At 71.4% G+C, this 453,656-nt stretch carries 417 protein-coding genes, 5 tRNA genes, 1 other RNA gene and 21 pseudogenes (2 of these 444 running past the window's edge); 286 read left to right on the forward strand and 158 right to left on the reverse strand.

Annotation, left to right across the window (positions count from 1 at the left end; genetic code table 11):
* From gcvP to JRG78_RS03540, 7 genes are all read left to right on the forward strand, one after another.
* Positions 1 to 2,391: the 3' portion of an aminomethyl-transferring glycine dehydrogenase gene (gene gcvP / locus JRG78_RS03510; RefSeq protein ID WP_442927370.1), read on the forward strand. The gene continues 585 nt to the left of window position 1, outside the view; the window shows 2,391 of its 2,976 coding nt (coding positions 586-2,976); the start codon falls outside the window, past its left edge; it ends in the stop codon at positions 2,389 to 2,391.
* Positions 2,392 to 2,581: 190 nt separating this feature from the next.
* The gene (locus tag JRG78_RS03515; RefSeq protein ID WP_259607653.1) at positions 2,582 to 4,219 is read left to right on the forward strand and encodes a peptide ABC transporter substrate-binding protein; all 1,638 of its coding nucleotides are present in this window, start codon (positions 2,582 to 2,584) and stop codon (positions 4,217 to 4,219) included.
* Positions 4,220 to 4,315: 96 nt separating this feature from the next.
* Complete coding sequence (locus JRG78_RS03520; RefSeq protein ID WP_259607654.1) at positions 4,316 to 5,248, forward strand: ABC transporter permease; 933 nt, start codon at positions 4,316 to 4,318, stop codon at positions 5,246 to 5,248.
* The gene (locus JRG78_RS03525) at positions 5,235 to 6,182 is read left to right on the forward strand and encodes an ABC transporter permease (protein WP_259607655.1); all 948 of its coding nucleotides are present in this window, start codon (positions 5,235 to 5,237) and stop codon (positions 6,180 to 6,182) included. The genes JRG78_RS03520 and JRG78_RS03525 overlap by 14 nt, the downstream gene beginning before the upstream one ends.
* Positions 6,179 to 7,828 (forward strand): ABC transporter ATP-binding protein, encoded by a 1,650-nt coding sequence (locus tag JRG78_RS03530; protein ID WP_272653612.1) that lies wholly within the window; start codon positions 6,179 to 6,181, stop codon positions 7,826 to 7,828. The genes JRG78_RS03525 and JRG78_RS03530 overlap by 4 nt, the downstream gene beginning before the upstream one ends.
* 14 nt (positions 7,829 to 7,842) lie before the next feature.
* Positions 7,843 to 8,448, forward strand: a complete 606-nt coding sequence (locus JRG78_RS03535) for a PH domain-containing protein (protein WP_272653613.1) — start codon at positions 7,843 to 7,845, stop codon at positions 8,446 to 8,448.
* A 78-nt stretch (positions 8,449 to 8,526) separates the two neighbouring features.
* The gene (locus JRG78_RS03540; protein WP_272653614.1) at positions 8,527 to 8,859 is read left to right on the forward strand and encodes a TFIIB-type zinc ribbon-containing protein; all 333 of its coding nucleotides are present in this window, start codon (positions 8,527 to 8,529) and stop codon (positions 8,857 to 8,859) included.
* A gap of 51 nt (positions 8,860 to 8,910) precedes the next feature.
* On the opposite strand, the gene JRG78_RS03545 is transcribed toward JRG78_RS03540, so the two are convergent.
* Complete coding sequence (locus JRG78_RS03545) at positions 8,911 to 9,690, reverse strand: CPBP family intramembrane glutamic endopeptidase (RefSeq protein ID WP_259608117.1); 780 nt, start codon at positions 9,688 to 9,690, stop codon at positions 8,911 to 8,913.
* A gap of 176 nt (positions 9,691 to 9,866) precedes the next feature.
* On the opposite strand from JRG78_RS03545, the gene typA reads away from it, so the two are divergent.
* Both typA and JRG78_RS03555 read left to right on the forward strand, forming a co-directional pair.
* On the forward strand, positions 9,867 to 11,780 hold the full coding sequence (gene typA / locus JRG78_RS03550; RefSeq protein WP_259607659.1) for a translational GTPase TypA: 1,914 nt from the start codon (positions 9,867 to 9,869) through the stop codon (positions 11,778 to 11,780).
* Between the two features lie 312 nt (positions 11,781 to 12,092).
* Positions 12,093 to 12,863, forward strand: a complete 771-nt coding sequence (locus JRG78_RS03555; protein WP_272653615.1) for a hypothetical protein — start codon at positions 12,093 to 12,095, stop codon at positions 12,861 to 12,863.
* On the opposite strand, the gene JRG78_RS03560 is transcribed toward JRG78_RS03555, so the two are convergent.
* A complete protein-coding gene (locus JRG78_RS03560; protein ID WP_239541894.1) occupies positions 12,771 to 14,039 on the reverse strand; it encodes an IS110 family transposase in 1,269 nt (422 codons plus the stop codon). The genes JRG78_RS03555 and JRG78_RS03560 overlap by 93 nt on opposite strands.
* Positions 14,040 to 14,225: 186 nt before the next feature.
* Here JRG78_RS03560 and JRG78_RS03565 point away from each other — a divergent pair.
* Positions 14,226 to 14,468: pseudogene (locus tag JRG78_RS03565) on the forward strand (phospholipase); the annotation flags it as partial.
* Positions 14,469 to 14,622: 154 nt separating this feature from the next.
* Here the strand turns inward: JRG78_RS03565 and JRG78_RS03570 are convergent.
* From JRG78_RS03570 to JRG78_RS03605, 8 genes and pseudogenes are all read right to left on the reverse strand, one after another.
* Entirely contained in the window at positions 14,623 to 15,027 is a 405-nt protein-coding gene (locus JRG78_RS03570; RefSeq protein WP_336297703.1) for a cupin domain-containing protein, read from the reverse strand.
* Positions 14,943 to 15,218, reverse strand: a complete 276-nt coding sequence (locus JRG78_RS12560; RefSeq protein WP_336297704.1) for a helix-turn-helix domain-containing protein — start codon at positions 15,216 to 15,218, stop codon at positions 14,943 to 14,945. The genes JRG78_RS03570 and JRG78_RS12560 overlap by 85 nt, the downstream gene beginning before the upstream one ends.
* Positions 15,219 to 15,371: 153 nt before the next feature.
* Positions 15,372 to 15,869, reverse strand: a complete 498-nt coding sequence (locus tag JRG78_RS03575; protein ID WP_259607661.1) for a hypothetical protein — start codon at positions 15,867 to 15,869, stop codon at positions 15,372 to 15,374.
* The gene (locus JRG78_RS03580; protein WP_259607662.1) at positions 15,866 to 16,522 is read right to left on the reverse strand and encodes a hypothetical protein; all 657 of its coding nucleotides are present in this window, start codon (positions 16,520 to 16,522) and stop codon (positions 15,866 to 15,868) included. The genes JRG78_RS03575 and JRG78_RS03580 overlap by 4 nt, the downstream gene beginning before the upstream one ends.
* Positions 16,523 to 16,613: 91 nt before the next feature.
* Positions 16,614 to 17,478 (reverse strand): annotated as a pseudogene (locus tag JRG78_RS12675) (IS5 family transposase).
* Between the two features lie 239 nt (positions 17,479 to 17,717).
* The gene (locus tag JRG78_RS03595; RefSeq protein WP_272653616.1) at positions 17,718 to 19,679 is read right to left on the reverse strand and encodes a hypothetical protein; all 1,962 of its coding nucleotides are present in this window, start codon (positions 19,677 to 19,679) and stop codon (positions 17,718 to 17,720) included.
* Positions 19,676 to 20,005 (reverse strand): helix-turn-helix domain-containing protein, encoded by a 330-nt coding sequence (locus JRG78_RS03600; protein WP_259607665.1) that lies wholly within the window; start codon positions 20,003 to 20,005, stop codon positions 19,676 to 19,678. The genes JRG78_RS03595 and JRG78_RS03600 overlap by 4 nt, the downstream gene beginning before the upstream one ends.
* A complete protein-coding gene (locus JRG78_RS03605; RefSeq protein WP_259607666.1) occupies positions 20,005 to 21,108 on the reverse strand; it encodes a tyrosine-type recombinase/integrase in 1,104 nt (367 codons plus the stop codon). Before JRG78_RS03605 ends, JRG78_RS03600 begins: the two co-directional genes overlap by 1 nt.
* Positions 21,109 to 21,344: 236 nt before the next feature.
* Between JRG78_RS03605 and JRG78_RS03610 the strand changes: the two genes are divergently transcribed.
* The 6 genes from JRG78_RS03610 (at position 21,345) to JRG78_RS03635 (ending at position 25,814) form a co-directional block, all read left to right on the forward strand.
* Complete coding sequence (locus JRG78_RS03610) at positions 21,345 to 22,058, forward strand: AzlC family ABC transporter permease (RefSeq protein ID WP_442927314.1); 714 nt, start codon at positions 21,345 to 21,347, stop codon at positions 22,056 to 22,058.
* The gene (locus JRG78_RS03615; RefSeq protein WP_272653617.1) at positions 22,055 to 22,369 is read left to right on the forward strand and encodes an AzlD domain-containing protein; all 315 of its coding nucleotides are present in this window, start codon (positions 22,055 to 22,057) and stop codon (positions 22,367 to 22,369) included. The genes JRG78_RS03610 and JRG78_RS03615 overlap by 4 nt, the downstream gene beginning before the upstream one ends.
* A 93-nt stretch (positions 22,370 to 22,462) precedes the next feature.
* Positions 22,463 to 22,945, forward strand: coding sequence for a histidinol dehydrogenase (locus JRG78_RS03620; RefSeq protein WP_272653618.1), 483 nt, complete (start codon positions 22,463 to 22,465; stop codon positions 22,943 to 22,945).
* Between the two features lie 9 nt (positions 22,946 to 22,954).
* Positions 22,955 to 23,275 (forward strand): ferredoxin, encoded by a 321-nt coding sequence (gene fdxA / locus JRG78_RS03625; RefSeq protein WP_259607671.1) that lies wholly within the window; start codon positions 22,955 to 22,957, stop codon positions 23,273 to 23,275.
* Complete coding sequence (gene dapC / locus JRG78_RS03630; RefSeq protein ID WP_272653619.1) at positions 23,276 to 24,382, forward strand: succinyldiaminopimelate transaminase; 1,107 nt, start codon at positions 23,276 to 23,278, stop codon at positions 24,380 to 24,382. It begins immediately after the preceding gene.
* Positions 24,383 to 24,524: 142 nt separating this feature from the next.
* Positions 24,525 to 25,814, forward strand: coding sequence for a citrate synthase (locus JRG78_RS03635; RefSeq protein ID WP_272653620.1), 1,290 nt, complete (start codon positions 24,525 to 24,527; stop codon positions 25,812 to 25,814).
* A 266-nt stretch (positions 25,815 to 26,080) separates the two neighbouring features.
* Here the strand turns inward: JRG78_RS03635 and JRG78_RS03640 are convergent, their stop codons facing one another.
* Entirely contained in the window at positions 26,081 to 27,634 is a 1,554-nt protein-coding gene (locus JRG78_RS03640) for a DEAD/DEAH box helicase (protein WP_272653621.1), read from the reverse strand.
* A gap of 329 nt (positions 27,635 to 27,963) precedes the next feature.
* A complete protein-coding gene (gene dapD / locus JRG78_RS03645; RefSeq protein WP_259607674.1) occupies positions 27,964 to 28,917 on the reverse strand; it encodes a 2,3,4,5-tetrahydropyridine-2,6-dicarboxylate N-succinyltransferase in 954 nt (317 codons plus the stop codon).
* A gap of 53 nt (positions 28,918 to 28,970) precedes the next feature.
* On the opposite strand from dapD, the gene dapE reads away from it, so the two are divergent.
* The 3 genes from dapE (at position 28,971) to JRG78_RS03660 (ending at position 31,490) form a co-directional block, all read left to right on the forward strand.
* A complete protein-coding gene (gene dapE, locus JRG78_RS03650; RefSeq protein ID WP_272653622.1) occupies positions 28,971 to 30,044 on the forward strand; it encodes a succinyl-diaminopimelate desuccinylase in 1,074 nt (357 codons plus the stop codon).
* Complete coding sequence (locus tag JRG78_RS03655; RefSeq protein ID WP_259607676.1) at positions 30,026 to 31,240, forward strand: hypothetical protein; 1,215 nt, start codon at positions 30,026 to 30,028, stop codon at positions 31,238 to 31,240. The genes dapE and JRG78_RS03655 overlap by 19 nt, the downstream gene beginning before the upstream one ends.
* A gap of 79 nt (positions 31,241 to 31,319) precedes the next feature.
* Positions 31,320 to 31,490, forward strand: a complete 171-nt coding sequence (locus JRG78_RS03660; RefSeq protein ID WP_259607677.1) for a DUF3117 domain-containing protein — start codon at positions 31,320 to 31,322, stop codon at positions 31,488 to 31,490.
* Between the two features lie 97 nt (positions 31,491 to 31,587).
* Here JRG78_RS03660 and JRG78_RS03665 read toward each other — a convergent pair whose 3' ends face one another.
* Positions 31,588 to 32,220, reverse strand: coding sequence for an O-methyltransferase (locus JRG78_RS03665; RefSeq protein WP_259607678.1), 633 nt, complete (start codon positions 32,218 to 32,220; stop codon positions 31,588 to 31,590).
* Between the two features lie 62 nt (positions 32,221 to 32,282).
* Here JRG78_RS03665 and JRG78_RS03670 point away from each other — a divergent pair, with 62 nt between their 5' ends.
* A complete protein-coding gene (locus JRG78_RS03670) occupies positions 32,283 to 32,681 on the forward strand; it encodes a Sec-independent protein translocase TatB (protein WP_259607679.1) in 399 nt (132 codons plus the stop codon).
* On the opposite strand, the gene JRG78_RS03675 is transcribed toward JRG78_RS03670, so the two are convergent.
* From JRG78_RS03675 to JRG78_RS03685, 3 genes are read right to left on the reverse strand one after another with little or no spacing between them, the layout of a single operon-like run.
* Complete coding sequence (locus tag JRG78_RS03675) at positions 32,678 to 33,799, reverse strand: Mrp/NBP35 family ATP-binding protein (protein WP_259607680.1); 1,122 nt, start codon at positions 33,797 to 33,799, stop codon at positions 32,678 to 32,680. The genes JRG78_RS03670 and JRG78_RS03675 overlap by 4 nt on opposite strands.
* Positions 33,796 to 34,290, reverse strand: a complete 495-nt coding sequence (locus JRG78_RS03680) for a DUF1003 domain-containing protein (RefSeq protein WP_259607681.1) — start codon at positions 34,288 to 34,290, stop codon at positions 33,796 to 33,798. Before JRG78_RS03680 ends, JRG78_RS03675 begins: the two co-directional genes overlap by 4 nt.
* Positions 34,290 to 35,537 (reverse strand): magnesium transporter, encoded by a 1,248-nt coding sequence (locus JRG78_RS03685; RefSeq protein WP_259607682.1) that lies wholly within the window; start codon positions 35,535 to 35,537, stop codon positions 34,290 to 34,292. The genes JRG78_RS03680 and JRG78_RS03685 overlap by 1 nt, the downstream gene beginning before the upstream one ends.
* 69 nt (positions 35,538 to 35,606) lie before the next feature.
* Here JRG78_RS03685 and JRG78_RS03690 point away from each other — a divergent pair, with 69 nt between their 5' ends.
* From JRG78_RS03690 to JRG78_RS03710, 5 genes are all read left to right on the forward strand, one after another.
* The gene (locus tag JRG78_RS03690) at positions 35,607 to 36,521 is read left to right on the forward strand and encodes a general stress protein (RefSeq protein ID WP_259607683.1); all 915 of its coding nucleotides are present in this window, start codon (positions 35,607 to 35,609) and stop codon (positions 36,519 to 36,521) included.
* A complete protein-coding gene (locus JRG78_RS03695) occupies positions 36,518 to 36,916 on the forward strand; it encodes a DUF4870 domain-containing protein (RefSeq protein ID WP_259607684.1) in 399 nt (132 codons plus the stop codon). Before JRG78_RS03690 ends, JRG78_RS03695 begins: the two co-directional genes overlap by 4 nt.
* Complete coding sequence (locus tag JRG78_RS03700) at positions 36,916 to 37,560, forward strand: alpha/beta hydrolase family protein (RefSeq protein WP_259607685.1); 645 nt, start codon at positions 36,916 to 36,918, stop codon at positions 37,558 to 37,560. The genes JRG78_RS03695 and JRG78_RS03700 overlap by 1 nt, the downstream gene beginning before the upstream one ends.
* 68 nt (positions 37,561 to 37,628) lie before the next feature.
* Positions 37,629 to 37,892: a hypothetical protein gene (locus JRG78_RS03705; RefSeq protein ID WP_259608261.1), complete on the forward strand. Its 264-nt coding sequence runs from the start codon at positions 37,629 to 37,631 to the stop codon at positions 37,890 to 37,892.
* On the forward strand, positions 37,849 to 38,106 hold the full coding sequence (locus tag JRG78_RS03710; RefSeq protein WP_336297705.1) for a VOC family protein: 258 nt from the start codon (positions 37,849 to 37,851) through the stop codon (positions 38,104 to 38,106). Before JRG78_RS03705 ends, JRG78_RS03710 begins: the two co-directional genes overlap by 44 nt.
* A 62-nt stretch (positions 38,107 to 38,168) precedes the next feature.
* Here JRG78_RS03710 and JRG78_RS03715 read toward each other — a convergent pair whose 3' ends face one another.
* The 4 genes from JRG78_RS03715 to JRG78_RS03730 all read right to left on the reverse strand — a co-directional run bounded on the left by JRG78_RS03715 (position 38,169) and on the right by JRG78_RS03730 (position 43,625).
* Positions 38,169 to 39,818: a DUF222 domain-containing protein gene (locus JRG78_RS03715; protein WP_259607686.1), complete on the reverse strand. Its 1,650-nt coding sequence runs from the start codon at positions 39,816 to 39,818 to the stop codon at positions 38,169 to 38,171.
* Positions 39,819 to 40,103: 285 nt separating this feature from the next.
* Positions 40,104 to 40,994, reverse strand: coding sequence for a phosphotransferase (locus JRG78_RS03720; protein WP_259607687.1), 891 nt, complete (start codon positions 40,992 to 40,994; stop codon positions 40,104 to 40,106).
* A gap of 107 nt (positions 40,995 to 41,101) precedes the next feature.
* Positions 41,102 to 42,517, reverse strand: coding sequence for an aminopeptidase P family protein (locus tag JRG78_RS03725; protein WP_272653623.1), 1,416 nt, complete (start codon positions 42,515 to 42,517; stop codon positions 41,102 to 41,104).
* A gap of 85 nt (positions 42,518 to 42,602) precedes the next feature.
* Positions 42,603 to 43,625, reverse strand: coding sequence for an endonuclease/exonuclease/phosphatase family protein (locus tag JRG78_RS03730; RefSeq protein ID WP_272653624.1), 1,023 nt, complete (start codon positions 43,623 to 43,625; stop codon positions 42,603 to 42,605).
* A gap of 74 nt (positions 43,626 to 43,699) precedes the next feature.
* Between JRG78_RS03730 and JRG78_RS03735 the strand changes: the two genes are divergently transcribed.
* Positions 43,700 to 44,575, forward strand: coding sequence for a PHP domain-containing protein (locus JRG78_RS03735; RefSeq protein ID WP_272653625.1), 876 nt, complete (start codon positions 43,700 to 43,702; stop codon positions 44,573 to 44,575).
* Positions 44,576 to 44,710: 135 nt separating this feature from the next.
* Here the strand turns inward: JRG78_RS03735 and JRG78_RS03740 are convergent, their stop codons facing one another.
* Positions 44,711 to 46,234, reverse strand: a complete 1,524-nt coding sequence (locus JRG78_RS03740; RefSeq protein ID WP_272653626.1) for a DEAD/DEAH box helicase — start codon at positions 46,232 to 46,234, stop codon at positions 44,711 to 44,713.
* 246 nt (positions 46,235 to 46,480) lie between these two features.
* On the opposite strand from JRG78_RS03740, the gene JRG78_RS03745 reads away from it, so the two are divergent.
* Positions 46,481 to 47,194 carry a ferritin-like domain-containing protein gene (locus JRG78_RS03745; protein ID WP_259607692.1) on the forward strand — a complete coding sequence of 238 codons (714 nt, stop codon included), beginning with the start codon at positions 46,481 to 46,483 and terminating at the stop codon, positions 47,192 to 47,194.
* Positions 47,195 to 47,257: 63 nt separating this feature from the next.
* On the opposite strand, the gene JRG78_RS03750 is transcribed toward JRG78_RS03745, so the two are convergent.
* Both JRG78_RS03750 and JRG78_RS03755 read right to left on the reverse strand, forming a co-directional pair.
* A complete protein-coding gene (locus JRG78_RS03750; RefSeq protein ID WP_272653627.1) occupies positions 47,258 to 47,545 on the reverse strand; it encodes a hypothetical protein in 288 nt (95 codons plus the stop codon).
* Between the two features lies 1 nt (position 47,546).
* Positions 47,547 to 47,771, reverse strand: coding sequence for a DUF3107 domain-containing protein (locus JRG78_RS03755; RefSeq protein ID WP_272653628.1), 225 nt, complete (start codon positions 47,769 to 47,771; stop codon positions 47,547 to 47,549).
* A gap of 135 nt (positions 47,772 to 47,906) precedes the next feature.
* Here JRG78_RS03755 and JRG78_RS03760 point away from each other — a divergent pair, with 135 nt between their 5' ends.
* Both JRG78_RS03760 and JRG78_RS03765 read left to right on the forward strand, forming a co-directional pair.
* A complete protein-coding gene (locus tag JRG78_RS03760) occupies positions 47,907 to 51,125 on the forward strand; it encodes an ATP-dependent helicase (protein WP_272653629.1) in 3,219 nt (1,072 codons plus the stop codon).
* Positions 51,122 to 54,895, forward strand: coding sequence for an ATP-dependent DNA helicase (locus tag JRG78_RS03765; RefSeq protein ID WP_272653630.1), 3,774 nt, complete (start codon positions 51,122 to 51,124; stop codon positions 54,893 to 54,895). Before JRG78_RS03760 ends, JRG78_RS03765 begins: the two co-directional genes overlap by 4 nt.
* On the opposite strand, the gene JRG78_RS03770 is transcribed toward JRG78_RS03765, so the two are convergent.
* The gene (locus JRG78_RS03770) at positions 54,802 to 56,235 is read right to left on the reverse strand and encodes a phosphotransferase (RefSeq protein ID WP_272653631.1); all 1,434 of its coding nucleotides are present in this window, start codon (positions 56,233 to 56,235) and stop codon (positions 54,802 to 54,804) included. The two genes, JRG78_RS03765 and JRG78_RS03770, sit on opposite strands and share 94 nt — an antisense overlap.
* A gap of 91 nt (positions 56,236 to 56,326) precedes the next feature.
* Here JRG78_RS03770 and nudC point away from each other — a divergent pair, with 91 nt between their 5' ends.
* Both nudC and JRG78_RS03780 read left to right on the forward strand, forming a co-directional pair.
* Entirely contained in the window at positions 56,327 to 57,292 is a 966-nt protein-coding gene (gene nudC / locus JRG78_RS03775) for an NAD(+) diphosphatase (protein WP_272653632.1), read from the forward strand.
* Positions 57,289 to 59,010: an ATP-dependent helicase gene (locus tag JRG78_RS03780; RefSeq protein WP_272653633.1), complete on the forward strand. Its 1,722-nt coding sequence runs from the start codon at positions 57,289 to 57,291 to the stop codon at positions 59,008 to 59,010. Before nudC ends, JRG78_RS03780 begins: the two co-directional genes overlap by 4 nt.
* A gap of 922 nt (positions 59,011 to 59,932) precedes the next feature.
* Here JRG78_RS03780 and JRG78_RS03785 read toward each other — a convergent pair.
* On the reverse strand, positions 59,933 to 61,477 hold the full coding sequence (locus JRG78_RS03785; RefSeq protein WP_272653634.1) for a zinc-dependent metalloprotease: 1,545 nt from the start codon (positions 61,475 to 61,477) through the stop codon (positions 59,933 to 59,935).
* Positions 61,478 to 61,649: 172 nt separating this feature from the next.
* On the opposite strand from JRG78_RS03785, the gene JRG78_RS03790 reads away from it, so the two are divergent.
* The 3 genes from JRG78_RS03790 (at position 61,650) to JRG78_RS03800 (ending at position 66,126) form a co-directional block, all read left to right on the forward strand.
* A complete protein-coding gene (locus JRG78_RS03790) occupies positions 61,650 to 62,693 on the forward strand; it encodes a YlbL family protein (protein ID WP_272653635.1) in 1,044 nt (347 codons plus the stop codon).
* Positions 62,694 to 62,810: 117 nt separating this feature from the next.
* The gene (locus tag JRG78_RS03795) at positions 62,811 to 65,705 is read left to right on the forward strand and encodes a UPF0182 family membrane protein (protein ID WP_272653636.1); all 2,895 of its coding nucleotides are present in this window, start codon (positions 62,811 to 62,813) and stop codon (positions 65,703 to 65,705) included.
* A gap of 172 nt (positions 65,706 to 65,877) precedes the next feature.
* Positions 65,878 to 66,126: a DUF1918 domain-containing protein gene (locus tag JRG78_RS03800; protein WP_272653637.1), complete on the forward strand. Its 249-nt coding sequence runs from the start codon at positions 65,878 to 65,880 to the stop codon at positions 66,124 to 66,126.
* Here JRG78_RS03800 and JRG78_RS03805 read toward each other — a convergent pair.
* On the reverse strand, positions 66,111 to 66,635 hold the full coding sequence (locus JRG78_RS03805; protein ID WP_272653638.1) for a DUF488 domain-containing protein: 525 nt from the start codon (positions 66,633 to 66,635) through the stop codon (positions 66,111 to 66,113). The genes JRG78_RS03800 and JRG78_RS03805 overlap by 16 nt on opposite strands.
* A gap of 80 nt (positions 66,636 to 66,715) precedes the next feature.
* Positions 66,716 to 66,789 (reverse strand) — tRNA-Met (locus JRG78_RS03810).
* Between the two features lie 61 nt (positions 66,790 to 66,850).
* Between JRG78_RS03810 and JRG78_RS03815 the strand changes: the two genes are divergently transcribed.
* The gene (locus JRG78_RS03815) at positions 66,851 to 67,654 is read left to right on the forward strand and encodes a carbon-nitrogen hydrolase family protein (protein WP_272653639.1); all 804 of its coding nucleotides are present in this window, start codon (positions 66,851 to 66,853) and stop codon (positions 67,652 to 67,654) included.
* 65 nt (positions 67,655 to 67,719) lie between these two features.
* On the opposite strand, the pseudogene JRG78_RS03820 reads toward JRG78_RS03815, so the two are convergent.
* Positions 67,720 to 68,915: pseudogene (locus JRG78_RS03820) on the reverse strand (aminotransferase class I/II-fold pyridoxal phosphate-dependent enzyme).
* A gap of 96 nt (positions 68,916 to 69,011) precedes the next feature.
* Here JRG78_RS03820 and JRG78_RS03825 point away from each other — a divergent pair.
* From JRG78_RS03825 to JRG78_RS03835, 3 genes are all read left to right on the forward strand, one after another.
* On the forward strand, positions 69,012 to 70,547 hold the full coding sequence (locus JRG78_RS03825; protein WP_272653640.1) for a S1C family serine protease: 1,536 nt from the start codon (positions 69,012 to 69,014) through the stop codon (positions 70,545 to 70,547).
* A gap of 136 nt (positions 70,548 to 70,683) precedes the next feature.
* A complete protein-coding gene (locus JRG78_RS03830) occupies positions 70,684 to 71,934 on the forward strand; it encodes a CDP-glycerol glycerophosphotransferase family protein (protein ID WP_272653641.1) in 1,251 nt (416 codons plus the stop codon).
* Positions 71,931 to 73,373: a CDP-glycerol glycerophosphotransferase family protein gene (locus JRG78_RS03835; protein WP_272653642.1), complete on the forward strand. Its 1,443-nt coding sequence runs from the start codon at positions 71,931 to 71,933 to the stop codon at positions 73,371 to 73,373. Before JRG78_RS03830 ends, JRG78_RS03835 begins: the two co-directional genes overlap by 4 nt.
* 154 nt (positions 73,374 to 73,527) lie before the next feature.
* Here JRG78_RS03835 and JRG78_RS03840 read toward each other — a convergent pair whose 3' ends face one another.
* The gene (locus JRG78_RS03840) at positions 73,528 to 74,598 is read right to left on the reverse strand and encodes a glycosyltransferase family 2 protein (protein WP_272653643.1); all 1,071 of its coding nucleotides are present in this window, start codon (positions 74,596 to 74,598) and stop codon (positions 73,528 to 73,530) included.
* A 52-nt stretch (positions 74,599 to 74,650) separates the two neighbouring features.
* Here JRG78_RS03840 and JRG78_RS03845 point away from each other — a divergent pair, with 52 nt between their 5' ends.
* From JRG78_RS03845 to JRG78_RS03880, 8 genes are all read left to right on the forward strand, one after another.
* Positions 74,651 to 75,886 (forward strand): CDP-glycerol glycerophosphotransferase family protein, encoded by a 1,236-nt coding sequence (locus JRG78_RS03845; RefSeq protein WP_272653644.1) that lies wholly within the window; start codon positions 74,651 to 74,653, stop codon positions 75,884 to 75,886.
* 50 nt (positions 75,887 to 75,936) lie between these two features.
* Entirely contained in the window at positions 75,937 to 77,220 is a 1,284-nt protein-coding gene (locus tag JRG78_RS03850) for a CDP-glycerol glycerophosphotransferase family protein (RefSeq protein WP_272653645.1), read from the forward strand.
* Positions 77,217 to 77,987: a biotin--[acetyl-CoA-carboxylase] ligase gene (locus JRG78_RS03855; protein ID WP_272653646.1), complete on the forward strand. Its 771-nt coding sequence runs from the start codon at positions 77,217 to 77,219 to the stop codon at positions 77,985 to 77,987. The genes JRG78_RS03850 and JRG78_RS03855 overlap by 4 nt, the downstream gene beginning before the upstream one ends.
* A gap of 129 nt (positions 77,988 to 78,116) precedes the next feature.
* Positions 78,117 to 78,626, forward strand: coding sequence for a PH domain-containing protein (locus tag JRG78_RS03860; RefSeq protein ID WP_272653787.1), 510 nt, complete (start codon positions 78,117 to 78,119; stop codon positions 78,624 to 78,626).
* 385 nt (positions 78,627 to 79,011) lie between these two features.
* Positions 79,012 to 80,136 carry a 5-(carboxyamino)imidazole ribonucleotide synthase gene (locus JRG78_RS03865; RefSeq protein ID WP_272653647.1) on the forward strand — a complete coding sequence of 375 codons (1,125 nt, stop codon included), beginning with the start codon at positions 79,012 to 79,014 and terminating at the stop codon, positions 80,134 to 80,136.
* 189 nt (positions 80,137 to 80,325) lie between these two features.
* Complete coding sequence (gene purE, locus JRG78_RS03870) at positions 80,326 to 80,793, forward strand: 5-(carboxyamino)imidazole ribonucleotide mutase (protein WP_259608120.1); 468 nt, start codon at positions 80,326 to 80,328, stop codon at positions 80,791 to 80,793.
* On the forward strand, positions 80,790 to 82,238 hold the full coding sequence (locus tag JRG78_RS03875; RefSeq protein WP_272653648.1) for an LCP family protein: 1,449 nt from the start codon (positions 80,790 to 80,792) through the stop codon (positions 82,236 to 82,238). The genes purE and JRG78_RS03875 overlap by 4 nt, the downstream gene beginning before the upstream one ends.
* Before the next feature lie 212 nt (positions 82,239 to 82,450).
* Complete coding sequence (locus JRG78_RS03880; protein ID WP_272653649.1) at positions 82,451 to 83,533, forward strand: glycosyltransferase; 1,083 nt, start codon at positions 82,451 to 82,453, stop codon at positions 83,531 to 83,533.
* Positions 83,534 to 83,569: 36 nt separating this feature from the next.
* On the opposite strand, the gene JRG78_RS03885 is transcribed toward JRG78_RS03880, so the two are convergent.
* Positions 83,570 to 84,310 (reverse strand): ABC transporter ATP-binding protein, encoded by a 741-nt coding sequence (locus JRG78_RS03885; RefSeq protein WP_272653650.1) that lies wholly within the window; start codon positions 84,308 to 84,310, stop codon positions 83,570 to 83,572.
* Positions 84,294 to 85,163 (reverse strand): ABC transporter permease, encoded by an 870-nt coding sequence (locus JRG78_RS03890; protein ID WP_272653651.1) that lies wholly within the window; start codon positions 85,161 to 85,163, stop codon positions 84,294 to 84,296. The genes JRG78_RS03885 and JRG78_RS03890 overlap by 17 nt, the downstream gene beginning before the upstream one ends.
* Positions 85,164 to 85,410: 247 nt before the next feature.
* On the opposite strand from JRG78_RS03890, the gene JRG78_RS03895 reads away from it, so the two are divergent.
* Entirely contained in the window at positions 85,411 to 87,369 is a 1,959-nt protein-coding gene (locus tag JRG78_RS03895) for a DUF6541 family protein (RefSeq protein ID WP_272653652.1), read from the forward strand.
* A 21-nt stretch (positions 87,370 to 87,390) separates the two neighbouring features.
* On the opposite strand, the gene JRG78_RS03900 is transcribed toward JRG78_RS03895, so the two are convergent.
* From JRG78_RS03900 to JRG78_RS03910, 3 genes are read right to left on the reverse strand one after another with little or no spacing between them, the layout of a single operon-like run.
* On the reverse strand, positions 87,391 to 88,659 hold the full coding sequence (locus JRG78_RS03900; RefSeq protein WP_272653653.1) for a lipopolysaccharide biosynthesis protein: 1,269 nt from the start codon (positions 88,657 to 88,659) through the stop codon (positions 87,391 to 87,393).
* On the reverse strand, positions 88,656 to 89,579 hold the full coding sequence (locus JRG78_RS03905) for a glycosyltransferase (protein WP_272653654.1): 924 nt from the start codon (positions 89,577 to 89,579) through the stop codon (positions 88,656 to 88,658). The genes JRG78_RS03900 and JRG78_RS03905 overlap by 4 nt, the downstream gene beginning before the upstream one ends.
* Positions 89,576 to 90,811: a glycosyltransferase gene (locus tag JRG78_RS03910; protein ID WP_272653655.1), complete on the reverse strand. Its 1,236-nt coding sequence runs from the start codon at positions 90,809 to 90,811 to the stop codon at positions 89,576 to 89,578. Before JRG78_RS03910 ends, JRG78_RS03905 begins: the two co-directional genes overlap by 4 nt.
* 20 nt (positions 90,812 to 90,831) lie before the next feature.
* Here JRG78_RS03910 and JRG78_RS03915 point away from each other — a divergent pair, with 20 nt between their 5' ends.
* Both JRG78_RS03915 and JRG78_RS03920 read left to right on the forward strand, forming a co-directional pair.
* Positions 90,832 to 91,704: a glycosyltransferase family 2 protein gene (locus tag JRG78_RS03915; protein WP_272653656.1), complete on the forward strand. Its 873-nt coding sequence runs from the start codon at positions 90,832 to 90,834 to the stop codon at positions 91,702 to 91,704.
* Positions 91,701 to 92,597, forward strand: coding sequence for a glycosyltransferase family 2 protein (locus JRG78_RS03920; RefSeq protein ID WP_272653657.1), 897 nt, complete (start codon positions 91,701 to 91,703; stop codon positions 92,595 to 92,597). Before JRG78_RS03915 ends, JRG78_RS03920 begins: the two co-directional genes overlap by 4 nt.
* On the opposite strand, the gene JRG78_RS03925 is transcribed toward JRG78_RS03920, so the two are convergent.
* Genes JRG78_RS03925 through JRG78_RS03935 form a run of 3 tightly spaced genes read right to left on the reverse strand, consistent with a single transcriptional unit; the run spans position 92,587 to position 96,016 of the window.
* Positions 92,587 to 93,003 (reverse strand): DUF2304 domain-containing protein, encoded by a 417-nt coding sequence (locus JRG78_RS03925; RefSeq protein ID WP_272653658.1) that lies wholly within the window; start codon positions 93,001 to 93,003, stop codon positions 92,587 to 92,589. The two genes, JRG78_RS03920 and JRG78_RS03925, sit on opposite strands and share 11 nt — an antisense overlap.
* On the reverse strand, positions 93,000 to 93,743 hold the full coding sequence (locus tag JRG78_RS03930; protein ID WP_272653659.1) for a glycosyltransferase family 2 protein: 744 nt from the start codon (positions 93,741 to 93,743) through the stop codon (positions 93,000 to 93,002). Before JRG78_RS03930 ends, JRG78_RS03925 begins: the two co-directional genes overlap by 4 nt.
* 29 nt (positions 93,744 to 93,772) lie before the next feature.
* The gene (locus JRG78_RS03935; RefSeq protein ID WP_272653660.1) at positions 93,773 to 96,016 is read right to left on the reverse strand and encodes a hypothetical protein; all 2,244 of its coding nucleotides are present in this window, start codon (positions 96,014 to 96,016) and stop codon (positions 93,773 to 93,775) included.
* A 109-nt stretch (positions 96,017 to 96,125) separates the two neighbouring features.
* Here JRG78_RS03935 and rfbA point away from each other — a divergent pair, with 109 nt between their 5' ends.
* From rfbA to JRG78_RS03970, 7 genes are all read left to right on the forward strand, one after another.
* Positions 96,126 to 96,995 (forward strand): glucose-1-phosphate thymidylyltransferase RfbA, encoded by an 870-nt coding sequence (rfbA, locus tag JRG78_RS03940; RefSeq protein ID WP_272653661.1) that lies wholly within the window; start codon positions 96,126 to 96,128, stop codon positions 96,993 to 96,995.
* Positions 96,995 to 97,993, forward strand: coding sequence for a dTDP-glucose 4,6-dehydratase (gene rfbB, locus JRG78_RS03945; protein WP_272653662.1), 999 nt, complete (start codon positions 96,995 to 96,997; stop codon positions 97,991 to 97,993). The genes rfbA and rfbB overlap by 1 nt, the downstream gene beginning before the upstream one ends.
* Positions 97,994 to 97,996: 3 nt before the next feature.
* Positions 97,997 to 99,412, forward strand: a complete 1,416-nt coding sequence (locus JRG78_RS03950; protein WP_272653663.1) for a bifunctional dTDP-4-dehydrorhamnose 3,5-epimerase family protein/NAD(P)-dependent oxidoreductase — start codon at positions 97,997 to 97,999, stop codon at positions 99,410 to 99,412.
* Positions 99,413 to 99,534: 122 nt separating this feature from the next.
* Positions 99,535 to 100,671, forward strand: a complete 1,137-nt coding sequence (glf, locus tag JRG78_RS03955) for a UDP-galactopyranose mutase (RefSeq protein ID WP_272653664.1) — start codon at positions 99,535 to 99,537, stop codon at positions 100,669 to 100,671.
* 41 nt (positions 100,672 to 100,712) lie between these two features.
* Positions 100,713 to 102,605, forward strand: a complete 1,893-nt coding sequence (locus tag JRG78_RS03960; RefSeq protein WP_272653665.1) for a glycosyltransferase — start codon at positions 100,713 to 100,715, stop codon at positions 102,603 to 102,605.
* Between the two features lie 26 nt (positions 102,606 to 102,631).
* Positions 102,632 to 103,435, forward strand: a complete 804-nt coding sequence (locus tag JRG78_RS03965; protein WP_272653666.1) for an ABC transporter permease — start codon at positions 102,632 to 102,634, stop codon at positions 103,433 to 103,435.
* Positions 103,435 to 104,172, forward strand: coding sequence for an ABC transporter ATP-binding protein (locus JRG78_RS03970; RefSeq protein WP_272653667.1), 738 nt, complete (start codon positions 103,435 to 103,437; stop codon positions 104,170 to 104,172). The genes JRG78_RS03965 and JRG78_RS03970 overlap by 1 nt, the downstream gene beginning before the upstream one ends.
* Positions 104,173 to 104,188: 16 nt before the next feature.
* Here the strand turns inward: JRG78_RS03970 and JRG78_RS03975 are convergent, their stop codons facing one another.
* The 6 genes from JRG78_RS03975 to JRG78_RS04000 form a co-directional block, all read right to left on the reverse strand.
* Entirely contained in the window at positions 104,189 to 105,085 is an 897-nt protein-coding gene (locus tag JRG78_RS03975; protein WP_272653668.1) for a metallophosphoesterase family protein, read from the reverse strand.
* 50 nt (positions 105,086 to 105,135) lie between these two features.
* The gene (locus JRG78_RS03980) at positions 105,136 to 107,592 is read right to left on the reverse strand and encodes a CotH kinase family protein (RefSeq protein WP_272653669.1); all 2,457 of its coding nucleotides are present in this window, start codon (positions 107,590 to 107,592) and stop codon (positions 105,136 to 105,138) included.
* A gap of 246 nt (positions 107,593 to 107,838) precedes the next feature.
* The gene (locus tag JRG78_RS03985) at positions 107,839 to 108,447 is read right to left on the reverse strand and encodes a hypothetical protein (protein ID WP_272653670.1); all 609 of its coding nucleotides are present in this window, start codon (positions 108,445 to 108,447) and stop codon (positions 107,839 to 107,841) included.
* On the reverse strand, positions 108,447 to 109,406 hold the full coding sequence (locus JRG78_RS03990) for a glycosyltransferase family 2 protein (RefSeq protein ID WP_272653671.1): 960 nt from the start codon (positions 109,404 to 109,406) through the stop codon (positions 108,447 to 108,449). The genes JRG78_RS03985 and JRG78_RS03990 overlap by 1 nt, the downstream gene beginning before the upstream one ends.
* A gap of 47 nt (positions 109,407 to 109,453) precedes the next feature.
* Complete coding sequence (locus JRG78_RS03995; protein ID WP_272653672.1) at positions 109,454 to 110,755, reverse strand: O-antigen ligase family protein; 1,302 nt, start codon at positions 110,753 to 110,755, stop codon at positions 109,454 to 109,456.
* On the reverse strand, positions 110,752 to 112,206 hold the full coding sequence (locus JRG78_RS04000; protein ID WP_272653673.1) for an O-antigen ligase family protein: 1,455 nt from the start codon (positions 112,204 to 112,206) through the stop codon (positions 110,752 to 110,754). The genes JRG78_RS03995 and JRG78_RS04000 overlap by 4 nt, the downstream gene beginning before the upstream one ends.
* Positions 112,207 to 112,272: 66 nt before the next feature.
* Between JRG78_RS04000 and manA the strand changes: the two genes are divergently transcribed.
* From manA to JRG78_RS04020, 4 genes are all read left to right on the forward strand, one after another.
* Positions 112,273 to 113,391 (forward strand): mannose-6-phosphate isomerase, class I, encoded by a 1,119-nt coding sequence (manA, locus tag JRG78_RS04005; protein WP_272653674.1) that lies wholly within the window; start codon positions 112,273 to 112,275, stop codon positions 113,389 to 113,391.
* A 175-nt stretch (positions 113,392 to 113,566) separates the two neighbouring features.
* Entirely contained in the window at positions 113,567 to 113,884 is a 318-nt protein-coding gene (locus JRG78_RS04010) for a WhiB family transcriptional regulator (protein ID WP_259607745.1), read from the forward strand.
* 67 nt (positions 113,885 to 113,951) lie between these two features.
* A complete protein-coding gene (locus JRG78_RS04015) occupies positions 113,952 to 116,987 on the forward strand; it encodes a glycosyltransferase (RefSeq protein ID WP_272653675.1) in 3,036 nt (1,011 codons plus the stop codon).
* Positions 116,984 to 118,384: a DUF5719 family protein gene (locus JRG78_RS04020; RefSeq protein WP_272653676.1), complete on the forward strand. Its 1,401-nt coding sequence runs from the start codon at positions 116,984 to 116,986 to the stop codon at positions 118,382 to 118,384. The genes JRG78_RS04015 and JRG78_RS04020 overlap by 4 nt, the downstream gene beginning before the upstream one ends.
* 87 nt (positions 118,385 to 118,471) lie before the next feature.
* Here the strand turns inward: JRG78_RS04020 and JRG78_RS04025 are convergent, their stop codons facing one another.
* A complete protein-coding gene (locus tag JRG78_RS04025; protein WP_442927326.1) occupies positions 118,472 to 118,903 on the reverse strand; it encodes a hypothetical protein in 432 nt (143 codons plus the stop codon).
* A 68-nt stretch (positions 118,904 to 118,971) separates the two neighbouring features.
* Between JRG78_RS04025 and JRG78_RS04030 the strand changes: the two genes are divergently transcribed.
* The 4 genes from JRG78_RS04030 to JRG78_RS04045 all read left to right on the forward strand — a co-directional run bounded on the left by JRG78_RS04030 (position 118,972) and on the right by JRG78_RS04045 (position 122,193).
* Positions 118,972 to 119,178, forward strand: a complete 207-nt coding sequence (locus JRG78_RS04030) for a DUF3499 domain-containing protein (RefSeq protein WP_259607748.1) — start codon at positions 118,972 to 118,974, stop codon at positions 119,176 to 119,178.
* Between the two features lie 107 nt (positions 119,179 to 119,285).
* Positions 119,286 to 120,218, forward strand: a complete 933-nt coding sequence (locus tag JRG78_RS04035; RefSeq protein WP_272653677.1) for an efflux RND transporter periplasmic adaptor subunit — start codon at positions 119,286 to 119,288, stop codon at positions 120,216 to 120,218.
* On the forward strand, positions 120,215 to 120,982 hold the full coding sequence (locus JRG78_RS04040; protein WP_272653678.1) for an ABC transporter ATP-binding protein: 768 nt from the start codon (positions 120,215 to 120,217) through the stop codon (positions 120,980 to 120,982). The genes JRG78_RS04035 and JRG78_RS04040 overlap by 4 nt, the downstream gene beginning before the upstream one ends.
* A complete protein-coding gene (locus JRG78_RS04045) occupies positions 120,979 to 122,193 on the forward strand; it encodes an ABC transporter permease (RefSeq protein WP_259607751.1) in 1,215 nt (404 codons plus the stop codon). Before JRG78_RS04040 ends, JRG78_RS04045 begins: the two co-directional genes overlap by 4 nt.
* A gap of 13 nt (positions 122,194 to 122,206) precedes the next feature.
* Here JRG78_RS04045 and JRG78_RS04050 read toward each other — a convergent pair whose 3' ends face one another.
* Positions 122,207 to 123,016, reverse strand: a complete 810-nt coding sequence (locus JRG78_RS04050; protein WP_272653679.1) for an RDD family protein — start codon at positions 123,014 to 123,016, stop codon at positions 122,207 to 122,209.
* 16 nt (positions 123,017 to 123,032) lie between these two features.
* Between JRG78_RS04050 and JRG78_RS04055 the strand changes: the two genes are divergently transcribed.
* Entirely contained in the window at positions 123,033 to 124,022 is a 990-nt protein-coding gene (locus JRG78_RS04055) for a stage II sporulation protein M (protein ID WP_272653788.1), read from the forward strand.
* Positions 124,023 to 124,064: 42 nt separating this feature from the next.
* Here the strand turns inward: JRG78_RS04055 and JRG78_RS04060 are convergent, their stop codons facing one another.
* Positions 124,065 to 124,841, reverse strand: coding sequence for an aquaporin (locus tag JRG78_RS04060; protein WP_259607753.1), 777 nt, complete (start codon positions 124,839 to 124,841; stop codon positions 124,065 to 124,067).
* 187 nt (positions 124,842 to 125,028) lie between these two features.
* Here JRG78_RS04060 and JRG78_RS04065 point away from each other — a divergent pair, with 187 nt between their 5' ends.
* Both JRG78_RS04065 and katG read left to right on the forward strand, forming a co-directional pair.
* A complete protein-coding gene (locus JRG78_RS04065; protein WP_272653680.1) occupies positions 125,029 to 125,463 on the forward strand; it encodes a Fur family transcriptional regulator in 435 nt (144 codons plus the stop codon).
* A 43-nt stretch (positions 125,464 to 125,506) separates the two neighbouring features.
* A complete protein-coding gene (gene katG, locus JRG78_RS04070) occupies positions 125,507 to 127,780 on the forward strand; it encodes a catalase/peroxidase HPI (RefSeq protein WP_259607755.1) in 2,274 nt (757 codons plus the stop codon).
* Between the two features lie 184 nt (positions 127,781 to 127,964).
* On the opposite strand, the gene JRG78_RS04075 is transcribed toward katG, so the two are convergent.
* The 5 genes from JRG78_RS04075 to JRG78_RS04095 all read right to left on the reverse strand — a co-directional run bounded on the left by JRG78_RS04075 (position 127,965) and on the right by JRG78_RS04095 (position 133,622).
* Positions 127,965 to 129,272, reverse strand: a complete 1,308-nt coding sequence (locus JRG78_RS04075) for a DUF58 domain-containing protein (RefSeq protein ID WP_259607756.1) — start codon at positions 129,270 to 129,272, stop codon at positions 127,965 to 127,967.
* On the reverse strand, positions 129,273 to 130,196 hold the full coding sequence (locus JRG78_RS04080) for an AAA family ATPase (protein WP_259608123.1): 924 nt from the start codon (positions 130,194 to 130,196) through the stop codon (positions 129,273 to 129,275). It lies immediately after the preceding gene.
* A 167-nt stretch (positions 130,197 to 130,363) separates the two neighbouring features.
* The gene (locus JRG78_RS04085) at positions 130,364 to 131,653 is read right to left on the reverse strand and encodes a DUF4350 domain-containing protein (RefSeq protein ID WP_259607757.1); all 1,290 of its coding nucleotides are present in this window, start codon (positions 131,651 to 131,653) and stop codon (positions 130,364 to 130,366) included.
* Positions 131,650 to 132,312 (reverse strand): DUF4129 domain-containing protein, encoded by a 663-nt coding sequence (locus tag JRG78_RS04090; protein ID WP_259607758.1) that lies wholly within the window; start codon positions 132,310 to 132,312, stop codon positions 131,650 to 131,652. Before JRG78_RS04090 ends, JRG78_RS04085 begins: the two co-directional genes overlap by 4 nt.
* Positions 132,309 to 133,622 carry a hypothetical protein gene (locus JRG78_RS04095; protein ID WP_259607759.1) on the reverse strand — a complete coding sequence of 438 codons (1,314 nt, stop codon included), beginning with the start codon at positions 133,620 to 133,622 and terminating at the stop codon, positions 132,309 to 132,311. Before JRG78_RS04095 ends, JRG78_RS04090 begins: the two co-directional genes overlap by 4 nt.
* A gap of 151 nt (positions 133,623 to 133,773) precedes the next feature.
* Between JRG78_RS04095 and mtrA the strand changes: the two genes are divergently transcribed.
* The 5 genes from mtrA to hpf all read left to right on the forward strand — a co-directional run bounded on the left by mtrA (position 133,774) and on the right by hpf (position 139,444).
* A complete protein-coding gene (mtrA, locus tag JRG78_RS04100) occupies positions 133,774 to 134,454 on the forward strand; it encodes an MtrAB system response regulator MtrA (protein WP_259607760.1) in 681 nt (226 codons plus the stop codon).
* 9 nt (positions 134,455 to 134,463) lie between these two features.
* Positions 134,464 to 136,155, forward strand: coding sequence for an MtrAB system histidine kinase MtrB (gene mtrB / locus JRG78_RS04105; protein ID WP_259607761.1), 1,692 nt, complete (start codon positions 134,464 to 134,466; stop codon positions 136,153 to 136,155).
* Positions 136,152 to 137,861, forward strand: a complete 1,710-nt coding sequence (locus tag JRG78_RS04110) for an LpqB family beta-propeller domain-containing protein (RefSeq protein WP_272653681.1) — start codon at positions 136,152 to 136,154, stop codon at positions 137,859 to 137,861. Before mtrB ends, JRG78_RS04110 begins: the two co-directional genes overlap by 4 nt.
* A 136-nt stretch (positions 137,862 to 137,997) precedes the next feature.
* Entirely contained in the window at positions 137,998 to 138,705 is a 708-nt protein-coding gene (locus JRG78_RS04115; protein ID WP_259607763.1) for a ComF family protein, read from the forward strand.
* 76 nt (positions 138,706 to 138,781) lie between these two features.
* Positions 138,782 to 139,444 (forward strand): ribosome hibernation-promoting factor, HPF/YfiA family, encoded by a 663-nt coding sequence (hpf, locus tag JRG78_RS04120; RefSeq protein WP_259607764.1) that lies wholly within the window; start codon positions 138,782 to 138,784, stop codon positions 139,442 to 139,444.
* 91 nt (positions 139,445 to 139,535) lie between these two features.
* Here the strand turns inward: hpf and JRG78_RS04125 are convergent, their stop codons facing one another.
* Together JRG78_RS04125 and JRG78_RS04130 are read right to left on the reverse strand one after the other, a co-directional pair.
* Positions 139,536 to 140,873 carry a hypothetical protein gene (locus JRG78_RS04125; RefSeq protein ID WP_259607765.1) on the reverse strand — a complete coding sequence of 446 codons (1,338 nt, stop codon included), beginning with the start codon at positions 140,871 to 140,873 and terminating at the stop codon, positions 139,536 to 139,538.
* Between the two features lie 68 nt (positions 140,874 to 140,941).
* Positions 140,942 to 141,568: a PadR family transcriptional regulator gene (locus JRG78_RS04130; protein WP_272653789.1), complete on the reverse strand. Its 627-nt coding sequence runs from the start codon at positions 141,566 to 141,568 to the stop codon at positions 140,942 to 140,944.
* Between the two features lie 273 nt (positions 141,569 to 141,841).
* Between JRG78_RS04130 and JRG78_RS04135 the strand changes: the two genes are divergently transcribed.
* Positions 141,842 to 142,252 carry a hypothetical protein gene (locus tag JRG78_RS04135; RefSeq protein WP_259607766.1) on the forward strand — a complete coding sequence of 137 codons (411 nt, stop codon included), beginning with the start codon at positions 141,842 to 141,844 and terminating at the stop codon, positions 142,250 to 142,252.
* A gap of 140 nt (positions 142,253 to 142,392) precedes the next feature.
* Positions 142,393 to 145,191, forward strand: a complete 2,799-nt coding sequence (gene secA / locus JRG78_RS04140) for a preprotein translocase subunit SecA (RefSeq protein WP_272653682.1) — start codon at positions 142,393 to 142,395, stop codon at positions 145,189 to 145,191.
* A gap of 73 nt (positions 145,192 to 145,264) precedes the next feature.
* Here secA and JRG78_RS04145 read toward each other — a convergent pair whose 3' ends face one another.
* Entirely contained in the window at positions 145,265 to 145,450 is a 186-nt protein-coding gene (locus JRG78_RS04145; RefSeq protein ID WP_259607768.1) for a hypothetical protein, read from the reverse strand.
* On the opposite strand from JRG78_RS04145, the gene JRG78_RS04150 reads away from it, so the two are divergent.
* Genes JRG78_RS04150 through JRG78_RS04160 form a run of 3 tightly spaced genes read left to right on the forward strand, consistent with a single transcriptional unit; the run spans position 145,442 to position 147,876 of the window.
* Entirely contained in the window at positions 145,442 to 145,915 is a 474-nt protein-coding gene (locus JRG78_RS04150; RefSeq protein ID WP_272653683.1) for an amino acid kinase family protein, read from the forward strand. The two genes, JRG78_RS04145 and JRG78_RS04150, sit on opposite strands and share 9 nt — an antisense overlap.
* A 35-nt stretch (positions 145,916 to 145,950) precedes the next feature.
* Positions 145,951 to 146,649 (forward strand): GntR family transcriptional regulator, encoded by a 699-nt coding sequence (locus JRG78_RS04155; RefSeq protein WP_272653684.1) that lies wholly within the window; start codon positions 145,951 to 145,953, stop codon positions 146,647 to 146,649.
* 9 nt (positions 146,650 to 146,658) lie between these two features.
* Positions 146,659 to 147,876: a pyridoxal phosphate-dependent aminotransferase gene (locus tag JRG78_RS04160; RefSeq protein ID WP_259607771.1), complete on the forward strand. Its 1,218-nt coding sequence runs from the start codon at positions 146,659 to 146,661 to the stop codon at positions 147,874 to 147,876.
* On the opposite strand, the gene JRG78_RS04165 is transcribed toward JRG78_RS04160, so the two are convergent.
* Together JRG78_RS04165 and JRG78_RS04170 are read right to left on the reverse strand one after the other, a co-directional pair.
* Entirely contained in the window at positions 147,824 to 149,023 is a 1,200-nt protein-coding gene (locus JRG78_RS04165) for an AAA family ATPase (protein ID WP_259607772.1), read from the reverse strand. The two genes, JRG78_RS04160 and JRG78_RS04165, sit on opposite strands and share 53 nt — an antisense overlap.
* Entirely contained in the window at positions 149,020 to 149,640 is a 621-nt protein-coding gene (locus JRG78_RS04170; protein WP_272653685.1) for an SAF domain-containing protein, read from the reverse strand. The genes JRG78_RS04165 and JRG78_RS04170 overlap by 4 nt, the downstream gene beginning before the upstream one ends.
* A gap of 97 nt (positions 149,641 to 149,737) precedes the next feature.
* Here JRG78_RS04170 and JRG78_RS04175 point away from each other — a divergent pair, with 97 nt between their 5' ends.
* Complete coding sequence (locus tag JRG78_RS04175) at positions 149,738 to 150,013, forward strand: helix-turn-helix domain-containing protein (RefSeq protein ID WP_259607774.1); 276 nt, start codon at positions 149,738 to 149,740, stop codon at positions 150,011 to 150,013.
* Between the two features lie 77 nt (positions 150,014 to 150,090).
* Here the strand turns inward: JRG78_RS04175 and JRG78_RS04180 are convergent, their stop codons facing one another.
* A complete protein-coding gene (locus JRG78_RS04180; RefSeq protein ID WP_259607775.1) occupies positions 150,091 to 150,669 on the reverse strand; it encodes a hypothetical protein in 579 nt (192 codons plus the stop codon).
* Positions 150,670 to 150,827: 158 nt separating this feature from the next.
* On the opposite strand from JRG78_RS04180, the gene JRG78_RS04185 reads away from it, so the two are divergent.
* Entirely contained in the window at positions 150,828 to 151,214 is a 387-nt protein-coding gene (locus tag JRG78_RS04185) for an Rv3235 family protein (RefSeq protein WP_272653686.1), read from the forward strand.
* A gap of 59 nt (positions 151,215 to 151,273) precedes the next feature.
* Positions 151,274 to 152,764 (forward strand): sensor histidine kinase, encoded by a 1,491-nt coding sequence (locus JRG78_RS04190; protein ID WP_259607777.1) that lies wholly within the window; start codon positions 151,274 to 151,276, stop codon positions 152,762 to 152,764.
* A 119-nt stretch (positions 152,765 to 152,883) separates the two neighbouring features.
* On the opposite strand, the gene JRG78_RS04195 is transcribed toward JRG78_RS04190, so the two are convergent.
* Positions 152,884 to 153,132 carry a WhiB family transcriptional regulator gene (locus tag JRG78_RS04195; RefSeq protein ID WP_071641453.1) on the reverse strand — a complete coding sequence of 83 codons (249 nt, stop codon included), beginning with the start codon at positions 153,130 to 153,132 and terminating at the stop codon, positions 152,884 to 152,886.
* A 205-nt stretch (positions 153,133 to 153,337) separates the two neighbouring features.
* Here JRG78_RS04195 and JRG78_RS04200 point away from each other — a divergent pair, with 205 nt between their 5' ends.
* Entirely contained in the window at positions 153,338 to 153,730 is a 393-nt protein-coding gene (locus JRG78_RS04200) for a hypothetical protein (protein WP_259607778.1), read from the forward strand.
* Positions 153,731 to 153,787: 57 nt separating this feature from the next.
* On the opposite strand, the gene bcp is transcribed toward JRG78_RS04200, so the two are convergent.
* From bcp to aroA, 3 genes are all read right to left on the reverse strand, one after another.
* Positions 153,788 to 154,264 (reverse strand): thioredoxin-dependent thiol peroxidase, encoded by a 477-nt coding sequence (bcp, locus tag JRG78_RS04205; protein WP_259607779.1) that lies wholly within the window; start codon positions 154,262 to 154,264, stop codon positions 153,788 to 153,790.
* 100 nt (positions 154,265 to 154,364) lie between these two features.
* Positions 154,365 to 155,411, reverse strand: a complete 1,047-nt coding sequence (gene rsgA, locus JRG78_RS04210; RefSeq protein WP_259607780.1) for a ribosome small subunit-dependent GTPase A — start codon at positions 155,409 to 155,411, stop codon at positions 154,365 to 154,367.
* A complete protein-coding gene (aroA, locus tag JRG78_RS04215) occupies positions 155,408 to 156,727 on the reverse strand; it encodes a 3-phosphoshikimate 1-carboxyvinyltransferase (RefSeq protein WP_272653687.1) in 1,320 nt (439 codons plus the stop codon). Before aroA ends, rsgA begins: the two co-directional genes overlap by 4 nt.
* 52 nt (positions 156,728 to 156,779) lie before the next feature.
* Between aroA and JRG78_RS04220 the strand changes: the two genes are divergently transcribed.
* The 4 genes and pseudogenes from JRG78_RS04220 to JRG78_RS04235 all read left to right on the forward strand — a co-directional run bounded on the left by JRG78_RS04220 (position 156,780) and on the right by JRG78_RS04235 (position 158,627).
* A complete protein-coding gene (locus JRG78_RS04220; protein ID WP_272653688.1) occupies positions 156,780 to 157,430 on the forward strand; it encodes a sigma-70 family RNA polymerase sigma factor in 651 nt (216 codons plus the stop codon).
* Positions 157,427 to 157,672, forward strand: a complete 246-nt coding sequence (locus tag JRG78_RS04225; RefSeq protein WP_272653689.1) for a zf-HC2 domain-containing protein — start codon at positions 157,427 to 157,429, stop codon at positions 157,670 to 157,672. The genes JRG78_RS04220 and JRG78_RS04225 overlap by 4 nt, the downstream gene beginning before the upstream one ends.
* Positions 157,673 to 157,890: 218 nt before the next feature.
* A pseudogene (locus tag JRG78_RS04230) lies at positions 157,891 to 158,151 on the forward strand (GNAT family N-acetyltransferase); the annotation flags it as partial.
* A 74-nt stretch (positions 158,152 to 158,225) separates the two neighbouring features.
* Positions 158,226 to 158,627 (forward strand): sterol carrier protein domain-containing protein, encoded by a 402-nt coding sequence (locus JRG78_RS04235; protein WP_272653690.1) that lies wholly within the window; start codon positions 158,226 to 158,228, stop codon positions 158,625 to 158,627.
* Between the two features lie 504 nt (positions 158,628 to 159,131).
* Here the strand turns inward: JRG78_RS04235 and JRG78_RS04240 are convergent.
* Positions 159,132 to 162,797 (reverse strand): multifunctional oxoglutarate decarboxylase/oxoglutarate dehydrogenase thiamine pyrophosphate-binding subunit/dihydrolipoyllysine-residue succinyltransferase subunit, encoded by a 3,666-nt coding sequence (locus tag JRG78_RS04240; RefSeq protein WP_272653691.1) that lies wholly within the window; start codon positions 162,795 to 162,797, stop codon positions 159,132 to 159,134.
* 160 nt (positions 162,798 to 162,957) lie between these two features.
* On the opposite strand from JRG78_RS04240, the gene JRG78_RS04245 reads away from it, so the two are divergent.
* From JRG78_RS04245 to JRG78_RS04255, 3 genes are all read left to right on the forward strand, one after another.
* Positions 162,958 to 164,418, forward strand: a complete 1,461-nt coding sequence (locus tag JRG78_RS04245) for a GuaB1 family IMP dehydrogenase-related protein (protein WP_272653692.1) — start codon at positions 162,958 to 162,960, stop codon at positions 164,416 to 164,418.
* A 128-nt stretch (positions 164,419 to 164,546) separates the two neighbouring features.
* Entirely contained in the window at positions 164,547 to 165,863 is a 1,317-nt protein-coding gene (locus tag JRG78_RS04250; RefSeq protein WP_272653693.1) for a hemolysin family protein, read from the forward strand.
* Positions 165,860 to 166,921 carry a hemolysin family protein gene (locus JRG78_RS04255; RefSeq protein ID WP_259607786.1) on the forward strand — a complete coding sequence of 354 codons (1,062 nt, stop codon included), beginning with the start codon at positions 165,860 to 165,862 and terminating at the stop codon, positions 166,919 to 166,921. The genes JRG78_RS04250 and JRG78_RS04255 overlap by 4 nt, the downstream gene beginning before the upstream one ends.
* A 6-nt stretch (positions 166,922 to 166,927) precedes the next feature.
* On the opposite strand, the gene JRG78_RS04260 is transcribed toward JRG78_RS04255, so the two are convergent.
* Complete coding sequence (locus JRG78_RS04260; protein ID WP_259607787.1) at positions 166,928 to 167,995, reverse strand: NADH:flavin oxidoreductase/NADH oxidase; 1,068 nt, start codon at positions 167,993 to 167,995, stop codon at positions 166,928 to 166,930.
* Positions 167,996 to 168,049: 54 nt separating this feature from the next.
* On the opposite strand from JRG78_RS04260, the gene JRG78_RS04265 reads away from it, so the two are divergent.
* From JRG78_RS04265 to JRG78_RS04280, 4 genes are all read left to right on the forward strand, one after another.
* Positions 168,050 to 168,874, forward strand: a complete 825-nt coding sequence (locus JRG78_RS04265; RefSeq protein WP_272653694.1) for an NAD(P)H-hydrate dehydratase — start codon at positions 168,050 to 168,052, stop codon at positions 168,872 to 168,874.
* Positions 168,871 to 170,088 carry a hypothetical protein gene (locus JRG78_RS04270; protein ID WP_272653695.1) on the forward strand — a complete coding sequence of 406 codons (1,218 nt, stop codon included), beginning with the start codon at positions 168,871 to 168,873 and terminating at the stop codon, positions 170,086 to 170,088. The genes JRG78_RS04265 and JRG78_RS04270 overlap by 4 nt, the downstream gene beginning before the upstream one ends.
* 35 nt (positions 170,089 to 170,123) lie before the next feature.
* Positions 170,124 to 170,453, forward strand: coding sequence for a thiamine-binding protein (locus tag JRG78_RS04275; protein ID WP_272653696.1), 330 nt, complete (start codon positions 170,124 to 170,126; stop codon positions 170,451 to 170,453).
* A gap of 91 nt (positions 170,454 to 170,544) precedes the next feature.
* Complete coding sequence (locus tag JRG78_RS04280) at positions 170,545 to 171,192, forward strand: NUDIX hydrolase (RefSeq protein ID WP_272653697.1); 648 nt, start codon at positions 170,545 to 170,547, stop codon at positions 171,190 to 171,192.
* A 42-nt stretch (positions 171,193 to 171,234) separates the two neighbouring features.
* Here JRG78_RS04280 and metX read toward each other — a convergent pair whose 3' ends face one another.
* Positions 171,235 to 172,440, reverse strand: a complete 1,206-nt coding sequence (metX, locus tag JRG78_RS04285) for a homoserine O-acetyltransferase MetX (RefSeq protein WP_259607792.1) — start codon at positions 172,438 to 172,440, stop codon at positions 171,235 to 171,237.
* Between the two features lie 120 nt (positions 172,441 to 172,560).
* Positions 172,561 to 173,883: a bifunctional o-acetylhomoserine/o-acetylserine sulfhydrylase gene (locus JRG78_RS04290; protein WP_259607793.1), complete on the reverse strand. Its 1,323-nt coding sequence runs from the start codon at positions 173,881 to 173,883 to the stop codon at positions 172,561 to 172,563.
* 170 nt (positions 173,884 to 174,053) lie between these two features.
* On the opposite strand from JRG78_RS04290, the gene JRG78_RS04295 reads away from it, so the two are divergent.
* The 3 genes from JRG78_RS04295 to JRG78_RS04305 are packed head-to-tail and all read left to right on the forward strand — an operon-like array spanning position 174,054 to position 176,037.
* Positions 174,054 to 174,839: an SDR family oxidoreductase gene (locus JRG78_RS04295; protein ID WP_259607794.1), complete on the forward strand. Its 786-nt coding sequence runs from the start codon at positions 174,054 to 174,056 to the stop codon at positions 174,837 to 174,839.
* Positions 174,839 to 175,537, forward strand: a complete 699-nt coding sequence (locus JRG78_RS04300; RefSeq protein ID WP_259607795.1) for a uracil-DNA glycosylase — start codon at positions 174,839 to 174,841, stop codon at positions 175,535 to 175,537. Before JRG78_RS04295 ends, JRG78_RS04300 begins: the two co-directional genes overlap by 1 nt.
* Before the next feature lie 11 nt (positions 175,538 to 175,548).
* Positions 175,549 to 176,037, forward strand: coding sequence for a GNAT family N-acetyltransferase (locus JRG78_RS04305; protein WP_259607796.1), 489 nt, complete (start codon positions 175,549 to 175,551; stop codon positions 176,035 to 176,037).
* 38 nt (positions 176,038 to 176,075) lie between these two features.
* Here JRG78_RS04305 and JRG78_RS12565 read toward each other — a convergent pair whose 3' ends face one another.
* From JRG78_RS12565 to JRG78_RS04345, 8 genes and pseudogenes are all read right to left on the reverse strand, one after another.
* On the reverse strand, positions 176,076 to 176,525 hold the full coding sequence (locus JRG78_RS12565; protein ID WP_259607797.1) for a nucleoside deaminase: 450 nt from the start codon (positions 176,523 to 176,525) through the stop codon (positions 176,076 to 176,078).
* Between the two features lie 182 nt (positions 176,526 to 176,707).
* Positions 176,708 to 177,700: pseudogene (locus JRG78_RS04315) on the reverse strand (cytosine permease); the annotation flags it as partial.
* 137 nt (positions 177,701 to 177,837) lie between these two features.
* Positions 177,838 to 178,632, reverse strand: coding sequence for an ABC transporter ATP-binding protein (locus JRG78_RS04320; RefSeq protein WP_259607801.1), 795 nt, complete (start codon positions 178,630 to 178,632; stop codon positions 177,838 to 177,840).
* On the reverse strand, positions 178,629 to 179,417 hold the full coding sequence (locus JRG78_RS04325) for an ATP-binding cassette domain-containing protein (RefSeq protein WP_259607802.1): 789 nt from the start codon (positions 179,415 to 179,417) through the stop codon (positions 178,629 to 178,631). Before JRG78_RS04325 ends, JRG78_RS04320 begins: the two co-directional genes overlap by 4 nt.
* Positions 179,414 to 180,328 (reverse strand): ABC transporter permease, encoded by a 915-nt coding sequence (locus JRG78_RS04330; protein WP_259607803.1) that lies wholly within the window; start codon positions 180,326 to 180,328, stop codon positions 179,414 to 179,416. Before JRG78_RS04330 ends, JRG78_RS04325 begins: the two co-directional genes overlap by 4 nt.
* Positions 180,325 to 181,275 carry an ABC transporter permease gene (locus JRG78_RS04335; RefSeq protein ID WP_259607804.1) on the reverse strand — a complete coding sequence of 317 codons (951 nt, stop codon included), beginning with the start codon at positions 181,273 to 181,275 and terminating at the stop codon, positions 180,325 to 180,327. The genes JRG78_RS04330 and JRG78_RS04335 overlap by 4 nt, the downstream gene beginning before the upstream one ends.
* Before the next feature lie 7 nt (positions 181,276 to 181,282).
* A complete protein-coding gene (locus JRG78_RS04340) occupies positions 181,283 to 182,812 on the reverse strand; it encodes an ABC transporter substrate-binding protein (RefSeq protein ID WP_272653699.1) in 1,530 nt (509 codons plus the stop codon).
* Between the two features lie 42 nt (positions 182,813 to 182,854).
* A complete protein-coding gene (locus JRG78_RS04345) occupies positions 182,855 to 183,802 on the reverse strand; it encodes an alpha/beta fold hydrolase (protein WP_259607806.1) in 948 nt (315 codons plus the stop codon).
* Between the two features lie 167 nt (positions 183,803 to 183,969).
* Between JRG78_RS04345 and JRG78_RS04350 the strand changes: the two genes are divergently transcribed.
* The 3 genes from JRG78_RS04350 to JRG78_RS04360 are packed head-to-tail and all read left to right on the forward strand — an operon-like array spanning position 183,970 to position 185,698.
* Complete coding sequence (locus tag JRG78_RS04350; RefSeq protein WP_272653700.1) at positions 183,970 to 184,437, forward strand: carboxymuconolactone decarboxylase family protein; 468 nt, start codon at positions 183,970 to 183,972, stop codon at positions 184,435 to 184,437.
* Positions 184,434 to 185,183: a tyrosine-protein phosphatase gene (locus tag JRG78_RS04355; RefSeq protein ID WP_272653701.1), complete on the forward strand. Its 750-nt coding sequence runs from the start codon at positions 184,434 to 184,436 to the stop codon at positions 185,181 to 185,183. Before JRG78_RS04350 ends, JRG78_RS04355 begins: the two co-directional genes overlap by 4 nt.
* Positions 185,184 to 185,221: 38 nt before the next feature.
* Entirely contained in the window at positions 185,222 to 185,698 is a 477-nt protein-coding gene (locus JRG78_RS04360; protein ID WP_259607809.1) for a siderophore-interacting protein, read from the forward strand.
* Here the strand turns inward: JRG78_RS04360 and JRG78_RS04365 are convergent.
* The 4 genes from JRG78_RS04365 to JRG78_RS04380 all read right to left on the reverse strand — a co-directional run bounded on the left by JRG78_RS04365 (position 185,677) and on the right by JRG78_RS04380 (position 189,796).
* Positions 185,677 to 186,120 carry a Fe-S oxidoreductase gene (locus tag JRG78_RS04365; protein WP_259607810.1) on the reverse strand — a complete coding sequence of 148 codons (444 nt, stop codon included), beginning with the start codon at positions 186,118 to 186,120 and terminating at the stop codon, positions 185,677 to 185,679. The two genes, JRG78_RS04360 and JRG78_RS04365, sit on opposite strands and share 22 nt — an antisense overlap.
* Positions 186,117 to 186,914: an arginase family protein gene (locus tag JRG78_RS04370; RefSeq protein ID WP_259607811.1), complete on the reverse strand. Its 798-nt coding sequence runs from the start codon at positions 186,912 to 186,914 to the stop codon at positions 186,117 to 186,119. The genes JRG78_RS04365 and JRG78_RS04370 overlap by 4 nt, the downstream gene beginning before the upstream one ends.
* A 52-nt stretch (positions 186,915 to 186,966) precedes the next feature.
* Positions 186,967 to 187,707, reverse strand: coding sequence for a PspA/IM30 family protein (locus tag JRG78_RS04375; protein ID WP_259607812.1), 741 nt, complete (start codon positions 187,705 to 187,707; stop codon positions 186,967 to 186,969).
* A 64-nt stretch (positions 187,708 to 187,771) separates the two neighbouring features.
* A complete protein-coding gene (locus tag JRG78_RS04380) occupies positions 187,772 to 189,796 on the reverse strand; it encodes a TPM domain-containing protein (protein ID WP_259607813.1) in 2,025 nt (674 codons plus the stop codon).
* Between the two features lie 115 nt (positions 189,797 to 189,911).
* Between JRG78_RS04380 and JRG78_RS04385 the strand changes: the two genes are divergently transcribed.
* The 6 genes from JRG78_RS04385 (at position 189,912) to JRG78_RS04410 (ending at position 194,419) form a co-directional block, all read left to right on the forward strand.
* Positions 189,912 to 190,757, forward strand: a complete 846-nt coding sequence (locus JRG78_RS04385; RefSeq protein ID WP_272653702.1) for a DUF3097 domain-containing protein — start codon at positions 189,912 to 189,914, stop codon at positions 190,755 to 190,757.
* Positions 190,758 to 190,895: 138 nt separating this feature from the next.
* Positions 190,896 to 191,621 (forward strand): tRNA (guanosine(46)-N7)-methyltransferase TrmB, encoded by a 726-nt coding sequence (gene trmB, locus JRG78_RS04390; RefSeq protein ID WP_259607814.1) that lies wholly within the window; start codon positions 190,896 to 190,898, stop codon positions 191,619 to 191,621.
* Positions 191,618 to 192,496: a CPBP family intramembrane glutamic endopeptidase gene (locus JRG78_RS04395; RefSeq protein ID WP_259607815.1), complete on the forward strand. Its 879-nt coding sequence runs from the start codon at positions 191,618 to 191,620 to the stop codon at positions 192,494 to 192,496. Before trmB ends, JRG78_RS04395 begins: the two co-directional genes overlap by 4 nt.
* A gap of 58 nt (positions 192,497 to 192,554) precedes the next feature.
* A complete protein-coding gene (locus JRG78_RS04400) occupies positions 192,555 to 193,853 on the forward strand; it encodes a SufS family cysteine desulfurase (protein ID WP_259607816.1) in 1,299 nt (432 codons plus the stop codon).
* Positions 193,853 to 194,296, forward strand: a complete 444-nt coding sequence (gene sufU, locus JRG78_RS04405; RefSeq protein WP_259608126.1) for a Fe-S cluster assembly sulfur transfer protein SufU — start codon at positions 193,853 to 193,855, stop codon at positions 194,294 to 194,296. Before JRG78_RS04400 ends, sufU begins: the two co-directional genes overlap by 1 nt.
* 50 nt (positions 194,297 to 194,346) lie before the next feature.
* A tRNA-Arg gene (locus tag JRG78_RS04410) sits at positions 194,347 to 194,419 on the forward strand.
* A gap of 65 nt (positions 194,420 to 194,484) precedes the next feature.
* Here JRG78_RS04410 and JRG78_RS04415 read toward each other — a convergent pair.
* Together JRG78_RS04415 and JRG78_RS04420 are read right to left on the reverse strand one after the other, a co-directional pair.
* Positions 194,485 to 195,276 carry an SGNH/GDSL hydrolase family protein gene (locus tag JRG78_RS04415; RefSeq protein WP_259607817.1) on the reverse strand — a complete coding sequence of 264 codons (792 nt, stop codon included), beginning with the start codon at positions 195,274 to 195,276 and terminating at the stop codon, positions 194,485 to 194,487.
* A gap of 130 nt (positions 195,277 to 195,406) precedes the next feature.
* Positions 195,407 to 196,024: pseudogene (locus tag JRG78_RS04420) on the reverse strand (carbohydrate ABC transporter permease); the annotation flags it as partial.
* Positions 196,025 to 196,052: 28 nt separating this feature from the next.
* On the opposite strand from JRG78_RS04420, the gene JRG78_RS04425 reads away from it, so the two are divergent.
* From JRG78_RS04425 to JRG78_RS04435, 3 genes are all read left to right on the forward strand, one after another.
* Positions 196,053 to 196,886: an N-acetylglucosamine kinase gene (locus JRG78_RS04425; RefSeq protein WP_259608127.1), complete on the forward strand. Its 834-nt coding sequence runs from the start codon at positions 196,053 to 196,055 to the stop codon at positions 196,884 to 196,886.
* An 85-nt stretch (positions 196,887 to 196,971) separates the two neighbouring features.
* Positions 196,972 to 198,639, forward strand: a complete 1,668-nt coding sequence (argS, locus tag JRG78_RS04430; protein WP_259607818.1) for an arginine--tRNA ligase — start codon at positions 196,972 to 196,974, stop codon at positions 198,637 to 198,639.
* A gap of 1 nt (position 198,640) precedes the next feature.
* A complete protein-coding gene (locus tag JRG78_RS04435) occupies positions 198,641 to 199,405 on the forward strand; it encodes a DUF2993 domain-containing protein (RefSeq protein WP_259607819.1) in 765 nt (254 codons plus the stop codon).
* A 210-nt stretch (positions 199,406 to 199,615) separates the two neighbouring features.
* Here the strand turns inward: JRG78_RS04435 and JRG78_RS04440 are convergent, their stop codons facing one another.
* Positions 199,616 to 200,671, reverse strand: a complete 1,056-nt coding sequence (locus JRG78_RS04440; RefSeq protein ID WP_259607820.1) for a YihY/virulence factor BrkB family protein — start codon at positions 200,669 to 200,671, stop codon at positions 199,616 to 199,618.
* 134 nt (positions 200,672 to 200,805) lie between these two features.
* Between JRG78_RS04440 and lysA the strand changes: the two genes are divergently transcribed.
* The 6 genes from lysA to JRG78_RS04470 all read left to right on the forward strand — a co-directional run bounded on the left by lysA (position 200,806) and on the right by JRG78_RS04470 (position 209,987).
* Complete coding sequence (gene lysA / locus JRG78_RS04445) at positions 200,806 to 202,233, forward strand: diaminopimelate decarboxylase (protein WP_259607821.1); 1,428 nt, start codon at positions 200,806 to 200,808, stop codon at positions 202,231 to 202,233.
* Positions 202,230 to 203,534 carry a homoserine dehydrogenase gene (locus tag JRG78_RS04450; protein WP_259607822.1) on the forward strand — a complete coding sequence of 435 codons (1,305 nt, stop codon included), beginning with the start codon at positions 202,230 to 202,232 and terminating at the stop codon, positions 203,532 to 203,534. Before lysA ends, JRG78_RS04450 begins: the two co-directional genes overlap by 4 nt.
* Before the next feature lie 14 nt (positions 203,535 to 203,548).
* The gene (gene thrB, locus JRG78_RS04455) at positions 203,549 to 204,535 is read left to right on the forward strand and encodes a homoserine kinase (RefSeq protein ID WP_259608128.1); all 987 of its coding nucleotides are present in this window, start codon (positions 203,549 to 203,551) and stop codon (positions 204,533 to 204,535) included.
* A 153-nt stretch (positions 204,536 to 204,688) separates the two neighbouring features.
* Entirely contained in the window at positions 204,689 to 206,767 is a 2,079-nt protein-coding gene (gene rho, locus JRG78_RS04460) for a transcription termination factor Rho (RefSeq protein ID WP_259607823.1), read from the forward strand.
* Positions 206,768 to 206,773: 6 nt separating this feature from the next.
* Positions 206,774 to 207,847, forward strand: coding sequence for a peptide chain release factor 1 (gene prfA, locus JRG78_RS04465; protein WP_259607824.1), 1,074 nt, complete (start codon positions 206,774 to 206,776; stop codon positions 207,845 to 207,847).
* Between the two features lie 871 nt (positions 207,848 to 208,718).
* Entirely contained in the window at positions 208,719 to 209,987 is a 1,269-nt protein-coding gene (locus JRG78_RS04470) for an IS110 family transposase (RefSeq protein ID WP_239541894.1), read from the forward strand.
* A 52-nt stretch (positions 209,988 to 210,039) separates the two neighbouring features.
* Here JRG78_RS04470 and epsC read toward each other — a convergent pair whose 3' ends face one another.
* Together epsC and cysK are read right to left on the reverse strand one after the other, a co-directional pair.
* Entirely contained in the window at positions 210,040 to 210,612 is a 573-nt protein-coding gene (gene epsC, locus JRG78_RS04475) for a serine O-acetyltransferase EpsC (RefSeq protein WP_272653703.1), read from the reverse strand.
* Positions 210,612 to 211,550: a cysteine synthase A gene (gene cysK / locus JRG78_RS04480; protein ID WP_259607825.1), complete on the reverse strand. Its 939-nt coding sequence runs from the start codon at positions 211,548 to 211,550 to the stop codon at positions 210,612 to 210,614. The genes epsC and cysK overlap by 1 nt, the downstream gene beginning before the upstream one ends.
* Before the next feature lie 122 nt (positions 211,551 to 211,672).
* Between cysK and prmC the strand changes: the two genes are divergently transcribed.
* From prmC to JRG78_RS04565, 17 genes are all read left to right on the forward strand, one after another.
* Positions 211,673 to 212,530, forward strand: a complete 858-nt coding sequence (gene prmC, locus JRG78_RS04485; protein ID WP_272653704.1) for a peptide chain release factor N(5)-glutamine methyltransferase — start codon at positions 211,673 to 211,675, stop codon at positions 212,528 to 212,530.
* Positions 212,531 to 212,644: 114 nt separating this feature from the next.
* Entirely contained in the window at positions 212,645 to 213,340 is a 696-nt protein-coding gene (locus JRG78_RS04490) for an L-threonylcarbamoyladenylate synthase (protein ID WP_272653705.1), read from the forward strand.
* Complete coding sequence (locus tag JRG78_RS04495; RefSeq protein ID WP_272653706.1) at positions 213,337 to 214,596, forward strand: MraY family glycosyltransferase; 1,260 nt, start codon at positions 213,337 to 213,339, stop codon at positions 214,594 to 214,596. The genes JRG78_RS04490 and JRG78_RS04495 overlap by 4 nt, the downstream gene beginning before the upstream one ends.
* Positions 214,593 to 215,087 (forward strand): hypothetical protein, encoded by a 495-nt coding sequence (locus JRG78_RS04500; protein ID WP_259607828.1) that lies wholly within the window; start codon positions 214,593 to 214,595, stop codon positions 215,085 to 215,087. Before JRG78_RS04495 ends, JRG78_RS04500 begins: the two co-directional genes overlap by 4 nt.
* 148 nt (positions 215,088 to 215,235) lie before the next feature.
* On the forward strand, positions 215,236 to 216,024 hold the full coding sequence (gene atpB / locus JRG78_RS04505; RefSeq protein WP_432806447.1) for a F0F1 ATP synthase subunit A: 789 nt from the start codon (positions 215,236 to 215,238) through the stop codon (positions 216,022 to 216,024).
* Between the two features lie 43 nt (positions 216,025 to 216,067).
* Positions 216,068 to 216,304, forward strand: coding sequence for an ATP synthase F0 subunit C (gene atpE, locus JRG78_RS04510; RefSeq protein ID WP_025103147.1), 237 nt, complete (start codon positions 216,068 to 216,070; stop codon positions 216,302 to 216,304).
* A gap of 27 nt (positions 216,305 to 216,331) precedes the next feature.
* Positions 216,332 to 216,907: a F0F1 ATP synthase subunit B gene (locus JRG78_RS04515; RefSeq protein ID WP_259607830.1), complete on the forward strand. Its 576-nt coding sequence runs from the start codon at positions 216,332 to 216,334 to the stop codon at positions 216,905 to 216,907.
* On the forward strand, positions 216,907 to 217,695 hold the full coding sequence (locus tag JRG78_RS04520) for a F0F1 ATP synthase subunit delta (protein WP_272653707.1): 789 nt from the start codon (positions 216,907 to 216,909) through the stop codon (positions 217,693 to 217,695). The genes JRG78_RS04515 and JRG78_RS04520 overlap by 1 nt, the downstream gene beginning before the upstream one ends.
* Positions 217,696 to 217,748: 53 nt before the next feature.
* Positions 217,749 to 219,389: a F0F1 ATP synthase subunit alpha gene (gene atpA / locus JRG78_RS04525; protein WP_259607832.1), complete on the forward strand. Its 1,641-nt coding sequence runs from the start codon at positions 217,749 to 217,751 to the stop codon at positions 219,387 to 219,389.
* Positions 219,390 to 219,408: 19 nt separating this feature from the next.
* Positions 219,409 to 220,308 carry a F0F1 ATP synthase subunit gamma gene (locus JRG78_RS04530; protein ID WP_259607833.1) on the forward strand — a complete coding sequence of 300 codons (900 nt, stop codon included), beginning with the start codon at positions 219,409 to 219,411 and terminating at the stop codon, positions 220,306 to 220,308.
* 23 nt (positions 220,309 to 220,331) lie between these two features.
* Positions 220,332 to 221,786: a F0F1 ATP synthase subunit beta gene (atpD, locus tag JRG78_RS04535; protein WP_259607834.1), complete on the forward strand. Its 1,455-nt coding sequence runs from the start codon at positions 220,332 to 220,334 to the stop codon at positions 221,784 to 221,786.
* A gap of 2 nt (positions 221,787 to 221,788) precedes the next feature.
* Positions 221,789 to 222,049 (forward strand): F0F1 ATP synthase subunit epsilon, encoded by a 261-nt coding sequence (locus tag JRG78_RS04540; protein WP_259607835.1) that lies wholly within the window; start codon positions 221,789 to 221,791, stop codon positions 222,047 to 222,049.
* Between the two features lie 75 nt (positions 222,050 to 222,124).
* Positions 222,125 to 222,862 (forward strand): YaaA family protein, encoded by a 738-nt coding sequence (locus tag JRG78_RS04545; RefSeq protein WP_272653708.1) that lies wholly within the window; start codon positions 222,125 to 222,127, stop codon positions 222,860 to 222,862.
* Positions 222,863 to 222,997: 135 nt separating this feature from the next.
* Positions 222,998 to 223,753 carry a large exoprotein gene (locus tag JRG78_RS04550; RefSeq protein WP_272653791.1) on the forward strand — a complete coding sequence of 252 codons (756 nt, stop codon included), beginning with the start codon at positions 222,998 to 223,000 and terminating at the stop codon, positions 223,751 to 223,753.
* A 156-nt stretch (positions 223,754 to 223,909) separates the two neighbouring features.
* Positions 223,910 to 224,893, forward strand: coding sequence for an aldo/keto reductase (locus JRG78_RS04555; RefSeq protein WP_272653709.1), 984 nt, complete (start codon positions 223,910 to 223,912; stop codon positions 224,891 to 224,893).
* Positions 224,894 to 224,992: 99 nt separating this feature from the next.
* Positions 224,993 to 225,829 (forward strand): PP2C family protein-serine/threonine phosphatase, encoded by an 837-nt coding sequence (locus JRG78_RS04560; RefSeq protein WP_272653710.1) that lies wholly within the window; start codon positions 224,993 to 224,995, stop codon positions 225,827 to 225,829.
* A 57-nt stretch (positions 225,830 to 225,886) separates the two neighbouring features.
* Positions 225,887 to 228,694 (forward strand): FtsK/SpoIIIE domain-containing protein, encoded by a 2,808-nt coding sequence (locus JRG78_RS04565; RefSeq protein WP_272653711.1) that lies wholly within the window; start codon positions 225,887 to 225,889, stop codon positions 228,692 to 228,694.
* Between the two features lies 1 nt (position 228,695).
* Here the strand turns inward: JRG78_RS04565 and ald are convergent, their stop codons facing one another.
* Together ald and JRG78_RS04575 are read right to left on the reverse strand one after the other, a co-directional pair.
* Complete coding sequence (gene ald, locus JRG78_RS04570; protein WP_272653712.1) at positions 228,696 to 229,808, reverse strand: alanine dehydrogenase; 1,113 nt, start codon at positions 229,806 to 229,808, stop codon at positions 228,696 to 228,698.
* 54 nt (positions 229,809 to 229,862) lie between these two features.
* On the reverse strand, positions 229,863 to 230,900 hold the full coding sequence (locus tag JRG78_RS04575) for an asparaginase (RefSeq protein WP_259607842.1): 1,038 nt from the start codon (positions 230,898 to 230,900) through the stop codon (positions 229,863 to 229,865).
* On the opposite strand from JRG78_RS04575, the gene JRG78_RS04580 reads away from it, so the two are divergent.
* Positions 230,899 to 231,384 (forward strand): OsmC family protein, encoded by a 486-nt coding sequence (locus JRG78_RS04580; RefSeq protein WP_259607843.1) that lies wholly within the window; start codon positions 230,899 to 230,901, stop codon positions 231,382 to 231,384. The genes JRG78_RS04575 and JRG78_RS04580 overlap by 2 nt on opposite strands.
* Positions 231,385 to 231,435: 51 nt before the next feature.
* Here the strand turns inward: JRG78_RS04580 and JRG78_RS04585 are convergent, their stop codons facing one another.
* A complete protein-coding gene (locus tag JRG78_RS04585) occupies positions 231,436 to 232,206 on the reverse strand; it encodes a lysophospholipid acyltransferase family protein (protein ID WP_259607844.1) in 771 nt (256 codons plus the stop codon).
* A gap of 123 nt (positions 232,207 to 232,329) precedes the next feature.
* On the opposite strand from JRG78_RS04585, the gene JRG78_RS04590 reads away from it, so the two are divergent.
* Complete coding sequence (locus JRG78_RS04590; protein ID WP_259607845.1) at positions 232,330 to 233,307, forward strand: FKBP-type peptidyl-prolyl cis-trans isomerase; 978 nt, start codon at positions 232,330 to 232,332, stop codon at positions 233,305 to 233,307.
* Between the two features lie 30 nt (positions 233,308 to 233,337).
* Positions 233,338 to 234,420, forward strand: coding sequence for a 1-deoxy-D-xylulose-5-phosphate reductoisomerase (dxr, locus tag JRG78_RS04595; RefSeq protein ID WP_259607846.1), 1,083 nt, complete (start codon positions 233,338 to 233,340; stop codon positions 234,418 to 234,420).
* A 54-nt stretch (positions 234,421 to 234,474) separates the two neighbouring features.
* Here dxr and JRG78_RS04600 read toward each other — a convergent pair whose 3' ends face one another.
* Positions 234,475 to 236,076, reverse strand: a complete 1,602-nt coding sequence (locus JRG78_RS04600; RefSeq protein ID WP_272653713.1) for a Mur ligase family protein — start codon at positions 236,074 to 236,076, stop codon at positions 234,475 to 234,477.
* Between the two features lie 60 nt (positions 236,077 to 236,136).
* Between JRG78_RS04600 and JRG78_RS04605 the strand changes: the two genes are divergently transcribed.
* Positions 236,137 to 237,423, forward strand: a complete 1,287-nt coding sequence (locus tag JRG78_RS04605; protein ID WP_272653714.1) for a M50 family metallopeptidase — start codon at positions 236,137 to 236,139, stop codon at positions 237,421 to 237,423.
* Between the two features lie 4 nt (positions 237,424 to 237,427).
* Here JRG78_RS04605 and JRG78_RS04610 read toward each other — a convergent pair whose 3' ends face one another.
* Positions 237,428 to 239,290, reverse strand: a complete 1,863-nt coding sequence (locus JRG78_RS04610; protein WP_272653715.1) for a chorismate-binding protein — start codon at positions 239,288 to 239,290, stop codon at positions 237,428 to 237,430.
* Between the two features lie 172 nt (positions 239,291 to 239,462).
* Here JRG78_RS04610 and ispG point away from each other — a divergent pair, with 172 nt between their 5' ends.
* Positions 239,463 to 240,614 (forward strand): flavodoxin-dependent (E)-4-hydroxy-3-methylbut-2-enyl-diphosphate synthase, encoded by a 1,152-nt coding sequence (gene ispG, locus JRG78_RS04615; protein ID WP_259607850.1) that lies wholly within the window; start codon positions 239,463 to 239,465, stop codon positions 240,612 to 240,614.
* Positions 240,615 to 240,686: 72 nt separating this feature from the next.
* Positions 240,687 to 241,196 (forward strand): thioredoxin family protein, encoded by a 510-nt coding sequence (locus tag JRG78_RS04620; protein WP_259607851.1) that lies wholly within the window; start codon positions 240,687 to 240,689, stop codon positions 241,194 to 241,196.
* Between the two features lie 816 nt (positions 241,197 to 242,012).
* Here JRG78_RS04620 and JRG78_RS04630 read toward each other — a convergent pair.
* The gene (locus tag JRG78_RS04630; RefSeq protein WP_259607852.1) at positions 242,013 to 243,431 is read right to left on the reverse strand and encodes an RNB domain-containing ribonuclease; all 1,419 of its coding nucleotides are present in this window, start codon (positions 243,429 to 243,431) and stop codon (positions 242,013 to 242,015) included.
* A gap of 159 nt (positions 243,432 to 243,590) precedes the next feature.
* Between JRG78_RS04630 and JRG78_RS04635 the strand changes: the two genes are divergently transcribed.
* The gene (locus JRG78_RS04635) at positions 243,591 to 245,348 is read left to right on the forward strand and encodes a proline--tRNA ligase (RefSeq protein ID WP_259607853.1); all 1,758 of its coding nucleotides are present in this window, start codon (positions 243,591 to 243,593) and stop codon (positions 245,346 to 245,348) included.
* Between the two features lie 20 nt (positions 245,349 to 245,368).
* Here the strand turns inward: JRG78_RS04635 and JRG78_RS04640 are convergent, their stop codons facing one another.
* On the reverse strand, positions 245,369 to 245,755 hold the full coding sequence (locus JRG78_RS04640) for a hypothetical protein (RefSeq protein ID WP_272653716.1): 387 nt from the start codon (positions 245,753 to 245,755) through the stop codon (positions 245,369 to 245,371).
* Positions 245,756 to 246,774: 1,019 nt separating this feature from the next.
* On the opposite strand from JRG78_RS04640, the gene JRG78_RS04645 reads away from it, so the two are divergent.
* From JRG78_RS04645 to JRG78_RS04690, 10 genes and pseudogenes are all read left to right on the forward strand, one after another.
* The gene (locus tag JRG78_RS04645) at positions 246,775 to 246,942 is read left to right on the forward strand and encodes a LuxR C-terminal-related transcriptional regulator (RefSeq protein ID WP_259607855.1); all 168 of its coding nucleotides are present in this window, start codon (positions 246,775 to 246,777) and stop codon (positions 246,940 to 246,942) included.
* Between the two features lie 42 nt (positions 246,943 to 246,984).
* A complete protein-coding gene (locus tag JRG78_RS04650) occupies positions 246,985 to 248,019 on the forward strand; it encodes a TIGR00730 family Rossman fold protein (protein WP_259607856.1) in 1,035 nt (344 codons plus the stop codon).
* A 97-nt stretch (positions 248,020 to 248,116) separates the two neighbouring features.
* Positions 248,117 to 250,182, forward strand: a pseudogene (locus tag JRG78_RS04655) (PhoX family protein).
* 209 nt (positions 250,183 to 250,391) lie between these two features.
* Positions 250,392 to 251,375 carry a transcription termination factor NusA gene (nusA, locus tag JRG78_RS04660; protein WP_259607857.1) on the forward strand — a complete coding sequence of 328 codons (984 nt, stop codon included), beginning with the start codon at positions 250,392 to 250,394 and terminating at the stop codon, positions 251,373 to 251,375.
* A 35-nt stretch (positions 251,376 to 251,410) separates the two neighbouring features.
* Complete coding sequence (locus JRG78_RS04665; protein ID WP_259607858.1) at positions 251,411 to 251,701, forward strand: YlxR family protein; 291 nt, start codon at positions 251,411 to 251,413, stop codon at positions 251,699 to 251,701.
* Between the two features lie 59 nt (positions 251,702 to 251,760).
* Positions 251,761 to 254,586 (forward strand): translation initiation factor IF-2, encoded by a 2,826-nt coding sequence (gene infB, locus JRG78_RS04670; RefSeq protein WP_272653717.1) that lies wholly within the window; start codon positions 251,761 to 251,763, stop codon positions 254,584 to 254,586.
* A 161-nt stretch (positions 254,587 to 254,747) separates the two neighbouring features.
* Complete coding sequence (gene rbfA, locus JRG78_RS04675) at positions 254,748 to 255,185, forward strand: 30S ribosome-binding factor RbfA (RefSeq protein WP_259607860.1); 438 nt, start codon at positions 254,748 to 254,750, stop codon at positions 255,183 to 255,185.
* Positions 255,186 to 255,399: 214 nt separating this feature from the next.
* Complete coding sequence (locus tag JRG78_RS04680; protein WP_272653718.1) at positions 255,400 to 255,861, forward strand: hypothetical protein; 462 nt, start codon at positions 255,400 to 255,402, stop codon at positions 255,859 to 255,861.
* A 1-nt stretch (position 255,862) separates the two neighbouring features.
* The gene (locus tag JRG78_RS04685) at positions 255,863 to 257,050 is read left to right on the forward strand and encodes a multicopper oxidase family protein (protein WP_272653719.1); all 1,188 of its coding nucleotides are present in this window, start codon (positions 255,863 to 255,865) and stop codon (positions 257,048 to 257,050) included.
* A complete protein-coding gene (locus JRG78_RS04690; RefSeq protein ID WP_272653720.1) occupies positions 257,014 to 257,343 on the forward strand; it encodes a multicopper oxidase domain-containing protein in 330 nt (109 codons plus the stop codon). Before JRG78_RS04685 ends, JRG78_RS04690 begins: the two co-directional genes overlap by 37 nt.
* Before the next feature lie 74 nt (positions 257,344 to 257,417).
* Here JRG78_RS04690 and JRG78_RS04695 read toward each other — a convergent pair whose 3' ends face one another.
* Positions 257,418 to 258,323 carry an A/G-specific adenine glycosylase gene (locus JRG78_RS04695; protein WP_272653721.1) on the reverse strand — a complete coding sequence of 302 codons (906 nt, stop codon included), beginning with the start codon at positions 258,321 to 258,323 and terminating at the stop codon, positions 257,418 to 257,420.
* A 79-nt stretch (positions 258,324 to 258,402) separates the two neighbouring features.
* Between JRG78_RS04695 and truB the strand changes: the two genes are divergently transcribed.
* The 7 genes from truB (at position 258,403) to JRG78_RS04730 (ending at position 265,390) form a co-directional block, all read left to right on the forward strand.
* Entirely contained in the window at positions 258,403 to 259,296 is an 894-nt protein-coding gene (gene truB, locus JRG78_RS04700) for a tRNA pseudouridine(55) synthase TruB (RefSeq protein WP_272653722.1), read from the forward strand.
* Positions 259,293 to 259,661 carry a hypothetical protein gene (locus JRG78_RS04705; protein ID WP_259607865.1) on the forward strand — a complete coding sequence of 123 codons (369 nt, stop codon included), beginning with the start codon at positions 259,293 to 259,295 and terminating at the stop codon, positions 259,659 to 259,661. Before truB ends, JRG78_RS04705 begins: the two co-directional genes overlap by 4 nt.
* Positions 259,662 to 259,779: 118 nt before the next feature.
* On the forward strand, positions 259,780 to 260,172 hold the full coding sequence (locus JRG78_RS04710; protein ID WP_442927372.1) for a hypothetical protein: 393 nt from the start codon (positions 259,780 to 259,782) through the stop codon (positions 260,170 to 260,172).
* The gene (locus tag JRG78_RS04715) at positions 260,169 to 261,152 is read left to right on the forward strand and encodes a bifunctional riboflavin kinase/FAD synthetase (protein ID WP_272653724.1); all 984 of its coding nucleotides are present in this window, start codon (positions 260,169 to 260,171) and stop codon (positions 261,150 to 261,152) included. The genes JRG78_RS04710 and JRG78_RS04715 overlap by 4 nt, the downstream gene beginning before the upstream one ends.
* A gap of 9 nt (positions 261,153 to 261,161) precedes the next feature.
* A complete protein-coding gene (locus tag JRG78_RS04720) occupies positions 261,162 to 261,803 on the forward strand; it encodes a hypothetical protein (RefSeq protein WP_272653725.1) in 642 nt (213 codons plus the stop codon).
* Positions 261,804 to 262,010: 207 nt separating this feature from the next.
* On the forward strand, positions 262,011 to 264,155 hold the full coding sequence (locus JRG78_RS04725; RefSeq protein WP_272653726.1) for a DEAD/DEAH box helicase: 2,145 nt from the start codon (positions 262,011 to 262,013) through the stop codon (positions 264,153 to 264,155).
* 206 nt (positions 264,156 to 264,361) lie between these two features.
* Positions 264,362 to 265,390, forward strand: coding sequence for an ATP-dependent 6-phosphofructokinase (locus JRG78_RS04730; RefSeq protein ID WP_259607870.1), 1,029 nt, complete (start codon positions 264,362 to 264,364; stop codon positions 265,388 to 265,390).
* 132 nt (positions 265,391 to 265,522) lie between these two features.
* On the opposite strand, the gene JRG78_RS04735 is transcribed toward JRG78_RS04730, so the two are convergent.
* Complete coding sequence (locus JRG78_RS04735; protein WP_259607871.1) at positions 265,523 to 266,305, reverse strand: hypothetical protein; 783 nt, start codon at positions 266,303 to 266,305, stop codon at positions 265,523 to 265,525.
* A 411-nt stretch (positions 266,306 to 266,716) separates the two neighbouring features.
* The gene (locus JRG78_RS04740) at positions 266,717 to 268,849 is read right to left on the reverse strand and encodes a S9 family peptidase (protein ID WP_259607872.1); all 2,133 of its coding nucleotides are present in this window, start codon (positions 268,847 to 268,849) and stop codon (positions 266,717 to 266,719) included.
* A 157-nt stretch (positions 268,850 to 269,006) separates the two neighbouring features.
* Between JRG78_RS04740 and JRG78_RS04745 the strand changes: the two are divergent.
* The 4 genes and pseudogenes from JRG78_RS04745 to JRG78_RS04760 all read left to right on the forward strand — a co-directional run bounded on the left by JRG78_RS04745 (position 269,007) and on the right by JRG78_RS04760 (position 273,158).
* Positions 269,007 to 270,329: pseudogene (locus JRG78_RS04745) on the forward strand (inorganic phosphate transporter).
* Positions 270,326 to 270,658 (forward strand): peptidase, encoded by a 333-nt coding sequence (locus tag JRG78_RS04750; RefSeq protein ID WP_259607873.1) that lies wholly within the window; start codon positions 270,326 to 270,328, stop codon positions 270,656 to 270,658. Before JRG78_RS04745 ends, JRG78_RS04750 begins: the two are co-directional and overlap by 4 nt.
* Before the next feature lie 67 nt (positions 270,659 to 270,725).
* Positions 270,726 to 271,643 carry a phosphodiesterase gene (locus tag JRG78_RS04755; RefSeq protein WP_259607874.1) on the forward strand — a complete coding sequence of 306 codons (918 nt, stop codon included), beginning with the start codon at positions 270,726 to 270,728 and terminating at the stop codon, positions 271,641 to 271,643.
* Positions 271,644 to 271,697: 54 nt separating this feature from the next.
* The gene (locus JRG78_RS04760; protein ID WP_272653727.1) at positions 271,698 to 273,158 is read left to right on the forward strand and encodes an aspartate ammonia-lyase; all 1,461 of its coding nucleotides are present in this window, start codon (positions 271,698 to 271,700) and stop codon (positions 273,156 to 273,158) included.
* Positions 273,159 to 273,271: 113 nt separating this feature from the next.
* Here JRG78_RS04760 and JRG78_RS04765 read toward each other — a convergent pair whose 3' ends face one another.
* Positions 273,272 to 274,141 (reverse strand): fumarylacetoacetate hydrolase family protein, encoded by an 870-nt coding sequence (locus tag JRG78_RS04765; RefSeq protein ID WP_259607876.1) that lies wholly within the window; start codon positions 274,139 to 274,141, stop codon positions 273,272 to 273,274.
* 287 nt (positions 274,142 to 274,428) lie between these two features.
* On the opposite strand from JRG78_RS04765, the gene JRG78_RS04770 reads away from it, so the two are divergent.
* On the forward strand, positions 274,429 to 275,514 hold the full coding sequence (locus JRG78_RS04770; protein WP_259607877.1) for a PrsW family intramembrane metalloprotease: 1,086 nt from the start codon (positions 274,429 to 274,431) through the stop codon (positions 275,512 to 275,514).
* Positions 275,515 to 275,671: 157 nt separating this feature from the next.
* Here JRG78_RS04770 and JRG78_RS04775 read toward each other — a convergent pair whose 3' ends face one another.
* Together JRG78_RS04775 and JRG78_RS04780 are read right to left on the reverse strand one after the other, a co-directional pair.
* Positions 275,672 to 276,394 (reverse strand): cache domain-containing protein, encoded by a 723-nt coding sequence (locus JRG78_RS04775; RefSeq protein ID WP_259607878.1) that lies wholly within the window; start codon positions 276,392 to 276,394, stop codon positions 275,672 to 275,674.
* Positions 276,395 to 276,428: 34 nt separating this feature from the next.
* Positions 276,429 to 277,226 carry a FadR/GntR family transcriptional regulator gene (locus JRG78_RS04780; protein WP_259607879.1) on the reverse strand — a complete coding sequence of 266 codons (798 nt, stop codon included), beginning with the start codon at positions 277,224 to 277,226 and terminating at the stop codon, positions 276,429 to 276,431.
* Between the two features lie 113 nt (positions 277,227 to 277,339).
* Here JRG78_RS04780 and JRG78_RS04785 point away from each other — a divergent pair, with 113 nt between their 5' ends.
* The 5 genes from JRG78_RS04785 (at position 277,340) to JRG78_RS04805 (ending at position 281,812) form a co-directional block, all read left to right on the forward strand.
* On the forward strand, positions 277,340 to 278,410 hold the full coding sequence (locus tag JRG78_RS04785; protein ID WP_259607880.1) for an ABC transporter ATP-binding protein: 1,071 nt from the start codon (positions 277,340 to 277,342) through the stop codon (positions 278,408 to 278,410).
* Between the two features lie 54 nt (positions 278,411 to 278,464).
* Positions 278,465 to 279,655 carry an extracellular solute-binding protein gene (locus tag JRG78_RS04790; RefSeq protein WP_259607881.1) on the forward strand — a complete coding sequence of 397 codons (1,191 nt, stop codon included), beginning with the start codon at positions 278,465 to 278,467 and terminating at the stop codon, positions 279,653 to 279,655.
* A gap of 76 nt (positions 279,656 to 279,731) precedes the next feature.
* Positions 279,732 to 280,559, forward strand: a complete 828-nt coding sequence (locus tag JRG78_RS04795; protein WP_259607882.1) for an ABC transporter permease — start codon at positions 279,732 to 279,734, stop codon at positions 280,557 to 280,559.
* A gap of 7 nt (positions 280,560 to 280,566) precedes the next feature.
* On the forward strand, positions 280,567 to 281,379 hold the full coding sequence (locus JRG78_RS04800; protein WP_259607883.1) for an ABC transporter permease: 813 nt from the start codon (positions 280,567 to 280,569) through the stop codon (positions 281,377 to 281,379).
* Between the two features lie 64 nt (positions 281,380 to 281,443).
* Positions 281,444 to 281,812, forward strand: a complete 369-nt coding sequence (locus JRG78_RS04805) for an FKBP-type peptidyl-prolyl cis-trans isomerase (RefSeq protein ID WP_259607884.1) — start codon at positions 281,444 to 281,446, stop codon at positions 281,810 to 281,812.
* Between the two features lie 28 nt (positions 281,813 to 281,840).
* On the opposite strand, the gene JRG78_RS12570 is transcribed toward JRG78_RS04805, so the two are convergent.
* Both JRG78_RS12570 and JRG78_RS12575 read right to left on the reverse strand, forming a co-directional pair.
* The gene (locus JRG78_RS12570; protein ID WP_336297722.1) at positions 281,841 to 282,359 is read right to left on the reverse strand and encodes a hypothetical protein; all 519 of its coding nucleotides are present in this window, start codon (positions 282,357 to 282,359) and stop codon (positions 281,841 to 281,843) included.
* A gap of 67 nt (positions 282,360 to 282,426) precedes the next feature.
* Positions 282,427 to 282,936: pseudogene (locus JRG78_RS12575) on the reverse strand (MFS transporter); the annotation flags it as partial.
* A gap of 208 nt (positions 282,937 to 283,144) precedes the next feature.
* On the opposite strand from JRG78_RS12575, the gene rpsO reads away from it, so the two are divergent.
* On the forward strand, positions 283,145 to 283,414 hold the full coding sequence (gene rpsO, locus JRG78_RS04815) for a 30S ribosomal protein S15 (RefSeq protein WP_259607885.1): 270 nt from the start codon (positions 283,145 to 283,147) through the stop codon (positions 283,412 to 283,414).
* Between the two features lie 53 nt (positions 283,415 to 283,467).
* Here rpsO and surE read toward each other — a convergent pair whose 3' ends face one another.
* Together surE and JRG78_RS04825 are read right to left on the reverse strand one after the other, a co-directional pair.
* Entirely contained in the window at positions 283,468 to 284,250 is a 783-nt protein-coding gene (surE, locus tag JRG78_RS04820) for a 5'/3'-nucleotidase SurE (protein WP_259607886.1), read from the reverse strand.
* Positions 284,247 to 284,726, reverse strand: coding sequence for a hypothetical protein (locus tag JRG78_RS04825; RefSeq protein WP_259607887.1), 480 nt, complete (start codon positions 284,724 to 284,726; stop codon positions 284,247 to 284,249). The genes surE and JRG78_RS04825 overlap by 4 nt, the downstream gene beginning before the upstream one ends.
* Here JRG78_RS04825 and JRG78_RS04830 point away from each other — a divergent pair.
* Positions 284,713 to 284,886 (forward strand): hypothetical protein, encoded by a 174-nt coding sequence (locus tag JRG78_RS04830; protein WP_259607888.1) that lies wholly within the window; start codon positions 284,713 to 284,715, stop codon positions 284,884 to 284,886. The two genes, JRG78_RS04825 and JRG78_RS04830, sit on opposite strands and share 14 nt — an antisense overlap.
* 24 nt (positions 284,887 to 284,910) lie before the next feature.
* Here the strand turns inward: JRG78_RS04830 and JRG78_RS04835 are convergent, their stop codons facing one another.
* Together JRG78_RS04835 and JRG78_RS04840 are read right to left on the reverse strand one after the other, a co-directional pair.
* Entirely contained in the window at positions 284,911 to 285,915 is a 1,005-nt protein-coding gene (locus tag JRG78_RS04835) for an isopenicillin N synthase family dioxygenase (protein ID WP_259607889.1), read from the reverse strand.
* A 58-nt stretch (positions 285,916 to 285,973) separates the two neighbouring features.
* Positions 285,974 to 287,095, reverse strand: a complete 1,122-nt coding sequence (locus JRG78_RS04840) for an acyltransferase family protein (protein WP_259607890.1) — start codon at positions 287,093 to 287,095, stop codon at positions 285,974 to 285,976.
* A 122-nt stretch (positions 287,096 to 287,217) separates the two neighbouring features.
* On the opposite strand from JRG78_RS04840, the gene JRG78_RS04845 reads away from it, so the two are divergent.
* Both JRG78_RS04845 and JRG78_RS04850 read left to right on the forward strand, forming a co-directional pair.
* Positions 287,218 to 288,417, forward strand: coding sequence for an LLM class flavin-dependent oxidoreductase (locus tag JRG78_RS04845; RefSeq protein WP_336297709.1), 1,200 nt, complete (start codon positions 287,218 to 287,220; stop codon positions 288,415 to 288,417).
* 1 nt (position 288,418) lies between these two features.
* Complete coding sequence (locus tag JRG78_RS04850; RefSeq protein ID WP_259607892.1) at positions 288,419 to 289,063, forward strand: FMN reductase; 645 nt, start codon at positions 288,419 to 288,421, stop codon at positions 289,061 to 289,063.
* Positions 289,064 to 289,073: 10 nt separating this feature from the next.
* Here the strand turns inward: JRG78_RS04850 and JRG78_RS04855 are convergent, their stop codons facing one another.
* From JRG78_RS04855 to JRG78_RS04865, 3 genes and pseudogenes are all read right to left on the reverse strand, one after another.
* Positions 289,074 to 289,769 carry a response regulator gene (locus JRG78_RS04855; RefSeq protein WP_259607893.1) on the reverse strand — a complete coding sequence of 232 codons (696 nt, stop codon included), beginning with the start codon at positions 289,767 to 289,769 and terminating at the stop codon, positions 289,074 to 289,076.
* Positions 289,766 to 290,503, reverse strand: coding sequence for a sensor histidine kinase (locus JRG78_RS04860; RefSeq protein ID WP_259607894.1), 738 nt, complete (start codon positions 290,501 to 290,503; stop codon positions 289,766 to 289,768). The genes JRG78_RS04855 and JRG78_RS04860 overlap by 4 nt, the downstream gene beginning before the upstream one ends.
* A gap of 110 nt (positions 290,504 to 290,613) precedes the next feature.
* Positions 290,614 to 291,063 (reverse strand): annotated as a pseudogene (locus tag JRG78_RS04865) (ATPase); the annotation flags it as partial.
* Between JRG78_RS04865 and JRG78_RS04870 the strand changes: the two are divergent.
* Positions 291,031 to 292,125 (forward strand): annotated as a pseudogene (locus JRG78_RS04870) (cation:dicarboxylate symporter family transporter); the annotation flags it as partial. The pseudogenes JRG78_RS04865 and JRG78_RS04870 overlap by 33 nt on opposite strands.
* Before the next feature lie 3 nt (positions 292,126 to 292,128).
* Positions 292,129 to 292,878, forward strand: coding sequence for an SDR family oxidoreductase (locus JRG78_RS04875; RefSeq protein WP_259607895.1), 750 nt, complete (start codon positions 292,129 to 292,131; stop codon positions 292,876 to 292,878).
* A gap of 57 nt (positions 292,879 to 292,935) precedes the next feature.
* Here the strand turns inward: JRG78_RS04875 and JRG78_RS04880 are convergent, their stop codons facing one another.
* Both JRG78_RS04880 and JRG78_RS12680 read right to left on the reverse strand, forming a co-directional pair.
* Positions 292,936 to 293,109, reverse strand: coding sequence for a DUF5302 domain-containing protein (locus tag JRG78_RS04880; protein ID WP_259607896.1), 174 nt, complete (start codon positions 293,107 to 293,109; stop codon positions 292,936 to 292,938).
* A gap of 309 nt (positions 293,110 to 293,418) precedes the next feature.
* A pseudogene (locus JRG78_RS12680) lies at positions 293,419 to 294,171 on the reverse strand (DedA family protein); the annotation flags it as partial.
* On the opposite strand from JRG78_RS12680, the gene JRG78_RS04890 reads away from it, so the two are divergent.
* The 6 genes from JRG78_RS04890 (at position 294,053) to JRG78_RS04915 (ending at position 301,782) form a co-directional block, all read left to right on the forward strand.
* A complete protein-coding gene (locus JRG78_RS04890; protein ID WP_259607899.1) occupies positions 294,053 to 295,978 on the forward strand; it encodes a GDSL-type esterase/lipase family protein in 1,926 nt (641 codons plus the stop codon). The pseudogene JRG78_RS12680 and the gene JRG78_RS04890 overlap by 119 nt on opposite strands.
* A gap of 287 nt (positions 295,979 to 296,265) precedes the next feature.
* Positions 296,266 to 298,539 (forward strand): polyribonucleotide nucleotidyltransferase, encoded by a 2,274-nt coding sequence (locus tag JRG78_RS04895; RefSeq protein WP_259607900.1) that lies wholly within the window; start codon positions 296,266 to 296,268, stop codon positions 298,537 to 298,539.
* A 217-nt stretch (positions 298,540 to 298,756) separates the two neighbouring features.
* A complete protein-coding gene (locus JRG78_RS04900) occupies positions 298,757 to 299,782 on the forward strand; it encodes an aldo/keto reductase (RefSeq protein ID WP_259608129.1) in 1,026 nt (341 codons plus the stop codon).
* A 159-nt stretch (positions 299,783 to 299,941) separates the two neighbouring features.
* Positions 299,942 to 300,544 (forward strand): histidine phosphatase family protein, encoded by a 603-nt coding sequence (locus JRG78_RS04905; protein ID WP_259607901.1) that lies wholly within the window; start codon positions 299,942 to 299,944, stop codon positions 300,542 to 300,544.
* 51 nt (positions 300,545 to 300,595) lie between these two features.
* Complete coding sequence (gene dapB, locus JRG78_RS04910; RefSeq protein ID WP_259607902.1) at positions 300,596 to 301,342, forward strand: 4-hydroxy-tetrahydrodipicolinate reductase; 747 nt, start codon at positions 300,596 to 300,598, stop codon at positions 301,340 to 301,342.
* Positions 301,339 to 301,782: a hypothetical protein gene (locus tag JRG78_RS04915; protein WP_259607903.1), complete on the forward strand. Its 444-nt coding sequence runs from the start codon at positions 301,339 to 301,341 to the stop codon at positions 301,780 to 301,782. The genes dapB and JRG78_RS04915 overlap by 4 nt, the downstream gene beginning before the upstream one ends.
* 117 nt (positions 301,783 to 301,899) lie before the next feature.
* On the opposite strand, the gene JRG78_RS04920 is transcribed toward JRG78_RS04915, so the two are convergent.
* The 3 genes from JRG78_RS04920 to JRG78_RS04930 form a co-directional block, all read right to left on the reverse strand.
* Positions 301,900 to 302,325 carry an OsmC family peroxiredoxin gene (locus tag JRG78_RS04920; protein WP_259607904.1) on the reverse strand — a complete coding sequence of 142 codons (426 nt, stop codon included), beginning with the start codon at positions 302,323 to 302,325 and terminating at the stop codon, positions 301,900 to 301,902.
* A gap of 85 nt (positions 302,326 to 302,410) precedes the next feature.
* Positions 302,411 to 302,872, reverse strand: a complete 462-nt coding sequence (locus JRG78_RS04925) for a DUF4395 domain-containing protein (protein WP_259607905.1) — start codon at positions 302,870 to 302,872, stop codon at positions 302,411 to 302,413.
* On the reverse strand, positions 302,869 to 303,336 hold the full coding sequence (locus JRG78_RS04930; RefSeq protein ID WP_259607906.1) for a thioredoxin family protein: 468 nt from the start codon (positions 303,334 to 303,336) through the stop codon (positions 302,869 to 302,871). Before JRG78_RS04930 ends, JRG78_RS04925 begins: the two co-directional genes overlap by 4 nt.
* Before the next feature lie 95 nt (positions 303,337 to 303,431).
* On the opposite strand from JRG78_RS04930, the gene JRG78_RS04935 reads away from it, so the two are divergent.
* Genes JRG78_RS04935 through JRG78_RS04945 form a run of 3 tightly spaced genes read left to right on the forward strand, consistent with a single transcriptional unit; the run spans position 303,432 to position 305,469 of the window.
* Entirely contained in the window at positions 303,432 to 304,235 is an 804-nt protein-coding gene (locus JRG78_RS04935; protein ID WP_259607907.1) for a thymidylate synthase, read from the forward strand.
* Positions 304,232 to 304,708, forward strand: coding sequence for a dihydrofolate reductase (locus tag JRG78_RS04940; protein ID WP_259607908.1), 477 nt, complete (start codon positions 304,232 to 304,234; stop codon positions 304,706 to 304,708). The genes JRG78_RS04935 and JRG78_RS04940 overlap by 4 nt, the downstream gene beginning before the upstream one ends.
* Positions 304,708 to 305,469, forward strand: a complete 762-nt coding sequence (locus JRG78_RS04945; protein ID WP_259607909.1) for an SDR family NAD(P)-dependent oxidoreductase — start codon at positions 304,708 to 304,710, stop codon at positions 305,467 to 305,469. The genes JRG78_RS04940 and JRG78_RS04945 overlap by 1 nt, the downstream gene beginning before the upstream one ends.
* A 92-nt stretch (positions 305,470 to 305,561) precedes the next feature.
* Here JRG78_RS04945 and JRG78_RS04950 read toward each other — a convergent pair whose 3' ends face one another.
* A complete protein-coding gene (locus JRG78_RS04950; protein ID WP_259607910.1) occupies positions 305,562 to 306,104 on the reverse strand; it encodes an NUDIX domain-containing protein in 543 nt (180 codons plus the stop codon).
* A 70-nt stretch (positions 306,105 to 306,174) separates the two neighbouring features.
* Between JRG78_RS04950 and dapA the strand changes: the two genes are divergently transcribed.
* The 13 genes from dapA to dapF all read left to right on the forward strand — a co-directional run bounded on the left by dapA (position 306,175) and on the right by dapF (position 319,911).
* Positions 306,175 to 307,152, forward strand: coding sequence for a 4-hydroxy-tetrahydrodipicolinate synthase (dapA, locus tag JRG78_RS04955; RefSeq protein WP_259607911.1), 978 nt, complete (start codon positions 306,175 to 306,177; stop codon positions 307,150 to 307,152).
* Between the two features lie 59 nt (positions 307,153 to 307,211).
* Positions 307,212 to 308,888 (forward strand): ribonuclease J, encoded by a 1,677-nt coding sequence (locus tag JRG78_RS04960; RefSeq protein ID WP_259607912.1) that lies wholly within the window; start codon positions 307,212 to 307,214, stop codon positions 308,886 to 308,888.
* Positions 308,889 to 308,957: 69 nt separating this feature from the next.
* A complete protein-coding gene (locus JRG78_RS04965) occupies positions 308,958 to 311,696 on the forward strand; it encodes an FtsK/SpoIIIE family DNA translocase (RefSeq protein ID WP_259607913.1) in 2,739 nt (912 codons plus the stop codon).
* Positions 311,696 to 312,274, forward strand: a complete 579-nt coding sequence (gene pgsA, locus JRG78_RS04970) for a CDP-diacylglycerol--glycerol-3-phosphate 3-phosphatidyltransferase (RefSeq protein ID WP_259607914.1) — start codon at positions 311,696 to 311,698, stop codon at positions 312,272 to 312,274. Before JRG78_RS04965 ends, pgsA begins: the two co-directional genes overlap by 1 nt.
* Entirely contained in the window at positions 312,271 to 312,765 is a 495-nt protein-coding gene (locus JRG78_RS04975) for a CinA family protein (protein ID WP_259607915.1), read from the forward strand. The genes pgsA and JRG78_RS04975 overlap by 4 nt, the downstream gene beginning before the upstream one ends.
* Before the next feature lie 186 nt (positions 312,766 to 312,951).
* Positions 312,952 to 313,260: a helix-turn-helix domain-containing protein gene (locus JRG78_RS04980; RefSeq protein ID WP_259607916.1), complete on the forward strand. Its 309-nt coding sequence runs from the start codon at positions 312,952 to 312,954 to the stop codon at positions 313,258 to 313,260.
* An 18-nt stretch (positions 313,261 to 313,278) separates the two neighbouring features.
* Positions 313,279 to 313,500 (forward strand): DUF3046 domain-containing protein, encoded by a 222-nt coding sequence (locus JRG78_RS04985; protein ID WP_259607917.1) that lies wholly within the window; start codon positions 313,279 to 313,281, stop codon positions 313,498 to 313,500.
* Between the two features lie 247 nt (positions 313,501 to 313,747).
* Positions 313,748 to 314,797 (forward strand): recombinase RecA, encoded by a 1,050-nt coding sequence (gene recA / locus JRG78_RS04990; RefSeq protein WP_259607918.1) that lies wholly within the window; start codon positions 313,748 to 313,750, stop codon positions 314,795 to 314,797.
* 105 nt (positions 314,798 to 314,902) lie between these two features.
* Positions 314,903 to 315,781: a regulatory protein RecX gene (locus tag JRG78_RS04995; protein ID WP_259607919.1), complete on the forward strand. Its 879-nt coding sequence runs from the start codon at positions 314,903 to 314,905 to the stop codon at positions 315,779 to 315,781.
* A 98-nt stretch (positions 315,782 to 315,879) separates the two neighbouring features.
* A complete protein-coding gene (gene miaB, locus JRG78_RS05000; protein ID WP_259607920.1) occupies positions 315,880 to 317,430 on the forward strand; it encodes a tRNA (N6-isopentenyl adenosine(37)-C2)-methylthiotransferase MiaB in 1,551 nt (516 codons plus the stop codon).
* A gap of 113 nt (positions 317,431 to 317,543) precedes the next feature.
* The gene (gene miaA, locus JRG78_RS05005; RefSeq protein ID WP_259607921.1) at positions 317,544 to 318,458 is read left to right on the forward strand and encodes a tRNA (adenosine(37)-N6)-dimethylallyltransferase MiaA; all 915 of its coding nucleotides are present in this window, start codon (positions 317,544 to 317,546) and stop codon (positions 318,456 to 318,458) included.
* A 39-nt stretch (positions 318,459 to 318,497) separates the two neighbouring features.
* Positions 318,498 to 319,028, forward strand: a complete 531-nt coding sequence (locus JRG78_RS05010; protein ID WP_259607922.1) for a dihydrofolate reductase family protein — start codon at positions 318,498 to 318,500, stop codon at positions 319,026 to 319,028.
* Positions 319,029 to 319,038: 10 nt separating this feature from the next.
* A complete protein-coding gene (gene dapF, locus JRG78_RS05015; protein WP_259607923.1) occupies positions 319,039 to 319,911 on the forward strand; it encodes a diaminopimelate epimerase in 873 nt (290 codons plus the stop codon).
* 29 nt (positions 319,912 to 319,940) lie between these two features.
* Here the strand turns inward: dapF and JRG78_RS05020 are convergent, their stop codons facing one another.
* Entirely contained in the window at positions 319,941 to 320,585 is a 645-nt protein-coding gene (locus JRG78_RS05020; RefSeq protein ID WP_259607924.1) for a class I SAM-dependent methyltransferase, read from the reverse strand.
* A 68-nt stretch (positions 320,586 to 320,653) separates the two neighbouring features.
* Between JRG78_RS05020 and hflX the strand changes: the two genes are divergently transcribed.
* Positions 320,654 to 322,243, forward strand: a complete 1,590-nt coding sequence (gene hflX / locus JRG78_RS05025) for a GTPase HflX (protein ID WP_259607925.1) — start codon at positions 320,654 to 320,656, stop codon at positions 322,241 to 322,243.
* A 3-nt stretch (positions 322,244 to 322,246) separates the two neighbouring features.
* Here the strand turns inward: hflX and JRG78_RS05030 are convergent, their stop codons facing one another.
* Positions 322,247 to 322,906 (reverse strand): SIMPL domain-containing protein, encoded by a 660-nt coding sequence (locus JRG78_RS05030; protein WP_259607926.1) that lies wholly within the window; start codon positions 322,904 to 322,906, stop codon positions 322,247 to 322,249.
* Positions 322,907 to 323,048: 142 nt separating this feature from the next.
* Here JRG78_RS05030 and ssrA point away from each other — a divergent pair.
* Positions 323,049 to 323,418: a transfer-messenger RNA gene (gene ssrA, locus JRG78_RS05035) on the forward strand.
* A 93-nt stretch (positions 323,419 to 323,511) separates the two neighbouring features.
* On the opposite strand, the gene JRG78_RS05040 is transcribed toward ssrA, so the two are convergent.
* The gene (locus tag JRG78_RS05040; protein WP_259607927.1) at positions 323,512 to 324,123 is read right to left on the reverse strand and encodes a TetR/AcrR family transcriptional regulator; all 612 of its coding nucleotides are present in this window, start codon (positions 324,121 to 324,123) and stop codon (positions 323,512 to 323,514) included.
* Positions 324,124 to 324,225: 102 nt separating this feature from the next.
* Here JRG78_RS05040 and JRG78_RS05045 point away from each other — a divergent pair, with 102 nt between their 5' ends.
* Positions 324,226 to 324,423: a hypothetical protein gene (locus JRG78_RS05045; protein ID WP_259607930.1), complete on the forward strand. Its 198-nt coding sequence runs from the start codon at positions 324,226 to 324,228 to the stop codon at positions 324,421 to 324,423.
* A 35-nt stretch (positions 324,424 to 324,458) separates the two neighbouring features.
* Here the strand turns inward: JRG78_RS05045 and JRG78_RS05050 are convergent, their stop codons facing one another.
* Complete coding sequence (locus JRG78_RS05050; protein ID WP_259607931.1) at positions 324,459 to 325,031, reverse strand: hypothetical protein; 573 nt, start codon at positions 325,029 to 325,031, stop codon at positions 324,459 to 324,461.
* A 19-nt stretch (positions 325,032 to 325,050) separates the two neighbouring features.
* Complete coding sequence (locus tag JRG78_RS05055) at positions 325,051 to 325,860, reverse strand: inositol monophosphatase family protein (RefSeq protein WP_259607932.1); 810 nt, start codon at positions 325,858 to 325,860, stop codon at positions 325,051 to 325,053.
* Positions 325,861 to 325,988: 128 nt separating this feature from the next.
* Between JRG78_RS05055 and JRG78_RS05060 the strand changes: the two genes are divergently transcribed.
* A tRNA-Lys gene (locus JRG78_RS05060) sits at positions 325,989 to 326,061 on the forward strand.
* Between the two features lie 243 nt (positions 326,062 to 326,304).
* Here JRG78_RS05060 and JRG78_RS05065 read toward each other — a convergent pair.
* Both JRG78_RS05065 and JRG78_RS05070 read right to left on the reverse strand, forming a co-directional pair.
* A pseudogene (locus JRG78_RS05065) lies at positions 326,305 to 326,553 on the reverse strand (IS5/IS1182 family transposase); the annotation flags it as partial.
* 12 nt (positions 326,554 to 326,565) lie between these two features.
* Positions 326,566 to 326,928, reverse strand: a pseudogene (locus JRG78_RS05070) (DNA cytosine methyltransferase); the annotation flags it as partial.
* 282 nt (positions 326,929 to 327,210) lie between these two features.
* Here JRG78_RS05070 and JRG78_RS05075 point away from each other — a divergent pair.
* The 5 genes and pseudogenes from JRG78_RS05075 to JRG78_RS05095 all read left to right on the forward strand — a co-directional run bounded on the left by JRG78_RS05075 (position 327,211) and on the right by JRG78_RS05095 (position 332,387).
* Positions 327,211 to 328,479 carry an IS110 family transposase gene (locus tag JRG78_RS05075; RefSeq protein ID WP_239541894.1) on the forward strand — a complete coding sequence of 423 codons (1,269 nt, stop codon included), beginning with the start codon at positions 327,211 to 327,213 and terminating at the stop codon, positions 328,477 to 328,479.
* Positions 328,480 to 328,641: 162 nt separating this feature from the next.
* Positions 328,642 to 329,699: pseudogene (mobF, locus tag JRG78_RS05080) on the forward strand (MobF family relaxase); the annotation flags it as partial.
* Positions 329,700 to 329,715: 16 nt separating this feature from the next.
* Positions 329,716 to 329,952, forward strand: coding sequence for a helix-turn-helix domain-containing protein (locus tag JRG78_RS05085; RefSeq protein ID WP_259607933.1), 237 nt, complete (start codon positions 329,716 to 329,718; stop codon positions 329,950 to 329,952).
* 48 nt (positions 329,953 to 330,000) lie between these two features.
* Positions 330,001 to 331,503: a hypothetical protein gene (locus tag JRG78_RS05090; RefSeq protein WP_259607934.1), complete on the forward strand. Its 1,503-nt coding sequence runs from the start codon at positions 330,001 to 330,003 to the stop codon at positions 331,501 to 331,503.
* Entirely contained in the window at positions 331,500 to 332,387 is an 888-nt protein-coding gene (locus tag JRG78_RS05095) for a DNA adenine methylase (RefSeq protein ID WP_432806437.1), read from the forward strand. Before JRG78_RS05090 ends, JRG78_RS05095 begins: the two co-directional genes overlap by 4 nt.
* A gap of 257 nt (positions 332,388 to 332,644) precedes the next feature.
* Here the strand turns inward: JRG78_RS05095 and JRG78_RS05100 are convergent.
* Both JRG78_RS05100 and JRG78_RS05105 read right to left on the reverse strand, forming a co-directional pair.
* Positions 332,645 to 334,041, reverse strand: a protein-coding gene (locus JRG78_RS05100) for an IS3 family transposase (RefSeq protein ID WP_370428832.1) whose coding sequence is annotated in 2 segments (ribosomal slippage) — positions 332,645 to 333,705 and positions 333,705 to 334,041 — 1,398 coding nt in all. Because the reading frame shifts where the segments join, the coding sequence is not laid out codon by codon here.
* A 62-nt stretch (positions 334,042 to 334,103) separates the two neighbouring features.
* Positions 334,104 to 334,502, reverse strand: coding sequence for a hypothetical protein (locus JRG78_RS05105; RefSeq protein ID WP_259607936.1), 399 nt, complete (start codon positions 334,500 to 334,502; stop codon positions 334,104 to 334,106).
* 300 nt (positions 334,503 to 334,802) lie between these two features.
* Between JRG78_RS05105 and JRG78_RS05110 the strand changes: the two genes are divergently transcribed.
* Both JRG78_RS05110 and JRG78_RS05115 read left to right on the forward strand, forming a co-directional pair.
* The gene (locus tag JRG78_RS05110) at positions 334,803 to 335,870 is read left to right on the forward strand and encodes an IS110 family transposase (RefSeq protein ID WP_259606526.1); all 1,068 of its coding nucleotides are present in this window, start codon (positions 334,803 to 334,805) and stop codon (positions 335,868 to 335,870) included.
* A gap of 46 nt (positions 335,871 to 335,916) precedes the next feature.
* Positions 335,917 to 337,156 (forward strand): annotated as a pseudogene (locus JRG78_RS05115) (IS3 family transposase).
* A gap of 20 nt (positions 337,157 to 337,176) precedes the next feature.
* Here the strand turns inward: JRG78_RS05115 and JRG78_RS05120 are convergent.
* Positions 337,177 to 338,244: an IS110 family transposase gene (locus JRG78_RS05120; protein WP_061873125.1), complete on the reverse strand. Its 1,068-nt coding sequence runs from the start codon at positions 338,242 to 338,244 to the stop codon at positions 337,177 to 337,179.
* A 316-nt stretch (positions 338,245 to 338,560) separates the two neighbouring features.
* On the opposite strand from JRG78_RS05120, the gene JRG78_RS05125 reads away from it, so the two are divergent.
* Positions 338,561 to 338,812, forward strand: coding sequence for a hypothetical protein (locus tag JRG78_RS05125; RefSeq protein WP_336297707.1), 252 nt, complete (start codon positions 338,561 to 338,563; stop codon positions 338,810 to 338,812).
* Positions 338,812 to 339,201, forward strand: coding sequence for a recombinase family protein (locus tag JRG78_RS05130; RefSeq protein WP_259607937.1), 390 nt, complete (start codon positions 338,812 to 338,814; stop codon positions 339,199 to 339,201). Before JRG78_RS05125 ends, JRG78_RS05130 begins: the two co-directional genes overlap by 1 nt.
* A gap of 49 nt (positions 339,202 to 339,250) precedes the next feature.
* On the opposite strand, the pseudogene JRG78_RS05135 reads toward JRG78_RS05130, so the two are convergent.
* Positions 339,251 to 340,646: pseudogene (locus JRG78_RS05135) on the reverse strand (IS3 family transposase).
* 166 nt (positions 340,647 to 340,812) lie between these two features.
* Here JRG78_RS05135 and JRG78_RS05140 point away from each other — a divergent pair.
* Complete coding sequence (locus JRG78_RS05140) at positions 340,813 to 341,301, forward strand: hypothetical protein (protein WP_259607938.1); 489 nt, start codon at positions 340,813 to 340,815, stop codon at positions 341,299 to 341,301.
* 25 nt (positions 341,302 to 341,326) lie between these two features.
* Here JRG78_RS05140 and JRG78_RS05145 read toward each other — a convergent pair whose 3' ends face one another.
* The 4 genes and pseudogenes from JRG78_RS05145 to JRG78_RS05160 all read right to left on the reverse strand — a co-directional run bounded on the left by JRG78_RS05145 (position 341,327) and on the right by JRG78_RS05160 (position 344,249).
* Positions 341,327 to 341,803, reverse strand: coding sequence for a YbaK/EbsC family protein (locus tag JRG78_RS05145; protein ID WP_259607939.1), 477 nt, complete (start codon positions 341,801 to 341,803; stop codon positions 341,327 to 341,329).
* 61 nt (positions 341,804 to 341,864) lie between these two features.
* Positions 341,865 to 342,975, reverse strand: a pseudogene (locus tag JRG78_RS05150) (MFS transporter).
* Positions 342,972 to 343,418: a MarR family winged helix-turn-helix transcriptional regulator gene (locus JRG78_RS05155; RefSeq protein WP_259607940.1), complete on the reverse strand. Its 447-nt coding sequence runs from the start codon at positions 343,416 to 343,418 to the stop codon at positions 342,972 to 342,974. The pseudogene JRG78_RS05150 and the gene JRG78_RS05155 overlap by 4 nt, the downstream one beginning before the upstream one ends.
* 36 nt (positions 343,419 to 343,454) lie before the next feature.
* A complete protein-coding gene (locus tag JRG78_RS05160; protein ID WP_272653728.1) occupies positions 343,455 to 344,249 on the reverse strand; it encodes an IclR family transcriptional regulator in 795 nt (264 codons plus the stop codon).
* Between the two features lie 104 nt (positions 344,250 to 344,353).
* Between JRG78_RS05160 and JRG78_RS05165 the strand changes: the two genes are divergently transcribed.
* Genes JRG78_RS05165 through JRG78_RS05175 form a run of 3 tightly spaced genes read left to right on the forward strand, consistent with a single transcriptional unit; the run spans position 344,354 to position 346,987 of the window.
* Positions 344,354 to 345,154 carry a CoA transferase subunit A gene (locus JRG78_RS05165; RefSeq protein WP_259607942.1) on the forward strand — a complete coding sequence of 267 codons (801 nt, stop codon included), beginning with the start codon at positions 344,354 to 344,356 and terminating at the stop codon, positions 345,152 to 345,154.
* A gap of 1 nt (position 345,155) precedes the next feature.
* On the forward strand, positions 345,156 to 345,812 hold the full coding sequence (locus JRG78_RS05170) for a CoA transferase subunit B (RefSeq protein WP_259607943.1): 657 nt from the start codon (positions 345,156 to 345,158) through the stop codon (positions 345,810 to 345,812).
* Complete coding sequence (locus JRG78_RS05175) at positions 345,809 to 346,987, forward strand: acetyl-CoA C-acetyltransferase (RefSeq protein ID WP_259607944.1); 1,179 nt, start codon at positions 345,809 to 345,811, stop codon at positions 346,985 to 346,987. Before JRG78_RS05170 ends, JRG78_RS05175 begins: the two co-directional genes overlap by 4 nt.
* A 176-nt stretch (positions 346,988 to 347,163) precedes the next feature.
* Here the strand turns inward: JRG78_RS05175 and JRG78_RS05180 are convergent, their stop codons facing one another.
* Positions 347,164 to 347,448 (reverse strand): hypothetical protein, encoded by a 285-nt coding sequence (locus tag JRG78_RS05180; protein WP_259607945.1) that lies wholly within the window; start codon positions 347,446 to 347,448, stop codon positions 347,164 to 347,166.
* 114 nt (positions 347,449 to 347,562) lie between these two features.
* Between JRG78_RS05180 and JRG78_RS05185 the strand changes: the two genes are divergently transcribed.
* The 3 genes from JRG78_RS05185 to JRG78_RS05195 all read left to right on the forward strand — a co-directional run bounded on the left by JRG78_RS05185 (position 347,563) and on the right by JRG78_RS05195 (position 351,250).
* On the forward strand, positions 347,563 to 348,600 hold the full coding sequence (locus JRG78_RS05185) for an iron ABC transporter substrate-binding protein (protein WP_259607946.1): 1,038 nt from the start codon (positions 347,563 to 347,565) through the stop codon (positions 348,598 to 348,600).
* Positions 348,601 to 348,680: 80 nt separating this feature from the next.
* Entirely contained in the window at positions 348,681 to 350,156 is a 1,476-nt protein-coding gene (locus JRG78_RS05190; protein WP_259607947.1) for an ABC transporter permease, read from the forward strand.
* Positions 350,153 to 351,250: an ABC transporter ATP-binding protein gene (locus tag JRG78_RS05195; RefSeq protein ID WP_259607948.1), complete on the forward strand. Its 1,098-nt coding sequence runs from the start codon at positions 350,153 to 350,155 to the stop codon at positions 351,248 to 351,250. The genes JRG78_RS05190 and JRG78_RS05195 overlap by 4 nt, the downstream gene beginning before the upstream one ends.
* 11 nt (positions 351,251 to 351,261) lie before the next feature.
* On the opposite strand, the gene JRG78_RS05200 is transcribed toward JRG78_RS05195, so the two are convergent.
* Positions 351,262 to 353,838 (reverse strand): AMP-binding protein, encoded by a 2,577-nt coding sequence (locus tag JRG78_RS05200; RefSeq protein ID WP_259607949.1) that lies wholly within the window; start codon positions 353,836 to 353,838, stop codon positions 351,262 to 351,264.
* A gap of 191 nt (positions 353,839 to 354,029) precedes the next feature.
* On the opposite strand from JRG78_RS05200, the gene JRG78_RS05205 reads away from it, so the two are divergent.
* From JRG78_RS05205 to ilvC, 7 genes and pseudogenes are all read left to right on the forward strand, one after another.
* On the forward strand, positions 354,030 to 355,253 hold the full coding sequence (locus tag JRG78_RS05205) for an MFS transporter (protein ID WP_259607950.1): 1,224 nt from the start codon (positions 354,030 to 354,032) through the stop codon (positions 355,251 to 355,253).
* 79 nt (positions 355,254 to 355,332) lie between these two features.
* Positions 355,333 to 356,733, forward strand: coding sequence for an alpha,alpha-trehalose-phosphate synthase (UDP-forming) (locus JRG78_RS05210; RefSeq protein WP_259607951.1), 1,401 nt, complete (start codon positions 355,333 to 355,335; stop codon positions 356,731 to 356,733).
* A 32-nt stretch (positions 356,734 to 356,765) separates the two neighbouring features.
* The gene (otsB, locus tag JRG78_RS05215; RefSeq protein ID WP_259607952.1) at positions 356,766 to 357,563 is read left to right on the forward strand and encodes a trehalose-phosphatase; all 798 of its coding nucleotides are present in this window, start codon (positions 356,766 to 356,768) and stop codon (positions 357,561 to 357,563) included.
* A 9-nt stretch (positions 357,564 to 357,572) separates the two neighbouring features.
* A complete protein-coding gene (gene ilvD / locus JRG78_RS05220) occupies positions 357,573 to 359,306 on the forward strand; it encodes a dihydroxy-acid dehydratase (RefSeq protein WP_259607953.1) in 1,734 nt (577 codons plus the stop codon).
* A gap of 77 nt (positions 359,307 to 359,383) precedes the next feature.
* Positions 359,384 to 361,186 (forward strand): acetolactate synthase large subunit, encoded by a 1,803-nt coding sequence (locus JRG78_RS05225; RefSeq protein ID WP_259607954.1) that lies wholly within the window; start codon positions 359,384 to 359,386, stop codon positions 361,184 to 361,186.
* 3 nt (positions 361,187 to 361,189) lie between these two features.
* Positions 361,190 to 361,699 carry an acetolactate synthase small subunit gene (ilvN, locus tag JRG78_RS05230; RefSeq protein ID WP_259607955.1) on the forward strand — a complete coding sequence of 170 codons (510 nt, stop codon included), beginning with the start codon at positions 361,190 to 361,192 and terminating at the stop codon, positions 361,697 to 361,699.
* A gap of 86 nt (positions 361,700 to 361,785) precedes the next feature.
* Positions 361,786 to 362,829: pseudogene (ilvC, locus tag JRG78_RS05235) on the forward strand (ketol-acid reductoisomerase); the annotation flags it as partial.
* 143 nt (positions 362,830 to 362,972) lie between these two features.
* On the opposite strand, the gene JRG78_RS05240 reads toward ilvC, so the two are convergent.
* Both JRG78_RS05240 and JRG78_RS05245 read right to left on the reverse strand, forming a co-directional pair.
* Positions 362,973 to 363,905, reverse strand: coding sequence for a hypothetical protein (locus JRG78_RS05240; RefSeq protein ID WP_259607957.1), 933 nt, complete (start codon positions 363,903 to 363,905; stop codon positions 362,973 to 362,975).
* A gap of 70 nt (positions 363,906 to 363,975) precedes the next feature.
* Positions 363,976 to 364,689 (reverse strand): APC family permease, encoded by a 714-nt coding sequence (locus JRG78_RS05245; RefSeq protein WP_259607958.1) that lies wholly within the window; start codon positions 364,687 to 364,689, stop codon positions 363,976 to 363,978.
* A gap of 52 nt (positions 364,690 to 364,741) precedes the next feature.
* Between JRG78_RS05245 and JRG78_RS05250 the strand changes: the two genes are divergently transcribed.
* The 4 genes from JRG78_RS05250 (at position 364,742) to serA (ending at position 367,950) form a co-directional block, all read left to right on the forward strand.
* Entirely contained in the window at positions 364,742 to 365,374 is a 633-nt protein-coding gene (locus JRG78_RS05250) for a TetR/AcrR family transcriptional regulator (protein WP_259607959.1), read from the forward strand.
* Positions 365,375 to 365,387: 13 nt separating this feature from the next.
* A complete protein-coding gene (locus tag JRG78_RS05255; RefSeq protein WP_259607960.1) occupies positions 365,388 to 365,864 on the forward strand; it encodes a hypothetical protein in 477 nt (158 codons plus the stop codon).
* Entirely contained in the window at positions 365,861 to 366,196 is a 336-nt protein-coding gene (locus JRG78_RS05260) for a hypothetical protein (protein WP_259607961.1), read from the forward strand. Before JRG78_RS05255 ends, JRG78_RS05260 begins: the two co-directional genes overlap by 4 nt.
* Before the next feature lie 134 nt (positions 366,197 to 366,330).
* Positions 366,331 to 367,950: a phosphoglycerate dehydrogenase gene (gene serA, locus JRG78_RS05265; protein WP_259607962.1), complete on the forward strand. Its 1,620-nt coding sequence runs from the start codon at positions 366,331 to 366,333 to the stop codon at positions 367,948 to 367,950.
* 132 nt (positions 367,951 to 368,082) lie between these two features.
* Here serA and JRG78_RS05270 read toward each other — a convergent pair whose 3' ends face one another.
* Positions 368,083 to 368,646 carry a TetR/AcrR family transcriptional regulator gene (locus JRG78_RS05270; RefSeq protein ID WP_259607963.1) on the reverse strand — a complete coding sequence of 188 codons (564 nt, stop codon included), beginning with the start codon at positions 368,644 to 368,646 and terminating at the stop codon, positions 368,083 to 368,085.
* A gap of 103 nt (positions 368,647 to 368,749) precedes the next feature.
* Here JRG78_RS05270 and JRG78_RS05275 point away from each other — a divergent pair, with 103 nt between their 5' ends.
* The 11 genes from JRG78_RS05275 (at position 368,750) to JRG78_RS05325 (ending at position 380,008) form a co-directional block, all read left to right on the forward strand.
* Entirely contained in the window at positions 368,750 to 370,288 is a 1,539-nt protein-coding gene (locus tag JRG78_RS05275) for an MFS transporter (protein ID WP_259607964.1), read from the forward strand.
* A 230-nt stretch (positions 370,289 to 370,518) separates the two neighbouring features.
* The gene (locus JRG78_RS05280) at positions 370,519 to 371,568 is read left to right on the forward strand and encodes a 3-isopropylmalate dehydrogenase (protein ID WP_259607965.1); all 1,050 of its coding nucleotides are present in this window, start codon (positions 370,519 to 370,521) and stop codon (positions 371,566 to 371,568) included.
* 42 nt (positions 371,569 to 371,610) lie between these two features.
* Positions 371,611 to 372,699, forward strand: a complete 1,089-nt coding sequence (locus JRG78_RS05285; RefSeq protein WP_259607966.1) for a branched-chain amino acid aminotransferase — start codon at positions 371,611 to 371,613, stop codon at positions 372,697 to 372,699.
* Between the two features lie 165 nt (positions 372,700 to 372,864).
* Positions 372,865 to 373,644: a fumarylacetoacetate hydrolase family protein gene (locus JRG78_RS05290; protein ID WP_259607967.1), complete on the forward strand. Its 780-nt coding sequence runs from the start codon at positions 372,865 to 372,867 to the stop codon at positions 373,642 to 373,644.
* Positions 373,641 to 374,900 (forward strand): MFS transporter, encoded by a 1,260-nt coding sequence (locus JRG78_RS05295; protein WP_259607968.1) that lies wholly within the window; start codon positions 373,641 to 373,643, stop codon positions 374,898 to 374,900. The genes JRG78_RS05290 and JRG78_RS05295 overlap by 4 nt, the downstream gene beginning before the upstream one ends.
* Entirely contained in the window at positions 374,897 to 375,685 is a 789-nt protein-coding gene (locus tag JRG78_RS05300; protein ID WP_259607969.1) for a class I SAM-dependent methyltransferase, read from the forward strand. The genes JRG78_RS05295 and JRG78_RS05300 overlap by 4 nt, the downstream gene beginning before the upstream one ends.
* A gap of 44 nt (positions 375,686 to 375,729) precedes the next feature.
* A complete protein-coding gene (gene gltX, locus JRG78_RS05305) occupies positions 375,730 to 377,244 on the forward strand; it encodes a glutamate--tRNA ligase (RefSeq protein WP_259607970.1) in 1,515 nt (504 codons plus the stop codon).
* 242 nt (positions 377,245 to 377,486) lie between these two features.
* Positions 377,487 to 377,978: a lipocalin family protein gene (locus JRG78_RS05310; RefSeq protein WP_259607971.1), complete on the forward strand. Its 492-nt coding sequence runs from the start codon at positions 377,487 to 377,489 to the stop codon at positions 377,976 to 377,978.
* Between the two features lie 90 nt (positions 377,979 to 378,068).
* Positions 378,069 to 378,140: transfer RNA gene (locus JRG78_RS05315), tRNA-Gln, on the forward strand.
* Between the two features lie 190 nt (positions 378,141 to 378,330).
* On the forward strand, positions 378,331 to 378,531 hold the full coding sequence (locus JRG78_RS05320) for a helix-turn-helix domain-containing protein (RefSeq protein ID WP_259607972.1): 201 nt from the start codon (positions 378,331 to 378,333) through the stop codon (positions 378,529 to 378,531).
* Positions 378,524 to 380,008 (forward strand): tyrosine-type recombinase/integrase, encoded by a 1,485-nt coding sequence (locus JRG78_RS05325; RefSeq protein ID WP_259607973.1) that lies wholly within the window; start codon positions 378,524 to 378,526, stop codon positions 380,006 to 380,008. Before JRG78_RS05320 ends, JRG78_RS05325 begins: the two co-directional genes overlap by 8 nt.
* Before the next feature lie 8 nt (positions 380,009 to 380,016).
* On the opposite strand, the pseudogene JRG78_RS05330 reads toward JRG78_RS05325, so the two are convergent.
* Both JRG78_RS05330 and JRG78_RS05335 read right to left on the reverse strand, forming a co-directional pair.
* Positions 380,017 to 380,529 (reverse strand): annotated as a pseudogene (locus JRG78_RS05330) (ISL3-like element ISTesp2 family transposase); the annotation flags it as partial.
* A 180-nt stretch (positions 380,530 to 380,709) separates the two neighbouring features.
* Positions 380,710 to 382,257 (reverse strand): MFS transporter, encoded by a 1,548-nt coding sequence (locus JRG78_RS05335; RefSeq protein ID WP_259607974.1) that lies wholly within the window; start codon positions 382,255 to 382,257, stop codon positions 380,710 to 380,712.
* A 102-nt stretch (positions 382,258 to 382,359) separates the two neighbouring features.
* On the opposite strand from JRG78_RS05335, the gene JRG78_RS05340 reads away from it, so the two are divergent.
* From JRG78_RS05340 to JRG78_RS05370, 8 genes are all read left to right on the forward strand, one after another.
* Complete coding sequence (locus JRG78_RS05340) at positions 382,360 to 382,995, forward strand: TetR/AcrR family transcriptional regulator (RefSeq protein WP_259607975.1); 636 nt, start codon at positions 382,360 to 382,362, stop codon at positions 382,993 to 382,995.
* Positions 382,996 to 383,170: 175 nt separating this feature from the next.
* Positions 383,171 to 384,058, forward strand: a complete 888-nt coding sequence (locus tag JRG78_RS05345) for a LysR family transcriptional regulator (RefSeq protein ID WP_259607976.1) — start codon at positions 383,171 to 383,173, stop codon at positions 384,056 to 384,058.
* A 124-nt stretch (positions 384,059 to 384,182) separates the two neighbouring features.
* Positions 384,183 to 384,854 carry a type 1 glutamine amidotransferase domain-containing protein gene (locus tag JRG78_RS05350; RefSeq protein WP_259607977.1) on the forward strand — a complete coding sequence of 224 codons (672 nt, stop codon included), beginning with the start codon at positions 384,183 to 384,185 and terminating at the stop codon, positions 384,852 to 384,854.
* Between the two features lie 64 nt (positions 384,855 to 384,918).
* Positions 384,919 to 385,698 (forward strand): SDR family oxidoreductase, encoded by a 780-nt coding sequence (locus JRG78_RS05355; RefSeq protein ID WP_259607978.1) that lies wholly within the window; start codon positions 384,919 to 384,921, stop codon positions 385,696 to 385,698.
* Positions 385,695 to 386,678, forward strand: coding sequence for an MFS transporter (locus JRG78_RS05360; protein WP_259607979.1), 984 nt, complete (start codon positions 385,695 to 385,697; stop codon positions 386,676 to 386,678). Before JRG78_RS05355 ends, JRG78_RS05360 begins: the two co-directional genes overlap by 4 nt.
* On the forward strand, positions 386,567 to 386,980 hold the full coding sequence (locus JRG78_RS12685) for a GNAT family N-acetyltransferase (protein WP_432806438.1): 414 nt from the start codon (positions 386,567 to 386,569) through the stop codon (positions 386,978 to 386,980). The genes JRG78_RS05360 and JRG78_RS12685 overlap by 112 nt, the downstream gene beginning before the upstream one ends.
* A gap of 125 nt (positions 386,981 to 387,105) precedes the next feature.
* The gene (locus JRG78_RS05365; RefSeq protein ID WP_259607980.1) at positions 387,106 to 387,696 is read left to right on the forward strand and encodes a type IV toxin-antitoxin system AbiEi family antitoxin domain-containing protein; all 591 of its coding nucleotides are present in this window, start codon (positions 387,106 to 387,108) and stop codon (positions 387,694 to 387,696) included.
* A complete protein-coding gene (locus tag JRG78_RS05370) occupies positions 387,693 to 388,652 on the forward strand; it encodes a nucleotidyl transferase AbiEii/AbiGii toxin family protein (RefSeq protein ID WP_259607981.1) in 960 nt (319 codons plus the stop codon). Before JRG78_RS05365 ends, JRG78_RS05370 begins: the two co-directional genes overlap by 4 nt.
* A gap of 45 nt (positions 388,653 to 388,697) precedes the next feature.
* Here JRG78_RS05370 and JRG78_RS05375 read toward each other — a convergent pair whose 3' ends face one another.
* On the reverse strand, positions 388,698 to 390,110 hold the full coding sequence (locus JRG78_RS05375) for a plasmid pRiA4b ORF-3 family protein (protein WP_259607982.1): 1,413 nt from the start codon (positions 390,108 to 390,110) through the stop codon (positions 388,698 to 388,700).
* A 186-nt stretch (positions 390,111 to 390,296) separates the two neighbouring features.
* Here JRG78_RS05375 and JRG78_RS05380 point away from each other — a divergent pair, with 186 nt between their 5' ends.
* A complete protein-coding gene (locus JRG78_RS05380) occupies positions 390,297 to 390,452 on the forward strand; it encodes a hypothetical protein (protein ID WP_259607983.1) in 156 nt (51 codons plus the stop codon).
* Between the two features lie 50 nt (positions 390,453 to 390,502).
* On the opposite strand, the gene JRG78_RS05385 is transcribed toward JRG78_RS05380, so the two are convergent.
* Both JRG78_RS05385 and JRG78_RS05390 read right to left on the reverse strand, forming a co-directional pair.
* Positions 390,503 to 390,799 carry a transposase gene (locus tag JRG78_RS05385; protein ID WP_259607984.1) on the reverse strand — a complete coding sequence of 99 codons (297 nt, stop codon included), beginning with the start codon at positions 390,797 to 390,799 and terminating at the stop codon, positions 390,503 to 390,505.
* A gap of 220 nt (positions 390,800 to 391,019) precedes the next feature.
* Complete coding sequence (locus JRG78_RS05390; RefSeq protein ID WP_259606526.1) at positions 391,020 to 392,087, reverse strand: IS110 family transposase; 1,068 nt, start codon at positions 392,085 to 392,087, stop codon at positions 391,020 to 391,022.
* A gap of 415 nt (positions 392,088 to 392,502) precedes the next feature.
* Between JRG78_RS05390 and JRG78_RS05395 the strand changes: the two genes are divergently transcribed.
* Together JRG78_RS05395 and JRG78_RS12690 are read left to right on the forward strand one after the other, a co-directional pair.
* Entirely contained in the window at positions 392,503 to 393,633 is a 1,131-nt protein-coding gene (locus JRG78_RS05395; protein WP_259607985.1) for a hypothetical protein, read from the forward strand.
* A 264-nt stretch (positions 393,634 to 393,897) separates the two neighbouring features.
* Positions 393,898 to 394,182: a type IV pilin protein gene (locus tag JRG78_RS12690; RefSeq protein ID WP_432806449.1), complete on the forward strand. Its 285-nt coding sequence runs from the start codon at positions 393,898 to 393,900 to the stop codon at positions 394,180 to 394,182.
* On the opposite strand, the gene JRG78_RS05400 is transcribed toward JRG78_RS12690, so the two are convergent.
* Positions 394,119 to 395,426, reverse strand: a complete 1,308-nt coding sequence (locus tag JRG78_RS05400) for an ISL3 family transposase (protein ID WP_259607986.1) — start codon at positions 395,424 to 395,426, stop codon at positions 394,119 to 394,121. The two genes, JRG78_RS12690 and JRG78_RS05400, sit on opposite strands and share 64 nt — an antisense overlap.
* Before the next feature lie 237 nt (positions 395,427 to 395,663).
* Between JRG78_RS05400 and JRG78_RS05405 the strand changes: the two genes are divergently transcribed.
* Complete coding sequence (locus JRG78_RS05405; RefSeq protein WP_259607987.1) at positions 395,664 to 396,146, forward strand: ERAP1-like C-terminal domain-containing protein; 483 nt, start codon at positions 395,664 to 395,666, stop codon at positions 396,144 to 396,146.
* A gap of 50 nt (positions 396,147 to 396,196) precedes the next feature.
* On the opposite strand, the gene JRG78_RS05410 is transcribed toward JRG78_RS05405, so the two are convergent.
* Both JRG78_RS05410 and JRG78_RS05415 read right to left on the reverse strand, forming a co-directional pair.
* Positions 396,197 to 397,087, reverse strand: a complete 891-nt coding sequence (locus JRG78_RS05410) for a phosphotransferase (RefSeq protein ID WP_259607988.1) — start codon at positions 397,085 to 397,087, stop codon at positions 396,197 to 396,199.
* Positions 397,087 to 397,725: an MBL fold metallo-hydrolase gene (locus JRG78_RS05415; RefSeq protein WP_259607989.1), complete on the reverse strand. Its 639-nt coding sequence runs from the start codon at positions 397,723 to 397,725 to the stop codon at positions 397,087 to 397,089. Before JRG78_RS05415 ends, JRG78_RS05410 begins: the two co-directional genes overlap by 1 nt.
* A 153-nt stretch (positions 397,726 to 397,878) precedes the next feature.
* On the opposite strand from JRG78_RS05415, the gene JRG78_RS05420 reads away from it, so the two are divergent.
* Positions 397,879 to 397,951: transfer RNA gene (locus JRG78_RS05420), tRNA-Glu, on the forward strand.
* A 69-nt stretch (positions 397,952 to 398,020) separates the two neighbouring features.
* On the opposite strand, the gene JRG78_RS05425 is transcribed toward JRG78_RS05420, so the two are convergent.
* The 3 genes from JRG78_RS05425 to JRG78_RS05435 all read right to left on the reverse strand — a co-directional run bounded on the left by JRG78_RS05425 (position 398,021) and on the right by JRG78_RS05435 (position 400,577).
* Positions 398,021 to 398,827, reverse strand: a complete 807-nt coding sequence (locus tag JRG78_RS05425) for an SDR family oxidoreductase (RefSeq protein ID WP_259607990.1) — start codon at positions 398,825 to 398,827, stop codon at positions 398,021 to 398,023.
* A gap of 80 nt (positions 398,828 to 398,907) precedes the next feature.
* Complete coding sequence (locus JRG78_RS05430) at positions 398,908 to 400,020, reverse strand: DUF4349 domain-containing protein (protein WP_272653729.1); 1,113 nt, start codon at positions 400,018 to 400,020, stop codon at positions 398,908 to 398,910.
* Positions 400,017 to 400,577, reverse strand: a complete 561-nt coding sequence (locus tag JRG78_RS05435) for an RNA polymerase sigma factor (RefSeq protein WP_442927355.1) — start codon at positions 400,575 to 400,577, stop codon at positions 400,017 to 400,019. Before JRG78_RS05435 ends, JRG78_RS05430 begins: the two co-directional genes overlap by 4 nt.
* A gap of 216 nt (positions 400,578 to 400,793) precedes the next feature.
* Here JRG78_RS05435 and JRG78_RS05440 point away from each other — a divergent pair, with 216 nt between their 5' ends.
* From JRG78_RS05440 to JRG78_RS05470, 7 genes are all read left to right on the forward strand, one after another.
* Positions 400,794 to 401,801, forward strand: a complete 1,008-nt coding sequence (locus JRG78_RS05440) for a TerC/Alx family metal homeostasis membrane protein (RefSeq protein WP_259607992.1) — start codon at positions 400,794 to 400,796, stop codon at positions 401,799 to 401,801.
* A gap of 164 nt (positions 401,802 to 401,965) precedes the next feature.
* The gene (leuC, locus tag JRG78_RS05445) at positions 401,966 to 403,468 is read left to right on the forward strand and encodes a 3-isopropylmalate dehydratase large subunit (protein ID WP_259607993.1); all 1,503 of its coding nucleotides are present in this window, start codon (positions 401,966 to 401,968) and stop codon (positions 403,466 to 403,468) included.
* A 2-nt stretch (positions 403,469 to 403,470) separates the two neighbouring features.
* Complete coding sequence (gene leuD, locus JRG78_RS05450; RefSeq protein WP_272653730.1) at positions 403,471 to 404,067, forward strand: 3-isopropylmalate dehydratase small subunit; 597 nt, start codon at positions 403,471 to 403,473, stop codon at positions 404,065 to 404,067.
* 106 nt (positions 404,068 to 404,173) lie between these two features.
* Positions 404,174 to 405,538, forward strand: coding sequence for a UDP-N-acetylglucosamine 1-carboxyvinyltransferase (murA, locus tag JRG78_RS05455; protein WP_259607995.1), 1,365 nt, complete (start codon positions 404,174 to 404,176; stop codon positions 405,536 to 405,538).
* 4 nt (positions 405,539 to 405,542) lie between these two features.
* A complete protein-coding gene (locus tag JRG78_RS05460; protein WP_259607996.1) occupies positions 405,543 to 406,292 on the forward strand; it encodes a lysophospholipid acyltransferase family protein in 750 nt (249 codons plus the stop codon).
* Complete coding sequence (locus JRG78_RS05465; RefSeq protein ID WP_259607997.1) at positions 406,282 to 407,424, forward strand: NAD(P)H-dependent glycerol-3-phosphate dehydrogenase; 1,143 nt, start codon at positions 406,282 to 406,284, stop codon at positions 407,422 to 407,424. The genes JRG78_RS05460 and JRG78_RS05465 overlap by 11 nt, the downstream gene beginning before the upstream one ends.
* A complete protein-coding gene (locus JRG78_RS05470; RefSeq protein WP_272653731.1) occupies positions 407,324 to 408,406 on the forward strand; it encodes a D-alanine--D-alanine ligase family protein in 1,083 nt (360 codons plus the stop codon). Before JRG78_RS05465 ends, JRG78_RS05470 begins: the two co-directional genes overlap by 101 nt.
* 65 nt (positions 408,407 to 408,471) lie before the next feature.
* On the opposite strand, the gene JRG78_RS05475 is transcribed toward JRG78_RS05470, so the two are convergent.
* Positions 408,472 to 408,816, reverse strand: a complete 345-nt coding sequence (locus JRG78_RS05475; RefSeq protein WP_272653732.1) for a GIY-YIG nuclease family protein — start codon at positions 408,814 to 408,816, stop codon at positions 408,472 to 408,474.
* Positions 408,817 to 408,962: 146 nt separating this feature from the next.
* The gene (locus JRG78_RS05480; protein WP_259608000.1) at positions 408,963 to 409,439 is read right to left on the reverse strand and encodes a DUF3515 domain-containing protein; all 477 of its coding nucleotides are present in this window, start codon (positions 409,437 to 409,439) and stop codon (positions 408,963 to 408,965) included.
* A gap of 23 nt (positions 409,440 to 409,462) precedes the next feature.
* On the opposite strand from JRG78_RS05480, the gene thiL reads away from it, so the two are divergent.
* The gene (thiL, locus tag JRG78_RS05485) at positions 409,463 to 410,455 is read left to right on the forward strand and encodes a thiamine-phosphate kinase (protein ID WP_259608001.1); all 993 of its coding nucleotides are present in this window, start codon (positions 409,463 to 409,465) and stop codon (positions 410,453 to 410,455) included.
* An 18-nt stretch (positions 410,456 to 410,473) separates the two neighbouring features.
* Here the strand turns inward: thiL and rsmD are convergent, their stop codons facing one another.
* The gene (gene rsmD / locus JRG78_RS05490; RefSeq protein ID WP_259608002.1) at positions 410,474 to 411,040 is read right to left on the reverse strand and encodes a 16S rRNA (guanine(966)-N(2))-methyltransferase RsmD; all 567 of its coding nucleotides are present in this window, start codon (positions 411,038 to 411,040) and stop codon (positions 410,474 to 410,476) included.
* A 76-nt stretch (positions 411,041 to 411,116) separates the two neighbouring features.
* Here rsmD and JRG78_RS05495 point away from each other — a divergent pair, with 76 nt between their 5' ends.
* The 6 genes from JRG78_RS05495 to mutM all read left to right on the forward strand — a co-directional run bounded on the left by JRG78_RS05495 (position 411,117) and on the right by mutM (position 416,342).
* Complete coding sequence (locus JRG78_RS05495; RefSeq protein WP_259608003.1) at positions 411,117 to 413,288, forward strand: ATP-dependent DNA helicase RecG; 2,172 nt, start codon at positions 411,117 to 411,119, stop codon at positions 413,286 to 413,288.
* A 137-nt stretch (positions 413,289 to 413,425) separates the two neighbouring features.
* Entirely contained in the window at positions 413,426 to 413,923 is a 498-nt protein-coding gene (gene coaD, locus JRG78_RS05500) for a pantetheine-phosphate adenylyltransferase (RefSeq protein WP_259608004.1), read from the forward strand.
* Between the two features lie 69 nt (positions 413,924 to 413,992).
* Complete coding sequence (locus JRG78_RS05505; protein WP_259608131.1) at positions 413,993 to 414,541, forward strand: YceD family protein; 549 nt, start codon at positions 413,993 to 413,995, stop codon at positions 414,539 to 414,541.
* Positions 414,542 to 414,543: 2 nt separating this feature from the next.
* The gene (rpmF, locus tag JRG78_RS05510) at positions 414,544 to 414,753 is read left to right on the forward strand and encodes a 50S ribosomal protein L32 (protein ID WP_040165203.1); all 210 of its coding nucleotides are present in this window, start codon (positions 414,544 to 414,546) and stop codon (positions 414,751 to 414,753) included.
* Positions 414,754 to 414,760: 7 nt separating this feature from the next.
* Positions 414,761 to 415,456: a ribonuclease III gene (rnc, locus tag JRG78_RS05515; RefSeq protein WP_259608005.1), complete on the forward strand. Its 696-nt coding sequence runs from the start codon at positions 414,761 to 414,763 to the stop codon at positions 415,454 to 415,456.
* Complete coding sequence (gene mutM / locus JRG78_RS05520) at positions 415,449 to 416,342, forward strand: bifunctional DNA-formamidopyrimidine glycosylase/DNA-(apurinic or apyrimidinic site) lyase (RefSeq protein ID WP_259608006.1); 894 nt, start codon at positions 415,449 to 415,451, stop codon at positions 416,340 to 416,342. Before rnc ends, mutM begins: the two co-directional genes overlap by 8 nt.
* Positions 416,343 to 416,378: 36 nt before the next feature.
* Here the strand turns inward: mutM and JRG78_RS05525 are convergent, their stop codons facing one another.
* The 5 genes and pseudogenes from JRG78_RS05525 to JRG78_RS05545 all read right to left on the reverse strand — a co-directional run bounded on the left by JRG78_RS05525 (position 416,379) and on the right by JRG78_RS05545 (position 421,014).
* Positions 416,379 to 417,695: an FtsX-like permease family protein gene (locus JRG78_RS05525; RefSeq protein WP_259608007.1), complete on the reverse strand. Its 1,317-nt coding sequence runs from the start codon at positions 417,693 to 417,695 to the stop codon at positions 416,379 to 416,381.
* Positions 417,692 to 418,386, reverse strand: a pseudogene (locus JRG78_RS05530) (ABC transporter ATP-binding protein). Before JRG78_RS05530 ends, JRG78_RS05525 begins: the two are co-directional and overlap by 4 nt.
* A 112-nt stretch (positions 418,387 to 418,498) precedes the next feature.
* The gene (locus tag JRG78_RS05535) at positions 418,499 to 419,599 is read right to left on the reverse strand and encodes a GNAT family N-acetyltransferase (protein WP_259608009.1); all 1,101 of its coding nucleotides are present in this window, start codon (positions 419,597 to 419,599) and stop codon (positions 418,499 to 418,501) included.
* Positions 419,596 to 420,693 (reverse strand): GNAT family N-acetyltransferase, encoded by a 1,098-nt coding sequence (locus JRG78_RS05540; protein WP_259608010.1) that lies wholly within the window; start codon positions 420,691 to 420,693, stop codon positions 419,596 to 419,598. Before JRG78_RS05540 ends, JRG78_RS05535 begins: the two co-directional genes overlap by 4 nt.
* A 12-nt stretch (positions 420,694 to 420,705) precedes the next feature.
* Entirely contained in the window at positions 420,706 to 421,014 is a 309-nt protein-coding gene (locus JRG78_RS05545; RefSeq protein ID WP_259608011.1) for a hypothetical protein, read from the reverse strand.
* A 534-nt stretch (positions 421,015 to 421,548) separates the two neighbouring features.
* On the opposite strand from JRG78_RS05545, the gene smc reads away from it, so the two are divergent.
* The 3 genes from smc to JRG78_RS05560 all read left to right on the forward strand — a co-directional run bounded on the left by smc (position 421,549) and on the right by JRG78_RS05560 (position 426,613).
* Entirely contained in the window at positions 421,549 to 425,061 is a 3,513-nt protein-coding gene (gene smc / locus JRG78_RS05550; protein WP_259608012.1) for a chromosome segregation protein SMC, read from the forward strand.
* 137 nt (positions 425,062 to 425,198) lie between these two features.
* Positions 425,199 to 426,074, forward strand: a complete 876-nt coding sequence (gene ftsY / locus JRG78_RS05555; protein ID WP_259608013.1) for a signal recognition particle-docking protein FtsY — start codon at positions 425,199 to 425,201, stop codon at positions 426,072 to 426,074.
* 38 nt (positions 426,075 to 426,112) lie between these two features.
* On the forward strand, positions 426,113 to 426,613 hold the full coding sequence (locus JRG78_RS05560; RefSeq protein ID WP_259608014.1) for a DUF2004 domain-containing protein: 501 nt from the start codon (positions 426,113 to 426,115) through the stop codon (positions 426,611 to 426,613).
* Positions 426,614 to 426,755: 142 nt separating this feature from the next.
* Here JRG78_RS05560 and lipA read toward each other — a convergent pair whose 3' ends face one another.
* Together lipA and lipB are read right to left on the reverse strand one after the other, a co-directional pair.
* Complete coding sequence (gene lipA, locus JRG78_RS05565; protein ID WP_259608015.1) at positions 426,756 to 427,745, reverse strand: lipoyl synthase; 990 nt, start codon at positions 427,743 to 427,745, stop codon at positions 426,756 to 426,758.
* Positions 427,742 to 428,383, reverse strand: coding sequence for a lipoyl(octanoyl) transferase LipB (lipB, locus tag JRG78_RS05570; RefSeq protein ID WP_259608016.1), 642 nt, complete (start codon positions 428,381 to 428,383; stop codon positions 427,742 to 427,744). Before lipB ends, lipA begins: the two co-directional genes overlap by 4 nt.
* A gap of 119 nt (positions 428,384 to 428,502) precedes the next feature.
* On the opposite strand from lipB, the gene JRG78_RS05575 reads away from it, so the two are divergent.
* Positions 428,503 to 429,087 carry a TetR/AcrR family transcriptional regulator gene (locus tag JRG78_RS05575; RefSeq protein ID WP_259608017.1) on the forward strand — a complete coding sequence of 195 codons (585 nt, stop codon included), beginning with the start codon at positions 428,503 to 428,505 and terminating at the stop codon, positions 429,085 to 429,087.
* A 51-nt stretch (positions 429,088 to 429,138) separates the two neighbouring features.
* The gene (gene ffh, locus JRG78_RS05580) at positions 429,139 to 430,707 is read left to right on the forward strand and encodes a signal recognition particle protein (protein WP_259608018.1); all 1,569 of its coding nucleotides are present in this window, start codon (positions 429,139 to 429,141) and stop codon (positions 430,705 to 430,707) included.
* A gap of 106 nt (positions 430,708 to 430,813) precedes the next feature.
* On the opposite strand, the gene glpK is transcribed toward ffh, so the two are convergent.
* The 3 genes from glpK to JRG78_RS05595 all read right to left on the reverse strand — a co-directional run bounded on the left by glpK (position 430,814) and on the right by JRG78_RS05595 (position 434,912).
* Positions 430,814 to 432,328 (reverse strand): glycerol kinase GlpK, encoded by a 1,515-nt coding sequence (glpK, locus tag JRG78_RS05585; RefSeq protein ID WP_272653733.1) that lies wholly within the window; start codon positions 432,326 to 432,328, stop codon positions 430,814 to 430,816.
* A 33-nt stretch (positions 432,329 to 432,361) separates the two neighbouring features.
* Entirely contained in the window at positions 432,362 to 433,114 is a 753-nt protein-coding gene (locus JRG78_RS05590) for an MIP/aquaporin family protein (RefSeq protein ID WP_259608020.1), read from the reverse strand.
* An 88-nt stretch (positions 433,115 to 433,202) separates the two neighbouring features.
* Positions 433,203 to 434,912, reverse strand: coding sequence for a glycerol-3-phosphate dehydrogenase/oxidase (locus tag JRG78_RS05595; RefSeq protein ID WP_259608132.1), 1,710 nt, complete (start codon positions 434,910 to 434,912; stop codon positions 433,203 to 433,205).
* Positions 434,913 to 435,011: 99 nt separating this feature from the next.
* Here JRG78_RS05595 and JRG78_RS05600 point away from each other — a divergent pair, with 99 nt between their 5' ends.
* Positions 435,012 to 435,992: a sugar-binding transcriptional regulator gene (locus JRG78_RS05600; protein WP_259608021.1), complete on the forward strand. Its 981-nt coding sequence runs from the start codon at positions 435,012 to 435,014 to the stop codon at positions 435,990 to 435,992.
* A gap of 51 nt (positions 435,993 to 436,043) precedes the next feature.
* Here the strand turns inward: JRG78_RS05600 and JRG78_RS05605 are convergent, their stop codons facing one another.
* Positions 436,044 to 437,258 carry a glutamate--cysteine ligase gene (locus JRG78_RS05605; protein ID WP_442927360.1) on the reverse strand — a complete coding sequence of 405 codons (1,215 nt, stop codon included), beginning with the start codon at positions 437,256 to 437,258 and terminating at the stop codon, positions 436,044 to 436,046.
* A gap of 156 nt (positions 437,259 to 437,414) precedes the next feature.
* Between JRG78_RS05605 and rpsP the strand changes: the two genes are divergently transcribed.
* From rpsP to JRG78_RS05630, 5 genes are read left to right on the forward strand one after another with little or no spacing between them, the layout of a single operon-like run.
* Positions 437,415 to 437,843: a 30S ribosomal protein S16 gene (rpsP, locus tag JRG78_RS05610; protein ID WP_259608023.1), complete on the forward strand. Its 429-nt coding sequence runs from the start codon at positions 437,415 to 437,417 to the stop codon at positions 437,841 to 437,843.
* 6 nt (positions 437,844 to 437,849) lie between these two features.
* The gene (locus tag JRG78_RS05615) at positions 437,850 to 438,080 is read left to right on the forward strand and encodes an RNA-binding protein (protein ID WP_071644715.1); all 231 of its coding nucleotides are present in this window, start codon (positions 437,850 to 437,852) and stop codon (positions 438,078 to 438,080) included.
* Position 438,081: 1 nt separating this feature from the next.
* Positions 438,082 to 438,681: a ribosome maturation factor RimM gene (gene rimM, locus JRG78_RS05620; protein WP_259608024.1), complete on the forward strand. Its 600-nt coding sequence runs from the start codon at positions 438,082 to 438,084 to the stop codon at positions 438,679 to 438,681.
* 17 nt (positions 438,682 to 438,698) lie between these two features.
* Positions 438,699 to 439,400: a tRNA (guanosine(37)-N1)-methyltransferase TrmD gene (trmD, locus tag JRG78_RS05625; RefSeq protein ID WP_272653735.1), complete on the forward strand. Its 702-nt coding sequence runs from the start codon at positions 438,699 to 438,701 to the stop codon at positions 439,398 to 439,400.
* 28 nt (positions 439,401 to 439,428) lie between these two features.
* Complete coding sequence (locus JRG78_RS05630) at positions 439,429 to 440,244, forward strand: class I SAM-dependent methyltransferase (protein ID WP_272653736.1); 816 nt, start codon at positions 439,429 to 439,431, stop codon at positions 440,242 to 440,244.
* Here the strand turns inward: JRG78_RS05630 and JRG78_RS05635 are convergent.
* Positions 440,193 to 440,945 carry a DedA family protein gene (locus JRG78_RS05635; RefSeq protein ID WP_272653737.1) on the reverse strand — a complete coding sequence of 251 codons (753 nt, stop codon included), beginning with the start codon at positions 440,943 to 440,945 and terminating at the stop codon, positions 440,193 to 440,195. The genes JRG78_RS05630 and JRG78_RS05635 overlap by 52 nt on opposite strands.
* 109 nt (positions 440,946 to 441,054) lie before the next feature.
* A complete protein-coding gene (gene map, locus JRG78_RS05640; RefSeq protein ID WP_259608028.1) occupies positions 441,055 to 441,837 on the reverse strand; it encodes a type I methionyl aminopeptidase in 783 nt (260 codons plus the stop codon).
* A 103-nt stretch (positions 441,838 to 441,940) separates the two neighbouring features.
* On the opposite strand from map, the gene JRG78_RS05645 reads away from it, so the two are divergent.
* The 9 genes from JRG78_RS05645 (at position 441,941) to JRG78_RS05685 (ending at position 449,040) form a co-directional block, all read left to right on the forward strand.
* Positions 441,941 to 442,423 carry an MFS transporter permease gene (locus JRG78_RS05645; protein ID WP_272653738.1) on the forward strand — a complete coding sequence of 161 codons (483 nt, stop codon included), beginning with the start codon at positions 441,941 to 441,943 and terminating at the stop codon, positions 442,421 to 442,423.
* Between the two features lie 163 nt (positions 442,424 to 442,586).
* Complete coding sequence (rplS, locus tag JRG78_RS05650; RefSeq protein WP_259608030.1) at positions 442,587 to 442,934, forward strand: 50S ribosomal protein L19; 348 nt, start codon at positions 442,587 to 442,589, stop codon at positions 442,932 to 442,934.
* A gap of 117 nt (positions 442,935 to 443,051) precedes the next feature.
* Entirely contained in the window at positions 443,052 to 443,783 is a 732-nt protein-coding gene (lepB, locus tag JRG78_RS05655) for a signal peptidase I (RefSeq protein WP_272653739.1), read from the forward strand.
* Positions 443,780 to 444,439 carry a ribonuclease HII gene (locus tag JRG78_RS05660; RefSeq protein WP_259608032.1) on the forward strand — a complete coding sequence of 220 codons (660 nt, stop codon included), beginning with the start codon at positions 443,780 to 443,782 and terminating at the stop codon, positions 444,437 to 444,439. The genes lepB and JRG78_RS05660 overlap by 4 nt, the downstream gene beginning before the upstream one ends.
* Positions 444,440 to 444,482: 43 nt before the next feature.
* Positions 444,483 to 444,809 (forward strand): DUF2469 domain-containing protein, encoded by a 327-nt coding sequence (locus tag JRG78_RS05665; RefSeq protein WP_259608033.1) that lies wholly within the window; start codon positions 444,483 to 444,485, stop codon positions 444,807 to 444,809.
* Between the two features lie 96 nt (positions 444,810 to 444,905).
* Positions 444,906 to 445,268 (forward strand): YraN family protein, encoded by a 363-nt coding sequence (locus tag JRG78_RS05670; protein ID WP_272653740.1) that lies wholly within the window; start codon positions 444,906 to 444,908, stop codon positions 445,266 to 445,268.
* Positions 445,265 to 446,794, forward strand: a complete 1,530-nt coding sequence (locus tag JRG78_RS05675) for a YifB family Mg chelatase-like AAA ATPase (RefSeq protein WP_272653741.1) — start codon at positions 445,265 to 445,267, stop codon at positions 446,792 to 446,794. The genes JRG78_RS05670 and JRG78_RS05675 overlap by 4 nt, the downstream gene beginning before the upstream one ends.
* Positions 446,791 to 447,969, forward strand: coding sequence for a DNA-processing protein DprA (gene dprA, locus JRG78_RS05680; protein WP_272653742.1), 1,179 nt, complete (start codon positions 446,791 to 446,793; stop codon positions 447,967 to 447,969). The genes JRG78_RS05675 and dprA overlap by 4 nt, the downstream gene beginning before the upstream one ends.
* A 165-nt stretch (positions 447,970 to 448,134) precedes the next feature.
* Positions 448,135 to 449,040: a tyrosine recombinase gene (locus JRG78_RS05685; RefSeq protein WP_272653743.1), complete on the forward strand. Its 906-nt coding sequence runs from the start codon at positions 448,135 to 448,137 to the stop codon at positions 449,038 to 449,040.
* A gap of 21 nt (positions 449,041 to 449,061) precedes the next feature.
* On the opposite strand, the gene JRG78_RS05690 is transcribed toward JRG78_RS05685, so the two are convergent.
* Positions 449,062 to 449,574, reverse strand: coding sequence for a murein hydrolase activator EnvC family protein (locus tag JRG78_RS05690; protein WP_272653744.1), 513 nt, complete (start codon positions 449,572 to 449,574; stop codon positions 449,062 to 449,064).
* 427 nt (positions 449,575 to 450,001) lie between these two features.
* Here JRG78_RS05690 and rpsB point away from each other — a divergent pair, with 427 nt between their 5' ends.
* The 5 genes from rpsB to JRG78_RS05715 all read left to right on the forward strand — a co-directional run.
* On the forward strand, positions 450,002 to 450,853 hold the full coding sequence (gene rpsB, locus JRG78_RS05695; RefSeq protein WP_259608039.1) for a 30S ribosomal protein S2: 852 nt from the start codon (positions 450,002 to 450,004) through the stop codon (positions 450,851 to 450,853).
* A gap of 48 nt (positions 450,854 to 450,901) precedes the next feature.
* On the forward strand, positions 450,902 to 451,729 hold the full coding sequence (gene tsf, locus JRG78_RS05700; RefSeq protein ID WP_272653745.1) for a translation elongation factor Ts: 828 nt from the start codon (positions 450,902 to 450,904) through the stop codon (positions 451,727 to 451,729).
* 94 nt (positions 451,730 to 451,823) lie between these two features.
* Entirely contained in the window at positions 451,824 to 452,540 is a 717-nt protein-coding gene (gene pyrH / locus JRG78_RS05705; RefSeq protein WP_272653746.1) for a UMP kinase, read from the forward strand.
* Between the two features lie 71 nt (positions 452,541 to 452,611).
* Complete coding sequence (frr, locus tag JRG78_RS05710; RefSeq protein ID WP_272653747.1) at positions 452,612 to 453,166, forward strand: ribosome recycling factor; 555 nt, start codon at positions 452,612 to 452,614, stop codon at positions 453,164 to 453,166.
* Positions 453,167 to 453,172: 6 nt separating this feature from the next.
* Positions 453,173 to 453,656, forward strand: partial view of a phosphatidate cytidylyltransferase gene (locus JRG78_RS05715; protein ID WP_272653748.1) — the 5' end (the start) only. The gene runs 854 nt beyond the window's last position; only the first 484 of its 1,338 coding nucleotides appear in the window; its start codon is at positions 453,173 to 453,175; its stop codon lies off the right edge, out of view.

The raw sequence follows: 453,656 nt of genomic DNA on the forward strand, positions 1-453,656 counted from the left end.
GCGTCGAAGTCGACATCCGCCGTGTTCGTCGTCGACGCCGACGCACTGCCGCAGACGAAGGCGCTGCTCGCGACGAGGGCGGAGGCCGTCGGCATCGAGCTCGTCGAGCGCGACCTCGCCGCAGGCGCGGAGCTGCCGAGCGAGCTGTTCGGGGTGTTCCTGCAGTACCCGGGCGCCTCGGGCCGCGTCTGGGACCCCACGGCCGTGATCGACGCGGCGCACGTCGCCGGAGGCCTCGCGGTGGTCGCCGCCGACCTGCTCGCCCTGACGCTGCTGCGCTCGCCCGGATCGATGGGGGCGGACGTCGCGGTGGGCACCACTCAGCGCTTCGGCGTGCCGATGGGCTTCGGCGGACCGCACGCCGGGTACATGGCCGTCCGCTCCGGGCTGGAGCGGCAGCTGCCCGGCCGGCTCGTCGGCGTCTCTCAGGATGCCGAGGGCAGGCCCGCGTACCGCCTGGCGCTGCAGACCCGCGAGCAGCACATCCGCCGTGAGAAGGCGACCTCGAACATCTGCACCGCGCAGGTGCTGCTGGCCGTGATGGCCTCCATGTACGCCGTGTACCACGGGCCCGACGGGCTGCGCTCGATCGCGAACCGGGTCGCCGCCTGCGCCCGCTTCCTCGGCTCCGAGCTGGTCAAGGACGGCGCCGAGCTGGTGCACGAGGCCTACTTCGACACGCTGTCGGTGCGCGTGCCCGGCCGCGCCGCGGAGATCGTCACCCGTGCGCACGACGAATTCGGCATCCTGCTGCGTCTGGTCGACGCGGACACGGTCGGCGTGTCCGTCGACGAGACCACCACCATGGACGACGTGTTCCGGGTCGTGGCCGCCTTCGGTGCCCAGGGCGAGCGCTCCTTCGCGTTCCTGCCCGCCCACGCCCTCCCCGCGGCGCTGCTGCGCGAGGACGAATACCTCACGCATCCGGTCTTCCACCAGCACCGCTCCGAGACCGCCATGATGCGGTATCTGAAGCAGCTCGCCGACCGCGACTACGCCCTGGACCGGGGCATGATCCCGCTCGGCTCCTGCACCATGAAGCTCAACGCCGCCACCGAGATGGCCCCGGTCACCTGGCCGGAGTTCGGGCAGCTGCATCCGTTCGCGCCGGCATCCGACGTCGAGGGATCGCTGGCGATGATCGACGAGCTCGAGGCCTGGCTCGCCGAGGTCACCGGGTACGACGCGGTGTCTCTGCAGCCGAACGCCGGGTCGCAGGGCGAGCTGGCCGGTCTGCTCGCGATCCGCGGATACCACCTCGCCAACGGCGACGCGCAGCGCACCGTCTGCCTCATCCCGTCCTCGGCGCACGGCACGAACGCCGCATCCGCCGTGCTGGCGGGCATGAAGGTCGTCGTGGTCGCGTGCGACGAGCTCGGCAACGTCGACCTGGACGACCTGCGCGCCAAGATCACCCAGCACGCCGACGAGCTGTCGGCCCTGATGATCACCTACCCGTCCACGCACGGCGTGTACGAGCAGCAGGTCGTCGAGATCACCTCGGCCGTGCACGAGGCCGGCGGCCAGGTGTACGTCGACGGCGCGAACCTGAACGCGCTGCTCGGCTACGCGCGGTTCGGCGACCTCGGCGGCGACGTGTCGCACCTGAACCTGCACAAGACGTTCGCCATCCCGCACGGCGGCGGCGGGCCCGGCGTCGGTCCGGTCGCGGCCAAGGCGCACCTCGCGCCGTACCTGCCCGGGCATCCGATGGCACAGCGCCGCGAGCACGCCGGCGGGTTCGTCTTCGAGGGCGGTCCGGTCTCGGCGGCGCCGTACGGCTCCGCGGGCGTGCTGCCGATCTCGTGGGCGTACGTGCGGATGATGGGCGCGGCGGGTCTGCGCCGGGCGACCGCGGCCGCCGTGCTGTCGGCGAACTACATCGCGGCACGCCTCGCCGAGCACTACCCGGTGCTCTACACCGGCGAGAACGGCCGGGTCGCGCACGAGTGCATCCTGGATCTGCGTCCGCTCCGCGAGGCGACCGGGATCACCGTCGACGACGTCGCGAAGCGCCTGATCGACTACGGCTTCCACGCCCCGACCATGTCGTTCCCGGTCGCCGGCACGCTGATGGTGGAGCCGACCGAGTCGGAGGACATCGGCGAGCTGGAGCGGTTCATCGAGGCCATGATCGAGATCAAGGCGGAAGCGGATGCCGTGGCCGCCGGCCGCTGGCCCGCGGACGACAACCCGCTGGTGAACGCGCCGCACACCGCCGCCTCCCTGATCGCGGGGGAGTGGCAGCACGCGTACACCCGCGAGGAGGCCGCCTACCCGGTGCCGACCCTCGTCGCCGGGAAGTACTGGCCGCCGGTGCGCCGCATCGACCAGGCCTACGGCGACCGCAACCTCGTGTGCGCGTGCCCGCCCGTGGAGGCGTTCGCGTAGCATCCGCACGAGCCATCTGCGACAGCCCGCCCCGGCACGCGTCCCGGGGCGGGCTCTCGCGCCTTCCCGAACGCCGGTTCAGTAACGGTTCATTAACGGAGCCTGTGCGGGGCGCGGGCATCCGACTAGTCTCGGAGCATCGACGCGCTCGACGATGAGCGTGTGCTTGTACGGTCCACAGGAGGACACAGTGAAGCGAAACAGGATCACCCTGGCGGGACTCGCGCTGATCGCGGCGAGCGCCCTGGCTCTCTCCGGCTGCGCAGGAGGCGGCGACAACCCCGATGCCGGTGACGACGGCGGATCCGGTGCCGACAGCACCGCGATCATCAAAGTCAACGGCTCGGAGCCGCAGAACCCGCTCATCCCGACCAACACCAACGAGGTCGGCGGTGGCAAGATCCTCGACGCGATCTTCGCCGGCCTGATCGGCTACGCGGCCGACGGTTCGGTGTTCAACGACGTCGCGGAGGAGATCGTCGTCGACGACCCGCAGCACCTGACCGTGAAGCTCCGCAAGGGCCTCACCTTCACCAACGGCGAGGAAGTCACCGCCGACAACTTCATCAAGGCGTGGAACTATGGCGCGCTCGCCTCCAACGAGCAGCTCTCCAGCTACTTCTTCGAGGACATCGAGGGCTTCAGCTACGACGCCGACTCCGAGCTCACCGGCCTGGAGCAGGTCGACGACCACACCTTCACCATCACGCTGAACAAGCCGGCCTCCGACTTCGCCCAGCGGCTCGGCTACTCCGCCTACTACCCGCTCCCGGATGTGGCCTTCGAGGACATGGAGGCCTTCGGCGAGAACCCGATCGGCAACGGCCCGTACATGCTCGACGGGGAAGGCGCGTGGCAGCACGACGTCGGCATCAACCTGGTCGTGAACCCCGACTACGACGGCCCGCGCAAGCCGGTCAACGGCGGGCTGGACATCGTGTTCTACGCCACGCAGGACGCGGCGTACTCCGACCTGCTGGCGAACGAGCTCGACGTGCTGGACGCGGTTCCGGACTCCGCATACGAGACCTACGAGTCCGACCTCGGCGACCGCGCGGTGAACCAGCCGGCCGCGGTGTTCCAGTCCTTCACGATCCCCGAGCGGCTGCCGCACTTCAGCGGTGAGGAGGGCAAGCTGCGGCGCCAGGCGATCTCGATGTCGATCAACCGCGAGGAGATCACCGACGTCATCTTCCAGGGCACGCGCACCCCGGCCAGCGACTTCACCTCCCCGGTGATCGACGGCTGGACCGACGAGCTCGAGGGCGCCGAGGTGCTGGGGTACGACCCGGAGAAGGCGAAGGAGCTGTGGGCGCAGGCCGACGCGATCAGCCCGTGGAGCGGTGAGTTCCAGATCGCCTACAACGCGGACGGCGGGCACCAGGCGTGGGTCGACGCGACGGTCAACTCGATCAAGAACACTCTCGGCATCGAGGCATCCGGTGCGCCCTACCCGACCTTCGCCGAGCTGCGCAGCAAGGTCACCGACCGCACGATCCAGACGGCGTTCCGCACCGGCTGGCAGGCCGACTACCCCGGTCTGTACAACTTCCTCGGCCCGCTCTACGCCACCAACGCCGGCTCGAACGACGGCGACTACTCGAACCCGGAGTTCGACAAGCTGATCGCCGAGGGCATCTCCGAGACCGACCCGGACAAGGCGAACGAGCTGTTCCAGCAGGCGCAGGAGATCCTGCTGCAGGACCTGCCGGCGCTGCCGCTGTGGTACTCGAACGTCGTCGGCGGCTACGCCGAGACGGTCAGCAACGTCGAGTTCGGATGGAACTCGGTCCCGCTGTTCGAGAAGATCGAGAAGAAGGCGGAGTAACCCTTCGCGACGAGGCGGTGGAGTCGTGCTCCACCGCCTCGTTCTCTCTGCCCCCGCGGCGCGCGCTGCGCGCTCGTACCCGAAGGGAGGTCGAGGGTGGCCTTCTACATCCTCAGACGCATCCTGCAGGCGGTTCCGGTGTTCTTCGGAGCGACCCTGCTGATCTACTTCATGGTCTTCCAGATGCCGGGCGACCCGATCGCGGCGCTGTTCGGCGACCGGCCCCCGAACGAGGCGCTGCTGCAGCGGCTGCGCGCCGAGTACCACCTGGACGAGCCGTTCCTGGTGCAGTACTTCTACTACATCGCCGGCATCTTCCAGCTGGACTTCGGCACCAGCTTCTCCGGGCAGCCGGTCATCGACGTCCTCGCCCGCACGTTCCCGGTGACGCTGCGGCTGGCGGTGATGGCGGTCGCGATCGCGTTCGTGCTGGCGATCGTGATCGGCCTGTTCTCGGCGCTCGACAAGGGCGGTGTGTTCGACAACGCCATGCTCGTGCTCGCGCTGATCTTCATCGCGGTGCCGATCTTCGTGCTCGCGTTCCTCGCCCAGTACTTCCTGGCGGTGCAGTTGGGCTGGTTCCGGCCGACCGTCGGGGCCCGCAACGACTGGGGGGATCTCTGGCTGCCGGCCATCGTCCTCGGCGTGAGCGTGTACGCCACCAGCATGCGGCTCACCCGCGCGTCGACGATCGACACCCTGAACCAGGACTGGGTGCGCACGGCGTACAGCAAGGGCCTGCCGCGGCGCCGAGTGCTCCCGGTGCACGTACTGCGCAACTCGCTGATCCCGATGGTCACCGACCTCGGCACCGTGTTCGGCATCCTCATGGTCGGCGCCACGGTGACCGAGGGCATCTTCAACGTGCCGGGCGTCGGCAACACGCTGTACGAGGCGATCATCCGCGGCGAGAACCCCACCGTGGTGTCGTTCGTCACCGTGTTCGTCGTCGTCTACGTCTTCGTCAACATCATCGTGGACCTGCTCTACGGCCTGCTCGACCCGAGGATCCGCTATGTCTCGTCTTGACCAGCAGCAGCGGGAGCACTACGTCGCTCCCGTCGACACGACCGCGGTGCCGGTCGACGTCGTCCGCATCGACCCGAAGCCGAGCAACCTCTGGCTGGACGCGTGGCGCGACCTGCGCAGCCGTCCGCTGTTCTGGATCTCGGTCGCGTTCGCCGTGCTGATCATCGTCGTCGCGCTCTTCCCGTGGCTGTTCACCCAGGTGCCGCCGAACAACGGATGCCAGCTGTCGAACAGCAACGGCGGGCCTCAGTCCGGGCATCCGCTCGGCTTCACCCGCCAGGGGTGCGACGTGTACTCCCGGGTGATCTGGGGCACCCGCACCTCGGTCGTCGTGGGCGTGCTGGCCACGCTGATCAGCACCGTCATCGGCGTCGTCATGGGCGCGCTCGCGGGGTTCTACGGCGGCTGGCTCGACTCGCTGCTCTCGCGCGTCGGCGACATCTTCTTCACGATCCCGTACATCATCGCCGGCGTGGTGGTGATGTCGGTGATGCCGGTGCGCAACGAGTTCGTGCTCGCCTTCGCGATCGGCGGGTTCTCGTGGGCCGCCACCGCGCGGGTCATGCGGGCCGAGGTGCTGCGGGTGAAGCAGGCCGACTTCGTGATGGGGGCGGAGGCCGTGGGCATGTCTCGCTTCAAGACCCTGCTGTATCACGTGCTGCCCAACGCCATGGCGCCGGTGATCGTCGTCGCGACCCTGAGCCTGGGCGCCGCCATCGTGGCGGAGTCGGTGCTGTCGTTCCTTGGCGTCGGGCTCGGCGGCAGCACGATGTCGTGGGGCAATGACATCAGTCAGGCCCAGACCAGCATCCGCACCGCCCCGATGGCGCTGTTCTGGCCGTCGCTGGCGCTGACGATCACGGTGCTGGCGTTCATCACCCTCGGCGAGCTGCTCCGCGACGCCGTCGACCCGAAGGCGAGGGCACAGCGATGACCGAACCGCTTCTCAGCGTGCAGGATCTGCGCGTCGCGTTCCGCAGCGGCAAGGCGAGCCGCGAGGTGCTGCACGGGGTCAGCTTCGACCTCTTCCCGGGCGAGACCCTCGCCATCGTCGGCGAGTCCGGATCCGGGAAATCCACCACGGCGTCCGCGATCATCCGGCTCCTGCCGGGGACGGGTCACGTCACCGGCGGGCGCATCATGCTCGACGGGCGCGACCTGACCGCGGCCAGCCGCACCGAGATGGAGCACGTCCGCGGGCGCGAGATCGGCTACGTGCCCCAGGATCCGATGTCGAACCTGAACCCGGTGTGGTCGATCGGCTTCCAGGTCAAGGAGGCGGTGCGCGCCAACGGGCTCGCGCAGGGACGGCAGCAGGTGCACGACCGCGCGGTCGAGGTGCTCATGCAGGCGGGGCTGAAGGACGCCGCGAAGCGGATGCACCAGTTCCCGCACCAGTTCTCCGGCGGGATGCGGCAGCGCGCCCTGATCGGGATCGGGCTGGCGGCGGACCCGAAGCTGCTCATCGCCGACGAGCCGACCAGCGCGCTCGACGTCACGGTGCAGCGGGTGATCCTGGATCACCTCGCCACGCTGACCAGCGAACGCGGCACCTCGGTGCTGCTGATCACGCACGACCTGGGCCTGGCCGGCGAGCGCGCCGACCGGATCATCGTGATGAACCAGGGCGAGATCGTGGAGGCCGGCCCGAGCGCGGAGATCCTCTCGAACCCGCAGCATCCGTACACCCAGCGTCTCGTCGCCGCCGCGCCCAGCCTCGCCTCGCAGCGCATCGGAGCCATGGCGCAGGGGCTCGAGCCGCCGGCGGACGAGGCCCCGGCCGTGGTCGAGGTGCGCGAGCTCACCAAGGAGTACTCCATCCGCACCGGCGGGCTGCGGCACGAGCGGTTCCGGGCGGTGGACGGCGTGTCGTTCTTCATCCCGCGCGGGAAGACGCTCGCGCTGGTGGGGGAGTCCGGGTCGGGCAAGTCCACGGTGGCGAAGATGCTGCTGCAGTTGGAGAAGCCGACCAGCGGCGAGATCCTCATCGACGGGCATGAGACGAGCACGATGTCGCGCGCCGACGTCTTCCGGCTGCGGCGCCGGATGCAGCCGGTCTTCCAGGACCCGTACGGCTCGCTCGATCCGCTGCGCAGCATCGGCAGCCTCATCTCCGAGCCGCTGCACGTGCACGGCATCGGGACGCGCGAGGAGCAGCACCGGCGGGCGCTGGAGTTGCTGGACCAGGTGGCGCTGCCGCGGGAGCTGGCCTGGCGGTATCCGAACGAGCTGTCCGGCGGACAGCGGCAGCGGGTAGCCATCGCCCGCGCCCTGGCGCTCAAGCCCGACATCGTCGTGCTCGACGAGGCGGTGTCGGCCCTGGACGTGCTGGTGCAGGACCAGATCCTGCGTCTGCTGTCCGACCTGCAGCGCGAGCTCGGCCTGACCTACCTCTTCATCACGCACGACCTCGCCGTCGTGCGCGTCGCCGCGGACCTCGTCTGCGTCATGGAGAAGGGCCGCATCGTCGAGCAGGGCACCGTGGACGCGATCTTCGCGGATCCGCAGGAGGAGTACACGCGTCGCCTGCTCGACGCCATCCCGGGGGCGACGCTGCCGCTGGGACGCCCGGCGCTGTGACCGGAGGACGATCGGTGATCGACCGGCCCGCCCCCGGCAGCGCCGCCCCGTTCCGCAATCGGGGCGGGGTGGCGCTGCTGGTGATCGGCGCGGTGCTCGCGGCCCTGCTGCTGGCCGACGCGGTGGTTCGCGCCGGGGTGGGCACGGCGCTGCTGCTCGTCCCGTGGCTGCTGCTCGTGCTGTGGGGACTGCATGTGGCCGGCGTGGCATCGGGCATCCGTCCGGGCGTGGACGGGGTGCTGGTGCAGAACCTGCTGCGGCGCACCTTCGTCCCCTGGTCGAGGGTGCGCCGGATCGGCATGCGCTGGCAGGTCGAGATCGAGCTCGACGACGGCTCCACCCTCCCCTGCTTCGGCGGTCCGGTGCGCAGCCGGCCGCAGCGGCTGGGTCCGGGGCGCCGGCCGGAGGACACCACGGGAGCGGCGGAGGACGCGGTGGCCATGCTGCGTCGGATGAGGGCGGATGCCGCGGGGACGACGCCTGCGGATGCCGCGGGGACGACGGCCGGGGGGACGACGGACGCGGATGCGCCGATCCGGCGTGGCTGGGACGTGCCCGCGCTGGTCGCGCTCGCGGTCATCGTGGCGTGGGCGGTGGTCGCGGTGCTGCTGACGCGGTGAGTCGCCGCGGAGGTGAGCGTCGCGAAGCCGGTGAGCGTCGCGGAGCCGGTTCACAGGTGCGGATGCTTGGCTGACCGCATGCTTTGCCCCGCAGATGGATCCACGCTGGTGATGAGCGAACGCAGCGGCATCGAGATCGACTACTGCCCGCAGTGCCGTGGCGTGCGGCTCGACCGCGGTGAGCTCGACAAGATCATCGACCGCTCCGTCTCAGCGCCGCAGCCGGCGGCGTACCGGCCGGAGCCGGGCCCGGCCGCGCCGTCGGGCTATGAGCCGCCGCGCTACGACGAGCCGCGATACGACCAGCGCCGCTACGACGAGCCGCGCTACGACGACCGCCGCTACGACGACCGCGGCCACCGCCCGCACAAGCGCAAGCGCGAGAGCTGGCTCAGCGAGCTGTTCGACTGATCCGCGACGGCGGTACGGCCGGCCGCCGAGTACCGCCGCTCTCCGAACGCGTCAGCCGGGCAGCCCGAACAGCTCGGGCCAGGTGTCTGCCGCCCACGGGTAGCCGACGAACGCGACCGCGTCGATGACGAAATGCGCCACCAGGAACGGCAGCAGCCGGCCGGTGCGCGCGAACAGCCAGCCGAACAGCAGCCCCATCGCCAGGTTCCCCGCGAACGCCCCCGGCCCCTGGTACAGGTGGTACGTCGCCCGCAGCACGGCCGTGGCCAGGACGATCGGCCACGGTCCCCAGCCCAGGGTGCGCAGCCGGGAGAACAGGTAGCCCAGCAGGACGACCTCCTCGATGATCGAGGCGCGCGCCGCGGACAGCAGCAGCACCGGCACGGTCCACCAGTGCGCGTCCAGCCCGGACGGGTCGATCGCGACGAACAGGCCCAGCGCGCGGCCGGCCAGGTACACGCCGAGTCCGGGGACGCCGATCGCGATCACCAGCAGGAGTCCGGCGCCGAGGTCCCGGCCGGCGCGGTCGCCGTCCAGGCCGAGCGCCCCCAGCCGCGGGCGGGCGGGCCGCCAGAGCAGGAAGCAGACCAACAGCACGGGCACGATCGAGAACCCGATCGAGAGCAGCTGGTAGACGAGGTCGAACACCTCGCGGTCGCTGCGCGAGGGGTTCAGCGTCGCGGTCTGTTCGGCCAGCGGCGTGGCATCCGTGAGCCGGTAGGCGAGCTGCACCACGGCGTACACCGCCGACTGCCCGAGCCCGAGCGCCAGCACGATCGCGATCTCCCACCACAGCCGGGATCGCGACGGAAGCTGCTGCACAGCCCCGATGCTAACCCGTTTCCCCCTCGGGGGTTTGGGGCGGGATCTCGCGTTCGGGGCGGGGGAGACCCGCCCCGAACGCGAAAATCCGCCCCAAACCCGGGGGAGGGAGCGCGCGGGGGACGTACGTTATCCTGGAACGTCGGCATCCCGGCGCATCCCACACCTTCTTAGGACACATCTGCATGGCGCACGCCCTCCGCCCCGACCTCCGAAACGTCGCGATCGTCGCGCACGTCGACCACGGCAAGACGACGCTCGTCGACGCGATGCTGCGGCAGACCGGCTCCTTCGGCGAGCACGCGCACGTCGAAGAGCGCGCGATGGACTCGAACGACCTCGAGCGCGAGAAGGGCATCACGATCCTCGCCAAGAACACGGCGATCACCTACAACGGCCCGCACACCGACGTCCCGGTGACCATCAACGTGGTGGACACCCCCGGTCACGCCGACTTCGGCGGCGAGGTCGAGCGCGCGCTGTCCATGGTGGACGGCGTCGTGCTCCTCGTCGACGCGAGCGAAGGCCCGCTGCCGCAGACCCGGTTCGTGCTGCGCAAGGCGCTCGAGGCCAAGCTGCCGGTGATCCTGCTCGTCAACAAGACCGACCGTCCGGATGCCCGGATCGCCGAGGTCGAGGAGGAGGCGCACGACCTGCTGCTCGGGCTCGCGTCCGACCTCGTCGACGACGTGCCCGACCTCGACGTCGACGCCCTTCTGGACGTCCCGGTCGTCTACGCGTCCGGCCGCGCCGGCGCGGCATCCGCCAATCGCCCCGCGAACGGCGAGCTGCCCGACAACGACGACCTCGAGCCGCTGTTCGAGGCGATCCTGAAGCACGTGCCGGCGCCGTCGTACGACGACGAGGCGCCGCTGCAGGCGTGGGTCACCAACCTCGACTCCTCGCCGTTCCTCGGCCGCCTCGCGCTGCTGCGCATCTTCAACGGCACCCTGAAGAAGGGGCAGACCGTCGCGTGGGTCCGCCACGACGGGTCCACGAGCACCGCCCGCATCACCGAGCTGCTGATGACCAGGGCGCTGGAGCGGTATCCCGCCGAATCCGCCGGCCCCGGCGACATCGTCGCGATCGCCGGTTTCCCGGACATCACGATCGGCGAGACCATCGCCGACCCCGAGGACATCCGGCCGCTGCCCGCCATCACGGTCGACGACCCGGCGATCTCGATGACCATCGGCACGAACACCTCGCCGCTGGCCGGCAAGGTGAAGGGGCACAAGCTCACCGCCCGCATGGTCAAGGACCGCCTGGACCGCGAGCTGATCGGCAACGTGTCGCTCAAGGTGGTCGACATCGGCCGTCCGGATGCCTGGGAGGTGCAGGGCCGCGGCGAGCTCGCCCTGGCCATCCTGGTCGAGAACATGCGCCGTGAGGGCTTCGAGCTCACCGTCGGCAAGCCGCAGGTCGTCACCCGCAAGGGCGAGGACGGCAAGGTGAAGGAGCCGTACGAGCACCTCACGATCGACGCCCCGGAGGAGTACCTCGGCGCGATCACCCAGCTGCTCGCCGCGCGCAAGGGTCGCATGGAGAGCATGACCAACCACGGCACCGGCTGGGTTCGCATGGAGTTCATCGTGCCGTCGCGCGGCCTGATCGGCTTCCGCACCGAGTTCATGTCGGCCACCCGCGGCACCGGCATCGCGAACGCGATCGCGCACGGCTACGACGACTGGGCCGGGCAGATCGTGGCGCGGGCATCCGGGTCCATCGTGGCAGACCGGGCCGGCGTCGCCACCCCGTTCGCGATGATGGCGCTGCAGGAGCGGATGAGCTTCTTCGTGCAGCCCACCGAAGAGGTGTACGAGGGCATGGTCGTCGGCGAGAACACCCGCGCCGACGACATGGACGTGAACATCACCAAGGAGAAGAAGCTCACCAACATGCGCTCCTCCACGGCCGACGAGCTCGAGAAGCTCACCCCGCCGCGGCAGCTGTCGTTGGAGGAGTGCCTCGAGTTCGCGCGCGACGACGAATGCGTCGAGGTGACGCCGGAGAAGGTGCGCATCCGCAAGGTGATCCTGGACCAGACGCTGCGCGCCCGGGAGGCCGCCCGCCAGAAGCGCCAGGACGCCAACGCCTGACCCCCGGGCTCGCGCGTCGACGTTCCGGTTCCCCCGGCGATGGAGGAGCGGCGGGGGGTGAGCGCCGGACGGGGGAGCGGCGGAGGAGCGGCGCGGAGCGGCGGGGCGCGGCGGGGCGGGGCGCGGCGGGGCGCGGCGTTGCAGGCATTCACGGGGAACGTTGACGGGATGCCCAGGCGATGCGCCTGATCCGTCCAGATCCGTCGTGAAGGCTGGAGGCTGCGCCCGGGCGAGCGGTCCCCGATGGATCGCCCTGCACGTCGTTCCGCACGGCAGGACCGGGCCGACGACGACCCGGAAGTCGAATCCTCCATGCCCGAAACCCAGAACACCCGTGCGTCCCGGCGCGCCGCCGCGGCATCCGCCGACGCCACTTCGAACCTCGACACCACTCCGAACCTCGACATCCCCTCCAGTGCCGATCGCTCCCGCCGCACCCATCGCCGTCTCGCCGGGATCGGCGCCGCCGCGGCTGTCGGCATCGCCCTGACCGCCGGCCTGGTGCAGGCGCCGTCCGCCATCGCCGCCCTCACCTCCGCGCCCTCTGAGGCGCAGCTGCGCAAGGGCGCGGCCGTCGCCCAGGACGCCGGCATCGTCCTCACCAACGCGCAGGCTCTCAACAACGTCGTCGTGGCATCCGGCCTCGACGTGCCGGCCGCGCCGGTCGACCTCGCCGAGCTCACCGGCGACGTCAAGGCGCTGCAGTCGGACGACCTCACCGCCGACCGGCTCACCGCCCTGACCGCGAGCGCCGCGAAGGAGACCGACGAGGTCCTCGCGGACACCGAGACCCTCCAGAACGCGCTCACCCAGGCGCGCGAGGCCGAGGCGCAGCGCATCGCGGCCGAGGAGGCGGCCCGGATCGAGGCGGAGCGCGCCGCGGCGGAGGCGGCGGCGCTCGCGTCCGCGAACACCGTCGAGGGCGCCAAGGCCACCGCGCGCGAGATGGCCGCCTCGCAGTACGGCTGGGGGGTGCCCCTATGTCCTCTGTCAAGCGGCGAGGGCGGGTTGGGCTGGTCGCGGTTGGTAGAGGGTGCCGTCGCGGAGCATGGCGTAGAGGACGTCGGAGCGGCGTCGAGCTAGGGCGATGAGGGCCTGGTTGTGGCGTTTGCCTTGGGCGATCTTGCGGTCGTAGTAGGCGCGTGATTCGGGGTCTCGGAGTGCGGCGAACGCGGAGAGGAACATGGTCCGTTTCAGGATCTTGTTCCCGCGCCGGGAGGGATGCTCGCCGCGGATCGAGGTGCCGGATCGTCGGGTCACGGGTGCGAGGCCGGCGTAGGCGGCGAGGTGCCCGGCAGTGGCGAAGGTCTTGGTGGTGACTTCGGTGAGGAGCCGGGCTGCGGTCCTGACGCCGACTCCGGGCATGCTCGTCAGGACCGGTTGAAGAGGGTGAGCGTCGACGATCTTCTCGACCTCGATGGCGATCTCATCACGCTGCCGTCGCAACGCCTGGAGCTGCTCTGCGAGCCTGGGGAGCACCAGCGCGGCGGCGTCGGTGCCGGTCACCACGACGGTCTGCTCGCCGAGCGCGGTCATGATCTCTGCCGCCCAGACACGACCTTTGCGGGGCGCGTTCTTCAGCAGCCGGTTCCCTAGCCGCTTCTCACCCGCAGTCTTCATCGCCGCCGGCGACGGGTAGCGCTGCAGCAGGTCCAGGATCGCGGGGTGATCCAGCCGCGGCCCGAGCACGCGTTCCAGCGCCGGGTGGATTTGGGTGAGCAGACCCCTGATCCGGTTGGAGACCTGGACGATCTGACCGGCGAGGTCGTCGTCGAACCCGCAGAGCATGCTCAGCTCCGCGACCTTCTCGTCGGCGACCTGGATCGACCGGAGCGTGTGCGGCATGGTGCGGGCCGTTTCGGCGATGATCGCCGCGTCTCTCGCGTCGGTCTTCGCCTCACCGGGATGCAGATCCGCGATGCGCCGCATCGCCAACCCCGGCAGGTAACCAACGAGAGCACCTGCGGCTTGCGCGACCGCGACCGGGAGTGCACCGATCGTCGCGGGTTGATCTACGACCAGCAGCACCACGCCATGCGAGGCGAGCTGGTCGATCACCGCCCGCAATTGGCGCTCGTCGTTCGGGAGTGCTCGGTCGAATAGTCGCTTGGCTTCCCGGTCGAGCGCGACCGCGTGATGCTCGCCCTTGCCGACGTCGAGCCCAACGAACACGTCGACCTCGTCGTATCTGTCGATGCTGGTGACCACTTCGTCCTCCGCTTCACTCGTGACGGCGTCCGCGGCGGCGCGTCTCGGCATCCACGTTACGAACGGCCTCGAGCATGCTCGGGTCCAGCCCCTATCAGCGATCACACACCGCCAACCAGGCCCGGTGACAACACCCCCCGGATCATCGAGGACAGGGGGCAGCAATCATGCCGGGCCCGGCAGGCCGTCACCGCCCAGCATGGCCGCCGAACGGGTCACGAAGAAAGTAACGAGGGCGAGTTCTCCTGCCTCGAGTCGCTGTGGAACAAGGAGTCCGGCTGGAACTACCAGGCCTACAACGACTCCAGCGGCGCGACCGGCATCCCGCAGGCCCTCCCCGGCAGCAAGATGGCCTCGGCCGGCGCGGATTGGCAGACGAACGCCGCCACCCAGATCGCCTGGGGCCTCGGCTACATCGACGCCGTGTACGGCAGCCCGTGCGCGGCGTGGGGCCACTCGCAGGCCACGAACTGGTACTGAGCACGCGGCGGCGCCGTGAGGCGCGCCGCGTCGGGTGCCGGGAAGGCGCCCGGATGCCGTGCGACGCCCGGTCCGGATGCCGGGAAGGCCCACGGATGCCGGGAAGGCACACTCGCTCTCGCCAGCGGGCCGGGCCTTCCCGGCATCCGGTGTCTCAGCGCAGCTCGGACAGCAGCACCGCGCTCGTCCCGGGCTCCAGCGCCTCGAACACGTGCGCGGCGTCGCCCGGATAGGACATGTAGTCGCCCGGATGCAGGACCTCGGGGGCCTCGGCGGGACCCAGCCGCGCCGAGCCGCTGAGGAGCACCACGTGCTCGGTGGTGCCGCGATGGTGGGGGAGCGATCGCCGCGCCTCGCCGGGCTCCGCCTGGATGATGTAGATGTCCCGCCGCGCTCCGGGAGGGCAGGCCGACAGCAGGGTCGCCACGTACGGGGCGGCGGCCGACGGGATGCCGGCGTGCTCGTCCGCCCGGATCAGCCGTGACGGACTCGACTGCTCCTCCACGAGCGTCGCGAACGGCACGCCGAGCGCGTCGCCGAGGGCCCACAGCGTCTCCACGCTGGGATTGCCCGATCCGCTCTCAGCTGCGACACCGTCGCTTTGGAGACGCCGGCGCGCCGGGCGAGCTCGGACACGGAGATCCCGTGCGCCTCGCGCTCGCGGCGCAGCGACCGGGCGATGCGTGCGCGAAGGTCTGCCATCCGTCCCTCACCTTCGTTCGACTTGACGGCGGTCCGCCAGGTGTTCATGATACCGGTGTAAGTGCATTATCCGGGTGAGAACTATCCCGAGGCTTCCGAGCGACTGACGCGCTCTGGCGGCTCGCCAACATGCAGGGTTGTGACATGCGGCGGTCGCGCGTCAGATGGCCGCAGGCGGTTCCGGTGGAGGTATTCTCAGGTCTATACGCGGAGAGCCTCGAGCACGTCGGTGACTGTGTCCGCCGGCGGGTGATCTGCACGGAGATCGAACTCTGCAACAGCCGTCCGACGTGCGTCGTAGGCCTCGATCTTCGCGATCGTTCCTTCACGCCAGATCCGGGTGAACACGACTGTGGGATTCATGACGGCTCCTTCGGGGGCGAGGAGCCCGAAGTTGTATAGAGTCTCTGCCCACCAGTAGTTCGCTGTCTGCTCCGGGGGCTCCCACTCCGCGGCCTGGTTGGCGGTGATCTTGCGACCTAGTGCCTTGGAAGCTGCGGACGCGATCACGTTCCGATCTGCTGAGGCCGGAGTGGTGAATACCTCACCGCCGATGAGGGTGAACTCGAGCGTGTCCGGGCCGAGCAGGATCTGCCGGATGAGACCATCGTGCGGGCGGAGGTTCTCCAAGGTGGAAGCTTCCCGGATGGCGTCGCGCCAGAGCGCGGCGTCAGCGGGGTCTCGGTCTGTCCTGGTCATTGGTTCAGCGCGTTCTTCACGAAATCGGGGCATTTGCCGTCGATGCCCTCGCAGTAGGCGGTCACCACTCCGTACTTGTCACCCTGATATGAACGGAAATCCACGATGGTGCGCACCCAGACCGTACGAACGACCTTGCAGTTGTTCCCCCAGAAGTCGCACTTGACCTCGTTGGCGGCCAGTCGGTAGCGCCATGATGTGCCGCCGTCGGGGGTTCGTGTTGTAGCTTTCTGGGTGACTACGCGTGGTGTGCGGTATGTCAGGTTGTGCTTGTTGAGGATCTTGTCGTACGGCTGGGACCGCAGCACAACTTGCCGACCACCGAAGTCATTCCACCGGAAGAGTACGTTGTTGGTCGCGGCTGCTCGCGCGGTGGGCGCGGGCTCAGCCTGAACTGTCGGCGCGCTTGAGGCTGTACCGGGGGTCACCTCGATCCCGAGCTGAGCGAGCTCTTCGTCTGAAACAATCGAGCCGACACCGTCTCCGACGTCACCGAGAACCGAGAATATGACGCCCTCATCAGTTTCGGCGGTCGGGTTAGCCGACGTATCGAACCCGGATGCGGTCGCAGGGGTAGCGGTCGCTAAGGTGAATGCTGCAGCGATCGCGAAGAAGGAGAGCACAGTCCTGCTGGTGGCCTTCGTCAGATGCATTGACAATGCTACCTTCCACGAGTTGAAGTCGATTCTGCCATCGGGCGACAGCAGAAGAACTCTCTGATTAGGGTATCACTAGGCCGTGTTGCTAAATCCATTGCAAGGCGGCGGAGAGGCAGAGCCCTGCCGCGTATGACCGGGCGGTCTTGTCGTAGCGGGAAGCGAGTCCGCGCCACTGCTTCACGAAGTTGAAGCACCGCTCGACGACGTTGCGGCCCTTGTAGCGCTCCCGTTGCTCATCGCCGAAGTCGATCGGACGGCCCGGCCGCTTGCGGCGGTGCGCGATCTGGTCGTCGCGTTCGGGGATCGTGGCCTTGACGCCGCGCTCGCGCAGCCAGGCCCGGTTCTTCTTCGACGGGTAGCCCTTGTCCGCGAGCACCCGGTCCGGTCTCGTGCGCGCGGGCCCTCGGCCGGGGATGTGGATCTCGTCGAGTACGCAGGTGAACATGCTCGTGTCTGCGACCTGCCCGCCGGTGAGGACGAACGCCAGCGCCCGGGCCTTCCCGTCGCAGACGAGATGGATCTTCGTCGTCAAACCACCCCGTGACCGGCCGATCGCGTGGTCAGGAGGCTCTGGCCCGGACTTCTTGTAGTTCGACGGATCCCCCTGTGACCCGGGGCAAGGTCGCGCCATGCTGATGGACACGCGCGATCGAGGAATCCACCGACACGACCCAGTCGATCTCACCCTGAAGCGACGCCCGCTTCTGCACGTGGGTGAGCAGGTCCTCCCAGACGCCGTCGCTCGCCCACCGGCGGAAGTTCTTGTAGATCGTGTTCCAGCTCCCGAACCGGTCGGGCAGGTCTCGCCACGCCGATCCCGTGCGGAACCGCCACGCGGTCGCCTCGACCACCGTGCGCCGATCCACCGGAGGACGGCCCCGTGTCCTCACCGGCGGGAACACGTCCCGGATCAGCTCCCAGACCTCGTCCGTGATGACATCTCGCGACACGCCTCAAGAATCACCCAAAGGCCCCGAACCAGCATTTAGCAACACGGCCTAAGTAAGTGAGCCCGTCGAGGGAGCGGGCGGGGAAGCCTGACGTCGGCCTGAGCTTGAAGAGCAGCCCCATCGAGAGCGCAGTGGCTGGCCACGCCAGAGCATATGTACAGTTGACCGTTCATGTGAACCGCCGCAGGTTCACTGCCGCTGTCGCGCGGGGAGGGAACTGTCAGTTCAGCGGTGGTGGCCTATCGACTGCTGTTTTCTCGCAGCGCCGGGTAGTCGCCGCGGGTGCTACCTGAGAGGCGGGCGTAGTTCTCGAAGGTGGCGACGCTGAAATCGAGTATGTCTGCGAGGACTTTGGCGGGGACGGCTCCGGCGAGCCGGAACCGGGCGGCGTTCTGTAGCGCGGAGATGCTGGTGCCGACAGGGCGCAGGCGTAGTGAAAGGTATTGCGGGTCGAGAGGCTGCCCAGGGAGACGGCCAGGGAACAGCCATGCGTCATCGTCTGCGTCGGGTCGGAGGTCGAGTTGCTCCCGGGCGAGCAGGGTGATCGGCGCGGGCAACGTGAGCGGACGGTCTCCGATGCGGAGGTCGAGGCCGTCGTTCTCGTCGCGGAGCTGGCGGCGATGCAGCGCGAGCGTCTTGGTTGCGGGCAGTCCGTAGACCGCGATCAGCAGCGCCGCAAGGCGCGCATCGAGCGCGATACCGCGATCCGTGGCGAGGGTGCGGATGACGTTTTCAAGGTGTGCCTCGGACGTGCTGATCGCGGGTTCTCGGCGCGGAAGCGTGGAGATGTCGAGGTCGGGTGTGATGTCGCGTTCGGCGGCCCAGGTGAGGAACTGTGGGAGCCATCGTCGTGCGGTGTGGAGGGTGATGAACTCCTCGATCTGTGCCTGAGTGAGAGCGCGCAGGGGGGTCTGTTGTTCCTCAGCCCAGGTGAGGAAGGTGACGAGGCCCCGCAGCGATGCTTTGACGTGCCGAGCTGCGCCGATAGCGATGTCGCCTTCGGCATCTCGGCTGGCTCGGCGTAGCAGCACCCATCGGGTGTAGGTGCGCAGCATCTGGTGGTGATCGGTGGCGGCTCCGCCGATGGTCTGCGTGGCCCAGGCCATCAGCTGCCGCGTGGCCGCCGCGTCGCGCGGTAGGGCACCGGCGTCGAGGAGGAGCGTGCGCAGGTAGATCAACGGCTTGCCCGGCCGCGGGGCGTCGAGGATCGACTCGACCGGCACCCGCCCAGAGGCGATGTCGCGGAGAACGTCGGTGCTCGGCCCCATGCGCAACCACTTGATGACCTGTGCTGGGCGAGGCTGGACGAGCAGGTAGTCGCGCAGTGCCCGCATCGGAGGAAGGAAGGCCCCGTCCGGGCCGGCGAGGATGTCGTTGCAGCGGTCGCTGAGAACGCACTTCCCGCAGAGGCGACCGTAGTTGTGTTCTTCGCTCCCGCAGCGGCGGCAGGCGTAGCGGGCGGGCTGCCCCGCGCATCCCGCGCAGCATGGGCGGTCGTCGTCACTGAGGAACGCGAGGATGCGTTTCTCGCCGCACCCGGGGCAAGGGGCGGCGTTGCGCAAGATGCGGTTGTGGCAGGCGAAGCAGTGCGGGCCGTGCAGGATGGTCGCGGCGATCTTCTTTTGTTGCCCGCACGAGACGCAACGCCGCAGTCGCCGGGGATAGCAGTTCAGGCAGACTCTTCTCCCGTCGATGCGCCCGACAGTGGTAACGATCTTCCCGCAGTTCTCGCACGCGAACGTCGGCATGCCGTCCGTTCCGCAGGGCTGGCAGACGCGCTGCCCATCGGCGTTGGTGGCGGTGAGCTTCTTCATCCGCAAGCACTGGGGGCACTCGCCACGCGATCGGCTCTGCGCGCAGCGGAAGCACTCGCGCTGTCCTTGCTCGTTGCGCTTCTTGACGACCTTCCGGGTGCGACACGTCGGGCAGAGCGGGAGCCGGACACCCGTCACGCCTTCGCGTGCGAGATTCGCAAGAAAAACCTGGACGATGACGGTGGTCTCAGCGTGCACGTCAGCGGGATCGAACTCTTCGCTCGACAGCAGGCGGAGCACTCCGTTCCGTCGCGACGGTGCGATGATCCGCTCTGCCGCGTCGACTATGGCCTGTTCCAGCGCGGTCACGCCTTTGTTGGCCTGCGCCGCCGCGACGCGCAGCCCGAAAGCCCCGTCCGGCTGCGGGGTGCCGCGTGGGATCGTCACGGCTTCGGTCGCTGGATGCGCGCGGGGACGGGGCGCAGGTCACCGATGTCCTCGATCCTCCCGCTCGTGCCCGTCGCCTCCACCGACCGCACGGCAGCTTGATCGAGGACGAGCAGGTCGCTGGGCGTGCAGTCCAGGATCGTGCAGAGCGCGGCAAGGACCTCGACGTTGAGACGTTGCGGGGCCTGCGTCACCAGCCGGAAGACCTGCTCGCGGGAGAGCGCGACGCCTTCGGCTTTCAACGGTTCGAGGAGGTCGGTGGTCTTGAACATGCCGCGCTCGGCCATCAGCGTTCGCAGCCGCCAGGTGATCGTCTTCGTTGTCATCAGGTGCTTCCTTCCGGGAAGTAGAACTTGTCGATCGCCGCAGCCAGGACACGATTGCGGTAGTCATCGGTCACCGAGGTGTAGATCGCCGTCGTCGAGGCGTAGGCGTGACCGACTTGGGTCTGCACGAACTGCTCCGCGTAACCGAGCTCGATCAGATGCGTCACGTAGGAGTGGCGCAGGCTGTGCAGGGTCAACGCGCCGGGCAGCCCGGCCTCGTCGCGCAGCTGTGCGAACCGGCGGTCGAGGTAGCGGTCACCGACGCGCGTGCCGCGCTCGGTCGGCCATAGTCCCGGATGGTTGCCGGGGTTGAACTTCTCCCGAACCTGCTCGACGTAGACGCGCAGCCCGTCGATGGCCCAGTCGAACTCCGGTAGCGACAGTACCGAGCGACGCTTGGGGATCGAGCCTTTCGAGGACTTCCCGTGCCGCACGTGTAGCAGCCCGAACCGGCCCCATTGCGGTGTCTTCGCGTTCGTGCGCAGATCGACCACATCCAGACCCAGCGCCTCGCGGCGGCGTAGCCCCCACGCGTAGATCGTCTTCAGCAACTGCGCGTCCCGCAGCGCGGCCAGCGCGCCCTTGCGGCCCTGCTGTCGCAGCGTCTCCACTCGGGCGTCCGCGACGGCGAACAGTGCCTCCAGCTCGTCATAGTCCAGCGGGCGACGGCCCGGCGTGCCCTCGAAATCGACGGTGTGCGCGACCGTGTTCCACTCGAAGCATACCTGTGTCGGCACCGACCCGAACCGAGACCGGCACTCCGCGACCCAGCCGTAGCGCTGGTCGGTGATGAAGTCGCAGAACGCGCGCAACGTCAGGTGATAGATCCGCACTGTCGACCGCGCCAACGGGCGTGGGCCGCTGAACAGGCTCGTCGTAAAGTCCTCGACGTCACCCGGCAGCCACTCCCACGGGTATGAGTCCGCGAACCGCTGGAACCGCTCCACCTGCCAGCGGCGCATCTGAATAGTCTGCGTCGCCAGGCCACGGCTCGTCTGCTGGCGGGAAAACCCATCGAGCATTCCGCTGAACACGGCCGCGTCCTCATGCAACGGCACGACGCCCGGCTGCCGAAGCAGCAGCACCTCCGCATCATCACTCACCCCATCATTATTGCATCTAATGCAACGTTATGATGGGTGACATGGCTCACAACGCGGATCGCGCCCTTGCGAAACCGCCCGGAATCGTGGGGCCGAGCACCCATCCGGGGGCATCGGCGCTCCCCCACTCCAGGGCTACGCTGACAAGCAGGCGCGATCATGGCGACCCGAAGGCGCGGAAACACGCGGAATCGCGGGATGTTGCATCAGCTCGAAAAGTTCTCGGTTTCATAGTCATGCGTTCAGTGAAGCGAACGGTCGACACGACCGATCCCCGGCGCGAGGTCTGGCGGGAGGGCCTCGGGGTCGCGATCGCCACGAGCGCGTACGGCATCTCCTTCGGCGCGCTCGCCGTGGCATCCGGACTCGACGTCTGGCAGACCTGCGTGCTCAGCCTGCTCATGTTCACCGGCGGCTCGCAGTTCGCGTTCGTCGGCGTCTTCGCCGCCGGCGGCGTCGCTGCGCTGCCCGCCGCGATCGCGTCCGCCGGGCTGCTCGGCGTGCGCAACCTCGCATACGGGATGCGGATGTCGCCGGTGATCGGATCCGGCTTCCGCCGTCGCGCCGCGGCCACGCACTTCACCATCGACGAATCCACCGCGGTCGCCATCTCACAGGACGATCCGCGTCTCGCCCGGCTCGGCTTCTGGGTCACCGGGATCGGGATCTTCCTCGGCTGGAACGCCACGACGCTCGTCGGCGCGCTGCTCGGCGACATCCTCGGGGACCCGCGGCAGTGGGGGCTGGATGCCGCGGCGGCCGCCGCCTTCCTGGCGCTGCTCTGGCCGCGGCTGCGCCGGCGTCAGGCGGTCGTCGTCGGCGTCGCGGCGGCGGTGGTCGCGGCGAGCCTCACCCCGGCGCTGATGCCCGGCCTTCCCGTGCTGGTCGCGGCGCTCGTGGCGATCGTCGTCGGCTGGTTCGACTGGTTCGGACGGGAGGCGGTCGCATGAGCGTCTGGAGCGCCGTGCTGCTCGCCGCGTGCATCTGCATGGCGCTGAAGGCCGCCGGCTACCTGGTCCCGGCCACGGTGATGGAGGCGCCGAGGCCCGCGCGCATCTCGGATTTCCTCACGGTCGCACTGCTCGCGGCCCTGGTCGCCGTGCAGAGCCTCGGCGACGGGCAGGCGATCGTCGTCGACGCGCGGGTCCCGGCGGTACTCGTCGCGGCCGGGCTGCTCTGGATGCGCCAGTCCTTCCTCGTCGTCGTGATCGCGGCGGCCGCGGTGGCGGCGCTCCTGCGCCTGCTCGGCTGGGCGACGTAAACCGGCGGGGCGACGTGAGCCGGCGGGGCGATGCGAGCCGGCCGGGCGATGCGAGCCGGCCGGGCGATGCGAGCCGGCCGGTAGGCTGACGGGGTGCGCTCTGTGATCTCCCGTGGTCTGTCCTGGCTGGCGGCCGCGCTGATCGGCGGCGTCTACGGCATCGCCGCGACCATCGCGCACAGCTTCCTGTGGGGGGCGATCCCGGTGGGCCTGATCCTCGGCGCGATCGCCTGCGCCTCGCTGCTGATCGCGCTGCGGGCGCTCACCGGCGACCGGTGGGCCGCACTCGCGGCCGGCTTCGGCATGATGGCGCTCATCCTCGTGATCTCGCAGCGCGGCCCGGGCGGATCCGTCGTCGTCCCGAACACCCCGCTCGGCAACATCTGGACCTACCTCGTCGCCGGCATCGTCGTGCTCGTCGTGGCCTGGCCCGATCTCTCGCGCCTGCGGGCTTCCGCGCCGACGGCTCATACGCAGCGCCCGGCGCCGCACGAACCCCCGGCATCCGTGCACCGGCGGCCCCCGGCATCCTCCCCGCCGGCCGGGCGGGAACCGCCGTCCCCGCACGGGTCGTAGACTGGGACCGTGACGTATGTGATCGCCCTTCCCTGCGTCGATGTGAAGGATCGTGCCTGCATCGACGAGTGCCCCGTCGACTGCATCTACGAGGGGGAGCGCTCGCTGTACATCCACCCCGACGAGTGCGTGGACTGCGGCGCCTGCGAGCCGGTCTGCCCGGTGGAGGCGATCTACTACGAGGACGACCTGCCCGAGGAGTGGCAGGACTACTACAAGGCGAACGTGGAGTTCTTCGAGGAGATCGGGTCTCCCGGTGGCGCTGCGAAGGTCGGCGTCATCCACCACGACCACCCGATCATCGCCGCCCTGCCCCCGCAGGGGGAGTAGGTGGGGGTCCGCGAGCTCGCCGACTACCCCTGGGACGCCGTCGCTCCGTACCGTGAGCGCGCCGCGCAGCATCCGGCCGGGCTGATCGACCTCTCCATCGGCTCTCCGGTGGACCCGACGCCGGAGGTCATCCGTCGTGCGCTCGCCGAAGCCACCGACGCGCACTCCTACCCGCAGACGGTCGGCACCGCTGCGCTACGGCAGGCGATCGTCGACTGGTACGCGCGACGCCGCGGCGTGCCCGGCCTGACACCCGCGAACGTGCTGCCGACCATCGGCTCGAAGGAGCTCGTCGCGCTGCTGCCCACCCTCCTCGGCCTCGGACCGGGCGACATCGTCGTGCATCCACGCGTCGCCTACCCGACCTACGAGGTGGGCGCGACCGTCGCGGGCGCCACGGCCGTGGCATCTGACGGCCCGGCCGAGTGGCCCGAGGGCGCGAAGCTCATCTGGATCAACACGCCGGGCAACCCCGACGGACGCACCTGGACCGTGCCGGAGCTGGCATCCGCCGTCGCCCGCGCCCGCGAGCTGGGTGCGGTGCTCGCCAGCGACGAGTGCTACGCCGAGCTCGGCTGGGAAGGGCCGTGGGCGACCGAGCCGGTGCCGTCGGTGCTCGACCCGCGCGTCACCGGCGGCACGCGCCAGGGCCTGCTCAGCGTGTACTCGCTGAGCAAGCAGTCGAACCTCGCCGGGTACCGGGCCGCGTTCCTGGCCGGATGCTCCGCGATCGTCGCCGACCTGCTGCGCGCACGCAAGCATCTCGGCCTGATGCCGCCGGGGCCCGTGCAGCACGCGATGACCGTCGCGCTCGGCGACGACGAACACGTCGCCGCGCAGAAGGCGCTGTACCGCCGTCGCCGCGACGTGCTCAAGCCCGCGCTGGAGGCGGCGGGCTTCCGGATCGACGGTTCGGAGGCGGGGCTGTACCTGTGGGCCACCGAGGACCGCGACGCGTGGGAGTCGATGGGGCGGCTCGCGGATGCCGGCATCCTCGCCGGGCCGGGCCACTTCTACGGTGCGCACTCCGGCGACCACGTGCGGCTCGCGCTCACCGCGCCGCTGCCCGCGGTGGAGGAAGCAGCGCGCCGACTGACCGGATTGTAGATTCTCTCATGTGACCGCGCCATCTCTTGGCGGATGTCACAGTAGGCCACGGTCGCGGCTAGGCTGTACGAGCGATGCAGTCGACATCCGCCCCGGCGCAGCGCGCCGCACTTCGTCCACGACGTGAAAGCAGGAGGTTCGCGTGAGCGCAGATCAGCCCGAGAAGGCGACTCTCACGGTCGGCGACAGGACGGCGGAGTTCCCGGTGCTGCGCGCGACGAGCGGGCACGACAGCATCGACTTCTCGACCCTGACGCGTCAGACCGGCTACACCGGCCTCGACTACGGGTTCGTGAACACGGCCTCCACGAAGTCGGCGATCACCTTCATCGACGGCGATCAGGGCATCCTGCGCTACCGCGGCTACCCGATCGAGCAGATCGCGAGGAACTGCAGCTACCTCGAGGTGGCGTGGCTGCTCATCTACGGCGAGCTGCCGACCCCAGACGAGCTCGCCGAGTTCGACGAGAAGGTCCGTCGGCACACGCTGCTGCACGAGGACCTCAAGCACTTCTTCTCCGCACTGCCGCACACGGCGCATCCGATGGCCGTGCTGTCGTCGGCCGTGGCGGCGCTGTCGACGTACTACGACGGGCAGACCGACCCGCACAACCCCGAGCACGTCGAGCTGAACCAGATCCGGATGCTCGCGAAGCTCCCGGTGATCGCGGCCTACGCGCACAAGAAGAGCGTCGGGCAGGCCTTCCTCTACCCGGACAACTCGCTGAGCTTCGTGGACAACTTCCTGAAGCTCAACTTCGGCGTGCTCAGCGAGCCGTACGAGGTCAACCCGGTGATGTCGAAGGCGCTCGAGCTGCTGCTGATCCTGCACGAGGACCACGAGCAGAACGCCTCCACCTCCACGGTGCGCCTGGTCGGGTCCACCGGTGCGAACCAGTTCGCGTCGATCTCGGCGGGCATCCAGGCCCTCTCCGGCCCGCTGCACGGCGGCGCGAACGAGGCGGTGCTGACCATGCTCGGGCAGATCCGCGAGTCGGGGCAGAGCGTGCAGCGCTTCGTCGAGCGCGTGAAGAACAAGGAGGAGGGCGTCAAGCTGATGGGCTTCGGCCACCGGGTCTACAAGAACTACGACCCTCGCGCCAAGCTCGTCAAGGAAGCCGCCGACGAGGTGCTCGCCGAGCTCGGCGTCACGGATCCGCTCCTCGACCTCGCCAAGGATCTCGAGGAGATCGCCCTCGCGGACGACTACTTCAAGGAGCGCCGCCTCTACCCGAACGTCGACTTCTACACCGGCGTGATCTACAAGGCGATGGGCTTCCCGACGCGCATGTTCACCGTGCTGTTCGCCATCGGACGGCTGCCGGGCTGGCTCGCGCAGTGGCGGGAGTTGCAGCTCGACCCGCAGACCAAGATCGGCCGTCCGCAGCAGCTGTACGTCGGCTCGGCCGAGCGTCCCTACCCCAGCCGCTGACGTCCGTCGGCGGATGCGCCGTCGCCGCCGCGCGCCTTCGGGTCGCAGAAAGTGCCGTTTCGGGGCGTGCAGAGCGGCGTTTTCTGTGACCTGAGCGACACGGATGCCGGCGGTGCGGTCCTTTCGGGGCGCGGCGGGGCCGCGCGCGCCGTCAGGTCGCAGAAAGTGCCGCTATCGGGGTGCCTGGGGTTACTCGGGTCGCAGAAAGTGCCGTTTCGGCGTGTTCAGAGCGGCGTTTTCTGTGACCTGAGCGACACGGATGCCGGTCAGCGGCCCTGCGGGCGGCTGGCGCGCCGCGAGCCCTGCGGCCGGCTCTCGTGCCTGGCCGTGCGCGCCGCGTCGTGATCGCGGGCGCCGCGCTGGTGCCCCGACGGCGCCTGCGCGTGCGCCTGGCCGTGCGCGCGACCCGCACCGGATGCCGCGGAGCCGTGCTCGCCGCGGACGCCGTGACGACCGCCGGACGCGGACGCCCGCCCCGCCGGCTGCCCGGACTGTCCCGCGCGCCCGGCGGTGCGCCCGGACGTGGCGGATGCCTGACCGCCGCGGCCCCGTCCGCGACCGCGACCGCGACCGGAGGACGACGCCGCGTTCTGCGTGGAGGACGGGGCCGGACGGTTGCCCGCCGGAGTGGCAGGCGACGGCTTCACGAGGGCGGCCCGCGTACCGACGACCTCGTCCACGGCATCCGCCGTCACCGGCTCGAGGGGAGCGGTGATCTGCGCCTTGCGGAGCAGGTCCTTCACGTCGCGGCGCTGCTCGGGCATCACCACGGTGACGACCGTGCCCGCGGCGCCCGCCCGGGCGGTGCGGCCGGAGCGGTGCAGGTACGCCTTGTGCTCCACCGGCGGGTCGACGTGCACGACGAGCTCGACGTCGTCCACGTGCACGCCGCGCGCCGCGACGTCGGTCGCGACCAGCACGCGCACGCCACCGGCATCCGGTGCCGCGCCGAAGGCGGCGAGGTTGCGCTCACGCGCGTTCTGCGACAGGTTGCCGTGCAGGTCCACCGCCGGGATGCCCGAGGCGGTGAGCTGCTTCGCGAGCTTCTTCGCCTGGTGCTTGGTGCGGGTGAACAGGATGCGGCGGCCGGTGCCGGATGCGAGGTCCTGCACCAGGGTCTTCTTGCTCTCGGCGTCGGCGGTGAGCAGCACCCGGTGGGTCATCTCGCCGACCGGCACGCTGGCCTCGTCGACCTCGTGGCTGACCGGGTTGCGCAGGAAGCGCTTCGCGAGGGAGTCGATGCCGCGGTCCAGCGTGGCGCTGAACAGCAGGCGCTGTCCACCGGCCGGCGTCGCGGCGAGGATGCGGGTGACGCCGGGCAGGAAGCCGAGGTCGGCCATGTGGTCGGCCTCGTCGAGCACCGTGATCTCGACCGCGTCGAGTGACACGACCTTCTGCTTCATGAGGTCTTCGAGGCGGCCGGGGCAGGCCACCACGATGTCGACGCCGGCGCGCAGCGCCTGCTCCTGCGGGCGCTGGCTCACCCCGCCGAACACGGTCGTCACGCGCAGGCCGACGGCGGCGGCGAGCGGCGAGACGGTGGCGGCGATCTGGGTGGCGAGCTCACGCGTCGGCGCGAGCACGAGGCCGCGCGGGCGGCCGGGACGGCGGGCGCCGCCGGCATCCGCGAGACGCGCGACCAGGGGCAAGGCGAACGCGATGGTCTTGCCGCTGCCGGTGCGGCCGCGGCCGAGCAGGTCGCGGCCGGCGAGGGAGTCCGGCAACGTGTCGCGCTGGATGGCGAAGGCCTCGGTCTTACCGTCGGCGGCGAGGACGGATGCCAGGGACGCGGGCACGCTGAGGTCGAGGAAGGAAGTCATAGGTGGCTCCAGATGGGCACGCGCGAGGGGCGTGCGGGAAAGGTGGGCGACGGCGCGGGTTCGCGCATCGGTTCGCCGTTCGAGAAGTTCGCGGCCGGAAGGCGGCGCGGGAGCGTGTCGACGACGCAGGCGCTCCGCCGTGACGGGGAGCGACCCTTGACAGTAGCACGTCCCCCTGTGCATCCCCTCCTGCCGCGTTCGGGGCGCATTTTTGCGTTCGGGGCGGATGACAACCGCCCCGAACGCGAGAATCCGCCCCGAACGAGGGGAGTGAAAGCGCCCCGAACGCGGGGAGTGAAAGGAGGGAGGGGCGAAGGGTGCGACCCGGGTCAGGCGTGCAGGGCCTCGTTCAGCGTGACGCCCACGCCGGTGCGCTGGGTCGCCTCGACGGCGCCGGTCAGCGAGTTGCGGCGGAACAGGATGCCGTCCCGGCCGGACAGCTCGGCGGCCTTCACCGTCGGACGTCCGCCGTCGGCGGTGTCCGGACCGTCGGCGAGCACCACCTTCGTGCCCGCGGTCACGTACAGCCCGGCCTCGACGACGCAGTCGTCGCCGAGGGAGATGCCGATGCCGGCGTTCGCGCCGAGAAGCGTCCGCTCACCGATCGACACCCGTACGGTGCCGCCGCCGGAGAGGGTGCCCATGATGGACGCCCCACCGCCGATGTCGCTGCCGTCGCCGACCACGACGCCCTGGGAGATCCGTCCCTCCACCATCGAGGCGCCGAGGGTGCCGGCGTTGAAGTTCACGAAGCCCTCGTGCATCACGGTGGTCCCGGGGGAGAGGTGCGCGCCGAGCCGCACGCGCGAGGCATCCGCGATGCGCACGCCCTCGGGCTGGACGTAGTCGGTCAGCCGCGGGAACTTGTCCAGGCCCTGCACCTGGATGCCGTGGCGCTGCAGCACCGGACGCAGGCGCGTGGCATCCGCGGGCAGCATCGGGCCGGCGTTCGTCCACGCCACGGTCGGCAGGTGGCCGAAGATGCCGTCCAGGTTCAGCTCGTTCGGCTTGACCAGCAAGCGCGACAGGGCGTGCAGGCGCAGGTAGGCGTCCGGGGTGGAGGCGACGGGCGCGTCCAGGTCCACCGACAGCTGCACGAGCTCCACCGTGACGTTGCGGCGCTCGTCCGGCTCCGCCAGCGCCTGCCAGGTCTCCGCCGCGGAGGCCGCGTCCGCGGCATCCGGCTCGCCGAGGCCGATCTCGGGGAACCAGGCGTCCAGCACGGTGCCGTCCCCGGCAGTCGTCGACAGTCCGATACCCCACACGGTGCGCTCAGTGCTCATCCCTCCAAACTACCGCCCTGGGCACCGCATGCCGGGCCGATAGGCTGGGAGCCATGCTGCTCGATCCGACCGCATCCTCCGTCGACCTCACCCGCGCCATCTGCGACATCCCGAGCGTGTCCGGCGCCGAGGGGCGCCTGGCCGACGAGCTCGAGGCGGTGGTGCGCGGCTGCGCCCACCTCGAGGTGATCCGGCACGGCAACACGGTCGTCGCTCGCACCGACCTGGGCCGGCCGCAGCGGGTCGTCATCGCGGGACACATCGACACCGTGCCGATCAACGGCAACGTGCCCACCCGCACCCTCACCATCGACGGCGAGGACTTCCTCTGGGGGCGCGGCACGGTCGACATGAAGGCCGGCGTCGCGGTGCAGCTCAAGCTCGCGGTCGAGCTGACCGCACCCGTGGTCGACATCACCTGGATCTGGTACGACAACGAGGAGGTCGAGGCGTCGAAGAACGGGCTGGGGCTGCTCGCCGCCGATCGACCGGATCTGTTCGCCGCCGACTTCGCCATCCTCGGCGAGCCCTCCAACGGCCAGGTCGAGGGCGGATGCAACGGCACGCTGCGCGCGATCGTGCGCACCCGCGGGGTCCGCGCGCACAGCGCCCGCTCCTGGATCGGCGAGAACGCCATCCACGGCGCCGCACCGATCCTGGCCCGGCTCGCGGAGTACCGGGCGCGGGAGATCACCGTCGACGGGCTCGGCTACCGGGAGGGGCTGAACGCCGTCCGGATCACCGGAGGCGTGGCCGGCAACGTCATCCCGGACCTGTGCGAGATCGAGGTCAACTACCGCTTCGCGCCGAACAAGTCGATCGCCGAGGCCGAGGCGCACGTGCGCTCGGTGCTCGCCGGCTTCGAGGTGGAGATCACGGATGCCGCCGACGGCGCCCGTCCGGGCCTCGACGCCCCGATCGCGCAGCAGTTCCTCGCCGCGGTCGGTGCCGAGGCCCGGCCGAAGTACGGCTGGACCGACGTCGCCCGGTTCTCCGCGCTCGGCGTCCCGGCCGTGAATTACGGGCCCGGCGATCCGCACCTCGCGCATCACGATGAGGAGCGGGTGCCGCTTGCGCAGATCGAGGACGTGGAACGCGGACTGCGGGCGTGGCTCACCGGGGCGTGAGCCGCGGCATCCGCTCCTGGGCGCGGCTTCCGGTCGTCGCCCGGATCGCGATCGTCTACCTGCTCGCCCGCGTCATCACCACGGGCTTCCTGCTCGCGGCGGCCGGGATCTCCACCTCGCTGTCGCGGTTCGGGGCGGATGCCGGCCTGGCGGACTTCGTGCTCGGCTGGGACGCGCAGTGGTACTGGTGGGTCGCGGAGAACGGCTATCCCCGGGAGCTGCCGCGCACGGCATCCGGCGACGTGGCGGAGAACGCGTGGGCGTTCATGCCGGTGTACGCGTACCTGGCCAAGCTGGTGGGATTCGGGGTCTGGGGCGCCGGGGCGCTGACGGTGTCGCTCGTGAGCGGGTTCCTCGCCTGCCTGGCGCTGCACGGCCTGCTGCGGGACCGCATCGGAGAGAGCGCGGCGATGTGGGCCGTGACGTTCTTCGCGATGGGGCCGCTGGCGGCGCTGTTCCAGGTCGGCTACGCCGAGGCGCTGTTCGTGCTGCTGCTGCTCATCGCGCTCGATCTCGTCTCCCGGCACCGGTACGGGTGGCTGTACGCGCTCGTCCCGGTGATGGGCTTCACCCGGCCCGGCATCCTCGCCTTCGCCCTGTTCCTCGGGCTGCACGGCATCGCGAGGTGGCGCCGCCGCCGCGCCGAGCCGCTGCCCGGGCGGGATGCCGTGCACATCGTCGCCATGGGCGCGCTCGCGACCATGGTGGGCTTCTCCTGGCAGGTGATCGCCGGCATCGTCACGGGCGAGCCGGGCGCCTACCTGCAGACCGAGCTGTCCTGGCGGCGGAACTGGATCGCCGAGCCGGTGACGCAGTTCGTGCCGTTCGAGGGCTTCGTGCAGGCCGCGGACTTCTGGTTCTCGCAGTGGGGGATGCCGGGCTGGTGGGGCTGGGTGGTGCTGGTGCTGCTCGTCGCCGGCACGGCGCTCCTGCTGCTGCGCGGGCGGGCGGTGCGCCGGCTGGGCGTGGACGTGCGGCTGTGGAGCGCGAGCTATCTGCTCTACCTGCTCGCGGTGTTCTTCCCGCAGTCGAGCACGTTCCGGCTGCTGATGCCGCTCACCCCGCTCTGGGGCGCCGTCGCGGTGCCGCGGCCGCTCGGGTATCGCATCGGCGTGCTCCTCGCGTGCCTGGCCGGGCAGTGGGTGTGGATCCTGAACATGTACGGGCTGGCGCAGACGTTCTGGCAGGTCCCGTGATTCCCCGCGCGGCGGCGACCGCCCGGCGCGGAACCCTACCGATAAACTTGAGCCATACCACCGAGGAAAGGGAGCCACGATGGCAGCGATGAAGCCGAGGACCGGCGACGGACCGATGGAGGCCGTGAAGGAGGGGCGACTCATCATCGTGCGGGTTCCGCTCGAGGGCGGCGGCCGTCTGGTCGTGTCCGTGAACGACGCCGAGGCGAAGGAGCTTCACGACGTGCTCGGCGCCGTCGTGAACGCCTGATTCCAACGGACTGGCAGAAGGGCGGTGGAGGATTCCACCGCCCTTTCGGCGTTTCCGGGGCCGCCGGCGGTGCCCGCACCGGTTCAGCCGGCGTGCCTCACGCTGCGACGCGGGTGAGCTGCAGCAGCCCTTCGCCGGCCGTGGACAGCGCGGCCAGCACGGCCTGCGACTCCTGGGTCTCCTGGATCAGCGACCGGTACGCGGTGGTGACGGCGTCCCGCTGCACGGGGTCGGCGGCGCGGCCGCCGGCGAGCACGCGGGGGACCAGCACCAGTCCGCCGGTGCGGACCAGGCGCAGCCCGTGTTCGACGTACTCGATGACGTTCTCCGGGTCGGCGTCGACCAGCACGATGTCGTAGGCGCCCTCGTTCATGCGGGGAAGCACGTCGGCGGCGCGGCCGGTGATGAACCGCACGCGCGCCGGGGGGATGCGCGCGTCCGTGAAGGCCTGCCGGGCGGCGGCGAGGTGCTCCGGCTCGTTGTCGATGGTGGTCAGCACCGCCTGCGGGGCGCCGCGCAGCAGCCACAGACCGGAGACGCCGGCGCCGGTGCCGATCTCCACGATCGAGCGGGCGCCGGATGCCGCGGCGAGCACCGCGCACTGCGCACCCACCGGGGCGCTGATCGGCGCCGCGCCGAGCTCGAGCGCGTGCGCACGGGCCCGCCCGATCGGGGCGGGTTCGACGGTGGTCTCACGGACGAATCGGGCGTTCGCGTCGTGCTCGCTCATGCCTCTCAGATTAGGCCGGGACGGTGCATCATCGGGGCAGGCGCGGCGAGTAGCCTTGAGACATGGAACTGGGGCTCACGTTCGACAAGCTGCTGCTGATCGGCCTGATCGCGGTGATCATCATCGGCCCCGAGCGCCTGCCCAAGGCCGCGGAGAGCTTCGCCCGTTTCGTCCGCCGCGCGGGCGAGTACGTGCGCGACACGAAGGCGAAGATGAAGGAGGAGCTGGGCCCGGACATCGACGACGTCGACTGGCGCAAGCTCGACCCGCGTCAGTACGACCCGCGGCGCATCATCCGCGACGCCCTCTTCGAGGAGCCCTCGTTCAGCACGCCCGTCGCCTCCGGCCCGGTGGACGGGCTCGACACGTCCGCCGCCGTGGCCCCGTCGCCGGTCTCGCGGCAGGTCCGCACCACGTTCTCGCGCACCACGCCGCCGCCGTTCGACGCGGAAGCCACCTAGCGCACGCGCATCGGCAGCGGCCGGCCCGCGAGCGACCGACCGCCCTGCGCGATCCGCTCCGCGAGCGTCGCGATCGCCTGCGCCGCCGGGTCCTCCGGCGCGCCGAGCACGACCGGCATCCCGGCATCCCCGCCGTGCCGCAGCGCGGGGCTGAGCGGCACGGATGCCAGGAGCGGCACCGCCTCGCCGTCGCGGGACAGCGCGGCCGCGACATCGGCGCCGCCGCCCGCGCCGAACAGGTCGAGCACGCTGCCGTCCGCAAGGGTGAACGCGGCCATGTTCTCCACCACGCCGATCACCCGCTGCCCGGTCTGCCGCGCCACCAGCCCGCTGCGGATCGCCACCTCCGCGGCCGCCGGCTGCGGCGTTGTGACGACGAGCACCTCGGCATGGGGGAGCAGCTGGCCGATCGAGATCGCCACGTCGCCGGTGCCCGGCGGCATGTCGATGAGCAGCACGTCCAGGTCGCCGAAGAAGACGTCGGTGAGGAACTGCTGCACGGTGCGGTGCAGCATCGGGCCGCGCCAGGCGACGACCGCCTCGCCGTCGCGCAGGAACATCCCGATCGACACCGCCTTCACGCCGTGAGCGACCGGCGGCAGCATGAGGTCGTCGATCCGGGTGGGCTGGGTGCCGGCCGGGATGCCGAGCAGCCCCGGGATGGAGAACCCGTGCACGTCGGCATCCACCAGCCCCACGCGCAGCCCGCGGGCGGCGAGGGCGACGGCAAGGTTCGCGGTGACCGTCGACTTGCCGACCCCGCCCTTGCCGCTGGAGACGAGGATGACCCGGGTGAGCGCGTCCGGCCCGAATGGCATCTGCCGCGCGGGGCGTCCCGCGCGGAGCTTCTCGGTGAGGGCGCGGCGCTCCTCGGGCGTCATCACCCCGACGGCGACGTCGACCGCGTCGATGCCGGGGACGGATGCCGCGGCATCCCGCACGTCCTGCTCGATCCGCTGCGCCGCCGGGCATCCGACGATCGTGAGCACGATCGACACGTGCGCGGTGCCGCCGTCGACGACCACGTCGCGGACCATGTCCAGCTCGCCGATCGGGCGGCGCAGCTCCGGGTCGGCGACCGCGGCGACGGCCTGGCGCACGCGCTCGGCGGAGGTCACGGCTTCTTCTCCGCCTCGAGCTCGGCGAGCATCGTCTTCAGCTCCTGCCGCAGCACATCGCGGGTGACCGTCTGGTTGGTGCGCTCCTCGAGGGCCAGGCGCAGGGCGACGATCTCGCGGGCCAGGTACTCGGTGTCGGCGAGGTTGCGCTCGGCGCGCTGCCGGTCCTGCTCGATCTGCACGCGGTCGCGGTCGTCCTGCCGGTTCTGCGCGAGCAGGATCAGCGGGGCGGCGTACGACGCCTGCAGGGAGAGCATCAGGGTGAGCGCGGTGAACCCGAGTGCGGCGTCGTCGAAGCGGAGGTGCTTCGGGGCGAGGGTGTTCCAGGCGATCCAGGCGGCGCAGAACAGGCTGAGCAGCAGCAGGAACGCCGGCGTGCCCATCGCGCGCGCCACCCACTCGGTGAACCGGCCGAACCGGTCCTGCGAGGAGGGCGGGCGACCCGTGGCGGTGCGGCCGAGGGGGGTGTCCAGACGCGGGGTCCGTGCCATCAGCTCGCCTCCTCGACGTCGTGGGTGCGCCAGTCGTCCGGCAGCAGGTAGTCCAGCACGTCGTCGACGCTGATCGCGCCGACCAGCCGGTGCGCGGCATCCACCACGGGCAGCGAGACCAGGTCATAGCTGGCGAGCATGCGCGCCACCTCGGCGGCGGAGGCGGTCACCGACACCGGCTCGAGGCCGTCGTCCAGGATTGCGCCCAGCCTCTCGTGCGGCGGGTAGCGCAGCATCCGCTGGAAGTGCACCACGCCGAGGAGCCGGCCGGTCGGGGTCTCGAACGGCGGCAGCGTGACGAACACGGCGGCGGCGAGGGCCGGATGCAGCTCGTGGCGGCGGATCAGGGCGAGGGCCTCGGCCACCGTGGCATCCGCGGAGAGGATGATCGGCTCCGGGGTCATCAGACCGCCGGCGGTGTCCGGGCCGTACCGGAGGAGTTTGCGCACCTCCTCGGCCTCCTCGGGGTCCATCAGCTTGAGCAGCTGCTCCAGGCGCTTCGGCGGCAGCTGCGCGAGCAGGTCGGCCGCGTCGTCCGGCTCCATCTCGTCGAGGATGTCGGCGGCGCGCTCGTCGCCGAGGCGATCGAGGATGTGCACCTGCTCGTCCTCGGGCATCTCCTCGAGGGCATCCGCGAGGCGCTCGTCGGGCAGCTCCTCGGCGACCTCGATCATGCGCTGCTGGGGCAGATCGAGCAGGCTGGTCGCGAGGTCGGCGGCGTGCATCTCGGAGTAGCTCGCGATGAGCTGCTCGGCGGACTGCGCCTCGCCAGGGCGGCGCAGCTCGGTGACCTCGTTCCACGCGGCGAAGGTGGTGGGGCCTTTCGCGAACGGGGATGCGCTGGTCTTGGGCTTGCGGAGGAACAGCTGGCTGATCGCCCACTCGCCGTGGCGGTCCTGCTCGATCGCGACGTCCTCGACCACGGCGGTGCCGCTGCCGTCGGCGAAGCTCATCCGCCGGCCGAGGAACTCGGCGAGCACGCGCACCTCGCCCGGGCGAGGCTGGAAGCGGCGCACGTTGATGAGGCCGGTGGTGATGACCTGTCCGGAGCGGATGGAGGTCACGCGGCCGATGGAGAGGAAGACCTGACGGCGGCCGGGGATCTCGACCACCAGCCCGATCACACGGGGGGAGGCCTTACTTCGGTACACGATCACGACGTCCCGGACCTTGCCGAGCCGGTCGCCCACGGGATCGAAGACCGCGCACCCGGCCAGGCGCGCCACGAAGACCCGTTGTGTGCTCATTCTCCCAGCGTAGTCCGCGGGCGCTGGGGCATCCCGGCGCGGCGGAGGGCCGCATGGGACAATGGGGCGATGAGCATGCTGAACCGGCCCCCGAGCGGCAATGAGATCGGCGAGATGGTGGCGTCGATGCGCGACTACGAGAGCGCGCAGAAGACGGTGTCGAAGCTGATCGCCGCCGAGGTGCCCGCGCGCGACATCGTCATCGTCGGGCAGGGGGTGCGCACGGTCGAGCGGGTGACCGGCCGGCTGGGCTATGCCGCGGCCGCCCGGTCGGGCGCCATCAACGGCGTTCTGATCGGACTGTTCCTGTCGGCGTTCATGCTCTTCGGCACGCCCGACGCGCCCGTCTCGCTGTTCCTCGGCTTCGTGTTCATCGGCGTCGCGCTCGGGATGCTGATGAGCCTGATCACCTACGCGATCGTGCGGCGCCGTCGCGATTTCGCGAGCATCACGCAGATGGTCGCCGATCACTACGAGGTGTGCGTGCAGCCGTCCTCGCTCGCCAAGGCGCGTCAGGCGCTCGGCGCCCAGCGACCCGCGCCGACGCGGCCCGCGGTCGATCTCAGCGAGCCGCCGAAGTACGGGGAGCGCATCGCGCCGGGCGGTGCGTCCGCGGGTGGTGCGTCCGCGCCGGGTGCGTCTCAGCCCGGTCCGGATGCCGGCGCCGCCGCTCCCGGCTCCGCACACCCGCCGCACGTCGTGCCGGCTCCCGAGGACGTCGCCGGCGCGAACCCGCCGGCCGAGCCGCCGGCGTCCGCATCCGCTCCGCCTGCTGCTCCGGCGCCCGCATCCGCTCCGCCTGCTGCCCCGGCGTCCGCGCCTGCTGCTCCGGCGTCCGCGCCTGCTCCGGCTTCCGCGCCCGCGGCTCCTCCGGTCGCGCCGCCTCCTCCGCCCGCGCCGCCGCTGCCGCAGGACGCGCCCGCCCCGGACCGCGGCGACGCGGACGGCTCCGCGGAGGGCGAGCCGCCGGCATCCGGTCGATGACCGCGCGTCCGGCGACCGGAGCGTCCGCCTGGGCGCTCGGGCTCCTCGTGCTGCTGCCGGTGCCGTTCCTGGGATCGCTGGCATCCGGCGGGGCCATGGTCGCCGCGTACGGCTCGCTGTCGCGTCAGGGTCCGCTTGCGAAGGCGAACGCGGACGCGGCGCGCCGATGGGGACGGCTGTTCCTCCTGGTCTCGACCGCGCTGCTGGTGGTGCACCTGGCGATCACGCTGCCGCGGCTGTTCCTGAGTGCCGGGTCGGCCGGGTTCCTCCCGCAGGGCATCCCGATCCTGCTCTACATCGCCGTGTGCGTGGTGCATCTGGTCGTCGTGATCGTCGCGACCGTGCGAGCGTCGAAGGGCGAGGTGGTCCGGCTGCCGTTCGGAAGGAGGGGCTGATGGACGTGTCGCTGCCCAGCGGCGTCGTGGCGGTGTCGACGGCGTGGGCCGCGCCCGACGGCGCGTCTCGGGGCACCGTGGTGATCGCGCACGGCGCCGGGGCGGGAATGGACCATCCGTTCCTCATCGGCTTCGCGTCGGCGCTGACGGATGCCGGATTCGCGACGCTGCGCTTCAACTTCCCCTACGTCGAGGCGGGCAGACGGATGCCGGGCCCGGCCGCGCACGCGATCGCGACGTGGCGCGCCGCCGTGGCGATGGCCGCGGAGCAGGATCCCGACGTGCGCATCTGGGCGTGCGGCAAGTCGTACGGCGGCCGGATGGCGTCGATGGCGGTCGCCGAGGGGATGCCCGTCGCCGGCCTGGTGTATCTCGGGTACCCGCTGCATCCGCCGGGCCAGCCGGAGAAGCTGCGGGTGGAGCATCTGCCCGCCATCGCAGTGCCGCAGCTGTTCGTGGAGGGCACGAACGACCCGTTCGTCCAGCCGCTGTCCCAGCTCGAGGAGGCGGTGGCCGCCTGCCAGGATGCGCGCATCGCATGGGTCGAGGGTGGCGGGCACTCGTTCGAGGTGAAGGGCCGGAAGCGTCCACCGGCGGAGGTGGGCGCGTCGCTGGCCCCCATCGTGGCGGAGTTCGCGGGCTGACCGTGGCGGGGCCGTGGCGGGAGCTCGCGTCTGCGGACGCCGCCGTCCGCGAACGTGCGCTCGCCGTGATGCTCGAGGACGTCGCCGCCGGAGTTCACGATCTGACCCTCGACGAGTTCGGCGACCGGGCCGCGGCGATGCTGCGCGAAGGTCTCGGTTCCGCCGGGGACGACAGCGTCTTCGGCCGTTCGTTCGCCGTGCTGGTGCTGGCGGCCTGTGCGGCGCAGCGAACTCGGATTCCGGGTCACGCAGGAATGGCCCGGCGGGAAGTCGTGGTCCGCGGGAGAGATGTACGTGACGCTCACGCAGCCACCGAACCTGACGGGCGCTGAGCACGATCGACGGATGCCGGGAATGAACCACGTCGCCTTTCGTGGCGGCACGCCCAGTGATGTCGATGAGCTGATGGAAGCGGCGGAACGGCACGGCTGGCGGGCGCTGTACCGCGATCGTTACCCGCATGCGGGCGGCCCGGAGCACTACGCCGGATGGCTCGAGGATCAGGCCGGGTTCAAGGTCGAGATCGTCGCAGAGACGCTCCGCTGAGTTCGCGACGGCTGCCGGCCGGTCGCCGGCCCTCGGTCCGGGCCGGTCGCGGGTGGTGGTGGTCAGGCGGCGGCAGGGTGGAAGCGGGGTGGGGGTGGGTCGATGTCGCCCCAGGCGTAGCGAAGGGAGAGGCGGGGTGGGAGGGGAATGGGTTCGCCTGGGCCGGGTGGGTGGAGGTGGAAGTCGTCTTTGCCGGTGCGGGTGATGCGCCAGCCGTTGTGGTGGAGTTGCATGTGGTGGAACCGGCAGAGCAGGATGCCGCGGTCGATGTCGGTGCGGCCCTGGTCGGCGTGCCATTCGTCGCAGTGGTGGGCTTCGCAGTGGGAGGCGGGGCGGTCACAGCCGTGCCAGCGGCAGCCGCCGTCGCGGAGGGCGAGGGTGAGGCGCTGGGCGGGGGTGAACAGGCGCCGTTCTCGGCCCAGGTCCAGCGGGTTCCCGCAGGAGTCGACGGTGACCGGGATCACGCCGGTGTCGCAGATGCGGCGGGAGATGACTGTGGCAGGCAGGGGGTGCAGTCCGTCTTCGGTGTGCCCGGTGGGGGCGAGGGTGCCGTCGGGGGTGAGGACGGTGACCAGGCGGATTCCGGGCTGGCGGGTGCCGAAGACGGTCTTGGGGTCGGCGAGGATGCCGGTGCGGAGGATATCCAGGAGCAGGTCGTAGGCGAGTTGGTCGTTGGAACGGGGGTCGCGGACGAGGTCCTCGGCGCGGGTCTTCTCGGTCTCGTCGACGAACCGGGGGCCCAGGCGGGGGCGGAGGGCGGCGGCGAGGATGGCCTCCAGGAATGCGGCGCCTTCGTCGTCGAACACCCAGGAGGCGTGGGCGATGCCGTCCCGGTCGCGCCAGGTGCGGAACGAGCGCCGCTGGTATCGCTCCTGGAAGCGCCGCTCGGCTCCTTCCGGGTCCAGCCGGTCCCGGATCGTCCGGGCGGTCGAGGCGAGTTCCTCCACGGTGCGCCGGGCCGCTTCGGCGATCAGCTGCTCCGCCGCCGCACGCCACGCCTCCCGCGCCTCCGCATCCGCCACCGCAGCGGCCGCGTCGTCGGGGTGGTCGAGGGTAGGGCCGGTCGCCGTGGCGGTGGGTGGTTCGCCGAGGCCGCGCAGGATGGCGTCGTGCTGAGCGGCGGAGAGGTCGCCGGAGAGCAGGGCGGCGCCGAGCGGGGCGTGCCAGGGCGGCGTGATCGCGGGGGTCTCGCCCTGGCCGGGCCCGCGGTGTGTACCGGGATCCGGCGTCCCGCCCGAACCCGCGCCCTCACCGTGCTGCTCCGCGTCCCCCGCCGGGCAGCCATGGTCCTCCGGGCCGCCATGGTCGTGTCCGTCGTCGCCGGGATGTCCCGCGTTTGTGTCGTCGGCGGGGGATCCGCCGGCGGCGGCTTCCTCGAGAAGGGAGGTGCCCTGCCGGATCTGGCGGTGCGCATCGCTGCGGGTGCCGCCGGTGATCTCCTGCAGGAACGACGCCGCGGAGCGGTGGCCTCGGGACTGGGCCAGACCCGAATGCCCGGCATCCCGGGTGGAGCGGGACGCGACCACGCCGGCCCCGACGATCTCCACCCGCTCCGCACACCGCCGCAAGGCTCCCGCCGCCTGAACCAGAACGGCGAGGTCGGTGTCGGACAGGCGCAGAACCCGGCCGGGCAGGCTCGCGGCATCCGTGTCCTCACCGAGCAGGCCGCGCAGCACCGCGACCTCCGCGTCGACCTCGGTGAAGAATGCCATACTTCATGATCACACCGGCCACGGACATTCGAACGAGTATTCGGCACTTCTGCGAACTGAGGGTGGTAACGGAATGGTAACGAATCGACGGGTGGGGCGTTTCGTCTCGCTCCGGCTGCGCCGGTGCTCGCTCAACGACCGGGGGAGGGCGACCCGGGAGCGGTGGGGCGTTTCGTCTCGGTCGCGCTGCGCGCGTCCTCGCTCAACGACCGGGACGGGGACCGCGCTCAGCGACCGGGGGGGGAGGGCGCCTCGCTCGACGACGGCGGAGGAGGGGCGGCGCGCTCAGCGTCGGGGGAGTTCGGTGTCGGCCAGAAGGCGTGTGACGGTCGAGTGGCCGAGCTCCGCCATCGGCGGGTTCGTCTCGGGGTAGTACCAGACGAGGCCCATCGCCTGCTGCAGCGCCCATGCGGCTCCGCGCAGCCACTCGGCCTCGCCCGCGCCGACAGCGGCGCGCACATGCGAGCGGACCGGCTCGTCGAACAGATGCCATGCGGCGACCAGGTCCAGGGACGGGTCGGCCGGGCCGAAGGCCCCGCCGTCGAGGACTCCCACCAGACGTCCGTCCGCCACGAGGAGGTTCGCGGGGATCAGGTCCCGGTGGCTCATGCGGTCCTCACCGTCGGCCGCGAGATCGCGGAGCACCGACCACAGAGCCTCGACCGCAGCGGTGTCCACGATTCCGGCGCTCTGGGCAAGGCAGTGCGCCATCCACTCGTCGTGATCCCTCAGATTCCCGCCGCGTCCCCGCCCGTCGAAGGAGCGCCCCGCCACCGGCGCGCTGCGCAGGCGCCGGATCAGGCTCACGACGTCGTCCGCCAATGCGTAGGAGGACGACCACCGGAAGGGGTCGGCCACCGTGCCGGGCAGCCACTCCTGCAGCGTCCAGGCGGACGGGTACGCGGCATCCGGTGCTCCGATGCCGAGGGCGCGCGGCGCTGGGAACGGGCATGTCTCGGCGAACTCGTTCAGAGCCGACGCTTCGGCCTCGAGCTCTGCGGCGTCCGCGGGCAGCAGGGGAAGGCGGGCGGCGACGTCGCTCCCGATGCGGAAGATCGCGTTGACGGTCCCACCGGAGTGGACGCGTCGGACGGGCGCGCCGGCATAGCGGGGGAACTGAGCGGCGACCAGCGAGGCGACGAGTTCCGCGTCGACGTTCAGCTGGCCTTCGTGCATGGTGCCGGCATCGTGAGCTGCGGGGTTCCCGGTCGGGGATGCGGGCGGCTGCGGAGGCTCGGATTCCTCACTGCGTTTCGTCTCGGTCGCGCTGCGCGCGTCCTCGCTCAACGACCGGCAGCCCGGGCCATCCACGCCTCGACCTCGTCGGCGGTGCGTGGGATGTCGGCGGACAGGTTCACCGGCCCGTCGGCGGTCATCAGGATGTCGTCCTCGATCCGCACGCCGATCCCGCGGAGCTCCTCCGGCACGGTCAGGTCGTCGATCTGGAAGTACAGTCCCGGCTCGATCGTGAACACCATCCCCGGCTCGAGCACCCCGTCGTAGTACATCTCGCGGCGGGCCTGCGCACAGTCGTGCACGTCCAGTCCGAGGTGGTGGCTCGTGCCGTGCACCATGTACCGGCGGTGCTGGCCCCCGGCATCCGCATCGAGAGCCTCTTCGGCCGTCACCGGCAGCAGCCCCCATTCCGCGGTGCGGCGCGCGATGACCTCCATCGCCGCCTCGTGCACGGCGCGGAACTTCACCCCCGGACGGGCCGCGGCGAACGCGGCATCCGCTGCCTCGAGCACCGTCTCGTACACCCGCCGCTGCACCTCGGAGAACCGCCCGTTCACCGGCAGCGTGCGGGTGATGTCGGCGGTGTACATGCTGTCGACCTCGACGCCCGCGTCGACGAGGATGAGGTCGCCCGGCACGACCGCGCCGTCGTTGCGCGTCCAGTGCAGGTAGCAGGCGTGCGGGCCGGAGGCCGCGATGGTGTCGTAGCCCTCCCAGTTGCCGTCGCTGCGGGCCCGCTGATGGAAGGCGCCCTCGACCACGCGCTCGCCGCGCGGGTGCTCCACGGCCCGCGGCAGGGCGCGGATCACGTCGTCGAATCCGCTCCGGGTGATCTCCACGGCACGCCGCAGCTCGGCGATCTCGTACTCGTCCTTCACGAGCCGCAGCTCCGAGACGAAGCGCGTCAGCTCGGCGTCCTCGTCCACGACGAGGTCGTCGTCACCGGCCTGGAAGTCGTCGATGTGCGCGGTCGCAAGGCCGAGGTCGGCGGCGACCACCGCGAGGGAGGGGCGCGGGCCGATCCAGAACTCGCCGATCGTCGCGTCCGAGTAGAACTCCGACGTGGTGCGGTCCGCGCGCTCCCGGAAGTACAGGGTGACGTCGTGGCCGTCGGACGTCGGCTCGAACACGAGCACCGAGTCCGGCTCGGCGTCCTCGCCCCACCCGGTCAGGTGCAGGAAGGCGGAGTGCGCGCGGAACGGATAGTCGGTGTCGTTGCTGCGCTGCTTCAGCGACCCGGCCGGCACGACGAGGCGGCTGCCCGGGAAGGCCGCCGACACCGCGGCGCGACGGGCCGCCGCGTAGGACGCCTGTGCGCGGGCCGGCGGCAGGGACTCGGGACGCTCCGCCCATCCGGTCGAGATGGTGTCCAGGAAGCCGCGGGGGAACGGCTGCTTGCGGTTGGAGTTCTCGGCCTCCGCGGTCTCGGTCGCGGTCGTGCTCTCGTCGGCTGCGCTGCTCATGCGTCCATCCTCTCACCGACCCCGGACGCCGGACACGCGTGGACGCCGAGACGCGCGGATGCCGGTGACGCGCGGATGCCGGAACTCAGCCGGCCGGCTCGAGCTGCGCCACCACGGCCCGGTGGTCGCTGCCGGCGTCGTCGCCGAGCACCGCGGAGCCGGTCGGCGTCCAGTTCTGGCTGGCCATGATGTGGTCGATGGGAGCGCCGGCCAGCGCCGGGATGTCCGTCGGCCACGTGCCGGCCATGCCCGTCCCGGTGCGGCTGGCGACGTCCCGGCAGTAGCCCATGTCGCCGCCGCCCACGCCGAGCGAGGCCATGTGGTCGAGCGTGGCGTTGAAGTCGCCGGCCAGGATGAAGTCGCCCTCCGGGCACTGGTCGGCGATCCAGGAGAGATCCGCGCGCCACTGCGCCATGTCCTCCTCGCGCGGCGCCACGGCGTGCACGGCCACCACGGTCGGGCCGGTGCCGTCCACCGGCATGGCGACCGCGCTCGGCAGCGCCCCGGTGCTGCTGGTGCCGTCCTGCGAGGACTGGATCACGGAGTAGTCGCCCAGCTCGGGCGAGATCAGGATCGTCGTCTGCCATGCCTGCGGCCCGTTCTGCACGTCGGGCCGCGAGTTCACGTGGTGCACCCACATCGGATGCCCCTGCTCGCGCAGCATGATCGCGATGCGCTCGCCCACCGCCTCCGCGGTCTCGGGCAGCGCGACGATGTCGGCCTGCTGCTCGAGCACCGCCGCGGCGATCGTCTCCGCCGGGACCGCCTCGCCCGCGGTGTTCCAGGTCATGACCCTCACGCTGGACTCCGTCTTCGCCGGCAGCGTGCCGGTGGAGAACCCGCGCATCGCCCCGATCGCACCCGTCGCGCCCGCCGCCAGCAGCGACACGATGAGCACGGATGCCGCGAAGCCGCGCAGCGGACGGGCGAGCAGGAGCAGCAGCGCGATCACGGCCACGGCCAGGAATCCGGCGAGCATGAGTCCGCGGGCGGCGACGACCTGGGCGATCGGGAAGGTGTGCTCCAGCCGGAAGAACTGCGGCCACACCACCACGGCCGCCGCGATCGCGTACAGCACGGTGATCAGGATCCCGAGGAGTCGAAGCATCGTCTCCGAGCGTAGGGAAGCGGGCTGTGACCGCGCTGACCGCCGGGGTGCCTCCGGATCGGTACTCTCGAAGGATGACGACGGGGGAGCCACAGCGGTTCGCGGGTCCGAGCGACCTGCACCTGCACTCCAACCACTCCGACGGCACGGAGTCGCCCGGTCGGGTCGTCCGGCAGGCGCACGCGCACGGCATCCGCACCCTCGCGCTGACCGACCACGACCGCACCACCGGCTGGGCCGAGGCGGGCGCCGTCGCCGCCGAGCTCGGGATGACCTTCCTGCCGGGCATGGAGCTCTCCGCCAAGCACGAATGGCGCAGCGTGCACGTGCTGGGCTACCTCTTCGACCCCGAGGACGCCGACCTGCGCGCCGAGACCGAGCGGATCCGCGACGACCGGATCGGCCGGGCCGAGCGCATGGTGCGCAACATCTCGCGCGACTACGACCTGAGCTGGGAGGACGTCCTGGCGCACACGACGGGGGACGCCACCGTCGGGCGCCCGCACATCGCCGACGCGCTCGTCACCCGCGGCATCGTCCGCGACCGCACCGAGGCCTTCGACGGCATCCTGCATCCGCGCGAGGGCTACTACGAGCCGCACTACGCGCCCGACCCGCTCACCGCCGTGCGCCTGATCACGGATGCCGGCGGGGTGGCGATCATCGCGCATCCGGTCACCGCGGGACGGGACCGGATGCTGCCGCCGGAGGTCATCGAGCGGCTGATCGCCGCGGGCCTCGCGGGCTTCGAGATCGACCACCGCGAGAACACCGAGGACGGCAAGCGGATCCTGCGGCGCATCGCCGCCGACCACGACCTGATCGTCACCGGATCCAGCGACTACCACGGCACCGGCAAGCCGAACCGTCCCGGGGAGAACACCACCGCGGACGACATGGTGGCGCGCATCATCGAGCGCGCCACCGGCACGCCGCCGCAGTTCGGCTGAGCGCCGCCGCGGATCGGATGCCGCTGCCGGGCCGACTCAGGCGCCGGTGGCGGGTCCGAGATCGGATGCCGCTGCCGGCCTCCGGCTCAGGCGTCCTCCGGCTCAGGCGCCCTCCGGCTCAGGCGGCCGCCGGACTCAGGCGCCGGCGACCGGGGCCCCGCCGCCACGACGGCGGCGACGACGGCGCGCCGGAGCCGGCTTGCCGTCGTGGTGCTCCCGCCCGGCGCCGTCGTGCGTGCCGGCGCCCTCGGCGTCCCGGTCGGCCGCGGGCGCGGCATCCGATGCGGCAGCCGCGGCCGGCTTCTCGGCGCCCTCCGCGCCCTCCGCGAACGTCGAACCCACGCGGTCCGAGCCGCGGCGACGGCGGCGCCGGCGACGCGTGCCGCCCTCGGCGGTGCCCTCGGCGACGGCGTCCTCGGCCTTCTGCGGCTGACGCTGACGACGCTCGCCCGCGGGCTTCTCCGCCTTCGGCGCCGTGACGATCCGGCCCTTCGTGCCCTCGGGGATGTTCAGATCCGTGTACAGGTGCGGGCTGGACGAGTAGGTCTCGGTCGGCTCGGGCTGGCCGAACTCGAGCGCCCGGTTGATGAGGGCCCACTTGTGCAGGTCCTCCCAGTCCACGAACGTCACCGCGATGCCCGTCTTGCCGGCGCGGCCGGTGCGGCCGGCACGGTGCAGGTACGTCTTCTCCTCGTCCGGGATGGTGTGGTTGATCACGTGCGTGACGTCGTCCACGTCGATGCCGCGGGCGGCCACGTCGGTCGCGATCAGCACGTCCTTCTTGCCGGCCTTGAACGCGGCCATCGAGCGCTCGCGCTGATCCTGGCCCATGTCGCCGTGCACGGCGCCGACGTTGAACCCGCGGTCCGCGAGCTCGTCGTGCAGCTTCTGCGCGGCGCGCTTGGTGCGGGTGAAGATCACGGTCTTGCCGCGGCCCTCCGCCTGCAGGATGCGGGCGATGATCTCGTCCTTGTCCAGGGCGTGCGCGCGGTACACGATGTGCTTGATGTTCGCCTGCGTGAGGCCCTCGTCGGGGTCGTTCGCGCGGATGTGGATCGGGTTCGACATGAACCGGCGCGCGAGCGCCACGATGGGGCCGGGCATCGTGGCCGAGAACAGCTGCGTGTGCCGCTTCTCCGGCACCTTCTGGAAGATCTTCTCGATGTCGGCGAGGAAGCCGAGGTCGAGCATCTTGTCCGCCTCGTCCAGCACGACCTCGGTCGCGTTGGACAGGTCGAGCAGGCGCTGCCCGGCGAGGTCGATCAGACGTCCCGGCGTGCCGACGACGATCTGCGCGCCGGCCTTGAGCTGCTCGATCTGCCCCTCGTACGCCTTGCCGCCGTAGATCGCGACGACGCTCGTGGAGCGGTTGCTGGTGAGCAGGTCGATGTCCTCGTACACCTGCACGGCGAGCTCGCGGGTGGGCACCACGATGAGGGCCTTCACACCCGGCTCGGGGTCGAGGCCGAGACGCTGCACCACGGGGATGCCGAAGCCGAAGGTCTTGCCGGTGCCGGTCTTCGCCTGGCCGATGATGTCCTGGCCCGGCAGCCCGAGCGGGATGGTCTGCTCCTGGATGGGGAACGCGTCGACGATGCCCTTGGCGGCGAGTGCGTCGACGATGTCCTGGTCGATTCCGAGATCGGAGAAAGAGGTCACTGTTCGTCTTGCCTGTCCGGCGGCCGCGCGAATCCGGCGCCGCCTCGTAACGGATCCACGCCGTCTCTGTGTCACAGGCGCGGGGCCCTGCTCCGATGGCAGGGCGTGACCAGCCTACCCGAGGAGGCCGCATCCCCCGGAGCCCGAGGGGCGCGTCCCCGCAGCGGAGCGCCGCGTCCGCCGGCGCGGTGCGGCACGAGGAGCGGTACGGCACGAGGAGCGGCGCGGCACGAGTAATCTGGGCGGGTGGCCCGATGGTTCTGGAAGCGCGCACCGCAGCGACGCCCCCTCTCCCTGCGCAGCCGGGGTGAGACGAGCGGCGCCACCCGGGTCGATTTCGCCGAGCTCGCCCCCGAGCTGAACCGCTTCCTCGGGCAGGCCGCCTACCTGCAGCTCGGCTACTTCGAGACGCTCACCCGCCTGATCCGCGCCACCCCGGATCTCGCCGAGAAGGAGGCGCTGTCCCGCGCCGCCGGGGCCGCGCTGGACAAGCACCGCGAGATGGTCGAGCTGATCGCCGAGCGCGGGGACGACCCGACCCAGCTGATGCTCCCGTTCCGGGAGAACCTGGACGCGTTCCGCCGCAAGACGATCGGCGCGCGGCCGCGGGAGACGCTCCTCGCCGTCTACCTCACGGCGGGGATGCTGGACGACTTCTACCTCGCCCTCGCCTCGAGCTACGGCGAGACGGGGGAGCGGGTGGCCGCGATCCTGCGCGAGGACGACGCCCGGCACGAGATCGTCGCGATCATCCAGGAGACGATCGAGAGCGATCCGGAATGGCGCTCGCTGCTGTCGCTGTGGGGACGCCGCCTGGTGGGCGACACGCTGCTGGTGTGCCGGAGCGCGCTGCGCCCGGAGCGGCTCGCCCCCGCCGACGAGGAGCGCGTCGAGCCGGTGTACACCCAGCTGATGTCCGCGCACGCCCGTCGCATGGACGCGATGGGACTCGCCTCCTAGCATCCGGATGCCGCGAACGGGTCCGGATGCCGGGAACGCGTCGTGACGCCGGGAGCGCGGTGCTCAGATGCCGAGCGCGCGCTTCGCCTCGGCATCCGTGCGCCGGCGCTGCGCGGTGAGGGCGAGCGTGGCGACCAGCGCGAGCAGCAGCGCTCCGCCGAGGCTGCCGACCCACAGCCAGACGTCCGCCTCGGCGACGCCGGCCCACTGCATCGCCGTGTAGATCGCGCCCGCGGCGGCGGTGGCGACGGCCGGGGTGACCGCCACGCCGCGCAGCTCGCGGTGCGGGAGCGCGAAGTGCAGCGCGACCCCGAGCGCACAGGCCGCGATCAGTGCCAGCAGGATGTACATGTCAGGCGACGAACCCGACGCGGCGGGACTCCTCGGTGCCGATCTCGACGTACGCGAGGTTGGCGGTCGGCACCACGTAGGTGTTGCCCTTCACATCGGCGAGCGTCAGGTGCGTCGCGCCCTGCTCGAGGGCGGAGGTGATCTGCGAGCGCACGTCCTCGGTGCTGCTCGCGGTGTCGAAGCTCAGCTCACGGCCGGTGTTCACGATGCCGATGCGGATTTCCACGCGGTCTCCTCCAGGTCTGGGACACGGCAACTCTACCCCGCGGCGCAGACCCGGCGGCGGGGCGCGGGCGCGGTTTCGCCGTGGGCGCACAGCGCGCGCGAGCCGATGTCGGGCGCCGCCGCTAGCGTGGAGGACATGACCCAGGATGCCGCCCAGCGCGCCGTGATCGAGGCGCCCGCCTCGGCCTCCGGCGTGGTCATCGGCGCCCCGGGCACCGGCAAGACCCGCACGCTGATCGATCGGGTCGTGCACCTCCTCGCCGGCGGGATGCGGCCGGAGGAGCTGCTCGTGCTGACGCCCAGCCGCCCCGCCGCCACCGCGCTGCGCGACCGGATCGGGGTGCGCATCGCGCAGGCCACACCCGGCCCGCTGGCGCGCTCCCTCGGGTCGTTCGCGTTCCAGGTCGTCCGCGGCGCGATGGTGCACGCCGGGCAGGAGCCGCCCGCGCTGCTCACCGGCGCCGACCAGGACCGGATCATCGCCGACCTGCTCGAGGGGGACGCCGAGGACGGCGGCATCCGCTGGCCGGAGGCGCTCAGCCCCTCGGTCCGCGCCTCGAAGGGATTCCGCTCCGAGCTGCGGGCCTTCCTGGCGGAGTGCACCGAGCACGGCGTGCAGCCGGAGGAGCTGCGCGCGCACGGCGTCGAGGCGTGGGCGGCCGCCGCCGACTTCCTGGTGCAGTACCGGGGCGTGCTCGACGGCCTGCGCTTCGCGCACCGCGACACCGCCGACCTGCTCAGCGAGGCGTCCGCGATCCTGCGCCGGGCCGACCCGGCAGAGCTGGGACCGCTCGCGGCGCTGCGCGTCGTCCTCATCGACGACGCCCAGGAGCTCACCCGCGGCGGCATCGCCGTGGTCACCGCGCTGCGCTCCCGCGGCATCGCGGTGCACGCCTTCGGCGACCCGGACATCTCCTCCGGCGTCTTCCGCGGCGCGAGCCCGGAGCGGTTCGCCGAGCTCGCCGCGCTCCTGTCCGAGGTCCACGTGCTCGACCGGCCGCATCGGCAGCTGCCGGCGCTGACGGCGCTCGTGCGCACCGTGACCCAGGCGATCGGGACCGCCGGTCGTGTGGAGCACCGCCGGCCGCCGGTGACGCCGCCCGCCGAGGAGTCCGAGGCGGCCGTCACCGCCTTCCTGGCACCCTCCCCGTACCAGGAGCTGGACCGCATCGCCGGGGTGATGCGGGACTGGCATCTCAGCGACGGGATCCCCTGGGAGCGGATGGCGGTGATCGCCCACGACACCCGGCAGGTGGCGCAGCTCGAGACCGAGCTGGCCGCCCGCGAGATCCCGACGAAGGCCTCCGGCGTGCAGCGTCCGCTGGGCAGCGAGGGCATCGTAAGGGACATCGTCGGGATCGTGCGGCTCGCGCTGACGCCGGTCGAGGAGCGCACCGCGGAGGCGCTGGAGGAGGCGCTGCGCACGCCCTTCGGCGGCATGGACGCGATCGGCCTGCGCCGGCTGCGCGCACGGCTGCGGCACCTCGAACTGGAACAGGGCGGGGCGACCCCGGCCCGCGAGCTGCTGCGGCAGGCCATGGCGCAGCCGCTGCACTTCGCGCTGATCGACGCGCCCGAGGCGCGCACCGCGGCGCGGTTCGCGGAGACCCTCGCGGCGGTGGCCGCCGGCGCCGCCGACGGCGAGACGATCCACGATCTGCTCTGGCGGGTGTGGGACGCCGCGCGCACGGTGGATGGCCGGCGTCTGCACGTCGCCTGGCGCGAAGCCGCGCTGCAGCCCACCGGCGCCGAGACCGCGCGGGCCCTGGACGCCCTGGTCGCCCTGTTCGATGCGGCGAAGCGCTTCGTCGAGCGCGAACCGAACCAGCCGCCGAGCGCCTTCGTGCACGACATCCTCGACAGCGAGGTGCCCGAGGACACGCTCTCCACGCCCGACCGTCCCGGCCGCGTCGCGCTGATGACCCCCGCCAGCGCGCTGTCCACCGAGTTCGACGCCGTCGTCGTCGCCGGCGTGCAGGACGGCGTGTGGCCCAATCTCCGGCTGCGCGGGGGACTGCTGCAGACCTGGCGGCTCGCCGACGCCCTCACGGCGATGCGCAGCGGTGCGCCCGCCCCCGCGCCGAGCGTGCTCGACCGCCGCCGCGGGGTTCTCCACGACGAGCTGCGCCTGTTCGTGCGGGCGATCTCGCGCGCCCGGCGGCGGCTGCTCGTCACCGCCGTGGACGACGACGATCTCACGCCCAGCCCGTTCTTCGCCTTCCTGCCGGCCCCCGCGCCGGTGGACGCGCATCCGTCGGCCGAGCATCCGCTCACCCTGCGCGGGCTCGTCGGACGGCACCGGCGCACGCTCACCGAGTCCGCGTCGGAGGAGGCGCGCGCGGAGGCCGCGGCGCAGCTGGCCGTGCTCGCGCGGGAGGGCGTGCCCGGCGCCGACCCCGCCGAGTGGTACGGCGTCCTCCCGCCGTCGACGGATGCCCCGCTGCGGGATCTCACCGCGGAAGGGGCGCGGGTGTCGCCGTCGAAGATGGAGTCCTACGAGGAGTGCGGCCTGAACTGGGTGATCGCGGCGATGGGCGGGGACACCGTCATGCCGCCCTCCGCGGGGATCGGCACGATCATCCACGAGGCGATGGAGCGGGTGCCCGACGGCGACCTGGAGCGCATGCGGGAGGTGGTCGCCGAGCACTGGCCCGAGCTGGACTTCGAAACCGCGTGGATCGGCCGGAAGGAGCAGCGCCGCGCCGACCAGCTCGTCCAGCGTCTGCACGCGTACCTGACGACGGTCTCCCGCGACGGCGGCCGGGTGATCGGCAGCGAGTCCGAGTTCCGCTTCGCGGTGGCCCTCGACGAGGAGGACGGGGGGACGCCGCGCGTGCTGCCGGTGGAGGAGGCGGCGGATGCCCCGCACGCGATCGTCAGCGGATTCATCGACCGGGTCGAGGCGTACCCGGCCGGCGCGGGGGAGCACCCCGCCGCCCGGGCGCGCGGCTGGCAGCCGATGTCCGGACCGCGGGGCGGTGAGCGGACGGTGGTGGTGGATCTGAAGACCGGCAAGAACGACCCGGAATCGGATGCCCGCGTGCTCGAGCACGCCCAGCTCGCCGCGTACCAGATCGCGGTGCAGCAGGGGCTGGTCGAGGGCGCCGACCCGGCGACCCTCGGCGGGGCGCGCCTGGTCATCGTGTCGAAGACGCTCTCCGGCAGCGACTACCGGATCGCGCACCAGCACACCCTCGACGACGAGGCCCGGGCCGCGTTCCTGCGCCGGGTCGCGGAGGCGGCGCGGGGGATGGCGGCGAGCAGCTTCACCGCCCAGGTCGAGGCGCACTGCGCCGACATCCAGCGGCGGATCAACCCGTGCCGGATCCACACCGTCCCGGCGGTGAGCGCATGACCGCGCCCACCGGTGCCGCGATGACCGAGACGGAGGCGACCGGGACCGAGACGGAGGCGACGGGGACCGAGACGGAGACAGGGATGACCGAGGCGGCGGAGGCGCGCGCGGCTGGGGCCACCGCGCCGGGGGAGACGGCGTCGGCATCCGCTCCCGCCCGTTCGGCGACCGCGCAGGCTCCGGCCACCACCGCGGCCGGCTGGCCCGGCCCGCTCGATCTGTCCGCCACCGACATCGCCGCCGCCCTCGGCCAGCCGCCGCCGACAGCGGCGCAGCAGCGCGTGATCGAAGCCCCGCCGGGGCCGGCGCTCGTGGTCGCGGGCGCCGGCAGCGGCAAGACCGAGACGATGTCCGGCCGGGTGGTGTGGCTCGTCGCCAACGGGCACGTGCGCCGCGACGAGATCCTCGGGCTCACGTTCACCCGGAAGGCGGCCGGTGAGCTGGCCGAGCGCATCGCGGCCCGGCTGGCCGTGATCGACGAGTTCGGCCGGCGCGGCCTGCTGCCGCACCTGCCGACGATCGTCGCCTCCGGTGTGCTGGAGCGGATCGACGCCGCCGCGCCCGGACGGCAGCGCGAGATCGTCCGCGCCCAGGTGCTCGACGCCCTCGCAGACCGGTACGGCACCGGCTGGGACCCGGCGGCGCCGCGCGCCGCCGAGGAGCTGATGATCCGGCCCCGCGTGTCGACGTACAACGCCTTCGCCGACGGCATCGTGCGCGAGCACGCCGCGCGCATCGGCCGTGACCCGGACGTCGCCATGCTCAGTCAGGCCGCCTCCTGGATGCTGGCGCGCGAGGTCGTGATGCGCTCCGACCTGCCCGAGCTGGAGCAGATCGACTACGCGCTGGGTACCGTCATCGACGCCGTGCAGCGGCTGGCCGGTGATGCACTCGACCACCGCGCCGACCTCGCGCTCGCCGACCGGATCGCCCGCGAGCAGGCCGCGGCGTTCGACCCGTACCGCGGCAACGCCGACGTGGAGAAGGCGGTCACGAACCTGCTCAGCCTGCCGACGCTGACCCAGCTGGTGCGCGAGTACATCGCCGAGAAGCAGCGCCGCGGCGTGCTCGACTTCGCCGACCAGGTCGCGGGCGCCTACGACATCGTGGAGTCCGCGCCCGATGTGCGCGACGAGCTGCGCCAGCAGCATCGCGTGGTGCTGCTGGACGAGTACCAGGACACGTCGGTGATCCAGACCCGGTTCCTCGCCGCCCTGTTCCGCGACGCCCCGGTGATGGCGGTCGGGGACCCGCATCAGTCGATCTACGGCTGGCGGGGCGCCAGCGCCGACAACCTGTACGCGTTCGCCGGCGCGTTCTCCGGCGACGGGACGGCGCAGACGTACAGCCTGATGACGAGCTGGCGCAACGACCGCCGCATCCTCGACGTCGCCAACCGCGTGCTCGAACCGCTGCAGCGGCCGGGGCTGGACGTGCCGCCGCTGGACCCGCGTCCGGGCGCCGGCGACGGGACGGTGCAGGTGCAGTTCCCGCTCACCGTCGACGACGAGGCCGCCGAGGTCGCGGAGTGGTTCGCCGAGCGCCGCGCCGAGCACGACCGGTCCGGGGCCGCGCGTCCGCACACCGGCGCGATCCTGTTCCGCTCCAAGAAGCACATGCAGACCTTCGCCGAGGCGCTCGCCGCCCGCGGCATCCCGCACCGCATCCTCGGCCTCGGCGGCCTGCTCTCCACTCCCGAGGTCGTCGACGTCGTCTCCACGCTCCGGGTCCTGCACGATCCGACCGCCGGGTCCGCGCTGATCCGGCTGCTCACCGGTCCGCGGTTCGGGGTGGGCGTGGCCGACATGGCGGCCCTGTACGACCTCGGGCGCACCCTCGCCGAGCGCGACAGCGCGCTGATGCCCCTGCCGGAGGAGATCCGGATGCGGTTGCGCTCCTCCCGCGGGGCCGACGAGGCGGTCTCGATCGTGGACGCCGTGGACGTGGTCCGCGCGGTCCGCGACGACTATCGGCTGCTGGAGCGGATCAGCCCGGAGGGCAGGGCGCGGATCCGCGCCGCCGGCGAGATGCTGGAGCGGCTGCGGCGCGCAGCGTCCCAGCCGATCCCCGAGCTGATCCGGATGATCGAGCTGGAGCTGCGGCTGGACATCGAGCTCGCCGCGAACGAGACGCGGGGGCCCGCCCGGATCGCGGCGACCCAGCTCCGCGCGTTCGCGGACGAGGTGAAGGCCTTCCTCGCCGCCGACGAGCGCGGCACGATCGGCAGCCTCCTCGCCTGGCTGGACAAGGCGGAGAGCACGGATGAGCTGGTGCCCCGGCCGGAGCCGCCCGAGCCCGGGGTGGTGCAGCTGCTCACGATCCACGGATCCAAGGGCCTCGAGTGGGATGCCGTCGCGGTCGTGCGGCTGGTGGTCGACGAGCTCCCCACTCGTGTGTCCGACACCTCGGGGTGGTTCGGCTTCGGCGTGCTGCCGTTCGCGCTCCGCGGCGACCGCGACGCGCTGCCCCGATTCGAATGGGACCCGCAGGCCGCCATGGACGCCGCGGGCGACGATCCGGCGAAGCGGGAGAAGGCGGCGAAGGACGCGCTCTGCGCGGGCGTCACGAAGGCGTTCCCGTCGGGCGGCGCGCTGCGCCGGTTCAAGGATCAGTACCGCGCCTATCAGCAGCAGGAGGAGCGTCGGCTCGCGTACGTCGCCGTCACCCGCGCCCGCAGCGACCTGCTGCTGAGCGGCTCGCACTGGGCGGGGCAGAAGAGCCCGCGTCAGCCCAGCCCGTACCTCGTCGAGGCGCTCGACGTGCTCGGGCTCGACCCGATCGCGCCGGTGGACGCCGAGGAGAACCCGTACGACGGTCCTGGGCACACCCTCACCTGGCCGATGGACCCGCTCGGGGCACGGCGCGCCGTCGTGGAACGCGCCGCGGCGGAGGTGCGCGCGGCCATGGCGTCACCGCGGCCGCCGGCCCCCAGCCCCGAGCTCGAGCGGCTCCTCGCCGAGCGCGCGGCACGCCAGCGCGGTACGGATGCCGCGCCGCCGACGCGCGTGCCGGCATCGCGGTTCAAGGACTACGTCACTGACTTCCACGGCACGCTCTCGTCCATCGTCCGGCCGATGCCGGAGCGTCCGTACCGGCAGACGCGCCTGGGCACGCTGTTCCACGCCTGGGTGGAGCGGCGCTCCGAGCTCGTCGGCGTGGGCACCCGCCCCGACGAGGCGCTGTGGGAGCTGGACGAGGAGACGGATGCCGGCGCCGCGGCGGACACCGCCGACCTCGCCCGGCTGCAGGAGATCTTCGAACGCAGCGAATGGGGTCCGCTCCGTCCGATCGCCGTCGAACTCGAGATCGACTTCGCCCTCGACGCCCCTCCCTCGTCGAGCGGCCCTGCCGCCCCTCCCCGGTCGTTGAGCGAGCCCGCCGCAGGCGAGCGAGACGAAACGCCCATTCCCGCGGGCGATGGTTCCCGGTCGTTGAGCGAGCCCGCCGCAGGCGAGCGAGACGAAACGCCCCCCGGGCACATCATCATCTGCAAGCTCGACGCCGTCTACCGTCGCGAGGACCGCGGCGGACGGATCGAGATCGTCGACTGGAAGACCGGGAAGGCGCCCCGCACCGCGGCCGAGCGGGAGGAGCGGATGCTGCAGCTCGCGCTCTACCGGCTGGCGTACCACCGTCGCTTCGGCGTCCCGCTGGAGGACATCGACGTGGCGCTGTTCTATGTGTCCGACGACCTCGTCATCCGCGGCGACCGGGTCTGGTCGGAGGCGGAGCTGGTCCAGCGCTGGAGGGCGGCGCGCGCGGCCCGCTGAGCCTCGTCGTCCAGCCCTGCGGCATCCCCGGATTCCGCCGACCCGGCATCCGTCACCGCGCCATCCTTCACCGTGCCATCGGAGGACGCCGCCCCCGTCGCCCCACCGCCGGAGGAGCCGCGTACGCCCGTCACCTCGGTGAGGTCCTGCGTCGGCGCGCCCCACTCGGCATCCGCTCCCGAGCCGCCGTCCGCCGAGCCGCCATCCGCCCCCGGCCCAGCAGCAGCCCCGGCGCCGGCCGCGGCACCCACGGCGCCGGTGTCCGCGCTCGGGTCGTCGTCGCTCCAGAGCTCCTCAGGGCGGTACGCGTCGGTCTGCATCGAGGTGTCGACCGCCGCGGCCACGGTCTCGGGCACGCGACCGACCGCCTCCAGCGCCGAGTCCACGCCCGCGCCCTTCGCGGCGATCACGGCCAGGTCGTCGGCGCGCAGGCCCTCCGCGAGCGACTCGAGCAGGGCCGCCGCGTCGTCGACGATGTCCGGACGGTGCAGCGACTCCCCGTGGATGAGCCAGCGCGCGAACTCCAGCTCGGCGTGCAGACGCGCGCGCACCCGCAGCGCCTCGTCCACCGCTCGCGCCGAGGCGCGCAGGTACGCGGCGTGCACGTCCTCGGCGGCGTCCGGCGCGGCCGACAGCCAGGACAGGTCGACGGCGGGATCGCCGACCGACAGCCCCCGCCAGCCGAGCACCGCGGTCACCTGAGGCCCGTGCTCGGTGTCGTCCTGGAACAGGAACGATCCCGCCTGCGCCCCGCCGAGAGTCACCGTCGCCTCGAAGCGCCACAGCGCATCGTCCCCGGCCGCATCCCGCCACCGCGCGGTGAGACGGGCCGGCACCCGGCCGGTCGCGGCGGCGCGATCGACCAGCTGCTCGACCTCGCGGCGCACGTCGGCGGCGTCGCGCACGGTCAGTCCCGCGCCGCGCACCACGGATGCCGGGAGCGCGTGCACCGCCGCGGTCGCGGCGCCGATCGACGGCGCCGCACCCCGGCCGGCCGGCACGTGCGGGGCGTCGATCTGGAACCCGGGCAGCAGATCCGTGACGAGGGCGCGGGCCTCGCCGACGCGCGTCTCGCCGATGTACTCGGGCACCGCGAACGGCAGCATCTCCCGCACTCCCGAGGTGAGGGCCCGCAGCGCGATGGCCTCCTCGGCCAGCTCGCGCGCGGCCTCGTCGTCCTCCGCGACCCGGATCACCAGCTCACGACCGTCGGCGAGCGTCGCCACCGCGGAGTCGAAGCGCCCGTCCCCGCCCGCCGTGAGCGCACGGGCCCCGGTGACATCCGCCCCGGGCAGTGCGGCCGTGACCGCCGCCACTAGAGTGAAGGGAGAGCGTGCCATGCCCACAAGGGTAGATGTGCGGCTCGGCCGCGAGGCCCACGCCACGCCCGTTGCGGGCACACCGGCGAGAGCGAGCTGTGAGGGGACCCGCATGACCGATGCGCCGATGACGCTCGACCGCGCCGCCGAGCTGCGCGACGAGCCCGGCGTGCTCGAGCGCCTGCGCGGCGACGCCCGCTCCCGGACGATCGTCGTCCGGGAGGGGAGGCTGCGCGTGCACGACGACGCGCTGCTGCGCAGTCCGGCGGCGGAGATCGCCGACGCCGAGGCGGCGGAGTGGGCGCTGCTCGGACGCGACCTCGACGGCGCGCCGCTGCTGCTCGCCGCCGTCCCGCCGATCGAGGACAGCCTGGACGCCGCCCCCGAGGAGACGTGGCTCGGCGTGCGCGAGGTCGCGCCCCGGCTCGGCGCCCACGACCAGCAGCTGCTGGTGGAGGCGGTCGCCCTCGCCGGCTGGCTGCGGGACGCGCGGTTCTGCCCCCGCTGCGGCACCGCGGCCGAGCTGCGGCAGGCGGGCTGGTCCCGCCGCTGCCCCGGATGCGGCGCGGAGCACTTCCCCCGCACCGACCCCGCCGTCATCGTCGCCGTGGAGAGCCCGGACGGCGATCGCCTCCTGCTCGGCGCGAACGCCCGATGGGGCGGGCGGATGCACTCGTGCTTCGCCGGGTTCGCGGAGGCGGGGGAGTCGCTCGAGGCGACCATCCACCGCGAGCTGGCCGAGGAGGCCGGGGTCCGCATCGCCGGCATCCGCTACCTCTCCTCGCAGGCGTGGCCGTACCCGCGCTCCCTGATGATCGGCTTCCGGGCGGTCGCCGCCGACGAGGACGTGCGGGCCGACGGCGAGGAGATCCTCGAGGTGCGCTGGCTCAGCCGCGCCGAGATCGGGTCCGCGCTCGCCGGAGAGGGCCCGGTCGGGCTGCCCGGCGAGGCGTCGATCGCCCGCGCCCTCATCCAGGACTGGTACGAGGAACGCGGCAGCGCGGCGAGCGAGCACAGCCGGACCGAGAGCGGTGCAACGGACGCGTCGGCACCGAGCGAGCGGAGCGCGTCGTCGTGAGCGCCCTGGACGCCCTCGACGAACGGCAGCGCGAGGCCGCCTCCGTGCTGCGCGGCCCGGTCGCCGTGCTCGCCGGTGCCGGCACCGGCAAGACGCGGGTGATCACGCACCGCATCGCCCACGGCGTCGACACCGGCGCCTACTCGCCCTCGCGCGTGATGGCGGTGACGTTCACCGCCAAGGCCGCCGGCGAGCTGCGCGGCCGGCTGCGTGCGCTCGGCGTCGAAGGCGTCGCGGCGCGGACGTTCCACTCCGCGGCACTGGCGCAGCTGAACTTCTTCTGGCCCACGATCGCCGGCGACACCGCCCCCGCGATCGTCGACAACAAGGTGCGCCTGCTCGGCCAGGCCGCGGACGGGCTGCGGCTGCGCCTGAGCACCGCGACCCTGCGCGACGTGGCGGCCGAGATCGAATGGCGCAAGGTGTCGATGCTCTCCATCGACCGGTACGCCGAGCAGAACCGCCCGATCAGCGGCATCCGCCTGGAGCAGCTCGTCGACCTGCAGCGCGCCTACGAGGCGCTCAAGGACGAGCGCCGTCAGCTCGACTTCGAAGACGTGCTGCTCGCCTGCGCCGGCATGCTCGAGGCGGAGCCGCGGGTCGCCCGCGCCGTGCACGAGCAGTACCGGCACTTCACGGTGGACGAGTACCAGGACGTGTCGCCGCTGCAGAACCGGCTGCTCGAGCTGTGGCTCGGCGACCGCCGCGACCTCTGCGTCGTGGGCGACGCCAGCCAGACCATCTACTCCTTCGCCGGCGCGCAGCAGCGCTTCCTGCTCGAGTTCGAGCGGCGCTACCCGGATGCCACGGTGGTGCGCCTGGAGACGAACTACCGCTCCCGCGCGCCGATCCTCGCCGCGGCGAACGCGCTGATGCGCGGCCGCCCGGGCGCTCTCGATCTGGTGCCGGCGCGGGACGACTTCTCGGCCGAGCCGCCGACGCTGACCGTGTTCGACACGGAGACGGAGGAGGCGGAGGGCGTGGCCGCGGCCATCGCCGCGCGCATCGCCGGCGGCACGTCCCCCTCCGACATCGCGGTGCTGTACCGGGCGCACGCCCAGTCGGCGGTGCTGCAGCAGGCCCTCGCCGCCCAGGGCGTGGCGACGACGGTGCTCGGCGGCACCCGGTTCTTCGACATGCCCGAGGTGCGCCAGGCGGTGCTGGCCCTGCGCGGCGCCGCGGTCGCCCCCACCGATCTCGGCTTCCTGCCGGCGGTGCGCGACGTGCTGCGCGGCCTCGGGCTCACCGACGAGCCGCCCGCGGCGGGCGGGGCGCAGCGCGACGGCTGGGAGGCGCGCCGTGCGATCCTGCGGCTCGCGGAGGAGGCGCCGGAGGGCACCACGCTGCGCTCCTTCGCGGATGCGCTGATGGCGCGCGCGAAGGACCAGCACGAGCCGACCCTGCGCACCGTGACGCTGTCGACGCTGCACGCGGCCAAGGGCCTGGAATGGCCGCACGTGCACGTGGTCGGCTGGGCGGAGGGCGCGCTGCCGATCTCCTACGCCACGAGCTTCGAGCAGATCGACGAGGAGCGCCGCCTGGCGTACGTGGGCATCACGCGGGCCGCGCGTACGCTGTCGCTGTCGTGGGCGCGATCCGCCGGCAGAGGGGAGCGGGCGCCGTCGCGCTTCCTCGCGGAGATCGGGACCACCGGCCGCGGCACGGGCATTCTTCGTGAGGTGCCACCGCGCGCCATGTCCGGCGTCCGCCGGGGCTGACCCGCACCATCCGCGACCGCACGTCGGCGCCGGGACGGATGCCGTCCGCCGGCGGCGCCTCCGCACCGAGAGCCGTCTCCACGCCGACCGCCGTCTCCGCGCCCAGGGGCGTCTCCGCGCCGACCGCCGTCTCCGCGCCGAGCGCCGTCTCGTCGCGCAGCAGCTCCGCCGCGAGGACGGCGGCCTCGGCGACCCGGGCCGCCGGGATCGGGCCGGGGCGCCGGGCGACCAGCTGCGCGTGCAGCAGCGGCCAGGCCGGGTCGCGGTCCCGCTCCCATGCGTCGCGGCAGGCGAGGCACGCCGTGGTGCCGGGCAGGACGAGCGGGCCGACGGTGAGCGCGTCGGCCTCGAACGCCACGGGCAGGTGCGCGAGGTCCTCGCGCAGGTACGGCGCCAGCTGCTGCGCGGCTGCCGCGCCCTCCACCACCACGACCGCCACCGCGTCGGCGTCGCCGCGGGCCCCGATCGGCACGCCCTCGTCCTGCAGGGCCTCGCGCAGCCGGTGCGGCACGCGCCGGTCGAGGATGTCGAGGTCCTCGATCCACACCGCGGGCGGCCGCGGCCGGTCCGTCACGAGCACCGGGGCGAGGTCATCGAGCAGCCGGCGCGCCGCCTCCCGGGGCGCGCCCACGCCGTGCGCGACGACGTCGAAGGACGAGGGGCGGATGCCGGCGCGCAGGCGCGCGAGCAGCGGCTCGACCCAGGCGTCCTCCACGCGCACCCGGGCGACGTCCTCGAGGCCGAACTGGACGGTGGTCTCGTCGCGCCACAGCAGCGGGTACCGCGGATCGAGGCGCATCATGGTGCGCGGAGTGAGCGGGCTCATGACCCGATTGTGCGCGCCCGGCTCCGCGCGCGGGGCGCGAGCGGGCGATCGGTGGACAGATGCCGGACGGATGCCGCCTGTGGAGGACGATCCGGGTCAGACCGGCTGATCGCCCTCCGGCCGGCGACGGTCCTCGCCGTCCGGTGCACCGTCGGGGCCGTCCTCGGGCGAGGCGCCGAGTTCGCGATCGGTCGCGGGGGAGCCGTCCGCAGTCGGCTCGGCACCGCTCACGGGGTCGCTGTCTCCCGCCGGCCCGCCGTCTCCCGCCGGCTTGCCATCTTCCGCGCGCCCGCCGGCACCGACGCCCCCGGCATCGCCGCCGTCGGCGTCGAAGCCGTCGCCCTCCAGCAGTCGCGCCAGCGCCTCGTCGAACTCGTCGGCCGCCGGGGCCTCCCCGCGGGCCGTCGCCTGGAGCCGCGCGATCAGCGCGGTCGGGTCGTCGATGTCGGAGGCCTCCGGCATCAGGTCGGGGTAGTCCCACAGGGCGTCGCGGGCGGCGACGCCCACGGCATCCGTCACCTTGCGCCACATCGCCGACGCCTCCCGCAGCCGGCGCGGACGCAGCTTCAGACCCACCAGGGCCCCCAGCGCGTCCTCCGCCGGACCGCCGACGGCGCGACGGCGCCGCGCGGCCTCCGCCAGCCGCGCTCCGTCGGGGAGCCGCGACGTCGCCTCGGTGGTGACCACGTCCACCCAGCCGTCGATCATCGCGACGAGGTTCTCCAGCCGGGTGAGCGCCTCGCGCTGCGCCTCGGTCTGCGCGGGCAGCAGCGCCCCGCCCTCGATCGCCGCCCGCAGCTCCTCGGGGTCGGACGGGTCGAGCCGGCTGGCGACGTCCTCGAGCGCCTGCACGTCGACGGTGACCCCGCGCGCGAACTCGGTGATCTGCGTCATCACATGCAGGTGCAGCCACTTCGCGTGCCGGTACAGGCGGGCGTAGGCGAGCTCGCGGACGGCCAGGTAGAGCGCGATCTGGTCCTCGGGGATCTCCAGGCCCTCGCCGAACGCGGCGATGTTCTGCGGCACGACGGCGGCCGTGCCGGCCGGCAGCACGGGGATGCCGACGTCGCCGCCGGAGACCACCTCGCGGGACAGGTTGCCGAGCACCTGCCCGAACTGCGCCGCGAACAGCGACCCGCCCAGCGTCCGCATGAGCTGGCCGGCGCCCTGGACGAGGCCGCGCATCTCCTCGGGGACCTGCGTGTCCAGCGCGGAGGTGAGGGCGTCGGCGATGCTCGTCGACACCGGCCCGGCGATCTCCTTCCACACCGGCAGGGTCTGCGTCACCCACTCGCCGCGGGTCATCGCCCGCGGAGCGGAGGCGAGCTCGGAGATCGTGGTCGCCTCGCTCAGCCACAGGTTCGCCAGCCCGAAGGCATCCGCGATCGAGGAGCGGGCGCCGTCGGTGATGCCCAGCCCGTCGCGGTTCGCGATGTGCAGCGCCTGCCGCTCCGCGTTCTGCCACGGGTCGCCCTGGAACGCCGCCTGCATCTGCGACATGAAGCCGGCCATCATGGCGGGGTCCAGCGGCGTGCCGCCCATGCCGGAGAGCGCCTCGCGCATCGCCTCGGGATCGAAGTCGCCCCCGGCCATCATGCGGCGGAGGAACTCCTCGAAGTCCGACGGGTCCTGGTCTGCCATCTCGTTCGCCCTCTCAGCACGCGCGTAGCCTGTGCGATCTACGCTAGTCACAGCTCGCCGCGCCCGTACCTGAGGGGCGCGGATCCCTGTACGCCGCTCGCGAACGTCCCGGAGGTCGACCTTGTCCCAGCGCCGTGGTCCGCGCGTCGGCGTGGGGGTGTGGAGCCTGTGCGTGGCGCTCGCGGCCCTCGTCGGTCTCACCTTCGTGCCCACCCAGTACGTGATCCAGCGGCCCGGCCCGGTCTACGACACCCTCGGCTCGGCGAAGAGCGCCGACGGCACGGAGGTGCCGCTGATCGAGATCGAGGGCGCCGAGACCTACCCCGCCGAGGGAGCGCTCGACCTCACCACGGTGCAGGTGGTCGGCAACCGCCAGCGCACACCCAGCTGGTTCGAGCTGGCGATGGCGTGGACCGACCCGACCCGCGCCGTGGTGCCGATCGAGACCGTGTTCCCCGAGGGCGTGAGCACCGAGGAGCGCGACGAGCGCAACGCCGTGCTCATGGTCGACTCGCAGCACGAGGCCACCGCGGCGGCCCTCACGGAGCTCGGCTACGACGTCGGCGCGCGCGTCGAGGTCGTCGAGGTGCTGGAGGATGCCGCGGCGCAGGGCGTGCTGGCCGCCGGGGACGTCATCCTCGCGGCGAACGGCACACCGGTCGAGTCCGCCACCGGCCTGCGCGACGCCATCCAGCAGGGCGAGGGCGACCCCGTCGAGCTGCGCGTGGCGGACGCGCGGGGGGAGGAGCGGACGGTCACGGTGACCCCGAAGCGGGAGAAGGATGCCGCCGGCGAGACCGTGTGGCTGATCGGGGTCTCGCTGACCACGGACTACTCGTTCCCGATCGACGTGACCATCCAGCTCGACAACGTCGGCGGCCCGAGCGCCGGGATGATGTTCGCGCTCGGCATCGTGGATCTGCTGACCCCGGGGGAGCTCACCGGCGGGGAGCGGATCGCCGGCACCGGCACGATCGACGCCGAGGGGACGGTGGGCCCGATCGGCGGCATCCGGCAGAAGCTGTACGGCGCGCGGGATGCCGGTGCGGAGTACTTCCTCGCCCCGGCGGACAACTGCGACGAGGTGGCCGGGCACGTGCCGGACGGCCTGCAGGTGTTCCGCACCGCCACGCTCGACGAGTCGCTGGAGATCCTCGAGGTCATCGCGGAGGGCGGCGACACCGCAGACCTCCCCACCTGCGCCTCCGTGCCCTGATCGCCCGTCCGGACGCTGAGCCCGTCGAAGCGTCCGCCCGGCATCCGCCCCAGGCATCCCCCGCACCCGCCCCCGACTCCGGGCCGGACCATAGCCTGGCCTGCCTAGGATGGACGGGTGACCACGACCTCAGCGCCGAACCCGGCCACGCCCCGTGCCTCCCGCCGCATCCTCGCGATCTCGGTGGGCATCATCGCCGCGCTCATCGCGGCATTCTTCGTCTTCGCCTCGCTGTACACCGAGTTCCTCTGGTTCGACCAGCTGACCTTCGCGTCCGTGCTGACCACCCAGTGGATCGCGACGGCGACGATGTTCGCGATCGGGTTCCTGGGCATGGCGGCGCCGATCTTCGTGTGCATCCAGCTCGCCTACCGGCTGCGCCCGGTGTACGTGCGGCTGAGCTCTCAGCTGGACCGCTACCAGGAGGTGGTGGAGCCGCTGCGGCGCCTCGCGATGTGGGGCATGCCGATCTTCTTCGGCGTCTTCGCCGGCTTCGCCGCCGCGGGCAACTGGCAGACCGCGTGGCTGTGGGCGAACGGCGTCACCACCGACACCCTCGACCCGCAGTTCGGCGTGGACACCGGCTTCTACCTGTTCGCGATGCCGTTCTACTCCGCGCTGCTCGCGTACGTCAGCGCGGTGCTGCTGCTGTGCCTGGTGATCACCGCACTGGTGTCGTACCTGTACGGCTCGGTGCGGATCGGGCAGCGCGAGCTGCGCATCTCCAAGCCCGCCCGCATCCAGCTGGCCGTCCTCGCCGGCCTCTACCTGCTGGTGCAGGCGGCGAGCCTGTGGCTGGACCGCTACCTGACCCTGGTCTCCCCGGAGGACCGGATCACCGGTGCCGCGTACACCGGCGCGAACGCCACCATCCCGGGTCTGGCGATCCTGTCGATCCTCGCCGCCGTCGTCGCGGTGCTGTTCTTCGTCACCGCGGTGATCGGCCGCTGGCGCTTCCCGCTCGCGGCCACCGCGCTGCTCATCGTCGCCTCCCTGGTGATCGGCGTCGGCTACCCCTGGGTCGTGAAGACCTTCCAAGTGGAGCCGAACAAGAACGCCTACCAGGCCGAGTACTACGACCGGAACATCCAGAGCACCAAGGAGGCGTTCGGCGTCGCCGACATGACCGTGACCCCGTTCACGGCCGAGACCGACACCGAGGCCGGCCAGCTGCGCGAGGACGCCGCCACCACGGCATCCGTCCGCATCATGGACCCGGGCGTCATCGGCCCGACCGTGCGGCAGCTCGAGCAGTACCGCTCCTACTACCAGTTCAACCAGCCGCTGGACGTGGACCGCTACGAGATCGACGGGCAGATGCAGGACACCGTGGTCGCCGTGCGCGACCTCGACATGACCAAGCTCGGCGGCGGCGACAGCTGGAACAACCGCGTCGCGGTGTACACGCACGGCTACGGCCTGGTCGCGATGGCCGGCAACCAGCGCACCAGCGACGGCGAGCCGGTGTTCCTCGAGCGGGGCATCCCGTCCTCCGGCTTCCTCACCGAGAGCGAGAAGTTCGAGCCGCGGGTGTACTTCGGCGAGTCGTCCCCGGAGTACTCGATCGTCGGCGCCCCGGAGGGGCGGGAGCCGGTCGAGATCGACTACCCGCGCGGCGAGCAGGGCGCGAACGACACCAAGACGACCTTCAAGGGCGACGGTGGTCCGCGCATCGGCAACACGTTCACGAAGCTGCTGTATGCGCTGAAGTTCCAGTCCGAGCAGATCCTGTTCTCGAACCTGGTGAACTCCGAGTCGCAGATCCTCTACGACCGCGACCCGAAGACCCGCGTGCAGAAGGTCGCCCCGTACCTGACGCTGGACAGCGACCCGTACCCGAGCGTCGTGGACGGCCGGATCGTCTGGATCGTGGACGGCTTCACGACCAGCTCGACCTACCCGTATTCGACGAGCGTCAGCCTCGCCGATGCCATCGCGGACTCCACGATGCCCGCCCCCACCCTCGCGCGGGACGACATCAACTACATCCGCAACTCGGTGAAGGCCACCGTCGACGCGTACGACGGCTCCGTCACCCTGTACGCGTGGGACGAGGAGGACCCGCTGCTGCAGGCGTGGCAGAAGATCTTCCCGAACACGGTGAAGCCGATCAGCGAGATGTCGGGCGAGCTGATGAGCCACGTCCGATACCCGACCGACCTGTTCAAGGTGCAGCGGGACATCCTCGGCATCTACCACATCGACGACGCCGGCGCCTTCGCGCAGGAGGTGAACCGCTGGCAGACGCCGAACGACCCGCGCGACAAGAACCAGCTGCAGCCGCCGTACTACCTGACCATGAAGATGCCGGATCAGGAGGAGCCGCGCTTCTCGATGTTCTCCAGCTTCATCCCGGCCTCGCAGGGCAACGAGAGCCGGGAGGTGCTGATGGGCTACCTCGCGGTCGACTCGGATGCCGGATCCGAGCCCGGCAAGAAGGCGGAGAGCTACGGCAAGCTGCGACTGCTGGAGATCGACACCGCCACCACGGTGCCGGGTCCCGGTCAGGTGCAGAACACCTTCGACTCGAACACCGCGATCGCCGACCAGCTGAACGTGCTCACCCTCGGCAAGTCAGAGGTGCGCTACGGCAACCTGCTCACCCTGCCGGTCGGCGGCGGCCTGCTGTACGTGCAGCCGGTGTACGTGCAGTCGTCCGAGGGCACGCAGCTGCCCAACCTCCGCAAGATCCTGGTCGCCTTCGGCGACGAGGTCGCCTTCGAGGACACGCTGAGCCAGGCGCTGGACGCGCTGTTCGGCGGGGACGCGGGCGCGGCCGGCGGCGACGAGGAGATCGAGCCGACCGATCCCGGCACGGGCGGCGAGGAGCCGCCGCCCACCGAGCCGTCGGAGGTCCGGCAGGAGACGCTGCAGGCGGCGCGCGACGCGCTCGCGGCCCGCGACGCCGCGCTCCGCGCCGGCGACCTGGAGACGTTCGCCGCGGAGGACAAGAAGCTCACCGAGGCCGTGCGCAAGCTCCTCGAGCTCGAGGAGGCCACGGCGGGGGAGTGACCGTCCTGACACCTCGTCGCCGCCGGATGCCGCCGCACGTGCATCCGGCGGCGACGTCGTCTCGGTCGACGGCGTGCGGGGCGGCGGCGTGTGGGCCCCTGGAATTCGGCCACGCGCTCGCGGAGAATGGGAATCGGTGATCGTATCGATTCCGTCGAAAGAGGTGGCTGACATGCAGATCACAGCTGGCTCCCGCGTGGTCATCCATGGGGCGCGGGTGGGACGAACCGACCGGCACGGCGAGGTGCTCGAGGCGCGCGGGGAGGACGGCGGTCCGCCGTACCTGATCCGCTTCGACGACGGGCACGAATCGCTGGTGTTCCCCGGTCCGGACTGCGAGCTCGAGCACGCCGGCGGCGACGCGACCGCGACGAGCGGCGACGCGGCGGCCGCGGGTTCCTCGGGTCAGACGGCCGGATAGGTCACGACGCCGCCGGCTCCGACCGCTGCGCCGGGCGTGAGCCGTGCGGCGTCGAGCCTGCCGCCCGGCATGATGTGCACGACCTCCTCGCCGGCGCCGAGCAGGTGGTCGGCCACGATCCGACGGTGGCAGCGCCACCACACCGCCTCCGCGCACATGACCGCCGGGCTCTCGTCCCGCAGCGCGCGCAGGGCCTTAAGGCCGGCGCGGAAGGCGTCCGACAGCGCGTGATCGGCGTAGTTGTGGAAGCTGCGGTTGCGCCACAGCCCGTTCACCTCCGACGGGACGCCGGGGGCGCGCGAGCGCAGGCCGCCGAGCTCCGGGATGCGCAGGAAGCGGATGCCGGATGCCGGCAGCGCCTCGGCGAGGACGTCCTCATCGAACTGCGGGTTGCGGCGCGAGCCGGGCATCTTCCGCACGTCGCAGACCGCGGAGACCCCGGCATCCGTCAGCAGCCGCACGAACTCGTCGAGCGGATGATCCGAGTGGCCGATCGTGAAGAAGGGCATCCGTCGCTCCTCTCCCTCGATCGGCGATGCCGGGGATGCGAAGAAGGCCCGATCCTGACGGACCGGGCCTTCTTCTTTCGTTGCGGGGACAGGATTTGAACCTGCGACCTCCGGGTTATGAGCCCGGCGAGCTACCGAACTGCTCCACCCCGCGGCACGTCTTCTACCCTAACACGCTCTGCGAGGGGAGGGCGAATCGGGGCAGGATGGGGGGCATGTCCGACTCGCCCCTGACCGTCGCCGTCTGCCAGTTCGCCCCGGATGCCGACCGCGCCGCCAACCGAGAGCGCATCGCCGCGCTGACCGCCGAGGCCGCAGCCCGCGGCGCCACGCTCGTGGTCTTCCCGGAGTACTCCAGCTACTTCGTCGACCCGATGGACGACACCCTCGCCGCGAACGCCGAGACGCTGGACGGACCGTTCGCGACCGCGCTGCGCGGGCTCGCCGAGCGGCACGGCGTGACCGTGGTGGCGGGGCTCGTCGAGGCGGGGGAGGGGAGCCGGGTGCGCAACACGGTGATCGCGGCGGATGCCGGCGGCATCCGTGCCGTGTACCGCAAGCAGCACCTGTACGACGCGTTCGGACAGACCGAGTCGGACTGGATCGAGCCGGGCGGGCTGGACGCCGACGCCGTGTTCCAGGCCGGCGGGCTCACCGTCGGGCTGCTGACCTGCTACGACCTGCGCTTCCCAGAGGTGGCGCGCACCCTGATCGACCGCGGCGCGGACGTGCTGGTCGTGCCGGCGGAATGGGTGCGCGGTCCGCTCAAGGAGCACCACTGGCAGACGCTGCTCACCGCCCGCGCGATCGAGAACACCGCCTACGTCGTCTCCGCCGACCATCCCGGCCCGATCGGCGTCGGCCTGTCGCAGGTGATCGACCCACAGGGCGTCGTGCTCGCCGGCGTCGGCTCCGGCGAGGGCGTCGCCGTGGCGGCCCTCGACCCCGCCGTCATCGGCCGCGTCCGCGACACGAACCCCGCCCTGCGCCTGCGCCGCTACCGGGTCGTCCCCGCCTGACACCCCGACCACCTTCGGGTTTGGGGCGGGGATGAGGGGTCCGGGTCGGGGTCGGGCGTCGGGGGTCAGAGGGCGGCGAGGCGGCGGGCGGCCTCCTCGAGCACCTCGACCCGCTTGCAGGCGGCGAAGCGGACCAGACCGGCGTAGTCCCCGCGCCGCTCGGGGGCGACGAACGCCGTCAGCGGTATGGCGACGACCCCGGCGCGCTCCGGCAGCGCCCGGCAGAAGGCGGCGGCGTCCGTCCCGCCCAGCGCCGTGGCATCCGCGACCGTGAAGTACCCGCCCTGCGGCGGATGCACTTCGAAGCCGGCCGCGCGCAGGGCCCCGTCCAGCAGCGCGTGCTTGCGGAGCAGCGCGGCGGCGGTATCCGCGAAGTACGCGTCCGGCAGGCGCAGGCCGACGGCGACGGCCGGCTGGAACGGCGCGCCGTTGACGTAGGTGAGGAACTGCTTGACCGTGAGCACCGCGGTGATGAGCGCCGCCGGCCCGTGCACCCAGCCGATCTTCCACCCCGTGGTCGAGAACGTCTTCCCCGCCGAGGAGATCGTCAGGGTGCGCTCGGCGGCCCCCGGCAGCGTCGCGATCGGGGTGTGCGGGGCGTGGAAGGACAGGTGCTCGTACACCTCGTCGGTGACGATCACCGCGTCGTGCCGCTCGGCCAGGCGCACCACCTCTGCGAGCACGTCGGGCGCGAACACGGCGCCGGTGGGGTTGTGCGGATCGTTCACGAGGATGATCCGAGTGCGGTCGTTGACGACCTCGGCGAGCTCATCCAGATCGGGCTGGAACCCGGGGCGGCGCAGGGGCACGGTCCGGAGGCGCGCGCCGGCCAGGGCCGCCGCGGCGGCGTAGGAGTCGTAGTACGGCTCGAAGACCACGACCTCGTCCTCGGGGGAGTCGATCAGCGCGAGCAGGGTGCGGTGAGGGCCTCGGTGGCGCCGGCGGTGACGAGCACCTCCCGCTCGGGGTCGACCTCGAGCCCGTAGAAGCGCCGCTGGTGCTCGGAGATGGCCAGCAGCAGATCCGGGATGCCGCGCCCCGGCGGGTACTGGTTGACGCCCGCCGCGATCGCCTCGCGCGCAGCCTCGAGCACCTCCGGAGGCCCGTCCTCGTCGGGGAAGCCCTGACCGAGGTTGATGGCGCCGGTGCGCACGGCCGCCGCGGACATCTCTGCGAAGATGGTGGGCGCCACCTCGCCCGAGGGTGAGAGAAGGCCCGCTCCTGCCGCAGTGCGCCGCCAGGCGCCGGGAATGACATCCATGCAGAACAGGCTAAGACCATAGGAGACGTCCAACCCGGCCATATCAAACGCACAGGGTGACGCGTCACGCTGAAGGGGCGTTGTGAAGGAGCACAGATGAACGACAAGAGCACCCCCGAGCCCACCCCCGGCGGCAGCGACTCCGCCCCCGGCAGCCGCATCCCCGAGGGACACCGCCTGCCGGACGCGTTCGCCTCCACCTCGCCGATCCGGACCGGCTCGCCCGCCGCCGGCCACGCCGCCCCGGGCGCCGCCTTCGGCGCACCGGCGCAGACCGGGCCGGCCGCGCAGTCCGGGCCCACGGCGCAGCACCCCTACGGCGCCGCGCATCCGCACGGCACCCCGCATCCGCACGGCACCGAGCCCACGCTCTCCCTCGACCCCACGCTCCTCGCCGCGCCCGCGGACGGGTCCGCCGCTCCGGCCGCGCGGAAGCCGGGCGGGGCCGCGAAGGTCGCCGGGCTCCTGCTGGCCGCCGCCCTCGTCGGCGGGGCCGCCGGGTTCGGCGGCAGCGCGATCGGGCAGGCCGTGTTCGCCAAGCCGGCCACCGCCCCGGCATCCGGACCCGAGACCATCACCGTGAACAACCCCGGCTCCGTGAACGAGACCACCGCGATCGCCACCGAGGTGCTGCCGTCGGTGGTCACCATCGAGGTCGCCGGCGCGCAGGAATCCGGCAGCGGCTCGGGCGTCATCATCGACGAGGACGGCTACGTGCTCACCAACACGCACGTGGTCACCCTGGGCGGCGCCGCCTCCGACCCCGCGATCCGGGTCACCACCTCCGACGGCCGCATCTACACCGCGGAGATCGTCGGCACCGACCCGGTGTACGACCTCGCCGTGATCCGGCTGCAGGACGCCGAGGACCTCACCCCGATCGAGTTCGCCGACTCGTCCGAGCTCAACGTCGGCGACACCGCCGTGGCCGTGGGCGCCCCGCTGGGCCTGTCCAACTCGGTCACCACCGGCATCGTCAGCGCCCTCAACCGCAGCATCCAGATCGCCTCCGCGGCGGCCCCCGACACCGGGCAGGACCAGCAGCAGCCCGAGGAGGAGCAGCCGGACGAGGGCGGGCCGTTCCAGTTCGACATCCCCGGCCTCGGCGCGCAGCAGGCGACGCAGTCGATCTCCATCGCGGTCATCCAGACGGATGCCGCGATCAACCCCGGCAACTCCGGCGGCGCCCTCGTGGACAGCCAGGGCCGCCTGATCGGGATCAACGTGGCGATCGCCACCGCCGGCGGCACCTCGTCGGGCGAGGCCGGATCGATCGGCCTCGGCTTCGCGATCCCGTCCAACATCGCCGAGCGCATCGCGAACGAGCTGATGGAGAACGGCGAGGCCACGCACGGCCTGCTCGGCGCGACGGTCCGCGACGCCGCCGCGGTCGAGGACGCCACCGTCGCCGGCGCGTACATCGAGGAGCTCACGCCCCGCGGCGCCGCGAGCGAGGCCGGCCTGCAGCAGGGCGACATCGTCACCGAGCTGGACGGCGTGCCGATCACCGGCGCCAGCGACCTGACCGCGCAGGTCCGCGCGGTCGCCGCGGGCAGCACCGTCACCCTCACCATCGTGCGGGACGGGCAGTCGCAGGAGATCGAGGTCACGCTCGGAGAGCTCGAGCTCTGATCCCGGTCGGTGCCGGCCCGGCGCGACGCCGGCACCGGCATCGGTTCCGGGGGAGGCGCCGCCATCAGCACCGGCACCGGCATCGGCACCGGGGGAGACACCGGGGGAGGACGTCGCACCGCGATAGGCTCGGCGGGTGGCGTCCTTCTCCTTCGGCAGCGGAAACGTGGCGAAGCTCCTCCGTCTCCCGCTGTACGCCCTCGGACGCCTGGGCACGCTGCTCGTACCCCGCAGCGACACGTGGGTGTTCGGATGCGGCGCCGGCGTCGGCGACGGCGCCCTGGCGCTGTGGCGCGTGGCATCCGCCGCCGGCCACCGCGTCGTGTGGCTCACCTCCTCGGCGCGCGAGGAGGCGGATGCGGCGGCGCTCGGCATCCGCACCGTGCCCAAGGCCGGACTGCGCGGCTGGTGGGCCACCGCCCGCGCCGGCGTCGTCGTGGTCACGCACGGACTCGGCGACGTGAACCGGTACGCCTCCTCGGGGGCGTTCGTGGTGCAGCTGTGGCACGGCATCCCGCTCAAGCGGATCGGCCTCGATTCGCCGGTGACCGCGCAGGTGCCGCGGGTGCCCGGCGCCCCGCTGCTGCGCCGACTGATCCGCGCCGCCTACCGCTCCGCCGCCCAGCGCATCAGGCTGATGCCGGCCGCCTCCGACCGGGCCCGCGGCCGCCTGGAGTCCGCCTTCGGGCTGGGCGACGACCGCGTGCTCGTCACCGGCGAGCCGCGCGTCGACGTGCTCTCCGCCGGCACCGCGTCCGCCCGTCGCGACGCCGCCACCACGCTGCTGCTGCGCACCGGGCCGCTGCTGCCCGGCCAGCGCGCCGTGCTCTACGCGCCCACCTGGCGCGACGGCGCCCCCGATCCCGCCGTCCCCACCGCCGACGAGTGGATCCGGATCGTCCGGCTGCTGGAGCGTCACGATGCCGTGCTGTTCGTCCGCTCGCATCCGCTCGGCGCGGGAGCGTACGCGCCGCCGTGGTCGAGCGGGCGGGTGCGGATGCTGGGCGCCGACGTCCTTCCTGACGTCACCCCCGCGCTGCCGCGCATCGACGTGCTGATCACCGACTACTCCTCGCTCGCCTTCGACGTGGGGCTGCTCGGGATGCCGGTGGTCTACCTCGCCCCGGACGTCGAGGAGTACGCCCGCGAGCGCGGCTTCTACGGCGCGTACACCGAGGTGGCGGGCGCCGACCACGCCGTGGACTGGGGCGGGGCGTGCGCCCAGCTGGACGCCCTGCTCGGCGACCCGGCGGTGTTCACGGAGCGGTCCGAGCGATCCGCTACGCTCAGCGCACACATGCACGCCCACCGCGACGGACGGAACACGCAGCGGGTGTACCAGGCGATCCGCGCGCGGGGGATCCCCGCGCCGAAGGGAGCACGATGACGACCGCCCGGATCGACGAGCAGGACGAGACGCTCGTCATCGCAGGCACCGGGCCCCGTCCCGCCGCCGTGACGCTGGAGGGCGCTCGGGCGCGCGCCGAGGCGCGGATCACCGGGCGCGGCAGGACCTGGACGGCGGCCGTCCCGCTGCGGGTGTCCCGCTGGGGCGGACCCGCCCTGCCGCTGCCATCCGGCGACTACCGGCTGCACGTGGACGGCGAGGGCGCCGACCTGACCGGGGCCCAGGTCGCAGCGACCCTGCTGCCCGGGCTGCGGATCGCCGTGGACGGCGCCCGCGTGCGCATCGACCCGCCGCTGGATCCGGCGTACGAGACGCCCGAGGGGCAGGCGGTGCTGGAGGAGCGGTACGCCGCGCAGCCGGGCGGCCGGGAGAACGCGGTGTTCTTCGAGAGCTTCTACGGGCAGAACGCCGGCTGCAACCCGCGAGCCATCGACCGGGAGCTGGCACGCCGGGCCCCGGGCATCCGCCGCTACTGGAGCGTCGCCGACCTGTCCGTGGCCGTCCCCGAGGGCGGGATCGCCGTGGTCGAGGGCACCCCGGAGTGGTGGCGGGCCCGCGCCGACGCCCGGCTGCTCGTGGTCAACGACTGGCTGCGGCGCCGCTACGTGCGCAAGGCCGGCCAGCATGTGCTGCAGACCTGGCACGGCACGCCGCTGAAGCGGCTCGCCCTGCACCGGCCCGGTTTCCACCCGCGCCGGATGGCGGCGGTCGTCAAGGAGTCGCGGCGGTGGGACGCGCTGCTGGCGCAGAACCTGTACGCCTCCCACATCCTCCGCAAGGCGTACGCCTTCTTCGGCCGGCCGATCTGGGTGGAGGGGTACCCCCGCAACGACGTGCTCGTGAACGGCGATGCCGCCGGCATCCGCGCCGCCCTCGGCATCCGTCCCGGTGAGCGGGTGCTGCTGTACGCACCCACCTGGCGCGACGACCGCACCGAGATGGTCGACTTCGTCGACCCGGAGGAGCTCGCGCGCGCGGCGGATGCCGTGGTGCTGGTGCGCGGCCACTCCCGGACCCTGCGCCCGGGCCGCGACCGCGAGGGGGCACGGGTGATCGACGTCACCGGGTACCCCGACACCGCGCAGCTGCTGCTCGCCGGCGACGCGCTGATCACGGACTACTCCTCGGTGATGTTCGACTTCAGCGTCACCGGCAAGCCGATGTACTTCCTGGTGCCCGACCTGGAGCACTACCGCGGCGAGCTGCGCGGGTTCTACTTCGATCTCGCCGAGCGCGCCCCCGGGCCGCTGGTGCGCACCCAGGAGGAGCTGCTGCGCGCCCTCGCGGACGACGGGGTGCCGGCGGCGTACGCCGAGCGGTACGCGGCCTGGCGCGCGCAGTTCAACCGCCGCGACGACGGCCGCGCCGCCGAGCGCGTCGTCTCCCGCATCCTCGACCAGGCCTGGCTCACCCCCTGACCCACCCCTGGTTTCTGGCCCCCCACCCACCCTTCCCGGCACATTGTGTCGCTCCCGGCGGGTTCCGGCGCCGGAGACCAACACGTCGCGACACAATGTGGCGCGACGGGCAGGTGGTCCGCGCGACGGGCAGGTGGTCAGGGCGACGGGCGGGTCAGGGAAGGGGGGTGTTCCAGTCCTTGAGGCGCGACGCGTCCACGGTGTCCCGGGCGCCGCGGAACACCCCCGCCAGGAACCCCAGGCCCCAGGCGACGTGCATGGTGGGCAGCACCGCCATCGTCCACAGCCGCTCGCGGATGCCGCGGCGGCCGGGGGCCAGTGCGACCGCGATCACGAGACCGGCGTACGCCAGCAGCGGCAGGTACACCACGGATGCCACGAGCGCGGCGACCCCGCGGAGCACGCCGGTCAGCTGCAGCGCCGCCACGACGAGAGCGAGCGCGATCGCCCCGATCAGCGCCGGCGGGGCGAAGTAGCGCAGGCCGTTGCGGCGCCCGTACCGGCGCACCAGCTCGCCGCGCCAGGCGCCGGTGGCGCGGAACTGCCGGGCCAGGCGCGACCAGCTCTCCCGCGGCCAGTAGGTGACCGACAGCTCCGGGTCGAACCACACCCGGTGCCCGGCCTGACGGATGCGCAGGTTCAGCTCCCAGTCCTCGCCGCGGCGGATGGACTCGTCGAACAGGCCGACCTCCTCCAGCACGTCGCGCCGCATCACGCCGAGGTACGCCGACTCCGCCTCGCCCTCGCGGCTGCCGCCGTGGTACGCGCCGCCGCCGAGCCCGACGGGGGAGTTGTACAGCCGCGCCACCGCCTTCTGGAACGGGGTGCGGCCCTCGGCGCGCATGACCCCGCCGACGTTCGCCGAGCCGGTGCGGGCGAGCGTCGCCAGGGCGCGGGCCGCGTAGCCCGGGGCCAGCTCGGAATGGGCGTCCACCCGCACGATCGTCCCGTAGCGGCTGGCGCGGATCGCGGCGTTCAGCCCGACCGGGATGTGCGCCTCGGGGTTGTCGACGAGACGGATGCGGGGATCGCGCGCCGCCAGCTCGCGGGCGAGCTCCGTGGTCCCGTCGCTGGAGGGGCCGAGGGCGAGCACGAGCTCGATCGGGCCGTCCACCTGCTGGGTCAGCACCGAGGCCACCGCGTGCTCGAGATAGGCGCGCTCGTTCAGCACCGGCATCACGAACGACACGCCGGCCGAGGACGCGTCCTGCTCGTTCTCCCGCATCCGTCGATCATGTCACGGGGACCTCGGAGGTTGCCGGATTAGCGTCGGGGGAATGGTCTCCACCACGGATGCGAAGAAGGCCTATCGGATGCTGCGCCGTGCGATCGCCGGCCGGCGGAGGGCGCAGCGGGTGCGCCGGATGCTGGCGCAGCGCGCCCCGCACCCGCACGGGCACTACCGGATCGCGGTGTACTTCGCCGACAAGGCCGTGAACATGTACCAGATCCGGCAGTGGTACCGGCCGCTGCAGGGGCTCGCGGACCGATGGCCGGTCGTCGTCCTGGCGCGCTCCGCCTCCGGCGCCGCCGCGCTGCTGGAGGACGACGCGCTGCCGGTCGCGTTCGTGCCGCAGGTCCGCGACCTCGAGGGGTTCCTGGAGGAGCAGGACATCCGCATCGTGCTGTACGTGAACCAGAACACCCGCAACTTCCAGATGTTCCGGTACGGCGGGCGCTGGCACGTGTTCATCAACCACGGCGAGTCCGACAAGGTCTACATGACCAGCAACCAGTTCAAGGCGTACGACTACGCCCTCATCGCCGGGCCCGCCGCCCGCGACCGGCTCGCGGCCGCGCTGTGGGACTACGACGTCGACGAGCGCACGATCCAGATCGGCCGTCCTCAGGCCGACCACTTCTCGGGCGAGCTCCCGTACCCGCCCGACGACCGGCTCGTCGTGCTGTACGCGCCGACCTGGGAGGGCGACCGCGCCTCGATGAGCTACGGCTCGGTGCGCAGCCACGGCGTCGAGCTCGTGGAGCGGCTGCTGGCCACCGGCCGGCACCGGGTGATCTACCGGCCGCATCCGCGCACCGGGATCATGGACGAGGCGTACGCGGCGGCGAACCGCAGGATCATCGGGATGCTGCGCGACGCGAACGCCGCCGACCCGGCCGCCCATCACGTGCACGACGACGGTCCGGAGATCGGCTGGCAGCTCGCGGCGGCCGACGTCGCGATCGCCGACATCTCCGCGATGATCTACGACCGACTGGCGACCGGGAAGCCGCTGCTGATCACCCGTCCGGCGAGCCCCGAGGCGGAGATCGACGAGACCGGCTACCTGTCCGACTGCGAATGGCTCACGGCGGATGCGGCATCCCGCATCGTCGAGGAGATCGACCGCGTCCGTGAGGACGAGCGGTCGGTGGCGCGGCTGCGCGGCTGGGTGCGCCGCTACTTCGGCGACACCGCGCCGGGAGCGGCGACGGCGCGGTTCCACGCCGCGATCGAGCGGCTCATGCGCGAGTGGGAGGCCGTGCAGGTGCGGGAGGATCGCGCCGCCTGATCGCGCCGCTGCGCAGTAATGAGCGGATGCCCGGGCCGTATCCTGGAGGGATGGGTGCGGTCTCCGATGCGAAGAAGGCTTATCGACTCCTCCGGCGTGCCCTGGCATCCCGCAGCGCCGTCCAGCGCGTGCGCCGCACGCTCGCCGCGGGCGAGCCGCATCCGCATGGCCACTACAAGATCGCGGTCTACTTCGCCGACGGCGAGGTCAACATGTACCAGATGCGCCAGTGGTACCGGCCGCTGGCAGGCCTCGCCGAGCGCTGGCCCGTGGTCGTGCTGTCCCGCAACGCCACCGGCGCGGAGAAGCTCATCCAGGAGGACGCGCCGCCGGTCGCCTTCGTGCCGACGGTCCGCGACCTGGAGCGGTTCATCGCGAAGCAGGACATCCGCATCGTCCTGTACGTGAACCAGAACACCCGCAACTTCCAGATGTTCCGGTACGGGCGCCGCTGGCACGTGTTCATCAACCACGGCGAGTCCGACAAGATGTACATGACCACGAACCAGTACAAGGCGTACGACTACGCGCTGGTTGCGGGGCAGGCGGCGCGCGAGCGGCTCAGCCGCACCCTGTGGGACTACGACGTCGACCGGCGCACGATCGAGATCGGCCGGCCGCAGGCGGATCACTACTCCGGAGCCCTGCCGTATACGCCGGACGACCGCGTCGTGGTGCTGTACGCGCCGACCTGGGAGGGCGACCGACCCGCGGCGCACTACGGCTCCATCGCCACGCACGGCGAGACGCTCGTCGCGGCGCTCCTGGCCACCGGCCGCCACCGCGTGATCTACCGCCCCCACCCGCGCAGCGGCGTGGTCGACCCCGCGTACGGCGAGGCGCACCGCCGCATCCTCTCCGCGATCGAGGCGGCCAACGCCGCCGATCCGTCCGCGCAGCACGTCTACGACGACGGTCCGGAGCTGGGCTGGCAGCTCGCGGCCGCAGACGTCGCCGTGGTCGACATCTCCGCGATGGTCTACGACCGCCTCGCCTCCGGCAAGCCGCTGCTGATCACCCGCCCGGCCGACCCGCGCGCCTCGGTGGACACCAAGGGCTACCTGTCGGACTGCGAATGGCTGACCGCGGACGCGGCCGGCGACATCGTCGCCGAGGTCGACCGGGTGCGCGCCGACGAGGCGGCCATCTCGCGGCTGCGGATGTGGGTGCAGCACTACTTCGGCGACACCTCGCCCGGCGTCGCGACCGCCAAGTTCCACGCCGCGATCGAGCAGCTGATGGACCTGTGGGACCAGTGGCACGCCCGCGAGATGGAAGCCGCCGCGCTGGAGCGCGACGACGATGACGACGAGGAGAAGGAGGAGGAACTGTGACCCTGTCCTTCCCGGGCGCGTCGGCCGTCGCCTCGCGCCTCGAGGTGCTCCCGGAGAGCTCGTCGACGAACGCCGCCCTGCGGGCGCTCGCGGCCGACCGTGAGGCGTGGCCGCATCTGTCGGTGCTGGTCACCGACAACCAGACCCACGGCCGCGGCCGCCTGGACCGGACGTGGACGACCCCGCCCGGTACGGCGCTGGCGATCTCGGTGCTGCTGCGCGTGCTGCCGGCATCCGCCGACGCCCGCGGCTGGCTGCCGCTGCTCGCCGGTCTCGCGATGACGGAGGCCGTCGCGGCGCAGCTTCCGGATGCCGCGGTCGGGCTGAAGTGGCCGAACGACGTGCTCGTGGGCGAGCGGAAGATCTGCGGCATCCTCGCCGAGGCGACGTCGGATGCCGTGATCATCGGCTCCGGTGTCAACACCGCCATGGACGCCGAGCAGCTGCCGGTCGGCACGGCGACGTCGTTCGCCGTCGAGGGCGCCGACGCGGACCCGGACCGGCTGCTCGCGGACTACCTGCGCGGCCTCGACGGTCTGCTGTCGGCGCTGATCGCCGCGGACGACGCCGAGGCATCCGGACTGCGGGCGCTGGTGAGCGCGCGCTGCACGACGCTGGGCCGGGAGGTCGTGGTGCACCTGCCCGGCGGCGCCCAGTTCCGGGGCACGGCCACCCGGCTGGAGACCGACGGCCGTCTGGTCGTGACCGGCGACGGCGAGGAGCGTGCGATCGCCGCGGGCGACATCGTCCATCTGCGTCCCGCCTGATGCCGCGGGCCGGGCGCCGGCCGTGTTCCCGGCGGGAGCTGACACGCCCGGCGCGCCTCCCGTCCGCGCGGCGCGGGCGGGGACAATGGAGGGGTGACCCAGCCTGTGACGCTCGGCGGCCGGCCGATGATGCCGCCGCACGGCGCGCCCGTCGAGGAGCTGCTGATCGCGCGGTTCCGCGGGCACGCCCGCCGGCTGACGTGGTCCGCGCTGCTGCTGATCGCCGTGTCCGGTGCGACCGGATACCTGCTGGGCAACCTCCCGGCGCCGTTCGAGGACTGGATGCTGCTCACCGCCGCCGGGGCGCTCGTGCTGTTCGGGGTGGTGCTGCCGTTCCTGATCTGGCTGTCCCGCACCTACACGGTGACCACGCGGCGAGTGATCGTGCGCGACGGTCTCGGTTCCCGCCGGCGGCGCGAGCTGTCGCACACCCGCGGCTACGCCATCGCGGTGCGCCGCGGCCCGCTGCAGCGGATGTGGGGAGCCGGCACCATCACGCTCAGCAACGGCGTGGACACGCCGCTGCGGCTGGCCGATGTGCCGAGCGTGAGCCTGGTGCATGAGGTGCTCGCCGACCAGGTCGAGGTGAACCAGATCCTCGCCCACCGCGACGCCCAGTCCACCTCCCTCGGCCGCTGACTCTCGACGCCCCGCGGTCCCCCGGTCGTCGAGCGAGGACGCCGGAGGCGACCGAGACGAAACGCGTCCCCGGGCCCCCGCCCTACCGGCCACGCCGCCCCGGTCGTTGAGCGAGGACGCCGGAGGCGACCGAGACGAAACGCGTCCCCGGGCCCCCGCCCTACCGGCCACCGGTCGCCGGTTCGCGCGGGGATGTGCGCTTCGCGCGGACGGATGCGGGGGATTCGGCCGCGGGAGGCGTACAAGGCCGCGGGAGGGCGCGGGTGCTTCGCTCGCGGAGCGGCGGTGGGCGGGCTCCTGGCGTCGAACGGGGGCAGCGGCGGGCGCCCCGGACGAAACGCGTCCGCCGGATACGGGAGAATGGTCCCCGACGAAAGGGGTACCGATGACCGTGCGCGTCGGCGTGATCGGCGGAGGACAGCTCGCCCGGATGATGATCGCTCCCGCGGTGGAGCTCGGCCTCGACCTGCGGGTGCTCGCGGAGGCGGACGGGATGTCCGCCCGGCTGGCCGCCACCGCGGTCGGAGACTACCGCGACCTGGAGACCGTGCGCGCCTTCGCCCAGGACGTCGACGTGATCACCTTCGATCACGAGCACGTGCCTCAGGAGGTGCTCCGCGCCCTCGTGGACGACGGCGTCAAGGTGCATCCGGGGCCCGACGCCCTGCAGTTCGCGCAGGACAAGCTCGTGATGCGCGCCCGGCTCGCCGAGCTGCGGATCCCGCAGCCCGACTGGGCCGCCGTGCACGACGCTGCCGAGCTGCAGGCGTTCCTCGATGACCACGGCGGCCGGGCCGTCGTGAAGACCCCCCGCGGCGGCTACGACGGCAAGGGCGTTCGCGTGGTGGCATCCGGCACCGACGTCGACGACTGGTTCTCCGGGCTCGACGAGGGCGGCGCCCTGCTGGTCGAGGAGCTCGTGCCGTTCGTCCGCGAGCTCGCCCAGCAGGTCGCCCGCCGCCCCAGCGGCCAGATCGTGGCCTACCCGGTGGTGGAGACCGTACAGCGGGACGGCGTGTGCGCCGAGGTGATCGCCCCGGCACCGGATGCCACCGACCGGCTCGTGCGCGTGGCCGCCGAGATCGGGCACCGCATTGCGGAGGGCCTCGGGGTTACCGGGATGCTCGCCGTCGAACTGTTCGAGACCGACGACGAGCGCATCCTCGTCAACGAGCTCGCGATGCGCCCGCACAACAGCGGGCACTGGAGCCAGGACGGCGCTGTGACCGGCCAGTTCGAACAGCACCTGCGCGCGGTCGCCGACCTGCCCCTTGGTGTCACCGAGCGGCGGGCGGCGTGGTCGGTGATGGTCAACATCCTCGGCGGGCCGGCCGAGGGCGCTCTGGAGGACCGCTTCCCGGCGGCGATGGCGCAGCATCCGGAGGCGAAGATCCACACCTACGGGAAGGCGCCGCGCCCCGGACGCAAGGTCGGACACGTGAACGTCTCGGGGGAGGACCTCGACGACGTCGTCTACACGGCCAGGGCCGCTGCGGCGTTCTTCGCGTGAGGCCGGCGCAGGACGCTTCGACAGGCTCAGCGTCCGGTCGACAGGCTCAGCGTCCGTTCGACGGGCTCAGCGTCCGCCCCGCGTCCGGCGCGGAGCGCGCCGTTGCGCCGATCTCACAGGCGCGGCCCGTACCCTGTCATGGTGACTGAGCCACTGCACTCCGCGAGCGCGCCCCTGGTCGGCGTGGTGATGGGATCGGACTCCGACTGGCGCGTCATGAGCGACGCGTCCCAGGCGCTGACCGACTTCGGCATCCCGCACGAGGTCGAGGTGGTGTCCGCCCACCGCACCCCCGGCAAGCTGGTCGCCTACGGGCGCGAGGCGCGTGCCCGCGGCATCCGCGTCATCATCGCCGGGGCCGGGGGAGCCGCGCACCTGCCCGGCATGCTCGCCTCCGTCACCGCGCTCCCCGTGATCGGGGTGCCCGTGCCGCTGGCCTACCTGGACGGCATGGACTCGCTGCTGTCGATCGTGCAGATGCCCGCCGGCATCCCCGTCGCGACCGTCTCGATCGGCGGCGCACGCAACGCCGGCATCCTCGCCGCCCGCATCCTCGGTACCGCGGATGCCGCTCTCGCCGACCGCGTCGAGGAGTACGCGCGTGACCTGGAGGCGCAGGTGGAGGAGAAGAACGCGCGGCTGAAGGGCTCCCTGTGACGTTGACCGCGGCGCCTCACGCCGCACGGCGGCCGCTGATCGAGACGTGGCCGCTGCGGAATCCGGATGCCTCCGACCCGAGGTTCATGGGCCGGCGCGGCTGGTGGCTGGTCGTCATGAACGCGCTGGTTCCCGGCTCCGCACAGGTGCTGGCCGGCAACCGGCGGCTCGGCCGCTTCGGGCTCGGGGCGACGCTGACCGGCTGGCTGCTGCTGCTCGTCGCGGCGGGCCTGGCGCTGTTCGCGCCCCGGGCGCTGGTGTGGATCACCACCGGCCCGCTCTCCTGGATCCTGCTCACCGCGGTGCAGATCCTGCTGATCGGCTACGCGGTGCTGTGGCTGGTGCTCACCGTCGACGCGATCCGGCTGGTGCGGCTGGTCAAGGTGCCGACGGCGTCACGCTGGGCGATCCCCATCGTCGCGCTGCTGGTGTTCGCGCTCGCCGGATCCGGCGCGGTCTACGCGTCCACCGTCGCCGCGTCCAGCCGCGGCGTGCTCGGGTCGCTGTTCGGCAACAGCGGGCCCAGCCTGCCGCCGAGCGACGGCTACTACAACATCCTGCTGTTGGGTGCCGACAGCGGCGACGGACGTGATTCGATGCGGTTCGACAGCATCTCGGTCGTCTCGGTGAACGCCGAGAGCGGGGCGGTGACCATCACCGGCATCCCGCGCGAGCTGCCCGGCGTGCCGTTCAGCGAGGGCAGCCCGATGCATGAGCTGTACCCGGATGGGTTCGAGGGGCACAGTTCGCAGACCTGCGGCTGGAACGGCTGGATGAACCACGTCCGCAACGCCGCCGAGGTGTGCCGCGAGGACGGCGGCGCCGGGCTGTATCCGGATGCCGCGGCGCACGGATCCGCTCCCGGCATCGAGGCGACGAAGGACGCCGCGGAGGGCGTGCTCGGCATCGAGATTCCGTACTACGTCTTCCTCGACATGAACGGCTTCGCACAGCTGATCGATGCGCTTGGCGGAGTGGACATCGAGGTCACCGAGCGGCTGCCGAAGGGCGGCGGGCCGTCCTACCCCGGCGAGCCGGTGGAGGACTGGGCGATCGGCTGGATCGAGCCCGGCAGGCAGCACATGGACGGCGACACCGCGCAGTGGTACGCGCGGTCGCGGTACACCACCAGCGACTGGGACCGGATGAAGCGGCAGCGCGAACTGCAGGTGGCGATCCTCGAGCAGTTCACGCCGCAGAACGTGCTGACCCGGTTCAACGAGATCAGCGCCGCGGGCACCGCGCTCATCGAGACCGACCTGCCGCGGGACAAGCTGCCCGAGTTCTTCGACCTGGTGACGAAGGCCAAGAAGCAGCCGGTGACGCGGATCGAACTCACCCCGGAGTTCGGGGTGGACGAGCACGAGCCCGACTACGGTCACATCCGCGAGCTGGTGCAGCAGACCCTGCATCCGCCGACCCCGGAGCCGACTCCCGAGGGCTGACCCGCGCGCCGTCTCGCCCGCCGTCCCGCCCGTCGTTGAGCGAGGGTGCCCGGAGGGGCGCCCGAGACGAAACGCGTCGCTCTTCTCCGGTCGTTGAGCGAGGGTGCCCGGAGGGGCGCCCGAGACGAAACGCGTCGCTCTTCTCCGGTCGTTGAGCGAGGGTGCCCGCGGGGCGCCCGAGACGAAAGGCACCCCTCCCGTAGGCTGGTCCCATGAGTGTGCAGCTGCGCGTCGTCCTGGATCAGCTCGCGCACGTCGCCGACCCCGATCAGGCGGCCGCGGCCCTCTCCCTCACCCACGGCCTCGTGGCCACCGCGCCGCGCGGCTGCGCCGTCACGGCGATCGTCCCCGCGGGCGGGGAGGCCGGAATCCCGGGCATCCCGGGGGTGCGCGACGTGCATCGCCTGCCCCTCGGTCGACGCGAGCTGCTCGCCTCCTGGCAGATGGGCATCGCCCCCGGACTCGGCGGCGGCCTCATCCACGCCCCGACCCTGGCCGCGCCGCTCGTGCGGCACGACCGGGTGCACGACCACGACCAGATCACCGCGACCCTGTGGGACCTGTGCGCCTGGGAGACTCCGGAGCTGCTCAGCAAGCCGTCCGTGGTCTGGCACCGCGCGATGCTGAAGCGCGCGGTGAAGCATGCGGATGCCCTCGTCGTGCCCTCGCACGCGATCGCCGAGCGGCTCGCCGACCTCGCACCGCTCGGCGACCGGATCCGGGTGATCGCCGGGGCCGCGCCCGACGGCTTCGCGGTACCCGCGGACGCCTCCGAGCGCCGTGCGGCCCTGCAGCTCCCGGAGCGGTACGTCGTGCTCACCGGCGTCGGGGAATCGTTCGCCGACGGCTTCCGCGCCGCGGCCCGCGCCGGCGTCGACGCCGTGGCGCTGGACGCGGACGAGGGCGGCGAGCCGGCCCTGGCCGAGCTCGCGGCCGCGAACGGGCTGCCCGAGCAGCGCGCGCACATCCGCGGATCGCTCGGGCGCGAGGACCGCGCCGCGGTTCTCGCGGGCGCCGCGGCACTGGTCGCCACGAGCGCGAACGCGGCCTGGCCGTGGCGCGTGATCGAGGCGATGGCGCTGGGCGTGCCGGTCGTCGCCGTCGACAGCGGGGTGCATCGCGACGTGATCGCGGACGGGGGAGCGGTGACGGATGCCGGGGAGCTCGCCGACGCCCTCATCGACGCCCTGGGGGCGGGGGAGCGGCGTCTGCGGGTGCTGGCCTCGGACCGCGCCAAGGCGTTCTCCTGGCCGAGCTCGGCCGAGCGGCTGTGGGCGCTGCACGCCGACCTCTGAGGAAGGCGGGCGGGTGGCCGGGGCGTGCGTCGCCGGTCAGGCGCGCATCAGTTCGACGGCATGCTTGCTGGGGCCGTCGAACTGCAGCTTCCCCTGACTGAGCAGGATGCCGCGCTCGCAGAGGTCGGAGACCATGTTGAGGTCGTGACTCACGATGACGAGCGTCTTGCCCTGCTGGTGGAGCTCACGGATCCGGGCGAGGCACTTGCGCTGGAACGGCTCGTCGCCGACGGAGAGGATCTCGTCGATCAGCAGGACGTCGACTTCGGTGTGGATCGCGACCGAGAAGGCCAGACGCAGGAACATGCCCGACGAGTAGTGCTTCACCTCGGTGTCGATGAACTTCTCGATCTCGCTGAACTCGACGATGGAGTCGAAACGCTCCTCCGTCTCCTTCTTGGACATGCCGAGGATCGCCGCGTTGAGGTAGATGTTCTCGCGGCCGGAGAGGTCCGGGTGGAAACCGGCGCCGACCTCGATCAGACCGGCGACGCGGCCGCGGGTGAGGACCTTGCCCTCATCGGGTCGCAGCACGCCCGAGATCAGCTTCAGCATCGTGGACTTGCCCGAGCCGTTGAAGCCGAGGAGCGCGATGGATTCGCCTTCGCCGACTTCGAAGCTCACGCCGTCCAGCGCCTGGAACTCGGAGGACAGCTTCCGTCCGCGAACGGCCGCGACGAACGTCTCCTTGATCGAGTGCGTGTGCCGCAGCTTGAAGTGCTTGTGCACGTCGTCGACGACGATCCGCGCCGCAGCGCGGTCAGAGGTCCTGGGCAAAACGACCCTCCAGGTTGCGGAAGACGAGCTCCCCGAGCATGACCATCACCACGGCGATGCCGGTCGCGATCGCCGCGTGCGTCCACAGGTCCGGGAACGGCGGCGCATCGGCCGGACCGAGGGGCTGCCACAGTCCGAAGTGGAAGAGCTCGACGGCGGCGGTGATGGGGTTGACCGAGTAGAGCTGGAACAGCCAGTCGGGCACTCTCGATGCGACCATCTGCCATTGGTACATCACGGGGGAGGCCCACACGGAGATCATCACGATGATCTCCACGAAGCTCTGGGCGTCGCGGAAGGTGACGTTGATCGCACCGAAGAGCATGCCCAGGCCGGTCGCGAGCAGGGCGATGATCACCAGGCCGAGCAGCAGAGCGGCGATGCTCAGGACGCTCGGGGACCAGCCGAAGAAGAGCGCGATCACGATCACGACGACGATCTGCGGGACGGTGTTGATCGCCGCGACGAACGTGCTCGAGACCGGGAACATCTGCCTCGGGAAGTAGATCTTCTTGATCAGCGCCGCGTTGTCGACGAGCGATCGCGTGCCGTTCGCGAAGGACTCGTTGAAGAAGGTCACGGCGGTGATGCCGGAGAGCAGATAGATCGGGTAGAACTCGATCGAGTCGTTGAGCCGGAGGAAGACGCCCAGCGCGAAGAAGAACACGACGAACTGGATGAGCGGCTTGACGTACGACCAGAGCCACCCGAGGACGGAGCCGCGATAGCGGATGCCGACCTCCTTCTTCACGATGAGGCTCAGGAGGTACCGGCGGCGGAAGACGTCGACGAGCCCGTTGTTCCCACCGGGCGCGACGAAACGCTCCGGGACGGAGGCGGGGGACTGCAGCACGACGCTTCTCTCTTCCAGGGCGGTCTCGTATCGGGCGAGACCCCGATCCATCCTAGGGTGTCCCGTAAGGGCTCGCACGGCGGCGGTGCGCCTGTGGCGCCGAGAGGCCGGCGCTGCCACTCACCGCTTGCGCAGGCGTCAACGTGGCGCCCCGTTATGGTTGAACTGACGAACAGTCGGGTCCGATCTGATCCTAGATCCAGGCCCTACCGAGAAACACGCCTTCAGGCGTGGAAGGGGATGCTGCGTGACCGGATGGGGCGGGTTCATCTTCGAGGTGCTCGCGGCAGTTGGACTCATTCTGATCCCCGGTTTCCTCGTGGCGCTTTCATTGCGCATCAGGATGCTGCGAGCCCTGTCCCTGGCACCCTTGTTCTCTACGGCAACCGTCTCCCTCGCTGCGGTTGTGCTCGGCCTTCTCGGGGTGCCATGGAACCTCGTCAGCTTCGGCGCGGTGGCGTTCGTAATCGTCCTTGTGGCGACGGTCGCCGGCAGGATCTCGTACCGGAGTTCGGTTCACTTCCCGTACGACGCGGTGAAAGCTGGAGTCGCGGGGTCGGTCGCAGCCGGCCTGGCAGGAGTCGGCCTGGCCGCCGTCATCATCTCCACCCAGTTGGTCGTCATCTTCGGCTCTCCGGATGCGATTTCGCAGAGCTACGACAACATATTCCACCTGAACGCGGTGCGAGAGATCGCAGACACAGGTGATGCATCGAGCCTGACCTTGAACCGTATCGTCTCGGGGTCCGACGGCATGAGTTTTTACCCCGGCGCGTGGCACGACATGGTCTCGCTCGTATTCCTGACCCTGGGCGGGACCATTCCCCAAGCGACGAACGCCGTCACCGTTGCGGTTTGTGCCGTTGGGTGGCCGCTTTCAGTGCTTGCGATGGCGATCTCCGTGCGCTCGTCGAGCCGAGCGTTCCTCTTTTCGGCGACTGCACTGAGCGGCGTCCTTGTCGCCTTTCCGACGCTGATGCTGAAGTGGGGGATTCTGTATCCGAACCTGCTTGGGTACGCGATACTTCCCGCCGCTTTCGCGCTTCTGATCGGGCTTCTCCGTACGATTTCGAGCGGGCGGCTCGTCGAAACGGTCTCCATGGTCTTGCCCTTGGTGCTGGCGCTCGCCGGACTGGGCCTTGCCCACCCGAACTCCGTCACTTCACTTGCGGTTATCGCGGTACCGTTCTCGCTGGTCGTCCTTCGCCGCGTGGTCGCTCACCGTCGCAGCCACCTGCGGATCGGACTTGCGGCCGCGGTGCTGGCGGGCTGCTTGCTCTCGTGGGCAGTGCTTCGGCCGCCGGCGGAAGCGAGTGTGTGGCCGCCGAAACTTCCGAGCGGACAGGCCGTAGGAGAGTTCCTCACCAGTTCCTACAACGGCAGTATCGCGGACATCGTTCTCACCCCCTTGGTGGTTCTCGGTGTGATCATGGTTGCCCGGGGGAGGGTGCACCGTTGGATCATCGCGTCGTGGACGCTGACAGGCGTCCTCTGGGTGGTTGTTGCGAGCCTGTCTCCGGGTATCGTGCGCTCGCTACTCACTGGCCCGTGGTACAACGACAGCTATCGACTTGCGGCACTTACCGCCATCCCTACTCTTCTCCTCGCAAGCTTCGGTCTCGCGGATCTCGCGGAGCGAATGGGCGGGGCGGTAGCGGATCGTTTTCGCCCGAGCCCGCGACGTTTGCTCGTCGCCGTGCGCGCGATGAGTATCGCGTTCGTCGTGCTGCTTGCCGCTGTCGCACCCACAATGCGCGGTGTCGTTGGATCGACGGAGCGCGAGTTCGCGCTCACGGACGATTCGCTGCTACTCACGACCGATGAGAAGCGCGTGCTCGAGCGGGTGGACGAGTTTGTTTCGCCGCAGGAGGTAATCGCCGTGAACCCTTGGGAGGGTTCCTCGCTCGCGTACGCGCTTGCAGACCGAGACGTCACCCAGTACCACACCTTGAGCGCAACCCCTGAACGCTACTCGGCGATTCCGCTCCGCCTCAGTGACCTACGAACTGACCCGGGCGTGTGTGAGACAGTGCGGGCCCAGAAGGTTCGCTGGTACCTGGATTTCGAGGACACTCTCGATATCGGCGACTGGGCCGAAGACCAATTCGAGGGGTTCAAGGGGATCAAGGCCCGAGGCATCGTCCGCTCCGTCGCAACTTCAGGAACTGTCGGACTCTATGAGATTGTCGGCTGCGGCAAGTGGTGACTGACAGTTTGGGTTTCAGCATCACTGCCCGGTAGCGGCCAAGGCTCGCAAAGCCGTCCGGGACCTGTAAAGCGCCAACCCGACCGAGGTCGAAGCAAGCGCGAGGACAGCTCCCGGCACACCCGCCAGGGTGGTGCCGAGGACGACGCCGGCCATGCCTCCGACGGTTGCCACTCCAGCCGACAGCGCCAGTTCACGGGAGCGGCCGATCGTCACCAGCACGGCCAGGCCCGTGACCTGGCTTATCGCTTCACCGGCGAACCCGACCCCCATGACGAGGCTCAGCAGGATGGGGACGGCGATCGCGCCCTGCGACAGAAGGACCGATGCCCACGGCGCGCAGACAGCCATCGCGATGCCTCCGGCCAGGCCGATTCCGCACGACACGAGGATGGCGATCCGGGACCGGGACGCAAGGTGCTGACGCCCCGCCTCCGGGACCCATCCCTGGATGGCCTGCAGCACCGGCGCCAGCACGAGCACCGCGTACCGTGAGAGTCGATCGATCAGGGCGTACAGCGGCACTGCTGTCGGCGGGACGATCAGAGAGACGATGACGATGGGCAGAGTGCTTGTGATACTGCCGGTGAACGTCGCTGTGAAGCCAGGCAGTTGATCCCGCCACAGCGTGCGCAGCCCCTCTGACCGGTCGACACGCCAGTCGCCGTCTTCCGGTCGTGTGGCGACGTACATCCATGAGAGAAGGACGCCGATGACAGCAAACAATGCGGTAGCCGCGACGTATACCAGCAGCGAAGGAAGGAAGATCACGCCGATCAGTCCCGCCACCTGCCCGAGGATGGCGGGCAGCGCATCGAACAAGAACAACGCAACGGGCCGGTTCGTGCCGATGAAGTACCATGCGGCACCCACCGCCGGTGCCGCTGAGGTAAGCATGGCGAGGGCGGCGGCCAACGGATCGGTTCGCGCGATGAGGGTGGCCGCGACACTGCCGATGAGGAGAGCAGGCAGCAGAATGATCACCCGGGCGCGCACGGACGTGGCGAAGAATGTCTTCCTGTCGGCGGCCGGCAGACCGGCGACCGTGCTCGGTCCCGTTGCCCCCCACCCGAAGCCGACGATGACCGCGAGGAACTGCGCGATCGCCTGAAGGACGGCCAGACGCCCCCACGTCGTGTCGCCGATGGTGCTGATCAGCACCGGGATGGAGAACACCCCGACGAGGGTTGACAGAATGATCGATAGTGAGAACAGCAGAGAGCGTCTCACGAGTTCGTGGCCCACGGCGCGGCGCGCTCGTCCACGACGTCGATCCCGTTCGTCGGTCATTCGACTTTCCTGCCGAGCAGTGCCAGCCGGGCGGCCAGATCGGACCGGATCCGTCCACCCACTTCACGCCTGCCATCACGGAAGCCTTCTCGCAGCGCAAGGAACTGTGCCCGACGATCGCCTGCCACCAGGAAGCCGCCGAGAATCATTGATGCGAGCTTGCGGTTTCGACGCCACATCCAGCGGCGTCGTTCGCGTGCGTACCTCCGGTGCAGGATGACGGAATTGCGGACCATGTAATAGGTGCGGAACGGAGAGTGATAGAGCAGATGACGGCGGCGCCCGCGTAAGACCAGCTGTCGTCCGAAGACGGTGAACGGGACGAGGGTGCCGAGTTCGTGACCGATGTCGGTGTGCGGTATCAGCACGTACCGAGAGCCGGACCGCCACGCGCGAAGTGTGTACTCGGTGTCCACGGCGTCGATGAACAGCGATTCCTCGAACGGTCCGAGGCGCTTCCATGCCTCCATCCTCAGCACTTGACCTGCCTGAATGGGGTCGAAGGGATGGCCATCAGCGTCGATGAGCACCGCGTGTCCTCCGGCGCTTTCTGGGACGGCTCCGACAGGATTCTCTCCCGCCGCGATCGAACCCGCGAGTGCCTCCATGGCGGCAGATACGTATCCGTCTGGGACCCACGAGTCCTGGTCGAGGGTCAGGACATGTGAAGCCCCGTACTCGTGAGCGAGGTCGATGCCGACATTGAGCGCGTGCGCGATGCCAGAGTTGTCCTCGAGTTCGACGACCCTCACACGCGGATCCTCGAAGCCCAGAGTCGACGTGGTCGCCGTGCCGTCGTCAACGAGCACGACGAGGTCTACTTGCTCGAGCAGGCGATCCACACGATCGCGCAGGGCCTCGGGTGCGTGAAAGGTCGGTATGACGGCCGCAACGACGGCACGCCCAGCAGGATCGGTCACCTGGGCTCCTCCTCGATGAGTTCCTGATACAGCGTCGTGAGACGTGAGCGGAAGGCTTCGAGCCCGTAGACGTCCCGCGCCCATTGCCGGATCCGGACTTCTCTGCTCCGGTCAGGGTCGCCGAGCGATTCGATGATGCCGCGAGCGAACTGCTGTGGATCGTCCGTGATGCATCGGATCGCATCGTCGCGTTCGATGCCCTCGGCGCCCACTGTCGTGGACACGACGGGGATGCCGCGCAGCAGGGCATCGATCGTCTTGAACTTCACGCCCGCGCCGTTGTGCAACGGAACGACCACGACATCCGCGGCATCGAGGTACGGTTCCATTGTCTCCACGAAGCCCGTCACGGTCACGCCGTCGGACTCCTCTGCCAGTCGACGCAGGGCGGCGCTCGGGTGTGCGCCGACGATGGTGAACCGCGCTGAGGGCACGGCGGAACGAACCGCAGGCCACACCTCGCGCAGGAACCAGCGCGCGGCTTCGTCGTTATCGGGTCGGTTCATGGCGCCTGAGAACACGACAGATGACGACGATTGCCGGCGAGCGGTCGGCGCATCCGGGATGGGGAAGCCGGGCCGGATGACAACCGCTCGGGCAGCCGGGGCAAGATCGCGGACGAGAGTTGCGTCCTTCTCGCTGAAGACGATCACCCGATCGACGGACGTGAATGTTCGACGTTCGCGTCTGGCGCTCAGCCGTGCGGCGACCCGGTAGGCGAGGCGCGCGAGCGGATGCGGAGCGGTGCGAGCTGCCCGTGACCATCGCTGAGTGATGACATCGTGGGCGACGACGACCAGACGCGCGCGAGGAGCGGCTGCGCGCACGATCGGTGCGAGACTGCCCATCTCCGACCACTGGAACTCGACGATGTCGGCCGAGGTGAGGAGATCGTGAGCCGCACGGCTGCGTCGGAGAGCACGAGCGAACCACGCGTGGGCGGCGCTGCCTCGCAGCAAGGAACCGATGTCAGCCAGGAGCTTCAGCCGGTCCTTGGACGTCGGGCCATGGCCGGACAGGAGAAGCAGCGGGCCTTCCGCGCCCTTTGTGACGGCCTCACGGTTGAGTCGGGACGCCGGAGCCACAGCGGTGAGGGCAAAGCACGCGCGCAACGCCCGAAAGTGCTGGAACGCGTATTCGCCGCCGGCGTGCGCGATCCCGGCATACGGAATGTACTTCGTCACACTGGCGACGGATGGGCGGTCGTCGTCCACAGGTGCGATCGGATGCATATCAGCTAGCCTAGGCGTCGATGTCCACGACGAACGACGCCGCAGCCTCCACACGCGACTATGCGGCGGTCGTCATCGCCTACCGGCGTCCCGACCTTGTGATCGCCGTGATCGAGCGACTCCTCGGCCAGCACCGGCGGCCCGACATGATCATCGTCGTGGACAACGGTGGCGACCTCGACGAATCGGCACTTCCGCGAGGTCGCGACCAGCCCCTCCTCGTGCTCCGCCGACCGGACAACCCCGGGTACGCGACAGCGGTGAACCTCGCGGCGGAACATGCAAGAGCCGCCGGAGTCGATCACCTTCTGGTGCTCACCCACGACGCCGTCTTCACGTCGACACTCGCGGGAGCCCTCCTCGAGGCTCTGGCGGCGGATGCCATGGCCGGGTGCGCCGCGCCGACGCTGCGCTGGGTGTCGCGCCCGGATAGGGTGTTCTCTTCCGGCGGCGTGCTCACCCGCGGAGGCAGAGCCTTCCACCGCACCGACGACGTCACGACGCCCTCGCGCGCCGTCCATTGGGTCGACGGCGCCGTCGTGATGTACCGGCTGGCCGCTCTCGCAGACATCGGTGGTCTCGACGAACGCTACTTCCTCTACTTCGAGGATGTGGACACCGGTTGGGCCCTCGCCCGCCATGGCTGGCGGACGCTGGTGATTCCGGAGGTGGCGCAACAGGAGCCAGGCGCTCACCCGCTCCGTCTCGGCTTGCGGAACATGGTGCTCTTTGCGCGCCGAGCGGGACTGGACCTCGTCCCGGCGGCGTTCGCAGTCAGTCGTAGAGCCGCCGAAGAACTGTTCGTGGCACTGCGCCGTGAACGCCGACTTCCGATCCGCGAGGCGATCGCAGGGATCCGGGACGGCCTGGCAGGCAGGCAGGGTAAACCGTGAAGCAGGTGCCCTCGGTCGATATTGTCCTTCCTTACTACAGCCCGGTCGAACGGGCCTGGCCATCCATCTCATCCGTGCTGGCTCAGACACGGCGGGACTGGCGTCTTGTCGTCGTCGATGACGCGTATCCGGAGAACGGGGTTCGGGACCGGCTCCATGCTCTTGGAGATTCGCGTATCCACTACACGCGAAACGAGCGCAACATCGGGCTGGCCCGGAACTTCAATCGCTGTCTCGAGATGGTCGAAGCGCCGTACTTCGTCATGCTCGGCGATGACGACCTGATGCATCCCCGGTACCTGGAGAGCGTCCTCGAGCGGATCACCGCTCATCCTGACGCAGATATCGTGCAACCCGGCGTCCGCGTGATCGATGGATCGGGAGCACCCGCGCTGCCGATGGCTGACCGGATCAAGAGCATGTTGCGCCCGCGCGGGGGCCTGGAGGGCATCGCGTTGACCGGCGAGGCACTGGCCGAAAGTCTCATTCGGGCGGATTGGGCGTACTTCCCGTCGCTCGTGTGGCGCACGGGATCAGCGCGCGCACACGGGTTCCGCGAGGAGTACGAGGTGGCTCTGGACTACGGGCTGCTCCTCGACATCGCACTGGACGGAGGGACGATGATCGTCTACGACGACATCGTCTTCGACTACCGTCGGCACAGGGCTTCAGCCTCGTCCACGACGGCAGCATCTGGACTGCGCTTTGCGCAGGAGCGAGCCTTTGCGCTCGAGTATGCCGAGAAGTTCGCTCGGCGCGGCTGGTCGCGTGCCGCTCGGATCGGCCGTCGCCGTCTGATTTCGCGGGCGCATGCTGCCTCGGAAGCTGCCGCCGCCCTCCTCGGTGGTGAGGTTCGCCGCGCGATGACGCTCGCAGGGTTGGCTATTCGCTGAGCTCCGCGGAGGGTGGACCCATGCAATCGCTGGCATCGGGGCCACGGGTCGTATCCAGGCGATCGACCCGCGCCGTGAGCCGCTCCAGTTCCGTGCGGGCGAGTGCCGCCTCTTCTGCGACACGCCTGATCTCCTCTTCGGCATGCGAGAGTTCCCATGACAGATGCAGCGCGACGCCCAGGAGCAGAACGATCGCCAGCGCGAAGAGCAGGTTGACGGGCAGCTGGACTCCCAGCAGTTTCGTGGCGCCCACCAACAGCCCAGGGAACAATCCAAGGATCAGCACGCAGAGAGCGATAACGATCCACATGACCGCGTACTTCTCGCGCAGACGGCGCGCGAGGAGCATCCAGAAGACCGCCGCCAGAATCGCGACCGCCATGCCGATTCCGAGCACGACGATCATTGGGCCTCCATTCGGGCGAGCGCTCGCGCGCGGCGGGGTCCGCGCATCATGGCGAGCGCCAGTGCGAATACGGATCTCAGAAGGTAGACCGTCGCGCCCAGCGGGCCCTGACTGGGACTGCCGTGCGCTCGAGGTCGCATGGCGACGGGCACCTGAGTGACGACGAGCCCCGCGTGACACGCGGCGACCAGAGAATCGATGGTGTCGCCAAGGTATTCAGCAGGGTAGTACGCGATGTACTGCGCTATCGCGCGACTGTTCGCGGCTCGGAAACCGCTCGTGACGTCGGTCAACCGCGTCTTGGCGAGCCGCGAGACCGTACCTGCGAGGAACACCATCGCCCATCGCCTCGGGCCGCGGACACTGTAGTCGCCGACGTCCGCGAATCGGGCACCGATCGAGATGTCGGCGTGCTCGAGCCCCGCGAGTACGCGCGCGATGTCGACAGGGTTGTGCTGGCCGTCGGCATCGACCTGAATCGCACGGTCGTAGCCGTGGCGGCGTGCGTAGGTGAAGCCCGTTCGCATCGCTCCGCCGACGCCCAGATTGAAGGGCAGTGAGATCACGGTCGCGCCTGCTGCGCGAGCGACGTCGGCAGTCTCATCATCGGAACCGTCATCGACCACGACGACGTCATAGGACGGGTCGGCCTGCCGAATCTCGGTCACCGTGTTCCCAACGTTGCGCGCCTCATTCCAAGCGGGCACGATGACCAGCACGCGGTCGGGCGGTGTTGTCATAGTCCTCTCAGTGTACTGGTCCGACCTGATCAGTCGGCCGGGGTCCCGACCGGATAGGTCGCGGCGTCCTCCTTGTCGATGACCAGAATCTCGGGAACGACACCGCCATTGAGCTCCCGGAGTTCCGTCTCAGTCCGGACGTGATGAAGCTGCGCGGCTTCGTATACGTACACCTCCGGAGCATCCCCGATCCGAACGAACTGCCCTTCCCGCAGCAGAGGGGTTCCGAATCGATAGGTGTGGATGTAGTGCGCCTGCAGAGATTGGATTGGGGGCACCCGGCCGTTGCCCAGTCGCACCAGCGTTGCGTAGTCCTGAACATGATGGAGCACCCCTCCGCTGCGGTGCCAGTAGACGGCACCCTGACCGGCGAACTGCACGAACACGTCGTTGGACAGAACGGGACCCGCCGTGCCCACCCACGATGCCGTGGCGGGCTGCCAGGTTGAGATGTGCAGTGCACGGTTGCCGTTCAGTTCCACCAGCCGCGCGTAGTCCTGCACGTGGCGCAGTCGCCCCTGCTGCAGGAGGAACACCTCTCCTCGCCCTGCCTGCTGTACGAACTGATTCCCCGAGAGGGTGGAGGTGGTCCGGGGGAGCCAGCCGCAGTCCTCGGCGGTCAGCTGGGCCGGAATGAAGCCGGTCGTGTCCGTTCCGGAGATGGGATCCAGGCGTCCGCTCGACGCGAGATAACGCGTGCTGCCGCACGCGACGACAGGTGACAGCGCGCCCGTGCGGAGCGGTGCGCTATGGATAGCACTCGGAGGGACCATGACCATGCGGGTGGCTCCGGCCTCAGCAGCCAGAGACAGGTTGGGCACCCACACCAATGCACCCGAAGACAGCGCGAGGTACACCTCTGGCGCCCCTTGCGTGCGCACCAGGCTGTGCCGGGCGAAGACCGGCGTGCCTTCCGGGATCCGGGCGAACGCTGCTGGATCCACGGAGGCAACATAGCCCGGAGTGCCGGCGGAGACCTCTTGCCAGGCCTCGATGCTCGAAACGTAACGGCGCTTGCCGGCTTGGACCACGTTGATCTCGCTCGCGCTCCCGGACCGGATGAAGGCCCCTACGTCCGCTCCACGAGAGAAGCGATCGACGAGCGCTGGCTCAAGGTTGACGTAGGCGTTGAACGCGTAGCCGAACAACGCGATCTGAGCCGCGTTGTCGAACCGGTGCCGGGTGCCGTCCGCCTCGAGAAGAAAGAGGGTGCCGGAGCGAGCGTCATGCACGTACCGGCGAATGCTCGGTCCACTCGGGATGGCATCCAGGGCACCGGGCGAAACGGTGACGGCCTCACCGAGGGCCGAACGGAACGCGAGATAGTCCTCCCAGGCGACGACGTGGCTCTTCACACCGGCGTTGATGAGGTACATCTCCGCTTGACCGGACGCACGCACGAGGCCGCGAGCGGGTACGCCACCGCCCCGCGGGTCACCGAACCAGTCCTTGAAGTAGTTGTAGAAGTTGCGATTGCCGTAGGCCGAGCAAGCATCTCCGATGCCGTAACCGGCGCGCAGGGCCGCCGCATTGGGCTGATACGGCGTGTAGTAGTAGAGCGCCGACGTAGCCGAGTTCTCGATGTACACGGGGGCGGATCCGCAGGCCCGCTCAGGGTTGTACAAGATGTTCCACGTCTTGCCAGGGGCGTACCAGGTGAAGTATCGACCCTCTGTGTAGATCTTCATCTGTCGGCCGGCGCCGTAGATCTGATAGAAGAACCCTGCGAACTGCGGATCGCAGGGCGCCGTGTCGGGGCACCCTTGGCCAAGCGCCTTCGTGTAGCGCCAGTCGCTCGGCCACGTGTGGGTCACCAGGCTCTGCTCTTTCTGGAGCATCACGATGAAGACCTGAGGATTGATGCCGCAGGACTGTGCAACGCGATAGATGATCGTGGCCGCCGACTCGTTCGGAGCGCCGGTGTAGCCCTTGCAGTACTGGTCGGCGGGGCGGTTCGGCGTGTTCTGGCGGTAGTCCTTCAAGCAGGTGTACCCGGACTGGCAGTTCTGGACCTTGCTCCGGAAGAAGGCGTCGATCTCTCCGGCCGTCATCGTCATGCTGTCGAAGAACTTGGCGTCCGAGATGATGTTCCCGGCACGGAATCCATCGGTGACGAGGGTGCTCGTCGGACCCAAGGTGGCCGTCCGAGTCGTGGTTGATCCGCCTGTCCCTGTTGCCGCTGACACACCTTCCACAGGTGCCACCAGAACAGAAGCGGCGACGAGCACCGACACGAGGATGCTGATCAGCGGGAAACGGCGCACACGACTCACCTGGCCATTGTGGCGTATAGACACAGATGATGCCAGTGTTACCAGTGTTGTCAATGATGTCGATCCTGTCTGGCAGGACACGCCGAAACCGCTGTGGCACGATGGACGGGTGAAAGGCATCATCCTCGCCGGCGGCTCAGGCACGCGGCTGCATCCCATCACTCTTGGCGTTTCTAAGCAGTTGATCCCGGTCTACGACAAGCCGATGGTGTACTACCCGCTGTCGACGCTCATGCTCGCCGGCATCCGGGACATCCTCGTGATCACGACGCCTCACGACGCGCAGCACTTCGAGCGCCTGCTCGGCGACGGCTCGCAGTTCGGCGTCGACATCAGCTTCGCGCAGCAGCCCTCGCCGGACGGCCTCGCCCAGGCCTTCACGATCGGCGCGGACTTCATCGGCGATGACAAGGTCGCCCTCGTCCTCGGGGACAATCTGCTCTACGGCCCGGGCCTCGGGACGCAGCTGAAGCGCTACGCGGACATCGACGGGGGAGCCGTGTTCGCCTACTGGGTGGCCGAGCCGAGCGCCTACGGCGTGGTCGAGTTCGACGCGGACGGCCGCGCCATCTCGCTTGAGGAGAAGCCCGCTGCGCCCAAGAGCAACTACGCCGTCCCCGGCCTCTACTTCTACGACAACGACGTCGTGGAGATCGCGCGCGGACTGCAGCCCAGTGCACGCGGCGAGTACGAGATCACCGACATCAACCGCGCCTACCTCGAGCGGGAGAAGCTCCAGGTCGAAGTGCTGCCGCGAGGCACCGCGTGGCTCGACACCGGCACCTTCGATCAGATGTCGGATGCCGGCGACTACGTGCGCACGATGGAGCGCCGCACCGGCCTGCGCATCGGGGTGCCCGAGGAGGTCGCCTGGCGGCAGGGGTTCCTCTCCGACGACGAACTGCGCGAACGTGCGGAGAAGCTCGTGAAGTCGGGATACGGCACCTACCTCCTCGAGATCCTGGAAAGGGGACGCTGATGGCTGAGCTCCTGGTGACCGGCGGGGCCGGCTTCATCGGCTCGAACTTCGTCCACCACGTCGTGGAGAACACGGACGATCATGTGACCGTGCTCGACGCCCTGACCTACGCCGGCAACCGCGCCTCGCTGGACGGCCTGCCCGAGGACCGGGTGCGGTTCGTGCACGGCGACATCACCGACGCCGAGCTGGTGGACGAGCTGGTCGGCGAGGCGGATGCGGTGGTGCACTACGCCGCCGAATCGCACAACGACAACTCCCTGCACAGCCCGCGGCCGTTCCTCGACACGAACATCATCGGCACCTACACGCTGCTGGAGGCCGCCCGGAAGCACGACACCCGCTTCCACCACATCTCGACCGATGAGGTGTACGGCGATCTCGAGCTCGACGATCCCGAGCGGTTCACCGAGAACACGCCCTACAACCCCTCCTCGCCCTACTCCTCGACGAAGGCGGGCAGCGATCTGCTCGTGCGCGCATGGGTGCGTTCCTTCGGCGTGCGGGCCACGATCTCGAACTGCTCCAACAACTACGGGCCGTATCAGCACGTGGAGAAGTTCATCCCGCGCCAGATCACGAACGTGCTGCGCGGCATCCGGCCCAAGCTCTACGGAGCCGGGCAGAACGTGCGGGACTGGATCCATGCCAACGATCACTCGTCCGCCGTGCTCACCATCCTCGAGAAGGGACGCATCGGGGAGACGTACCTGATCGGCGCCGACGGCGAGCGGAACAACAAGGAGGTCGTCGAGCTGATCCTCACGCTGATGGGACAGCCGGCCGATGCGTACGACCATGTGACCGACCGCGCCGGGCACGACCTGCGCTACGCGATCGACTCGACCAAGCTGCGCACCGAGCTCGGCTGGAAGCCCGTCTACCAGAACTTCGAGGAAGGGCTCGCGGTCACGATCGAGTGGTACCGCGACAACGAAGCGTGGTGGGCGCCGTCCAAGGACGCGACCGAGGCGTTCTACGCGTCGAAGGGACAGTGACGCGTGGCGGAGCTGGAGTTCGGCAAACAGCTGTCGGCGACTCGCACGCCGATTCCGGGGCTGGTCGTCTTCGACCTCCCGGTGCACGGCGACAACCGCGGATGGTTCAAGGAGAACTGGCAGCGCGAGAAGATGACCGCGCTCGGCCTGCCCGACTTCGGACCGGTGCAGAACAACATCTCGTTCAACGACGCGGTGGGCACGACGAGGGGCATCCATGCCGAGCCGTGGGACAAGTGGGTCTCCGTCGCGACGGGGCGCATCTTCGGCGCGTGGGTGGACCTGCGTGAGGGGCCGACGTTCGGGACCGTGTTCACCACCGAGCTCGACCCCTCCCGCGCGATCTTCGTCCCGCGCGGTGTCGGCAACTCGTATCAGACGCTCGAACCCGACACCGCCTACACGTATCTCGTGAACGACCACTGGTCGCCGGAAGCGGAGTACGCCTTCCTCAACCTCGCGGACGAGACGGTGGGGATCGACTGGCCGATCCCGCTCGACCAGGTGGAGGTGTCCGCGAAGGACAAGGCGCACCCGCGGCTGGCGGAGGTCGCGCCGATCGCGCCCCGCAAGATCCTCGTCACCGGGGCCGGCGGCCAGCTGGGACGCGCACTGCGGCAGGGGCTCGGCGACCAGCCGCACATCGAGTACGCCGGACGCGCGGACCTCGACCTCACCGACCCGTCCTTGGCCGGCGCCCGGCGGTGGCGCGACTACGGCACGATCATCAACGCCGCGGCCTACACCGCCGCCGATCTCGCCGAGACCCCGGACGGCCGCCGGGACGCGTGGCGGGCCAACGCGGATGCCCCGGCACGCCTCGCCCGGATCGCCGCGGAACACGGCATCACCCTCGTCCACGTCTCCAGCGACTACGTCTTCGACGGCAGCAAGGACGGCGCATACGCCGAGGACGACCCGTTCAGCCCGCTCGGCGTCTACGGGCAGTCGAAAGCGGCGGGGGATGTCGCCGTGGCGACCGCGCCCCGGCACTACATCATCCGAACCTCCTGGGTGATCGGGGACGGGAAGAACTTCGTGCGCACCATGGCGTCCCTCGCCGAGCGCGGCGTGGACCCGAAGGTCGTCGACGATCAGATCGGCCGGCTGACCTTCACCGAGGACATCGCCGGCGCGATCGTGCACCTGCTGGAGACCGGTGCGCCATACGGGGTCTACAACGTGACCGGCGATGGCCCGGAGCAATCCTGGGCGGACATCGCACGCGAGGTGTATCGCCAGACCGGTCACGACCCGAGCAGAGTGACCGGGGTGACGACGGACGAGTACTTCGCGAACGCCGAGGGCCCCGTCGCTCCGCGCCCGAGAAACAGCGTGCTGGATCTGTCGAAGCTTCGCGCCACCGGCTTCGTCCCGGAGTCCGCGGTCGCTTCCTTGGAGCGATACCTTCGCGGATGAGCGAGAGTTAAGTCGGGTTCCCAGGGTCATCCGGAGCCGAAATGTAGACTGAATCGCGTACCCCGCGCGCGCAAGACGCGCCGCGGGGGTTCGCTTGCGTTCGACAGAAAGCAGTCTCGTAAATGGATCTCCTCGTCGTCGGGTCGGGTTTCTTCGGCCTCACCATCGCCGAACGCGCCGCCGAAGCGGGCCGCAAGGTCACCGTCATCGAGCGGCGCTCGCACATCGGCGGGAACGCGTACAGCGAGGCCGAGCCGGAGACCGGCATCGAGGTGCACCGCTACGGCGCGCACCTGTTCCACACGTCGAACCCGACCGTGTGGGAGTACGTGAACCGCTTCACCACGTTCACGAACTACGTGCACCGCGTCTACACGACTCACAACGGGGTCGTCTACCCGATGCCGGTGAACCTGGGGACGATCAACCAGTTCTTCCAAGCCGCCTACACGCCCGACCAGGCCCGCGCTCTGGTGAAGGAGCAGGCGGGCGAGTTCGACGTCAAGACGGCCCAGAACTTCGAGGAGAAGGGCATCGCGCTGGTCGGTCGCCCGCTGTTCGAGGCCTTCTTCCGCGACTACACCGCCAAGCAGTGGCAGACGGATCCGCACAAGCTCTCCGGCGACATCATCAGCCGCCTGCCGGTTCGCTACACCTACGACAACCGCTACTTCAACGACACCTGGGAGGGGCTGCCCACCGACGGGTACACGGCCTGGCTCGAGCGGATGGCCGACCACCCGAACATCGAGGTGAAGCTCGACGTCGACTTCTTCGACGAGTCGCAGCCGCTGAACAAGAAGGCGACGGTCGGGCAGCTCCCGATCGTGTACACCGGCCCGGTGGACCGCTACTTCGACTACGCCGAGGGCGCGCTGAGCTGGCGCACGCTCGACTTCGAGCAGGAGGTGCTGAACGTCAGCGACTTCCAGGGCACCAGCGTCATGAACTATCCCGACCTGGACGTGCCCTACACCCGCATCCACGAGTTCAAGCACTTCCACCCGGAGCGCAAGGAGATCTTCGCTCAGGACAAGACGGTCATCATGCGCGAGTTCTCGCGCTTCGCCGACCGGGACGACGAGCCGTACTACCCGGTCAACACGCCCGCCGATCGGGAGGGCCTGCTGGCCTACCGCGAGCTGGCGAAGGGGGAGAAGGACGTCCACTTCGGCGGCCGCCTCGGCACCTACCAGTACCTCGACATGCACATGGCGATCGGCTCGGCGCTGTCGATGTGGAACAACCAGCTGTCATGACGCAGGTCGAGATGTCAGACGAGGCGATGACGAAGGATGGAATGAAAAGCTACGTTGCGGTCAATCACACCGTCTTCCCCGTCGAGGGAGTGGCCGAGGTCTCGGCGCTCTACGTGGACACCGGAACCGGTGACGGGTCGCAGCCGGGGGAGGCGTACGAGATCCTCGGGCGCCGGTCCATCCGGATCTATGCGCACAAGCGGGTCTCGCTGAGCACGTACTTCAACTCCTTCCCGGCCAGCTACTGGCAGCACTGGACCCACGCGCGCAGCGTCAGGCTGGTCGCCACGGTCGAGGGCCGCGGACTCATCTCGGTGTACAAGTCGAGTGCGCGCGGCCGGGCGTCCGCGCTGGCCTCGAAGGCGTTCCACGACGAGACGGTCAGCTTCGACCTGCCGGTGACCTCATTCATCGACGGCGGCTCCTACTGGTTCGACATCGCAGCCGGGACCGACGACGCCGTGCTCGTCTCCGCCGAGTGGCAGGTCGAGACGCCGCCCGAGTGGAAGCCGGGCAAGACGACGGTCGGCATCACCACCTTCAACAGGCCCTCGTACTGTCTCAACCAGATCATCGCCGTGGGCCAGAACGAGCATGTGCACGAGGTCCTGGACCGGGTGATCGTGGTCGACCAGGGCACCGACCTGGTGTCGGACCAGCCGGGGTTCGCGGAGGCGGCGGCCCGCCTCGGCGAGAAGCTCAGCATCGTGCGGCAGCCGAACCTGGGCGGGTCGGGCGGTTTCTCCCGTGCCATGCTCGAATCCCTGGAGTCGGTGGAGAGCGACTACGTGCTGCTTCTCGACGACGACGCCATCTCGGAGCCCGAAGCCATCGTACGGGCGGTCCGGTTCGCCGACTTCGCGAAGACCCCGACCATCGTCGGCGGCGGGATGCTGCACCTCGACGACCGGTCCGTGCTGTACACGCAGGGCGAGGTGTGGGATCAGCGCAAGTCCTGGATGCGGCCGTCCGGCGCCAGCGAATACGACCACGATTTCGCTGAGGAGCCGCTCCGCGAGACGCCGGAGCTGCATCGCTACCTCGACGCCGATTTCAACGGCTGGTGGATGTGCCTCATCCCCACGACCATCCTCCGGGAGATCGGGCTTTCGATGCCGGTGTTCCTGAAGTTCGACGACATCGAGTTCTCGCTTCGCGCGCGAGAGCGCGGCTATCCGACGGTGTGCCTCCCCGGCGTCGCCGTCTGGCACATGGCGTGGCATGACAAGGACCCCACCCGCACGTGGGAGGAGTACTTCATCCACCGGAACCGGGTCATCACCGGTCTGCTGCACTCCCACGTCCCCAACGGCGGCTACCTGCCGCTGCATGCGCTCCTCGGCGACATCAAGCTCCTCTTCATGCTGCAGTATTCGGCCGTGCACCTGCGCCACGAGGCGCTGCGCGATGTGTTCGGCGGTCCGAGGAGACTCCCCGCTCTGCTCCCGGCGAAGCAGGCCGAGATCCGTGAGCTCCGCAGCACGTTCGTCGACTCGAAGGTCGTGGACGATCTGACCTCGCTCCCGCCGGTGCGTCGCTCCTCTCGAGCGCTCCTCGGGCGCGTCACGCGCCCGACCAACCCGATCGCGGCGATCGTGCTGGCCGCTCGGGTCGGCATCCGCCAGCTGATCATCAAGCAGACCCCGGGCAGCCGTCGCAACCCCGAGCGGATCATCCCGGCGCAGGACATCACCTGGTGGCGCTTCGCCGACATCGACTCCGCCCTGGTCACCTCCCCGGACGGCATCGGCGTCGCGTGGTATCAGCGCGACCGGGGCATGATGCACAAGTACCTCTGGAACAGCATCCGGCTGAACCTGCGTCTTTGGCGCCAGTGGAAGCGGCTCGCCGAGATGTACCAGAAGCAGATGCCGGAGGTCACCTCGCCCGACAGCTGGCGGGCGACGTTCACGTCTCTCGGCACCGCCGACTGACGCCCGTCGAGCGAAAGCGGCACGTCATGCGGACCGGGGTCAGCACCACGACGTTCGGAGCGCCGGGCACTCCTCGGCGCTACCTGCATTCGCTGTGGCTGCTCTCGGCGCGCGACCTCCGCGTCCGCTACGCCACCAGCTTCCTGGGATACCTGTGGTCGGTGCTCGACCCCCTGGTGATGAGCGCGATCTACTGGTTCGTCTTCACGCAGGTGTTCGACCGTGGTGTGGGGGAGGAGCCGTACATCGTGTTCCTCATCACGGCCCTGCTGCCGTGGGTGTGGTTCAACACCGCCACCTCGGACTTCACCAGGGCGTTCCGCAGGGATGCGAAGCTGGTGCGCTCCACCGCGATCCCGCGCTCGATCTGGATCAACCGGATCGTGCTGAGCAAGGGGGTCGAGTTCCTCTGCTCGATCCCGGTGCTCGCCCTCTTCGCGATCATCTTCCCGGCGCCGGTCGGCTGGGGTGCGCTCTGGTTCCCGGTCGCCATCCTGCTGCAGACGATGCTGCTCGTCGGCCTCGGGCTCCTGGTGGCGCCGCTGTGCGTGCTGTTCACCGATCTCGAGCGGACCACAGCGCTTATCCTGCGCGCGCTGTTCTACGCCTCGCCGGTCATTTACAGCGTCCGCGACCTGCCGGAGCCGTTCCACACGATCGCGGCGTTCAATCCGCTGTCGGGGATCTTCACGCTGTACCGGATGGCGTTCTTCCCTGATCAGTGGCAGCCGCTGCCGGTGCTCGTCAGTGTCGTGATGAGCCTCGGGTTCCTCGTCCTCGGTCTGTGGGTGTTCCGATCCCTCGAGCGTCCGGTGCTGAAGGAGCTGTGATGACGGCGGCGATCGAAGTCCGGGATCTCGGCGTGCACTTCCGGCGGAACCGCCGCGGGCGGCGCAGCTTCAAGGACCTGTTCGCCGGGGCGCAGCGGCGGTCCCGTCCGGGGGAGTTCTGGGCGCTGCGCGACGTGAGCTTCACGGTGCAGGCAGGGGAGTCGATCGGCGTCGTCGGCCGGAACGGCCAGGGCAAGTCGACGCTGCTGCGTCTGGTGGCGGGCGTGCTCCTGCCCGACGAGGGCAGCGTGGCGGTGCACGGCGGCGTCGCCCCGCTGATCGAGCTCACCGGCGGCTTCGTCGGGGACCTGACCGTGCGGGAGAACGTGCGGCTGACCGCGGGTCTGCACGGCATGACGCGGGCCGAGGTGAACCGCCGCTACGACGACATCATCGCGTTCGCCGAGCTCGCCGGTTTCGAGGAGACCCCGTACAAGCACCTCTCGAACGGCATGAAGGTGCGATTGGCCTTCGCGGTCGTGTCGCAGCTGGAGGAGCCGATCCTGCTCGTGGACGAGGTGCTCGCCGTGGGGGACAAGGCGTTCCGGGAGAAGTGCTACCGCCGCATCGACGAGCTCCTCGCCGAGGGGCGCACCCTGTTCTTCGTCAGCCACAACGAGCGCGACCTGCGCCGCTTCTGCCGGCGCGGCCTGTACCTCGACAAGGGATCGCTCGTGCTGGACGCCCCGATCGGCGAGGTGCTCGACCGGTACAACGCCGAATACGCGACCCGCTGACAGCAGCGGGACGGAGTCATCGCTCGCGACGGGTGACTTCGAACGTTCTCACAACCGTTCCCAGTCCGCCATCGGGAGCCCGGTACTCCAGCGTGAGAGCCCGAGGAGTGGAGGTCACCAGCAATGCCCCGGGACCGCTGACACAACCGGTGCTGGTTGGATCCAGCGCGGCAGGGCAGTCCCGCGCGATGTCGGAGGCTCCGACGCCGGCCACGAGATAGGTCAGACCGTCGACGTGAAGCTCTTCGAGGACGTGCTGATGTCCGTTCACGATGAGGTCGGCTCCCCACTCCCCGTAGTTCCAGCCGGCCTGTGGCCGCATGGCGGTGTTCGCCTCGTGTGGTCCCGATGTGAAGGGCGGCCGGTGGAAGATCACGATGCTCCAGTGGTCGGGATGTGTCTCGCTCACGTCGGTGAGCGCTCGCTTGAGCCACATTCGTTGCTTTTCGAGCGCGTCACCCTGTGTCTCGCTGTCGATCATGAAGAGGTGCACGTCTCCTGTGGCGACCTGGTACCACGTCGTCTTCCCGCTCCACGGCTCAAGATACGAGAAGTAGTCACGGTACGCCTCGATCCCCGCACCTTCGTTGTCGTAGTCGTGGTTGCCAGGCACGGGGAAGAACCGGGGTCCGCCCGGGCCGGAGAGGAATCGCCCGTAGTAGTCGTGCACCGACTGGATGAACGGCAGGCAGTTCGCGGTGCCCTGCGTGTTATCGCCCGCCGTCGCCACGAGACTGACCGACCACGTCATCACCATGTCGGCTACGGCGCGGGAGCCGCTGTCGCAATTGCCGTAATCGGTGATGATCGCGAAGGACGCAGAATCGATGACAGTCGGAGACGGCGTTGGGTCCCGTTCCGGCTGCCCGCTGCTCTGCGTTCCGCAACCGGCGAGAGCGACCACCGCAAGCACGAGGAGGAGGGCAGTGCGGAGGTGTCTCGGTCTCGAGCAGCCGTCCCTATTCACGTCTTCGGGACCAACCGGAACTCCACGGCCTCGACCCGAAGTGCTCGTCCCACCGTGCCCGCTGTCTGACCGTCGGACACCCACGGCTGCCAACCCACGTTCTGGACGTGGGCGCGGTATTCGATCCGGAATCGCGCGGCCAATTCGCCGGTCAGGGTGACCTCGAACGCCTCAAGACGCAGGGCCCTTCCCTGAGTGCCGATCTCACCGGCATCCGTCCAGGGCTGCCACCCTACGTTCTGGACGTGGCCGCGCCACGACAGCCCGCCCTGATACAAGGTGCTCGACGGAGAAAGCCGCAGCGCCTCGACCCGCAGCGACTGACCCGTCGTCCCGGCGGTTGCGCCGTCCTCCACGGTCGGAGTCCAGCCGAGGTTCTGGACGTGCGCACTGTACGAGGCCGAGAAGACATGCTCGGGCGGCGCGCCCGACTTCGTCAGCAGGCGCACTTGCAGCGCCTCGATCGCTCGGCTCTGCCCGGTCGTGCCCGCCGAAGCGCCGTTCGACACCCACGACTGCCAGCCGATCCCGGACACGTGTGCGCGATACGAGATGTCGTACGAAGCGGCGAGGTCGCCATCCAGCTGCAGGCGCACCGCCTCCAGCCGGAGGCCCTTGCCGGTCGATCCCAGAGGTGCAGTGGAACCCCAGTCGGCGCTCCAGCCGATGTTCTGGATATGAGTCTTGGCGAAGATGCCACCGCCTCGCCCCATCGGGTCGATGATCGAGAGATCGACGGCCTCGAGGCGCAGCGATCTCCCGGTGGTCCCGACGATCTGTCCCGAGGTGACCGGATTCATCCAGCCGATGTTCTGCACGTGCCCGCGGTAGCCGAGCGTCGGCACGTCTCCGTAAGCGCGCTCCATCAGGAGCACACGCTCGGTGAGCTTCGTCCGCAGCTGCGTGACTTCCTCCCCGTAGCTCGGGGCGTAACGCTTTCCCTCGACCGGGTTGAGGAGGTTGAGACCTCCGAGGATCGGCCACGTTTCGAAGTTCGCCGCCGCCGACTCGGTTATCGCCGTCTCGTACTCGGCTGTCTTTGCGACCAGATCGCCCACGATGCTGCCGACACCCGACTTCCACAGCTCATTGGCGCGCTGGACGAATCCCGGTGCGCGGACGAGATCGTGGTACCAGGCGTTGCTCGGCTGCAGACGGTGAGGTGCTCGGAGCAGTGCAGCGTTCTTCACGTACTCGGACTGCGTGTCCGCTCCGAGATGCTCCGACTTGTCGTAGTTCCAGAGACTGCTGTCGAAATCCCAGACGGGGCCGGCGTGGAGCTTGTCGGACGGGCCGTCCTTGTAGAAGTACACGCTGGAGGCGACGATCTCCGGGTTCTGCGTGAGTTCGTGCACGAAGTAGAACTTGACGAAAGAATCGACGTCGATCAGCGAGGTGATGGTGTCCCAGTCCGGCGAGTCGGATCGGAGCGCATGGTCTAGCGCGTCGATGCTCGCCTGGATATCGTCCCACCCGGCCTGAGTATCGGCGGGCAGAGGATCCGGAAGGTCCGGTACCCCCGATTTCGCGTCCTTCAAGGTGAAGAGCGTGCTCGATGCCTGGCTGCGATGCCAGTGGTCTTCAGCCAAGCCGTAGTTGTTGTCCAGCTCGACCAGGACGCCGCGCGAGTCGGACATCTCCACGCGGTTGGACTTCACCTCGACCTTCTCGGAGATGAGGTAGTTCCCCAGGTACGTCCCGTTGACCCGAAGGTCCACCCACCGGGACGCGGGCGAGAAAGGCAGCCCGAGCGCCTCGGCGAGGTCGTAGGCCAGCTTGTTGCGCATGAGAGTCGCGTCGGCGTGATTCGCCAGAAGCACCCATGTCTTCGCTGAGCCCATGCCGAGGACATCGGTGCTCGACGGGAACTTGATCTGGTACGGCTTCTTCTGAAGCGTCCAGGTGAAGTTGCCGCGGCCTTTGAACTCCCCGGATGCCTGGGGCGGGAGAGAGTGGACACCGGTCGGGTCCGTGAGTCCGATTGTCGCCGTCGCCTCATTGTCTTTGCTCTCGTGCACCCAGGAAAGGGTCTGCCCGGGCTCGGTCAGGGTGATATCGAGGGTCGGGAGGTTCGACGTGACGGATGCCGGGGCAGCCTCACCCGACGTGGCGCCCGCTTCCGGCGCCGGCGCGGCGGGTGTGCTCGGTGCCGGCGTCGGAGTCGTCGTCGTTGACGGTTCGGGAGTCGGGGTGATCGTCTCCGCAGGCTGCGTCGTCTCGGAGGGTGCGGGGGCTTCTGATGGCGGCGTCGTCTCCGACGGCGCCGGCCCGGGAGTTTGCGTTTGCGGCACAGTGCCGGGTGTCGCGGGTGCCGGTGAGTTGGTGGACCGAGACGTCTCCGAGGAGGGTGGACTGTGTTCCTCGGCGGCGACCATGGGAGGAGCGGCGATGAGGAACGCGGTGATCACCGCGATGGTTCGCAGCGCTGCGAAGGTCGTGAGTTTCTGCGGCACGAGAGCCCCGTTCGTGTGCGTGTCACTCGGACTCACGCCACGTCCGTGTGACCTGTTGTGATCGGGACTCAGCGCTGGCACCCGACGGCGGCCTGCCGAACTCCCCAGAGAACATGTGGCATGGCCGCAGCGAGACGCTGAACGTACGCTGAACCCCAGCAGCGTTCGCGTCAGCCTAGCGGCGTCCGCGACTGTTGACAATGGTGATGACGGCTGACGCGCAGCGTCAGATCCCTTCGCCTGGCTTCAGAGGCCGACAGCCGAGCGCAACGAGTGGACCGCGTCGCGCGCGGCGCCGACCGCACCCGACACGTCGCCGCCCTCGTTCGCGGCCGCCCGCACATCCTCCAGGCGCGCGGAGTACGCCGCGACCTCCTCCCGCCAGCTGTCGCCGAGGGAGGCGGGCGCGACGGCCTCGAACAGCCACTGCGCATCGTTCTGCAGGGTGTCGACGATCGAGACCGTCTCCTGCCCGCTCGAGCCGGCGGCGAGGTCCAGCCCGGTGAGGGCGTCATCGAGGCGCGGGCGCACGTGCTCGCGGAACGTCGCCATGTCGGGGTCCGCCGGAGGCGGCGGGCTCGGCACGGTGGTCGGCTCCGGCTCCGGGGCCGGTGTGGCGGTCGGCGTGGGCTCCGCGGTCGCGGTCGGCGAGGGGCTGCTCGTCGGCGTTGCGGTCGACGACGGCGAGGGCGACGGGTCGGCCGCGGGATCGCCCTTGGGCAGGAACATCCAGAACAGCGCGCCCGCGATCACCACAGCGAGCAGCGAGAGCAGCACGATCAGCCACAGCCGCCGCCGGCCGCGACGGCGGTCCGGCGGGAAGACCCACTCGTAGACCGGCTGCTGCTCGCTCATCACGCCTCCAGCGCCGGCATCGGCCGCCAGGTGCGGTCACGGCCGATCCGGCCGCCGTCGCGCAGCCCGCGGAACAGGTTGCTGGTGCCGCGGATCGTGCGCTCGACGAAGAACAGGCGGATGATCTCCTTGAAGAACGTCGCCGTCGTGCCCAGGCCGAACAGCACCGGGTTGTACACCCCGTGCACCCGGTAGTAGTGCTTGATGTATGCCCGGTTGCGCATGATGTAGTAGCGGTACGCGTTGCTCGACGCGTTCATGTGACGGATGCCCATGTCCCACTGCTTGATCTCGCGCGTGCGGCGCAGCACGAACTCGTTCACGATCACGGCGGTGGTGATCCGCGACGCGAGCCACCCGTACACCTGGTCGTCCCAGTAGATGAAGAATCGGGGATCCGGCAGGCCGATGCGCTGCACGATCGACCGGTGGATGAACATGCCCTCGAAGCATCCGCTGTTCATCTCCTTGAACCCGGACGCGTCGAACTCGCTCGGCGCGAACGGGATGGGGATGCCCATCCGCTCCGCGATCCGGTACTGCCAGTAGAACGCGCTGCCGTCGTAGTCGTAGCGGCGCCCCTGGATGCTCTTGAAACGCGACGACCACTTGCCCATCTTGGCCAGGCCGTCGGGGAGCACCTCGACGTCGTCGTCCATCAGCCAGATCCACTCCGAGCCGAGTTCGTACGCCGTGCGCATGCCCTCGCTGAACCCGCCGGAGCCGCCGGTGTTCGTCTCCAGCCGCCGGTAGACGATCTCGCTGCCGAACCCGTCGCGGAATCCCTCCACGACCTCGGCCGTGTCGTCGGAGGAGGCGTTGTCGATGATCACCACGCGGCCCGGCTTGGGATCCATCTCACGGATGCTGGTGAGCAGCCCCGACAGCAGATGCGAGCGGTTGAACGTGACGATGACGATCGAGGCGGTGGTCGGATCGAACGTGGAGTCCTGGGGCACGAAGCAGAAGCCTACCCGTCCGCGCCGTCAGAAGTCTGGGGCCACGCCTACGGCTCCTCGTGCCTGAGGGCCGTGATCGTCCCGGTGTGCGCGGCGTCGATGGTCTCCCGCCACGACCTGCTCTGCCCCGCCCGCAGCGCGCACAGCACGAACAGCATCCACCCCGCGCCGGTGAGCGTGAAGCTCTCGAACATCGACTCGACCGCGAGGGTCGCCAGGACCAGCGGCGTCCACGCGTAGACGACCGAGCGGCGTGCGCTCGCGACCAGCCACGAGCGCACCACGGCCACCCCGCCCAGCACCAGGAAGAGCACGAGGCCGGCGGAGCCCAGCTGCAGCAGGACGTCGAAATAGGCGTTCAGCGCCGTGCCGTGGGCGTCGTCGAGCAGGAAGTTGATGTACGTGTACGGGTACTCGCCGCGCGGCCACGGGCCCACCCAGCCCCAGCCGAGCACCGGCTGCTGGGCGACGAAGTCGAGGATGGTGTTCCACAGGTCGGCGCGGGTGGAGAAGTCCGAGCCCGCGTCCAGGAAGCGGATGATCTGGTGCCGCAGCGCGAAGGCGAGCGCGAGTCCGGCCAGCACGAGCGCGCCGAGCGTCCACTGCACCATCGGCCGGCGCTGCGGCGCGGCGTGCCGCACCACCGCGAGGGCGCTGCTGGCGATGCCGATGGCCGTGGCCAGCACGACCACCGAGGGGGAGGAGGACAGGAAGGCCAGCAGCGCCGCCAGGGAGACCGAGGCGACCCCCGCCGTCCGCGGCACGGACTGGGTGCGCCACTCCACCGCGAACGTCACCAGCGCGATCACGGCCACGAAGCCGAGCATGTTGCGGGTGCCGAACAGGCCCTGGATGGGCCCGCCGAGGGCGAGGTTGCCCTGGATGCCGAGCAGCGGGATCGGCATGTCGAGGAGGATGCCGGCGAGCACCTCGACGCCCAGCGAGATGCCCAGCAGCCAGCGCAGGGTGTCGCCGAGGGCGCGCACCGTCTGCAGGGTGTCGCGGACGTGGCCGATCGTGATCGCGATGATCGCGTAGCCGCACAGCGTCAGCCAGCCCGCCAGCGTCTCGCTGCGGTCGCCGCTCCACAGCCCGCTCACCAGGGCGAGCGCGAGGAACGCCAGCAGCGAGGACGGCGCGAACCGCAGCAGGGTGAGCTCCTCACGGCGCACGAACAGGATCGCGGCGCCGGTCAGGGCGAGCAGGCCGATGATCGTCGCCAGGGTGACGGTCGAGGTGAGCCGCTCGATCGCGAACGAGGAGAACGCGGCAGCCAGCGCGGTGAGCGTGTAGGCCCGGGCCAGCTCGGCCGAGGCGAGCGTCTCGCTCAGCTGCCGCATCCGCGTCATGGCACCCGCCGCGGCGGCGCCCCGTGAGGGCGCAGCGTCCCGTCGCCGATGAGCGGGGTCCGCTCGCTGAGACCGACGCCGACCAGCGGCACGGTCTTGATCTTGAACGAGAGCAGCACCAGCAGCATCCAGCCCCAGAGCATGATCGGCGCGGACTCGGCGATGCCCTCCACGAGCAGCACCGCCACGAGCAGGGTCGGCAGCAGCGAGACCGTGGCGTACGGGCGCTGGTCGTCGAGGTCCCAGCGGGGGCGGTCCACGGCGAAGAACCACGCCCGCCAGGCCAGGGCGAGCCAGGCGACCGCCATCAGCACCACCCCGATCGCACCGAGCTGCAGGAACACGTCCAGCCACATGTCGTGGGCGTGGAAGACGCTCAGCCCGTGGTCCTCGATCCACCCGTCGAACGCCGGATCCCAGGGAACCCACGGGGACGAGAACCCGTGCCCGGCCACGGGGCGCTCCTGCGCGCGCTGCCACACCCGCTGCCAGATCTCCAGGCGCCCGGTCAGATCCGACCCCTTGCCGAGGATCGCCAGCAGCCGATCCCGCAGCAGCCATGCGGCGAGGACGCCGGCGGCGCCGACCGCCGCGACCACGAGGTACACCGTGCGCCGCTGCCCTGGGCCCGTCGCGGCGCGCATGGCGAGCGCGGCGGCCAGCACGGCGACGGCGACCACGGCGCTGACGTACACGGTCGCGGAATCCGCGCGCACCATCAGCACGGCCGCGAGCAGCATCCACACCACGAGCGCTCCGCGCCGGCGCCCCTTCGCGGTGCCGCGGAAGCGGTCGGCCAGCAGCACGCCGAACACGATCAGGGCGAACAGGCACATCATCGCGAGGGTGTGGGCGTTGCCCACCACGCCCTGGATCTGCCCGCCGTCGAACAGGTTGCCGCGCACCCAGTACAGATGCGGGTCGATGTGTCCCTCCGGCTTCTCGACGAAGTTCGGCAGCAGCGGATGCCGCAGCACCAGCGCCACCCACAGCTCGATCGCCAGGGAGAGGCCGAGGATGAGCTTCAACGTGGTCGCCAGCGCGCGGACGACCTCCTGCCAGGTGAGCATGGTCGCGATGAACAGCGCGCTCACGGTCACCGCCGCCAGCAGCACCCAGGTCAGCGCCGTCGCGGCCGGCCACCGCGACCACAGCAGCGACAGCAGCGCGAAGGCCACGTATCCGAGGGCGGTCCAGGGCAGCCGCCGCCAGGGCAGCCGGGTCGGCATCCGGCGGACGATCGCCACCACCCAGAGCGCGACCACCCCCGCCGTCATCACCCCGAGCACGACGGCCGCTCCGGCGACCCCGAGCAGGTTGTACACGGCGGTGTGCGCGAACACGCCGAACAGCGCCAGGACGCTCACCCCGCGCACCAGCAGGTGCCCGGTCGTCTCACGCGGAGGCGCGGAGGGCCGGGGAGCCACCGGATGCTTCGTGTAGAGCGCCATCGCGTTCAGGCTACCGCGCCCGTCATGGCGCCCGCCGAACCCGCCGCGGCCTCGTACGCTGGGACCATGCTGCTTCCGCTGACCAACGTCCCGCGCGACTACGCCTGGGGTTCGACGACGCTGCTGGCCGAGCTCGAAGGGCGCGCCCCGACCGGTGCCCCCGAGGCGGAGGTGTGGTTCGGGGATCATCTCGGCGACCCGGCCGACGTCGCCGGCGGCGGCACGCTGCACGACGTCACCGGCGGCTCGCTGCCGTACCTGCTGAAGCTCCTCGCCGCCGGCGCGCCGCTGTCGATCCAGGTGCACCCCACCGAGGAGCAGGCGCTGGAGGGCTTCGCCCGAGAGGCCGGCCTGGACCTGGACGACCCGGCCCGCAACTACAAGGACGACAACCACAAGCCTGAGCTGATCGTGGCGCTCAGCGAGCGGTTCGAGGCCCTGTGCGGACTGCGCCCGGTGCCGGCGACCCTCCGCCTGCTCGACGCGTTCGGCGACCTCCCCGCGGCCGCGGAGCTGCGTCGCAGGCTCACCGCCGGCGGCGACGTGCTGCGCGACGTGATCGGCTGGCTGCTCTCCGGCGAGGCGCAGCCGGTCGTCGACGGGCTGATCGCCGGTCTCGGCTCCGCGCAGTCGGAGGAGTTCGCGGCCGAGCTCGAGGCGGCGCGCGGCATCGCCCGCCGCTACCCTGGCGACCCGGGCGTGGTGGTGGCCCTGCTGATGAACTTCGTCGTGCTTCGCCGCGGCGAGGGGCTGTTCCTGCGCGCCGGCCTGCTGCACGCGTACGTGTCCGGGCTGGGCGTGGAGATCATGGCCGCCAGCGACAACGTGCTGCGCGGCGGCCTGACCTCCAAGCACATCGACGTCCCCGAGCTGCTCCGCATCCTGGACACCGCACCCGGGCCGGTGCCGGTGCTGCGACCGGCCGCGCACGGCGCGGTCACCGAGTACCCGGCGCCGGTGCACGACTTCGCGCTGCGCCGCATCGAGGTGGACGGCGAGGAGCGGGTCCGCATCGGCGGTCCGGCCATGGTGCTCGCCACGGCGGGCTCGGTCGAGGTCGCCGCCGACAGCGTCGCGCACCCGCTGCCCGTCCCGGTCGGCACCGCGGTGTTCGCCTCCGCCGACGAGCACGCGCTGACCGTGCGCGGCCGCGGCGAGGTCTTCGTCGCCCAGCCCGGCGCCTGACGCTCCCGCCGCCCCGAACCCGCCGCCGCCGGAGGCGCGACACGCCGGAAGCGCGTCAATGAACCTTCAATGGCCGCTTTAGGGTTTACGATCCGCGACTTGACCGGAGCGAATCACACGAGTGTAATTAGGGGGAACGGCCCGCGGGGGGCAGAGACAGGGTAGGGAGATCGAGATGACGGGTTACCGCTCAGACGTTCCCGAGAACTGGTTCGTGGATCCGGTCCATCTCGGAGTCCCGGGCGTTCGACGCAGCACGCCGGAGGACGACAACGCCCTCGCCTGGCAGGCCGATGCGCTGTGCGCCCAGACCGATCCGGAGGCCTTCTTCCCGGAGAAGGGCGGGTCGACCCGCGACGCCAAGCGCATCTGCAGTTCCTGCGACGTCCGCGGCGAATGCCTCGAGTACGCGCTGAACAACGACGAGCGCTTCGGCATCTGGGGCGGGCTCAGCGAGCGCGAGCGCCGCAAGCTCAAGCGCCGCGCTGGCTGACCGCTTGGCGGGCGCGCCGCACGGCCTGACGACAGCGGGTGCCCCACCTGCCTAGGCTTGCCTCGTCATGCCAGCCCGAGTCCATGCCATCCTCGTCGCGCGTCCCGGTGATCCCGCCCGTGCGCAGCTCACCCGAACGCTCGACGCCCTGCGGCGGCAGAGCACCCCGCCCGCGGCGGTGACCGTCGTCGTCACCGGCAGCGCCGCGGCCCTGCGCCGCGACGGACTGGACGGCCTGGTCGAGGGCGTGATCGAGGCGCGCGCCAGCACCTCCTTCGCCGAGGCGATCCGCCTCGCCTCCCCGCGCGTCGCGGAGGGCAGCGCCGTCTGGCTGCTCGCGCAGGACACGGTGCCCGCCCCGGATGCGCTGCAGCAGCTCGCCGGCGCACTGGAGCGCTCCCCGTCGGCGCTCATCGCCGCCCCGAAGCTGGTCCGGCAGGACGACGACCGGGAGATCGTCTCCCTCGGCGTGAGCATGAACCGGTTCGGACGGGCGGTCGAGCTGGCGGCCGACGAACTCGACCAGGGCCAGCACGATGCCGCGGAGGACGCCCTCGCGGCGGACATCCGGGGCATGCTGATCCGCGCCGAGGCGCGCGACGCGCTGCGTCCCGACCCCGCTCTCGGCGGCGCGGACGAAGGCCTCGACCTCGGCGTCCGGGCCCGGCTCGGCGGCGGGCGCGTCGTTCTCGTTCCGGCGGCGCGGGTCGCGGTCGCCCCGGACGGCCCGGCCGCGCCGCCCCGTCGTGAGTCCGCGCGGGCGTGGGCGGTGCGCCGCGCCCAGCTGCACCGCCGGCTCGCGTACGCCCCGGCGCCGGCCGTGCCGCTGCACTGGCTGAGCCTGCTCCCGCTCGCGCTGTGGCGCTCGATCGTGCACCTCGTCGGCAAACGGCCCGCCGCGGTCGCCCCGGAATGGGGCGCGGCGCTGGCCGCGATGGTCCAGCTCGCCGCCGTCGGCCGCGCCCGCGGCGCGATCCGCTCGTTCCGGCGCGCGTCGTGGGCGAGCATCGCGCCGCTGCGGGTGTCGCGGGAGCACCTGCGGCTGCGCCTCGACGACGGCCACGGCAGCGAGCGCGGTGCGGTGAGCGAGCTGCACTTCTTCTCCGGCGGCGGCGCGTGGGCCGTGCTCGCCGCTCTCGTCGTCAGCATCGCGTGCTTCACGCCGCTCCTGGCCTGGGAGGCGCTCGGCGGGGGAGCGCTGCTCCCGCTGCGCGACACGGTCGGCGCGCTGTGGGCGGATGCCGCCTGGGGGCGTCGCGGACTCGGCCTCGGGATCGTCGGCCCCGCCGACCCGTTCGCCGCCGTCATCGCCCTGGCCGGCACCCTGTGGCCGGGCTGGCCGTCGTACGTCCTGCTGGTGATCTGGCTGCTCGCGCTGCCCCTGGCGGTGCTCGGCGGATGGTTCGCCGCGACCCGGGTCACCGACCGGGCGGGACTGCGCATCCTCGGCGGGGCGCTGTGGGCGCTCGCGCCGACGTTCCTCACCGCGCTCGTCGAGGGCCGCCCTGCCGCGGTGATCCTGCACCTGCTGCTGCCCTGGCTGTTCCACACCGCCGTGGTCGCGCACCGGTCGTGGGGCGCCGCAGGCGCGGCATCCCTGCTCACCGCCGCGACCGTCGCCTGCGCGCCCGTTCTCGCCCCCGCCCTGCTGCTGCTGTGGCTCGTGGCGGTCGGGATCGCGCTGGGCGGGCGACGCGTCCGCGGGGCGGTGCGGCTGATCTGGGTGCTCATCCCGGCGATCGCGCTGTCCGCGCCGCTGGCGTACGCGCAGATCCAGCGCGGCGGCGTGTGGTCGCTGCTCGCGGACCCCGGATTCGTGCGCGCCGGCGCCGGTCTCGGTGCGGATGCCGATGGCCGCGCCGTCCTCGCCACCGGCTTCCCGTCGGCGGATCGCGGCGGCTGGGAGTGGTTCGCCGGGCCCGGGATCGCGGCCTGGGTACCGCTGCTGCTCGTCCCGCTCGGGCTGCTGGCGCTGATCTCGACGGTCTCCCCGCGCTGGCGGGCGGGCATCACTCTGCTCGTCGTGGCCGTGGCCGGGCTCGCGACGGCGTTCTTCGCCGTCGGGGTCGTGGTGTCGTTCGCGAACGGCGAGGGCGTGCCGATCTGGCCGGGCACCGGGCTGAGCCTCGCCTGGATCGGCATCGTCGGCGCCGCACTGGTCGCGCTGGACACCGCGCTCACCCTCGGCCCGCTGCGCGCGGTCGCCGGTCTCGCCGCGGCCGGCGCGCTCGCCGTGTGCGCGGTCCCCCCGCTGCTCGCCGTGCACACCGGTCACTCCGCGCTCCGCGAGGGGCCGCAGAGCACGCTGCCGGCGTTCGTCAGCGCACAGGCCCGCGGCGACCGCGACCTGGGGACGCTCGTGCTGACCCCGCTCAACGACGGATCCCTGTCGGCGGAGCTGGTGTGGGGATCGAGCGAGACGCTCGGGGCGCAGAGCACCCTGCGCAGCACCGCGGCGCGCACCTCCGAACGCGGACTCGCCGAGGACGCCGTCGACCTCATCTCGGCCCGCGACTTCGACGCCGCTGCGGCGCTCGCCGAGGACGGCGTCAGCTTCGTGCTGCTCGCGCAGGCCCCGGGCGAGGAGGACCGGGCTCGCGCCCTGCGCGGCTCGGCGGTGACCGCCATCGACCAGCGGCCCGGATTCATCCCCGCCGGGGAGACCGCCCGCGGCGTGCTGTGGCGCCTGGACGTCGAGGCCGCGCCGCGCCCGGGCCTGACCGCCGGGCAGGCCGCCGTGGCGCGCACGATCACGACCGTGCAGCTGGTGATCGTCTTCGCCGCGCTGCTGCTGTCGGTGCCGACCAGGGCGTCCCGGCGGGCGGCGCGCTCCCGCTCCCGCATCGTCGGGCGGGCGCCCGACGAGCCCCTGGTGCTGCCGCGCCGGCGCACGAACGGGGGAGCGGCCGGGGCGGCGGATGCGGATGCGGCTCGCCCGGCGGAGGAGGCGTCCGGCGCGGACGCCGCAACGGGCGCGGCAGGCGCGGCCCGCGACGCGGACGGCGCGAAGGGCGCGGCCTCCGGCGGGGCGCGCGACGATGCGTCTTCGCGGTCCGTGCCCCGCGACGCCGAGGATCACGAGGAAGTCGAGGCCGGACGATGAGCGCGACCCCCAGAGGCAGGGCCTTCCGCGTGGCGGCCACCGGCGCCCGCGTGCTCACCGGGGCGGCGGTCGCCGCCGCCTGCGTGCTCGGCGTGTCGGCGGCCGTGGCCGCGCCGTGGCCGGTGATCGAGCACGAGCCGCCCGCGACGACCGTCCAGCCCGTCCCGGGCGACGCGATCCTCGTCTGCAACGGATCCTTCCGCGCGCTCGGCCGCGACACCACCCGAGCGGATGCCATGCTCTCGGCCGGCGTCCCGGCGCTCACCGTCGACCGCTCCGAGGCGGAGCCGGCCGAACGGCCGCTGCAGCAGCCCGACCTCGAGGGCGGAGAAGGCGCGAGCTCCCTCACCGGCGCCGTGACCGACCGCACCGCCCCGATGATCGCGGCCGCGGAGTCGCTGCGCGTCGACGCTCCCGACATGCGCGGGTTCGCCGCGGCGCCCTGCCGGGAGCCGTCCACCGGGACCTGGCTGATCGGCGGGGACGTGTCCACCGGGGCCGCGGATGTGATCGTGCTCTCCAACCCCGGCGACGTCGCCACCACGGTGCAGCTGCGCGTGTACGGCGAGCGCCCGAACGCCTCCGACGTCGTGGTCCCGCCGTCGACGCAGATCGGCGTGCCGCTGGCATCCGTCGCGGCCGCCGAGCCGCAGCCCGTGATCGCGGTGACCTCGCGCTCGCCGATCCGCGCCTCGCTGCAGTCCTCGCTGATCCGCACCCTCGATCCGATCGGCATCGACGTGCAGGACGGCATGAGCGGGCCGCAGAACCACGTCGTGATCACCGGCGTCCAGGCCGCTCAGGGCGCCGGCGACGACCCGACCGGGCTCGTCGTGCGGATGCTCGCCCCGGAGCAGGACGGCCACGCCACCGTGCGCGCACGCCCGGTGGGCGGCGCGACCTCGCAGGGCGACGCGTTCGAGGTCGATCTGCGCAGCGGCATCCCGACCGAGGTCGCGCTGTCCGGCCTCGCCCCGGGCGTGTACGACATCGAAGTGGAGGGGACGGCGCCGGTCGTCGCCGCGGCGCGCCAGACGCTGCGCGCCGGAACCGCCGCGGACTTCGCGTGGATGCCGGCGGCCCCGGAGATCGCGGCGGAGACGATGGTCGCCGTGCCCGACGGGGAGAGCGCGGCGCTGACGCTGCGCAATCGCGGGGCGGAGGACGCCGTCGTGACCCTGCGCGACACCGGCCGGGGGTCGGATGCCGAGGTCACGGTCCCCGCGGGCGGCTCGACGAGCGTGCCGCTGCGGACGGATGCCGGCTACCTGCTGGTCCCGTCGGCCCCGGTGCACGCGGCGGTCACCATGACCGGCGGAGCGGACTCGCCCGACATCGCCGGCTGGCCGGTCTGGGCGCCCGCGCTCAGCCAGCAGCCGATCGCCGTCCGCCCCTGAGCCCCCGCTTCCCGTCCCGGTCGTTCCCCGTCCCGGTCGTTGAGCGAGCACCGGCGCAGCCGGAGCGAGACGAAACGCCTTACCCGCTCAGTACCCGTCGATGTCCGGCCCCAGCTCCCACGGCTCGCGCCCGACGTACTCGGCGGCGGCGTGGAACACGGCGCTCTCGATCGCGACGCGCCGATGTGCGGCGTCGTCGTGCCCCTTCGGCAGCAGCCGCTCGATGGGCACGCGGTACAGCGAGATCCGCTGCTCGTTCGGCTCGACCCGCCAGCGGGGGATGCCGTCGCCACGGTCGTGCGTCGGCATCGCGGCCACCTCGAAGCGCACGTCACGCAGCTCCGGCCACGTGCTGCGCAGGAACTCCACCGCCCCGCCGACCGTCACCTCGAACCGGTCGATCCGCCCGTCCAGCGGCGGCAGCGGCGGACGCACCACCTCGCTGCGGCCGAGCCGGCCGTGCCGGCCGTGCCGCGCGCCGCGAGGCGCTGCGGGTCGGGCGGGGCGATGGCGGGGCATGCCGAAAGTCTAGGCGCTGCCGCGCGGCATCCGCTCGGCCGGCGGGGGCGGGCCTACGCTGGAGCACGATGGACGAACGACTCTGCTCGAAGGTCGGCTGCGCGCGCGAGGCCGTCGCCACCTTGACCTACGACTACGGCGACCAGATGGCGGCCCTCGGCCCGCTCGGCCCGGCCGGGCATCCCCACGCGCACGACCTCTGCGCACCGCACGCGGATCGGCTGTCCGTCCCCGCCGGCTGGCTGGTGGTCCGGCACGAGGCCCTCCGCGCCTGAGGCGCTCCCGCCGCGTGACGGCAGCGTGTCGCACCGGATGTTGCAGCGGGGCGTGCGGATAGGCTGACCCCGGGAGGCCCAGGGGGGTGCCGCCCGGAAAGGCAGCCATGCTGGTCTGGCGTCGGGTCGTGCTCCCGGTCATCCTGCTCATCGTCCTCGGAGCCTGCGCCGCCGCGCTGGTGAAGATCGCCTTCTTCCCGGACACGGTCGAGGCCGCCGCGCCCGCTCCGGCCGGCGCCGTCACCGATCCGGTCATCCCGGTCGCCCGCGGGTCGATCGTCAACGAGCTGAGCCTGCAGGGCAGCATCGCCCGCGACGAGACCTACCCCGTCCGCAGCGAGATCGACGGCACCATCACCGCCGTGCACGTCGCCGACGGCGCGACGGTCGCCGCCGGCCAGGTGCTGTTCACCGTCAGCCAGGAGCACCCGAAGAAGCGGACCCTCGACATCGTCGCCCCGGAGGCCGGAGAGGTCGGCGAGCTCGCCGTCGTCAAGGGGCAGACCCTCACGATCGGCGCCGACCTGTACCGTCTCGCGCCCGCCCGACACCACGTGCTCGCCACGGTCAAGCCGGAGCAGCTGTACCGGCTGGTGCACGCCCCCGGCGAAGCCACCGTCACGATCGCGGGCGGGCCCGCCCCGTTCGCCTGCACCGGCGTCCGCGTGCAGATCGCCGAGGACGGCACCGCCAGCGTGCGCTGCGCCGTGCCCGCCGGCCAGACCGTGTTCGCGGGACTCCCGGCGACCGTCGATCTGGCGCTCGGCAAGGTGGACGACGCGCTCGTCATCCCGGTGACCGCGGTCAAGGGCGGCGCCGGCACCGGCACCGTGTGGGTCGACGCCGGCGACGGCTCCGAGCCCGAGGAGCGCGCGGTGACGCTCGGGATCAACGACGGTCAGCAGGTGGAGGTCGTCGAGGGGCTCGCGGAGGGCGACAGCATCCGCCAGTACGTGCCCGGCTTCGCCGCCCCGGTCGAGGAGATGTGCTACCCGGACGGCATGGGCGGCGAGTTCTGCGAGAGCGGGACCAGCTGGTGACCCTCGTCGCCCTCGAGGACGTCACCAAGAGCGTCCGGCTCCCCGACGACAGCCTGCTCGAGATCCTCCGCGGCGTGTCGCTGCAGGTCGCCGCCGGCGACCACGTGTCGATCGTGGGCCGCTCCGGCTCCGGCAAGTCCACGCTGCTGAACATCCTCGGGATGCTGGACGCGCCCACCACCGGCAGCGTCTCCTTCGAGGGCCGCGAGGTGCGGCGGATGCGGCCGGGCCGGCTCGACCGGCTGCGCGGCGCCAACGTGGGCTTCGTGTTCCAGCAGTTCAACCTGCTGCCTGGACGCACCGCCCTGGATAACGTCATGATGCCGCTGGGCCACGCCCGGGGCCGGCAGTTCTGGAACCGCCGTCGGATCGCCGCCGACATGCTGGAGCGGGTCGGGCTCGGCCACCGGGTCGACCAGATCGCCGACCGGCTCTCCGGCGGCGAGCAGCAGCGCGTCGCGATCGCGCGTGCCCTGGTCCGCCGTCCCGTGCTCATCCTCGCCGACGAGCCCACCGGCGCACTGGACATCGACACCGGCGCGACCGTGATGGCGCTGCTGGACGAGGTCGCCACCGAGACCGACGCGGCCCTGGTCACCATCACCCACGATCTCCACGTCGCGGCACGGGCGCGGCGGCACTACCGGCTGGACGCCGGCGTCCTGGCGCCCGCCGACCTGCGCCGCGCGTTCGAGGCCTCGACGCTGCAGCACACGCCGCTTGCGGCATCCGTCCCCTCCGCCGACGGGGAGCTGATCGCATGACGGGCGTGCTCGGCGCGCTCGCGGACGCCTGGGCCGAGATCCGCGTGCACAAGATGCGGGTGCTGCTGAGCCTGATCGGCATCGCGGTGTCGGTGGCGGCGCTGACCGCAGTCGTGGCGATCACCGAGTACCAGCGTCAGGCGATGCTCGAGGAGTCCGACCGCTGGGGAGGGCGCGCGGCGACGATCGCGGTCGTCCCGATGGGCGGGGGAGAGCACGGGCCCGATCTGGAGGCCTTCCACGCCCACTTCCTCACCGTGGGCGAGCGCTACGGCTTCAGCCACGTCGCGCGCATCGCCGAGGGCATGCAGCTGCCGGTGCAGTCGTCCGAGGGCTTCAAGCTCACGCCGGTGCGGCTGATCGACCCGGGGTACGCCGTCATCCACCGCGACAAGCTGCTCGAAGGACGCGAGTTCCGCCCCGAGGACGTCGAGGCGATGGCGCCGCCGGCGATCATCAGCGAGCCGCTGTGGGAGCGGCTGGGCAGCGTGCCGCTGTCCCAGCACCCGACGCTGACCATCGGCGGCGAGGGCGGCGGCACGTACCAGGTGGTCGGCGTGCGCCCGCGGCAGAACCCGTTCGACGAGCAGCCGAGCGTGGATCTGCTCTACGACGCCTACCGGCTCCGCGTGGACGCGCTGCCGGAGGGCACGACGACCCGCTACGACATCTGGGTGCCGACGCCGCAGGCCGGGGCGATCGGACCGGTGCTGGCGATGGACCTGCGCGCCGGGCTGCCGGAGGGCACCGCGGTGGAGGTGCGGCGCAGCGACTGGGCCGCGCAGCCGGGCATGCTCGACTCCGTGCAGATGGCGGAGACGATCATGGCGGGGGTCGCCGCGCTCATCCTCGCGCTCGGCGCGCTCAGCCTGATCAACATCCAGCTCGTCGCGATGCGCCAGCGCGTGCGGGAGATCGGCGTGCGCCGGGCGTTCGGCGCCACCGCCGGACGCGTGTTCACCACGGTGTTCCTGGAGAGCCTGGTGGCCACCACGGTCGCCGGCGTCGTCGGGATCGCGCTCGTCGTCGCGGTGCTGCGCTCGGGCTGGGTCACCGGGATGATGTTCCCCGCCCTCGTGGACGTCCCGCCGTTCCCGATGCGGGCGGCGCTGACCGGGCTGCTGGCCGCCGTCGTGGTGGGGGCGCTCGCCGGTCTCGTCCCGGCCCTGGTCGCGCTGCGGGTGAAGGTGATCGACGCGATCCGGTTCTGACGCGGATGCCGGGTCAGACCCGGATGCGGCGGCCGGTGAGCCGCTCGGCACGCTCGTCTGCGATCGCCAGGGCGCGCGCCTCGCGCTCACGGCGCAGCGCCGCCACGGCGTTCAGCAGCTGCTCCGGGGGCGCCGAGGGCAGCGGGGCGACGAACGGGGCGACCTCGACGGCCAGCTCGCGCGCGACCCGGTCGCGGGCGGTCGGCGTCATCCGCTCCGCGTTCGCGAGGAACTGCGACACGCGCCGCGCGAGCCGGTCCGGGAGCCGGGCGACGTCCGCGATCCCGGCCCAGTCGTACAGCGCGGGGGAGAGCGCGGGGGCGTGCGGCACGAGGCGCGGCGTGCGCACCCGCTGCGCGTAGGTGCCGGCGACAAGATCGCCCAGGCGCTGCGACCTCGGGGTGAGCGCGCCGGTGATGACGGCCAGGCCGCCGAAGGTGAAATAGATCTCGAGCACGCCCAGAAGCCCGCGGATGAAGCTGTGCCGGAACGTGATCGCCCCGCCGTCCACGCGCACGATCCGGCCGCCCACGATGAGCTTGCCGAGACTGCGCCCCCGCGTCGCCACCTCCACGGTGACCGGCAGCACCAGGAAGCTGATCACGATCGCCGCGACGGTGAAGATCCGGAAGCCGTGCTCCCCGAGCAGCCCGAGATCGCCGAGCCACAGCTGCAGCATCACGAACGCGAGGAACACCAGGAACGCCAGGATCATGTCCACCAGCGCCCCCGCCGCGCGCAGCAGGAAGCCGACCGGCTGCACATCGATCGCGACGGCCTCGCCGGACAGGATCTCCTGCTCGTCGGCGATCGGCGTGGACATGAGTACAGTAAATCAGGTGGATGCCGACGCGCTCAGCGACGCCCGCCGCCCCGAGTGGGAGCGGCTGGACGCTCTGAGCCGGGCGCATCGGCTGAACGGCGCGCAGGTGGACGAGCTCATCGTCCGGTACCGGGCGGCATCCGCCGATCTCGCCGAGCTGAAGACCTCGGTCGGCGACTCGCCGCAGGGCGCCTACCTGTCCACGATCCTCGCCGCCGCCCGGCTGCGCCTCACCGGCGCCTCCGACAGCATCCTCACCCAGGCCACGCGATTCTTCGGATCCCAGCTCCCCGCCGCGCTCTACCGGGTGCGGTGGACCACGCTCGTCATCGCCCTCGCGTTCGTGCTGATCTGGGCCATCACCGGCGCCTGGATCGCCGCGGACCCCGAACGGGTCGCGACCCTGGGCCCGCCGGACGTGCTCCAGCAGTACGCCGAGGAGGACTTCGTCGAGTACTACCAGCCCGCCGCCTCCTTCGCCGGGATGGTGTGGACCAACAACGCCTGGCTGGCGATGCAGTGCGTGCTCTTCGGCGTCAGCGGCGTGTGGCCGGTGTGGATGCTGGCGCAGAACGCCATCGGCATCGGCGTCGCGACCGCCGTGATGGCCTCCTACGGCTACCTCGACGTGATGCTGCTGCACATCCTCCCGCACGGGATGCTCGAGCTGACCTGCCTGTTCGTGGCGGCCGCCGCCGGGCTGCACGTGTTCTGGGCGTGGGTCGCGCCCGGCCCGCGCACCCGCGGGGCGGCGCTGGCCGCAGAGGGGCGGGCGCTGGCCACCGTCGCGATCGGGCTGGTGTTCGCGCTCGGGCTGTCCGGCCTGGTCGAGGGCTTCGTCACCGGCTCCGCGCTGCCCTCGCCGGTCAAGCTCGTCATCGGTGCGGCGGCGCTGGGCGCGTTCCTGTTCTACATGCTCGTGACCGGTCGACGAGCGGTGCGCCGGGGCGAGAGCGGCGACCTCGTCGAGTACGAGGCGGGCACGCCCACCCTCGTGGCGGGCTGACTCCGTGCCGGGCCGACCTTCTCGGCCAGGCAGGGATCGCGGTCAGCGCCCGGTGGGGGAGCGGCCGTCGAACAGCGCCCGGTAGGCGTACCCGGCGAGCATCGCGCCGACCACCGGGAACACCAGGAACACCCACAGCTGCGACAGCGGGCCCATGCCGCCGTAGATCGCGGTGGCGATCGAGCGCGCCGGGTTGACCGACGCGCCGTCGACCGGGATCGCGACCAGGTGGATCACCGTCAGCGCGAGGCCGATCACCAGCCCCGCGAAGCGGGTGGACCGCTCCGGATGCGTGGTGCCGAGCACCACGAAGAGGAGCAGGCCGGTGAGGATCAGCTCGATCACCACCGCCGCGAGCATCCCGAACCCGCCGGGCGACTGCGCGTCCCAGCCGTTGCTGGCGAACCCGGCGTCCTGGGCGGCGGCGAGCCACGTCTCCGGACCGAACATCCCGACCAGCACCAGCAGGGTGGTCCCGACCACGCTGCCCACCAGTTGCGCGACCGCGTACGGGCCGACGTCGCGCCACGGGAAGCGGCCGGCCGCGGCCATCCCCAGGGTCACTGCCGGGTTGAAGTGGCCGCCCGAGACCGGCCCGAACGCGTACAGGCCCACGATCAGCGCCAGCCCGAACGCGACAGCGACGGCCAGGTACACGGTCGCCGTCGAGCCGGGCTCGGTGAAGCGGCTGGAGGCGAACAGGGCGGTGCCCACGCCGCCGAACACGAGGAGGAGGGCGCCGAACCCCTCCGCCGCGAGCCGGGCGCCCAGCGTCGGGGTGGAGACCGCGGTGCTGGTGCTGGTGGGGGAGTCGCTCATGGGCCTGTCCTTCGGGAGACGCCGGCGGGACGTCGGGTGGGACGCCGGCTGCTGCTCCACATGATCCCGCGCCGGATGCCCGACGCGCACGCGGCACGCCGAGCGGTCCGGCCCGCCCGCGGACCACGACGCGCCACGACGCGCCACGACACGCCGTTGTTTTGAAGAGTTCAAAAGAAGTGCGAAGATGGGGGACATGACCGCCCCCGCACTCCGCTCCGCCGACGAGGCGATCCGCGGTGCAGGGCTGCGCATCACCGAGTCGCGCCGCGCCGTTTATGAGGCCCTGGCCGCGCATCCGCACGCCACGGCCGAGGATGTGCACGCGGCCCTGTCGTCGCCGACCAGCCTGCAGTCGGTGTACAACGCCCTCGGCGACTTCGCCGCCGCGGGGCTGGTGCGCCGGATCGAGCCGGCCGGGCATCCGATGATGTTCGAGCTGCGCGTCGATGACAACCACCACCACCTCGTGTGCACGCAGTGCGGCGCCATCGAGGACGTGGACTGCGCGGTGGGGCACGCGCCCTGTCTGCTGCCCGGTGACGCGCGCGGCTATCGGGTCGCCGTCGCGGAGGTCACGTACTGGGGCCTGTGCGCCCGGTGCGCCTCCGACGCGGCCTGACGACCCCACCCCAGAGACCCCACCCATGAACGGAAGGACATCCATGACCGACGTTCAGATCCCAGGTATCGGTGACGACGCCTCCGGAATCGACCAGTCCAAGACGGTGACCGAGGAGCCGGTCGAGGCGGACGACGCGGGCGCCTGCCCGGTCATCCACGCCCAGCCGCACCCGACCATGGGTTCGGCCAACCGCGTGTGGTGGCCCGAGCAGCTGAACCTGAAGATCCTCGCCAAGAACACCGCCGAGCGGAACCCGCTGGACCCGGGCTTCGACTACAAGGCTGCCTTCGAGGCGCTGGACCTGGACGCCGTGAAGAAGGACATCGAGGAGGTCATCACCACCTCGCAGGACTGGTGGCCCGCCGACTTCGGCCACTACGGCCCGCTCATCGTCCGGATGGCCTGGCACAGCGCCGGCACCTACCGCGTCACCGACGGCCGCGGCGGCGGCGGGACCGGCCAGCAGCGCTTCGCGCCGCTGAACAGCTGGCCCGACAACGTCGGCCTCGACAAGGCGCGCCGCATCCTGTGGCCGATCAAGAAGAAGTACGGTCAGTCGCTGTCGTGGGCCGACCTGATGATCCTGGCCGGCAACGTCGCGCTCGAGTCGATGGGCTTCAAGACCTTCGGCTTCGCCGGCGGCCGCGTGGACGCATGGGAGCCGGACGACGACGTGTACTGGGGTCCGGAGACCACCTGGCTCGGCGACGAGCGCTACTCCGGCGACCGCGAGCTCGAGAAGCCGCTGGCGGCGGTGCAGATGGGTCTCATCTACGTCAACCCGGAGGGCCCGAACGGCAACCCCGACCCGATCGCCGCGGCCCGCGACATCCGCGAGACCTTCGGGCGGATGGCGATGAACGACGAGGAGACCGTCGCCCTGATCGCCGGCGGCCACACCTTCGGCAAGACCCACGGCGCGGCATCCGACGAGCACCTCGAGGCCAACCCCGAGGCGGCGGGCCTGGAGATGCAGGGCCTGGGCTGGAAGAACAACTTCGGCACCGGCAAGGGCGACGACCAGATCACCTCGGGCCTCGAGGTCACCTGGACCTACCACCCGACCCGCTGGGACAACGAGTTCTTCCACATCCTGTACGCGTACGACTGGGAGCTGTTCGAGAGCCCGGCCGGCGCCAAGCAGTGGCGTCCGGTGAACGGCGCCGGCGCCGACATGGTGCCGATGGCGCACTCCGCCGGCCGCCGCGAGCCGCGCATGCTCACCACCGACCTGGCGCTGCGCTTCGACCCGGAGTACGGCAAGATCTCGCGCCGCTTCAAGGACGACCCGGAGGCCTTCGCCGACGCGTTCGCCCGCGCCTGGTTCAAGCTCACGCACCGTGACATGGGTCCGCGCGCCCGCTACCTCGGCCCGGAGGTCCCGGCCGAGGAGCTGGTCTGGCAGGACCCGGTGCCGGCGGTCGACCACGCCCTCATCGACGCCGCGGACGCCGCGGCGCTGAAGGCGCAGATCCTGGAGTCCGGCCTCGGCGTGTCCGACCTGGTCTCGGTGACCTGGGCGGCGGCGTCCACCTTCCGCGGCAGCGACAAGCGCGGCGGCGTCAACGGCGCCCGCATCCGCCTCGCCCCGCAGAAGGACTGGGAGGTGAACAACCCGGCCCGCCTGGCGCACGTGCTCGAGGTGCTCGAGGGCGTCCAGCAGCGCTTCAACGAGTCCCGCACCGACGACGTGCGCGTCTCGCTCGCCGACCTCATCGTCCTCGCCGGCAACGCCGCGGTCGAGAAGGCCGCGAAGGTCGCCGGCGTCGACGTCGAGGTGCCGTTCCACCCTGGTCGCACGGATGCCACGCCGGAGCAGACCGACGTGCACTCGTTCAGCTACCTCGAGCCGCAGGCCGACGGGTTCCGCAACTACGTCTCGAAGGACGTCGCGCGCATCCCCGCCGAGCACCTGCTGCTCGACAAGGCGAACCTGCTGACGCTGACCGCGCCGGAGATGACCGTCCTCGTCGGCGGGCTGCGCGTCCTCGGCGCGAACTGGGACGGCTCCGCCTACGGCGTGTTCACCGACCGTCCGGGCGTGCTCACGAACGACTTCTTCGTGAACCTGCTCGACCTCGGCACGACCTGGAAGCCGCTCGACCCCGGCTCGCACGCCTTCGAGGGCCGCAAGGACGGCTCCGGCGAGGTCGTCGGCCGCGGCACCCGCGTCGACCTCGTGTTCGGCTCGAACTCCGAGCTGCGCGCGCTGGCCGAGGTGTACGCCTCCGACGACGCGAAGGAGAAGTTCGTGCGCGACTTCGTCGCCGCGTGGGGCAAGGTCACCGAGCTGGACCGCTTCGACCTGCGCTGATCTGCGCTCACCGGGACGGCCCTCGCCTCAGGCGGGGGCCGTCCCGCGTCTCCGGGCGCGGTGCCTCGGGCATCCGGCATCCGCCACGGGCGTCCGTCGTCGGGCATCCGTCCGTCGCGAGGCGCAGCGGATGCCGCGGAGCGGATGCCGCGGGCGGGGCCGGGCGGATGCCGCGGGGCGGCGCTCAGAGCAGGCCGGCGGCCTTGAGCTCGAGGTAGCGGTCGGCGATCCGGGGCGGCAGGGTCTCGGGGTCGGCGGCGATCGCCTCCCCGCCGGCCCGGCGGATCGCGTCGGCGACGTTCTCGGCGTCGCGCAGCGTCCGCTCCGCCGCGGCCGCGAGGTACACCGCCTCGCGGGAGTCGCGCCGCCGCGCCAGTTCGCCGATCGCGTCGTCGGTCACCGAGCCGACCAGCACCGTGGTCGCCCGCGACGCCCGGGGGAAGGCGCCGAGGAAACCGCGTGCGGACTCCGCGGCGTCTTGCGCCGTGAGCACCACGATCAGCGACGGGCGCGTGGTCAGCGTCCGGATCGCGGCGAACGCGCCGTGCCAGTCGGTGTCCACCAGCCGCGCGTGCACCGGCGCCATCGCGTCCGTGATCGCCGGGAGCAGGCCGGCGCCGTCCACGCCGGTGACCCGGCCGCGGGCGACCCGGTCGTACAGCAGCAGATGCACGTGGTCGCCGGCGCGCGCGGCGAGGGCGGACAGCAGCAGGGCCGCCTCGAGCGAGGCATCCAGCCGGGTGCCGTCGCCGACCCGGGCCGCGGCGGTGCGGCCGGTGTCGATCAGGATCACCACGTGCCGGTCGCGCTCCGGACGCCAGGTGCGCAGCATGGTGGTGCCGGCGCGCGCCGTGGCGCGCCAGTCGATCGAGCGCACATCGTCGCCGCGGACGTATTCGCGCAGCGAGTCGAACTCGGTGCCCTGACCGCGCACCTGGATCGACGTGTTGCCGTCCAGCTCGCGCAGCCGCGCCAGCCGCGAGGGCAGGTGCTTGCGGGAGGTGAACGCCGGCAGCACCCGCAGCGCGCCCCGCACATCGTGCCGGGCCTGCCGGCCGGCGATGCCGAGGGGGCCGCGCGAGCGGACCACCACGAACGGGCTCTCCAGCTCCCCGCGCCGCCGCGGCAGCAGCGGGACCTCCACCCGCCGGCGCTCCCCGGGCGGCACCGTGATCGGCGTCCGCCGCTCCGGTGCGCCGGCGGTCGGCTGCCACGCGTCCCGGAGCAGACCGCGCAGCATCCGCCGCCCCGTGTTCTGCACCGCCACGCTCACCGACACCGGCTCGCCCAGCCGCGCCCGGTTCGGCACCCGCCGGGTCACCACGAGCGCCCTCGGCGAGGCGGCCAGCGCCGCATCCGCCGCCGTCAGCGCTGCACACAGCAGCACCCACACGCCGAGCACCGCCCACGCGGGCACGCCGGCCGCGCTCAGCAGCACGACCGGGACGACGCCGAGCGCGAGGAGCAGCGGGAGCAGGCCGGTGACGAACACCTAGATCGGCACCCGCGTCTGCTGGACGACCGCGTGCAGCACCGCATCCGGTGACACGCCCTCCATCTCGGCATCCGGACGGAGCTGGATGCGGTGCCGCCACACCGGCATGAGCATGGTCTGCACGTGATCCGGCGTCACGGCGGAGGAGGCGTTCAGCCACGCCCAGGCCTTCGCGGCGGCGAGCAGGGCGGTGGCCGCACGCGGGCTCGCGCCCAGCTCCACCGACGGCGACTGCCGTGTGGCGCGGGCGAGGTCGACGATGTAGCCGAGCACGTCGTCGGTGACCTGCACGCGCCCGGCGGCGTCCTGCGCGGCGCGGATCTCCTCGGCGGTGACCACGGACGCGATCCCGCTCAGGGCACGGGGCGAGAAGCCGCCGGCGTGCAGGCGTAGCACGCCGACCTCGGCGTCCCGTTCCGGCATCGCGACGACGAGCTTCATCAGGAAGCGGTCCAGCTGCGCCTCCGGCAGCGTGTACGTGCCCTCGTGCTCGACCGGGTTCTGCGTCGCGGCGACGAGGAACGGGTCCGGCAGGGGACGGCTGGTGCCGTCGGCGGAGACCTGGCGCTCCTCCATCGCCTCCAGCAGCGCGGCCTGCGTCTTCGGGGGCGTGCGGTTGATCTCGTCGGCGAGCAGGATGCTGGTGAACACCGGTCCCGGCCGGAACTCGAACTCGCCGGTCCGCGCGTCGTAGACGAGCGACCCGGTGACGTCGCCCGGCATCAGGTCGGGGGTAAACTGCACGCGCTTGGTGTCCAGGCCGAGGGCCCGGGCGAACGAGCGCACCACGAGGGTCTTCGCGACGCCGGGCACGCCCTCCAGCAGCACGTGGCCGCGGGCGAGGAGCGCCACCAGCAGGCCGGTCACGGTGCCCGCCTGCCCGATCACCGCCTTGTCCACCTCCGCGCGCACGCGGTGCATCGCCTGACGCAGCGCGTCGTCGGAGGGTGCCGATGCCGCCGAGGAGGCGGGGGCCGCGGATGCCGGGGCAGCCGCCGGCGGTGCGGATGCCGGACCCGGGGCGGGCGGTGCGGGCGGCGGCGCCGGAGCGCCGGCCGGGGGAGCGGCGGAAGGCTGGTTCGCGTCGGTCACGGCACGTTCCTTTCGGTGTGGACGGCGGCGTCGACGGCCGCCTCGAGCTCGGCGAGCTTGCGGGCCAGGTCGACGAGATCGGCGTCGCCCGCCGGCGGAGGACCGGCGAGCAGCTGGTGCAGGGAGCCGCGCGGTACGCGCAGGCGGTCGGATGCGGCATCCGCGACCTCCACGGCGGATGCCCGGGCGCTGAGGCCCAGGCGCCGGCCGAGACGCAGCACCGTCCCGGTGCGGATCGCCTCGGCGGCGTGCGCGGCATCCCCGGCCCTGGCGGTGAGCCGCGCGCGGCCGTGCATGGTCTCGGAGGCGCGGACCGTGACCGGCAGCGACTCCGTGACCAGTGGGCCGAACCGGCGTCCCCGCCAGGCGATCGCGGCCAGCGCGGCCAGGGCGAGCAGGACGATCGCCGGGGTCACCCATTCGGGCGTGAGCGATCCCAGCGTCTCCTCCGGGTCGCCGACGCGGTCGGAGTCCTCGAACGAGGGCACGTACCAGACGACGTGTCCGGTCTGCCCGAGCAGGGCGAGGCCGAGGGCGGCGTTGCCGTTCTCGGCGAGGTGCTCGTTGTCGAACAGCCGGCGCCCCTCCACGACGGCGATGCGCGGATCGTCGGCGACGAGCACGGCGGCGTCGCCGTCTGCATCCGCGAAGCAGCCGGCGACGCCGGGAGCGGGGCGGAACATCCGGTCCGGGGCGATCTCGCCGACCCGCGCGAACTCCGCCAGGTCGCATCCGGCATCCACGGTCTGCGGGGCGCCGAAGGCGTCCTCGCCGAGGCCGGTGAGCTCCAGCAGGCGCGCGCTCGTGGACAGGAAGACCACCCGGTCGGCGGGCTGGATCAGCTCCTGCACGGCCTCGTCGCTGAGCGGGTAGGGATCGGTCATGGCGAGGGTCGAGTCCGGGCGCAGGGCGTCGCGCACCTCCGCGCGGGTGCGCGCCACGGTGACCTCGATGTCCTGCTGGCGGAGGATCTCGGCCAGCGCGCGGGCCCCCTGCGGGTTGCGCCCGTCGGGGTTCAGCATGCCGCCGATGGTCGGCGCGGTCGCGGTGAACCGCAACGAGACGAGCGCCACGCCCAGCAGCAGCAGGAGCACGAACAGCCAGCCGAGGAGCCGGCGCCCGCGTCCGCGCGGCGGTCCGACGGCCGTCGAGGCGGCGATCGCGGGGACGGATGCGGCAGAGCCGGCATCCGGGGCGGCGGTACCCGTGACGCCGGCGAGGTCCCCGGAGGCGGATGCCGCGGCATCCGGCGACCCGGCCCGTGCGGCGGGGGCGGACGGGCTCATGCCGGCACTCCGCGGGTGTCCGCCGCCGGAACCGGGATGGCGGGGGCGGCGGCGGTGACCGCGGCATCCGTGTCCGCCACGAGCCGGTAGTCGTGCTCGCCTGCGGCCGTACGCAGATAGCGGACCCGGTCGAAGGCGACGGCGGCCTCGTGCAGCCGTTCGGCGTGCGCGGGGAACGGCACGCCGCCCTCGCGCGCGATCGCCTGCGCGGTGGCCCCGGGCGCGGGATCGATGAGGTCGCGTTCGATGAGACCGCGGGCCAGAGCACGGAAGCGCAGCACGACGGCGCCGTCCCAGTCGCCGTCGCGGGCGCGGCGCTCGGCCTCGGCGCGCAGCTGCGCGGCGGTGCGGTCGTCGCGCGCTCCGAGCAGCTCGTCGCGTCGGCGGATCGCCCGCGGGGAGCGGGGACGGCCCCACACGATCAGGGCGACGATGATCGCCGCCACGACGACCGCCACGATGAGGGCGGTGGCGAACGGGGCCGCGTTCCCGGCGCCCTCGGTGGAGAACAGGTCGGCGATGCCCTCCACGATGTCGCGGGCGAGGCTGTCGAACCAGGTCGGCTTCGCCGCCTGATACTCCTGGCGCGACAGCTCCTCCTCGGCCCAGCGCCGCGCTTCGTCCCCGTCCGGGACGAAGACGTCCGCCCTCAGGATCACGCGGATCCGCCCGGAGGCGCCCACGGGCTGTCGGATGCCGGCGGGATCGGCCGCGCCGCGGGGGGAGGCGGGGCCGGCGGCTGCGCTCCGTACGGCTGCCCGGGATACGGCTGCGCTCCGTACGGCTGCGCTCCGTACGGCTGCCCGGGATACGGCTGCCCGGGATACGGCGCGGCGTCCGGCGCGGGGTACGGTCCCGGGTACGACGGCGCCGGCGGCGACGCGGGCGGGGGACCGGCGGTCACCGCGCGGGCGGGATCCACCGCGTACGGGTCTCCGAGCTGCTCCTCGGACGCGCCGAGGGCGGACCTCTCGGTGTACGCGATCAGCGCCTGGTCCAGCCCCTCGTACCGCATCCGGCTGTCCAGGTACACCAGCGTCGCGCCGGTGGCCTGCACCACCAGGGCGACGGCCTGCAGCGCCAGCACGAGCACCTGCGGCAGGATCGTCAGCATGATCAGCCCGATCACGGCGGTCGGCTCGCTCGCCCCGGTGGGCGCGAACACGCCGGTGAGCACCATGCTGAGGATCGACCCCGGGATGCTCACCACCTGCGCCGCCAGGCCCATGATCGCGCCGATCAGGAACATCACCCCGAACGCCACCCAGAACCGGCCGCGGGTCAGCCGCCACGACCGCACCAGGCCGCCGCGCACCGTGGCGCGCTCCAGCACGAGCGCGGAGGGCACCAGCAGGATCTTCGTGCCGATCCAGACGAACAGCACGACGCCGCCGAGCACCGACACGATGCCCACGAGCACGGCGATGCCGATCAGCGCCTCCCCGCCGCCGGCGCTCGCCCCCGCGACCAGGGCGAGGATGATCAGCAGCACGACGGCGACGACCGCGATCACGGCGAGCATCTGCAGCACGGCGAAGCCGAACAGCCGCCAGAACGACGGACGCATGCGCGCCCACAGCATCCGCAGCCCCGCCTTGCGGCCGAGGGCGGCGTACGAGACGTCGGCGGCGACGATGCCCTGCACGATCGCGGTGAAGGCGACCGTCGCGAGCGCCACCAGGACGCCGACCACGGCGTTGATCGCCACCGTCCCGGCGAGGATCGTCGGGTAGTCGGGGGACCCCGGCGGCACCGTCTCCAGCCGGGAGAAGGTGATCAGCATCACGGTGGCCATCACCGCGACCACGGCGATCGTGACGCCCAGCTGCAGCGTGACCGCGAAGCCGAACAGCACCTTGGGGTTGTGGCGCAGAGCGGCGAACGCCTTCCCGAGCAGCATCCCGAAGGTCATCGGATGCAGGGGGATGGCGCCCTTCTTCGGGGCGGGGGTCCAGGTCTGACCGCTCACGTGCACTCCCTCCTCGTGCTCTCCCATCGTGTCACATCGGGCGCCGCGCCCCTCGGCCGCCGCCGGGAGCATCTTGAGTAAGCTGAGGAAAGCTGCGGTCGCGCTGGGGTGCTTCGCCGTCCGCATCCGTCAAGAAAGAGGCTGGGCCCATATGACCTCACGCATCCTCGTGGTCGACGACGACACGGCGCTCGCCGAGATGATCGGCATCGTGCTGCGGACGGAAGGCTTCGAGACGCTGTTCTGCGCGGACGGGGCCCGTGCCGTCGAGGAGTGGCGCACGTCCCGCCCCGACCTCGTGCTGCTCGACCTTATGCTGCCCGGCATGGACGGGATCGAGATCTGCACCCGCATCCGCGCCGAGTCCGGCGTGCCGATCATCATGCTCACCGCGCGCAGCGACACGGCGGACGTGGTGCGCGGTCTCGAGGTGGGCGCGGACGACTACATCGTCAAGCCGTTCAATCCGAAGGAGCTGGTCGCCCGCATCCGCACCCGCCTGCGCCCGGTCACGCCGTCCGCGAGTGACGTGCTGCGGATCGGCGACCTGGTGATCGACGTCGACGCGCACGAGGTGCGCCGCGGCACCACGCCCATCGCGCTGACGCCGCTGGAGTTCCAGCTGCTGGTCGCACTGGCCTCCAAGCCGCAGCAGGTGTTCTCCCGGGAGATGCTGCTCGAGCAGGTCTGGGGCTACCACTACAAGGCGGACACCCGCCTGGTGAACGTGCACGTGCAGCGGCTGCGCGCGAAGGTCGAGCTCGACCCGGACAACCCGAAGATCGTGATGACGGTGCGGGGCGTCGGCTACCGGGCCGGGAGCGTCGGCTAGGAGACGGCCGTGACGGCGACGACCGCCAGTCCCGCGCCGGTCGCGCTGTGGCGCGATCCGCGCGAATGGCCGCGGGCCATCGGATCCCTGTGGCACCGCTCGATGCGCTTCCGCACGATCGCGCTCACGCTCGTGCTCACCGCGTTCGCGATCTTCATCACCTGCCTCACGATGGCGCTGGTGATCCAGAACGACCTGTTCGAATCGCGCAAGGACGAGGCGCTGGAGAACGCCAAGCGGGCCGTCGCTCAGGCGCAGAGCGTGCTCGACTCCGGCGAGGTCGGCGACGACCGCGCCGCCATGCGCGCGCTGTGGGGGTCGGTGCAGCGCGAGATCCAGCGCACCTCCTCCTCCGACATGCTGATCGCCTTCCCGTCGCGGATCGAGAACGCCGCCGTGGCCCCGAACGGGTTCCGCAACCGGCTCAGCGCCGAGCTCATCGACGACGCCCTGCGCGCGCGGGTGGTCGACCTCGACGACCGTCAGGCCTGGCAATCGGTGGCGCTGCCCACGGAATCCGGCGGGACCGCCCCCGGTGTCATCGTCGGCCAGCAGCTCGTCGTGCCCCACGTCGGCGTGTACGAGCTGTACATCGCGTACGACCTGACGGATGCCGAGGGCACGCTGCTCTTCGTGCAGCGCACCCTGTGGCTGGCCGGCATCTCGCTGGTCGCCATCGTCGCCGCGATCTCCTGGCTGGTGCTGCGGGCGGTGTCCACCCCGATCGTCGAGGCCGCCGAGACCAGCGCCCGGCTCGCGGCCGGCGACCTGGCGGTGAGGCTGCCGGTGCGCGGCGAGGACGAGCTGGCCACGCTGGCCCGGTCGTTCAACGCCATGGCCGACAGCATCGAGGCGCAGATCCGGGAACTCGCCGAGCTCTCGCTCGTGCAGCAGCGCTTCGTCTCCGACGTCTCGCACGAGCTGCGCACGCCGCTGACGACCATCCGGCTGGCGGCGGAGATGATCAACGACCAGAAGGACGAGTTCGACCCGACCACCGCCCGCACCGCCGAGCTGCTGCACACCCAAGTGCAGCGGTTCGAGACCCTGCTCGCCGATCTGCTGGAGATCAGCCGGTACGACGCCGGGTCGGTGCAGCTCGAGGTCGAGGCGACGAGCATGGCCCAGCTGGCGGAGGAGGTCGTCGAGCAGATGCGGCCGCTCGCCGAGACGCACGGCACCGAACTCCGCCTGGTGGCGCCGGGCGGGTACTCCCCGGTGGACATGGATCCGCGCCGGGTGCGCCGCGTGCTGCGCAACCTCATCGGCAACGCCATCGAGCACGGCGAGGGCCGGCCCATCGTGGTCACCGTGGACAGCAACCAGCACGCGGTCGCCGCCGGCGTGCGCGACTTCGGTCTCGGCATGACCGCGGAGGACGCCGATCGCGTGTTCGACCGGTTCTGGCGCGCCGACCCCTCCCGCAAGCGGACCATCGGCGGCACCGGCCTCGGCCTGTCGATCGCGCTCGGCGACGCCAAGCTGCACGGCGGCACACTCGAGGTGTGGTCCGAGCTCGGGGTGGGCACGAACTTCGTGCTCACGATCCCGCGCACGCCGGGGGAGATGGAGGGTCCGAGCCCCGTGCCGCTGGAGCCGCAGGAGACGCTCGGCGAACTCGGCAGCATCACCGAGCCGATCGGCGTCCCCCCTGCGGATGCCGCGGGGTCAGCGGGTCCGGACGGGGAGGTGGGGTCATGAGGCTCACGCGCACCGTGCGGGCAGCGGCGCTCGCCGCCGCCGCACTGCTGCTGGCAGGATGCGCCGGTCTTCCGACATCCGGGCCGCCCAACATCGGCCTGCCGCTGGGTGACGGGCCGACCGTGCCCGAGTACACCGAGGTGGCCGAGGAGCCGGTCGAGGGCGCCTCGCCGAAGCAGATCGTCGCCGGGTTCCTTGAGGCGGGCGTCACCCCGGACGGCGACTGGGCGATCGCACGCGAATTCCTCACCGAGGAGCTGGCCCGCACCTGGAAGGCGGGGACCGGTGTCACCATCGACGACACCCTGTTCTCCCGGCTGTTCTCCGCCAGCACCGACGGCTCCGAGGAGGCCGAGGAGGAGGCCACGGAGAGCGACGTCAGCGTCCGGTTCAACCAGGTCGCCAGCGTGGACGCCACCGGCGCCTACACCGAGCAGGCCGGCCAGGCCCAGGCGGCGTTCCACCTCGTGCGGGTGGACGGGGAGTGGCGGATCGCGGAAGCGCCGGACGGCATCGTGCTGGACTCGGACAGCTTCGCCCAGGTGTACGACAGCCACGCCCTGCAGTACTTCGACGCCACGTGGTCGCGGCTCGTGCCGGACGTGCGCTGGTTCCCGCGGCGCGGGTCGATGGCCACCTCGATCACGCGCGCCCTCGTCACCGGCGAGCCGGCGCCGTGGCTGGCTCCCGCGGTGCGCTCGGCCTTCACCGGCGAGATCGGCCTGGACCGCAACGCCGTGCCGGTGGACTCGTCGCAGGTGGCCGAGGTGTCCCTGAACCGGGCGGCCCTGTCCATCGACCCGACGACGCTGGCGCGGATGCGCACCCAGCTGGAGGCGAGCCTGGCGGACCTCGGCGTCAGCGAGGTGCGCCTCCTCGTCGACGGCAGCCCGCTGGACGCCGCGCGGGCTCCGCTGGCCGAACGGCCACCGGCGAACGGCGTGCTCGTGCTCACCGACGACGCCTTCGGCACGGCCGTCGGCGACGAGGTCACCCCGGTGCCGGCGCTGACGGCGCAGATCGGGAAGATCCCCGGGCCGATCGCCGCGATCGATGTGGGGGCCGGCGGCGCGCACGCCGCGGTGCAGCTCGCCGACGGCACGGTGTCGCTGATCAGCGATGGGCACACCAACGTCCTCGACACCCGGCCGGACCTGGCCGCGCCGTCGATGGATCCGTACGGCTACACCTGGACGGTGCCGCGCGACCAGCCGCAGGCGCTGCTGGCGTGGGACGCCGAGGTCGTCAGCCACGAGATCGCGCAGGCATGGCCGGATGCCGCGGGCATCAGCCATCTGCGCGTCTCCGCGGACGGCGCCCGGGTCGCCGCCGTGCTGAGCGTGGGCGGGCAGCGGCGGATCGTCGTCGCCGCCGTCATCCGCGACGAGGACGGCACGCCGGTGGAGCTGGGTGCCGTGCACGAGGTGGGTCGGATCGAGAACCCGGCGCTGGGTCTGGGATGGCTGGGGGCGGACGCCCTCGTCGTGCTGACGGATGCCCAGGACCCGAGCCTGGTGACCCAGACCGTCGGCGGGCCCGCGACGGTCAGCGGCGTGCCGGTCGGGGCCCAGTCGGTCGCCGGGGCGAGCACTCCCGCCGGCGTGCGGGTGCTCACCTCGAGCGGCGTCGTGTACGCGCAGCGCGGCTCCTCCTGGCAGGAGTCCACCGCCGGCGTGCTCGTGCTGGGCACCCGCGCCGGGTACTGAGCAGGTCGGGGCGACGTCGTCCTGCACGGTCGTCCTGTACGGCCGTCCTCCTGCACGGGCGAGTGGATGCCGCGGGATGTGCACAGCCGGCGGCATCCGCTCTCCGCGCGGCCGCGGGGCGCGGCAGGATCGGGGCGTGCGATCGGAGCAGTGGACGGCGCTCGGGCGGGAGGCCCTGGCCTTCCTGCTGGCCGCGCGCTGCCCGGGCTGCGACGAGCCCGGCACGCTGCTGTGCGAAGGATGCCGGTCGGCCCTGCAGCCCTGCCCGGTGCGCACCACCACCCCGGCGGGCCTCGCGGTGCATGCGGCGCTGCGCTTCGAGGGCGTGCCGGCGCGCTGCATCCGCCACCTGAAGGAGGACGGTGACACGCTCATCGCCGCGGCGCTGGGCGGGGCGATGCGGCCACTCCTCCAGGACGCGCGGCGCGGGGCGGATGCGGCGCTGCTCGTGCCCGTGCCGACCGGGCGCGCCTCCTACCGGCGCCGCGGCTACCGGGTGCCCGAGCTGCTCATCCGGCGCGCCGGCGACACCCCGCGACGCCTGCTGCGCCCCACCCGCGCGGTCGGGGATCAGCGCGGCCTCGGGCGGACCCAGCGCGCCCGGAACGTGCACGGCAGCCTGCGCGCGGCGGAGCCGGGCCGGGGGAGGGAGGCGGTGATCGTGGACGACGTCGTCACCACCGGGGCCACCCTCGACGAGGCGGCGCGCGCCCTGCGGACGGCCGGGTTCCTGGTGCGCGGCGCGGTCGTCCTCGCCGCCACGCCGCGGCGCCCACGGGGCGGTGCGCACGCGGACGAAACAGGCGGGGCGGACGGGATGAAATGGGTGGTGACATCCGGGTGAACGGCGACTACGGTAGGGCATCACAAGGCGACCACGGTCCGCCCTTGGCCGGGAGGACGGGGACAAGGAGGCAGTGATGGAAACGAGCATCGTCGGCGTCGGAGTGAGCATCTCCGACCGGTTCCGGACGGTTGTCGAGGAGAAGATCGCGCGCATCCAGACGCTCGCGCCGCGGGCGCTGCGGCTCGAGGTCAAGGTCACCCATCGCGCCTACCGCAACGGCCGCGTGCCGGACGAGACCGTGGAGCTCACGCTCCTCGGAAAGGGGCCGGTCGTGCGGGCCGAGGCGGTCGACGCGGACAAGTTCACCGCCCTGGACCTCGCGCTCGACAAGCTCGCCGAGCAGCTGCGACGCGCCAAGGAGAAGCGCATCGACGGCCGTCACCACCCGCGCGGACCGCACTTCGAGAAGGGCAGCGGATCGCTCACCGGCATCGACGTGCAGCCGGCCTCGGTCGACGTGCTGCAGGCCGTCGCCACCGGGCACATCCCCGTGCAGCAGGAGGACGAGGAGGCCTACTCGCCGGTCGTCATCCGCACCAAGAACTTCGAGCCGGAGTGGATGACCGTCGAGGAGGCCGTCGACCGCATGGAGCTCGTCGGCCACGACTTCTTCCTCTTCGTCGACGCGCGCACCGACCACCCGAGCGTCGTGTACCGGCGCAAGGGCTGGGACTACGGTGTCATCTCCCTGACCACGCAGGCGTCGCCCTCCGAGGAGGAGGCCATGGCCTCCTGAACCGGCAGACGGCGAGAGGCGCGCTCCGCGAGGGGCGCGCCTCTTCTTCCGCGGTTCCGCGGGGGACGTCCACCGCCGATCCGCGGCGATGTCAGTCGAAGATGCCGTCCAGGATGCTGCCGATCACGAGGCCGCCCAGCACGCCGGAGACGATGTCGCCGCCGCCGGCGCCGCGGCGCCCGCCGCCCCAGCCGGGACCGCCGCCCCAGCCGTCTCCGCCCCAGCCGTCGTTGCGCGGACGGGACGCGTCGATATCCCGCTGCGCGAGCTGCAGCGCCTCGGACGCCAGCTGGGCGACGCGTCGCGCCGCCGCCAGCGCCTGCTCCCGGGTGTCCTCCGCGGGCAGCAGCGCCGGCACGTCCACCCGGAGTCGCTCGGCCTCGGCCAGCCGGGTGCGGGCATCGGCGCCGATCCAGCCGCGGTGCCCGGCGATGAGGCCGCGGGCCACGCCCAGCTGACCGTCCGCGTCGTCCAGGGCGTGCTGCACCTGCGCGATGCTCGGCAGCGGGTGCTCCGCGCGGTGACGGGCCTTGGCGACGGCCTCGTCCAGGGCGGTGTTGGCCGCCCGCAGCCGGGTGAGCTCGGCGAACGGATCGTTCGGGGTGCCTGACGGCGTCAGCTGCGACAGCTCCCGCTCCAGCGCCTGCGCGGCCGCGACGACCTCGGGCGTCTGCGGGGCCGAGCGCGCCGCGACGATGTCGCCGCGGGAGTCGGCGACGACGTCGGCCAGGGTGGCCTCGGCGCGCAGCGCCTGGATCTCGAAATCCTCCACGGCGTCGAGCACGGCCGCGGCGCGCCGCAGGGCCTCGGTCGCCGTCTCCAGGGCGAGGTTCGCCTCCTCGTTCTGCTGGGCGGCCCGCCGCCGCTCGGAGACGTCCGCGCCGTGCACGGCGAACGCGATCAGCTGCTCGGCCTCGTCGCCGGCCGCGTCGATCTGATGCATGGCGCTGGGGGCGTACCGCGCCGACAGCCGTTCCACGGCGCTGCGGGCCTGCGGCACCCGGGCGCTCAGCGCCTCGGCATCCCGCCGCACCTGCGCGATGATCTCGGGTGCGCGACGCACCTTCGCCACCTGCTCCGCGATCGCCGCGGTCTTCTCGTCCAGCAGGCTCTCCGCCCACTCGCACAGCTGCACGATGCGGGCGTTCCGGGTGCGCAGCTCCTCGACGGTGTCGGGGATCTCGTCATGGTTCAGCTGGTGCAGCTGGAACGCCTCGCGCAGGTGGGTGCGGACGGCGTCGAGAGCGGCGCGGAGGTCCGCGGTGAGGGACTCGCCCAGCTCGGCCTGCGCGAACACCAGCTCGTCCGAGGTGGTGCGGATGCGCTCGTCCGCGGCGACCAGGGCCTGCTCGGCCCGCCGCGCGAGATCGGCGTCCTGCGCCGATTGCGCCTCCTGCTCACGTCCGCGTCTGTCCCAGAATCCGGCCATGTCCCGATCCTACTCAGGCCGGGGCGGCACGCCGCCGGTCGCGGGCGGACTCACAGTCAGCCGTCGCCTCACACACCGGGAGCGAGCACGGCGCCGGGCGCGCCCTCGGCGACGGCCCTGCTCGGTCGGCCGCGCTTGGGACGCTCGGTGGTCAGCTGCAGCTCCATGGCGTGCTGCGGATGCCGCGCCAGCTCCCGCTCGGCGTGGTCGAGCCAGCGCACCTCCGCCTCAGCGGCGAAGATCATCGAGTCCAGGACCAGGGCCCGGGCCAGCTCCTCCGGCCCGGTCGCCTGCGCCGCGTCCCGCGACGCGCGCAGGCGCTGCAGCCGGTCCTCGGATGCCGCCCGCTGCCGGCGGATCACCTCGGCGACGTCCACGCCGGGGAGGGTCGCGGCGACGGCCAGCTTGATCGCCAGCTCGTCGCGGGTCGCCTGATCGCGGGTGACCGGGGCGCCCAGCCAGCGGGACACCTCGGACGAGCCGGCATCCGTGATCCGCCAATAGACGTGACCCTGCGCATCCGGTGCCCCACGGGCGACCAGCCCGTCGCGCTCCAGCCGCTCCAGCGTGTTGTAGATCTGCCCGACGTTCAGCGGCCAGGTCGACCCGGTGCGGCGATCGAACTCGGCGCGCAGCTGGTATCCGTAGCATGCTCCCTGGTCGAGGATGGCCAGCAGGGTCTGGCGTACGGACATGCGGCGCTCCTGCGGAGTTTCCGGGTAATGATTTCCGAGTATAGGGCCGTCGCCGCCGCGGTCCCCTCCGCCGGTGCCCGCCGCGGCGCGGCGCAGGGCCCGCACCGCCTCGGCATCCAGCCGCAGGGCGGCCGCGACCGCGGTCACGGTGTACGGATGCGGCCGGGTGCGGATGCCGCGCTCGCGAGCGCTCACGCCCTCCACCGACCGCCTGGGCCGGATGCGTTTGAATCGCGGAGTCGGCGCCGTGGGAGCGCCCGAAGGGGGAAACCAATGATCCGCAAGACCATCGCCACGGCCGGGCTCACCGCCGTGCTCGTCCTGGCAGGCACCGGCGTCGCATCCGCGCACGAGTGCTACATCCCGGACCGCTCCGCGCAGGGGAACACGAACGCGACGCACTCCGGCAACTGGGAGACGCTGGAGCTGGCCGGCCTGTTCGCCACCGCGCACGAGTTCCTCGGCGGGCCGGCGCTCACGCCCGCGCAGGTGGACTACGCGCTCGGGCTGGCCGAGGAGCAGGGCATCCCGCTCAGCCTGACCACGTTCCTGCGCGACACCCTGCCCAAGGGCAAGGCGCCGGCGGAGCACTCCTCGGACGGCAAGGGCATCGACCACTTCTTCGCCACGTACGAGGGGCAGCTGGTCTCGATCTTCTTCGAGGCGCAGGCGCACATGGGATAGGCCGGACCGAGCGCGGGGCGGGCCGGAGGGTCCGCCCCGCCTTCGTGCTTCCGGGCATCCCGAGGTCACAGGCCGGTAACATGGCACGGTATGCCCGGCCCGGTTCGGCGGCGGGCGAGACCCACACAAGGGAGACATCCGTGGCGAACCCCCTCGAGAAGCTTCTGCGCGCGGGCGAAGGACGCATCCTCCGCCGACTGAAGCAGGTCGTCAAGGCCGTCGGCGCGCTGGAGGAGGACTTCGAGAAGCTCACCGACGAGGAGCTGAGGAACGAGACCGCGGAGCTGCGCGCCCGGTTCGACAACGGCGAGACGCTCGACCAGCTGATGCCGGAGGCGTTCGCCGCGGTCCGGGAGGCGGCCAAGCGCACCCTGGGCATGCGCCCCTACGACGTGCAGGTGATGGGCGGGGCGGCACTCCACTTCGGCAACATCGCCGAGATGAAGACCGGTGAGGGCAAGACCCTGGTGGCGACCTTCCCCGCCTACCTGAACGCGATCGCCGGCAAGGGCGTGCACGTGATCACCGTGAATGACTTCCTCGCCTCGTATCAGTCCGAGCTGATGGGCCGCGTCTACCGCGCGCTCGGCATGACGACCGGAACGATCGTGTCCGGGCAGAACCCCGACGTGCGCCGCCGGCAGTACGCGGCCGACATCACCTACGGCACGAACAACGAGTTCGGCTTCGACTACCTGCGCGACAACATGGCGTGGCGCAAGGAGGATCTCGTCCAGCGCGAGCACTTCTTCGCGATCGTCGACGAGGTGGACTCCATCCTCATCGACGAGGCCCGCACGCCGCTCATCATCTCCGGGCCGTCGTCGGGGGAGGCGAACCGCTGGTTCACCGAGTTCGCGAAGATCGCCCGCACCCTCGAGGCCGGCGTGGACTACGAGGTCGACGAGAAGAAGCGCACCGTCGGCGTGCTCGAGCCCGGCATCGAGAAGGTCGAGGACTACCTCGGCATCGACAACCTGTACGAGTCGGCGAACACCCCGCTGATCTCGTTCCTGAACAACTCGATCAAGGCGCTCGCGCTGTTCAAGCGCGACACCGACTACGTCGTGATGAACGACGAGGTCATGATCGTCGACGAGCACACCGGCCGCATCCTGGTCGGCCGCCGCTACAACGAGGGCATCCACCAGGCCATCGAGGCCAAGGAGGGCGTGCCGGTCAAGGCCGAGAACCAGACCCTCGCCACGGTCACCCTGCAGAACTACTTCCGCCTCTACCAGAAGCTCGCCGGCATGACCGGCACCGCCGAGACCGAGGCGGCGGAGTTCATGTCCACCTACAAGCTGGGCGTGGTGCCGATCCCGACGAACAAGCCGATGATCCGCAAGGACATGCCCGACCTCGTCTACAAGAACGAGCAGGCGAAGTTCGCTCAGGTCGTCGAAGACATCGCCGAGCGGCACGCCAAGGGCCAGCCGGTGCTGGTCGGCACCGTCAGCGTGGAGAAGAGCGAGTACCTCTCCCGGCTGCTGTCGAAGAAGGGCATCCGCCACGAGGTGCTGAACGCGAAGAACCATGCGCGCGAGGCCGAGATCGTCGCCCGCGCCGGCAAGCTCGGCGCGGTCACCGTGGCGACGAACATGGCCGGCCGCGGCACCGACATCATGCTCGGCGGCAACGCCGAGTTCCTCGCAGTGCAGGAGCTCAAGGCGAAGGGGCTCGACCCGGTGGAGACGCCGGAGGAGTACGAGACCGCGTGGGATGAGACGTACGAGGCGATGAAGGCGCAGGTCGCCGAGGAGGCCGAGAAGGTCATCGAGGCGGGTGGCCTCTACGTCCTCGGCACGGAGCGGCACGAGTCCCGGCGCATCGACAACCAGCTGCGCGGACGCTCGGGTCGCCAGGGCGACCCGGGTGAGAGCCGCTTCTACCTCAGCCTCACCGACGACCTGATGCGGCTTTTCCAGTCCGGCGCGGCCGAGGCGATCCTGGCCCGCACCAACTTCCCGGACGACGTGCCGATCGAGTCCGGCCTGGTCAGCCGCGCCATCCGCAGCGCGCAGGCGCAGGTCGAGGCGCGCAATGCGGAGATGCGCAAGAACGTCCTCAAGTACGACGACGTGCTGAACCGCCAGCGCGAGGCGATCTACGCCGACCGGCGCCACATCCTGCAGGGCGACGACATCGCCGACCGCGTGCAGCACTTCATCGAGGACGCGATCGGCGCGATCGTGGACGACCACACCGGCGAGGGGCACGCGGAGAACTGGGACTTCGACGCGCTGTGGACCGAGCTGAAGACGCTGTACCCGGTGGGGGTGACCATCGACGAGGTCGTCGCCGAGGCCGGTGCCCGCAAGGGCGGCATCTCGGCGGACGGCCTGAAGCGGGAGCTCATCTCCGACGCGAAGATCGCCTACGAGCGGCGCGAGGAGTCGCTCGGCTCGGCGGCGATGCGGGAACTCGAGCGCCGCGTGGTGCTGCAGGTGCTCGACCGCCGCTGGCGGGACCACCTGTACGAGATGGACTACCTCAAGGACGGCATCGGCCTGCGCGCCATGGCGCAGCGCGACCCGCTGATCGAGTACCAGCGCGAGGGCTACGCCATGTTCCAGTCGATGATGGCGCAGATCAAGGAGGAGTCGGTCGGCTACCTCTTCAACCTCGAGGTCGAGGTGCGCCGCGCCGGCGACGAGCAGAGCGCGCAGGTGGAGGCGAAGGGCCTGTCGGCCGCGCAGCCCGAGCAGAAGCTGGAGTACTCCGCCCCGAACGACGCGGGCGACGTCGAGGTGCGCAACGAGCGCGGTCAGGTGCAGCAGGCGGCGACCGCCCGGCTGCGGCAGGCCGGGGCGGCGCAGGCACCGGCCGCGGAGGGCCCGCGCGGCGCCTTCGGCCAGCGCACGGATGTCGCGGGCGCGGAGCCGACGGGGAACCGCCAGCAGCGCCGCGCCCAGGGCAAGAAGAAGAAGAAGAAGTGACCCGCTGAGACGCGAAGAAGGCCGGATCCCGAGGGATCCGGCCTTCTTCGTCACTCCGGGAGCCCGACGGGACTCAGAGCGAGGCCATCGTGGCCTCGTCGGAGGTGGAGAAGACCGCCTTCTGCTTGGTCACCCGGTCCTGGAACCACTTCGCCAGGAACAGCGCCGCCACCATGAGATACGCCACGGCGAACATCACCTGCGAGTCGCCCAGTCCCTCGCCGAGATCCGCGAGACGGGGGACCGGGGCGTGGATCACGCCGAAGAAGGACAGATCCGCCGGCTCCTCGAGGACGGCACCCTCGCGGTGTGCGTGGGCGGCGGCGGCGTGCCGGTGCGCACGGATGCCAAGGGGCGCCACATCGGCGTGCAGGCCGTCGTCGACAAGGACCTGGCCAGCGCCGCGCTCGCCGCCGACATCCAGGCGGACACCCTGATCATGCTCACCGACGGCGACTACGTCAGCGAGAACTGGGGCACCCCCGAGCAGCGCGACATCCACACCACCTCCGCCGACGCGGTGGCCGGGATGGCCTTCGCGGAGGGCTCGATGCAGCCGAAGATCGACGCGGCGATCCGCGTCGCCCGCGCCGGGGGCCGCGCCCTGATCGGCCCGCTGGACCGCCTCGACGACCTGCTGGCACGCCGGGTGGGCACCGAGATCGTGCCCGAGCTCGCCGAGGGCGTGATCTGGGTCGACCAGGCGCCGGCGAAGAAGCGCTGACGGCCCGTGCCGGGGCGCAGTGCGAGAATGGCCGTGTGAGCAGAGCAGACGAACGCGAGCTGGAGTCGACCAGGGTCGCCGCCTGGCTGCGCGACGCGATCCTGGACGGCGCGCGCGAACCGGGCAGCCGCCTGATCGAGCGCGATCTGGCCACCGAGTTCGGCGTGAGCCGGGTCCCGGTGCGCGATGCGCTCAAGCTGCTCGAGGCGGAGGGCCTGGTCGAGCTGCGGCCGCGCACCTGGGCGATCGTCCGCGAGTTCACGCCGACGGACCTGGCCGACCTCGACGAGGTCCGCCAGGTGCTGGAGCCGATGGCGTTCCGACTCGCCGCGGAGCGGCACCGCCGCGAGGGGCTGGAGCGGCTGCACGCGGCGCTGCAGGCGGAGCAGGAGAGCGCGCGCACCGCGAACAGCGTCGAGTCGCGTCGCGCCGCCGCCGACTTCCACGAGATCGTGGTGGAGCTGGCGGACAACCGCCTGCTGCGGGAGCTGATGAACGGCATCCGCAGCCGCCTGCGCTGGGCGCTCGCGCAGCACGACGACCTGCAGCACATCTCCGACGAGCACGTCGCGCTCTTCGAGGCGATCCGGGACCGCGACGGCGAACGGGCCGCGGAGCTGGCCTACGCCCACGTCAACAGCAGCCGGCTGCACCGGGTCGCCCACGCGGAGGCGCTGCGCACCGGCGCGGTGCCGGTGATCCCGGCGCGCGAGGACGCCGCGTTCGGACGGTAATCTTCTACGATGCGACACCTCGATCAGTCCTCCAAGCTCAAGAACGTCCTCTACGAGATCCGCGGCAAGGCTCTCGTCGAGGCGGCGCGGCTGGAGGCCGAGGGGCACCAGATCCTGAAGCTGAACACCGGGAACCCGGCGATCTTCGGCTTCGAGGCGCCGCACCAGATCGTGCAGGACATGCTCGCCGCCCTGCCCACCGCGCACGGCTACAGCGACAGCAAGGGCATCGTCTCCGCCCGCCGCGCCGTGGTCAGCCGCTACGAGCAGGTCGAGGGCTTCCCGCCGCTCGACCCGGACGACGTCTACCTCGGCAACGGCGTCTCCGAGCTGATCACCATGACGATGCAGGCCCTGCTCGACCAGGGCGACGAGGTGCTCATCCCGGCGCCGGACTATCCGCTCTGGACCGCGATGACCTCCCTCGCTGGCGGCACGCCGGTGCACTACCTGTGCGACGAGGCGAACGACTGGCAGCCCGACCTGGAGGACATCCGCGCCAAGGTCACGCCGCAGACGAAGGCGATCGTCATCATCAACCCGAACAACCCCACCGGCGCGGTGTACTCGCGTCAGGTGCTGGAGGGGATCGTGCAGATCGCCCGGGAGAACCAGCTGCTGCTGCTCTCGGACGAGATCTACGACCGCATCCTGTTCGACGACGCGACACACATCCCGACCGCGACCCTCGCGCCGGACCTGCTGTGCCTCACCTTCAACGGCCTGTCGAAGACCTACCGGGTGGCCGGCTACCGCTCGGGCTGGCTGGCGATCACAGGCCCCAAGGACCACGCCCAGGGGTTCATCGAGGGCATCACGCTGCTGGCCTCCACCCGGCTGTGCCCGAACGTGCCGGCCCAGCACGCCGTGCAGGCCGCGCTGTCCGGGGTGCAGAGCATCGAGGCGCTGGTCGCGCCGACCGGCCGCCTGCACGAGCAGCGCGACATCGCCTGGGAGGGGCTGGAGGCGATCCCCGGCGTCAGCTGCGTGCGACCGCGTGGCGCCCTGTACGCGTTCCCCCGGCTGGACCCGGAAGTGCACGAGATCCACGACGACGAGCGCCTCGTGTACGACCTCCTCGTCTCGGAGAAGATCCTGCTGGTGCAGGGCACCGGCTTCAACTGGCGCGCCCCCGACCACCTGCGCGTGGTGACGCTGCCGGAGGCGCGGGTGCTCAGCGAAGCCGTCGAACGGCTCGGGAACTTCCTCGCCTCGTACCGGCAGTGAGCTCCCGCGCCCCGAGGCCGGCGGCCAGTCGCCGCACCGCGGCGACCAGCGCCGACCTCGGGGCCACGTCCGCGATCGGCCGGGCGTGCAGCGCCGCGGCATCCGTTCCGCGCTGATCCTCCGGCAGGAACAGCACGTCCTGGATGCCGGCGAACCGGTCCAGGGTGCGGCGGATCTGCCCGCGCGCGTCGATGCCGAGGGGGCCAGGACGCACCCGGTTCGCGACCACCGTCACCGGGGCGTCGCCGGCCAGATGGCGCAGTTCGGGGTGCGCGCGCACGAACCGGCTGACCCCGAGCGGATCGGCCGCCAGCACGGCGACGATCGCGTCCGCCTCGATCAGGGCCGCGCGCGTCGCGGCGTGACGGGCCGGGGCGCCGTCGTCGCCGTCGTCCTCGTCGAGCTCCGCCGCCACGTCGACGACGGTCTCGTCGGTCCAGGTGCGGCAGGCCGCCAGCGTGGCCCGCAGCCGCGACGCGCTGATCTCCGGCCAGCGACCCGGACGATTCAGCCCGCCGAGCACCTCGACCGCCCCGGCCGAGGTCTCCAGCGGCGTGGACAGCCGCGCCAGCTCGGCGGCATCCAGGCCGCCCAGCTCGGCGCGGCGGCACGCCGCCGCCAGACCCGGGGACTCGTCGCCCAGCCCGAGCAGCAGGGCGAGCGCCGGTGCCGTGGTGTCGGCGTCCACGAGCGCCGTGCGCCGTCCGGCCCGGGCCAGCTCGACCGCCAGCTGGACGGCCACGGTGGTGCGGCCCGGTGCGCCGTGCGGCCCCCACACCGCGATCACCCGCGGCGGCGCCGCATCGTCCGCGGCGGACGGGGCCGGATCCCCGGACAGGGCGGCCAAGATGCGCCAGGCGGGTGCGTCCTCCGGCAGCGCGGCCGGCAGGCCGAGGCGGGCGAGCAGCCGGGGCTCGCCCTCGCCGACCGGCACGATCCGCACACCGGCGCGGTCGCACGCCCGGACGAAGGCCGCGGTCAGGGCGGTGCGCCGGGGCGGCACGAGCACGGCATCCGCGGCGTCCAGCGGCGCCTCGGCCAGCCGCTCGGGCGGGAGCACGGCGATCACGGTGGCGCCCTCCAGTTCCAGGTCGGCGGCCCTGGCCGCCGCATCCGGGCCGGGCAGGGCGACGACGACGGCCGTCACGAGCCGGCTCCCGCGGGCACGATCGAGATCGCCGCCCCACCGGTGACGGCGGCGAGGACGGCGGCGACATCGGCGCGGTCGATGACGACCTCCACGTCGGTCCGAGCCTGGCTGAGCATGGCATCCGTCTCCGCGACGGAGGCGACGACCGCATCCGCGACGAGGATGCGCGGCGCGTCGTGGGTCCGGCCGTCCTCCAGGAGCGGCGCGTGCCAGAGCTCGACGCCGGTGCCGGGACCGACATCGCGAGGGATCGCGCCGGTGGCGGAGATGACCACCGTCGTGGTGCGCGCGTGATCGGCGTCGCCGACGGCGGACACGGGCACCAGTTCCCCCTCCGGCAGCGTGCGGGTGGCGATCATCCCGGACTCCAGGTCCTGCGGGGCCAGGTACGCGTCGGTGAGCCCGGCCAGCCCGATCTCCACCACCTGCAGGTCGGCGGAGGTGAGCGGCTCGCCGGCGACCACGGTGCGCGCGGCCTGCAGCACCGGCGTCGTCTGCCGCGACGAGGAGACCAGCAGCCACACCCCGGCCACCGAGGCGAGCACCAGCACGATGCCGATGAGGAAGCGCACGTCGCCGAGGAACGCGCGGCGGGTGCGGGAGAGCGTCGTCATGCGGACATCGTCACAGATCCCGGGAATCGGCCGCCGAAGTTATCCACAGAGCCGATTCGCAGGGGCGTCCCGGCCCCGGGCCGTGGAGAATGGGGCCATGCCCCACACACCTCCCGCACCGCGGTTCCTGGCACCCGCCCAGGTCGCCGAGCTGCTCAGCATCGAGGTCGACGAGGTAGTCGCTCTCATCCACGAGGGACGGCTGCGCGGGTCGCAGCTCGGGTCCCCGCCCCGGTGGCGGGTCGAGGAGGCCAGCATCGCCGAGTACCTCGACGCGCAGTCCGAGGAGGCCCGGCGGATGGCGCTGTGGCGCCAGTCCAACGAGGCCAGCTTCCCGGAGGTGTGGGGCACCAGCCCGTACCGCGGATCCTGACCGGGTCGCGACGCGGGACGGCCACGACGCGGGTCGGACCGATCACGGCGGGTTCCGTCAGACCGCGCCCGTGTCCGTCACGGCTCCGGGCGCACCCAGACCACGGCGTCGAGCGGGATCATCCGGTGGCCGCGCACCGCGCGCGCCCGCCGCGGCTCGCCCGGGTCGTGCAGGGCGAGATCGAGGTGGTCGGCGCCGGCGCGGTCGATCGTGCCGTGCCTCGGATCGCCGGAGCGCAGCCCGAGGCGCACCGGGATGCGGCGCCGGGCGAGATCGCGCAGCATGAACCCGAACGTCATCCGTTCGCGGATGCCCGGGGCGGGCTGATCGGGTTCGAGGGTCGCCAGCAGCATCCCGTGGTCGACGCCGACCGCCTCGACCGCGCGCAGCGGGACGATCGTGACGCGCGCCGGCGCGGCCTCGGCCGCGAGCGCGAGCCAGTCGGCCCCGACCTCCTGCATCCGTCCGTGCAGCCGGCCACCGTCGGCGAGCTCGAGGAGCACGGGCGCGCCCTGCGGGATCGTCCGCAGCCGGTCGCGCAGCGCCAGCTTCGCGATCCGCAGCCGCTCCGATTCCGCGTCCAGGGCGGCGCGCTCGGCCTCCCATTCGGCCGCGAGCTGATCCTCGAGGTCGTCGAAGAGGTGATCCCATTCCACCCGACCGAGGGTAGGGCAGCCGCGCCCGCGCCGTGCGGGTTCTCCACAGGCGGGTTCTCCACAGGGTGGCGGAACCCTGTCCGCGCCGGCACCGGCTCGGTTACCTTCGCAGTCGGCGCACGGGAGCGCCGGCCTCGGATCGGGGGGACGAGACGACGATGATGCTGAACGACTATTTCGCACCGCAGCCGACTTCGGCGACGGAGCTGCCTGACCCGGTGCCGCTGCTGCGCAGCCTCACCCAGGGCGCCCTCGAGGTGCTCGCCGGCGTGCGGGAGGTCGATCAGCTGGCGCGCTGGTTCAGCGAGGACGCGTTCCGCGCCCTGGTCACGCGTGCCAACCTCTCCGCGCGGGCGCGCAGCGCCCGCGGCACCGCGCCGACGCGGCCGAGCTTCCGCATCCTCTCCATCCGGCACGCCGCCCCCGCCGACGGCGTGGTGGAGGCGGCGATCGTGGTGGCAGGGCCCGGCAGAACGCGCGCCGTGGCGATCCGGCTCGAGGGGCTGGACGGCCGCTGGCGCGCCACCTCCCTCGCGGTGCTGTGACCCCGGGCGGCCCCGTCTCGCTGCCGGGCGCTCGCCGCACGACGCTCTAGGCTGGGGGAGTGTCAACCCTCAGCGATCTCGTCCACGCCCAGGGCCGGCTGACCGAAGCCGACGTCGAATGGCTGCACCGCCTGGCCGGCGACGGCCAGCTGCTGGCGGACCTGGCATCCGCCGACATCGTGATGTGGGTCGAGACGGCCGACGAGGGCTCCTTCGTCGCCGTGGCCCACTCCCGCCCGAGCGGCGCGGCCACCCTGTTCTACCGCGACATCGTCGGCGAGAAGGTGCGCCCGCAGTGGCGCACCCAGGTGCGCTCCGCGTTCGAGAGCGGGGAGATCGTGGACTCCTCCTCGCCGGACTGGTTCGAGGAGACGCCGACGCGGGTGCGCGCGGTGCCGATCGTGCGCGCCGGCGACGAGCGCGACGGGGGCCGGCGCACCGTGCTCGGCGTGCTCACCCGGCACACCAATCTCGGCGAGGCGCGGATGCCGTTGCGGCAGCAGATCAGCTTCGACGAATGCGCCAACGACCTGTTCCGGATGATCTCCTCCGGCGAGTTCCCCGACCCGTCCGCACCGACCGCGCCGCGCCGCGGCGCGCCGCGCGCCTCGGACGGGCTGATCCGGATCGATGTCGACGGGGTGACCACGTTCGCCAGCCCGAACGCACTGTCCGCGTTCAACCGGATGGGGTTCGACGACGAGCTGGAGGGCGAGTCGCTCGCCGAGGTCACCACGCGCATCGTGCCGCCCTCCCGGCAGGTGGACGAGTCGCTGCCGGTCGTGGTCACCGGGCGGGCGCCGTGGCGCACCGACATGGAGGCGCGCGGGGTGACCGTGTCGCTGCGGGCGATCCCGCTGAAGGACCACGGCACCCGGATCGGCGCCATCGTGCTGTGCCGTGACGTGTCCGAGCTGCGCCACCAGGAGCAGGAGCTGATCACCAAGGACGCCACGATCCGCGAGATCCACCACCGGGTGAAGAACAACCTGCAGACGGTGGCCTCGCTGCTGCGGATCCAGGCGCGGCGCACGCACTCCGAGGAGGCGCGCGAAGCGCTGACCCAGGCGATGCGGCGGGTGGAGTCCATCGCGGTCGTGCACGACACCCTCGCCAGCGGTCTGGCGCAGACGGTCGACTTCGACGAGGTCTTCGACCGGGTGCTGAAGCTCGTCGCCGAGGTCGCCGCCGCCCCGAACACCCGGGCGCGCACCCAGCGCGAAGGGCGCTTCGGCGTGCTGCCCAGCGAGTATGCGACCCCGCTCGCCCTCGCCCTCACCGAGGTGGTCACGAACGCCGTGGAGCACGGCCTGGCCGGTCAGGAGGGCGTGGTCACGATCGAGGCGTTCCGCACCGAGGAGCACCTGCGCGTGATCGTCAGCGACACCGGCCACGGACTGCCCGAGGGCAGGGTCGGTCAGGGCCTGGGCACCCAGATCGTGCGCACCCTCATCCAGGGCGAGCTCGGCGGAACGATCGAGTGGAAGGGCCAGGACGGCGACGGCACGCAGGTGACCATCGACATCCCGCTCCGCTGGATCACCAAGTGACCCCCTGACCCGGCCCGCCGAACGCGTTCGGGGCGGATTCTCACACTTGGGGCGGCGGAGAACCGCCCCGAACGCGAGAATCCGCCCCGAACGGGAAGAGAGGGAGGGGATGCCGGGGGTCAGCCGGCGCGGCGGGCGCGCGCGGCGCGACGCTTCAGGGCGCGGCGCTCGTCCTCGGAGAGACCGCCCCACACGCCCGAGTCCTGGCCGGACTCGAGGGCGTACTGCAGGCAGATCTCGGTGACGGTGCAGGTGGCGCAGACGGCCTTGGCCTTCTCGATCTGGTCGACCGCGGGGCCGGTGTTCCCCACGGGGAAGAACAGCTCGGGGTCGACGGTCAGGCAGGCTGCTTTGTCGCGCCAGTCCATCGATGGGCTCCTCAGAATGTGATTTCGGTGTGGGCGGTCGCGTTCACGACGCGCTAGAATTCGGGTGCTGGTTCGGGTCCGGTACCCTGTGTGATACGAGCGAGTGCTCGCCCCACTCCGCTGTGGGAGCACATGGCTTTGTCCATTGTGTTACAGAAACAAACTGAAATCAAGGGTTTTCTGACGTCCCTTGAGAGGAGTGCGCGTGCGCCCATCCCGTCCCGCCGTCGCCGCGGCCGTCGTCCTCGTCGCCGAGGCGGTGGCGCTCGCCGCGATCGCGCTGCTCGAGCTGTTCGCCCTCGGCGCCGGGGATGCGGCCTCGCTGCCGGCGGCGCTCGCGCTGATCGTGCTGACGCTGCTGGCTGCGGCCGCGCTCGCTGCGTTCGCGGTGGGCACGGTGCGGCGGAGGTCGTGGGCGCGGTCCGGCGCGGTCGTCTTCCAGGTGCTCGGCGTGGCGCTCGGCCTGGCCTCGCTCTCGCTGCAGCCGGTCCCGTGGCTGTTCACGCTCGGGGTGGGCCTGCCCGGCCTGGTCGGATTCGTGCTGCTGATCGCCGCGGTGCGCCGCGAGGGCCGGGAGGACCCGCGCCTGCACGCGTGAAGCGGCGGATGCCGGATGCGCGACGTCCATCCCGGGACGCCGCGTCCGCCGCATCCGTCAGGCGGCCAGGCCGAGGGTCTTGCGCAGCCGGGCGACGTGCCCGGTGGCCTTGACGTTGTAGAGCGCGTGCGTGACGACGCCGTCCTCGTCGAGGACGAAGGTGGAGCGGATGACGCCCTCGATCACCTTGCCGTAGTTCATCTTCTCGCCCCACACGCCGTACGCGCTGTGCACGGCGTGGTCGGGGTCGCTGAGCAGCGGGAAGGTGAGCCCGTCGCGCTCGCGGAACTCCGCGAGCTTCTCCGGGGTGTCGCGCGAGATGCCGACGACCTGGTAGCCCGCGCCCTGCAGGGAGGAGATGCTGTCGCGGAAGTCGCACGCCTGCGTGGTGCATCCGGGGGTCATCGCGGCGGGGTAGAAGTACAGGATCGTCTTCGTCCCGCGCAGATCGCCCAGCGTCACCGTGTTGCCGTCCTGGTCAAGCAGGGCGAAATCGGGGGCGGTGTCTCCGGGTTCCAGGCGCGCGTTCGTCATGCCTCCAGCCTACGGGGGGCGCGCGACGGCACCGTCGTGGATGACGGTGGGGTCACGCCCGCAGCTCCGGCCGGGCTCGCCGGTCGGGTCACCGGTCGGGTCACGCCTGGAAGGTCTCCAGCAGGCGCTGCAGGGAGTCCAGGCGCGCCCGGGTGGACGCGCTCAGCCGGCTGGCGGCCGCAGCCTCGTTCAGTGCGCAGTCCGGGGCGTCGGGCAGGTGCGTGCATCCGCGCGGGCAGTCCTCCGCGATCTCGGCGAGCTCGGTGAACGCGGCGAGGATGTTGGCCGGGTCGACGTGCCCGAGGCCGAAGGAGCGCACACCGGGGGTGTCGATCACCCAGCCGCTGCCGTGCTCCCCGTGGTAGCGCAGCGACACCGTCGACGAGGAGGTGTGCCGCCCGCGCCCGGTCACCTCGTTCACGTGCCCGGTCGCGCGTCCGGCATCCGGGACGAGCGCGTTCACGAGCGTCGACTTGCCGACGCCGGAGTGCCCCACGAACACGGTGGAGTGCCCGACGAGGGCCGCGCCGATCTCGTCCAGCGGCATCCGTCCGCGCGCGCTGGTGAACACCCGCAGGTCGTCGAGCCCCTCGAAATGGGTCAGGAACGGGCCCGGGTCGGCGAGGTCGGTCTTGGTCACCACGAGCAGGGGGCGGATGCCCGCGTCCAGCGCCGCGACCAGGTAGCGGTCCACGAGACGGGGGCGCGGTTCGGGGTCGGCGGCCGCCACGACGATGAGCATCTGGTCGGCGTTCGCGACGATCACGCGCTCCACCTGGTCGGTGTCGTCGGCGCTGCGCCGCAGCAGCGAGGTGCGCTCCAGGATGCCGACGATGCGGGCCAGGGTGCCCTCGGCGCCTGAGGTGTCGCCGACGACGCGGGCCCGGTCGCCGGTGACGATCGGGGTGCGGCGCAGCTCGCGGGCGCGTGCGGCGGTCACCATGCGCTCCTCGGGGGTGCCCTCGCCGACCAGCACCGTGTACCGGCCCCGGTCGACGCCCAGCACGCGGCCGATCTCGGCGTCCTCGTGCGCCGGACGGCGCTTCGTACGGGGCCGGTTCGCCTTCGGGTTCGGGCGGGTGCGGATGCGGCTCTCGTCGAACTCGTCGAACGCGTCGTCGAGGTCGTCGTCGCCGAGCCAGCTCACGCGGCCCCCAGCATCCGTTCCCACAGCAGCGTGAACTCGGGCAGCGTCTTCGCGGTGGTGCCGATCTCGTCGACCCGCACGCCGGGGACGCGCAGCCCGATCAGCGCTCCGGTGGTGGCCATCCGGTGGTCGTGGTGGGCGGGCCAGGCGCCGCCGTGCAGCGGGGCGGGGACGATCCGCAGCCCGTCCGGCAGCTCCTCCGCGCGCCCGCCGAGGGCGCGGATGTTGCCCACCAGGGCGGCGATGCGGTCGGTCTCGTGGGTGCGGATGTGCCCGACGCCGCGGATGGTGGTCGGGCCGTCCGCGAAGACGGCGAGGCCGGCGATGGTGGGGGTCAGCTCGCTCGCGGCAGACAGGTCCAGATCGAGGCCGCGGATGCCGTCGCCGGCGCGCACCGTGAGCGCCCCGCCGTGCCGGGAGGCGTGCGCCCCCATCGCCTGCAGGATCGCAGGCAGCAGGGCGCCGGGCTGCGTGGAGTGCAGCGGCCAGCCGGGCACCGTCACGGCGCCGCCGGTCACGAGCGCGGCGGCCAGGAACGGCGCGGCGTTGGAGAGGTCCGGCTCGATCGCGATCTCCTTGGCGCGCGGCACCCCCGCCTCGACGAGCCACTCGCCGTGCGCGGGGCGTTCGATGCGGATGCCGCGCCGGCTCAGCGACTCGATGGTCATGTCGATGTGCGGCACGCTCGGCAGGTGCGCACCGGTGTGCACGAGGTGCAGGCCGACGTCGAACCGCGGCGCGGCCAGCAGCAGGCCCGACACGAACTGGCTGGAGCCGGAGGCGTCGATCTCCACCCGGCCCCCGCGGATGTGTCCGTGCCCGCGGATCGTGAACGGCAGCGCCCAGGTGCCCTCGTCGTCGACGTCGACGCCGAGATCGCGCAGCGCGCTGATCATGGCGCCCATCGGCCGGTGCAGCGCCGTCTCGTGCGCGGTCATGTGCACGTCCCCGGCCGCAAGGCCGGCCAGCGGGGCGATGAAGCGCATCACGGTGCCGGCCTGACCGCAGTCCACGGTCACGCCGCCGGCCAGGGGAGCCGGGGTCACCACCAGGTCCGGGCCGAAGTCGCCGTCGCCGTCCGCCTCCTCGACGCCGATGCCGAGCGCCCGCAGCGCCTCGATCATCCGGCGCGAGTCGTCCGAGTGCAGCGGATGCACCAGCCGGCCCGGTCCGTCGGCGATCGCCGCGATGATGAGCTCGCGGTTCGTCAGCGACTTGGAGCCGGGGACGTTCACCGTCGCGTGCACGGCGCCGTCGGCGACCGGCGCGGCGTACGGAGCCGTGGCGGGGGGAGTGGAATACCGTGCAGCGCTCATCGGTTTCTACCCTAATGAACCCCCGGTCCCGGAACCGATAACGGAGGTGCGGATGCTCGCGACGCTCGACCCCGAGGTCATCGACCTCAGCGGCCTAGACTGGCCGGTGATGGACGACACAGCATCCGGCGACCCCCGGCGCGATTTCGAGGATCAGGCGATCCCGTACATGGATCAGCTCTATGCGGCGGCGATGCGCATGACGCGCAACCCCGCCGACGCGGCCGACCTCGTGCAGGAGACCTTCGTGAAGGCGTACGGCTCCTGGTCGACGTTCACGCAGGGCACGAACCTGAAGGCGTGGCTCTACCGCATCCTGACGAACACGTACATCAACATCTACCGCAAGAAGCAGCGGGAGCCGTTCCAGGGGACGATCGACGATCTCGAGGACTGGCAGCTGGGCGGTGCGGAGTCGACCACGGCGACGCACAGCCGGTCGGCGGAGGCGGAGGCGATCGACCGCATGCCGGCGTCCGTCGTCAAGGACGCCCTGCAGGAGGTCCCCGAGGACTTCCGGCTGGCCGTCTACCTGGCGGACGTCGAGGGGTTCTCGTACCAGGAGATCGCCGACATCATGAAGACACCCATCGGCACCGTGATGAGCCGTCTGCACCGTGGCAGGCGGATGCTGCGGGAGCTGCTGGCAGACTACGCCGCGGAGCGAGGCATCACCGCGGCCGAACCGAGGAGCAGGAAATGAGCGACTGCGGCTGCGAGAAGGCGCGCCGGGATCTCGAGGAGTACCTCCGCAACGAGGTGTGCAAGACGGGGCACGCGGACATCCGCGAGCACCTCGAGAACTGCCCGTCGTGCAAGGACGAGGCGCTGGTCGCGACCACGCTGACGGAGGTCGTCGCGCGCGCCTGCCGTGAGACCGCCCCCGAGACGCTGCGCGATCAGGTGCTCGCCCGCATCCGCGCGGTGCAGGCCGCCGTCCACTGACGTCGGGGCCCCGAGGCGGGCCCGAGGACGGCGCCGCGGTTCGAGCAGGCCGAGGCCTGCGGCGCGGCCCTGTCGGACCGGCTCGATAGGGTGGGCGGGTGACCCTCATCGACTCGCGTGACATCCCCGCCGACCCCACGTCCGCCCGTCGCCTGAGCGACGCGGGCCTGGACTACCGCATCGTCGACACCGGTGACGCCGTCGACGTGCGCGCGTTCGTGCGCGCCGAGGTCCGCGGCTTCCTGGACGAGGAGCCGTCCGAGGAGACGGCGGAGGAGATCGCCGCGCGGCTGCGTGAGGTGCGCAACATCGGCGTGTTCGAGCGGGATGCCGCCCGTGGCGCCCTGCCCGTCGCGACGGTGAACTCGTGGGTGACCCCGCTCACGGTGCCGGGCGGGGAGCTCCCGATGTGGGCGATCAGCGCCGTCACGGTGGCGGGCACGCACCGCCGTCGCGGCATCGCCCGGAACCTGCTGGAGGGCGAGCTGCGGGCTGCGGCATCCGCAGCCGTGCCGATCGCCGGACTGACCGCGTCACGGTCGACCTGCGGCCGGTGGACGACCCGCTGCCGTGGCTCGTCGCCGACCCGCGCGCGGTCGAGATCGTCGTGCACGACCACGGCTGGCTGCGCATCCTCGACGTGCCGGCGGCGCTGCAGGCGCGGACCTACGCGGCGACTGCCGAGGTGGTGCTGCGCGTCGAGGATCCGCTGGGTTTCGCGGAGGGCACCTGGCGCGTGACCATCGATGCGGACGGCACCGCGTGGGTGGAGCCGTCGGATGCCGAGCCCGACGTGTCGCTGAGCGTCGTGGAGCTCTCCGCCGCATACGCCGGGGGAGTCCCGCTCACCCAGCTCGCCGCTGCGGGGCGGGTGCAGGGCGTGGCGGATGCCGTCACCGCGCTCAGCCGGGCCTTCCTCACGGATCCGGCACCGCTGCTGGGCATCTGGTACTGATCCGCGCAGCGCCGTTCCCGCGGCCGCGCTGTTTCCACCCGCCGCCCCGTTCCCGCGGCCGCGCTGTTCCACCCGCCGCGCTGTTCCCGCCGCGCCGTTCCCGCGGCGTCGCGTGCGCGGTGGCGCGGCGCCCGAGCATCCGTGCGCCCCGAGCGTCCGCGCCCTTGAGCGTCCGCGCTCTTGAGCGCGCGCGCCCCCGGCATCCGTGCCCCCGGGCATCCGCGCCCCCGGGCATCCATGCCCACGGGCATCCGTGCCCACTGGCATCCATGCCCTTGCGTCCGCGCCCCCGGGCATCCGGGCCTCCACGCCGCCGGGAGGAAAACGCATCGCGGAGGGGCCTTGCGGATGCGGAAAGCTCCTCGCGGCACGGGCGGCCCGTCCCGGCGGCCCGCCCTGGGGGACCGGCGAGAGCGGCCGCCGGCGCGCCGGGGAAGACCCGGCCTCCGCACGGACGCGAAGAGCGCCGCCCCGCGACGGGAGCGGCGCTCTTCGCGTGAGGTGTCAGTCCAGCGTCAGCGCGGTGCGCAGCAGCTCGGCCTGCTCGATGGCGTGCACCTTCGACGAGCCGGTCGCCGGCGAGGCGGATGCCGGGCGGGTGACGCCGCGCAGGGTGCGATCGCCCAGGCGCCCGGCGAACGCGAGCGCGAGGAACGGCCAGGCGCCCTGGTTCTCCGGCTCCTCCTGCACCCACACCAGTTCGGCGTTCGGGTACGTGTCCAGAACCGCCTTGAGCTCGTCGACCGGGGTCGGGTACAGCTGCTCCAGGCGCACCAGCGCGATCCGCGGGTTCGGGTTCTTCTCCAGCTCGTTGCGCAGATCCCAGTGCACCTTGCCGGAGTGGATCAGCACCCGCGTCACGGCCGAGCGGTCCAGCCCGCGGTCGTCGTCCAGCACCGGCTCGAAGCGTCCCTGCGTGAACGCCTGCAGCGGGCTGGTCGCACCCCGCAGGCGCAGCATCGCCTTCGGCGTGAACACGATCAGCGGCTTGCGCGGCCGCGCGTACGCCTGGCGGCGCAGCAGGTGGAAGTACGAGGCCGGCGTGGACGGGCGCGTGACGATCATGTTGTCCTGCGCGCACAGCTGCAGGAAGCGCTCCATGCGGGCGGAGGAGTGGTCGGGGCCCTGACCCTCGTACCCGTGCGGCAGCAGCATCACCACGCCGGACTGCTGCCCCCACTTCTGGTCGGCCGCGGAGATGTACTCGTCGATGACGGACTGCGCGCCGTTCGCGAAGTCGCCGAACTGCGCCTCCCACAGCACCAGCGCCTTCGTGTCCTCCACCGAGTAGCCGTACTCGAACGCGAGCGCCGCGTACTCGCTCAGCAGCGAGTCGTACACGAAGAAGCGGGCCTGGTTCTCGGACAGGTTCGTCAGCGGCAGCCACTCCTGGCCGTTGTTGCGGTCGTGCAGCACGGCGTGCCGCTGCACGAACGTGCCCCGGCGCGAGTCCTGCCCGGCCAGGCGCACCGGCGTGCCCTCGACCAGCAGGGAGCCGAAGGCGAGCAGCTCGCCGAAGCCCCAGTCGATGTTGCCGTTGCGGCTCATCTCCACGCGCTTGTCCAGCTGCTGCTGCAGCTTCGGATGCACGGTGAAGCCCTCCGGCTTGTTCGCGTGGGCGTCGCCGATGAGGTGGATCACCTCGAGCGCGACGCCGGTGGTCTCGGGGGAGCCGACCTGCTCGTCCACGCGGTTCAGCTCGGGGGCGATCGGCGTGGCGCCGGTCTCGGCGGCGTGCGTCTCGGCGAACGCGATCTCCAAGCGGTTCTGGAAGTCGGCCTTCGCCTCCTCGTACTCCTCCTCGGTGATGTCGCCGCGGCCGACCAGCGCCTCGGTGTACAGCTTGCGCACCGACCGCTTCGCCTGGATCAGGTCGGTCATCAGCGGCTGGGTCATCGACGGGTCGTCGCCCTCGTTGTGGCCGCGGCGGCGGTAGCAGACCAGGTCGATCACGATGTCGCGGTGGAAGCGCTCGCGGTACTCGAATGCCAGCTGGGCGACGTGGATGACGGCCTCCGGGTCGTCGCCGTTCACGTGCAGGATCGGCGCCTGGATGGTCTTGGCGACGTCGGTGGCGTACACGGAGGTGCGCGAGTCGGTCGGCAGGGTGGTGAAGCCCACCTGGTTGTTCACCACGATGTGCAGGGTGCCGCCGGTGCGGTATCCGCGCAGCTGCGACATCTGCAGCGTCTCCACCACCACACCCTGGCCGGCGAACGCGGCGTCGCCGTGGATGAGGATCGGCAGCCAGGAGAAGGTGCCGATCGGCTTGCGGTCCTGCTTGGCGCGGACGATGCCCTCGAGCACGCCGTCCACCGTCTCCAGGTGCGACGGGTTCGCGGCGAGGTACACCGGCAGCTCCGAGCCGTCCTCCGCGACGAAGGTGCCCTCGGTGCCGAGGTGGTACTTCACGTCTCCGGAGCCGCGCTGGTTGCCCGGGGTGAGCGACCCCTCGAACTCGCGGAACACCTGGCCGTACGTCTTGCCGGCGATGTTGGTGAGCACGTTCAGCCGGCCGCGGTGCGCCATGCCGATCGCCGCGCCGTCCAGGCCGGAGGTGGCCGCGCCCTGCAGGATCTCGTCGAGCAGCGGGATCAGCGACTCGCCGCCCTCGAGGGAGAAGCGCTTCTGGCCGACGAACTTCGTCTGCAGGAAGGTCTCGAAGGCCTCCGCCTCGTTCAGCTTGCGCAGCACGCGCAGCTGCTCGTCGTGGCCGGGCTTGACGTACTTGACCTCGACCTTCTCCTGGAACCAGCGCCGCTGCTCCGGATCCTGGATGTGCATGTACTCGATGCCCAGGGTGCGGCAGTACGAGTCGCGCAGCACGCCGAGGATGTCGCGCAGCTTCATCACCCGCCGGCCGCCGAAGCCGTTGGTGACGAACTCGCGGTCCAGATCCCAGAAGGTGAGGCCGTGCTTCTCGATCTCGAGGTCGGGGTGCGAGCGCTGCACGTACTCGAGCGGGTCGGTGTCGGCCATCAGGTGGCCGCGCACGCGGTACGCGTTGATGAGCTCCTGAACCCGCGCCGTCTTGTCGATCTTCTCGGCGAGGTCCACCGAGATGTCCGCGTTCCAGCGGATCGGCTGGTACGGGATGCGCAGCGCGGCGAAGATCTCGTCGTAGAAGCCGCGCTCGCCGATCAGCAGCTCGTGCACCTTCTTCAGGAACTCGCCGGAGCCGGCGCCCTGGATCACGCGGTGGTCGTAGGTGCTGGTGAGCGTGATGGTCTTGCCGATGGCGAGAGCGGCGAGAGTCTTGTCGCTCGAGCCCTGGAACTCGGCCGGGTACTCCAGCGCGCCGGCGCCGATGATGCAGCCCTGGCCCTTCATCAGGCGGGGCACGGAGTGCACGGTGCCGATGCCGCCCGGGTTGGTGAGGGAGACCGTGGTGCCCTGGAAGTCGGCGGCGGTGAGCTTGTTGCCGCGGGCGCGCGCGACGAGGTCCTCGTAGGCGGAGAGGTACTCGTTGAACGTCATCGTGTCGGCGCGCTTGATGCTCGGCACCAGCAGCGCGCGCGTGCCGTCGGGCTTGGGCAGGTCGATCGCGATGCCCAGGTTGACGTGCGCCGGGGCGACGACGGACGGCTTGCCGTCGATCTCGGCGTAGAACACGTTCTGGCTGGGGAACTCCTTGAGCGTCTGGATGAGCGCCCAGCCGATGAGGTGCGTGAAGCTGACCTTGCCGCCGCGCGTGCGGGCCATGTGGTTGTTGATGACGATCCGGTTGTCGATCATCAGCTTCGCCGGGATCGTGCGCACGCTGGTCGCGGTCGGCACGCTGAGCGACTCGTCCATGTTGGCCGCGAGCGTCTTGGGCATGCCGCGCAGGACGGTGACCTTGTCCTCGTCGACGGGCGCCTCGTCGGTCTTCGCCTGAGGCTTGGGTGCCTGCGCCGGGATCGGGGCCTGCGCGGCCGGCTTGGCGGTGGTGCGCGCGACGGGCTGGGTGCCGATGACGGGGATCGGCGCGGTGACCGGGTGGGCGCCGGAGGTCTGCGTGGCGGATGCCGCAGGGGCGGCGGCCTCGGGCTGGTACTTCTCCAGGATCGGCCACCACTCCTTGTCGACCGAGTCGGGGTCCTTCTTGAACTGTTCGTAGAGCTCGTCGACGAGCCACGAATTGGCTCCGAACCCCCCGTCGCCCCCGACGCCGGTCACCTGGTTCGACACGCTCGATCGCCCTCTTTCATCGCTGAATCGGTGTGCTGCGGCAGGACACTGCCGGTGTCCGGATCCGCTCACGTTTTCGGGATTCAAGCCTAGTCCCATTCCGGATGCCGATCGTGTGGGCTTGCCGGGCGCCGTCCGGGGCGGAGAGTACGGTGGAGCCATGGAGTTCTCCGGTGAGCGGCCGATGGTGGACCTGACCTATTCGGACGTGTTCCTCGTGCCCCGCAGGTCGGCCGTGACGAGCCGGCTCCAGGTGGATCTCAGCCCGGCCGACGGCACGCCGGCGACCATCCCGCTGGTCGCCGCGAACATGAACTCGGTGACCGGGCCGCGCCTGGCGGCGACGCTCGCCCGCCGCGGCGGGATCGGGGTGCTGCCGCAGGATCTGCCGCTGCAGGAGCTCGACGCCGCGATCCGCTGGGTGAAGGATCAGCCGGTGCGCTGGGATACCCCGCTGGTGCTGCCGCCGGACGCCACCGTCGCCGACGCCCTCCGGCTGCTGCCGCCGACGGAGGGGCACGGGATCGTCGTCGCGCCGCCGCATCCGCACGGCTCCCTGCCGGTGGAGTCGGTCGCGGGCGTGGTGCCGGCGAGCCGGCTCGCCACGGCGCTCCCGGATGCCGCGCTCGGCGACCTCGTCCACGGGCACGCCCCGGCGATCGATGCGGAGGAGATCGGCGACGGGCGCGCGGCGTTCGACGCGATCGACGCACTGGACGTGGAGACCGCCCTCGTCATCGACCACGCGCACCTGGTCGGCACGATCAGCCGCCGCTCCGCCCTGCGCAGCACGCTGTACCGGCCCGCGGTGGACGGCTCCGGCCGCCTCGCGGTCGCCGCCGCGGTCGGCATCAACGGGGACGTGGCAGGCAAGGCCAGGGCGCTGGCCGGCGCCGGTGTCGACGTGCTCGTCGTCGACACCGCGCACGGACACCAGGAGGGGATGCTGCGCGCCCTCGCCGCGGTGGCCGGCCTGGGCCTGGGCATCCCGATCGTGGCCGGCAACATCGTCACCGCGGACGGGGTGAAGGACCTCGTCGAGGCGGGCGCCTCGATCCTCAAGGTCGGCGTCGGCCCGGGCGCGATGTGCACCACCCGGATGATGACGGCGGTGGGCCGGCCGCAGTTCTCCGCCGTGCTGGAGACCGCCGAGGCGGCGCGGGAGCTGGGGGCGCACGTCTGGGCGGACGGGGGAGTGCGCTACCCGCGGGACGTCGCCCTGGCGCTCGCCGCGGGCGCGGCATCCGTCATGATCGGCTCCTGGTTCGCCGGCACCGTGGAGGCGCCGGGCGAGCTGCAGCGGGACGCCGACGGCCGGATCTACAAGGAGTCGTGGGGGATGGCCTCCACGAAGGCTGTGCAGGCCCGGTTCGGCCGCCTGGACGCGTACGAGCGCGCCCGCAAGGAGCTCTTCGCCGAGGGGATCTCGTCCTCGCGGATCTACCTCGACCCGCTGCGCCCCGGCATCGAGGACCTGCTGGACATGATCACCTCCGGCATCCGCTCGTCGTTCACGTACGCGGGCGCGGCGACCGTCCCCGAGTTCCACGACCGCGCCCTGGTCGGGCTGCAGTCCGCGGCCGGGTACGAGGAGGGCAAGGCGCTGCCGGTCAGCTGGTAGCGGATGCCGGGGCCGGACCGGTTGGGTAGACTCGGGCGCACGATGGACGACCCCCCTTCCTGCAGTCCCCGGCCCCACCGCCCGACCCCTGTCCGACCGGATCACACCGGCGCTGAGGGGAGCAGCTGATGGAACTCCTGATGCTGGGCGTGGGGCTCCTCCTGATCATCGGCACGGGCCTGTTCGTGGCCAGCGAGTTCGCGCTGGTCAACCTCGACCGCGCCGACCTCGAGGCGCGGCAGGCGCGCGGTGAATCCCGCCTGTCGCTCACGATCCGGGCGCTGCGGATCACCTCCACGCACCTGTCCTCCGCGCAGCTGGGCATCACGCTGACCACCCTGCTCACCGGCTTCACCATGGAGCCGGCGCTGTCCAGCCTGCTGAGTCCGGTGCTGCTGTCCTGGGGGCTGCCCGAGCTGGCGGTCAGGCCGGTCTCCGCGACGATCGCGATGCTCGTCGCCACGGTGCTGTCGATGATCCTCGGCGAGCTGGTGCCGAAGAACTTCGCCCTGGCGCTGCCGCTGGCCACCGCGAAGCTGGTGATCCCGTTCCAGACCGCGTTCACGGCGGTGTTCAAGCCCGCCGTGATCCTGCTCAACGGCAGCGCGAACGCGGTGCTGCGCGGCATGGGCGTCGAGCCGAAGGAGGAGCTGTCCGGGGCGCGCACCGCCGAGGAGCTGTCCTCCCTGGTGCGCCGGTCGGCGAGCGCCGGGGTGCTGGAGAAGGACACCGCGACGCTGCTGGACCGCAGCCTCACCTTCGCGCGCCTCACCGCGGCCGACATCATGACCGCCCGCCCGAGCATGCACGCGCTGTCCGCCGGCGACTCCGCGAACGACGTCATCCAGCTCGCCCGGCGCACCGGGCACAGCCGCTTCCCGGTGTACGACGACGACCTCGACGACATCACCGGCATCGTGCACGTGAAGGCCGCCGTCTCGGTGCCCAGGGAGCGCCGCGGCGAGGTGCCGGTGGGCGCGCTGGCCACCGAGCCGCTGCGCGTGCCCGAGACGGTCCACCTGGACGCCCTCGTCGCGGAGCTGCGCGCCAAGGGCTACCAGCTGGCGATCGTCGTCGACGAGTACGGCGGGACGGCCGGGGTCGTGACGCTCGAGGATCTCGTGGAGGAGATCGTCGGCGAGGTGTCCGACGAGCACGACCGCACCCGCGCGGGCATCGTCCGGCGGCGCGACTCGATCACCTTCCCCGGCGAGCTGCGGCCCGACGAGCTGCGCGAGCGCACCGGCATCGAGGTGCCCGAAGGGGACGTCTACGACACCGTGGGCGGGTTCGTGATGAGCGTGCTGGAGCGGGTGCCCGCCGTCGGCGACGAGGTGCGGCTGGAGACCGGGTCCCTCGAGGTGGTCCGCATGGACGGCCGGCGGGTGGACCGCATCCGCTACCGTCCCGACCCCGTGGAGACGGCGACGGAGGAGGAGCGATGAGCGACTGGGCGGGCCTGGTCTGGCTGGTCGTGCTGCTCGCGGCCAACGCCTTCTTCGTCGGCGCGGAGTTCGCCGTCATCTCCGCGCGGCGCTCGCAGATCGAGCCGCTCGCCGAACGCGGGTCGCGGCCGGCGAAGACCGCGCTGTACGCGATGGAGCACGCCACGCTGATGCTGGCGACCTCGCAGCTGGGTATCACGATCTGCTCCCTGCTGATCCTGAACGTGTCCGAGCCGGCCATCCACCACCTGCTGGAGGTCCCGCTGCACGCGATCGGCTGGGACGACTCGGTCGTCTCGGTGGCGTCGTTCGTGATCACGCTGTCGCTGGTGTCGTTCCTGCACGTCGTCTTCGGCGAGATGGTGCCGAAGAACCTCGCCTTCTCTCTGCCCGACCGCGCGGTGCTCCTCCTCGCGACCCCGCTGGTGTGGGTGTCGCGGCTGTTCCGGCACGTGATCTGGCTGCTGAACGCCACCGCGAACGCGGTGCTGCGGCTGTTCCGGGTGGAGCCGAAGAACGAGGCCGCGTCGGCGTTCACGATCGAAGAGGTCGCCACGATCGTGAGCCAGTCGCGTCGTGAGGGCGTGCTCACGGATGCCGCGGGCACGGTCGCGGCGGTGGTGGAGTTCACCGACAAGAAGGCCCGCGACATCGCGGTGCCGCTGTCGGAGCTGGTCACCCTGCCGCAGAACACCACCCCCGACGACATCGAGCGCGCGGTCGCGCGGTACGGGTTCTCGCGGTACGTGATCGTCGACGAGCACGGCTCGCCGGTCGGGTACGTGCACCTGAAGGACATCCTGCGCGCGGCGGAGGGGGCGGATGCCGCGGAGAAGGCGGCTGCGCCGGTGCCGGCGAAGCGGATCCACCACATGGTGCCCGTGCAGGAGGACACCGATCTCGAGGACGCGCTGGCCGCGATGCGCAGAGCGGGCCGGCATCTGGCGCGGGTGCGTGACGCGCACGGCGAGACCACGGCGGTGCTGTTCCTGGAGGACATCCTCGAGGAGCTCATCGGCGAGGTGCAGGACGCCACCCGCCGCGGTCACGGCCGCTGACACACCTCAGCGCCAGCGGGCGCGCAGGTACTGCGGCGGCCAGGGCGCCTCGACGCCGAGCTCATGCGCGGCACGCAGTCCGAAGTGCGGATCGCGCAGCCACTCCCGGCCGGCGAAGATCGCATCCGCGGCGCCCGAGGCGAGCACCTGCTCGGCCTGCTCGGCCGCGGTGATCAGGCCGACCGCCGAGGTCGGGATGCGCCCGCTCTGCCGCACGGTCTCCGCCAGCGGCACCTGGTAGCCCGGGCCGAGCTCGATGCGCTGATGCGCGACCAGCCCGCCGCTGGAGACGTCGATGAGGTCCGCCCCGTGCGCGACCGCCCAGTCGCCGACCTGCGCCGCCTCCTCGGGGGTGAACCCGCCGTCGGCGTGATCGGTCGCCGAGATCCGCACGAACAGGGGCACCTCGTCCCCGGCGACCTCGCGCACGACGTCCACCACGCGCAGCAGCAGACGCGCCCGGTTCTCCAGCGTGCCGCCGTACTCGTCGTCGCGCAGGTTCGACAGCGGGGAGAGGAACTCGTGCAGCAGGTAGCCGTGTGCGCCGTGGATCTCCAGCACGTCGAAGCCGGCCTCCAGCGCACGGCGCGTGGCATCCGCGAACCCGGTCACCACACGCTCGATGCCCGCGGCATTCAGGGCGACCGGCTCCGCGAAGCCCTCGAACGCCACCGCCGAGGGCGCCACGGTCTGCCAGCCGCCCTCGTCGAGCGGCACCGATCCGCGCTGCTCGGCCCACGGCCACCACGTCGACGCCTTCCGGCCCGCGTGCGCGAGCTGGATGCCGGCGTGCGCGCCGCGGGCGTGGATCGCGGCGACGATCGGGGCCCACACATCGCGCTGCGCGTCGTTCCACAGTCCGGTGTCGCGCGGCGAGATCCGCCCCTCCGGAACCACGGCGGTCGCCTCGGCCACGATCAGCCCCGCGCCGCCGGAGGCGAACTGGGCGAGGTGGGTGTGGTGCCACTCCTGCGGCACGCCGTCGACGGCGCTGTACATGCACATCGGCGAGACCCAGAGCCGGTTGCGGAACGTGCGGGAGCGGACGGTCAGGGGGGAGAACAGCATGCTCACCCTTCCGACGCTATCGCCCCGGGCGCACCGGTCGGTGCACGCTAACGTGGAGCCATGGTCCGGGAGTGGTCGAGGAGCGAGACGCGGAGCCTGCTGCGGGTGCCCGGCCCGGGGGACGACAAGTACTCCCGCGGGGTCGTCGCGATCCGCACCGGATCGGCCGACTACCCCGGTGCCGCGGTGCTGGGCGTCGAGGCGGCGTGGCGCGCCGGCGCCGGCTACGTGCGCTACGTCGGCACGGCGGCGGATGCGGTGCTCGCGCGGCGGCCGGAGACCGTGGCCGGCCCGGACATCGGCCGCACGCGTCCCGGGGCGTGGGTGGTCGGGTCGGGCACGGATGCCGGCCGGCGCACCGCGGAGGAGGAGCGCGCCCTGCGCGAGATCCTCGCCGGCGATGTTCCCGTCGTCGTGGACGCCGGGGCGCTCGACCTCGCGCCCGGCGCGGCGGCACCCCTCATCCTCACCCCGCACGCCGGGGAGTTCCGCCGGCTGTGCGAACGCATCCGGGCCGACGCCGATCTGGACCGGGACCGGGAGGGCGCGGTCGCGGCGATCGCCGCCCGGCTCGGGCAGACCGTGCTGCTGAAGGGATCCCGCACGCTCGTGGCCGACCCCGACGGCGAGGTGCTCGGCGTCGGCGACGCGCCCGGCTGGCTCGCCGCCGCGGGCACCGGCGACGTGCTGGCCGGTGTCATCGCCGCACTCGCGGCCGCCAACCCCGGGCGCGCTCCGGCGGAGGTCGCGGCATCCGCGGCCTGGCTGCACGGACACGCCGCGCGGCTGGCATCCGGAGCGCGGGACGGGGCGTCCGGGCATCCGATCGTCGCCCTGGACGTCGCGGAGGCGCTGCCGCGGGCGATCGCGGACCTGCTCTCGTGACCCGAATCGCGACAGCCCGCGCGGCGGCGCTGTGGGCGTCCTTCGTCCTCGCGCATGCGCTGGTCGCCGTTCTCGGCTGGGTGCTGCCGGCGCAGCCGATGGGCGACGTCGTGCTGGTGTACCAGCCGTGGGCGGCATCGGCGGCCTCCGGCGGCGCCGTCGTCGGCATCACCGAGCCGTGGGTGTACCCGCAGCTGGCGCTGCTGCCCATGCTCGCCGCGCACGGCATCGCGGCGCCCCTGGTGCCGCTGCTCGGCGCGCAGGGCGGCTACCTCGTCGCGTGGGCGCTGCTCGTCACCGTGGGCGACCTGCTCGCGTTCGCCGTCCTGGTCGGCCGGTGCCGGGATGCGCGCAGGGTCGGGGCGGCCTGGTTCTGGTGCGCCGCACTGGTGCTGCTCGGCCCGATCGCGCTGTACCGGATCGACGCGGTCACCGTGCCCCTCGCCGTCATCGGGGCGCTGTGGCTGCGCCGCCGCCCGGAGGTGGCGATGGCCCTGCTCACCGTCGGGGCGTGGATCAAGATCTGGCCGGGTGCGCTGGTGGCGGCGGCCCTGGTCGCCGTCCGCGACCGGCGGCGGATGCTGGTGGCCGCGGCGGGCACCGCGGGCGCGATCGCCCTGCTGCTGCTCCTGCTCGGCGCCGACCGCGAGCTGTTCGGGTTCCTCACCGCGCAGACCGGCCGCGGACTGCAGATCGAGGCGGTGGCGGCGACCCCGTTCCTCTGGCTGGCGGTGGCCGGCTCGGCGTCCATCGCGTACAGCTTCGAGATCCTCACCTTCCAGGTCGAGGCCGGGGGAGCGGATGCCGTCGCGGCGGCCCTCACGCCGGTCATGGCGCTCGCGGTCGCCGCCCTCCTCGCCCTGGGCGTGCACCGGGCGCGCCGAGGCGTGGACGCCCGGCACCTGCTGCCGCCGCTCGCCCTGGCACTGGTGACCGCCCTGATCGTGACGAACAAGGTGGGCTCCCCGCAGTTCCAGACCTGGCTGCTCGCCCCGGTGGTCCTGTGGCTCGTGCTCGACCGGGCGCGCGCCCTGCTGCCGGCCGCGCTCGTGCTGGCGCTGTGCGCCCTCACCTTCGCGGTCTACCCGCTCGGCTACGACGCGCTGCTGCGCGCCGAGGCGCTGCCGGTGGCCGTGCTCAGCATCCGCAACGCGCTGCTGCTCGTGCTCCTCGCCGCATCCGTGCGCGCTATCCTGCGCGTACCGACCCGCTGACCGCTTCTGCCCGCTGACCCACACCTGGAGGACCCATGCTCGTCGCCTTCTCCGTCGCCCCGTCCGGAACCGGACGGGGCGACGGCTCCGTCCACGACGCCGTCGCCGCCGCGGTGCGCATCGTCCGGGAATCCGGGCTCCCGCACCGCACCACGAGCATGTTCACCGAGATCGAGGGACGGGATTGGGACACCGTGATGGATGTCGTCAAGCGCGCCACCGAGGCGGTGCTGCCGTTCGGCTCGCGCGTGTCCCTGGTGCTGAAGGCCGACATCCGCCCGGGCTACACCGGGGAGCTGGACGCCAAGATCGAGCGGCTGGAACGGGCCATCGGCGAGACCGGGCCGGAGGGACGCGACGAGTGAGGACCGCATCACCCTCGGTCGCCTGATCCGGGGGTGCACGGCGATCGACGGTCGCCTGACCGGCCGTCCCGCCGCCGGTTACAGTGGGGGCGTGGATGCGTCGCTCCCCGTCGCCGGCACCGCTGTGGTGCTCCGGGACGGCCCCGCCGGGCCGGAGGTGCTGCTGCTGCGCCGGCCGGCATCCGGGTCCTTCGCGGACGCCTGGGTGTTCCCCGGCGGCAAGGTCGAGCCCGTTGATGCGCTGCCCGGCGGGACGGAGGCGGATGCCGCGCTGCGCGCCGCCGTCCGGGAGACCGCCGAGGAGACCGGCATCCGCATCGCCGATCCGGCCCTCCTGTCGCAGTGGAGCCCGCCGCCGGAGGTCCCGGTCCGCATCCGCACGTGGTTCTTCCTCGCCCGCGATCTCGGCGACCCGCTGCGGCTCAGCCCGGACGAGGTCGTCGAGGCGGCCTGGATGACGGTCGCGGAGGCGTTCCGCCGCCACGAGGCGGGGGAGATGTCGCTGTTCCCGCCGACTTGGGTGACCCTGCACGGCCTGCGTGATCGCGCCACGGTCGACGACGTCTATGCCGCGCTCGGCGCGCCGGAGCACTTCGTCACCCGGATGCGGCGCACCGCCGAGGGCATGCTCGCGCTGTGGGGCGGTGACGAGGAGCATCCGGAGGCGCCCGGGGAGGCAGGACAGCGGCACCGCCTGCTGATGGCCGCGCCGCCGTGGCGCTACGAGCGCCGGCCGTGACCCGGGGCCCCCGGCGCACGCGTCCGCCGGCGCCGAGCGGGCTCAGGCGTCGAGCAGGCGCCGCAGGTGCTCGCCGACGGCATCCGTCTCGATGAGGAACCCGTCGTGCCCGAAGTCGCTGTGCAGCACCACCGCCTCGTCGTCGATGAGGTTGCGGATGCTGCGCGCGATGCGCTGCTGCCCGTCGACCGGGAACAGCCGGTCGGAGTCGATGCCGATCACGAGGGTCTTCGCGGTGACCGCGTGCAGGGCCTCCTCGACGCCGCCGCGGTCGCGTCCGACGTCGTGCGAGTTCATCGCCTCGACCAGAGTGATGTAGCTGTTCGCGTCGAAGCGGCGGGTGAACTTGTTGCCGTGGAAGTCCAGGTACGACTCGACCGCGAACCGGCCGCCGCGGCCGAGCGGGGACAGCCCGGACTGCCAGGAGCGCTGGAAGCGCTGGTTCAGCTCGATCGGGCTGCGGTAGTTCAGCAGCGCCATCCGCCGGGCCAGGGCCAGCCCGCGGTGCGGGCCCTCGCCGAGGCCGGCGTCGTAGTACTCGCCGCCGGCGAAGCGCGGATCCATCCGCACCGTCTCCAGCTGCACGAAGTTCAGCGCGAGCTGGTCCGCCGTGGTCACCGGGGGAGAGGACAGCACGGCCAGGCGCTCCACCCGGTCCGGATGCGTGATCGCCCACTCCAGGGCGTGCATGCCGCCCATCGACCCGCCCACCACCGCGGCCCAGCGGTCGATGCCGAGGGCGTCGGCGAGCATCGTCTGCGCGGCGACCTGGTCGCGGATCGTGAGGTAGGGGAAGCGGGAGGCCCACTCGTAGCCGTCCGGGGCGATGCTCGCCGGGCCGGTCGAGCCCTGGCATCCGCCGAGCATGTTCGGGGCGATCACGAACCAGCGGTCGGTGTCGATCGGGGCGCCCGGACCGACGACCTCCTCCCACCAGCCGGCGGTGGGATGCCCGCGGCCGGCCTCGCCGCGCACGTGGCTGTCGCCGGTGAGCGCGTGCAGCACCAGCACGGCGTTGTCGCGCGCCGGGCTCAGCTCGCCCCACGACTCCCAGGCCAGGCGCACGGCGGGCAGCTCGGCGCCGTTCTCGGTGCGGAAGGTGCCCAGCTCGGTGAAGCGGCGGTCGCCGGGCGGATCGCCGTCGCGCCACGCGCCGGTCGCCGGCGGCCGGGCGCGGAGCAGGCGGACGTCGGCCTCGGTCACCGGCGCGGACGGAACCGTGTCCTCCGAGGTCGTCTGCCAGTCCATGGATCCATTCTCCCGTGCGGGTCTGCGCCGCGACCGCAGGTTACGCGGAGGCGGCGACCGCCGGTGACGCGGATGCCCCGGACCGCGGGGTCCGGGGCATCCGTTCGTGCGTCGGTCTCGTCAGGCGCGCGCGGCCTCCGAGACACGGCGCGCGGCGGCGAGGGCGTGGTCGAGGTCGGCCTTGAGATCCTCGACGTTCTCCAGGCCCACCGACAGGCGCACCAGGCCCGGCGTGACGCCGGCCGACAGCTGCTGCTCCGGGGTGAGCTGCGAATGCGTGGTGGACGCCGGGTGGATGACCAGCGAGCGCACGTCGCCGATGTTGGCGAGGTGGCTGAACAGCGACAGGCTGTTCACGAACTCGCGACCCGCCTCCACGCCGCCCTTCAGCTCGAAGGAGAGCACCGCGCCGACGCCCTTGGGGGCGTACTTGTTCGCCGCGGCGTACCACGGGGAGGACGGCAGGCCGGAGTAGTTGACGGTGGCGACGTCGTCGTGGTTCTCCAGCCACTCCGCGATCTCCTGCGCGTTCTGCACGTGACGCTCGACGCGCAGCGACAGGGTCTCCACGCCCTGGATCAGGTTCCACGCGCTCTGCGGGGCGATCGCCGAGCCGAGGTCGCGCAGCAGCTGCACGCGCGCCTTGATGATGTAGGCGAGGCCGTCGCCCACCGCGGCGGTGTAGCTGGCGCCGTGGTAGGACGGGTCCGGCTCGGTGAGGCCGGGGAAGCGGTCGACGTGCTGCGACCACGGGAACGTGCCGCCGTCGATGATGGCGCCGCCGATGGTGGTGCCGTGGCCGCCGAGGAACTTGGTCACCGAGTGCACCACGATGTCCGCGCCGTGCTCGAACGGACGGATCAGGTATGGGGTGGCGATGGTGTTGTCGACGATGAGCGGCAGACCGTTCTCGTGCGCGATGTCGGCGACGGTGCGGATGTCGAGGACGTTGATCTTCGGGTTGCCGATGGTCTCCGCGAAGAGCAGCTTCGTGTTCGGGCGGACGGCGGCGCGCCACTGCTCCGGGTCGTCCTGGTTCTCCACGAAGGTGACCTCGACGCCGAGCTTGGCGAGGGTGTACTTGAACAGGTTGTAGGTGCCGCCGTAGATCGAGCTCGACGAGACGATGTGGTCACCGGCCTCCGCGATGTTCAGCACGGCGAAGGTGGCCGCCGCCTGCCCGCTGGAGAGGACGAGGGCGCCGGTGCCGCCCTCCAGGGCTGCCAGGCGCTGCTCGAGCACGTCCTGGGTCGGGTTCTGGATGCGGGTGTAGATGTTGCCGAACTCCGCCAGGGCGAACAGGTTCGCCGCGTGGTCCGCGTTGTCGAAGACGTACGAGGTGGTCTGGTAGATCGGCGTGGCGCGCGACTTCGTGACGGGGTCGGGCGCAGCGCCGGCGTGGATCTGCTTGGTCTCGAAGCGCCAGGTCTCGGCTGCGGACATGAGGTTCTCCCGGTTTCAGAGGCCGCCGGCGGCGGTGGATGGGCGAGGCGGATGCCTTGCAGCGAGAGTAGGGAACCGGCCGGTTCGTCAACAAGCCACGGGAAATGTGACGTAACACGCTCTCCGGGAGGTCTCCGGACCCGTCCGCGGAAACATCGTACGGTGGAGGCATGGTGAACAGACGTGCCGTGGTGACGGGAGCGAGTTCAGGGATCGGCGAGGCGACCGTGCGCGCGCTGCGCGGGCGTGGCTGGGACGTCGTCGGCGTGGCCCGCCGCGAGGACCGGCTCGCCGCGCTGGCCGCGGAGACCGGGGCGAGTGCGATCGCGTGCGATCTGACCGACGGGGACGCCGTCGCCGCGATGGTGTCGGAGCTGGAGTCCACCGGCCCGCTGCACGCCCTGGTGCAGGTCGCCGGAGGGGCCCGCGGCACCGAGAGCGTGGAGGAGGGCGCGATCGAGGACTGGCAGTGGATGTTCGACGCGAACGTCCTGGCCAGCAAGCGCCTCGTCTCCGGCCTGTTGCCGCTGCTGCGCCGCGCGGCGGCGGACGACGGGCACGCGGACACCGTGTTCGTCACCTCGACCGCGGCGCAGGTCGCCTATCCCGGCGGTGCGGGGTACAACGCCGCCAAGGCCGCGCAGTCCATGCTCGTCAAGGTGCTCCGGCAGGAGCTGAACGGCGAGCCGATCCGCGTCGCCGAGATCGCCCCGGGAATGGTGCACACCGAGGAGTTCACGCTGAACCGGCTCCGCGGCGACCGGGTGGCCGCGGAGTCGGTGTACGCCGGGGTGGAGGAGCCGCTGCTCGCCGAGGACGTCGCCGACCTCATCGCCTACGCACTGAGCGCCCCGCGCCGTGTGAACCTCGATCTGGTCACGATGCGCCCGGTCGCCCAGTCGGCCCACCACCTGCTCGCCCGCGGACCGCTGCGCCCCCGCGGATACGACGACTGATGCCGCGGACCCTCGCGCAGCTCGCCGAGGACGGGCTGCTCGACCCGGGCTGGGCGCAGGCGCTGGCCCCGGTGCAGCCGCTGATCGCCGAGCTCGGTGATCGCCTGCGTGCGGAGCAGGCCGCCGGCCGCGGCTACCTGCCTGCCGGCGCCCACGTGCTGCGCGCCTTCCAGCGCCCGCTGTCCGAGGTGCGGGTGCTCATCACCGGGCAGGACCCGTACCCGACGCCGGGGCATCCGATCGGCCTGTCCTTCGCCGTCGACCGCGAGGTGCGGCCGCTGCCGCGGAGCCTGGCGAACATCTACCGGGAACGGGAGAGCGATCTCGGCATCCCGCCCGCCCCGCACGGCGACCTCAGCGCGTGGAGCGATCAGGGGGTGCTGCTGCTGAACCGGGTGCTCACCGTGCGCCCGGGCGCGCCGGCCTCGCACCGCGGCTGGGGCTGGGAGAAGGTGACCGAGCGGGCGATCCGCGCGCTCGTGGCCCGCGACCAGCCGCTCGTGGCGGTGCTGTGGGGCAGGGATGCGGCGGGACTGAAGCCGCTGCTGGGCGGGACGCCCGTGATCGAGTCCGCGCATCCGTCGCCGTTGTCGGCGAGCCGGGGGTTCTTCGGCTCTCGCCCGTTCTCGCGATCCAACGCGCTGCTGGAGGGCCTCGGCGCGGCGCCGATCGACTGGCGGGTCGGGGGAGAGGCGTGAGGATCAGGGACGTGACGGATGCGGATCTGTCCGCGATCCGCGACATCTACAACCACTACGTGCGCTCCTCGGTGGTGACCTTCGACGAGGAGGAGTCCACCGTCGAGTCCTGGACCGCGAAGCGGGTGCTGCTGGCCGCCCGCGGACTGCCGTTCCTCGTCGCCGAGGAGGACGACCGGGTGCTCGGCTACGCCCTCGCGCAGCCGTGGTCGGCGAAATCGGCCTACCGCTACACCGTGGAGAACTCGATCTACCTCGCCCCCGACGCCGCCGGGCGGGGGCTCGGCCGCAGGCTGCTCGCGGACTTCCTGGACGCCTGCCGCGCGGCGGGACTGCGCCAGGTGATCGCGGTGATCGCGGACGAGGGGGCGGAGGCTTCGATCGCCCTGCACCGGAAGGCCGGATTCGCGGATGCCGGAGCGCTGCGCGGCGTCGGCGTGAAGTTCGGCCGTGACCTCGGCGTGGTGTTCCTGCAGTTGTCGCTGGACGCGCCGGGCTGAGACCGGGGCGCCGCACGCGGATGCGGCGCCCCGGTCGGTCACCCCGCCGAGAACCGGCTCCACAGGTCGGGGTGCGCGGCGCGGAACCTGCTGACCAGGTCGATGCAGTCGGCGTCGTCGAGGACGGTCACGTCCAGACCCTCCGCGCGCAGCATCCCGACCGCGCCCGCGAAGTGATGGACCTCGCCGACGATCACGGAGCGGATGCCGGTGATCACAGCGGCGCCCGCGCACATCGCGCACGGCCCCTCGGTGGCCACCAGCACGGCGCCCGCCGGCACCCGGCCGAACCGCGCCACGGCGTCCCGGATCGCCTCGGTCTCGGCGTGCGCGAGCAGGTCGCCGTTCTGCACCTGCCGGTTGCGGCCCCTCGCGACCACCTCGCCGTCCACGAGCAGCGCCGCGCCGAAGGGCATCCCGCCCTCCGCGACGCCGTCCACGGCCTCCTGCAGCGCCGCGGCGATCCCGGTCGTGCGCTCAGAGGGCATCCGTCGCCGCCTTCCCCTTGTCCTTCGCGAGCATCCAGTGGAACAGCAGTCCGAACGCGCAGCCGAAGAACCAGGAGAACGGTGCGAGCGCGCTCAGCGCAGGCACCTGCGCGATGATCGTCGTCAGTCCGCCGGCCAGCACGAGCGCGGCGATCGCCCGCGGGTTGAAACCGCGGCGGTACCAGTACCGGCCGCGCGGGCGCCACGTCCATCGCCCCGGAGACGAAGTTCGCCACGATGTTGGTCGCGATCGTGGCGGTCATGAAGGTCAGGGCGCCGAGGAGCACCGCGGTGGTGTTGTCGATGCGGGCGACCAGCTCGACCGGGTCGGTGATGAGCTCGCCGAACACGGCCAGGCCGCCGGAGGTCGTGATCACCGTGGCGACGGCGAACAGCATGAAGTTCACCGGCAGACCGAGGAAGTTGCCGCGGCGCATGGCGGAGGGTGAGCGCATGAACCGGGAGAAATCGGCGAAGTTCAGCGTCGTGCCCGCGAACCAGGCCACGGTGAGGGCCACCGCGGTCAGCCACATGCCGACGGCGGCGCCGCCGGAGAGATCCTTCGAGCCGAGCGTGAAGCTGATCGCGCTGGGGCCTCCGGCCCTCACGACGATCCAGATCGCCAGCGCGAACATGACCACGTAGATCACCGGTCCCGCCCAGTCGGTGAACCGGCGGATCGCCTCCCAGCCGTAGAAGAACACCAGCAGCTGGGCGAGCCACATGAAGCCGAAGCAGGCCCAGCCCAGCGTGGACAGACCGAGGATCGAGTTCTCGGCGAGCGGCGTGAGGTCGGGGAAGAAGCGGAGCACCACCACGACCAGGGCCGTGGAGGACACCCAGGTCTGGATGCCGTACCAGGCCGTCGCGGTCGTCGCCTTGATCATGCTCGGGATGTTCGCCCCGTATATGCCGAACGCCGGACGGCACAGCGCGGCGAACGCGATCCCGTACTTCTGGCCGCCGCGGCCGGCGAGGTTGGTGAGGAAGTAGATCAGCGTGATGCCCACCAGCAGAGCGGTGAACACCTGCCAGCCGGCCAGGCCCAGGGTGAACAGCCCGGCGGCGAAGACGTACCCGGCCACGGAGTGGACGTTCGACATCCACATCGCGAACAGGTTGTACACGCCCCAGGTGCGCTGGCGGACCGGGGCGATGTCGGGATGCTCAGGCAGCGGTCAGGGGCGACCGCTGCGGGCTGTGCGCACGCCGGGAACCGTTTCGTATGGTGAAACGGATGTTTCGCGTGCGTTGGCTCGAATGGTATACCGTTCCGTGGGCCGACGGAAGCGGTCGCGTGCGCGTGTCCGGTTCAGGGCAACGGGCGGTCGATGACCGGAATGGCCGCCAGCAGCGCCCTGGTGTAGTCCTCGCGTGGATGCTGCAGCACGGCATCCGTCCCGCCGCGCTCCACGATCCGGCCGTCCTTCATCACCGCGACGGTGTCGCACAGGTTCTGCACCAGGCCGATGTCGTGCGAGACGAGCACGAGGGTGAGGCCCTCCTGCGCTCGCAGCTGCGCCAGCAGCGCGAGGATCTGCGCCCGCACCGTGACGTCGAGCGCGGACAGGGGCTCGTCGCCGACGAGGATGCGCGGGCGGTGCACGATGGCGCGGGCGAGGGCGATCCGCTGCCGCTGCCCGCCGGAGAACTCGTGCGGATGCCGATCGGCCGCCTCCGGCTCCAGGCCGACCTGCGTCAGCACCTCCTGGACGCGTGCGCGATGATCGCCGGGGATGCCGAGCGCCCACAGCGGCTCGGCGACGATCCGGCCCGCGGGCATCCGGGGATCGAGCGACGCGTACGGGTCCTGGAACACCAGGCCGGTCTGCCGGCGGAGCCAGTGCAGGGAGCGGGCCGGCGCCGCGGCATCCACCTCCCGTCCGTCCACCCGCACCCGCCCGGAGGTGGGGCGGTCCAGACCGAGCAGCAGGCGCACCAGGGTGGACTTGCCCGAGCCGGACTCGCCGATCAGGCCGAGCGCCTCGCCCTCGGCGATCGCCAGGTCGGTGGGATGCAGCGCGACGGTGCGCCGGCGCTTCTCGAACAGGGTGCGCCGGGGGAGCGGGAACGTACGGCTGAGGCCCTCGGCCGTGATCAGGCTCATCCGTCGCCTCCCGGCCGCCACAGCGTGGCCGTCGCGTCGCGCAGCAGCGCCTGCGTGATCGGGGAGGCAGGGGCGCTCAGCAGGGTGGACACCGGTGCCGCCTCCACGACGCGGCCGCGCTCCAGCACCACCCCGAACGTGGCGACCTGGGAGAGCACGGCGAGGTCGTGCGTGATGAACACCAGCGACATGCCCTCGTCCTCGACGAGCGACAGCAGCAGCCGCAGCACCTCCGCCTGGATGGTGACGTCGAGCGCGGTGGTCGGCTCGTCGGCGATGAGCAGACGGGGGCGGCAGGCCAGCGCCATCGCGATCGCCACGCGCTGCCGCTGACCGCCGGACAGCTGATGCGGATAGCGGTCCACGATCCGCTCCGGATCGGGCAGCCGCACCCGCGCCGCCTCGGCGATCGCCCGGGTACGCGCCTCGCGCCGCCCCAGGCCCTCGTGGATCCGCACCGACTCGGCGATCTGGCGTCCCACCGTGCGGATCGGGTTCAGCGCGGTGCGCGGCTCCTGGAACACCATTCCGATCTCGTCGCCGCGCAGCGCCGCCAGCTCGCGGTCGGGCATCCCGATCAGCTCGGTGCCGTCCCAGCGGATGCTGCCCCGCGCCCGCATCCCGTCCGGCAGCAGCCCGAGGACCGCGAGAGCGGTGACCGACTTGCCCGACCCGGACTCGCCGATGAGCCCGAGGCGCTGCCCGTCGGGGACCTCGAAGGACACCCCGTCGACGACCCGGCGCCCGCCCACCTCGACGACGAGATCCTGCACCTGCAGCGTCACGCGACCACCTCCGGGATGTGGACCTCCGCCGCGCGGCGGGTCAGCGTGGGATCGGTCGCGTCCCGGAGCGCGTCGCCGAGGAGGTTCAGCGCGAGGACGGTGAGCGTGATGGCCAGGCCCGGCCAGACCACGGTGAGCGGATGCACGCCGATGTACCGCTGCAGATCCGCCAGCAGCACGCCCCACGACGACTCGGCCACCGAGGCCCCGAAGCCGAGGTAGGACAGCCCGGCCTCGGCGAGCACCGCCACCGCCATCGACCAGGACAGCTGCACGATGAAGACCGGGGCGATGTTCGGCAGCAGATGCCGGACCAGGTTCTGCCCGGCGGTGAGCCCGCTGGCGCGGCCGGCGAGCACGAAGTCGCTCCGCTGCACCCGGCGCAGCTCGGGGCGCGTCACCCGGGCGACGTTCACGCCGAAGCCGATGCCGACGGCGGCCACGACGACCCAGAGCGATCCGCCCCACACGGCCGCGATCATCATGGCGATCATCAGCACCGGGAAGGCGATCAGGATGTCGACCAGCACGGCGACCGTCTCCCGCAGCCAGCGCGCGGTGAGCGCCCCCAGGGCCGCCAGCAGCACGCCGACCAGCGTGGCGACCAGCCCGGCGCCGACGCTGACGAACACCGTCGTCCGTGCGCCGGCCATGACCAGGCTGAGGATGTCGCGGCCGGTGCCGTCGGTGCCGAGCAGGTGCGGCCACCCGGGCGGCGCCCAGCGGCCGCGCACGTCGCCGATCATCGGGTCGAACGGGGTCCACGCCGTCGACGTGATCGCGGTGAGGACGATGAGGGCGGTGACGACGAGGCCGAACCGGCCGGTGCCCGACGACCACAGCCGGTGCAGCCAGGTGCCGTTCCCATGCGCGGCCCGGGAGCGGGAGTCCTGCGACGGGGCCGACCTCATTCCGCCTCCCTCTGCCGCGGATCGATGGCGTGGTGGACGAGATCCACCACGAACCCGATCACCAGCACGATGCCGGTGAGCACGAGCAGCTCGCTCTGCACCTTGACGAGATCGCGCGTGCCGACGTCGGCGACCAGCATCCGTCCGATGCCCGGCAGCGTGAACAGCTGCTCGATGACGACGGAGCCGACGATGATCCCGGCGACCTGCAGGCCGAGCACCGTGACGATCGAGAGCCCGACCGCCGGGATCCCGTGCCGGATCAGCGCCTGGCGGCGGGTGAGTCCCTTGGCCGCCGCAGTGCGCACGAAGTCCTGCCCCGCCGCCTGCAGCGTGGCGCTGCGAACGAACCGCATCAGCATCGCCCCCTCCACGAGTCCGATGGTCAGCGCGGGCAGCAGCAGCGCCTCGAACGCCCGCCACGGCGTGGCCCACCCGGTGCGCGGGAAGCCCTGCGCGGGCAGCCAGCCCAGCCAGTGCGCGAACACGACCACGAGCATCATCCCGGCCCACACGACAGGCACCGCGGCGACCGCCTGGGCGGCCACGCTCATCCCGGTGCCGGCCGCGCGGCCGCGGAGGACGCCGGCGAGCACCCCGAACGGCACGGCCACCAGCAGGGCGATCGTGAGCGCCATCATGCCGAGCGGCACCGTGACCCGCGACTTCTCCAGCAGCTCGTCGCCGACGGATGCCCCGCTGAGCTGCGAGGTGCCGAGGTCGCCGCGCAGGACGCCGCCGATCCAGTCCAGGTACTGCACCGGGATGGGGCGGTTCAGCCCGAGCGCCTCGCGCAGCGCCGCCACCTGCTCGCGGCTCGCCTGGGTGCCGGCGATGAGCTGGGCGACGTCGCCGGGGAGCACCCGGAGCGTGAGGAAGATCAGCACGCTCGACACGAGGAGCCCTGCGATCAGCAGGACCCCCCGGGTCAGCGCGTACCGCAGCACGGGCTGCTCAGTCGGCCGCTCGGGTGACGCCGGCGAGGTCGATGCGGGAGTTGATCGAGTCCTGCGGGAACCCGGAAACGATCGGGCGCACCGCGGTCAGCGTGGCCCCGTTGTACAGCCAGTCGGCGGCGTGATCCTCGGAGACGATCCGGGCGGCCTCGGCGAGCAGCTCGGCGGAGGCGTCGGCGTCGAGCTCGGTCAGCGCCTCCCGGTACAGCCGCTGCACCTCGGGGTTGTCGTATCCGAAGTAGTAGTCCGGGTTCGCGAAGTTCCCGAAGTCGCGCGGCTCGACGTGCAGCACGAAGCTCAGGTCGTAGTCGTGGTTCGTGTACACCTTCTCCAGCCATGCGGGGAACTCGACTCGGTCGACCTCGAGGGTGACGCCGACCTTCGCGAAGTCGGAGATGAGCACCTGGGCGACCGTGGTGCCGTAGAACGAGGGGATGGTGAGGGTGAGGTCGAGCTCTTCGTGGCCGGCCTCGGCGAGCAGCTCCTCGGCGCGCTCCGGGTCGTACGGCGCCACGTCGGACAGGTCCTGGTAGCCGGGGTCGAGCTCCGGGATCGGGCCGTACAGCGTCTCGCCGGCGCCGACCGCCTCCACCAGCGCCTCATGATCGATCGCCAGGCGCAGGGCCTCGCGTACGCGCGCGTCGTCCAGCGGGGCCCGCTTGTTGTTGAACGCCAGGGTGGCCTTGTCGGTGGTGCGCCCGGTGGTGATCTCGAACTCCCCGGACTCCTCCAGCTGGGAGACGAGATTCGGGTCGACGGCGGTGAGCACGTCCAGCGTGCCGTCCAGCGCCGCGTTCACGCCCGCCGTGAAGTCGGGGATGTACTGGAAGACGACCTCGGCGACGCCGGCCTTCTCTCCCCAGTACTCCTCGTACCGCGCGAACGTGATGCTGCTGCCCTTGCTCCACCGCTCCAGCGTGAACGGGCCGGTGCCGTTCTCCGCGGTCTTCAGATCGGTCGTGTCGCCCGACCGGAACACCAGCCCGGCCGGCCCGGTGAGGGCGAACAGGAAGTTCTGGTTGGGTTCGGCGAGCGTGATCTGCACGGTCTGCGGGTCGGGAGCGGTCACCGCCGTCACGCCGGCGAAGTCCGCGTGGCCCTGCACCGTGGCATCCGTCCGCACCGTCTCGTACGACGCGACCACGTCCGCGGCCGTGAGCGCGTCGCCGCTGTGGAAGGTGACGCCCTCGTGCAGGGTGAACGTGTAGGTGAGCCCGTCCGGCGAGATCTCGTAGTCGCTGGCCAGGCGGGGCTCGATCTCGTTCTCCTCGGTGCGGGTGACCAGACCCTCGTAGATGTTGTCGACGAGGACCTGCTCCAGCGCGGCGCCGCTGGTGTGCCGGATGTCGAGGTTGGTCGGCTCCAGCACCAGGCCGACGGTCAGCGTCGCGTCCGGGTCGGGCTCGCCGGCCGGGGTCGGCGCCGGGGCGGACGACCCGGTGCAGGCGCTGAGGGCGAGGGCGCCGGCGGCGACGGTCGCGAGCAGGGCGATGCGGGCGGAGCGCCGGGAGGCGGGGATGCGGAACATGCGGGGCGTCCTCTCTGCCGGCCTCGGGCGGCCGGATGCGGGTCAGCGGGCGGGGCGCCCGAGGGCGTCGGAGACGAGGGAGGCCAGAGCCGCGGGTGCGGTCTCCTGGACGTTGTGGCGGGCCTCGACGGTGATGACGGACGCCGCCGGCACGCGCCGGGTGAACTCGTCCACGTCGGCGTCCTGGAGGAAGCCGTCGGCGCCGCGGACCAGCGTGATCGGCGCGGTCACGGCGGCCAGGTCCGCCCATCCTTCCGAGCCGTGCTCGGCGTCCTCGGGCACGGTGCGGTCGGGCTCGGTGCGGTCGGCCACGGTGCGCTCGAACGTGGACAGGGCGTGGCCGACGATGTGCGCGAAGTGGTGCTTCCATTCGATGCGGCCGTCCGGGCGCTCGCGGGTGTTCAGGAAGACGCCGCGCTCGGTGTCGGCGCGGCTGCCGCCGAAGCCGAACGCCTGTGCCCGGTCGACCGCCTCCTCGCGGGAGGCGAAGTCGGTGGCGCCGGTGTAGAAGTCGCGGAGCACCGCGGGGGCGGCCTCGGTGTCCAGCCCCGGCGTGATGTCGACGACGACGAGGCTGCGCACGAGCTGCGGATGCCGCGCGGCGACCGCCGCCCCGGTGAGCCCCCCGAGGGACTGCCCGACGAGCACCTGGGGCCGGTCCGTCCACTCCTCGAGGGCCAGGGCGACGTCGGCGGCGAGGGTGCGCGGGGAGTAGTCCCGGTCCTCGCGCCAGGACGAGTCGCCGTGCCCGGCGAGATCGATCGCGAGCGCGGGGCGGCCGAGCAGCAGGAGCGTCGTGTCCCAGGTGTGCGCGTTCAGACCGGCGCCGTGCAGGAAGGTCGCCTCGGGCGTGCCGGCGCCGTACCGCAGCGCGCTGAGCGTGCGGCCGTCCGGGAGGGTGAGCGCGAGGCGCTCCACGGCGGGGGCGGCCACGCCCAGGGCGCGGGCCTGCCCGGGCAGGTAGCGGAACTCGCTGAGGTCGGTGGACACGGCCTTATTCTGCTCCCGCCAGGACGAGGGGAGGAAACGCGAGCGCATTTCGTTACGTCATCTTCCGCTATGTTGCGCATTATGGCTGTTGTTGCGAGGGTTGGTTGGATATTCTGCATCCGGCTGTCCCGTGCGCAGAGTCGACGGGCTCGCCTAGGCTGGGAGTCATGACCGAGAAGCGCGTGCACCTGTCCAAGACCGAGCCTGCCGCATATCAGGCGCTCGACGCCTTCTCGAAGACCGTGAGTGACATCTGCAAGGCGAACGGCATCAGCGACCGACTCAAGGAGCTGGTGATGATGCACTGCTCGCAGCTGAACGGATGCGCGTACTGCACGCGCGTGCACCTCGACCGCGCGCTGGCCGCAGGCATCGACGTCGACACCCTCACCCAGATCCCCACCTGGCGGGAGAGCCACGTCTTCGACGAGCGCGAGCGGGCGGCGCTGGAGCTGGCGGAGGCGTTCACCTTCATCGCCGAGGACGGCATCCCGGACGACGTCTACGACCGCGTCGGCAGCGTGTTCACCGAGAAGGAGTACGCGGCGCTGAGCTGGGCGTGCGTGTCGATCAACGCGTTCAACCGCATCGTCATCGCCGGGCGCTACCCGGTGCCGCCCCGGCACGAGCAGTGACCGTCCTCGACATCCCCGGCGTCCACAACATCCGCGACGTCGGCGGCATCCCCGCGGGCGCCTCGCGCATCCGGGAGGGCGTGCTGTACCGCTCCGGGCAGCTCGCCAGGCTCACCCCCGAGGGGAGCGCGCTGCTCTCCCGGCGGGTGCGCCGGGTGATCGACCTGCGGGACGACGCGGAGGTGGCGGCCGAGCCGTCGGCGCTCACCGGGCTGCCGGTCACCCGCATCCCGCTCTTCCTGGGATCGGTGAGCTCGTTCTTCACCGAGGACATGAGCCTGGCGGACATGTACCGCCACCTCGTCGAGGACGCCGCGCCGCGGCTCGTCGAGGCGATCCGGGTGCTCGCCGAGGGCGAGCCGACGCTGGTGCACTGCACCGTCGGCAAGGACCGCACCGGGGTCACCGTGGCCCTGGCGCTGTCCGCGGTCGGCGCCGACCGTGACGCCGTCGTGGCGGACTACGCCCTCACGGCATCGCTGCTGCCGGAGACGCGCACCCGCGCCGTGATCGAGTACCTGAAGGCACACATGCCGGATGCCCGGCATGCGATCGACCTGGCCACGGCGTCGCCCGCGCCGGTGATGCGGGAGCTGCTCGAGGAGATCGACCGGCGGCACGGCTCGGTCGCCAGGTACCTCCGCGCGGGCGGGATGTCGCAGGGGGAGCTCGATCGGCTGCGCGCGGCCCTGGTCGAGGAGGCGCGGGCTGGAGGGCGTCCTCGAGGAGGCCGCGGCTTCGAGTAGGTAAGGCAACCCTTCCTCGGTGTTAGACTGACAGCATCATGACCACCGCCGACATCCGCACGACCGTTCGCGCCGCCCGTCGCGCATCCCGCGGCCCGCGCGTGCAGCACCTCATCACGGCCGACGAGCACTCGCTCGCCGAGCTGGAGGCGCTGCTGGCCACGCTGCCGCTGTGCGCCGTGGGGCGGGTGTTCATCGAGGTCCCCGACGTGGAGGACATCAGCGTCGTCACGGCCCCGTCGCGGATGACCGTGACCTGGCTGCCGCGTGCCCGCCGCTCCGGCGCTCCCGGCACCGGACGCCGCTGTGCGCAGGGCCAGGCCGTCGCCCGCGCCGCCACGGCATGGGCCGACGAGATGCTCTGCGAGGACGGCGACTCCGGCCTGCGCACCGAGGTGACGCTGCTGGGCGGCTACCTCGGCACCATGGACATCCTGGAGCACCTCACCGAGGTCATCGGCGTGGACGCCGCGGCGATCCACGTGCCGGAGCGCTACGGCCTGCGCACCCGCTGACGCCGCAGGTACCCGCCGTCCTCCAGGCCCGCTTCGATCTCGAACCGGTTGCGCAGCGGGTCCCGCCCGGCGAGCAGGTACAGCACCGGCATGAGGAACCCGTACCGCAGCCACTGCCTCTTGTGCACGGCCTCGTGCCGCAGCACCGCGTCGCCCGGCACGGCGTCCCCGGTCAGGTAGCACCCGCCGACGCACACGCCGCCGCGCGCGAACGTCCACCGCGGCATCCCGCGGAAGACCCAGAGCCCGCTGCGGCGCTCCACGGGGCCGGTGCTCCACAGCGCGCCCCAGAGCCAGCCGACCGCGGTGCCCCACGCGAAGCCGAGACGGCTCAGCGGGGAGCGCAGCAGGAACGCCGGGAGCCTCCGGTCGAACCGCCTCCCGCGCTCGAGGATGCGGGCCCGTTCGGCGGGTGTCGTCATGCCACCGCGCCGATCAGGCGCAGCACGGCGCCGAGATCCTGCACGGCATCGGCCGGCGTGCGCGGTGCGAACCCGGCGATCGTCGCGCCGGTGAGCGGAAGGCGCTCCCGCAGTCGGCGGATGCTCGCGGCGAGCTCGGCCGCGTCCACGCCGAACGGGGCGGGCGCGGACACGCCGCCGAGATCGGCGGGGTCGAGCACGTCGACGTCGATGTGCACCCACACGTGCGAGGCGCCGGTGGCGTGCACGGCCTCCGCGAGGGCGTCCGGGTCGGACAGGTCGCCCCTGCCGAGCGCGGAGATGCCGTCCAGCCGTTCCGCCTCGCCGACGTCGATCGCCCGAGCGCCCACGGTGACGACCCGCTCGCGCGGGATGCCGGGGGAGAGCGCCAGGCGCGGCTCGCCATCGCCGAGCACCGCGCTCAGCGCCATGCCGGAGAACGCCCCGGACCGGGAGGTGTCCGGCACGTGCAGATCGGGGTGGGCGTCGCACCACACCACGGCGAGGTCGGTGGTGTCGACGGCCGACAGCGCCGCCGGTGTCACGCTGCAGTCGCCGCCGACGACGACCGTGCCGCCGGTGTACGCCTCACGGACGAGCTCGCGGATGCGCAGCAGCGAGCTCAGCCGCCGGACGCCGGTGCCCAGCGACTCGCCCGCCTCGAGCGGGATGTCGAGGGTGACGGTGTCCTTGCGGGGCAGATCGCCGGCGATCGCGGTGGCGCCGTCGGTCAGCAGCATCGCGCGAGCGGCAGGGGAGCCCTGCCACTGCGGGACGATGAGGAATCGGGTCATCGTGCTCTCCGAGGTGGGGTGGATGCCGCGGGCGCGGCATCCACCCTCGTCCTCACTCGGCCTCGAGCGCGGCCTGCGGCCGGCCGCCGGCCTTGAGCTCGGCGAGGCGGGCCTCCACCTCGGTGAGCTCGCCGAGGTCCTCGAGGCTCTCGAACTGGGCGTCCAGCGAGGACGCGGCGATCTCCGCCTTGCCGGCGGCGAGGGCCTCCTGACGGCGGATCTTGTCCTCGAAGCGGCCCAGCTCGCTGGTCGGGTCGAGCACGTTGATGGACGAGACGGCGTCCTGCACCTTCGTCTGCGCCTCGGCGACCTTCGCACGGGCGAGGAGCTCGCTGCGCTTGGACTTCAGCTGCTCCAGCTTCTCCTTCATGCCGTTCAGCCCGCTCTTGAGCTTGTCGACGATCTCCGTCTGCGCGGCGATCTGCGGCTCGGCGGCACGGGCCTCGCGCTCCGAGCCGATCTGCCGCTGCAGCGCGATCTTCGCCAGGCTGTCGAACTTGTCGGCATCCGCGGTGTTGCCGGCGGCGCGCAGCTCGTCGGCCTTGCGGCTGGCTGCCAGGGCCTTGTTACCCCACTCCTTCGCCGCCTGCACGTCCTCCTCGTGGTCGCGCTCGAGCAGACGGAGGTTGCCGATCGTCTCGGCGATCGCGGACTCGGCGTCGGCGATGTTGTTCGTGTAGTCGCGGACGAGCTGGTCGAGCATCTTCTGCGGGTCCTCGGCGGAGTCGAGGAGGGCGTTGATGTTCGCGCGGACGAGCGTGGAGATGCGCCCGAAGATGGACTGCTTGGTCATGCGTTGTTCCTTTCAGAGGGACGGATTCGAGTGTCTGTCGGCTCGGGCCGGCGGTCGGGATGGTTCAGAAGCGTCCACCTCCCGAACGGCCGCTGCGCCCGATCGAGCGCCCGCCGCCGCCGAAGCCGGAGCTGCGGAAGCCGCCGCCGCTGGATCGCCAGCCCCCGCGGCGGGATGCGCCGCCCCCTCCACCGCCGGCGAGGAGGCCTCCGATGATGCCGCCGAGGATGTCACCGGCGAGTCCGGAGTCGTTCGGACGGTAGCCGCCGCCCCCGAACAGCCCGCCGTCCGGCTCGTACGGGTGCGGCGCGTACGCGCTCATGTCCGCCTGCGCGGACGCGGCGGCCTGCCGGACGAGGTCGAGCGCGCGTCCGGCGGTGCTCAGGGCGGCGTCGGGGTCGGCGGTGCGCAGTCCCAGCGCCTGCCCGAGCGCGGCCTCCGCCTCGGCGAGGCGGGTGCGGGCGGTGGGGCCGACGGTGCCGCGGCGCGTCTCGATGTACTGGCGGGCGGCCCGGATCTCGGACTCGGCCTGGGCGAGCGTCTGCTCCAGCATCCGCTGCACCCGCCGGGCGCGCTCGACCCGCTCCGCTCCCGCGGCGATGGCCGCGTCGATCTGCGCGTTCGCGGCGGTGAGCGCCTCGAGCACGCGCTGCGGGTTGCGGTTCTGGCCGGACAGCGCGGCCTGGGCCTGCTGCAGCTGGGCGGTCGTGGCCGCCACGGCGGAGGCGACGGAGCCGTCGGCGTCGGGCAGTTGCCGCGCGGCGGCCACGTCGGCCTGCAGCTCGGCGATGAGCGTCTGCGCCTGGTCCTCCAGCGTGCCCAGCTCGCGTCCCAGGTCGGTGATCGCGTGCACCAGCTGCGCCGCCTGGGCGACCGACTGCTCGGCGGCGCGGATGGCGAACGCGGCGGTGCCGGATGCGCCCTGCGCGATCGCCTCGGCAGCCGCGGCGATCGACCGGTCGGCGAGGGCGGCGCGCTCGCGCGCCTGCGCCGGGTTGTCCGCGACGGTGCTCAGCGCGGCGGGGTCGTAAGCGGCGGCGAGGCTCGCGAACGCCGGGTCGGCGCCGGCCAGGATCGGCTCGAGCTCGGCGCGCTGGGCGCGGACGCGCTCCAGCTCCTGCGGGGCGTTCTGCTCCAGGCGGCGCAGCGCGTCGAAGGCCTCGGTGTTCTCGTCCAGGATGTCGTCGATCTCGTCGCACAGCCGGATGATGCGGATGTGCCATGCCCGGCGGTCGTGGACGGAGTCCTCGACCTCGTCGTCGAGCTTCTGCTTCAGGTCGAACGCCTCCGACATCTTCGCCTTGGCGGCGTCGACGGCGCGGGTGAACTCCTCGGTGGCGGCGTCGCCGAACTGGGCGATCGCGAAGCCCAGCTCCTCCCGGCTGGACGTGATGGCGTCGTCGGCGCGGACCAGCGCCGATCCCGCCTGCGCCTCGACCTGCTCGTCGGTCAGCGTGGAGAAGGGGTCGTTCGGGTCGGGTGTCTCCGGCATCGCGCCGCGACGGCGGATCTCCGCGTTCCGGCACGCCCGGATGACCAGCCGGACCACCAGCCAGGCCAGGAAGGCGAGGACCGCGATGCCGGCGACGATCAGCACCGCGCGCAGCATGCCGGCGCCGCCGTCGCCCTGGATCTCGTCCGCGGCCAGGACGATCGCGCCGTCCCAGTCGTTCTGCGACAGCAGCGGCTGGATGCGCTCCTCGACGGCGTCCAGCCTGCTGTCGCTGAGCGGCCCGCCCGCGGCCGCGGAGATGTAGTAGTTGCGCTCCTCCACGGCTATCGCCAGCAGATACTGGTCGGGCCCGAGGCCGTTGCGCTCGGCGACGGTGTCGGCCCACGCGACGCGGTCGGGCGGCGAGGTGAAGCCGTCGACCAGCACCACGAACAGGTCGGCGGTGGAGTTCTCGCTGAGCTCCTGCAGGCGCGCCTCGACGCGCTCCTGCTCACTCGGGCTGAGTACGTCGGCCTCGTCGGTGACATAGCCCGGGTCGAGGGTGACCGGGTCAGCGGCGGAGGCGGCGAGGGGCGAGACGAGGCCGGCGGCCACGGCAGCGACGAGTGCGACCAGCGCCAGCCACCGTGTCCTCATCGCGATCCCTCCGGCAGCCGTGCCCCCATGGCATGAGTCTATGCAAACCCACAGGCACGCGACAGGCTGACCGGACGGCCGTTCGCCATCAGCGGAGGCGCATACCCTGGAGAGCATGGACGACAGGTACGGGACCGACGTGCTCGCCCCCGGCTGGAAGGAGCGCGGCTTCACGCGGGCCGTCGACGTTCCCGCCGAGAAGGACCTCGTCGTCGAGGTCGCCGCGGACGGCTACTGCGGGGCGGTCACGCGCGTCGAGGCGGGCATGGTCGAGCTCGAGGACTGGAAGGGCCGGCGCCGCAGCTTCCCGCTCGGCGGCGGCTACCTGATCGACGGGAAGCCGGTGCGGCTCGTGCATCCGGTCGCGAAACCGCAGGGCCGGAAGCGCACCGCCTCGGGCTCCTTCGCCGTCGACGACGGCCGCGCGCGGGTGGCGCTGCCCAGCCGCATCCTCGTGGAGGGCCGCCACGACGCCGAGCTCGTGGAGAAGGTGTGGGGCGACGACCTGCGGGTGGAGGGCGTCGTCGTGGAGTACCTGCAGGGCATCGACCTGCTCGACGGACTGCTGGCCGAGGCGCCTCCGAGCGAGACGCGGCGGTACGGGGTGCTCGTCGACCACCTCGTGCCCGGGTCGAAGGAGTCGCGCATCGCGGAGCAGATCCTGCGCGGCCCGCACGGCGCGCACCTGAAGATCGTCGGGCACCCGTACGTGGACGTGTGGCAGTGCGTCACGCCGGCGGCGCTCGGCATCCGGGCCTGGCCCGAGGTCCCGCGCGGCACGGACTGGAAGACCGGCGTGTGCCGGGCGTTCGGCTGGCCCGTCGAGTCACAGGCCGACATCGCGCACGCCTGGAAGCGCATCCTGTCGCGCGTGCGCACGTACCGCGATCTGGAGCCGGCGCTCCTGGGCCGCGTCGAGGAGCTCATCGACTTCGTCACCGCCCCCTCAACCGGTCGTTGAGCGAGCACCGGCGCAGCCGGAGCGAGACGAAACGCGTCTTTTCGCGAAGGTGTCGGGGCGTGGTGCGTTTCGTCTCCGTCGCCCTGCGGGCGTCGTCGCTCAACGACCGGGAGGGGAGCGAGCGAATACGCTGGAGGGATGCCAGAACCGCGCACCTTCCGCGACGAGCCCGTGTCCTTCGTGCGCCGCAGCGGCCGGATGTCGGAGGCGCAGGAGCGGGCCTTCCGGGACCTCTCGCCGTTCTACCTCCTCGACGTCCCGCGCGACACGGCCTGGACGTCCGTGCATCCGGAGGCACGGCTCGACCCGGCATCCGCGTACGGCCGCGTCGCCCCGCTGATCGTCGAGATCGGCTCCGGGCAGGGGCACGCGATCGTCTCCGCCGCCGCCTCCCGCCCGGATGACGACTTCCTGGCCGTCGAGGTGTTCCGCGCCGGGCTGGCGCGCACCATGCGCGACGCCGACCGCGCCGGCGTGCGCAATCTCCGCCTCGCCGAGGCGAACGCCCCCGAGGTCCTCTCCACGTACCTGCCGGAGGCCGCGGCATCCGAGGTCTGGATCTTCTTCCCCGACCCGTGGCACAAGAAGCGGCACACCAAGCGCCGGCTGGTCCGTCCCGGGTTCCCGGCGACGGCCGCGCGCGCCCTCCGCGACGGCGGGACGCTGCGCCTGGCCACCGACTGGGAGGGCTACGCGCTGCAGATGCGGGAGGTGCTCGACGAGGCCCCCGAGTTCGAGCGCGCGTTCGACGGGGACTGGGCGGAGCGCTTCGACGGCCGCGTGATGACCGCGTTCGAGCGGAAGGGCATCGCGAAGGGCAGGGACATCCGCGACCTCGCCTACCGCCGGGTGCCGCGGACGTGAGCCACGCCGCCCGGCTCGCCCTCGCGCCCGCCGCCGCCGTGTGCGCGGCGGCTCCGGCCTTCTTCGTGCTCGGCTGGACGTGGGCGGGCTGGGTCCTGCTCGCCGCCGGCGTCGGCGCCGCCGCGATGATCGAGCGACGGATGCCGGTGACGGCGGCCGCTGCCGCAGCGCGACGGGACGACCGGGGCGAGCGGCCCACGAGCGGTGGGCGGCGGCATCCGTCCCTCAGCCGGGATCTCTCGCTGATCGGGCTCGGAATGCTGATCGTGCACTCGATCCCGCTCGCCGCGGAGCTCGACGACGCGGCGATGCTGCGGTTCACGGCGGCACTCGGGGGAGCGGTGCTGGTGCCGTACGTCATCTCGCGGTATGTGTTCCGCGACCGCGCGATCTCGTTCCCGTGGCGGAGCGGCCGCCGCTGGGGCCGGCTGCAGTGGAGCTGGCTGGTCGCGGTGCTGGTGCTGGGCTGGCTGATCCTGCCGTTCTACTTCATCACCAGCGGCGTGTACCGCAACTGGCCGGTGGTCGACACGCCCGAGCTGATCGCCCGGCTGTTCGTCGGCGTGGGCGCGGTCGGGATCTGGGACGAGCTGTTCTTCATCTGCACCGTGTTCGCCCTGCTGCGCCGTCATCTGCCCGACCACCTGGCGAACGTGCTGCAGGCTGTCGTGTTCGTGTCGTTCCTGTGGGAGCTCGGCTACCGCGCCTGGGGGCCGGTGCTGACCATCCCGTTCGCGCTGCTGCAGGGCGTCATCTTCCTGCGCACGCACTCCCTCGGCTACGTCGTGACCGTGCACCTGCTGTTCGACGCCGTCGTGTTCGCGGTGCTCGTGCACGCCCACAACCCCGGACTGCTGCCGATCTTCCTGCTCTGACATCCTTCCCTGGGAGTCCGGCCACCCGGGGCCGCCGCAGGAGTGGGAAGCTGGAAGGGTGCATGACCCGATCACGACCGCCACGACGCTCGGCGACGCCGAGGTGCTGCGCCTGCGCGCGGACTTCCCGATCCTGCAGAGCGAGGTGAACGGGCATCCGCTCGTCTACCTGGATTCCGGGGCGACCTCGCAGCGGCCGCTCGCGGTGCTGGACGCCGAGCGCACCTTCGCCACGACGCTGAACGCCGCCGTGCACCGCGGCGCCCACACGCTCGCGGCGGAGGCCACCGAGGTGTTCGAGGATGCCAGGGCGACGCTCGCCCGGTTCATCGGCGCGGACGAGGACGAGGTCGTGTGGACCTCCAACGCCACCGAGGCCGTCAACCTGGTGGCGTACTCGCTGTCGAACGCGTCCTCGGGCCGCGGCGGAAGCGAGGCCGACCGGCTGCGGCTCGGCCGGGGCGACGAGATCCTCGTCACCGAGATGGAGCACCACGCCAACCTCATCCCGTGGCAGGAGCTGGCCCACCGCACCGGCGCGGGACTGCGGGTGATCCCGCTCGACGACGACGGCGCGCTGCGCATGGACGAGGCGCGACGCCTGATCGGCACGCACACGCGCATCGTCGCCGTCACCCACGTGTCGAACGTGCTCGGGGTGGTGAACCCGATCGAGGAGATCGTCACGGCGGCGCGGGAGGTGGGCGCGCTGGTGCTGCTGGACGCCTGCCAGTCGGCCCCGCACCTGCCGCTGGACGTGCACGCGCTGGACGTCGACTTCGCCGTGCTGTCCGGGCACAAGATGCTCGGCCCCACCGGCATCGGCGCGCTCTACGGCCGTCGCGAGCTGCTGGAGATCATGCCGCCGTTCCTCACCGGCGGATCGATGATCACGACCGTGACGACGATGTCCGCCGAGTACCTGCCGCCGCCGCAGCGCTTCGAGGCGGGGACGCAGCGGGTGTCCCAGGCGGTCGCGCTCGCCGCGGCGGTCCGCTATCTCGAAGGCGTCGGCATGGCGCGGATCGCGGCCCACGAGGCGGAGCTGGGCGCCCGCCTGGTCGACGGGCTCGCGGCGATCGACGGCGTGCGGGTGCTCGGCGCCGGGATCGACCGTCCGCGGGTGGGTCTGGCGAGCTTCGACGTCGCCGGCGTTCACGCACACGACGTGGGGCAGTACCTCGACGACGCCGGCATCGCGGTGCGCGTCGGCCACCACTGCGCCCAGCCGCTGCATCGCCGCCTGGGCATCACCGCCTCCACGCGGGCGAGCGCCTATCTCTACACGACCCGCGACGAGGTGGAGGCCGTGATCGACGGCGTCGCCGCCGCGATCCGCTTCTTCCGGAGGGCATGATGACCTCGTCCGACCTGCAGGGGCTCTACCAGGAGCTCATCCTCGACCACTCGCGCACGCCGCACGGATACGGGCTCCGTGGGGAGGTGGCGGCACAGTCGCATCAGGTCAACCCGACCTGCGGTGACGAGATCACCCTTCAGGTGCACCGCGCCGGGGACGGCACGATCGAGGCGGTGGCATGGGAGGGGCACGGATGCGCGATCTCGCAGGCGTCCGCCTCGCTCCTCGCCGAGCTCGCGGAGGGGATGCCGGTGGCGGAGCTGGCGCGCCGGATCGACGTGTTCCGCGAGGCGATGCGCTCGCGCGGTCGCGTCGAGCCGGACCCCGACCTGCTCGGTGACGCCGCGGCCCTGGGCGGGGTGTCGAAGTACGTCGCCCGCGTCAAGTGCGCCATGCTCGCCTGGGTCGCCGCCGAGGATGCGCTGCGGAAGCTGGACTGACGTCGGGCGGACAAGGACGCCCCTCCGGAACTGATAAGCTCGTCCGGTACGCCTCCGTAGCTCAGCGGATAGAGCGCCGGTTTCCGGTACCGTAGGTCGCAGGTTCGATTCCTGTCGGGGGCACGAACGAGAGAAGGCCGCCCCGAGGGCGGCCTTCTCTCGTTCTCAGGCCTCTGACGCCGTCCCCGCTACTTCGCCGGCTCCGGATCCGCCTCGTCCGCGGCCGTCACCGCCGCCGCGCGCAGGTCCTCGAGCGCTGCGGCGACCTTCTCCGCGAGGAACGCGTGCCCGGCATCCGAGGGGTGCTGGCGGCCGATGCCGACGTCGATGACGTCGAGGTAGTTCGCGTCGGTGATCCACTCCTCCTGCACGGGGGAGATGTACCACCAGCCCCGCGCGGCGGCCAGAGCGGCCAGCTCCCGGTCGATCCGCGCGGTCGCCACGCCCACGGGCAGTTCGTGCGGCGCCGGGCCGAGGACGACGATCGCCGCCTCCGGGTAGGTCCGCGCCAGGGCGTCCCACGCGGCGTTCACCGCGGCGGCGTAGCCGGTGAGATCCTCGCGGCGGTCGTTGATGGAGCCCTGCACGATCACGAGATCGGGGTCGAGTTCCGGCTCGAGCGCGGCGATGCGCTCGCCGAAGGTCGGCAGCCCTGGTCGCAGATACCCGCTGCCGCTCACTCCGCGGACGATCGTCTCGCCGTCCAGCAGCTCGGCCAGCCGGTACGCGTAGCCGCCCTCGGGCACGGTCGCGGCCGCGCCGAACGTCCACGAGTCGCCGAACACCAGCACCGTCGGATGCTCGGGCAGCTCAAGCGGGGCGGGCGGCGGGACGGCGGCGTCCGCCGCGGCGATGGGAGGCGTCTCGACGGGCGGCGTCCAGGGCCGCCAGACGCCCAGGACGACCCCGACGAGGACGGCCGCGGCACCCACGGCGGCCAGCACCGTGCGGCGCCGTCGGGTACGGGCGCGCAGCTTCATGGGATGAGAGTAGGCGACGTTCGCCGGAATGCGAATTCGGACACGGATGCCGCGATCGCGGATGCCCCGACGGAACCGGATCGCCCCTCCGGCCCGAGGGCGCGGAGGGGCGATCCGAACGGTTCGCGTGTCACTTCAGGGTGCCCTGCGACACGGAGCCCTGCAGCTGCCGCTGGAAGAAGACGTACACCAGCAGCACCGGCGCGATCGTGATGAACACCGCGGCGAACAGCGCGCCCTGGTCGACCTCGTAGCCTGCGGCGGAGGCGAAGGCGGCCATGCCCTGGGAGAGCACGTACTGCCCCTGGTCGGTGTTCAGCGCGACCGGCAGCAGGAACTGGTTCCACAGCCCGAGGAAGTTCAGGATCGCCACGGCCGCGAGCCCGGGCTTGGCCATCGGCAGCATCACCTGGAAGAACGTGCGCCACTCGCTGGCGCCGTCCACGTAGGCCGCCTCCTGGATCTCGTACGGCAGGGACTTGAAGAACGAGAACAGGAAGAACACCGTGAACGGCAGCGCGAACGCGACGTAGGTGATGATCAGACCCGGCAGCGTGTTCAGCAGCCCCATGCCCTGCAGGATGAAGAACAGCGGGACGATCGCGAGGAACACCGGAAGGGTGAGCCCGGCGAGCATCAGGTAGTAGATCGCCCGGCTGCCCGGGATCGAGAACCTCGCGAGCACGTAGGCGCACATCGAGCCGAGCAGCATCACCAGCAGCAGCGCGACGCCGACGACGATGACGGCCGGCCCCGAGCGCGCCGCCGACGGCGTCATGACGGCGATCGAGGGCGCCCTCGCCGGCACCGGTCTCGCGCTTGCGGACGTCGCGGTGATCACCGCGGCGATGGCCGGGCAGCGCACGTCGGGCGACGACGACTGGCTGCGGCGACGGCTCGCGCAGCACGGGTTCGCGGGACGGCTCACCTTCGAGTCCGACCTGCTCGCCACCTACTTCAGCGGCACCGCGGCACCCTTCGGCTACGCGCTGGTGTCCGGCACCGGCGCCTGCGTCATCCGCGTCTCGGCGGGGGTCATCGAGGCCACCGGCGACGGCCTGGGCTGGCTGCTCGGCGACCGGGGGAGCGGCTTCTGGATCGGCCACCGCGTCGCCAAGGCCGTGGTCGGCGATCTGGACGGCACCGGCCCCGCCACCGGGATGACTCCGCGCGTGATCGCCCACCTCGGCGTGCACACCGGCGGGCCGGGCGCCGAGGGGCGGTCGCAGGCGCTGATCGGTGTCGTCGGCGCCCTCTACGCGCGCCCGCCGATCGAGCTGGCCGGCCTCGCCCCGATCGCGTTCGCGGATGCCGGCGACCCGGTCGCCGCCGGCATCCTGCGCCGCGCCGGCGAAGAGCTCGCCGACACGCTCTCGGCGGTGCTCTCCGGTCCCGGGCCGCTCGTGCTCGGCGGCAGCGTACTGTCGCGATCGGGGCCGGTGCGCGACGCGTTCCTGCACCGGCTCGGGACGGTCGCGGACCGGCTCGAGCCGCGGCCGGTGGCCGACGGCGCCGTGGGCGCCGGGCAGCTCGCGCTGCGGGCGGCCGGCGTGGTGCCCACGGAGGAGACGCTCCTGGCGCTCACCGCCTCCCTCGCACGCTTCCGCTGACCCGCCGCCGCGGCGCCGGCGGGAAGGCCGGTGCCGGCGGGAGCCCGCGGATGCCCGGGTCCCGGGCATCTAGACTGGGACACCTATGAGCCCCGAATCCCTCGCCGCCGCCGTCCTCGCCGTCCTCACCCCGATCGCGGCGGAGCTGCGACCGGACGAGGACCTCGGGCTCTCGGCATCCGATGTCGTGCTCGACCGCCCGCGAAACCGCGAGCACGGGGACTGGGCGACGAACGTCGCGATGCGGCTCGCGAAGCGCCTGGGCACCAGCCCCCGGGAGCTCGCCCAGCGCGTCGCGGACGGCCTCGCCGCGACCGACGGCATTGCCGGCGTCGAGGTCGCCGGCCCCGGGTTCATCAACATCCGCCTGGACGCGGCCGCCGCCGGCGCGCTGGCGAAGACGATCGTCGACGCCGGGGCGGAGTACGGCCGCAACGACACCCAGGCCGGCCGGTCCATCAACATCGAGTTCGTCAGCGCCAACCCCACCGGTCCGCTGCACATCGGCCACACCCGCTGGGCGGCGCTCGGCGACGCCATCGCACGGCTGCTGGCCGCCTCCGGCGCTACCGTTGCGAGGGAGTTCTACATCAACGACGCCGGGGCGCAGATGGAGCGGTTCGCAGCATCCATCGTGGCGGCGGCCAAGGGGCAGCCGACCCCCGAGGGCGGGTACACCGGCAGCTACATCGCCGACCTCGCCCAGCGCGTCCTGGCCGCCCGTCCCGACTTCCTCGACCTTCCCGATGACGAGCAGCGGCTCGTCGCCCGCGAGCTCGGCTACGAGTACCAGCTCGCCGAGCAGAAGGACTCGCTGTCGAAGTTCAACGTCGAGTTCGACGTCTGGTTCTCCGAGCGCACGCTGCACGCCCCCGCCGCGGACGGCGGCCCGAGCCTGGTGGACCGGGCGGTGGACCGCCTGCGCGAGCAGGGGCACGTCTTCGACCGGGACGACGCCGTGTGGGTGCGCACCACCGATTTCGGCGACGACAAGGACCGGGTGATCCGCCGCTCGAACGGCGAGTACACCTACTTCGCCGCGGACGCGGCCTATTACCTGAACAAGGGCGACCGCGGCTTCGAGCACAAGATCTACCTGCTCGGCGCCGACCACCACGGCTACGTGCACCGGCTCAAGGCGCTCGCCGGCGCGGCCGGGGACGACCCGGACAAGGACATCGAGGTGCTCATCGGGCAGCTGGTCTCCGTCGGCGGAGCCCGGCTCAGCAAGCGCGCCGGCAACATCATCGAGATGGACGATCTGCGCGAATGGCTCGGCACTGACGCGCTGCGGTACTCGCTGGAGCGCTACCCGGCCGATTCGCCCCTGGCGCTCGATCCCGAGCTGCTGCAGAAGCGCACCAACGACAACCCCGTCTTCTACGTGCAGTACGCGCACGCGCGCACGCACAACGTCGCCCGCAACGCCGCGGACTCCGGGGTTGACCGATCCGAGTTCGCCCCCGACCTGCTCACGCACGAGACCGAGTCGGCGCTGCTGGGCGCGCTGCAGGAGTTCCCGCGGATCGTCGGCTTCGCGGCCGAGGTCCGCGAGCCGCACCGCGTGGCCCGCTACCTGGAGGAGCTCGCCGGGCTCTACCACCGCTGGTACGACAACTGCCGGATCATCCCGCAGGGCGACGACCCGGTCGAGGCGGTGCACCGCACCCGGCTGTGGCTGAACGACGCCACCGGGCAGGTGCTGCGCAACGGGCTGTCGCTGCTCGGCGTGTCCGCCCCGGAGCGGATGTGACGTGACCGCCGGAGGGCGCGCGTCGCGGCGGCATCGCCGCTGGCCGGTCGTGCTGGTCGTGCTCGTGCTGCTGGCGGCGGCCCTCGCCGTGGCGGCCGAGCTGGTGGCGCGCGCCGTGCTGCCGGGGGTGGTCCGCTCCCTGGTCGTCGAGCAGCTGGACCTGCCGGCCGATCAGCAGCTCGACGTCGAAGCCTCCGGCATCCTGCTGCCGCAGCTGATCGCCGGGCGACTCGACCGGCTGCGCCTCTCCTCCGAGCGGGTGACCCTCGAGGGCGTCACCGGGGCCGCGGACGTCACCGCGCAGGGCGTACCGCTCCGCGGCGGCGACATCGGTGCGGCGCACGGCACGGTCCGCATCGACCAGGCGCAGCTCGTCGCGCTGCTGTCGCGCTCCGATCTGCCCGTCACCGATGTGACTCTCGAGGAGCCGAACGTCACCGCGAGCGGCGCGATCACGGTGTTCGGCGCCGACATCCCGGTGAGTGTGACGGCCACGCCCGGCGCGGATGCGGGGGAGCTGGTGCTCACACCCGTATCGGTGTCGGTCGGCGGGAGCGTGATCGACCTCGCCGGGCTCTCCGGACGGCTCGGCGACGTCGGAGAGCGCCTGTCCGCCCCGCAGCAGGTGTGCATCGCCGACCGGCTCCCCGCCGGGCTGATCCTGACCGGCCTGCGGATCGAGGGTGAGAGCGCCGTTGCCGAGATCGACATCGACGGCCGGATCGCGACGGACCCGGCCCTCCTCGACCCCGGCACCTGCCCCTGACCCTCCCTCCCCCTGACCCTCCTTCCCCCGACCCTCCTTCCCCCGACCCTCCTTGCCCCCTGACTCCTTTCTTCGGGTTTGGGGCGGATTCTCACGATTGGGGCGGCGCAGGTCCGCCCCGGACGTGAGAATCCGCCCCAAACGGGTCGGAGGGCGGGTCGGAGGGCGGGTCGGAGGTGGTCGTGGGCGGGTCGGCGGGCGGAGGGCGGGTCAGGGGCGTTCGTCCTCGACGGCCTGCTGGGCGCTGCGCAGCTCCGCGGTCGCGATCTGCGCGTCCTGCTCCGCGCGACGCAGCCGGTGCTCGGCCAGAGTCTGCGCGCCGTAGCGATTCGCGACCCGGTCCTCGTCCTCGGCGGCGGCGGTGACGATGTAGGCGCTGGCGAGCAGGATCACCTGGGTGGACAGGTTCAGCCAGATCAGCAGGGCCAGCAGCGACGCGAACGACGCCAGCAGCGGGTTCGCGCGCGCCCCGCCGACGAACAGCCCGGACAGCTCCTGCAGCACGAGCAGGCCGGCGCCGCCGATCATCGCGCCCGACCAGAGCGCGCGTGCGCGGGCCCGGACGCCGGCGAGGGCGCGGAACGCGGCCGCGATCAGCACCGTGTTCAGGGCGAACACGATCACCAGCGAGATCAGGCGCACCGACCAGAACAGCACCGGCGAATCCTCCGGCAGCCCGAGCAGCCCGCCCGCCCATCTCAGCACCGCACGGCCGGCGAAGGTGAGGGCGGCGGAGCCGACGAAGGCGGCCGCGATGATCGCCGCGAGGCTCAGATTGCGAAGTATGACGAGCGGCGGTGCCACATCGTCCGACACCGTTCCGGCGATGGACCGCATCGCCACCCGGAGCGACCCGATGGCCCCGAGGGCCGCGCCGATCAGGCCGACCAGCGACACGATCCCGGTGATCGACAGCCCCGCGGGCGCGCGGATCTCGGACGGGTCGATGAGCCCGGGCCCGTCCGGGCGCTCCTTGATCAGCCCGGGCACCGCGGAGTCGATCGCGGACACCACGGCGTTCCACGCCACGTCGTCCGATGTCAGCCACAGCGCGGCCGCGGAGAACCCGAGCAGCACGGCGGCGAAGACGCTGAACAGCGCCCGGTAGGTCACGCCGTCCGCGAGTATCGGCCCGTGCCGCTCCATGTGCAGCAGCACGGCGCGCACGATCCGCAGCTGCAGACCGCGGCGGATCAGCGCCGCACCGGCCCGGGCGATCGCCCCCGGGCGCTTCTCCCGGCGTTCGGCTTCGGTTGCGGCATCCATCCGAATCACCCTAACCAGAACGGCCGCGGGCGTGCAGGGCTTGACAGGACGGCGCCCGGCGGTGCCCTAGAATCGGGGGCATCCTCGCCGGCCGTCCTCCGCCCCGGGGTACCCGTCCCCACGATTGGTGCACTGTGCATTCCGCTGTCTCCCCGCCTGCCCCGGGCTGGCTCGTCGTGCCCGACGACCCGAACGACCTCGTCGAGGGGGTGTGGCCGGCATCCGCGCGCCGCGACGAGGACGGCGAGCTCGTGATCGGCGGCGCCCGGGCATCCGCCCTGGTCCGCGCCCACGGCACGCCGCTGCTCGTCATCGACGAGCAGGAGGTGCGCCGCCGAGCCGCCGCCGTCCGCACGGCGTTCGAGTCCGCCGCGCGGCGCCACGGCACCTCCGCCCGCGTGTACTACGCCGGCAAGGCGTTCCTCACCAGCGCGATCGTCCGCTGGGTCACCGCCGAGGGCCTGTGCGTCGACGTGTGCACCGGCGGGGAGCTCGAGCTCGCCCTCGCGGCCGGCGCGGAGCCGTCGCGGCTGGGCTTCCACGGCAACAACAAGTCCACCGCCGAGCTCGAGCGCGCGATCGAGGCCGGGGTCGGCACGATCATCATCGACAGCGCCATCGAGATCGAGCGGCTCGCCGCGCTCACCGCGCGCCTGGACGCCGAGCAGGGCGTGATGCTGCGGGTGAGCAGCGGCGTGCACGCCGAGACCCACGACTTCCTCGCCACCGCGCACGAGGACCAGAAGTTCGGATTCCCGATGGCGGATGCCGCGGCCGCGGTGGCCCGCATCCGGGAGATCCCCGGGCTGCGCTTCCTCGGGCTGCACTGTCACATCGGCTCGCAGATCTTCGGCGTCGCAGGCTTCCGCGAATCCGCGGCCCGCGTACTCGACCTGCACGAGGAGCTGCTCCGCGACGGCGAGGTGCCGCAGCTGAACCTCGGCGGCGGCTTCGGCATCGCCTACACCCGCGCCGACGACCCCACGCCGATCGAGGAGCTGGCCGACGGCATCGTCGCCGCCGTGGCGGAAGGGTGCGCGGCCCGCGGCATCCCGGTGCCGGCGCTGTCCTTCGAGCCCGGACGCTACGTCGTCGGGCCCGCGGGCGTCACCCTCTACGAGATCGGCACGATCAAGGACGTCGTGCTGGAGGCCGGGGTGCGCCGCTACGTGAGCGTGGACGGCGGCATGAGCGACAACGCGCGGACCGCGCTGTACGGCGCGCAGTACTCGGCGCGGCTCGCCTCGCGCGCCGGATCCGGGGACCCCGCGCTGGTGCGCGTCGTCGGCCGGCACTGCGAGTCCGGCGACATCGTCGTCGATCACGAGTACCTCCCCGACGACGTCGCCCCCGGCGACCTGCTCGCCGTCCCGGTCACCGGCGCGTACTGCGCGCCGCTGGCCAGCAACTACAACCACGTCCCGCGTCCGCCGGTGATCTCCGTGCGCGACGGGGAGTCCCGGCTGATCCTGCGCGGCGAGACCGTGCAGGACCTGCTGGCCCGCGACCCGGGGCTCGATCCGGGGGACGGTACCGGACACCGCACAGAAGGAGCACGATGACCGACTATCGACGACTTCGGGTGGCACTGCTCGGCGCAGGCGCCGTCGGCTCTCAGGTGGCGGCGCTGCTGCTGCGGCACGGCGACGAACTCGCCGACCGCGCCGGCGCCCGCCTGGAACTGGCCGGCATCGCCGTCCGCGACCTCGACGCCCGTCGCGACGTCGACCTGCCGCGGGAGCTGTTCACCACGGATGCCGAGAGCCTGATCACCGGGGCGGACATCGTCATCGAGCTGATGGGGGGCATCGAGCCGGCCCGCTCGCACATCCTGCTCGCCCTGGGGTCGGGCGCCGACGTCGTCACCGCGAACAAGGCGCTGCTGGCCACCCACGGTCCTGAGGTGTTCGAGGCCGCCGACCGCGTCGGCGCGTCGGTGTACTACGAGGCCGCCGCGGCCGGGGCGATCCCGATCATCCGCCCGCTGCGGGACTCGCTCGCCGGCGACCGTGTGGTGCGGATCATGGGCATCGTGAACGGCACCACGAACTACATCCTGGACCGGATGGACAGCGAGGGCGCCGACTTCGCCGAGGTCCTCGCCGACGCGCAGCGGCTGGGCTACGCCGAGGCGGACCCGACCGCCGACGTCGAGGGCTTCGACGCGGCGCAGAAGGCCGCGATCCTCGCCAGCCTCGCCTTCCACACCGCCGTGCCGCTGGATGCCGTGCACCGCGAGGGCATCACGCAGATCACCGCGTCGATGATCGAGGAGGCCCGCGGTGCCGGCTTCGTCATCAAGCTGCTCGCGGTGTGCGAGCGGCTCGTGGACGAGGGCGCCGAGTCGATCTCCGTGCGCGTCTACCCGGCCCTGGTGCCGCGCACGCATCCGCTGGCCTCTGTGCACGGCGCCAACAACGCCGTCTTCGTCGAAGCGGAGGCGGCGGGGTCGCTGATGTTCTACGGCGCCGGCGCCGGCGGCGTGCAGACCGCCTCGGCCGTGCTCGGCGACGTGGTCTCGGCGGCGCGGCGGCACATCGCCGGCGGCGTCGGGGTGGGCGAGTCGACCAGGGCGAACCTGCCGGTCGCGCCGATCGGGCACGTCACCACCCGCTACCAGATCACCCTCGAAGTCGACGACGAGCCGGGCGTGCTCGCCACCGTCGCCGGCATCCTCAGCGAGGGCGGCGTGTCCGTCGCGACCGTGGTGCAGACCGTGGAGGGCGAGGAGGTGCCGACCGCGCGGCTCATCATCGGCACGCACCGGGCATCCGAGAGCGCCCTGAGCGCCACCGTCGACCGGCTGGCCGCCAGCGGGGTCGTCGAGCGCGTGGTGTCGGTGCTGCGCGTCGAAGGGGAGTGAGCGTGGGCGTCACCATCGTCCCCTCCGAGGCGGTCACCGGCCACCCGGAGGCGCCGGCACCGGAGGGCGCCACCCGGACCGTGCAGGTCACCGTCCCCGCCACGAGCGCCAACCTCGGACCCGGCTTCGACACGCTCGGCCTGGCGCTCAGCATCTACGACACGCTCACCGTGTCCTCCTTCCCGGACGACCGGCTCGAGATCGAGGTCACCGGCTCCGGCGCCGAGGAGATCCCGCGGGATGCCAGCAACCTCGTCGTCCGTTCGATCGCGCACGTGTTCGCGGATGCCGGGCGCCCGCTGCCCGGGCTGCGGCTGCACGCCGCGAACGGCGTCCCGCATGGGCGGGGGCTCGGCTCGTCCGGCGCCGCGGTGACGGCGGGCGTGCTCGCCGCCAAGGGGCTGCTCGCCGGCGAGGTCGACTTGGACGACGACACCCTGCTGCGCCTGGCCACCGAGTTGGAGGGCCACCCCGACAATGTCGCGCCCGCGCTGTTCGGCGGCCTCACCATCGCCTGGACCGGCGATCGCGGGCCGCAGCACAAGAAGCTGCTCGTGCACCGCGGCGTGGCGCCGCTGGTGCTCGTGCCCGGCTTCACGATGTCCACGTCCCTGGCGCGCTCGCTGCAGCCGCACCAGGTGCCCCGGGAGGACGCCGTGTTCAACGTGTCGCGCTCGGCGCTGCTGGTCGCCGCGCTGACGCAGAGCCCGGAGCTGCTGCTGGACGCCACCGCCGACCGGCTGCACCAGGACTACCGCGGCGCGGCGATGCCGGAGACGCTGCGGCTGGTGCAGGCGCTGCGCCGCGAAGGATATGCGGCCGTCGTCTCCGGCGCCGGCCCCAGCGTGCTCGTGCTCGCCGACGGGCCCGGACGCCGCCGCGGAGCGGTCGAGGTGGCGGACGCCGCGGCGGACACTCCGTGGACCGCGCACATGCTCGCCGTCGACGTACGGGGTGGTACAGTTAGGGATCGAGCGGAGGGCTCCACGTACCTTTCGTGAATCTCGCCCCCTCGCACTTCTGCGAGATCCGCACGTGTTTCCCCAGGACTTCCGTGGTCCTGGCCGGCTGGCGCTCTGTGCCCGCGCGCGTGACACGCGCAGCTTCTGCTGTGCGCAGGATTGCTCTTTCCCACGACATATGAGGGAGTACTCGTGGAGAACTTCTCCGAGACCCAGAACGACCAGGCTCCGGCCGCGTCCGAGTCGGCTGCGGCCGCCGCGACGGTGACCGAAGCACCGGTGCGCAAGCGCGCACCCCGGCGCGCGACCAGCGCATCCGCCGCCGCGGATGCCGCGCCTGCGGCGGCGCCGTCCGCCGAGACGCCGGCGGCTCCGGCATCCGACGCCGCTGCCTCCCCTGCTGCGGCCGGCTCCTCCGCGACCGCCGCGGAGTCGAGCGCGGACGCTGCCGAGGAGAAGCCGAAGGCCAAGGCGCCGCGCCGTACGCGGGCGAAGAAGGCGGATGCCGAGGCGGCCGCCGTTCCGGCATCCGAGGCACCGGCGTCCGACACGGCGGCAGCCGACACCGCGATCTCTGCCGAGGCCGCGCCGGCCGGCGAGACGGCCGAGCGCGCCGGCGACGCCCCGGCCAAGCGCCCCGCGCGCGGTCGCCGCAGCAAGGCGCAGGACGCCGACAAGGCAAAGGACGCCGACAAGGCCCAGGGCGCTGAGGCATCCGGCGCCGACGCGGCAGGCGAGACGACCGCCGGGCAGAAGCCGGCCGACGCCGCCGCGGCGGAAGCAGCAACCGGCGACGCGAAGCAGGCCGACGGCAAGCAGGCGGACGGCAAGCAGGCAGAAGCCCGGCAGGGCGAGGGCAAGCAGGGCGACGCGTCCGAGAAGCCCGAGGCCGACGGCGACGAGGGCGAGGGCGGCGGCCGCGGTCGTGGCCGCAACCGCAACCGCAGCCGCGGGCGCGGCCAGAACGGCGGCGGGCAGGCCCAGCAGCCCCAGGCCGAGGAGGAGCAGGCCGGCGGTCGCACGCGTCAGCGCAACAAGCGACGCGGCGGCGGCAACGTCACCGCGGACGAGTTCGAGACCGAGATCGGCGAGGACGACGTCCTCATCCCGATCGCGGGCATCCTCGACGTGCTCGACAACTACGCCTTCGTCCGCACCAGCGGCTACCTGCCCGGCGCGACCGACGTGTACGTCTCGCTCGGCCAGGTGAAGAAGTACAACCTGCGCAAGGGCGACGCGATCGTCGGCGCCATCAAGCAGCCGCGCGAGGGCGAGCAGCAGGGGCGTCAGAAGTACAACGCCCTGGTGAAGGTCGACTCCATCAACGGCCTGTCGCCCGAGGACGCCGGCAACCGCGTCGAGTTCGGCAAGCTCACCCCGCTGTACCCGCAGGAGCGCCTGCGTCTGGAGACCGCGCCGGAGAAGCTGACCCAGCGGATCATCGACCTGGTCGCCCCGATCGGCAAGGGCCAGCGGGGCCTGATCGTGGCGCCGCCGAAGGCCGGCAAGACCATCGTGCTGCAGCAGATCGCGAACGCGATCGCGCAGAACAACCCCGAGGTGCACCTCATGGTCGTGCTCGTCGACGAGCGCCCGGAAGAGGTCACCGACATGCAGCGCTCGGTGAAGGGCGAGGTCATCGCCTCGACCTTCGACCGCCCCGCGGAGGACCACACCACCGTCGCCGAGCTCGCCATCGAGCGCGCCAAGCGCCTGGTGGAGCTGGGCCGGGACGTGGTCGTGCTGCTCGACTCGATCACCCGCCTCGGCCGCGCCTACAACATCTCCGCGCCGGCATCCGGCCGCGTGCTCACCGGCGGTGTGGACGCCTCGGCACTGTACCCGCCGAAGCGGTTCTTCGGCGCGGCGCGCAACATCGAGAACGGCGGATCGCTGACCATCCTCGCCACCGCCCTCGTGGAGACCGGCTCCAAGATGGACGAGGTGATCTTCGAGGAGTTCAAGGGCACCGGCAACAGCGAGCTGCGCCTGTCCCGCGCCCTGGCCGACAAGCGGATCTTCCCGGCGGTCGACGTGAACGCGTCCAGCACCCGCCGCGAGGAGATGCTGCTCTCCCCGGACGAGGTCAAGATCACATGGAAGCTGCGCCGCGCCCTCGCCGGTCTCGACCCGCAGCAGGCGCTCGAGGTGGTCCTCGGCAAGCTCAAGGAGACCGGCTCCAACGTCGAGTTCCTGTTCCAGATGCAGAAGTCGATCCCGGCCCCGCCGGCGACCGGCTCCGGCCACGGGCACGAGAACAACATCCGCTGAGCTGACGTGTTCGAGTCCGTCCAGGCTCTCATCGACGAGCACCGCCGGGTGCAGGAGGAGCTCTCCGACCCGGCGGTGCACGCCGATGCAGCCCGCGCGAAGCGGGTGAACCGGCGCTACGCCGAGCTGAGCCGGATCGTCGCCGCGCACGAGGCGTGGCTCGCCGCATCCGAGGACCTCGAGGCGGCCCGAGAGCTGGCGCGTGAGGACGAGGCCTTCGCGGCCGAGATCCCCGCGCTCGAGGAGGGGCTGCAGGCCGCGCAGGAGCGGTTGCGCCGCCTGCTCATCCCGCGCGACCCCGACGACGCCCGCGACGTGATCATGGAGATTAAAGCGGGGGAGGGCGGCGCCGAGAGCGCCCTGTTCGCCGCCGATCTGCTGCGGATGTACCTGCAGTACGCGGCCTCGAAAGGCTGGAAGACCGAGCTGCTGGAGCGGAACGAGTCCGACCTCGGCGGGTACAAGGACGTCCAGCTCGCGATCAAAGGCACCTCGACCGACCCGGCGCAGGGCGTCTGGGCGCACCTGAAGTACGAGGGCGGCGTGCACCGCGTGCAGCGGGTGCCGGCCACCGAGTCGCAGGGCCGCATCCACACCTCGACCACGGGGGTGCTGGTGTTCCCCGAGGTCGACGAGCCGGACGAGATCGAGATCAACCCGAACGATCTGAAGATCGACGTGTTCCGCTCCTCGGGCCCGGGCGGGCAGTCGGTGAACACGACCGACTCGGCGGTGCGGATCACGCACCTGCCGACCGGGATCGTGGTGTCGATGCAGAACGAGAAGTCGCAGCTGCAGAACCGTGAGGCGGCGCTGCGCGTGCTGCGCGCCCGGCTGCTGGCCAAGCAGCAGGAGGAGCTCGCGGCTGCGGCATCGGATGCCCGGCGCTCGCAGATCCGCGGCATGGACCGCTCGGAGCGGATCCGCACCTACAACTTCCCGGAGAACCGGATCGCCGACCACCGCACCGGGTACAAGGCGTACAACCTCGACCAGGTGATGGACGGCGCCCTCGACCCCGTCATCGAGTCCTGCATCGAGGCCGACGAGGCGGAGCGCCTCGCCGCCCTCGGCTCCTGACCCGCCGGGCGGTTCTGACCCCCTGATGGGGCGAGGGGCGGGGCTGTGGACAACCGGAGCGGGTCGGCGCGGGCGGCGGGCACACTGGGCGGATGCCGAAGCGCCGCCAGCACCGACCGGACGGACTCCCGGACGCGTTCACCGTCGCCCAGGGGAGACGGCACGGTCTGAGCGACGCCCGGCTGCGGCATCCGGAACTGCGCCGACCGCACCATGGCGCGCGGGCGTTCGGCGAACTCGACGCACCGGAGCCTGTGTCCACGGCGGACGGCCTCGCAGACTTCGCCGAGATCGAGCGGGCGTGGGGGCAGCACCGCACGCTGCTGCTCGGGCGCGTGCACGAGTATCTGCCGGCGCTGCCCGAGGGAGCGTTCCTCACCGGGTACGTCGCTGCGGTGCTGCAGCGTCTTCCGGTGCCGCTGCGACCCTGCCGCGGATGCCGGGGCGCCCGGCCGACCCGCAGGCGAAGGCGGTGGCCACCCGCGATCAGCTGGCCGTGTTCGCGGGGGCGAAGAGAGCACGCACCTCACCCGGGCGCAGCTCGCGCGCGACATCGACAAGTATCACGCGTACGCCGCTGCCGGATGGGACACCGTCCGGCTCACGAACGAGCTGGTGTTCCGTCAGGAGGCGGAGGCCCTGCGCCGCATCCGCGCGGCCCTCCGCCGCCGCGCCTGACCCCCCGTTTCCCGTTACTTTCTTCGTGACCCGTTCGGCGGCCATGCTGGGCGGTGACGGCCTGCCGGGCCCGGCATGATTGCTGCCCCCTGTCCTCGATGATCCGGGGGGTGTTGTCACCGGGCCTGGTTGGCGGTGTGTGATCGCTGATAGGGGCTGGACCCGAGCATGCTCGAGGCCGTTCGTAACGTGGATGCCGAGACGCGCCGCCGCGGACGCCGTCACGAGTGAAGCGGAGGACGAAGTGGTCACCAGCATCGACAGATACGACGAGGTCGACGTGTTCGTTGGGCTCGACGTCGGCAAGGGCGAGCATCACGCGGTCGCGCTCGACCGGGAAGCCAAGCGACTATTCGACCGAGCACTCCCGAACGACGAGCGCCAATTGCGGGCGGTGATCGACCAGCTCGCCTCGCATGGCGTGGTGCTGCTGGTCGTAGATCAACCCGCGACGATCGGTGCACTCCCGGTCGCGGTCGCGCAAGCCGCAGGTGCTCTCGTCGGTTACCTGCCGGGGTTGGCGATGCGGCGCATCGCGGATCTGCATCCCGGTGAGGCGAAGACCGACGCGAGAGACGCGGCGATCATCGCCGAAACGGCCCGCACCATGCCGCACACGCTCCGGTCGATCCAGGTCGCCGACGAGAAGGTCGCGGAGCTGAGCATGCTCTGCGGGTTCGACGACGACCTCGCCGGTCAGATCGTCCAGGTCTCCAACCGGATCAGGGGTCTGCTCACCCAAATCCACCCGGCGCTGGAACGCGTGCTCGGGCCGCGGCTGGATCACCCCGCGATCCTGGACCTGCTGCAGCGCTACCCGTCGCCGGCGGCGATGAAGACTGCGGGTGAGAAGCGGCTAGGGAACCGGCTGCTGAAGAACGCGCCCCGCAAAGGTCGTGTCTGGGCGGCAGAGATCATGACCGCGCTCGGCGAGCAGACCGTCGTGGTGACCGGCACCGACGCCGCCGCGCTGGTGCTCCCCAGGCTCGCAGAGCAGCTCCAGGCGTTGCGACGGCAGCGTGATGAGATCGCCATCGAGGTCGAGAAGATCGTCGACGCTCACCCTCTTCAACCGGTCCTGACGAGCATGCCCGGAGTCGGCGTCAGGACCGCAGCCCGGCTCCTCACCGAAGTCACCACCAAGACCTTCGCCACTGCCGGGCACCTCGCCGCCTACGCCGGCCTCGCACCCGTGACCCGACGATCCGGCACCTCGATCCGCGGCGAGCATCCCTCCCGGCGCGGGAACAAGATCCTGAAACGGACCATGTTCCTCTCCGCGTTCGCCGCACTCCGAGACCCCGAATCACGCGCCTACTACGACCGCAAGATCGCCCAAGGCAAACGCCACAACCAGGCCCTCATCGCCCTAGCTCGACGCCGCTCCGACGTCCTCTACGCCATGCTCCGCGACGGCACCCTCTACCAACCGCGACCAGCCCAACCCGCCCTCGCCGCTTGACAGAGGACATAGGGGCACCCCCCATACGCAAAGGGGGCGGATCGTCGCGGGGTCAGATCGTGTAGTCGGGGGCGGAGAGGAGCAGGGCGCGCGCGTCGGCGGTGGACGAGCCGGTGCGCGGCCGGGCGGGGACGCCGGTGAGCACGCTGTCCGGCGGCGCATCCCTGGTCACCACGGCGTTCGCGCCGATCACCGAGCGGGCGCCGATCGTGATCGGGCCGAGGACCTTCGCGCCGGCGCCCACCGCCACCCCGTCCTCGAGGGTCGGATGCCGCTTGCCGCCGTCCCGGGTGCGGCCGCCGAGCGTCACGCCGTGGTACAGCATCACGTCGTCGCCGACCTCGGCGGTCTCGCCGATCACCACGCCCATGCCGTGGTCGATGAACAGCCGGCGGCCGATCGACGCCCCGGGGTGGATCTCGATGCCGGTCAGCCAGCGGGTGAGCTGCGATCCCGCCCGCGCGAGGAAGCGCACCCGGCGCCGCCACAGCGCGTGCCACACCCGGTGCGCCCACACCGCGTGTAGCCCCGGGTACAGCAGCGCGATCTCCAGACCGCTCCGGGCGGCCGGATCGCCGCGCCGGGCGGCCTCCACGTCCTCGCGCAGGCGGCCGATGACGCCCATCAGTCCTCGCGCAGGTCCTCGAACAGCGCGGTGGAGATGTAGCGCTCGCCCGTGTCGGGGACGACCGCGACGATCGTCTTGCCCTCGTTCTCCGGCCGCGCCGCGACCTGCAGCGCCGCCCACACGACCGCACCGGAGGACATGCCGACCAGCAGCCCCTCGCGGGCGGCGAGGTCGCGCGAGACGCGCAGAGCGTCGTCGAAGTCGGCGGTGATGACCTCGTCGATCACGTCGCGGTCGAGGATCGCGGGCACGAAGTTCGGGCCGATGCCCTGGATCTTGTGCGGCCCGGGGCGGCCCTCGGTCAGCACGGGGGAGTCCTTCGGCTCGACGGCGATCACCTTCACCTCGGGCTTCGCCTCCTTCAGCGCCTGGCCGGTGCCGGTCACGGTGCCGCCGGTGCCCACGCCCGCGACCAGGATGTCGACGGCGCCGTCGGTGTCGCGGAGGATCTCCTGCGCGGTGGTCTCGCGGTGGATCTGCGGGTTGGCCTCGTTCTCGAACTGGCGCACCCAGACGGCGCCCGGGGTCTCGGCGACGATGCGCTCGACCTCCTCGATGGCGCCCTTCATGCCCTTGGTCGGGTCGGTGAGCACGATCTCCGCGCCGAACGCCTTCAGCAGCACGCGGCGCTCCTTCGACATCGACGACGGCATGGTCAGGACGACGCGGTAGCCGCGCGCCGCGCCGACCATGGCCAGGGCGATGCCGGTGTTGCCGCTGGTGGACTCGACGATCGTGCCGCCGGGCTTCAGCTCGCCGGATGCCTCGGCGGCGTTGATCATGGCGATGCCGATGCGGTCCTTCACGCTGGCGGCGGGGTTGTAGTACTCGAGCTTGGCGAGCACGGTCGCGCCCGCGCCCTCGGTGACGCGGTTGAGGCGCACGAGCGGGGTGTTGCCGAACGCGGTGGTGATGTCGGGGTGGATGCCGGTCATTGCGGGCCTTTCTCGGAGGCTGCGGATGCTGCACCAGACTACTTCCCGGGGTCGGCGGCCGTGCGTGCGCGGCGTAACGAAGCGACGCGAAGCGCGTGCCGGCCTGCCCGTACCCTGGATTCATGCCCGAGACCCTCGCCGCGCGCCTGCGCGCCATCGCCGCGCGGCTGGCCGCCGCCGGCGTGCCCAACCCCGTTGTGGACGCAGAGCTGCTGGCGGGTCACGTGCTCGGGCTCTCCCGAGGCGGCGTGCAGGCGGCGGTCGTCCGCGGGGATGCGCTGACGGATGCGGATGCCGCGGCGCTCGACGCCCTCGCCGCACGCCGTGCGGCGCGCGAGCCGCTGCAGCACCTCACCGGCACCGCGGCCTTCCGGCATCTCGAGCTGGCCGTCGGGCCCGGCGTGTTCGTGCCCCGCCCGGAGACCGAGACGGTGGTGCAGTTCGCGATCGACGCGCTGCTGAGCAGCCCGGACGAGGCGCCGATCGCGGTCGATCTCGGCACCGGCAGCGGCGCGATCGCACTGGCGATGGCGACCGAGGTGCCGCACGCGCGCGTCTTCGCCGTCGAGCTGTCCGAGGCGGCGCACGCCTGGGCGGCCCGCAACGTCGCAGGGACCGAGAACCTCACCCTCGTGCACGGCGATCTTGCGACCGCCCTCCCGGAGCTGGACGGGACGGTCGCCGTGGTCGTGTCCAACCCGCCGTACGTCCCCGATGACGCGGTGCCCCGAGATCCCGAGGTGCGCCTGTTCGACCCCGCGCAGGCGCTCTACGGCGGCGCCGACGGGCTGGACGTGGTCCGCGTGATCAGCCGCAGGGCGGCGGAGCTGCTCCGCCCCGGGGGGATGCTCGTGCTGGAGCACGGCGAGCTGCAGGGCGAGGCGATCCGCGGCATCCTCACCGGCGACGGCTGGCGCGCGCCCGCCACGCACCAGGACCTGACCCGGCGCGACCGGGCGACGACGGCGCTGCGCGCCTGACCGGCGTCGCGGCCGCCTCGCGGCCGGCCCGGCACCGCCTCGCGCGCCGCCGGCGCGGCACCGCCCCTGCCAGAGGACGGGCGGCCGACCGCGCCGCGTAGACTGGGATCCGCCATGTCTTCCGTCTTCGATTGCCGCGACGAGGCCCAGCTCCTCGCCGGCATGCGCCACTCCCGTCAGGCCATCGCCCGCGGCGAGCTCGTCGTGATCCCCACCGACACCGTGTACGGGATCGCCGCCGACGCCTTCTCGCCGTCCGCCGTGCAGCGCCTGCTGGACGCCAAGGGCCGCGGGCGCGACATGCCGCCGCCCGTCCTCGTCGCCGGCCCCGACACCCTCGCCGCACTGGTGGAGCGGGTGCCCGAGCCGGTGCAGCGCCTCGTGGACGCGTTCTGGCCCGGAGGGCTCACCATCGTCCTGCCCGCGCAGCCGTCGCTGGTGTGGGACCTCGGCGAGACCAAGGGCACCGTCGCCGTGCGGATGCCGGACAACCGGATCGCCCTGGAGCTGCTGGCGGAGACCGGGCCGCTGGCCGTGTCCAGCGCGAACCTCACCGGCCGCGAGGCGGCCATCACCGCCGCGAACGCGCAGGAGATGCTCGGCGACAGCGTGGCGGTCTACCTCGAGGCCGGGTTCAGCGAGACCGGCATCCCCTCGACCATCGTCGACGCCACCTCCCTGGTCGGCGACGCCGAGAAGCCGGTGGTGCGCATCCTCCGCGACGGCGCCATGACCCGCGAGCAGCTCGAGGGCGTGCTCGGCGAGCTCCTGGAGCCGGAGGAGCAGCCCGGCCCGGACGGCTCGGCGTGAAGCAGTACCTCTTCACCATCATCCTGACGGCGACCATCACGTTCGCGCTGTCCTGGGCGGTGTGGCGGCTGAGCCTGCGGTTCAAGCTCTACCCGGGCATCCGTGAGCGCGACGTGCACAAGACGCCGACCCCGCGCCTGGGCGGCGTGGCGATCTTCCTCGGCATCGCGGCCGCGATCGGCGCCTCCGCGGCGAACCCGTTCTTCGAGATCATGTGGTCGCCGCCGCAGACGATGTGGTCCGTGCTCGGCGCGGCGCTGCTGATCGCGGTGACCGGCGCGATCGACGACCTGTGGGACCTGGACTGGTTCATCAAGCTCGGCGTGCAGTTCCTGGCCGCGGGGGTGATCACCGTCGGGGGAGGGCTGCAGATCCTGTCGCTGCCGATCGGCGACATGATCCTCGTCTCCAGCTGGGTCAGCATCGGCGTGACCATGTTCGCGATCGTCATGGTGATGAACGCGGTGAACTTCATCGACGGCCTGGACGGTCTCGTCGCCGGCGTGTGCCTGATCGCGAACGGCGTCTTCTTCGTCTACGCGTACATCCTCACCCGCGACTCGGGGGCGTCCAGCTACTTCAACCTGGCGACCTTCCTCGCGGCCGTGCTGATCGGCGCCTGCCTCGGCTTCCTCCCGCTGAACTGGAGCCCCGCCAAGCTGTTCATGGGCGACTCCGGCGCCCTGGTGATGGGCCTGCTGATGGCGACCTCCGCGGTGTCGCTCACCGGGCAGATGCCCGCCAGTGCCCTCGACCCCGAGCAGTTCGGCCGCTCCCAGCTGCTGGGCACCTTCCTGCCGATCCTGCTGCCGCTCGTGGTGATCCTGCTGCCGCTGCTGGACTTCGGGCTCGCCGTCTTCCGGCGGATGCGCGCGGGGAAGTCCCCGTTCTCCCCGGACCGCAAGCACCTGCACCACCGGATGCTCGATCTCGGCCACCGCGACCGGGACGCCGTGCTGATCTTCTACGCCTGGACCGCCATCGCCTCGCTCGCGGTGCTGCTGATGTACATCGCGAGCAGTGAGGACTGGCCCGGCGGCTACCTCGTCGGGGTCGGCTTCGGCGTCCTCGGCGCCGCCGCCTGCCTGGTGGTCACGTTCAGCCCGACGCGGCGCCGGAGCGACCGCGCCGGCACGACCCGCGCCGCACCCCGGCCGACCGCACCGCCTGCCGCCCAGCCGACCACCCGGCCGACCACCCGGCCGACCACCCGGCCGACCGCCCAGCCCACCACCCAGCCCCGGGAGCCCGAATGAGCACCAGCCCCGTCTCCAGCACGCCGATCCTGCGCCGCACGCTGCTCTGGTCCGCCGTGGGCGCCGCGGCGCTGGCCGTCCTCGCCGGCGGGATCGGCTTCGCGGCGGCCGGCGCGGACGGACTGTGGAGCGGCCTGCTGGGCGTGCTCCTCGCCGTGGTGTTCCTCGCCATCACCGGCGCCAGCATCCTGTTCGCGAACCGCTGGTTCGGCGACCCGCTGTACGTCCAGCTGTTCTTCGCGATCGTGCTCGGCGGCTGGCTGCTCAAACTCGGCGTGTTCGTCGTGGTGATGATCGTGCTCAGCGGTCAGCCGTGGATCGTGCCGATGGTGTTCTTCCTCTCCATCGTCGCGGGGGTGCTGATGTCACTCGTCGTCGACGTGATCGTGCTCACCCGGATGCGGCTGCCGCACGTGAGCGACGTCTCGCTGCCCACCCAGGCCCCCGAGGACACCGCCCCGGGCGAGCCCGGTCAGGGCCCCCGGGGCTGATTCGGGGCGCCGCCGATTCTGATAGGGTGGGGTGGTGCCCGCCGCTCGCCACGCGAGCGCTTGCGCCTGAAGCACACGACCATCGTCGCCCCGGTGTTCACCGGTGGCCCCGAAGCTGGAGCCCGCGCTGTTTAATCTCGCTGCGACCCTGATCCCCCGAACGGCCGCCGAAGACGGCGAGTTCCACGGCCCGTCGATCGACGAGTTCTTCCCCGAGGCGATCTTCTCCATCGCCGGCCTCGAGTTCAACCGCATCCACCTGGCGCAGTTGCTCTCGACGATCGCGGTGGTCCTCATCCTCTGGCTCGGCACCCGCAACATGCGCGTGGTCCCCGGCCGCTTCCAGAGCCTCGTCGAGATGGGTCTGGGCTTCGCCCGCACCGGCATCGGCCACGACCTGCTCGGCCGCAAGGACGGCGACCGGTTCGCGCCGATCCTGGTGACCATGTTCTTCATGGTGCTGTTCATGAACATCACCGGCATCATCCCGTTCATCAACATCGCCGGCACCAGCATCATCGCCGTCCCGCTGGTGCTCGCGGTGATCAGCTACGTCACCTTCATCTACGCGGGCATGAAGAAGAGCCCGCTCGGGTTCTGGAAGAACGCGCTGTTCCCGGCCGGCGTGCCGTGGCCGGTGTACATCATCGTCACCCCGCTCGAGTTCATCTCGACGTTCATCATCCGCCCGGTGACGCTCACCCTGCGACTGCTGATGAACATGGTGGTCGGCCACATGCTGCTGGTCCTCTGCTTCGCGGCCACGCACTTCTTCTTCTTCACCGCAGGCGGCGGCTGGGCCGCGCTGGGTGTCGGAACCCTCGTCTTCGGCGGTGCGTTCACGGTCTTCGAGATCCTGGTCGCCGTGCTGCAGGCCTACGTCTTCACCGTCCTCACCGCGATCTACATCCAGCTCGCGGTCGCAGAAGAGCACTGAGCGGGCCGGCGAAAGCCGCCCACCCAACGAAAGGAAAAACCCCGTGGACGCTACTACGGTTCTCGCTGAGATCAACGGTCACCTCGCAGCGGTCGGCTACGGCCTCGCAGCCATCGGCCCGGCCATCGGTGTGGGCATCGTCGTCGGCAAGACCATCGAGGGCGTCGCCCGTCAGCCCGAGCTGGCCGGTCGCCTTCAGGTCCTCATGTGGATCGGTATCGCCTTCACCGAGGCGCTTGCGTTCGTCGGCATCGCCGTCGGATTCATCCCCTTCCCGTAATCCACACCGACTTCTGAAGGAGACAGGATGCTGAACGCTCTTGTCACGAACCTGGCCGCGGAGGGGGAGTCGGCGAACAACCCGCTGATCCCCGCCTGGTACGACATCATCTGGTCGGGCCTGTGGTTCCTCGTCATCCTCCTCGTCGTGTGGAAGGTCGCCCTGCCGCGCCTGATCGCGATGCTCGATGAGCGCTCCGCCGCCATCGAGGGCAACATCGCCAAGGCCGACGAGGCGCAGAAGCAGGCGGAAGCCGCGCTGGAGGAGTACACCCGCCAGCTGGCCGAGGCCCGCACCGAGGCCGGCGAGATCCGCGAGGCCGCCCGCGAGGACGGCAAGAAGATCATCGCCGAGGCCAAGGAGACCGCATCCGCCGAGGCGGCGCGCATCACCGCCGCCGCGCACGCGCAGATCGAGGCCGAGCGCCAAGCCGCATTCGTCTCGCTCCGCAGCGAGGTCGGCACCCTGGCCATCGACCTGGCCGGCAACGTCGTGGGCGAGACCCTCTCCGACGACGCGCGCGCCGCAGCCGTGGTGGACCGCTTCCTCGCGGACCTCGAGGCGTCCGAGACCGTCCGGCAGGCTCAGGGACCGGTGTCCTGATGGGCAGCGCGACCACTCAGGCACTCGCGGCGACGACGGACGCGCTTGCCGCGGAGTCGGGCCTCACCCTCGACAGCGCGGCGGAGCTGTTCGCGGCCGCGCGCACCGTGGGCGAGTCCGGACAGCTGAGCGGCGCGCTCGCCGACCCCGCGGCGCCCGCGCAGGCCCGCACCGCGCTCGCACAGGCCGTCTTCGCCGGCTCCTCCGCCCCCGTCCGATCCGTGCTGACCGCGGCCGTCGCCCAGCGCTGGTCCAGCGCCTCCGACCTCGTCGAGGGGATCGAGGAGCTGGCCATCCGCACCGCGGCGATCGCCTCGGTCGGAGACGACGTCGCTGCCGAGCTGTTCTCGGTCTCGCGCCTCGTCGCCGCGAACCCCGAGCTCGAGCTCGCCCTCGGCAGCAGGCTCGGGGACGCCGAGGCCAAGGGCGCTCTCATCGAGAAGCTGCTCGCCGGGAAGGCCTCGCCGGCCGCCGTGCTGATCGCCTCCTCGCTGGTGCGCCAGCCGCGCGAGCGCCGTGTGCGCCAGCTGCTGGGCCGCGCCATCCGGATCGTCTCCGCCCAGCGCAGCCGCACCGTCGCCACCGTGCACACCGCGACTCCGCTGAACGCCGAGCAGCAGACCCGCCTGCGCGACGCGCTCTCGCGCCGCTACGGCGGCGAGGTCTCGCTCAACGTGGTGTCCGACCCCGGCGTCGTCGGCGGCCTGCGCGTGCAGGTCGGGGACGACGTCATCGACGGCAGCATCTCCGCCCGACTCGCCGACCTTCGCCAGAAGCTCGCGAGCTGACAACGACTTGGCGCGGGGAACCGCGCGGACTCTCACATATCAAAGGGAAGACAATGGCAGAACTATCGATCAGCCCCGACGTCATCCGTGACGCGCTGAAGGACTTCGCCGCCGCCTACGAGCCCACCGGGGCCGCAGCGACCGAGGTCGGCACCGTCATCGACGCCGCAGACGGCATCGCGCACGTCGAGGGCCTGCCGGGCGTAATGGCCAACGAGCTGGTGACCTTCGCGGACGGCACCAAGGGCCTCGCGCTCAACCTGGACGAGCACGAGATCGGCGTCGTCGTCCTCGGGGACTTCACCGGCATCGAGGCGGGCCAGCAGGTCACCCGCACCGGCGAGGTGCTCTCCGTGCCCGTCGGCGACGGCTACCTCGGCCGCGTCGTCGACCCGCTCGGCAACCCGATCGACGGCCTGGGCGCCATCGCCACCGAGGGCTCGCGCGAGCTCGAGCTGCAGGCTCCGGGCGTCATGCAGCGCAAGTCGGTGCACGAGCCGCTGCAGACCGGCATCAAGGCCATCGACGCCATGATCCCCGTCGGCCGCGGCCAGCGCCAGCTCATCATCGGCGACCGCCAGACCGGCAAGACCGCGATCGCGATCGACACGATCATCAACCAGAAGGCCAACTGGGAGTCCGGCGACGTCAGCAAGCAGGTCCGCTGCATCTACGTCGCGATCGGCCAGAAGGGCTCGACCATCGCCGGTGTGAAGGGCGCCCTCGAGGAGGCCGGCGCGATGGAGTACACCACGATCGTCGCCGCTCCGGCATCCGACCCCGCGGGCTTCAAGTACCTCGCCCCCTACACCGGCTCGGCCATCGGCCAGCACTGGATGTACGGCGGCAAGCACGTCCTGATCATCTTCGATGACCTGTCGAAGCAGGCCGAGGCCTACCGCGCCGTGTCGCTGCTGCTGCGCCGCCCGCCGGGGCGCGAGGCCTACCCGGGTGACGTCTTCTACCTGCACTCGCGTCTGCTCGAACGCTGCGCGAAGCTGTCCGACGACCTCGGCGCCGGGTCGATGACCGGTCTGCCGATCATCGAGACCAAGGCGAACGACGTCTCGGCGTACATCCCGACCAACGTGATCTCGATCACCGACGGTCAGATCTTCCTGCAGTCCGACCTGTTCAACGCGAACCAGCGTCCCGCCGTGGACGTCGGCATCTCGGTGTCCCGCGTCGGCGGCGACGCCCAGGTGAAGTCGATCAAGAAGGTCTCCGGCACGCTGAAGCTGGAGCTCGCGCAGTACCGCTCGCTCGAGGCGTTCGCAATGTTCGCGTCCGACCTCGACGCGGCCTCGCGTCGTCAGCTCGCCCGGGGTGCGCGCCTGACCGAGCTGCTCAAGCAGCCGCAGTACTCGCCGTACCCGGTGGAGGAGCAGGTCGTCTCGATCTGGGCCGGCACCAACGGCAAGCTCGACTCGATCGAGGTGTCCGACGTGCTGCGGTTCGAGCGCGAGCTGCTGGACTACCTGCGCCGCAACACCAAGGTGCTCGACACGCTCCGCGAGACGAACGTCCTGGACGACGACACCGTGGCCGAGCTGGAGAAGCACACCGACGCCTTCATCCTGGAGTTCCAGGGCGGCAAGGGCCACGCCATCGGCGCCCCCGGCCACGAGGAGCACGAGGCGGCCTCCGCCGAGGACGTGAACCAGGAGAAGATCGTCAAGGGCCGCCGCGGCTGAGCGCTGAGGCGAGATAATCATGGGCGCTCAACTCAGGGTCTACAAGCAGAAGATCAGTTCTGCTCAGACGACCAAGAAGATCACGAAGGCGATGGAGCTCATCGCGGCTTCGCGCATCCAGAAGGCGATGGCGCGCGTCAAGGCGTCGTCCCCCTTCGCGCGGGCCGTGACGCGGGCCGTCTCCGCGGTCGCCACCCACTCGAACGTCGACCACCCGCTCACCCGCGAGCCCGAGACGATCCGCCGCTCCGCGGTGGTCATCTTCTCGTCCGACCGCGGTCTGGCCGGTGCCTTCAACTCGCAGATCCTCCGTGAGGGCCTCGAGCTGGCGGAGCTCCTGCGCGAGCAGGGCAAGGAGCCGGTGTTCTACCTGATCGGCCGCAAGGCCGTCGGGTACTTCCAGTTCCGCGGCATCGACTCGGCGGCCGAGTGGACCGGCGACACCGACACCCCGTCGTTCCACACGGCGGAGGAGATCGCGCAGTCGCTGCTGGACGCGTTCTCGCGCGGCGGCGACGCCGGCGGCGTGGACGAGATCCACCTCGTCTACAACCGCTTCGTCAGCATGATGACGCAGACGCCGGAGACCCTGCGCCTGCTGCCGCTCGAGATCGCCGAGTCGGACGAGACGGATCCGGGCAGCCAGGTCTACCCGCTGTACGAGTTCGAGCCGGATGCCGCGACCGTGCTGGACGCGATCCTGCCGGTGTACATCCAGAGCCGCGTCTTCAACGCGCTGCTGCAGTCGGCCGCCGCCAAGCAGGCCGCCACGCAGAAGGCGATGAAGTCGGCCAGCGACAACGCCGACAAGCTCATCACGGACTACACCCGTCTGCGCAACAACGCGCGTCAGGCGGAGATCACGCAGCAGATCGCCGAGATCGTCGGCGGCGCCGACGCTCTGGCGTCGAGCAAGTAAGCCTCTAAGAGAGAGACGAAGATATGACCCCCACCGCTACGGCTGAAACCGCCGCGACCGCGGTCGTCGGGCGCGTCGCACGCGTCACGGGCCCGGTCGTCGACATCGAGTTCCCGCATGACTCGATCCCCGACATCTACAACGCGCTGAAGACGACGATCACCATCGGCGAGCAGTCCACCGAGATCACCCTCGAGGTGGCGCAGCACCTGGGCGACGACCTCGTCCGCGCGATCGCGCTCAAGCCGACCGACGGTCTGGTCCGCGGCCAGGAGGTGCGCGACACCGGTGCGCCGATCTCGGTGCCGGTGGGCGACGTCACCAAGGGCCGCGTGTTCAACGTGATCGGCGAGGTGCTCAACGCCGAGCCGGGCGAGCAGATCGAGGTCACCGAGCGCTGGCCGATCCACCGCAAGGCTCCGAACTTCGACCAGCTCGAGTCCAAGACCCAGCTGTTCGAGACCGGCATCAAGTCGATCGACCTGCTCACCCCGTACGTGCAGGGTGGCAAGATCGGCCTGTTCGGCGGCGCGGGCGTCGGCAAGACCGTCCTCATCCAGGAGATGATCCAGCGCGTGGCGCAGGACCACGGCGGTGTGTCGGTGTTCGCCGGTGTCGGCGAGCGCACCCGTGAGGGCAACGACCTCATCCACGAGATGGAGGAGGCGGGCGTCTTCGACAAGACCGCGCTCGTCTTCGGCCAGATGGACGAGCCGCCGGGGACGCGTCTGCGCGTCGCCCTGTCCGCGCTGACGATGGCGGAGTACTTCCGCGACGTGCAGAAGCAGGACGTGCTCCTCTTCATCGACAACATCTTCCGCTTCACCCAGGCCGGCTCCGAGGTCTCCACGCTGCTGGGCCGCATGCCCTCCGCGGTGGGCTACCAGCCGAACCTGGCGGACGAGATGGGCCTCCTGCAGGAGCGCATCACCTCGACCCGCGGTCACTCGATCACCTCGCTGCAGGCGATCTACGTCCCCGCGGACGACTACACCGACCCGGCCCCGGCCACCACGTTCGCGCACCTCGACGCCACCACCGAGCTCTCGCGCGAGATCGCCTCGAAGGGTCTGTACCCGGCGATCGACCCGCTGACCTCGACCTCGCGCATCATGGACCCGCGCTACCTGGGCGAGGACCACTACCGCGTGGCGACCACCGTGAAGCAGATCCTGCAGAAGAACAAGGAGCTGCAGGAGATCATCGCGATCCTCGGTGTCGACGAGCTGTCCGAAGAGGACAAGATCATCGTCGCCCGCGCCCGCCGCATCCAGCAGTTCCTCTCCCAGAACACCTACATGGCGAAGAAGTTCACCGGTGTCGAGGGCTCGACCGTTCCGCTCAAGGACACGATCGAGTCGTTCGACGCGATCGCGCGCGGTGACTTCGACCACGTCGCCGAGCAGGCCTTCTTCAACGTCGGCCCGATCTCGGACGTCGAGGAGAAGTGGGCGAAGATCCAGAAGGAGAACGCCTGATCATGGCGCTCAACGTCCACCTCGTCTCCGCCGACGCGGAGGTCTGGTCCGGCGAGGCCACCCTCGTCGTCGCCAAGACCGTCGAGGGTGAGATCGGCATCATGGCCGGCCACGAGCCCGTGCTCGCGATCCTCGCCCAGGGCGAGGTGCGCATCACCGAGCCGAACGGATCGAAGGTGCTCGCGAACGCCCAGGACGGGTTCCTGTCCATGGAGGGCGACGAGCTCACCATCGTCGCCGGCAACGCCGCACTGATCGCCTGACGACCTTCCCATCCGCCTCGGACCCTCCGCTCGCCGGAGTGTCCGAGGCGGATTCGTCTGCATCCCCGGAGCACGATGAAGATCCTCCTCCCGCCGTCCGAGACCAAGCGCCCGGGCGGTTCCGGCCCGGCCTTCGACCCGGCCGCCCTGGCCCTGCCCTCGCTGCTCCCGCAGCGGGAGGCGGTGATCGACGCCCTCGTCGCGCTCGCGGCGGATGCGGATGCCTCGCGGCGGGTGCTCAAGCTCAGCGAGCGCCAGGCGGGTGAGGTCGCGCACAACCGGATGCTGCGCAGCGCGGCGGTGATGCCCGCGATCGACCGGTACACCGGCGTCCTCTACGACGCCCTGGACGCCGCGGGTCTGGACGCCGCCGGGCGCCGCTGGCTCCGCGACCACGTCCTGATCCACTCCGCGCCGTTCGGCCCGGTCGGCGCGCTCGACGGCATCCCGCCGTACCGCCTCGCCGCGGGCACGTCGCTGCCGGGCATCCCGCCGCTGCGCCGGCACTGGGCGGATGCCGTGACCGGCGCCCTGACGGGGGAGGGCTTCGTCCTCGATCTCCGCAGCGAGGCGTACGTCGCGCTCGGGCCGGTGCCGGCATCCGTCCCCTCCGCGTACGTGCGCGTGGTGAGCGACGGCGGCCACGCCCTGAACCACTTCAACAAGAAGGCGAAGGGCGCGCTGGTGCGTCGCCTCGCGTCCGAACGCCCGCGGGTGCGGTCGCTGGAGGGCCTGCTGCGGTGGGCGGACGACGCCGGCGTGCCGCTGCGCGAGGCGGAACAGGGCGTCCTCGAACTCGTCGGCGAGGCGTGAACGGCGCCTGCGGCCCCGCCCGCGTGTGCGATTGATCCGATATCCTCCGCGCCGCTAGCATGGCGAATGCGAGGCCCAGGGCCTTGCAGCGGGGGACGACACGCGTCCTCCCGAGACCGAGGGAATGTGAGTCTCATGTACGACGACTACGACGGAAGCTATGCGGCGTTCTTCGCCGTCTACTTCTTCGTCCTCTTCCTGATGGTGGTCGTGGGGTACGTCCTCACGTCCCTGTTCCTGATGAAGATCTTCGAGAAGGCCGGCGTGCAGGGCAAGTGGCGCGCCTGGGTCCCGTTCTACAACTTCATGGTGTTCTTCAAGCTGGGCGACCTGAGCCCCTGGCTGGCGTTCGGGTTCCTGCTGACCTGGATCCCGGTCCTGGGGTGGCTCGTCGGCATCGCGATGGTCGTCGTCTCGGCGCTGGCCGCCTGGCGCGTCGGCCTGAAGCTCCAGAAGGAGGCCGTCTGGGTCGTCCTCTGGGTGCTGCTCAGCATCGTCTGGCTCGGCATCAACGCCTTCGACAAGTCGCGCTGGAATCCGAACATCGCCCCCGCCCCGTGGGCGGGTAACGGCTTCCTCGCCGACCGCACGGTCTGGGAGGGCGTCCCGGTGCAGCCGAGCGCCGCCGGCCCGGCCGCTCCCGGCTACGGCGCCGCGCCGCAGGGCTACGCACCGCCGCAGGGCTACGGCACGCCGAACACCCCGCCGGCTCCGCCGGCCCCCGGCACGCCGTCCGCTCCCGGCGCCGGCGCTCCCGGCGGACCGGCGGTGCCGCCGCCGCCGAGCACTCCGCCGGCGCCGAACACCCCGCCCGCGCCGCCCTCGGCGCCGCCGGCGGCTCCTCCGGCGCCCCCGGCTCCGCCCACGGACCCGAACCGGCCCCCGGCCTGACCCGAGAACCCCCGGCACCCGCCGGGGGTTCTCCTGTTCGCGCCCGGAGTGACTGCCGGTCCGCCGACTGTCGATCCGGCGCCTGTCGATGGCGCGCGGATCGATGCGGCGCGGCGCGGGGCGGGACGGCGTCTTGGGCTCGGCTAACGTGGAGACATGGTGAACTCGCAGCGCCGCGTCGGCGCATCCGGTCTCGTCGTCTCCGCCACCGGCCTCGGATGCAACAACTTCGGCCGGTCCGGCACCGCCACCCAGACCATCGAGGGCACGCGCGAGGTGATCGACGCCGCACTGGCCAACGGCGTGTTCTTCTTCGACACCGCCGACATGTACGGCGCCGAGCCCGGCCTCAGCGAGACGCTGATGGGGGAGGCGCTGCAGGGCCGCCGCGACCGCGTCGTGCTCGCCACGAAGTTCGGCCACGAGCGGGACATGGGCTACGACTTCCCGGCCGGCCGCGGCTCGCGCCGGTACGTGCGCCACGCGGTGGAGCAGTCGCTGCGCCGCCTGCGCACCGACTGGATCGACCTGTACCAGCTGCACCTGCCCGACCCGCAGACCCCGATCGCCGAGACGATCGACGCCCTGGACGAGCTCGTCGCGGAGGGCAAGATCCGCTACTACGGGCACTCCAACCTCGACGGCTGGCAGATCGCGGAGGCGGAGTTCACCGCCCGCGCACGCTCGACCGGCCGGTTCATCTCGGCGCAGAACCACTACTCGCTGCTGGCCCGTGCCGCCGAGCGCGAGGTGCTGCCGGCGGTAAACCGCTACGGACTCGGCTTCTTCCCGTACTTCCCGCTGAAGAACGGGCTGCTCACCGGCAAGTTCACCCGCGAGGGCGGACCGGAGCGCAGCCGCATCATGGCCACGCGGCGGCACATCTGGGCGGATGCCCCGTGGGACGCGCTCGAGGCGTACCAGCGGTTCTGCACCGAGCGCGGCATCACCATGCTGCAGGCGACGTTCGGCTGGCTGCTCGCGCAGCCGGGGGTCTCCAGCGTGATCGCCGGGGCGACCTCGGCCGCCCAGGTGGAGGCGAACGCGGCCGCCGCGGACGCGTGGACGCCCACCGGGGAGGACCTCGCCGCCATCGACGCGCTGTTCCCGCTGCCGGAGGACCCGGGCGCGCGGATGTGAGCACGGATTCCACTACGATGACTGAACGAGCCGCCGCATCGGCGGCCACCCCCGCACCGGAGGCCGCACGTGGTTGAGACGACGACGCACACGCATCGCGTGAGCGGAGGACTGCGCGTGTCCTGGGCGGGGGCGACCGACCGCGGACGACGTCGCGAGAACAACCAGGACGCCTTCCTCGCCCGGTACCCCCTCTTCGTGGTCGCCGACGGGATGGGCGGGCACGCCGGGGGCGAGATCGCCAGCCAGCGCACCATCAGCAGGCTCGACGCGGTGGTGGAGAGCGGCGAGGTGTCGATCGAGGCGATCGAGCAGGCGCTGATCCACGCGGTCGAGGACATCCGCACGCATCCGGACACCACCGACGAGGGCACCGGCACGACCCTGACCGGGGTCGTCCTGGAGGCCGGCGACGAGCCGCGCTGGGTGGCGCTGAACATCGGCGACTCGCGCGTGTACCTGAAGCGCGGGGATCGGCTCGCGCAGGTGACCACCGACCACTCGGTGGTGCAGGAGCTGATCGCCGCGGGGAAGATCAGTCCGGAGGAGGCGGACGGGCATCCGTACAGCAACGTGATCACCCGCGCCGTCGGCGCCGGGGAGCTGGCCGCCCCGGACTACGTCGCGGTCGACCTGCAGCCCGAGGACGTGCTCGTGGTGTGCTCGGACGGGCTGACCAAGGAGCTGACCGATTACGGCATCCTGCACTTCCTCCGCGAGAACCCGGATCCGGGCACCGCGGTCGACGCGATGATGGAGGCCGCGCTGGAGAACGGCGGCCGCGACAACGTGACGCTGATCGTGGTGCGAGTGGATGCCGATGAGGAGGCGTCGTCCGAGTCGGCCGCCGACGCGGAGTCTACGTCCGACACGGCCGCCGACGCATCGACGGGGGCCGCCGAGTCGTCCTCCACAGACGACGGATCCGGGAATTGACCGGCTGACCCTGGGGACAACCGCTCTCCGCCCCGTCGCGTGCGGTGGGATGGGGGCATGGATGCCACCACGATCGTCCTGCCGTCCGCCCCGGCCGATCCGGGCCGTCCGCCCTTGCCGGTGCTGGCGGCGGTCGTGCCGGTGGTCGCCGGGGTGGTGCTCTGGCTCGTCACCGGGTCGCTGATCGCGCTGTGCTTCGCGGGCCTGGGCCCGCTCATGCTGGGCGCCTCGTTCGCGGACGGGCACCGGGCACGCCGCCGGGCGCGCCGGCGGGCGGCGTCCGAGGCGGATGAGGCGTGGATGCGCGCGGAAGCCGAGCTGGAGCGGCTGCACGCCGCCGAGCACGCCGACCTGTGGCACCGCCGTCCGGACGCCGCCGCGTGCCTGCGGCAGCCGCCGCTGCGCGGCTCCGAGGGCATCGCGCGGGGCACCGCGGTCGTCATCGGACGCGGTGAGCTGCCCAGCGGCGTGCGGGTGAGCGGAGGCGACGACGACCGCTCCCGCGCGTTCCGCGAGCGGGCGGCGCGGATCCGGGACGCGCCGGTGACCGTGCCGCTGGGCGGCGGGATCTGCATCCGCGCCCCCGAGCCGGTGGCGGCGGCGGTTGTCCGCGCGCTCCTGATGCAGCTGTGCCTGCGTTTCACCCCCGCGCAGCTGGCCGTGCACGGCGACCGGCTGGAGGAGTGGGGACTCGGCGCCCTGCCGCATGCCGCGGGGCGCCGGGGCGCGTTCCGACTCGGCGTCGGCACGCAGGACGGGGCGGATGCCGCGGTGTGGGTGTGCCCCCCGGATGCCGACCCGCCGGACGGGATCACCACCGTGCTCGACGCGACGGAGCCGCTCCGGGCGTGGCTGCGGACGCCCGACGGGGTCCGCGAGGTCGCCGTCGAGGGGGTGTCGCGCGAGCAGGCTCTGCTCGCCATCGCGGAGTGCGCCGCGCCCCGGTTCGCGGCCAGGGGAGAGGAGGAGCAGGGACTGCCCGCGCGGGTGGGCTTCGCGGAGCTGGGCGCGCACGCCGCCGCGCGCGGGAAGGGCGCCGCGGCGAGCCTCGCCGTCGCGATCGGCCGCGGCGTGCGGGACGAGGCGGTCGTCGACCTCGTCGAGGATGGCCCGCACGCCGTCGTCACCGGCATGACCGGGACGGGCAAGAGCGAGCTGCTGACCACCTGGGTCGCCGCGCTCGCCGCCGCGCACGGCCCGGACGAGATCGCCTTCGTGCTCATCGACTTCAAGGGCGGCACGGCATTCGAGCCGCTGCGGGCGCTGCCGCACGTCACGGCGGTCGTCACCGATCTCGACGCCGGCGGTGCTCAGCGCGGCGTGCGCAGCCTGACGGCCGAGCTGCGCCGGCGCGAGGCGGTGCTCGCGCAGGCCGGGGCCCGCGACATCCGGGACTGCCCCGGCCTCGGACGGCTGGTCATCGTCGTCGACGAGTTCGCGGCGCTGCTGTCGGAGCATGCGGATCTGGGGGCGGTGTTCACCGACATCGCCGCCCGCGGCCGTGCGCTCGGGATGCACCTCGTCCTCGGCACGCAGCGGGCGGCGGGGGTGATCCGGGACGCCCTCGCCGCGAACTGCCCGCTGCGGATCAGCCTCCGCGTCGCGGACCCCGCCGACAGCCGGCTCGTCATCGGCTCCGCGGCGGCCGCCGAGATCCCGGGCGGCCCGGAGTCCCGTGGCCTCGCGTTCGTGCGTCGCCCGCGGGACGCCGAGGCGGAGGCGGTGCGGGTGGCGCTCACCGTCGCCGACGACCTGCGCGTCGCTGCGCGGCGCTGGGAGGGCGTTCCGGTGCCGCCGAGCCCCTGGCTGCCGCCGCTCCCGGACCGCGTTCCGCTCGCCGACGCCGCGGATGCCGGCGGGACGCCGGTGCTCGGACTCGCCGACGATCCGGAGCTGCAGCGGCAGACCTGGGTGCCGGCGGGTGCGGGCTGGGCGATCGTGGGCGGTCCCGGCAGCGGGAAGACCGCCGCGATCCGCCTCCTCGCCGTGCAGCACCCGGATGCGGTGCTCGTCCCCGCCGACCCGGAAGGCGCATGGGATGCCGTGGCGGAGCTGTCCACCGGGCGGCACGGGCTCGTGCTGTGCGACGACCTGGACGTGCTGCTGGCCGGCTACCCGTCGGAGTATGCCCAGCTGTTCCTCAGCCGCTGGGAGACGATCGCCCGGTCCGAAGGCGGAGCGGTCGTGACGCTGTCCCGGGCCTCGGGGCCGCTCACCCGGGTGATCGACCTCCTGCCGCACCGCGCGCTGCTGCGCCTGCCGAGCCGGGTGGAGCACCTCGCCGCAGGGGGCGAACCGGGCGCCTTCGACCGCGACCGTCCTGCCGGCCGCGCGCTGATCGGCGCCCACGAGGTGCAGCTGTGCTGGGTGGACGAGCCCGACCCGCGGACCGCGGCGCCGGGCGGCCGCCACGCGCCCGCGATCGCCGCCCGGAATCCGGTCGCGCCGCTGACGCCCCGCTGGCAGCCGCGCGCCGCCGTGTCGGGCGTGCTCACCCCGGCTGTCGCCCCGGCGCTCGCGGCGCTGCGCGTCGCACACCCCGGCCACCTCGTCACCGGGCTGGACGACGCCGCCCCCGAGAGCCGGCACGGCGCCGCGGCGAACCCCGAGCACGGCGTCGCGACGAGCGGGGCCGCTCCCGCGGACCGGCCCCGGATCCTCGTCGCCGACCCGGAGCAGTGGCGCACCCACTGGGCCCAGCTGCAGCTCGTTCGTGCCACCGGCGAGTTCGCGGTGGCCGCGGAGTGCGCCCCGGAGCTGCGTCAGCTGGGCATCCGCGACCTGCCGCCGTTCGCGCGACTGCACGCCGGGCGGGCGTGGCGCGTGCGGCAGGGGCGACCGCCGGAGCGGGTGCTGCTGTCGTGACTCAGAGCACGGATGCCAGCGGCGTCTCCTCCAGCCCGTGCGCCGCGGCCACGCCGGCGTTCACGACGCGCCCGCCCGCGGTGTTCAGTCCCGCCGCGAGGGCCGGGTCGTTGCGCAGGGCCTGCTCCCACCCGAGCCGCGCGATCTGCCGCACGTACGGCATGGTCGCGTTCGTCAGCGCGGAGGTCGACGTGTTCGGCACCGCGCCGGGCATGTTCGCGACGCAGTAGAACACCGAGCCGTGCACCATGAACGTCGGGTCGTCGTGCGTGGTGGGGCGCGTGCCTTCGAAGCATCCGCCCTGGTCGACGGCGATGTCGACGAGCACGCTGCCCTCGCGCATGTCGGCGACCATGTCGCCGGTGACCAGCTTCGGCGCCCGGGCGCCGGGGATCAGCACCGAGCCGATCACCAGGTCCGAGCCGACGACGGCACGGCGCAGATCCATCGGGTTCGAGGCTGCCGTCTTCACCCGGCCGGCGAACAGCTCGTCGAGGTACCGCAGGCGGGGGATGTTCGTGTCGAAGACGGTGACGTCGGCGCCCATGCCGGCGGCGATCGTCGCCGCGTTCGCGCCGGCGACCCCGCCGCCGATCACCGTGACCTGCGCCGGCCGGGTGCCCGGCACCCCCGACATCAGCAGCCCCAGACCGCCCTGCGAGCGCATCAGGGTGTGCGCGCCGACCAGCGGCGCCAGGCGGCCGGCCACCTCGCTCATCGGCGCCAGCAGGGGCAGGGAGCCGCCGGGCTGCTGCACCGTCTCGTACGCGATCGCGGTGACGCCGTCGGCGAGCAGGCGCTCGGTGAGGGCCCGATCCGCGGCGAGGTGGAGGTAGGTGAACAGCACCAGGTCGTCGCGGAAGTGACGGTACTCCGACGCGATCGGCTCCTTCACCTTCAGCAGCAGCTCGGCGCGACCCCACACCTCGTCGGCATCCGGCACGAGCGTGGCGCCGGCATCCGCGTACTCCTGGTCGCTCATCGAGGAGCCCGCCCCGGCGCCCCGTTCCACGAGCACCTCGTGGCCCGCCGCCACGAGGTCGTGCACGCCGGCGGGGGTCAGGGCCACCCGGAACTCGTTGTTCTTGATCTCGCGGGGGACGCCGATTCTCATCGCGATTCCTCTTTCCTCCTCGTCATCGAGGGGTCAGCACCCCTGGTGGGGGTGTCAGATGCCGGCGCCGGGACGGATGATCCCGACGTCCTTGCCGCCGCCGCGGACGGTCAGCGGAAGCTGTGCGGCCAGCGCGGCGACGTCGGCCTCGGCGAGAGCGCCGGCGCGGGCCAGGAGCGTGGCGGCGACGATCGTCGCGGCGCGGCCGTTGCCGTCGAGCATCTTCAGCGCGACGGTCGCCCCGTTCGGCGCCACCATCACCATGACGCCCTCGGCCCCGACCTTCGCGAACACGCCCAGCGACTCGATCGCGAGGGTGTCCGGCTCGCCCGGGCCGGCGATGGTCCACGGGTTCTCCCGCACCACGCGGACCAGCGTGCCCGCGACCCGGTGCAGTGCGAACGGGGAGCGCTCGGAGGCCGTGCCGATGCGGTGGATGCCGCGGGCGAGGCCGGTCAGGGTGACCGCGTGCACGGGTGCGCCGCATCCGTCCACCGCGGTGTGCGCGACCTTCTCGCCGGTGAGCCGCTCGACGACCTCGCGGATGTGCACCTGGAGCGGGTGCGCCGGGTCGAGGTAGCCGTCGGTGGGCCAGCCGGTGGCGACGCAGGCGCGCAGCATGAGGGCGTGCTTGCCCGAGCAGTTCATCCGGAGGCGAGACTTCTCCGCGTGGTCGCGGATCAGCTCCCAGCGGGTGCGCGCGTCGGAGGGCCAGTCCGGAGGGCATCCCAGGTCGTCTTCGGTGAGGCCGCCCGCGGCGAGCACCTCTCGCACCACTTCGACGTGCCGGTCGGTGCCGGAATGGCTGGCCGTGCCCAGCGCCAGCTGCTCGCCGTCGAGGGCGGCGCCGGCGGTGACGCACGCGATCGCCTGCAGCGGTTTGAGGCTGGAGCGGGGGAGGATCAGCGCGTCGACGTCGCCGTGCCGGGCGATCAGGTCCCCGTCCGGGGAGAGCACGACGGCCGCACCGGCATGACGTGATTCGACGAAGCCGCTGCGTTCCACGACGGCGAGTTCGACGGCATCCGCGACGGTGAGAGTCTCCAGCACGCCCTCCAGCCTATCGCCGACGCCGTGACAGACTGTGGCCATGGCCACTCCGCTCGGGGAACACCGCTACGCCCTCACCGCCACCTGGACCGGGAACCGGGGAACCGGCACCAGCGGCTACCGCGACTACTCCCGCGACGTCACGCTGCGCATCCCGGGCAAGCCGGACCTGCTCGCCTCGTCCGACAAGCCGTTCCGCGGCGACCCGTCGCGGTGGAACCCGGAGGACCTGCTGCTGGCCGCGCTGTCCGAGTGCCACCTGCTGTCCTACCTGCACGCCTGTGTCACCGCCGGCGTCGTGGTCACCGCGTACCGGGACGAGGCGGCCGGGGTGATGCGGGAGGACGGCCGCGGCGGCGGAGCGTTCACCGAGGTGGTGCTGCGACCGCGGGTCGTCGTCGCCGAGCCGTCGATGATCCCGGCGGCGGAGGAGGCGCACCACCGGGCGCACGAGTGGTGCTTCATCGCGAACTCGGTGAACTTCCCGGTGCGTCACGAAGCGGTGGTCACCGCCGACGGACCCTGAGCCGGTCGAAGGACCCTAGCGTGTCGAAGGGTCCGCGACCTCTCGCGGTGATTACCGCCGCTCGTGCGGGAGGACCTGCTTGATCTTCTCGATCGGCGTCTGCGCGGGCGGCTCGTTGTAGACCCCCGCGAGCTCCTGGCCGGAGAGGGCGTGGATCGCCGCCATGATCTCGTCGGTCGCCTGACGGCGCGCCCGCCCGCTCGAAGCGGCGCCATGCACCGACAGATCGAGCGGCCGGCCGAAGCGGACGGTCACCCGCTCGTTCAGCGACGGCATCGACGCACCGACCGGCATCACCCGGTCGGTGCCGATCAGCCCCACCGGGACCACCGGCGCCCCCGTCTGCAGCGCGAGGAACGCGACCCCGGTGCGGCCCTTGTACAGGCGGCCGTCGGTGGAGCGGGTGCCCTCCGGGTAGAGCGCGACGGCGAGCCCGTCCTCCAGCAGCCGGCGCTGCTGATCCAGCGCGTCAAGCGCCGCCTGCCCGGCGCCGCGGCGGACCGGGATCGCCCCGACCGAGGTGAAGAACAGCCGCGACAGGGCGCCGCGCAGCCCGGGGCCGTCGAAGTAGCTCGACTTGGCCAGGAAGTGCACCGGGCGGGGAGCGGCGACGGGGATCGCGATGGAGTCGATGAAGGACAGGTGGTTGCTCGCGAAGATGACCGGCCCGGTGCGTGGGACGTTCTCGCGGCCTTCCACGTGCGGCCGGTACACGGCGCGGGCCAGCGGGGCGGCGACGAGGCGGCCGAAGAAGTAGGCCAGACCTGCGCGGCGGGGCGTCGGGGCATCCGATGCGGCGGCATCCACCTGATCAGAGGTCATCCGAGAAGCGTAACCGGAGGAACATGCCGGGCACGGCATGGCCGGCGGGCCGTCCGCGTTCAGCGCGGGCAAAGACGCGTGGGGGATGATGGTGCTTTCCGTCCGCGATCCCGAGGTCTCATCGTGCGCCTGCGTCCCGTCGCCCTCCTGTCCACCATCGCCCTCGCCGGCGTGCTGCTGACCGCGTGCGCGGGTGAGGGGGACGCCGAGGCGACGCCGACGCCGTCCGCGGAGTCCTCGTGCGTGCTCGACAAGAAGTCCGGTCCCGGGTCGGATGCGGTGCAGGTGGAGGGCTCCGGCCTGGAGGCGAAGGTCACGGTGCCCGCCGGCACCGAATTCGCGGATGCGGAGCGCACGGTCGTCTCGAAGGGGGACGGCGAGGACGTGCTCCCGGGCGATCTCATCTCGGTGCGCTACCAGCTGGTCGACGCGGTCACCAATCAGGTGCTCGGCACCTCCGAGCGCGGGCCCGACGGCGTGCTGCCGGTGCTGCTGAACCCGAACCAGCAGCAGCAGCTGTACGACTTCACGCAGTCCTCGATCTTCCTCGTGGCGGCCGAGTGCGAGCCGATCGGCTCCGAGATCGTGCTGACGCTGCCGAGCTCCATGCTCGGCGAGGGCCAGAACCCGGTCGCGCTGTACGTGCAGACCCTGGAGAAGCTCCCCACGGTCGCGAAGGGCGCCGAGCAGGAGCCGCAGGACGGCATGGCGACTGTGAAGCTGGACGACAAGGGCGAGCCGACCATCGGCATCCCCGAGGGCGACGCACCCACCGAGACCACCCTCGCCGTGCTGAAGAAGGGCGACGGCGCGGTGGTCGGCGCGGGCGACCTCGTCACCGTGCAGTACCGCGGCGTGAAGTGGAGCGACGGCGAGGAGTTCGACTCCACCTGGACCAATGCGGCCTTCCCCGCCCAGTTCCCGGCGAGCGGTGTCGTCACCGGCTTCCGGAAGGGCCTCGAGGGGCAGACCGTCGGTTCGCAGGTGCTCGTCGAGATCCCGCCCGCCGAGGGGTACGGCGCGGCCGCCGAGCACGAGCTCAAGGAGGAGACGCTCGTCTTCGTGATCGACATCCTGGGCACCACGCCGCTGGAGCAGTGATCGCCCGCTGACACGGCCTAGGCTGGCGGCATGCGTCGCGTCATCGTCCTCGGCTCCACCGGCTCCATCGGCACTCAGGCGCTGGACGTCATCCGCGCCAACCCGCGGCGATTCGAGCTGGTCGGCGTCGCCGCGGGCTCGAACGCCGAGCTGCTTGCGCAGCAGGCCGCGGAGTTCCGGGTGGAGAGCACCGCGCTCGGCGCCGCCGAGGCGGAGCAGCTGGTGCGCGACGTGGAGGCGGACGTCGTCCTGAACGCCATCACCGGCTCGATCGGGCTGGGGGCCACGCTCGCCGCGCTGAAGGCGGGGCGGACCCTCGCGCTGGCCAACAAGGAGTCGCTCATCGTCGGCGGCGAGCTGGTGCTCGCCGCCGCGGCCCCGGACCAGATCGTTCCGGTCGACTCGGAGCACTCCGCCCTCGCCCAGGCTCTGCGCTCCGGCGGTCCGGGTGAGGTCAGGCGGCTGATCGTCACGGCATCCGGCGGACCGTTCCGTGGACGCAGCCGGGAGGACATGGCGGATGTCACACCCGCCGAGGCGCTGGCGCACCCGACGTGGGACATGGGCCGCGTCATCACGACCAACTCGGCGACCCTGGTGAACAAGGGGCTGGAGGTGATCGAGGCGCACCTGCTGTTCGGCGTGCCCTACGACGACATCGAGGTGGTCGTGCACCCGCAGTCGATCGTGCACTCGATGGTCGAGTTCGTCGACGGGTCCACCATCGCCCAGGCGTCCCCGCCCGATATGCGGCTGCCGATCTCGCTCGGGCTGGACTGGCCGCACCGCGTCGGCGGCGTCGGACGCCCGCTGGACTGGCGGACGGCGACCAGTTGGACGTTCGAGCCCCTCGACGACGAGGCGTTCCCGGCGGTCGCGCTCGCGAAGGCGGTCGGGCGTGCCGGTGAGACGTTCCCGGCGGTGTACAACGCCGCCAACGAGCAGGCGGTGGACGCGTTCCACGAAGGTCGGCTGCCGTTCCTCGGCATCGTCGACACGATCCAGCGCGTGATCGACGCTCACGAGCCCCCCGAGACGCTCACGATCGACACTCTGGCGGAGGCCGAGCGCTGGGCCCGCGCCAAGGCCGACGCCCTCATCGCCGCCTCCTGACCCCCACGACCGATCCGATCCCCCGGATCCCCTCCCGGGGGTCGGGGCGCGCTGTCAGTCGTCGTAGGGGACGGGCCAGCGCGGCTCGGGGACGGGCCAGCCGGCGTCGCGCAGGGCGCGGCGGGCGAGCTCGCGGGCGGAGTAGGGCGTGCGCACCCCGCGGATGTCGCGGTAGTCCTGGTGTCCGGGGCCGGCCCACAGGATCGCGTCGCCCTCGCCGACCAGGCCGACCGCGGCCACGATCGCCTCCTCGGGCGGGGAGTACTCGTGGATCTCGGCATCCGGACGCGCCCGCCGGGCGCCCTCGACGAGAGTCCTCCGGATCGACGCCGGGTCCTCGAACCGCGGATGGTGGTCGGTGACCACCAGGATGTCGCTGCCCTCCACGGCCGTGCGGGCCATGTCGTACCGCTTGGTGGCGTCGCGGTCGCCGTCCGCGCCGAACAGCATCAGCACCTTGCCGGGCGTCACCCGGCGCACCGCGGCGAGCGTCTTCTCGAACGCGTCGGGGGAGTGCCCGAAGTCGACGTACACGGCCGGTCCCCGCTCGCCGGAGACGAACTCGGTCCGCCCGGGCAGGTACGCGCGGATGCCGCCGTCCCGCTCCAGTCCGCCGGCGATCCGCTCCCACGAGTAGCCGCCCTCGAGCAGCATCACGATCGCGAGCCCGGCGTTCGCGGCCATGTGCGGGCCGATCACCGGCACCGTCGTGGTCAGCCGGCCCTGCGGCCCGGCCAGGGTGAACACGGTGCCGTTCTGCCGCTCGTCGTCGATCGTGACCACCCAGTCGGCCGCGGCCGCGGCACCCGCGTCGGCGGCGATCGCCGGCGTGCCCACGGTGACCACGGGGATGCCGGCCTCGGCCACCACCCGCGCACCGGCCGGGGAGTCCAGGCACACCACGCCGCGGCGGGCGCGGTCCGGCTGGAACAGCGGCAGCTTCGCCCGGAAGTACTCCTCCATGTCGGCGTAGTCGTCGAGGTGGTCGTGCGACAGGTTGGTGAAGCCGGCGACGTCGAACACGATCCCGTCCACGCGATGACGCGACAGCGCCTGTGCGCTCACCTCGACCGCCACCGCCTCCACCGCGCGCTCGCGCATCAAGGCCAGCAGCGCGTGCATCTCGGATGCCTCGGGCGTGGTCAGCCGCGACACGATCACCTGTCCCGCGATGTGCCGCTCCGCGGTGGACGACAGCCCGGTGACGACCCCGAGCTGATCGAGGATGCCCTCGAGCAGGTGCGACACGCTGGTCTTGCCGTTCGTGCCGGTGGTGCCGAACAGCAGCGGCAGCGGGTCGTCCGCGCCGGTGCCGTACACCCAGGCGCTCAGCGCGCCGAGGACCCCGCGGGGGTCGTCCACGACCACGATCGGCAGACCGGCGGATGCCGCGAGCTCGGCGCCGGCGGCATCCGTGATGATCGCGACGGCGCCCTTCTCGGCCGCGGTCCCCGCGAACTCCGCGCCGTGCCGGTTCACCCCCTGGATCGCCACGAACGCCTCCCCGGCCCGGAGGTCGGCGGTGGCGAGGGTGATCCCGCTGAGGTGGACGTCGGCGATGTCGCCGCGGACGTCACGGGCGAAGCGGTCGGCGAGCTCGGCCAGGGCGCGACGGGGTGGGTCGGCAGGGCGGAGCACAGGAGGAAGGTTGCTCATGTCGCATCCATGTTCTCACGCGGTCATCGCGCGGCATGTGCGGGGCGTTAGCGTGGACGGGTGGAAACCCTGCTGTATCTGGGCGGCATCCTGTTCATGCTCGTCGGTCTCGGCCTGTCCATCGGGCTGCACGAGATCGGGCACCTCGTGCCCGCGAAGCTGTTCGGCGTGCGGGTCGGCCAGTACATGATCGGGTTCGGCCCCCGGCTGTGGTCCCGGCGCATCGGCGAGACCGAGTACGGCGTGAAGGCGCTGCCGCTGGGCGGGTTCATCTCGATGTCGGGCATGTATCCGCCGTCGGACGTCTCCGGCCCCGCCAAGGGCGTCTTCCGCACCCTCGTGCAGGACGCCCGCACCGCGAACGACGAGACCATCGCGGACGGGGAGCAGCATCGCGTGTTCTACCGGCTGCCGGTGTGGAAGCGCATCGTGGTGATGCTCGGCGGGCCGCTGATGAACCTCGTCCTCGGCATCCTCGTCTTCACGGTCCTCGCCTCCGGGATCGGCATCCAGCAGGCCACGACGACCGTGGCCGCGGTCAGCGAGTGCGTGCTGCCGGCCGCGTCGGAGCCGACCGAGTGCGGCCCCGGCGACCCGCCCGCGCCGGCCGCCGAGGCCGGCATCCGTCCCGGCGACGAACTGGTGAGCGTCGGCGGCGCCCGCACCGAGACGTTCGCCGAGGCGTCGGCGATCATCCAGGCCTCGCCGGGCGAGCCGCTGCCGGTCGTCGTGCGCCGGGACGGCGAGGAGGTGCACCTGACGCTCACCCCGGTCACCGCCGAGCGGGAGTTCGCCGAGGACGGCAGGACCGTGGTCCGCGAGGTCGGCTACGTCGGCGTGTCCGCGCAGGTCGCGTACGTGGCGCAGCCGATCGGCACCGGCCCGGCGCTGGCCCTGCAGCAGGCTGGCGCGGTGACCTCGATGATCGCCACCCTGCCGGTGCGGCTGTGGGACATCGGGGTCGCCCTGTTCACCGATCGCGAGCGCGACCCGAACGGCCCGCTCAGCGTCGTCGGGGTCGGCCGCATCGCCGGTGAGGTGGCGGCGACGGATGCCCCGGTGCTGAACCGCCTGGTGGTGCTGCTGAACCTGCTCGGCGCGCTCAACATCGCGCTGTTCGTGTTCAACATGATCCCGCTGCTGCCGCTGGACGGCGGACACATCGTCGTCGCGCTGTGGGACGGTCTGCGCCGGGCGTGGGCGCGCCTCACCGGTCGCCCGGAGCCGGGGCCGGTGGATGCCACGCGCCTGGTGCCGCTGACGGTGATCGTCGCCGCGGTGCTGATCGGGATGGGCGCGCTGCTGCTCATCGCCGACCTGGTGAAACCGGTCGATCTGTTCGGCTGACGGTTCAGCCGAGCGCGTGCGCGACCAGCCGGTGCAGGGTGCGGATGCCGTCGCGGGACAGGATCGACTCCAGGTGGCCCTGCACGCTCGCGAAGCGCTCGCCGCGGAGCGCGTAGACGTCGCCGGACCCGGCATCCGCCGACACCTCCGCGGGCCCCACAGCGCCGGTGCCCGGCGCGACGCGCGCCGTGAACGTGTTGTAGAAGCCGACCGACGCCTCCTCCTCGAACACGGGGACCGTCTTCTGCACACCCTGATGCGGCGCGTCCAGCGGCACCAGCGGGATGCCGAGCCGGTCGGCGAGGATCTGGTGGCTCAGGCACACCGCGAGCAGCGGGCGCCCGGCATCCATCCGCCGCGCGACGACCTCCCGCATCCGCGCGATCCGCGGCGACGAGCCGTCCCGCGGGTCGCCCGGTCCGGGACCGGCCACGACGAGCTCGGCGGCGTCCACCGCGGCATCCGCCACCTCGTCCCACGGCGCGATCGTGACGTCCAGCCCGAGGTGGCGCAGCTGGTGCGCCAGCATGGTGGTGAACCGGTCCTCGGCGTCCACCACGAGTGCGCGGTGCCCCGCGAACGGACCCGTGCCCGGGGCCTCCTGCGGCTGCAGCCAGAAGTCGGCCAGCCTCGCGTTGCGGGAGGCGAGCAGCGCGGCGATCTCCGGGTCGTCGGCGAGCGGACGCGGCACGGTCGGGGCATCCGGGTCCTCCTGCGCCTCGGCGACGTGGTCGCGCTCGATCGCGCCGATCGCCCCCAGCACGCCCGCGGCCTTCCCGTGCGTCTCGCCGACCTCGCCGAGCGGGTCGGAGTGCCGCACCAGGGTCGCGCCGACCGGCACCCGCAGGCGCCCGCCGTCGATGTACACGGTGCGGATCAGGATGGGGGCGTCGAGGTCGTGTCCGCCGTGCGCGTTGGGGGTGAACAGCGCGGCGACGCCGGAGTAGTAGCCCCGCGGCTCCCGTTCGTGCCGGCGGATGACGGCGCACGCGTTCTGCATGGGGGAGCCGGTCACGGTCGGGGCGAACATGGTCTCGCGCAGGACGTCGCGCGGGTCGAGCCGGCTGCGGCCGCGGAGCATGTACTCGGTGTGGGTGAGGCGCGACATCTCCTTGAGGTGCGGTCCGGTGATGCGCCCGCCGTCCGAGCAGACGGCGCTCATCATCTTCAGCTCCTCGTCGACCACCATGAACAGCTCCTCGGTCTCCTTGGTGGAGGAGAGGAACTCCGTCAGCGACTCCTTGGTGGCGCCGCCGGCCGGATGCCGGAACGTGCCCGAGATCGGGTTCATGGTGACCACGCCGTCGCGGGCGACGACGTGCGCCTCCGGGCTCGCGCCGACCGCGATGTGACCCGGGGTGACCACCGCGAAGGTCCAGTAAGCGCCGCGCTCGTGCTCGAGCAGCGCGCGGAACCAGGTGAGCGCGGCGGTGCGGTCGTCCCCGTCGAAGGAGGCGGTGTAGTCGCGGCGGATGACGAAGTTCGCCCCCTCGCCGCGGCCGATCTCGTCGGCGATCACCCGCTCCACGATCCCGGCGTACTCCTCGTCGGACAGGTCGAAGCCGCCGTCGCGCAGCGGGATCGGCGCATCCGGCAGCTGGGCGAGCAGCTCTGCCGTCGGGATGTGCTCGTGCGTCGCGACGAGCAGGCAGCGCAGCGGGGTGCCGTCGTCCTGCGCCTCGAACCCGCGCTCGCGCACCTGCCGGTACGGCACCATCGCGAACACCTCGCGGGCGCTGCCGTCGTCGTCGAGCGGGATGTCGGCGAGCAGGTCGACGTCGACCACCTCGCCGGTGAGCAGCTCCACGGTGTCGGCGCCGTCGCGTGCGATGAGCACGTACGAGGTGCTGGGGTCGGCCAGCTTCATGGTTCTCCTGGATTCCGGGCGGCCAGACGAAAAGACCGCCCTGGTGGGCGGTCTGTGAGTACGCGAACACACCGCCTAGACGGCGGGCCACCATGCGGGGACGTTCACGCGCCTGAAACTACCACATCGGGGCACCCAGCCTCCGTCGATCCTGGCGTCGTAGGCTTGAGGCGTGCCAGCAGTGAACCTTGGGATGCCGCGCGTCCCCGACGTCCTCGCCCCGCGTCGCAAGTCCCGCCAGATCCGGGTCGGCAAGGTGCTCGTCGGCGGTGACGCGCCTGTCAGTGTGCAGTCGATGACCACGACGAAGACCACCGACATCAACGGCACGCTGCAGCAGATCGCCGAGCTGACGGCATCCGGCTGCGAGATCGTGCGCGTCGCCGTGCCGTCTCAGGACGACGCCGACGTGCTGCACATCATCGCGAAGAAGAGCCAGATCCCGGTCATCGCCGACATCCACTTCCAGCCGAAGTACGTCTTCCAGGCCATCGACGCCGGCTGCGCGGGCGTGCGCGTGAACCCCGGCAACATCCGCAAGTTCGACGACCAGGTGGGCGCGATCGCGAAGGCGGCCGCCGCCGCGGGCGTGTCGCTGCGGATCGGCGTGAACGCCGGCTCGCTGGATCGCCGCCTGCTCGAGAAGTACGGCAAGGCCACGCCGGAGGCGCTCGTGGAGAGCGCCGTGTGGGAGGCGTCGCTGTTCGAGGAGCACGACTTCCACGATTTCAAGATCTCGGTCAAGCACAACGACCCCGTGGTGATGGTGAAGGCCTATCGGATGCTCGCCGAGCGCGGCGACTGGCCGCTGCACCTGGGCGTCACCGAGGCAGGCCCCGCGTTCCAGGGCACGATCAAGAGCGCCACCGCGTTCGGCATCCTGCTGGGCGAGGGCATCGGCGACACCATCCGCGTCTCCCTCTCCGCCCCGCCCGCGGAGGAGGTCAAGGTCGGCCATCAGATCCTGCAGTCGCTGAACCTCCGAGAGCGCAAGCTCGAGATCGTGTCGTGCCCGTCCTGCGGTCGCGCGCAGGTGGACGTCTACTCGCTCGCCGACAGCGTGACCGAGGGGCTGAAGGACATGACCGTGCCGCTGCGCGTCGCGGTGATGGGCTGCGTCGTGAACGGTCCCGGCGAGGCTCGCGAGGCCGACCTGGGTGTCGCCTCCGGCAACGGCAAGGGCCAGATCTTCGTGAAGGGCGAGGTCATCAAGACCGTGCCCGAGGCCGAGATCGTGCCGACGCTGATCGAGGAGGCGAACCGGATCGCCGCCGAGATGGGTCCGGACGCGCCCATCGGCACCGCCCAGGTCGTCACGGCCTGAGCACCTGCCCTGCCGTTCGCGCGGGTGCCGGCGTACCGTTGTCCCTAGGGGGACGGATGCCCGGGAGGCGCCATGCGTATCGCCACGTGTCTCGTCGTCGTCGTGCTGTCGCTCGGCCTGAGCGGATGCGCCGGGGCGGCGCCGCCGGGAGCCGATGACCCTGTGCCGTCCGCGACGGCGTCCGCGTCCCCGAGCGACACCCCATCCGGATCCGGTCAGCCGTCGGCATCCGAGACCCCGCCGCAACCCGGGGCGGAGGACACCGCCGCACCGGCCCCCGGCGTGTACCGCGACTACGACGACGGCGCGATCGAGGCCGTCTCCGGCACCAAGGTGCTGTTCTTCCACGCCTCCTGGTGCCCGCAGTGCCGGGCGCTGGACGAGGAGCTGCGCAGCGCCGGCGTCCCCGACGGGATGACCGTGTTCAAGGTGGACTACGACGACAGGGTGGATCTGCGGCAGAAGTACGGGGTCACCCGGCAGACCACCGTCGTGTACGTGGACGACGAGGGGCGGAAGCTGTCCAGCGCGGTCCTGTACGACGACCCGTCGATCGCCTCGCTGCTCGCCGCGGCCCCGTGAGACCGCGATCACGGCATCCCTCCTGCTCAGTCTCGCCGCCGGGGTGCTGACGGTGGCCGCCCCGTGCGTGCTGCCGCTGCTGCCGGTCATCGTCGGGGGCGCGGCCGTCGCGGATGGCACGCGCAGTCGCTTCCGCCCGTACGTCATCGCCGCATCTCTGGCGGTGAGCGTGGTGGTCTTCACGCTGGCGCTCAAGGCGACGACGGCGCTGCTCGGCGTCCCTCCCGCGGCGTGGCAGGCGGTGTCCGGGGCGCTCATCATCCTGCTCGGCGTCGACCTGATCTTCCCCGCTCTCTGGGACCGGCTCTCCGCCCGGTTCCGGTGGCAGGAGCGCAGCGGCGAGCTGCTGCAGGGATCCGGATCCCGTCGCGGGGCGCTCGGCGACGTGCTGACCGGTGCCGCCCTGGGGCCGGTGTTCTCGAGCTGCAGCCCCACCTACGCGCTGATCGTCGCGGCGGTGCTGCCGGTGTCGTTCGCCGAGGGGGTGCTGTACGTGACGGCCTACGCCGTCGCGCTCGCGGGGACGCTGCTGATGATCGGCCTGCTCGGGCGACGGGTGGTGCGCCGGCTCGGCTGGCTCGCCGACCCGCGCTTGCGCCGCGTGATCGAGGGTGCGCGGGGCGTTTCGTCTCGGTCGCGCTGCGCGCGTCCTCGCTCAACGACCGGGGGAGGGCGACCTGGCGTGGTGGGGCGTTTCGTCTCGCTCCGGCTGCGCCGGTGCTCGCTCAACGACCGGGGGAGGGCGACCGGGGGTGCGCGGGGCGTTTCGTCTCGGTCGCGCTGCGCGCGTCCTCGCTCAACGACCGGGGCGTCCGGTCAGAGCTCGAAGTCGACGGTGCCGTTCGCGATGTCGGCGCGCACGAGGCGCAGCGACACCGTCTCGCCGGGGGCCGTCCCGTCCGGCACCGGAGCGGCCACGGTCACGGCGGGCTCGGCGAACTGCACACTCGCCCGGCCCTCGCCACGGGGCTCGATCACCGTCCCCTCCAGCCGCGAGCCCACCAGCGGCGTCAGCAGCGCCGCCTCGACCCGGTCGAGCGTCTCCGCGTTCAGCCGCGACGCCCGCTGCGCCGACGCCTCCATCAGCGCGGGCACCTCGGCGAGCGACCGGCGCACCCACTCGGGCACCGCCTGGCCCTGCGTCACGGCCAGGCAGATCGCCAGCGACCAGCGGTCGACCAGCCGACGCAGCGGCGCGGTCGCGTGCGCGTACGGCGCCGCGATCGCCGCCTGCACGGCGTCTTCGGGCGCCTCCCCGTCGAAGGCGAGGTATCCGGCCCCGCGGAACAGCGAGGCGGCCGCCTCGAGCACGGGCAGCGTCATCGGGTCGTTCCGGTCGAGGCTGCGCAGGTACTCGCCGTACCGCCCGCTGGTCCACGGCCGGCCGAGCGCCACGGTCCTCCGGCGGAACGTCTCGAACGCCTCCTCGCTGGGCTGCGGCATGGTCCGCAGCACGCCGATCCCCGCCTCCAGCATGAGCGCCGCCGCGGCCATCCCGGTCATCAGCGACAGCTGCGCGTTCCAGTCCTCGACCGGCAGCGGATGCCGACGCTGGATGCCGTACGTGCCGTCCGCGTCCTGCACGACCTCGGCATCCGGGATGTTCAGGCTGGCGCCGCCGCGGCGCCGCTCCTGCTCCTGACGCAGCGTGCCGATCTCGCGCAGCAGCGACAGCTGCCCGGCATCCCCGCGGTCGACTGCGACCTGCGCCGAGACGTAGTCCAGCTGCTCGCGAGAGCGGATCAGCGCGCGCTCCAGGCCGAATGCGGTCACCGCGCCGGCGTCGTCCAGGTCGAACGTCCACACCAGTGCGGGACGGTCGACGCCGGGCAGCAGGGACGCCCGGTCCTCGCTGAGCACTCGCGGATGCAGGGGGATCGTGCCGTCGGCGGCGTACAGGGTCTGCCCGCGCCGGCGCGCCTCGCGGTCCACGGCCCCCTCGGGGGTGACGAACCCCGGGACGTCCGCGATCGCGTAGCGCACGCGGTACCCGGCATCCGACCCCTCGAGGTGGAACGCCTGGTCGAGGTCCCGTGCGCCGGCCGGGTCGAGGGTCACGAACGGCACCTCGCGCAGGTCGCGGCCGGTCTCCGCCGGACGCGCCGCCTCCGCCTCGGCGAGGGCCTGCGCCGGGAACTCCTCCGGCGCATCGAGCGACTCCCGCAGAGCGGCGAGGGCGGCGGCCAGCTCGCTCTGCGCGGCGGACGGGGCGACGTGCGATCGGAGCTGAGGCATGACGCCAGCCTACGATCCGCTCCCGACGCGGACGGCGGATGCCCCGCGCCGAGGCACCCCGGGCATGCCGCACCGGGCATCCGCACCGGCAGCCCGCATCCCGGGCATCCGCACCCGCCGCCGTTCCGGCCGCCTCCCGCGCGTCACTAGAATCGACGGGTGGTCACTCGCCTAACGAACTTCTTCCTGCGCACGCTCCGTGAGGACCCCGCCGATGCGGAGGTCACCAGCCACCGGCTCCTGGTCCGGGCCGGCTACATCCGGCGCACCGCGCCGGGCATCTTCACCTGGCTGCCGCTGGGCCTGCGGGTGAAGGCGAGGCTCGAGCAGATCATCCGCGAGGAGATGGCCGCCGCCGGCGCGTTCGAGGTGCACTTCCCGGCCCTGCTGCCGCGCGACCCGTACGAGCAGTCCGGCCGGTGGGAGTCGTACGGTGACGGCATCTTCCGCCTGCAGGACCGCAAGGGCGCCGACTACCTGCTCGCGCCCACGCACGAGGAGATGTTCACCCTGCTGGTGAAGGACCTCTACTCCTCGTACAAGGACCTGCCGCTGACGATCTACCAGATCCAGGACAAGTACCGCGACGAGGCGCGTCCGCGAGCCGGGCTCCTCCGCGGCCGCGAGTTCACGATGAAGGACGCGTACTCCTTCGACGTCACGGATGCCGGGCTGGATGCCAGCTACCAGGCGCAGCGCGACGCCTACGAGCGCATCTTCCAGCGGCTCGGCCTCGAGTACGTCATCGTCGCGGCGGACAACGGTCTGATGGGCGGCGCCCGCAGCGAGGAGTTCCTGCACCCCACGCCGGTCGGCGAGGACACCTTCGTCCGCAGCGCCGGCGGCTACGCCGCCAACGTCGAGGCGTTCACCACGATCGCGCCCGAACCCATCGCGTGGGACGACGCGCCGGCCCCGGTCGTCTTCGACTCCCCGAACACGCCCACCATCGACACGCTCGTCGCGTACGCCAACGAGGTGCTCGAGGGGGAGTACACCGCCGCCGACACGCTGAAGAACGTCGTGCTCGCGCTCACCCACCTCGACGGCACCCGCGAGCTCGTCGTCGTCGGCATCCCCGGCGACCGCGAGGTCGACGAGAAGCGCGCCGAGGTCGCGTTCGCCCCTGCGGCGGTCGAGCCCGCGACGGATGCCGACTTCGAGCGCCACCCGCTGCTGGTGCGCGGCTACATCGGACCGTGGTCGGAGACCGGCCCGATCCTCGGGGAGGAGTCGGCCACCGGCATCCGCTACCTCGTCGACCCGCGCGTCGTCGACGGGACCCGCTGGATCACCGGCGCGAACATCGACGAGAAGCACGTGCACTCGCTCGTCGCGGGCCGCGACTTCGTCGCCGACGGCACCGTCGAGATCGCGAACGTCCGCGCCGGCGACCCGGCGCCGGACGGCTCCGGCCCGGTGGAGCTCGCCCGCGGCATGGAGATCGGCCACGTCTTCCAGCTCGGCCGCTTCTTCGCCGAGACGCTGGGCCTGAAGGTCCTCGACGAGAACGGCAAGCTCGCCACCGTCACGATGGGCTCGTACGGGATCGGCGTGACCCGGATCCTCGCGATCCTCGCCGAGCTGAACAATGACGAGAAGGGCCTGATCTGGCCGGCGTCCGTCGCTCCGTTCGACGTGCACGTGGTCGCGACCGGCAAGGACGAGCTCGCGTACGAGCTCGCCGAGCGCGTCTCCGCCGAGCTCGAGAGCGCCGGCCTCGACGTGCTCTACGACGACCGGCCCAAGGTGTCTCCCGGCGTGAAGTTCGGCGACGCCGAGCTCGTCGGCGTGCCGCGGATCCTCGTCGTCGGACGCGGTGCCGCGGACGGCCAGGTCGAGCTTTGGGACCGTCGCAGCGGCGACCGCGACACCCTGTCCGTCGAGGAAGCGGTGACGCGGCTGTCCGCCCGCTGAGGCGCAGCACCGGTCGCGGCTCAGTCCCGCGCCGGCCTGGCCCGCGCCGGCTTGGCCAGCAGCACTCCCGCGGTCGCGGCGACCGCGAACACGGCATCCGGCACCCACGTGCCGAGCGCCGCGACGTGCCGCACGAAGAAGCCCGGCAGCGCCCACAGCGCCCACCACAGCCGGGGTGCGGCCGGCAGGCTCCAGACGATCGCCGCGCCGAGCACGGCCGCGAGGCATCCGAACGAGGCGATCAGCACCACGGCCGCCGGCTCGAACGGGTCGTCGGCGAACGCGGTCGACGCGGCGATCATCGCGCAGAGCGCGAACAGCACGCTCAGAAGCACCTGACCGGTGCAGATGCGGACCCGCGGGCGGCGGTCGGCGGCGGGCGCGTGGGCGAGGGCGGTGGCGGACATGAGGACTCCTTCGATCGGGGACCGGATGCCGTGACGCTATGCCGTCGCACCGCCGCGCGGCACTGCGGCGACCGCAACAGGGGGTGCGGTCGACCGCATTTCTCCGGACGGATGCCGCGGAGGCCGCCCCGGACCGGCGCGGAGTGGTCATACTGAGCGGATGAAGCGGCGGAGGAAGCGCGATCCTGCTCGCCGGCCGGCAGCCGGCCGGGCGGCGACCACGTGGACCGCGGCCACCCTGGTGCCGGCGGCGCTCGCGCCGGCGGCCCTGGTCTTCGCCGGGGCGGTGGTCGGCGGCGTGGAGTCCGCGCTGCTCGTCCCGGCGCTGTTCGTGCTGGCCGGCCTCCTGGGTCCGCTGTGGCGGGCGGCCGACCTCAGCTGCCGTCTGCTCGTCGCGCTCGGGGCCGCGCACCTGCTGGCGTTCGCGGCGTCGGCGGCCGCACGGGTGATCCCCGCCGCGGCCGCGTGGTGGCATCTGCTGTCGCAGCTGCTCTTCGTCGCCGGGTTCGCGCTGCTGGTCGTCCTCGCCGCCGGCTATCCGGCGGGTCCTGTGCCGCGGCCCGCCTGGTCGGCGCTGGCCGCACTCGTCGTCCCGGTCGCCGCGGCCCTCGCCGGCCCCACGCCCGCCGTGCTCGGCGATGGCGAGTACGGTCCGATCGCGGCGGTCCTGCCGCCGTGGATCGCGACGGCCTCGGCCGTCGTCCTCGCACTGCCGCTGGTCGCCGCCGTGATCGCGATCGTCCGGTTCGTCCGCGACGGTCGCGACATCCGCGGGCGGCTCACGCTTCCGCTCGCGGCGCTCGCGCTCGTCGGGCTGCTGCTGGCCGCCGGCGCCGTGGTCTCCGGGGGTTTCGCGACGGCCGCCTTCCTCGCTGCCGGTCGCTCTGATCGCGGGGAGCCGCCCGGCCACGACGGCATCCGCCGGCGCCGCGAGGACCGGCATCGGCACCGCCGGTCTCGCCGCCGACGCCGAGGGGCTGGCGCGGCTCACGCCCCGCGAACGGGAGGTGCTCGCCCTGATGGCCGAGGGTCACGGGAACGCCGAGATCGGCCGGATGCTGCACATCTCGCTGTCCGCAGTGGAGAAGCACTCCACCGCGATCTTCACCAAGCTCGGCCTCGACCGCTCCGGCGGCAGCCACCGGCGCGTCGCGGCCGTGGTGGCGTATCTGCGCGGCATCCGCTGACCGCTGCACCCCGCGAGCGGCCTCGCGTGACAGGCTGGGGACATGACTGATGCATCCCTGCCGGAGGGTCTCCGCCGCGACGTGACCGCACTGCTCGACGACGCGGGCATCCGATCCGATCGGGCCCTGGTGGCGCGGATGCTGCAGACCGGCCTGATGCTCGGGATCGAGCACACCGACCGGCTCGACCTGAAGATCGCGTCCGCGGCGCTCAGCGAGATGCGGGATGCGTTCCGGCTGTTCCGGCCGTTCCACGACGTGCCCAAGGTGACCGTCTTCGGGTCCGCGCGCACCCGCCACGACGACCCGCTCTACCTGCAGGCCCGCGACGTCGCCGCTGCGCTCGCCGCGGACGGCTGGATGGTCGTCACGGGCGCCGGTCCCGGGATCATGCAGGCGGCCGCCGAGGGCGCCGGGGCGCAGATGTCGCTCGGCGTGTCGATCCGGCTGCCGTTCGAGGAGAAGGCGAACTCGATCGTCGCCGAGAACGCCCAGGTCGTCTCGATGAAGTACTTCTTCACCCGCAAGCTCATGCTGATGAAGGAGTCCCGCGGGTTCATCTGCCTGCCGGGCGGATTCGGCACCCTGGACGAGATGTTCGAGCTGCTCACCCTGCAGCAGACCGGCAAGGCCGAGCCGATGCCGATCGTGCTGCTCGACGCGCCCGGCGGCGGATTCTGGGAGGGCCTGCGCCGCTTCGTCCAGGAGCAGATGGTGCCGGCCGGGGTGATCTCCCCGGACGATCTCGACCGCGTGCTGGTCACGGACTCCGTCGAGCGCGCGGTCGCCGAGGTGACCGGGTTCTGGCGCAACTACGACTCGCTGCGCTGGGTGGGGGACCAGCTCGTCCTCCGTCTCGTGCACGAGCCCACGGATGCCGACATCGCGGCCCTCAACGAGCGGTTCGCGGACATGCTGGCGGACGGCTCGATCGCCCGCAGCGGCCCGCTCCCGGTGGAGCGGTCGGACGGGGACGCCGTGGAGCTGCCGCGCCTGGTGCTCACCCTCAAGCAGCGCGCCGTGGGATCGCTGCACACGCTGATCCGCGCGATCAACGAGCTGCCCTCGGCACGCTGAGCGAGAGTTCAGGCGGCGATCACGCGCCGGTCACCTCGGGGGAGGAACCTGCCGCATGCACGACCCGCGCATGCACGACCCGCCCCTGGAGGAACCGATGCCCCTGATCGACAACATCCGCCGCAGCCTGCCGCTGGTGGCCACCGGCGCCGACCACGCGCGCGGCAAGCGCTCGCCGGTGACCTGCGCGCTGAAGTGCGCGAGCGCCTGCCTCGGCCCGGAGTGCAACACCTCCGACAACGAGCACTTCCGCTCCATCGCCTCCGCGGTCTTCTCGCGGCGCGCCCTGCTCGGACTCGGCGTCACCGGTGCCGTCGCCGCCGTCGTCGGCGTCGGGCGCGGCACCCCGACCTCCGCTCCTGCCGCGGCGGGCGCCGCCGGCGCGGGCGCGTCGTTCGGCCGCCCCGGCACGGCCGGCCTCGCCTTCGAGGCCATCCCGCCGGTCCCGGCCACGATCGATGCGGTCTCGGTGCCCGCCGGATACACCTGGAAGCCGATCATCCGCTGGGGCGACCGGCTGTTCTCCGACGCGCCGGTCTTCGACATCGACGCCCAGACCCCCGAGGCGCAGGCCCGCCAGTTCGGCTACAACTGCGACTACCTCGACATCCTCGCCGACCCGAGCGGCAAGACCGGCGTGCTCGTGAACAACCACGAGTACGTCAACCCGAACCTGATGTTCCCGGCCACCACCGACCCGGCCGAGCTGCGTCGCCGCGGCGACATCTACAAGGCCGCGCAGGGCATGTCGGTGGTGGAGATCCGCCGCGACCGGGTCGGCGACCCGTGGCAGTACGTCGTGGACGGCAAGCGCAACCGCCGCATCACGGTGGAGACCGTGTTCGAGCTGACCGGACCGGCTGCCGGGTCCGACCTGGTGAAGACAGCCGCCGACCCGGAGGGTCGCTGGGTGCACGGCACGCTCGGCAACTGCGCCGGCGGCACCACGCCGTGGGGCACCGTCCTCTCCGGCGAGGAGAACTTCAACGGCTACTTCGCCTGGGCCGCGGACACGCCCGAGCAGAAGCGCTACAGCGGCTCCAGCACGAGCGCCACCTCGACCGGGTGGGAGACGTACGATCCGCGCTTCGACGCCCACGACCCCGGCTACGTGAACGAGCCGAACCGCTTCGGCTACATCGTCGAGATCGATCCGCAGGATCCCACCTCGACGCCGCGCAAGCACACCGCGATGGGCCGGTTCAAGCACGAGGGTGCGAATGTGCACGTCGCCGAGGACGGCCGCGTCGTCGCGTACATGGGCGACGATGAGCGCAACGACTACCTCTACAAGTTCGTGTCGAAGAACCGCATCTCCGGCTCGCGCAAGAAGAACCTGACCCTGCTCAGCGAGGGCGACCTGTACGTGGCGCGGTTCCGCGGCAACTCGCCGGCATCCGAGATCGACGGCTCCGGCGCGCTGCCCTCCGACGGCGCCTTCGACGGCACGGGGGAGTGGATCGCGCTCACCCGCAACGGCGAGAGCGCGATGCCCGGGTTCACCACCGAGCAGGTGCTGGTGTACACGCGTCTCGCCGCGGATGCGGTCGGCGCCACCAAGATGGACCGCCCGGAGGACGTCCAGCCGCACCCGCAGACCGGCCGCGTCTACGTGGCGCTCACGAACAACACCCGCCGCACCGTGGCCGACGAGGCGAACCCGGTCACCGGCAACCGCTACGGCCACATCCTGGAGATCACCGAGACCGCCGGCCAGGCGGGGAGACGTTCGGCTGGAGCGTGCTGATGCTGTGCGGCGACCCGGCGTCCTTCGAGCACGCCTACTTCGCCGGCTTCCCGAAGGAGCTGGTCTCGCCGATCTCCTGCCCGGACAACGTCGCCTTCGACTCCGAGGGCAACCTGTGGATCTCCACCGACGGCGCGCCGAGCACCATCGGGCGCAACGACGGCCTGTTCAAGGTGCCGCTCGAGGGCGAGCACCGCGGGCACGTGCAGCAGTTCCTCGCCGTCCCGCGGGACGCCGAGACCTGCGGCCCGGTGATCCACGACCGTGAGGGCCTGGTGTTCGTCGCCGTGCAGCACCCCGGCGAGGACGGCGAGTTCGGCGCCCCGCGCTCGCTGTTCCCCGACTACGGCTCCACCGCCCCCGGCGACGTGCCGGACGCGCCCCGGCCGTCCGTGGTGCAGGTGTACCGCGGCTGATCCGCATGACACGAGGCGGGGCCGCCGTCGGGCGGGCCCCGCCTCGTCCTGCACGCCCAGGGCCCGCGAACGAACCCGGGCGCCACTCCGCCGGTCCCGCGTGATCGGCGCAGCGCCGGCGGCTGCTCCGCGCCCCCCCGCGTCGGCTATCCTGTACGGATGCCCGCGGGGAAGTCTGCCCGCGGTGAGAGCTGAATAGGGAGGCCGCTATGGACATCGAACTGGGGCTGCTGCGCGGGATCGAGAAGGAGAAGGAGATCCCCTTCGACGAACTCGTCGCGATCATCGAGCAGGCCGTTCTGACGGCATACGGCAAGCACGTCTCCGCCGAGGGAACCGTCCCCGAGGGCGTCCGTGTCGAACTCGACCGCAAGACCGGGCACGTCGCCGTGCTGCAGCCGGTGCGCGACGAGGACGGCGCGATCATCGGCGAGGAGGAGACCACTCCCGAGGACTTCGGCCGCATCGCCGCCTACGCCGCCAAGCAGGTCATCAGCCAGCGCCTGCGCGACCTCGCCGACGACGCCGTGCTCGGCGAGTTCCGCGGCAAGGAGGGCGACATCGTCGCGGGCGTCGTGCAGCAGGGCCCCAACCCGCGGATGATCCACGTCGACCTCGGCTCGGTCGAGGCGATCCTGCCTCCCGAGGAGCAGGTCCCCGGCGAGGAGTACACCCACGGGTCGCGCCTGCGCGTGTACGTCACCAGCGTCGCCAAGGGCGCCAAGGGCCCGTCGATCACGGTCTCCCGCACGCATCCCGGCCTGGTGCGCAAGCTGTTCGCGCTCGAGGTGCCGGAGATCGCCGGCGGTCTCGTCGAGATCGTCTCGCTCGCCCGCGAGGCGGGCCACCGCACCAAGATCGCGGTGCGCGCGAACGACCCCTCCGTCAACGCCAAGGGCGCCTGCATCGGCGAGATGGGCCGCCGCGTCCGCGCCGTGACCGAGGAGCTCGCCGGCGAGAAGATCGACATCGTCGACTACAGCCCGGATCTGGCGACCTTCGTCGCGAACGCCCTGTCACCGGCCAAGGTGAGCAGCGCCTTCGTGCTGGACGCCGGCACGAAGGCGGTCCGCGCCCTGGTGCCCGACTACCAGCTGTCGCTCGCCATCGGCAAGGAAGGGCAGAACGCCCGCCTGGCCGCGAAGCTCACCGGCGCCAAGATCGACATCCAGCCCGACAGCGTGATGGAGTGAGGCGCTGAGACCGGGGCGCAGCTTCGAGGTGTAGGATGGAACCCGTACGAACGTGCGTCGGCTGTCGCCTGCGCGCTCCCCGCTCCGCCCTGATCAGGGTGGTCGCCGTCAACGGAGAGCTCGTCCTGGACGAGCGCGCCGTGATGCCGGGCCGGGGAGCGTGGCTGCATCCGACGCCCGGATGCCTGGAGGCCGCGCTGCGGCGCCGGGCTTTCGCACGAGCACTCCGTGTGTCTCCGCCGCTCGATTTCCCCGAGGGCGAGGACATGCAGACCATCGAGAAACGGCTGAACGGCTATGGAAACAAAGTGAACGGCTCGAAATGAGACCCGTCCGCGACTAATGGTCTGCCCTGTCTGGGCCGACCGACCCAGACAGGAGAATTGTGGCTGCCAAACCACGTGTACACGAGATCGCCGCTGAGCTCGGCGTCGACAGCAAGTTCGCGCTCGCCAAGCTCAAGGAGCTCGGCGAGTTCGTGAAGAGCCCGTCCTCGACCATCGAGCCGCCGGTGGCGCGCAAGCTGCGTGCGGCGATCGAGGCGGACCCGGCGGCGAAGCCCGCCGCCGCGAAGGCGGAGTCCAAGCCCGCCCCGAAGACCCAGGGTGCCGCGAAGCCCGCGACCTCGACCCCCGGGCCCAAGCCCGGCCCGGCGAAGCCCGCCGCTCCGGCCGCCCCGGAGGCGCCGGCAGCCTCGGCGGCACCGGCTCCCGCAGCCGGCGCTCCGGCGGCCCCCGCGGCGAAGCCCGCCGCACCGGCCCCCGGCCCGGCCGCCCCCGCGCCGAAGCCCGGCTCCGCCGCGCCCAAGCCCGGCGGCAACGCCCCGAAGCCCGGTGGCGGCGCTCCGCGTCCCGGCGCCCCGCGTCCGGGCAACAATCCGTTCTCGTCGGCGCAGGGCATGGGCCAGCGTCCGGCTGGACCGCGTCCTGGTAACAACCCGTTCTCCTCGCAGCAGGGCATGGGCCAGCGCCCGACGCCGGGCAACATCCCGCGTCCGCAGGCCCCGCGTCCCGGCTCGCCCCGCATCGGCGCTCCGCGTCCGGGCGGACCGGGTCGTCCCGGCGGCGCTCGCGGCGGCCAGGGCGGTCGCCCCGGCGCGCCGTTCCAGCAGCGCTCCGGCGGTCCGGGTCGTCCCGGCGGCGCCGGCACCGGCGGCGGCTTCCAGCGTCCCGGCGGCGGTGGCGGCTTCGCCGGCCGTCCCGGCGGCGGTGGCGGCTTCGCCGGCCGTCCCGGCGGTGGCCGTGGCCGCGGTCCCGGCGGCGGCACGGCTGGCGCGTTCGGCAAGGGCGGCGGCAAGAGCAAGCAGCGCAAGTCGCGGCGGGCGAAGCGCCAGGAATTCGAGATGCGGGACGCCCCGGTCGTCGGCGGCGTCAACGTCCAGAAGGGCAACGGCGAGATCATCCGGATGCGCCGTGGCGCCTCCATCGCCGACTTCGCGGACAAGATCGAGGCGCTGACCGGCTACACCGTGCAGCCCGGCACCCTCGTCACGATCCTCTTCAACCTCGGTGAGATGGCCACCGCGACCGAGTCGCTGGACGAGGCCACCTTCGAGGTCCTCGGCGCCGAGCTGGGCTACAAGGTCCAGATCGTCTCGCCCGAGGACGAGGACAAGGAGCTCCTCGAGGGCTTCGGTCTCAACCTGGAGCAGGAGCTCGAGGAGGAGAACGAGGAGGACCTCGAGATCCGCCCGCCGGTGGTGACCGTGATGGGTCACGTCGACCACGGTAAGACCCGCCTGCTGGACGCGATCCGCCAGACCAACGTCATCGAGGGCGAGGCCGGCGGCATCACCCAGCACATCGGTGCGTACCAGGTGTGGACCGAGCACGAGGGCATCGAGCGCGCGATCACCTTCATCGACACCCCGGGTCACGAGGCGTTCACCGCCATGCGCGCCCGTGGTGCGCAGGTGACCGACCTCGCGATCCTGGTGGTCGCCGCCGACGACGGCATCATGCCGCAGACGGTGGAGGCCCTGAACCACGCCCAGGCGGCCGGTGTGCCGATCGTGGTCGCGGTCAACAAGGTCGACAAGCCCGAGGCCAACCCGGCCAAGGTGCGCCAGCAGCTGACCGAGTACGGCCTGGTGGCCGAGGAGTACGGCGGCGACGTCATGTTCGTCGACGTGTCCGCGCGTCAGGGCACCGGCATCCAGGAGCTCCTGGACGCCGTGCTGCTCACCGCCGACGCCGGTCTGGACCTCACCGCCAACCCGAACAAGGCGGCACGCGGTGTGGCCATCGAGGCGAAGCTCGACAAGGGCCGCGGCGCCGTGGCGACCGTGCTGATCCAGTCCGGCACCCTGCGCGTCGGCGACGCGATCGTCGCCGGCACGGCGTACGGTCGCGTCCGCGCCATGCTCGACGAGAACGGCGAGGCCGTCGAGGCCGCCGCCCCGTCGCGCCCGGTGCAGGTGCAGGGTCTGAACTCGGTGCCCCGCGCCGGCGACGTGTTCATCGTCACCGACGAGGACCGCACCGCGCGTCAGATCGCCGAGAAGCGCGAGGCCGTGGAGCGCAACGCGCAGCTGGCGAAGGCTCGCAAGCGCATCTCGCTCGAGGACTTCACCCGCGCTCTGGAAGAGGGCAAGGTCGAGACGCTCAACCTCATCATCAAGGGCGACGTGTCCGGTGCCGTCGAGGCGCTGGAGGAGTCGCTGCTCAAGATCGAGGTCGACGACTCGGTCCAGCTGCGGATCATCCACCGCGGGGTGGGTGCGATCACCGAGTCCGACGTGAACCTCGCGACGATCGACAACGCGATCATCGTGGGCTTCAACGTCCGCCCCGACACCAAGGCCCGTGAGGCCGCGGCGCGCGAGGGCGTGGACATCCGGTTCTACTCGGTCATCTACAACGCGATCGACGAGATCGAGAACTCTCTCAAGGGCATGCTCAAGCCGGAGTTCGAAGAGGTCCAGTCCGGTGTCGCCGAGATCCGCGAGGTGTTCCGCTCCTCGAAGTTCGGCAACATCGCGGGCTGCATCGTCCGCTCCGGCACGATCACCCGCAACGCCAAGGCCCGCGTCATCCGCGACGGCGTCGTCATCGCCGATGGCCTCGCCATCGAGTCGCTGCGCCGCTTCAAGGACGACGTGACCGAGGTCCGGACGGACTTCGAGTGCGGTATCGGCCTGGGCAAGTACAACGACATCCAGATCGGCGACGAGATCGAGACCACGGAACTGGTCGAGAAGCCTCGCGGCTGATCTGACGGCTGCTCCGGCGGCTGCCTTCCCATCGCTCGCAGAGCGGGGGCCCCGCCCGCTTCGCGGGCACCCCGATGCTCGCGCCGGGAAGGCAGCCGCCTCCGCACGTTCCGGCCCGTCGTCGCTGTACTGTGCGGGGTAAGTAGGAAAGAGGTAGGAAGATGGCTGGAGAACGACAGGCACGGCTCGCGGACCGCATCCGCGTGATCCTCGCCGAGCGTCTGGAGAAGGGCCTGCGCGACCCGCGGCTCGGCTTCGTGACGATCACCGACGTCCGGGTCTCCGGCGACCTGCAGCACGCCTCCGTGTTCTACACGGTCCTCGGCAGCGAGGAGGAGCGCATCGCCAGCGGCGCCGCGCTCACCTCCGCGACCGGGATGCTGCGCCGCGAGGTGGGCCGTCAGCTGAACGTGCGCCTCGTCCCGACGCTGGAGTTCATCCCGGATGCCCTGCCCGAGACGGCCGATCACATCGCCGATCTGCTGCGGCAGGCGCGCGAGCGGGATGAGGAGGTCGCCCGCCTGGCATCCGCGGCGACCCACGCCGGCGACGCCGACCCGTACCGTCGCGACGACGACGAGGACGACGACGAGCGCTGACCACCCTCCCGCGGCGTTTCCGACCGCGTAGAACGGCCCCAGCCGGGCGCGAATCACTCGAACGGGAAGTCCCCGCTCAGATCGTATTTCCGTACTTTCGGGCAAACAGTTGACACGCGTAGACTCGGCGGAGTGTACTTGGCATGTCCCTCCGCACGGTCGCGGAGGGGGGACCGGCGGATGCTCCGGCCGGCCGATGAACCTGGGGGTCATCGTGCGAACTGCTTATCGTGTGCTCGCGTATCTCGTGTGTGCGCTCGTCGCCGTGCAGGCGGCCAGCCACGCGTGGGCGTCGGCCGGCCTGGCGGCCTACATCTTCGGCGGAGGGACGATCGATCCCAGCGCCGCGGCGCCGCCGCCCGTGCCGGAGTTCCTGGGCCTCATGATCCACGGCATGAACGGGATGTACGTCATCCCGCTGGTGTCGATCGTGCTGCTCATCCTGTCGTTCTTCGTCAAGGCGCCCAAGGCGGTCGCGTTCGCCGTGGCGATCGTGCTGCTGGTGGGTCTGCAGGTGACGCTCGGCATCCTCGGGCACGGCCTGACGTTCCTCGCCCTGCTGCACGGCCTGAACGCCCTGGTCCTCTTCGGCACCGCGCTCACCGCCGGCACCGTCGTCGGCCGGCGGCCGCTGGTCGAGCGCGCGGCCGCGGAACCGGTCTCCGCGACGGTCTGACATGCCGGCGGCCGAGGGCATCCGCTCCCGCACGGCACTGATCGCGCGGGTCATCGCGCTCGGGCTGCTGGCTCTGCTCCTCATCGTGCTGGGGACGATGTGGTGGCAGAGCCTGCGGCCCGGAGCGTACGCCGTCACGGCGGCGGCGGGCCACGGCGCTCACGGCGGGGGACCCGTGAGCGTCGTGGATCTCGTCACCGATCCAGAACGGCCCGCCGACGTCGCCGTCGACCTGGTGGCCCGCACCGAGACCGTGCGGATCGCCGGCGGCAGGGCGTTCACCGGGAACACCCTGAACGGCAGCACGCCGGGGCCCGTGATCCGAGCGCGGCAGGGCGACCTGGTCGAGGTGCGGCTTCGGAACGAGGACGTGCCGGAGGGGATCACCCTGCACTGGCACGGCGTCGACGTGCCCGCCGCGATGGACGGGGTGGCCGGCGTCACACAGGACGCGATCGCGCCCGGCGAGAGCTTCGTGTACCGCTTCATCGCCGACCGGGCGGGCACCTACTGGTACCACTCGCACCAGGTGTCGCACCGCCAGGTCATCGCCGGCCTCTACGGTGCGCTGGTGATCGATCCTGCTGCCGGTGCGGAGCCGGACGTGACCGAGGTGGTCGCCGCCGCACACACCTACCCGGACGGCATCCGCTCGCTCGGGGACGCCGGACGCGAGCTGCGAGCGGATGCCGAGCCCGGAGACCGGGTCCGCGTCCGGGTGATCAACACCGACAACGCGCCGATCTCGGTGTGGGCGTCCGTGCCGTTCCTCGTCCGCGCCGTCGACGGCACCGAGGTGAACCGGCCGACGCCGGTGGAGGGGGAGCGGGTGCTGATCACCGCCGGCGGCCGCGTCGACGTCGAGGTGCGGATGCCGCGCAGCGGCGGGGTGCGCGTGCACGTGCCCGGGGCATCCGTGCTGCTCGGGGAGGACGCCGCAGCGGCTCCGCAGCCGCAGCGTCAGCTCGACCTGCTGCACTACGTTCACTGCACTACGGTTCACCGGAGGGGGCGGGCGCCATGCCTGCCGGCTTCGACCCGGCGCACCCCGACCGCGACTTCCGCTACGAGATCGGCCGGCTCCCCGGCTTCCTGGACGGGCGCCCCGGTCTGTGGTGGACGGTCAACGGCCGCACCGGCACGGACGCCGCGATGTTCCCCGTCAGAGAGGGGGACGTGGTGCGGGTGACGATCTCGAACGCCAGTGGGGAGGTGCATCCGATGCACCTGCACGGCCACCACGTGCTGGTGCTCTCCCGCAACGGCGTCGCCGCGACGGGCAGCCCGTGGTGGGTCGACTCGCTGAACGTGGAACACGGCGAGACCTACGAGATCGCGTTCCTCGCCGACAACCCCGGCATCTGGATGGACCACTGCCACAACCTGCCGCACGCGGCCGAGGGCCTCGTCGCGCATGTGGTGTACGACGGGGTCTCCACGCCGTTCCTGCTCGGCCACGACACCGGCAACGTGCCGGAGTGACGCACGCCGGAGCGGCGCTGGCGGAACCACCCGTGCCGGCGCGGCGCCTGCCGGAACCACCCGTGCCGGCGCGTTCAGCGCGGCAGCCGCAGCATCCCGTCGGCCGCCTCGAGCAGCCCGTCGGCGATGAGGGAGTCGATCGCCCGGTCGCGCTGCGCCGGGTCCGGCCAGTCCGCGGCGACGGCATCCGCCGGCATCCGGTGCCCGCCCGCGTGCCGCAGGGCGCGCAGCACCGCGCCGCGCGCCTGCCGGTGCGAGCCCTCGTAGCGCGCCTGACGCCGCCGGGTGTCCCCGGTGTCGGGGCGGCCGGCCGCGACCCAGGCGCAGCCGCCGCGCAGCGGGCACGCCTCGCACCGTGGCGCGCGGGCGACGCAGACCGTGGCGCCCAGCTCCATCGCCGCGGCGTTCACGACGGCGGATTCGGCCGCACCAGCCGGCAGCAGCGCCGCCATGGCGTGCAGGTCGCGCGGCGACGGGGGAGCGGGCTGCGAAAGGCCGGCGAGGGCGCGCGCGAGCACGCGACGCGTGTTGGTGTCGACGACGGGATGCCGGTCGCCGTACGCGAACACCGCGACCGCGCGCGCCGTGTAGTCGCCGATCCCGGGCAGGGCGAGCAGTACGGGCACCTCCCGGGGGACGACGCCGCCGTGGCGCTCGGTGATCGCGGTCGCCGCGCGGTGCAGCCACAGCGCCCGCCGCGGATACCCGAGGTTCGCCCACTGCTGCACCACATCGGCCGGCGTGGCGGCGGCCAAGGCCGCCGGCGTCGGCCACCGCCGGAGCCAGGCGTCCAGATGCGGGATCACGCGGGTCACCGGGGTCTGCTGCAGCATGAACTCGCTGACCAGCACGCCCCACGCGCCGTAGCGCTCGTGGAAGGCGGGCCGCCGCCACGGCAGATCGCGCGCGTTCGCGGCGTACCATTCCCGCAGCGCGTCCGCGATGCCGGAGGCGGTTCCGGCGACGGTCGTGGCGGGCATCCGGCCAGCATAATCGCGCAGACGGGAGCCCGCGGGCGCACGGCCCTCCCGTGGAGCCGGGGCCGCGTAGGCTGAACGGGTGGTATCGCCCGGCATCCTCCTCGTCGACAAACCCGGCGGACTGACCAGTCACGACGTGGTCGCCCGCACGCGCCGCGCCTTCGGGACGCGCAAGGTGGGGCACGCCGGCACCCTCGATCCCATGGCGACCGGGCTGCTGGTCATCGGCATCGAGGGTGCGACCCGCCTGCTCACCTACATCGTCGGCGCGGACAAGACGTACACCGCGACCATCCGCCTCGGTCAGCGCACCACGACCGACGACGCGGACGGCGAGATCCTGGCGCAGGCGGATGCCGGCGCCTGGGCCTGCGTCGACGAGAACCGCATCGCCGCCGGCGTCGCCGCCCTCACCGGGGCGATCGCGCAGGTGCCCAGCGCCGTCTCGGCGATCAAGGTCGACGGCCGTCGCGCGTACGACCGGGTCCGCGCCGGCGAGGACGTGCAGCTCGCCGCGCGCCGCGTCACCGTCCGCAGGTTCCAGGTGCTCGCCGACCGGCCCGGGGACGGCATCCGCGATCTCGACGTCATCGTCGACTGCTCCTCCGGCACCTACATCCGCGCCCTCGCCCGCGACCTCGGCGACGCGCTCGGCGTCGGCGGGCACCTCACCGCGCTGCGGCGCACCCGCGTGGGCGGGTTCGACGTGGCATCGGCCGTCGGCATCGACGAGCTGGCCGGCGCCGTGCCGCTGACGCCGGCCGAGGCCGCCCGCCGCGTCATGCCCGTGCTGGAGGTGGACGCCGAGGAGGCGCGGGACCTGCGCCACGGCAAGCGCCTGATCGGCCAGGCCGGCCGGCTGGTCGCCGCCGAGGTCGCCGCGATCGACCCGGAGGGTCTGCTCGTGGGTGTCGTGGAGGCGCGCGGGAAGGACATCAAGAGCGCGATGAACATGCCGGAGGGGGAGCGATGATCCTGTGGTTCACGATCGTGCAGATCGCAGTGGCCTGCGCCGCCGGGCTGTTCTGCACCGTCGCGGGACTGGCGGGCCGGCGTCCCAGCGACTACACGGTCGGCAGCCTCGCGGTCGTCGAGCTGCTCCTGATCGTGCAGATCGTCGTCGCGATCGTCGCGCCGCTCGCCGGCAACCCGCCCACCGGCGACCTGCTCGAGTTCTGGGTCTACCTCGTCTCTGCCGCCCTGCTGCCGGTGGGCGGCGTGCTCTGGGCGCTGCTCGAGCGCAGCCGCTGGAGCACGGTGATCCTGGGCGTGGTCGCCTTCGCACTGGCGATCATGCTGTGGCGGATGCAGGTGATCTGGACCGTGCAGATCGCCTGAGACCGCCCCGCGCCGGCATCCGCCGCGGCGGCGCCCCCGACCCGGCGGGCGCCGTCCCGGGTCCGCCGCCGGGCCTAGGATGGAACACGCAATGTCCCACACACTCACGCGGACCCGGATGACGGGCATCGGGCGCGTCCTCGTCATCGTCTACGCCGTGATGGCGCTCGCCGCGACCGGGCGCAGCTTCGTGCAGATCGTGCGGCGCTTCGAGGAGGCGCCACTGACGTACACGCTCTCCGCCGTCGCCGCCGTCGTCTACATCCTCGCCACGCTGGCGCTCGTGCTCGCCGGCCGTCGCGGCTGGTACGCGGTGGCCTGGACGGCGATCGTGTTCGAGCTGACCGGCGTCCTCGTGGTGGGCACCCTGAGCCTCACCATGCCCCAGCTGTTCGCGCACGACAGCGTGTGGTCCGCCTTCGGGATGGGCTACCTGTTCGTGCCGCTGGTGCTCCCCGTCTTCGGACTGTGGTGGCTGCGCACGCACCGTCCCGCGGAGGTGACGGCGTGATCGTCTTCCGCGCCCCCGGCGAGATCCCGGCGGACTTCGGGCGCACCGTCGTCGCCATCGGCAAGTTCGACGGCGTGCACCTCGGACATCAGGCCGTGATCCGGCGGATGCGCGAGCTGGCATCCCGGCACGGAGCGCGCTCGGTCGCGGTCACCTTCGACCGCAACCCGCTCGCGGTGATCCGCCCCGACCGCTGCCCGGAGAACCTCGTCGACGTCGATCGCAAGATCGCCCTGCTCGGGGAGCACGATCTCGACGCCACCCTGCTGCTCACCTTCGACGAGCAGCTGGCCTCCCGGACCGCGGAGGAGTTCGTGGCGGACATCCTCGTCGCCGCGTTGCGCGCGCGCGCCGTGCTCGTCGGCCACGACTTCCGCTTCGGTCGCGGCGGCGCCGGCAGTCCCGAACTGCTGGGGGAACTGGGCGCGGCGCACGACTTCGAGGTCGAGGTCGTCGAGGACGTGTACCTGCCCGGCTCCGACCGCCGCGTCTCATCCACCTGGATCCGGGAGCTGCTCGCCGAAGGCGACGTCGCCGGTGCGGCGCGCCTGCTCGGCCGTCCGGTGGACGTGACCGGCGAGGTCGTGCACGGGCTCAAGCGCGGCCGCGAGCTGGGCTTCCCGACCGCGAACCTGTCCGAGACCGTCGACGCTCTGGTCCCCGCGGACGGCGTGTACGCCGGATGGCTGCGCGATCACGACTCCGGCATCCGGCATCCGGCCGCGATCTCGGTCGGCACGAACCCGACCTTCGACGACGTCGCCCGCCGCCAGGTCGAGGCGCACGTCCTCGGCGCCGACGACCTCGACCTGTACGGGCACCGGGTGACCGTCGAGTTCACCGAGCACCTGCGCGGAATGGTCGCGTTCGCCGACATGGACGCCCTGCGTGAGCAGATCGCCGACGACGTCGCCGCCGCCTTTGCCGTGCTCTCCCGGGAAGAGCCGCAGAACGACCCCGGACGCCGCCCCCCGGCTTAGGATCAGGGCATGTCCCGCCGTCGCGTCGCCGCGGTCGCCTTCGCCGCGCTCCTCCTTCTTCCCGCCGTGAGCGGCTGCGCACCAGGCCCGGGACCGACCGCGGACCCGGCATCCCCGCCCGCATCCGCGCCGCCGACCTCGGCGTCGCCGTCGCCGGATGCGACCCCGACCGACGACGCGACCGACGACGCGGCCGACGACATCGCCCTGCCGGAGTCCTGCGAGGACGTCTTCAGCGACGAGCTCACCGCGCGGATGCTCGACGCCGGTCAGCAGCTGAACGACCCGTCCCTCACCATGCCGTCCACGGAGCTGCCGGCCGGGCAGGCGCTGCTGGAGAGCGTCCCCCGGCTGCACTGCACCTGGGGCGCCGCCTCCGAGGTCGGCGCCGCAACCGACGTCGCCCTCGTCGACGAGGCGCAGGCCGCGCAGCTGCAGCAGGCGTTCGCCGCGGAAGGATACGAATGCGCGGACCTGCCGGAGGACCCCGCGCAGACCCGGTGCGCGATGCACCAGGTGTTCGAGGGCGAGCTGCCCGGGGAGCTCGGCGAGATCCACGTGTTCCGGGCGAACGCGTGGCTGTCCACCCGCTGGCTGAATCTGGACATGACCGGGTACGCCGACGACATGGTCGCCCAGCTCTGGAGGTGACGTCGCCCGGCGTCGGGCGAGGCGGTTCCGCCGGCATCTTCCGGCATCCGGCGACGTGATGGCGTAGAATCGGGCGTGGGCTCCCGCAGTCACGCATGCCGAGATGCGCGCGCGCAGCCCCGCCATCCGTGACGTTCCGGCACGCGCCGCGCACGGAAGAGCCATGTTCGCCGGTCACAGGCGACGGATACTCAGCTCAGGAGGAGCATGCCGAGCACGGCAACCGCCGCACCGCGGCGCAGGAAGACGTCCCGTCACGACGACGAAGCCCCGCTCATCCCGATCCTCGCGCGCAAGGTGCGCGAGATCGAGGCGAAGGCGCAGCGGGGGAAGCTCGGACCCACCAACCGGGTGAAGTTCCAGGTCGTCGCGTTCCTGGTGCGCGAGGAGCGCGCCCGGGTGAAGGCGGACGGCGAGCTGTCCGACGCCTCGCGCGTCGAGCTGCTGAAGCGCCTGGACGGGGTCGCCACGATCCTGGCCAAGACCGCCGCCCGCGACACCTCGCTGATCCAGCTGCTGGAGGCCGACCAGGCCACCAGCCCGGTCGCCAAGCGGATGCGCCGGGACTGGCTGCTGGAGTCCGGCGCCGAGCTGCCGCCCGAGGAGCTCATCATCACCGACATCGCGCCGATCCAGACGCCGGTCGTGCCGGCGGCGCTGGCCGAGCGTCAGGTGACCCCGCCGTCGGTGGAGGCCCGCCAGCTCGCCAACCCGTTCCTGGAGCCGGACCTCACCCCGCGCCCGGCGGTGCCCCGGCGCCGCCTGGACGGCTGGGAGCTGATGGGTCCGCTGTACAAGGCGTTCGAGATGGGCGCCGGCGGCGGATCCGCCACGATGGAGCTGCCGCCCACCCCGGAGTTCGACCACGTGTCCCCGAAGGGCCTCGAGGTGATGGCGCATCAGGCGCGCTTCCTCGAGGCGGTCCGCGCCGGCCACCGCACCTTCCTGCTCGCGGACGAGCCGGGTCTGGGCAAGACGGCGCAGTCCGCGCTCGCGGCATCCATCGCCGGCGCGTACCCGCTGCTGGCCGTCGTGCCGAACGTGGTGAAGATGAACTGGGCGCGCGAGGTGGAGCGGTGGACGCCGCAGCGCCGCGCCACCGTGATCCAGGGCGACGGCGACGACCTCGACGCGTTCGCGGACGTGTTCATCGTCAACTACGAGATCCTCGACCGGCACCTTTCCTGGCTCGGATCGATCGGGCTGAAGGGCATGGTCGTCGACGAGGCCCACTTCATCAAGAACCTCTCCTCGCAGCGCTCGCAGAACGTGCTCGCGCTCGCCGCCCGCATCCGGGAGCGCACCCGCAACCCGCTGATGATGGCGCTGACGGGCACCCCGCTGATCAACGACGTCGAGGACTTCGACGCCATCTGGCGGTTCCTCGGCTGGACGAACGGTGAGAAGCCGGGCCCCGAGCTGATGGAGAAGCTGGATGCCACCGGGCTCACCCCGGCCGACAAGGCGTTCTACCCGGCGGCTCGCGACGCGGTGATCTCCATGGGCATCGTTCGACGCAAGAAGAAGGACGTCGCGGCCGATCTGCCCGACAAGCTCATCGCAGACCTGCCGGTGCAGCTCGACGACGAGTACGGGCGCAGCATCCGTCAGGCCGAGCGCGAGCTGGGCGAGCGGATGGCGGCGAAGTACCGCCGCATCATCGAGGCGCGCGGCGAGCGTCCCGACCGCGTGGTGCGGCACGGCGAGGTCGACGAGGACATCCTCCGTCTCGTTGCGCACAACGAGCTCGAGGAGTCGAAGGCCGCCGGCACCGGCGGGGACAACGTGTTCACGATGGTCCGCCGCATCGGCCAGGCCAAGGCGCAGCTCGCCGCGGACTACGCCGCGCAGCTGCAGCGCTCGGTCGGCAAGGTGGTGTTCTTCGCCAAGCACATCGACGTCATGGACCAGGCCGAGGCGCACTTCGCGGCATCCGGCATCAAGGCCGTGTCGATCCGCGGCGACCAGACCACGCCGGTCCGGCAGCTGGCCATCGACGCGTTCAACACCGATCCCGAGGTCGGCATCGCGGTCTGCTCGCTCACCGCGGCCGGCGTCGGCGTCAACCTGCAGGCGGCCTCGAACGTCGTGCTGTCCGAGTTGAGCTGGACCGCCGCGGAGCAGACGCAGGCGATCGACCGGGTGCACCGGATCGGGCAGGACGAGCCGGTGACGGCGTGGCGGATCATCGCGGCGCACACGATCGACACGAAGATCGCCGAGCTCATCGACCAGAAGCAGGGGCTCGCCGGCCGTGCGCTGGACGGCGAGGAGATCGAGGCAGGCAGCACCGAGTCGGTGCAGATGGCCGCGCTGATGCACCTGCTGCGCGAGGCGCTCGGCGCCGCCTGAATCGACAAGCGTTAAGAATCGAGGTTCTTCCCGGGATTCCGGGCGGAGAATCGCGCGGAAACGCGAGGAACCGTGATCTGGCGCCGATCGGGGCGCAAGATCGCGTGTTTTCGACGTCATCGAATGGTGCTCGCGGGCCCCTCGGCGCTAGGGTCGACTCAGGCAGCGTCGCCTTTCCCCTCCACCCGAAGCACGAAGGCAGCAGCATGAAGATCGGCATCCTCACGAGCGGCGGCGACTGCCCCGGCCTCAACGCGGTGATCCGCGGCGTCGTCCTCAAGGGCACCACCACGTACGAGCTCGAGTTCGTCGGCATCCGCGACGGATGGCGCGGCGTCGTCGACGGCGACTTCTTCCCGCTGACCCGCCACGAGGTGAAGGGCCTGTCGAAGGTGGGCGGCACCATCCTCGGCACCAGCCGCACCAACCCGTGCGAGGGGCCGCGCGGGGGAGCGGAGCGCATCGCGAAGACGCTCGCGGCGCACGGCATCGACGGGATCGTCGCGATCGGCGGCGAGGGCACGCTGGCCGCGGCCGACCGGCTCTCGAAGGACGGCATCAAGGTGCTCGGCGTGCCGAAGACGATCGACAACGACCTGCGCGCGACCGACTACTCCTTCGGCTTCGACACCGCCGTGAACATCGCCACCGACGCCATGGACCGGCTGCGCACCACCGGCGACTCGCACCAGCGCTGCATGGTCGCCGAGGTGATGGGACGTCACGTCGGCTGGATCGCTTTGCACGCCGGCATGGCCGCGGGAGCGCACGCCATCTGCATCCCCGAGGTGCCGATGTCGATCGAGGAGATCTGCGATCTCGTCACCAGCGCGCACGACCGGGGGCGGGCGCCGCTCGTGGTCGTGTCCGAGGGCTTCAAGCTCAAGGGCATGGACGAGGCGTACAGCGACAAGGGGCTGGACGCGTTCAACCGGCCGCGCCTGGGCGGGATCAGCGAGATCCTCGCCCCCGAGATCGAGCGCATCACCGGGATCGAGACCCGCTCCACCGTGCTCGGCCACATCCAGCGCGGCGGCTCGCCGTCCGCCTTCGACCGGGTGCTGGCCACCCGGCTCGGCCTGCACACCGCCGACGCCCTCGTCGACGAGGCGTGGGGGCAGATGGTGGCGCTGCGGGGCACCGACATCGTCCGCGTCCCGTTCGCCGAGGCGCTCGGCGAGCTGAACACGGTGCCGCTGTACCGGTACGAGGAGGCCGCGGCGCTGTTCGGGTGACGCCTGGCGCCGGGGTGTCACACCAGTGGCGGATCGCTCGGCAGGCATCCGACGTCTTGTGTGACGCGGGCGCGGCTGTGTCACCGAAGGGGCGGGACGGATGCTGTTCAGGCCGCACCTTCTGTGACACGGTCACGCGCCCGGCGTCCACCCGGCCGCGATGAGAGCGTTCGCGACTTTGCGGATGGCGACGCGAGGGTCGGGGCGCATGTGGTGGCTGAGGATGCGGACGTGCGCCCAGCCATTCGCACGGATGTCGTCCCAGCGGTCGGCGTCCCGGGCGAACTGCTTGTCGTCGTCGGCGTGCACCCGGCCGTCGTGTTCGACGCCCGTGCGGTAGCGCGGGTACGCGAGATCCAGGCGCGCCACGAACCGGCCGTCCGTCGTGCGGAGGTCGAGGTTCAGCTCCGGTTCGGGCAGACCGGCCCGCACGAGCATCAGGCGCAGGCGCGTCTCCTCCGCCGTCTCGGCGCCCGGGCGGATCTCCGCCAGCGCCCGGCGCAGGATGCCACCGGCGACGTCGCCGGCCTCATCGACCTCGCGCTTCAGGTCGTCGATCGTGAGCAGGCGCCGCTTCGGAAGGATCAGGAAGTCGCCCGCGGCGATCACGTCGTCCAACGCCCACGTCGTCGCCGCCTGGCGCCACATCCGCGCGGGATGCTCGATCGGCAGGCCGTTCACGCGGAAGCGTGCGGGGGGACGCCGCTGCAGCCTATGCCCGACCACCTCCTTCCGTCTCGGCTCTCCGGCCGGCCTCCGGGCCGATACGTGCAGTTCGAGCTGCTGCGCTGACGTGTAGGGAAGCGGGGCGCCGATCAGGGCGAGGCCCGTCTCGTGGCTGTAGAACTGGTCGGGAGTCAGCGCCGGAGCGAAGGCACTGGTCTTCTCGAGCAGCTCCCGTCGCAGCCGCTGCATCCGCTGGGAGGGGGATTCGCCTTGCGGCGGCGATTCCGGCTCGCGCCTCGCTGTCCGCACACCCCGAGTGGGGCTGTCCAGGTCGCGGGCGCGCAGCCGGGAGCGGGAGACGCCGGATGCCTGCGCTTCGGATACCGCGAACGGCCGACCGGTCAAGTGCTCGGGAAGGGGCTCAGCTCGGGTCATCCTTCCATTCCGCAGCATTCCTCACTGCTCCGCCGCCTCGGATGCCGGTGATGGTGGAGAACCCGAAAGCGATCTGGAATGTGCAGGAAGACCGGTCTGTCACACGAACGGCGGTATCGCGCCCCGTCCACCTACCACAGCCGTGACAGGCTGGCCGGGCCGGTCACAGGAACGGCGGCATCCGGGAGCCGGAGCCCGCCACTCCTGCGACACGTCGCACGCGCGCTACGGGGCGACCGGCGGCACCGGCTCGGCGTCGGCGAGGCCGAGGACGTCGAGCATCCAGGCCAGCTCGAACGCCCGCTCCCGCCACGCGTTGTAGCGCCCGCTGACGCCGCCGTGACCGGCGGACATCTCGCACTTCAGCAGCACGTCGGCGGCTCCCGCCTCGCGCAGCCGCGCCACCCACTTCGCCGGCTCCACGTACAGCACCCGGGTGTCGTTCAGCGACGTCATCGCGAGGATGCGCGGGTATGCGACGCCCTCCCGGACGTTCTCGTACGGGCTGTACGACTTCATGTACGCGTACACGTCCGGGTCGTGCAGCGGGTCGCCCCACTCGTCCCACTCGACCACCGTGAGCGGCAGCGACGGGTCGAGGATGGAGGTGAGCGCATCGACGAACGGCACCGCGGCGAGGATGCCGGCGAAAAGCTCGGGCGCGAGGTTGGCCGCCGCGCCCATGAGCAGCCCGCCCGCCGAGCCGCCCTCGGCGACCATCCGCTCGGGAGTGGTCACCCCGGCAGCCACGAGGTGCCGGGCGCAGGCGATGAAGTCGGTGAAGGTGTTCTTCTTGTTCAGCAGCTTGCCGTCCTCGTACCAGCTGCGGCCCATCTCGCCGCCGCCGCGCACGTGCGCCACCGCGAACACCACGCCGCGGTCCAGCATCGACAGCCGCATCGCGGAGAACCCCGGGTCGATCGAGTGCTCGTACGAGCCGTACCCGTACAGGTGCAGCGGGCGGGGCTCCTCACCGGGCTCGCCGAAGGCGCGGTTCCACACCAGCGAGATCGGCACGCGGCTGCCGTCCGGCGCCTCCGCCCAGTCCCGGCGCTGCCCGTACGCGGCGGGCTCGTAGCCGCCGAGCACCGGCTGCTGCTTGCGGATGTGGCGCTCGCCGGTGGCCACCTCCAACTCCAGCACGGTCGCCGGGGTCACGAACGAGCCGTACCCCATGCGCAGGAACGGCGCATGCCACTCCGGGTTGCCGCTGAAGTACGCCTCGTACAGCGGCTCGTCGAACGACACCTCGTCGATGCCGCCGGTGCGGTAGTCGAGCAGCGCCGCTCGGGCCAGGCCCTCCCTGCGGTACTCCACCGTCGCGAAGTCGCGGAAGCAGTCCACCTCGAGCAGCCGACGGCCCGGCACGTGCGGCAGGATCACCGTCCGCTCGGCCTGCGGGTCGGATGCCGGCACCGACACCAGCTCGAAGTCCAGCGCCCCGTCGTTGTGCAGGATCAGCAGCCGGTCCTCGCCGTCGACGACGGCGTGGTCCAGGGAGTACTCCACGCCCTCCCGCCGCGGCCAGACCACGCGCGGCGGCGCGGTGAGATCGGAGAGGTCGACCAGCAGCTCCTCGCTGGTGATCTTCGAGCCCAGCCCGATCACGAGGTACCGGCGGCTGCGGGTGATGCCGGCGCCGAGCCAGAACCGCTCGTCCGGCTCGTGGAACAGCTTCACGTCCTCCGCGATCGAGGTGCCGAGCCGGTGCAGCCACAGCGTGTCCGGCCGCCACGCCTCGTCGCGCGTCGTGTACAGGACCGCACGCCCGTCCGGGGTGAAGAACGCCTGCGCCGTGTTCGGGATCTCGTCCGCCAGGCGCTCGCCGGTGGTGAGGTCGCGGACGTGCACCGTGTACACCTCGGAGCCGTCGAAGTCGGTGGACCACAGCAGCATCCGGCCGTCGTCCGACACGTCCATCGCGCCGAGGGCGAAGAAGTCGTGCCCCTCGGCCTCCGCGTTCCCGTCCAGCAGCACCTGCTCACCGGGGACCGGCACCCCGGGCTCGAGCACCGGCGGCGTCCAGTCGTCGCCGCGCGCGGCGGTGCGGCAGTGGATGCCGTACTGCGCGCCCTCCTCGGTGCGGCCGTAGTACCACCAGTCGCCCTCCCGGGTGGGGACGGACAGGTCGGTCTCCAGGACCCGGCTCTTCACCTCCTGGAACAGCCGCTCGCGCAGCGGCTCGAGGTGGGCGGTGCGCTCCGCGGTGTACGCGTTCTCCGCCTCCAGGTGCGCGATCACCTCGGGGTCGTCCTTCGCGCGCAGCCACTCGTACGGGTCGTCCACGCTGTCTCCGTGGTGCGTGCGGGTGCGGATGCGGCGTGCGGCGAGCGGGGGAGTCGGGCGGGAGTCGGTCACCCGTCCACGCTACCGGAGGCGAGTTGACCGTGACCGGGCGGGGTGCGCCCATTCAGTGGGCCCGTAAACGGATGCTTAACCCACGGTGAACTCTTCGTTCGTCACGCCGAGATCCTCGGCACACCCCCCTCCCTTGCAGTCTCAACGAAAGCGAACGGTGGAAACCGCAGCCCTCATCGTCGTGCTGGTGATCCTGCTGGCACTCTTCTTCGACTTCACGAACGGCTTTCACGACACGGCGAACGCCATGGCGACCCCGATCGCCACGGGCGCACTGAAGCCGAAGACCGCCGTCCTGCTGGCGGCCGTGCTCAACCTCGTCGGCGCGTTCCTGTCCACCGAGGTCGCCAAGACGATCTCCGGAGGCATGATCCGCGAGGACGAGATCGCGCACGCGCTGCTGCCCTCGCTGATCTTCGCCGGTCTCATCGGCGCGATCACCTGGAACATGCTCACCTGGCTGCTCGGCCTGCCCTCCAGCTCGTCGCACGCCCTCTTCGGCGGTCTCATCGGCGCCACCCTCGTCGGCGTCGGCCTGTCCGGCATCGACTTCGGCGTCGTGATGTCCAAGGTGGTGCTGCCGGCGGTGCTGGCGCCGCTGACCGCGGGGCTGATCGCGTTCGTGGTGACGAAGATCGCGTACGCCGCCACGCGCCGCTACGACGGCAAGCCGGACGGCCGCTCCGGGTTCCGATGGGGCCAGATCTTCACCTCCTCGCTGGTGGCGCTCGCGCACGGCACGAACGACGCCCAGAAGACGATGGGTGTGATCACGCTGGCGCTGATCACCGCCGGCTGGCAGTCCTCGGCCCACCACGAGCCGCAGCTGTGAGTGATCGTCTCGGCCGCGACCGCCATCGCCCTGGGCACCTACCTCGGCGGCTGGCGCATCATCCGCACGCTCGGCAAGGGCCTCACCGACGTCAAGCCCGCGCAGGGCTTCTCGGCCGAGAGCGCCACCGCCGCGACCATCCTCGCCTCCAGCGCCCTCGGCTTCGCGCTGTCCACCACCCAGGTCGCCTCCGGGTCGGTCATCGGCTCGGGGCTGGGCCGCCGCGGGTCGACCGTGCGCTGGGCCACCGCGGGGAGGATCGGCATCGGCTGGCTGCTGACCCTGCCGGCCGCGGGCGCCGTGGGCGCGGCCGCGGCGATGCTCGTGGTCTGGTGGGGCAACGCCGGCGTGGTCGTCGACGCCGTGCTGGCGCTGGTGGTCATCCTCGGCCTGTACCTGTTCTCCCGCCGCAACGCCGTCACCCACGCCAACGCCATGAGCGACGTGGCCGAATCCGCGCTCGCGGTCGAGCTGCCCGAGAACCCGCCGCCCACGCGCCGGCAGCAGCGCATCATGGAGGCCAAGGCGCGCGCGAAGGCGAAGTCCGACGCGAAGGCGAAGAAGAAGTCGGATGCCGAGGCGGCGAAGGCCGCCAAGCGGAAGTCCGCCGAGGACGCCGCCGATGCGAACCGGGAGGGCGGGCGATGAACGTCGAGATCGACTGGGGTGCGTTCGTCCTGGTGTTCGCCGCCGCGCTGATCGGCGCGGTCGCCGTCGTGTTCTTCTACGCGCTCGGGCTGCGGATGCTCGTGCGCAGCGGACGGGTGCCGGTGGTGAGCCCGGCGGAGTTCACGGATGCCATCACGGTCGTCTCCGAGAAGGAGGCGCGCAAGGCGGCGAAGCAGGCGGCCAAGGCCGCCCGGAAGAACCCGCTCACCGAGGGGCAGAAGCGGCTGGCGTACACGGCCGCGGTGGCCTGCTTCGGCATGTGCGCGGTCGCGGTGATCGGCGGCATCCTGCTGATCGTGCTCGGCTGAGCCGCCCGGGACGGGGCGCGCGGCGCGCGAGCGCACCGGCGTCCCCGCGCGTCCGTAGGCTGGGCGCATGCACGATCTGCCCTCGTTCGGCCGCCACGCCCCGGCATCCCACACGATCGTTCACCTCAGCGACCCGCACTTCCTCGCCGGCTCGGCCCGGCACCCGGGCGGGGCGGACACGGATGCGAACCTCGGCCGCACCCTCGACGCGGTGCGACGCGTGCATCCGCATCCGTCCGCGATCGTGGTGACCGGAGACCTCACCGACCTCGGCGAGCCGGACGCATACCGGCGGCTGCGCGGGATGCTGGAGCCGGCGGCCGCCGAGCTGGCCTGCCCGCTGGTGTGGGTGGCGGGGAACCACGACGAGCGCCCCGCGCTGCGCGCCGGGCTGCTGGACGCCCCCGCCACGGAGGAGCCGGTGACCGGCGTGTGGGACCTCGACGGGCTGCGGCTCATCGCCCTCGACACCAGCGTCCCCGGCTGGCATCACGGCGACCTCGACGAGGGGCAGCTGCGCTGGCTGGCCGACCAGCTGCGCACGCCGGCACCGCACGGGACGCTGCTGGCGATGCACCACCCGCCGCTGCCGGCGCACGTGCCGCTGTTCGACATCCTCGAGCTGCGGCACCAGGACGAGCTGGCCGATGTCATCCGGGGCACCGACGTGCGTGGCATCCTGGCCGGGCATCTGCACTACTCCTCGACCGGCATGTTCGCCGGGGTGCCGGTCAGCGTCGCCTCCTCGACGTGCTACACGATGAACGTCGCCCGTCCCGCCGCGGAGGTGAACGGGATGGATGCCGCGCAGGCGTTCCAGCTGGTGCACGTCTATGCCGACACGATCACGCACACGGTGGTGCCGGTCGTCGAGGCGGCGACGGGGGAGTTCTTCACCGAGGAGTGGCTGCGCGCCATGGCCCGGCTCACCCCGGAGCAGCGGCTGGAGGCGTTCTCGCGCAAGCCGCCCCGGGGAAGCGCGTAGACTGGAGGGGATCCCCCGTCTCCTGTACCCGCCACCACCCCACAAGGAAGTGACATGGCCGCCGACGCGCCTGCCCCGACCCGTACCGAGACCGATTCCCTGGGAAGCATGGAGATCCCCGCCGAAGCGTACTGGGGGATCCACACCGCCCGCGCCGAGGCGAACTTCCCCATCACGAAGCGCCCGATCTCGGTGTATCCCGACCTGATCCGCGCCCTGGCGATGGTGAAGCAGGCCAGCGCCCGCGCCAACAAGGAGATCGGCGTACTCGACGCCGAGCGCGCGGACCTCATCGACCACGCCGCCCAGCGGGTCATCGACGGCGAGTTCCACGACCAGTTCATCGTCGGCGTGATCCAGGGCGGCGCCGGCACGTCGACCAACATGAACGCCAACGAGGTCATCACGAACATCGCGCTCGAGATGGCCGGCCGCCAGACGGGCGACTACGCCTACCTGTCGCCGATCGACCACACCAACCGCAGCCAGTCGACCAACGACGTGTACCCGACCGCGATCAAGATCGGCCTGTCGCTGACGCTGCGCTCGCTGCTGGACGAGCTCGACCTGCTGCGCAAGTCGTTCCTGTCCAAGTCGGAGGAGTTCCACGACGTCCTCAAGGTCGGCCGCACCCAGCTGCAGGACGCCGTGCCGATGACCCTGGGCCAGGAGTTCCACGGCTTCGCCACGACCCTCGGCGAGGACCACAGCCGCCTCACCGAGAACGCCTGGCTGCTGTACGAGATCAACATGGGCGCCACCGCCATCGGCACCGGCATCACCACGCACCCGGACTACGCCGCGGCCGTGCTGAAGCACCTGCGCGAGATCACCGGGCTGGACCTGGTCACCGCGACCGACCTGGTCGAGTCGACCAGCGACACCGGCTCGTTCATGTCGTTCTCCTCGTCGCTCAAGCGCAACGCGATCAAGCTGTCGAAGATCTGCAACGACCTGCGTCTGCTCTCCTCCGGTCCGCAGGCCGGCCTCGGCGAGATCAACCTGCCCGCCAAGCAGGCGGGTTCGAGCATCATGCCGGGCAAGGTGAACCCGGTCATCCCCGAGGTGGTCAACCAGGTCGCGTTCGCCGTGGCCGGCGCGGACCTGACCGTGACGATGGCGGTCGAGGGCGGCCAGCTGCAGCTGAACGCCTTCGAGCCGGTGATCGCGCACTCGATCTTCCAGTCGATCACGTGGATGCGCCAGGCGATGTGGACGCTGCGGGTGAACTGCGTCGACGGCATCACCGCGAACCGCGACCGGCTGGGCGCCATGGTCGGCGCCTCGGTCGGCGTCGTCACCGCGCTCACGCCCTTCATCGGCTACGCGGCGGCGGCGGCCCTCGCCAAGACGGCGCTGCTGACGAACCGCAACGTCGCCGACCTCGTGGTCGAGGCGGGGCTGATGACCCGTGAGGAGGTCACCAAGCAGATCTCGCCGGCGCGCCTGTCGGGCCTGGAGACGGTGACGGCGGCCATCCCGGTGATCGCCGCCGAGGATCTGCCGCAGAACTGAGGACGAGGAAGGCGCCCTCCCGTGCATGCGGGAGGGCGCCTTCTGCTGTCGTGGCGCGGCCGGCGCGGCGGGCCGCTCGGATGCGGCGGGCGGCTCGGATGCGGCGGGGCGGGTCAGTCCAGGATGCGGCAGTGCGTGGTCAGCTCGCCGATGCCGTCGATGCCGACGGTGACCGTGGACCGGTCGCGCAGGAAGATCTGCGGGTCGCGCGAGTAGCCGGCGCCGCCCGGGCTTCCGGTGGAGATCAGGGTCCCGGGAAGCAGGGTGATCGAGGTCGACAGGTGGGCGATCAGCGTGGCCACCGAGCGCACCATCTGCCCGGTCGTGGAGTCCTGCACGGTGTGCCCGTCGACGACGGTCCAGATGTGCAGGTCCTGCGGGTCGGGGATCTCGTCGGCGGTCACCACGACCGGCCCGGTGGGGGTGAAGCCGTCGAACGACTTGCAGCGCGACCACTGCGCCTCGGCGAACTGGATGTTCCGCGCGGTGATGTCGTTCACGACCGTGTAGCCCCACACCGCGTCGAGCGCGTCGGCGGCGTCGACGTCCTTGGTGGGGACGCCGATGATCACGCCCAGCTCGGCCTCGTAGTCGACGTTCTCGCTGAGGGCGCGCGGCCAGGACGTGGTGCCCTCGTGCCCGGTGAGCGAGTTCGGCCAGAGCGTGAACACGGTGGGAGCGGTGTCGGTCTTCAGCCCCAGCTCGCTGGAGTGGGCGGCGTAGTTCAGGCCGACGGCGAGCACCGCGGGCGGCGCCAGCACGGCGGAGGCGAATCCGAAGCCGTCGAGCGGATGCCGCGGCGCACCGCCCTCGGAGACCGCGGACCGGATGCGGGCGAGCAGCTCGTCGCCGCCCTCGATCAGCTGCTGCAGCGTGGCGGGGGCGGGGTCGACGAGGTCGGAGACGAGGATGGCGTCCAGTCCGTCGACGACGGCGAGCCGGATCGAATCGGATTCTGGAGCGCGCAGATGGGCGAAACGCATCCTTTTACGCTACCGGCCGGTGCGCGCGGTGCGCGGTAGGCGACCTCTAGGCTTTTGCCATGAGTCTTGGAGGACAGCCCCCGTCGTACTCCCCGCCACCCGGAGGGTCCCCGTACTCCCCGCCGCCGGCCGGAGGGTCCGGACACACGCCTCAGTCGGGAGGGTCCGCGTACGCGCCCCCGTCGGCAGGGTACGCGCCTCCTCCGCCGCAGTCCTTCCCGACCGCGCTCGCCCAGCCGCTGGTGTACACCCCGCCGCCCCCGCAGGCCCCGGCACCGGCCCCGGCGATGCCCGCGCTGCCGATGCCGGTGCGCAAGGGGCGCACCGCCTCGATCTGGCTGTTCGGCGTGCTCGGCTTCCTGCTGCTGCTGCTGATCGCCTACTTCGTCCTCGCGCTCGGCCCCGGCGCGTCCGTCGTGGGGCTCATCCTGGCGATCATCCCGCTGGCGATCGTGCTGCTGGGGATCCGGCTGATCGACCGATGGGAGCCGGAGCCGCGGAGCCTGATCGTGTTCGCGGTGGCGTGGGGAGCCGTCGCCTCGGTGGGGCTCACCCTGCTGATCGACCTCGCCCTGGCGGTCGGCGTCGGCATGCGCTCGGAGTTCTTCAGCGCGGTGATCCAGGCGCCCGTGGTGGAGGAGATCACCAAGGGCGCCGGCCTGCTGATCATCTACCTGATCGGCCGTCGCGCGTTCGACGGCCCGGTGGACGGCATCGTCTACGGCGCCCTCGTCGGCGCCGGGTTCGCGTTCACCGAGAACGTGCAGTACTTCGCGGTCAGCCTGATCGAGGGCGGCGTGGTGCAGCTGACGATCACCTTCGTCCTCCGCGCGCTGATGTCGCCGTTCGCGCACGCCATGTTCACCGCGCTCACCGGCTTCGCGATCGGCCTGGCGGCCCGACGCGGCGCGAACGGCGGGGGAGTGCTGGGCGCCGCGGCGGTCGGCGCCGTCGGGGCCATGGCGCTGCACGCGTTCTGGAACGGCTCCTCGCTGCTGGGCGACTTCTTCGCGCTCTACCTCACCGCGCAGGTGCCGCTGTTCGTCGGGTTCATCCTCGCGATCATCGCCCTGCGCCGCGAGGAGGCGCGGCTGACCCGGGAACGGCTCGGCGACTACGCGGCCGCCGGTTGGTTCACCCCGGAGGAGGTCACCATGCTCGCCACCCCGGCCGGGCGCAGGATCGGGATGAAGTGGGCCGCCGGTCTCCGCGGCGATCGCCGTCCGCTGATGCGCTCGTTCATCAAGGACGCCGCGGCGCTCGCGGCGGTGCGGCAGCGGGCGATGCACGGCCGGGACGTGCACGCCGCAGCGGACGAGCAGGCGCTGCTGATGCGGATGCGGGCGACGAGGGCGGCGCTGCTGGCGTACTGATCCGGCGAGAGCGTCCGGACGGAGGTTTCGACTCGCTGCGCTCGCTCACGTGCGATCCTCGTGTCAACACTCAGCGCCCGGTGCTGCGGCATCGCCTGCAGGTCGACCGGGCGCTGAGTTGGCTTGTACCCAGGGTGCACCCGGTCCGCGCCGGGTGTCAAGAGCCGGATGCCCCGGAGTCCTCGACGATGACGTCGAGCGCGACGCCCGCGCAGTGGATGCGGGGGAGGTCGGCGAGGCGGCTGCCGCGCACGGAGTCCCCGGTCGCGCAGCGCGGGTCGGTGGACACGACCACGCGCCCGACGCCGTTCGTGAGGGTGACCTGCTGGCCGAGGGCGGCGAAGCGCGGGGTGAGCTCGCGCTCCACCTCGGAGACGAGCAGGTCAAGGCCGGCGACGCCGATCCGGGTCCCGTCGACCGTGGCCGGCACGGCGATCGTGATGGTGTACTCGTCGCTGCACAGGTAGTCGACGTACGGCCCCGCCACGTGCGGCGCGCCGGTCGCCATCGGCACCCGGTACCACTCCAGCTCGCTGTAGTCGATGTGCTCCTTGTTCACCGACTGGGACGCCAACACGAGCTGCCGCCGGTCCTCGCCCTGCCACCAGGCCAGATGGCTGTGCGCGTCGGCGAGCAGATCGATCGCCGCGATGAACCCCGCCCCGTACACGGGGACGTCCTCGAGGTCGAGCGTGCGCAGGGCGTACGGCTCGACCAGGTCGTCGATCTTCGCCCGGGTCAGCGGCCCGGTCCGCTGCAGTTCGGCGACGCGCTCGGCGAACGGCTCGACCCAGCCGGAGAGCATCCGGATCGGGGAGCCGAAGTACCGGGTGACGATCTCCGCTGCGGCGCTCGCCGGGGCGGTGGTGGTCCTGCTCATCGCGTCCTCCTGTGCACGTCGATGGGGGCGCGGGTCATCGCGGCTCCGCGGCGACCCGGGTCTGGATCTGGATCAGGGCGTCGATCGCGTCGGCAACCATCTGCTCGGTGCGCCGGCCGGCGTCGTCGGCGTCCCCGGCCTCGACCGCGTCGATGATGCCGCGCAGCGCCTCGGCGCGCCGCCGCAGCCCCTCCTCGTCGGGCGCCACCAGGCGCAGGAACGGGGAGAACTCGGCCTGCAGCTTCATCTGCTCGCGGGTGAGCCGGGCGGACTGGCTGAGCGAGACGAGCTCGACCTGCACGTCGTCGAGCAGGCGCAGCTGCTGTTCCGCGTCGAGCTCGTGCATCCGCTCGAGCCGGCCGCGCACCTGCGTCGTCTCACTCGGGTCCGCGCGCCGCGCGGCCAGGCGGATGGCGGCGGAGGTGATCGCGCCGTAGTGCGCGCCCATGTCGCGCAGCGCGAGCCGGGAGCTGCTGAGCACGGCGTCGCGGGCGTGGGCGAGGGGATCGGCGTCGTCGGCGACGAAGCTGCCGCCGTTGCGGCCGCGCCGGGTCACGATGAGGCCGCGTCCGCGCACCGCGAGCAGCGCCTCGCGCACGGTCACCGGTGCCACGCCGAAGCTGCGGGCGAGCTCGGACTCCGACGGCAGACGCTCCCCGGCGCGCAGGTGCCCGCGGGTGATCGCCTCGACGAGCCTGCGCTCGACGAGCTCGGCGCGGCCCTCGTCGCCGATCGGCTGGAAGACGGCGCCCTGGATGCGGTGCGGCTGCCGGGACCGGCCGTCACCGGACCGGTGCGGGCGCGCTCCGGAGGCGGTGGTCAGCGGGTCCATGGGCCGATTCTTCCATCTCGCGGGACGGTTCGCGTCGAAGAGTTGAAATATGTCCTACGGTTTTATAGGTTTAGCAGACCTTCCGCGTTCGAGGATGATCCGAGGAGACCGAGATGACGACCGCAGCCCCCGCCGCGCAGCCCGCGAAGGACGCCGAATCCGTCCAGGGCAGCGTCTCGCTGCAGAAGCTCACCAAGTCGTTCGGCGACTTCACCGCGGTGCGCGATCTCGACCTCGACGTCGCGCCGGGGGAGTTCCTCTCCATGCTCGGCCCGTCCGGCTCGGGCAAGACCACGGTGCTGCGGGTGATCGCCGGTTTCGAGTCCGCCACCTCCGGCACGGTCCGCCTCTCCGGCGTGGACGTCACCCGAGTGCCGCCGCATCAGCGCCACGTGAACACCGTGTTCCAGGACTACGCGCTCTTCCCGCACATGACCATCGCCGAGAACGTCGGCTACGGGATGCGGGTGCGCGGGACGGCGAAGGCGGAGCGCGTCACGCAGGTGCAGGAGGCGCTGCGCCGGGTGCGCCTCGACCACCTCGCCGACCGGCTCCCGCACCAGCTCTCCGGTGGGCAGCGGCAGCGGATCGCCCTCGCCCGCGCGCTCATCCTGCGGCCGCAGGTGCTCCTGCTGGACGAGCCTCTCGGCGCCCTGGACAAGCAGCTGCGCGAGCACATGCAGATCGAGCTGAAGCAGATCCAGCGCGAGGTCGGCATCACGTTCATCTTCGTCACGCACGACCAGGAGGAGGCCCTGACCCTGAGCGACCGCGTCGCGGTGTTCAACAACGGCCGCATCGAGCAGGTCGGCAGCGCCCGCGAGGTGTACGAGAACCCGCAGACCGAGTTCGTGGCACGCTTCCTCGGCCTGTCCAACCTCGTCGAGGCCGGTCTCGCCGAAGAGCTCACCGGTGACCGGCGCACCATGAGCATCCGTCCCGAGCGTGTCCGGCTGCTGCCCACGGACGCCCCGCTCCCGGACGGCGACGTGGGGCTGGCCGGCACGATCCGGGAGATCGTGTACACCGGCCCCGCCACCCGCTACCTCGTCGCGGCGGATGCCGGCATGGAGATCATCTCCGAGCAGCCGAACGCCCACGATCCCGCCGCCGGAGCGTCCCTCCGCCGCGGCGACCGAGTCCGGGCCGCGTGGACCCCAGCCCACGCGGCCCGGCTTCCCTGAGGATCGACGCCGATCCCGTCCCACACCAGAAGCACGATCACGAAGGAGCGATCCATGCGCAGGAAGATCATCGCCACGGCGATGGCGGCGACCGCCGCCCTCGCCCTGTCCGCCTGTTCCGGCACCGCCGAAGGCGGCACGCCCGAGGGCGACGGGCAGCTGAAGATCGAGGTCCCCGACATCCCCATGATCGAGGAGCTCGGCGAGAACGAGAAGGAGGTGAACATCATCGCCTGGTCGGGCTTCGTGGAGCCGGCCTGGAGCGACGAGTTCACCGAGCTGACCGGATGCACGGTGAACCGCCGCGTCGCCGGGACCAGTGACGAGATGGTGCAGCTGATGCGCACCGGCGACTACGACCTCGTCTCCGCCTCCGGCGACGCCAGCCTCCGGCTGATCGCCGGCGGCGACGTGCAGCCGCTGAACCTGGATCTGATCCCGAACTTCGGCGATGACATCGTCGAGGGCATGAAGGGGCAGATCTACGACACCATCAACGGCAAGTCCTACGGCATCCCGATCGGCCGCGGCGCCAACATCCTGCAGTACAACAGCGAGGTCGTCACCGAGGAGCCCACCAGCTGGGACGTCGTCTGGGAGAAGGACAGCCCGTACGCCGGCAAGGTGACCGCCTACGATGCGCCGATCTACATCGCCGACGCCGCCGTCTACCTGATGGCGCACCAGCCCGAGCTCGGCATCGAGAACCCGTACGCGCTGGACGAGAAGCAGCTGGCGGCGGCCGTCGACCTGCTCAAGCAACAGAACGAGATCGTCTCCGAGTACTGGTCCGACCCGGCCGCGCAGATCACGTCGTTCGCCGGCGGCACCACCGTGGTCGGCACCTCGTGGGAGGTGCTGCGCAAGCTCACCCAGGACGAGAAGTTCAAGAGCGTGCTGCCCGAGGAGGGCTCGACCGGCTGGTCGGACGCCTGGATGCTCGCGGCCGAGGCGAAGAACCCGAACTGCGCGTACGCGTGGATGGACTACGCCTCCTCTCCCGAGGTGAACGGCGCGATCGCGATGAACTTCGGCATGGCCCCGGCCAACGCCGCGTTCTGCGAGACCAGCGCCGAGGCGAAGGCGCACTGCGACTACTACCACGCCACCGACGAGGAGTACTTCAAGAAGGTGTGGTTCTGGACCACTCCGATCGAGCAGTGCATCGACGGACGCGACCCGGAGGAGGTCACCTGCACCAACTTCCAGCAGTGGACCGACGCCTGGATGAGCATCAAGGGCTGAACACCTGCGCCCGGGGCGGGACCGCGTCCCGCCCCGGGCTCCCCACCACCACACGAGCACCGACACGAGGACCGACATGAGACGCCGCATCCGCATCGCGGGCTTGCTGGCCCTGCCGATGACCTGGCTCATCGGGATCTACATCTTCTCCCTGGTGATGCTGCTGGTGACCGCGTTCTGGGTGACCGACCCGTTCACCTCCAAGGTGAAGCCCGGCTTCACGCTGCGCAACTTCGAGCAGCTCATCGCGAACCCGGCCTACCTGTCCACATCGCTGCGCACGCTCGGCATCGCCCTCGGCGTCACCGTGCTGTCGATCGTGATCTCGGTGCCGCTGGGCATCTTCATGGCGAAGGTCGCCTCGCCGTGGCTGCGCGGCGTGCTCGCGGTCTCGATCACGCTCCCGCTGTGGGCGGGCTACCTGGTGAAGGTGCTCGCCATGCGGATCACCTTCACCGAACAGGGCTTCTTCAACTGGCTGCTCGCACCGTTCGGGCTGCACGGCCCCGGCTTCACGCTGGTCACGGTCGTGATCACCCTCACCTATCTCTGGCTGCCGTACATGGCGGTGCCGGTGTACACCGCCATCCGCCAGCTCCCGCCGAACCTGTTCGACGCGTCGGCCGACCTCGGCGCCGGATCGTGGCGGACGATCCGCACCGTCGTGCTGCCGCTGATCAAGCCGGCGATCATCGCCGGGTCGGTGTTCACCTTCTCCCTGAGCCTGGGCGACTACCTGGTCGCCAAGTTCGTCGGCGGGGACACCCAGATGATCGGCAGCGTCATCGCCTCCAACATCAACCTGAATCCGCCGCTGGCGGCGGCGTTCTCGCTGGTGCCGATCGCCTTCGTCGTCGTGTACCTGGTGAGCGTGCAGCGCACCGGCGCCCTGGAAAGGATGTGAGCGGATCATGCTGAGGCCGTCCCGCACCGCGAAGGTCATGCTCGGCGTCGTCGTCGCGCTCATCCTCGCGTTCCTGTACGTGCCGCTGCTGCTGGTCGTGCTGAACTCGTTCAACGCCGCGCGGATCGCCAGCTGGCCCGTGGCGGACTTCTCCCTGGAGTGGTGGGGGAGGGCGTTCACGAGCCGCCCGGTGCGCGACGCGCTGGTCAACTCGCTGCTGGTCGCCGCCGGCGCCACCGTGATCGCCGTCGTCCTCGGCACGCTGGTCGCCTTCGCGCTCCAGCGTCATCGCTTCTTCGGTCAGCGCGCCGTGAACCTGCTGGTGGTGCTGCCGATCGCGCTGCCCGGCATCGTCACCGGCGTCGCGCTGAACAACACCTACAACCAGATGCTGGAGCCGATCGGCGTCCAGGTCGGGTTCTTCGGGATGATCATCGCGCACGGCACCTTTTGCATCGTGATGGTGTTCAACAACGTGCTGGCGCGGCTGCGCCGGCTGAACCCGAGCATCGAGGAGGCCTCCACCGACCTCGGCGCCACGCCCTGGCAGACGTTCCGGCTGGTCACCTTCCCGCAGTTCCGCAGCGCCCTGGTGGCCGGGGCGATCCTCGCCTTCGCGCTCAGCTTCGACGAGGTCTACGTGACGATCTTCACCGCCCCGCCCGGGGTGGACACGCTGCCGCTGTGGATCATGAACCAGATGGCGCGGCCGAACGAGGCGAGCGTGGTCAACGTGGTCGCCACGGTGGTGATCCTCGCCTCCTTCATCCCGGTCTGGGTGTCGCAGCGGCTGGGGCGCGACGTGACCGAGCGGGACTGACGATTTCGCGTTCAGCGGAGGCCCCGCGTTGACCGCGCCGCCGCGGCTCGGGTTGGATGGAGGCATGACTGATCGCACAAAGCCCGAGTTCGACGCGCCGACCGGCCCCGCCCCCGCGGACCTCGTCGTCCGCGACATCATCGTCGGCGACGGCCCCGAGGCCAAGCCGGGCGACACCGTCACCGTCCACTACGCGGGCGTCGAGTACGACTCCGGCGAGGAGTTCGACTCCTCGTGGGGCCGCGGCGAGACCATCCAGTTCCCGCTGCGCGGGCTCATCCAGGGCTGGCAGGAGGGCATCCCCGGCATGAAGGTCGGCGGGCGCCGTGAGCTCACCATCCCGCCGCACCTGGCCTACGGCCCGGCCGGCGCCGGTCACTTCCTCTCCGGCAAGACCCTCATCTTCATCATCGACCTCGTCTCCGTCGGCTGACGGAGGCCTTCGCAGAGCCCCGGGCCCGTCAGGGCTCGGGGCTCTCGGCGTCGTAGCCGGCGAAGCGCGGGTTCAGCCGGGCGAGCACCGCCACCAGCACGATCACGACGAACCCGCCGAGCAGCGGCGGGAACCAGAGCGCGGTGACCGTCGCCAGCGCGCCCGCGTACAGCGCCCCCACGCGCGGACCGCCGGCGACCACGACGATGAACACGCCCTGCAGACGCCCGCGCATGGCATCCGGCACCCCGGCCAGCAGCACGGCACCGAACACGGCGATCGCGGCCCCGTAGGCCTGCACCGCCCTGGCGATGCCGCGGCCGTGCCAGCGGTACTGCACCACCCGGCCCGACATCAAACTGGACAGGAACGTGCCGACCGCGACGGCCGCGGTCAGCGCGCCCGTCGTGATCGCCCCGCCGCCGAGCAGCACCGTGCCGAGTGCGGGGAACAGCGCCAGAGGCTGGCCGAAGGTCATCGCGATCAGATCGAGCACGTACTGCATCCGGATGTTGCGCGCGCGGCGCAGGAAGCGCCACCCGTCCACGAGCGATGCCAGACCGGGGCGGACGATCTCGCCCTCGGGGCCGCAGCGCCGGCAGCGTCCACAGCCCGAGGAACATCGACAGCATCAGCAGCACGTCGATCGTGTACGTCCAGCCGTCCCCGGTGAGCGCCACCAGGACGCCGGCGACAGCAGGGCCGACCATGACGGTCAGGCCGAAGGCCACGCCGTTCAGGGCGGAGGCGGCGGCGAGCATCTCGCGGGGGATGAGCCGCGGCACGATCGCGGTGCGGGTCGCCATGCCCACCGAGTTGGCCGCCGCGATGATCATGCTCAGCGCGTACAGCCACCAGATCGTCTCCAGGCCCGTCCAGGTGAGCGCGGCCAGCAGCGTCGTCGCGGCGAACGCCACCGCCGCGGCGAGCAGGGCCACCCGTCGCCGGTCGAACGCGTCGGCGAGCATCCCGCCGTACAGCCCGGCGAGGACCATGGGAACCAGCCCGGCGACGGCGATCATCGACACGGCCAGGCTGCTGCCGGTGAGCGCGAACACGTGCAGCATCACCGTGACGATCGTGAGCTGGCCGCCGATGCCGGCCAGCGACGAGCCGATCCACATACGGGCGAAGGCCGGCGAGGCGGTGAGCGGAGTGAGATCGATGAGATGCCCGCGGGAGAACTGCACCCCTCGAGGCTATCGGGGCGGTGCGGCCGCGGCCGTCACGGCTGGTAGACTCGTTCAGTTGCCGTTAGATCGGCCGCGGATAAAGAGAGCCTGCGCAACCGGCGTCGGGCACCGCGCAACAAGCAGAGAGGGGATCGAATCCATGGCACTGGAAGCAGACGTCAAGAAGGCGATCATCGAAGAGTACGCGACGCACCCCGGTGACACCGGATCCCCCGAGGTGCAGGTCGCTCTGCTGACGCAGCGCATCAAGGACCTCACCGAGCACCTGAAGGACCACAAGCACGACCACCACTCGCGCCGTGGCCTGTTCCTGCTCGTCGGTCAGCGCCGTCGTCTGCTCGGCTACCTCCAGGACATCGACATCGAGCGCTACCGCTCGCTGATCGAGCGCCTGGGGCTGCGCCGATAAGACAGACAGGACGACCAGCGTTCATCGCGCAAAACGTTCTTGAGAAGGCCGCCTCACGGTGTGGGGCGGCCTTCGTCGTCGCCGGCGGACTCGGCGGTCTCGTAGCCGACGGGGCGGTGCGAGACCGGCTCGATGCCGGTCAGCGTCGCCCAGCCCTCCGCCAGCAGCGCGGCATCCGTTCCCGGCAGCGGCTCGTTCGGCAGATCCTCCACCGCGAGCCGGATGTGTCCCACGCCGCGCTCGCTCAGCGTGGTCTGCACGATGCCGAAGGGCGCCAGCGGCGCCTCGCGGATGCCCCGCGGCGCGTCGGTGTTCGGCACGTTCAGGTTGAGCACGGCGCCCTCCTCGAGCCGGGAGAGGAACGGCAGCAGCGTCATCGCGACCCCCGCCGCCGTCTCCCAGGCGAAGGACGTCGGATGCATCCCGACGTCGAGCGAGACCGCGAGCGCACGGGCGCCGTTCAGCCCGCCGGTGAGGGCCGCCCCCACCGTGCCTGAGTGCAGGATGGCGCGTCCGACGTTCGCCCCGTGGTTGACGCCGCTGAGCACGAGGTCCGGCGGATCGCCGAAGGCGCCGTGCGCGGCGATCAGCGCGATCAGGCCCGGCCCGCCGCGGACCGCGAACGCGGGGACGTCCTCGAGGCCGTCGAGCCGGCGCCGGTCGACCGCGATGCGACCGCCCTCCTCGCCGGCAACGATCGAGGCGCTGGTGCCGCTGGACTGCCGCTCGGGGGCGGCGACCGTGACCTCGAGCCCGTGCGCCACGGCGGCCCGCGCGAGCACGGCGAGGCCGGGGGCGTCGATGCCGTCGTCGTTCGTGATCAGCGTGCGGGTCATCGGGGGTCCCCGTCCTCGCGGCGGCCGTCGTCGGCGAGCGAGGCCAGCTGATCCGGGCTGAGATGCGGCATGTCGCCATCGGGTTCGCGCAGCACCCGCGTGCGCACGGCCCCGCGCAGGCGCTCGATCGCCTCGGTGTCGCCGGTGCCGAGGCCGTGACGGGTCACGTTCAGCGCCCCGGCGGCCGCGCCCAGGGTCACCGCGTGGCGCAGCGGTTCGCCCAGCGCGAGCCCGACGCACAGTCCGGCGGTCAGGGAGTCGGCGCCGCCGCGCCGGTCGTGCACGTACGCGGCGCCGAACCCCTCCCGTTCCACCGCGATGACCGAGAAGCCCTCCTGCTCCAGCAGGCTGCGCACCACCCGGCCGGTCTCGCCGGTGAGCACGCTGCACAGCGTGACCGAGGCGCCCAGCCGGCGCATCATGCGGGCCTGCCAGATGCCCTGACCGCCGGCGTGGACGTGGATGTTCCGCCTCACGCAGAGCGCGCGCGAGCAGGAGCATGCGCTGGAGCACCGGCAGCTCTTCGACGCGATCGCCGCCGGACGCCCCGAGCTCGCCGCCGCCCAGGCGTTCGCGCACATCGAGCTGGCGCGCGAACCCATCATCCGCGCGCTCGCCGAAAAGCTGGGCTGGTGAAGCCCGCCCGCCGGCGACGCGCGCTCAGGCGGACGCGCCGACGAGATCGGGGTGGTGGACGGCTGCGACGTCCGGGTGCGCCCGCAGTCGGGACTTCAGCGCGTTCTCGCCGTAGAGGGCGTGGATCGGGTTGGCCGGGTCCGCGGTCACGCCGCGGGCCTGGGCGGCCAGCTCCGGCGGCAGTGGGATCGGCGGGAGGCGCTGGTCCAGGGCCGGGTTGAAGAAGAACGGGATCGAGATCCGGTCCTCGGGTGCACGCGGGGACAGGACCCGGTGGTTCGTCGCTCGCAGGTAGCCGCCGGTGGCGTGCTCGAGCAGCTCGCCGATGTTCACCACGAACGCGCCCGGCACCGGCGGGGCGTCCACCCAGGCGCCGTCGCGCTCCACCTGAAGGCCGCCCTTGCCCGGCTCGACCCACAGCAGGGTGAGCACGCCGGAGTCCTTGTGCGCGCCCACGCCCTGCTGCGGCTCCGGCGCGTCCGTGCCGGGATAGCGGACGATCTTGATGAGCGTCGACGGCTCGCCGAAGTGGCGGTCGAAGTACGACTCCTCGGCGCCCAGGGACAGCGCCCAGGCGCGCAGCAGCCGCCGGGACACGGCGGAGAGCGCGGCGTGCCACTCCTCGACGACTTCGCGCAGCCCGGGCTGCGCGGCCGGCCACAGGTTCGGTCCGATCAGCCGGTTGTACGCCGGGCCGCCGGTCACCGGCTCGCGTTCCGGGCCGATGTCGATCTGCTCGCGCCAGTCCACCCTCCCCTGGGTGCGCTCGCCGCCGATGCGCGTGTACCCCCGGAAGTGCGGGCTGCGCACGTTCTCGATCGCGAGCTTGTCGTCCTCGGGCAGGGCGAAGAAGTCGCGGGCGGCGCGGTGCAGCCTCTCCTCGAGCGCGGCGGGGACGCCGGTGCCGGTGAGGTAGAAGAAGCCGACGTCCCGTGTCGCCGCGCGCAGCGCCTCCCGGAACGCCGCTGCGGCGGACGGGCCGCGGTCGAGCTCCGACAGGTCGAGGACGGGGAGCGTGAGATCTGCCATGCCGGAACGCTACGCGCCGCACGGCGGGGGCGGGCGACTGTTGCGCCGCGTTACCCGGTCAGCTCCGGCGCGAGCCGGTCGGGTCGCTGCGGTGGTCCTCGGCGGAGGCGAGGGTGCGGTCGGCGAACATCCAGCGCGGCCGCGGCTCGATCAGCGGCCGGAACACCGTGCGCACCGGCCTCGTGGCCAGCACGAACGCGGTGAACACCGAGAGCAGGGTGACCAGCGGCAGCCAGAGCCAGGTGGGGTCGAGCCCGCGCAGCACACCGGACTCGCGGAACGGATACAGCACGAAGGAGTGCAGCAGGTAGACGTACATCGTGTACTGGCCGAAGCGGGTCCACCGCCGCGTGCTGCGTGGGATCAGGGCCAGGAACGCCGCGCTGAGCACGATCGCCAGCGCCATCAGGCCCAGCCGCAGGCCGCCCGCCCACCACTGCTCGCCGCCGAGGTCGGCGTACGAGTCCTCGTAGAAGAGCCAGTGCCGCAGGTCGATCTCCTGCCATGTGGGCAGCCACAGCCAGCACACGAACGCCCAGCCCGCGAGCACCGCCACGGCGGCGACGCGCACCCACCACGGGCGGTGGTCGATGAGGCCGAAGCGCCGCACGATGTCGTGCTCGCGCAGCCACCAGCCCAGGGTGAAGAAGAAGAGCAGCCCGAGGGTGCGCGACAGCGAGAAGGTGCTGTCGACGTTGCCGAGATAGCCCACCCCGATGGAGATCGCCAGCGCCCACAGCAACGGCCAGCGCAGCAGCGCCAGGTAGGGCAGCACGAGCCGGAAGATGCCGAGGGCGAGCAGGAACCACAGGGTCCAGGACGGCTGGGTGAGGTTCGGGTCGGCGCGACCCTCGACCAGCCACTTGGTGAGCGTCCAGAGCATCTCGAAGATGACGTAGGGCACCAGGATGTCGGTGATCACACGTGCCATCTGGCGCCGGGTCGGGCTGCCGGACTTGGAGAAGTAGCCCGAGATGATCGCGAACGCCGGCATGTGGAAGGCGTAGATGCTCAGGTAGAACGCGTACGCGACGTCGGAGTCGTAGATGAGGCGCTGGATGCCGTGGCCGAGGACGACCAGGACGATGCACGCGAAGCGCGCGTTGTCCCAGAACGGGACGCGCCGCCGCGGGCGGGGGAGAGGGCCGGTGGCCGGCGGATGCTGCGCGGCGCTGCTCATCCCTCCACGGTACCGGCGGGAATAGAGTTGCGTCTTCCGCGTTGTACCAGATACATTCACCTGAATAGAAGCGGATGCCTGCGGCATCCCGAGCGGAGAGAACAGTGAACGAGCACAGCGCCATGCAGTTCGGGCTCATGTCGGTCAGCGACATCACCCGCGACCCGACCACCGGCGTCACCCCGAGCGAGCGCGAGCGGATCCAGGCGACGGTGACCATCGCCACGCACGCCGAGGAGGCCGGGCTCGACGTCTTCGCCATCGGCGAGCACCACAACCCGCCGTTCTGGTCGTCCAGCCCCACCACGTTCCTGGCGTACGTGGCCGCGCAGACCGAGCGGATCATCCTGTCCACCTCCACGACCCTGATCACCACCAACGACCCGGTGCGGATCGCGGAGGAGTACGCGATGCTCCAGCACCTCTCCGGGGGTCGGATGGACGTGATGATGGGCCGCGGGAACACCGGTCCGGTGTACCCGTGGTTCGGCAAGGACATCCGACAGGGCCTGCCCCTTGCAATCGAGAACTATGCGCTGCTGCACAAGCTGTGGCGCGAGGACGTCGTCGACTGGGACGGCAAGTTCCGCACCCCGCTGCAGGGCTTCACGGCGACGCCGCGGCCGCTGGACGGCGTGCCTCCGTTCGTGTGGCACGGGTCCATCCGCACCCCGGAGATCGCCGAGCAGGCGGCCTACTACGGCGACGGCTTCTTCGCGAACAACATCTTCTGGCCGAAGGAGCACTACCAGCGTCTGATCGGGCTGTACCGCCAGCGCTACGCGCACTACGGTCACGGCACCCCGGAGCAGGCGATCGTGGGCCTCGGCGGCCAGGTGTTCATGCGCGCGAAGTCGCAGGACGCCGTCGACGAGTTCCGCCCATACTTCGACAACGCCCCGGTGTACGGCCACGGCCCGAGCCTGGAGGACTTCACCGAGATGACGCCGCTGACGGTGGGCTCCCCGCAGCAGGTGATCGACCGGTACGCCGCCATGCGCGACCACTTCGGCGACTACCAGCGTCAGCTGTTCCTGCTGGATCACGCCGGTCTGCCGCTGAAGACCGTGCTGGAGCAGATCGACATCCTCGGCACGGAGGTCGTCCCGGTGCTGCGTCGGGAGCTGGCCAAGGGTCGCCCGGCGGACGTCCCGGACGCGCCGACCCACGCGGCCCGGGTGAAGGCGGTCTTCGGCGACGGTCCCACCCGCGAGGCGCGCCCGTCCGCGAACCGCGGCGACAACCTCACCGCGGGCTCGCCCTACCAGGACGCGCCGCCCGCCTCCGGCGCCGCATTCGGCCTGAGCCGGAAGGAGGCGTGAGATGAGCGAGCGCCGCATCGCCGTGGTCTCGGCCGGCCTGTCCAACCCCTCGTCCACGCGGATGCTGGCGGACCGCCTGGCGGCGGAGACCGCGCGCTTCCTGCGCGAGCGCGACATCGCCGTGACGGTGGACGTGATCGAGCTGCGCGACCTCGCGCACGACATCACGAACAACCTGCTCACCGGCTTCGCACCGCCGGCCCTGGAGTCGGCGATCAACACGGTCGTCTCCGCGGACGCGCTGATCGCCGTGACCCCGATCTTCTCGACGAGCTACTCCGGGCTGTTCAAGTCGTTCATCGACGTGCTCGACCCCGACGCGCTCACCGGCACGCCCGTTCTGATCGGCGCGAACGCCGGGACCGCGCGGCACTCGCTGGCCATCGACTACGCGATCCGCCCGCTGTTCACCTATCTGCACGCCGAGCCGGTGCCCACCGGGGTTTTCGCCGCGTCCAGCGACTGGGGCGCGAACGCCGACGACGTGGCGCCGCTGAGCGCCCGCGTCGAGCGCGGCGCCCGCGAGCTGGCCGAGGCGGTCGCCCGCCGCGAGCCGGTGCGGGATGCCGACCCGTTCGACCCGGCGACCTACCTCGGTGAGGGGAAGTCGTTCGGTCACCTGCTCGGCGGTCTCGCGGGGGAGTGATCGGGCGCGGTCAGCCGCCGTCCTGCCCGCCGCGGATCCAGGTGTACTCCGTCTCGGGGCGTCCGCGAGCACCGTATCGCGCCCCGCGGCGGAGCACGCCGTCCGCGACGAGGTGCTCCAGGTAGCGCCGCACCGAGACGCGCGACATGCCCAGCTGCGCGGCCGCCTCGCTCGCCGACATCGTCCCGGCCGCCCGCACGGCGGCCGTCACCCGTTCCAGGGACTCGGCCGACAGGCCCTTCGGGATCGGGATGCGGCCCGTGGTGCGCCCCAGCAGCGCGTCGATCTCCGCCTGCGTGGCCTCGCCGTTCGTGGCCTGCGCCTGCTCGCGGTGCGCCCGGTAGGCGGTGAGACGCTCGCGGAACACCGCGAACGGGAACGGCTTCACCAGGTACTGGAACACGCCGAGCCCGGCCATCCGGCGCACGGTGTCGGCGTCGCGCACCCCGGTGATCGCGATCACGTCGACGGTCGCGGCCCTGGCGCGGAGCGTCCGCAGCACGTCGAGCCCGGAGCCGTCGGGCATGGTGATGTCGAGCAGGACGAGGTCGAAGGCCCCGGGGCCGGGGTTCTCCAGCACGGCGGTGAGCGCGGCCCGCGCGCCGGTGCATTCGCCGGTCACCTCGAAGCCGTCCAGCCGGCCGAGATACTCCCGGTGCAGCTCCAGCGTGAGCGGGTCGTCGTCGACGATCAGCGTGCGGATCACCGTCGCCGCCGTCCGGTCGCGGGCGGGAGCGTGACTCGGAACGTCGTCGGATGGTCCCCGATCTCCACCGTCCCGCCGGCATCCGTCACCACCGAGCGCACCAGGGCGAGACCCACACCCCGGCCCTCCGCGCCCGCGGGTTTGGTGGAGAACCCGGGGGAGAACACCCGCTCGCGCAGGTGCGCGGGCACGCCCTCGCCGCTGTCGGACACCTCGAGGAGGATGCCGCCCTCCGCGGTGGGACGCAGCGACACCTCGACCCATCGCTCGGCGGAGGAGGCCGCGGCATCCATCGCGTTGTCGATGAGGTTGCCCAGCACCGCGACGCTGTCGACGGGGGCGAGCGGGGAGCGCGGGGTGTCGGGATCGATGCGCACGCGCCAGTCGATGCCGCGCTCCTTCGCCTGCGAGGCCTTGCCCAGCAGCAGCGCCCCCACGGTCGGATCGCCGTGCCGCCGGGCGGTCACCTGATCGACGAGCGACTGGCTCTGCCGCGACGTCTCGGTGAGGATCTCGATCGCCTCGTCGGTGCGGCCCAGCTCGAGCAGGGCGACGGCGGTGTGCATCCGGTTCCCGTGCTCGTGCGTCTGCGCGCGCAGCGCCTCGCCGAGGGTGCGCAGCGACTCGTAGGAGGAGACGGCGTCGCGGACCCGCCCGGGCGGCAGGTCGCCGGCGATGCGGCGGGTGATCCGGCGCGCCGCCCATACTCCGGCGACGCCGATGGCGACGAGCACGAGCGTGATGGCGAGCGACAGCGGCAGGCGGCGCTGCAGCGTGTCTCCACGATGGACTCTGTGGTCACCCCGCTGGCGACCCAGCCGACGAGGGTCCCCTCGGCGCGCACCGGCACGATCGTGCGGACCGAGGGCCCGAGCGTGCCGGTGAAGACCTCGGTGAGGACCTTCGGCCGCTGCGGGATCGTGCCCAGGTAGCGCCCGCCGATCTCGGCGGCGTCCGGATGCGTGATCCGCACCCCGTGCGGATCCATGATCGTCACGAAGTCGAGGCGGGCCCCCTCGCTCACAGCCAGGGCGTACGGCTGCAGCGCACACGTCGCCGCGGCGGCGTCGCCCTCGCGCAGGACGGACACCACGGTCGGATCGACGGCGATCGTCGCGGACGCCGCGGCGGTGACCCGCTCCGCCTCCGCACGGACGGCGCGCTGCGCCTCGACGACGAGGAAGGCGGCGACGAGGCCGGCGAGGAGCAGGGACGCGGCGATCAGCACGACGAAGACGCGGGAGGCGGCGCTGCTACGCGGAGCATCGGACTCGTGGTCGGGAACGTGATCCACCCCGGTTCCGGTCTGGACATGGCCGGCGCGACGTACGACGCCGCCGGCGCCGCCGGCGCCGCCGAGGCGAAGACCACGCAGGAGTTCGTGCTCGGCATCATCCCGGCCACGTTCTTCTCCGCCTTCACCGGCGAGAGCGTGCTGCAGGTGCTGTTCGTCGCGCTGCTGTCCGGATTCGCCCTGCAGGGGCTCGGCGAGCGCGGCGCGCCGATCATGGAGGCGGTCAGGAACCTGCAGCGGCTGGTGTTCCGCATCCTGGGCATGATCCTGTGGGTGGCGCCGCTGGGCGCGTTCGGCGCGATCGCCGCCGTGGTCGGCAAGTCGGGCATCGCCGCGATCTGGAGCCTCGGCATCCTGATGGGCGCGTTCTACCTCACCTGAATCGTCTTCATCGTGGTGGTCCTCGGCGGTCTGCTGTGGGCGGTCACCCGGGTGAACGTGTTCCGCCTGATGACGTACCTCGGGCGGGAGTACCTGCTCATCGTCGGCACCTCCTCGTCGGAGTCGGCGCTGCCGCGGCTGATTGCGAAGATGGAGCACGCCGGCGTCTCCAAGCCGGTCGTCGGCATCACGGTGCCGACCGGCTACTCCTTCAACCTGGACGGCACCGCGATCTACCTGACCATGGCGTCGCTGTTCATCGCCACCGGTCTCGGCAAGCCGATGTCGATCGGGGAGCAGATCGGCCTGCTCGTGTTCATGATCATCGCGAGCAAGGGCGCCGCGGGCGTCACCGGCGCGGGGCTGGCCACCCTCGCCGGAGGATTGCAGGCGTACCGCCCCGACCTCGTCGACGGCGTGGGCGTGATCGTCGGCATCGACCGGTTCATGTCGGAGGGCCGCGCCCTGACGAACTTCACCGGCAATGCGATCGCCACGCTGCTGATCGGCACGTGGACGAAGGAGGTCGACCGCGACCGGCTGCGCGAGGTGCTCAGCGGCCGGCTGCCCTTCGACGAGTCGATCCTCGACGGGGTGGACGATCACGGCACCGCCGCCGGCCGCGCGACGGATGCCACGGAGGGGACGGATGCGCCGCGGCCGCTCCCGCACTACCGTTGAGCCATGGACATCGCGATCGCGGGGGCGACCGGCGCGATCGGCGCCGCGGTCGCCCGCGTCGCCGCCGAACGCGGGCACGGCGTGCGGACACTGGCGCGCAGCACCGGCGTCGACATCCTGGACGGGCGGGGGCTCGACCACGCCGTGCGCGGCAGCGACGTGGTGATCGACGTCCTCAACGTGCGGACGCAGAGTCCGCGGAAGGCGGCCGAGTTCTTCCAGCGCACCACCACCGGCCTGCTCGAGGCCGAGCAGAGGGCCGAGATCGGCCACCACCTCGCGCTGTCGATCGTCGGCATCGACCGGGCGCCGTACGGCTACTACGCCGGCAAGCTGGCGCAGGAGCGGGCGGTGCAGGCCGGAGCGGTGCCGTGGACGATCCTGCGGGCCACCCAGTTCCACGATTTCGCCCGGCAGCTGTTCGAGCGGGTCGCGCTGGGACCGCTGCATCCGGCGATCGCCGCGCGTACCCAGCCGGTGGATCTGACCGAACTTGCGGTGCGGATCGTCGATCTCGCCGAGGCCGGACCGTCGGGGCGCGTCCCCGATATGGCAGGGCCGCGCGAGGAGGATCTCGCCGCGATGATGCGCGCCTGGGCCGCGCACGCCGGCCGGCGCGCATGGATGCCGCGGGTGCCGTCGCCTGGCCGCTTCGGCCGGGCACTGCGGGACGGCAGCATCCTTCCCGGTCCGGACGCGCAGCTCGGGCGGGTGACCTTCGCCGAGTGGCTGGAGGCGCAGCCGCACGTGTGAGGGGGCGCGCCCGACGAGCCGGCTGAGCGGCCGGCCCCGACGAGTCGCCCCTCGTCGTCAGCCGCTCTTGCGGCGGAACTCGCGCTTCATCGGCGGCGCGGGGGTGGCGTGCACCGGTGAGTCGCCGTCGAGATGCGCCTCACCGTCGCGGTGCCGGGCGTTCTTCTTCTCGAGCGCCTCTTTGAACTTCCGCTTGATGTCCTCGGAGGGGACGGCCTTGTCTTCGCTCATGGCGCCAGCCTAGCTTCACCCGGCCCCGGCATCCGTTGGGGAGGAGTTCTCAGGCTCGGGAGGAGGAATCCGGCCTGAGGATCCGCCGCTGGCCGAGTTCTCCTCCCGAGCGTGTGGGCCGGTCAGCGGAACCGGCGCAGCCGCAGGCTGTTGCCGACGACGAAGGCGCTCGAGAACGCCATCCCCGCGCCGGCGCGTCGCGGCCAGGTCGATGAGGAGGCCGGCGAGGACCGCCGCGACGACCGACACCGCCATCGCGACCAGCGGTCCTCCCGGGACGAGCGCGGCGATCACCGCGCCGACCGCCGCCTGGTACGCGGCCCACCCGGCGGCGGCGAGGGCGGCGAGAGCCAGATACCGAGGCGGATGCACGCGCGACGCACCCGCGACGAGGTTCACCGCCAGGCGTGCGAACGGCACGAAGCGGGCGGTGAACAGCACGGTCGCGGTGCCGGTGTCGAGCCGGCGGCGCGCCCAGCCGAAGGCGCGGCGCATCCGGTGCCCGCGCATCCATCCCCACCGCTGCAGGCCCACCAGCCGCCCGACGAGATAGCAGCCCGCGTCGCCGGCCCAGGCGGCGCAGGCGGCCAGCGCGATCACGGCCGGGAGCGGCGGGGCGCCGTGTGCGATGGACAGGGCGCCCAGCGCCGTGACCGCGATCTCCCCGGGCACGACGACGATGAACGCATCGCACAGCACCAGAACGCTCATCAGCGCCAGACCGGACGGCCCGGTCAGGATCGCGAGCAGCGGTTCCGGCAGCACGCGTCCACTGTGACGCACGCCGGTGAACGGCAGGGGACCGGGCGGTGCCCGGCGGAACCTCCCGGAGGACTGCGGGTGACCGGCATCCGTGCATCCGGTGAACTCTTCCCGCGACGGCCCGCACGCGGCCGGTACACGCCCCGGCGCCGGGCATCCTGGCACCGTGAGAGTGGCGATCGTGACAGAGTCCTTCCTCCCGCACATGAACGGCGTGACCGGGTCGGTGCTGCAGATCCTCCGCCACCTGGAGCGCACCGGCCACCAGGCGCACGTCATCGCCCCCGCTGCGGCGGGCATGCCGCTGCGCAGCGGACACGCGCGCATCGACGCCGTCCCCTCCATCCCGCTGCCCGGGTACCGCAGCGTCCGCGTGGGCACGTCACCCACCGGCCGGCTGACCGCCGCGCTCGAAGCCTTCCGCCCGGACGTCGTGCACCTGGCATCCCCGTTCGCGCTGGGCTGGCGCGGCGTGCTCGCCGCCGGCCGGCTCGGGGTGCCCGCGGTCGCCGCCTACCAGACCGACGTCGCGGCGTACGCGGCTCGCTACGGGGTGGCGCTGACCACCGCGATCGCCGAGCGGCATGTCGCCCGGCTGCACCGGCGGGCCACGCTCACCCTCGCCCCGTCCTCGGCGTCCGAGCAGCAGCTCGCGCGGCTCGGCGTCGACCGGGTGCGGCGGTGGGGGCGCGGGGTGGACGCCGACCGGTTCCACCCGGACCGCCGCATCCCGCGGTGGGAGCACCGGATGCCGGGCGAGACCGTCGTCGGCTACGTCGGCCGGCTCGCCCCGGAGAAGCAGGTGGAGGATCTCGCGGCCCTCGCCGGGCTGCCCGGCATCCGTCTCGTCATCGTCGGCGACGGGCCGTCGCGGCCGCGCCTGCAGGCCCTGCTACCGGATGCCGTCTTCCTCGGCCATCTGTCCGGCGACGCGCTCGCCGCGGTGATGGCCTCGATCGACGTGTTCGTACATCCGGGGGAGAGCGACACGTTCGGGCAGACCCTGCAGGAGGCGCACGCCAGCGGCGTCCCCGTCGTCGCCACCGGTCGCGGCGGTCCGCGGGATCTGGTGCGGATGGGCGTCGACGGCTGGCTGTACCGTCCCGGGGACCTCGACGACCTGCGGATGCGGGTCGCGGACCTCGCCGGCGACCCGCGCAAGCGGCGCGCCTTCGGCAGGGCGGGACGCGAGGCGGTGGAGAGCCGCAGCTGGGAGCGGGTGTGCACGCAGCTGCTCGAACACTTCGAGGAGGCGCGGATGCTGCACGCCGTCGACCGGTCGCTGCGCGCGCCGCGCCTGCGCCGGCCGGAACCGGTCCCGGCGACCGCGCGCCCCTGGATGCGGTACGTGGCGCTGGGCGACTCGCTCACCGAGGGCCTGTGCGATCCGGACCGCGACGGGACGCTGCGCGGGTGGGCGGACCGGCTCGCGCTGCTCCTCGCCGCCCGCAGCGGGCTGCAGTACGCCAACCTCGCGGTGCGTTCGCGGCGGGTCGACGACGTGTGCGGGCCGCAGCTGCAGCGTGCCCTCGCACTGCGGCCCGACCTCGTCACGATCCTCGTCGGCGCGAACGACCTGGTGCGGATCCGGGTGGACGTGACGGCCCTGGCCGCCCGCGTCGAGGACGCCGTCCGCCGGCTGCGCGGCGCCGGCGCGGACGTGGTGCTGCTGACGCCCTTCCTGCCCCGACGACGCGAGGCGGCGGTGTACGCGCGGCGGTTCGCCGCCTTCGCCGATGCGCTGAGCGGCGTCGCCGAACGCACCGGCGCCCTGCTGGTGGACACGGACCTGCACCCCGCGCTGGGGGAGCGGCCGAACTGGGCGGAGGACCTCGTGCACCTCTCCCGCAGCGGGCACCGGTTCCTCGCCTACCGGGTCGGCGAGGCGCTCGGCGTGCCGTACGCCGAGGAGCTGGGCGCGCTCGACGAGGCGCTGCACGAGGGCGAGCGGCTCACCCGGCGGATGTGGTGGCGGCGCTACGCGCTGCCGTGGGTGTGGCGGCGGATGCACGGCCGCACCGCCGGCGACGGGCTCACCGCCAAGCACACCGGGTACGTGTTCATCGGGCGCTCGGCCTCGCCGGACCGCTCGATCGCCGTCGGCTGAACGCGGCCGGCCTGCGGGCGGCCGGGGAAGGGCTGGTACGCTGGGGAAGGCTGCCTGTGGCATCCATCGAAACTGCATACAGGCTTCACACGGAGCGGTCGGCTGAGAAGCTGGTCCCCTGTGGTGGGTTCCTCGTCGCACGCGGCGCCGGGTGATCTTCTACTGGTGGCCAGCGCAGGCGCTGTTCGCGGGACTGCCCGCGCGCTTATATCTGTCCGCATCCGCTCCTTCGCGAACGCTCGTGCGTCACACGGACGCGCGAGCCTAAACAAAGAAGGAGAGACCTCTTGGAAGGTCCTGAAATCACCGCCACCGAGGCCGTTCTCGACAACGGCCGCTTCGGCACCCGCACCATCCGCTTCGAGACCGGACGCCTCGCCCAGCAGGCGCAGGGCTCGGTGGCGGCCTACCTCGACGGCGAGACCATGCTGCTGTCGGCGACCTCCGTGAGCAAGCAGCCGCGCGAGGGCTTCGACTTCTTCCCGCTGACGGTCGACGTCGAGGAGCGCTCCTACGCCGCCGGCAAGATCCCCGGCTCGTTCTTCCGCCGCGAGGGCCGCCCCTCCACCGAGGCGATCCTGGTGTGCCGTCTCATCGACCGCCCGCTGCGCCCGTCGTTCGTCGACGGCCTGCGCAACGAGGTGCAGATCGTCATCACCGTCCTCTCGATCGCCCCGGGCGAGTTCTACGACGCACTGGCGATCAACGCCGCCTCGGCGTCCACGCAGATCTCCGGTCTGCCGTTCTCCGGCCCCATCGCCGGTGTCCGCCTCGCGCTCATCCCCGGTCACGGCGAGAACGCCGACCAGTGGGTCGCGTTCCCGAACGCCGAGCAGGTGGAGCAGGCCGTGTTCGACCTCGTCGTCGCCGGCCGCGTGATCACCAAGGCAGACGGCTCCGAGGACGTCGCGATCATGATGGTCGAGGCCGAGGCGACCGAGAACAGCTGGAACCTCATCAAGGCCGGCGCCGTCAAGCCCAGCGAGGAGGTCGTCGCGCAGGGCCTGGAGGCCGCCAAGCCGTTCATCGCCCAGCTGGTGAAGGCGCAGGCCGAGCTCGCCGCGACCGCGTCGAAGGAGCCCGGCGTGTACCCGGTGTTCCCGGCGTACAGCCAGGAGGTCTACGACTTCGTGGCCGAGCGCGCCTACGCCGAGCTCAGCGACGTCTACCAGATCGCCGACAAGCAGCAGCGCCAGAACGCCGACGACGCGATCAAGGACCGTGTCCGCGCCGAGCTCATCGAGGCCACCGAGGCCGGGAACCTGCCCGCCGCCGCGCCGCTGGAGTTCTCCGCGGCGTACAAGTCGGTCACCAAGAAGATCGTCCGCGGTCGCATCCTCACCGAGAACGTCCGCATCGACGGCCGCGGCCTCGCCGACATCCGTCCGCTCGACGCCGAGGTCCAGGTGATCCCGCGCGTGCACGGCTCGGCCATCTTCCAGCGCGGCGAGACCCAGATCCTGGGTGTCACCACGCTGAACATGCTCAAGATGGAGCAGCAGATCGACTCGCTGTCGCCCACCACGAGCAAGCGCTACATGCACCACTACAACTTCCCGCCCTACTCCACCGGTGAGACCGGCCGGGTCGGGTCGCCGAAGCGTCGCGAGATCGGGCACGGCTTCCTCGCCGAGCGCGCCCTCGTGCCGGTGCTGCCCAGCCGCGAGGAGTTCCCGTACGCGATCCGCCAGGTGTCCGAGGCTCTCGGCTCCAACGGCTCCACCTCGATGGGCTCGGTCTGCGCGTCCACGCTGTCGCTGCTGAACGCCGGTGTGCCGCTGCGCGCCCCGGTGGCCGGCATCGCGATGGGCCTGGTCTCCGACGAGGTCGACGGCGAGACCCGCTACGCGGCGCTCACCGACATCCTCGGCGCCGAGGACGCTCTCGGCGACATGGACTTCAAGGTGGCCGGCACCGCCGAGTTCGTCACCGCGATCCAGCTGGACACCAAGCTCGACGGCATCCCCTCCGAGGTGCTCGCCGGCGCGCTGACCCAGGCCCGCGACGCGCGCCTGACCATCCTGAACGTGCTCAACGCGGCGATCGACTCCCCGGATGAGATGGCGCCGACCGCTCCGCGCGTGATCAGCGTGCAGATCCCGGTCGACAAGATCGGCGAGCTGATCGGCCCGAAGGGCAAGACGATCAACGCCATCCAGGACGAGACCGGCGCGCAGATCTCCATCGAGGAGGACGGCACCGTCTACATCGGCGCGACCGACGGCCCCTCGGCCGAGGCCGCCCGCGCCCAGGTGAACGCGATCGCCAACCCCACCAACCCGGAGGTCGGCGAGCAGTTCCTGGGCACCGTGGTGAAGATCGCCACGTTCGGCGCCTTCGTCTCGCTGCTGCCCGGCAAGGACGGCCTGCTGCACGTCACCGAGGTGCGCAAGCTCGCCGGCGGCAAGCGCGTGGAGAACGTCGAGGACGTCCTCTCCGTCGGCCAGAAGATCCTGGTGCGCATCACGAAGATCGACGACCGCGGCAAGCTGTCCCTCGAGCCGGTGCTCGACGACGCCCCCGCCGAGGAGGCCCCGGCCGAAGAGCCGGCCGAGGCCTGACCCTCGGTGCGGGCCCCGCGCCCGCACGTCACGAGACCCCGGGATCCGCGGATCCCGGGGTCTCGTCGTATCCGATGTGACCAAAACGTTATCCGCGGCCGTCGATCACGCCCGTCACGGTGTCGGGAGCCCCGGGGATCGTCCTCTACCCTCGAAGTACCGCGCATCGGGGACGCCGGTGCGGGACACGAGTCGGGGGACCCGCGGGGGTGAGATGATGCGTCTGTTCGGCGTAGGGACGGCAGCCGAGAACGGACGCGCCCCGCAGGCGCACGACGCGCACCCCTCCGCTCCGATCCCGGTCGTCGGACCGGGCGTCGGCGAGCAGATCCGCGTGCCTCTCGGCGAGAGCGGGTTCACGGTGTTCCCGCTGATGATCGGCGCCGCGGAGTTCGGCTGGAACGTCGACCTCGAGACCAGCCACGGCATCCTGGACCGCTACGCGGAGTTCGGCGGCAACGCCGTGCACACCGCCGACGGGTATTCCGGCGGCCGCAGCGAGCACATCATCGGCCAGTGGCTGCGCTCCCGGGGTCGGCGGGAGGGCACCGTCCTCGCCGTCCGCATCGGCGCGCACGCCGACAACCCCGGGCTCGGGTCGGTGAACCTGGTGCGCGCCGTGGAGGGGTCGCTGACCCGGCTGGGCGTCGAGCGCCTGGACATCGTCTACCTCGATGCCACCCTGGACGACGGGACCAACCTCGAGGACACCCTGGCCACGGTGGAATGGCTCCGCGACGCCGGCAAGATCTCCACCGTGGGCGCCTTCCGGTTCTCCGCCGAGCGCCTCGTCGAGGCCCGCATCCTCGCCGCGGCCGGCTACCCGCGGATCGAGATGCTGGACGAGCCATACAACCTGGTGCGCCGCAAGCCCTTCGAAGGAGACCTCCGTCTCGTCGCGGGCGCGCAGAGCCTGGCGGTGACGCCCTCGCACGCCCTCGAGCACGGCTTCCTATCCGGACGCCACCGCACCAAGGGCTCCTCGTCCGGGGTGCGCGCGGTGCAGCTGCGCGGGAACCTGAACCGGCGCGGCATCCGCATCCTGCGCGCGCTCGACCTCGTGGCGGGCGAGCTCGGCGTGCCCGTCGCCGCGGTCTCGATCGCCTGGCTGCTCGCGCAGCGCACGGTCGTTGCGCCCATCGTGAACGTGTTCGCGACCGAGCACGTCGAGGAGCTCATGCAGGGCGCCGGCGTGACCCTGTCGCGCGCCCAGCTCGCCGAGCTGAGTCGCGCCGCCGAGTGACGGGCATCCGGCGCGGCTGCGGCCGTTCCGGCGCCGGGGTGGTGCTTGCGGGGGGCGCGACGCGTCCGACGTGGGCGCTGCGGAGCGCCGCCGGTCCCGTGTCCGCGCCGTGACATAAGCTGGGGGCATCCCGACACGGGGGCAGGAACGGGCGGGGTTGTGACGCATTACATCTATCTGGTCAGGCACGGCGAGCATCAGGACGCCGAGCACGGCGTCGACGACGGACCGCTCTCGCCCCGGGGCCAGCGTCAGGCCGAGCTGATCGCCGACCGGCTCTCCGGGCTCCCGCTGGACGCCGTCTGGCATTCCCCGCTGCTGCGCGCGGCCGAGACCGCCAGGGCCGTCGCAGCGCGGCTGCCCGCGGTCGACCCGGAGCCTTCCGCCCTGCTGTTCGACTGTGTGCCCACCGGGATGACGGAGGACACGCCGGCCGTGTACGAGACCTTCTTCGGCTCCGTCACCGAGGCGGAGATCGACGCCGGCCGCGCGCAGATGGCGGATGCCGTGGGGGAGTTCCTCGTGCGCAAGCAGGGCGACGTGCACGAGGTGCTGATCACGCACAACTTCGTGATCGCGTGGTTCGTCCGCGAGGTGCTCGGTGCGCCGGAGTGGCGGTGGATGACCCTGAACCAGGGCCACTGCGGACTGACGATCATCGCGCAGAAGCAGGGGCGCCCCTGGACGCTGCTGTCGCACAACGACCTCGGTCACCTGCCGATGGAGCTGCGCACCGGCCTTCCGGACACGCCCATGGTGTGACCTGCGCGTCACCTCCGGGCCCGGGTCGCCGCGCGAAACTAGACTGGAGACATGACCACGCAGGTTGCCCTCGTCGGCGGAACCGGGAATCTCGGCGGCATCATCCGCACCGTCGTCGACGAGCTGGACGGGTTCGAGGTGAGCCGCATCCTCACCTCCGCCAGCGATCTGCGCGAGCTCGACGGCGCGGGCCTGGTCATCGACGCGTCCACCCCGGCGGTGAGCGTGGAGGTGGTCAGGGCGGCGACGGAGATGGGCATCAACGTCCTCGTCGGCACGTCCGGCTGGTCGCAGGAGCGCATCGCGCTGGTGCGGCCGCTCGTCGAGGCCGCCGGCACCGGCGCCGTGTTCATCCCGAACTTCTCCCTCGGCTCGGTGCTGGGCTCGGCCCTCGCCGCCGCGGCGGCGCCGTTCTTCCCGTTCGCGGAGATCATCGAGGCGCACCGCGACACCAAGATCGACTCGCCCAGCGGCACCGCGGTCCGCACCGCCGAGCTGATCACCGCGGCCCGCGAGGAGCAGGGCCCGGTGAGCGCCCCGCACGCGGATCAGCGCGCGCGCGGCCAGCAGGTCGCGGGCATCCCTGTCCACTCGCTGCGCCGCCCGGGTGTGATCGCCAAGCAGGAGGTCATCCTGTCCGGGCCGGGGGAGTCGCTCTCCTTCGTGCATGACACGATCGAGCCCGCTCTGGCGTACGCGCCCGGCATCCGTCTGGCCGTGCCGTTCGCACGCGACGCGCGCGGCGTCGTCGTCGGCCTCGAGAACATGATCGACATCGGCATCCGGACCCGGTCGTGACCTCGCGCCTCGGCGTCGCCGTGATGGCGGCCGCCCTGCTGCTGTACATCGCCGTGGTGGGCTGGCGTGCCGTGGTGCTGCTGGGCTCGGGCGAGCCGATCGCGGTGGCGATGGGGGTGGCGCTGCTGGTGCTGCCGTTGATCGGGGCGTGGGCGCTGGTGCGCGAGCTGCAGTTCGGCTTCGCGGCTGACCGGCTGGGGCGGATGCTGGATGCCGAGGGCGGCATGCCGGAGGCGCCCGCGGAGCTCATGCCCAGCGGACGCCTGAAGAGCGAGGATGCCGCCGTCCTGCTCGCCCGCTACACCGCGGAGGCCGAAGCCGCGCCGGAGGACTGGCGGGCGCGCTACCGGGTCGGCGTCGTCCAGGACGCCGCCGGCCGACGGAAGGATGCCCGTGCCAGCATCCGGCAGGCGATCCGCCTCGCACAGCCCAGGCCCTGAGCCTCAGCTTCTAGACCCCTGACCCGCTCATCCCGGCACATTGTGTCCCGTCGTGCAGGCGGTGGGTCGTCCGACCTGCACCTGGTGACACAATGTGCCGGGAAGGGTGGGTGGCAGTCAGGCCAGGGACGCCTCGAGGGTGATCTCGATGCCGGCGAGCGCCTGGGAGACCGGACAGCCGGCCTTGGCGCCCTCGGCGATCTCCTGGAACTTCTCCGGCGTGATGCCCGCGACGGTGGCGTTGACGTTCAGGTGGCTGCCGGTGATGCCGGTGCCGGGCTTGAAGGTCACCGAGGCGGTGGTGTTCAGGCGCTCGGGCGGGGTGCCGTTCTCGGCGAGGGCGTGCGAGAACGCCATGCTGAAGCACGAGGCGTGCGCCGCGGCGATGAGCTCCTCCGGCGTGGTGGTCGTCTCGGAGCCCTCGCTGCGGGCCTTCCAGTCGATGGGGAAGGTGCCCAGGTTCGAGGAGGAGAAGGCGACGGTGCCGGACCCCTCCATGAGCGATCCGGTCCAGGTGGTGGTGGCTTCGCTGGTGACGGTCATGGTTCCTCCAGAGGTCTCGGGGTCACGACGCGGGCTCGCGTCGTCTCCGGCCAGCCTAGCGAGGGGTCGCGGCGGGAGGGAACGCTCAGGCCGCGGAGCGCAGCACGCCCGCGCGCCGCAGCAGCAGGTAGATCTGGCAGCCCAGGCAGTAGCCGAACGCCGCATTCAGGAACGCCGCGGCGAACGCAGCCGCCGTGGCGATCGGCAGCGCTGCGGGCACGCCGGCCAGGTGCAGCAGCAGGCCGACCCCGACCACGAACAGGCCGACGCCCTGGGCGAACCGCGGCGGACGGGGATCCTCCAGCTCGGCCGGCGGCACCAGGCGAGGCCGGATGACGCTGCGGAACAGCACCGCCCAGGGATGCGTCTGCGGCGAGAGGACGCCCCAGAGGAACAGCAGCGCGACGAGCACGGCGACGAGCACGGCTGCGAGCCGAGCGCCCGACGCGGTCAGCAGTCCGAGAAGCGTGGCGATCAGCAGCAGCACGGAGGTGATGGCGGCGGCGAAGCGGGGGCCGCGGGGGTCGATTCCGGGGGGAGTGGTCATCGGATCTCCTGGGGTGCGGTCCGGGTTGCGGATGCGGTCCGGGGCGCGGATGCGGGGAGGGCGGCGAGCGCGGCCTCCAGATCCGCCGGGCGCGGGACGCCGTTGAAGCGCGAGCGGATGCGGCAGCCGGCGTCCACGAGCAGGGTCGTCGGGGTCTGCAGGATCCGGTACCGGCCGGCCGTTTCCGTGCGCCGGGTGAGGTCCACCTCGATGTGGCCGACGCCCTCGTGCCGGATGGCCAGGTCGGACAGCATCCGTCGCACCTGCGGGCAGCGGGCGCACACCTCGGTGCTGAACTGGACGAAGGTGGCGCGCGGTGCGAGCCGTCCAGGCAGGTCGGCGGGGTCGACCACCGACCCGTCGCCGCGGCGCCGTCGCCCGTCGCGCCGTCGCCACACGGCGCCCAGCGCGGCGGTCGCCGCGACGAGGACGCCGACGGTCGCGAGGGCAGCCCACAGGTCCATGTCCCGAGGGTACGCCGGGCGTCCGGCACCGGGTCCGATATGACGCCGGGTGACGCGCAGGCGGGGCGGGGGAGCCTCCCGGTATCGTGGCTGTCATGACGGTTCCCACCCCGTACGAGGACCTGCTCCGCGACGTGCTCGCGAACGGCACGCACAAGGACGACCGCACCGGCACCGGCACCACCAGCGTCTTCGGACGGCAGATCCGGTTCGACCTGTCGCAGGGCTTCCCGCTGATCACCACCAAGCGGGTGCACTTCAAATCGGTCGCCTACGAGCTGCTCTGGTTCCTCCGCGGCGACTCGAACGTGCGCTGGCTGCAGGAGCACGGCGTCACGATCTGGGACGAGTGGGCGGATGCCGACGGCGACCTCGGTCCGGTGTACGGCGTGCAGTGGCGGTCCTGGCCGACGCCCGACGGCGGGCACATCGATCAGCTGGCCCAGGTGGTGGAGCAGATCCGCGCCACTCCCGACTCCCGGCGGCTGATCGTGTCGGCGTGGAACCCGGCGGACATCCCGGACATGGCCCTCGCGCCCTGCCACGCGCTGTTCCAGTTCTACGTCGCCGACGGGAAGCTCTCCTGCCAGCTCTACCAGCGCAGCGCCGACCTGTTCCTCGGGGTGCCGTTCAACATCGCCTCCTACGCGCTGCTGACCCTGATGATCGCGCAGCAGACCGGCCTCGAGCCCGGGGACTTCGTCTGGACCGGCGGTGACTGCCACGTCTACGACAACCATATCGAGCAGGTGCAGGAGCAGCTCCGCCGCGACCCGTACCCGTACCCCACGCTGCGCCTCGCCCGCAGGCCCGCGTCCCTCTTCGACTACCGGTACGAGGACTTCGTGCTGGAGGACTACCAGCACCACCCGGCGATCCGCGCGGCGGTCGCGGTATGACCTGGCTGGGGCTGATCTGGGCGGAGGCGCACGGCGGCGTCATCGGCGCCGGCGGCGGCATGCCGTGGCACGTCCCGGAGGACCTCGCCCACTTCAAGGAGGTCACCCTGGGCCGTCCGGTGATCATGGGCCGCAAGACCTGGGAGTCCCTGCCGGAGCGGTTCCGGCCGCTGGAAGGGCGGGAGAACATCGTGATCACCCGCCGCCAGGACTGGGCCGCCGACGGCGCGCGTCGCGCCTCGAGCATCCACGACGCGGTCCGCGGACTCGACAGCGCCTGGGTGATCGGCGGCGCCGAGATCTTCCGGCAGGTGCTCGGCGACGCCGATCGGCTCGAGGTCACCGAGCTCGACCTCGACGTCACCGGGGACGCGTTCGCGCCCTCCCGCGAGGGCTGGCGGCTGGTGGACGAGGCGGAGTGGCGCACCTCGCGCACCGGCATCCGCTACCGATTCCTGGGGTACGAGCGCTGATGCCGCAGGCGCTGATCACGGGCGCCAGCGCCGGGCTCGGAGCCGAGTTCGCCCGGCAGCTCGCCGCGCGCGGCGCGGATCTGATCCTGGTCGCACGCTCCGCCGACGCCCTGGAGGAGCTGGCGGTGGAGCTGCGCACGACGCACGGCGTCGACGTCCGGGTGCTGCCCGCCGATCTCGCCGTGGAGGCGGACCTGCAGCGTGTCGCCGACCGGCTGACGGATGCCGCGTCCCCGGTCGATCTGCTGGTCAACAACGCCGGGTTCGGGCTGCCGCTGCGGTTCGCGGACAACGACGTCGACGACGAGGTGCGCCACCTGCGGGTGCACGTCGAGGCACCGCTGCGGCTCATGCACGCGGCTCTGCAGACCATGCGGGGTCGCGGCGGCCGGATCGTCAACGTCGCCTCCGTCGCCGGCTTCATCCCGCGCTCCACCTACGCCGCCTGTAAGGCGTGGCTGATCGGGTTCAGCCGGTGGGCGAACATCGAGTACGCCCGCGACGGCGTCAGCGTCACCGCGCTGTGCCCCGGGTTCACGCACACGACGTTCCACGAGCGGATGGGACTGGCCGCCGGGGAGGAGGGCGTCCCCGCGTTCGCGTGGCTGGATGCGCGGGCGGTGGTGCGCGAGGGACTGCGGGATGCCGCCCGCGGCCGCGCGGTCTCGGTGCCGTCGCTGCGCTACAAGGCGATCGTCGCCCTCGCGCGGCTACTGCCGCCGTCGGTGGCGGCGCGGGCGGGCGGCCGCGGGCGGATGTAGCGGGCCCGGCCGGTCGGGCGGACGCACTCGGCGCCGCGCCCAGACGACCGGACGCCGCGCCCGGACGACCGGACCCCGCGTCGGGCCCGCGGTCAGGCGAAGCGGCCGAGGCGGATGCCGGCCAGCGCGAGCGCCGCGACCGTCTCGCCGTCGGTGATCCGACCGTCCGCGATCATCGCGATCGCCTCGGCGAACGGCACCCGCAGCACGGCGTCGATGCCCTCCTCGGTGCGGCCCTCGTCATCAGCGTCCGCGGCCGGGCGCAGTCCGCGCGCCAGGAACACGTGCTCCCGCGCCACGGCGATGCCGTTCAGGGCGTTCACGGTGCCGAGCGCGGTCCACTCGTCGGCCTCGAGCCCGGTCTCCTCGCGCAGCTCGCGCCGGGCGGCCGTGAGCGGATCCTCCCCGTCGGTGCCGCCGGCCGGCACCTCGATCGACGCGCCGGTGGTGTAACGGTGCAGGGACACCAGGCACACGCGCTCGTCCTCGTCGAGCGCGACCACGAAGACGGCCGGATGCTGCATCCGCACCACGCCGTAGATCCCGGCGCCCGACGGGCCGGTCACGCGGTCCTCCCGCACCTCGATCCACCGGTTCTCGTACACGGTCCGCGAGTCGTCGATCTGCCACACCATCCCCCGAGCCTACGGTCCCGGCGCGGCCGTTCCGGCGCGAGAGCGCGCCGCGAGACGATAACCTGAACTCATGACGCACACGGGCAACCCCTTCGGACAGGTTCTCGTCGCGCTGGTCACGCCGATGACCGCCGACGGCGAGGTGGACTGGCCCGCGGTCGAGAAGCACATCGACACCGTCATCGCCGACGGCGCCGACGGCATCGTGGTCACCGGCACCACCGGTGAGACCTCGACCCTGACCGACGCCGAGAAGCTGCGCCTCGTCGAGGTCGGCAAGGACGTCGCCTCCGGACGGGCGAAGATCATCACCGGCGGCGGATCCAACGAGACCGCGCACGCCATCGAGCTGTACAAGGCGAGCGAGAAGGCCGGCGCCGACGGCATCATGATCGTCACGCCGTACTACAACAAGCCCACCCAGGCCGGCATCCTGACCCACTTCCGCCTCGTCGCCGACGCCACCGACCTGCCGGTCATCCTGTACGACATCCCCGGCCGCACCGGCGTGCCGATCAAGTACGAGACGATCCTGCGCCTGGCCAAGCATCCGAACATCCTCGCCGTGAAGGACGCGAAGGGCGACTTCAGCGAGGTCAGCCGGGTGCTCAACCAGACCGACCTGATGTACTTCTCCGGCGACGACGCGAACGTGCTGCCGCATCTGTCGATCGGGGCCACCGGCCTGATCGGCGTCACCGCGAACATCACCTCCGCGCCGTACCGCACCATCGTCGACGCCGTGAACCGCGGCGACCTGAAGGCGGCCACGGCGGAGCACAAGCGCCTCGAGCCCCTGGTCCGCGCGGTGATGACCCACGTGCCGGGGACCGTGTCGACCAAGTACATCCTGCACGGGCTCGGCCGCATCGGCAGCCCGCGCGTGCGGCTCCCGCTGGTCGGGCCGGAGGAGTGGGAGGCCGCCCTCATCGAGGACGAGCTGTCGCTGGTCAAGGACGTCCCCGGTGCCGATTTCTCGAACTTCCGCCCCGACCGCAACGCGGCCGCGGGTGGCGCGCTGCCCAAGGTGCACGGCACCACCCGCTGAGCCGGGCAGGCGCGCAACGCCACGAACGGACACGAGCGGTGTCCGACTGAGGAGACAGCATGTCCATCCCCCTGTCCGAACCGGAACCCCTCGCCGCCGGCACCCTGCGCGTCATCCCCCTCGGAGGACTGGGCGAGGTCGGCCGCAACATGACGGTCTTCGAGTTCCAGGGCAAGATCCTCGTCGTCGACTGCGGCGTGCTCTTCCCCGAGGAGCACCAGCCGGGCGTCGACCTGATCCTGCCCGACTTCGAGCCGATCAAGGACCGCCTCGACGACATCGTCGGCATCGTGCTCACGCACGGTCACGAGGACCACATCGGCGCGGTGCCGTACCTGCTCCGCCTGAAGGGCGACATCCCGCTGATCGGCTCCAGCCTCACGCTCGCGCTCGTCGAGGCGAAGCTCAAGGAGCACCGGATCAAGGCCTACACGCTCACGGTCGCCGAGGGGCAGCGCGAGCAGGCCGGCCCGTTCGACCTCGAGTTCGTCGCAGTGAACCACTCGATCCCGGATGCCCTCGCCGTCGCGATCCGCACCCCCGCCGGCCTGGTGCTCGCCACCGGCGACTTCAAGATGGACCAGCTCCCGCTGGACGGCCGGCTCACCGACCTGCGCGCCTTCTCGCGCCTGGGCGAGGAGGGCGTCGACCTGTTCCTGGTCGACTCCACCAACGCCGACATCCCCGGCTTCACCCCCCTGGAGCGCTCCATCGGCCCGGTGCTCGACCAGGTGATCGCCAAGGCGCCGCGCCGGGTGATCGTCGCCAGCTTCTCCAGCCACGTGCACCGCGTGCAGCAGGTGATCGACGCCGCCTACGCCCACGGCCGCCGGGTGGCCTTCCTCGGCCGCAGCATGGTGCGGAACATGACCATCGCCGAGGATCTGGGCTACCTGAAGGTGCCGGACGGCGTCCTCATCGACTACAAGAAGGCCAAGGACCTGCCCGACGACCGCATCGTCTACATGTCCACCGGCTCGCAGGGCGAGCCGATGGCCGTGCTCAGCCGCATGGCGAACCTCGACCACGCCATCGAGCCCGGCGAGGGCGACACCGTGATCCTCGCCTCCAGCCTCATCCCCGGCAACGAGAACGCCGTCTACCGCGTGATCGACGGCCTCACCAAGCTCGGCGCGAACGTCGTGCACAAGGCCAACGCCCAGGTGCACGTGTCGGGTCACGCCGCGGCCGGAGAGCTGCTGTACTGCTACAACATCCTGAAGCCCCGGAACGTGCTGCCGGTGCACGGCGAGTACCGCCACCTGATCGCGAACGCGAAGCTCGCCCGCGACACCGGCGTGCCCGAGGAGCGCACCATCATCGCCTCGAACGGCACGGTCATCGACCTCCGCGACGGCGAGGCGCACGTGGCGGGGCAGCTCGATCTCGGCTTCGTGTACGTCGACGGGTCGACGGTCGGCGAGATCACGGATGCCGACCTCAAGGACCGCCGCATCCTCGGCGAGGAGGGCTTCATCTCGGTCATCGTCGTCGTGGACGCGCAGACCGGCGGCATCATCTCCGGCCCGGAGATCCACGCCCGCGGCGTCGCCGAGGACGACGCCGTGTTCGACGACGTGGTGCCGAAGATCGTCGCCGCGCTCAAGGAGGCCGCCGGCAACGGCGTCCGCGACAACCACGCGCTCTCGCAGGTCGTCCGCCGCACCATCGGCCGCTGGGTGAACCAGAAGCTGCGCCGCCGGCCGATGATCGTGCCGCTTGTGATCGAGGCCTGACCGGGTCCGATCCCGCGGAAAGCCGCGTCATTGCGGGCCGGCGTCGGACCCGGGACGTACCGTAGAGGAATGGCCAGGAGCACCACGAAGACCGCGCGCGCCGCCGAGGACACTCCGTCGCGCTCGAAGCGGCAGACGGCCTCCAAGGCACCCGCGAAGGCGGCGCCCGCGCCGAGGAAGTACATCGACGAGCCCGAGCGTCCGCCGCTGGCGGTGCGGATGTGGCTGGGCCTCGCGCACGGCGTCGGCGGCCTGTTCCGCGCCTTCGGGCCGGAGACCCTCGAGAAGGACCAGCGGCGGGACGGCTTCCCGTTCCTGCTCGTGCTGCTGGCCTGCGTGGGCGCGGTCGTGGAGTGGTTCTTCATCGGCGACGCGGTCGCGCAGATCATCAGCGCGTACAGCTGGGGGATGCTGGTCGGCCGCATCGCGTTCGTGATGCCGGTGCTGCTCCTCCTGCTGGCCGGATGGCTGTTCCGGCATCCGTCCTCCGTGCACGACAACGGCCGGATCGGGATCGGCTTCGGCCTGTTCACGCTCGCCCTGGCCGGGATCTGCCACGTCGCCTCCGGCACCGCGAACGACCTCGGGGTGCTGGAGCGCCCCCAGCCGCGGGACGGGATGCCGGCGCTCAGCGCCGCCGGGGGCCTGTTCGGATGGATGCTCGGCGAGCCGCTGGCCTTCCTGACCCCGATCGTCGCCTACCTCGTGCTCGGGCTGCTGACGTTCCTCAGCATCCTCATCCTCACCAAGACCCCGCCGAACCGGATCGGACAGCGCCTCGGCGACCTGTACGCGTGGATGTTCGGCACCGAGCGTCCCGAGCGCCCCGAGCGTCCCGCTCCCGGCGAGGCGCGCGCCGACGACGCGGACGCGGACCAGGACGACGCCCTGCCGTGGTGGCGTCGGAACAAGACCGGACGCGAGGAGGACCCCGACGCCGGATCCGACTCGCAGGCGATCACCGCACTGCTGGACGAACCCGGGTCGAAGGCCGCGTACGACCAGGCCGTCATCGTCGACGACGAGCCGTACGACGCCGCCACCGAGGTCCTCACCGATGTCAGCGCGATCACCGGCATGCTCGACGAGCAGAACGCCACCGCGCTGCTGGACGACTCCGGCTCCACCGGCGAGCTGCCCGGACTGGACGGCTTCGGCACCGAGGGTCCGGGGGAGCGCGGGCCGCAGCCGCCCGCCGCGCCGTACACGCTGCCTCCGCCCGCCCTGCTCAGCGAGGGACCTCCCGCCGTGGCGCGCTCGGAGGCGAACGACCGCGTGGTGCAGCAGATCACCAACGTGCTCACCCAGTTCAACGTCGACGCCAAGGTCACCGGCTTCTCCCGGGGCCCGACGGTCACCCAGTACGAGGTGGAGGTCGGGCACGGGGTCAAGGTCGAGAAGATCCTGCAGCTGAGCAACAACTTCGCCTACGCGGTCGCCTCGAACGATGTGCGCATCCTCTCGCCCATCCCGGGCAAGAGCGCGATCGGCATCGAGATCCCCAACTCCGACCGCGAGAAGGTGGCGCTCGGCGACGTGCTGCGCTCGGCCGCCGCACAGAAGAGCACGCATCCGCTCACCATCGGCGTCGGCAAGGACGTCGGCGGCAACTTCGTCGTCGCCAACCTCGCGAAGATGCCGCACCTGCTCGTGGCCGGCTCCACCGGCTCGGGCAAGTCCAGCTTCGTGAACTCGATGATCACGAGCCTGCTGATGCGTGCCCGCCCGTCGGACGTCCGGATGGTGCTGATCGACCCCAAGCGGGTCGAGCTGACCAGCTACGCCGGCGTGCCGCACCTGATCACGCCCATCATCACGAACCCGAAGAAGGCGGCCGAGGCGCTGCAGTGGGTCGTGAAGGAGATGGACATGCGGTACGACGACCTCGCGTCGTTCGGGTTCCGTCACATCGACGACTTCAACCGCGCCGTGCGCGCCGGTGAGGTCGAGGTACCGCCGGGCAGCGAGCGGGTGCTCAAGCCGTACCCGTACCTGCTCGTCGTCGTGGACGAGCTCGCCGACCTGATGATGGTCGCCCCGCGCGATGTCGAGGACTCGATCGTGCGCATCACCCAGCTGGCGCGCGCCTCGGGCATCCACCTGGTCCTGGCCACCCAGCGACCGAGCGTCGACGTGGTCACCGGCCTGATCAAGGCGAACGTGCCCTCGCGTCTGGCGTTCGCGGTGACCAGCGTCACGGACAGCCGGGTCATCCTGGACAGCCCCGGTGCGGACAAGCTCATCGGCCAGGGCGACGCGCTGTTCTCGCCGATGGGGTCGTCCAAGCCGTTCCGCCTGCAGGGCGCGTGGGTGGACGAGAGCGAGATCGACGCCGTCGTCAAGCACGTCACCGCGCAGGCCCGCCCGGAGTACCGGCCGGACGTGCAGGAGGCGATCGAGCCGAAGAAGAAGGAGGTCGACGAGGACATCGGCGACGACCTCGAGCTGCTGCTCGCCGCCGCCGAGCTCGTCGTGTCGACCCAGTTCGGGTCCACCTCGATGCTGCAGCGGAAGCTGCGCGTCGGCTTCGCCAAGGCCGGCCGCCTCATGGACCTGCTCGAGTCGCGGGAGATCGTGGGCCCGTCCGAGGGCTCGAAGGCGCGCGACGTGCTGGTCACCGCCGAGCAGCTTCCGGGCGTGCTCGCCCGCCTGCGCGGCGAGGACGCACCCGCCCCGGCGCCCGCCGCCGCAGCGCCGGCCGCACCGCGCGGCGCCGAGTCCGACCCGGTCGAGGCGCAGTTCCAAGGCCTCCCGGTCGTCGAGGAGGAGGGCGACGAGGACGCCTGGGGACTGACGGGACGCGACTGATGGCCATTCCGCGGCAGCTCCCGAACGCCATCACGATCGTCCGCATCCCGCTCGCGATCGTCTTCCTCGTGCTGCTGCTGCTCGGCGGACCCGCCGGGGACGCCCACCTCGGGCTGCGCTGGACCGCCGCGGCGCTGTTCGTCCTCGCGATCTCCACCGACTGGGTGGACGGCTACCTCGCCCGCAAGCACGACATCGTCAGCGACTTCGGCAAGCTGTGGGATCCGATCGCGGACAAGCTCCTCACCGGCGCCGGGTTCATCGGCCTCGCCGTGCTCGGCGAGTGGCCCTGGTGGATCGTGATCGTCATCCTCATCCGCGAGTGGGGCATCACCGTCCACCGGTTCCTCGTGGCCAAGCAGCACATCGTCGCGGCCGCCTGGATGGGCAAGCTGAAGACCCTCGTGCAGGCCGTCGCCCTGTCCTGGTGGCTGCTGCCGCTGCACGCGCTCATCGGCGAGACGTGGTGGATCGGGGTCGGGGTCGTGCTGATGTACGCGGCCCTGGTGCTCACCATCGCCAGCGGCATCGACTACGTCGTCGCCCAGGTGCGCGGGGCACGGTCGGCCGACGCGTGAACGACGCGGCAGAGCTGCTGTCGCTGCTCCGGCAGCGCGGCTGGACCCTCGGGATCGCAGAGTCCCTCACCGGCGGCGCGCTCTCGGCCGAGGTCGTCGCCGTCCCCGGGGCCTCCGCGAGTCTGCGCGGCGCCGTCGTCGCCTACGCCACGCCGGTCAAGCACAGCCTCCTCGGGGTGGACGGCGCGCTGCTGGCGGCCCACGGCCCGGTGCATCCCGAGGTCGCCCTGCAGATGGCGGCCGGAGTCCGGCGCGCCGTCGCGGTGGACGGATGCCCGGCCGACGTCGGCATCGCCACGACCGGGATTGCCGGCCCCGATTCGCCCGACGGGCAGCCGGTGGGGACGGTCCACATCGGGGTCGTCACGCCGGCGGTCCGGGACGTGCGCTCCTTCGTGTTCCCCGGCGACCGCGCCGCGGTGCGGGCATCCGCCGTCGCGGCCGCACTCCGCGCCGGCTGCGAGGCGCTCGCGGATCGGGCCTCGGAATAGCCGGGACTCCGCGGGCGTTGACTCACATGTGCCGATCAACACACGGATCACGGAACAGGCGTCGCCCGGCGCGGCGCTCACACGCGAAGCACAGAGTGACACACTAGATTCAGTGGCATCCGGTCGGGTTAGACTGGCGATCCCCTCGAGATCGCAGACGAGGGGAACGACGGAGAGGAGGTTCCGATGATCCTTGTACGACAGGAGATCGGCGATGTGCTGAGGGACTTCCGTCTGCAGAAGGGCCGCACGCTCCGTCAGGTCGCCAGCAAGGCATCCGTCGCCCTCGGCTACCTCAGCGAGGTGGAACGGGGCCAGAAGGAGGCCTCCAGCGAGATCCTCGCCTCGGTCGCCGAAGCGCTCGACGTTCCGATCTCGACCATCATGCGCGAGGTCGGCGACCGCATCTCGGTTCTCGAGGGCATGCACGGATTCCCGGATGTCGTGCCCGACGATCTCGTGGCCTCCGTCGAGCCCGAGCTCTCGCTCCGCTGAGCGGGGACGGGACGACGGATGCGGCGCAGCGAGTTCCTGCGCGCGGTGGATGACGAGTTCGGCGGCCGCGCCACGGCGCTGACGCACGACCTCGTGCTCAGCGGCCTCGGCCGGACGGCGATCGAAGCCCTGGACGACGGCGTGCCGCCGCGCGAGATCTGGCTCGCGCTGTGCGCCGAGACCGACGTGCCCGCCGAACGCCGTTACGGCGTGGGCCGGCTGGAGCCCCGGCGACGCTGAGATCGCGTCCTCTCACGGATTCCCGGCGTGTCGTCGAACGTGTGTTCGATGGGGGCGTATCGTTCTGCACGAGTGGTTTCGAGGCGATTTCTCTCCACAGACGGGGCCCTGGCCGACGCGATGTCGGTGGCCACGCCTACGGTGAAGACATGGCACCGAGCCATACGCCTTGTCGGAGAATCCGTCCCGCCGGGACAGGTCGCGACAGCCTACAGGCGGCAGCACATCGAGCACGAAGGAGCACGTCATGCCATCCCCGGACGACCGCGACAAGGCACTGGATTCCGCGCTCGCCCACATCGAACGCCAGTTCGGCAAGGGATCGATCATGCGACTGGGCAGCGATGAGCGCGCCCCGGTCGAGGTCATCCCCACCGGCTCCATCGCGCTCGATGTCGCCCTCGGCATCGGCGGTCTGCCGCGCGGGCGCATCATCGAGATCTACGGCCCGGAGTCCTCGGGTAAGACGACGCTCACCCTGCACGCGATCGCGAACGTGCAGCGCGCCGGCGGCATCGCCGCGTTCATCGACGCGGAGCACGCCCTCGACCCCGACTACGCCAAGAAGCTCGGCGTCGACATCGATCAGCTCCTCGTGTCGCAGCCCGACACCGGAGAGCAGGCCCTCGAGATCGCCGACATGCTGATCCGCTCCGGCGCGATCGACCTGGTGGTCATCGACTCCGTGGCCGCGCTGGTCCCGGAGGCGGAGATCAAGGGCGAGATGGGCGACTCGCACGTCGGCCTGCAGGCGCGCCTGATGTCCCAGGCGCTCCGCAAGCTCACCGGTGGCCTCAACCAGACCAAGACCACGGCCATCTTCATCAACCAGCTGCGTGAGAAGATCGGCGTCTTCTTCGGCTCGCCGGAGACGACTGCGGGTGGAAAGGCCCTCAAGTTCTACGCCTCGGTGCGGCTCGACATCCGCCGCATCGAGACGCTGAAGGACGGGGCCGAGGCGGTCGGAAACCGCACCCGCGTCAAGGTGGTGAAGAACAAGATGGCCCCGCCGTTCAAGCAGGCCGAGTTCGACATCCTCTATGGCGTCGGCATCTCGCGCGAGGGCAGCCTGATCGACTTCGGTGTCGAACACGGCATCGTGAAGAAGTCGGGCGCCTGGTACACCTACGACGGCGACCAGCTCGGTCAGGGCAAGGAGAACGCCCGCAACTTCCTCATCAAGAACGAGGACATCGCGGCGGCGATCGAGGCTCAGATCAAGCAGAAGATGGGCATCGGGGCCAAGGCCGCGGAGGAGGCTCCGGTCGACGAGCTGAGCCAGCGGCGTCCGGCCTGATGCGTCGGCCGAGCGCAGCTACCGCGCGTCGATGGAGTTTGGCAACCGCACTTCGACGGAGCTCAGTAACCGCACTTCGACGGAGCTCAGTAACCGGGGTGGATCATGGCTGATCGGGGCGAGGGGCACGGCGACGCCGAGCGCCTCGCCCCGGTGATCCCGATCTTCGGACGCCGTGCCGCCGCTTCCGATACCGGCGCCCGGAGCCGCGGGAGCGGCGGTGGGGCCGCGGACGCGGAGAACAGCGCCGACGTCGACGGTGCCGCGAACCGCGCCGACGTCGGTGGGACGGCGAACCGCACCGCAGCCGACGGCGCGGCGAGCGGCGGCGGAGCACCGGTGAGCAGCAGGCATCCGGCGTTCTCCGGCGGCGCCACGCAGGCGGCCCGCCCCAGGCTGCGCGCCTTGCGTCCGCACGAGGACCCCGCGACGCTCGAGCCAGCGGCCACCGCGGCAGCCGCAGGGGACGCCGATCACACCGACGAGGAGGTGCGCTGGCACGCCGAGGAGGTGCTCGTCCGCCGGCTTCGCGCCCGTGCCCTCTCGGTCGCCGAGGCCCGGGCGATCCTCGCCGACACCGGCCTCGACGACCGGCGGATCGACGAGATCATCGACGAGTTCACCGCGCGGAGGTACCTCGACGACCGCACCCTGGCCGGGCACCTCGTCACCTCCGGGTCCGAGCGGAAGGGACAGGGGCGGCTCGCACTGGCGCGCACCCTCTCCCAGCGCGGCATCCCGCGCGAGATCATCGACGAGGCGCTGGCGGCCCTTCCCGACGACGAGGCCGAGCGGGCCCTCGAGTTCGCCCGCACCAAGGCGCGGGGGATGACCGGGCTGGAGCCGGACACCGCCCTGCGGCGACTGCTCGGCCAGCTGGCCCGACGCGGGTACGCCGGCTCCGTCGCGATGACCGCCGCCCGCACCGCACTGCGCGAGACCGGCGGACCTCAGGGCGGCGTGCGCTTCGTCGAATCCGACTGACCATCGGCCCCGGGCGCGGGGCGGCGAGGGCTTTCGCACGCGCGGGTTGTCCGCGTCGCGCCCGGGGATCGGGCGGCGCTCGTAGAATGGCAGTCATCATGACTACTCCGAGCAGTGAACCGACGATCATCGCGCCCTCGTCGGCCGCGATCGCATCCGACGGGCGTCGCCGCTCGTACGAGGTGCGCACCTTCGGGTGCCAGATGAACGTGCACGACTCCGAACGGCTGTCCGGATCGCTCGAGAGCGCCGGCTACGTCCGCGCCGCCCAGGGCGAGGAAGCCGACGTCGTCATCATCAACACCTGTGCGGTGCGCGACAACGCCGCCGGCAAGCTGTACGGCACGCTCGGCCACCTCAAGTCCCGCAAGGACCGCCACGAGGGCATGCAGATCGCCGTCGGCGGATGCCTGGCGCAGATGGACAAGCAGGCCGTGCTCGACAAGGCCCCGTGGGTCGACGTCGTCTTCGGCACGCACAACATGGGCTCGCTGCCCGGACTGCTCGAGCGCGCCCGCCACAATGGCGAGGCAGAGCTGGAGATCCTCGAGTCCCTGGAGACCTTCCCCTCCACGCTGCCGACCAAGCGCGACTCCGCGCACAGCGGCTGGGTGTCCATCTCCGTCGGCTGCAACAACACCTGCACCTTCTGCATCGTGCCCAGCCTGCGCGGCAAGGAGAAGGACCGCCGCCCCGGCGACATCCTGAACGAGATCCGCCTCCTCGTCGAGGACGGCGCGATCGAGGTCACCCTCCTCGGTCAGAACGTCAACTCCTACGGCGTCGAGTTCGGCGACCGGCAGGCGTTCGGCAAGCTGCTGCGCGCGGCGGGAGAGATCGAGGGCCTGGAGCGCATCCGGTTCACCAGCCCGCATCCGGCGGCCTTCACCGACGACGTGATCGACGCGATGGCCGAGACGCCGGCCGTGATGCCGCAGCTGCACATGCCGCTGCAGTCCGGCAGCGACCGCATCCTGCGCGCGATGCGCCGCTCCTACCGGAGCGAGCGGTTCCTGGGCATCCTCGACCGCGTCCGCGAGCGCATCCCGCACGCCGCGATCACCACCGACATCATCGTCGGCTTCCCGGGCGAGACGGACGAGGACTTCGAGGACACCCTGCGGGTCGTCGAGCAGTCGCGGTTCTCTGGCGCCTTCACCTTCCAGTACTCCATCCGCGAGGGCACCCCGGCCGCCACGATGGCGGACCAGGTGCCCAAGGAGGTGGTGCAGGAGCGCTACGACCGCCTCATCGCCCTGCAGGAGCGCATCTCCCTGGAGGAGAACCAGAAGCAGGTCGGCCGCGAGGTCGAGGTGCTCGTCTCCGTCGGCGAGGGCAAGAAGGATGCCGAGACACACCGGCTCACCGGCCGCGCCGAGGACAACCGGCTCGTGCACTTCGAGGTCACGCCCGGCTCGGAGATCCCGCGGCCCGGCGACGTGGTCACGGTCACCGTGTCGCACGCGGCGCCCTTCCACCTGCTGGCCGACGACCCCACCGGCGCCCCGCTGCGCATCCGACGCACCCGCGGCGGCGACGCCTGGGACCGCGCGCAGGCCGAGTCCTGCGCCGTGCCCGCCCCGACCGCCGCCGGCGGCCCGCGGCCGGTCTCCCTCGGGCTGCCGACCCTCCGTCCCGTCGGCCACTGAGCCCGCGCCGCCCTTCGTCGAGACCCCGTGCTGCCATCGAGACCCCGCGCTGCCGGCACCGATGCCACGGGGTGTCGGCGCGAAGCCGGGGTCTCAGAGAGCGGGGGTGAGTGATGCCGCGCCTCTGGGTGGTCGTCGGCGCGACCGGCACCGGCAAGAGCGATCTCGCCCTCGACCTCGCCGAAGGGCTCCGTGCACGGGGCAACCCGGCCGAGATCGTCAACGCCGATGCGATGCAGCTGTACCGCGGCATGGACATCGGCACCGCGAAGCTCCCGCCCGAGGAGCGGCGCGGCATCCCGCACCACCTCCTGGACGTGCGGGAGGTCACCGAGGAGGCCGCCGTCGCCTGGTTCCAGCCGGTCGCGCGCGCCGCGATCGCGGAGATCCACGCACGCGGGGGCGACGCCATCCTGGTCGGCGGGTCGGGCCTGTACGTCTCCGGCGTGATCTACGACTTCTGTTTCCCGCCGCGGGACACCGAACTCCGCGCCCGCCTGGAGGCGGAGCTCGAGGCGCACGGCCCCGGCGCCCTCTTCGACCGGCTGCGTGCCCTTGATCCGGCGACGGCCGCTCGCATCGACCCGAAGAACGGCCGTCGCGTCGTGCGCGCACTCGAGATCGTCGAACAGGGGAGTGCGACCCACGGCGCGGCCCTGCCCGAGGAGCCGGCGCTGTGGCATCCGCACACCCGCCTGCTGGGTCTGCAGGCGCCTCGTGAGGAGCTCGTGGAGCGTCTCGACCGCCGCGTGGAGCGGATGTGGCGCGACGGGATGCTCGACGAGGTGGCCCGCCTGCGCGCCGCCGGCCTCGAACAGGGTGTCACCGCGTCGCGGGCGATCGGCTACGCCCAGGCGCTGGCGCAGCTGCGCGGCGAGAGCAGCGAGCAGGAGGCGATCGCCGAGACGCAGGCGCTGACCCGCCGCTACGCCCGTCGCCAGGTCTCCTGGTTCCGCCGCTACCGCGACGTGACCTGGTTGCCGTCCGGGCCCGAGGCGGGCGCAGCGCTCTCCGATCTCGGGCTCTGACCCGCGCCCGATGTCGGTGGACGGGGGCATGATCCTGTCATGACCACGCACTACTTCACGGCGACCAGCCTCGACGGATTCATCGCGACGCCGGAGCACTCGCTGGACTGGCTGCTGAAGCAGGACTTCGACCCTGGCGGCCCGATGTCGTACACGCAGTTCATCGAGTCGATCGGCGCGCTCGCGATGGGCGCGTCCACCTACGAGTGGGTGATGCGGCACGAGAACGGCCGATGGGGCTACACCCAGCCCACCTGGGTGTTCACGCACCGCGACCTCGCTCTGCCGGACGGCGCCGACGTGCGCCTCACCCAGGCCGACGTCCGCACGGTGCACGCAGAGATGACGGATGCGGCCGGCGGAAAGGACCTCTGGATCGTGGGCGGCGGAGACCTCGCGGGCCAGTTCGCGGATGCCGGGCTGCTCGACGAGGTCTGGCTGCAGTACGCGCCGGTGACGCTCGGCGCCGGGTCGCCGGTGCTTCCCCGTGCGCTGGACCTGGAGCTCGTCGACCACGCCCACAACCGCGGTTTCCTGTGCGGGCGGTACCGGGTCCTCCGCGCTCCCTAGACTGGTCGGCATGGTCGCATTCACCAAGGGGCACGGCACCGGCAACGACTTCGTCATCATCGAAGACCCCGACGGCGCCCTCGACCTGCGGCCGGATCAGGTCGCGGCGCTGTGCGACCGCAACTTCGGCGTCGGCGCGGACGGCGTGCTGCGCGTGGTGCGCTCCGCCGCGCTCCCCGAGGGCGCCGCCGCTCTGGCCGAGGAGCCGGATGCGGAGTGGTTCATGGACTACCGCAACGCCGACGGCTCGGTGGCCGAGATGTGCGGCAACGGCATCCGTGTCTTCGCGCACTACCTGCTGCGCGCCGGGCTGGCCTCCCTCGAGCCGGGATCCACGCTGCCGATCGGCACCCGCGCGGGCGTGCGCGACGTTATGCGTTCGGAGAACGGCTACCAGGTCGACCTGGGCCGGTGGCGCCTGGCGGGTGGGGAGCCGCTCGCGCGCGCCGCCGGGCTGTCCGTGGCGCGCCCGGGACTGGGCATCGACGTCGGCAACCCGCACGTGGTGGTCGCGCTCGCTTCGGAGGAGGAGCTCGCCGGGCTGGACCTCAACCCCACGCCGATCCTCGACCCGGCTCCCCCGGCCGGTGCGAACGTCGAGTTCGTGGTGCCGGCCGAGCCGCTGGTGCGCGACGGCGTCGGGCACGTGCGGATGCGGGTGCACGAGCGCGGCGTCGGCGAGACGCTCAGCTGCGGCACGGGTGTGGCCGCGACCGCTTTGGCGGTGCGGTACTGGGCAGGGGAGCGGGCGCCGCACCACTGGCGCGTCGAAGTGCCCGGCGGCGTGCTCGGCGTGCGGATGTTCCCCGCAGAGGACGGCGAGCACGTCGCGCTCTCGGGCCCGGCGCAGCTCGTCTACCGCGGCGAGATCGACCTGCACTGAAACGTCGACCGGCGCTCGCCGGGGCCGGTTCAGTCCGGCAGCACGATCGGGGCGGTCGGCGGTGTGCCGTGTCGACGCACTTTCAGCACCCGGTAGCCCTTGCCGGTGGCGGCGCGGTACACGCTGAAGCCGGGCGCGAAGGTGGCCGCCATCCAGCGCTGCAGCGAATCGGCGCCGAGATTGCGCTGCACCACCAGCCACGCGTCGCTGCGCTCGGCGAGCCGCGGGATCCAGCGTTCGAGCATGCTGTGCAGCTCGTTCTTGCCCACCCGGATGGGCGGGTTGGAGCGGATGGTCCGGAACCGCACGTGGTCGGGAACATCGTCGGGAGTGACCGCGTTGACGTTGGTGAGGCCGAGGGCCTCCGCGTTGCGCCGGGTCAGATCCAGCGCCCGCTCGTTGACGTCCACGGCCCAGATCGTCGCGTGCGGCGAGGAGAGGGCCATGGTCAGCGCGATCGGGCCCCAGCCGCATCCGAGGTCGAGGAAGTCGCCGCCCGGCGGCAGCGGCGGCATGTTCGCGAACAGCACGGCGGTTCCGGCATCGAGGCGGTCGGGACTGAACACACCGCTCGCGGTGGTGATCTCGAGGTCTCGCCCTGCCAGGGTGACGCGAATGGTCCGCAGGTTCTCCGCACTTGCCGGGGCCGCACTGAAGTAGTGGTCTGACCCCATACCGCGAGCGTACCGGACAGCGGGGCTAAGGTTAAGGCGCCGAAGAGAGAAGCAGAGTTCAGGACCGGATGACGAAACCCACCGACGACGACAACACCGACGAGACGCTCGAGCGCGTGCTCGCGAACGCCGAGCAGCGCACCCAGGCGCGCGTGTTCGGTGCCGCCCAGGCGCTGCAGGATGCCGCGACCGCCACGCACACGGATGCGGACGGCACCCAGTGGGATCTCGAGGACCGCCACGCTCTGCGACGCGTCGCCGGGCTCTCCACCGAACTCGAGGACGTCACCGAGGTCGAGTACCGCCAGCTGCGTCTGGAGAACGTGGTGCTCGTCGGCGTGTATCCGCAGGGCGCGCAGACGGATGCCGAGAACTCGCTGCGCGAGCTCGCCGCCCTGGCCGAGACCGCAGGTGCCGTCGTGCTCGACGGGCTGCTGCAGCGGCGCCCCCATCCGGACCCCGCGACCTACCTCGGCCGCGGCAAGGCGGAGGAGCTGCGCGACATCGTCGCCGCCTCCGGTGCCGACACCGTGATCGCCGACACCGAGCTGGCGCCGAGCCAGCGCCGTGCTCTCGAGGACGTCGTGAAGGTCAAGGTGATCGACCGCACCACGGTCATCCTCGACATCTTCAGCCAGCACGCCAAGAGCCGCGAGGGCAAGGCGCAGGTGGAGTTGGCGCAGCTCGAGTACCTGCTGCCGCGCCTGCGAGGCTGGGGCGAGTCGATGAGCCGCCAGGCCGGTGGCCAGGTGGGCGCCGGCGGCGCGGGCATGGGATCGCGCGGACCCGGTGAGACGAAGATCGAGCTCGACCGCCGCCGCATCCGCACCCGCATGGCGCAGCTGCGCCGGCAGATCCGCGACTTCGCACCGGCCCGCGAGGCCAAGCGCGCCGAGCGCCGGCGCAACACGATCCCGTCGGTGGCGATCGCCGGCTACACCAACGCCGGCAAGTCCAGCCTGCTGAACGCGCTCACCAGCGCCGGCGTGCTCGTCGAGAACGCGCTGTTCGCGACGCTGGATGCCACCGTCCGCCGGTCGGAGACCTCGGACGGGAGGGTGTACACCCTCACCGACACCGTCGGATTCGTGCGGAACCTTCCGCATCAGCTCGTCGAGGCGTTCCGCTCCACGCTGGAGGAGGTCGCCGACGCCGACGTCATCCTGCACGTCGTGGACGGCTCGCATCCGGACCCGGCCGCGCAGATCCAGACGGTCCGGGACGTGATGGGCGACGTCGGCGCGCGCGACATCCCCGAGATCATCGTGTTCAACAAGGCCGACCTCCTCGGTGAGGACGACCGTCTGGTGCTGCGAGGCCTCGCCGCGGACGCGCACTTCGTGTCCTCGCGGACCGGCGAGGGCATCGCGGAACTGCGTCAGGCGATCGAGGCGGCGCTGCCGATGCCGGCGGTCGAGGTCCGCGCGCTCGTGCCCTACGACCGCGGCGACCTCGTCTCGGCCGTGCACGAGAGCGGCGTGCTGCTCTCCGCGGAGCACGAGGAGGGCGGTACGGCGATCCACGCCCACGTGTCCGAGCGGCTGGCGGCCGATCTCGCACCGTTCACCAGCGCGGAGACGACTACGGAGGACGGCTCCCTCGGCGACGACTCGCCCGAGAAGGACTCGCCGGCAGCGGACTCCCCGCAAGCGGACTAGCGCTCAGGCAGCCCGGAAACGCGCCTCCACCGTCGCTGAGACCGTGATGTCCTCGGCCTGGAACTCCATGGCGGGAGCGCCGACGGGCGACGCGGCGAAGGCGGCGCCGCGCGCCACGGCCGAGCGCAGCTCGGGGCCGGAGGAGATGAGCCCGCGATCGGCGACCTCCAGCGGTGTGATGGAGGTCAGCCCGAGCGCCTGTGCGTAGGCCTCGGCGCGGGCGACCGCGACGGCCACGGCCTGGGCGGCCACCGTGCGCTCCGTCTCCGCCTCGGTCTCCGGTGTGAGGTGCCAGTCCACGTGACCGACCGCCACGCCGTCCCACCCCGACAGCTCTGTCGTCCACAGCGACATCTCCGAGGGGTCCACGAAGGTGGCGGTGAAGTCGACGGCCGCGCGGTAGACGGGTGCCAGCCGCTTGCCGTTCGAGTTCCACGGCCGGTCCGCGCGCACGGTGAGCCGCCGGCTCGACCATTCCGCGACGCTGCCGCCCTGCAGGCGCTCGGTGATGCTGTCGCGCACGGGGGCGGCGAGCGACAGCGTCCGGTCGACGACGGCGGCCCGGTCGGCACCCTCCATCGAGACGGACAGGTGGACCGTGGCGCGCTCCGGGGAGATGCGGGCGGTGTGCTCGCCACGCACCGTGATGATGACCTCGCTCATGCAAGCGACTCTACGCCGAGGCCGCCGGGAGAGCCGGAATAGCTTCCGCCCGCGATCCGTTATAGTCTGTGGTGCTCGGGTGCCCCGGCATCCGATCGACAACTCCACAGTGCGACAGCGGCTCCTTCGCGAGAAGGTCCACGGGGCTGATCGGTTTCGACGGCGCCTGTGAATCCACGAGAAGCGGGCCGAGGATGCAGGGTCATCTCGTGAACGCTCCCTGCAAAACAATAAGTGCCAATGCAAAGCGCACTGACTTCGCCCTCGCCGCCTGAGCGAGCCCGATAGTCCGTCAGACCGTATGTGATTCCGGTACGGATCCTGGCGTCATCTAGGAATCTCGCTGCGTGACGGCGTCCGGACGTCACGCGGGACTCTTCCCGGACTGGGCCCGTCGACTTAGGTGTCTGTGACAAAGGTCGGGGCCGAGCAGAACGTCCGCACAGACTGCGCCCGGAGAAGGCGTGGAGACTCAGCGTCGGACGGGGGTTCGATTCCCCCCAGCTCCACTGACCGCTGTCGCACGGAGTGTCAGCCGAGAGGCCGTCCCGCACGGGGCGGCCTCTTCGCACCTGGTGCACGGATGCCCGTGGGGCGCTGTGCGATCAGTCCTCGCGGCGCGGGCGCAGGCCGTCCATGGACACCGCCAGGACCTCCTCGGCGAGCAGTTCCGGGTCGATCCGCCCGCCGGGCCGGTACCACTCGACGAGGGAGTTGATCATCCCGAAGACCAGGCGCGTGGCGGTGCCGGCGTCCAGATCGCCGCGGATCAGACCCTCGGACTGGGCATCGCGGACCAGCTGCGTCACGCGGTGATCGAAGGCGCGCCGCCGCTCCAGCGCCGCCAGTTCCACCGGGCTGTTGCCGCGCAGGCGCAGCAGGAGGGTCACCTCCGACTGCTTGTCGATGAGCACGCGGACGGCACCGCGGATCACCTCGCTGAGACGCGCCGCCGGCGTCGGCTCGCCGAGGGCATCGTCCAGGGCCTGCTCGAGTGCGCCGAGAGCGTCCTCCAGCGCGATCTCGAGCAGCTGCTCCTTGGAGTCGAAGTGATGGTAGAGCGCGGACTTGGTGACCCCGAGCCGGCGGGCCAGGTCCGCCACCGAGGTCGCATCGTAGCCCTGCTCGTTGAACAGGCCGACGGCCGTGCTCAGCACATGAGCGCGATCGTGGCCGGGACGGCCACGGCGGGCGCTGCGGGGATCGGAGAGGCTCATCGCTCCCAACCTAGCGCCGCAGCGGGACCGCCGGGATGCGCGAGGGCCGTGGCGGCGTTCCCGCTAAGCTGAGAGGGCAGCCGGATTCCAGGAGGTCTCGACGTGGTCGATTTCATCGTGTTCATCATCCTGTTCCTCGGCGGGGTGTTCCTCACCGGCTTCGCGCACGGTCTCCCGGCCGCGCAGGGCGTCGTCTTCACGGCCGGCATCCTGCTGGTCAGCCTCTCCCTGGCCTGGGTGATGCGCCAGGCGGGCTCCGCCACGCGTCGCAGCGACTCGTGGTCGCGCCGCCAGCAGTGACCGCACGGCGCTGAGACGGCCGACCGTTCCGCCGCTCAGCGCCCCTCGATGAGCAGCAGGCCCTGCTTGGTGTCGGCGAAGGTCACCCAGCCGTCGCCGAACAGGTAGGTCATCCCGTAGCCCTCGTCGTCGACGGCGATCGCGTACTGCGGGTCCTCCGTGATGTAGACGCCGGAGGTGTCGTCGTCGCGCAGCCACCCCTCGGCGAGCAGTGTCTGCTGCGCCTCCGCGGCGGTGACGGCGTCGATCGGCGCCCAGCCGTACATCTGCCCGTGGTCGGATGCCGTGGAGTAGTCGGACCACAGGCACAGCATCCCGCCCTCCAGCGGCGGCATCGCCCCGATCCGGAACTCCTTCTCCTTGGCGGTCCAGCCCTGCGCCGTGAGCGCCTCGACGGTCGCGGGGGAGATCAGCGTCTCGCAGGTGGGCTCCGTCGGCGGCGTGGTGGTCTCCACCGGCTCCGGAGCGGTGGTCACCGCCGGCAGGTCCTCCCGCGGCGCGGAGGACGGGCCGGAGGTCTCGCGCGCGGGCGGCGCGGCGGCGGCGCACGCGGCCAGACCGGCCAGGAGGGCGAGGACGCCGAGGGCTGCGGGGATGCGAGCGGTCATGGGTTCGGAAAGGGCGGGGTCAGGCGCGCTCGGCGGCGCGGAACAGCTCGAGGAAGGCGTCGTGCAGGATGCCGTTGCTGGCCAGTGTCGAACCGGCGGCGATCGTCTCGGCCCCGTCGAACGCGGTCATCCGGCCGCCGGCCTCGCGGACGATCGCGACGGCGGCGGCGATGTCGTACTCCTTGACCCCGAACTCGGCGACCATCTCCAGCCGGCCCTCGGCGAGCATCATGTAGCTGAACACGTCGCCGTACGCCCGGTCGCGCCAGACCCGGTCCGCCAGGGCGAGCAGCTGCGGCAGCCGCCCGGCATCCGCCCACTGCCCGATGCTCTGGAAGCTGACGCTGGCGTCTTCCAGGGTGTCCACGGCGGAGACCCGCAGGCGGCGCGGCTCCGCAGCGTCCCCGGTCCACGCGCCGAGACCCTCGGCGGCCCACCACCGGCGGCCCAGGGCGGGCATGCTGACGACGCCGAGGCGCGGCAGGCCGTCGACGGCGAGTGCGATCATCGTGCCCCACAGCGGCACGCCGCGGAGGAAGTTCGCGGTGCCGTCGATCGGGTCGATGATCCACTGCCGCTGCGCGTCCCCCTCGGTGCCGAACTCCTCGCCGAAGATGCCATCGCCCGGACGCTCGGCGGTGAGCAGGTCGCGGATCGCGCGCTCGGTCGCGAGATCCGCGTCCGTGACGTGGGAGCGGTCGGCCTTCGTGGAGATCTCGAGGTCGGCGGTGTCGAACCGCGGCAGGGACTGCGCGTCCGCGGCGTCGGCGAGACGCAGAGCCAGCGCGAGGTCGGCGTCGATGGACGTGGCGGTGGGGGAGACGGTCACCCCCACAGAATACTTGGACCGAGTCGAGAAGCCGCTGTGCCGGTGAGCGCGGACGCGCCCGGGACGCGCCTGATTTGTCGCGCACCCGGCCGACTGGTAACGTATTTCCTCGGTGCTGAGAGCACCACGCACCTCTAGCTCAATCGGCAGAGCAACTGACTCTTAATCAGTGGGTTCTGGGTTCGAGTCCCAGGGGGTGCACCCAACGCACAAGGCTCGAACCTTGGCCCAGAGAATCAAGGGCTGAGGTTCGGGCCTTGTCGGCGTTCGCGGCCCAGGTCAGGACGTCGGCGTTGACTTCGGGGTCCAGCAGCATCTCGAAGGGGCGCGCGTTCTCGACGCGCAGCTCGTCGTCTTCCTCGACGTAGACCTTGGTGAAGAACGCCTGGTTGCACAGGCGGCGGTTGGTGTCGTCGCAGCGGGCGTAGATGTCGGCGCAGTTCTCTAGGGCGTGTCTCCCAATAGGCGTACCCAGGTGAGGATGGCGCAGAGTGTGACGCCGGCGCGGTAGGTGATCGCGAGCTTGTCGAATCGGGTGGCGATGCCGCGCCATTGCTTGGCGAGAGCGAAGAATCGCTCGATCACGTTGCGGCCGCGGTAGGCGTCGCCGTCGAACCCGGGTGGTCGGCCGCCACGGCTGCCGCGGCGCTTTCGTGCGGCGATCTGGTCTCGCTTGTCGGGGATGACGGCCTGTGCCGAAAGCAGCCCGCGCACGTTCTCGATGACGACCCATTCGGGGTGCAGCGCGTCGATTGCCGTTGCCATGTGCGCCCATAGGCCTGAGCGGGTGCCGGGAGTGAGGCCGGCCATCTTCCCGCAGATGATGTCCACGGGCTCGGCGGAGCTCCAGTCGATCGTCGTGATGTCGCCGAGGTTCGGGGCGTCGGGCCAGTGTTGGGCGAAGACACGTGCGACGGGCTCGTTGATTTCAGAGAACCACACCGTGTGAGCGTTGAAGACTTCCTCGACGGCGAGGTCGAGTCCGCCGTAGCCGGAGAACAGCGATCCGACCCGTAGACGACGGTCGTCGTTCGCTTGTTCGGCTGATGCATGAGGAGTCCGGCGGATCGGTGATCCCCGGCCGTCGTCGCGTGCGACTGATGACCGGGCTGGTCACCTGTCAGGTGCTCGCGCCCGCCCGAGTTCGTCGCGCCTCAGCCCCGACCCGTTACTTTCTTCGTGACCCGTTCGGCGGCCATGCTGGGCGGTGACGGCCTGCCGGGCCCGGCATGATTGCTGCCCCCTGTCCTCGATGATCCGGGGGGGGGTGTTGTCACCGGGCCTGGTTGGCGGTGTGTGATCGCTGATAGGGGCTGGACCCGAGCATGCTCGAGGCCGTTCGTAACGTGGATGCCGAGACGCGCCGCCGCGGACGCCGTCACGAGTGAAGCGGAGGACGAAGTGGTCACCAGCATCGACAGATACGACGAGGTCGACGTGTTCGTTGGGCTCGACGTCGGCAAGGGCGAGCATCACGCGGTCGCGCTCGACCGGGAAGCCAAGCGACTATTCGACCGAGCACTCCCGAACGACGAGCGCCAATTGCGGGCGGTGATCGACCAGCTCGCCTCGCATGGCGTGGTGCTGCTGGTCGTAGATCAACCCGCGACGATCGGTGCACTCCCGGTCGCGGTCGCGCAAGCCGCAGGTGCTCTCGTTGGTTACCTGCCGGGGTTGGCGATGCGGCGCATCGCGGATCTGCATCCCGGTGAGGCGAAGACCGACGCGAGAGACGCGGCGATCATCGCCGAAACGGCCCGCACCATGCCGCACACGCTCCGGTCGATCCAGGTCGCCGACGAGAAGGTCGCGGAGCTGAGCATGCTCTGCGGGTTCGACGACGACCTCGCCGGTCAGATCGTCCAGGTCTCCAACCGGATCAGGGGTCTGCTCACCCAAATCCACCCGGCGCTGGAACGCGTGCTCGGGCCGCGGCTGGATCACCCCGCGATCCTGGACCTGCTGCAGCGCTACCCGTCGCCGGCGGCGATGAAGACTGCGGGTGAGAAGCGGCTAGGGAACCGGCTGCTGAAGAACGCGCCCCGCAAAGGTCGTGTCTGGGCGGCAGAGATCATGACCGCGCTCGGCGAGCAGACCGTCGTGGTGACCGGCACCGACGCCGCCGCGCTGGTGCTCCCCAGGCTCGCAGAGCAGCTCCAGGCGTTGCGACGGCAGCGTGATGAGATCGCCATCGAGGTCGAGAAGATCGTCGACGCTCACCCTCTTCAACCGGTCCTGACGAGCATGCCCGGAGTCGGCGTCAGGACCGCAGCCCGGCTCCTCACCGAAGTCACCACCAAGACCTTCGCCACTGCCGGGCACCTCGCCGCCTACGCCGGCCTCGCACCCGTGACCCGACGATCCGGCACCTCGATCCGCGGCGAGCATCCCTCCCGGCGCGGGAACAAGATCCTGAAACGGACCATGTTCCTCTCCGCGTTCGCCGCACTCCGAGACCCCGAATCACGCGCCTACTACGACCGCAAGATCGCCCAAGGCAAACGCCACAACCAGGCCCTCATCGCCCTAGCTCGACGCCGCTCCGACGTCCTCTACGCCATGCTCCGCGACGGCACCCTCTACCAACCGCGACCAGCCCAACCCGCCCTCGCCGCTTGACAGAGGACATAGGGGCACCCCCCACGCTCAGAGCTCTTCGCCTCCGACCCGCCTCGGAGCCACCACGCCTCAGAGCCACCACGCCTCTTGCAGGTCGAGGTTGAGCCGGCCTCCGGCGGGCTCTCGCTCACCTCGTGATCGAGCAGAGAAAGGCGGGCGGGCGTGACGGTCTCGATGCGCGTGATGAGCGCGGGCGATGGATACAAGTACCTGCTGCGCAGCGTTGTCGCGGGCGACGGCGACCGCTCCCTCTCGACGCCCCTGACCCGCTACTACGCGGAGGCGGGCACGCCACCGGGCCGCTGGCTCGGCGGCGGGGTCGCCTCACTCGGCGGGATGATCGCGGAGGGCGATCCTGTCTCCGAAACCCAGCTCGAACTCCTCCTCGGCCTCGGCCGGCACCCCGTCACGGGTGCCCCGCTGGGGCTGGCGTATCCGGCCTTCAAGTCCGTGGCCGAGCGGATCGCGGAACGCACCGCCGCGCTCGATCCCGGCCTCAGCCCGGCGAGGCGTGCGGAGGCGATCGCGGCCATCGAGGCGGATGAGCAGGCCCGCGGAACCCGGCGAGCGGTTGCGGGCTACGACTTCACCTTCTCCATCCCGAAGTCCGCCTCGGTGCTCTGGGCCGTTGCGGACGCGGGCACTCAGGCACTCATCGCGGACGCGCATCACGCGGCGGTTGCGGAGGTGGTTGCGTTCATGGAACGGGAGGTTGCAACCGCGCCGTCACGGGCGCAACCGCCCGTGACGGCGCGGTTGCACAGGTCGATGTCACCGGGCTGATCGCTACCGCGTTCGATCACTACGACTCCCGGGCGGGCGACCCGCACCTGCACACGCACATCGTCATCAGCAACAAGGTGCAGACCGTCCTCGACGGCAAGTGGCGCTCACTCGACGGCCGCCCGATGCACGCCGCGACCGTCGCCTTGTCGGAGCTGCACGAGGCCGTTTTCGCTGACCACCTCACCCGCTCATTCGGCGTGGGATGGGAGGCGCGGGACGCGGGGCGGGATCGGAACCCGGCTTGGGCGATCGCCGCGGTGCCGGAGGAGCTGGTCAAGGAGTTCTCCACCCGCGCCCGGCACATCGACGCCGAGACGGATCGCCTCATCGACCGCTACGTCTCCGAGCATGGGCGGCGCCCGTCGCCGGCGACGATCATGAAGCTCCGCGCTCAGGCCACCCTCACCACGCGTCCCGCGCTGGGTGCGCGGTCGCCTCTACGCTGGTAGCGTGAAGTTGCATCCCGTTCAAGGAGGCTACGAGAAGGTGCCGGAAGATCACGAGGTCCTGACTGCCGAAGAGGCAGCGGCGCTCTTGCGAGGCTCCACCAAGACCGTGCTCGCGCTCGCGCGTGCCGGGTCACTACCTGGGGAGAAGGTGGGGCGCGCTTGGCGCTTCGTCAGGAGCGATGTCCTCGCGTATGTCCGGGGCTCACTACCGCAGACGGGAACGGAGCAAGATGACTGAGACTGTAAGGGCGTCGTCTGAATCGCAGAGCGCAGAGGGTCGCTGCTGATGCTGGACACATCGAAATGGCCCGAGATTGAGCTGGACGTCTTGAAGGAAGTCCAACTCGACCCGAAGAACGTCCGCCTTGAAGTGGCAGACGCGAAGGTCGAAGCGGACATCATTGAAGACCTGTTCGTCAACGAAGATGCGCTGGGCCTTGTCGAGGGCATCTGCAAGGTCGGCTATCTAACGCACGAGACTCCGGTCGTCCTCAAGCGACGCGGTAAGTACGTGATGGTGGAGGGAAACCGCCGTCTTGCTGCGCTCAAAGCCATCCAGAACCCGATGTTGGTTCCCGACTATCAGGCGCGAGTCGCGTCGTTGGCAGCCCTTCTGCCAGATCGCTCCGCACTTGCGAAGGTCCGGGTCATGGTCGCACCTAACCAGACCGAGGCGGATCAGTTGATCGCGGCTATCCACACCGGGAACCTGCGACGGGCTTGGAGCCCCAGCAGGCAGGCGGCGTTCTTCCAGGCACAGATCGACGCGGGAAGGAAGTTGCCGGAACTTCTGACTAGGTACCCCACGATCGACGTTCGCAAGTTCGTCTTCCGCGCGCACATCATCAATCTCTTCAAGTCCGTGCACTACGACGAGGCCGAACTTCAAGACTTCCTTGCAACGAAAAAGTGGGCCAGGGGTCTATCGACGCTGGCGCGCATCTACGAGTCGAAGGAGTTCCTTGACCTGACTGGGCTCGCGATGGATTCGAACGGCAACGTCACGAAGACGCTCTCGGACGCAGTCTTCAAGGACGTTGCTACCGCGATCGTCCGCGGGATGCATGAGGAGAACATCAACACGCGCAGCCTGAACTCGGTTTCTAGTCCTCGCTACACGCAACTCATGAAGGAACTGCGTCAGATCGTTGCCGACGCAGGCGAAGCAGCTCCGTCTGACCCCACGACCGCCACTACAGGGACGAGTCCCGGCGGAGGGGGAAACCCGCCGTCTGGTGGCCCCGGCTCTACGCCGACTCCGCCCACGGGAGGACCCGGTCCCGGAAAGCCTCCGAGTGGTGCGCCTGGCCCGATAGGGCCGAAGCCTCCGGCGAAGAAGAAGCTTAGGAACCTCGATCTCGGGCAGATCAAGGCTCCCGCGAGTTACCCCGAAGGGTTGAAACTGCTACTCGGCGAACTATCCGAGGTCGACGTGCAGAAGTTCCCTAACGCCACTTTCCTCATGATCCGAGCCGTACTGGAGAAGTCGATCAAGGCGTACGCGGAGGCGAAGTCGATCGACATCAAGGGTTCCGGGAACAACCAGAACGGCCGTGTCCAGCTCAGCCACGCTTTGAACTGGCTGCTGGACTACGCCAAGGCGAACGGGCCGAAGTACTTGATCCAGGTCATCGAGGGCGTCAGGACAGGGAAGCTCGTGACCTACACAAACTCGGGTGACTCACTCAATGCGATCAACCACAACCACCACTTCCTGGTCGATCCCGACCAAGCGTTCTCGATGTGGGCCTCCATCGACTCGATCATGAGATACGTGATGAAGCCATGACGGCGAGCGCCATCGGCGTCTCCACGCGCCGCCCGCGAATCTCACCGCTCCGGTACCCCGGCGGCAAATCAGCGTTGTACTCGCGCCTTCGCAAAATGATCCGGGACATGGACCTGGTAGGCTGCACTTACGTCGAGCCCTACGCGGGCGGCGTCGGCGCCGGCCTCAGTCTTCTAGTCACGGGGCAAGTAGAGCGCGTCGTCATTAACGACCTCGACCCGGCCATCCATGCATTCTGGACGACGGTTCAGTCCGAGCCCGGATGGCTGATCGAACGAATCCACAAGACCAAGCTCGACGTCACCGAGTGGCGGCGGCAGCGCGAAATCTACGTCGCCGCAGACACCAGCGATCTGTCGCAGCTCGGATTCGCCACCTTCTATCTCAATCGCACGAACAGGTCCGGCGTGCTCAACGGAGGCCCGATCGGCGGGCTAGACCAAACGGGCAACTACAAGATCGACGCCCGCTTCAACCGGGATGGCCTCGCTGAACGTATCCGCATACTGTCGCTCTATGCGGACAACATCGTCCCGACGTCGCGCGATGGCATCGAAGTCATTTCTGAGTACGCCCCGAAAGACGATGTCTTCATTTACGCCGACCCTCCCTACTTCGAGAAGGCCGGGTCGTTGTACCTCAACGCCTTCTCTGCAACCGACCACGAAGACCTTGCGAGAGTCCTCAACTCCGTCGCAGATAGACCGTGGGTTCTTACCTACGACAATGCTCCACAGGTAGCGGAGCTCTACGCGGCACGCCGCCGTCGAGAGTTCGAGCTCCACTATTCGGCGCATCGTGTCGGCAAGGCCACTGAGGTCGCCGTGCTCTCTGAGTCCGTTCCAGAGATTGGACAAGGCTGGCCGCTCACGCCGACAACGTAGACGCACCCGCTCCGAGAAGACGAACGACCGTCACCGCATGTCGAGAGACGGTCACCACCGTGGGAGAGGCGGGGCGGAACTAAGACTCCTCGCGGGCAGGCGGCTGGATCATCAGCACGTTCGAGATGCCGCCCTGGTTCACGCAGTCCTGAGCGAAGTCGTGAACGTGCCAGAAGCAGTCCGCCGCCGGCTCAATGGCGTTTAGGTGGTCTCGACCGGCGTGTCGGAAAGTGTCAAGGCGGGTGAGACAGATTCCGTCAGGCGGTCTGTATGAGGGCCTCCTGTGAGGGCTGGTTGATCCAGGCGGCCTCGGGCAGCTTGGGCGCCTGGGGTCGGCGGTGGCCGAAGCGCTCGGGACGGGCGGCGTAGGCCGCGTCCAGGGTGGCCTGGCGCTGGGCGCGGACCTGCCCGGCGGTGCCGAAGTGGACGCTGGCGGGGGTGTGCAGCCCGATCCCGCAGTGGCGGTGCTCGTGGTTGTAGTAGGCGAAGAACTGCTCGGCGAACGCGCCGGCGTCGGCCAGGGACCCGAAGCGCTCGGGGAAGACCGGGGCGTACTTCAGCGTCTTGAACGCCGCCTCGCTGTAAGGGTTGTCGTTCGACACGTGCGGGCGGGAGTGCGACCTGGCCACCCCGAGGTCGACGAGCAGCTGAGCGACCGGTTTGGAGGTCATCGAGGTCCCGCGGTCGGCGTGGATCGCCTCCGGCACGCCATGGATGCCCATGGCGTGCTCGAGCAGGTTCTTGGCGATCTCGGCGTCCTCGCGGGCCGCGATGGTCCAGCCCACGACGAACCTGGAGAAGATGTCGAGCACGACGTACAGGTCGTAGTACACGCCCCGCTCCGGCCCCTTGAGCTTTGTGATGTCCCAACTCCACACCTGCCCCGGCGCCGTCGCGACGAGCTCGGGCCGGGTCCGGGGCGGGTGGCTCGCCTGCCGGCGCCGTTCCCCGGCCATGTCGTGCTCGCGCAGGATCCGGTGCATCGTGGACATCGAGCACAGGTAGGTGCCCTCGTCCAGCAGCGTGGCCCAGACCTGGGCGACCGACTTGTCCGCGAACCGCTGGCTGGTCAACACGGCCAGCACGTGGGCCCGCTCGGCGGCGGACAGCTTGTTCGCCGGTGCCGGCCGCGGTGTCCGTGGACGTGGCGGTGGCGGGTTCTTGGCCCGGTAGTGACTGGCGCGGGAGCGACCCAGCAGCGCGCACGCAGCCGCGGTGCCGACGTGCTCGGCCAGCCCGTCGACGGCCGGGTTGATCACCGCGGCGACCGCGGCGGCTTGTCCGCGCTCTCGGAGAGCGTCTCCAAGAGCGCGTGTGCTTTTCCCATCAGGTCCAGCGCCGCCCTGGTCTTGGCCAGCTCGGCCTCGGCCTTCTCCGCCCGGGCCCGTAGCGCCTGCAGCTCCCGCTCGCGCCGGTCCCGCGGCTTGCTGCCCAGCCCGGACAGCGAGCCGGCGGCCGCGGCCTTGCGCCACTCGATGATGTGGGAGGTGTACAGGCCCTCCCGGCGCAGGATCTCCCCACGCCCAGAGCGGTCCGCGGCGTCGTACTCGGCCAGGATCGCCGCTTTGAACTCGGCGGTGAACGTCCGCCTCTTGGGCCGGTCAGCACGAGGAGCCATAGCCCCATCATCGGTGCCGACGTCAGCAACCGTCATCGTCATCTCAGTATTGGTCCGTTCTCGCCCCGTGCAGTGCGAAGGTCAGCAGTGCTGGTGTCTCACCCCATCCTGACGCACGGGGTGTAGCGGTGCAACGGGACTGAAACGCCGTCGTATGTGAAGCCCATGTTGTCCTTCGTCAGGATCGTCAACGGCTGCTCGCCGGTCCACTCGATCCCAAGGCGCACATCGTACTCGTCTTGGGTGGTCGCCCCGGCTGTGGTCCGCATGAGCGCCATCAGGTCAGCGACAGCGCACTCGATGGCGGCAGGCTCCACTTGCCAGCCATCGAAGTACCCATCGTTGCTCATGCGATGCCCGCCGACAGCCGCGGTGACCGTCACCGAGCCGTGATGGTGGACGCTCATCCACGCCTCCCTCCAGACCGAGCGTTCACCGGTCGCCGTGTTCACGGCCACCCAGCGCCGCAATCCGGGACGCGGGTTGTCGCGGTCCACATGAATCGGCTGTAAGTCTCTGAAGTGGCTGGCCTGGGGTCGGCTGGCAGGGTGGGTGCTGGTGCTCCGTCTGGTCGTGACTCTTGAATCGCCTGGCCTCCCGCTTCGGCGGGGTGCCTTTCCCAGGATCTGTCCGGCCGGGTGGGTGCCGGCGCCGACCCTGCCCACTCCGATGGCTTGATCAGAAGCTTGCCCGACCGTTCACGGCGGTCGTGGCCCATTACAGGCCTGCCTCGAAGTGACCATTCCCGGGTCGACGCCAGCAGTGACGTCAACCCAGTGGAGAGGATCACGGTCACCATGACCATCGTCGCAAACACGTTCGCGTATGTCATCGGCGCGGACACCCATTCCAGAACACACACTCTCGCCGTGCTCGACGCGCGCACTGGCGCCAGAGTGGACACTCGGACCTTCCCGACGACGCCGGCGGGATTATCACGCGCGGTCGCGTGGATCGCTCGGCGCACCAGCGGGCTGGCCGATGTGCTCGTAACGATCGAGGGCGTCGGCTCGTATGGCGCCCGGCTCGCGAGAGCATGCCAGGACGCCGGCTACCGGGTCGTGGAGTCGTTCCCGACAGCGGCACGTGAACGTCGCGGACGAGGCAAGAGCGACGAGATCGACGCGGAACTGATCGCCCGCTCCGTGCTCGGCGTCGATGCCGACAACCTCCGTGATCCGCGTCAGGACGCGGGAGTCCGCGCGGCGCTGCGGGTGCTGATCGGCGCCCGCGACCTCATCAACCTCGAACGCACCAGGTCGATCAACGCCTTGACCGCGCTGCTTCGAACGGTCGACCTCGGCATCGACGCCCGCGCCTCGCTCACCAAGAAGCAGCTCGCGGCGATCGAGTCCTGGCGCACGCGACAGGAGGACCTCGCGACCGCGACAGCCCGCCGGGAAGCGATCCGGCTGGCCCGACGGGTTGCCGTCTGCGATGAGGACCTCGCTGCTAACCGTGACGCGATCACCGCGCTGGTCGCCGCCAGCGACGCCGCAATCCTGCTCGACGAGCCCGGGATCGGCGCGATCAACGCGGCCGTGATCATCGCCGCCTGGTCACACCCCGGCCGGGTCCGCTCCGAAGCAGCGTTCGCCGTGCTCGCCGGCGTCAGTCCCGTGCCCGCCTCGAGCGGAAACACCACCCGTCATCGCCTCAACCGAGGAGGCGACAGGCGTCTGAACAGAGCCTTATCGTCGATCGCGCTGACCCGAATGTCGCACCACCCGCCGACCCGCGCCTACGTCGAACGCCGACGAGCCGAAGGACGCACCACCAAGGAAATCCGCCGCTCACTCAAGCGATACATAGCCCGCCAGCTCTACCGCCGCCTCAGCGAGCAGAGCGGACTTGACAACACATAGAAGCATCCTGGGTTTCGTTCCGTTCTTGAAGCAAGGATGGAACACGATGAACCAGAAGTACTCTCCCGAGATGCGCGAGCGCGCGCTGCGGATGCTCGATGAGGCCAAGGCCTCCGGTGAGCACTCGAATCTGATGTCCGCCGTGCGGCATGTTGCGGGGCTCCTCGGCATGAGCGCGGAGACGCTGCGGGTGTGGCATTGCCGCCGCGAGGTCGACGCCGGCGCGAAGCCCGGTGTCCCGAGCGATGTCGCTGAGGAGAACAAGCGCCTGCGCCGCGAGGTGGCCGAGCTGCGAAAGGCGAATGAGATCCTCAAGGCTGCGAGCGTGTTTTTCGCGAAGGAGCTCGACCGGCCCTGACCGAGATGATCCGCTTCATCGACGAGTATCGAGAGCGGTTCGGGGTCGAGCTCATCTGCCGGACGCTGCGCCCGGCAGTGCAGGATTCATCACGTCCCGCGGGTATCGCGCCGCGAAGACCCGTATAGCCTCCGCCCGGCAGCTGCGCGACGAGCTGCTGGTGCCCGAGGTCGCCAGGCTGCATGCGGAGAACTACGGCGTCTACGGGCGGCGGAAGATGCATGCTCTCCTGAAACGGCAGGGGTGGGACATCGGCCGCGACCAGACCGAGCGCCTCATGCGCCTCGCGGGAGTGCGTGGGGTTCGCAAGTCGGAGAAGGTGTTCACGACCAGGCCGGACAAGGCGCAGGCCCTACCGCGGGACCTCGTCCAGCGGCGGTTCCGTGCGGACGCGCCGCGCCGACTCTGGGTTGCAGACATCACGTATGTGGCCACCTGGGCGGGCTTCGCATACGTCGCGTTCGTCACCGACGTCTATTCACGTCGGATCGTGGGCTGGAACGTCGCGGCGACGCTGCGCGCGGAGGTGCTGCCGCTGCAAGCGCTGGACATGGCCGCCTGGGGCGCGGACGGCCCGCTGGACGGGCTGATCCATCACGCCGATCACGGCTCGAACTACATGTCGATGGTCTACACCGACCGGGTCGTCGAGCTTGGCGCAACACCCTCGACGGGAACCGTCGGGGACTCGTATGACGCCCTCGCCGAGGCGGTCAACAACCTCTACAAGACCGAGCTGATCCGCCAGCGCGGCCCCTGGAGGACCGTCGAGCAGGTCGAGCTCGCGACGCTCGAATGGGTGTGGTGGTGGAACCATCAACGCCTGCACGGCGAACTCGGCATGCGCACCCCGATCGAGATCGAGGACGCGTACTACGCTGACCTCGAATCAGGCCTCCCGGCGACCGCCGGACAGGGAAACCGATAGGAACGAAACCCAGGATGCTTCTATGTGTTGTCAAGTCCGCTCTGCTCGCTGAGGCGGCGGTAGAGCTGGCGGGCTATGTATCGCTTGAGTGAGCGGCGGATTTCCTTGGTGGTGCGTCCTTCGGCTCGTCGGCGTTCGACGTAGGCGCGGGTCGGCGGGTGGTGCGACATTCGGGTCAGCGCGATCGACGATAAGGCTCTGTTCAGACGCCTGTCGCCTCCTCGGTTGAGGCGATGACGGGTGGTGTTTCCGCTCGAGGCGGGCACGGGACTGACGCCGGCGAGCACGGCGAACGCTGCTTCGGAGCGGACCCGGCCGGGGTGTGACCAGGCGGCGATGATCACGGCCGCGTTGATCGCGCCGATCCCGGGCTCGTCGAGCAGGATTGCGGCGTCGCTGGCGGCGACCAGCGCGGTGATCTCGTCACGGTTAGCAGCGAGGTCCTCATCGCAGACGGCAACCCGTCGGGCCAGCCGGATCGCTTCCCGGCGGGCTGTCGCGGTCGCGAGGTCCTCCTGTCGCGTGCGCCAGGACTCGATCGCCGCGAGCTGCTTCTTGGTGAGCGAGGCGCGGGCGTCGATGCCGAGGTCGACCGTTCGAAGCAGCGCGGTCAAGGCGTTGATCGACCTGGTGCGTTCGAGGTTGATGAGGTCGCGGGCGCCGATCAGCACCCGCAGCGCCGCGCGGACTCCCGCGTCCTGACGCGGATCACGGAGGTTGTCGGCATCGACGCCGAGCACGGAGCGGGCGATCAGTTCCGCGTCGATCTCGTCGCTCTTGCCTCGTCCGCGACGTTCACGTGCCGCTGTCGGGAACGACTCCACGACCCGGTAGCCGGCGTCCTGGCATGCTCTCGCGAGCCGGGCGCCATACGAGCCGACGCCCTCGATCGTTACGAGCACATCGGCCAGCCCGCTGGTGCGCCGAGCGATCCACGCGACCGCGCGTGATAATCCCGCCGGCGTCGTCGGGAAGGTCCGAGTGTCCACTCTGGCGCCAGTGCGCGCGTCGAGCACGGCGAGAGTGTGTGTTCTGGAATGGGTGTCCGCGCCGATGACATACGCGAACGTGTTTGCGACGATGGTCATGGTGACCGTGATCCTCTCCACTGGGTTGACGTCACTGCTGGCGTCGACCCGGGAATGGTCACTTCGAGGCAGGCCTGTAATGGGCCACGACCGCCGTGAACGGTCGGGCAAGCTTCTGATCAAGCCATCGGAGTGGGCAGGGTCGGCGCCGGCACCCACCCGGCCGGACAGATCCTGGGAAAGGCACCCCGCCGAAGCGGGAGGCCAGGCGATTCAAGAGTCACGACCAGACGGAGCACCAGCACCCACCCTGCCAGCCGACCCCAGGCCAGCCACTTCAGAGACTTACAGCCGATTCAAGTGGGGCATCCCCGCGATGCTTCTCGCCGCGCCCTACCTGCTCGCCGCGAGCATCTGCACCAACCTCATCGCGGACGGTGGCCCTGGGTGGCTCAATCTCCTCGTGCTCCTCTTCATCTGGAACGCGATGAAGTTCCTCATTATTGGGCCGGTCAGCTTCGCGCTCCTGGTCCGTGTTCGCTCCCAGGAAGTTACAGCGCGCCGCCGCGCGCGGCGACAGGACGGAGCGGCCCGCTCGCTTCACTACGCGGAAGTGAGCGTTGCCTGATGGGCGCCGTGATCTACACCCGTAGCGCGAGGCCGAACCGCCGATCGCACGAGGAGCAGATGGAAGCCTGCGAACGCCTGATCGCAGAGCTCGGCTACGAGGTCATCGAGCAGTTCCACGACGTCGGTAAGGCGCGGCCGGGACTTGACCAGCTCCTCGCCACGGTCCGTGACGGCAAGGCGTCAGCGGTCGTCGCTGCTGGCCTCGACCGACTCGGCCGCACGTTCGACACGATCACGCACATCATGAAGACGCTGAACGAGGTCGACGTCCGGCTCTACATCGTGGGCCACGGCCAAGTGAACCTCCCCACGACGCCAGAATTCGGCATCATGCGTGCGCTCGCCGAGTACGAGGCAGAGCACGTCGAGGACGACATCACCCGCTGATCGAAACGGCGGTGGCCGGAAAGTGTCAAGGCGGGTGAGACAGATTCCGTCAGGCGGTCTGTATGAGGGCCTCCTGTGAGGGCTGGTTGATCCAGGCGGCCTCGGGCAGCTTGGGCGCCTGGGGTCGGCGGTGGCCGAAGCGCTCGGGACGGGCGGCGTAGGCCGCGTCCAGGGTGGCCTGGCGCTGGGCGCGGACCTGCCCGGCGGTGCCGAAGTGGACGCTGGCGGGGGTGTGCAGCCCGATCCCGCAGTGGCGGTGCTCGTGGTTGTAGTAGGCGAAGAACTGCTCGGCGAACGCGCCGGCGTCGGCCAGGGACCCGAAGCGCTCGGGGAAGACCGGGGCGTACTTCAGCGTCTTGAACGCCGCCTCGCTGTAAGGGTTGTCGTTCGACACGTGCGGGCGGGAGTGCGACCTGGCCACCCCGAGGTCGACGAGCAGCTGAGCGACCGGTTTGGAGGTCATCAGGTCCCGCGGTCGGCGTGGATCGCCTCCGGCACGCCATGGATGCCCATGGCGTGCTCGAGCAGGTTCTTGGCGATCTCGGCGTCCTCGCGGGCCGCGATGGTCCAGCCCACGACGAACCTGGAGAAGATGTCGAGCACGACGTACAGGTCGTAGTACACGCCCCGCTCCGGCCCCTTGAGCTTTGTGATGTCCCAACTCCACACCTGCCCCGGCGCCGTCGCGACGAGCTCGGGCCGGGTCCGGGGCGGGTGGCTCGCCTGCCGGCGCCGTTCCCCGGCCATGTCGTGCTCGCGCAGGATCCGGTGCATCGTGGACATCGAGCACAGGTAGGTGCCCTCGTCCAGCAGCGTGGCCCAGACCTGGGCGACCGACTTGTCCGCGAACCGCTGGCTGGTCAACACGGCCAGCACGTGGGCCCGCTCGGCGGCGGACAGCTTGTTCGCCGGTGCCGGCCGCGGTGTCCGTGGACGTGGCGGTGGCGGGTTCTTGGCCCGGTAGTGACTGGCGCGGGAGCGACCCAGCAGCGCGCACGCAGCCGCGGTGCCGACGTGCTCGGCCAGCCCGTCGACGGCCGGGTTGATCACCGCGGCGACCGCGGCGGCTTGTCCGCGCTCTCGGAGAGCGTCTCCAAGAGCGCGTGTGCTTTTCCCATCAGGTCCAGCGCCGCCCTGGTCTTGGCCAGCTCGGCCTCGGCCTTCTCCGCCCGGGCCCGTAGCGCCTGCAGCTCCCGCTCGCGCCGGTCCCGCGGCTTGCTGCCCAGCCCGGACAGCGAGCCGGCGGCCGCGGCCTTGCGCCACTCGATGATGTGGGAGGTGTACAGGCCCTCCCGGCGCAGGATCTCCCCACGCCCAGAGCGGTCCGCGGCGTCGTACTCGGCCAGGATCGCCGCTTTGAACTCGGCGGTGAACGTCCGCCTCTTGGGCCGGTCAGCACGAGGAGCCATAGCCCCATCATCGGTGCCGACGTCAGCAACCGTCATCGTCATCTCAGTATTGGTCCGTTCTCGCCCCGTGCAGTGCGAAGGTCAGCAGTGCTGGTGTCTCACCCCATCCTGACGCACAGGGAGGTCCGGGGCTTCGTCGTGTGCGGGGGCTCTTCCCTGATCCCGGTTCGAGTGAGACCATGGCGATTGACGAGGAGGCCTGATGATCGAACTCGACGACATCGACACCGATGAGGACGGCGCGCTCACCGCGACAGTCGAACTGCCCGGCGGTCGCCGCGTCACCGTGGAGTACGAATTCGAGGACGACTTCGAACTGCTCGACGAGGACGAGGACGAGGACGAGGAGGACGACCTCGACGAGGGTCTCGAGCCGGAGGACCTCCCCGACATGGACACCATGCAGGAGACCGTCCAGCACGCCCTCGCGCGCCTCACCGCCGAGGTTCTCGACGCGCGCGAACGCGAAGTGGCGGAGTCGCTCATCGAGGCCGCCTACGAGGACGAGGACGAGGACGACCTCGAGGAGCCGCTCGCCGCGCTGCGGGAGGACATCAGCCTGGACGGCGTCGTCGTCTTCGGCGACGGCGGGATGACGCTCCTCTATGTCGCCCCCGAGGAGTACCCGGACCTCACCATCTACTGCCTGCTGGACGACGATCTCGAGATCGACGACATCATGGTCGAATGACCCGCGCCCGGCGGGGGGGTCCGGCTCAGGCCACGCGGACGGTCGTGCCGCCGGTCAGCGCGCGCAGCTGCTCGAAGGTCAACGGCATGACCGTGTGCGGCGTGCCGCCCGCGGCCCAGATCCGGTCGAAGGCCGCAAGGTCCTCGTCGAGATACGTCGGCAGCGGCTGCGGATGCCCGGCGGGGGCGACGCCCCCGATCGCCTGACCGGTCGCCGCGCGCACGACCGCGGCCGGCGCCATCGCGACCGACTCCGCCGCGATCGCCGCCGCGAGGACGTCGACGTCGACGCGGTGCGCGCCGCTCGTCATCACCAGGATCGGCCTGCCGTCGGCGACGAGCACCAGGCTGTTCGCGATCGCTCCGACCTCGCATCCGACCGCCTGCGCGGCCTCGGGCGCCGTCCGGGCCGAATCCGGCAGCACGACGATCTCGGTGTCGATGCCCGCCGCCGCCAGGTGCTCCTGCACGATGCGGCTGCGGTCCGGGAGGGTGGCGGTCACTATCTCTCCTCGTTCATGCCGATGGCGGCGTCTGTGCGGCGCCCGATACGTGCGGCTCCGCTCAGGCCGCGTCACCCACGAGGATAGCCGCGGCATCCTCCGCCGGGCCGTCCGCGGGATCGTCGATGTGCGCGAGCACGCGGCGTCCCAGCAGCACGGTCAGCGCGGCGAGGAGCACCGCCGCCGCGGCGAACAGGTACGGCACCGTGTCGCCGAACGCGTGCGCGAGCGCGGCCGCGACCGGCGGCGCGACGGCACCGCCCAGGAAGCGCACCGCCGAGTAGGCGGAGGACGCCACCGCGCGGGGCAGATCGGTCGCCTCCATGACCGCCTCGGTGAGCACGGTGTTCATCACGCCGAGCAGGAGGCCGCCGATCACGATGCAGATCACGAGCGCCGCGGGCGAGGCCACCACGAGCCCGGCCGCCATCAGGTCGGCGGCCAGCAGCGGCAGCGTGATCAGGATGATCGCTGTGCGCGGCATCCGCCGCATCAGCACGGGCGCGACCCACACGCTGGTCACCGCGAGCGCCACGCCCCAGCCGAAGAAGGTGAGGCCGATGCCCATCGCCCCGAACCCGAGGGGGAAGGGGGAGAAGGCCAGCAGAACGAAGAACCCGATGTTGTAGAACAGCGCCGCCACGGCGAGCACCGCGAGCGCGGGGCGCTTCAGCGCGCGGAACGGAGCGGAGAACGGCACCCGCTCGCGGCGCTCGGCCGGAGTGCGCAGCAGGAGCAGCACGGCGATGAAGGCGATCGCCATCAGCGCCACCACCCCGAAGAACGGCGCCCTCCAGCTGTGCTCGCCCAGCAGTCCGCCCAGCAGCGGACCGACTGCGATGCCGAGACCCAGCGCCGCCTCGTACAGCACGATCGCCGCGCCGCTGCCGCCGGCTGCCGCGCCGACGATCGTGGCCAGGGCCGTGGAGATGAACAGCGCGTTCCCGAGCCCCCACCCCGCGCGGAAGCCGATCACCGCGTCGACGCTTCCACTCAGGGCGCAGAGCAGAGCGAACACGACGATGAGACCGAGCCCGGCCAGCAGCGTCGCCTTCGCGCCGATCCGGCTGGACACCCAGCTGGTGACGAGCATGGCCAGGCCCGTCGGCGAACGCGACCGCCCACACCTGCGACGGCTGCCTCCACACCGATCCGGTTCCCGTGCTGCTCATCCTTCGTCTCCTGTCCTGTCGATGGTGCTTCCGTCGCTGCGCTCGGCGAGCAGCTGCGCGGCCCGCTCCAGCGCCCGCCAGTCCGCCTCGGAGAGGTCGGCGAACCGGGGCGCGAGCGTGTCCCGCAGCTCGTCGCGCCACGCCCGGAGCGCCCGGCGTCCCTCCTCCGTGGCGGTGACGACCGTGGCGCGCGAATCCTCCGGATCCGCGGTGCGGATCACCAGACCGGCGCGCTCCATCTCGCCGATCAGCCGGGTCATGCCCGGTTGCGTCGTGCGCGCCGAGGTCGCCAGGGCGCCGATGCGGGCGCCCGCCGAAGCCTCGAGGAGGCTGAGCACGCGCCACTGCGCCGAGGGTGCGTCGTTCCCGGCATCCCGGGCGGCGATCCGCGCGAGCGCGTGCGCCGCGATCACGATGCGAGGGAGGATGTCCGCGCGATTCATACCAACAAGTATATAACAAGCGGTATGTAAATGCTCTCAGCGGCGCGATCCCGCGATCCGTGAGGAGAGCTGGTGCGCGTGCGAGAGCAGAGTCCGCCCGAGCTGCCCGATGCGGTCAGGGCCGAACCGGAACTCCACGCAGGTGAGGCTGAGCGCCCACTCGGGCCGGCCCTCGCGATCGAACACCGCCGCGCCCATGCCCCAGGAGCCCGCCACGATGAGCCCCGGGTTCACCGCGTATCCGCGCTCCTTCGTCTCCCGCAGCCGGCGGCGCAGCGGCTTCTCGGCGTGTGCGGCGCCCCAGCGCTCCGGCAGCTCCGGATGCCGCTCGAGGTAGGCATCCACATCGTGGTCAGGCAGGAAGGCCAGGATCGCCAGGCCTGCGCTGGCCACGCCGAGGGGGAAGCGCACGCCCTCGCTCAGCACGAAGGAGCGGATCGGGAAGGACCCCTCCTCCCGGAGCAGGCACACCGTCTCGTCCGCGCGCCGCGCGGAGAGGAAGGCGCTCTCCTCGGTCTTCACGGCCAGCGAGCGCACGATGTCGCGCGCCAGCTCGGTGATGTCGTAGCGCGCCGCGGCCACGTTTCCCATGAGGTAGAGCTCCGGTCCCGGCATCCAGAGCGCGGATGCCTCGTCCTGATCCACCAGGCCCTCCAGGCGCAGCGCGGTCAGCAGGCGGTGCGCCGTGGAGCGGCTCAGCCCCGAGCGCCGGGAGAGCTCCTGCAGCGACACCCCGTCGGCCGCGGCGGTCACCAGGCGCAACAGCGCCGCGGCACGGGCGACGGCCTGGGCGCCCGGCACGGAGCGTCTCGCGGCGGCACGCTGTTCCATGATGTGGACGCTAGTCGGCACCGCGACCACATGGCAAGCACCGGCTTGCCGCCGGTCGCATCGCGGGACGAAGCTGGAGTCCTCCCGACACGAAGGAGTGACGCGTGATCGACAAGCTCTGGCCGTCGGCGGCGGAGGCCGTCGCCGACATCCCGGACGGCGCCTCGCTGGCGGTCGGCGGCTTCGGCCTCTCCGGCAACCCGATGGCTCTCATCGAAGCCCTGCACGCGCAGGGGACGACGGATCTGAGCGTGGTGAGCAACAACTGCGGCGTGGACGACTGGGGCCTGGGCATCCTGCTGCACTCCCGCCGCATCCGCAAGATGACCTCGTCGTACGTCGGTGAGAACAAGGAGTTCGAGCGCCAGTTCCTCGAGGGCGACCTCGAGCTCGAACTGACCCCGCAGGGCACCCTGGCCGAGAAGCTGCGCGCCGGCGGCTCCGGGATCGCGGCGTTCTTCACACAGACCGGCGTCGGCACCCAGGTCGCCGAGGGCGGGCTCCCGCGGCGCTACGCCCCCGGCGGGGCCGTCGCGGTGGTCTCTCCGGCCAAGGACGTGCGCACCTTCGAGTACCGCGGCGAGCCGCGCGAGTTCGTGCTCGAGGAGGCGATCACCACCGACTACGCGCTGGTGCACGCCGCGCTCGGCGACCGGCACGGGAACCTGGTCTTCAACAAGGCCGCCCGCAACTTCAACCCGCTCGCCGCCATGGCGGGGCGCATCTGCATCGCACAGGTCGAGCGCCTCGTGGAGCCGGGGGAGATCGACCCCGACCGCGTCCACCTGCCCGGCATCTACGTGCACCGGGTCGTCGAGGTCGGCACGGACATCGAGAAGCGCATCGAGCGGCGCACGGTCTCGGTCGAGCAGGCCGCCGCGCGCCCGATGCCGGAAGGAGCCTGACATGCCGCTCACCCGCAACGAGATGGCCGCCCGTGCGGCCAGGGAACTCGCCGACGGCTCCTACGTGAACCTCGGGATCGGCCTGCCCACGCTGGTGCCCAACTACGTGCCCGAGGGCGTGGCCGTGGTGCTGCAGTCCGAGAACGGCATCCTCGGGGTCGGGCCGTACCCGGCCGAGGCGGACGTCGACCCCGACCTCATCAACGCCGGCAAGGAGACGGTCACGGTGCTGCCGGGTGCCGCCTTCTTCGACTCCGCGACGAGCTTCGGGATGATCCGCGGCGGCAAGATCGACGCCGCCATCCTCGGCGCCATGCAGGTCTCCGCCGCCGGAGACCTCGCCAACTGGATGATCCCGGGGAAGATGGTCAAGGGTCCGGGCGGTGCGATGGACCTCGTCCACGGCGCCGCGCGCGTGATCGTGCTGATGGAGCACGTCGCCAAGGACGGCTCGGCGAAGATCGTGAACGAGTGCTCCCTGCCGCTCACCGGACGCGGCGTGGTCGACCGGATCATCACCGACCTCGCTGTGATCGACGTCACCCCCGACGGCCTCGTGCTGGTGGAGACCGCGCCCGGCGTCCGCGTCGAGGACGTCATCGCCGCGACCGAGCCGCCGCTCACCGTCGCCGACGCACTGAAGGAGACCGCATCATGAGCGACATCGTCATCGTCGCCGCCGCCCGCACCCCGCAGGGCCGCCTGAAGGGCCGGCTCGCCGCCTTCACCGCCCCGCAGCTCGGGTCGTTCGCGATCCGCGGCGCCCTCGCGCAGGCCGACATCGACCCGGGGGAGGTCGACGCGGTGATCATGGGCCAGGTCCTCGCCGCAGGATCCGGGCAGAACGCCGCCCGTCAGGCCGCCATCGGCGCCGGCATCGGCTGGGACGTGCCGTCGAGCTCGGTGAACAAGGTGTGCCTGTCCGGCCTGACCGCGATCATCGACGCCGCACGCATGATCCGCACCGGCGACGCCCTCACCGTGGTCGCAGGCGGCATGGAGTCCATGACCCGCGCCCCGCACCTGCTGATGGGCTCCCGGGACGGCTGGGCGTACGGCAGTGTCGAGGTGCTCGATCACATGGCGTACGACGGTCTCACCGACGCGTACGACCGGGAGAGCATGGGCGCCTCCACCGAGCGGCACAACGCCCGCTTCGAGATCAGCCGCGAGGTGCAGGACGAGGTCGCGGCGCGATCCCACCAGCGCGCCGCCGCGGCGAAGAGCGCGGGCGTGTTCGGCGCCGAGATCGTCCCCGTCGAGGTGCCGCAGCGCAAGGGCGATCCGATCGTCGTCACCGAGGACGAGGGCGTGCGCCCGGAGACCACGGTGCAGACCCTGGCCGGCCTGCGTCCGGCCTTCGCGGAGGGCGGCTCGATCACCGCCGGCAACTCCTCGCAGATCTCCGACGGCGCGGCCGCCGTGGTGGTGACCACGCGGGAGCACGCGGAGGAGAAGGGCTGGCCCGTGCTGGCCGTCGTCGGCGCCAGCGGGCAGACCGCGGGGCCGGACAACTCGCTGCACGCCCAGCCGGCGCGGGCGATCGAGCGGGCGCTGCAGAAGCAGGGCATCTCCGCGGCGGACCTCGACCTGGTGGAGATCAACGAGGCGTTCGGCGCGGTCGTGGCGCGCTCGGAGCAGGAGCTCGGCCTGTCGGCCGACATCGTCAACATCCACGGCGGCGGCATCGCCATCGGGCATCCGATCGGCGCCAGCGGCGCGCGGCTCGTGGTGCACGCCGCGCACGAGCTGGCGCGGCGCGGGTCGGGCACGGCGGCGGTCGGTCTCTGCGGCGGCGGAGGACAGGGCGAGGCGCTGATCCTCACGCGGTGAGCGGATGCCCGACGGGCAGGACGCTTCGACGGGCTCAGCGTCCGTGACGGGCTCAGCGTTCGTGACGAGCACGGACGCTTCGACGGGCTCAGCGTCCGGGACCGACGGGCTCAGCGTCCGGGACCGGCGGGGTCAGCGTCCGGGACCGGCGGGGTCAGCGTCCGAGACCGGCGGGGTCAGCGGAGCTTGGCGAGCTTCTTCTCGGCCTTCGCCCGCTCCTTCTGCTCCTTCTTGCGCCGCTTCTCCTTGGCCTCGGCCACGGGGGAGTCGGGCGCGACCGGAAGGCCCCGCGCATCGCGGCGCATGTCCACGGCGGTGCCGATCGCTAGGGCGAGCGTGATGCCCCAGCTGACCCAGGCGAGCACGGCGCGCCACGTGATCGGGGTGTCGCGTGAGCCGCGCAGCAGCGTCGCGCCCGCGGTGATCGCGCCGAAGAGGCCGGTGCTGAAGAGATAGCGCATGCTCCCACGCTATCCGGCGCGGGCGGGACCGTGTCCAGGGGTTGCGTCGCGTGTGGCATCCGTGCTCGCAGCCGGTAGGATAGGCCAGCCTTACCTTCCCGAGAGGACCCGCCCATGCCCGCCACCCGCCTGCGTCCGCTCGCCCTCGCGGCCTCGCTCCTGCTGATCCCGCTCGCCGGCTGCGCGCCGGCCGGAGGAGCCGGCGACGACGCCGCGGGTGAGGACGACGCGCTCGTGATCTACAACGCCCAGCACGAGCAGCTCACCGAGGAGTGGACGGCGGCGTTCACCGAGCAGACCGGCATCGAGGTCAAGCTGCGCCACGGGGACGACAGCGAGCTCGGCCACCAGCTCGTGCAGGAGGGCGAGGCCTCACCCGCCGACGTGTTCCTCACCGAGAACTCGCCGGCCATGTCGCTGGTCGAGGAGGCCGGGCTGTTCGCCCCCGTCGACGAGGACACGCTGGCCCTGGTGCCGGAGCAGTTCCGCCCCGGGACCGGCGCATGGACCGGCATCGCCGCCCGGGACACGGTCCTGGTCTACAACCCCGAGCTCATCTCGGAGAGCGAGCTGCCGAGCTCGATCATGGAGCTGCAGGACCCGGCCTGGAAGGGCAAGTGGGGTGCGGCACCCGGGGGTGCCGACTTCCAGGCGATCGTGTCGGCCATCCTCGCCACCCAGGGCGAGGAGGCCACCGCGGCCTGGCTGGAGGGGATGGCCGAGAACGCCACCATCTACCGGAACAACGTCGTCACGATGAAGGCGGTGAACGCCGGCGAGGTGCCGATGGGCATCATCTACCACTACTACTGGTACCGCGATCAGGCCGACACCAAGGAGAACAGCGGCAACACCGCGCTGCACCGCTTCGCTCCCGGTGACCCGGGTGCGTTCGTGAGCATCTCCGGCGGCGGGGTGCTGGCCTCCAGCACCCGGCAGGAGCAGGCGCAGCAATTCCTGGCCTGGCTGGTCGGCGAGCAGGGGCAGACCATCCTCGGCGAGGGGTACAGCTACGAGTACCCGGTGGCCAGCGGCATCCCGGCGCGCTCGCCGCTGCCGCCGCTGGAGTCGCTCGGCGCCCCGGAGATCGACCCGTCCGAGCTGAACGGCCCGACCGTCATCGAGCTGATGACCGAGGCGGGGCTGCTCTGACCATCGCACCCGCCCGTCCGGCCGGGAACGCCACCGCGCGCCCGGCCGGACGGGCGTTCCCGTGGACGCTCGCGACGGGCGTGGCGCTCGCCGCGGCCGTCGCGCTGGTCCCGGTCGGGTATGTGCTGGTCTCCGCGGCGCAGACCGGTGGGCCGGCGCTCGCCCGGCTGCTGCTGCGTCCGATGGTCGGCGAGCTGACCGCGAACACGGTGCTGCTGGTCGTGCTGGGCGTCGCGGCCACCCTCATCGTCGGCATCGGCGGGGCGTGGCTGGTCGAGCGGACCGACCTGCCGCTGCGCCGGTTCTTCGCGGTCGCGCTGGCCGCGCCGCTGGCGATCCCGGCGTTCGTGACCAGCTACGGCTGGGCGACCGTGGCGCCCGCCCTCGGCGGCCTCGCCGGCGCGGTGCTCATCTCGGCGTGCGCATATTCGCCGCTGGTGTACCTGCCCGCCGTCGCCGCGCTGCGCGGGCTGGACCCGGCGCGGGAGGAGAGTGCGCGGTCGCTCGGGCTCGGGTCGTGGCGGGTGTTCCTGCGGGTGGTGCTGCCGCAGCTGCGTCTGGCGGCGCTCGGTGGCGGTCTCGTCGTCGGCCTGCACCTGCTCGCCGAGTACGGCGCCTTCGCGTTCCTCGAGTTCGACACGTTCACCACCGCGATCATGACCGCCTACCGGGCGAACTTCGGCGGCCCGAACGCCGCCGCGCTCGGGGTGGTGCTCACCGCGCTCTGCCTGCTGCTGGTGTGCGGCGAGTTCCGGATGCGGGGCTCGGTGCGACTGTCCAGCACCGCCCCCGCCCGCCCTGCCCGCCGCGCACGGCTCGGCGGCTGGACCGGCCCGGCGCTGCTCGCGCTGGCCGCGGTGGTCGCCGCATCCCTGCTGGTGCCGTTGTCCTCCGTGCTGCGCTGGGCGCTGCGTGCCGAGGCGGCGGACTGGCTGCCGGTGCTGCCGGCGGCGGGGCAGACCGTGCTCCTCGCCCTCGGCGGCGCGGCCGCGTGCACCGCGGTCGCCCTCCCCGCGGCCTGGCTCGCGGTCCGCCACCGGGGCCGTGCGAGCGGGGTGCTCGAGGGAGCGTTCTACCTGGCCGGCAGCCTGCCGGCGATCATCGTCGCCCTCGCGCTCGTCGCGGTGGTGCTCCGGGCGGCGCCGGCGTTCTACCAGACCGCCGTCACGGTCATCGTCGCCTACGCCATCCTGTTCCTGCCGCGGAGCCTCGTGCCCATCCGCGCCGGGTTGGCGCAGATCTCCCCGGCCTGGGAGGAAGCGGCACGGTCTCTGGGCGCGCCGCCCCTGGTCGCCCGGCTGCGGGTGACCCTGCCGCTGCTGGCCCCCGCGATCGCCGGCGGTGCGGCTCTCGTGGCGCTGGGGGCGGCGAACGAGCTCACCGCGACCCTGCTGCTCGCGCCGACCGGCACCGAGACCGTGGCGACCGGGTTCTGGTCGGCGGCGTCCGCGATCGACTACATCGCCGCCGCGCCGTACGCCGTGACGCTGATCGCCCTGTCGGTGCCCGCGGTGCACCTGATGTTCTCCGAAGCGACCTCGAGGGGGAGCGCATGACCCTTCAGCTCAGCGACGTCGGCAAGTCGTTCGGCGCAGCGCGGGTGCTCACCGGCGTCGGCTTCGACGTGCCCACCGGCTCCCGGATGGCGCTGGTCGGCGCCTCCGGGAGCGGCAAGAGCACCCTGCTGCGGCTGATCGCCGGATTCGAGCGGCCGGATGCCGGGCGCATCGCGCTGGACGGCGTCGTGCTCGCCGACGAGCGCACCCTGGTGCCGGCCCACCGCCGCGGCATCGGCTACGTGCCCCAGGACGGGGCACTGTTCCCGCACCTGACCGTCGCCCGCAACATCGCCTTCGGGCTGCCGCGCGGCGCGGCTCGCCGCGAGCGGGTGCGGGAGATGATGGCCCTCACCTCCCTTGCGCCCGAGTTCGCGGACCGGATGCCGCACGAGTTGTCCGGCGGGCAGCAGCAGCGGGTGGCGCTCGCGCGCGCCCTCGCCCCGGCCCCCCGCGTGCTGCTGCTGGACGAGCCGTTCAGCGCCCTGGACACCGGGCTGCGGGCGCAGACCCGGGAGGCGACGATCGGCATCCTCGAGCGCGCCCGCGTCACCACGCTCCTGGTCACCCACGACCAGGACGAGGCGCTCTCCTTCGGGGATCTGATCGGGGTCGTCGCGGACGGCGCGCTGGTGCAGCACGGCGAACCGGCCTCCGTGTTCGACGCTCCGGCCGACGCCGCCACCGCCGCCTTCCTCGGTGACGCGCTGCAGTTGAGGGCGCGGCGCGGGGACGACGGTGCGGTGCGGTGCGCCCTGGGAACGGTGCCGGTGCGCCACGACCGTGCTGCCGGTGCCGCCGAGGTGGTCGCGATGGTCCGGCCGAATCAGCTGGAGATCGTGGCGGAGGACGGATGCGGTGGCCGCGCCACGATCACCGCGCGCCGCGCCGTCGGCGCCCGTACCGAGTTGCGGCTGGACATCGAGGGCGACGAGAGCGCGCGAGTCTGGCTGCAGGTGCCCACGCACCGCGCGCAGGGCACCAGGGACGGCGACGTCGTCGGGTTGCGGATCGACGGCGGCGTGGTGCTCTATCCCGCGGCCCGCCTGAGCATACCTGACCCGACGGAGCGCACGGAACGGCAGCCCGCCTGAGCGCGCCGGGCTCAGGCCCGCGACGCCGCGACCCGTGCGCGCACCCCGCGCACCAGATCCGTGACCCGCCGGTGAAGCAGCCACGCGGCGATCCCGACGGCGAACGACAGCAGCGTGCCGAGGAGCGGCGCCGAGGCCTCGAACGGCGGGTACACCACCCAGTGCGTGAGGTACACGAACAGCGAGGCCGAGGCGAGGACGGTCAGCACCGGTCGCAGCGGGGCGGGTACGCGCACCGCCGGCAGCCAGACGAGGGCGAGCACCCCCAGGACGACGATCCCCTCGCGCAGCGGCTCGCCGAAGAACCCGGGAACGAGGGCGAGGCACGCGAGCGTCGCCAGCACGCGCCGGCCGACGCCGTCGGCCCGCGCGACCAGCCAGCCGAGGGCGAGGCACCACAGCACGGTGGGCAGCGCGTACCGTTCCAGGTGCTCCGCCGGCGCCGTCCCGAGCATCGCGAACCGCACGGCGGCGGCGGCGGCGAGCACGCCCACCGCGAACGCCCACGGCGCCCGCCGCTCCAGCCGGTCCACCGCCGGCACCGAGAACAGGGCGGCGAGGGCGAGCATGCTCCACACCATCGCCTCGAGGAACCAGAACTGCCACTGCTCGCTCCAGCGCCCCTCCGTGCCGCCGCCGGCGGTCGCGTTGTTCACCAGCAGCGCGGTCGCCAGGGCGTACTTGCCGCTCAGCAGGGCGACCGCGCCGATCCACAGCACCGCCGGCACCGCCACCTGCGCCGTCGCGCCCAGCAGCCGCGCCGGACGTGCGCCCGGTGCGGCGGACAGCGCGAAGCGGGCGACGTTGTAGCCGGCCACCACGAGCAGCAGGTGCGCGCCGCCCTTCAGGGAGAAGCCGTCGCCGCGGAACAGGTCGGCGTGCGTGCCGACGATGAGCACGATCGCGAGCGCCCGCAGCAGCACCGGCGTCTCCACCGCCGGGAACGCGCGGCGCCGGGACGGCTGCCTCTCGGCCGCTGCGGATGCCGGGGCCGCCGCCGCGGCGAGCTCCGCGGCGGAGCGGGACGGCCAGTCGCGGGGGAGCGTGCCGAGCAGCTCCTCCAGCTGCACCGAGGCCTCCACGTAGCTGAGCGAGTCGCCGCCGAGCGCGGCGAAGCCGTCCGCCTCAGTGGCATCGGGCCGGCCCGTGCACACCGCGAGCACGTCGCGCACCCGCGCCGCGGTGACCGGTCCGCTCGCGGCCCGCGCCGGCGAGGCCGCCGCCGTGCGGTGGTGGCGCACCAGTGCCGCGTTGTCCGGTTTGCCGGACGAGGTCACCGGGAACGCGTCCACCGCGTAGGCCTGCACGCTGCGAGCCGGGATGCCCACCCGGCGCGCCACGACCTCCCTGGCCCGATCCGCCTCGCGCTCGCTGTGCACGAACACCAGGAGATCCTCGTCGTCGGCGGCGGTGCGCGCCGGGATCCCCGCGTCCTCCAGCTCCCGCTGCACGGCGTCCAGATCGATCCGCAGGCCGAACAGCTTCACGAACCGGTTCATCCGCCCGACGATCTCGACGTAGCCGTCCTCCCGCCAGCGCGCGAGGTCCCCGGTGCGCAGCTCCTCGACCGTGCGGCCGAGCGCCAGATCCGCGGGCGACTGCGCGTACCCGAGCATCACGTTCGGGCCGGAGTAGACCAGCTCGCCGGCATCCGTCCCCTCCTCGATCTCGATCCGGAAGGAGCCGCCCGGGATCGCCCGCCCGATCGAGCCGGCCGCGCGCACGGCATCCGCCGGCGGCAGGTACGACATGCGCGCCGTCGCCTCGGTCTGCCCGTACATGGTGAAGAACGCGAAGCTCCGCCGCTCCCCGGCGCGGGCGAGGGCGCGCACGCGCTCGACGGGAAGGCGCCCGCCCGCCTGCGTCACGTAGCGGATGCTCGAGGGCAGCCGATCCGGCCCGCCGACGGCGTCGAGGAGGTCGAAGGAGTACGGCACCCCGGCGAACCCGGTGATCCGCGCCTCCTCCGCTCGGCGCCAGAACTCCTCGTCCGACACGGAGCGCTCGGTGAGCACGAGCCCGCCGCCGGCGAGGAGGTGGCTGTTCACCACCGACAGCCCGTAGCAGTAGTGCATCGGCAGCGAGGTGATCGCGCGGTCGGCATCCGTGAGGCCGAGGTAGTCGACGATCGCGGCCGCGTTGGCGAGCAGCGAGGCCCCGGAGATGCGCACCAGCTTCGGAGACCCGGTCGAGCCGGAGGTGCTCATCAGCAGCGCGAGGTCCTCGTGCAGCTCGTGCGCGGAGCCGTCCCGCCGCGGCCGCACCTCGCCCTCCGTCAGCTCGACGTCGGGATCGAAGCGCGCCGCGAGCGCCTCCCGGGTGCGGACGGCGGGCTCGTCGTCCCCGCCGGGCACGAGCAGCACCGGATGCCCGCCGGACAGGGCGGCCAGGTACCCGGCGATTGTGGCGGCGGTGTTGCGCGCCGGCAGCATCACCAGTCGCCGCGTGGTGCCGAGAGCGGCTCGGATGCCGGCGGCGCGGGCGGACAGCTCGTCGTAGCGGGCGGGGCCGTCGTCCGTCCAGAGGGCGACGGCGGACGGGTCGCCGCGGAGCAGGTCGACGGCGGGGGCGGGGGAGAGGGGGAGCACGCGGCCTCACTTCCAACCGGTCGGGAGCAAGGTGAGCCTAACCTATCCAGCCGGGATCCAGGGATTCCGGTGTCACACCGCGATATCATCGATCCGGCCCCACGGGCCACCAAGCTGTGTATCTACCGGCCGTCGGCACCCCGGCGGACAGCGGCGGCACCCGACCCCGCGTCCTCGGACGCGCGAGAGCCATGACACAGATCGCCCCTTCTCCCGGCCTGCTGCGACTGGCGGGACTTCCCTACTTCCTCATCGCGTTCATCGCCCGCCTCCCGTTCGCCATGAACGTCGTCGGCGTCCTCACCGTCGTCGTCTCGGCACGGGAGTCGCTGTCGCTGGGCGGTCTCACCTCCGCCGCCGTCGGCCTCGGCACCGCCCTGATCGGGCCGCTCCTCGGTGCAGCGGCCGACCGCTTCGGCCAGCGGCGGGTGCTCGCCGCGCTCGCGGTCGCCAACGCCGCCATGCTCGCCCTGTTCGCCGTCGTCGTCTACAGCGTCGCGCCCGACCCGATCGTCCTGCTCGCCGGGTTCGGCATCGGCGCCACGGCGCCGCAGGTGTCACCGCTGTCGCGGTCCCGGCTGGTCACCATCATCCAGGAGCGGATGCCGCAGGAGCGGCGGGTCCGCACCATGTCGGCCACCATGTCGTACGAGTCCGCGGCGGACGAGACGGTGTTCGTGTTCGGCCCGTTCCTGGTCGGCCTGCTCGCCTCCCTCCTGGCGCCCTGGGCGCCGCTCGCCGCGGCATCCGCCCTCACCCTCCTCTTCGTCGGCGCGTTCGCGCTGCACCCCACCGCTCGCCTGGTCTCCACCGGGCGCCACGAGGACGGATCCGCGCCCTCCGCGGTGGCCGAACTGTTCCGGCCCGCGCTGCTCGTCGTGGTGGTGGGCATCTTCGGGGTGGGCCTGTTCTTCGGGTCGATGCTCACCTCGCTCACCTCGTTCATGGCCGATCGCGACGCCTCCGAGCAGGCCGGACTGCTGTACGGCGTCATGGGCATCGGCTCGGCGGTGCTCGCGCTCGGGGTCGCCTGGCTGCCGGCCCGGTTCAGTCTGCGGGCGCGCTGGCTGGTGTGCGCCGCGGTGCTGGCCGCCGGGACCCTGCTCGTCGCGTTCGCCTCCTCCGTGCCGATGATGCTCGTCGCGCTCGCCGTCCTGGGCGTCGGGGTCGGGCCGACGCTGGTGACCCAGTACAGCTTCGGCGCCGCCCGCAGCCCGCTCGGCCGATCGGCCACCGTGATGACCATGCTCGGCTCGGGCGTCGTCGTCGGGCAGTCCCTCTCCGCAGCCGTCACCGGCCGGCTGGCAGAGCAGGCCGGCACCGGGGCGGCGCTGTGGATGCCGGCCGCGGCAGCCGCGATCGTGCTGCTCAGCGGCGTCGCCAACTGGTTCCTCACGCCCGCGCCGCGCTGGTGAACCGGGCCCTGCGCCCGGGCGTGTCCGGCGGGTGCACGGCGACACGGGTAGCCTGGAGGAAACGAGCTGAAGGAGTCCCGTGGTCGCTGCAGAGTTCGTCGTCGTCGCCAACCGCCTGCCCGTCGATCGGCTGGTGACCCCTGACGGCGAGGAGCTGTGGCGCACGTCCCCCGGGGGTCTCGTCGCGGCACTGGAGCCGATGATGCACACCGTCGACGGGGCCTGGGTGGGCTGGCCGGGCCAGGCCGACCTGGAGCTCGAGCCGTTCGAGGCGAACGGCATCCGGCTGATCCCGATCACCCTCTCCGAGGAGGAGGTCGCCGAGTACTACGAGGGCTTCTCCAACGACACCATCTGGCCGCTGTACCACGACGTCATCGCGCCCCCGCAGTACCACCGGGAGTGGTGGGAGGCGTACATGGCCGTCAACCGCCGGTTCGCGGAGGCCGCCGCCGACGCCGTCGCCGAGCACGGCACGGTGTGGGTGCACGACTACCAGCTGCAGCTCGTCCCGGAGATGGTGCGCGCGCTGCGGCCGGACGTCACCATCGGCTACTTCCACCACATCCCGTTCCCCGCGCACGGACTGTACGCCCAGCTGCCCTGGCGCGACCAGGTGCTGCGCGGGCTGCTCGGCGCCGACGTGATCGGGTTCCAGCGCGCGCAGGACGCCACGAACTTCCTCGCCGCCGTGCGCCGGCGGCTGCGGTACGAGGTGAAGGGCGCCTCGGTCACCCTCCCGGACGGGCGGACCCCGCTGGTCAAGGCGTTCCCGATCTCCATCGACACCACCCCGTACCGCGAGCTCGCGCAGCGGCCGGACATCCGCGCCCGCGCCGCAGAGATCCGGGAGAGCCTGGGCAACCCGCGCAAGATCCTGCTCGGCGTCGACCGGCTCGACTACACCAAGGGCATCCGGCATCGCATCAAGGCGTTCGGCGAACTCCTCGACCAGGGGCGCGTCTCGGTCGAGGAGGTGACGCTGGTTCAGGTCGCGAGCCCCAGCCGCGAGCGCGTCGATGCCTATGTGCACCTCCGCGACGAGATCGAACTGGCGGTCGGGCGGATCAACGGCGACCACGACACCATGGACCACACCGCCATCCGCTACCTGCACCAGGGATTCCCGCGGGAGGAGATGGTCGCGCTCTATCTCGCCGCCGACGTCATGCTGGTCACGGCGCTGCGCGACGGCATGAACCTCGTCGCGAAGGAGTACGTCGCCACCCGCGCCGACAACCGCGGCGTGCTCGTGCTCAGCGAGTTCACCGGCGCGGCGGACGAGCTGCGGCAGGCGGTGCGGGTCAACCCGCACGACATCGAAGGACTCAAGGACGCCATCATCACGGCGATCGAGATGACCCCGGGGGAGCAGGGGAGACGGATGCGGGCGCTGCGCAAGCGGGTGCTCGAGCACGACGTCGCCGCGTGGTCGTCCTCCTTCCTGGACGCCCTGGAGAAGGCCAGGGCGGCGCGCTGAGCGCGGACGCGGCGGAGACGGAGCATACGGACATGACCCGCACCTGGACCCCGGGCAGCCTCGACCCGGAACTGGCGGCCATCGCCGCGACGGAACGGCTCGTGGTCGCCCTCGACTTCGACGGCACCGCCTCGCCCCTCGTCGACGAGCCGATGTCGGCCCGCGCCCTGCCCGAGGTGACCGAGGCCGTGCAGCGCCTCGCCGCGCTGCCCGACACGGTCGTCGCGTTCGTCTCCGGGCGCAGCCTGGAGGACCTGCGGGTGATCGCCGAGCACGACGACGACTCCGCCATCGCGCTGGCCGGGTCGCACGGCGCGCAGTACTGGTACCCGGGCCACGGCGAGGTGGATGTGATCGAGGCCGAGCAGGTGGAGGGCACGCGCGAGGAGCTGTGGGCGGCCGCAAGGCCGATCATCGACCGGTACGAGGGCGTCGAGCTCGAGGAGAAGACCTACGGCATGGGCGTGCACGGGCGGCGCGCCGCACCCGAGGCCGAGGCCGCCGCGTTCGCCGAGGTGGACGCCCTCGTCGCCGAACGGTTCCCGCACTGGCGGCGCCGGCTGGGCAACCACATCCTGGAGTTCTCCTCGCGCATCGAGGGCAAGGACACCGCCATGCGGGTGCTGCGGGAGCGCTTCGACGCCACCGGCATTCTGTTCGCCGGCGACGACGTCACCGACGAGGACGCGATGCGCGTGCTCGGGCCGGACGACCTCGGCGTGCGGGTCGGGCCGGGGGACACCGCCGCGACCCTGCGCGTGGACTCCCCACAACAGATCGCGGCACTCCTCGGCGTCATCGCGGCGGAGCGCGCACGCCGCCGGGAATAGACTTCCCTCATGTCCTCGCACGAAGCCTCCGGCGGCGCGCCGGCCGCACGACCCGATATCGACATCAAGCCCCGCAGCCGCGTCGTCACCGACGGCATCGAGGCGACGACCTCCCGCGGCATGCTCCGCGCGGTCGGGATGGGTGACGCGGACTGGGAGAAGCCGCAGATCGGCATCGCGTCGAGCTGGAACGAGATCACCCCGTGCAACCTGAGCCTGGACCGGCTCGCGCAGGGCGCCAAGGAGGGCGTGCACTCGGGCGGCGGCTACCCGCTGCAGTTCGGCACCATCTCCGTCTCCGACGGCATCTCGATGGGGCACGAGGGGATGCACTTCTCGCTGGTCAGCCGCGAGGTCATCGCAGACTCGGTGGAGACCGTGATCATGGCGGAGCGACTGGACGGCACGGTGCTGCTGGCCGGCTGTGACAAGTCCATCCCCGGGATGCTGATGGCCAGCGCACGGCTCGGCCTGTCCAGCGTGTTCCTCTACGCCGGGTCGATCGCTCCCGGCTGGGTGAAGCTCTCGGACGGCACCGAGAAGGACATCACGATCATCGACTCCTTCGAGGGTGTCGGCGCCTGCCGCGCCGGCCGCATGACCGAGGAGGACCTGAAGCGCATCGAGTGCGCGTTCGCCCCCGGCGAGGGCGCCTGCGGCGGCATGTATACCGCCAACACGATGGCATCCGTCGCCGAGGCTCTCGGGCTCAGCCTGCCCGGGTCCGCCGCCCCGCCGGCCGCGGACCGCCGCCGCGACTACTTCGCGCACCGCTCCGGCGAGGCCGTGGTGAACCTGCTCCGCCAGGGCATCACCACCAAGGACATCCTGACGAAGGAGTCGTTCGAGAACGCGATCGCGCTCGCGATGGCGCTCGGCGGCTCGACCAACGTCGTGCTGCACCTGCTCGCGATCGCGCGCGAGGCGGAGATCGAGCTCAGCCTGCACGACTTCAACCGCATCGGCAGCCGCACCCCGCACGTGGCCGACATGAAGCCGTTCGGCAAGTACGTCATGAACGACGTCGACCGGCACGGCGGCATCCCGGTGATCATGAAGGCCATGCTCGACGAGGGCCTCATCTACGGCGACGCGCTCACCGTCACCGGCAAGACCGTCGCCGAGAACCTCCGTGACCTGAACCCCGACCCGATCGACGGCGAGGTGATCCACACCTTTGACAACCCGATCCACGCCTCCGGCGGCATCACGATCCTGCTCGGCTCGCTCGCGCCCGAGGGCGCCGTGGTGAAGTCGGCCGGCTTCGACGCCGACGTGTTCGAGGGGCCCGCGCGCGTGTTCGACCGCGAGCGCGCCGCCATGGACGCCCTCGCCGCCGGTGACATCAACCCGGGCGAGGTGATCGTGATCCGCTACGAGGGCCCCAAGGGCGGCCCCGGCATGCGCGAGATGCTCGCCATCACCGCGGCCATCAAGGGCGCGGGGCTCGGAAAAGATGTACTACTCTTGACGGACGGGCGATTCTCAGGCGGCACAACCGGCCTGTGCATCGGCCACATAGCACCCGAAGCGGTGGACGCTGGTCCCATCGCCTTCGTGCGCGATGGTGATCTTATTCGGGTCGATATCGCGGCTCGCACTCTCGACCTACTCGTCGACGAGTCCGAGCTCAGCTCCCGCCGCTCTGGCTGGGAGCCGCTTCCCCCGCGCTATACCCGTGGCGTTCTTGCCAAGTACTCCCGTCTCGTGCGCTCCGCCGCGGAGGGCGCGACGACCGGGTGACCGTCCGACAGTTCGGGGCGTGCCGGTGCCGGCGGCTACCGCCGGCATCCGCGCTCTGCTGATCACCGAGGAATGACATGACTGCTGATTCCGCTCCGGCCGTGCCACGGCCGCCCGCCCGTCCGGCCTCCCCGCCTGTGCTCACCGGAGCCCAGGCGGTCGTCCGCTCGCTCGACCTCCTCGGGGTCACGGACGTCTTCGGCATCCCGGGCGGGGCGATCATGCCCGTCTACGACCCGCTGCTGGACCACGAGTCGGTCCGTCACATCCTGGTGCGGCACGAGCAGGGCGCCGGTCACGCCGCCGAGGGTTACGCGTCCGCGACCGGGAAGACCGGCGTCGCGCTGGCGACCTCCGGCCCGGGAGCCACGAACCTGGTCACCGCGATCGCCGACGCGTACATGGACTCGGTGCCGCTGGTGTGCATCACCGGCCAAGTCTTCAGCCACCTGATGGGCACGGACGCCTTCCAGGAGGCGGACATCGTCGGCATCACCATGCCGATCACCAAGCACTCCTTCCTCGTCAAGCGCGCCGAGGACATCCCCGGCGCGATCGCCGCGGCCTTCGAGGTCGCCTCCACCGGCCGCCCCGGCCCGGTGCTCGTCGACATCACCAAGGACGCCCAGCAGGCCAGCGTGCCGTTCATCTGGCCGCCCAAGGTGGAGCTGCCCGGGTACCGCCCGGTGACCAAGGCGCACGGCAAGCAGATCCAGGCGGCGGCCGCGCTGCTCGCCGAGGCCAAGAAGCCGGTGCTCTACGTCGGCGGCGGCGTGATCCGCGGCAAGGCGTCCAAGGAGCTGCTCGCGCTGGCGGAGTCGACCGGCGCGCCCGTGGTGACGACGCTGATGGCCCGCGGCGCGTTCCCGGACTCGCATCCGCAGCACCTCGGGATGCCGGGCATGCACGGCACCGTCCCCGCCGTGCTCGCGCTGCAGGAGGCCGACCTCATCGTCGCCCTCGGCGCCCGCTTCGACGACCGTGTCACCGGCAAGGCCGAGCACTTCGCCCCGCACGCGAAGGTCGTGCACGTGGACATCGATCCGGCGGAGATCTCCAAGATCCGCACCGCCGATGTGCCGATCGTGGGCGACGTCCGCGACGTCCTGATCGACCTGGACACCGCGTTCCGCAGCGTCGTCGGCACCACCAAGCCCGACATCGAGGAGTGGTGGTCGTACCTGGACGGGCTGCGCGCCGAGTTCCCGCTCGGCTACGCGCCCACCGACGACGGCCTGCTCGCGCCGCAGTACGTGATCCAGCGCATCGGCGAGCTCACCGGGCCCGAGGCGATCTACGCCGCCGGCGTCGGCCAGCACCAGATGTGGGCCGCCCAGTTCATCAAGTACGAGCGGCCCAACTCGTGGCTCAACTCCGGGGGAGCCGGCACCATGGGCTACGCGATCCCCGCCGCGATGGGCGCGAAGGTGGCCGAACCGGAGCGCGTGGTGTGGGCGATCGACGGCGACGGATGCTTCCAGATGACCAACCAGGAGTTGGCCACCTGCGTCATCAACGAGATCCCGATCAAGGTCGCGATCATCAACAACTCGTCGCTGGGCATGGTGCGGCAGTGGCAGACGCTGTTCCACGGCGGCCGGCACTCGCACACCGACCTGAACACCGGGCACGACACCGTCCGGGTCCCCGACTTCGTCAAGCTCGCCGAGGCGTACGGCTGCCTCGCGCTGCGCGTGGAGACCGAGGACCAGGTGGATGCCGCCATCAAGACCGCGCTGGAGACGAACGACCGCCCCGTCGTGATCGACTTCGTCGTGAGCGCGGACGCCATGGTGTGGCCGATGGTGCCTCAGGGCGTGAGCAACAGCTACATCCAGTACGCGCGCGACCACGCGCCGGCATTCGATCAGGAGGCCTGAGCCATGTCCACACACGTGCTGAGCCTTCTCGTCGAGAACACGCCGGGTCTACTGACCCGCGTCGCCGGCCTGTTCGCACGCCGCGGCTTCAACATCGACTCGCTCGCGGTCGGCGTCACCGAGGTGCCCGGCATCTCGCGGATCACGGTCGTCGTCGATGTCGAGGACCTGCCGCTGGAACAGGTCACCAAGCAGCTGAACAAGCTCATCAACGTCATCAAGATCGTGGAGCTGGAGCCGTCCTCGTCGGTGCAGCGCGAGCACATGCTGATCAAGGTGCGCACCGACAACAGCACGCGATCGAACGTGCTCGAGGTGGTGAACCTGTTCCGCGCCTCGGTCGTCGACTACGCGCCGGACGCGCTGGTGATCGAGGTCACCGGCGACAAGGGCAAGGTCGGCGCGCTGCTGCGGGCGCTGGAGCCGTTCGGCATCAAGGAGCTCGCCCAGTCCGGCCTGCTCGCGATCGGCCGCGGCGGCAAGAGCATCACCGAACGGGTGCTGCGCGGTTGACCCGATCGTCGAACGAGCGCCGTCGCCTTCGCGGCCGTTGAGCGAGCGCAGCGAGACGAAGCGCAACATCTTCCAGAACCACACACAAGGAGAAACACACAGTGAGCACCGAGATCTTCTACGACGCTGACGCCGACCTGTCGATCATCCAGAGCAAGAAGGTCGCGATCGTCGGCTACGGCTCGCAGGGCCACGCGCACGCGATGAACCTGCGCGACTCCGGCGTCGAGGTCGCGATCGCCCTCAAGGAGGGCTCGAAGTCCATCGCCAAGGCGGAGGAGGCCGGCTTCCCGGTCAAGTCGGTGGCGGATGCCGCCGAGTGGGCCGATCTGATCATGATCCTCGCGCCCGACCAGCACCAGCGCACGATCTTCAACGAGTCGATCAAGGACAAGCTGACGCCGGGCAAGACGCTCGCCTTCGCGCACGGCTTCAACATCCGCTTCGGCTACATCGAGGCGCCGGAGGGCGTGGATGTCATCCTGGTCGCGCCGAAGGCCCCCGGCCACACCGTGCGCCGAGAGTTCGTCGCCGGCCGCGGCATCCCGGACATCATCGCGGTGGAGCGCGACGCCTCCGGCTCGGCCTGGGACACCGCGCTGTCGTACGCGAAGGCGATCGGCGGCACGCGTGCCGGGGTGATCAAGACCACGTTCACCGAGGAGACCGAGACCGACCTCTTCGGCGAACAGGCGGTGCTCTGCGGCGGCATGAGCCACCTGGTGCAGGCCGGCTTCGAGACCCTCGTCGAGGCGGGCTACCAGCCGCAGATCGCCTACTTCGAGGTGCTGCACGAGCTCAAGCTGATCGTCGACCTGATGTGGGAGGGCGGCATCGCCAAGCAGCGGTGGTCGATCTCCGACACCGCCGAGTTCGGCGACTACGTCTCCGGCCCGCGCGTCATCGACGCCGGCGTGAAGGAGCGGATGAAGGAGGTCCTCGCGGACATCCAGTCCGGCGCCTTCGCGAAGCGCTTCATCGACGACCAGGACAACGGCGCGAAGGAGTTCCTCGCCCTCCGCGAGAAGGAGCAGGGTCACCCGATCGAGGCGACCGGCAAGGAGCTGCGCGCCCTGTTCGCCTGGAAGCAGACCGACGAGGACTACGTCGAGGGCAGCGCAGCGCGCTGATCCACCCGGTCCCGCACCGGAACGGGGGCGCCTCTTCCGAGGCGCCCCCGTTCCGCGTTCCGGTGCATCGACGCCCGGATCTCAGGTGGGCGGCGGAACGTTCGGCCGTCAGACGCTAGGGGAGCGGAGCCCCGCGCGGGACGTCACTCGGCCGGGGCGTCCTCGACCTGGATCGGTGCATCGGCCGGGTCCGCCCAGACAGGGGCGGGAAGGAGCGTGTCGGTGGCGCCGTCACGGATCGCCCGGAGCGCCTCGACGATCTCCTGCGAGTTCTCGGGCACCGGCATCCCGCAGGTGCGCAGTTCGGATGCGAACTCCAACGTCAGCCGGGTCTTGCCGGCGGCGACCGCTTCCGCGGTGGTTCCAATCCGCTTCTCGCTGCCGGTCTGGATGTCGGGGACCTCTTCGCACACGTGATACACACCACCGCCGTCGACCCACACCACCTCGTCCTTCCCGAGCAGCTGGATCACGGTGGACTGGTCGGCGGTGTACTTCTCCACCGACGGCGGGTTGAAGTCGATGCCGAGAACCACGGCGAGGACGGCCAGCACGATGCCGACGATGCCCGCGGTCGTCTTCTGCCCCTTGTCCATGTCCTTGTTCAGGAAGATCAGGATGATCAAGGGCAGGAAGGCCACGATCGCGATGATCGCGCCGAGCTGGTTCTGTACGAAGAAGCGGAATGTGTCGGATCTGCGGGCCGGATCGAGCCGGTTGGCCTTCTTCCACAGCATCGAGCCGGTGATCGACAGCACGGCGATCACGACGAGCAGCACCAGCAGCGTGATGAACGCCCACTGCGGGAAGTGCGCGGTGACGCCCTGCTCCTCGAGCAGCCCGGTCTCGAGGTCGCGGACGAGGGTGCCGTCCTCGCCGACGAACTCCCGCTGGCGCAGCAGCCAGAAGATGCCGACGGCCTCACCGGCGATGGCGAGGGCCCAGAGCACCGCCGCGATCCAGCGGAACGTCGTCGCGCGCTTCTTCGACTCCGCCGTCGGCGCCCACTCCCGCGTCTCGGTCTCGCGTGCCGCGTCGGCCTGCGAACGCACCGACTTCCTGCTGCTCTCTGCCACGATCTCGTCCCTCCCCGAACGGTATAGCGGTGAGCCTAGTGGAATGCATGCCCGCGGCGGGATATGCGCGTCACGCGGGCAGTCGGCCCTCCTCCACCTCGATCTCGAGTGGGCCGGCGAGCACGGGCGGTGCGGCGCGGAAGAGTCGGGTGCGCCACAGCAGGTACACGAGGCCGATCGCGGTCCAGAGTGCGCCGATGAGCATGGCTCCCGGCTCCAGGCTGAACCAGAGCACGACGTTGATGACGGCGCCGGCAGCGGGGACGACGACCCAGCCCAGGATGCTGCGCGCACCGCGGTCCCGGCGGAACCGCAGCCAGGTGGCGATCACGGACAGGTTCACGAAGGTGAAGGCCACGAACGCGCCGAAGTTGATCAGCGAGGCGGCCTGAAACAGGTCGAGGAAGACGGCGGTCGCGGCGAGCAGCCCGATCAGCAGCAGGTTCGCCGACGGCACGCCCTTCGCGTTGAGCCGCGCGAACTGGCGGCGCGGCAGCACGTCGTCGCGCCCCATCGCGTACAGCAGCCGCGCGGCCGACATCTGCTGCGTGATGCCGCAGCCGAGGACGGCGACCATGTAACCGCCGATGAACAGCGACTGGAACAGTGCGCCGCCGATGTACCGGGCCATCTCCGGAGAGGCGCCGACGATGTCACCCACCGCGCTGACGTCAGGGAAGAGCACCTGCATGCAGTAGGTGACCACGACGAAGAACGCGCCGGCCGCGGCGACGATCAGGAGGCTCGCGCGTCGGTCATATCTTCCTCGATAGTTTTTTGACATCAACGTCAAAGAATGGGTCGAGCATGTCACGCGACCCGGGTAGTGTCAAGGCATGGCCCGACCCCGACGGCAGGATGCCCGCCGTGCAGACCTCGTGGAGGCGACCCTCACCGCCGTCTCGGAGCGCGGTCTGCGCGCGATCTCCCTCACCGACGTCGCCCAGCGCGCGGGGCTCACGCGCGGAGCGATCCTGTACTACTACTCCGACCTCGACGAGCTGCTCGTCGAGGCGCACCGCGCCGGGGTGGGGCGGTTCTGCGACGCGCGCGACGCCCTCATCGCCGAGATCGACGACCCCCGCGAGCAGCTGGCCACTGCCATCCGTGAGGGTCTGCCCGACGGCCCCGACGACGCACTGATGCGGCTGCTGTACGAGTTCGACGTCCTCGCCGGCAACTCGCAGCTGCACGACGAGCTGGTGCAGACGATGTACCGGCGTCAGCTGGCGACCTACCGCGGGGTGCTCGAGCGGGGGGCGGATGCCGGGGTCTTCGCCCCCGGGTTGGACCCGGACACCTTCGCGATGACCCTGGTGGCGCTCGAGGACGCGTATGGACTGCACATCGTCAGCGGCAACACGCTGCTGACGGTCGACCTCGCCGAGCAGGCGATGCGGAAAGTCTGCCGGGAACTGGGCGCGCCGCCCGCCGGCGGCGAGGATGCCGCATCCGCCGCCCGCGCGTGACTACGCTGGGCGTGTGCGCTCCGATCCTGATGACGACGACGCCCTCCGCTGGGACGGCGATGACGAGAACGGCCCCGCGTCGCTCCCGCCCGGCTGGAAGGCGGTCGGCAAAGGCAGCGACGACGTCCCGGGGTCGCCGGCGGATGCGGCATCCGCTCGCCACGACGCGGAGACCGCGGACGACGACACGCACGCGCTGGGCACGGTCAGCCTGGTGCTGCTCGGCGTTCTCGGCGGCGTGTACCTGCTGTACACCGTCGGCTGGTTGATCGGCGGCATCCGGCTCAAGCAGCTCGCGAACCTCATCGTCGCCGACGCGATGTATGTGCCGTGGCTGATCCTCGCGGTCGCGGCGCCGGCGCTGTGGTTCCTCACCGGCTGGGTGCTCACCCGCGGCAGGGCGATGTGGCTGCGGATGCTCGTGCTGCTCGCCGGCGTCGTGCTGCTGGTGCCCTGGCCGTTCGTGATGATGGGAGCCCTGGGATCGTGAACGACCTCGCCCCTGCCGGCCCGCGCTGGCTGTCCGGTCTCGTGATCGGACTCAGCGGCCTCTTCTACGCGTACGCCGTCTGGAACGCGATCGCGCACCTGATCGCGCTCGCCCGCGACGGCCTCACCGCCGCCGGTTGGGCGACGCTGCTGTTCGGCGTCGTGTTCCCGGCCATCGTGTTCGCCCTCGCCTCTGCCGTCGGCCGCCGGCGCAACGTCGGGGAGCTCGCGCTCGTGATGCTCGCCGGCCTCGGCGTCGTCGCGGTGTTCTGGATGAGCCTGATCGGGTACAGCATCCTGAACATGGATCAGCTGGTCCTGGCCGCCGGCTGACGCTCGCCGCCCGTCGTCGGTCGTCACATCGGCGGGGCCGCGGCATCCGCTGCGGTAAAGTGTGACCCGATCGCGCCCCCACGGCGTGCGGCGCATCGGCCCTCCGCCCTGTCCTCCTGCCCCGAAGGATCCACGTGCCGAACCAGTCTGCGTCCAAGCCCGTCGTGCTCATCGCCGAAGTGCTCTCACCCGCCACGATCGAGGCGCTGGGTCCCGATTTCGACATCCGCCACGTGGACGGGACCGACCGTGAGGCGCTCTTCGCCGCCCTCGCGGACGCGGATGCGGTGCTCATCCGCTCGGCGACGCGGATCGACGCCGAGGCGCTGAGCCACGCCCCGCGCCTGAAGGTGGTCGCGCGGGCCGGCGTGGGGCTCGACAACGTCGACATCAAGGCGGCCACCACCGCCGGCGTCATGGTCGTCAACGCGCCGACCTCGAACATCGTCTCGGCCGCCGAGCTCACCGTCGGCCACATCCTCAGCCTCGCCCGCCGCATCCCGGCAGCGCACGCGTCGCTCGCGGCGGGGGAATGGAAGCGCAGCGCGTTCACCGGCGCCGAGCTCTTCGAGAAGACCGTCGGCATCGTCGGCCTGGGCCGCATCGGCGCCCTCGTCGCTGCACGGCTGGCGGCCTTCGACATGCGCCTGATCGCGTACGACCCCTACGTCACCAGTGCCCGCGCCCAGCAGCTGGGCGTGCAGCTGGTCTCCCTCGAGGAGCTCGTCGCCGAGGCGGACTTCCTCACCATCCACATGCCGAAGACGCCCGAGACGACCGGCATGATCGGCGCCGAGCAGTTCAAGGCCATGAAGCCGACCGCGTTCGTGGTCAACGTGGCCCGCGGCGGTCTCATCGATGAGGAGGCGCTGCGTGAGGCGCTCGTCGCCGGCGAGATCGCCGGCGCCGGGCTCGACGTGTTCACCTCGGAGCCGCCGGCCGAGGGCGGCACCGCCCGCGCCCTCCTGGACCTGCCGAACGTCGTGGTCACCCCCCACCTCGGTGCGAGCACCGACGAGGCGCAGGAGAAGGCCGGCGTCTCGGTCGCGCGCTCGGTGCGGCTCGCGCTCGGCGGTGACCTCGTCCCCGATGCCGTGAACGTCGCCGGCGGCGTCATCGACCCGTACGTGCGCCCGGGCATCCCGCTCGTCGAGAAGCTCGGTCAGATCTTCTCCGCCCTCGCGCAGGCGCCGCTGACCAGCCTCGACGTCGAGGTGCACGGCGAGCTCAACGACTACGACGTGAGCGTGCTCAAGCTCGCCGCGCTGAAGGGCGTGTTCACCAACATCGTCAGCGAGACGGTGTCGTACGTGAATGCGCCGCTGCTCGCGGAGCAGCGCGGCGTCGCGGTGCGGCTGCTGCAGGACGAGGTCAGCGAGGAGTACCGCAACGTCATCACGCTGCGCGGCGCCCTCTCCGACGGCTCGCAGCTGGCGGTCTCCGGCACCCTCACCGGTCCGAAGCAGATCGAGAAGCTGGTGGGCATCAACGAGTACGCCATCGAGCTGCCCATCGAAAAGCACCACGTCGTGATGCTCTACACCGACCGTCCCGGCATCGTCGCGGTCTACGGCCAGAAGTTCGGCGACGCCGGCATCAACATCGCCGGCATGCAGATCGCGCGTCAGGCCGCGGGCGCGCAGGCGCTCAGCGTGCTCACCCTCGACTCCCCGGTGGACGAGGAGCTGCTCGAGGACATCCGCACCGCGATCGACGCCGACCTGTTCCGGCAGATCGAGATCAGCGAGGTCTGAGGCGCGTGGGACCCGCGGTCGGGCGCTGAGTGCGCGGACGCTGAGCCTGTCGAAGCGTCCGACCGCGCCCCGCCTGTCGAAGCGTCCGACCGCGCCCCGCCTGTCGAAGCGTCCGACCGCGCCCCCGGCCCCTCACCGGGCGAGCACGGCACGTTCCACGAGCGCGATGAGCTCGTCGAGCGCTCGTCCGGAGGGGACGAAGACGTCGCGTGAGACCCCCGGCGTGGCCGCGCCCTCGATCGCGTTGTTGAAGTAGAGGCCGTCGCTGAGCAGCATCACCAGCTGCAGGGCGGCCTCGTCGCGGACCGCCGGGCGCAGGGCATCCGCCCATCGTTCCCGCACCTCGCGCAGCCGCCGTGCGGCCGCCGGGTGCCCGCCCTGGGCGAGCCGCGTCGATGCCACCAGGGCGCGGTCCAGCGCGTTGCCCTCCATGATCGAGGTGCGGATGTAGTACGCCACCGGTCCCTCGGGTGCTGCGCTCATCGCGGTGACGTCCGCCGTGACGAGATCGTCCAGGCGCTGGAGCAGCCCGGCGGCCAGCTCCTCCTTCGAGCCGAAGTGGTAGAGCAGTCCGCCCTTGGACACCCCGGCCGTCGCGGCGACGCCGTCCAGTGTCGCCGCGCGCTCGCCCTCGGCGATGAGGATCGATTCGTAGGCGTCCAGGACGCGTTCGCGCGCCAGCGGGGGACGGGGCATGGCTCTCCTTCCGTGCTGCCGTCGATCCTGCCGCGAATGCCCAGCGATCGCACGGCTTGTCCTGTTACTATACCAACCAGACGGTTTACTAACGGAGGACATCATGCCTGCCACGGCATCCATCGACATCACGGACACGGACGGCCCCCGGGTCGGCGCGCGCGGGTGGACCGCGCTGGTCGTGCTGATGCTGCCGGTGCTGCTCGTCTCGGTCGACAACACGGTGCTCAGCTTCGCGCTGCCCGAGATCTCGCTGGCTCTCGCGCCTTCGGGCGCCGAGCAGCTCTGGATCATCGACGCGTACCCGCTCGTGCTCGCCGGGCTGCTCGTCACGATGGGCACCCTGGGCGACCGGTTCGGGCGGCGGCGGATGCTGCTGATCGGCGCGACCGGCTTCGCCGCCGTATCGGCGCTGGCGGCCTTCGTGCCGACGGCGGGCCTGCTCATCGCGGCCCGCGCCCTGCTCGGCTTCTTCGGCGCGATGCTGATGCCCTCGACCCTGTCGCTGCTGCGGTCGATCTTCGTCAACCGCGAGCAGCGCCGCTTCGCGATCGCGGTCTGGGCCGCCGGATTCTCCGCAGGCTCCGCGCTCGGCCCCATCGTCGGCGGCTTCCTGCTCGAGCACTTCGGCTGGGGCGCCGCCTTCCTGATCGCCGTGCCGGTGCTGATCCCGCTTCTCATCGCGGGGCCGCTGCTGGTGCCGGAGAGCCGCGATCCGCACCCGGGGCGGGTGGATCCGGTCAGCATCATGCTGTCCATGGCCGCGATGATCCCGGTGGTGTACGCGATCAAGGCGCTGGCCGTCGACGGCCCCACGGTCGCCGGCGGGGTCTGGGCGCTGCTCGGGATCGTGATGGGCGCGCTGTTCGTGCGCCGCCAGCTGCGCTCGCCCACGCCGATGCTCGACATGGGCCTGTTCCGGCGCGGGTCGTTCTCGGGCGCCATCCTGGTCAACCTGCTCAGCGTGGTCGCTCTGGTCGGCTTCCTGTACTTCGTGTCCCAGCACCTGCAGCTCGTGCTCGGGCTGTCGCCGATGGTCGCCGGGTTCGCCCTCGCCCCGGGGATGGCGGCGATGATCGTCGCCGGGCTCGCCGTCGTGCCGGTGGCGCGCCGCGTCTCGGCGCACGTGCTCGTCCCGGCGGCGCTGGTCTTCTCGGTGAGCGGATACCTCATCGTCGCGCTCTCCTCGCACGAGCACGGCGTCGCGCCGCTGATCGCCGCGTTCATCGTGCTCGGCATCGGCATCGGCGCGGCGGAGACGATCTCGAACGAGCTCATCCTCTCCAGCGCTCCGCCGGAGAAGGCGGGCGCCGCGAGCGCCGTGTCGGAGACGGCGTACGAGCTCGGCGCGGTGCTCGGCACCGCGATCCTCGGCGGCATCATCACGGCGTTCTACCGCGGAGCGCTCGTCGTGCCCGCCGGCATCCCGGCCGAGGCGGCGGCCCACGCCCGCGAGACGCTGGCCGGCGCGTACACCGCGGCGGGTGAGCTGCCGGACGGGCTCGGCGACGCGCTGTGGCACGCCGCCGCCGCGGCCTTCGGGTCGGGTGTCACCGTGACGTCCCTGATCGGCGCGGGCCTGGTCGTCGCCGCCGGGACGATCGCCGCGCTGACCCTGCGGACCGATCCCACCCGCCGCTGACCTCCGGCCCGCTCGCCGCCCGGACCCCACCCCAAGCCCCACATTGTGTCGCGATGTGCGGGTGCGGGCCCCTGACACCCTCACGACAGGACACAATGTGTCGCGCGCGGCGGGTGGCAGCGGGCGGGCGCGGGGGTGTCACGCGGGGAGGGGCGTGGAGCCGCCGGCGCTACGCTGGAACGGGCCCCGCGCGATCCGGCGCGGCCGGCCGTCCGTGTGCGAGGAGAGTCATGTCGCGTGTCGTGAAGCTGGCCGTCATCCCGGGTGACGGCATCGGTCCGGAGGTCGTCGCCGAAGCCGAGAAGGTGCTCGACGCGGTCACCGCCGGCGGAGCGGTGTCGTTCGAGAAGACCCGCTTCTCACTCGGTGCGGCCCGGTACCTCGAGACCGGCGACACGCTCACGGATGCCGACCTCGACGCGATCCGCGCGCACGACGCCATCCTGCTCGGCGCTGTCGGCGGCGTCCCGGGCGACCCGCGTCTGAAGGATGCGAACATCGAGCGCGGCCTGCTGCTGAAGCTCCGGTTCGAACTGGACCACTACGTCAACCTCCGCCCGTCGAAGCTCTTCGCCGGGGCATCCGGACCCCTGGCGGACCCGGGCGAGATCGACTTCGTCGTCGTGCGCGAAGGCACCGAGGGCCCCTACGTCGGCAACGGCGGATCGATCCGCAAGGGCACCCCGCAGGAGGTCGCGAACGAGACCAGCGTGAACACCGCGTTCGGCGTGGAGCGTGTGGTCCGCTACGCGTTCGACCTCGCCGAGCGGCGCCGCAAGAAGCTCACCCTGGTGCACAAGACGAACGTGCTCGTGCACGCCGGCGCCATCTGGAAGCGGATCGTCGACGCCGTGGCATCCGAGCACCCGGACGTGGCCGTAGACTATCTGCACGTCGACGCGGCCACGATCTTCCTCGTGACAGACCCCTCCCGCTTCGACGTGATCGTCACCGACAACCTCTTCGGGGACATCCTCACGGACCTGGCCGGCGCCGTCACCGGTGGCATCGGCCTCGCCGCCTCGGGCAACATCAACCCCGACGGCGCCTTCCCCTCGATGTTCGAGCCCGTGCACGGCTCGGCCCCGGACATCGCCGGCCAGCAGAAGGCCGACCCGACCGCGGCGATCCTCTCCGTGGCGCTGCTGCTCGACCACCTCGGTCTCCGCGACGAGGCCGGACGCGTGCAGCGGGCCGTGGAGGAGGACATCGCCGCCCGTGAGGGAGCACGCACCACCCGCGAGACGGGTGACGCCATCATCGCCCGGCTTCAGGCGTAGTCTGAGAGACGCTCGACGCCGCGCACGACCGCAGGATGTGACATGACCGACACCGCCACCGCCCCGCTCACCTTCACCGTGACGAAGAACCTGGCCGCCAAGACCCCCGCACAGCGCGAGGAGATCCTGAAGGACCCCGGATTCGGCACCAGCTTCACCGACCACATGGTCGACATCTGCTGGTCCGAGAAGGGCGGCTGGCACCGCCCGCGCGTGCAGCCGTACGGGCCGATCTCGCTCGACCCGGCCGCCTCGGTGCTGCACTACGGGCAGGAGATCTTCGAAGGCATCAAGGCGTACCGCCACGCCGACGGCTCGATCCACACCTTCCGCCCCGACCGCAACGCCCGCCGCCTGCAGAAGAGCGCCCAGCGCCTCGCCCTGCCGGAGCTGCCCGAGGAGTACTTCCTGCAGTCGCTGCGGGAGCTGATCGCCGTGGACGGCGACTGGGTGCCCTCCGGTGCGGACCAGAGCCTGTACCTGCGGCCGTTCATGTTCGCCAAGGAGGCGTTCCTCGGGGTGCGCCCGGGGAAGAAGGTGGCGTACTACCTGATCGCCAGCCCCGCCGGCGCCTACTTCAAGGGCGGCGCGAAGCCGGTGCGCATCTGGCTGAGCGAGACGTACTCCCGGGCCGGCAAGGGCGGCACCGGTGCGGCGAAGACCGGCGGCAACTACGCCGCGAGCCTGCTGCCGCAGGCAGAGGCGTATGAGAAGGGCTGCGACCAGGTGGTCTTCCTCGACCAGGACCGCCACGTCGAGGAGCTCGGCGGCATGAACATCGTGTTCGTGTACCGGGACGGCCGCATCGTGACGCCCGAGTCCGACTCGATCCTCGAGGGCATCACGCGCGATTCGCTGCTGCAGCTCGCCGAGGACCGCGGACACACCGTCGAGCGCCGCGCGGTCACGCTCGGCGAGTGGCGTCAGGGCGTGGCTTCCGGCGACATCGTCGAGGTGTTCGCCTGCGGCACCGCCGCGGTGGTCACCCCGATCGGCGCGCTCGTCGCGCAGGACTTCGAGGACGAGCAGCCGCTCGGCGAGCTCGCCCTCTCGCTGCGCGAGGAGCTCACCGACATCCAGTACGGCCGCCGCGAGGACAAGCACGGCTGGCTCTACCGCCTGGACGGCTGACCCCGCCCGCGCTCCCGAATCACCGCCGACACCCCGTCCTGCTGTCGACACCCCGTGGTGTCGACGTCCACAGGGCGGGGTATCGGCATTCGGACGGGGTGTCCGCGGAACGTCGGAGCACGCAGGGGAGGGCAACGGGCCGGGCGGCGTGGATAGGCTGGACGGGTGAAGATCGCGCGGTTCAGTCACAACGACGGCATCCACTTCGGCATCCTCGACGACGACGCTCTCGTCGTCCTGGCCGGCGACCCGATGTTCGCCGGGTTCGAGACGACGGGGCAGCGCGTGCCGCTGTCGGATGCCGCGCTGCTCGCGCCGGTGATCCCGCGGTCGAAGGTGGTCTGCGTCGGCAAGAACTACCACGACCACGCGGCGGAGATGGGCGGCGTCGCGCCGGAGGAGCCGCTGCTGTTCCTCAAGCCGAACACCGCCGTGATCGGTCCCGGCGACGCGATCGTCCGGCCGGTGGCGCTGTCCGAGCGCACCGAGCACGAGGGCGAGCTGGTCGCCGTGATCGGCCGGATCGCGAAGAACGTGCGCGCCGAGGACGCCCTGGACTACGTGTTCGGGTACACGGTCGGCAACGACGTCACCGCTCGCGACCTGCAGCGCAAGGATGGGCAGTGGTCGCGCGCGAAGGGATTCGACACGTTCTGCCCGCTCGGCCCGGTGATCGAGACCGAGCTCGACCCGGCATCCGCCACGATCGAGACCCGCGTGAACGGCGAGGTGCGCCAGCACGCGCCGCTCACCGATATGATCCACTCCGTCGCCGACATCGTCGCGCACGCCTCCGCCGTGTTCACCCTGCTCCCGGGCGACGTGATCATGACCGGAACGCCCGCCGGCGTGGGGGAGATCACCGCAGGCGACACCGTCGAGGTCGAGGTCTCGGGCATCGGCATCCTCCGCAACACGGTGCGCGACGCCGTCCCCGCGTCGTGACCGCGCTCACCGCCGAGGCGCTGCACGCGCTGCAGCGACGCACCGTCCGGGTGCTGTCGCTCGGCCAGGTGCTCGGCGGCATCGCGTTCGGCTCGACCGTGTCGCTGGGTGCGCTGCTGGCCGCCGACCTGTCCGGCGACGACGCGCTGTCGGGTTTCGCCACGGCATCCGTCACCCTCGGCGCGGCGGCGTTCGCGATCCCGCTGGCACGGCTGGCGGCACGACGTGGCCGGCGCATGTCCCTCACGGCCGGAAACCTCCTCGCCCTCGTCGGCGTGGTGCTCGTGATCACGGCCGCCGCGGTGCGCTCCTTCCCGCTGCTGCTGGTCGGGATCGTCCTGATCGGGATGGGCAACGCCGGGAACCTGCAGTCCCGGTTCGCCGCCACCGACCTGGCCGCGCCCGAGCACCGCGGCCGCGACCTGTCCGTCGTGGTGTGGTCCACGACGCTCGGCGGCGTCGCCGGCCCGCTGATGCTCACCCCGGGGGAGGCGGTCGGGCAGGCGATCGGGATGCCGCCGTTGACCGGCTCGTACCTGTTCTCCCTCGTCGCTCAGTCGGCCGCGCTGGTGCTCTACCTCGTCGCGCTGCGCCCCGACCCGCTGCTGACGGCCAAGGGGATCGCCGCCACGCCCACGACCGCGGGCCTGCTCGGGTCCGCCGAGGACCACCCGCTCGCCGCGCGGTATGCGGTCTTCGCCGTCGCCGGGTCGCACGCGGTGATGGCCTCGGTGATGGCGATGACCCCGGTGCACCTGGCGCACATGGCGCACGCCGCGCACGGCGGGCACGGCAGCACCACCGACGTCACCTCCCTGGTCGGGTTCACGATCGCGCTGCACGTGGCCGGCATGTACGGGCTGTCGCCGGTCTTCGGCGTGCTCGCCGACCGCTGGGGCCGCATCCGGGTCGTGCTGCTCGGCCAGGCCATGCTGGCCGCCTCGTTGGTCGTCGCGATCGTCGCCGGCGAGCACGCGATCGGCGTGATGGTGGCGCTGGCGCTGCTCGGCCTGGGCTGGAGCGCGGCGACCGTCGCCGGCGCCGCGCTGCTCACCGAGGCCTCGGAGGTCTCGCGTCGCCCACGCCGTCAGGGCGTGAGCGACTCGCTGATGAGCCTCACCGCGGCGGCCGGCGCCGCCGGCGCCGGTGTCGTGCTGACCCATCTCGGCTACGGCGGTCTCGGGGCGACGGCGCTCGTGATCGTCGCGGCGATCACGCTGCTCGCCCCGCTCGGCCGCATCCGTCCGCCGGCATGAGCTGGGCGGGGGTCGGCGCCGCGTACGCCGCCTCGTACGCCGCGCTGTGCGCCGGCACGGGGGAGCGGATGCGGGAGCTGCTCGGCCCCGGACGAGGCCGCACGCTGCTTGACGTCGGCGCCGGCGACGGCAGGCTGGCGGCCGCCTGGTCGGATGCGGGCTGGCGGGTCGTCGCGTGCGAGCCGGAGCCGTCCATGCGGGCGGCGGCGCGGCAGCGGCATCCGCACCTCCGCATCGTCGCCGGCGGGCTGCCGCATCTCCCGTTCGCGAACCGGGCTGCGGATGCCGTCACCGCGAACTTCGTGCTGAACCACGTCGCGGATCCGCGCGCCGGCGCCGCCGAACTGCGCCGCGTGGCGGCGGAGACGGTCGCCGCCACGATTTGGACCCGATCGCCGACGGCGCTCTGGCTGGACGTCTTCGAACGGGCGGGGCTCGAGCCGGCATCCGGCACGCCGCTGCCCGCCGACAAGGACTTCGAGCGCACGGCAGCGGGATTCGAACGGATGCTGCGCGACGCCGGCTGGCGGCCGGAGGTGACCGAGCTGACCTGGACGTGGACGCCGGATGCCGAGACGCTGTGGACCTCGGTCGAGGGCGGGGTCGCCGGCGCCGGCGCGGCCTACCGGAACCTGGCAGCACCCGAGCGCGCCCGGTTCCGCCGCGCGTTCGACGAGGTCGTCGCCGCCGGCGGGGGCAGGGTGCGACTGGAGCAGACCGCCGCCATCGCCGTCCACCGCGCGCCGGGGTGGCGGCTCACCGACATCCCCGTCGAATCCGGGTGACGCGGGTCGGACGGCGCCGCGCCGAACCGTAGGATTGGAGGGTTATGGCTACTCCGCACCCCCTCACCACCACCGCCTCCGGATCCGACGTCCGCGTGCGCTTCTGCCCGTCGCCGACCGGCCTCCCACATGTCGGCATGGTCCGCACGGCGCTGTACAACTGGGCGTACGCGCGCCACACCGGCGGAAAGCTCGTGTTCCGCATCGAGGACACGGATGCCGCGCGCGACAGCGAGGAGAGCTTCCGGCAGCTGGTGGACGCGCTCACCTGGCTGAAGATCGACTGGGACGAGGGCGTCGAGGTCGGCGGTCCGCACGCGCCGTACCGGCAGTCGCAGCGGCACGACATCTACCGCGAGGTGATCGACAAGCTCGTGGCATCCGGCGCCGTGTACGAGAGCTACTCCACGGCGGAGGAGATCGACGCCCGCAACGAGGCCAACGGGCGCGCCAAACAGCTCGGCTATGACAACTACGACCGCGATCTGACCGAGGAGCAGAAGGCGGCGTTCCGGGCGGAGGGCCGTCAGCCGGCGCTGCGTCTGCGGGTTCCGGACGAGGATCTCACCTACGTCGATCTGATCCGCGGCGAGGTGACCTTCCCGGCCGGGTCCTTCCCGGACTTCGTCGTGGTCCGCCCCAACGGGGTGCCGCTGTACACGTTCGTGAACCCGGTCGACGATGCGCTGATGGGCATCACGCACGTGCTGCGCGGCGAGGACCTGATGCCGTCGACCGCGCGCCAGCTGGCGCTCTACGACGCGCTCATCCAGGCCAGGGTGACGACGTTCGTGCCGCGGTTCGCGCACATGCCGCTGGTGCTGGGGGAGACGGGCACGAAGAAGCTCTCCAAGCGCGACCCGCAGGCGGATCTGTTCCTGCACCGCGAGCGCGGGTTCATCCACGAGGGCCTGCTGAACTACCTCGCGCTGCTGGGCTGGTCGATCGGTCCCGACCGCGACGTGTTCTCGCTCGAGGAGTTCATCGAGGCGTTCGACATCGCCGACGTCAACCCGAACCCGGCTCGATTCGACCAGAAGAAGGCCGAGTCGATCAACGGCGACCACATCCGGATGCTGGACGGCAAGGACTTCGCGGAGCGGATGATCCCGTACCTCGCCGACGCCGGGGTGTTCGGCGGCGAGCCGACGCACGAGCAGATCGTGCTCGCCTTCCGCGCCGCGCCGCTCATCCAGGAGCGGGTGCAGCTGCTCGGCGAGGCCCCGGGGATGCTCGGGTTCCTGTTCGCGGACGAGGTCGCCTACGAGGACGACGCGCTGAAGGGCCTCCCGGCGAACGCGGGCGAGGTGCTCGACGCGTGCGTCGCGGCGCTGGAGCAGGTCGCGGAGTTCACTCCGGATGCCATTCAGACGGCGCTCTCGGCGGCGCTCGTGGACGGCCTGGGCCTCAAGCCGCGCGTCGCGTACGGTCCGCCGCGGGTCGCGATCACCGGCCGGCGCGTGTCGCCGCCGCTGTTCGAGTCGATGGAGCTGCTCGGCAAGGACGAGACGCTGCGCCGCCTGCGCGCACTCTCCGCCCACCTCGCTTCCGGTCGCTGACCCCGAAGCGAGACGTCCCTCTCAGTCGTCGAGCGAGCCGCAGGCAAGTCGCACGCCCAGGCGGGGCGGTCGCCCTTCCGGCTGGCCCCTTCCGGTCGTTGAGCGAGCCGCAGGCGAGACGAAACGCCTCGCCCTTCCGGCTGGCCCCTTCCGGTCGTTGAGCGAGCCGCAGGCGAGACGAAACGCCTCGCTACACTCCGAGTTCCCGGTACCCTGGCCACACCGACAGATCGGGGGACGACATGAGCGACGTGCGTTCGGTGCCGGCGCTGGAACTCGACCGGTACCTGGGCCTCTGGTACGAGATCGGCCGGCTGCCGCTGCGCTTCGAGGACGACGACGCGCGCGACGTCACCGCCGAGTATTCCCTGAACCCCGACGGCACGGTCCGCGTGGACAACCGCTGCCTGAACAAGGACGGCGAACCCACCCAGGCGATCGGCGAAGCGCTCCGCGACGCGGATCACCCCGGACGCCTCCGCGTCAGCTTCCTGCCCGAGGCACTGCGCTGGATCCCGTTCACCCGCGCCGACTACTGGGTGCTGCGCGTCGACGAGGACTACCGTCATGCCCTGGTCGGGACCCCGGATCGCAAGCATCTCTGGCTGCTGGCGCGCGAGCCGCGGATCGATACGGACGTGGTAGCATCGTTCCTCGCAACCGCGGAGGAGCAGGGATTCGACCTTGCGAAGTGGATCGAGCCCGAGCAGTCGGGCCGGGTCGTCGAGGTCTGATCCGCCACGCGCGGAGCACCGCCGCCGTTTTGCTCCGTGCGCGCCCGTCGGGTAAGCTTGAACCTCGGTGCGAGGCTCCGGTTTCGCCCTTGGGGTATGGTGTAATTGGCAACACGGCTGATTCTGGTTCAGTTGTTCTTGGTTCGAGTCCAGGTACCCCAGCAACGAATCGCTAGAGTTCTCTAGGAAGTCCGGCTCCCTCCGCACTCCATCGGATGGCCCGATCTGGCGTCCAGTGACCAGATTGGTGACCAGAAACCCCCACGGGGCGCGTTTCGCGGTCGTCTCTGCTGATGAGGTACGCACTCGGCCCCGCTCTTTCGCATGGGTACGCGCTCCGCACCTATCAGGCATGGAAGTTCATGCACGCATCGAGGTCGAGCCCGCGTTCCTGACCCAGGCGGAGGTCGCCGTTCTGCTGGGCGTGCCCGAGCGCACGCTCGAAGGCTGGCGACTCACGAAGTCCGGACCGCCGTGGCTCAAGCTCGGCCGACACGTCAAGTACGACCGCGACGACGTGCTCGCCTGGGCGCGGGAGCAGCGTCATGGCTAGACCGAAGATCGCCGCGGGCGAGGTCGGCCAGGTGCAGGTGACCCAGCTCGCGAACGGCAAGTGGCGGACACGCGCCCGGATGCGCGACGACTCCGGCGAGCTGGTGCAGCTCCGCGCCGAAGCAGTCACCGAAGCTGCGGCCCGCGAGGAGCTGCTGTCACGCGCGAAGACGCTGACCACGCACACGAAGGCCATTGTCACCGCCGCATCGACCATCCAGGAGGCGACCGAGGCATGGCTGCCGACGGTGAAGGTGCGCGCCGAGAACGGCACGCTGTCGTGGTCGACGTATGAGAACTACGAGACCACCGTCCGTCTCACCCTCGTCCCCGTCTGTGGCGGCGTCACGCTGGAGGCGCTCACGGTCGGCCGCTGCGACCGGATCATCCAGAACCTCCTCGCCGACCGGGGCGTATCCGCGGCGCGGAAAGCCCGTTCGGTGCTCTCGCTCATCTGCGGGTTCGCCGTGCGCGACGACGCGATCCCGACGAACCCGGCACGCGACGTCACCCGACTGCCGACGCCGGAGAAGAAGACCTCGATGCTCACTCCGCAGCAGATCGAGGCGATCCGCGACCTCATGACCCGGTGGCGGGAGACGGAGGGCATGGGGCCGCGCCCCAACTGGCGGGCGCTCGTGGACGGCATGGACATCATGCTCGGCACCTCCGCCCGCGTGGGGGAGTGCATCGGCCTGCGCCGTTGCGACGTGGACATGACCACCGCCCCGCCGACGATCCTGATCGACGGCACCGTGATCCAGAACAAGGTGCAGGGCGTCCAGCGCAAGAACGCACCCAAACGCACCCGACAGCGTCGCCGCGTCGCGCTGCCAGCTCTCGCAGCCGACGCGATGCGACGCCGACTCGCGCTCGCAGAGCGAGGACCTGAGGCACTGCTGTTTCCGACGAAGACCGGCAAGCCGATGAGTGTCTCGAACTACGAACGCCTGCTGCGCTCGTTCATCGACGACAACCGCGACCAACTCGTGCGCCTCGGTGTCGAGGTCGATGAGTACTCGACGCACATCTACCGGCGCACGGGGCACCACCGCGACACTCGTGGAGCGCGCGGCCGGACTCACGATCGCGTCACGGCTGCTCGGGCACGCGAACGAGATGGTCACCCGCAACAGCTACGTCATCACCGCCGAGCAAGTCGATGTTGTCACCGCCGACATCCTCGACACGATCCTTGGGACGTGAGTCATGCGGCTCGCCGGTCTCGCGGGACGAGCCGCGTACCTTCTCACCGAAGCCTTGTTGCCTGTGCGAGAGGAGAGGTAACGTACCTGCACCACAAGTCCATGAGCGTGCGGCGGCGGTGCGGAATCCCAACCACCGTGGTGGCGCAAATCTTGCACCACCACGAACCCCGGGATTGCAGGCGGTGTCAATTTGCCACCACCGCGCGAGGACTCGGCCATCTGAACTTCGGGAGGCCGGACGGTTCCGTCAATTTGGGCTCTCCTGACTGATCCGTGGGTCATTTCCGGCCCGGTAGGACGGGTCGGTGGCCGCCGAGGTTGAGCATGGCCAGGGCGATGAGGGCTTCGGGGGACTTGAAGCCGAAGGCGACGCGGGTGATGAGTCGGATCTTGGTGTTCACGGACTCGATACGTCCGTTGGACAGGCCGTGCTCGATCGCGGCGAGGATCGAGGCCTTGTGCTTGACGATGCGGCGTTGGAGCTCGACGAAGGCGGGGATGCGGCAACGTCGGGCCCAGCCGATCCAGCGTTCCAGGGCTGCTTCGGCCTCGTCGGCGGGTAGCTGGAAGACCAGGCGCAGTCCTTCCTTGAGCAGGTAGCCCCGGTGCAGGCGCGGGTCGGTCTTGGCGACCCAGGCGAGCTTGGCCTGCTGCCGGGTGGTGAGGTTCTCGGGGTTCTTCCACAGCGCGTACCGGGCGTGCTTGAGCGCCTTGGCGTGCCCGCCGGCCCGCCCGGCCCGGCGCTGCCGGACGGCGCCGCGGGCCTCGTTCCACGCCTGGCGACGGACCTCGAGCTTGTCAAGTTGTGTGTGTAAGGAGTCGGGGTCTCGGTTTCAGAGGTAGGGCTCGATGCGCTCGGGATAGACGAGCGCGAGTTGCTCGAGTGCCTTCATCCAGTTCGTGACGACTTGCCCTTCGACGAGTCGGCCTTCGGCTCGGTGGTCGCGGTACGGACAATGGGATAGCAGTGATCAGTGGTCGCTGTGTGGATCGCCCTGTGTGCTGGTGGTGCGGTTCTGTGCGAGTGTCGCGGCCGCACCGATGCCGATGATGGTGACGATGATCGCTGCCGTGGTGAACGCGGTGGTCATTGCGTCGGTGAAGGCGGGGCGGACGATGCCAAGCAGCGTCTCGGCGAGGTCCGCAGGGAGCTGCTGGGCGGTGGCGACGGCAGCTCCGAGCGTTTCGGTGACGGCGTCACCGATCTGGGGCGGCGTTGTGTCCGGCAATCCGGCTCTGACCTCGGTGCGGTAGAGGCTAGTGCCGAGGGCGCCGAGGATGGCGGTGCCGAGCGCGCCGCCAAGTTCGTAGGCGGTCTCGCTGATGCCCGCGGCGGCTCCGGCTCTCTCGGGTGGGGCGGTGCCGACGATGACGTCGTTGGAGACGGTGTCAGCGATCCCGATCCCGGCCCCGATGAGCGCACCGCCTGTGAATGCGACCCAGGCGGTGCCGTCGAGGTCGAGGGCGCTGAGCGTGAGGTACCCGCCCGCGGCGACGATCAGCCCGCCGCCGATCAGCCAGCCGGGGCGCACGACGCGGGCGATCGTGGCGGCGAGGAGAGAGCCGACGATCGCTCCGACGGCGACGGGCAGCGCCCAGAGTCCGGCCAGGAGCGGCGAGTGGCCCAGGATGAGCTGGAGGTACTGGGGCAGGAAGTACAGCAGGGCGGTCAGCGCGAAGACTCCGGCGATGTTGGCGATGACGGCGACGCTGAATGGCAAGGATCGGAACAGTGCCACGTCGATCAATGGGTCAGTCAGGCGGCGTTGCCGCAGCGTGAAGACGACGCCGAGCGCGAGTCCTGTTGTCAGCCACAGGATCGCTGGGAGATCCCAGCCGTACTCGGCGGCGTGTTTGAGCCCGTATACACCGGGGAGCATCGCTGCCATCAGCAGCCCGGCGGAGAGTAGGTCGAAGCGGCCCGGTGCGGGGTTGCGGAACTCGGGGATGAGTAGCGGGGCGGCGATGAGTAGGGCGAGCATCACCGGCACGTTGATGAGGAACACCGATCCCCACCAGAAGTTCTCCAGCAACAGGCCGCCGACCACCGGGCCCAGGCCGGCGCCGCCGGCGAATGCGGCCACCCAGACCGAGACGGCGCGGCGGCGCTGGGCGGGGTCGGTGAAGATGTTGCGGATCAGCGCGAGCGTGGAGGGCATGAGCGTAGCCCCGCCAATCCCGAGCAGCGCGCGGGCGGCAATCAGCACCTCCGCCGACCACGCGAACGCGGCCAGCACCGAGGCGAGCCCGAATGCGACTGCCCCGATCAGCAGGAGTCGGCGTCGGCCGATCCGGTCGCCGATGTTGCCCATGAGCACCAGCAGTGCGGCGAGGAAGAACCCGTAGATGTCCACGATCCACAGCAGCTGCGTGCCGGTCGGGGCGAGGTCTTCGCTCAGCTCGGGGATCGCGATCGCCAGCACGGTCAGGTCGATGCTCATCAGCAGCACCGGCACCGTCAAGGCAGCCAGTGCCGCCCACTCACGAGCACCAGCACGGGGAGCAGCAGCAGTGGTCATTCGAGTCTCCTCACGTCGGCGGCGATGCCCTCCAATCTAATTTGCCCATCTGGCCAAGTCAAGCGACCAAGGCATTCGGCCAGTATCCGGTATGATGAGGTCATGGCTACCGACGATGAGGCAGGAACGGCACGTTTACACCTGAGTGCGGACGAGCGGCGGCGGTTGCTGACCGAGGCGGCGTTGCAGGTGATGAAGCGCGAGGGGGTGAAGGCGGCGACGACGCGGGCGATCTGCGCAGAGGCGGGGATGCCCCACGGGGCGTTCCACTACTGCTTCCGCTCCAAGCAAGAGCTCTACACAGCGCTGTTCTCGACCGACATCAACGTCGATCTGGATCAAGCATGGGCGACGATCGATAACGCCAGCAGCATCCACGACAGCATCTACGCGCTGATGATCGCCTACTGGCGCACGGTCGAGCACGACCCGCAGGCGCAGATCGTACTGACGGAGCTGACCACCCTGGCCTTGCGCGACCCTGCACTGCAGGAGCTTCCTGCCTGGGAGCAGAGCGCCTACCGTGACCGCCTCATCGCCCACCTCCGGCGCTTCGCCTCGCACGCCGACGTCGACTACGCGATCCCGGTCGAGAGACTCGCCGAGATGATCCTCGCCGCACTCTCCGGGCTGACGACGTCCTGGCTCTCAACCCGAGACGACGACGCCGCACAAGACGCGATCCGCGAGTTCGCCAACATCTTCTCCACCTACACGGCTCGGCGCGCTGAGCAATGACGGAGTAACCAACCAGCAGGACATGAGCCGCAGAAACAAGCCCATCCAGGCGCGACTACTGACACAGTCCCGCGGGGTACTCGCCTCTGCCTGGCCTGGTCTGCTGTTGGCGCCGCCCTTGCCATACGCGAGAGAATGTCTTCATGAGTAAGCACGATGTCGTCGGGAGCCCGGTGTGCGGTCGGTGATGTCGTGGGATGCGCTGCGGGTGTTCCTCGCGGTGCACCGGGCAGGATCATTCTCGGCGGCCGCGGACGAACTCGGAGTCGCGCAGTCGTCGGTGTCCGAGCAGGTTGCCCGCCTGGAACGGAACTTGGGCTACACGCTACTGGACCGCACGCCTTCCGGGGTTCGCGCGACCGAGCGCGGGATCGAGCTCGCGGCGCGGATCGCGGCTCCGGTGGACGCGCTCGCCGCTGCCGCCGCGCTGACCGAGGAGACCGACTGTGCTGAACGCATCGTGTTCGTCGGCGGCCCGGCCGAGTTCCTCTCCGAAGTCGTGCTGCCGGGGCTTGCCGACCGGCTGCCCGCGGGTATTCGGGTTATGGCGCGGTTCGGTCTGGCGGAGGATCTGATCGATGACCTGCACGCTGGGGAGATCGAGGTGCTCGTCAGCGCCCTCCCGGTTCGCGGCACGGATCTGTCGCCGGAGCCGGTCTACGACGAGGAGTTCGCGCTGGTCGCCCACCCCAACTGGGCCGCCCGCGCAGAGCAGAACCTTGCGGCGGTCCCGCTGCTCGCCTACGGCCCGGAGCTGCCCATCATCCGCCGGTACTGGCGCAGCGTGTTCGGGCGCCGGCCGGACGACCTGGCGGTTCGTATCATCGCCCCGGATCTGCGCGCCCTGCTGCGACTGGCGCTGAGCGGTGCGGGCATGACGGTGCTGCCGGATTACCTCGTGCGCGAGCACCTGGCCTCGGGCGCCCTCGTCGCGCTGGACTCCCCGGAGGTGGCTCCGTTGAACACGCTGTACGTGGCGACCCGCAAGACCTCTGGCCATCTCGACCCGGTTGTCGCGTCGGTGCGGGAGGCGATCGTCGAGATCGGACAGGCGGCCGGCTGAGGCGCCTATCGGGATCCCGATACCCCCTGTCGGGTTCTCGGTTACCGGCGACGCGGAGCTGGTTTCTACGGTCGGAGGTGACCTGTTCGGGGTCATCCTCCGTTCCGATGAGAAAGCAGCCCCCATGTCCGATTCGCCTCGCGCCCTTCTCGTTCTGACCAGCCACGCCGACCTCGGCGGCCTCCGCAAGACCGGCTTCTACGTCGGCGAGGCCGCCGACCCGTGGCAGGTGTTCACCGACGCCGGCTACACCGTCGACCTCGTCTCGATCGCTGGCGGCGCCCCGCCTGAGGACGGCCGCGATGAGCAGGATCCGACTCAGCGGGCCTTCCTGCACGACCCCCACGTCGCCGCTCAATTGCAGCACACCCCGAGCCTGGCCGAGGTCGACCCGGCAGGTTACGACATCGTGTTCTTCGTCGGCGGGCACGGCACCATGTGGGATTTCCCGGACGCACCCGACATCACCCGCATCGGCCGGGCGGTGTACGAGGCCGGCGGCGTGATCGCGGCGGTATGCCACGGCCCGGCCGCCCTGGTGCACCTCACGCTTTCCGACGGCAGTCCGCTCGTGGCCGGGAAGCGGGTCGCGAGCTTCACCAACAGCGAGGAGGCGGCCGTCGGCCTCACCGATGTCGTGCCGTTCCTCCTCGCCGACGCGCTCACCGCGCAGGGCGCGACCCCTGTGCCCGGCCCGGACTTCACCGAGAACGTCGTCACCGACGGGCGCTTGGTAACCGGGCAGAACCCGCAGTCGGCGGCCGGCGTCGCCCGCGCCGCCATCGCCGCTCGCTGACCACAGTTCCGCCCTGACCGCGGTGTACACGCCACGCACCGCCGCACAGAGAAGGGAGCCCTTCATGCCGCACACCCCTGCCTCAGATCCCTCGCTCGACGCGGTGCCGGAGCGCCGCCGGACGGTACTCGTCACCGGCACGAGTTCCGGCGTCGGCCGGGAACTCTGTCGTCGTCTCGCGCGGGCCGGCCACACGGTGCACGCGGTCGCACGCCGGGCGGACCGCCTGGACGCGATCGCCGCCGAACACCCGACAGTGCGCCCGTGGCCCGTCGACGTGAGCGACGAGGCCGCCGTCGACCGGCTCGCCGACAGTGTCGGACCGCTCGACGACATCGTGCACGCCGCCGGCGGCGCCCGCGGCTCGGCTCCGGTGCTGGCGTCGGACACCGAGCACTGGGAATGGATGTGGCGTACCAACGTGCTCGGCACCATGCACCTGCTCCGCGCGCTCGTGCCGCGCCTGGTCAAGCAGGGGCGCGGCACGATCGTCGTCATCACCTCCGCCGCCGCGTTCCAGGCGTTGGAGGGCAGCTCCGGGTACAGCACCAGCAAGCACGCCCAATCGGCGATCGTGCAGACGCTCCGCAACGAACTCCTCGGCGCCGGCGTGAACGTCACCGAGATCGCACCCGGCCTGATCGACACCGAGTTCTTCACCCAGCGCTTCCCGAACGACCCCGATCGGGCTGCGCAGATGTTCACCGGGCTCGACCCGCTGACCCCGACCGACATCTCTCGCGCTGTCGAGTACGTGCTCGACCAGCCCGCGCATGTCAACATCGACCGCCTCGTCCTGCGCCCGACCGCGCAGGGCAGCAACGGGAAGATCCACCGCCGATGACAGCACCATCAGATACGGGCCGGTTTCCGTTGGGGCGGCTGGTCCTGCTCGCCGCAGCCGGCTTCCTGACCATGCTCACCGAAACGATCCCGGCCGGCCTCCTGCCCGCTATCGGGCGCAGCCTCGATGCCGGCGACGCGGCCACCGGGCAGCTGCTCACCGCCTACGCGGGCGCGTCGATGCTCGCCGCGATCCCGCTGGTCGCCGCCACTGGCCGAGCGCCCCGCAAGACGCTCATCATCGCCACCATAACCGGCGTCGCGGTCGCGAACCTGATCACCGCGCTCTCTCCTGTGTTCTGGCTCGCGTTCGCCGCCCGCGTGCTCGGCGGCGCAGCCGCGGCTCTGCAATGGGCGATCCTGGCCGGATACGCGATGCGTCTGGTCGGCCGCAATAGACAGGGCCGAGCACTGTCACTGGCGATGGGTGGCATCCCCCTCGCCCTCGCCGCCGCAGGAACCCGAGTCCTGCCAACCGTGCCCCCGACGGGCGCGCCGAGCCGTTCGCCGTGGACGGCGCTGCGGGTCCCCGGTATCGCCGCGCTGCTGATCGGCGCCGGCGCGTTCCAGCTCGGGCATATGAACCTCTACACCTACCTCGCCCCGTACCTCACCGCGCGGGGGGATCCGCTGCCGGTGAGCGCGTTCCTACTCACCGTCGGCGTCGCGGCGATCGCGGGTCTGTTTCTCACCGGCGTCGTCATCGACCGGCACCTGCGCCTGGTCGCGCTGACCGCGATGGCGGCGTTCACGATCGGCATGCTCCTCCTCGCCATCACCGACACCCCCGCCATAATGGCTGTCGCCGCGATCATATGGGGGCTCGGGCTCGGCGCCTCGCCTACCGTGTTCCAGCCACTCTCGGCCCGATGCCCGACGCCGCTTTCCGAGATCGGGCGAAGCATGCGGGCCTCCTACTCGGTCGTCGTGACGGGACGATTGTTGCCTACTTGCTTTACGACATCCCAAGGCACAACCTGATCAAGCTCGTTCACCTCTGCGTCGGTGCGGATGCGCGAGGCAGCGGGATCGCGAAGTCGCTGGTCGAGGAAGCGATCAGCCTCCACCCCAGTAGATCTTTCCTCACGGCTGCCTGCCGTGCTGACTACGGAATCGATGGGTTCTGGCAGTCGCTTGGGATGCACGCAGCGGCTGCTGCATCTCCAGCCAGCGCAGAGCTTTCGGTATCTGAGCAGTCGAGAAGTCGCGAAGCTCACTGCTTTGGGCGCCAACGCAGAGACCGAGACGGAAGAGGTCGAGTTTTCGGTGGCGACGCGCACTGACATGATCCCCGTTATGGCGTAGCCAGGGGGAGCGGCGAGAGATTGCCTGACGCTGGGCGCAACGGAGTGACCAGTGGTGGATAAAAACCACACATAGTTGAGCGTTCTGTGCGAGGATTGTATCCATGAAGGAGTTGGACGAGTCGCTCCCGTCGACGTTCACGACGGAGACCTCGCGGGCGCACGGTGTGCATCCGCGAGATCTGTATGCCTGGCGAGATGGCGGGCAGATCATCGAGCTCTCGCGTGGGGTCTTCCGGCGAGCAGACGCGCCCCCGGCGTCTTCCCCCGACATGATCGCCGTGACGCACCGCGCTCCTCGCGCGATCGTGTGCTGCGTCTCGGCGGCAGCAATCCACGAACTGACGGATGAGATGCCGGCGTCGGTACAGATCGCGGTTCCCAAACGGTCGCATACGCCGGTGATCGCTTACCCGCCCGTGACAGTGTTTCGCTTCGATGAAGCAACGTTCGAACTCGGTGTGACCGCGTTCGAGGCGGGGCCGGGGGAGCCCGTGCGCATCTACGACGCGGCGAGGACTGTGGTGGATCTCATGCGGTTCCGGAGACGCCTTGGCGAACCGATCGCGCACGCCGCGCTTCACCGATACCTGGCGGCACCGAACTCGAAACCGGCACTGCTGCTGGAGTACGCGGAGGCGCTGGGGACTTTTGGGCCGATGCGCGCTGCGCTCGATGTTGCGAGTGCCCGATGAGTCGCCCCACGCGAGAGAGCGCCGCAGGGCGCGCATACCTCGACCTGCAGAACCAGGCTCGCCGCCAGAAGCGCGGCACGCAGGAACTGCTCACGATGTACATCGTCGAGCGATGGCTGTCGCGGATGTCGCGCTCACCGTACGCCGAGGACTTCATCCTGAAGGGCGGGATGTTGCTGGCTTCGTTCGGCACCCGCCGTCCCACGGTCGACGCCGACGCCCTCGCTCGTAATATGGCCTCTGATCAAGAGACCGTGGCCCGTCGTGTGGCCGAGATCGCCGCGATCGAAGACCCAGACGACGGCGTGGAGTTCCTGCCCGACACAGTCACCACTGCGGTGATTCGTGACGACGCGCTGTATTCCGGCGTGCGGGTGACGATGACGGCACAGCTCGTAACAGCGCAGGTCAAACTGCGGCTCGACATCAACTTCGGCGACCCCGTCACTCCGGCCCCGCGAACAGTTGAGCTGCCATCGCTGCGGCCGGACGCTCCGCCGATCCGCATCCTGGGCTACCCGATCGAGACGGTGCTCGCAGAGAAACTCGTCACCGCGATCGAACTGGGACGAGCGAACACGCGCGTGCGTGACTTCGCTGACATCCACCTCTTGACCGGCACACAGGCTCTCCAGTGCGGGCAACTGCGCGACGCGCTCACGGCGACCGCAACTTTCCGCGGGACCACGTTGATTCCGTTAGCGCGGGCCACCGAGGGGCTCGCCGTGCTCCGAGACTCAACCTATGTCGCCTACCGGAGGGGGCTCGGCGACGCAGGCGCGAGTCTGCCGCAGAGGTTCTCCGACACCGTCGCTGTCGTTGCTGACTTCGTCGACCCGGTGCTCGACGGGCTCGACGCCAAGGCCCTGTGGAGCCCCGTCGAACGGAACTGGCACACGGCATCCGGCGCACCGTCTGAGCCGACAGAATCCACTACAGGTACGACCGACCTGTGACGGCTTTCGTCGGGCTCAGCCGCAGCCGATCCGGTGACCACACGGTCAAGCCCGTATGACGCCCCGGGCGATGGCTGCGACGGCGGCGTTCACGCCCTTAGGCCTCCAGCTCGCGCGGATCGTGCCCGCGAGCAGGTTGAGTGTATCGAGCGTGAGGCTGTCGGGGGAGGGAACACGGTAGGGGTCCTCACGGTCGCGCCAGCCGAGGTCGAAGAGGAGCTCGCTGATGCTCGCTTCCCACAGTTCCGCGGGTGTCTCGTTCGCGACGACGGCGAGTGCCATCCATCCGGCGTGCCGCTCTGCAGGGGTTGTTCCGAGCGGGAGCCGGCCGGTGATGTGCCTCAGGATCGCGTGCGGGTCATCTCTACGTCTTGCGATGGCCTGAGTCGGAGCAATGCGGCCTTTGCGCACCGACACGAGCCCCAGTGCTCGCGCCGTGGCGCGCAGGTCCGCGACGGGCCAGGTGAGGTCTTCGCGGTTGGCCTTGCCGATCCACCATTCGGTGATGCCTGTGCGATGTGCTATCTGCTCGACGACGGCGGGTTTCAGATAGCCGGCGCCGGTGAGCGTCACGCCGTCTCCGACGACGTCGAGGAGCACTCGGAACGGCTCGGTGAGATCAGCAGCATCGTCGGTGCTGACATCGGTCGCGCCGGAAGCAGAGGGATGCGCGAGCGCGTTGCGCAGGCCGCGTGCGCCGCGGTTTTGCGCCAGTTCGAGCAGAGATTCGAGTTCCTCGACGACCGGGATCGGCTCCGCGGTGGCTGCGGCGATCAGTTCGTTCGTCTCATCGATATCGAAGACATCGGGGTGCCAGCCGTCGGGCAGCCATGCGCGTCCTTCCTCAGCACTGTCGAACACCTCAGGGCGGAGCGTGTCGTCGTAGTCGCTGCGCACCCAATCCGCGAGTTCGCTGTAGCCCCAGACGCCGCCGCAGTCTTCTGGTGGACAGGCGAGCTTCCCGCCGACGCATACCGGAGCCGATGGAGGGTCGTCGAGCACCTTCTCGACGCGGAGGAGGTGCTTCCAGTCATCGCCGAAGTCGTAGTCGTACCAAAGGCGGTCGCCCTCGTTAGCGACGACCTGGTCGAGACGTACGTCGTCTTCGAGCATCCCCTCGTCGCCTTCGTCGAGGTCGAACTGGGTGAGGAACTCGGGAGGGTTTCGGTCGTTGCTCGTGCGGAAGCGGTGCAGGTGGCTGTCGGTCCATCCCATCGCCGCCTGGATCACCTCGTGCAGCCGCGGGAGGAGGATGTCGCCGGGCACCTCGACACGTCGCCACACCGGCGGCTTCGTGCGCTGCAGATCGATACGGATGCGGAAACCCCGCACCGTTGCGGGGACGGCGAGGAGCTGCGGCTCGGGGCGCCGCCAGAGATCGTCCAGGTCATCAGCGTCGGGCCTCAGCGAGGCGATGAACTTCTGAAGATCCGGTGCCTCGAACTTCTCGGATGCCATCTTCCTTCTCCCGTCACGGGCACATCACGTCGGGATGCGCCATCGCGATCAATTCTCGCGGAGCAGGTCGGTGTCCGCCCAACTGCTGGCCAGGGAAGTGCCTGGGGTGGGGCGTGTACCGCGCCCCGCCAGAAGGGAGTCGGCACGATAGAATGAAGTCGATCCTGTTTTCCCGGAGGTGAGCATATGAAGCGCAAGGACGTCACTCGTGAGGCGCTTCACCGTGCCGCTCTGCGTTCCACGCGGGCGTCGGCGGCGTTGGAGAACAGGTCGGTGCCGGTCGGTGTCACTCGCTCTGAACGGGTGGAGCGCTTCCTCGCCGCGCGCAAGCAGCGCGTTTGATGGGTGTTGAGCCCGGCTACGGCGAAACACGATCAGGGCCGACTTCTCGTTCAGCCCTGCTCCTTCGCGAAGAAGGCCGCGGCTTTTTTTAGGAATTCATTCTCCATTCGCAGCCGTCGTACTTCTTCTTCCAGCTCGGCCAGCCGCGCGTGGTCCGCCGGTGACATCTCGGGTTTCTCGTCGTTGCCGTGCTCGGCGCGGTACTTGTTCACCCAGTTGCCCAGCGTCCCGGGATTGATCGCCAACTCACCCGCGACCTTCACGATAGGACGGCCCGACTGGATGACCAGCTGTACCGCTTCAGCCTTGAACTGCGGACTGAACTTCCGCCTCGATACCGATGACATGCTCTTGATCCTCTCTCAAAGAGAGCTGTCCAAGAACCTTGGTACACCCCACCCTTGCGTGACGCCGAGCTCAGCGCGCAGCGCTCTCACCATCCGCACTGCGGCGGCCTTCTCCTCGCTCGAGTAGCGACGCGTTGTCGGCTTCCCATTCGCCAGTTCTTTGGGCATAACTCCATCCTCGTTTCCAAGGTCAGGAGTCTCCATCAGACCCAGGATGCTTCTATGTGTTGTCAAGTCCGCTCTGCTCGCTGAGGCGGCGGTAGAGCTGGCGGGCTATGTATCGCTTGAGTGAGCGGCGGATTTCCTTGGTGGTGCGTCCTTCGGCTCGTCGGCGTTCGACGTAGGCGCGGGTCGGCGGGTGGTGCGACATTCGGGTCAGCGCGATCGACGATAAGGCTCTGTTCAGACGCCTGTCGCCTCCTCGGTTGAGGCGATGACGGGTGGTGTTTCCGCTCGAGGCGGGCACGGGACTGACGCCGGCGAGCACGGCGAACGCTGCTTCGGAGCGGACCCGGCCGGGGTGTGACCAGGCGGCGATGATCACGGCCGCGTTGATCGCGCCGATCCCGGGCTCGTCGAGCAGGATTGCGGCGTCGCTGGCGGCGACCAGCGCGGTGATCGCGTCACGGTTAGCAGCGAGGTCCTCATCGCAGACGGCAACCCGTCGGGCCAGCCGGATCGCTTCCCGGCGGGCTGTCGCGGTCGCGAGGTCCTCCTGTCGCGTGCGCCAGGACTCGATCGCCGCGAGCTGCTTCTTGGTGAGCGAGGCGCGGGCGTCGATGCCGAGGTCGACCGTTCGAAGCAGCGCGGTCAAGGCGTTGATCGACCTGGTGCGTTCGAGGTTGATGAGGTCGCGGGCGCCGATCAGCACCCGCAGCGCCGCGCGGACTCCCGCGTCCTGACGCGGATCACGGAGGTTGTCGGCATCGACGCCGAGCACGGAGCGGGCGATCAGTTCCGCGTCGATCTCGTCGCTCTTGCCTCGTCCGCGACGTTCACGTGCCGCTGTCGGGAACGACTCCACGACCCGGTAGCCGGCGTCCTGGCATGCTCTCGCGAGCCGGGCGCCATACGAGCCGACGCCCTCGATCGTTACGAGCACATCGGCCAGCCCGCTGGTGCGCCGAGCGATCCACGCGACCGCGCGTGATAATCCCGCCGGCGTCGTCGGGAAGGTCCGAGTGTCCACTCTGGCGCCAGTGCGCGCGTCGAGCACGGCGAGAGTGTGTGTTCTGGAATGGGTGTCCGCGCCGATGACATACGCGAACGTGTTTGCGACGATGGTCATGGTGACCGTGATCCTCTCCACTGGGTTGACGTCACTGCTGGCGTCGACCCGGGAATGGTCACTTCGAGGCAGGCCTGTAATGGGCCACGACCGCCGTGAACGGTCGGGCAAGCTTCTGATCAAGCCATCGGAGTGGGCAGGGTCGGCGCCGGCACCCACCCGGCCGGACAGATCCTGGGAAAGGCACCCCGCCGAAGCGGGAGGCCAGGCGATTCAAGAGTCACGACCAGACGGAGCACCAGCACCCACCCTGCCAGCCGACCCCAGGCCAGCCACTTCAGAGACTTACAGGCGCTTCAGACTTCGTCGAACGCAGGAGCGGGAGCTATGTCCGCGGTTGCTGACAGAATGTGCAGGAGATCGATCTGGAGGAAGCATGGAGCCTGAAGAAGCTGTCGTTGTTCCGCTCGTGCCCATGAGCGCAGAGCCGAGCACCGAGGCGATGCTCCGCATGCTGCTCAACCGGGAAGCGCTACTTATCACGCGCCCGGTGGCCCCGACCAAGAGCACGGCGTCGGGCATGGTGGCACCGACCACGGGTGCGTTCGCTAAGGCGATCGGGCAGGCCGTCGGGCAGATCAATCGCGCGGCATCTGCTGGCGAGGGGCTCTATCGGGTCGTGCTGCCGACGGGCGCGGCTGCCCGAGACCTCGTGCCTGCGGTCGGCGGTGGATTCCGGGGCATGGTTCGTGCCGCTGGATCGACAAAGATCGCGGGGCACGCGCGCCTCGTCCCGGCCGCAGCGGCGGGTACTGGCGCCACCGTGGCTGCTGGTCCGCTGATCGCGACCGTGGGCCTTGCAATGGCCGCTGAGATGCTCGCGCAGCACCAGATGAACATGAAGCTCGACGCAATCAAGAACGCGGTTGCGGGAGTACAGCTGCACCTCGATAAGCAGGAGCGCTCGGTGCTGACGACGGCTGAGAAGCAGGCGCGGAAGGTCGCTGGCTATCTGCTCGACCAGGCGACGCTTCCGGCTCTCAACACCGCGAACCACGCGTTCGGAGAGCTCGACTCCCTTACCAACTCCTACATCGAGCGGCTCGACGGCTGGCTGGAGATCGCGGCGAAGCATGCAGACGCCGACCGCGTCTACGGCCCCGACCTGATGAAGTCGCTCGTCAGCAATCGTGAGAACCCGATCCAGGAGTTCGAGCGGATGGTCGGGCAGACGTACCAAGCCCTCGCGCTCCGAGCACGCGTGGTCGTTCTGGAGAAGATCGCGGCGGAGTTCTCGAACCCTGATCGTTCGCTGCCGCACGTCGAGAACGTCCTTCGGGCGGAACTGTCTGGCCTGGCCGAGCGGCAGTCACAGTTGGTGGGGCTGCTCGACGATCTCAGCACGCTGCGACTGGATGCGAGCAAGGTCCCGGTGTCGTTCGCGGGCAAGGGCACGCTGAACGCACGCACGAGCTTCGCTCGGCTTGCGCGGGCGCTGCACTCTGCTCCCAGCGGCCTCCCTCTCTTCACGGAGTCCGACCAAACCGTGCTGGAGCTGGCACCGTCTGCACAGGGGTTGTCGGTCCTCGAGCCAGCTGCGGCCTAACTAGTTCGCGCGAGGGCTTGCGCTGGCAGTGAACGATCTCGACTTCGGCGCACGGCCGCGTTGCCCCGACTGCAACGTCGTGATGCGCCCGGTCGATGGCGGCGACCGCTGTCCGGAGTGCGGTCACTTCGACCCGCATCTCGCCGTAGAGCGACCCGCCGACTTCGACGGACCAAGCATTGCCGGCTGGTGAGGCCGGGAGGCGACGTGAGCTGCTTAGCAAGCATGACTTGACTTATTGCGCTCATGCTTCCGGGCGCATATATGTATGGCTCTCGAAACAGAATCATATCCCATTTTCAAGGCTTCACCATTGTGGAGCTACTGATCGTCATCGTCGTTATCGCGATCCTTGCGGTGGTTACCATTGTCTCCTACAACGGCATTCAACAGCGCGCGATCAATTCGGCCATAAGTAACGCGGCCAGTCAGGCGATGAGACTCACTCAGCTGTACGTGGCACGCGAGTCGAGATACCCGGCTCTTCACGAACGAGGGTGTAGCGCGGGTCTGAACCCTCCGGGTTCGAGCAGCGACCGAGCGATGTAGTGGGTGAGGTTGCGGAAGCCGAGGGCGGAGCCGCGGAGGTGTTCGAGCCGCCCGTTGATGGCCTCGGTCGGGCCGTTGCTGGTGCCGGGGCGGTCGAAGAACGCGAGGATGTCGCCCGCCCGCTGCTTCATGGTCCGGCCGAGCTTGCGGACCTCGACGAGCGCCGCGGGAACGCCGCTGCTGATCGCAGCGATCACCTCCTGCATCATCGCCTTCGCTTTCTTCTTGTCGGGCTCCCGGTAGGCCGCGACGATGCGCTGGTAGATGCCCCAGGTCGCCTCGACCTCGACGTGCTCCTCGCTCGCGAACACTGCGTCCAGGCGTGCCCGCTGCCGGTCGGTGAGCAGGCTCGCCCCGGTGTGCAGGGTGCGGCGGGCTTTGTAGAGCGGGTCGCCCTTGAGCCCGCGGTGACCGGTGGTGTCTTGCTGGACCCGACGCCGGCAGACATCCAGCGCGTCGCCGGCGAGGCGGACCACGTGGAACGGGTCCATGACGGGGACGGCGTCGGGGAGTTCCGCGGCGGCAGCGGTCTTGAACCCGGCGAAGCCGTCCATCGCGACCACCTCGATCCGCTTCGCCCAGTCCGCAGGGCGGGCGGCGAGCCACTGCTTGAACACCGCCTTGGAGCGGCCCTCGACCATGTCCAGCAGCCTCGCCGGCCCGGTCTTGTTCCTCGCGGGCGTGAGGTCGATGATCACGGTGACGTACTTGTCGCCCAGCCTCGTGTGTCGCCAGACGTGCTCGTCGACACCGATCGTGGTGACCCCGTCGAACCGGGCGGGGTCGTCGATCAGGCGCCGCTTGCCTTCCGCGAGGACGGCGGCGTTCGCGGCACTCCAGGACACCCCGAGACCTGCGGCGACGCGGGTGACGGTGAGGTGGTCGATGACGATGCCCCGCAGCGCCCACTCCAGGCCGCCGCGGGAGATCTTCGCACGCGGCGCCGCTGCCCGCGTCATGTCCTGCCGCCACGTGCGCCGGCAGTGTCCGCACCGGTACCGGCGCACCCGCACCAGCAGGGTCATCGGCCGGTGCCCGAACGGCTCGTGCGCCAGTCGACGCGTGACCGTGCCCCGCGGCACGCCCTCGACACCGCACTTCCGACACCACGGGTCGTCCTCGACGACGCGGCATTCGATCGCGGCCCGATCCGGCTCGATCAGCTGGCCGACGGCGACGAGGCCGAGCTCGTCGAGGCGGCAGAACGTGGTCAGGTCAGGGGTCGCGAAAGTAGGGTGGAGCACGTCGAGGTCTTTCGGGATGGCGAGCGTGAAGAACTTCCATCATCCGGGAGACCTCGACCCCTACCCGGCCACCGACGCGCACAACCGACTACACCCTCGTTCGTGAAGAGCCGGATAAGTACTGGAATAATTCTCATGCGTTCATCTACAGGATTCGCGACGCCTACAGTGGGACGCTGATCCAGCAGGTGGGCACGCGAGGGCAGGCAAATCGCGTCTTCTACAAGACAGGCGGGCATGTGGACGTCGCACCCGTGTTCTCTCGTGGGGACGGCGTTTATCACCTGCCCGACGGTGCGGGGGGGTTGGATCCTCACGGCGCCCACGATTGCAAAAGAATGGTTCGTCCGCGCGCTCGCCTCCCGGCCGGACCCCGCCGTGCGCGCCGAGGCCTGGCGGGCGGCGTGGGAGGACCGATCGCTCAGCAACGACCACCTCGACGCCACGATCGCCGGATTCCGCGCCGGCGGCCGGCGGGACCTGGTCGCAGGCTTCGACGAGGAGTACTTCCGCCGCATCCGCTCGGCCTGGGCGGAGCGCAGCATCGAGATCGCGCAGCGGCTGGTGGTGGGCCTGTTCCCCGCCGGCGACACGCTCGATCCCGTGGACGCGTGGCTGGCGGAGAACGAGGACGCGCCCGCCGCCCTGCGCCGCCTCGTCCTCGAGCAGCGCGACCATCTCGCCCGCGACCTCCGCGTACGGGCGTCCCAGCCCGCCTGACCGGATCCGGCCGGTGACCCGGGGCGATCGCCCGGTGTTCCCCGCCGGGGTCAGTGATCGGCCATGAGCTCGGCGGCGGTGCTCTCGCCCAGCGCACGGAACGCCGGCAGATCGTCGCTCGCGTGCAGCAGGATCGCGGCCAGGGCCGCGGCCCACGCGCGCGCCCGCGTCCAGGTGGCGGCGTCGTACCGGTCGCCGATCGCCGTCCGGAAGGCTCGCCGGCCGTCGGCGTCGAACGCGGGCCACATGCCGGCGAGGTCGTAGGCGGGATCGCCCGCGGTGACGTCGCCGAAGTCGATGATCGCCCGCAGCCAGCCGTCCTCGACGAGCAGGTTCCCGGGATGCAGGTCGCCGTGGATCCACACCCGTTCCGTGGCCGCTGGTGCCGCGAGTCCGGCATCCCACGCAGCGCGGAGGAACTCGGCCACGCGACCCGGACCGATCCCGTCCAGTCGCGCGCGGATGGCGCCGTCGCGCCGCGCGAGCGGCACGCCCCGCACCGGGTTCGCGGGGGCATCCGCCGGTGCCGGCCGATGCAGATGCCGGAGCGCCCGCGCGAGCTGCGCCGCCCAGGCGGTCCGATCCGCGCGCGCCGTCTCGATCGCCGGCAGACCGGGCAGCCACGGCACGATGGACCAGTTCCACGGGTACCGGCCGTCCGGCGCGCCGACGAGCAGCGGCTCGGGAACGCGGACGCCCGTGGGCGCCAGCGCCCGGGCGAGGGCGGGCAGCGCCTGCTGCTCGTGCGCGATGAGCCGCGCGGCGGCCTGGCGGCGCGGCATCCGCACCGCCAGGTCCGCGCCCAGCCGCCACATGCTGTTGTCCCAGCCCTCGGCGGCACGCTGCAGCGGGAGCTCCGCAAGGTGCGGTGCGCTCCGCCGGAGCAGGCGGCGGACGTCCGCCTCGCCGACGGTGACCTCGGATGCCGGAGAGTCCGGCATCAGATGGTGAGGGAGTCGCCGGGCTCCAGCTCGAAGAACTCCCCGCCGCCCTGCTCGGTCGCCCACCGCAGGCGCTGCCGGTGCATCTCCTTGCCGATCGCGGACAGCGTCATGTCGTGCGTGCCGAACGCCCGTCGCGGCCGGACGGCCAGGACGAAGTCCATGGCGTCGCCGATCCGCAGCCACGGGGCGCCCAGGGGAGCGGCGAGCGTGCCCACCTCGACACCCTCGGGGACCGCGTAGGAGTCGCCGGGGTAGTACAGCTCGTCGTCGACGAGGACGCCGACGTTCGGGATGCGCGGCAGGCTGGAGTGGATGATCTGGTGCTCCCCGCCGAAGAACCGCAGCGTGAAGGGGCCGGCGGCGACGAGGTCGCCGGGGGAGACGACGGTGATGGGGTGCTCCGCGGCGAGGTCGGCGACGCTCTGCGGCGCGAAGACCACCGCATCCGGCGCCTCGCGGAGCACGCGGTCGAGGTGCCCGGGTGTCCAGTGGTCCGGATGCTCGTGCGTGATCACCACCGCGGCCACGCCGCCGAGGTCGTCCAGGGGAGTGGTGAAGGACCCCGGGTCGATCAGCAGCACATCCCCGGCGCGTTCGATGCGGAGGGCGGCATGTTCGTACTTCGTGACGCGCATGAGAGCAGTCAACCGCCGGCGGGGCATCCGGGCAACCCGTCATCCGGCGCGACACGCCCGTGATCGCGATGCGGCCCGGCTCGATTTGGAGCGCGCCGAATCGTCATGTCATACTTGAACGGTTGCAAGGACGGCCTGAGAAATCGGCCGGACGGCCCCATCGTATAGCGGCCTAGTACGCCGCCCTCTCACGGCGGTAACGCGGGTTCGAATCCCGCTGGGGTCACAACACGACGAAAGCCCTCGGATCTCCGAGGGCTTTCGTCGTTCCCGGCGCGGTGCTCATTCCCGCAGCTCAGCCCTTCCGCCATTCATCGTCCGGGAGATGCGATCCCGCCTGCGGTCCCATCTGCAGCATCCCGCCGTCGACCGTCCAGTTCGCGCCAGTGACGTAGCTGGCGCCGGGGGACGCCAGGAACGCGATGACGGCGGCCACCTCCTCCGGCTTGCCGGGGCGCCCGAGCGGCACACCGGGCCGGTGCGTCCGTTCGGCGTCCTCGGACTCCATCCTGTTGATCGGCGTCGCGATCTCGCCCGGGGCGACGGCGTTCGCTGTGATGCCGAACTGGCCGAGCTCCTGCGCCATCGTCTCGATCAGGCCGGACAGGCCGTGCTTGGCGGTCGTGTACGCGGTGAGCCCGATCCGCGGCTGATGCGCGTGCACGCTGGTGACGGCGACGATCCGCCCGCCGTGGCCGGCCTCGACCATGCGCCGGGCGGCGGCCTGCATGCCGACGAAGGCGCCGTCGAGGTTCAGCGCGAGGATGTCCCGCCACTCCTGCACCGTGGTCTCCAGGAACGGGTGCTGGGGGCTGCCGCCCGCGTTGTTCACGAAGACGTCCAGACCGCCCAGCTCGTCGGCCAGCCGGTTCACCACCCCCGGCACCGTGTCGAGGTCGGTGGCGTCGAACCTCGTCACCACGGCCTTGCGGCCGCGCTCCCGCACCCCGGCGGCGGTGCGCTGCGCGCCCTCCTCGTCGGAATGCCAGGTGATGCCGACGTCCATGCCGGCATCGGCGAGAGCGAGGGCGGTGGCGGCGCCGATGCCGGAGTCGGATGCGGTGACGATGGCCGTCCGCGGCCGGAAGTCGAGCGTGTCCATGCCCCGGACGCTAGCCCGCCGGTGCGCGGCGCGCCGAGGGGGTTTACATCACCGGCCGCGACGGCTATCCGCAGCGGGGGTCAGGGGTTCTGCGCCTCGTCCATCGCTCGCGCGCGCCGTCGTCCCCGGCGGATCAGCCACACCACGAGGAAGACGACGCCGGCCACGGCCAGCCACGGAAGGGCGAAGCCGACGGCGATCACGACCGCGTTCAGCGACGCCACCAGCCCGTTCCACCCGGCCAGCAGCCCGTCCGCGAAGCCCGCCGGGTCGGCGGTCTCCGCCGCGGTCCTCTCGCTCAGCTCGACGCGCACCGACGACATCGCCACCTGCTCCTCGAGGTTCTTCAGCTCCTGCTCGTACGACTCCAGCTGCGCCTGCCGATCCGTCAGCGCCACCTCGGCTTCGATGAGCTCCGCGACCGTCGCCGACCTCGCCATCAGCTCGGTGAGCCGCTGCACGGACGCCCGGGTCGCCTCCACGCGCGCCCGCAGATCCACGGCGGTCGAGGTCACGTCCTGCCGTGACACCGAGGAGCGCACCACGTCCCCGATCTCGCCGAGCTCGTCCATCACGGCGGTGAGATCGGCGGAGGGCACCCGGATGGTGACCCAGCCGTACTCCCCGTCCGGCGGCACCGGCGACGGCACGGTCGCGTCGTACGCCGTCGGCGCGCCGCCGACATCCGTCGCCTCGACGTACCCGCCGTGCTCCTCCGCGACCGCCTCCACGCCGTCGACGGCGGCGGGGATGTCGCGCACCTCCAGCGAGAGCTGACCGGCGGCGATGATCTCCCGCCCCTCGCCGCCCTCGTCCGTCGCGGCGGAGCGGTCCGACTGCGCGGACCCGCCGGACAGCCCGGTGACGCCCTCCGGCGCCGTGGCGGACTCGCCCTGCCCGGCATCCGTCGTCGCCGAGTCCGCGGCGCCGCCGGAGGAGCCGCCCTCGGCGCCGTACGTGGAGGCGGCGTCGTCGGATGCGGGGGACACCGCGGACAGCAGCGGCGGCGTCACCGCGACCCCCACCGCGAACGCCGCGGCGATGCCGAGTCCCGTCCAGACCGCCCGCGCGCGCCGGCGTGCGCCGCGCCGCGGCGGCGGCCGCTCCGACTCGATCTCGGCGAACACGCGCCTCTCGATCCGCTCGATGCTCTCCTCGCTCAGGGGAGGGAGCTCGACCGCGTTCTCGCTCATGCGTCTCTCACTTCCTTGACGGCGCCGCGCAGATGCGTGCGCACCCGGGAGAGACGGTTCCGGACCGCGGCGTGGCTCACGCCGAGCTCGTCGGCGGCCGCCCGGTAGGCGTAGCCCTCGACCGCGCACAGCCGGAACACGGCGCGGTCGAGCTCGCTCAGCGACCCGACCTCCTCCGTGATCCGCTCGGCGAGCTCGGCGGAGATCACCTGGTCCTCGACGTTCACGACGTCGGCGACGGTCTCACCCACCGCATCCGCCGTGTGCGCGCGGTCGCGCTGCAGCAGCCGCAGCCGGTTCGCGGCCTGGAACCGGCAGATCGTCGCCAGCCAGGGCAGCAGCGACGTCCCCGCCAGCTGCAGGCCGGGGAGCTTGCGCCAGGCGACGACGAACGTCTCCTGGGCGATGTCCTCGGCATCCGCCGCCGACCCCAGCACGCCGTACGCGATCCAGTACACGGGGCGGATGTGGGCGCGGTAGATCGCCCGGAAGGCCTGCTGGTCTCCCGCCGCGGCCCTCGCCGCCCACTCCTGGTCGTCGCTGCGCTCCGGCATCATGCTCCGATCGGTCTCTCTCGCCTGAGAGTGTCGAAGGAGGTCTCATCGTCTCAGACCCGCATCCGGGTCCGGTACGATGAGTTCCGCGAGAGGGAGTATCCCGGTTCGCGCGTTCGTCATCACGAGCACATCGTCGTCGCTCCGGACGCGTGCCGTCATCGGCGGGGGAGAGACTTTCGGCCCGTTACCGACCCCTCATCGAAAGGCCGTGCGCCCTTGGCAATCCCCGTCTGGTTCGAGATCACCTCGATGGTCGTGCTCACGATCGTCCTCATCGCCGACCTGCTGCTGATCAAGCTGCGTCCGCACATCCCCTCCACCCGCGAGTCCACGCTGTGGGTGGTCTTCTACGTCGCCCTCGCGATGCTGTTCGCCGTCCTCCTCGGCACGATCGGCGGCTGGAGCCACGCCGGCGACTTCATCACCGGCTGGGCGCTGGAGTACAGCCTCTCCATCGACAACCTCTTCGTGTTCGTGCTGATCATGGCGCAGTTCGCGGTGCCGCGCCGGCTGCAGCAGCAGGTGCTGATGGTCGGCATCATCATCGCCCTCGTGCTGCGCGGACTGTTCATCCTGGTCGGCGTCGCCGTGATCGAGAGCTTCTCGCCGATCTTCTACATCTTCGGCGCGTTCCTGATCTGGACGGCGATCCGTCAGGCGATGCCCGAGGAGGAGCACCACGAGGACGAGGTCAAGCGCGAGACCTTCATCGTGCGCGTGCTGCGCCGCCGCATCGAGATCAGCGACGGCTACGACGGTGCGCGCCTGCGCACCACGGTCGACGGCAAGCGGATGTGGACGCCGATGATCATCGTGTTCATCACCATCGGCATCACCGACCTGATGTTCGCGATCGACTCGATCCCGGCGATCTTCGAGATCACCACGAACGGGTTCCTCGTCTTCACCGCGAACATCTTCGCCCTGATGGGCCTGCGCCAGCTCTACTTCCTGCTCGGGGACCTGCTCGACCGGCTGCGCTACCTGCACTACGGCATCGCCGTCATCCTGGGCTTCATCGGCGTGAAGCTCATCCTGCACGCGCTGCACGTGAACGAGCTGCCGTTCATCAACGGCGGCCACCACGTCGAGTGGGTGCCCGACATCAACAACATGGTCTCCCTCGGCGTGATCCTCACGTCGATGCTCGTCGCCACCGCGGCGAGCCTGATCGCCTCGTCGCGCGAGCGGCGGGCGAAGAAGGCCGAGGCGCTCGAGCACTGAGGCGTCCGCAACCTGAGGAGGACCACCGTCGCAGCGGTGTAAACTGACCGCTATGCGGCGGGTGGTTCTCCTTCTTAGCGGCCGCGGCGAGACCTCGATCTAAGGCCTTCCTCGTCGCGGAGTCCGTTGCGGGCCGACACACCGAGCCAGAAGGAACAGACCGCATGACCACGCAGGCGCGACCGCACACCCCCGCCGAGAAGGCCACCAAGCGCACGCTGGCGGAAAAGGTCTGGGACGACCACCTCGTCGTGAAGGGCGAGAACGGCGAGCCCGACCTGATCTACATCGACCTGCACCTGGTGCACGAGGTCACCAGCCCGCAGGCCTTCGACGGCCTGCGCGCCGAGGGGCGCGGCATCCGTCGCCTCGACCTCACGATCGCGACCGAGGACCACAACACCCCCACGCTCGCGATCGACAAGCCGATCGCCGACCCGACCAGCCGCACCCAGATCGAGACGCTGCGGCGCAACGCCGCCGAGTTCGGCGTGCGCCTGCATTCGCTGGGGGATGCCGAGCAGGGCATCGTGCACGTCGTCGGCCCGCAGCTGGGGCTCACCATGCCCGGCATCACGGTGGTGTGCGGCGACTCGCACACCTCCACGCACGGCGCCTTCGGCGCGATGGCGTTCGGCATCGGCACCAGCGAGGTCGAGCACGTCATGGCCACCCAGACGCTGCCGCTGAAGCCGTTCAAGACGATGGCGATCAACGTCGAGGGCGAGCTGAAGCCGGGCGTGACCGCGAAGGACATCATCCTCGCGGTGATCGCGAAGATCGGCACCGGCGGCGGCCAGGGCTACGTGCTCGAGTACCGCGGCAGCGCGATCCGCGCGCTCTCCATGGAGGGCCGCATGACCATCTGCAACATGTCGATCGAGGCCGGCGCCCGCGCCGGCATGGTGGCGCCCGACGAGACCACGTTCGAATACCTGAAGGGACGCCCGCACGCGCCGCAGGGCCAGGACTGGGAGGATGCCGTCGCCTACTGGCGGACGCTGCCCACCGACGAGGGCGCCGTGTTCGACGCCGAGGTCTTCATCGACGCGAACGAGCTCGAGCCGTTCGTGACGTGGGGCACCAACCCGGGTCAGGGCACGTCGCTGTCGGGCTCCGTGCCGCACCCGGCCGATTTCACGGATGCCAGCGAGCGCGCCGCCGCCGAGCGCGCCCTCGAGTACATGGACCTGAAGCCGGGCACGCCGCTGAAGGACGTCGCCGTGGATGCCGTCTTCATGGGCTCCTGCACGAACAGCCGGATCGAGGACCTGCGCGCCTTCGCGTCGATCATCAAGGGCCGCAAGAAGGCCGAGGGCGTCCGCGTCATGGTCGTGCCCGGCTCCGCGCGGGTGCGCCTGCAGGCGGAGGCCGAGGGCATCGACAAGATCGTCACCGACTTCGGCGCCGAGTGGCGCTTCGCCGGATGCTCGATGTGCCTGGGCATGAACCCGGACCAGCTCGCGCCGGGGGAGCGCTGCGCGTCGACCTCGAACCGCAACTTCGAGGGCCGCCAGGGCAAGGGCGGCCGGACGCATCTGGTGTCGCCGCTGGTCGCCGCCGCCACCGCCGTGCGCGGCACGCTCTCCAGCCCGAGCGACCTCGACCCTGCGGACGCTGAGCCCGCCGAAGCGTCCGCGACGTCGACCGAGAAGGTGGGAGCCTGATCATGGAGAAGTTCACCACGCACACCGGCATCGCCGCGCCGCTGAGGCGGTCGAACGTCGACACCGACCAGATCATCCCCGCCGTCTTCCTCAAGCGCGTCACCAAGACCGGCTTCGAGGACGCGCTGTTCCACGCCTGGCGGCAGGACCCCGACTTCGTGCTGAACCAGGAGCCGTTCCGGGGCGCCAGCGTGCTCGTCGCCGGCCCCGACTTCGGCACCGGATCCAGCCGCGAGCACGCCGTGTGGGCGCTGCGCGACTACGGGTTCCGCGTCGTGCTGAGCCCCCGCTTCGCGGACATCTTCCGCGGCAACTCCGGCAAGCAGGGACTGCTGGCCGCGACCGTCTCGGAGGAGGAGATCGAGCGCATCTGGGCGCTGATCGACCAGGAGCCCGGTCGCACGATCACCGTCGACCTCGAGGCGCGGACGGCCACGATCGGCGACTTCCAGGTCGCCATCGGCATCGACGATTACACTAGGTGGCGGCTCCTCGAGGGGCTCGATGACATCGGGCTCACGCTGCGCAACGAAGACAAGATCGCTCAGTTCGAGGCCCGCCGCGAATCGTGGCGGCCACGCACGCTTCCCGTCCGCTAGGCCGGGAGACGGTGTGGGCCGGGGGTCACGAGCCCCAGCGGCATCCGCCGTGAACCACGCAGACGACGCGGCGACCGCCGCGAATGCAGACGAGGAAGAGGCCCGAATGACGACACCCGTGCGCGACGCCGTCCCCGAGGAGATCTCGGTTCCCGCCGGTTCCGTCCTCGCCATCCGCGGCGGCCGTCCGCTGCGGGGCCGCGTGGAGATCAAGGGCGCGAAGAACCTCGCCACGAAGGCGATGGTCGCCTCGCTGCTGGGGGAGACCACCAGCGTCCTGCGCGATGTGCCGGACATCAGCGACGTCGCCGTGGTGCGCTCGCTGCTCGAGGTGCACGGCGTCACCGTGAGCGAGGGCACCGAGCCCGGCTCGCTCGTGCTCGACCCGAGCGACGTCGAGTCGGCGCACATGGAGGAGATCGACGCGCACGCGGGGGCATCCCGGATCCCGATCCTGTTCTGCGGCCCGCTGCTGCACCGTCTCGGCCAGGCGTTCATCCCCGACCTGGGCGGATGCCGGATCGGCGACCGCCCCATCGACTTCCACCTCGACGCGCTGCGCAAGTTCGGCGCGATCGTGGAGAAGCTGCCCAGCGGCATCCGCCTCTCCGCCCCGGACGGGCTCAAGGGGGCGAACATCCACCTGCCGTACCCGAGTGTGGGCGCCACCGAGCAGGTGCTGCTCACCGCCGTGCGCGCCAAGGGCGTCACCGAGCTGCGCAACGCGGCCATCGAGCCCGAGATCATGGACCTGATCGGCGTGCTGCAGAAGATGGGCGCGATCATCTCCTACGAGCCGAACCGGGTCATCCTCATCGAGGGTGTGGAGCACCTGCGCGGCTACGACCACCGCTGCATCTTCGACCGCAACGAGGCCGCGTCCTGGGCGTGCGCCGCGCTGGCGACCGACGGCGAGATCTTCGTCGGCGGCGCCCGCCAGCAGGAGATGCTGACCTTCCTGAACGTGTTCCGCAAGGCCGGCGGCTGGTTCGACGTGAAGGAGGACGGCATCCTCTTCCGCCGTGAGGGCGAGCTGAAGCCGGTCGTCGTCGAGACCGACGTGCACCCCGGGTTCATGACCGACTGGCAGCAGCCGCTCATCGTGGCGCTCACGCAGGCGGCGGGCCGCTCCATCGTGCACGAGACCGTCTACGAGAACCGGTTCGGCTTCACGCAGGCGCTGGTGAAGATGGGCGCCGACATCGTCGTGCACCCGCACGGCCTGCAGGACGGTCCTCGCCGCGTGCCGCGCCGCGAGCTCGAGCAGGCGGCCGTGATCACCGGCCCCACCCCGCTGCACGCGGCCGACATCGTCGTGCCGGACCTGCGCGGCGGGTACAGCCACGTGATCGCGGCTCTGACCGCGAAGGGCGAGTCGCAGGTGTCGGGGGTGGACATCCTCAGCCGCGGCTACGAGAAGTTCCTCGACAAGCTCCAGGCGCTCGGCGCCGACTTCGACGTCGTCCGGTGATCTGATGGCTGCCTCGGAACGGAGCCGGCCCTCTCTCTTCTGGCCGCTGGCGGTGGTCGTCATCCCGATCATCTCCTACCTGGCCAGGATCAGGATCGTCGGCGCGGAGAAGCTGCCCCGCGAGGGCGCGTTCGTTCTCGCCCCCAACCACTACACCGAGTTCGACCCGCTCATCGTGGCCGTCGCGGTGTGGCGGATGAAGCGGCTGCCGCGCTTCATGGCGAAGGACAGCCTGTTCCGCATCCCGGTCGTGGGCTGGATCCTGCGCCGCACCGGCATGGTGCCCGTGGCGCGGGCCTCATCCGCCTCGGCCGCCAAGCAGACGATGGCGCAGTCCCGGGAGCTCGTCGCGCACGGCCGCGGCGTCATCGTCTACCCCGAGGGTACGCTCACCCGCGACCCCGACCTGTGGCCCATGCGCGGCAAGTCGGGGGCGGTGCGGCTGGCGCTGGCCGGCGGCATCCCGCTCATCCCGATGGCGCAGTGGGGCACCCAGCGGATCATGGGCCGGTACCAGAAGGGGATCAGCCTGTGGCCGCCGCGCAAGCCGGTGCAGGTCATCGTCGGCGACCCGATCGACCTCAGCGACCTGCAGGGCAAGGCCGGCGACCAGGCCGCCCTCGCCGAGGCCACCCGTCGTCTGATGGAAGCCATCACCGCCCTGCTCGAGCAGGCACGCGGCGAGAAGGCGCCCCCGGAGCGCTGGAACCCGACCGATCACGGCCAGAAGGAGACCGGACGCCTTGACTCCTAGACGACACAGCACCCCGGCGGGACCGCGGGTCGCGGTCATCGGGGCCGGCAGCTGGGGAACGACGTTCGGCAAGATCCTCGCCGACGGGGGCGCCCAGGTGACGATGTGGGCCCGGCGTCCGGAGCTCGCGCACGAGATCGCCGAGGCCAAGCGCAACTCGAAGTACCTGCCCGGCATCAACCTGCCGCGCACCATGGCCGCGACCCACGAGCTCGCCCGCGCCCTCGACGGCGCCGAGCAGGTGTACCTGTCGGTGCCCAGCCAGTCGCTGCGGGAGAACCTGAAGGCGCTGCGGCCGCTGCTGGAGGGCACCGACTATCCGATCGTGAGCCTGATGAAGGGCGTCGAGCGCACCACCGGGCTGCGGATGAGCCAGGTGATCGAGCAGGAGCTGCGCTGCGATCCGATGCGCATCGCGGTGGCATCCGGACCCAACCTCGCCCTGGAGATCGCCCGCGAGCAGCCCACGGCGGCGGTGATCGCCTCGCGCAGCCAGGAGACGGCGGATGCCGTCGCGCGCACCGCCCGCAACTCGTACTTCCGCTCCTTCGTGAACACCGACGTAATCGGCACCGAGTTCGGCGGGGTGCTGAAGAACCTGATCGCGGTGGCGATCGGCATCGTCGACGGCGTCGGCTACGGCGAGAACACGAAGGCGTCGATCATCACCCGCGGACTGGTGGAGATGACGGACTTCGCGGTCGCCAACGGCGCGCACCCGGAGACCCTGCAGGGCCTGGCCGGCCTCGGCGACCTCATCGCCACCTGCCAGTCGCCGCTGAGCCGCAACAACACCGCCGGCCGGCTGCTCGGCCAGGGGTACAGCTTCCACGACGTGGTCAAGCAGATGGAGCAGACCGCGGAGGGACTGGCCTCGGTCGCGCCGGTGCTGCAGCTGGCGCGGGAGTCGGACGTGTACATGCCCATCGTCGAGCAGGTGAAGATGGTGCTGGACGGCACCATGAACCCGCGCGACATCGCTCCGCACCTGACGACGGACGACGACACCCCGCAGGGGGAGAGGACCAATCTTGGACAGACAGACGGTGGTGGTGCTCTTCGGCGGGCGTTCCAGCGAGCACTCGATCAGTTCCGCAACGGCGGGCGGGGTGCTGGCCGCGATCGATCGTGACCGCTATGCGGTGATCCCGGTCGGGATCACCCGGGAGGGCGCCTTCGTCCTCGAGGAGGACGACCCCGCGAAGTTCGCCCTCGACGCCGCCAAGCTGCCCGAGGTCGTCGACAACGGCACGCGGGTGCGGTGGCCTGAGCCCGGCGGGGATCGGATGCTGCGCGTCGCCGCTCCGGACGGCTCGACCGTCGACCTCGGCGAGGTCGACGTGGTGCTGCCGATCCTGCATGGCACGCACGGCGAGGACGGCACCATCCAGGGCTTCTTCGACACCCTCGAGGTGCCGTACGCCGGCGGCGGCGTGCTCGATTCCGCGCTGTGCATGGACAAGCACTTCATGAAGGTCGCGCTGCAGGCCGCCGGCATCGAGGTCGCCCCCTGGGTGACGGTGCGACGCCGGGCGTGGGAGCGGGATGCCGCCGCGCTGCGCGCCGAGATCGAGGCGCTCGGCATGCCGCTGTTCGTGAAGCCGGCCCGGGCCGGATCGAGCGTCGGCGTGTCGAAGGTGACCGACCCGTCCGAGCTGGACGCGGCCCTCGAGGTCGCGTTCGTGGAGGATGAGAAGGTGCTCGTCGAGACCGGCATCACCGGTCGCGAGATCGAGGTGGCGGTGCTGGAGGGGGCGGATGCCGTGCGCGCGTCGCTCCCGGGCGAGATCGTGCTGAGCTCCCGCGGGTTCTACGACTTCGAGGGCAAGTACCTCGGCGGCGACGGCGTGGACGTGGTGTGCCCGGCCTCGCTCACCGAGGCGGAGGTCGCGGCGGTGCAGGATGCCGGCATCCGCGCGTTCGAGGCGGTGGACGGGAAGGGCTTTGCCCGCGTCGACATGTTCCTCACCCCCGAGGGGCACCTGGTGGTGAACGAGCTGAACACGATGCCCGGGTTCACCCCGATATCGATGTTCCCGAAGTGCTGGATCGCCTCCGGCCTCAGCTACCGCGACCTCATCACCGAGCTCATCGAATCCGCCCTCCGCCGCTGACCCCCACCCCGTCCCGCTCCCCGTCGTTGCCGCTCCCGGTCGTTGAGCCTGTCGAAGCGTCCCCTTCATCGCTCGGACGCTGAGCTCGTCGAAGCGTCCGCCGTTCCCTCGGCAGTCCCCTTCGAACCCAGCCGTGTTCGTGAGAGTTGCGGCAGCTCATCACCACGCCCGGCCATGAGCGCCTCCTTCTTCGCTCGCGACCATCCTTGAACCTGCTTCTCACGACGGAATGCCGCCTCGACGCTGTCGAAGAACTCCGCGTACGCGAGGGTCACGGGGCGCCGCTTGCGCGTGTAGGACGCTGCCCGCTCGTCGTTGTTGTGCTCCCAGACCCGGGCTTCGACGTCGATCGCCGTGCTGCCGGTGTAGTACGTGCCGTCCCTGCAGCGGAGGATGTACATCCATGCCATCGCAGAAGTCTCACGCACGCGAAGCGACGCGAGGGCGTTGAGGTGAGAAGTGTGGAGAACGTTCGCAGTGGCGGGGCGGACGCTTCGACAGGCTCAGCGTCCGTCTGATGTGGGGGCGCTTCGACAGGCGCAGCGTCCGGGGGAGGTCAGCCCTCGGGGAGGGTGTCCGGCGCGATGCAGGAGCGCTCGGCGGGGATCGTCCGCACCGCGGAGACCAGCCCGGCGTTGGTCAGCACCTCGTTCGAGCTGACCCGCTCCGTGTCGACAAACACCTGCACCGCCGGGTCGCGGCCGTAGCTCGTCATCCGCAGCCGTGGCGAATCCGACTCGTCCACGAGCCAGTCGATGCCCTCCAGCGTGACGCACTGCAGCTCCGCGGTCGGTCCGGGCACGGTCACCCCGCAGGACAGGATCACCGCGGTCGGCTCACCCCAGGCGCCGGTCGCCTGGGCATCCGTCCATCGCCGCTCCTGGCCGGCGACCACCTCCGGCAGCCGCACCGTCACCTCCGCGCACGCGGGGTTGTTCGCGTCGTCCGCGGGCTCGAGGTGCACGGTGCTGGAGCATCCGGCCAGGGCGAGCGTCGCGAGCACGCCGAGGACGGCGGCGAAACGACGGAGCATGCATCCAGGCTACCGTTGTGACCATGGCATCCGAACCCGCCGGCGACCCGACCCTCGGCGAGATCTCCGAAGGCGACGTGCTGCGGGCGATCCTCGCGCGCACCGTTCCCGCAGCCCACAGCATCCTCGGCCCCGGCGACGACGCCGCCGTGATCGCCGCCCCCTCCGGCTCGGTCGTCGCCACGACCGACACCCTCGTGCACGGTCCCGACTTCCGGCTCGCCTGGTCGAGCGGATACGACCTCGGCTGGAAGGCCGCCGCCGTCAACCTCGCCGACGTCGCCGCGATGGGCGCCGTCCCCACCGGTCTGCTGGTCGCGCTGGCCGTCCCGCGCGATACCCGCCTGTCGTTCGTCGAGGCCATGGCGGACGGTCTGCGCGACTGCTGCGCGGCGCTCGCGCCCGGCTGCGCCGTCGTCGGCGGCGACCTCACGGTGTCGGACGTGCTCACGATCGCGGTGACCGCGCTCGGCGACCTCGGCGGACGGCCGGCCGTCACCCGCGCCGGCGCGCGTCCCGGCGACGTCGTCGCGGTGGCGGGGGAGATGGGGCTCGCCGCCCACGGACTGTCGCTGCTGTTCGGCCGGTTCCGCGACGGCGAGACGGCCGTGCCGGTCGACCCGTCCCGGCTGGATCCGTCCGAACGGCGGGCGGTCGAGGCGCAGCTGCGCCCCGCGCCGCCGATCGGACTCGGACCGGTCGCCGCGGTCGCCGGCGCGACCGCGATGATGGACGTCTCGGACGGACTCGCCCTCGACGCGTCGCGGATGGCCGCGGCATCCGGTGTCACCATCGCTCTGGAGAGCGACGCCCTCGGCCCGCATCCGGCGCGTGCGCTGGCCGGGGGCGAGGACCACGCTCTGCTCGCCGCCTTCCCCGGCGACATCCTGCCTCCCGGCTTCCGCCGCATCGGCGTGGTGACGGATGCCGGTGCGCACCGGGTGACCTGCGACGGCGAACCCGTGGGCGCCCAGGGCTGGGACCCTTATCGCGACTGGGACGCCGTCGCGGACTGACCCGCCGACGGCGAGTCATCAGGCGACCGGCACCGCCCACCACACCGCGGTGTCGCCGTAGCTCTTCTCGCGGACGATCTCGAGCCCCGCGGCGGCGACGTCCGGCGCGGAGGAACGCCGGGCCCGTTCGATGACGACGACGGCGTGCGCAGACAGCAGCGGCGCGAGGGCGACCAGGTCCCCGGTCATGGCGGCGTCGTCGAGGTCGTACGGCGGGTCGGTGAACACGAGGTCGTAGGCGCCGAGACCGCGCTGCAGAAAGCCCCGCACGGTGGCCTGATGCACCTGCGCCGCCCGGCCGACGCCCATCGACTTCGCCACCGCGGCCGCATTGCGCTTGACGACGAGCGCGGCAGGGCGGGAGCGCTCCACGAGATCCACCGACGCCGCCCCGCGACTCCACGCCTCGAGCCCGAGCGCGCCCGTGCCGGCGTACAGGTCGAGGACCCGGGCGCCGTGCACGGCGTCCATGGATTCCAGCGCCCCGAACAGCGATTCGCGCACGCGGTCGCTGGTGGGCCGGGTGCCGGCGCCGGGGACGTCGAGACGCACGCCGCGGGCCGCTCCGGCGATGATCCTGGTCACCCGGTTCACGATACGGCACCCGTCGCGGGCGGCACCCGCCGCGGGCGGCGTCCGCGCCCCTCTCTAGACTCGGATCATGCCGTTCCAGCTCGACACGCCCCTCGCGCAGGCCGTCGGGGGTGCGCCGTCGAAGACGCTCGAGCGCGCGTTCGGGATGACGACCGTGGGCGACCTGCTCGCGCACTACCCGCGCCGGTACGCCGACCCGGGGGAGCTCACGCCCATCCGCGACCTGCCACTCGGCGAGACGGTCACGATCGTCGCGGAGGTGCTCTCCTCCACGGTGCGGCGGATGCGGAACAAGCCGGGCGCCATGGTCGACGTGCTGATCGGCGACGGCGTCGGCACGATGTCGCTCACCTTCTTCGCGAAGAACATGAACCAGGCGGAGTGGCGCAGCAAGCAGCTCGCTCCCGGGCGCCGCGGCGTGTTCTCCGGCAAGGTGGGCATGTTCCGCGACGTGCTGCAGTTCGCGCATCCGCAGTACGAGCTGTTCGACGACGAGGATGCCGCGCGGCGCAGCGCGGATGCCCGCGCGAACATCCCCATCCCGATCTACCCCGCCACCTCCGCCGTGCAGTCCTGGCAGATCGCGAGCTTCGTCGCGGGCGCGCTCGACGGACTCGGCGACGTGCCCGACCCGGTGCCCGACGAGGTCCGCACCCGCGAGGGCCTGCTGGTCGCGAGGGAGGCGCTCGAGCGCATCCACCGGCCGCGCACCCGCGGCGACATCGACCCGGCGGTGCGCACGCTGCGGATGCACGAGGCGCTCACGCTTCAGGCGGCGCTGCTGCAGCAGCGTGAACGCGTCCGCGCGCTGACGACCGCTCCCCGCGCCTCCGGCACCGGCGGACTGCTGGAGCGCTTCGACGCCGCGCTGCCGTTCACCCTCACTCCGGACCAGCAGGCTGTCGGCGCCGAGATCGCCGAGGACCTCTCCCGCGGCCGCCCCATGAACCGGCTCGTGCAGGGCGAGGTCGGCTCCGGCAAGACGCTCGTGGCGCTGCGGGCGATGCTCCAGGTGGCCGAGTCGGGCGGGCAGTCGGCCCTGATCGCGCCGACGGAGGTCCTCGCCGCGCAGCATCTGCGCTCGATCGTGAAGATGCTCGGCCCCGACCTCGCACCGCAGCTGATGCCGACGCTGCTCACCGGCCAGATGTCGGCGCCGGAACGACGGCGGGCCGCGCTGCGCGTCGCCTCCGGCCAGGCGCTCATCGTCGTCGGCACGCACGCGCTGCTCGCCGACCGCACGACCTTCGCCGACCTCGGTCTCGTCGTCGTCGACGAGCAGCACCGCTTCGGCGTGGAGCAGCGGGAGGCGCTGCGCGCGAAGGGCACCAGCCCGCATGCGCTGGTGCTCACCGCCACGCCCATCCCGCGCACGGTCGCCATGACGGTGTTCGGCGACCTGGACACTTCCGTGATCCGGTCGATGCCGGCCGGGCGCGCCGGCATCCAGACACACGTCGCCCCGCTCGCGGACCATCCCAACTGGTTCCAGCGGGTGTGGGCACGGGCGGGGGAGGAGATCGCGCAGGGGCGCCAGGTGTTCGCCGTGTGCGCGGCGATCGACACCGCCCGCGACACAGTGGAGGCCGACGACGCGCCGCCGCCGGATGCGGAGGGCCGAGGCCCCCGCTGGGGAGTGGTGCAGCTCGACGAAGCGCTCGGCACGCATCCCACGCTGTCCCAGGTGCGCCGGGCGGTGCTGCACGGGCGGATGGCGTCGGAGGAGAAGGATGCCGTGATGCAGGCGTTCGCTCGCGGGGACATCGACCTGCTCATCGCGACCACCGTGATCGAGGTCGGCGTCGACGTGCCGAACGCCTCCACCATGATCATCCTCGACGCCGACCGCTTCGGGGTCTCCCAACTGCATCAGCTGCGCGGCCGCGTCGGCCGCGGATCCGTGCCGGGACTCTGCCTCCTCGTCACCGAGGCCGAGGCGGGGACGCCCGCGCGCGAGCGCGTGGAGGCGGTCGCCGCCACCCTGGACGGCTTCGAGCTCGCGGAGGTGGACCTGCAGCTGCGCGGCGAGGGCGACGTGCTCGGCGCCACGCAGTCCGGCACGCGCTCGTCGCTGCGTCTGCTACGCGTGGTGAAGGATGCCGGGCTGATCGCGCAGGCCCGCGACATCGCGCGGGACATCCTCACCGCCGACCCGACGCTGGAACGCCACGCCGGCCTCCGCGACGCGATCGAGCGCCGCGTCACCGAGGACGACCGCGCCGCTCTCGGCAAGAACTGAGCTCGGCTGGACCTGAGCGCTCGGCAGGAACTGAGCGCTCGGCCGGGACTGGCGCGCGGGCCGCACTCAGCGGGCGCCGAGGGTGCGGTGTCCTAGGCTGGGGGGATGCGATGCACCGAGCGAACGAGGGAGTGGCAGTGAACAGCAGGATCGCCGTCGTCCCTGGCTCCTTCGATCCGCCCACGCTGGGGCATCTGGATGTCATCCGGCGTGCCGCCCGGCTGTACGACGAGCTGCACGTCCTCGTCGTGCACAACCCGGGCAAGCAGGCGATGCTCCCGATCGCGCAGCGGCTCAGCCTGCTGGAGCAGTCGATCGCGGATGCCGGCCTGGAGGGGCACATCATCGTCGGCTCGTGGAGCATGGGCCTGCTCGTCGACTACGCCCGCGACGTCAACGCCGGAGTGCTCGTCAAGGGCATCCGCTCGCAGGTCGACGTCGCCTACGAGTCGCCGATGGCGATCGTGAACCGGCACCTCGCCGACATCGAGACCGTGTTCCTGCTGCCCGACCCCGCGCACGCCCTCGTCTCCAGCTCGCTGGTGCGCCAGGTGGCGTCCCTGGGCGGTGACGTTTCGCCGTTCGTGCCGCCCGCGGTCGCGGCGTTCCTGGACACCGGCGCCCGCGGCCTCTGACACCGCCGCAGCCGACGGCACGGCCCGCTGCCAGGTGCAGGCCGGTAGCATGGCGGGGTGAAATCCCGACTGAACGGCCCCTTCGTCCTCCCCGTCCGCGACATCGTTCGCAAGCCGGGCGAGATGCGCGAGCACCGCTTCCAGGTGACCCTCGCCGAGCAGTGGGGTGAGGGCATCGTCTCCGTCGAGGCGGGGGAGACCGTCGACCTCGACGTCCGCCTGGAGTCGGTGCACGAGGGCATCCTCGTCTCCGGAACCGCCGATTCCGACTACGTCGGCGTGTGCGGACGCTGCCTCACCGACATCACCGCGCCCGTCGAAGTCGAGTTCCAGGAGCTTTTCGCGTATCCTGGTGAGGAAGAAACTGACTTCGAGGTTCAAGACGACCACGTGGATCTTGAAACTCTCGTCAGGGATGCGATCGTGTTGTCGCTTCCATTTCAGCCGGTGTGTCAGCCGGACTGCCCGGGTCTCGACCCGAACACGGGTGAGAAGCTGACCGGAAGCGCCGGAGCAGAGAGCACCGCTCCCATCGATCCTCGATGGAGCGCGCTCCGACAGATCACAGACCAGGACGGCGAGGCAGATGGCCGCGCCGCCGAGAAAGAAGAGAGCTAGTCATGGCTGGTAACCCCCCGAAGCGCAAGGTCTCCCGTTCCAACACCCGCTCGCGTCGCGCGCAGTGGAAGGCCGAGGCCCCCGCGCTCGTGAAGACCGTGGAGAACGGCAAGGTCGTCTACAGCCGTCCGCACCAGGCGAAGGTCGTCACCGACTCGCAGGGCACCGAGCTCTTCCTCGAGTACAAGGGCCGCAAGGTCGCCGACATCTGATCTCCCCATGGTGACCGAGGTCCCCGCGGGGGAGAGGCCTCTCACCGAGAAGCTGGGCGTCGCGATCGACGAGCAGCTCCTGGGACGAGCTCTGACGCACCGTTCGTATGCCTACGAGCATGGCGGCATCCCGCACAACGAGCGCCTGGAGTTCCTCGGCGACTCCGTGCTGGGTCTCGCCGTCACGGTGATGCTGTTCACGACCTATCCCGACCTCGACGAGGGCGAGCTGGCCAAGCGGCGCGCGAGCGTCGTGTCCACGGTCGCCCTCGCCGAGGTCGCAAGGGGCATCGGTCTGGGCGCCCACCTGCGCCTCGGACGCGGTGAGGAGCTCACCGGGGGTCGTGACAAGGATTCGATCCTCGCCGACACCATGGAGGCCGTGTTCGGTGCCGCATACCTGTCGGCGGGTCCGGATGCCGCGACCGAGCTGGTGCTCCGGCTGACCGAGCCGCTGCTGGCGAACCCGGAGCGGTACGGCGCGGCCATGGATCCGAAGACCAGCCTGCAGGAGCTCGCGGCGCGGCTGGGCGCGCCGCCGCCGGTGTACTCGGTGGCATCCGACGGCCCCGACCACAACCGCGTGTTCACCGCCACCGTGACGGTCGGCGACGTGGTCTCCACGGGTGAGGGCACCAGCAAGAAGACGGCCGAGATGGCCGCGGCGCTCAGCGCGTGGCGCACGCTCAGCGAACGTGCCTGAGCTCCCCGAGGTCGAGGTCGTCCGCGCCGGCCTCGCACCCGCCGTCGTCGGCGCCCGCATCGAGGCCGTCGAGGTGCTCGACGAGCGCGCCCTCACCCGGCATCCGGCCGGCGCCGCGGACTTCGTCCGCCGGCTCGAGGGCACCGGCATCCTCGGCGCGGCGCGCCGCGGCAAGTTCCTGTGGATGCCCCTCGAAGGCGGGGGTGCGGCACTGATGACGCATCTCGGCATGAGCGGCCAGATGCTGCTGCGCACACCGGATGCCCCGCGCGAGCGGCACGAGCGCATCCGGATGCACATCGCGCACCCCGCGCACGGCGAACTCGCCGTGGTGTTCAGCGACCAGCGCACCTTCGGCTCCCTCGCCGTGGACGAGCTGCGGGACACCCCGGACGGCGCGCCGGGCGGTTTCGGCAGCGACCTCGCCCGCATCCCCGCGCAGGCCGCCCACATCGCGCGCGACCCGCTCGATCCGGCCTTCCACGATGCGGCGTTCACGATCGCGGCGCGCCGACGGTCGAGCGCGATCAAGCGCATCCTGCTCGACCAGACCCTCGTCAGCGGCATCGGGAACATCTACGCCGACGAGTCGCTGTGGGCCGCGCGCATCCACCCCGAGACGTCCGGCGGCAGGCTGTCGGCGCAGGCCGTCGGGCGCCTGCTCGGCGAGGTGCGGCTCGTGCTGCAGAAGGCTCTCGCCGAGGGCGGCACCAGCTTCGACGCCCAGTACGTGAACGTGAACGGGCAGGCGGGTTACTTCGCACACTCGCTGAACGCCTACGGCCGCGGTGGCCGGCCGTGCCCGCGGTGCGGCGGCCCGATCCGGCGGGAGGCGTTCATGAACCGGTCGTCGCACTACTGCCCGAGGTGCCAGCGGAGGCGCTAGAGGCGCGGCGTGCCGCAGACCTCACCCGCCCCGCCGTCACGCGAAAGCCCTCGCCAGCATCGGCCGCGTCGCCAGCGTGCTCAGCCCGACGACCGCGATCCCGGCGGCCAGCACGAGTGCGATCGTGAGCAGCGACACCGGCGCGACGATCAGCGCGATCCCGAGCAGCGGGAACACCACCACGCCGGCGCACAGCGCCGAGCCGAGTGCGGTGACCACGAGCGGTGACATGATGGCCCGCCGCCGCGCGGCATCCACCGTCCGCAGGGGCACCCCGAGCTGATGCAGGCTGTGGTGCAGCGGACGCTGGTCGAGCACGTCCGCCGCCTGGGTGACGCCCACCGAGGCCGCGACCATGAGGAACGACCCGACCAGCGTGATGTTCAGCCCCGTCCGCATGTCCGGCACCAGCGTCAGATCCTGCGCGGACGCGCCCTCCGCGCTCATGGTGCTCATCAGCGAGACGCCCGTGCCGGCGAACACGGCCATGAAGCTCGCCATCGCGATGGCGCCGACCTGCCGCCACGCGGCCTTCGGCGCGTCCAGCACGGTGCGGGCCGCGAGCAGGCGCTCCGGCGTCTGCGCACGGCGGGCCTGCCGGGTCGCGATCGCCGTCAGCACCCACGGCCCGATGAGGTTCAGCAGCGCCAGCGTGCCGCCGAACAGCACCGCGAGCACCGCGGCGATCGACACCGCCGCCGCGATCGCCGGCACCGACTGGGCGAGGAGCACCGCGAGCCCGAGGAGCGCCGCGCCTGCGACAGCACGGAGCCAGTGCACGGATGCCGGCTGCGCCCGCGTCCGCACGCCCAGCGGCGAGATCACCACACGACGCAACCCGAGCACCGCGCTGACCGCGGCGAGAAGCACGGCCCCGGCGCAGACGGCGAGCATCGCCGGGGCGCCGAGCAGCACGGCGTCCAGCCCGAGCGCTTCGCCGCGGAACGGGATGAGAGCGATCGCAGGCGCCAGCGCGAGGTGACCGAGCACCCCCGCGAGGGCGCCGATCGCGGCGACGAGGGTCGACTCGAGGACGGTGAGCGTCGCCACGCCGGCCGGGGTCATGCCGAGCAGACGCAGCGTCGACAGCCGCTCGTCCCGCCGCCGTGCCGAGAGACGCGCCGCCGCGCCGCCGAGCGAGGCGAGCGGCACGACGAGCAGCACCAGCGCCACCGCCGCCAGCGCCTGGTAGATGAGCGCGTCGTCGTGGTCCCAGCGCCAGAACGCCTGCGCGCCGCCGACGACGGTCAGCACCAGCGTCGTCACGACGGCGAAGGCGGATGCCGGAATGACCAGGGTCGCGGTGTTGCCGGGCTCGGGGCGGAGCAGCATCCGCAGCACGGAGAGGTTCACGCCGCCACCTCCGCCCCGGCCATGACGCCGTCCCGCATCGACACCGTGCGACCGCACCGCGCGGCCACCTGCGGGTCGTGCGTGACGACGATCGCGTCCGCCCCTGTCCGGTCGTCGACCAGAGCAGGGCGTCCATCACCTCGGCGGAGGTGTGCGAATCCAGGGCGCCGGTCGGCTCGTCCGCGAAGATCAGCTCCGCCCCGGTGACCTGCGCTCGCGCGATCGCGACGCGTTGCGCCTGCCCGCCGGACAGCTCGACGATGCGGCGATCCTCCATGCCGGCCAGGCCGAGCGCCTGCAGCCAGGAGGCCGCGTGCGGCACCGCCTCCTGGCGCTTCATGCCGTTGATCATCAGCGCCAGCGCCACGTTCTCGATCGCGGTGAGCTCCGGGATCAGCAGTCCCTGCTGGAACACGAACCCGAACCTGTCCCGCCGCAGCCGTGACCGGGCGCTCTCCGACAGCGACGCCACCTCGACCGGCGCGCCGCCCGCCGGGGCAAACGTCACCGCACCGCCGTCCGGCACGATGATTCCGGCCAGAACGTGCAACAGCGTCGTCTTCCCCGACCCGGAGGCGCCCATGATCGCCACGGACTCGCCGCGCGCGACGATGACATCGACGCCGCCGAGCGCGCGGGTGGGGCCGTAGCTCTTCCGAAGGGATCGTGCATGCAGGACGGTGTCGTTCATACCTCCAGCGTCCTCCGGGCCCCCGATCCGGGTCATCGCACCAGCGGATGATCCCGGACCGGAGGCGTCATCCCCGGGGATGACTCCGGTGCGGCTCGACGACCGCGCCGTTTCAGGACAGGCGCTTCTGCCAGGCGCCGGTATAGGAGACCGGCACGAAGCCCAGCGCCTCGTTGATGTCCAGCATCGGGCGGTTCTCCTCCGCGTTGAAGGTGGACACCTTCGGCGACGCCGGGGCGATCGAGCGCCAGCGCAGCAGGTTTGCGCACTTCACGATGGTGCCGAGCCGGTGCCCGCGATGCTCCTTGCGCACCAGGGTGCCGAACTGGTGGGTGACGCCGGTGAGGTCGGGGCCGATCACGAGCTCGTTGTAGGCCACGAGCGCGCTGGTCGGGACGTGCTGCACGGCCGCGACCGACACCGTCTGGCCGCTGTCGGCGAACCGGCGGTCGCGGCGGCGGACGCGCGCCGCATCCCAGCGCTCCTCGTCGATGGCGAGATCGCCGCTGGGCACATCGGTGGCCAGCCGCGACAGCACCTGGGCGTACCCGTCCTGGTGCTCGGGCGGCGTGGGCAGGGTCCAGGCGACCACGCGGTAGTCCGGCCCGGCGGATGCCAGGGCGGATGCCAGACGCTTCTCCAATCCGGCGGTGTCGCCCTGCAGATCGAACTCGCTGTTGCGTTCCACCTGCTCGAGCCGGTACCCGGCGCTCTCCAGCGTCTCGCTCAGTTCGGTGGCGGCGACCCGTCCCCAGCCGGTCGCAGGGATCAGCGTTCGATCGGCCGAGCCCGGTCGGTGCAGCGTCCACGTCTGCAGGCTTGTGCGCCCGCGGCGCCGAGCCTCGTCCTCGAGGGCGGCCAGAAGCGCGGCGGCGGCACGCGGGCCCCACGCCGTACTCCAGGCGTCCGGCTCGATCAGCACGTCGGACTCGCCCGTGGTGGACCCGTCCTCCTGGGCGAGGGTCATGCTGGCGACCCCGACCAGTCGTCCCTGCCGGCGGGCGACGAAGCCCAGCTGCAGCCGGTCCGTCGCGTCCAGCCAGTCCGGCAGCATCTCCTGAGCGCTGGGCGCCAGCTCCGGAAGGCCGGCGTCGTGGGCGCACACGCGGCGGTTCAGCTCCGCGTAGGCGAGGAAGTCGGCGGCGTCGGCGGCGTCCAGCGCCGCCGGGACGGTCAGCGGCGCGATCGTGAGCTCCTCGGCGAGCGTGGTCATGTCAGTTCCTTCTTCCAGGCGCCTTCGTAGGCGATCGGGGTGAAGCCGATGGCTTCGTTGATGGAGAGCATGGGCCGGTTCTCCTCGGCGTTGGCGGTGATCACGTACGGCGACTCCGGGAAGCGCTCGCGCCAGGTCAACAGGCCGGCGGTCTTCACGAGCATTCCCAGCCGGCGGCTGCGGTGCTCGGCGAGCACGAGGGTGTCCTCCTGCTGCGTGGCGGTGGTGTGGTCGGCGGTGATGGCGAGCTCGTTGAACGCGCACAGACGACCCGTCGCCACCTCCTCGGCGGCGGTCACGAGCACCGAGGAGCCGCGGACCGCGTACAGGTCGTCGTGCCGGCGCACGCGGTCGGCGTCCCACGCCTCGGCCGGCATGTCCAGATCCGCATCCGGCACGTCGGTGGACATGCGCGACTTTAACAGCGCGTAGCCGTCGAGCCGTGCCGGCGGTGTCGGAAGCATCCACTGCACGATGCCGTATCCGGGCGCGTGGGAGCGCGCCTCGTCCAGGAGCCGCTGCAGGTGCGCGACGCTGTCGCCGGTCCAGATGAAGCGGCTGATCCGCTCGACCTGCTCCAGTCGGTAGCCGTGCCGCAGCAGGAACCGGGCCGCGTGGTCGTGGGGTACCGATCCGTACCCGGTGGGCGACGGGAGACGGTCGACGTCCGCCCCGGCGGTCTCGGCGTGCTCGGTCCAGTTCAGCAGCCTCCGGACCCCGGCGGCGCGCAGCTCCGCTTCGACGTGCGCGAGGACGGCGCCGCCGATGCCCTGATCCCAGACCCGGCGGAGGAGGGCGATGCCGATCATGCCGGTGTCGCCGCCGTCGTCCAGCAGGATCGTGGTGGCGCAGCATCCGACGATCTCGCCGTCCTGCTCGACGTACCACTGCCGGCGGCGCTGCTCCGGGGTGGAGCGCAGCATCGGCAGCAGGGATTCGGCGGTGCGGAACGCGTCGGTGCGCCCCGTGGTCTCGTGCAGCGACGTGTTGCGCACGTCGGCGTACGCGCGGATGAGCGGGGTGGGCCCCGCGTCCGCCCGAGCCGGAAGCTCGAGCGGACGCAGGGTCGCCCCGGCGGGAAGCGGAACGATCACGGCGTCCTTCTCTCAGCGCAGCTGACGCTGCAGGTCGTAGGTGAGCAGGATCATCGCCTCGCGCTGGCTGAGGGCGAGGCGCGCGCTCTCGTGCCGCTCCGCGTGCTCCTGCACGCGGATCTCCTGCCGCTGGACGGCACGGATGCTGCGCTGCAGCCAGAGACCGATGCGAAGGGTGAGGCGCTCGGCGGGCGTCAGCCGCTGCCGATCGTCCCGGTCGGGGATGGTGAGGATCTGACGATCCCCGGTATCCGGCGGGTGGGTCGTGCTCCGGTTGAGCCGCCCGGTGGTGTCGTCCAGGGAACGCACGGTGGTGTTCACGATGTGTCCTTCAGGTGGTGATGGGTGCGAGAGGTCGCAGACGGATGCCGAGGTGCGCCGGAACGGCGGTCGCCGGGCATCCGGGGGAAGGCCCTGAGGCGACCGCAGCGGATGCGGAGCGCCCGGTGGGCGGGGAGGGCGGCCGCTCAGAAGGCGGACGCGCGGATCGGTGTCCGGACGAGAGATCCGGAGACGGTCGGGCGGCGGTGGTGCGCTGCTAGCAAACGGTGCTGAGCGCGTGGAGGCCGCGGACGCCGGCGGAGGTCACCGCGAGCGCACGGTATCGCGCTGTCACGTGCGTCGCGTTCCAGCCGGTGTGGCGGGCGTCGAGCTTCGTGATCATCATCGGTTACCTCCTTTCAGGCGATCGAGCAGTCACGCTAGCGGGGTTTCCGTCGGCGCGTCAAGCATCCTCATGATTCATCGGCGTGTCGGAAGCTGCGCGAACAGGCTCCCGCCCGCGCGGGATCCCGGCCCGGGACGGCCGTTCGGGTAGCGTATGCACGTGATTCTCCCGATCGTGAAGGCGCCGGCATGCACCTGAAGAGCCTGACGTTGAAGGGCTTCAAGTCCTTCGCGCAGCCCACGACCTTCGTCTTCGAACCCGGGGTCACCTGCATCGTCGGGCCCAACGGCTCCGGCAAGTCGAACGTCGTCGACGCGCTCGCCTGGGTGATGGGGGAGCAGGGAGCCAAGACCCTGCGCGGCGGCAAGATGGAGGACGTCATCTTCGCCGGCACCTCCACGCGCGGACCGCTCGGGCGCGCCGAGGTGCAGCTCACGATCGACAACAGCGACGGCGCGCTGCCGATCGAGTACTCCGAGGTGACGATCAGCCGCACCCTGTTCCGCAACGGGTCCAGCGAGTACGCCATCAACGGCTCCAACTGCCGGCTGCTGGACGTGCAGGAGCTGCTCAGCGACTCCGGCCTGGGGCGGGAGATGCACGTCATCGTCGGTCAGGGCCGGCTGGACACCGTGCTGCAGGCCTCGCCCGAGGACCGCCGCGGGTTCATCGAGGAGGCCGCCGGCATCCTCAAGCACCGCCGCCGCAAGGAGAAGACCCTCCGCAAGCTCGAGGCGATGGAGACCAACCTCACCCGCCTCAGCGATCTCGCCGGCGAGATCCGGCGTCAGCTGAAGCCGCTGGGGCGCCAGGCGGAGATCGCCCGCGAGGCGCAGACCATCGCCGCCGTGGTGCGCGACGCGAAGGCGCGCCTGTTCGCCGACGACGTGGTCGCGCTGCGGACCGCACTCGCCGATCACACCCGCACCGAGCACGAGCGCCACACCGAGCGGCTGGTGCTGTCCGAGCAGCTCGACGGAGTGCGCGCCGCCATCCAGCGGCTCGAGCGCGAGCAGAACTCCGCCGCCGTGGACGAGGCGCGCCGCGTCGCCTTCGGCCTCGAGCAGGTGCAGGAGCGGATGCGGGGGCTGTTCACGCTCGCGAACCAGCGCCTCGCGCTGCTGGGCTCCGAGGACGACGACGCCGTCACCGCCATCACGGTCACGCAGGACACCATCGACGAGGCGAAGGCGGAGATCTCGCGGATCTCGGAAGGGCTCGGCGACGCACAGGATGCCGCGGCGCAGGCCAGCCGCGAGGTGATGCAGGCCCGTGCCGAGCTGGACACCCTCGACGTGGACATCGCCGAGCAGAGCGCCCTCGTCTCCGAGTACGACATGCGGCTGACCGCCCTGCGCGGCAACGCCGACGCCGCGGCATCCGCCCTCGCCGCCGTCCGCGGCGCGGTGCTGCGGCAGGAGAACGCCCTGGAGGCCGCGCACACCCGGCGTCGGGAGGCCGCGGAGGCGCTCGAGGCCATCGAGGACGCCGAGGCACCGGAGGGAACCGCGGCCGAGCACGCGGCCGCCTACGAGGACGCGCAGAAGCGTCTCACCGCGGCGGAGGCCGAGCGCGACGCGCTCCGCGAGCGGCTGCACGAGGCGGAGCGCGAGGCGGATGCCCTCACCGCCAAGGCCGCGGCGCTGAGCAGCGCCCTGGCGCTCTCGGGCGGCGCGGCCGAGATCGTCGCGAACGGCGGGAGCGGCGTGCGCGGACTGGTCGGCGACGCCGTCCAGGTGCGGGCGGGCTTCGAGGCGGCCGTCGCCGCGGTGCTCGGCCCGCTCGCGGAGGGCGTGCTGGTGGACCGCGCCGAAGACGCGTTCGCTCTGGTCGCCGGCGCCCGCGGGATGGTCGACTTCGTGATCGCGGAGGCCGGCGCAGCTTCGCCGTCGCTGCCGGAGATCCCCGGCACCGTCCCGGCGGTCGAGGTCGCCACCGCTCCGCCGGGGGTTCAGGCGATCCTGTCCCACGTGCTGGTCGCCGACGACCTGGATGCCGCCCGCCGCGCCCACGCCGCGCTGACCGCGGCGGGGGACGGGACGACCACGATCGTGACGCGGACGGGCGAGGTGGTCACCGCGCACACCGTCCGCGCCGGTTCCGGCGAGACGTCCCGCCTGGAGCTGGCCGCGGAGCGGGATGCCGCGGCCGAGCGTCTCGACGAGGTCCGCGTCATCGTCGACAGCCTCCGCGAGGCGCGCACCGAGGCCACCGAACGGGTCGAGGAGACACGGCGCGAGGCGAAGGAGGCCCTGCGCGCGCTGCGTGAGCACGATGCGGCCCTCGCCGCCCACGCCGAGCAGGTGAACCGGATCACGGTGCGGCATGAGGCGGCGGTCGCCGAGTGTGAGCGTCTCGAGGCCGGGCTTCGTCAGGCGCAGTCGGCGGTGGCGGATGCCGAGGCGGCGGCTGCGAGGGCGAAGGCCGAGCTCGAGGAAGCCGAGTCCACGCCGCGCCCCGTGCTTGACGCCTCCGCACGGGACGGGCTGCTGGAGGCGCTCGAGGCCGCGCGGGAGGGCGAGGTGCGCGCGCGGCTGGAGATCGAGACGCTCCGCGAGCGGGTGCGGGCCGCGCAGGCCCGGGTCGCCGCTCTGGAGCGTCAGCGCGAGCAGGAGCGGGCCGCCGCCGAGGAGGCCGCCCGCCGTGCGGTGATCCGCCGGGCGCAGCGCGCGGCCGCATCCGGCGTGGCCGAGGAGCTGCCTCGGGTGCTCGACTCGCTCGACCGTTCGGTCACCGAGGCGCGCGTCGCCCTCGCGGAGGCTGAGGCGGCGCGCAGCGCGCACAACGAGGAGCTCACCGCCTTGCGCGCGCAGGAGACCTCGCTGCGCGAGCGGCTCGCCGGCCTCACCGAGAGTGTGCACGGCCTCGAGCTGCAGATCCACGAGAAGAAGCTGCACCTGAACAGCCTGCTGGAGCGGGTCGCCTCCGAGCTCGCCCTCGATGAGGACGTTCTCGTCGCGGAATACGGCCCTGATCAGCCGGTTCCTCGCGACCCGGGTGCCGAGGACGGCTCCGAGGACACCGCGATCCCGTTCGATCGGCGGATCCAGGAGCGACGCCTGAAGGACGCCGAGCGCAAGCTCGCGCAGCTCGGCCGGGTGAACCCGCTCGCCCTGGAGGAGTTCGCCGCGCTCGAACAGCGGCACGCCTTCCTCACCGAGCAGCTCGCGGACCTGACCAAGACCCGGCAGGACCTGCTCACGATCATCGCCGAGCTCGACGAGCGGATGCAGACGATCTTCGCCGCGGCGTTCGAGGACACCAAGCAGGCGTTCGGCGAGGTCTTCCCGCTGCTGTTCCCGGGCGGCTCCGGCAGCATCTCGCTCACGAACCCGGACGACATGCTCACCACCGGCATCGAGGTCGCGGTGCGGCCGGTCGGCAAGAAGATCGAACGGCTGTCGCTGCTCTCCGGCGGCGAGCGGTCGCTGGCGGCGGTGGCTCTTCTCGTGGCGATCTTCAAGGCGCGGCCGAGCCCGTTCTACATCCTGGACGAGGTCGAGGCCGCGCTCGACGATGCCAACCTGGGGCGTCTGCTGACGGTTTTCGAGCAGCTGCGGGAGAGCTCGCAGCTGCTGATCATCACGCACCAGAAGCGCACCATGGAGATCGCCGACGCCCTCTACGGGGTGTCCATGCGGCAGGACGGCGTCTCCGCCGTGGTCGGCCAGCGGGTCGGCGACCGCGCCGCCGCCTCCTGACCCCCGCCTCCCGACCCCGCCGAGTCCCGACCCCCGCCGCCGCCCGCTCGTCGAGCGCCCTTCGACAGGCTCAGGCGCCGCGCTCCAGCCAGACGAAACGTCCATGCCCGCGTGCGAACGCACCCTAGGCTGGAGTCATGGCGGAGAAGTCCTGGTCCCTCGGCCGCGCGTTGCGCGGCATGTTCGTCAAGCCCACGATCGACGAGACTACGTGGGAGGACCTCGAGACCGCGCTGATCACGGCCGACTTCGGGCCTGACATCACCGAGCAGCTCCTGGACGAGCTGCGCGAGAAGGTCGACCGGTACCGCACCACCGACCCGCGCGACCTGCAGCGGATGCTGCGCGAGACGCTCGAGGAGCGGTTCGCCAGGTTCGACACCACGCTGAAGCTCTCCGAGCGGCCGGCGGTCGTGCTCGTCGTCGGCGTGAACGGCGTCGGGAAGACCACCACGATCGGCAAGTTCACGAAGTTCCTGCGCGGCTACCAGCGCAGCGTCGTTGTCGGCGGGGCCGACACCTTCCGCGCCGCCGCCGTCGACCAGCTGGCCACCTGGGCCCAGCGCGCCGGTGCGGCGATGGTCCGACCGCAGCACGAGGGGCAGGACCCGGCCTCCGTGGCGTATCAGACCGTCGAGTACGCCAAGCAGCACGGCATCGAGATCGCGATCATCGACACCGCCGGCCGCCTGCACACGAAGGGCGGGCTGATGGACGAGCTGTCCAAGGTGCGCCGTGTCATCGAGAAGCAGGCGCCGATCAGCGAGGTGCTGCTCGTGCTGGACGCCACCACGGGCCAGAACGGGGTGCTCCAGGCGGAGGCGTTCCTGCAGCACGCCGGCGTCACCGGACTCGTGATCACAAAGCTCGACGGGTCCGCGAAGGGCGGCTTCGTGCTGGCCGTGCAGGAGCGCACCGGCATCCCCGTGAAGCTGCTCGGACAGGGCGAGGGCATCGACGACCTCACCGGATTCACGCCGCACGTGTTCGTCCAGTCGCTGGTCGGCGCGTAGGGCTACCGTCCCGGGCATGCGGCTGGTTTCATAGCGATATGGCGATCGAGCACGACTACTTCGGAGTCCTCTCCTCCGGTCCGGACGGGTCGATCTTCTGGACCGAGCGGGTCGAGTTCGGCGATCAGTCGGTCACCGTCGACCTGACCGCGCCGGACCAGGAGGACGTGTCGCCGGAGGCGCTCGATGTCGCCGCCGCGCTCATCGCTGGTCTCGAGCACGTGGACGCCGTCGCCCGCCGCAGCATGCTCTCCGAGGTCGACGAACGCACCAGCGAGGTGACCGAGTACATCCTCCAGCAGCAGGAGGCCTACGGCGAGGAGCTCACCGCGGTGCTCGTGGACGTCAGCGGGGATGCCGCGGTCGACATCATCCGCTCGCTGCGCCTGATGAGCATGACGATCCTCGCCGACGAGCACGGGGGTTCGGAGCCGTTCGCGGTGCTCGAGTACGCCCTCGACGCGGATGCCACCGACGACGTCCTTCTGGTGAACCTCGGCTCCGACGGCTCGGTCCAGTCCGTGATGAGCGCCGACTGAGGTCGAGCGGACGCTGAGCGTGTCGAAGCGTCGCCCGACCCTTCGACACGCTCAGGGTCCGGCCCCCGGTCGTGGAGCGAGGACCGCCGCCCCCCGGTCGTCGAGCGAGCACCGCCGCAGGCGGAGCGAGACGAAACGCCTCTCAGACCGCCTGCGCGAACCCCTGCTCCACGCCTTCCGCGATGTGCGCGAGGTGCGGCGGGATCTCCCGGCCCTTGGACAGCATCGACTGCGCCCACAGCCGCCCCGCCCGGTAGGACGAGCGCACCAGGGGCCCGGCGAGCACGCCGAGGAACCCGATCCGCTCGGCCTCCTCCTTGAACTCGACGAACTCGGCCGGCTTCACCCAGCGCGCCACCGGCAGGTGCCGCGGCGAGGGCCGCAGGTACTGGGTGATCGTGATGATGTCGCATCCGGCCTCGTGGAGGTCGTGCAGCGCCTGCACGACCTCCTCCGGCTCCTCGCCCATGCCGAGGATGAGATTCGACTTCGTGATCAGCCCCGCCTCGTGGCCCTGGGTGATCACGTTGAGCGAGCGCTCGTACTTGAACGCCGGGCGGATGCGCTTGAAGATCCGCGGCACCGTCTCGACGTTGTGGGCGAACACCTCGGGCCGGGCGTCGAAGATCTGGCCGAGGAACGCCGGGTCCGCGTTGTGCTCGTTCGCGAGCAGCTCGACGCCGGTGTTCGGGTTGAGTTCGTGGATCTTGCGGACGGTCTCCGCGTTCAGCCAGGCGCCGGTGTCGGGCAGGTCGTCGCGGGCGACGCTGGTGACCGTCGCGTACCGCAGTCCCATCCGGCGCACGCTCTCAGCGACGCGGCGCGGTTCGTCGGTGTCGTACTCGGCGGGCTTGCCGGTGTCGATCTGGCAGAAGTCGCAGCGGCGCGTGCACTGCGAGCCGCCGATGAGGAAGGTCGCCTCGCGGTCCTCCCAGCACTCGTAGATGTTCGGGCAGCCGGCCTCCTGGCACACCGTGTGCAGGTCCTCGTCCTTCACCAGGGTGTGCAGCGCCTTGTACTCCGGGCCCATCTTCGCCTTGGTGCGGATCCACTCCGGCTTCCGCTCGATCGGCGTCTGCGCGTTCCGCACCTCGAGGCGCAGGAGCTTGCGTCCCTCCGGAGCGGCGCTCATGCGGCCACCTCCGTCGCGTACTCGGCGGTGAAGGCGGCGGAGACCGCGTCGACCAGGTCGGCGGGGGAGACCGCGCGTCCGCTCACCTCGCTGACGGTGGTGACACCGGCATCCGTGATCCCGCACGGGATGATGCCGCGGAACGCGGCGAGCGAGTTGTCGCAGTTCACCGCGAAACCGTGCATGGTGACGCCCTGCTGCACGCGCACGCCGATCGCGGCGACCTTGTCCTCGGACAACGGCCGGCGCACCCAGACGCCGCTACGGCCCTCGACCTGGTAGCCGTCCACGCCGAACGGGCGGAGCACCTCGATCAGCAGCCGCTCCAGGCGCCGCACGTGCGCGACGACGTCCATGGGCTCCGGCAGGCGCACGATCGGGTAGCCGACGAGCTGTCCCGGCCCGTGCCACGTGATCTTGCCTCCGCGGTCGACGTCGACCACGGGCGTCCCGTCCTTCGGGCGCTCGTGCGGCTCGGTGCGCTTGCCGGCGGTGTACACCGCCTCGTGCTCCAGGAGCAGCAGCGTGTCGGGACGGCTTCCCTCCACGACCTCGCGGTGGATGCGGCGCTGCAGATCCCATCCGTCGAGGTAGGGGACGAAATCGGGAGCGAGGCCTGCGATCTGGATGTCGATCATGACCGTCCTTCGAGTTGTTGGATGCAGTCCAAGAAAAGACCGGTCACCACCTTACGCCTGTTCGGATCGCGGTGCGACGCGGCACGCGCGCGGTACGGGCCCGGGGTAAGGTGACGCCTATGGAATCGGTGTCCCGGGCCGGTAGGCCGCGCGCATCCTCTCGCGAGACGCTCGCCGAGGCCGCATGCGAGCTGTTCCTGGAGCAGGGCTATGACGCCACCGCCATCGTGGACATCACCCGCCGGGCCGGAGTCAGCCGCTCGAGCTTCTTCAACTACTTCGCCTCGAAGAGCGACGTGCTGTGGTCGGGCCTGGACGCCCGGATCGACCAGGTGCTCGTCGCGCTGGCATCCCTGGGCACGGAGGCCACCGGGGAGCGCGTGGCCGATGCCCTGCGGTACATCGTCGAGGACTTCGCACCGGACCCGCTCGCGCTCGCGTTCCGGAACGCCGGGGCGATGGGGCTGGAGGAGGAGCTGCTGCGCGACACGGGACTGCGTCAGGCGCGGATCGCCGGTGCCGTGGCCGCCGCCGCCCGGAGCGCCGGCATCGGCATCATCCCCGCGGACATCCTCGGGGCCGCCTACGCCGCCGCCGTGCTCTCCTCGCTGCGCGTGTGGGCGGAGCAGGGGGCCGGCCAGGCGTCGCTCGAGGCGCAGTTCGACGAGGCGCTGCGCAGCATCCACCAGTTGCCCTGGGAGTAGGTCGGATGCCGGAGAGGGGGGAGGCGCCGCTCGCGTAGAATCGGAGGCACCATGGCTACCTTTGGCACGCTCTCCGACCGGCTCACCGAGACCTTCCGTAACCTGCGCACGAAGGGAAAGCTGAGCCCCGCCGACGTCGACGGCACCGTCCGCGAGATCCGGCGTGCCCTGCTCGATGCCGACGTCGCCCTCACGGTGGTCAAGGACTTCACAGCCAAGGTGCGCGAGCGCGCCCTGGGCGACGAGGTGAACAAGGCCCTGAACCCGGCCCAGCAGGTCGTGCAGATCGTGAATGAGGAGCTCATCGCGATCCTCGGCGGCGAGCAGCGCCGGCTCGAGTTCGCGAAGACCCCGCCGACGGTGATCATGCTCGCCGGACTCCAGGGCTCCGGCAAGACGACGTTCGCCGGCAAGCTCGCCAAGCAGCTCGAGTCGGAGGGCCACACCCCGCTGCTCGTCGCTGCCGACCTGCAGCGCCCGAACGCGGTCACCCAGCTGCAGGTCGTCGCCGAGCGCGCCGGCGCCGCCGTGTACGCCCCCGAGCCCGGCAACGGCGTCGGAGACCCGATCCGCGTCGCACGGGACGGCGTGGAGCACGCACGCCGCCACCTGCACGACGTGGTCATCATCGACACCGCCGGCCGCCTCGGCGTCGACGCCGAGCTGATGAAGCAGGCATCCGACATCCGCAAGGCGACCAACCCCGACGAGGTGCTGTTCGTCATCGACGCGATGATCGGTCAGGACGCGGTCAACACGGCCAAGGCCTTCCAGGAGGGCGTGGACTTCACCGGCGTCGTCCTGTCCAAGCTCGACGGCGACGCCCGCGGCGGCGCGGCGCTCTCGGTGGCATCGGTCACCGGGCGCCCGATCATCTTCGCGTCGACGGGGGAGAACCTCGACGACCTCGAGCCGTTCCACCCCGACCGGATGGCGAGCCGCATCCTCGACCTCGGTGACATCCTCACGCTCATCGAGCAGGCGCAGCAGGCCTTCGACGAGGAGGAGGCGCGCAAGGTCGCCGAGAAGCTCGCGAACGAGGCCTTCACGCTGGAGGACTTCCTCGACCAGCTTCAGCAGATGAAGAAGATGGGCTCGATGAAGAAGATGCTCGGGATGCTCCCGGGCATGGGCCAGATGAAGCAGCAGCTGGAGGACTTCGACGAGCGCGAGATCGACCGTACCGAGGCGATCATCCGTTCCATGACGCCCGCCGAGCGCCGTAACCCGAAGATCCTCAACGGCTCGCGCCGTCTGCGCATCGCACGAGGCTCGGGCATGACCGTGACCGACGTCAACCAGCTCGTGCAGCGCTTCGAGCAGGCGGCGAAGATGATGAAGACCGTCGCCCGCGGCGGCATGCCGAACATCCCCGGCATGGGCCCGATGCCCGGCATGGGCCGCCCGGGCGCGTCCGCGAAGCGCGGCGGCAAGAAGGGCAAGGCCAAGAGCGGCTCCCGCTCCGGCAACCCGGCCAAGCGCGCCGCGGAGAACGCCGGCCTCGCCGCTGCACCGGCGAACCCGACCGGCTCCGGATTCGGCCTGGGGGGAGGTGCGGCCGCGGGCGGCCCTACCGAGGCCGACCTCGCCGAGATCCAGAAGCTCTTCGGCAAGCGCTGAGCTGCTGTGCCACTGACGTCGAAGGGCGGGCCCGGAGCATCCGGACCCGCCCTTCGTGGATCAGCCGTCGTGCGTGATCAGCGAGGATCAGCCACCCCGGCGCCGATCACTTCACGTCGTCGTCGACCCAGTCCATCGACTTCGTCACGGCCTTGCGCCACAGCCGCAGCTGACGGTCGCGCTCGGCCTCGTCCATGCTCGGCTCCCAGCGCTTGTCCTCCTGCCAGTTGGCAGACAGGTCGTCCAGGCCGTTCCAGAAGCCGATCGCGAGTCCCGCTGCGTAGGCCGCACCCAGCGCGGTCGTCTCGGCGACCTTCGGCCGCACCACCGGCACGCCGAGGACGTCCGCCTGGAACTGCATCAGCGCGTCGTTCGCGACCATGCCGCCGTCGACCTTCAGCTCGGTGAGGTCCACCCCGGCATCCGCGTTCACCGCGTCGAGCACGTCGCGGGTCTGGAAGGCGACGGCCTCCAGGGCGGCGCGGGCGATGTGGTTCTTGTTCGCGTAGCGGGTCAGACCCACGATCGCGCCGCGGGCATCCGGCCGCCAGTACGGCGCGAACAGCCCCGAGAAGGCCGGGACGATGTACACGCCGCCGTTGTCCTCCACCTGCCGGGCGAGCTCCTCCACCTCCGGGGCGGAGGAGATGATGCCCAGCTGGTCGCGCAGCCACTGGATGAGCGACCCGGTCACCGCGATCGACCCCTCCAGGGCGTAGTGCGTCGGACCGTCGCCGAGCTTGTACCCGACGGTGGTCAGCAGCCCGTTCTTCGAATGGACGATCTTCTCGCCCGTGTTGAAGATCAGGAAGCATCCGGTGCCGTAGGTGTTCTTGCTCTCACCGGTCTTGAACGCCGCCTGGCCGAAGGTCGCCGCCTGCTGGTCGCCGAGGATTCCGGAGATCGGCGTCTCGCGCAGGAGCGACGAGCTCTCGGCGGCACCGTACACCTCCGAGGAGGAGCGGATCTCCGGCAGCATCGACCGCGGCACCCCGAAGGCCTCCAGGATGTCATCGCGCCACTCCAGCGTCTCGAGGTCCATGAACATCGTGCGCGAGGCGTTCGTCACGTCGGTCGCGTGCACGCCGCCCTCGATGCCGCCGGTGAGGTTCCACAGCACCCAGCTGTCGGTGGTGCCGAACAGCAGGTCGCCGGCCTCCGCCTTGGCGCGGGCGCCGTCGACGTTCTCCAGGATCCAGGCGATCTTCGTGCCCGAGAAGTACGTGGCCAGCGGCAGGCCGACGACGGGCTTGAACCGCTCCACGCCGCCGTCCGCCGCGAGGCGGTCGACGATCTCCTGCGTGCGGGTGTCCTGCCACACGATCGCGTTGTACACCGGCTTGCCGGTGGTCTTGTCCCACACCACCGCGGTCTCGCGCTGATTGGTGATGCCGACGGCCGCGATGTCATGGCGGGTGAGGTCGGCCCGGCTGAGGGCCAGGCCGATCACCTCCTGCACGTTGCGCCAGATCTCCAGCGGGTCGTGCTCGACCCACCCCGCCTTCGGCAGGATCTGCTCGTGCTCCTTCTGACCGGTGGCGACGATGTCGCCCTTGCGGTCGAAGATGATCGCGCGGCTCGAGGTCGTGCCCTGGTCGATGGCGATGACGTAATCTGCCATGTCTTTCTCCTTTGAAATGGGTGATGCGGCGGATCAGGCGAGGGAGAGCAGCGCCGGTGCGGCGAGGGCCGCGAGCGCGCCGCCGACGAGGGGGCCCACGACCGGCACCCACGAGTAGGCCCAGTCGCTGGAGCCCTTGCCCTTGATCGGCAGGATGGCGTGGGCGATCCGCGGACCGAGGTCACGCGCCGGGTTGATCGCGTAGCCGGTGGGTCCACCGAGCGAGGCGCCGATGCCGACCACCAGCAGGGCGACCGGCAGTGCCGTGAGCGGGCCGAGCGCACCGGGAGTGCCGATCTCCACGTCACCGTAGTCCGCGAACGCGAAGATCACGAAGACGAGGACGAACGTGCCGATGATCTCGGTGACGAGGTTGTCGCCGTACGAGCGGATGGCCGGTCCCGTGGAAAACACGCCGAGCTTGTTGGCCGGGTCCTCCTCGATGTCGAAGTGCTGACGGTACGCCAGCCACACCACGACCGCGCCGAGGATCGCGCCGACCATCTCAGCGGCGACCGCGACGAGGAACATCACGAACGAGATCTTGCCGGCGATGAGCAGGCCGATCGCGACCGCCGGGTTCAGCAGCGCACCCGAGTACGACGAGACGAGGACACCGGCGAAGACCGCCAGACCCCATCCCCAGTTGACCATGAAGAAGCCGCCGCCGTAGCCCTTGTTCCTGGCCAGCGCGACGTTCGCGACGACGCCGCAGCCGAGGAGGACGAGCATCGCCGTGCCGACGAGTTCGGACAGGAAGTACAGTCCGAGATTGACATCTGCCATGTCTTCATTGACCTTTCCGTGCACCCGCGGTCGTCGTGCGAGCGGGCGCGACTTGTGATGGATCCGCCGCCAGGGCGGTCTGCATCGCTCAGGGGCGTGCAGGCTCGGTGATCGACAGCCCGTGGGCGTCGTTCAGAATCTCTCGTGTCCGCGCGATCTCGGCGTCGCGCCGTGCGGCGTCCCAGCCCAGCAGCGGTGCGAGCGCGTCCGCGATCTCCCGGAGCACCGCGGCGTCGGCATCCCCGACGAACGCGATGCTGGTGCGTCGCAGCAGGATGTCGGCCAGGCGTACGACCAGTTCGTTCTCGACCATCCACTCCAGCTCGCGCGTGGACAGCGCGCCGCCCGCGAGCAGACGGTCCTCGCCGGCGCGGATGTGCGCCCACACCTCGGCCGCGCGCGTCCCGTAGCGGGCGAGCAGCTGGTCGCCGCGGTCGCCGGCACCGGGAAGATGGGTCTCCTTCCACGACTGCCGAGCACGGACCGTACGCGGGAACCCGCGCCCGCCGCCGATCGGCAGAGCTGCCGTGGAGACCCGCCGGGAACGTCCGAGCAGGCCGAGCACGCGGTCCGAGAGCGACTCGCCGAGCGCGCGGAACGTGGTCCACTTGCCGCCGACCAGGCTGAGCACCGGCGTCTCGCCGGAGTCGTCGACCTCGACGCGGTAGTCGCGGGAGACGAAGCCCGGCGCGGTGTCCTCGTGGCGGGGCAGGGGACGGATGCCGGAGAAGCGGAACACGATGTCGTCGCGGGACACCTGGATGCGCGGGAAGACGTGGTGGATGAGGTCGAAGAAGTAGTCGACCTCCTCCTCGGTGCAGCGCGCCGGAACCCGCGGGTCGGCGTCGATGTCGGTGGTGCCGACCAGCACCCGGCCCTTGAGCGGATAGATGAGCACGATCCGGCCGTCGTCGTGCTCGAAGAAGATCTCCCGGCCCTTCGTGGCCGCCAGCAGATCGGGGTGGTCGAGGACGATGTGCGATCCCTTGGTGCCGCCCATGAAGTGCGTCTCGGTACCGAGCGCCTCGTTGGTGAGGTCGGTCCACGGGCCGGAGGTGTTCACGACCACGTCCGCGGCCATGGTGAACTCCTCGCCGCTCTCCCGGTCGAGCAGAACGACCTTCCCGTCCCGGCGGCCGACGGCCTCGACGTAGTTGACCGCGTACGCCCCCGCGTGCGCGCTGCGGCCGTCCTGCAGCACGTCGAGGGCGAGGCGCTCGGGGTCATGCATCGAGGCGTCGTAGTAGGTCGCGGTGTACTTGATGTCGGGATCCAGCTGCGGCAGCTCCTGCAGCGAGCGCCGACGGCCGAGGAAGCGGTGCCGAGGCACCGCGCCGCCATCGCGCGAGAAGGTGTCGTAGATCGTCAGGCCGACCTTGATCAGGAACGCCCCGCGCTCTTTCGGCTTGCCGCTGCGGTGCGTGAGGAAGCGCAGGGGAGCGGAGAGGATGCCGGAGAAGGTCGAGTAGATCGGGATCGTGGTCTGCAGCGGCTTCACGAAGTGCGGGGCGATCCGCAGCAGGCCGTTGCGCTCCTGCACGGACTCGCGGACGAGGCGGAACTCGCCGTTCTCCAGATACCGGATGCCGCCGTGGATCATGTGGCTGGATGCCGCCGACGCGCCCGAGGCGAAGTCGGAGCGCTCCACGAGCACCACGTCCACGCCCTGCAGGGCGAGATCCCGGAACAGCGAGATGCCGTTGATGCCCCCGCCGATCACCAGGACGGTGGTGCGGCCCGCATCGCGGACTGCGGTCAGCTCGGCATCGCGGCGGGCTGTGCGGGTGGTCTCAGTCATCATGGGACTCCGTTCCTGCTGGCACCATGATCGACCTCTTCGCGCTGATGGACAAGTCCACTGCACATATGTGCAAAGCTGAGCGTTGGAGGTGCGGGGATGGCTGTCACGGAAGCCCGGGGACGGGACACGAAGGTGCGCGCGGCGCTCACCGCCGCCAAGCTCTACTACCTGCAGGACATGACCATGGAGGCGATCGCCCGCGAGCTCGGCACCTCCCGCTCCTCGGTGTCCCGGCTGCTGGGCTACGCGCGCGACACCGGGCTGGTCGACATCCGGGTGAACTCGCCGTTCGAACGCGCGGGCATGCTCGAACAGCGCATCCGGGACCGGTTCCGCGTCGCGGCGCACGTGGTGCCCATGCCCGGAGTGATCAACGAGGTGGAGCGCATGGAGCGCGTGGCCCTCACCGCCGGGCGCCTCCTGTCGCAGTTCATCGACTCGAACATGGTGGTCGGCATCGCCTGGGGATCGACGATCAGCATGGTGAGCCGCTCCCTGGTGCAGAAGGACACCCACAACACGACGTTCGTGCAGCTCAACGGCGCAGGGAACACGCAGACCAGCGGCCTGGAGTACTCCAGCGACATCCTGCAGCGCTTCGGCCGCGCCTTCGGCGCGCAGGTCGAGCAGTTCCCGGTGCCGGCCTTCTTCGACGACCCGGCGACCCGCGAGGCGATGTGGCGCGAGCGCAGCACCCGCCGGGTGCTGGCTTATCAGGCCAAGATGGACGTCGCCGTGTTCAGCCTCGGCTCACCCGCCGCCGAGGTGCCCAGCCGCGTCTACGTCGGCGGATACCTAAGCGAGGAGGACTACCGCAACCTCCGGGAGGACGGCGCCATCGGCGACGTCGCGACGGTGTTCTTCCGCGCGGACGGCAGCTGGCGCGACATCCGGCTGAACGCCCGGGCCACCGGGCCAGGGCTGGACCGGCTGCGCCGCGTGCCGCGCCGGGTGTGCATCGTGTCCGGGGTGGCGAAGCTGGACAGCCTGCGCGCGGCCATCGCCGCCGGCGTCGTCACGGACGTGGTGCTGGACGAGACCCTCGCCCGCGGCCTCGCCGAGCAGGGCGAACGCTGACGCCCGCGACGCCGACCCGAGGGCTGCGGCGCCGAGGCCCGGTCGCCGAGGCTACGGCGCCGCCGAGGGCGAGGGTGCCACCGAGGTCTCCGGGCCCTGACGGAACTCCCGGATCAGGTGATGCACGACCGCGTGCAGATCTCCGTCGGCGCCGTCGGCCGCGGCCAGCTGCCGCTCGTAGCTGGCGCCCACCTGAAGCGTGGTGAGCACGCCGTCCAGCTCCGCCGCGCACCCCAGGTCACGGGCGACCGGGCGGAGATCCTCGACGACGGCCGCCAGGTGCTCGCGCACGGGGACCTGCGACCCCGCGGCATCCACGATCACGCGGGCGTCCAGGCCGTAGCGAGCCGCGCGCCACTTGTTCTCGCGGTGGAACCACGGCGGCATGGTCGCGAGAGTGCGCCCCTCGTCCAGCTCGCGGGAGAAGTGCTCCACGAGCGACTGCACGAGCGCCGCCACCGAGGCCAGCTCGCTGAGCGTGGACATGCCGTCGCACGCGCGCACCTCGACGGTGCCCCACCGCGGCGCGGGGCGGATGTCCCAGCGCACCTCCGAGGCGTCCTGCATCACCCCCGTGCGGACCATGTCGTCCAAGTACGACTCGAACTCCGCCCACGTGTGCAGCGACCACGGCAGCCCGGCGGTGGGCAGCTGCTGGAAGACGAGGGCGCGGTTGGACGCGTACCCGGTCCGCTCACCGGCCCAGTACGGGCTGGAGGCGGCGAGGGCCTGCAGATGGGGCAGGAAGTTGGAGAGCGCCGCGATGATCGGCAGCACCTTGTCGCGGTCGTCGACGCCGACGTGCACGTGGATGCCCCAGATCATCATGTTCCGGCCCCACCACTGGGTCCGCTCGATCAGCTTGTGATAGCGGGTCTTGTCGGTGACCCGCTGGTTGTACCACTGCGCGAAGGGGTGGCTGCCGGCGGATAGCAGCTCGATCCCGGCCGGGTCGGTCGCGGCGCGGACGGCCGCGATCGCCGCGGCGATGTCGTCGAGCGCCTCGGCGACGGTGCCGCCGACGCCGCTGGTGACCTCGATCGTGTTGGTCAGCAGCTCGCCGGTGACGGTGTGGCGCTCGGCGGCGCTCTGCTCCTCGAGCGCGGCGAGCAGCTCAGGAGCTCTTCCCACCAGATCCCCGGTCTTCGGGTCGGCGAGCATGATCTCCCACTCCACGCCGACGGTGGAGCGGGCGGACGGCGCGAATTCCAGCGGCACGCGCTCAGTCTGGCACGGACCCCCGGCCGGTGCATCCGCGCGCGTCATGGTTCGCGTCACACGGAGCGATCTGGCAGAATGGAGGGTCGGACGGCCTGCTCGACCCTCTATCCAGCATCCGTCCACCCTCAGAGCTTCCGCCGGGTGTGCACCCCACGCTCCAGGCGACCAGTTCGTCTTCCTTCCACACCACTCAGGAGAATCGTGGCTGTCAAGATCCGTCTCAAGCGCATGGGCAAGATCCGCGCACCCTACTACCGCATCGTCGTCGCCGACTCGCGCACCAAGCGCGACGGTCGCGTGATCGAGGAGATCGGCAAGTACCACCCGACCGAGGAGCCCTCGTTCATCGAGGTCGACTCCGAGCGCGCCCAGTACTGGCTGTCCGTCGGCGCGCAGCCGACCGAGCAGGTCACCGCGCTGCTGAAGATCACCGGCGACTGGGGCAAGTTCAAGGGCGACAAGGACGCCAAGTCCACCCTGAAGACCGCAGAGCCGAAGCCGGCCTTCGAGATCGACTCCGCCAAGAAGTCGGTCATCAAGCCCAAGGCCGAGAAGAAGGCCGAGGCTCCGGCCGAGCCGGCTGAGGCGCCTGCCGAGGACGCCGCCGAGGCCGCGGCCGACGCCGAGTAAGCCGTCGTGCTCGCCGCCGCGCTCGAACACGTCGTCAAGGGGATCGTCGATCACCCGGACGACGTCCGCATCACCGCATCCGCATCGCCGCGAGGCGACCTGCTCGAGGTGCACGTGCACCCGGATGACCGTGGTCGCGTGATCGGGCGCGGCGGCCGCACAGCGAAGGCGCTGCGGACGCTCATCTCCGCACTGGCCGACGGGCGTCGCGTGCGCGTCGACGTCGCGGACGACTGACGTGGCGCAGGACAAGGCCCGCAACCAGCTCCGGGTCGGGCGCCTCCTCAAGGCGCACGGGCTCAAGGGCGCCCTCAAGCTCGAGCTCTACACCGACAATCCCGAGCGCCGGTTCGTGCCGGGAGCCGAATTCACCCTGCAGGTGCCCGAGGCGTCGGTCTGGCACGGCAAGACCGTCACGGTCCGCGACTACCGCGTGATGAACGGCAGCTCGGTCGTCTTCCTCGAGGGCGTGGAGGACCGCACCACCGCCGAGTCCCTGGTCCGGGCCATCCTGTGGATGGACGAGGACGACGAGGCCGAGGAGAACGCCTGGTACGACCACCAGCTCGTCGGGCTGGACGTCGTCCGCGACGACCGGGTCGTCGGCCGTGTGCTGCGCGTGGATCACCTGCCCGCCCAGGATCTGCTCATCGTGAAGACGGATGCCGGCGAGGTCATGGTGCCGTTCGTCGAGGCGATCGTGCCCACCGTCGACGTGGCCGCAGGGCGCATCGTCGTCACCCCTCCGCCCGGGCTGTTCGAGGAGCTGCCGGCGGAGACCTCGGACACGGACGCCGCCCCCTCGGCGGCGCGCGACGCGTCCCCGGCATCCGACTGACCCGCGCGGACGCACCCATGCGGATCGACGTCGTCTCCATCTTCCCGTCCTACTTCGACGGATTGACTCTGTCGCTGCTCGGCAAAGCGCGGGACGCCGGCATCCTCGATCTGCACGTGCACGACCTGCGCGAGTGGACCCACGACCGGCACCGCACTGTCGACGACACCCCGTACGGGGGCGGCGCCGGCATGGTGATGAAGCCTGAGCCGTGGGGCGAGGCGCTCGACGCCCTCGCTCCGGCCGAAGGCATGGCAGACCCGCGGCCGACCATCATCTTCCCCTCTCCCGCCGGCGAGCTGTTCACGCAGCGCACGGCCCGGGAACTGGCCACGCGCGAGCACCTCGTCTTCGGCTGCGGGCGCTACGAGGGCATCGACGAGCGGGTGTTCGACTACGCCGCGACCCGCGGCGAGGTCCGGCTGATCAGCCTCGGCGACTACGTGCTCAACGGGGGAGAGGTCGCCGTGATGGCGATGATCGAGGCCATCGGCCGGCTCATCCCCGGCGTGGTGGGCAATCCCGAGAGCCTCGTCGAGGAATCGCACGAGGACGGCCTGCTGGAGTACCCCTCCTACACGAAGCCGTCCGTGTGGCGCGACCGGCCGGTGCCGGAGGTGCTGCTCAGCGGCAACCACGGCGCGATCGCCGCATGGCGGCGCGAGCAGCAGCTCGAGCGGACCCGCGCCCGCCGCCCCGATCTCCTCGCCGGCGAGTGATCGCTCTCGGCGCTGATAGCGTCCAGGCATGGTCGATGAGGTGCTGGCGAAGTCGTTCCTGGATGCCGGGGAGGACTACGAGCGGTACCGGCCGGGCTTCCCCGAGGCCGCGGCCGAGGCGATCATCCCCGTGCCGGTGCGGGCGGCGCTCGATCTCGGCGCGGGACCGGGGAAGTTCACCGAGCGGCTGATCGGCCGGGCATCCCGCGTGATCGCGGTCGAGCCTTCGAGGCCGATGCTCGACGTGCTGCGCGCCAAGCTGCCGTCCGTGGAGGCGCTGATCGGCACCGCCGAGGAGGTGCCCGTGGAGGACGCCTCGGTCGACGTCGTCACGGTGGCGCAGGCCTTCCACTGGTTCGACCGCGAGCGCGCCTGCGCGCAGATCCGCCGCGTGCTGGTTCCGGGCGGCGTTCTGGGCCTGCTGTGGAACCGCTTCGATCCCGCGTGCGCATGGGACCGCGCGTGTCAGCGGATCCTGCATCCTGCTCTCGGCGACCGACCGGGTGCCACGACCGCGTCCGCGACCGAGGAGCTGCCGGGATTCGTGCTCGAGGCCCGTCGCGAGATCGCGCGGCGCGAGCGGATCACGCGCACCGGCTACCTCCGCCGCTGGCAGACCGTCAGCAGCTTCCTCGTCGCGGATGACCGGGAGCGTCGGCGGATGACGGCGGCGATCGAGGCGGTGCTGGATGCCGACCCGCACACCGCCGGCCGCGAGGAGTTCGACCTGTCCGGGATCACCGAGGTGTTCGTGTACCGGAGCGCGAAGGGCCGGGACGGCACGGGATCTGCTCAGCGGGCGGAACCCGCGGGGAGCGGTCCGGCCGAGGCCTCCGCGTCCTGATCCGCGTCGGCATCGGCTGCCGTCCGCCCGCGCCGCAGCTCACGCGGTTCCGGTTCGCGCCGGGCCGCCCGGAGCGAGCGGGCGCGCACGACGACGAACATCGTGAGTACGAGGCCGACGGCGGCGATCACCACGTTCTGGGCCACGTCGACGTACTGCTCGACGATGTGCCATCCGGTGCCGAGGAACCAGCCGCACAGGATGAACAGCGTGTTCCAGAGCAGGCTGCCGATCGCGGTCAGCAGGCCGAAATGCCACAGAGGCATCCGCGCGACGCCCGCCGGGAGGGAGATGAGGCTGCGGAACACGGGCACGAATCGCCCGAAGAACACCGCCTTGCCGCCATGCCGTTCGAACCACGCCACCGTCCGGTCCACGTCCGCCGCCGACACCAGCGGCAGCCGGTCGGCCACCCGGCGCAGTCGGCTCACGCCGAAAGCCGCCCCCAGCCCGTACAGGGCGAACGCCCCCGCAAGCGAACCGAGCGTCGTCCACGTCACCGCCTCCCACAGCGCGAACGCCCCCTGATGGGCCGCGAGGCCCGCCATCGGGAGAATGGCCTCACTCGGCAACGGCGGGAAGAGGTTCTCCAGAGCGATGGCCACGCCGGCGCCGGCGGGTCCGATCACATCCATCAGACGCACGACCGTGTCGATCAGCCAGCCCAGCCAGGATCCGTCGTTCGCCGCGGCGTGTCGCATCGTCATCGTCTGGCGTTCCCCCGGTCGTCGGACGTGTCACGCACGAGGGTAGACGGCGGGCTTCAGCTGTGCCTGGGAGCCGCCTGCACGAGAACCGTCCCGCTGCCGGTCAGTCGACGCCGAGGAAGGAGCGGTCGGTCAGCACGATCGGTCCGTCCGCGGTGACCGCGACGGTGTGCTCGGAGTGGGCTCCACGGGAGCCGTCGGCGCTGCGCAGCGTCCAGCCGTCGGGGTCGGTGATCAGCTCGTCGGTCGTGGCGAGGAACCACGGCTCCAGGGCGAAGACGAGGCCCGCGCGCAGCGGGAACCCGCGGCCCGCGCGTCCGTCGTTCGGCACGTGCGGGTCGCCGTGCATGATCCGCCCGACGCCGTGCCCGCCGAAGTCGGTGTTGATCGAGTACCCCTCGCCCCGGGCGACGGCGGCGATGGCGGCCGAGATGTCGCCGATCCGGTTGCCGACCGTGGCGGCAGCGATCGCCGCGTCCAGGGCGCGCTCCGTGGTGTCGATGAGGCGCAGGTCCTCGTCGCGCGGCGTGCCGACGACGAAGGAGATCGCCGAGTCGGCGACCCAGCCGTCGACGGACACCGCGAAGTCGAGCGAGACCAGGTCGCCGTCGCGCAGGTCGTAGTCGTGCGGCAGGCCGTGCAACACCGCGTCGTTCACGGAGGTGCAGATCACCTTCCCGAACGGGCTCGCTCCGAACGACGGGTGGTAGTCGATGTAGCACGACTCGGCCCCGGCCTTGCGGATGAGGTCGTGGGCGCGGCGGTCGATGTCGAGCAGGTTGGTGCCCACGGTCGTCTCCTCGCGCAGCGTCGCCAGGGTCTCGGCGACGAAGCGGCCGGCGGCGCGCATCTCGTCGATCTCGGCCGGGGTGCGCAGTTCGATCATGGGGTAGTCCTCTCGTCGACATCCATTCTCCCCGATGCGCACACGGTGGATGCTCACAGCGAAACCCGGGTGGCGACCCGGGGACGCGACGTACGATCGAGGCATGTGGTTGCGACGCGCCTTCTTCCGCTGGCTCCTCCCGGCGGCCTTCGTGCTGCCGCTGTGGCTGCTGGTCGGCTGGGGCGTCTTCCAGGCCGGTGGGTGGGCGTTCGTCTGGGTGCTGTTCATCGCCATCCCGTCGGTGCTGGTCGGGCAGCTGCTGCTGACCCTGCTCACCCGCTCCCGGCCCTCCGTGCGCGCGGAACGGGCCGTCTCGTGGTGGGACGTGCTCGGCTTCACGATCTGGCACGCGCTCACCATCGCCGTCGGCTTCTTCATCGACGGCGCATTCGGCTGGCTGCTCACCTGCGCGATCCTGGCCGCCATCGGCCTGTTCTGGCTGCAGCTGTGGCAGCTGTGGAACGAGGCGCGGGGGAGCGGCGCACGCATCCGCGAGACCATCACCTGGTCGCGGGTCGAGAGCGCCGCGCCGCCGACGACCGCACACGACGTGATCGTCATCCGGGAGCGCGACGAGCGCGAGTGACGCGGTTTGGCGGGCCGTCCGCTTCATGGCAGAATGGATGCTTGTGCCGTGACCCGGCTCTGCCTCAGGGGAGCCCGCGGACGCCTTGCGCGCCGTTCGGCACGAACCCGTTCCATTCCCTTCCATTGCATCCGACCTGTGGCGAGTGCAGAGAGAGACGATCATGCAGATCCTCGACGCCGTCGACGCGGCTTCGCTCCGTTCCGACATCCCCGACTTCAACCCCGGTGACACCGTCAAGGTGCACGTGAACATCACCGAGGGAAACCGTTCCCGCATCCAGGTCTTCCAGGGCGTCGTCATCGCCCGCCAGGGTGACGGCGTGCGCGAGACCTTCACGGTCCGCAAGATCAGCTTCCAGGTGGGCGTCGAGCGCACCTTCCCGGTGCACTCCCCGGTGATCGACCACATCGAGGTCGTCACCCGCGGTGACGTTCGCCGCGCCAAGCTCTACTACCTGCGGAACCTCCGCGGCAAGAAGGCGAAGATCAAGGAGAAGCGCGACAACTGACCGCGCCTCCGCCACGACGCACCCCGGGACCCGCTCCCGGGGTGCGTTTCGTTGTGCCGGTGATGTGCAAGGCTTGAGGATGCCGTCGTGGGGCGGTGCCCGATGCAGAGGATGGACATGACGACCGAAGCCGCTCCCGCCGCCGATCGACCCAAGCGGCACCGCGGAATGCTCGTCTTCGTGCGGGATGTGCTGGTCATCCTCCTCGTCGCGGCCCTGGTCTCCTTCGTCGTGAAGACCTTCGTGGTGCGCTCGTTCTACATCCCGTCCGGGTCGATGGAGCGGACCCTGCTGGTGGACGACCGCATCCTCGTCGACGAGCTGACGCCGCGCTGGGCGGGCTACGACCGCGGCGACGTCGTCGTGTTCAAGGATCCCGGCGGCTGGCTGCCGCCTCAGCCGCAGCGTCCCGCCCGCCCCGCCCTCGTCGAGGCCGTGGACGCCGTCCTCACGTTCATCGGCATCTCCGCTTCCGACTCGCAGGACCACCTCGTCAAGCGCGTGATCGGGATGGCCGGCGACCATGTCGTGTGCTGCAACGCTCTCGGGCAGATCACGATCAACGGCTCGCCCATCGACGAGCTGAGCTACCTCAACCTCCCCGACGGCGACACCGCCGCCTCCAACGCGGCCTTCGACGTCACCGTGCCCGAGGGGTCGCTGTGGGTGATGGGCGACAACCGCGACCGCTCCCAGGACTCGCGGGCGCACCAGGACCTGCCCGGCGGCGGGTTCGTGCCGCTGCAGAACGTCGTGGGCCGGGCGTTCCTGACCACCTGGCCGCTGGACCGCCTGGGACTGATCGACACCCACGACGACGTGTATCGTGCTGTGCGGGAGCCGGAATGACCGTCGTCGCACCCAGACTCACGCTCGAGAGGTCGCTGCTGAAGGAGTTCGACCTCATCATCGCGCTGGACGAGGTCGGTCGCGGGGCGCTGGCCGGACCGGTCGCGGTCGGAGCAGCGGTGATGGATGCCGCGGGGGCGCGGCGCCGGGTGCCGGAGGGACTGCGCGACTCGAAGCTCATCACGGAGAGGCGACGGCCCGAGATCGCCGAGAAGGCGCGCGGGTGGGTGCTCGCCTCCGGCGTCGGATGGGCCAGCGCCGCGGAGATCGACGAGGTCGGCATCATGCGGGCACTGGGCTTGGCGGCCTCGCGGGCGGTGGAGGCCGTGGTCGCGCAGGGCGCGGACGTCGACAGCGCCCTGGTGATCCTCGACGGCAACCACGACTACGTCTCCCGCGTGCATCCCACGCGTCTCACGGTGCGGCCGGTGATCAAGGCCGATCGCGACTGCGCGTCGGTGTCCGCCGCATCCGTGATCGCGAAGGTGGCGCGGGACGCGTACATGACGACGCTGCACGACGAGCACCCGGCCTACCAGTGGGACCGCAACAAGGGGTACGCGAGCCCCGAGCATCGCGAGGCGATCCGCGAGTGCGGGCTGTCGCCGTTTCATCGCGCCTCCTGGTCCATCGCCGACGCACCCACCCTGTTCTGACCAGGACGGCGCGGCCCGGCCGGACTCGTAGGATGGAGTCATCATGGATGAGGAAGCCTTCGACGACTACGACCGCGAACTCGAGCTGGCGCTGTTCCGGGAGTACCGGGACGTCGTCTCGCAGTTCCAGTACGTCGTCGAGACCGAGCGCCGCTTCTACCTCGCCAACGAGGTCAACGTGGTGCGGCGCGACACCGAGCACGACTTCTACTTCGAGATCTCGATGCACGACGTGTGGGTGTGGGACATCTACCGCGCCGACCGGTTCGTGAAGGCCGTGCGGGTGCTCACCTTCAAGGACGTCAACGTCGAGGAGCTGCAGCGCCGCGAGTTCGAGCTGCCGGAGGAGCTGTCGCTCGACGGCAAGTGAGCGATCGTCCTGCACAGACAGCCCGATCCGGGAATCCGTCCCGAGGTGCCGTGATCCCGGTCCCGGGCGGTGCGGCCGGTGCCTCAGGCTGTCGGCATGGCAGCGAAGGACGACCTCGGACGCGCAGGTGAGGACCGCGCGGCGGCGCACCTGGATGCGCTCGGCTACGACATCATCGACCGGAACTGGCGATGCCCCCAGGGCGAGATCGACATCGTGGCGCGGATCGGGGGAGTCCTCGCCGTCGTCGAGGTGAAGACCCGCCGATCCGAGAGCTACGGGCATCCGTTCGAGGCGATCGACGCGCGCAAGCGCCGTCGGCTGTGGCATCTCGCGTACGCGTGGGCGCAGGCGCATCCGGATGCCGCGGAGCACCGCACCATCCGTCTGGAAGCCATCGGCCTCACCGGCCGGGATGCCGCCACCGCGCGGCTCGAGCACCTCGTGGACCTGCTGTGAGGACCGCGCGGACGTGGGCGGTCGCGCTCACCGGAGTCGACGGCCACATGGTCGAGGTCGAGGCGGACGTGTCGAATCAGACGCCGGAGTTCAAGATCATCGGACTGCCGGACAAGTCCCTCGGCGAGGCGGTGCAGCGCGTGCACAACGCCTGCACGAACACTGGGCTCGACCTGCCCCGGCGGCGACTGACCGTCAATCTGTCCCCGGCGAGCCTGCCCAAGCAGGGCTCCGGCTTCGACCTCAGCATCGCGGTGGCGACCCTCGCGGCCGGCGGGGCGCTGCCGGTCGGCGCGATCCGGTCGACGGTGCACATCGGCGAGCTCGGCCTGGACGGCCGGCTCCGCCCGGTGGCGGGCGTGCTGCCCGCCGTGTACGCGGCGGCCCGCGCAGGGTTCGGCCGAGTCGTGGTCCCGGAGGCGAACGCGGAGGAGGCGCGCCTGGTGCCCGGGATCGAGGTGCGGGGCGCCGCGACCCTCGGGGAGGTCGCCGCCTCGCACGGCGCGGACGTCGAGGTCGGGGACGTCGAGCCGGTGAGGCTGCCCGCCTCCGAGCCTCCGCCGGCCGAGGAGCTGGATCTCGCCGACGTCATCGGCCAGGACGAGGCGGTCGCGGCGCTCGTCGTGGCCGCCGCCGGCGGGCATCATCTGCTGCTCAGCGGCCCGCCGGGCGCAGGGAAGACCATGCTCGCGCGCAGGCTTCCCGGGATCCTGCCACGGCTGGGCGAGGAGGAGGCCCTGGAAGTGGCTGCGATCCGCTCGCTGTCCGGCGAGGCGGTGACGAACCTCGATCCGATGCCGCCGTTCGAGGCGCCGCACCACAGCGCGTCCACCGCGGCGATGGTCGGTGGCGGGTCCCGGGTGGTCAGGCCGGGGGCGATCGTCCGGGCCCACCGTGGCGTGCTGTTCCTCGACGAGGCGCCCGAGTTCGCCCGGGCCGCGCTGGACGCTCTGCGCCAGCCACTGGAGTCCGGGTGGATCGACGTGCACCGCTCCGGGGTCACCGCCGGCTTCCCGGCGCGATTCCAGCTGGTGATGGCGATGAACCCGTGCCCGTGCGGCAACTACGGGGTGCGCGGCGCGGAGTGCACCTGCCCGCCGATCGCGATCCGCCGGTACGCGTCCAAGCTGTCCGGACCGCTGCGCGACCGGCTGGACATCGAACTGCACGTGGCCCGGGTGGCCGCCGCCCGGGCCACCTCGGGGGAGCGTTCGGCCGTCACCTCGGCGGCGGCGCGCGCTCGGGTCCTGGCGGCACGGGAGGCGGCGGCGGAGCGCTGGCAGGGGACGCCGTGGCGGCGGAACGGCGACGTGCCGGGCAGCCGGCTGCGGCAGGGGCCGCTGCGGCTGCCGCCCGAGGTGCGGGCGCCGCTGGACCGCGCGCTGGAGCGCGGAGGCCTCACGCTCCGCGCCTACGACCGGACGCTGCGCCTGGCGTGGACGATGGCGGATCTGGGGGGCCTCGATCGCCCCGGCGCCGACGAGATCGGGCGGGCGCTGTTCCTGAAGAGAGGACTGCTGGCATGAGGAACCTGACGATCGACGGCCTGCTCGCGGACCGCGCCATCCGAGAGGCGGCCGCCGCGGTGCGGCCGGATGCGGACCTCGCCGAGACCGTGGCGCGGGCCGCGTGGTCGGTGCTCGCCGAGCCCGGCGACGGCGTCGCGGGAGCCCTGGTCCGGATGCACGGCGCACCGCGCGCCCTGGAGCTCGCGCTCGACGAGGCGGCTCTCCTGGCCGCCGGGGACGGCGTCACGCCGCGCGCGCTCGCGGACGCGCAGGCCCGGTGGTGTCCCCGTGCGGATCCGCGGGCCTTCGCCGACGCACTGCGCGGCGCGGCCGAGGTGGGCGCGCGGATGGTCATGCCCGGCGACGGCGAGTGGCCGGTCCTCCTCGACGATCTGGGCGCACACGCGCCCCTCGTGCTGTGGGTGCGCGGCGACGCGACGGCGATGGCCGCGGAGCCCGCGGTCGCCGTCGTGGGCGCTCGCGCCGCCACCGGATACGGTGAGCACGTGGCCGTCGAGCTGGCCGGGGATCTGGCGGCGAGCGGCGTCGCGATCGTCTCGGGCGGCGCGTACGGCATCGACGGGGCGGCGCACCGGGCGGCACTCGGTGTCGGCGGCACGACGGTCGCCTTCCTCGCCGGTGGCGTCGACCGCGCGTATCCGGCGGGGCACCAGCAGCTGTTCGAGCGGATCCGGGAGCACGGCGCCGTCGTCAGCGAGGTGCCCTGCGGCGCAGCGCCGACGAAGTGGAGGTTCTTGCAGCGCAACCGGCTCATCGCGGCGCTCGGGATGGCGACCGTGGTGGTCGAGGCGGGTTGGCGCAGCGGATCGCTGAACACCGCCGGGCACGCGGCAGCGCTGGGCCGTCCGCTCGGCGCGGTGCCCGGGCCGGTGACCTCGGCGGCGTCGGCCGGATGCCACCGGCTGATGCGCGAGTACGGCGCGGTGTGCGTGACCACGGCGCAGGAGGTGCGGGAGCTGTGGGGCGAGGAGCCGGCGGCGGCCGCGGCGCACGGCGACGACCCGGACCGCACACGGGTGCTGGACGCGCTCAGCGGACGCGCGCAGCGCGGGGTCGAGGATCTGGCACGGCGCACCGGGATGTCGGTGGACCGGGTGCGGTCCGTGCTCGGGCTGCTCGCCCTGGACGGCAGCGCGGTGCGCGGGGAGGTCGGCTGGCGCCGGGGCGGATGACCGGCCGCGAGCGGCCCGGGGGCCACGGTCCGTCCGCGGGGTCGGTCCGCGCCCGTACCCCCGCGGACGGCGGTGCGGCGGCGCGGCGCACACGCCGGCGGCGCGGCGCACACGTCGGCGGCGCGGCGCACACCGCCGGCGGCGCAGCGGCGGCAAGCTGGACGGGTGCGGTACACCGACGCGGTCGCGGCCTTCGTGACGCACCTGGAACGGGTGCGCCGGCTGTCGCCTGCCACGGTGCGCGCCTACCGCAGCGACCTCGCCGATCTCGGCGCCGGCCTCGGTGACGACATGGACGTCTCCGCCGTGGACCTCGAGCATCTGCGGGACTGGCTCTGGCGGGCCACGCAGCGCGGAGACGCCCGCTCCACCCTCGCGCGCCGCGCGGCCGCCGCCCGATCCTTCTTCGGATGGGCCAGGGACGAGGGCGTCGTCCCGGTCGACCCGAGCCTGCGACTGGTCACGCCGAAGAAGCCGAAGACGCTTCCCGCGGTCGCATCGAGGGACGGCATGCGGGCGCTCCTGGACGAACAGCAGGCCCGGGCGGCCGAGGGCGACCCCGTGGCGCTGCGCGACAGCGCGATGCTCGAGCTGCTGTACGGGTCCGGGATGCGGGTCTCCGAGCTCTGCGGCCTCGACGTCGACGATGTCGACCTCGATCGCGCCACCGCGCGCGTGCTCGGCAAGGGGTCGAAGGAGCGGGTGGTCCCGTTCGGCCTCCCGGCACGGGACGCCGTCGGCGCCTACCTCGCCCGCGGACGGCCCGCGCTGTCGGCGCGACGCGACGGCCACACGCCGGCGCTGTTCCTGGGCGCTCGAGGCGGCCGGATCGGGCCGCGGACGGTCTACGCCCTCGTGGCGCGCGTGCTCGCCCCGCTCATCGGCGCCGAGACCGTCGGCCCGCACGCGCTCCGGCACACCGCCGCGACGCACCTGCTCGACGGCGGCGCCGATCTCCGCGCCGTCCAGGAGATCCTCGGGCACGCAAGCCTCGGCACCACCCAGATCTACACGCACGTCTCCGCCGAGCGGCTCTCCGCCACCTACCGGCTCGCGCACCCGCGGGCGTGACCGGACACCCGCGCGGAACACTCAGGGAACCGTCCCGCAGCACGGCAGCAGCACCGCGCGCGGGACGGCGCCGAACAGCGGGGCGGGGTTGATGTACGCCCCGTCCACCCGCACGCCCACGTGCAGCGTCCCCGGGTCGGCGTGACCGCCCGTGACCAGCACGCCCACCGCCTGGCCCGCCTCGACCGCCGTGCCGGGGGCGAGGTCGGAGGCGACCGGCTCCAGCGTCGTGACGTATCCGGCACCGTGATCGATCGTCAGCAGCGGCCGGTCCACGACGAGGCCCCGAAAGGCGACGACCCCGGCCGCGGGGGAGCGGACGGCCGCACCGGTCACGGCGCGCACATCCATGCCGCGGTGCCCCGGGCCGTAGGCGTGCGCGGGCGCCCGGAACGGCTCCGCCACGGCGCGCGGGCCGGGCACGGGCCACGTCCACGGGAAGCCCGGGGCCGCCTCGGGGGCGTCCGCCGCGGAGGACGCCGGACCTCCCGCGGCGAGAACGGTCAGGGCGAAGATGACGGCGGCGAGCAGCATCCGCCGGCGCGAGGGAACAGCCCGCCGTCGCGACGACACCGTCCGCCGGCACCAGGAACGCGCCCGCCGGCGCGAGGAGTGTGTGCGCATCGCCCCAGCATCCGCCGCTCCGGCCCCCGCGCGGATCGCGGATGCCGCACGCGGGGGAGAACCCGCGAGAACCACCCGCCGGTGCAGGAGAACACCAGCCCCGCGCCGTCCTCGGCGCACCGTCCCGGGCACCTCGATCCTGTACACTGGGCGATGCACCTCGACTCCGAGGTGACTACGCGTGCCCAGAGCGACTCCGGTCGCGGCATCCGCACCCACAGGTCCCTTCGAACGATACGTCGTCGGGCGGGTGCGCGCCGGGCACCAGGACAGCCGATCGGCCCGATCGGCGAAGCAACCTCAACGGCGCACACAGCGCCAGAATCAGGAGAAGACCATGGCTGTGGTCACCATCCGCCAGCTGCTCGACAGCGGCGTGCACTTCGGACACCAGACCCGTCGCTGGAACCCGAAGGTGAAGCGCTTCATCCTCACCGAGCGCAGCGGCATCCACATCATCGACCTGCAGCAGTCGCTGTCCTACATCGACCAGGCGTACGACTTCGTCAAGGAGACCGTCGCCCGCGGCGGCACCATCCTCTTCGTCGGCACCAAGAAGCAGGCGCAGGAGATCCTCGCCGAGCAGGCCGCGCGCGTCGGCCAGCCGTACGTCAACCAGCGCTGGCTGGGCGGTCTGCTGACCAACTTCTCGACCATCGCGAAGCGCCTCGCCCGCATGAAGGAGCTCGAGGAGCTCGACTACGAGAACCCGGCCGCCTCCGGCTTCACCAAGAAGGAGCTGCTGCTCAAGAAGCGCGAGCTGGACAAGCTGCACAAGTCGCTCGGCGGCATCCGCAACCTCTCCAAGACCCCGTCGGCGCTGTGGGTCGTCGACGCCAAGCGCGAGCACCTCGCCATCGACGAGGCCAAGAAGCTCGGCATCCCGGTGATCGGCATCCTCGACACCAACGCCGACCCGGACGACTTCCAGTACCCGATCCCCGGCAACGACGACGCGATCCGCTCCGTGTCGCTGCTGACCCGCATCATCGCCGACGCCGCGGCCGAGGGGCTGCAGCAGCGTCACAACCCGGACGCCGGCGACGCCGAGCCGCTCGCCGAGTGGGAGCGCGAGCTCCTCGAGGGCGGGGCCACCGAGGCCGCCGCCACCGAGACCGCCCCCGAGGCGGACGCCGCTCCGGCCGAGGAGACCGTCGAGGTCGCCGCCGCCGAGACCGCGGACAAGTAAGCACGAATCAGCAGACACGCACACCCACGAAGCAAGGAGCCACCACACATGGCCAACTTCACCATCGCCGACATCAAGGCGCTGCGTGAGCAGCTCGGCACCGGAATGGTCGACACGAAGAAGGCGCTCGAGGAGGCGGACGGCGACGTCGCGAAGGCGACCGAGATCCTGCGCCTCAAGGGCGCGAAGGGCAACGCCAAGCGCGCCGACCGTTCCACCAGCGAGGGCCTCGTCGTCGCGCGGGAGAAGGACGGCGCGGTCACGCTCATCGAGCTGACCTGCGAGACCGACTTCGTCGCGAAGAACGAGCGCTTCATCGCCCTGGCCGAGAAGGTCGCCGACGCGGCCGCCGCGGTCGAGGCCGACTCGGTCGAGGCCGTCCTGGCCGCTCCGGCCGGCGACCAGACCGTCGAGCAGCTGATCTCGGACGAGGCCGCCATCATCGGCGAGAAGGTCGAGCTGCGCCGCGTCCGCACCGTCAAGGGCGAGAACGTATCGGTCTACCTGCACCGCACCAGCAAGGACCTGCCGCCGCAGATCGGCGTCGTCGTCGCCTACTCGGGCGACGACGCGGAGACCGCGCGCAGCATCGCCCAGCACATCTCCTTCGCCAACCCGTCGTACCTCACCCGTGAGGACGTCCCGGCCGACGAGGTGGAGAGGGAGCGCCAGCTGGTGACCGAGATCTCCCGCAACGAGGGCAAGCCGGAGGCCGCCCTGCCGAAGATCGTCGAGGGCCGTGTCGCCGCGTTCTTCAAGCAGGTCGCCCTGCTCGACCAGGACTACGCCAAGGACAACAAGCTGTCCGTGGGCCAGGTCGCCAAGGACGCCGGCATCACCGTGACCGACTTCGTGCGGTTCAAGGTCGGCGCGTAACACGCTGCAAGGGGTTCGGATCCGCCACGGGTCCGAACCCCTTCTTCATGCCCAGCCAGCCACTATCGTGAATCCCGGACGAGAGGACCCATCCATGACCGAACGCACCGGACGCCGCCGCGTCCTGCTCAAGCTCTCCGGAGAGGCCTTCGGAGCCGGGCAGCTGGGTGTGAACCCGGACGTCGTCAGCGGGATCGCCCGCGAGATCGCGGCGGCCGTGGACCGCGTCGAGATCGCCGTCGTCGTCGGCGGCGGGAACTTCTTCCGCGGCGCCGAGCTCAGCCAGCGCGGCATGGACCGCGGACGCGCCGACTACATGGGCATGCTCGGCACCGTGATGAATGCGCTCGCCCTGCAGGACTTCCTCGAGCAGGCCGGAGCCGCCACGCGCGTGCAGTCCGCCATCTCGATGACCCAGGTCGCCGAACCGTACATCCCGCTGCGCGCCGAACGGCACATGGAGAAGGGCCGGGTCGTGATCTTCGGCGCCGGGGCCGGACTGCCGTACTTCTCCACCGACACCGTGGCCGCGCAACGCGCCCTGGAGATCCGCGCCAACGAGGTGCTGGTCGCGAAGAACGGCGTCGACGGGGTCTACACCGCCGACCCGAAGAAGGACTCCGCCGCCGAGCGCATCGAGCGCGTCACCTACCGGGAGGCGCTGCAGAAGGGGCTCAAGGTCGTCGACTCCACCGCCTTCAGCCTGTGCATGGACAACAACATGGACATGCGCGTGTTCGGCATGGAGCCGGCGGGCAATGTCACCAGCGCGCTGCTGGGCGAGGAGATCGGCACGCTGGTCACCGCGTGACCCGGCCGGGCGCGTGTCCCGCGCATCCCGACCGATAGAATTGCCGGAAGAACACGACGATAGGAGAACCCGTGATCGCGGATGTCCTCGCTGAAACCACTGCACGGATGGCACGTGCGGTCGACGCCGCCAAGGAGGACTTCGCGACGGTCCGCACCGGACGCGCGAACCCGCAGCTGTTCCAGAAGCTGCTCGTGGACTACTACGGCACGCCCACCCCGCTCGCGCAGCTCGCATCGCTCGCGAACCCCGAGGCGCGCACGCTCATCGTCACGCCCTACGACAAGTCGGCACTGAAGGCGATCGAGCAGGCGATCCGCGACATGCCGAACCTCGGCGCCAACCCGAGCAACGACGGCAACATCATCCGCGTGACCATGCCGGAGCTCACGCAGGAGCGGCGCAAGGAGTACGTCAAGCTCGTCCGCTCCAAGGGTGAGGACGCGAAGGTGCACGTGCGCGGCATCCGTCGCAAGGCCAAGGACGAGCTCGACGCGTTCAAGGCCGAGGTCGGCGAGGACGAGATAGCGCGCGGCGAGAAGGAGTTGGACGCCCTCACGCGGCAGCACGTCGACCTGATCGACGACGCGCTCAAGCGCAAAGAGGCCGAGCTCCTCGAGGTCTGAGCGCAGATGTCAGGCGATGGCGAGGCGGAGGAGGACCGTCTGCTGACGCGCCGTGAGGCGCGCGCGGGCGAGACCGCAGCGGATGACGTCGGCGACGGGACGCCCGAGGAGGCCGGCTCGTCGGGGCGTCTCTCCGACGCCGTGTTCCCCGCGTTCGACGCCTCCGCGATCCCGCCGCGACCGCCCCTGCCGCCGCGAGCACCGTCGGGCGATGCCGAGAGCGCGGCACCTTCCCTTCCGGCGCCCCCGCCGCCGCTGCGGCTGCCGGCGCCCCCGCCCCCCGCACCGGCGCCGCCGCCGGCATCCGGAACGCCTTCCGGATCCGCCGCCCAGGGCGCCCCGGTACGCGCCGGCGCGCCGGGGCGGGGAGCACGGCACGAGCATCGCCTCGGCACCGGAGACCGCAGCATCATCCGCGAGCAGTGGCACGCCGCGCGCGGGGAACTGGAGTCCCACGTCTCCCACGCCAAGGACCACTTCGACCAGGCCA

Source organism: Microbacterium sp. EF45047, from assembly GCF_028472845.1.
Taxonomy (GTDB): domain Bacteria; phylum Actinomycetota; class Actinomycetes; order Actinomycetales; family Microbacteriaceae; genus Microbacterium; species Microbacterium neungamense.

Coding starts and splice junctions, on each gene's coding strand:
- JRG78_RS05195 (WP_259607948.1), top strand. CDS start 350,153: ATGACCCTTCAGCTCAGCGACGTCGGCAAGTCGTTCGGCGCAGCGCGG.
- JRG78_RS03670 (WP_259607679.1), top strand. CDS start 32,283: ATGGAACTGGGGCTCACGTTCGACAAGCTGCTGCTGATCGGCCTGATC.
- JRG78_RS04940 (WP_259607908.1), top strand. CDS start 304,232: ATGACCTGGCTGGGGCTGATCTGGGCGGAGGCGCACGGCGGCGTCATC.
- JRG78_RS04370 (WP_259607811.1), bottom strand. CDS start 186,914: ATGACCCGATTCCTCATCGTCCCGCAGTGGCAGGGCTCCCCTGCCGCT.
- JRG78_RS04555 (WP_272653709.1), top strand. CDS start 223,910: ATGGTGAACTCGCAGCGCCGCGTCGGCGCATCCGGTCTCGTCGTCTCC.
- JRG78_RS04290 (WP_259607793.1), bottom strand. CDS start 173,883: ATGTCCGCAGCCGAGACCTGGCGCTTCGAGACCAAGCAGATCCACGCC.
- JRG78_RS03610 (WP_442927314.1), top strand. CDS start 21,345: ATGCGTTCAGTGAAGCGAACGGTCGACACGACCGATCCCCGGCGCGAG.
- JRG78_RS04950 (WP_259607910.1), bottom strand. CDS start 306,104: ATGGTGTGGCAGATCGACGACTCGCGGACCGTGTACGAGAACCGGTGG.
- JRG78_RS05475 (WP_272653732.1), bottom strand. CDS start 408,816: ATGGCATGGATGTACATCCTCCGCTGCAGGGACGGCACGTACTACACC.
- rbfA (WP_259607860.1), top strand. CDS start 254,748: ATGGCTGGAGAACGACAGGCACGGCTCGCGGACCGCATCCGCGTGATC.
- ald (WP_272653712.1), bottom strand. CDS start 229,808: ATGAGAATCGGCGTCCCCCGCGAGATCAAGAACAACGAGTTCCGGGTG.
- JRG78_RS04650 (WP_259607856.1), top strand. CDS start 246,985: ATGACTGATGCATCCCTGCCGGAGGGTCTCCGCCGCGACGTGACCGCA.
- thiL (WP_259608001.1), top strand. CDS start 409,463: ATGGCATCCGAACCCGCCGGCGACCCGACCCTCGGCGAGATCTCCGAA.
- JRG78_RS05130 (WP_259607937.1), top strand. CDS start 338,812: ATGGGCGCCGTGATCTACACCCGTAGCGCGAGGCCGAACCGCCGATCG.
- JRG78_RS04935 (WP_259607907.1), top strand. CDS start 303,432: ATGACGGTTCCCACCCCGTACGAGGACCTGCTCCGCGACGTGCTCGCG.
- JRG78_RS05020 (WP_259607924.1), bottom strand. CDS start 320,585: ATGGGGTCAGACCACTACTTCAGTGCGGCCCCGGCAAGTGCGGAGAAC.
- JRG78_RS05245 (WP_259607958.1), bottom strand. CDS start 364,689: ATGTCAAAAAACTATCGAGGAAGATATGACCGACGCGCGAGCCTCCTG.
- JRG78_RS04800 (WP_259607883.1), top strand. CDS start 280,567: ATGCTGAGGCCGTCCCGCACCGCGAAGGTCATGCTCGGCGTCGTCGTC.
- JRG78_RS04790 (WP_259607881.1), top strand. CDS start 278,465: ATGCGCAGGAAGATCATCGCCACGGCGATGGCGGCGACCGCCGCCCTC.
- JRG78_RS03600 (WP_259607665.1), bottom strand. CDS start 20,005: ATGACAACGAAGACGATCACCTGGCGGCTGCGAACGCTGATGGCCGAG.
- JRG78_RS04050 (WP_272653679.1), bottom strand. CDS start 123,016: ATGTCCACGCCGATCGCCGACGAGCAGGAGATCCTGTCCGGCGAGGCC.
- JRG78_RS04585 (WP_259607844.1), bottom strand. CDS start 232,206: ATGACCTCTGATCAGGTGGATGCCGCCGCATCGGATGCCCCGACGCCC.
- otsB (WP_259607952.1), top strand. CDS start 356,766: ATGACCCGCACCTGGACCCCGGGCAGCCTCGACCCGGAACTGGCGGCC.
- ilvN (WP_259607955.1), top strand. CDS start 361,190: ATGTCCACACACGTGCTGAGCCTTCTCGTCGAGAACACGCCGGGTCTA.
- JRG78_RS04035 (WP_272653677.1), top strand. CDS start 119,286: ATGCTGGTCTGGCGTCGGGTCGTGCTCCCGGTCATCCTGCTCATCGTC.
- JRG78_RS05185 (WP_259607946.1), top strand. CDS start 347,563: ATGCCCGCCACCCGCCTGCGTCCGCTCGCCCTCGCGGCCTCGCTCCTG.
- JRG78_RS04695 (WP_272653721.1), bottom strand. CDS start 258,323: ATGCCCGCCACGACCGTCGCCGGAACCGCCTCCGGCATCGCGGACGCG.
- JRG78_RS05390 (WP_259606526.1), bottom strand. CDS start 392,087: ATGACCATCGTCGCAAACACGTTCGCGTATGTCATCGGCGCGGACACC.
- JRG78_RS04490 (WP_272653705.1), top strand. CDS start 212,645: ATGTCTTCCGTCTTCGATTGCCGCGACGAGGCCCAGCTCCTCGCCGGC.
- pgsA (WP_259607914.1), top strand. CDS start 311,696: ATGGCCATTCCGCGGCAGCTCCCGAACGCCATCACGATCGTCCGCATC.
- lipB (WP_259608016.1), bottom strand. CDS start 428,383: ATGATCGACATCCAGATCGCAGGCCTCGCTCCCGATTTCGTCCCCTAC.
- JRG78_RS04600 (WP_272653713.1), bottom strand. CDS start 236,076: ATGAGCAACCTTCCTCCTGTGCTCCGCCCTGCCGACCCACCCCGTCGC.
- JRG78_RS04845 (WP_336297709.1), top strand. CDS start 287,218: ATGCAGTTCGGGCTCATGTCGGTCAGCGACATCACCCGCGACCCGACC.
- JRG78_RS04645 (WP_259607855.1), top strand. CDS start 246,775: ATGGCCGAGGGTCACGGGAACGCCGAGATCGGCCGGATGCTGCACATC.
- JRG78_RS04450 (WP_259607822.1), top strand. CDS start 202,230: ATGACCGACTATCGACGACTTCGGGTGGCACTGCTCGGCGCAGGCGCC.
- JRG78_RS04880 (WP_259607896.1), bottom strand. CDS start 293,109: ATGAGCGAAGACAAGGCCGTCCCCTCCGAGGACATCAAGCGGAAGTTC.
- JRG78_RS05125 (WP_336297707.1), top strand. CDS start 338,561: ATGCTTCTCGCCGCGCCCTACCTGCTCGCCGCGAGCATCTGCACCAAC.
- JRG78_RS05605 (WP_442927360.1), bottom strand. CDS start 437,258: ATGACGCGCGCGGATGCACCGGCCGGGGGTCCGTGCCAGACTGAGCGC.
- JRG78_RS05110 (WP_259606526.1), top strand. CDS start 334,803: ATGACCATCGTCGCAAACACGTTCGCGTATGTCATCGGCGCGGACACC.
- JRG78_RS03660 (WP_259607677.1), top strand. CDS start 31,320: ATGGCAGCGATGAAGCCGAGGACCGGCGACGGACCGATGGAGGCCGTG.
- JRG78_RS05040 (WP_259607927.1), bottom strand. CDS start 324,123: ATGAGCCTCTCCGATCCCCGCAGCGCCCGCCGTGGCCGTCCCGGCCAC.
- JRG78_RS04425 (WP_259608127.1), top strand. CDS start 196,053: ATGACGGCGATCGAGGGCGCCCTCGCCGGCACCGGTCTCGCGCTTGCG.
- purE (WP_259608120.1), top strand. CDS start 80,326: ATGGGATCGGACTCCGACTGGCGCGTCATGAGCGACGCGTCCCAGGCG.
- JRG78_RS05495 (WP_259608003.1), top strand. CDS start 411,117: ATGCCGTTCCAGCTCGACACGCCCCTCGCGCAGGCCGTCGGGGGTGCG.
- JRG78_RS04085 (WP_259607757.1), bottom strand. CDS start 131,653: ATGAGCCCGTCCGCCCCCGCCGCACGGGCCGGGTCGCCGGATGCCGCG.
- JRG78_RS03815 (WP_272653639.1), top strand. CDS start 66,851: ATGTCCGACTCGCCCCTGACCGTCGCCGTCTGCCAGTTCGCCCCGGAT.
- JRG78_RS04765 (WP_259607876.1), bottom strand. CDS start 274,141: ATGCGTTTCGCCCATCTGCGCGCTCCAGAATCCGATTCGATCCGGCTC.
- sufU (WP_259608126.1), top strand. CDS start 193,853: ATGACCTCGTCCGACCTGCAGGGGCTCTACCAGGAGCTCATCCTCGAC.
- JRG78_RS03680 (WP_259607681.1), bottom strand. CDS start 34,290: ATGGCACGGACCCCGCGTCTGGACACCCCCCTCGGCCGCACCGCCACG.
- trmB (WP_259607814.1), top strand. CDS start 190,896: ATGCCAGAACCGCGCACCTTCCGCGACGAGCCCGTGTCCTTCGTGCGC.
- atpA (WP_259607832.1), top strand. CDS start 217,749: ATGGCAGAACTATCGATCAGCCCCGACGTCATCCGTGACGCGCTGAAG.
- JRG78_RS05370 (WP_259607981.1), top strand. CDS start 387,693: ATGAGTCGCCCCACGCGAGAGAGCGCCGCAGGGCGCGCATACCTCGAC.
- JRG78_RS04520 (WP_272653707.1), top strand. CDS start 216,907: ATGGGCAGCGCGACCACTCAGGCACTCGCGGCGACGACGGACGCGCTT.
- JRG78_RS05275 (WP_259607964.1), top strand. CDS start 368,750: ATGCCTGCCACGGCATCCATCGACATCACGGACACGGACGGCCCCCGG.
- JRG78_RS03750 (WP_272653627.1), bottom strand. CDS start 47,545: ATGTACATCCTGCTGGCACTGATCGCGGCCTGTGCGCTCGGGGTCGCG.
- JRG78_RS03665 (WP_259607678.1), bottom strand. CDS start 32,220: ATGAGCGAGCACGACGCGAACGCCCGATTCGTCCGTGAGACCACCGTC.
- JRG78_RS04295 (WP_259607794.1), top strand. CDS start 174,054: ATGGTGAACAGACGTGCCGTGGTGACGGGAGCGAGTTCAGGGATCGGC.
- dapD (WP_259607674.1), bottom strand. CDS start 28,917: ATGAGCACTGAGCGCACCGTGTGGGGTATCGGACTGTCGACGACTGCC.
- JRG78_RS05340 (WP_259607975.1), top strand. CDS start 382,360: ATGGCTACCGACGATGAGGCAGGAACGGCACGTTTACACCTGAGTGCG.
- JRG78_RS04850 (WP_259607892.1), top strand. CDS start 288,419: ATGAGCGAGCGCCGCATCGCCGTGGTCTCGGCCGGCCTGTCCAACCCC.
- JRG78_RS04365 (WP_259607810.1), bottom strand. CDS start 186,120: ATGACGACACCCGCCGAACGGGCCCGCATCCTCGAGCGCGGGAGGCGG.
- JRG78_RS04995 (WP_259607919.1), top strand. CDS start 314,903: ATGGCTGATCGGGGCGAGGGGCACGGCGACGCCGAGCGCCTCGCCCCG.
- JRG78_RS03575 (WP_259607661.1), bottom strand. CDS start 15,869: ATGACCAGGACAGACCGAGACCCCGCTGACGCCGCGCTCTGGCGCGAC.
- ilvD (WP_259607953.1), top strand. CDS start 357,573: ATGTCCTCGCACGAAGCCTCCGGCGGCGCGCCGGCCGCACGACCCGAT.
- JRG78_RS04415 (WP_259607817.1), bottom strand. CDS start 195,276: ATGAAGCTGCGCGCCCGTACCCGACGGCGCCGCACGGTGCTGGCCGCC.
- JRG78_RS04875 (WP_259607895.1), top strand. CDS start 292,129: ATGGACATCGCGATCGCGGGGGCGACCGGCGCGATCGGCGCCGCGGTC.
- JRG78_RS05595 (WP_259608132.1), bottom strand. CDS start 434,912: ATGACTGAGACCACCCGCACAGCCCGCCGCGATGCCGAGCTGACCGCA.
- JRG78_RS04840 (WP_259607890.1), bottom strand. CDS start 287,095: ATGAGCAGCGCCGCGCAGCATCCGCCGGCCACCGGCCCTCTCCCCCGC.
- JRG78_RS05160 (WP_272653728.1), bottom strand. CDS start 344,249: ATGGAACAGCGTGCCGCCGCGAGACGCTCCGTGCCGGGCGCCCAGGCC.
- JRG78_RS04515 (WP_259607830.1), top strand. CDS start 216,332: ATGCTGAACGCTCTTGTCACGAACCTGGCCGCGGAGGGGGAGTCGGCG.
- JRG78_RS12685 (WP_432806438.1), top strand. CDS start 386,567: ATGCCCGACGCCGCTTTCCGAGATCGGGCGAAGCATGCGGGCCTCCTA.
- JRG78_RS04795 (WP_259607882.1), top strand. CDS start 279,732: ATGAGACGCCGCATCCGCATCGCGGGCTTGCTGGCCCTGCCGATGACC.
- JRG78_RS03700 (WP_259607685.1), top strand. CDS start 36,916: ATGGACGTGTCGCTGCCCAGCGGCGTCGTGGCGGTGTCGACGGCGTGG.
- JRG78_RS05050 (WP_259607931.1), bottom strand. CDS start 325,031: ATGACCGCTCGCATCCCCGCAGCCCTCGGCGTCCTCGCCCTCCTGGCC.
- JRG78_RS04980 (WP_259607916.1), top strand. CDS start 312,952: ATGATCCTTGTACGACAGGAGATCGGCGATGTGCTGAGGGACTTCCGT.
- rnc (WP_259608005.1), top strand. CDS start 414,761: ATGGTGACCGAGGTCCCCGCGGGGGAGAGGCCTCTCACCGAGAAGCTG.
- surE (WP_259607886.1), bottom strand. CDS start 284,250: ATGACCCGCACGCTGATCACGAACGACGACGGCATCGACGCCCCCGGC.
- rfbB (WP_272653662.1), top strand. CDS start 96,995: ATGGCTGAGCTCCTGGTGACCGGCGGGGCCGGCTTCATCGGCTCGAAC.
- JRG78_RS05670 (WP_272653740.1), top strand. CDS start 444,906: ATGGCAGCGAAGGACGACCTCGGACGCGCAGGTGAGGACCGCGCGGCG.
- JRG78_RS04440 (WP_259607820.1), bottom strand. CDS start 200,671: ATGGATGCCGCAACCGAAGCCGAACGCCGGGAGAAGCGCCCGGGGGCG.
- JRG78_RS04725 (WP_272653726.1), top strand. CDS start 262,011: ATGCCGAGCACGGCAACCGCCGCACCGCGGCGCAGGAAGACGTCCCGT.
- JRG78_RS03770 (WP_272653631.1), bottom strand. CDS start 56,235: ATGGCACGCTCTCCCTTCACTCTAGTGGCGGCGGTCACGGCCGCACTG.
- dapF (WP_259607923.1), top strand. CDS start 319,039: ATGGTCGCATTCACCAAGGGGCACGGCACCGGCAACGACTTCGTCATC.
- JRG78_RS04540 (WP_259607835.1), top strand. CDS start 221,789: ATGGCGCTCAACGTCCACCTCGTCTCCGCCGACGCGGAGGTCTGGTCC.
- JRG78_RS04360 (WP_259607809.1), top strand. CDS start 185,222: ATGACCACCGCCGACATCCGCACGACCGTTCGCGCCGCCCGTCGCGCA.
- bcp (WP_259607779.1), bottom strand. CDS start 154,264: ATGACGAACGCGCGCCTGGAACCCGGAGACACCGCCCCCGATTTCGCC.
- dapB (WP_259607902.1), top strand. CDS start 300,596: ATGACCACGCAGGTTGCCCTCGTCGGCGGAACCGGGAATCTCGGCGGC.
- JRG78_RS03640 (WP_272653621.1), bottom strand. CDS start 27,634: ATGACTTCCTTCCTCGACCTCAGCGTGCCCGCGTCCCTGGCATCCGTC.
- JRG78_RS05225 (WP_259607954.1), top strand. CDS start 359,384: ATGACTGCTGATTCCGCTCCGGCCGTGCCACGGCCGCCCGCCCGTCCG.
- JRG78_RS04255 (WP_259607786.1), top strand. CDS start 165,860: ATGAGCGACTGGGCGGGCCTGGTCTGGCTGGTCGTGCTGCTCGCGGCC.
- rplS (WP_259608030.1), top strand. CDS start 442,587: ATGCAGATCCTCGACGCCGTCGACGCGGCTTCGCTCCGTTCCGACATC.
- JRG78_RS04805 (WP_259607884.1), top strand. CDS start 281,444: ATGACTGATCGCACAAAGCCCGAGTTCGACGCGCCGACCGGCCCCGCC.
- JRG78_RS04770 (WP_259607877.1), top strand. CDS start 274,429: ATGCCCGCGCTGCCGATGCCGGTGCGCAAGGGGCGCACCGCCTCGATC.
- JRG78_RS04130 (WP_272653789.1), bottom strand. CDS start 141,568: ATGTCCGTACGCCAGACCCTGCTGGCCATCCTCGACCAGGGAGCATGC.
- hpf (WP_259607764.1), top strand. CDS start 138,782: ATGGAAACGAGCATCGTCGGCGTCGGAGTGAGCATCTCCGACCGGTTC.
- JRG78_RS04755 (WP_259607874.1), top strand. CDS start 270,726: ATGCACGATCTGCCCTCGTTCGGCCGCCACGCCCCGGCATCCCACACG.
- JRG78_RS04195 (WP_071641453.1), bottom strand. CDS start 153,132: ATGGACTGGCGCGACAAAGCAGCCTGCCTGACCGTCGACCCCGAGCTG.
- JRG78_RS03735 (WP_272653625.1), top strand. CDS start 43,700: ATGACGACGGGGGAGCCACAGCGGTTCGCGGGTCCGAGCGACCTGCAC.
- JRG78_RS03925 (WP_272653658.1), bottom strand. CDS start 93,003: ATGATCGTCGTGCTCGGAATCGGCATGGCGGTCGCGATTCTGGCGGCG.
- leuC (WP_259607993.1), top strand. CDS start 401,966: ATGACCACGCAGGCGCGACCGCACACCCCCGCCGAGAAGGCCACCAAG.
- JRG78_RS03805 (WP_272653638.1), bottom strand. CDS start 66,635: ATGCCCTTCTTCACGATCGGCCACTCGGATCATCCGCTCGACGAGTTC.
- JRG78_RS04030 (WP_259607748.1), top strand. CDS start 118,972: ATGGACGAACGACTCTGCTCGAAGGTCGGCTGCGCGCGCGAGGCCGTC.
- hflX (WP_259607925.1), top strand. CDS start 320,654: ATGACGAAACCCACCGACGACGACAACACCGACGAGACGCTCGAGCGC.
- JRG78_RS03930 (WP_272653659.1), bottom strand. CDS start 93,743: ATGACAACACCGCCCGACCGCGTGCTGGTCATCGTGCCCGCTTGGAAT.
- JRG78_RS03970 (WP_272653667.1), top strand. CDS start 103,435: ATGACGGCGGCGATCGAAGTCCGGGATCTCGGCGTGCACTTCCGGCGG.
- JRG78_RS04380 (WP_259607813.1), bottom strand. CDS start 189,796: ATGAGGACACGGTGGCTGGCGCTGGTCGCACTCGTCGCTGCCGTGGCC.
- JRG78_RS05535 (WP_259608009.1), bottom strand. CDS start 419,599: ATGACCACGCTCGCCGAGGAGCTCACGATCGCGCCGCTGACCGTCCCG.
- pyrH (WP_272653746.1), top strand. CDS start 451,824: ATGACCGAACGCACCGGACGCCGCCGCGTCCTGCTCAAGCTCTCCGGA.
- JRG78_RS05645 (WP_272653738.1), top strand. CDS start 441,941: ATGTGGTTGCGACGCGCCTTCTTCCGCTGGCTCCTCCCGGCGGCCTTC.
- JRG78_RS04685 (WP_272653719.1), top strand. CDS start 255,863: ATGCCGGCGGCCGAGGGCATCCGCTCCCGCACGGCACTGATCGCGCGG.
- JRG78_RS05630 (WP_272653736.1), top strand. CDS start 439,429: ATGGTCGATGAGGTGCTGGCGAAGTCGTTCCTGGATGCCGGGGAGGAC.
- dapA (WP_259607911.1), top strand. CDS start 306,175: ATGACGCACACGGGCAACCCCTTCGGACAGGTTCTCGTCGCGCTGGTC.
- JRG78_RS04385 (WP_272653702.1), top strand. CDS start 189,912: ATGGACGACAGGTACGGGACCGACGTGCTCGCCCCCGGCTGGAAGGAG.
- JRG78_RS03985 (WP_272653670.1), bottom strand. CDS start 108,447: ATGAGCGAGCAGCAGCCGGTCTACGAGTGGGTCTTCCCGCCGGACCGC.
- nusA (WP_259607857.1), top strand. CDS start 250,392: ATGGACATCGAACTGGGGCTGCTGCGCGGGATCGAGAAGGAGAAGGAG.
- JRG78_RS04060 (WP_259607753.1), bottom strand. CDS start 124,841: ATGAGCGACTCCCCCACCAGCACCAGCACCGCGGTCTCCACCCCGACG.
- JRG78_RS12565 (WP_259607797.1), bottom strand. CDS start 176,525: ATGCCCTCTGAGCGCACGACCGGGATCGCCGCGGCGCTGCAGGAGGCC.
- JRG78_RS05355 (WP_259607978.1), top strand. CDS start 384,919: ATGCCGCACACCCCTGCCTCAGATCCCTCGCTCGACGCGGTGCCGGAG.
- JRG78_RS03840 (WP_272653643.1), bottom strand. CDS start 74,598: ATGCGGGAGAACGAGCAGGACGCGTCCTCGGCCGGCGTGTCGTTCGTG.
- prmC (WP_272653704.1), top strand. CDS start 211,673: ATGCCCGAGACCCTCGCCGCGCGCCTGCGCGCCATCGCCGCGCGGCTG.
- JRG78_RS05405 (WP_259607987.1), top strand. CDS start 395,664: ATGTGGACGTCGCACCCGTGTTCTCTCGTGGGGACGGCGTTTATCACC.
- JRG78_RS04630 (WP_259607852.1), bottom strand. CDS start 243,431: ATGCCTCAGCTCCGATCGCACGTCGCCCCGTCCGCCGCGCAGAGCGAG.
- JRG78_RS05120 (WP_061873125.1), bottom strand. CDS start 338,244: ATGACCATCGTCGCAAACACGTTCGCGTATGTCATCGGCGCGGACACC.
- JRG78_RS05365 (WP_259607980.1), top strand. CDS start 387,106: ATGAAGGAGTTGGACGAGTCGCTCCCGTCGACGTTCACGACGGAGACC.
- JRG78_RS05380 (WP_259607983.1), top strand. CDS start 390,297: ATGAAGCGCAAGGACGTCACTCGTGAGGCGCTTCACCGTGCCGCTCTG.
- miaA (WP_259607921.1), top strand. CDS start 317,544: ATGCCGCGCCTCTGGGTGGTCGTCGGCGCGACCGGCACCGGCAAGAGC.
- JRG78_RS05480 (WP_259608000.1), bottom strand. CDS start 409,439: ATGCTCCGTCGTTTCGCCGCCGTCCTCGGCGTGCTCGCGACGCTCGCC.
- JRG78_RS12690 (WP_432806449.1), top strand. CDS start 393,898: ATGTATGGCTCTCGAAACAGAATCATATCCCATTTTCAAGGCTTCACC.
- JRG78_RS03710 (WP_336297705.1), top strand. CDS start 37,849: ATGTACGTGACGCTCACGCAGCCACCGAACCTGACGGGCGCTGAGCAC.
- JRG78_RS03995 (WP_272653672.1), bottom strand. CDS start 110,755: ATGACGCGGATGCGGCAGCTGAGCGAGACGCTCGCCTCGGCCGAGCTG.
- JRG78_RS05090 (WP_259607934.1), top strand. CDS start 330,001: ATGCTGGACACATCGAAATGGCCCGAGATTGAGCTGGACGTCTTGAAG.
- JRG78_RS05140 (WP_259607938.1), top strand. CDS start 340,813: ATGATCGAACTCGACGACATCGACACCGATGAGGACGGCGCGCTCACC.
- JRG78_RS05395 (WP_259607985.1), top strand. CDS start 392,503: ATGAGCGCAGAGCCGAGCACCGAGGCGATGCTCCGCATGCTGCTCAAC.
- JRG78_RS03705 (WP_259608261.1), top strand. CDS start 37,629: ATGCTCGAGGACGTCGCCGCCGGAGTTCACGATCTGACCCTCGACGAG.
- JRG78_RS04550 (WP_272653791.1), top strand. CDS start 222,998: ATGTACGACGACTACGACGGAAGCTATGCGGCGTTCTTCGCCGTCTAC.
- JRG78_RS04220 (WP_272653688.1), top strand. CDS start 156,780: ATGCTCGCGACGCTCGACCCCGAGGTCATCGACCTCAGCGGCCTAGAC.
- JRG78_RS05205 (WP_259607950.1), top strand. CDS start 354,030: ATGACACAGATCGCCCCTTCTCCCGGCCTGCTGCGACTGGCGGGACTT.
- JRG78_RS04925 (WP_259607905.1), bottom strand. CDS start 302,872: ATGACCACTCCCCCCGGAATCGACCCCCGCGGCCCCCGCTTCGCCGCC.
- JRG78_RS05095 (WP_432806437.1), top strand. CDS start 331,500: ATGACGGCGAGCGCCATCGGCGTCTCCACGCGCCGCCCGCGAATCTCA.
- JRG78_RS05430 (WP_272653729.1), bottom strand. CDS start 400,020: ATGAGCGAGAACGCGGTCGAGCTCCCTCCCCTGAGCGAGGAGAGCATC.
- JRG78_RS05280 (WP_259607965.1), top strand. CDS start 370,519: ATGTCGCGTGTCGTGAAGCTGGCCGTCATCCCGGGTGACGGCATCGGT.
- JRG78_RS04830 (WP_259607888.1), top strand. CDS start 284,713: ATGTTCCGCCTCACGCAGAGCGCGCGCGAGCAGGAGCATGCGCTGGAG.
- JRG78_RS04665 (WP_259607858.1), top strand. CDS start 251,411: ATGGAACCCGTACGAACGTGCGTCGGCTGTCGCCTGCGCGCTCCCCGC.
- JRG78_RS04110 (WP_272653681.1), top strand. CDS start 136,152: ATGAGGCTCACGCGCACCGTGCGGGCAGCGGCGCTCGCCGCCGCCGCA.
- JRG78_RS04900 (WP_259608129.1), top strand. CDS start 298,757: ATGCGTCTGTTCGGCGTAGGGACGGCAGCCGAGAACGGACGCGCCCCG.
- JRG78_RS05665 (WP_259608033.1), top strand. CDS start 444,483: ATGGATGAGGAAGCCTTCGACGACTACGACCGCGAACTCGAGCTGGCG.
- JRG78_RS04965 (WP_259607913.1), top strand. CDS start 308,958: ATGGCCAGGAGCACCACGAAGACCGCGCGCGCCGCCGAGGACACTCCG.
- JRG78_RS04750 (WP_259607873.1), top strand. CDS start 270,326: ATGAACGTCGAGATCGACTGGGGTGCGTTCGTCCTGGTGTTCGCCGCC.
- JRG78_RS03580 (WP_259607662.1), bottom strand. CDS start 16,522: ATGCATCTGACGAAGGCCACCAGCAGGACTGTGCTCTCCTTCTTCGCG.
- JRG78_RS03560 (WP_239541894.1), bottom strand. CDS start 14,039: ATGCCGAGACGCGCCGCCGCGGACGCCGTCACGAGTGAAGCGGAGGAC.
- JRG78_RS04350 (WP_272653700.1), top strand. CDS start 183,970: ATGACCGAGAAGCGCGTGCACCTGTCCAAGACCGAGCCTGCCGCATAT.
- JRG78_RS04785 (WP_259607880.1), top strand. CDS start 277,340: ATGACGACCGCAGCCCCCGCCGCGCAGCCCGCGAAGGACGCCGAATCC.
- epsC (WP_272653703.1), bottom strand. CDS start 210,612: ATGGGCGTCATCGGCCGCCTGCGCGAGGACGTGGAGGCCGCCCGGCGC.
- JRG78_RS05690 (WP_272653744.1), bottom strand. CDS start 449,574: ATGCTGCTCGCCGCCGTCATCTTCGCCCTGACCGTTCTCGCCGCGGGA.
- JRG78_RS04760 (WP_272653727.1), top strand. CDS start 271,698: ATGGCCGCCGACGCGCCTGCCCCGACCCGTACCGAGACCGATTCCCTG.
- manA (WP_272653674.1), top strand. CDS start 112,273: ATGCTGCTTCCGCTGACCAACGTCCCGCGCGACTACGCCTGGGGTTCG.
- JRG78_RS04730 (WP_259607870.1), top strand. CDS start 264,362: ATGAAGATCGGCATCCTCACGAGCGGCGGCGACTGCCCCGGCCTCAAC.
- JRG78_RS04065 (WP_272653680.1), top strand. CDS start 125,029: ATGGGGGACATGACCGCCCCCGCACTCCGCTCCGCCGACGAGGCGATC.
- JRG78_RS04000 (WP_272653673.1), bottom strand. CDS start 112,206: ATGGCGCTCTACACGAAGCATCCGGTGGCTCCCCGGCCCTCCGCGCCT.
- JRG78_RS04930 (WP_259607906.1), bottom strand. CDS start 303,336: ATGGACCTGTGGGCTGCCCTCGCGACCGTCGGCGTCCTCGTCGCGGCG.
- rpsB (WP_259608039.1), top strand. CDS start 450,002: ATGGCTGTGGTCACCATCCGCCAGCTGCTCGACAGCGGCGTGCACTTC.
- gltX (WP_259607970.1), top strand. CDS start 375,730: ATGGCTACTCCGCACCCCCTCACCACCACCGCCTCCGGATCCGACGTC.
- JRG78_RS04780 (WP_259607879.1), bottom strand. CDS start 277,226: ATGGACCCGCTGACCACCGCCTCCGGAGCGCGCCCGCACCGGTCCGGT.
- JRG78_RS05285 (WP_259607966.1), top strand. CDS start 371,611: ATGACCGACACCGCCACCGCCCCGCTCACCTTCACCGTGACGAAGAAC.
- JRG78_RS04545 (WP_272653708.1), top strand. CDS start 222,125: ATGAAGATCCTCCTCCCGCCGTCCGAGACCAAGCGCCCGGGCGGTTCC.
- JRG78_RS04225 (WP_272653689.1), top strand. CDS start 157,427: ATGAGCGACTGCGGCTGCGAGAAGGCGCGCCGGGATCTCGAGGAGTAC.
- cysK (WP_259607825.1), bottom strand. CDS start 211,550: ATGACCGGCATCCACCCCGACATCACCACCGCGTTCGGCAACACCCCG.
- murA (WP_259607995.1), top strand. CDS start 404,174: ATGACGACACCCGTGCGCGACGCCGTCCCCGAGGAGATCTCGGTTCCC.
- JRG78_RS04265 (WP_272653694.1), top strand. CDS start 168,050: ATGGTCCGGGAGTGGTCGAGGAGCGAGACGCGGAGCCTGCTGCGGGTG.
- JRG78_RS03785 (WP_272653634.1), bottom strand. CDS start 61,477: ATGGCAGACCAGGACCCGTCGGACTTCGAGGAGTTCCTCCGCCGCATG.
- JRG78_RS05635 (WP_272653737.1), bottom strand. CDS start 440,945: ATGCGACACGCCGCGGCGAACGACGGATCCTGGCTGGGCTGGCTGATC.
- nudC (WP_272653632.1), top strand. CDS start 56,327: ATGACCGATGCGCCGATGACGCTCGACCGCGCCGCCGAGCTGCGCGAC.
- JRG78_RS04080 (WP_259608123.1), bottom strand. CDS start 130,196: ATGCACCGCGTGCGCGCGGAGGTGGACAAGGCGGTGATCGGGCAGGCG.
- JRG78_RS05660 (WP_259608032.1), top strand. CDS start 443,780: ATGACCGTCGTCGCACCCAGACTCACGCTCGAGAGGTCGCTGCTGAAG.
- JRG78_RS04250 (WP_272653693.1), top strand. CDS start 164,547: ATGGAACTCCTGATGCTGGGCGTGGGGCTCCTCCTGATCATCGGCACG.
- JRG78_RS04245 (WP_272653692.1), top strand. CDS start 162,958: ATGGAGTTCTCCGGTGAGCGGCCGATGGTGGACCTGACCTATTCGGAC.
- JRG78_RS03835 (WP_272653642.1), top strand. CDS start 71,931: ATGACGACCGCCCGGATCGACGAGCAGGACGAGACGCTCGTCATCGCA.
- JRG78_RS04710 (WP_442927372.1), top strand. CDS start 259,780: ATGACGGGCATCGGGCGCGTCCTCGTCATCGTCTACGCCGTGATGGCG.
- JRG78_RS04580 (WP_259607843.1), top strand. CDS start 230,899: ATGGCCACTCCGCTCGGGGAACACCGCTACGCCCTCACCGCCACCTGG.
- JRG78_RS03715 (WP_259607686.1), bottom strand. CDS start 39,818: ATGGCATTCTTCACCGAGGTCGACGCGGAGGTCGCGGTGCTGCGCGGC.
- JRG78_RS05320 (WP_259607972.1), top strand. CDS start 378,331: ATGGAAGTTCATGCACGCATCGAGGTCGAGCCCGCGTTCCTGACCCAG.
- JRG78_RS04185 (WP_272653686.1), top strand. CDS start 150,828: ATGATGCTGAACGACTATTTCGCACCGCAGCCGACTTCGGCGACGGAG.
- JRG78_RS04575 (WP_259607842.1), bottom strand. CDS start 230,900: ATGGCCACAGTCTGTCACGGCGTCGGCGATAGGCTGGAGGGCGTGCTG.
- JRG78_RS04025 (WP_442927326.1), bottom strand. CDS start 118,903: ATGCCCCGCCATCGCCCCGCCCGACCCGCAGCGCCTCGCGGCGCGCGG.
- dxr (WP_259607846.1), top strand. CDS start 233,338: ATGCGTCGCGTCATCGTCCTCGGCTCCACCGGCTCCATCGGCACTCAG.
- JRG78_RS04015 (WP_272653675.1), top strand. CDS start 113,952: ATGCCAGCCCGAGTCCATGCCATCCTCGTCGCGCGTCCCGGTGATCCC.
- JRG78_RS04375 (WP_259607812.1), bottom strand. CDS start 187,707: ATGACCAAGCAGTCCATCTTCGGGCGCATCTCCACGCTCGTCCGCGCG.
- JRG78_RS03965 (WP_272653666.1), top strand. CDS start 102,632: ATGCGGACCGGGGTCAGCACCACGACGTTCGGAGCGCCGGGCACTCCT.
- rpsO (WP_259607885.1), top strand. CDS start 283,145: ATGGCACTGGAAGCAGACGTCAAGAAGGCGATCATCGAAGAGTACGCG.
- JRG78_RS03525 (WP_259607655.1), top strand. CDS start 5,235: ATGTCTCGTCTTGACCAGCAGCAGCGGGAGCACTACGTCGCTCCCGTC.
- JRG78_RS04275 (WP_272653696.1), top strand. CDS start 170,124: ATGCTCGTCGCCTTCTCCGTCGCCCCGTCCGGAACCGGACGGGGCGAC.
- JRG78_RS05600 (WP_259608021.1), top strand. CDS start 435,012: ATGGCTGTCACGGAAGCCCGGGGACGGGACACGAAGGTGCGCGCGGCG.
- glf (WP_272653664.1), top strand. CDS start 99,535: ATGGATCTCCTCGTCGTCGGGTCGGGTTTCTTCGGCCTCACCATCGCC.
- dapE (WP_272653622.1), top strand. CDS start 28,971: ATGCTGCTCGATCCGACCGCATCCTCCGTCGACCTCACCCGCGCCATC.
- glpK (WP_272653733.1), bottom strand. CDS start 432,328: ATGGCAGATTACGTCATCGCCATCGACCAGGGCACGACCTCGAGCCGC.
- JRG78_RS04045 (WP_259607751.1), top strand. CDS start 120,979: ATGACGGGCGTGCTCGGCGCGCTCGCGGACGCCTGGGCCGAGATCCGC.
- JRG78_RS03530 (WP_272653612.1), top strand. CDS start 6,179: ATGACCGAACCGCTTCTCAGCGTGCAGGATCTGCGCGTCGCGTTCCGC.
- JRG78_RS05310 (WP_259607971.1), top strand. CDS start 377,487: ATGAGCGACGTGCGTTCGGTGCCGGCGCTGGAACTCGACCGGTACCTG.
- katG (WP_259607755.1), top strand. CDS start 125,507: ATGACCGACGTTCAGATCCCAGGTATCGGTGACGACGCCTCCGGAATC.
- JRG78_RS04470 (WP_239541894.1), top strand. CDS start 208,719: ATGCCGAGACGCGCCGCCGCGGACGCCGTCACGAGTGAAGCGGAGGAC.
- JRG78_RS05030 (WP_259607926.1), bottom strand. CDS start 322,906: ATGAGCGAGGTCATCATCACGGTGCGTGGCGAGCACACCGCCCGCATC.
- typA (WP_259607659.1), top strand. CDS start 9,867: ATGGCGCACGCCCTCCGCCCCGACCTCCGAAACGTCGCGATCGTCGCG.
- JRG78_RS04720 (WP_272653725.1), top strand. CDS start 261,162: ATGTCCCGCCGTCGCGTCGCCGCGGTCGCCTTCGCCGCGCTCCTCCTT.
- JRG78_RS05075 (WP_239541894.1), top strand. CDS start 327,211: ATGCCGAGACGCGCCGCCGCGGACGCCGTCACGAGTGAAGCGGAGGAC.
- atpD (WP_259607834.1), top strand. CDS start 220,332: ATGACCCCCACCGCTACGGCTGAAACCGCCGCGACCGCGGTCGTCGGG.
- mtrA (WP_259607760.1), top strand. CDS start 133,774: ATGACCTCACGCATCCTCGTGGTCGACGACGACACGGCGCTCGCCGAG.
- JRG78_RS05410 (WP_259607988.1), bottom strand. CDS start 397,087: ATGCCGGACTCTCCGGCATCCGAGGTCACCGTCGGCGAGGCGGACGTC.
- JRG78_RS03760 (WP_272653629.1), top strand. CDS start 47,907: ATGACCCAGGATGCCGCCCAGCGCGCCGTGATCGAGGCGCCCGCCTCG.
- metX (WP_259607792.1), bottom strand. CDS start 172,440: ATGGACTGGCAGACGACCTCGGAGGACACGGTTCCGTCCGCGCCGGTG.
- JRG78_RS04735 (WP_259607871.1), bottom strand. CDS start 266,305: ATGCAGCGGCTGCGACGGGAGCTGCTCGAGAAGACCAGTGCCTTCGCT.
- JRG78_RS03615 (WP_272653617.1), top strand. CDS start 22,055: ATGAGCGTCTGGAGCGCCGTGCTGCTCGCCGCGTGCATCTGCATGGCG.
- tsf (WP_272653745.1), top strand. CDS start 450,902: ATGGCCAACTTCACCATCGCCGACATCAAGGCGCTGCGTGAGCAGCTC.
- JRG78_RS05325 (WP_259607973.1), top strand. CDS start 378,524: ATGGCTAGACCGAAGATCGCCGCGGGCGAGGTCGGCCAGGTGCAGGTG.
- JRG78_RS03685 (WP_259607682.1), bottom strand. CDS start 35,537: ATGAGCACACAACGGGTCTTCGTGGCGCGCCTGGCCGGGTGCGCGGTC.
- JRG78_RS04125 (WP_259607765.1), bottom strand. CDS start 140,873: ATGGCCGGATTCTGGGACAGACGCGGACGTGAGCAGGAGGCGCAATCG.
- JRG78_RS03730 (WP_272653624.1), bottom strand. CDS start 43,625: ATGCTTCGACTCCTCGGGATCCTGATCACCGTGCTGTACGCGATCGCG.
- JRG78_RS05335 (WP_259607974.1), bottom strand. CDS start 382,257: ATGACCACTGCTGCTGCTCCCCGTGCTGGTGCTCGTGAGTGGGCGGCA.
- JRG78_RS04690 (WP_272653720.1), top strand. CDS start 257,014: ATGTTCCCCGTCAGAGAGGGGGACGTGGTGCGGGTGACGATCTCGAAC.
- JRG78_RS05010 (WP_259607922.1), top strand. CDS start 318,498: ATGACCACGCACTACTTCACGGCGACCAGCCTCGACGGATTCATCGCG.
- JRG78_RS03900 (WP_272653653.1), bottom strand. CDS start 88,659: ATGACCGACGAACGGGATCGACGTCGTGGACGAGCGCGCCGCGCCGTG.
- JRG78_RS05180 (WP_259607945.1), bottom strand. CDS start 347,448: ATGCGCTATCTCTTCAGCACCGGCCTCTTCGGCGCGATCACCGCGGGC.
- JRG78_RS03860 (WP_272653787.1), top strand. CDS start 78,117: ATGCCGCCGCACGGCGCGCCCGTCGAGGAGCTGCTGATCGCGCGGTTC.
- JRG78_RS04160 (WP_259607771.1), top strand. CDS start 146,659: ATGCGACACCTCGATCAGTCCTCCAAGCTCAAGAACGTCCTCTACGAG.
- JRG78_RS04135 (WP_259607766.1), top strand. CDS start 141,842: ATGATCCGCAAGACCATCGCCACGGCCGGGCTCACCGCCGTGCTCGTC.
- map (WP_259608028.1), bottom strand. CDS start 441,837: ATGATCGAACTGCGCACCCCGGCCGAGATCGACGAGATGCGCGCCGCC.
- JRG78_RS05385 (WP_259607984.1), bottom strand. CDS start 390,799: ATGTCATCGGTATCGAGGCGGAAGTTCAGTCCGCAGTTCAAGGCTGAA.
- JRG78_RS03695 (WP_259607684.1), top strand. CDS start 36,518: ATGACCGCGCGTCCGGCGACCGGAGCGTCCGCCTGGGCGCTCGGGCTC.
- JRG78_RS04010 (WP_259607745.1), top strand. CDS start 113,567: ATGACGGGTTACCGCTCAGACGTTCCCGAGAACTGGTTCGTGGATCCG.
- JRG78_RS05350 (WP_259607977.1), top strand. CDS start 384,183: ATGTCCGATTCGCCTCGCGCCCTTCTCGTTCTGACCAGCCACGCCGAC.
- JRG78_RS05435 (WP_442927355.1), bottom strand. CDS start 400,577: ATGATGCCGGAGCGCAGCGACGACCAGGAGTGGGCGGCGAGGGCCGCG.
- JRG78_RS03910 (WP_272653655.1), bottom strand. CDS start 90,811: ATGCATCCGATCGCACCTGTGGACGACGACCGCCCATCCGTCGCCAGT.
- argS (WP_259607818.1), top strand. CDS start 196,972: ATGAGCCCCGAATCCCTCGCCGCCGCCGTCCTCGCCGTCCTCACCCCG.
- rpmF (WP_040165203.1), top strand. CDS start 414,544: ATGGCTGGTAACCCCCCGAAGCGCAAGGTCTCCCGTTCCAACACCCGC.
- JRG78_RS05460 (WP_259607996.1), top strand. CDS start 405,543: ATGGCTGCCTCGGAACGGAGCCGGCCCTCTCTCTTCTGGCCGCTGGCG.
- JRG78_RS03960 (WP_272653665.1), top strand. CDS start 100,713: ATGAAAAGCTACGTTGCGGTCAATCACACCGTCTTCCCCGTCGAGGGA.
- JRG78_RS05360 (WP_259607979.1), top strand. CDS start 385,695: ATGACAGCACCATCAGATACGGGCCGGTTTCCGTTGGGGCGGCTGGTC.
- JRG78_RS05575 (WP_259608017.1), top strand. CDS start 428,503: ATGGAATCGGTGTCCCGGGCCGGTAGGCCGCGCGCATCCTCTCGCGAG.
- JRG78_RS05415 (WP_259607989.1), bottom strand. CDS start 397,725: ATGCGCGTCACGAAGTACGAACATGCCGCCCTCCGCATCGAACGCGCC.
- JRG78_RS03845 (WP_272653644.1), top strand. CDS start 74,651: ATGGTCTCCACCACGGATGCGAAGAAGGCCTATCGGATGCTGCGCCGT.
- aroA (WP_272653687.1), bottom strand. CDS start 156,727: ATGAGCGCTGCACGGTATTCCACTCCCCCCGCCACGGCTCCGTACGCC.
- JRG78_RS04320 (WP_259607801.1), bottom strand. CDS start 178,632: ATGAGCCTGATCACGGCCGAGGGCCTCAGCCGTACGTTCCCGCTCCCC.
- JRG78_RS04500 (WP_259607828.1), top strand. CDS start 214,593: ATGAGCACCAGCCCCGTCTCCAGCACGCCGATCCTGCGCCGCACGCTG.
- JRG78_RS03850 (WP_272653645.1), top strand. CDS start 75,937: ATGGGTGCGGTCTCCGATGCGAAGAAGGCTTATCGACTCCTCCGGCGT.
- JRG78_RS05560 (WP_259608014.1), top strand. CDS start 426,113: ATGGCGATCGAGCACGACTACTTCGGAGTCCTCTCCTCCGGTCCGGAC.
- dprA (WP_272653742.1), top strand. CDS start 446,791: ATGAGGAACCTGACGATCGACGGCCTGCTCGCGGACCGCGCCATCCGA.
- JRG78_RS04640 (WP_272653716.1), bottom strand. CDS start 245,755: ATGTCCGCCACCGCCCTCGCCCACGCGCCCGCCGCCGACCGCCGCCCG.
- JRG78_RS05155 (WP_259607940.1), bottom strand. CDS start 343,418: ATGAATCGCGCGGACATCCTCCCTCGCATCGTGATCGCGGCGCACGCG.
- ftsY (WP_259608013.1), top strand. CDS start 425,199: ATGGCGGAGAAGTCCTGGTCCCTCGGCCGCGCGTTGCGCGGCATGTTC.
- leuD (WP_272653730.1), top strand. CDS start 403,471: ATGGAGAAGTTCACCACGCACACCGGCATCGCCGCGCCGCTGAGGCGG.
- JRG78_RS03725 (WP_272653623.1), bottom strand. CDS start 42,517: ATGAGCAGCGCAGCCGACGAGAGCACGACCGCGACCGAGACCGCGGAG.
- JRG78_RS04835 (WP_259607889.1), bottom strand. CDS start 285,915: ATGGCAGATCTCACGCTCCCCGTCCTCGACCTGTCGGAGCTCGACCGC.
- trmD (WP_272653735.1), top strand. CDS start 438,699: ATGCGGATCGACGTCGTCTCCATCTTCCCGTCCTACTTCGACGGATTG.
- JRG78_RS04170 (WP_272653685.1), bottom strand. CDS start 149,640: ATGACGACGCTCTCCCGCACCCGCCGCGCGTTCCTCGGCGACGTGCGC.
- lipA (WP_259608015.1), bottom strand. CDS start 427,745: ATGAGCGCCGCTCCGGAGGGACGCAAGCTCCTGCGCCTCGAGGTGCGG.
- JRG78_RS12560 (WP_336297704.1), bottom strand. CDS start 15,218: ATGAACACCTGGCGGACCGCCGTCAAGTCGAACGAAGGTGAGGGACGG.
- recA (WP_259607918.1), top strand. CDS start 313,748: ATGCCATCCCCGGACGACCGCGACAAGGCACTGGATTCCGCGCTCGCC.
- JRG78_RS05300 (WP_259607969.1), top strand. CDS start 374,897: ATGAGCTGGGCGGGGGTCGGCGCCGCGTACGCCGCCTCGTACGCCGCG.
- JRG78_RS04565 (WP_272653711.1), top strand. CDS start 225,887: ATGGATGCCACCACGATCGTCCTGCCGTCCGCCCCGGCCGATCCGGGC.
- JRG78_RS04945 (WP_259607909.1), top strand. CDS start 304,708: ATGCCGCAGGCGCTGATCACGGGCGCCAGCGCCGGGCTCGGAGCCGAG.
- ffh (WP_259608018.1), top strand. CDS start 429,139: ATGGCTACCTTTGGCACGCTCTCCGACCGGCTCACCGAGACCTTCCGT.
- JRG78_RS04610 (WP_272653715.1), bottom strand. CDS start 239,290: ATGAAGCTGGCCGACCCCAGCACCTCGTACGTGCTCATCGCACGCGAC.
- JRG78_RS05590 (WP_259608020.1), bottom strand. CDS start 433,114: ATGGCAGATGTCAATCTCGGACTGTACTTCCTGTCCGAACTCGTCGGC.
- JRG78_RS03865 (WP_272653647.1), top strand. CDS start 79,012: ATGACCGTGCGCGTCGGCGTGATCGGCGGAGGACAGCTCGCCCGGATG.
- JRG78_RS03915 (WP_272653656.1), top strand. CDS start 90,832: ATGTCCACGACGAACGACGCCGCAGCCTCCACACGCGACTATGCGGCG.
- JRG78_RS03800 (WP_272653637.1), top strand. CDS start 65,878: ATGCAGATCACAGCTGGCTCCCGCGTGGTCATCCATGGGGCGCGGGTG.
- JRG78_RS03765 (WP_272653630.1), top strand. CDS start 51,122: ATGACCGCGCCCACCGGTGCCGCGATGACCGAGACGGAGGCGACCGGG.
- JRG78_RS04300 (WP_259607795.1), top strand. CDS start 174,839: ATGCCGCGGACCCTCGCGCAGCTCGCCGAGGACGGGCTGCTCGACCCG.
- smc (WP_259608012.1), top strand. CDS start 421,549: ATGCACCTGAAGAGCCTGACGTTGAAGGGCTTCAAGTCCTTCGCGCAG.
- JRG78_RS05425 (WP_259607990.1), bottom strand. CDS start 398,827: ATGGACACGCTCGACTTCCGGCCGCGGACGGCCATCGTCACCGCATCC.
- JRG78_RS04775 (WP_259607878.1), bottom strand. CDS start 276,394: ATGAGCAGGACCACCACCGCCCCGGCGAGCGCCGCAGCGGAGATCGTC.
- JRG78_RS03880 (WP_272653649.1), top strand. CDS start 82,451: ATGAGTGTGCAGCTGCGCGTCGTCCTGGATCAGCTCGCGCACGTCGCC.
- JRG78_RS04340 (WP_272653699.1), bottom strand. CDS start 182,812: ATGTTCCGCATCCCCGCCTCCCGGCGCTCCGCCCGCATCGCCCTGCTC.
- JRG78_RS03540 (WP_272653614.1), top strand. CDS start 8,527: ATGCTTTGCCCCGCAGATGGATCCACGCTGGTGATGAGCGAACGCAGC.
- JRG78_RS05175 (WP_259607944.1), top strand. CDS start 345,809: ATGAGCGACATCGTCATCGTCGCCGCCGCCCGCACCCCGCAGGGCCGC.
- JRG78_RS04705 (WP_259607865.1), top strand. CDS start 259,293: ATGATCCTGTGGTTCACGATCGTGCAGATCGCAGTGGCCTGCGCCGCC.
- JRG78_RS03720 (WP_259607687.1), bottom strand. CDS start 40,994: ATGCACGAAGGCCAGCTGAACGTCGACGCGGAACTCGTCGCCTCGCTG.
- JRG78_RS05250 (WP_259607959.1), top strand. CDS start 364,742: ATGGCCCGACCCCGACGGCAGGATGCCCGCCGTGCAGACCTCGTGGAG.
- JRG78_RS04330 (WP_259607803.1), bottom strand. CDS start 180,328: ATGAGGTCGGCCCCGTCGCAGGACTCCCGCTCCCGGGCCGCGCATGGG.
- JRG78_RS04175 (WP_259607774.1), top strand. CDS start 149,738: ATGCCCCACACACCTCCCGCACCGCGGTTCCTGGCACCCGCCCAGGTC.
- JRG78_RS04985 (WP_259607917.1), top strand. CDS start 313,279: ATGCGGCGCAGCGAGTTCCTGCGCGCGGTGGATGACGAGTTCGGCGGC.
- JRG78_RS04020 (WP_272653676.1), top strand. CDS start 116,984: ATGAGCGCGACCCCCAGAGGCAGGGCCTTCCGCGTGGCGGCCACCGGC.
- JRG78_RS04920 (WP_259607904.1), bottom strand. CDS start 302,325: ATGACCGTCACCAGCGAAGCCACCACCACCTGGACCGGATCGCTCATG.
- JRG78_RS03825 (WP_272653640.1), top strand. CDS start 69,012: ATGAACGACAAGAGCACCCCCGAGCCCACCCCCGGCGGCAGCGACTCC.
- JRG78_RS05170 (WP_259607943.1), top strand. CDS start 345,156: ATGCCGCTCACCCGCAACGAGATGGCCGCCCGTGCGGCCAGGGAACTC.
- JRG78_RS05270 (WP_259607963.1), bottom strand. CDS start 368,646: ATGCCCCGTCCCCCGCTGGCGCGCGAACGCGTCCTGGACGCCTACGAA.
- JRG78_RS05375 (WP_259607982.1), bottom strand. CDS start 390,110: ATGGCATCCGAGAAGTTCGAGGCACCGGATCTTCAGAAGTTCATCGCC.
- miaB (WP_259607920.1), top strand. CDS start 315,880: ATGACTACTCCGAGCAGTGAACCGACGATCATCGCGCCCTCGTCGGCC.
- JRG78_RS04530 (WP_259607833.1), top strand. CDS start 219,409: ATGGGCGCTCAACTCAGGGTCTACAAGCAGAAGATCAGTTCTGCTCAG.
- JRG78_RS03690 (WP_259607683.1), top strand. CDS start 35,607: ATGAGCATGCTGAACCGGCCCCCGAGCGGCAATGAGATCGGCGAGATG.
- JRG78_RS03555 (WP_272653615.1), top strand. CDS start 12,093: ATGCCCGAAACCCAGAACACCCGTGCGTCCCGGCGCGCCGCCGCGGCA.
- JRG78_RS04960 (WP_259607912.1), top strand. CDS start 307,212: ATGTCCATCCCCCTGTCCGAACCGGAACCCCTCGCCGCCGGCACCCTG.
- lepB (WP_272653739.1), top strand. CDS start 443,052: ATGACGACCGAAGCCGCTCCCGCCGCCGATCGACCCAAGCGGCACCGC.
- JRG78_RS04620 (WP_259607851.1), top strand. CDS start 240,687: ATGCGTATCGCCACGTGTCTCGTCGTCGTCGTGCTGTCGCTCGGCCTG.